368 protein-coding genes and 3 pseudogenes (1 of these 371 only partly in view) are annotated in these 407,235 nt (G+C 69.9%); 169 read left to right on the top strand and 202 right to left on the bottom strand.

Going from position 1 to position 407,235, the window contains the following annotated elements:
* Window positions 1-138 precede the first annotated feature (138 nt).
* The 6 genes from BXA03_RS09845 to BXA03_RS09820 all read right to left on the bottom strand — a co-directional run bounded on the left by BXA03_RS09845 (window position 139) and on the right by BXA03_RS09820 (window position 7,116).
* Entirely contained in the window at window positions 139-684 is a 546-nt protein-coding gene (locus BXA03_RS09845) for a DUF3299 domain-containing protein (RefSeq protein WP_076506695.1), read from the bottom strand.
* Window positions 681-1,454 carry a tetratricopeptide repeat protein gene (locus BXA03_RS09840; protein ID WP_076506692.1) on the bottom strand — a complete coding sequence of 258 codons (774 nt, stop codon included), beginning with the start codon at window positions 1,452-1,454 and terminating at the stop codon, window positions 681-683. Before BXA03_RS09840 ends, BXA03_RS09845 begins: the two co-directional genes overlap by 4 nt.
* Window positions 1,454-3,880 (bottom strand): MBL fold metallo-hydrolase, encoded by a 2,427-nt coding sequence (locus BXA03_RS09835; RefSeq protein ID WP_083715995.1) that lies wholly within the window; start codon window positions 3,878-3,880, stop codon window positions 1,454-1,456. The genes BXA03_RS09840 and BXA03_RS09835 overlap by 1 nt, the downstream gene beginning before the upstream one ends.
* Window positions 3,881-4,001: 121 nt before the next feature.
* On the bottom strand, window positions 4,002-4,964 hold the full coding sequence (locus tag BXA03_RS09830; protein ID WP_076506686.1) for a Bug family tripartite tricarboxylate transporter substrate binding protein: 963 nt from the start codon (window positions 4,962-4,964) through the stop codon (window positions 4,002-4,004).
* 155 nt (window positions 4,965-5,119) lie between these two features.
* Window positions 5,120-6,178, bottom strand: coding sequence for a LacI family DNA-binding transcriptional regulator (locus BXA03_RS09825; protein WP_076506683.1), 1,059 nt, complete (start codon window positions 6,176-6,178; stop codon window positions 5,120-5,122).
* Window positions 6,179-6,237: 59 nt separating this feature from the next.
* Window positions 6,238-7,116 carry a LysR family transcriptional regulator gene (locus BXA03_RS09820; protein ID WP_076506680.1) on the bottom strand — a complete coding sequence of 293 codons (879 nt, stop codon included), beginning with the start codon at window positions 7,114-7,116 and terminating at the stop codon, window positions 6,238-6,240.
* A 174-nt stretch (window positions 7,117-7,290) separates the two neighbouring features.
* Here BXA03_RS09820 and BXA03_RS09815 point away from each other — a divergent pair, with 174 nt between their 5' ends.
* Genes BXA03_RS09815 through BXA03_RS09795 form a run of 5 tightly spaced genes read left to right on the top strand, consistent with a single transcriptional unit; the run spans window position 7,291 to window position 11,928 of the window.
* Window positions 7,291-8,388 (top strand): mandelate racemase/muconate lactonizing enzyme family protein, encoded by a 1,098-nt coding sequence (locus BXA03_RS09815; protein WP_076506677.1) that lies wholly within the window; start codon window positions 7,291-7,293, stop codon window positions 8,386-8,388.
* Between the two features lie 42 nt (window positions 8,389-8,430).
* Window positions 8,431-9,405, top strand: a complete 975-nt coding sequence (locus tag BXA03_RS09810) for a tripartite tricarboxylate transporter substrate-binding protein (protein WP_076506674.1) — start codon at window positions 8,431-8,433, stop codon at window positions 9,403-9,405.
* A complete protein-coding gene (locus BXA03_RS09805; RefSeq protein WP_076506671.1) occupies window positions 9,380-9,937 on the top strand; it encodes a carboxymuconolactone decarboxylase family protein in 558 nt (185 codons plus the stop codon). The genes BXA03_RS09810 and BXA03_RS09805 overlap by 26 nt, the downstream gene beginning before the upstream one ends.
* 31 nt (window positions 9,938-9,968) lie before the next feature.
* A complete protein-coding gene (locus BXA03_RS09800; RefSeq protein ID WP_076506669.1) occupies window positions 9,969-10,955 on the top strand; it encodes a Bug family tripartite tricarboxylate transporter substrate binding protein in 987 nt (328 codons plus the stop codon).
* 28 nt (window positions 10,956-10,983) lie between these two features.
* On the top strand, window positions 10,984-11,928 hold the full coding sequence (locus BXA03_RS09795) for an amidohydrolase family protein (protein WP_159444714.1): 945 nt from the start codon (window positions 10,984-10,986) through the stop codon (window positions 11,926-11,928).
* A 405-nt stretch (window positions 11,929-12,333) separates the two neighbouring features.
* Here the strand turns inward: BXA03_RS09795 and BXA03_RS09790 are convergent, their stop codons facing one another.
* Window positions 12,334-13,134: a PD-(D/E)XK nuclease domain-containing protein gene (locus BXA03_RS09790; protein ID WP_143476263.1), complete on the bottom strand. Its 801-nt coding sequence runs from the start codon at window positions 13,132-13,134 to the stop codon at window positions 12,334-12,336.
* A 97-nt stretch (window positions 13,135-13,231) separates the two neighbouring features.
* On the opposite strand from BXA03_RS09790, the gene BXA03_RS09785 reads away from it, so the two are divergent.
* The 6 genes and pseudogenes from BXA03_RS09785 (at window position 13,232) to BXA03_RS09760 (ending at window position 19,699) form a co-directional block, all read left to right on the top strand.
* Entirely contained in the window at window positions 13,232-13,618 is a 387-nt protein-coding gene (locus tag BXA03_RS09785; RefSeq protein WP_234983644.1) for an IS66-like element accessory protein TnpA, read from the top strand.
* On the top strand, window positions 13,615-13,950 hold the full coding sequence (gene tnpB, locus BXA03_RS09780) for an IS66 family insertion sequence element accessory protein TnpB (protein WP_076506661.1): 336 nt from the start codon (window positions 13,615-13,617) through the stop codon (window positions 13,948-13,950). Before BXA03_RS09785 ends, tnpB begins: the two co-directional genes overlap by 4 nt.
* Before the next feature lie 62 nt (window positions 13,951-14,012).
* A pseudogene (locus BXA03_RS09775) lies at window positions 14,013-15,590 on the top strand (IS66 family transposase).
* A 290-nt stretch (window positions 15,591-15,880) separates the two neighbouring features.
* Complete coding sequence (locus BXA03_RS09770; protein ID WP_076506658.1) at window positions 15,881-17,359, top strand: aminotransferase-like domain-containing protein; 1,479 nt, start codon at window positions 15,881-15,883, stop codon at window positions 17,357-17,359.
* 38 nt (window positions 17,360-17,397) lie between these two features.
* Window positions 17,398-19,476: a putative bifunctional diguanylate cyclase/phosphodiesterase gene (locus BXA03_RS09765; protein ID WP_076506656.1), complete on the top strand. Its 2,079-nt coding sequence runs from the start codon at window positions 17,398-17,400 to the stop codon at window positions 19,474-19,476.
* Window positions 19,477-19,480: 4 nt separating this feature from the next.
* Window positions 19,481-19,699 (top strand): hypothetical protein, encoded by a 219-nt coding sequence (locus BXA03_RS09760; protein ID WP_076506653.1) that lies wholly within the window; start codon window positions 19,481-19,483, stop codon window positions 19,697-19,699.
* 731 nt (window positions 19,700-20,430) lie between these two features.
* Here BXA03_RS09760 and BXA03_RS09755 read toward each other — a convergent pair.
* Complete coding sequence (locus BXA03_RS09755) at window positions 20,431-21,102, bottom strand: hypothetical protein (RefSeq protein ID WP_143476261.1); 672 nt, start codon at window positions 21,100-21,102, stop codon at window positions 20,431-20,433.
* Window positions 21,103-21,899: 797 nt separating this feature from the next.
* Here BXA03_RS09755 and BXA03_RS09750 point away from each other — a divergent pair.
* The gene (locus BXA03_RS09750) at window positions 21,900-22,793 is read left to right on the top strand and encodes a LysR family transcriptional regulator (protein ID WP_076506650.1); all 894 of its coding nucleotides are present in this window, start codon (window positions 21,900-21,902) and stop codon (window positions 22,791-22,793) included.
* Window positions 22,794-22,848: 55 nt separating this feature from the next.
* Here BXA03_RS09750 and BXA03_RS09745 read toward each other — a convergent pair whose 3' ends face one another.
* From BXA03_RS09745 to BXA03_RS09705, 9 genes are read right to left on the bottom strand one after another with little or no spacing between them, the layout of a single operon-like run.
* Window positions 22,849-24,579, bottom strand: a complete 1,731-nt coding sequence (locus BXA03_RS09745) for an acetyl/propionyl/methylcrotonyl-CoA carboxylase subunit alpha (RefSeq protein WP_076506647.1) — start codon at window positions 24,577-24,579, stop codon at window positions 22,849-22,851.
* A gap of 4 nt (window positions 24,580-24,583) precedes the next feature.
* A complete protein-coding gene (locus tag BXA03_RS09740) occupies window positions 24,584-26,191 on the bottom strand; it encodes a 5-oxoprolinase subunit B/C family protein (RefSeq protein WP_076506813.1) in 1,608 nt (535 codons plus the stop codon).
* 2 nt (window positions 26,192-26,193) lie between these two features.
* A complete protein-coding gene (locus BXA03_RS09735; RefSeq protein ID WP_076506645.1) occupies window positions 26,194-26,973 on the bottom strand; it encodes a LamB/YcsF family protein in 780 nt (259 codons plus the stop codon).
* A gap of 11 nt (window positions 26,974-26,984) precedes the next feature.
* Window positions 26,985-27,779 carry a putative hydro-lyase gene (locus BXA03_RS09730; protein WP_076506642.1) on the bottom strand — a complete coding sequence of 265 codons (795 nt, stop codon included), beginning with the start codon at window positions 27,777-27,779 and terminating at the stop codon, window positions 26,985-26,987.
* 38 nt (window positions 27,780-27,817) lie between these two features.
* Entirely contained in the window at window positions 27,818-28,522 is a 705-nt protein-coding gene (locus tag BXA03_RS09725; protein WP_076506808.1) for an ABC transporter ATP-binding protein, read from the bottom strand.
* The gene (locus BXA03_RS09720; protein WP_200803358.1) at window positions 28,515-29,294 is read right to left on the bottom strand and encodes an ABC transporter ATP-binding protein; all 780 of its coding nucleotides are present in this window, start codon (window positions 29,292-29,294) and stop codon (window positions 28,515-28,517) included. Before BXA03_RS09720 ends, BXA03_RS09725 begins: the two co-directional genes overlap by 8 nt.
* Window positions 29,291-30,328, bottom strand: coding sequence for a branched-chain amino acid ABC transporter permease (locus BXA03_RS09715; RefSeq protein ID WP_076506639.1), 1,038 nt, complete (start codon window positions 30,326-30,328; stop codon window positions 29,291-29,293). The genes BXA03_RS09720 and BXA03_RS09715 overlap by 4 nt, the downstream gene beginning before the upstream one ends.
* Entirely contained in the window at window positions 30,328-31,206 is an 879-nt protein-coding gene (locus BXA03_RS09710; RefSeq protein ID WP_076506637.1) for a branched-chain amino acid ABC transporter permease, read from the bottom strand. The genes BXA03_RS09715 and BXA03_RS09710 overlap by 1 nt, the downstream gene beginning before the upstream one ends.
* 14 nt (window positions 31,207-31,220) lie before the next feature.
* Window positions 31,221-32,468, bottom strand: coding sequence for an ABC transporter substrate-binding protein (locus tag BXA03_RS09705; protein WP_076506805.1), 1,248 nt, complete (start codon window positions 32,466-32,468; stop codon window positions 31,221-31,223).
* 262 nt (window positions 32,469-32,730) lie between these two features.
* Here BXA03_RS09705 and BXA03_RS09700 point away from each other — a divergent pair, with 262 nt between their 5' ends.
* Complete coding sequence (locus tag BXA03_RS09700) at window positions 32,731-33,423, top strand: GntR family transcriptional regulator (RefSeq protein WP_076506634.1); 693 nt, start codon at window positions 32,731-32,733, stop codon at window positions 33,421-33,423.
* 30 nt (window positions 33,424-33,453) lie between these two features.
* On the opposite strand, the gene BXA03_RS09695 is transcribed toward BXA03_RS09700, so the two are convergent.
* Window positions 33,454-33,909 (bottom strand): VOC family protein, encoded by a 456-nt coding sequence (locus tag BXA03_RS09695; protein ID WP_234983643.1) that lies wholly within the window; start codon window positions 33,907-33,909, stop codon window positions 33,454-33,456.
* Window positions 33,910-34,000: 91 nt separating this feature from the next.
* Here BXA03_RS09695 and BXA03_RS09690 point away from each other — a divergent pair, with 91 nt between their 5' ends.
* Both BXA03_RS09690 and BXA03_RS09685 read left to right on the top strand, forming a co-directional pair.
* Window positions 34,001-34,888 carry a LysR family transcriptional regulator gene (locus BXA03_RS09690; RefSeq protein WP_076506632.1) on the top strand — a complete coding sequence of 296 codons (888 nt, stop codon included), beginning with the start codon at window positions 34,001-34,003 and terminating at the stop codon, window positions 34,886-34,888.
* Between the two features lie 98 nt (window positions 34,889-34,986).
* Window positions 34,987-35,253 (top strand): YkgJ family cysteine cluster protein, encoded by a 267-nt coding sequence (locus BXA03_RS09685; protein WP_200803357.1) that lies wholly within the window; start codon window positions 34,987-34,989, stop codon window positions 35,251-35,253.
* A 46-nt stretch (window positions 35,254-35,299) separates the two neighbouring features.
* Here the strand turns inward: BXA03_RS09685 and BXA03_RS09680 are convergent, their stop codons facing one another.
* The 4 genes from BXA03_RS09680 to BXA03_RS09665 form a co-directional block, all read right to left on the bottom strand.
* On the bottom strand, window positions 35,300-36,910 hold the full coding sequence (locus tag BXA03_RS09680; protein WP_234983642.1) for an efflux transporter outer membrane subunit: 1,611 nt from the start codon (window positions 36,908-36,910) through the stop codon (window positions 35,300-35,302).
* Between the two features lie 35 nt (window positions 36,911-36,945).
* A complete protein-coding gene (locus BXA03_RS09675; protein ID WP_076506627.1) occupies window positions 36,946-40,227 on the bottom strand; it encodes an efflux RND transporter permease subunit in 3,282 nt (1,093 codons plus the stop codon).
* Window positions 40,228-40,359: 132 nt separating this feature from the next.
* Window positions 40,360-41,613: an efflux RND transporter periplasmic adaptor subunit gene (locus BXA03_RS09670; protein ID WP_076506625.1), complete on the bottom strand. Its 1,254-nt coding sequence runs from the start codon at window positions 41,611-41,613 to the stop codon at window positions 40,360-40,362.
* Window positions 41,614-41,809: 196 nt separating this feature from the next.
* Window positions 41,810-42,685, bottom strand: a complete 876-nt coding sequence (locus BXA03_RS09665; protein WP_076506622.1) for an alpha/beta hydrolase — start codon at window positions 42,683-42,685, stop codon at window positions 41,810-41,812.
* Between the two features lie 226 nt (window positions 42,686-42,911).
* On the opposite strand from BXA03_RS09665, the gene BXA03_RS09660 reads away from it, so the two are divergent.
* Complete coding sequence (locus tag BXA03_RS09660) at window positions 42,912-43,856, top strand: LysR family transcriptional regulator (RefSeq protein WP_076506619.1); 945 nt, start codon at window positions 42,912-42,914, stop codon at window positions 43,854-43,856.
* A gap of 51 nt (window positions 43,857-43,907) precedes the next feature.
* On the opposite strand, the gene BXA03_RS09655 is transcribed toward BXA03_RS09660, so the two are convergent.
* Window positions 43,908-45,299, bottom strand: a complete 1,392-nt coding sequence (locus BXA03_RS09655) for a replication initiation protein (protein ID WP_083715989.1) — start codon at window positions 45,297-45,299, stop codon at window positions 43,908-43,910.
* A 633-nt stretch (window positions 45,300-45,932) separates the two neighbouring features.
* On the opposite strand from BXA03_RS09655, the gene BXA03_RS09650 reads away from it, so the two are divergent.
* The 3 genes from BXA03_RS09650 (at window position 45,933) to BXA03_RS09640 (ending at window position 50,814) form a co-directional block, all read left to right on the top strand.
* Window positions 45,933-47,165, top strand: a complete 1,233-nt coding sequence (locus BXA03_RS09650) for an AAA family ATPase (protein WP_076506613.1) — start codon at window positions 45,933-45,935, stop codon at window positions 47,163-47,165.
* Window positions 47,162-48,250 (top strand): ParB/RepB/Spo0J family partition protein, encoded by a 1,089-nt coding sequence (locus BXA03_RS09645; protein ID WP_083715988.1) that lies wholly within the window; start codon window positions 47,162-47,164, stop codon window positions 48,248-48,250. Before BXA03_RS09650 ends, BXA03_RS09645 begins: the two co-directional genes overlap by 4 nt.
* A gap of 863 nt (window positions 48,251-49,113) precedes the next feature.
* Complete coding sequence (locus BXA03_RS09640) at window positions 49,114-50,814, top strand: phage integrase family protein (protein ID WP_076506609.1); 1,701 nt, start codon at window positions 49,114-49,116, stop codon at window positions 50,812-50,814.
* Window positions 50,815-50,833: 19 nt separating this feature from the next.
* Here the strand turns inward: BXA03_RS09640 and BXA03_RS09635 are convergent, their stop codons facing one another.
* Both BXA03_RS09635 and BXA03_RS09630 read right to left on the bottom strand, forming a co-directional pair.
* Window positions 50,834-51,457, bottom strand: a complete 624-nt coding sequence (locus tag BXA03_RS09635) for a DUF4142 domain-containing protein (protein WP_076506607.1) — start codon at window positions 51,455-51,457, stop codon at window positions 50,834-50,836.
* A 146-nt stretch (window positions 51,458-51,603) separates the two neighbouring features.
* Window positions 51,604-54,246 carry a glucose/quinate/shikimate family membrane-bound PQQ-dependent dehydrogenase gene (locus BXA03_RS09630; RefSeq protein WP_076506605.1) on the bottom strand — a complete coding sequence of 881 codons (2,643 nt, stop codon included), beginning with the start codon at window positions 54,244-54,246 and terminating at the stop codon, window positions 51,604-51,606.
* Here BXA03_RS09630 and BXA03_RS09625 point away from each other — a divergent pair.
* Window positions 54,224-54,424, top strand: a complete 201-nt coding sequence (locus BXA03_RS09625; protein ID WP_143476260.1) for a hypothetical protein — start codon at window positions 54,224-54,226, stop codon at window positions 54,422-54,424. The genes BXA03_RS09630 and BXA03_RS09625 overlap by 23 nt on opposite strands.
* Window positions 54,425-54,448: 24 nt before the next feature.
* Here BXA03_RS09625 and BXA03_RS09620 read toward each other — a convergent pair whose 3' ends face one another.
* Entirely contained in the window at window positions 54,449-55,465 is a 1,017-nt protein-coding gene (locus tag BXA03_RS09620; protein WP_076506601.1) for a tyrosine-type recombinase/integrase, read from the bottom strand.
* A gap of 230 nt (window positions 55,466-55,695) precedes the next feature.
* Between BXA03_RS09620 and BXA03_RS09615 the strand changes: the two genes are divergently transcribed.
* From BXA03_RS09615 to BXA03_RS09600, 4 genes are read left to right on the top strand one after another with little or no spacing between them, the layout of a single operon-like run.
* Window positions 55,696-56,223: a hypothetical protein gene (locus BXA03_RS09615; protein WP_143476259.1), complete on the top strand. Its 528-nt coding sequence runs from the start codon at window positions 55,696-55,698 to the stop codon at window positions 56,221-56,223.
* Complete coding sequence (locus BXA03_RS09610) at window positions 56,223-56,711, top strand: DUF421 domain-containing protein (protein WP_076506597.1); 489 nt, start codon at window positions 56,223-56,225, stop codon at window positions 56,709-56,711. Before BXA03_RS09615 ends, BXA03_RS09610 begins: the two co-directional genes overlap by 1 nt.
* A 57-nt stretch (window positions 56,712-56,768) precedes the next feature.
* Window positions 56,769-57,689 carry an RNA polymerase sigma-70 factor gene (locus BXA03_RS09605; RefSeq protein ID WP_076506595.1) on the top strand — a complete coding sequence of 307 codons (921 nt, stop codon included), beginning with the start codon at window positions 56,769-56,771 and terminating at the stop codon, window positions 57,687-57,689.
* Between the two features lie 33 nt (window positions 57,690-57,722).
* On the top strand, window positions 57,723-58,184 hold the full coding sequence (locus BXA03_RS09600; RefSeq protein WP_076506797.1) for a carboxymuconolactone decarboxylase family protein: 462 nt from the start codon (window positions 57,723-57,725) through the stop codon (window positions 58,182-58,184).
* A 39-nt stretch (window positions 58,185-58,223) separates the two neighbouring features.
* Here BXA03_RS09600 and BXA03_RS09595 read toward each other — a convergent pair whose 3' ends face one another.
* The 3 genes from BXA03_RS09595 to BXA03_RS09585 all read right to left on the bottom strand — a co-directional run bounded on the left by BXA03_RS09595 (window position 58,224) and on the right by BXA03_RS09585 (window position 62,686).
* Complete coding sequence (locus BXA03_RS09595; RefSeq protein ID WP_076506593.1) at window positions 58,224-59,336, bottom strand: catalase family protein; 1,113 nt, start codon at window positions 59,334-59,336, stop codon at window positions 58,224-58,226.
* On the bottom strand, window positions 59,333-61,606 hold the full coding sequence (locus BXA03_RS09590) for an FdhF/YdeP family oxidoreductase (protein ID WP_234983641.1): 2,274 nt from the start codon (window positions 61,604-61,606) through the stop codon (window positions 59,333-59,335). The genes BXA03_RS09595 and BXA03_RS09590 overlap by 4 nt, the downstream gene beginning before the upstream one ends.
* Before the next feature lie 162 nt (window positions 61,607-61,768).
* Window positions 61,769-62,686 carry a LysR family transcriptional regulator gene (locus tag BXA03_RS09585; RefSeq protein ID WP_076506589.1) on the bottom strand — a complete coding sequence of 306 codons (918 nt, stop codon included), beginning with the start codon at window positions 62,684-62,686 and terminating at the stop codon, window positions 61,769-61,771.
* 178 nt (window positions 62,687-62,864) lie between these two features.
* Between BXA03_RS09585 and BXA03_RS09580 the strand changes: the two genes are divergently transcribed.
* From BXA03_RS09580 to BXA03_RS09540, 9 genes are read left to right on the top strand one after another with little or no spacing between them, the layout of a single operon-like run.
* On the top strand, window positions 62,865-63,902 hold the full coding sequence (locus tag BXA03_RS09580; RefSeq protein ID WP_076506587.1) for an SMP-30/gluconolactonase/LRE family protein: 1,038 nt from the start codon (window positions 62,865-62,867) through the stop codon (window positions 63,900-63,902).
* Complete coding sequence (locus tag BXA03_RS09575; RefSeq protein WP_076506585.1) at window positions 63,899-64,888, top strand: fumarylacetoacetate hydrolase family protein; 990 nt, start codon at window positions 63,899-63,901, stop codon at window positions 64,886-64,888. Before BXA03_RS09580 ends, BXA03_RS09575 begins: the two co-directional genes overlap by 4 nt.
* 13 nt (window positions 64,889-64,901) lie before the next feature.
* Window positions 64,902-65,687, top strand: a complete 786-nt coding sequence (locus BXA03_RS09570) for a cyclase family protein (protein ID WP_076506583.1) — start codon at window positions 64,902-64,904, stop codon at window positions 65,685-65,687.
* 2 nt (window positions 65,688-65,689) lie between these two features.
* Window positions 65,690-66,655 carry an NAD-dependent epimerase/dehydratase family protein gene (locus BXA03_RS09565; protein ID WP_076506581.1) on the top strand — a complete coding sequence of 322 codons (966 nt, stop codon included), beginning with the start codon at window positions 65,690-65,692 and terminating at the stop codon, window positions 66,653-66,655.
* Window positions 66,656-66,682: 27 nt separating this feature from the next.
* Window positions 66,683-67,702, top strand: coding sequence for a Bug family tripartite tricarboxylate transporter substrate binding protein (locus BXA03_RS09560; RefSeq protein WP_076506579.1), 1,020 nt, complete (start codon window positions 66,683-66,685; stop codon window positions 67,700-67,702).
* Window positions 67,695-68,486 carry an SDR family NAD(P)-dependent oxidoreductase gene (locus BXA03_RS09555; protein ID WP_234983640.1) on the top strand — a complete coding sequence of 264 codons (792 nt, stop codon included), beginning with the start codon at window positions 67,695-67,697 and terminating at the stop codon, window positions 68,484-68,486. Before BXA03_RS09560 ends, BXA03_RS09555 begins: the two co-directional genes overlap by 8 nt.
* A 55-nt stretch (window positions 68,487-68,541) precedes the next feature.
* A complete protein-coding gene (locus tag BXA03_RS09550) occupies window positions 68,542-69,714 on the top strand; it encodes an alpha/beta hydrolase family protein (protein WP_076506575.1) in 1,173 nt (390 codons plus the stop codon).
* Between the two features lie 26 nt (window positions 69,715-69,740).
* Complete coding sequence (locus BXA03_RS09545; RefSeq protein WP_076506573.1) at window positions 69,741-70,730, top strand: Bug family tripartite tricarboxylate transporter substrate binding protein; 990 nt, start codon at window positions 69,741-69,743, stop codon at window positions 70,728-70,730.
* A 29-nt stretch (window positions 70,731-70,759) separates the two neighbouring features.
* A complete protein-coding gene (locus tag BXA03_RS09540) occupies window positions 70,760-71,743 on the top strand; it encodes a Bug family tripartite tricarboxylate transporter substrate binding protein (protein WP_076506571.1) in 984 nt (327 codons plus the stop codon).
* Between the two features lie 53 nt (window positions 71,744-71,796).
* On the opposite strand, the gene BXA03_RS09535 is transcribed toward BXA03_RS09540, so the two are convergent.
* The 9 genes from BXA03_RS09535 to BXA03_RS09495 all read right to left on the bottom strand — a co-directional run bounded on the left by BXA03_RS09535 (window position 71,797) and on the right by BXA03_RS09495 (window position 82,321).
* Entirely contained in the window at window positions 71,797-72,759 is a 963-nt protein-coding gene (locus BXA03_RS09535; RefSeq protein WP_076506569.1) for a tripartite tricarboxylate transporter substrate-binding protein, read from the bottom strand.
* Window positions 72,760-72,806: 47 nt separating this feature from the next.
* Window positions 72,807-74,300 (bottom strand): NAD-dependent succinate-semialdehyde dehydrogenase, encoded by a 1,494-nt coding sequence (locus BXA03_RS09530; protein WP_076506567.1) that lies wholly within the window; start codon window positions 74,298-74,300, stop codon window positions 72,807-72,809.
* Entirely contained in the window at window positions 74,294-75,313 is a 1,020-nt protein-coding gene (locus BXA03_RS09525; protein WP_076506565.1) for a dihydrodipicolinate synthase family protein, read from the bottom strand. The genes BXA03_RS09530 and BXA03_RS09525 overlap by 7 nt, the downstream gene beginning before the upstream one ends.
* Window positions 75,314-75,345: 32 nt before the next feature.
* Window positions 75,346-76,362: an ornithine cyclodeaminase family protein gene (locus tag BXA03_RS09520; protein ID WP_076506563.1), complete on the bottom strand. Its 1,017-nt coding sequence runs from the start codon at window positions 76,360-76,362 to the stop codon at window positions 75,346-75,348.
* 101 nt (window positions 76,363-76,463) lie between these two features.
* A complete protein-coding gene (locus BXA03_RS09515; protein ID WP_083715987.1) occupies window positions 76,464-77,387 on the bottom strand; it encodes a LysR family transcriptional regulator in 924 nt (307 codons plus the stop codon).
* Between the two features lie 28 nt (window positions 77,388-77,415).
* A complete protein-coding gene (locus tag BXA03_RS09510; RefSeq protein WP_076506561.1) occupies window positions 77,416-78,276 on the bottom strand; it encodes a metal-dependent hydrolase in 861 nt (286 codons plus the stop codon).
* 34 nt (window positions 78,277-78,310) lie between these two features.
* A complete protein-coding gene (locus tag BXA03_RS09505; RefSeq protein WP_076506559.1) occupies window positions 78,311-79,306 on the bottom strand; it encodes a Bug family tripartite tricarboxylate transporter substrate binding protein in 996 nt (331 codons plus the stop codon).
* 43 nt (window positions 79,307-79,349) lie between these two features.
* Window positions 79,350-81,293, bottom strand: coding sequence for a subtype B tannase (locus BXA03_RS09500; RefSeq protein WP_234983639.1), 1,944 nt, complete (start codon window positions 81,291-81,293; stop codon window positions 79,350-79,352).
* A 35-nt stretch (window positions 81,294-81,328) separates the two neighbouring features.
* Entirely contained in the window at window positions 81,329-82,321 is a 993-nt protein-coding gene (locus BXA03_RS09495; RefSeq protein WP_076506556.1) for a Bug family tripartite tricarboxylate transporter substrate binding protein, read from the bottom strand.
* A 243-nt stretch (window positions 82,322-82,564) separates the two neighbouring features.
* Here BXA03_RS09495 and BXA03_RS09490 point away from each other — a divergent pair, with 243 nt between their 5' ends.
* Window positions 82,565-83,470 carry a LysR family transcriptional regulator gene (locus BXA03_RS09490; protein WP_076506554.1) on the top strand — a complete coding sequence of 302 codons (906 nt, stop codon included), beginning with the start codon at window positions 82,565-82,567 and terminating at the stop codon, window positions 83,468-83,470.
* Here BXA03_RS09490 and BXA03_RS09485 read toward each other — a convergent pair.
* From BXA03_RS09485 to BXA03_RS09460, 6 genes are all read right to left on the bottom strand, one after another.
* Window positions 83,451-84,764, bottom strand: a complete 1,314-nt coding sequence (locus BXA03_RS09485; RefSeq protein ID WP_076506551.1) for a gallate dioxygenase — start codon at window positions 84,762-84,764, stop codon at window positions 83,451-83,453. The two genes, BXA03_RS09490 and BXA03_RS09485, sit on opposite strands and share 20 nt — an antisense overlap.
* Before the next feature lie 111 nt (window positions 84,765-84,875).
* Complete coding sequence (locus BXA03_RS09480) at window positions 84,876-86,183, bottom strand: MFS transporter (protein ID WP_234983638.1); 1,308 nt, start codon at window positions 86,181-86,183, stop codon at window positions 84,876-84,878.
* A 19-nt stretch (window positions 86,184-86,202) separates the two neighbouring features.
* Entirely contained in the window at window positions 86,203-86,745 is a 543-nt protein-coding gene (locus tag BXA03_RS09475) for a hypothetical protein (protein WP_076506548.1), read from the bottom strand.
* 68 nt (window positions 86,746-86,813) lie between these two features.
* Window positions 86,814-87,710: a hypothetical protein gene (locus BXA03_RS09470; RefSeq protein WP_083715986.1), complete on the bottom strand. Its 897-nt coding sequence runs from the start codon at window positions 87,708-87,710 to the stop codon at window positions 86,814-86,816.
* 156 nt (window positions 87,711-87,866) lie between these two features.
* On the bottom strand, window positions 87,867-89,228 hold the full coding sequence (locus BXA03_RS09465) for a sigma-54-dependent transcriptional regulator (protein WP_076506545.1): 1,362 nt from the start codon (window positions 89,226-89,228) through the stop codon (window positions 87,867-87,869).
* Window positions 89,213-90,661 (bottom strand): sensor histidine kinase, encoded by a 1,449-nt coding sequence (locus BXA03_RS09460; protein WP_076506542.1) that lies wholly within the window; start codon window positions 90,659-90,661, stop codon window positions 89,213-89,215. Before BXA03_RS09460 ends, BXA03_RS09465 begins: the two co-directional genes overlap by 16 nt.
* Before the next feature lie 133 nt (window positions 90,662-90,794).
* On the opposite strand from BXA03_RS09460, the gene BXA03_RS09455 reads away from it, so the two are divergent.
* Window positions 90,795-92,405 (top strand): glycosyltransferase family 39 protein, encoded by a 1,611-nt coding sequence (locus BXA03_RS09455; RefSeq protein WP_083715985.1) that lies wholly within the window; start codon window positions 90,795-90,797, stop codon window positions 92,403-92,405.
* Between the two features lie 28 nt (window positions 92,406-92,433).
* Here BXA03_RS09455 and BXA03_RS09450 read toward each other — a convergent pair whose 3' ends face one another.
* From BXA03_RS09450 to BXA03_RS09405, 12 genes and pseudogenes are all read right to left on the bottom strand, one after another.
* Complete coding sequence (locus BXA03_RS09450) at window positions 92,434-94,176, bottom strand: ShlB/FhaC/HecB family hemolysin secretion/activation protein (protein WP_076506539.1); 1,743 nt, start codon at window positions 94,174-94,176, stop codon at window positions 92,434-92,436.
* A 150-nt stretch (window positions 94,177-94,326) separates the two neighbouring features.
* Window positions 94,327-94,806 (bottom strand): hypothetical protein, encoded by a 480-nt coding sequence (locus BXA03_RS26550; RefSeq protein ID WP_143476257.1) that lies wholly within the window; start codon window positions 94,804-94,806, stop codon window positions 94,327-94,329.
* Window positions 94,807-94,888: 82 nt separating this feature from the next.
* A complete protein-coding gene (locus BXA03_RS26545; protein WP_143476256.1) occupies window positions 94,889-95,203 on the bottom strand; it encodes a hypothetical protein in 315 nt (104 codons plus the stop codon).
* A 57-nt stretch (window positions 95,204-95,260) separates the two neighbouring features.
* A complete protein-coding gene (locus tag BXA03_RS26540; protein ID WP_076506536.1) occupies window positions 95,261-95,599 on the bottom strand; it encodes a DUF2489 domain-containing protein in 339 nt (112 codons plus the stop codon).
* Window positions 95,596-97,269, bottom strand: coding sequence for a DUF637 domain-containing protein (locus BXA03_RS27165; RefSeq protein ID WP_234983637.1), 1,674 nt, complete (start codon window positions 97,267-97,269; stop codon window positions 95,596-95,598). Before BXA03_RS27165 ends, BXA03_RS26540 begins: the two co-directional genes overlap by 4 nt.
* Before the next feature lie 129 nt (window positions 97,270-97,398).
* Window positions 97,399-97,482, bottom strand: a pseudogene (locus tag BXA03_RS27535) (hypothetical protein); the annotation flags it as partial.
* 94 nt (window positions 97,483-97,576) lie between these two features.
* Window positions 97,577-100,423, bottom strand: a pseudogene (locus tag BXA03_RS09430) (filamentous hemagglutinin N-terminal domain-containing protein); the annotation flags it as partial.
* Window positions 100,424-100,589: 166 nt separating this feature from the next.
* Complete coding sequence (locus BXA03_RS09425; RefSeq protein ID WP_076506530.1) at window positions 100,590-101,402, bottom strand: alpha/beta fold hydrolase; 813 nt, start codon at window positions 101,400-101,402, stop codon at window positions 100,590-100,592.
* Window positions 101,395-102,411 (bottom strand): Bug family tripartite tricarboxylate transporter substrate binding protein, encoded by a 1,017-nt coding sequence (locus BXA03_RS09420; protein ID WP_076506527.1) that lies wholly within the window; start codon window positions 102,409-102,411, stop codon window positions 101,395-101,397. Before BXA03_RS09420 ends, BXA03_RS09425 begins: the two co-directional genes overlap by 8 nt.
* 101 nt (window positions 102,412-102,512) lie before the next feature.
* Window positions 102,513-103,733, bottom strand: a complete 1,221-nt coding sequence (locus tag BXA03_RS09415) for a LysR family transcriptional regulator (RefSeq protein ID WP_076506525.1) — start codon at window positions 103,731-103,733, stop codon at window positions 102,513-102,515.
* A gap of 6 nt (window positions 103,734-103,739) precedes the next feature.
* Entirely contained in the window at window positions 103,740-105,152 is a 1,413-nt protein-coding gene (locus tag BXA03_RS09410; RefSeq protein ID WP_367270032.1) for an ATP-binding protein, read from the bottom strand.
* The gene (locus tag BXA03_RS09405; protein ID WP_076506519.1) at window positions 105,149-105,826 is read right to left on the bottom strand and encodes a response regulator transcription factor; all 678 of its coding nucleotides are present in this window, start codon (window positions 105,824-105,826) and stop codon (window positions 105,149-105,151) included. Before BXA03_RS09405 ends, BXA03_RS09410 begins: the two co-directional genes overlap by 4 nt.
* Window positions 105,827-105,952: 126 nt before the next feature.
* Here BXA03_RS09405 and BXA03_RS09400 point away from each other — a divergent pair, with 126 nt between their 5' ends.
* From BXA03_RS09400 to BXA03_RS09390, 3 genes are read left to right on the top strand one after another with little or no spacing between them, the layout of a single operon-like run.
* Window positions 105,953-106,795 (top strand): alpha/beta hydrolase, encoded by an 843-nt coding sequence (locus BXA03_RS09400; protein WP_076506516.1) that lies wholly within the window; start codon window positions 105,953-105,955, stop codon window positions 106,793-106,795.
* 3 nt (window positions 106,796-106,798) lie between these two features.
* Entirely contained in the window at window positions 106,799-107,080 is a 282-nt protein-coding gene (locus BXA03_RS09395) for an acyl carrier protein (protein ID WP_076506513.1), read from the top strand.
* Window positions 107,081-107,103: 23 nt separating this feature from the next.
* Window positions 107,104-108,336, top strand: coding sequence for a beta-ketoacyl-[acyl-carrier-protein] synthase family protein (locus BXA03_RS09390; RefSeq protein ID WP_076506510.1), 1,233 nt, complete (start codon window positions 107,104-107,106; stop codon window positions 108,334-108,336).
* Window positions 108,337-108,350: 14 nt separating this feature from the next.
* Here BXA03_RS09390 and BXA03_RS09385 read toward each other — a convergent pair whose 3' ends face one another.
* On the bottom strand, window positions 108,351-109,307 hold the full coding sequence (locus BXA03_RS09385; RefSeq protein WP_076506507.1) for a LysR family transcriptional regulator: 957 nt from the start codon (window positions 109,305-109,307) through the stop codon (window positions 108,351-108,353).
* Between the two features lie 151 nt (window positions 109,308-109,458).
* Here BXA03_RS09385 and BXA03_RS09380 point away from each other — a divergent pair, with 151 nt between their 5' ends.
* The 7 genes from BXA03_RS09380 to BXA03_RS09350 all read left to right on the top strand — a co-directional run bounded on the left by BXA03_RS09380 (window position 109,459) and on the right by BXA03_RS09350 (window position 116,554).
* Window positions 109,459-110,439, top strand: a complete 981-nt coding sequence (locus BXA03_RS09380; RefSeq protein ID WP_076506504.1) for a Bug family tripartite tricarboxylate transporter substrate binding protein — start codon at window positions 109,459-109,461, stop codon at window positions 110,437-110,439.
* Window positions 110,440-110,450: 11 nt separating this feature from the next.
* Window positions 110,451-111,521, top strand: a complete 1,071-nt coding sequence (locus BXA03_RS09375; protein ID WP_076506501.1) for a mandelate racemase/muconate lactonizing enzyme family protein — start codon at window positions 110,451-110,453, stop codon at window positions 111,519-111,521.
* Between the two features lie 5 nt (window positions 111,522-111,526).
* Entirely contained in the window at window positions 111,527-112,492 is a 966-nt protein-coding gene (locus tag BXA03_RS09370) for a Bug family tripartite tricarboxylate transporter substrate binding protein (RefSeq protein WP_076506498.1), read from the top strand.
* A gap of 23 nt (window positions 112,493-112,515) precedes the next feature.
* Window positions 112,516-113,292, top strand: a complete 777-nt coding sequence (locus BXA03_RS09365; RefSeq protein WP_017759454.1) for an enoyl-CoA hydratase/isomerase family protein — start codon at window positions 112,516-112,518, stop codon at window positions 113,290-113,292.
* A gap of 80 nt (window positions 113,293-113,372) precedes the next feature.
* Window positions 113,373-114,590 carry an acyl-CoA dehydrogenase family protein gene (locus BXA03_RS09360; RefSeq protein WP_076506495.1) on the top strand — a complete coding sequence of 406 codons (1,218 nt, stop codon included), beginning with the start codon at window positions 113,373-113,375 and terminating at the stop codon, window positions 114,588-114,590.
* Between the two features lie 117 nt (window positions 114,591-114,707).
* Window positions 114,708-115,937, top strand: a complete 1,230-nt coding sequence (locus BXA03_RS09355; protein ID WP_076506493.1) for a CaiB/BaiF CoA transferase family protein — start codon at window positions 114,708-114,710, stop codon at window positions 115,935-115,937.
* Entirely contained in the window at window positions 115,937-116,554 is a 618-nt protein-coding gene (locus tag BXA03_RS09350; RefSeq protein WP_083715982.1) for a glutathione S-transferase family protein, read from the top strand. Before BXA03_RS09355 ends, BXA03_RS09350 begins: the two co-directional genes overlap by 1 nt.
* Before the next feature lie 35 nt (window positions 116,555-116,589).
* Here BXA03_RS09350 and BXA03_RS09345 read toward each other — a convergent pair whose 3' ends face one another.
* The 6 genes from BXA03_RS09345 to BXA03_RS09320 all read right to left on the bottom strand — a co-directional run bounded on the left by BXA03_RS09345 (window position 116,590) and on the right by BXA03_RS09320 (window position 121,583).
* On the bottom strand, window positions 116,590-117,207 hold the full coding sequence (locus BXA03_RS09345) for a fumarate hydratase C-terminal domain-containing protein (RefSeq protein WP_076506490.1): 618 nt from the start codon (window positions 117,205-117,207) through the stop codon (window positions 116,590-116,592).
* A gap of 4 nt (window positions 117,208-117,211) precedes the next feature.
* Complete coding sequence (locus BXA03_RS09340; RefSeq protein ID WP_143476254.1) at window positions 117,212-118,081, bottom strand: fumarate hydratase; 870 nt, start codon at window positions 118,079-118,081, stop codon at window positions 117,212-117,214.
* A 10-nt stretch (window positions 118,082-118,091) separates the two neighbouring features.
* The gene (locus BXA03_RS09335; RefSeq protein WP_076506487.1) at window positions 118,092-119,060 is read right to left on the bottom strand and encodes a Bug family tripartite tricarboxylate transporter substrate binding protein; all 969 of its coding nucleotides are present in this window, start codon (window positions 119,058-119,060) and stop codon (window positions 118,092-118,094) included.
* 79 nt (window positions 119,061-119,139) lie between these two features.
* Window positions 119,140-120,117, bottom strand: coding sequence for a phosphoglycerate dehydrogenase (locus BXA03_RS09330; protein ID WP_076506484.1), 978 nt, complete (start codon window positions 120,115-120,117; stop codon window positions 119,140-119,142).
* Between the two features lie 9 nt (window positions 120,118-120,126).
* Window positions 120,127-121,014, bottom strand: a complete 888-nt coding sequence (locus tag BXA03_RS09325; protein WP_083715981.1) for an amidohydrolase family protein — start codon at window positions 121,012-121,014, stop codon at window positions 120,127-120,129.
* Window positions 121,011-121,583: a carboxymuconolactone decarboxylase family protein gene (locus BXA03_RS09320; protein WP_076506482.1), complete on the bottom strand. Its 573-nt coding sequence runs from the start codon at window positions 121,581-121,583 to the stop codon at window positions 121,011-121,013. Before BXA03_RS09320 ends, BXA03_RS09325 begins: the two co-directional genes overlap by 4 nt.
* Before the next feature lie 154 nt (window positions 121,584-121,737).
* Between BXA03_RS09320 and BXA03_RS09315 the strand changes: the two genes are divergently transcribed.
* The gene (locus BXA03_RS09315) at window positions 121,738-122,616 is read left to right on the top strand and encodes an alpha/beta fold hydrolase (RefSeq protein WP_083715980.1); all 879 of its coding nucleotides are present in this window, start codon (window positions 121,738-121,740) and stop codon (window positions 122,614-122,616) included.
* A gap of 52 nt (window positions 122,617-122,668) precedes the next feature.
* Here BXA03_RS09315 and BXA03_RS09310 read toward each other — a convergent pair whose 3' ends face one another.
* The 7 genes from BXA03_RS09310 to BXA03_RS09280 form a co-directional block, all read right to left on the bottom strand.
* Entirely contained in the window at window positions 122,669-123,337 is a 669-nt protein-coding gene (locus BXA03_RS09310) for a GntR family transcriptional regulator (protein ID WP_076506480.1), read from the bottom strand.
* A gap of 55 nt (window positions 123,338-123,392) precedes the next feature.
* A complete protein-coding gene (locus tag BXA03_RS09305) occupies window positions 123,393-124,058 on the bottom strand; it encodes an amino acid ABC transporter permease (protein WP_076506779.1) in 666 nt (221 codons plus the stop codon).
* Between the two features lie 5 nt (window positions 124,059-124,063).
* Window positions 124,064-124,753: an amino acid ABC transporter permease gene (locus BXA03_RS09300; RefSeq protein ID WP_076506478.1), complete on the bottom strand. Its 690-nt coding sequence runs from the start codon at window positions 124,751-124,753 to the stop codon at window positions 124,064-124,066.
* A gap of 26 nt (window positions 124,754-124,779) precedes the next feature.
* Window positions 124,780-125,625, bottom strand: a complete 846-nt coding sequence (locus tag BXA03_RS09295; RefSeq protein WP_076506476.1) for a transporter substrate-binding domain-containing protein — start codon at window positions 125,623-125,625, stop codon at window positions 124,780-124,782.
* Between the two features lie 38 nt (window positions 125,626-125,663).
* Window positions 125,664-126,596 (bottom strand): aminotransferase class IV, encoded by a 933-nt coding sequence (locus BXA03_RS09290; protein WP_076506475.1) that lies wholly within the window; start codon window positions 126,594-126,596, stop codon window positions 125,664-125,666.
* A gap of 33 nt (window positions 126,597-126,629) precedes the next feature.
* Window positions 126,630-127,409 (bottom strand): amino acid ABC transporter ATP-binding protein, encoded by a 780-nt coding sequence (locus BXA03_RS09285; protein ID WP_076506473.1) that lies wholly within the window; start codon window positions 127,407-127,409, stop codon window positions 126,630-126,632.
* Between the two features lie 180 nt (window positions 127,410-127,589).
* Window positions 127,590-128,180 (bottom strand): hypothetical protein, encoded by a 591-nt coding sequence (locus tag BXA03_RS09280; protein ID WP_076506471.1) that lies wholly within the window; start codon window positions 128,178-128,180, stop codon window positions 127,590-127,592.
* A 249-nt stretch (window positions 128,181-128,429) separates the two neighbouring features.
* Between BXA03_RS09280 and BXA03_RS09275 the strand changes: the two genes are divergently transcribed.
* Together BXA03_RS09275 and BXA03_RS09270 are read left to right on the top strand one after the other, a co-directional pair.
* Window positions 128,430-129,620: an AAA family ATPase gene (locus tag BXA03_RS09275; RefSeq protein ID WP_076506469.1), complete on the top strand. Its 1,191-nt coding sequence runs from the start codon at window positions 128,430-128,432 to the stop codon at window positions 129,618-129,620.
* Window positions 129,621-129,730: 110 nt separating this feature from the next.
* Window positions 129,731-130,840: a peptidoglycan DD-metalloendopeptidase family protein gene (locus BXA03_RS09270; RefSeq protein WP_076506466.1), complete on the top strand. Its 1,110-nt coding sequence runs from the start codon at window positions 129,731-129,733 to the stop codon at window positions 130,838-130,840.
* On the opposite strand, the gene BXA03_RS09265 is transcribed toward BXA03_RS09270, so the two are convergent.
* On the bottom strand, window positions 130,809-132,500 hold the full coding sequence (locus BXA03_RS09265) for an ankyrin repeat domain-containing protein (protein ID WP_076506464.1): 1,692 nt from the start codon (window positions 132,498-132,500) through the stop codon (window positions 130,809-130,811). The genes BXA03_RS09270 and BXA03_RS09265 overlap by 32 nt on opposite strands.
* A gap of 331 nt (window positions 132,501-132,831) precedes the next feature.
* Between BXA03_RS09265 and BXA03_RS09260 the strand changes: the two genes are divergently transcribed.
* The 10 genes from BXA03_RS09260 to xylB all read left to right on the top strand — a co-directional run bounded on the left by BXA03_RS09260 (window position 132,832) and on the right by xylB (window position 143,453).
* Window positions 132,832-134,148 (top strand): ABC transporter substrate-binding protein, encoded by a 1,317-nt coding sequence (locus BXA03_RS09260; protein WP_076506461.1) that lies wholly within the window; start codon window positions 132,832-132,834, stop codon window positions 134,146-134,148.
* Window positions 134,149-134,231: 83 nt separating this feature from the next.
* Window positions 134,232-135,089, top strand: a complete 858-nt coding sequence (locus BXA03_RS09255) for a carbohydrate ABC transporter permease (RefSeq protein WP_076506459.1) — start codon at window positions 134,232-134,234, stop codon at window positions 135,087-135,089.
* Window positions 135,090-135,102: 13 nt separating this feature from the next.
* Complete coding sequence (locus BXA03_RS09250; RefSeq protein ID WP_076506457.1) at window positions 135,103-135,939, top strand: carbohydrate ABC transporter permease; 837 nt, start codon at window positions 135,103-135,105, stop codon at window positions 135,937-135,939.
* Window positions 135,940-135,960: 21 nt separating this feature from the next.
* Entirely contained in the window at window positions 135,961-136,995 is a 1,035-nt protein-coding gene (locus BXA03_RS09245) for an ABC transporter ATP-binding protein (RefSeq protein WP_076506455.1), read from the top strand.
* Window positions 136,996-137,057: 62 nt separating this feature from the next.
* Entirely contained in the window at window positions 137,058-138,443 is a 1,386-nt protein-coding gene (gene dalD / locus BXA03_RS09240) for a D-arabinitol 4-dehydrogenase (protein WP_076506776.1), read from the top strand.
* A gap of 14 nt (window positions 138,444-138,457) precedes the next feature.
* Window positions 138,458-139,399, top strand: a complete 942-nt coding sequence (locus BXA03_RS09235; protein WP_076506773.1) for a carbohydrate kinase family protein — start codon at window positions 138,458-138,460, stop codon at window positions 139,397-139,399.
* Between the two features lie 23 nt (window positions 139,400-139,422).
* A complete protein-coding gene (locus BXA03_RS09230) occupies window positions 139,423-140,091 on the top strand; it encodes a transaldolase family protein (RefSeq protein WP_076506453.1) in 669 nt (222 codons plus the stop codon).
* A 53-nt stretch (window positions 140,092-140,144) separates the two neighbouring features.
* The gene (locus BXA03_RS09225; RefSeq protein ID WP_076506451.1) at window positions 140,145-140,933 is read left to right on the top strand and encodes an L-iditol 2-dehydrogenase; all 789 of its coding nucleotides are present in this window, start codon (window positions 140,145-140,147) and stop codon (window positions 140,931-140,933) included.
* Window positions 140,934-141,004: 71 nt separating this feature from the next.
* The gene (locus BXA03_RS09220; protein ID WP_076506448.1) at window positions 141,005-141,967 is read left to right on the top strand and encodes an AraC family transcriptional regulator; all 963 of its coding nucleotides are present in this window, start codon (window positions 141,005-141,007) and stop codon (window positions 141,965-141,967) included.
* A 16-nt stretch (window positions 141,968-141,983) separates the two neighbouring features.
* Window positions 141,984-143,453: a xylulokinase gene (gene xylB / locus BXA03_RS09215; RefSeq protein ID WP_076506446.1), complete on the top strand. Its 1,470-nt coding sequence runs from the start codon at window positions 141,984-141,986 to the stop codon at window positions 143,451-143,453.
* 55 nt (window positions 143,454-143,508) lie between these two features.
* Here xylB and BXA03_RS09210 read toward each other — a convergent pair whose 3' ends face one another.
* From BXA03_RS09210 to BXA03_RS09190, 5 genes are read right to left on the bottom strand one after another with little or no spacing between them, the layout of a single operon-like run.
* Window positions 143,509-144,324: an SDR family NAD(P)-dependent oxidoreductase gene (locus BXA03_RS09210; RefSeq protein WP_076506444.1), complete on the bottom strand. Its 816-nt coding sequence runs from the start codon at window positions 144,322-144,324 to the stop codon at window positions 143,509-143,511.
* A gap of 40 nt (window positions 144,325-144,364) precedes the next feature.
* The gene (locus BXA03_RS09205; protein WP_076506442.1) at window positions 144,365-145,186 is read right to left on the bottom strand and encodes an enoyl-CoA hydratase/isomerase family protein; all 822 of its coding nucleotides are present in this window, start codon (window positions 145,184-145,186) and stop codon (window positions 144,365-144,367) included.
* A 15-nt stretch (window positions 145,187-145,201) separates the two neighbouring features.
* Complete coding sequence (locus tag BXA03_RS09200) at window positions 145,202-146,356, bottom strand: thiolase family protein (protein WP_076506439.1); 1,155 nt, start codon at window positions 146,354-146,356, stop codon at window positions 145,202-145,204.
* The gene (locus tag BXA03_RS09195) at window positions 146,353-146,784 is read right to left on the bottom strand and encodes a Zn-ribbon domain-containing OB-fold protein (protein ID WP_076506436.1); all 432 of its coding nucleotides are present in this window, start codon (window positions 146,782-146,784) and stop codon (window positions 146,353-146,355) included. Before BXA03_RS09195 ends, BXA03_RS09200 begins: the two co-directional genes overlap by 4 nt.
* A 41-nt stretch (window positions 146,785-146,825) precedes the next feature.
* Window positions 146,826-147,809, bottom strand: a complete 984-nt coding sequence (locus BXA03_RS09190) for a Bug family tripartite tricarboxylate transporter substrate binding protein (RefSeq protein WP_076506433.1) — start codon at window positions 147,807-147,809, stop codon at window positions 146,826-146,828.
* Between the two features lie 170 nt (window positions 147,810-147,979).
* Here BXA03_RS09190 and BXA03_RS09185 point away from each other — a divergent pair, with 170 nt between their 5' ends.
* The 6 genes from BXA03_RS09185 to BXA03_RS09160 are packed head-to-tail and all read left to right on the top strand — an operon-like array spanning window position 147,980 to window position 155,187.
* The gene (locus BXA03_RS09185) at window positions 147,980-148,795 is read left to right on the top strand and encodes an IclR family transcriptional regulator (protein WP_076506430.1); all 816 of its coding nucleotides are present in this window, start codon (window positions 147,980-147,982) and stop codon (window positions 148,793-148,795) included.
* 59 nt (window positions 148,796-148,854) lie between these two features.
* On the top strand, window positions 148,855-150,000 hold the full coding sequence (locus BXA03_RS09180; protein ID WP_076506427.1) for an acyl-CoA dehydrogenase family protein: 1,146 nt from the start codon (window positions 148,855-148,857) through the stop codon (window positions 149,998-150,000).
* Between the two features lie 15 nt (window positions 150,001-150,015).
* The gene (locus tag BXA03_RS09175; RefSeq protein ID WP_076506424.1) at window positions 150,016-152,148 is read left to right on the top strand and encodes an acetate--CoA ligase family protein; all 2,133 of its coding nucleotides are present in this window, start codon (window positions 150,016-150,018) and stop codon (window positions 152,146-152,148) included.
* Window positions 152,145-153,254, top strand: a complete 1,110-nt coding sequence (locus BXA03_RS09170; RefSeq protein ID WP_076506422.1) for a CaiB/BaiF CoA transferase family protein — start codon at window positions 152,145-152,147, stop codon at window positions 153,252-153,254. Before BXA03_RS09175 ends, BXA03_RS09170 begins: the two co-directional genes overlap by 4 nt.
* On the top strand, window positions 153,251-154,243 hold the full coding sequence (locus BXA03_RS09165) for an NAD(P)H-dependent flavin oxidoreductase (protein ID WP_076506419.1): 993 nt from the start codon (window positions 153,251-153,253) through the stop codon (window positions 154,241-154,243). Before BXA03_RS09170 ends, BXA03_RS09165 begins: the two co-directional genes overlap by 4 nt.
* Window positions 154,240-155,187, top strand: coding sequence for an NAD(P)H-dependent flavin oxidoreductase (locus BXA03_RS09160; protein ID WP_076506416.1), 948 nt, complete (start codon window positions 154,240-154,242; stop codon window positions 155,185-155,187). Before BXA03_RS09165 ends, BXA03_RS09160 begins: the two co-directional genes overlap by 4 nt.
* 25 nt (window positions 155,188-155,212) lie before the next feature.
* On the opposite strand, the gene BXA03_RS09155 is transcribed toward BXA03_RS09160, so the two are convergent.
* A complete protein-coding gene (locus BXA03_RS09155) occupies window positions 155,213-156,256 on the bottom strand; it encodes a substrate-binding domain-containing protein (RefSeq protein WP_076506413.1) in 1,044 nt (347 codons plus the stop codon).
* Window positions 156,257-156,395: 139 nt separating this feature from the next.
* Here BXA03_RS09155 and BXA03_RS09150 point away from each other — a divergent pair, with 139 nt between their 5' ends.
* From BXA03_RS09150 to BXA03_RS09125, 6 genes are read left to right on the top strand one after another with little or no spacing between them, the layout of a single operon-like run.
* On the top strand, window positions 156,396-157,253 hold the full coding sequence (locus BXA03_RS09150; RefSeq protein ID WP_076506410.1) for an SDR family NAD(P)-dependent oxidoreductase: 858 nt from the start codon (window positions 156,396-156,398) through the stop codon (window positions 157,251-157,253).
* Window positions 157,254-157,275: 22 nt separating this feature from the next.
* The gene (locus BXA03_RS09145) at window positions 157,276-157,887 is read left to right on the top strand and encodes a carboxymuconolactone decarboxylase family protein (protein WP_076506407.1); all 612 of its coding nucleotides are present in this window, start codon (window positions 157,276-157,278) and stop codon (window positions 157,885-157,887) included.
* Window positions 157,884-158,855, top strand: a complete 972-nt coding sequence (locus tag BXA03_RS09140; RefSeq protein WP_076506404.1) for a Bug family tripartite tricarboxylate transporter substrate binding protein — start codon at window positions 157,884-157,886, stop codon at window positions 158,853-158,855. The genes BXA03_RS09145 and BXA03_RS09140 overlap by 4 nt, the downstream gene beginning before the upstream one ends.
* On the top strand, window positions 158,852-159,706 hold the full coding sequence (locus tag BXA03_RS09135) for an SDR family NAD(P)-dependent oxidoreductase (protein WP_076506401.1): 855 nt from the start codon (window positions 158,852-158,854) through the stop codon (window positions 159,704-159,706). The genes BXA03_RS09140 and BXA03_RS09135 overlap by 4 nt, the downstream gene beginning before the upstream one ends.
* A gap of 11 nt (window positions 159,707-159,717) precedes the next feature.
* A complete protein-coding gene (locus BXA03_RS09130; RefSeq protein ID WP_076506399.1) occupies window positions 159,718-160,230 on the top strand; it encodes a nuclear transport factor 2 family protein in 513 nt (170 codons plus the stop codon).
* Window positions 160,227-161,018, top strand: coding sequence for an SDR family NAD(P)-dependent oxidoreductase (locus tag BXA03_RS09125; RefSeq protein ID WP_076506396.1), 792 nt, complete (start codon window positions 160,227-160,229; stop codon window positions 161,016-161,018). Before BXA03_RS09130 ends, BXA03_RS09125 begins: the two co-directional genes overlap by 4 nt.
* A gap of 61 nt (window positions 161,019-161,079) precedes the next feature.
* Here the strand turns inward: BXA03_RS09125 and BXA03_RS09120 are convergent, their stop codons facing one another.
* Together BXA03_RS09120 and BXA03_RS09115 are read right to left on the bottom strand one after the other, a co-directional pair.
* The gene (locus tag BXA03_RS09120) at window positions 161,080-162,342 is read right to left on the bottom strand and encodes a M20/M25/M40 family metallo-hydrolase (protein WP_076506393.1); all 1,263 of its coding nucleotides are present in this window, start codon (window positions 162,340-162,342) and stop codon (window positions 161,080-161,082) included.
* 11 nt (window positions 162,343-162,353) lie between these two features.
* Entirely contained in the window at window positions 162,354-165,284 is a 2,931-nt protein-coding gene (locus tag BXA03_RS09115) for an FAD-dependent oxidoreductase (RefSeq protein WP_076506390.1), read from the bottom strand.
* A gap of 106 nt (window positions 165,285-165,390) precedes the next feature.
* On the opposite strand from BXA03_RS09115, the gene BXA03_RS09110 reads away from it, so the two are divergent.
* The 5 genes from BXA03_RS09110 (at window position 165,391) to BXA03_RS09090 (ending at window position 170,202) form a co-directional block, all read left to right on the top strand.
* A complete protein-coding gene (locus BXA03_RS09110) occupies window positions 165,391-166,287 on the top strand; it encodes a dihydrodipicolinate synthase family protein (protein WP_076506384.1) in 897 nt (298 codons plus the stop codon).
* A gap of 55 nt (window positions 166,288-166,342) precedes the next feature.
* The gene (locus tag BXA03_RS09105; protein WP_076506383.1) at window positions 166,343-167,167 is read left to right on the top strand and encodes an ABC transporter substrate-binding protein; all 825 of its coding nucleotides are present in this window, start codon (window positions 166,343-166,345) and stop codon (window positions 167,165-167,167) included.
* An 86-nt stretch (window positions 167,168-167,253) separates the two neighbouring features.
* A complete protein-coding gene (locus BXA03_RS09100) occupies window positions 167,254-167,985 on the top strand; it encodes an amino acid ABC transporter permease (RefSeq protein ID WP_076506382.1) in 732 nt (243 codons plus the stop codon).
* A gap of 13 nt (window positions 167,986-167,998) precedes the next feature.
* Window positions 167,999-169,453, top strand: a complete 1,455-nt coding sequence (gene hydA / locus BXA03_RS09095; RefSeq protein WP_076506379.1) for a dihydropyrimidinase — start codon at window positions 167,999-168,001, stop codon at window positions 169,451-169,453.
* 62 nt (window positions 169,454-169,515) lie between these two features.
* Window positions 169,516-170,202, top strand: coding sequence for a GntR family transcriptional regulator (locus tag BXA03_RS09090; RefSeq protein ID WP_076506377.1), 687 nt, complete (start codon window positions 169,516-169,518; stop codon window positions 170,200-170,202).
* Between the two features lie 31 nt (window positions 170,203-170,233).
* Here the strand turns inward: BXA03_RS09090 and BXA03_RS09085 are convergent, their stop codons facing one another.
* Genes BXA03_RS09085 through BXA03_RS09070 form a run of 4 tightly spaced genes read right to left on the bottom strand, consistent with a single transcriptional unit; the run spans window position 170,234 to window position 173,629 of the window.
* On the bottom strand, window positions 170,234-171,514 hold the full coding sequence (locus BXA03_RS09085; RefSeq protein WP_076506375.1) for a TRAP transporter large permease: 1,281 nt from the start codon (window positions 171,512-171,514) through the stop codon (window positions 170,234-170,236).
* Window positions 171,511-172,098, bottom strand: coding sequence for a TRAP transporter small permease (locus tag BXA03_RS09080; protein ID WP_076506373.1), 588 nt, complete (start codon window positions 172,096-172,098; stop codon window positions 171,511-171,513). Before BXA03_RS09080 ends, BXA03_RS09085 begins: the two co-directional genes overlap by 4 nt.
* 56 nt (window positions 172,099-172,154) lie before the next feature.
* The gene (locus BXA03_RS09075; RefSeq protein WP_076506371.1) at window positions 172,155-172,598 is read right to left on the bottom strand and encodes a type II 3-dehydroquinate dehydratase; all 444 of its coding nucleotides are present in this window, start codon (window positions 172,596-172,598) and stop codon (window positions 172,155-172,157) included.
* A 26-nt stretch (window positions 172,599-172,624) separates the two neighbouring features.
* Window positions 172,625-173,629, bottom strand: a complete 1,005-nt coding sequence (locus tag BXA03_RS09070; RefSeq protein WP_076506369.1) for a TRAP transporter substrate-binding protein — start codon at window positions 173,627-173,629, stop codon at window positions 172,625-172,627.
* Between the two features lie 165 nt (window positions 173,630-173,794).
* Here BXA03_RS09070 and BXA03_RS09065 point away from each other — a divergent pair, with 165 nt between their 5' ends.
* On the top strand, window positions 173,795-174,577 hold the full coding sequence (locus tag BXA03_RS09065) for an IclR family transcriptional regulator (RefSeq protein WP_076506367.1): 783 nt from the start codon (window positions 173,795-173,797) through the stop codon (window positions 174,575-174,577).
* Between the two features lie 72 nt (window positions 174,578-174,649).
* On the opposite strand, the gene BXA03_RS09060 is transcribed toward BXA03_RS09065, so the two are convergent.
* The 3 genes from BXA03_RS09060 to BXA03_RS09050 form a co-directional block, all read right to left on the bottom strand.
* Window positions 174,650-174,877 (bottom strand): hypothetical protein, encoded by a 228-nt coding sequence (locus tag BXA03_RS09060; RefSeq protein WP_076506365.1) that lies wholly within the window; start codon window positions 174,875-174,877, stop codon window positions 174,650-174,652.
* Window positions 174,878-175,320: 443 nt separating this feature from the next.
* Window positions 175,321-177,471 (bottom strand): SEC-C metal-binding domain-containing protein, encoded by a 2,151-nt coding sequence (locus BXA03_RS27160; protein WP_076506363.1) that lies wholly within the window; start codon window positions 177,469-177,471, stop codon window positions 175,321-175,323.
* A gap of 392 nt (window positions 177,472-177,863) precedes the next feature.
* Window positions 177,864-178,487, bottom strand: coding sequence for a tyrosine-type recombinase/integrase (locus BXA03_RS09050; protein ID WP_076506771.1), 624 nt, complete (start codon window positions 178,485-178,487; stop codon window positions 177,864-177,866).
* Window positions 178,488-179,103: 616 nt separating this feature from the next.
* On the opposite strand from BXA03_RS09050, the gene BXA03_RS09045 reads away from it, so the two are divergent.
* On the top strand, window positions 179,104-180,414 hold the full coding sequence (locus tag BXA03_RS09045) for a hypothetical protein (protein ID WP_076506361.1): 1,311 nt from the start codon (window positions 179,104-179,106) through the stop codon (window positions 180,412-180,414).
* 301 nt (window positions 180,415-180,715) lie between these two features.
* Here the strand turns inward: BXA03_RS09045 and BXA03_RS09040 are convergent, their stop codons facing one another.
* Window positions 180,716-181,483 carry an alpha/beta fold hydrolase gene (locus BXA03_RS09040; RefSeq protein WP_076506359.1) on the bottom strand — a complete coding sequence of 256 codons (768 nt, stop codon included), beginning with the start codon at window positions 181,481-181,483 and terminating at the stop codon, window positions 180,716-180,718.
* A gap of 54 nt (window positions 181,484-181,537) precedes the next feature.
* Between BXA03_RS09040 and BXA03_RS09035 the strand changes: the two genes are divergently transcribed.
* Window positions 181,538-181,975, top strand: coding sequence for a MerR family transcriptional regulator (locus BXA03_RS09035; protein ID WP_076506356.1), 438 nt, complete (start codon window positions 181,538-181,540; stop codon window positions 181,973-181,975).
* Here BXA03_RS09035 and BXA03_RS09030 read toward each other — a convergent pair.
* Entirely contained in the window at window positions 181,924-182,139 is a 216-nt protein-coding gene (locus BXA03_RS09030; protein ID WP_076506353.1) for a hypothetical protein, read from the bottom strand. The genes BXA03_RS09035 and BXA03_RS09030 overlap by 52 nt on opposite strands.
* A 74-nt stretch (window positions 182,140-182,213) precedes the next feature.
* Between BXA03_RS09030 and BXA03_RS09025 the strand changes: the two genes are divergently transcribed.
* Window positions 182,214-182,408, top strand: a complete 195-nt coding sequence (locus BXA03_RS09025) for a hypothetical protein (RefSeq protein WP_076506351.1) — start codon at window positions 182,214-182,216, stop codon at window positions 182,406-182,408.
* A gap of 179 nt (window positions 182,409-182,587) precedes the next feature.
* Window positions 182,588-182,797, top strand: a complete 210-nt coding sequence (locus BXA03_RS09020; RefSeq protein ID WP_076506350.1) for a hypothetical protein — start codon at window positions 182,588-182,590, stop codon at window positions 182,795-182,797.
* Between the two features lie 72 nt (window positions 182,798-182,869).
* Here BXA03_RS09020 and BXA03_RS09015 read toward each other — a convergent pair whose 3' ends face one another.
* The 5 genes from BXA03_RS09015 to BXA03_RS08995 form a co-directional block, all read right to left on the bottom strand.
* A complete protein-coding gene (locus tag BXA03_RS09015; RefSeq protein WP_076506768.1) occupies window positions 182,870-184,579 on the bottom strand; it encodes a CocE/NonD family hydrolase in 1,710 nt (569 codons plus the stop codon).
* 28 nt (window positions 184,580-184,607) lie between these two features.
* Window positions 184,608-185,588, bottom strand: a complete 981-nt coding sequence (locus BXA03_RS09010) for a tripartite tricarboxylate transporter substrate binding protein (RefSeq protein ID WP_076506348.1) — start codon at window positions 185,586-185,588, stop codon at window positions 184,608-184,610.
* A gap of 48 nt (window positions 185,589-185,636) precedes the next feature.
* Complete coding sequence (locus BXA03_RS09005; RefSeq protein WP_076506346.1) at window positions 185,637-186,608, bottom strand: tripartite tricarboxylate transporter substrate binding protein; 972 nt, start codon at window positions 186,606-186,608, stop codon at window positions 185,637-185,639.
* Window positions 186,609-186,682: 74 nt separating this feature from the next.
* Window positions 186,683-187,531 carry a polysaccharide deacetylase family protein gene (locus BXA03_RS09000; RefSeq protein ID WP_076506344.1) on the bottom strand — a complete coding sequence of 283 codons (849 nt, stop codon included), beginning with the start codon at window positions 187,529-187,531 and terminating at the stop codon, window positions 186,683-186,685.
* A 1-nt stretch (window position 187,532) separates the two neighbouring features.
* The gene (locus tag BXA03_RS08995) at window positions 187,533-188,390 is read right to left on the bottom strand and encodes a fumarylacetoacetate hydrolase family protein (RefSeq protein ID WP_083715977.1); all 858 of its coding nucleotides are present in this window, start codon (window positions 188,388-188,390) and stop codon (window positions 187,533-187,535) included.
* A 58-nt stretch (window positions 188,391-188,448) separates the two neighbouring features.
* Here BXA03_RS08995 and BXA03_RS08990 point away from each other — a divergent pair, with 58 nt between their 5' ends.
* Window positions 188,449-189,186, top strand: coding sequence for an FCD domain-containing protein (locus BXA03_RS08990; RefSeq protein WP_083715976.1), 738 nt, complete (start codon window positions 188,449-188,451; stop codon window positions 189,184-189,186).
* 80 nt (window positions 189,187-189,266) lie between these two features.
* Here the strand turns inward: BXA03_RS08990 and BXA03_RS08985 are convergent, their stop codons facing one another.
* Window positions 189,267-189,740 (bottom strand): copper chaperone PCu(A)C, encoded by a 474-nt coding sequence (locus tag BXA03_RS08985; RefSeq protein ID WP_076506342.1) that lies wholly within the window; start codon window positions 189,738-189,740, stop codon window positions 189,267-189,269.
* Between the two features lie 98 nt (window positions 189,741-189,838).
* Here BXA03_RS08985 and BXA03_RS08980 point away from each other — a divergent pair, with 98 nt between their 5' ends.
* A complete protein-coding gene (locus BXA03_RS08980) occupies window positions 189,839-190,861 on the top strand; it encodes a formylglycine-generating enzyme family protein (RefSeq protein WP_143476253.1) in 1,023 nt (340 codons plus the stop codon).
* 9 nt (window positions 190,862-190,870) lie between these two features.
* On the opposite strand, the gene BXA03_RS08975 is transcribed toward BXA03_RS08980, so the two are convergent.
* Window positions 190,871-191,365, bottom strand: coding sequence for an Lrp/AsnC ligand binding domain-containing protein (locus BXA03_RS08975; RefSeq protein WP_076506341.1), 495 nt, complete (start codon window positions 191,363-191,365; stop codon window positions 190,871-190,873).
* 86 nt (window positions 191,366-191,451) lie between these two features.
* Between BXA03_RS08975 and putA the strand changes: the two genes are divergently transcribed.
* Window positions 191,452-195,303: a trifunctional transcriptional regulator/proline dehydrogenase/L-glutamate gamma-semialdehyde dehydrogenase gene (gene putA, locus BXA03_RS08970; RefSeq protein ID WP_076506339.1), complete on the top strand. Its 3,852-nt coding sequence runs from the start codon at window positions 191,452-191,454 to the stop codon at window positions 195,301-195,303.
* A 3-nt stretch (window positions 195,304-195,306) separates the two neighbouring features.
* Here putA and BXA03_RS08965 read toward each other — a convergent pair whose 3' ends face one another.
* The 3 genes from BXA03_RS08965 to BXA03_RS27005 all read right to left on the bottom strand — a co-directional run bounded on the left by BXA03_RS08965 (window position 195,307) and on the right by BXA03_RS27005 (window position 198,310).
* Window positions 195,307-197,121 carry a glycoside hydrolase family 15 protein gene (locus BXA03_RS08965; protein ID WP_076506762.1) on the bottom strand — a complete coding sequence of 605 codons (1,815 nt, stop codon included), beginning with the start codon at window positions 197,119-197,121 and terminating at the stop codon, window positions 195,307-195,309.
* 107 nt (window positions 197,122-197,228) lie between these two features.
* Window positions 197,229-198,014 carry a 3-oxoacyl-ACP reductase FabG gene (gene fabG / locus BXA03_RS08960; protein ID WP_076506337.1) on the bottom strand — a complete coding sequence of 262 codons (786 nt, stop codon included), beginning with the start codon at window positions 198,012-198,014 and terminating at the stop codon, window positions 197,229-197,231.
* 158 nt (window positions 198,015-198,172) lie between these two features.
* Window positions 198,173-198,310, bottom strand: coding sequence for a hypothetical protein (locus BXA03_RS27005; protein WP_200803356.1), 138 nt, complete (start codon window positions 198,308-198,310; stop codon window positions 198,173-198,175).
* Window positions 198,311-198,554: 244 nt separating this feature from the next.
* Here BXA03_RS27005 and BXA03_RS08955 point away from each other — a divergent pair, with 244 nt between their 5' ends.
* The 3 genes from BXA03_RS08955 to BXA03_RS08945 all read left to right on the top strand — a co-directional run bounded on the left by BXA03_RS08955 (window position 198,555) and on the right by BXA03_RS08945 (window position 200,404).
* Window positions 198,555-198,776, top strand: a complete 222-nt coding sequence (locus tag BXA03_RS08955) for a DUF3606 domain-containing protein (protein ID WP_076506334.1) — start codon at window positions 198,555-198,557, stop codon at window positions 198,774-198,776.
* Between the two features lie 32 nt (window positions 198,777-198,808).
* Window positions 198,809-199,084, top strand: a complete 276-nt coding sequence (locus BXA03_RS08950; RefSeq protein ID WP_076506332.1) for a helix-turn-helix domain-containing protein — start codon at window positions 198,809-198,811, stop codon at window positions 199,082-199,084.
* An 81-nt stretch (window positions 199,085-199,165) separates the two neighbouring features.
* Window positions 199,166-200,404, top strand: coding sequence for a M16 family metallopeptidase (locus BXA03_RS08945; RefSeq protein WP_076506759.1), 1,239 nt, complete (start codon window positions 199,166-199,168; stop codon window positions 200,402-200,404).
* 39 nt (window positions 200,405-200,443) lie between these two features.
* On the opposite strand, the gene BXA03_RS08940 is transcribed toward BXA03_RS08945, so the two are convergent.
* From BXA03_RS08940 to BXA03_RS08910, 7 genes are all read right to left on the bottom strand, one after another.
* A complete protein-coding gene (locus BXA03_RS08940; RefSeq protein WP_076506330.1) occupies window positions 200,444-201,424 on the bottom strand; it encodes a Bug family tripartite tricarboxylate transporter substrate binding protein in 981 nt (326 codons plus the stop codon).
* A 69-nt stretch (window positions 201,425-201,493) separates the two neighbouring features.
* Window positions 201,494-202,942, bottom strand: coding sequence for a sulfatase-like hydrolase/transferase (locus tag BXA03_RS08935; protein ID WP_076506328.1), 1,449 nt, complete (start codon window positions 202,940-202,942; stop codon window positions 201,494-201,496).
* 116 nt (window positions 202,943-203,058) lie between these two features.
* Window positions 203,059-204,018: a LysR family transcriptional regulator gene (locus BXA03_RS08930; RefSeq protein ID WP_076506756.1), complete on the bottom strand. Its 960-nt coding sequence runs from the start codon at window positions 204,016-204,018 to the stop codon at window positions 203,059-203,061.
* A gap of 70 nt (window positions 204,019-204,088) precedes the next feature.
* Entirely contained in the window at window positions 204,089-204,904 is an 816-nt protein-coding gene (locus BXA03_RS08925; RefSeq protein ID WP_076506326.1) for a phosphosulfolactate synthase, read from the bottom strand.
* Between the two features lie 29 nt (window positions 204,905-204,933).
* A complete protein-coding gene (locus BXA03_RS08920) occupies window positions 204,934-205,917 on the bottom strand; it encodes a Bug family tripartite tricarboxylate transporter substrate binding protein (protein ID WP_076506324.1) in 984 nt (327 codons plus the stop codon).
* Window positions 205,918-205,969: 52 nt separating this feature from the next.
* Window positions 205,970-207,298, bottom strand: a complete 1,329-nt coding sequence (locus BXA03_RS08915; RefSeq protein ID WP_076506322.1) for an arylsulfatase — start codon at window positions 207,296-207,298, stop codon at window positions 205,970-205,972.
* A 117-nt stretch (window positions 207,299-207,415) separates the two neighbouring features.
* Entirely contained in the window at window positions 207,416-208,321 is a 906-nt protein-coding gene (locus BXA03_RS08910) for a LysR family transcriptional regulator (protein ID WP_076506320.1), read from the bottom strand.
* A gap of 403 nt (window positions 208,322-208,724) precedes the next feature.
* On the opposite strand from BXA03_RS08910, the gene BXA03_RS26530 reads away from it, so the two are divergent.
* On the top strand, window positions 208,725-210,881 hold the full coding sequence (locus tag BXA03_RS26530; protein ID WP_143476252.1) for a hypothetical protein: 2,157 nt from the start codon (window positions 208,725-208,727) through the stop codon (window positions 210,879-210,881).
* A gap of 141 nt (window positions 210,882-211,022) precedes the next feature.
* Here the strand turns inward: BXA03_RS26530 and BXA03_RS08905 are convergent, their stop codons facing one another.
* From BXA03_RS08905 to BXA03_RS08865, 9 genes are all read right to left on the bottom strand, one after another.
* Window positions 211,023-211,433, bottom strand: a complete 411-nt coding sequence (locus BXA03_RS08905) for a PPC domain-containing DNA-binding protein (RefSeq protein ID WP_076506318.1) — start codon at window positions 211,431-211,433, stop codon at window positions 211,023-211,025.
* A 33-nt stretch (window positions 211,434-211,466) separates the two neighbouring features.
* Window positions 211,467-212,447 (bottom strand): D-erythronate dehydrogenase, encoded by a 981-nt coding sequence (gene denD, locus BXA03_RS08900; protein ID WP_076506315.1) that lies wholly within the window; start codon window positions 212,445-212,447, stop codon window positions 211,467-211,469.
* Between the two features lie 18 nt (window positions 212,448-212,465).
* Window positions 212,466-214,517, bottom strand: a complete 2,052-nt coding sequence (locus BXA03_RS08895; protein WP_076506312.1) for an amidohydrolase — start codon at window positions 214,515-214,517, stop codon at window positions 212,466-212,468.
* A gap of 18 nt (window positions 214,518-214,535) precedes the next feature.
* A complete protein-coding gene (locus tag BXA03_RS08890; RefSeq protein ID WP_076506309.1) occupies window positions 214,536-215,525 on the bottom strand; it encodes a tripartite tricarboxylate transporter substrate binding protein in 990 nt (329 codons plus the stop codon).
* A gap of 57 nt (window positions 215,526-215,582) precedes the next feature.
* Entirely contained in the window at window positions 215,583-215,948 is a 366-nt protein-coding gene (locus tag BXA03_RS08885; RefSeq protein WP_076506306.1) for a cupin domain-containing protein, read from the bottom strand.
* A 22-nt stretch (window positions 215,949-215,970) separates the two neighbouring features.
* The gene (locus BXA03_RS08880) at window positions 215,971-216,978 is read right to left on the bottom strand and encodes a quinone oxidoreductase family protein (RefSeq protein WP_076506303.1); all 1,008 of its coding nucleotides are present in this window, start codon (window positions 216,976-216,978) and stop codon (window positions 215,971-215,973) included.
* Window positions 216,975-217,865 carry a beta-keto acid cleavage family enzyme gene (locus tag BXA03_RS08875; RefSeq protein WP_076506300.1) on the bottom strand — a complete coding sequence of 297 codons (891 nt, stop codon included), beginning with the start codon at window positions 217,863-217,865 and terminating at the stop codon, window positions 216,975-216,977. Before BXA03_RS08875 ends, BXA03_RS08880 begins: the two co-directional genes overlap by 4 nt.
* A gap of 79 nt (window positions 217,866-217,944) precedes the next feature.
* On the bottom strand, window positions 217,945-218,709 hold the full coding sequence (locus BXA03_RS08870) for an SDR family NAD(P)-dependent oxidoreductase (RefSeq protein ID WP_076506288.1): 765 nt from the start codon (window positions 218,707-218,709) through the stop codon (window positions 217,945-217,947).
* Between the two features lie 49 nt (window positions 218,710-218,758).
* Window positions 218,759-219,625, bottom strand: a complete 867-nt coding sequence (locus BXA03_RS08865; RefSeq protein WP_076506285.1) for a dioxygenase family protein — start codon at window positions 219,623-219,625, stop codon at window positions 218,759-218,761.
* 123 nt (window positions 219,626-219,748) lie between these two features.
* On the opposite strand from BXA03_RS08865, the gene BXA03_RS08860 reads away from it, so the two are divergent.
* From BXA03_RS08860 to BXA03_RS08850, 3 genes are all read left to right on the top strand, one after another.
* Window positions 219,749-220,780 carry a LacI family DNA-binding transcriptional regulator gene (locus BXA03_RS08860; protein ID WP_076506283.1) on the top strand — a complete coding sequence of 344 codons (1,032 nt, stop codon included), beginning with the start codon at window positions 219,749-219,751 and terminating at the stop codon, window positions 220,778-220,780.
* A 296-nt stretch (window positions 220,781-221,076) separates the two neighbouring features.
* Window positions 221,077-222,978 (top strand): DUF1800 domain-containing protein, encoded by a 1,902-nt coding sequence (locus BXA03_RS08855; RefSeq protein WP_234983636.1) that lies wholly within the window; start codon window positions 221,077-221,079, stop codon window positions 222,976-222,978.
* A gap of 21 nt (window positions 222,979-222,999) precedes the next feature.
* Window positions 223,000-224,463 (top strand): DUF1501 domain-containing protein, encoded by a 1,464-nt coding sequence (locus BXA03_RS08850; RefSeq protein WP_076506279.1) that lies wholly within the window; start codon window positions 223,000-223,002, stop codon window positions 224,461-224,463.
* Window positions 224,464-224,489: 26 nt separating this feature from the next.
* Here the strand turns inward: BXA03_RS08850 and BXA03_RS08845 are convergent, their stop codons facing one another.
* The 4 genes from BXA03_RS08845 to BXA03_RS08830 all read right to left on the bottom strand — a co-directional run bounded on the left by BXA03_RS08845 (window position 224,490) and on the right by BXA03_RS08830 (window position 227,647).
* Window positions 224,490-225,263, bottom strand: coding sequence for an enoyl-CoA hydratase/isomerase family protein (locus BXA03_RS08845; protein ID WP_076506277.1), 774 nt, complete (start codon window positions 225,261-225,263; stop codon window positions 224,490-224,492).
* Entirely contained in the window at window positions 225,260-225,862 is a 603-nt protein-coding gene (locus BXA03_RS08840; RefSeq protein ID WP_076506274.1) for a cysteine dioxygenase family protein, read from the bottom strand. The genes BXA03_RS08845 and BXA03_RS08840 overlap by 4 nt, the downstream gene beginning before the upstream one ends.
* Window positions 225,859-227,025 carry a CaiB/BaiF CoA transferase family protein gene (locus BXA03_RS08835; RefSeq protein ID WP_076506272.1) on the bottom strand — a complete coding sequence of 389 codons (1,167 nt, stop codon included), beginning with the start codon at window positions 227,023-227,025 and terminating at the stop codon, window positions 225,859-225,861. The genes BXA03_RS08840 and BXA03_RS08835 overlap by 4 nt, the downstream gene beginning before the upstream one ends.
* Window positions 227,026-227,119: 94 nt before the next feature.
* Window positions 227,120-227,647 (bottom strand): ankyrin repeat domain-containing protein, encoded by a 528-nt coding sequence (locus BXA03_RS08830; protein ID WP_076506269.1) that lies wholly within the window; start codon window positions 227,645-227,647, stop codon window positions 227,120-227,122.
* Between the two features lie 340 nt (window positions 227,648-227,987).
* On the opposite strand from BXA03_RS08830, the gene BXA03_RS27490 reads away from it, so the two are divergent.
* The gene (locus BXA03_RS27490) at window positions 227,988-228,464 is read left to right on the top strand and encodes a prepilin-type N-terminal cleavage/methylation domain-containing protein (RefSeq protein WP_076506267.1); all 477 of its coding nucleotides are present in this window, start codon (window positions 227,988-227,990) and stop codon (window positions 228,462-228,464) included.
* Window positions 228,465-228,469: 5 nt separating this feature from the next.
* Window positions 228,470-231,064: a putative bifunctional diguanylate cyclase/phosphodiesterase gene (locus tag BXA03_RS08820; protein WP_076506266.1), complete on the top strand. Its 2,595-nt coding sequence runs from the start codon at window positions 228,470-228,472 to the stop codon at window positions 231,062-231,064.
* A gap of 19 nt (window positions 231,065-231,083) precedes the next feature.
* Here BXA03_RS08820 and BXA03_RS08815 read toward each other — a convergent pair whose 3' ends face one another.
* Window positions 231,084-232,169 (bottom strand): LacI family DNA-binding transcriptional regulator, encoded by a 1,086-nt coding sequence (locus BXA03_RS08815; protein WP_076506263.1) that lies wholly within the window; start codon window positions 232,167-232,169, stop codon window positions 231,084-231,086.
* A 96-nt stretch (window positions 232,170-232,265) separates the two neighbouring features.
* Here BXA03_RS08815 and BXA03_RS08810 point away from each other — a divergent pair, with 96 nt between their 5' ends.
* The 5 genes from BXA03_RS08810 (at window position 232,266) to BXA03_RS08790 (ending at window position 237,706) form a co-directional block, all read left to right on the top strand.
* Window positions 232,266-233,258, top strand: a complete 993-nt coding sequence (locus BXA03_RS08810; protein WP_083715974.1) for a Bug family tripartite tricarboxylate transporter substrate binding protein — start codon at window positions 232,266-232,268, stop codon at window positions 233,256-233,258.
* A gap of 11 nt (window positions 233,259-233,269) precedes the next feature.
* Window positions 233,270-235,015 (top strand): L-arabinonate dehydratase, encoded by a 1,746-nt coding sequence (gene araD / locus BXA03_RS08805; RefSeq protein WP_083715973.1) that lies wholly within the window; start codon window positions 233,270-233,272, stop codon window positions 235,013-235,015.
* 8 nt (window positions 235,016-235,023) lie between these two features.
* Window positions 235,024-235,833, top strand: a complete 810-nt coding sequence (locus BXA03_RS08800; RefSeq protein ID WP_083715972.1) for an HpcH/HpaI aldolase family protein — start codon at window positions 235,024-235,026, stop codon at window positions 235,831-235,833.
* A 31-nt stretch (window positions 235,834-235,864) separates the two neighbouring features.
* Window positions 235,865-236,830: a tripartite tricarboxylate transporter substrate binding protein gene (locus tag BXA03_RS08795; protein ID WP_076506260.1), complete on the top strand. Its 966-nt coding sequence runs from the start codon at window positions 235,865-235,867 to the stop codon at window positions 236,828-236,830.
* A gap of 84 nt (window positions 236,831-236,914) precedes the next feature.
* On the top strand, window positions 236,915-237,706 hold the full coding sequence (locus BXA03_RS08790) for a TSUP family transporter (RefSeq protein WP_076506258.1): 792 nt from the start codon (window positions 236,915-236,917) through the stop codon (window positions 237,704-237,706).
* A 23-nt stretch (window positions 237,707-237,729) separates the two neighbouring features.
* Here BXA03_RS08790 and BXA03_RS08785 read toward each other — a convergent pair whose 3' ends face one another.
* On the bottom strand, window positions 237,730-238,752 hold the full coding sequence (locus tag BXA03_RS08785) for a LacI family DNA-binding transcriptional regulator (protein ID WP_076506256.1): 1,023 nt from the start codon (window positions 238,750-238,752) through the stop codon (window positions 237,730-237,732).
* 186 nt (window positions 238,753-238,938) lie between these two features.
* On the opposite strand from BXA03_RS08785, the gene BXA03_RS08780 reads away from it, so the two are divergent.
* From BXA03_RS08780 to BXA03_RS08730, 11 genes are all read left to right on the top strand, one after another.
* Entirely contained in the window at window positions 238,939-240,237 is a 1,299-nt protein-coding gene (locus BXA03_RS08780) for an ABC transporter substrate-binding protein (protein WP_076506254.1), read from the top strand.
* The gene (locus tag BXA03_RS08775) at window positions 240,237-241,019 is read left to right on the top strand and encodes an SDR family NAD(P)-dependent oxidoreductase (RefSeq protein WP_083715971.1); all 783 of its coding nucleotides are present in this window, start codon (window positions 240,237-240,239) and stop codon (window positions 241,017-241,019) included. The genes BXA03_RS08780 and BXA03_RS08775 overlap by 1 nt, the downstream gene beginning before the upstream one ends.
* A gap of 10 nt (window positions 241,020-241,029) precedes the next feature.
* Window positions 241,030-241,899: a carbohydrate ABC transporter permease gene (locus tag BXA03_RS08770; protein ID WP_076506251.1), complete on the top strand. Its 870-nt coding sequence runs from the start codon at window positions 241,030-241,032 to the stop codon at window positions 241,897-241,899.
* Between the two features lie 10 nt (window positions 241,900-241,909).
* Complete coding sequence (locus tag BXA03_RS08765; protein ID WP_076506249.1) at window positions 241,910-242,725, top strand: carbohydrate ABC transporter permease; 816 nt, start codon at window positions 241,910-241,912, stop codon at window positions 242,723-242,725.
* 11 nt (window positions 242,726-242,736) lie between these two features.
* Entirely contained in the window at window positions 242,737-243,711 is a 975-nt protein-coding gene (locus tag BXA03_RS08760) for an alcohol dehydrogenase catalytic domain-containing protein (RefSeq protein ID WP_076506246.1), read from the top strand.
* A 10-nt stretch (window positions 243,712-243,721) separates the two neighbouring features.
* Window positions 243,722-244,792: an ABC transporter ATP-binding protein gene (locus tag BXA03_RS08755; protein ID WP_076506244.1), complete on the top strand. Its 1,071-nt coding sequence runs from the start codon at window positions 243,722-243,724 to the stop codon at window positions 244,790-244,792.
* Window positions 244,789-245,739 (top strand): PfkB family carbohydrate kinase, encoded by a 951-nt coding sequence (locus BXA03_RS08750; protein ID WP_076506240.1) that lies wholly within the window; start codon window positions 244,789-244,791, stop codon window positions 245,737-245,739. Before BXA03_RS08755 ends, BXA03_RS08750 begins: the two co-directional genes overlap by 4 nt.
* Before the next feature lie 2 nt (window positions 245,740-245,741).
* A complete protein-coding gene (locus BXA03_RS08745; RefSeq protein ID WP_076506238.1) occupies window positions 245,742-246,791 on the top strand; it encodes a tagatose 1,6-diphosphate aldolase in 1,050 nt (349 codons plus the stop codon).
* Window positions 246,788-247,936 (top strand): mandelate racemase/muconate lactonizing enzyme family protein, encoded by a 1,149-nt coding sequence (locus BXA03_RS08740; RefSeq protein ID WP_076506236.1) that lies wholly within the window; start codon window positions 246,788-246,790, stop codon window positions 247,934-247,936. Before BXA03_RS08745 ends, BXA03_RS08740 begins: the two co-directional genes overlap by 4 nt.
* Before the next feature lie 107 nt (window positions 247,937-248,043).
* Entirely contained in the window at window positions 248,044-248,646 is a 603-nt protein-coding gene (locus BXA03_RS08735; RefSeq protein WP_076506233.1) for a DUF4337 domain-containing protein, read from the top strand.
* 254 nt (window positions 248,647-248,900) lie between these two features.
* A complete protein-coding gene (locus tag BXA03_RS08730) occupies window positions 248,901-249,254 on the top strand; it encodes a hypothetical protein (protein WP_076506230.1) in 354 nt (117 codons plus the stop codon).
* 187 nt (window positions 249,255-249,441) lie between these two features.
* On the opposite strand, the gene BXA03_RS08725 is transcribed toward BXA03_RS08730, so the two are convergent.
* The 7 genes from BXA03_RS08725 to BXA03_RS27145 form a co-directional block, all read right to left on the bottom strand.
* Window positions 249,442-249,834: a RidA family protein gene (locus BXA03_RS08725; protein WP_076506228.1), complete on the bottom strand. Its 393-nt coding sequence runs from the start codon at window positions 249,832-249,834 to the stop codon at window positions 249,442-249,444.
* Between the two features lie 29 nt (window positions 249,835-249,863).
* Entirely contained in the window at window positions 249,864-250,343 is a 480-nt protein-coding gene (locus tag BXA03_RS08720; protein ID WP_369822408.1) for an acyl-CoA thioesterase, read from the bottom strand.
* The gene (locus BXA03_RS08715; protein WP_076506226.1) at window positions 250,343-251,986 is read right to left on the bottom strand and encodes an AMP-binding protein; all 1,644 of its coding nucleotides are present in this window, start codon (window positions 251,984-251,986) and stop codon (window positions 250,343-250,345) included. The genes BXA03_RS08720 and BXA03_RS08715 overlap by 1 nt, the downstream gene beginning before the upstream one ends.
* A gap of 22 nt (window positions 251,987-252,008) precedes the next feature.
* Window positions 252,009-253,172, bottom strand: coding sequence for an acyl-CoA dehydrogenase family protein (locus tag BXA03_RS08710; RefSeq protein ID WP_076506223.1), 1,164 nt, complete (start codon window positions 253,170-253,172; stop codon window positions 252,009-252,011).
* A gap of 89 nt (window positions 253,173-253,261) precedes the next feature.
* Window positions 253,262-254,122 carry an enoyl-CoA hydratase family protein gene (locus BXA03_RS08705; RefSeq protein ID WP_076506220.1) on the bottom strand — a complete coding sequence of 287 codons (861 nt, stop codon included), beginning with the start codon at window positions 254,120-254,122 and terminating at the stop codon, window positions 253,262-253,264.
* Window positions 254,123-254,174: 52 nt separating this feature from the next.
* Window positions 254,175-254,945 (bottom strand): SDR family NAD(P)-dependent oxidoreductase, encoded by a 771-nt coding sequence (locus BXA03_RS27150; RefSeq protein WP_076506218.1) that lies wholly within the window; start codon window positions 254,943-254,945, stop codon window positions 254,175-254,177.
* Entirely contained in the window at window positions 254,942-257,281 is a 2,340-nt protein-coding gene (locus BXA03_RS27145; protein WP_076506215.1) for a bifunctional salicylyl-CoA 5-hydroxylase/oxidoreductase, read from the bottom strand. Before BXA03_RS27145 ends, BXA03_RS27150 begins: the two co-directional genes overlap by 4 nt.
* Before the next feature lie 1,042 nt (window positions 257,282-258,323).
* On the opposite strand from BXA03_RS27145, the gene tcuA reads away from it, so the two are divergent.
* The 4 genes from tcuA (at window position 258,324) to BXA03_RS08675 (ending at window position 263,016) form a co-directional block, all read left to right on the top strand.
* A complete protein-coding gene (gene tcuA, locus BXA03_RS08690) occupies window positions 258,324-259,784 on the top strand; it encodes an FAD-dependent tricarballylate dehydrogenase TcuA (RefSeq protein ID WP_076506212.1) in 1,461 nt (486 codons plus the stop codon).
* Window positions 259,771-260,952, top strand: a complete 1,182-nt coding sequence (tcuB, locus tag BXA03_RS08685) for a tricarballylate utilization 4Fe-4S protein TcuB (protein WP_076506210.1) — start codon at window positions 259,771-259,773, stop codon at window positions 260,950-260,952. Before tcuA ends, tcuB begins: the two co-directional genes overlap by 14 nt.
* Window positions 260,953-260,993: 41 nt before the next feature.
* Window positions 260,994-261,992 (top strand): Bug family tripartite tricarboxylate transporter substrate binding protein, encoded by a 999-nt coding sequence (locus BXA03_RS08680; protein ID WP_083716001.1) that lies wholly within the window; start codon window positions 260,994-260,996, stop codon window positions 261,990-261,992.
* 67 nt (window positions 261,993-262,059) lie between these two features.
* The gene (locus tag BXA03_RS08675) at window positions 262,060-263,016 is read left to right on the top strand and encodes a LysR substrate-binding domain-containing protein (RefSeq protein WP_076506207.1); all 957 of its coding nucleotides are present in this window, start codon (window positions 262,060-262,062) and stop codon (window positions 263,014-263,016) included.
* Between the two features lie 6 nt (window positions 263,017-263,022).
* On the opposite strand, the gene BXA03_RS08670 is transcribed toward BXA03_RS08675, so the two are convergent.
* Both BXA03_RS08670 and BXA03_RS08665 read right to left on the bottom strand, forming a co-directional pair.
* The gene (locus BXA03_RS08670) at window positions 263,023-263,664 is read right to left on the bottom strand and encodes a DUF1109 domain-containing protein (protein ID WP_076506204.1); all 642 of its coding nucleotides are present in this window, start codon (window positions 263,662-263,664) and stop codon (window positions 263,023-263,025) included.
* Window positions 263,661-264,218: a sigma-70 family RNA polymerase sigma factor gene (locus tag BXA03_RS08665; protein ID WP_076506202.1), complete on the bottom strand. Its 558-nt coding sequence runs from the start codon at window positions 264,216-264,218 to the stop codon at window positions 263,661-263,663. The genes BXA03_RS08670 and BXA03_RS08665 overlap by 4 nt, the downstream gene beginning before the upstream one ends.
* Before the next feature lie 177 nt (window positions 264,219-264,395).
* Between BXA03_RS08665 and BXA03_RS08660 the strand changes: the two genes are divergently transcribed.
* From BXA03_RS08660 to BXA03_RS08645, 4 genes are read left to right on the top strand one after another with little or no spacing between them, the layout of a single operon-like run.
* Window positions 264,396-264,686 (top strand): BufA1 family periplasmic bufferin-type metallophore, encoded by a 291-nt coding sequence (locus BXA03_RS08660; RefSeq protein WP_076506199.1) that lies wholly within the window; start codon window positions 264,396-264,398, stop codon window positions 264,684-264,686.
* Window positions 264,687-264,707: 21 nt separating this feature from the next.
* Complete coding sequence (locus tag BXA03_RS08655; protein WP_076506196.1) at window positions 264,708-265,562, top strand: MNIO family bufferin maturase; 855 nt, start codon at window positions 264,708-264,710, stop codon at window positions 265,560-265,562.
* On the top strand, window positions 265,559-266,410 hold the full coding sequence (locus BXA03_RS08650) for an HvfC/BufC N-terminal domain-containing protein (protein ID WP_083715970.1): 852 nt from the start codon (window positions 265,559-265,561) through the stop codon (window positions 266,408-266,410). Before BXA03_RS08655 ends, BXA03_RS08650 begins: the two co-directional genes overlap by 4 nt.
* Window positions 266,407-266,922, top strand: coding sequence for a DoxX family protein (locus BXA03_RS08645; protein WP_234983635.1), 516 nt, complete (start codon window positions 266,407-266,409; stop codon window positions 266,920-266,922). Before BXA03_RS08650 ends, BXA03_RS08645 begins: the two co-directional genes overlap by 4 nt.
* Here BXA03_RS08645 and BXA03_RS08640 read toward each other — a convergent pair.
* Together BXA03_RS08640 and BXA03_RS08635 are read right to left on the bottom strand one after the other, a co-directional pair.
* Window positions 266,884-268,308 carry a diguanylate cyclase domain-containing protein gene (locus BXA03_RS08640; protein ID WP_076506193.1) on the bottom strand — a complete coding sequence of 475 codons (1,425 nt, stop codon included), beginning with the start codon at window positions 268,306-268,308 and terminating at the stop codon, window positions 266,884-266,886. The two genes, BXA03_RS08645 and BXA03_RS08640, sit on opposite strands and share 39 nt — an antisense overlap.
* A 100-nt stretch (window positions 268,309-268,408) precedes the next feature.
* The gene (locus tag BXA03_RS08635) at window positions 268,409-269,386 is read right to left on the bottom strand and encodes a LysR family transcriptional regulator (RefSeq protein WP_076506191.1); all 978 of its coding nucleotides are present in this window, start codon (window positions 269,384-269,386) and stop codon (window positions 268,409-268,411) included.
* A 118-nt stretch (window positions 269,387-269,504) separates the two neighbouring features.
* On the opposite strand from BXA03_RS08635, the gene BXA03_RS08630 reads away from it, so the two are divergent.
* The 3 genes from BXA03_RS08630 (at window position 269,505) to BXA03_RS08620 (ending at window position 273,306) form a co-directional block, all read left to right on the top strand.
* Complete coding sequence (locus BXA03_RS08630; RefSeq protein ID WP_076506188.1) at window positions 269,505-270,512, top strand: Bug family tripartite tricarboxylate transporter substrate binding protein; 1,008 nt, start codon at window positions 269,505-269,507, stop codon at window positions 270,510-270,512.
* Window positions 270,513-270,534: 22 nt separating this feature from the next.
* Window positions 270,535-271,878 (top strand): lyase family protein, encoded by a 1,344-nt coding sequence (locus tag BXA03_RS08625; protein WP_076506185.1) that lies wholly within the window; start codon window positions 270,535-270,537, stop codon window positions 271,876-271,878.
* Between the two features lie 117 nt (window positions 271,879-271,995).
* Window positions 271,996-273,306, top strand: a complete 1,311-nt coding sequence (locus BXA03_RS08620) for an aspartate aminotransferase family protein (protein WP_076506182.1) — start codon at window positions 271,996-271,998, stop codon at window positions 273,304-273,306.
* A 22-nt stretch (window positions 273,307-273,328) separates the two neighbouring features.
* On the opposite strand, the gene BXA03_RS08615 is transcribed toward BXA03_RS08620, so the two are convergent.
* From BXA03_RS08615 to BXA03_RS08565, 11 genes are all read right to left on the bottom strand, one after another.
* Window positions 273,329-275,566: a gamma-glutamyltransferase family protein gene (locus BXA03_RS08615; protein WP_076506180.1), complete on the bottom strand. Its 2,238-nt coding sequence runs from the start codon at window positions 275,564-275,566 to the stop codon at window positions 273,329-273,331.
* A gap of 89 nt (window positions 275,567-275,655) precedes the next feature.
* Window positions 275,656-276,252 carry a nitroreductase family protein gene (locus BXA03_RS08610; RefSeq protein WP_076506177.1) on the bottom strand — a complete coding sequence of 199 codons (597 nt, stop codon included), beginning with the start codon at window positions 276,250-276,252 and terminating at the stop codon, window positions 275,656-275,658.
* 116 nt (window positions 276,253-276,368) lie between these two features.
* Window positions 276,369-277,352 (bottom strand): Bug family tripartite tricarboxylate transporter substrate binding protein, encoded by a 984-nt coding sequence (locus BXA03_RS08605; RefSeq protein WP_076506174.1) that lies wholly within the window; start codon window positions 277,350-277,352, stop codon window positions 276,369-276,371.
* 20 nt (window positions 277,353-277,372) lie between these two features.
* Window positions 277,373-277,771 carry a nuclear transport factor 2 family protein gene (locus BXA03_RS08600; RefSeq protein WP_076506171.1) on the bottom strand — a complete coding sequence of 133 codons (399 nt, stop codon included), beginning with the start codon at window positions 277,769-277,771 and terminating at the stop codon, window positions 277,373-277,375.
* Window positions 277,768-278,550: a fumarylacetoacetate hydrolase family protein gene (locus BXA03_RS08595; protein ID WP_076506169.1), complete on the bottom strand. Its 783-nt coding sequence runs from the start codon at window positions 278,548-278,550 to the stop codon at window positions 277,768-277,770. Before BXA03_RS08595 ends, BXA03_RS08600 begins: the two co-directional genes overlap by 4 nt.
* Window positions 278,551-278,573: 23 nt before the next feature.
* The gene (locus BXA03_RS08590; RefSeq protein ID WP_143476250.1) at window positions 278,574-279,320 is read right to left on the bottom strand and encodes an ABC transporter permease; all 747 of its coding nucleotides are present in this window, start codon (window positions 279,318-279,320) and stop codon (window positions 278,574-278,576) included.
* Entirely contained in the window at window positions 279,317-280,147 is an 831-nt protein-coding gene (locus tag BXA03_RS08585) for an ABC transporter ATP-binding protein (RefSeq protein ID WP_076506165.1), read from the bottom strand. The genes BXA03_RS08590 and BXA03_RS08585 overlap by 4 nt, the downstream gene beginning before the upstream one ends.
* Window positions 280,148-280,150: 3 nt before the next feature.
* The gene (locus BXA03_RS08580; protein ID WP_076506163.1) at window positions 280,151-280,936 is read right to left on the bottom strand and encodes an ABC transporter permease; all 786 of its coding nucleotides are present in this window, start codon (window positions 280,934-280,936) and stop codon (window positions 280,151-280,153) included.
* An 8-nt stretch (window positions 280,937-280,944) separates the two neighbouring features.
* Window positions 280,945-281,949 carry an ABC transporter substrate-binding protein gene (locus tag BXA03_RS08575; protein ID WP_076506160.1) on the bottom strand — a complete coding sequence of 335 codons (1,005 nt, stop codon included), beginning with the start codon at window positions 281,947-281,949 and terminating at the stop codon, window positions 280,945-280,947.
* 28 nt (window positions 281,950-281,977) lie between these two features.
* Window positions 281,978-282,550 carry a VOC family protein gene (locus tag BXA03_RS08570; RefSeq protein ID WP_076506157.1) on the bottom strand — a complete coding sequence of 191 codons (573 nt, stop codon included), beginning with the start codon at window positions 282,548-282,550 and terminating at the stop codon, window positions 281,978-281,980.
* Window positions 282,547-284,301: an FAD-dependent monooxygenase gene (locus BXA03_RS08565; RefSeq protein ID WP_076506154.1), complete on the bottom strand. Its 1,755-nt coding sequence runs from the start codon at window positions 284,299-284,301 to the stop codon at window positions 282,547-282,549. The genes BXA03_RS08570 and BXA03_RS08565 overlap by 4 nt, the downstream gene beginning before the upstream one ends.
* Window positions 284,302-284,424: 123 nt before the next feature.
* On the opposite strand from BXA03_RS08565, the gene BXA03_RS08560 reads away from it, so the two are divergent.
* Complete coding sequence (locus tag BXA03_RS08560) at window positions 284,425-285,087, top strand: TetR/AcrR family transcriptional regulator (RefSeq protein WP_159444712.1); 663 nt, start codon at window positions 284,425-284,427, stop codon at window positions 285,085-285,087.
* Between the two features lie 6 nt (window positions 285,088-285,093).
* Here BXA03_RS08560 and BXA03_RS08555 read toward each other — a convergent pair whose 3' ends face one another.
* Genes BXA03_RS08555 through BXA03_RS08540 form a run of 4 tightly spaced genes read right to left on the bottom strand, consistent with a single transcriptional unit; the run spans window position 285,094 to window position 289,925 of the window.
* Window positions 285,094-285,987 carry an alpha/beta fold hydrolase gene (locus BXA03_RS08555; RefSeq protein WP_076506150.1) on the bottom strand — a complete coding sequence of 298 codons (894 nt, stop codon included), beginning with the start codon at window positions 285,985-285,987 and terminating at the stop codon, window positions 285,094-285,096.
* A gap of 15 nt (window positions 285,988-286,002) precedes the next feature.
* Complete coding sequence (locus tag BXA03_RS08550) at window positions 286,003-288,102, bottom strand: acetate--CoA ligase family protein (RefSeq protein WP_076506148.1); 2,100 nt, start codon at window positions 288,100-288,102, stop codon at window positions 286,003-286,005.
* A gap of 4 nt (window positions 288,103-288,106) precedes the next feature.
* The gene (locus BXA03_RS08545) at window positions 288,107-288,898 is read right to left on the bottom strand and encodes an enoyl-CoA hydratase/isomerase family protein (protein WP_076506146.1); all 792 of its coding nucleotides are present in this window, start codon (window positions 288,896-288,898) and stop codon (window positions 288,107-288,109) included.
* 43 nt (window positions 288,899-288,941) lie between these two features.
* On the bottom strand, window positions 288,942-289,925 hold the full coding sequence (locus BXA03_RS08540) for a tripartite tricarboxylate transporter substrate binding protein (protein WP_076506144.1): 984 nt from the start codon (window positions 289,923-289,925) through the stop codon (window positions 288,942-288,944).
* Between the two features lie 161 nt (window positions 289,926-290,086).
* Here BXA03_RS08540 and BXA03_RS08535 point away from each other — a divergent pair, with 161 nt between their 5' ends.
* Complete coding sequence (locus BXA03_RS08535) at window positions 290,087-290,887, top strand: IclR family transcriptional regulator (protein ID WP_076506141.1); 801 nt, start codon at window positions 290,087-290,089, stop codon at window positions 290,885-290,887.
* Between the two features lie 304 nt (window positions 290,888-291,191).
* Here the strand turns inward: BXA03_RS08535 and BXA03_RS08530 are convergent, their stop codons facing one another.
* The 6 genes from BXA03_RS08530 to BXA03_RS08505 all read right to left on the bottom strand — a co-directional run bounded on the left by BXA03_RS08530 (window position 291,192) and on the right by BXA03_RS08505 (window position 296,644).
* Window positions 291,192-292,088 (bottom strand): SDR family oxidoreductase, encoded by an 897-nt coding sequence (locus tag BXA03_RS08530; RefSeq protein WP_076506140.1) that lies wholly within the window; start codon window positions 292,086-292,088, stop codon window positions 291,192-291,194.
* Between the two features lie 10 nt (window positions 292,089-292,098).
* Window positions 292,099-293,085, bottom strand: a complete 987-nt coding sequence (locus tag BXA03_RS08525; RefSeq protein WP_076506137.1) for a tripartite tricarboxylate transporter substrate-binding protein — start codon at window positions 293,083-293,085, stop codon at window positions 292,099-292,101.
* 68 nt (window positions 293,086-293,153) lie between these two features.
* Window positions 293,154-294,176 carry a tripartite tricarboxylate transporter substrate binding protein gene (locus tag BXA03_RS08520; protein WP_083715966.1) on the bottom strand — a complete coding sequence of 341 codons (1,023 nt, stop codon included), beginning with the start codon at window positions 294,174-294,176 and terminating at the stop codon, window positions 293,154-293,156.
* The gene (locus BXA03_RS08515) at window positions 294,173-295,306 is read right to left on the bottom strand and encodes a serine hydrolase domain-containing protein (protein WP_076506134.1); all 1,134 of its coding nucleotides are present in this window, start codon (window positions 295,304-295,306) and stop codon (window positions 294,173-294,175) included. The genes BXA03_RS08520 and BXA03_RS08515 overlap by 4 nt, the downstream gene beginning before the upstream one ends.
* A gap of 16 nt (window positions 295,307-295,322) precedes the next feature.
* Window positions 295,323-296,216: an NAD(P)-dependent oxidoreductase gene (locus tag BXA03_RS08510; protein WP_076506132.1), complete on the bottom strand. Its 894-nt coding sequence runs from the start codon at window positions 296,214-296,216 to the stop codon at window positions 295,323-295,325.
* Entirely contained in the window at window positions 296,213-296,644 is a 432-nt protein-coding gene (locus tag BXA03_RS08505) for a carboxymuconolactone decarboxylase family protein (protein ID WP_076506129.1), read from the bottom strand. Before BXA03_RS08505 ends, BXA03_RS08510 begins: the two co-directional genes overlap by 4 nt.
* Window positions 296,645-296,780: 136 nt before the next feature.
* Here BXA03_RS08505 and BXA03_RS08500 point away from each other — a divergent pair, with 136 nt between their 5' ends.
* A complete protein-coding gene (locus BXA03_RS08500; protein ID WP_076506125.1) occupies window positions 296,781-297,494 on the top strand; it encodes a GntR family transcriptional regulator in 714 nt (237 codons plus the stop codon).
* 12 nt (window positions 297,495-297,506) lie between these two features.
* Here the strand turns inward: BXA03_RS08500 and BXA03_RS08495 are convergent, their stop codons facing one another.
* On the bottom strand, window positions 297,507-298,331 hold the full coding sequence (locus BXA03_RS08495) for an SDR family NAD(P)-dependent oxidoreductase (RefSeq protein ID WP_076506735.1): 825 nt from the start codon (window positions 298,329-298,331) through the stop codon (window positions 297,507-297,509).
* A gap of 132 nt (window positions 298,332-298,463) precedes the next feature.
* On the opposite strand from BXA03_RS08495, the gene BXA03_RS08490 reads away from it, so the two are divergent.
* A complete protein-coding gene (locus tag BXA03_RS08490) occupies window positions 298,464-299,297 on the top strand; it encodes an N-acyl homoserine lactonase family protein (RefSeq protein ID WP_076506733.1) in 834 nt (277 codons plus the stop codon).
* 41 nt (window positions 299,298-299,338) lie between these two features.
* On the opposite strand, the gene BXA03_RS08485 is transcribed toward BXA03_RS08490, so the two are convergent.
* Genes BXA03_RS08485 through BXA03_RS08465 form a run of 5 tightly spaced genes read right to left on the bottom strand, consistent with a single transcriptional unit; the run spans window position 299,339 to window position 304,225 of the window.
* Entirely contained in the window at window positions 299,339-300,190 is an 852-nt protein-coding gene (locus tag BXA03_RS08485) for a hypothetical protein (RefSeq protein ID WP_076506124.1), read from the bottom strand.
* A 33-nt stretch (window positions 300,191-300,223) separates the two neighbouring features.
* On the bottom strand, window positions 300,224-301,216 hold the full coding sequence (locus BXA03_RS08480) for a quinone oxidoreductase family protein (protein WP_234983634.1): 993 nt from the start codon (window positions 301,214-301,216) through the stop codon (window positions 300,224-300,226).
* A complete protein-coding gene (locus BXA03_RS08475; protein ID WP_076506731.1) occupies window positions 301,213-302,202 on the bottom strand; it encodes a Bug family tripartite tricarboxylate transporter substrate binding protein in 990 nt (329 codons plus the stop codon). The genes BXA03_RS08480 and BXA03_RS08475 overlap by 4 nt, the downstream gene beginning before the upstream one ends.
* Window positions 302,203-302,247: 45 nt before the next feature.
* A complete protein-coding gene (locus BXA03_RS08470; protein WP_076506120.1) occupies window positions 302,248-303,441 on the bottom strand; it encodes a CaiB/BaiF CoA transferase family protein in 1,194 nt (397 codons plus the stop codon).
* Between the two features lies 1 nt (window position 303,442).
* On the bottom strand, window positions 303,443-304,225 hold the full coding sequence (locus BXA03_RS08465) for an enoyl-CoA hydratase/isomerase family protein (protein ID WP_076506729.1): 783 nt from the start codon (window positions 304,223-304,225) through the stop codon (window positions 303,443-303,445).
* Window positions 304,226-304,297: 72 nt separating this feature from the next.
* Between BXA03_RS08465 and BXA03_RS08460 the strand changes: the two genes are divergently transcribed.
* Window positions 304,298-305,053, top strand: a complete 756-nt coding sequence (locus tag BXA03_RS08460) for an IclR family transcriptional regulator (protein ID WP_076506118.1) — start codon at window positions 304,298-304,300, stop codon at window positions 305,051-305,053.
* A 12-nt stretch (window positions 305,054-305,065) separates the two neighbouring features.
* On the opposite strand, the gene leuD is transcribed toward BXA03_RS08460, so the two are convergent.
* The 4 genes from leuD to BXA03_RS08440 are packed head-to-tail and all read right to left on the bottom strand — an operon-like array spanning window position 305,066 to window position 308,950.
* Entirely contained in the window at window positions 305,066-305,677 is a 612-nt protein-coding gene (leuD, locus tag BXA03_RS08455; protein WP_076506115.1) for a 3-isopropylmalate dehydratase small subunit, read from the bottom strand.
* The gene (locus BXA03_RS08450) at window positions 305,677-307,101 is read right to left on the bottom strand and encodes a 3-isopropylmalate dehydratase large subunit (protein ID WP_076506112.1); all 1,425 of its coding nucleotides are present in this window, start codon (window positions 307,099-307,101) and stop codon (window positions 305,677-305,679) included. The genes leuD and BXA03_RS08450 overlap by 1 nt, the downstream gene beginning before the upstream one ends.
* Entirely contained in the window at window positions 307,098-307,973 is an 876-nt protein-coding gene (locus BXA03_RS08445) for an isocitrate lyase/PEP mutase family protein (RefSeq protein WP_076506109.1), read from the bottom strand. The genes BXA03_RS08450 and BXA03_RS08445 overlap by 4 nt, the downstream gene beginning before the upstream one ends.
* 8 nt (window positions 307,974-307,981) lie before the next feature.
* Complete coding sequence (locus tag BXA03_RS08440; protein WP_076506106.1) at window positions 307,982-308,950, bottom strand: tripartite tricarboxylate transporter substrate binding protein; 969 nt, start codon at window positions 308,948-308,950, stop codon at window positions 307,982-307,984.
* A 104-nt stretch (window positions 308,951-309,054) separates the two neighbouring features.
* On the opposite strand from BXA03_RS08440, the gene BXA03_RS08435 reads away from it, so the two are divergent.
* The gene (locus BXA03_RS08435; protein ID WP_076506103.1) at window positions 309,055-309,816 is read left to right on the top strand and encodes a GntR family transcriptional regulator; all 762 of its coding nucleotides are present in this window, start codon (window positions 309,055-309,057) and stop codon (window positions 309,814-309,816) included.
* A gap of 49 nt (window positions 309,817-309,865) precedes the next feature.
* Here the strand turns inward: BXA03_RS08435 and BXA03_RS08430 are convergent, their stop codons facing one another.
* From BXA03_RS08430 to BXA03_RS08380, 11 genes are all read right to left on the bottom strand, one after another.
* Window positions 309,866-310,081, bottom strand: coding sequence for a TOBE domain-containing protein (locus BXA03_RS08430; protein ID WP_058641816.1), 216 nt, complete (start codon window positions 310,079-310,081; stop codon window positions 309,866-309,868).
* 53 nt (window positions 310,082-310,134) lie between these two features.
* Window positions 310,135-311,430 carry an O-acetylhomoserine aminocarboxypropyltransferase/cysteine synthase family protein gene (locus BXA03_RS08425; protein WP_076506100.1) on the bottom strand — a complete coding sequence of 432 codons (1,296 nt, stop codon included), beginning with the start codon at window positions 311,428-311,430 and terminating at the stop codon, window positions 310,135-310,137.
* Between the two features lie 22 nt (window positions 311,431-311,452).
* Window positions 311,453-312,286 (bottom strand): ATP-binding cassette domain-containing protein, encoded by an 834-nt coding sequence (locus BXA03_RS08420; protein WP_076506097.1) that lies wholly within the window; start codon window positions 312,284-312,286, stop codon window positions 311,453-311,455.
* Window positions 312,283-313,254, bottom strand: coding sequence for an aliphatic sulfonate ABC transporter substrate-binding protein (locus BXA03_RS08415; protein WP_076506094.1), 972 nt, complete (start codon window positions 313,252-313,254; stop codon window positions 312,283-312,285). Before BXA03_RS08415 ends, BXA03_RS08420 begins: the two co-directional genes overlap by 4 nt.
* Window positions 313,255-313,279: 25 nt before the next feature.
* Window positions 313,280-314,122 carry an aliphatic sulfonate ABC transporter permease SsuC gene (ssuC, locus tag BXA03_RS08410; protein ID WP_076506092.1) on the bottom strand — a complete coding sequence of 281 codons (843 nt, stop codon included), beginning with the start codon at window positions 314,120-314,122 and terminating at the stop codon, window positions 313,280-313,282.
* 15 nt (window positions 314,123-314,137) lie between these two features.
* Window positions 314,138-315,319, bottom strand: coding sequence for an FMNH2-dependent alkanesulfonate monooxygenase (gene ssuD / locus BXA03_RS08405; protein WP_076506089.1), 1,182 nt, complete (start codon window positions 315,317-315,319; stop codon window positions 314,138-314,140).
* 52 nt (window positions 315,320-315,371) lie between these two features.
* Window positions 315,372-315,536 (bottom strand): hypothetical protein, encoded by a 165-nt coding sequence (locus BXA03_RS26855; protein WP_159444710.1) that lies wholly within the window; start codon window positions 315,534-315,536, stop codon window positions 315,372-315,374.
* A gap of 108 nt (window positions 315,537-315,644) precedes the next feature.
* Window positions 315,645-316,232: an NADPH-dependent FMN reductase gene (gene ssuE / locus BXA03_RS08395; RefSeq protein WP_076506727.1), complete on the bottom strand. Its 588-nt coding sequence runs from the start codon at window positions 316,230-316,232 to the stop codon at window positions 315,645-315,647.
* A 227-nt stretch (window positions 316,233-316,459) separates the two neighbouring features.
* Window positions 316,460-318,151, bottom strand: coding sequence for a CocE/NonD family hydrolase (locus BXA03_RS08390; protein WP_076506085.1), 1,692 nt, complete (start codon window positions 318,149-318,151; stop codon window positions 316,460-316,462).
* A 15-nt stretch (window positions 318,152-318,166) separates the two neighbouring features.
* The gene (locus BXA03_RS08385) at window positions 318,167-318,940 is read right to left on the bottom strand and encodes a cyclase family protein (protein ID WP_076506083.1); all 774 of its coding nucleotides are present in this window, start codon (window positions 318,938-318,940) and stop codon (window positions 318,167-318,169) included.
* Window positions 318,940-319,905: a tripartite tricarboxylate transporter substrate binding protein gene (locus BXA03_RS08380; protein ID WP_083715962.1), complete on the bottom strand. Its 966-nt coding sequence runs from the start codon at window positions 319,903-319,905 to the stop codon at window positions 318,940-318,942. The genes BXA03_RS08385 and BXA03_RS08380 overlap by 1 nt, the downstream gene beginning before the upstream one ends.
* A 237-nt stretch (window positions 319,906-320,142) precedes the next feature.
* On the opposite strand from BXA03_RS08380, the gene BXA03_RS08375 reads away from it, so the two are divergent.
* Window positions 320,143-320,814, top strand: coding sequence for a TetR/AcrR family transcriptional regulator (locus BXA03_RS08375; protein ID WP_076506080.1), 672 nt, complete (start codon window positions 320,143-320,145; stop codon window positions 320,812-320,814).
* 88 nt (window positions 320,815-320,902) lie between these two features.
* Here the strand turns inward: BXA03_RS08375 and BXA03_RS08370 are convergent, their stop codons facing one another.
* Window positions 320,903-321,901, bottom strand: coding sequence for a LysR family transcriptional regulator (locus BXA03_RS08370; protein WP_076506722.1), 999 nt, complete (start codon window positions 321,899-321,901; stop codon window positions 320,903-320,905).
* Window positions 321,902-322,050: 149 nt separating this feature from the next.
* On the opposite strand from BXA03_RS08370, the gene BXA03_RS08365 reads away from it, so the two are divergent.
* The 6 genes from BXA03_RS08365 (at window position 322,051) to BXA03_RS08340 (ending at window position 331,045) form a co-directional block, all read left to right on the top strand.
* The gene (locus BXA03_RS08365) at window positions 322,051-323,070 is read left to right on the top strand and encodes a TRAP transporter substrate-binding protein (protein WP_076506077.1); all 1,020 of its coding nucleotides are present in this window, start codon (window positions 322,051-322,053) and stop codon (window positions 323,068-323,070) included.
* 83 nt (window positions 323,071-323,153) lie between these two features.
* Window positions 323,154-324,935: an IlvD/Edd family dehydratase gene (locus BXA03_RS08360; protein WP_076506075.1), complete on the top strand. Its 1,782-nt coding sequence runs from the start codon at window positions 323,154-323,156 to the stop codon at window positions 324,933-324,935.
* A gap of 20 nt (window positions 324,936-324,955) precedes the next feature.
* Window positions 324,956-326,170, top strand: a complete 1,215-nt coding sequence (locus BXA03_RS08355) for a fumarylacetoacetate hydrolase family protein (RefSeq protein WP_076506072.1) — start codon at window positions 324,956-324,958, stop codon at window positions 326,168-326,170.
* A gap of 31 nt (window positions 326,171-326,201) precedes the next feature.
* Window positions 326,202-326,816, top strand: coding sequence for a TRAP transporter small permease (locus tag BXA03_RS08350; protein ID WP_076506069.1), 615 nt, complete (start codon window positions 326,202-326,204; stop codon window positions 326,814-326,816).
* Window positions 326,813-328,090: a TRAP transporter large permease subunit gene (locus BXA03_RS08345; RefSeq protein WP_076506067.1), complete on the top strand. Its 1,278-nt coding sequence runs from the start codon at window positions 326,813-326,815 to the stop codon at window positions 328,088-328,090. Before BXA03_RS08350 ends, BXA03_RS08345 begins: the two co-directional genes overlap by 4 nt.
* 60 nt (window positions 328,091-328,150) lie before the next feature.
* A complete protein-coding gene (locus BXA03_RS08340; RefSeq protein ID WP_083715961.1) occupies window positions 328,151-331,045 on the top strand; it encodes an endo-1,4-beta-xylanase in 2,895 nt (964 codons plus the stop codon).
* A 115-nt stretch (window positions 331,046-331,160) separates the two neighbouring features.
* Here BXA03_RS08340 and rrtA read toward each other — a convergent pair whose 3' ends face one another.
* The 3 genes from rrtA to BXA03_RS08325 form a co-directional block, all read right to left on the bottom strand.
* On the bottom strand, window positions 331,161-331,691 hold the full coding sequence (gene rrtA, locus BXA03_RS08335; RefSeq protein WP_076506061.1) for a rhombosortase: 531 nt from the start codon (window positions 331,689-331,691) through the stop codon (window positions 331,161-331,163).
* Window positions 331,692-331,824: 133 nt separating this feature from the next.
* A complete protein-coding gene (locus BXA03_RS08330; protein WP_234983633.1) occupies window positions 331,825-333,927 on the bottom strand; it encodes a putative bifunctional diguanylate cyclase/phosphodiesterase in 2,103 nt (700 codons plus the stop codon).
* Window positions 333,928-334,217: 290 nt separating this feature from the next.
* Window positions 334,218-335,471 (bottom strand): acyl-CoA dehydrogenase family protein, encoded by a 1,254-nt coding sequence (locus BXA03_RS08325; protein ID WP_076506055.1) that lies wholly within the window; start codon window positions 335,469-335,471, stop codon window positions 334,218-334,220.
* Window positions 335,472-335,581: 110 nt separating this feature from the next.
* Here BXA03_RS08325 and BXA03_RS08320 point away from each other — a divergent pair, with 110 nt between their 5' ends.
* The 6 genes from BXA03_RS08320 (at window position 335,582) to BXA03_RS08295 (ending at window position 341,276) form a co-directional block, all read left to right on the top strand.
* Window positions 335,582-336,586 carry an ABC transporter substrate-binding protein gene (locus tag BXA03_RS08320; protein ID WP_076506052.1) on the top strand — a complete coding sequence of 335 codons (1,005 nt, stop codon included), beginning with the start codon at window positions 335,582-335,584 and terminating at the stop codon, window positions 336,584-336,586.
* Window positions 336,587-336,623: 37 nt separating this feature from the next.
* A complete protein-coding gene (locus BXA03_RS08315; RefSeq protein ID WP_076506049.1) occupies window positions 336,624-337,760 on the top strand; it encodes an LLM class flavin-dependent oxidoreductase in 1,137 nt (378 codons plus the stop codon).
* A gap of 4 nt (window positions 337,761-337,764) precedes the next feature.
* A complete protein-coding gene (locus BXA03_RS08310) occupies window positions 337,765-338,616 on the top strand; it encodes a class II aldolase/adducin family protein (protein ID WP_076506047.1) in 852 nt (283 codons plus the stop codon).
* A 100-nt stretch (window positions 338,617-338,716) separates the two neighbouring features.
* Window positions 338,717-339,700, top strand: a complete 984-nt coding sequence (locus tag BXA03_RS08305; RefSeq protein WP_076506045.1) for an ABC transporter substrate-binding protein — start codon at window positions 338,717-338,719, stop codon at window positions 339,698-339,700.
* A 246-nt stretch (window positions 339,701-339,946) separates the two neighbouring features.
* Complete coding sequence (locus tag BXA03_RS08300; protein WP_076506043.1) at window positions 339,947-340,159, top strand: transcription antiterminator/RNA stability regulator CspE; 213 nt, start codon at window positions 339,947-339,949, stop codon at window positions 340,157-340,159.
* 97 nt (window positions 340,160-340,256) lie between these two features.
* Window positions 340,257-341,276, top strand: a complete 1,020-nt coding sequence (locus BXA03_RS08295; protein WP_083715959.1) for a S1 family peptidase — start codon at window positions 340,257-340,259, stop codon at window positions 341,274-341,276.
* A gap of 175 nt (window positions 341,277-341,451) precedes the next feature.
* On the opposite strand, the gene BXA03_RS08290 is transcribed toward BXA03_RS08295, so the two are convergent.
* Window positions 341,452-341,778, bottom strand: coding sequence for a diguanylate cyclase (locus BXA03_RS08290; RefSeq protein ID WP_076506041.1), 327 nt, complete (start codon window positions 341,776-341,778; stop codon window positions 341,452-341,454).
* 312 nt (window positions 341,779-342,090) lie between these two features.
* Between BXA03_RS08290 and BXA03_RS08285 the strand changes: the two genes are divergently transcribed.
* The gene (locus BXA03_RS08285; RefSeq protein WP_076506039.1) at window positions 342,091-344,139 is read left to right on the top strand and encodes an acid phosphatase; all 2,049 of its coding nucleotides are present in this window, start codon (window positions 342,091-342,093) and stop codon (window positions 344,137-344,139) included.
* A 213-nt stretch (window positions 344,140-344,352) separates the two neighbouring features.
* Here the strand turns inward: BXA03_RS08285 and BXA03_RS08280 are convergent, their stop codons facing one another.
* From BXA03_RS08280 to BXA03_RS08260, 5 genes are all read right to left on the bottom strand, one after another.
* Entirely contained in the window at window positions 344,353-345,474 is a 1,122-nt protein-coding gene (locus tag BXA03_RS08280) for a metallophosphoesterase family protein (protein ID WP_076506036.1), read from the bottom strand.
* A complete protein-coding gene (locus BXA03_RS08275; protein WP_083715957.1) occupies window positions 345,471-346,799 on the bottom strand; it encodes an MFS transporter in 1,329 nt (442 codons plus the stop codon). The genes BXA03_RS08280 and BXA03_RS08275 overlap by 4 nt, the downstream gene beginning before the upstream one ends.
* A gap of 24 nt (window positions 346,800-346,823) precedes the next feature.
* Window positions 346,824-348,074, bottom strand: a complete 1,251-nt coding sequence (locus BXA03_RS08270; RefSeq protein WP_369822407.1) for an arsenic transporter — start codon at window positions 348,072-348,074, stop codon at window positions 346,824-346,826.
* Between the two features lie 11 nt (window positions 348,075-348,085).
* Window positions 348,086-348,769: a CHASE3 domain-containing protein gene (locus BXA03_RS08265; protein ID WP_076506031.1), complete on the bottom strand. Its 684-nt coding sequence runs from the start codon at window positions 348,767-348,769 to the stop codon at window positions 348,086-348,088.
* 228 nt (window positions 348,770-348,997) lie between these two features.
* On the bottom strand, window positions 348,998-349,432 hold the full coding sequence (locus tag BXA03_RS08260; protein WP_076506028.1) for a hypothetical protein: 435 nt from the start codon (window positions 349,430-349,432) through the stop codon (window positions 348,998-349,000).
* 295 nt (window positions 349,433-349,727) lie between these two features.
* On the opposite strand from BXA03_RS08260, the gene BXA03_RS08255 reads away from it, so the two are divergent.
* On the top strand, window positions 349,728-350,705 hold the full coding sequence (locus BXA03_RS08255; RefSeq protein ID WP_076506026.1) for a CysB family HTH-type transcriptional regulator: 978 nt from the start codon (window positions 349,728-349,730) through the stop codon (window positions 350,703-350,705).
* A gap of 15 nt (window positions 350,706-350,720) precedes the next feature.
* On the opposite strand, the gene BXA03_RS08250 is transcribed toward BXA03_RS08255, so the two are convergent.
* The 4 genes from BXA03_RS08250 to BXA03_RS08235 all read right to left on the bottom strand — a co-directional run bounded on the left by BXA03_RS08250 (window position 350,721) and on the right by BXA03_RS08235 (window position 353,585).
* Window positions 350,721-350,951: a DUF1289 domain-containing protein gene (locus BXA03_RS08250; protein WP_076506023.1), complete on the bottom strand. Its 231-nt coding sequence runs from the start codon at window positions 350,949-350,951 to the stop codon at window positions 350,721-350,723.
* A gap of 162 nt (window positions 350,952-351,113) precedes the next feature.
* Window positions 351,114-351,929 carry a MetQ/NlpA family ABC transporter substrate-binding protein gene (locus BXA03_RS08245; protein WP_076506020.1) on the bottom strand — a complete coding sequence of 272 codons (816 nt, stop codon included), beginning with the start codon at window positions 351,927-351,929 and terminating at the stop codon, window positions 351,114-351,116.
* Between the two features lie 59 nt (window positions 351,930-351,988).
* The gene (locus BXA03_RS08240; protein WP_076506018.1) at window positions 351,989-352,651 is read right to left on the bottom strand and encodes a methionine ABC transporter permease; all 663 of its coding nucleotides are present in this window, start codon (window positions 352,649-352,651) and stop codon (window positions 351,989-351,991) included.
* Window positions 352,644-353,585, bottom strand: a complete 942-nt coding sequence (locus tag BXA03_RS08235; protein ID WP_083715956.1) for a methionine ABC transporter ATP-binding protein — start codon at window positions 353,583-353,585, stop codon at window positions 352,644-352,646. The genes BXA03_RS08240 and BXA03_RS08235 overlap by 8 nt, the downstream gene beginning before the upstream one ends.
* Window positions 353,586-353,856: 271 nt before the next feature.
* Here BXA03_RS08235 and BXA03_RS08230 point away from each other — a divergent pair, with 271 nt between their 5' ends.
* Genes BXA03_RS08230 through BXA03_RS08215 form a run of 4 tightly spaced genes read left to right on the top strand, consistent with a single transcriptional unit; the run spans window position 353,857 to window position 358,542 of the window.
* Window positions 353,857-354,672, top strand: coding sequence for a MetQ/NlpA family ABC transporter substrate-binding protein (locus BXA03_RS08230; RefSeq protein WP_076506015.1), 816 nt, complete (start codon window positions 353,857-353,859; stop codon window positions 354,670-354,672).
* Window positions 354,669-355,931: an acyl-CoA dehydrogenase family protein gene (locus BXA03_RS08225; RefSeq protein WP_143476249.1), complete on the top strand. Its 1,263-nt coding sequence runs from the start codon at window positions 354,669-354,671 to the stop codon at window positions 355,929-355,931. Before BXA03_RS08230 ends, BXA03_RS08225 begins: the two co-directional genes overlap by 4 nt.
* A gap of 38 nt (window positions 355,932-355,969) precedes the next feature.
* Entirely contained in the window at window positions 355,970-357,202 is a 1,233-nt protein-coding gene (locus BXA03_RS08220) for an acyl-CoA dehydrogenase family protein (RefSeq protein WP_076506010.1), read from the top strand.
* A complete protein-coding gene (locus BXA03_RS08215) occupies window positions 357,199-358,542 on the top strand; it encodes an LLM class flavin-dependent oxidoreductase (RefSeq protein WP_076506007.1) in 1,344 nt (447 codons plus the stop codon). Before BXA03_RS08220 ends, BXA03_RS08215 begins: the two co-directional genes overlap by 4 nt.
* 52 nt (window positions 358,543-358,594) lie before the next feature.
* Here the strand turns inward: BXA03_RS08215 and BXA03_RS08210 are convergent, their stop codons facing one another.
* A complete protein-coding gene (locus tag BXA03_RS08210) occupies window positions 358,595-359,530 on the bottom strand; it encodes a helix-turn-helix domain-containing protein (protein ID WP_076506004.1) in 936 nt (311 codons plus the stop codon).
* A gap of 175 nt (window positions 359,531-359,705) precedes the next feature.
* Between BXA03_RS08210 and BXA03_RS08205 the strand changes: the two genes are divergently transcribed.
* A complete protein-coding gene (locus tag BXA03_RS08205) occupies window positions 359,706-360,923 on the top strand; it encodes an oxidoreductase (protein WP_076506001.1) in 1,218 nt (405 codons plus the stop codon).
* Between the two features lie 92 nt (window positions 360,924-361,015).
* On the opposite strand, the gene BXA03_RS08200 is transcribed toward BXA03_RS08205, so the two are convergent.
* From BXA03_RS08200 to BXA03_RS08175, 6 genes are all read right to left on the bottom strand, one after another.
* The gene (locus tag BXA03_RS08200) at window positions 361,016-363,127 is read right to left on the bottom strand and encodes a TonB-dependent receptor (RefSeq protein ID WP_083715955.1); all 2,112 of its coding nucleotides are present in this window, start codon (window positions 363,125-363,127) and stop codon (window positions 361,016-361,018) included.
* A 124-nt stretch (window positions 363,128-363,251) separates the two neighbouring features.
* The gene (nikE, locus tag BXA03_RS08195; RefSeq protein WP_200803355.1) at window positions 363,252-364,946 is read right to left on the bottom strand and encodes a nickel ABC transporter ATP-binding protein NikE; all 1,695 of its coding nucleotides are present in this window, start codon (window positions 364,944-364,946) and stop codon (window positions 363,252-363,254) included.
* The gene (locus BXA03_RS08190; RefSeq protein ID WP_076505995.1) at window positions 364,943-365,830 is read right to left on the bottom strand and encodes an ABC transporter permease; all 888 of its coding nucleotides are present in this window, start codon (window positions 365,828-365,830) and stop codon (window positions 364,943-364,945) included. Before BXA03_RS08190 ends, nikE begins: the two co-directional genes overlap by 4 nt.
* On the bottom strand, window positions 365,827-366,747 hold the full coding sequence (locus tag BXA03_RS08185; protein ID WP_076505993.1) for an ABC transporter permease: 921 nt from the start codon (window positions 366,745-366,747) through the stop codon (window positions 365,827-365,829). The genes BXA03_RS08190 and BXA03_RS08185 overlap by 4 nt, the downstream gene beginning before the upstream one ends.
* An 11-nt stretch (window positions 366,748-366,758) precedes the next feature.
* Complete coding sequence (locus BXA03_RS08180) at window positions 366,759-368,411, bottom strand: ABC transporter substrate-binding protein (RefSeq protein ID WP_076505990.1); 1,653 nt, start codon at window positions 368,409-368,411, stop codon at window positions 366,759-366,761.
* A gap of 203 nt (window positions 368,412-368,614) precedes the next feature.
* Window positions 368,615-371,332 (bottom strand): excinuclease ABC subunit UvrA, encoded by a 2,718-nt coding sequence (locus BXA03_RS08175; protein ID WP_083715998.1) that lies wholly within the window; start codon window positions 371,330-371,332, stop codon window positions 368,615-368,617.
* A gap of 238 nt (window positions 371,333-371,570) precedes the next feature.
* On the opposite strand from BXA03_RS08175, the gene BXA03_RS08170 reads away from it, so the two are divergent.
* From BXA03_RS08170 to BXA03_RS08160, 3 genes are all read left to right on the top strand, one after another.
* Window positions 371,571-372,791, top strand: coding sequence for an acyl-CoA dehydrogenase family protein (locus BXA03_RS08170; RefSeq protein ID WP_076505987.1), 1,221 nt, complete (start codon window positions 371,571-371,573; stop codon window positions 372,789-372,791).
* Between the two features lie 75 nt (window positions 372,792-372,866).
* The gene (locus BXA03_RS08165; RefSeq protein ID WP_076505984.1) at window positions 372,867-373,835 is read left to right on the top strand and encodes a tripartite tricarboxylate transporter substrate binding protein; all 969 of its coding nucleotides are present in this window, start codon (window positions 372,867-372,869) and stop codon (window positions 373,833-373,835) included.
* Window positions 373,836-373,951: 116 nt separating this feature from the next.
* A complete protein-coding gene (locus BXA03_RS08160) occupies window positions 373,952-374,767 on the top strand; it encodes a MetQ/NlpA family ABC transporter substrate-binding protein (protein ID WP_076505982.1) in 816 nt (271 codons plus the stop codon).
* 16 nt (window positions 374,768-374,783) lie between these two features.
* Here the strand turns inward: BXA03_RS08160 and BXA03_RS08155 are convergent, their stop codons facing one another.
* Window positions 374,784-375,056: an RNA recognition motif domain-containing protein gene (locus BXA03_RS08155; protein WP_076505979.1), complete on the bottom strand. Its 273-nt coding sequence runs from the start codon at window positions 375,054-375,056 to the stop codon at window positions 374,784-374,786.
* A gap of 158 nt (window positions 375,057-375,214) precedes the next feature.
* The gene (locus BXA03_RS08150; protein ID WP_369822406.1) at window positions 375,215-376,015 is read right to left on the bottom strand and encodes a sulfonate ABC transporter substrate-binding protein; all 801 of its coding nucleotides are present in this window, start codon (window positions 376,013-376,015) and stop codon (window positions 375,215-375,217) included.
* A 472-nt stretch (window positions 376,016-376,487) separates the two neighbouring features.
* Between BXA03_RS08150 and BXA03_RS08145 the strand changes: the two genes are divergently transcribed.
* The 10 genes from BXA03_RS08145 (at window position 376,488) to BXA03_RS08100 (ending at window position 386,879) form a co-directional block, all read left to right on the top strand.
* Window positions 376,488-377,381 carry a TauD/TfdA dioxygenase family protein gene (locus BXA03_RS08145; RefSeq protein WP_076505976.1) on the top strand — a complete coding sequence of 298 codons (894 nt, stop codon included), beginning with the start codon at window positions 376,488-376,490 and terminating at the stop codon, window positions 377,379-377,381.
* A gap of 112 nt (window positions 377,382-377,493) precedes the next feature.
* Entirely contained in the window at window positions 377,494-378,504 is a 1,011-nt protein-coding gene (locus BXA03_RS08140; RefSeq protein WP_076505974.1) for an ABC transporter substrate-binding protein, read from the top strand.
* Between the two features lies 1 nt (window position 378,505).
* A complete protein-coding gene (locus BXA03_RS08135) occupies window positions 378,506-379,522 on the top strand; it encodes an ABC transporter substrate-binding protein (RefSeq protein ID WP_076505971.1) in 1,017 nt (338 codons plus the stop codon).
* 53 nt (window positions 379,523-379,575) lie between these two features.
* Window positions 379,576-380,472 carry an ABC transporter ATP-binding protein gene (locus BXA03_RS08130; protein WP_083715953.1) on the top strand — a complete coding sequence of 299 codons (897 nt, stop codon included), beginning with the start codon at window positions 379,576-379,578 and terminating at the stop codon, window positions 380,470-380,472.
* Complete coding sequence (locus BXA03_RS08125; RefSeq protein ID WP_076505968.1) at window positions 380,469-381,347, top strand: ABC transporter permease; 879 nt, start codon at window positions 380,469-380,471, stop codon at window positions 381,345-381,347. The genes BXA03_RS08130 and BXA03_RS08125 overlap by 4 nt, the downstream gene beginning before the upstream one ends.
* A gap of 266 nt (window positions 381,348-381,613) precedes the next feature.
* The gene (locus BXA03_RS08120; RefSeq protein ID WP_076505966.1) at window positions 381,614-382,105 is read left to right on the top strand and encodes a MarR family winged helix-turn-helix transcriptional regulator; all 492 of its coding nucleotides are present in this window, start codon (window positions 381,614-381,616) and stop codon (window positions 382,103-382,105) included.
* Window position 382,106: 1 nt separating this feature from the next.
* Window positions 382,107-384,248 (top strand): FUSC family protein, encoded by a 2,142-nt coding sequence (locus BXA03_RS08115; RefSeq protein WP_076505964.1) that lies wholly within the window; start codon window positions 382,107-382,109, stop codon window positions 384,246-384,248.
* A complete protein-coding gene (locus tag BXA03_RS08110) occupies window positions 384,245-384,460 on the top strand; it encodes a DUF1656 domain-containing protein (RefSeq protein WP_076505962.1) in 216 nt (71 codons plus the stop codon). The genes BXA03_RS08115 and BXA03_RS08110 overlap by 4 nt, the downstream gene beginning before the upstream one ends.
* Complete coding sequence (locus tag BXA03_RS08105; RefSeq protein ID WP_076505960.1) at window positions 384,457-385,392, top strand: efflux RND transporter periplasmic adaptor subunit; 936 nt, start codon at window positions 384,457-384,459, stop codon at window positions 385,390-385,392. The genes BXA03_RS08110 and BXA03_RS08105 overlap by 4 nt, the downstream gene beginning before the upstream one ends.
* Window positions 385,389-386,879: an efflux transporter outer membrane subunit gene (locus BXA03_RS08100; RefSeq protein WP_234983632.1), complete on the top strand. Its 1,491-nt coding sequence runs from the start codon at window positions 385,389-385,391 to the stop codon at window positions 386,877-386,879. Before BXA03_RS08105 ends, BXA03_RS08100 begins: the two co-directional genes overlap by 4 nt.
* Window positions 386,880-386,894: 15 nt before the next feature.
* On the opposite strand, the gene BXA03_RS08095 is transcribed toward BXA03_RS08100, so the two are convergent.
* The 4 genes from BXA03_RS08095 to BXA03_RS08080 all read right to left on the bottom strand — a co-directional run bounded on the left by BXA03_RS08095 (window position 386,895) and on the right by BXA03_RS08080 (window position 391,489).
* Window positions 386,895-389,081, bottom strand: a complete 2,187-nt coding sequence (locus BXA03_RS08095; protein ID WP_076505952.1) for a xanthine dehydrogenase family protein molybdopterin-binding subunit — start codon at window positions 389,079-389,081, stop codon at window positions 386,895-386,897.
* Between the two features lie 12 nt (window positions 389,082-389,093).
* Window positions 389,094-390,086, bottom strand: a complete 993-nt coding sequence (locus tag BXA03_RS08090) for an FAD binding domain-containing protein (protein WP_076505950.1) — start codon at window positions 390,084-390,086, stop codon at window positions 389,094-389,096.
* Window positions 390,073-390,825: a 2Fe-2S iron-sulfur cluster-binding protein gene (locus BXA03_RS08085; RefSeq protein WP_200803360.1), complete on the bottom strand. Its 753-nt coding sequence runs from the start codon at window positions 390,823-390,825 to the stop codon at window positions 390,073-390,075. Before BXA03_RS08085 ends, BXA03_RS08090 begins: the two co-directional genes overlap by 14 nt.
* A gap of 301 nt (window positions 390,826-391,126) precedes the next feature.
* Window positions 391,127-391,489, bottom strand: a complete 363-nt coding sequence (locus BXA03_RS08080) for a hypothetical protein (RefSeq protein WP_143476247.1) — start codon at window positions 391,487-391,489, stop codon at window positions 391,127-391,129.
* A gap of 231 nt (window positions 391,490-391,720) precedes the next feature.
* Between BXA03_RS08080 and BXA03_RS08075 the strand changes: the two genes are divergently transcribed.
* Window positions 391,721-392,185, top strand: coding sequence for an MbcA/ParS/Xre antitoxin family protein (locus BXA03_RS08075; RefSeq protein ID WP_076505944.1), 465 nt, complete (start codon window positions 391,721-391,723; stop codon window positions 392,183-392,185).
* Here the strand turns inward: BXA03_RS08075 and BXA03_RS08070 are convergent.
* Window positions 392,167-393,135, bottom strand: a complete 969-nt coding sequence (locus BXA03_RS08070) for a LysR family transcriptional regulator (protein WP_076505942.1) — start codon at window positions 393,133-393,135, stop codon at window positions 392,167-392,169. The two genes, BXA03_RS08075 and BXA03_RS08070, sit on opposite strands and share 19 nt — an antisense overlap.
* 65 nt (window positions 393,136-393,200) lie before the next feature.
* Here BXA03_RS08070 and BXA03_RS08065 point away from each other — a divergent pair, with 65 nt between their 5' ends.
* The 8 genes from BXA03_RS08065 (at window position 393,201) to BXA03_RS08030 (ending at window position 403,451) form a co-directional block, all read left to right on the top strand.
* On the top strand, window positions 393,201-394,187 hold the full coding sequence (locus tag BXA03_RS08065; protein ID WP_076505940.1) for a 3-hydroxyacyl-CoA dehydrogenase family protein: 987 nt from the start codon (window positions 393,201-393,203) through the stop codon (window positions 394,185-394,187).
* Window positions 394,184-395,008 carry a beta-keto acid cleavage family enzyme gene (locus BXA03_RS08060; protein WP_076505938.1) on the top strand — a complete coding sequence of 275 codons (825 nt, stop codon included), beginning with the start codon at window positions 394,184-394,186 and terminating at the stop codon, window positions 395,006-395,008. The genes BXA03_RS08065 and BXA03_RS08060 overlap by 4 nt, the downstream gene beginning before the upstream one ends.
* Before the next feature lie 37 nt (window positions 395,009-395,045).
* Window positions 395,046-396,023, top strand: a complete 978-nt coding sequence (locus BXA03_RS08055) for a Bug family tripartite tricarboxylate transporter substrate binding protein (protein WP_076505936.1) — start codon at window positions 395,046-395,048, stop codon at window positions 396,021-396,023.
* A gap of 98 nt (window positions 396,024-396,121) precedes the next feature.
* Window positions 396,122-396,880: a formylglycine-generating enzyme family protein gene (locus BXA03_RS08050; protein WP_083715952.1), complete on the top strand. Its 759-nt coding sequence runs from the start codon at window positions 396,122-396,124 to the stop codon at window positions 396,878-396,880.
* Between the two features lie 207 nt (window positions 396,881-397,087).
* Window positions 397,088-398,215: an efflux RND transporter periplasmic adaptor subunit gene (locus BXA03_RS08045; RefSeq protein WP_143476246.1), complete on the top strand. Its 1,128-nt coding sequence runs from the start codon at window positions 397,088-397,090 to the stop codon at window positions 398,213-398,215.
* Entirely contained in the window at window positions 398,208-401,333 is a 3,126-nt protein-coding gene (locus tag BXA03_RS08040; protein WP_076505934.1) for an efflux RND transporter permease subunit, read from the top strand. Before BXA03_RS08045 ends, BXA03_RS08040 begins: the two co-directional genes overlap by 8 nt.
* Entirely contained in the window at window positions 401,330-402,817 is a 1,488-nt protein-coding gene (locus tag BXA03_RS08035; protein ID WP_234983631.1) for an efflux transporter outer membrane subunit, read from the top strand. The genes BXA03_RS08040 and BXA03_RS08035 overlap by 4 nt, the downstream gene beginning before the upstream one ends.
* 52 nt (window positions 402,818-402,869) lie before the next feature.
* Window positions 402,870-403,451 (top strand): hypothetical protein, encoded by a 582-nt coding sequence (locus BXA03_RS08030; RefSeq protein ID WP_076505930.1) that lies wholly within the window; start codon window positions 402,870-402,872, stop codon window positions 403,449-403,451.
* A 61-nt stretch (window positions 403,452-403,512) separates the two neighbouring features.
* Here the strand turns inward: BXA03_RS08030 and BXA03_RS08025 are convergent, their stop codons facing one another.
* The gene (locus BXA03_RS08025; protein WP_076505928.1) at window positions 403,513-405,699 is read right to left on the bottom strand and encodes a GAF domain-containing protein; all 2,187 of its coding nucleotides are present in this window, start codon (window positions 405,697-405,699) and stop codon (window positions 403,513-403,515) included.
* A 222-nt stretch (window positions 405,700-405,921) separates the two neighbouring features.
* On the opposite strand from BXA03_RS08025, the gene BXA03_RS08020 reads away from it, so the two are divergent.
* Both BXA03_RS08020 and BXA03_RS08015 read left to right on the top strand, forming a co-directional pair.
* Entirely contained in the window at window positions 405,922-406,980 is a 1,059-nt protein-coding gene (locus BXA03_RS08020; protein WP_076505926.1) for a sensor histidine kinase, read from the top strand.
* Window positions 406,977-407,235, top strand: partial view of a response regulator transcription factor gene (locus BXA03_RS08015; RefSeq protein WP_076505923.1) — the start only. 377 nt of this gene lie beyond the right edge of the window; the window shows 259 of its 636 coding nt (coding positions 1-259); the start codon lies at window positions 406,977-406,979; the stop codon falls past the right edge of the window. The genes BXA03_RS08020 and BXA03_RS08015 overlap by 4 nt, the downstream gene beginning before the upstream one ends.

The raw sequence follows: 407,235 nt of genomic DNA, 5'->3' as shown, positions 1-407,235 counted from the left end.
AAGGGCGCGTGGGCACCGCTGAGGTTCATCAGCATGCCGTCGCGGCCGGCGACGGGGATGACTTCGATGTCGGTGATGGTGGGCGTGTGGCTCATCGGCGAAGCAGAACGAAGAAGACGAAAGGCGGGTGTGGGTTGTCTAGCCGCGCGGCGCCGCGTAGCGCTCGACGTTCGTCCCCGCGAGCCTGTAGCCGCTCGCGGCATGGGTGCTGACTGCATGTGCCGCGCTGAGCCTGCCCGTCACCCAGATGGTGTCCATGGTGCCGAGCGACTTGTTGGGGCGTTCCAGCACGACGTGGACCACCTGGTTTGCGGGCGGCGGCGGTGTGTGTATGCAGGCACCGAAGTGCGGCACCAGCAGCAACTCCCGCATGCCCTGCGCGGTCTGCTCGAGCGGGACGACGTAGCCGGGCAGGCGGACCACGGTGCCGTCGAGGGACGTGACGACCGGCGCCTCGTCCCAGATCTTGCGCAGCCGCTGCAGAGCGGCGCGCGCCCGCGGATCTTCGTCCGACAGCGTCTTCAGGTTTACCCCGCCGCTGCTGAACTCGGCCCAGGGGTTCCATGCCTTGGGAATCAAGTCGTCCCAGCCGATCGTCCTCGGACCCGCGGCCAGGGAGGGGACGGCATGGCCAGCAGCGAGCGCCGCGCACAGAGTCAATGCTTGCCTTCGGGAGATCGTCATGGTGTCGCCGCCAGGTTCGTCGCGCGGCCCGGATAGAAGGGTGCCAGCTTCTCGAACAACCGAGGGCCTGCCAGGCTCGGCAGGTCGTGGTCATGGTCGTCGTGCGGTGCTATGCCTTCGCGCGACTTTCGCAGCCACAGTCGGGCCAGCCCGTCGTCGCGAGACACGCCCTCGCCTCGGTCGTAGGCCCGGCCGAGCGCACGCTGGGCGCGGGGATTGCCGGCCTCGGCCGACATCTTCAACCATCGCATGGCGGTCGGCACATGGCGTGCCACGCCCTCGCCGGTCCAATAGGCCCGGTACAGCTCGAACTGCGCGCGCGGCGCACAGGCTTCGTTGCTGCCGGCCATGCGGCGATCCCAGCGCACGGCCTGGGCCGGGTCGCGCGGCGCGCCACCCAGGCCCTGGCGAAAAAAGTCGCCGAGCACGCAGGCCGCAGCTGGTGCGCCGCGGCGCGCCGCAAGAGACAGCCAACGGAACGCGGCGTCCAGGTCCTTTCCCACCGGGCCCATGCCGTTCAGGTACAGGAAGCCGAGGTCGACCTGGGCGGCCAGGTGCTGGGCGCTTGCGGCTCGCAGGAGTTCGTCCCGGGCGCGCAGCGGGTCCACGACTTCGCCACTTAGGCCGCGGTAATGGCGGGAGCGTTCATAGGCCGCCTCGGCAGCGGCAGGGGCGGCCACCGCTGCGCCGCCGGCCTGGATGCCGAGCACGGCCGCCAGCAGCAGGCCGCGGCCGGCGGGACAGCGCGCGAACAGGCCGGGCAGCGCCATCACTGGAAGGTCTTGGCAGGGTCGGCCGGCACGACGATCTCGCTGGCAGGGGTGAGCGACATCGTCATCGTCGTGCCCTTTCGCAGCGTGCTCAGCACCCGTACCGCATCGGCCAGCGAGCCGAGGCGCTGCGTGCGCAGCACTTCCGGCGGCCGGATCGTGCCCTTGGCGGCATGCACCGATTCCACCGGACCGCCCTTGTAGACGATCGTCTGGTTCGTGCCTGGGCTGAACTGCGTGTAGCCCTCGGGAATGAAGCCGCGGTACGGGCCGTTGTCCAGCACCTCCACCGACACCTGCACGTAGTAGCCGTCGGGGTCATTCACGTACTGATCGGTGGCCGTCACGATGCCGTTTGCCAACAGCGGAATCGCTGGGTTCTTGTTCTGCGGACCCACGAAACCTTGCACGATGCGCCCGTCATCCAGGATGCGTGCCGGCACGGCGTTCAGGCCGTTCTCGCGACCCGGCTTGAAGGGGCCCGAGGTCTCGATGCTCTTGTAGGAGGTGTTGGCCGCATCGCTGGCCTTGTAGGAGATGACGGAGCGACGCTTCTCCAGTTGGTTGGCGAATTCACTGGTGATCTTGGTGCCGTTGATCGACGGAGAGTCGAACACCTTGGACTGCAGGGCATCGAGCATGGTCAGCTGCTTCGCGACGTTGGCGGGGTCACGGTTGTAGGCCTTCAGCGCCTGGTACACCTCGACGATCGGGAACTGGTTGGTGTGCTGCGGGCTGACGAAATCGACGTTGAGCGAGTTCTGCAGATAGCTGAACCCGTGCTGGAACGACAGGCGCAGCCAGCCGTTCGCCGCCGTGGGCGTCGTGAGGCCATTGACGCCGTAGCCACCGTGGTAGCCGAAGGTGTAGAACTGGCCATCGGTGGGGTTCTTGACGCGGAACAGCATGTTGGTGGTGCCTGGCGTATGGCCGGGCGCCCAGATCACCATGATCTTCACATTGCCGTAGTCGTACCACTTGTCATACTCGTAGAAGTCGGTGGTACGCGCCCGGATCGTCGTCTCCGAGGCCGGCAGGGCGCCGGCGATGTTGAAGGCATTGCCTTGCAAATCGCTGGTGATTCCCGTCACGTCCTCCTTGGAAGCCCAAAGCTTGATGGGCTTGCCGGCAGCATCCATCATCTTCAGCTGCTCCACGACGGTGCCATAGTGATCCGAGTGGCCGTGCGTGAGCCAGATGTCGGTGACCGAACGCGGGTCGCGGCCCAGCAGTTCGATGTTCTTCCAGTACTGGTAGCCGCTATTGGGCCATCCGGCGTCGACCTTGATCACCTTGTCGTCCGACGGATCGTTGGGCGTACCCATGTCGGCCACCAGAAGGTACGAGGCGACCTCGTTGTCGCCCACGAAGTACATCGTGTTCTTGACGATTTCGAAGGGTTCCGTGCTGCGGGCGTAGGGCGCCGTCGTCGGCGATGTCGCATTGATGTTCACGTAGGCCTGACCGGAGACCGGGTCCGTGCCCTTGTCAGCCAGCATCGGGCTGTTGGACGGAACGTCCCACACCGGCTTGCCGTCCGCAGTGGACTGTGGCGTGAAGTACCAGATCGCGGTGACGCGTGCCTTGTCGGCCTGCAGGTAGTTCTGGTCGAAGAGCAAGTAGGCGGCCTGGCGGCTGGTGGTGGCGTAGTCGTAGTTCGGCACGACGGGCATCGCGGCCAGCGTGGACACGGCGCTCTTGCTGTAGTCGGCGGTGTTGACGTTGAACACCTTGACGTCGGGCGCCAGGCTGTAGGTCTCTTCGTAGCGCTTGACGGGGCTGGTGTAGGGGCGCCCCGCCTGGTCGGCGGTGACCACGCGGCCGTCGCCGATGGTCACGCTGGTGCTGCCCTTGGCATAGACCCAGCCGGCGGCCACCATGGGTCCTGGCGCGTTGTCGTGCCGGGAGACGGACGGACCGTACTTGGCCAAGTTGAACTGCGCGGCCGCCGACGAGCCCTTGCTCAGGACGACGTTGAAGGTCTCAGCCGGCGCGGCCGCCGTGGCCGCCGTGGTGGCGGAGGCGCCCGGAATCCAATCGATGAGGTTGCCGGGCTTGAGCTTGTCCGTGAGTGCCAGCGCCACATCCGCTGGCAGCGCCGCAGTGGACACGGTGGAGACGCCCCCCGAACCCATCACCTGCACTTTCAGAACTGTGCCACCGGTTCCGCCCTCGGACACGGGGGCCTGGACGACCAGGCCGGCCTGCCGCATGACGGTGCGCGCAGGCGTCGCCGGATTGCCGGTGTTGCCTGTGCCGCCCGGCGTCGTGGGCGTGCCAGCGGACGGGCCGCTGCTCTGTCCGGCACCTGCCGCCAGCAGCGCCGCCGCATTGTTGCCCCCGCCCCCACCGCCGCAGGCCGCGAGCAGCCCGAGTGCGACCGTGGACGCGAGCGCGCCCATACCTCTTCCGATGGAAGTGTTCATCTGTCTTCTCCGAGTTGATGGAACGGCGTGCAGGCGCCGGCCATCGGCGCACTCATCGCCTGGTGCGGGGCGCGTGCGGGACTACTCGATCCTGGCCCGCCGCGGCCTCTTGTCGTGCCGGTTATTCGGCGGTGATGTTTCCTGCCTCGATGACACGCTTCCAGCGCGCGGATTCCTTCTGCTGGAAGGCACTGAACTGCTCAGGCGTGTTGGCCACGATCTCGAAGCCCAGCGCGGTGAACGGATCCTTGACCGTGGGATCATTCAGGCCCGCCACCACCGCGTCATGGAAGCGCTTGCGCACGTCGGCGGGCAGGCCCTTCGGACCGACGATCGCCTGCCAGGAATACACGTCCACACCCTTGACGCCGCCTTCCGCCAGTGACGGGACGTCGGCCAGCAGCGGCGACCGCTTGTCGGAGGTGATGGCCAGCGCGCGCAGCTTGCCGGCCTTGATGTACTGCATCACCGCGTTGATGTTCTGGAAGGACGCGTCCACCTGCCCTCCCAGCAGGTCAGTGATGACCGGTGCACCGCCCTTGTAGGGCACGTGCAGGCCGGAGGTCTGGGTCTGCTGCCAGAACAGCGCCGCGGTGAGGTGGTCGCTGGAGCCGGTGCCGGACGAACCGAAGCTCATCTTGCCAGGGTTGGCCTTCTGGTAGGCAATGACGTCGGCCAAGCTCTTGTGCGGCGAATTGGCCGGAACCACGAGCACATTGGGCGCCTGGACGGCCACGGTGATGGTGTCGAAGTCCTTGAGCGCGTCGTATTGCACGCCCTTGATCAGGTGGGGCGCGATCACGAGCGGCCCCAGCGACGTGACCAGGAAGGTATAGCCATCAGGCGCGGCACGCTTCACGAAAGTGGCGCCAATGGTGCCGGTAGCGCCGGCCTTGTTGTCGACCACCACGGGCTGCCCCAGCGCCGCAGTGATTCGGGGCCCAATGGCCCGGGCCACCATGTCGGTCGATCCGCCCGCCGGGAAGGGCACGACGAGGTTGATGGTCTTGGCCGGCCAGGTCTGGGCCAGCGCAGGCGCCGACAAGGCCATTCCCAACGTGAGGCAGGTGAGCATTCTCTTCATAAGCTTTCTCCGACGTGTTGCTGTACAGCGCCCGTGGAAGTCTGCTGGTCCTTCCAAACGGTAGCGCTACCTTTTATGAGGAGGGATGGTAGCGCTATCGTTTAAGCGCGCATGCAGGGTTTGTCCCAGGGACGCGCTGGTCCCGGCTTGCAGGGTCAGGTCGTCTCGCGCTCGACGATCGAGAAGCCGATGTCGACCACGCGCTGGTCGATGGCCTGGCCCTGCACCCTGTCCAGGATGAAGCGTGCCGCCTGCGTGCCGATGGCCGCGCCCTTGATGTGCACCGAGGTCAGCGCGGGGTAGGCGTCGGCGGCAAACTCCTGGTCCCCAAAGCCCACGAGCGCAAGGTCGTCGGGCACCTTCAGCCCCTGGGCATGGGCTTCGGCAAGAACGCCGAGCGCCAGCAGGTCCGAACTGCAGAAGACCGCGTCGAGTGCTGTTTCGCACTCGAGCATTTGGCGCAATGCGGTGCGGCCGCTGCGCATGGTCGTAGGCGCCGTCACCACCACTTGGTGTGGCTCAGGCATGCCCAACGCCTTTGCCGTGTCGACGAAGGCCTGCGTCCGCCGACGCGCGCGTTCGTCGTGACCGGCCACCAGGCCCAGACGCCGGCGGCCGCGCGCATGCAGGAAGGCTGCAACTTCCGAACCCGCGTCCGCATGCGAGAAGCCAACAATCATGTCGATGGGCGACGACGTGAGGTCCCAGGTCTCGACCACCGGGATGCCGGCGGCCAGTAGCTTCTGCCGTCCCTGGTCGGAATGCATGATGCCAGTCAGCACGATCCCGTCGGGACGCCGGCTGATGATGGCGTCCAGCAGCGCATCCTCACGGTTCTCTTCGTACCCGCTCTGGCCGAGCATGAGCTGGTAGTCGGCGGCGGCCAAGGCCTCATTGAGCGCGTGCACTGTGTTCTGGAACACCGGCCCGGAGATCGTCGGCACGACGGCTGCGACGAGCCTGCTGCGCGAAGAAGCCAGCGCGCCCGCCAGCCGGTTCGGCACGTAGCCGCTCGAGGCCACTGCGTCCTGCACACGCCTGAGCACCTCGGCTGATACCTGCGAGGGCGTGTTGAGCGCCCGCGAGGCCGTGATCGGCGCCACCCCTGCCAGCAGCGCCACGTCGTGCAGGGTCACGGCCCCGGTGCCACGACGGCTGCGGCGAGACGGAAGGTTGGACATGGGGCGCGATTCTAGGGACCGACTTGGCCGCATCCGCGGCTTGCTCGCTGGCCATCGAGGGCGGCCGCAGGGCCGCCCGGCTGGGCCCCCGCTTAGGCGCGCAGGGCCGCCTCAAAGGCCGCGCTCAGGTGTCGACTCAAAGCCGCGGCATGCACCATGGCGCTGCTGTTCGGTGAGCAGAGCAGGTCCAATCCCAAGGCCGGCGAATCGGTGATGGGTGGTGCGCTCAGGCCCAGCCTGCGCGCATGCAGGGCACCAAGCGTGTCGAGCACCGCGACACCCCAGCCCTGCTCGACGAATGCGCAGGCGCTGGAGTAGTGCATGACCTCCACCGCCGGCGCGTAGCGCAGGCCGCTGTCCTCTAGCAGTCGCGCCGTCATTGCTCCTACCGTGAACTGCCGCGACAGACTGACGTAGGAGCGGCTGGCCAGCATGGCCGTGGGCACCGTGCGGCGGCGTGCCGGCGCGCTGCCGGCCGTCGCCACGCAGTGCAGGCGCAGCGGCGCCACCCGCACACCGTCAGCCGCGACCTCTTCGCCGGTGCGCACCACCAGGCCGAAGTCCACGCTGCCCTCGGCCACCATGCGCTCGATCTCGAGCGACATGGCGGTGCGCACCGTCACCGTGGTGTCGCGCAGCGCGGCGCGCATGCGGCCCAGGGCGCGTGGCAGGACGGTGCCTGCGGCCGAGGCCACAGTGCCGATGAGCAGCCGCCGCGGCGCTTCGCTGCGCAGTGACTGCGCGGTGCGGCTGAGACCGTCGAGCGCCGCCAGGGCGGCGGCCAGATCCGGCAACAGGCCGCGGCCCTTGGCCGACAGGCTGAGCCGGCGCCGGTCACGGTCGAAGATCTGGAAGCCCAGGCGCTCGTCCAGCAGTCGCAGAAGCAGGCTGGCCGCGGGCTGCGTCATCGCCAGTACGTCCGCCGCGGCCGTCACCGAGCCCGTGCGGTGCACTTCCCAGATCAGGCGCATCTCGCGCAATTTCATATCGGTTCGCATATGGAAACGGCCAAAAACCCAATTTGACCGCGTTCCGGCCGCGCTTCCACACTCGGGTTCGACGGCCGGTTGTTGTTCGACGTGGTTCCAGACCGGTGCGTGCCCTCAGAGCCCCTCGCGGCCCCCTCCCGGAGACACCCCTGCGTCATGAACGCTGCCCGCATCGCGGCCATCCGCTGCTTCACCGTCCGCCTCCCCTTCGACCATGGTGCGCCGCCACCCCGCTTCGCGGGCACGCCACGCTCAACGTTGGATAGCGTCTGGATGCGGGTCGAACTCGACGACGGCCTCGTGGGCTGGGGCGAGGCCTATGCCCCGGACCCCGAGGCCCTGGGCTCGCTGGTGCGCAGCCGCGTGGCGCCGCTGGCGCTGGGCCAAGACCCGCAGGACGAACAGCTCTGCGCGCGACTGGAACGGATGCTGCACAACGCCGGCCGCTCCGGTCCGGTGCTGCATGCGCTGAGCGGGTTGGACATCGCGCTGTGGGACCTGCGCGGCAAGCGCGCCGGGCTGCCGGTGAGCGAACTGCTGGGCGGCCGCCGTCGCGACCAGGTGCCTGCCTATGCCTCGCTGCTGCAGTACTACGGCGATGTGGGCCCGCTGGAGCGGCAGCTGCATGCCGCGCTTGAGGCCGGCTTCACCCAGGTGAAGCTGCACGAGCGCGACGTGGCCTCGGTCGAGGCCACGCGCCGGGCCATCGGCGCCGGCGTGCCGATGATGGTGGACACCAATTGCGCCTGGCTGCCTGGCGAGGCCGAGGCACCCGTGCGTGCCATGAAGGCCTTCGATCCGCTGTGGATCGAAGAGCCCCTGTGGCCGCCCGAAGACCTGTCTTCTCTCGGCGCACTGGGCAGGGCCACGGGCGTGGCCATGGCAGCGGGTGAGAACGCCTCCAGCCTGCACGAACTTCTGCAGATGGCCCGCGGCGGCAGCGTCGACTGGCTGCAACCCAGCGCCATCAAGTGCGGCGGCCTGGGCGCTCTGCGCCGCGTGGCGGCCGAATGCGCGGTCCATGGCCGCGTGCGGCTGAGTCCGCAGACCGCATTCTTCGGCCCGGGCTTCCTGGCCACCCTGCACCTGATGGCCACGTTGCCCGAGCCGACTGCCATCGAGCGGCTGTTCTGCGGCCTGAGCACCGTTCCCTACGCCACGAGCGTGCGGCTGGAGCGCGGCCTGGTCACCCTGCCCCGCGGCCCCGGCCTGGGCGCCGAGCCCGATGCGGCCCTGCTGACCATGCCTCTGTAGCCCGCGCGGTTCACCCCTGACCCATTCGACGGAGACATCGCCTTGAACCACCCTACCCGAAGAGCCGCGCTGGCTGGCGCCGCCGCCCTGCTGGCCCCGTGGGCCGCCATCGGCCAGGAGGCGCGCGGCACCGTGCGCCTGATCGTTCCCTATCCTCCGGGCGCAGCCACGGACGCGCTGGCCCGGCTGCTGGCGCAGGCGCTGCAGGCCGACCTGGGTGGCAGCATGATCGTCGAGAACAAGGGCGGCGCCGCCACGCAGATCGGCACCAAGGCCATCGCGCAGGCCAAGCCGGACGGGCAGACCCTGGGCTTCGTCGACACCTCCTTCGTCATCAACCCCGGGCTCTTCGGCGCTGCCCTGCCCTACAGCACACCGCAGGACTTCACCGCCATCTCGCTGCTGGCCACCGCGCCGCTGGTGCTGGTGGTGCACAAGTCCGTCGAGGCCACGGACATGAAAAGCTTCTTGGCGCTGGCGCGCAGCAAGCCCGGCGTCCTGGGCTTCGGCTCAGCCGGCGTCGGCAGCGCGCCGCACCTGGCGGGCGAGCAGTTCAAGCGCGTGGCGCAGGTGGACGTGCGTCACATTCCGTACCGCGGCGGCTCCACGGTCATCACCGACCTGATCGCGGGCCATGTCCAGTTCGGCTTCACCACGGTGCCGACCATGCTCGACCACATCCGCGCCGGCACGGTGCGCGCGTTGGCCGTCACCGGCGGCCGACGTGCCGCCCAGCTGCCCGAGGTGCCCACCATGGCCGAGCTGGGCCTGGCCGGCGTGGACACCAAGCCCCTGTTCGGCCTGATCGGCCCCGCGGGACTTCCCGAGGACCTGGTGCGCCGCCTGGGCGAGGCCACCGCGCAGGCCGTCCAACGCGGCGACCTGGGCAAGCGGCTCGAGGCCCTGGGCTTCGAACCGGTGGGCAGCACCCCCGCCGCTTTCGCCGAACGCATCCGCACCGAGATCATCAAGTGGACCGAGGTCATCAAGCGTGCCGACATCAAGCCAGCCTCCTGAACGCTATCCGCTGCCGCAGCCGGCCGAGGGCGCGCCCTGGGACGCGCTTCTGGCCATCACCGGCGCGCGCGGCAAACTGCCGCGGCCCTATGCCGCGACGTTGCACTCGCCTGAGGGCGCACGGGCGCTCGATGCGCTCTCGCGGTCTCTGTGGCGATCCGGCGCCCTGCCCACAGAACTGCGCGAGGCCATCTACCTGCTCGTGGCCCGACAGTCGGCCTGCGCGCCCCAGTGGCGCAACCACGTCGGGCCAGCGATGGCGGCCGGCCTGACCGATGCCGACCTGCAGGCCATCGCTCGCGGCCAACCGCTGCCGGCCGCTTCGCCCCTGGCGGACGGCCTGGAGTTCGTACGCCAGCTGTGCGAGGAAGGCCGCGTGAGCGATGGCATATGGGCCGCCGTGCGCGCCCGTCACGGGGCGGCGGGCGTCGCCGAGCTCCCGCTCTTCGTGAGCCTGGCGCAGGCCATCGCCTGGCTCATCAACGTGCAAAACACCGATGCGCAGCCCGACGAGGCGCCGTGGGCGGTATGACACGCCTCAGCATCTTCCGGAGATCGTCCGCATGAACCCAACAAACCGATTCGCCCGGCGCGGCGCACTGGCTGCGCTCTTCGGCCTGATGGCGGCCGCCACCGTGCCTGCACAAGGCCAGGCTGCCTACCCACAACGCCCCATCAAGCTGGTGGTCGGCGCACCGCCCGGAGGCGCGCCTGACACCGTGGCCCGGCTGGTGGCGCAGAACATGCAGCTGGGACAGCCCATGGTGGTGGAGAACCGCAACGGCGCCGCCTCCCTCATTGCCACGGAGTTCGTGGCCAAGGCACCCGCCGATGGCTACACGCTGCTGCTGACCAGCCAGACCGGCCTGGCCGTGTCGCCCATCATCAACCGAAGCAAGGCCTTCGACGGGCGGCGGGACTTCACCGGCATCGGCTACATCGGCAGCGCGCCGCTGGTGCTGGTGGGCGGCCCGGCACTTCAGGCCAACACCGTCGCCGAGGTGATCGCCCTGGCCAGGGCGCGGCCGGGGGCGCTGGACTACGGCAACGGCGGCGTGGGCACATCGCCCTACATGGCCGGGGCGCTGCTCTCGGTCATGACCGGCACGAAGCTCACGAGCATTCCCTTCCCGGGCGAGCAGGCGGCCATGGTCGAGATCATGGCCGGCCGCCTGCCCATGATGTTTGCCAATGCGGCTTCGGCCATGCCGCACGTCAAGGCCGGCAAGCTGCGCGGCCTCGCCGTCACCAGCGCCCAGCGCGTCGACGTGGCCCAGGGCCTGCCCACCGTGGCGGAGTCGGGCGTGCCCGGCTTCGAGATCGGCACCTGGCTCGGCGTGGTCGCTCCGGCCGGCACGCCGACGCCCGTGGTGGCGCAGGTGCATGCCGAGCTGCGGCGCGTGGTGCAGTTGCCTGTCGTGCGAGATGCGCTGGAGCGCCTGGGCTTCGTGCGCGAGGACAAGGATCTCGCCGCCTTCAACGCCTTCCTGGCCACCGATCACGAGAAGTGGGCACGGCTGATCCGCGACGCCGGCATCAAGGCCGAATGAGCCGCCGCCGTACTCCCCCATGTCTTCCATGAAGCACTACACCTACGCCGCCTGCCCGGTGCCGCCAGGCGAGGCCAGCATCCTCGGCGCCTGGCATTCGGCCCCCACCTTCGAGGTGCCTGAAGGCGCCTGCGATTGCCACGTGCACATATTCGGCCCGCGCGAGCAGTACCCCCTGGCCGACGACCGCACCTTCGCGCCGGGCGTCGCCTCGGTCGACGATCTGCTCCGTATGCATGCGCACATCGGCGTATCGCGAGTGGTGATCGTGCAGGCCAGTCCACAGGGCTTGGACAACCGGGGCGTGCTGGATGCGCTGGCCGAATTGCGCCGGCGCGGGCACGCGGCGCGGGGGGTGGTGGTATTGGCGCCCGGAACGGATCTCAGGACGCTGAAGGAGCTCCATGCCCAGGGCGTTCGTGGCATCCGGGTCAACCTGCAGTCCTATGGCCAGACTGATCCGCAGCTGGCTGCCAGTCGCCTCCACGCCGCCGCCGCCATGGCGGCCGAAATGGGCTGGCACGTGCAGACCTACACCACCCTGGCCGTCATCGGCGCGCTGCAGGCCGATATCGCGCGCCTGCCCGTGCCGTTGGTGGTCGACCACTTTGCGCTGGCAGACCCACGCCTCAACGATGCACGGGCCGATTGGTTGGCCTTATTGGCGCTGTTGCGCCAAGGCAGGACCTACGTCAAGCTCTCCGCGCCCTATCGGCTGGTCGAGACTCTGGATGGGCGCGACGGCCACGCCATGGCGCGTACCCTGATCGAGACAAACCCAGACCGCATGCTTTGGGGCACCGACTGGCCACACACCGGGCCCTTCCCCGGGCGCCCACGAGAACGTGAAGGTGTCGATCCTTTCCATCCGGTGGACAACGGCGCCCAGCTGTCGATGCTGGGACTCTGGGCCACGCCTGAAGAGCGCCACCGCATCTTGGTTACCAATCCTCAGAAGCTTTATGGCTTTTAGGAACTATCAATGGAATATATAGCTCGTCGCTAGCAGTTGCTGAAGCCCGAAAATGATCAGTGACCATGCAACATCGCAGCGGAGTAATGGCCAATGGCTCCTTCAGACTGAAAACGGAAGCTCACTAAGGGCGGCTTTCCGGCACTTGATAGCGCCTGAAGGTAATCCACGAGGCTTTGCAGCAATGGCGCTGGCTTTGCTCCGTGGATTCGCACGCGCTCGCGACCGGAGAACTGCATCTGTGCGTTGCTTTCCACGACAACAAGTGCGAGGAACGGCTCCCCCTTTCATCTCACGGCTCGCACTGGCCTCCGACATCTCCATGCGCGCGAGGTCGCCTAACGCCATGCTAATGTCGCGGCCCTCAACTCCGGTCGCTCATCGGGCCGGTGTCGTCGCTAATGCCTACGTTTTGAGGGGCTTCCTGGAAGCAGGCTTTGTACGGCTCCCCGACTTGCCGGTGGGCTTGGCCTCAGAAGCTACGGCCAGTTGCTCAAGGGGGAGCTGAGATGGGCGACTGGCGATGACAACGCCCTCGATGCCAGGTGCGCGACGGAGGCCGCGGGCCGTAGTGTCGTGAACTTGGACGCTGGCTGAATGGTCGTAGATGAACACCACGATTCGGCTGTACCGCTCCGGCGTCTGGAGGTAGGGAACGATGTCCTCCAACACCTCCTTCTCGATGGTCTTGAAGCCGGCTGCAGACCACGCGTACTTCGCTTCGACCAGGAGGCCGAGACTCGGGATGCCAAAGTCCGCGCGGTAGGTCGAGTGCCCAAACTTCGGCAGCGTGTCTTCGTCTTCAAGGTCTAGAAACACAGGTCGGAGCATCAGATACAGGATGTCCTGAATCTCGCGCTCGCTCAGCACAGGCCAGCGTATGGGAGCCTTCAAATCAGGTGAGTCCCAGCGCCAGCGCCTCATGCTCGACTCGAACTGCTCGAGCATGTGCACCACTGTTGCAGGGGAACGCAGCAGGTCGCTGGTGGCCTCTGAGATGGCGCCTTCCACGGCGTGCCAAATCAGAGCTGCTTCGTGCGCCGTCCTGTTGCCGGAGTCCTCGCGCAGCGCCTGTTCTACAAAAGACTGCCTCAGCGCTTTCCGTTGCGCAGCCGGCCTCGCCTCTGCACCCGGTAGCGATAGCAGCCATTCTCGCGCCGCCAGTTCAGATGCGCTGCTGCCTTCGATGTCGATAGACGTTGGCATCGCCAACCCAGCAAGAACGGCGTAAGCGGCCAGCGAACACAGGTTGATGGAGACCCGACTGGGTAGTGAACATGTGTCCGCGGAGGTAAGCGGACAGATGAACACTTACGGAGTTGATTTGATGGGACGCCGGCGACGGCGCCGGCACAGCGCGGAGTTCAAGGCGGGCGTGATCGCTGAGTGCCTGAAGCCAGGCGTCTCGATTGCCGCGGTGGCCCTGGCGCATGGGCTAAACGCCAACATGCTGCGCAAGTGGGTCATCGATGGCGAGCATCAACTCGCCAGCGTGCCGCGCAGGGTGGCGCCGGCCGAGGAGCCAGCCCCGGCGCCGCAGCCCACGTTCATTCCCTTGGCCCTGCCTGCATCTGCGGTGGATGGAGAGATTCAGATCGAGCTGCAACGTGCCGGCACGACGATCAAGATCGTCTGGCCTGCGGCGGCGGCCCGCGACTGCGCGGCCTGGCTGCGCGAGTGGTTGCGGTGATTCGGGTCGACGCCGTCTGGCTGTGCACCGAACCCATGGACATGCGTGCCGGAACGGACACCACGCTCGCGCGTGTGGTGCGCGTCTTCGGCGAGGCGCGTCCGCACCATGCCTACGTCTTCGCCAACAAGCGCTCCACGCGCTTGAAGGTGCTCGTGCACGACGGCATCGGCATCTGGCTGGCCGCGCGGCGCCTGCAGCAGGGCCGCTTAATTTGGCCAGGCGGTGGCTGCGGTGCACCGCAGTCGCTCACGCGCGAACAGCTCGATGCGTTGGTGTTGGGTCTGCCGTGGCAGCGCATAGGTGAGGCTGGCGTGATCACGCTCGTGTAGTGCCCGTCCATTGCCGCATGTGCCGATGCGCGCTATGCGCCTTGGCCTGACACTGGACGGCAATGATCGACATTGCGCAGATCGACCCGAACAAGCTCGAAGAACTCGATGCGGATCGGCTGCGCGAACTGACGCGGGCGCTACTGGAGCACCGCGGACGCGAGCTGGCCTGGCGCGACGCCAAGATCGACAAACTCACGTTCGAGCTGGCGCAGCTCAAGCGGCTGAAGTTCGAGCGCACCAGCGAGCAGATGAATGCCGAGCAGCGTGCGCTATTCGACGAAGCAGTGGATGGCGACATCGCAGCGCTCGACGAGCAGCTGGCCGCTCTGCAGGCCGCGCCGCTGGCAGGAGGCAAGGAAGAGAAGAAGACGCCCAGGCGCACTGCGCTGCCCGAGCGTTTGCCGCGACGCGAGGTGCATCACGAACCCGACAACACCGCCTGCGGCTGTGGACGGACGATGGAGCGTGTGGGCGAGGACATCAGCGAAAAGCTGGACTACCAGCCCGGCGTATTCACCGTGGAGCGCCATGTGCGCGGCAAATAGTGCTGTTCGGCGTGTCGCACGTTGGTGCAGGCACCTGTGCCGCCGGCGGTGATCGACAAAGGAATCCCGGCCGCGGGCCTGCTGGCACAGGTGGTCGTAGCCAAGCACGCTGACCATCTGCCGCTGTACCGGCAGGAGGCGATCTTTGCCCGGGCTGGACTGGCCATCCCGCGCTCCACACTGGGCGCCTGGGTGGGACAGTGCGGTGTGCGGCTGCTACCGCTCGCCCAGGCGCTGAAGGACGAACTGCTGGGCTGCCAGGTGCTGCATGCCGACGAAACACCGGTGGCGATGCTGGCTCCTGGCAAAGGCAAGACGCAGCGCGCCTACCTGTGGGCCTACGCGTCGGCACGCAGCGAGACCCTTAAGGCCGTTGTCTACGACTTCACCCCAAGCCGCTCTGGCGAGCATGCGCGAGCCTTCCTGGGGCATGACCCGCAGCGGCGCGAGCGCGATCAACAGCCGTGGTCAGGGCATCTGGTGTGTGACGACTTCAGCGGCTACAAGGCCTTGTTCGCATTGGGCGTGACCGAGGTCGGCTGCATGGCCCACGCCCGGCGCAAGTTCGTTGAACTGCACGTCGCCAACAAGAGCAGCATCGCGGCCACGGCGTTGGGCCTGTTCGGCCAGCTCTACCAGGTCGAGCGCGACATCCAAGTCCTGAGCGATTCAGCCGCGCGGTTGGAGCAGCGGTGCGAGCGCGCTATCCCCATCGCCCAGACGCTGCATGAATGGCTGATCGCCCAACGCGACAAGATCCCAAGCGGTACGGCAACGGCCAACGCGCTGGACTACAGCCTGAACCGTTGGGCGGCGCTAACGCGCTATCTGCACGATGCCCGGCTGCCCATCGACAACAACCACGACGAGCAGCAGATCAGACCTTGGGCCATGGGCCGAAAGAACTGGTTGTTCGCCGGCACGCTGGCGGCCGGCCAGCGCGCAGCCGCCATCACCAGCCTGATTCAATCGGCCAAGCTCAACGGACATGATCCCTACGCCTACCTCAAGGACGTTCTGCAGCGCTTGCCTACGCAGCGGGCCAGCAACATTGGCGAACTGATGCCACATCGCTGGACGCCACACGCCTGAGCGTCTTTAAGATCGACCAACGCGCTGGTCAACATGTATTGGCTGGCCGCTTACTTCATTCGGCGTCACTCGTCCAGATATCTGACGTGTACTCCTAACGCGATCGCTTGTGTTTCGCTTCGACACTTGGTGGCTTCGACTCGCGCTAGAGAGCCGCTCCGCCCGTATCACGGCGAAGCATGCGGGCACCTCGATTTGATGAGCGCTTGGCTGAGAACGCGCGGCCCAGTACCATCATCATCAGTTTTCGCACGAATTCGCTTCATCGATCAGCGCCCTTCGGCGCACCCATGAGTACCACCGCATTGCCCTCCGGCACGAAGCGCTACGAAGCGCTGGCGACGCTCGTCGAACGCCAGATCGATCGCGGCATGCTGCGTCCTGGTGACCGGTTGCCCTCCGTGCGCCAGACGTGCATTGCGCACAGCGTCAGCCCGAGCACGGTGTTCCAAGCCTATTACCTGCTCGAGGGCCGGGGCCGAATCCGCGCCGTGCCGCGTTCGGGTTATTACGTCACGGCACGACCTGACGGCAAGCTGCTGCCCGAGCCTGCGACTTCACGCCCGAAATCCGGTCCGCGGACGTGCGATGTCAACGACTTCGTCTTCGAGATCCTGGCGACCGTGCGTGCGCCAGGCATCGTGCCGCTGGGGTCGGCGCTACCTGCTGCGGCATTGTTCCCGCTGGAACGCCTGCGCCGGGCGTTGGTCACCGGCGCGCGACGGCTCACGCCGGCAGCCATGGTCGCCGACCTCCCGCCTGGCAACCTTGCACTCAAGCGCGAGATTGCGCGTCGCTACGTTCAGTACGGCATCGCTCTCGCGCCTGACGAAATCGTGCTGACGCACGGCGCGATCGAGGCGTTGCATCTTTGCCTGCAGGCCGTGACGCGCCCGGGTGACGCGGTGGTCGTCGAGTCCCCCACGTTCTACGTCGCGTTGCAGGCGCTGCAGCGTCTCGGGTTGCGTGCCATCGAGGTGCCGACCCACGTGCGCGATGGCATCGATCTCGCTCGCCTGGCAGAAGTACTCGACCTGTACAAGCCGCAGGCCATCTGGCTGACCACCACCTTCCAGAACCCACTTGGCAGCTTGATGCCCAATGACAAGAAGCGCGAGTTGGTTGCGCTGCTGGCTCGGCATCAGGTACCGCTGATCGAGGACGATGTTTATGGTGAGCTCTACGAAGGCCCCATCGCACCCATGCCCGCAAAGGCCTTCGATGGCGCCGGCCTGGTACTGCACTGCTCATCGTTTTCGAAGTGTCTGGCGCCGGGTTACCGCGTCGGCTGGGCCGCGCCCGGACGGTGGACACACCAAGTCGAGCGCCTCAAGCTCATGACCAGCCTGTCCGGCTCGATTCCGGTTCAGGCCGCCATCGCCCAATACCTCCACGAAGGTGGCTTCGACCGACACCTGCGCACCCTGCGTGAGCGCCTGCGCGCGCAACGTGACCGCATGTTCGACGCCGTGAACCGCAAATTCCCGCCCGGGACATTGACAGTCCGACCGGCTGGAGGGTACTTCGTCTGGGTCGAGCTTCCTGTGTCGGTGGATGCAGTGAAACTGCACCGGTTGGCGCTTGCAGATCAGATCAGCATCGCACCGGGGCCGATGTTTTCGGCGCGCGGCGAGTTCCGCCACCACGTGCGGCTGAGCTGCGGCCAGCCGTGGGATCGATCACAGGAAAAGGCGCTCGACACCCTGGCCCGACTGGCGCGCGAGGCCATGGCCGGCAGTACTGATACGGTGCCACACACGACCGGCTGAGTCTGTTGCATGGCGGAGCGGCGCGCCACAGTGCTCGCATGGACTTCAACGCCACATTTCCGCCGGTCGAGAGCTTGATCCCCGAGGCTGCACGGGGCCTGAATGCGGTCATGGACCGACTCTGTCCGGGCGTCTTCGCCGGCCTGCTGGCGACGGACGGGACCTTGCTTTATGCCAATCGCGCCGCGCTCGACGCCATCGGCGCCGAGCCTCGCCAGGTGTTGGGCCGCCGCTTTGACGAGACTCCGTGGTGGGAGGCGTGCGAGCGATCGCGCGAGCAGGTACGCGAGGCGTTGGCACTGGCCGCCGCCGGCGTGCCGGCTCGCTTCGACGTCCGGATCGGAACGGCTGACCGCGGCGCGATCGCCATCGATTTCTCGTTGCTGCCCATACTCGACCCCGAAGGCCGGGTGGCGTGCCTCGTGCCGTCGGCTCGCGACGTCAGCGAGCGCGACCACGCGCAACGCGAGTTGCTTCGAATCCGACACGCGGTGGAACAGGCCACCGACGCACTGTTCCAGGTCAGCGCGGACGGGCAGGTGCGTTGGGTCAATGCGGCGGCCGGCCGACTGCTGGGTTACGACATCGCCGAGCTCCTTGGCATGCGTGTGGCGCAGATCGATGCCGGCATCGCCGAAGCGGAGTGGCCCGACCGCTGGCAGGCCTTGCAGGCTCTGGGCGCACTGCGTTTCGAGACCTGGGTGCGACACCGCAGCGGAACCCAGATTCCGGTCGATGTGTCGATCAGCGCAGTCCAGGACGGGGAAGGCTCGTTCGCTCACGTCTGCGTCGATGACCTGCGGGAGCGCCGAGCCGCCGACGAACGCATCCGGCAGCTGACGCAGCATGATCTGCTGACCGGCTTGCCCAACCGAGCGCTGCTGGCAGATCGGCTGGAGATGCATCTGCAGTCGGGCGCGCCGTCGGCGTTGCTGGCTGTGGATCTGGATCGCTTCCGGCGCGTCAACGACGGACTCGGCAGTGCTGCGGGCGACCTGCTGCTGCAGGCCGCCGCACGCCGCATTGCAGCGGCGTTGCGACCTGGCGACTGGATCGCCCGGCCGAGCAGTGACGAATTCGTCGTGCTGCTGCGCGGCGTCGACGAGCCTGCTGCGCGTCGCACGGCTCAGAACGTCCTTGGCGCCTTCGCCGAGCCGTTCGACCTGGACGGCGAGACCGTTCACCTGACTTGCAGCATTGGAATCGCGCTGTCTCCGGAGCACGGCGACGCCGTCGAACAATTGCTGCGCCGCGCCGGCGCCGCGCTCATACGCGCCAAGGCGGCAGGCCGCAACGGTCTTGCGCTGTACCGGGTGGCGCCATTCGACGAAGACCCGGAGCGATGGCAACTCGAGAATGCCTTGCGCGGTGCGCTGGCCCGGCGCGAGTTGGCGCTGCACTACCAACCGCAGTGCGAGTTCCGCGATGGCCGCATCGTCGGTGCAGAGGCGCTGCTGCGGTGGCGGTCGCCGACGCTGGGCGAGGTCGCGCCTGACCGATTTATTCCGGTCGCCGAGGAAATCGGGATGATCGGCGCCATCGGCGACTGGGTGCTTGCCGAGGCTTGCCGCCAGGCCGCCGCCTGGCGTCGCGACGGGCTGCGGCCGTTGCGCATCGCCGTCAACCTGTCGGCGCGGCAATTGCAGCAGTCCGGACTGGCCGAGCGCGTGGAGCGCCTGCTAGACGAGCAGCGCCTGCAAGGCTGCGCGCTCGGGCTGGAGGTCACCGAGGGAATGCTGATCGAGAACCTCGAGCAAGCCTGCGCGACGCTGGCGCGACTGCGCGCGTTGGGGGTCGAGATCGCGCTCGACGATTTCGGCACGGGTTATTCGAGCCTGTCGTACCTGCGACGCTTGCCGGTGGATCTGGTGAAGATCGATCGATCGCTGGTTGCCGACGTGACCGACCCGCGAGCCTCGATCACGCGCGCCGTGATCGCATTGGCGCAAGGCCTGGACCTGCGAGTGCTGGCCGAGGGCGTGGAGACCGCCGAACAACTCGAACGGCTGGCTTCGCACGGCTGCGATCTGGCACAAGGCTTCGTGCTCGGGCGACCGCTGACGGCCGCCGCCTTTGGCGAGCTGCTGTGCGCGTCCGATGTTTCGAAGCCGGAATGAGTCAATGAAGCCGCTCGATGCAGACATCGGCCAGGTTGACTTCATCGTCAGCGGGCCACGGCGGAATTCGATCTCGATCGAGACGCCAGTCGCCGACTGCTCCACCGTGACCGGCACGAAGCCCACCGTGTCGCCGACCGGTGCCTCGGCGTTGACCCTGACCTCATCGAGCGCCGCGGTCGCAGCCTGGCGTCGCTCGCGCTCGAGTCGTCGCCATCCGTGAACCAGGTTGGCGTTGACGCCGTGGGCCATGGCCACCTTCGCCACTGCACCGGGGCGCTCGCATTCGGCCAGCACCATCGCCTTCAATTCCGGGCTGCGCTCCAGGCGCCGTCTCTTGGACTCCGTAGTCATCATGTCCATTTGCGATTGCTCGTGGACGCTATCGTTACGGGGTCAGCGGCCAGGTTCAAGATGCCATGGCTGGCCGGTTACCAAGCGCGGCCTCGATGCCAGCTCGCATGCGCAGCGGCTTGACCGCGAGCCACAAAGCACCCACCCGGATCAAAGGTACGCTGCCGGCACGTTGCAGACTCGAGTCATCTCGGCATTAAGTCCTAGCAGCGTCTGAGGCAGCGCTATCAAGCAGGCGCCGACCGACACGTTGCCCAGGTGCTGCAGGATCAGGGTTGCGGTGCCGGTGTTGCGGTTGCCGCACTCCATGATGACTTCCGCCGTACCTGCTCCCAGCTCATGAACTCGAGCAGCGCCAGCAGCAGTCTGCAGACAACGGCGCAGCCCGCACAGAAGCGGCTGCCGACGGAGAGGGCTTTGTTCATGGAGGCAATAAGGCTGGAAGGGAAGGCAAGCGCGCGCCGGTCAAGCGGGGTGCCGTGCCGCCGCCTCCCGTCCGGCGGACCTCCGCCCTATGGCAAGCGCCCGTTCCACCTGGGTGATCCGAATGCTTTGCCGTTCCGGGCCTGGAAGCCGTAGGGCTCCCCTGCAAGCCTTCCCTCACATCGGCGGCTCGAAGCCGTTGCGGCCGACGTTGACTCGTAAGGCGGTGGGCCTACCGTCCTTCATCTGTGCGTTCACCAGCACCCTGGCACCGGGCACCAGCAGGGTTCGTTCGTCGTCGTTGCCAGGCTTAAAGCTAACCACCGGCACATCGGCCGGCACGACGATCGTCTTCTCGCCTCCCGAGTACTTCAGCACGAGCTGCTGCCCGCCCGGCACCGATGTAGGCGCTGCCGTAATGCCGGCCACGGTGGCGTTTGTCATTGTGCTTTCGGGCAGGAGGTCCCAGGGGAAGTGGCCTTCGGCAGTGCCGCGCGCGGCTTCGGGAAATATCACCACCTCAAGGGCACGCTGCGTGCCGTCGGCCTGCGGTACGGCCGCGGTGCCGATGTAGCTGCCCGGCCGGATGTCGGCTAGCCGGATCGGATAGACCTCGGAGATCGCCATTCCAGCGGGTCGGGCAAGCGCGACGGTTTCACCGCCTCGCTCCTTCAAGGTGATCGTCGTGGCGTCGACCGCTACGAGAGTCCCGCGCAGCCGAACCGGCTTGTCGGCCACCGTCGGGGTCGGCATCGGCGGCGCGGGCTGTGCATGGAGCGCGCCTGTGCCCACGCAGCAGACGGCAATGGCCAGGGCCCAACGGGCGGGGACTAGGGAACGGAAGAGCATCGGAAGCCTTCGGAAGGTGTACCGGGCCGCCACGACATGCGGCGGCAGCGGGCCCGGTTGGGACGATACGCCTATCCAGCCGTCGCCGACGTCGCAGACGCAAAAGAACGCGGTTCTGCCGGCACGGGGCCACGGGGAGCCGGCCCGATGTGCCGACGAGCTGCTATTCGGCGGCAATGAAATCCGTCCAGTGTCTCCACGCGCACCACCAGCCTGATCTTGAGGTCGTCTCGCCGGAACGTGCTGTCGAATCTCTTGGCCATCACCTGGTCCGCCGTTACATCGACAACGTGTAGCTGGACGTGTCAAGGGCCACCGAACACCTGGCCACGCGCGCCGTCGGACCCTATCAGGATTAGGCCAGGGCTGGGGCGAGCCGGTTGTGAACGCGCTGTGCTGGCAACCCTACGTCCAGGACTGTCGACGTGCCCCGACGATCACTGTTGAATCGTGCTTGAGGTCTCTGCCGCCCCAGGTGCCGCTGAACGGCAGAACTACGCCAACGCCCACTTAGGCTTGTTGATGACCCAGGCAGCGGTAAAAGGGATGCACTGCGGGATGCGGACGAGCGGCACGTCCGTTTGACACCTCAGCGCTACAGCGGCTAGAGTGCCGGCCGTGGATCGGCGAGAAGAGATCTACTTGGGAACAGTTGAGGCGGCTTGTCCAGCGCTGCAGGTTGCTAGATTGGCATGATGCCTTTCTTGCGTGGTAAAGGGCGAGGAATCCCATTCGAGGTGCCAGCGTGAACTAACTTCACAGCTACGGCGGTCAGGGGACTTCCATATCCTTTATTCATGGACTACAACCTGCGCGACCTCAAGTTCTTCGAGACCGTGGCGACCCTCGGCAACGTCAGCCGCGCCGCCGATGTCCTCGGCCGCAGCCAACCCGCCATCACCAAATGCATACGCCGGCTCGAGGCGGCGGTGGGCGAGCGGCTGATCGAGCGCGATGCCCAGGGCGTGGCGCTGACCGCATCGGGCCTGCTTCTGCTGGAGCGTGCCCGGCCGCTGCTGCAGCATGCCAGCCAGGTGCAGCAGGAGCTGCGCGACTTCTCGAGCGGCGCCTCAGGGCAGGTGCGCATCGGCAGCGGCCTGAGCACGGCCGCCCATGTGCTGCCCCAGATCTGCGCGCAGTTGCTCTCGCAAAGCGGCATCCAGTTCGAGGTGGTGCTGGGCACCAACATCGGCATGCGACGCGAGTTGCGCGAAGGGCGCATCGACCTGCTGCTGGGCCTGCTGCCGCCCGAGCCCGACCTGCACACGGTGCCGCTGATCGACGACCTGGTCGGTCCGGCCGTGCGCGCGGGCCATCCGCTTGCGGGCCGCCAGGACCTGGGCGCGCGCGACCTGATGGCGTCGTCGTGGGCGGTGCCGACCCGGGACATCCCCAGCCGCCAATGGTGGGACCGGCGACTGCAGGAGCTTCAACTGCCGCCGCCACCAATCCAGATGCAGTCGAACTCCCCGGCGCTGCTGCTGGGCATCGCGCGCATCCACGACCTGGTCGTGTTCACGTCGCACCGCATGCTGCCCGATGGCCTGGTGGCGCTGCCGGTGCAGGACCTGGCCATGGCGCGCAAGTTCGGCGTGGCACTGCGCAAGGAAGGCTACATGTCGCCCGCCGTGCGGCGGACCTTGCAACTGCTCGTCGATCACGGGCAGGCCCTGTTCGACTACCAGCCTTGAGAAGACTGCAGGCCTTGGCCGTGCGTGTGCGCTGCGGGCCGTGCGCGACGCGGTCTCAGCCGATGTGCGCCAGTGGTGCGCCCGCGGCCAGGTAGGCGCCGGCCACCGCCTTCAGCGCCACGCGCCCCGCGCGGTGGGCGTTGACCTGCATCTCCATCTTCATGGCCTCCATCACCGCGATGAGCTGGCCTTCGGCGACCTCCTCGCCCTCCTCCACCTTCCAGGCCTGCAGCGTGCCGGCGATGGGTGCGGCCACGGCGGCCGGGTCGGCGGCAGATTCGGCCGGCGCGTCGGACGTGGGGGCGCTGCCTGCGCCGGCCGCCAGGCCGCGCAGCAGCAGCGCAGGCAGGCCCAGGCTCACGCGCCGTCCGTCGATCTCGATGGCGGTGCGCTGCAGTGCTTCGCCTGGCGCCGGCTCGGCCCGCACGGCCGCCGCCAGCGGTTCGGCGAAGTCGGTCTCGATCCAGCGCGTATGCACCTTGAAGCCGTCGTCGCCGATGAAGTCCGGCTGCTGCAGCACCGCACGGTGGAAGGGCAGCACCGTGGCCACACCCTCGATGCGGAACTCGGCCAGCGCGCGTCGTGCGCGGGCCAGCGCCTGTTCGCGCGTGGCGCCCGTGACGATCAGCTTGGCCATCAGCGAGTCGAAGTTGCCGGGCACCACCGCGCCGCTATAGACGCCGGCATCGACCCGCACGCCCGGGCCGGCAGGCGGCTCGAACAAGGTCACCGGCCCCGGGGCGGGCAGGAAGCCGCGGCCCACGTCCTCGGCATTGATGCGGAACTCGATCGCATGGCCGCGCGGTGCCGGCGTCTCGCGCAGCGTGAGCGGCAGGCCGTCGGCCACGCGCAGCTGCTCGACCACCAGGTCCAGGCCGCAGGTCTCTTCGGTCACCGGATGCTCCACCTGCAGCCGCGTGTTGACCTCCAGAAAGGAGATGGCGCCGCTCTGGCTGAGCAGGAACTCGACCGTGCCCGCGCCCACGTAGCCCGCCTCGGCGCAGATGTCGCGCGCGGCCTGGTGGATGCGTGCGCGCTGTGCCTCGCTGATGAAGGGCGCGGGCGCCTCTTCCACCAGCTTCTGGTTGCGCCGCTGCAGCGAGCAGTCGCGCGTGCCCAGCACCAGCACATGGCCGTGCGTGTCGGCGATGACCTGGGCCTCGATGTGGCGCGGCCTGTCGAGGAACTGCTCGACGAAGCATTCGCCGCGGCCGAAGGCCGTGACGGCCTCGCGCACGGCCGACTCGTACAGCTCGGCCACCTCGTCCAGCCGCCAGGCGATCTTCATGCCGCGGCCACCGCCGCCGAAGGCCGCCTTGATGATGATCGGCAGGCCATGGGTGCGGGCGAAGGCCTCGACCGCCGCGGCGCTCTCGACCGGATCGGCCGTGCCCTCGACCAGCGGCGCGCCCACCTTGAGTGCGATCTTGCGCGCCTCGACCTTGTCGCCCAGCCGGGCGATGGCCGAGGGCGGCGGGCCGATCCAGGCCAGGCCCGCGTCGATCACCGCCTGGGCGAAGGCCGCGTTCTCGGACAGGAAGCCGTAGCCCGGATGCACCGCATCGGCGCCGCTGCGGCGGGCGATGGCCAACAGCTTGTCGATGTGCAGGTAGGTGTCGGCGGGGCGCTGGCCGTCTAGGCCATAGGCCTCGTCGGCCACGCGCACATGCAGCGCGTCGATGTCGGGGTCAGCGTACACGGCCACCGACTGCACGCCGTAGTCGGCGCAGGCGCGGGCGATGCGCACAGCGATCTCCCCCCGGTTGGCGATCAGGACTTTCTTCATGGGATCAGTCTCGGAATTCGATGGGCGTGAAGCCGGCGACGACATGGAAGCGGATGCGCGCACCCACCGGGATCTGGCCCGCCAGGTCGAGATGCCAGGGCGCGATGCAGCCGATGACGGGATAGCCGCCGGTGAGCGGATGGTCCGCCAGGAAGAGCACGGGCTGGCCGCTGGCCGGCACCTGGATCGCGCCCAGGGCCGTGCCCTCGCTGGGCAGCTCGCGCGCGATGGCGCGGGCGAGCGGCTCGGCGCCCTGGATGCGCAAGCCGACGCGGTTGGACTGGGGCGTGACGGTCCATTCCTGCGCGGCGAGCAGCGCCACGGCCTCGGGCGTGAACCAGTCGGTGCGCGGGCCCAGCTGGATGTCGAGCGTGACGAGGGCGCCAGCGCGCGGCAGGTCGTCGCGGGGCAACTCGGCCTCGCCAACCGCGCGCAGTCCGCGGGCCGTGTCGCTGCGTGCGGGCAGCCAGTCGCCCGCGACGAGCGGCGCCGGGCCGACCTGGGCCAGCGTGTCGCTGGCCAGGCTGCCCATGACCGGCGCGCGGTCGATGCCGCCGCGCAGCGCGATGTAGCTGCGCACGCTGGCCTCGGGCTCGCCCAGCAGCAGAAGGTCGCCCTCGCCCAGCGCCAGCGGCGCATGGCGCGGCACGGGCCACTGGCGGCCATCGGGCGCGCGCAGTGTGAGCGGGCCGATGGCGCCGGTGACGGCCACCACCGTGTCGCCGCGGCTCTGCAGCACGAAGCCGCCCTGGGCCACCTCGATGCAGGCGGCGTCGATGGCATTGCCCACCAGGCGGTTGGCCGCACGCAGCGCGCCGCGGTCCATGGCGCCGGAGGCAGAAACGCCCTGCCCGGCCTGGCCCGGCCGCCCTTGGTCCTGCAGCAGGGCCTGCAGGCCGGGCTGGACGATGGTGAGGCCGGGTGCCTGCAGGCCCTCCCTCGCATGCGCCACAGGCGCCGGCGCCGCAGCGGCGCCAGCAGGCACGGCCACCGGCCGAGCCCCCGCATCCACGAAGCGCACCCGCTGCCCGGGCTGCAGCAGCGCAGGCGGGTCGCGATCCAGGTCCCACATGGGCACGGGCGTCTGGCCCAGCAACTGCCAGCCACCGGGGCTGGCCTTGGGATAGACGCCGCTGAAGCCGCCCGCCACGGCCACGGCGCCGGGCGGGATGCGCGTGCGCGGCGAGTTGCGCCGGGGCACGCGCTGCAGCAGTTCGTCGCCGCCGCTCAGATAGGCGAAGCCCGGCGCGAAGCCGGTGAAGGCCACGAACCAGTCGGTGCAGGTGTGGCGGCGCACCACGTCCTCGGGTGTGGTGCCGAGCAGCGCCGCCACTTCGGCCAGGTCCTCGCCGTCGTAGTGCACGGGCAGTTCGATCACCGCCCCGGCGCTGGCCTCCACGCCTTCGCGCGGACGGTCGGCCAGGGCCGCCGCTAGCCGCTCGCGGTCGATGCGCTGCGGATCGAAGTCGATCAGCAGGGTGCGGGCGCCGGGCACGATCTCGCCCACACCGTCGATGGGACTGGCCTGCAGCGAGGCCAGCAGGCCCAGCGTCTGGGCCAGATCGTCCAGCTCCACCAGCACCGAGCGGGTGGAGGCAGGCAACACGCGCAGGCTCACGCGGCCACCCCTGGTTGCGTTTCCACGAAGCTGCGGATGGCCACGCACTCGGCCACCAGCCGCTCGCGAAGCGCACGCGCCATGGCCACGGCGCCGGGGCTGTCGCCATGCACGCAGATGGAGTCGGCCGCCACGCGCACGGTGCTGCCGTCGTTGGCCACCACGGTGCCCTCGCGCACCAGCTGGGCCATGCGGTCGGCCACGGCGGCCGGGTCATGCAGCACCGCGCCGGGCTGGTTGCGCGGCACCAGGCTGCCATCGGGCCGGTAGCCGCGGTCGGCAAAGGCCTCGGCCACGGTGCGCAGGCCCGCGGCGCGGGCCCAGCCCGTCAGGGGCGAGCCGGCCAGCACGACCAGCACGAGGGTGGGATCGATGGCGCGGATGGCCGCGATCACGTCCTGCGCCTGCCGCTCGTCGTGTGCGATGAAGTTGTAGAGCGCGCCATGTGGTTTGACGTAGCGCACGCGCGTGCCGGCGGCGGCGGCCAGACCCTGCAGGGCGCCGATCTGGTAGATGACGGCGGCCCGCAGGTCGCTGCTGCCCATGTCCATGTTGCGGCGGCCGAAGCCGGCCAGGTCCGGGTAGGACACATGCGCACCCACGGTCACGTCACGCTCGGCCGCCGCGCGCAAGGTGCCCAGGATGCCGGCCGGGTCACCCGCATGGAAGCCGCAGGCCACGTTCGCGCTGCTGACCACGTCGAGCATGGCGGCGTCGTCGCCCATGCGCCAGGCGCCGAAGCTCTCGCCCAGGTCGCTGTTGATGTCGATGTTCATCGCAATCCCGTTCAGAAGGCGGCCAGTTCGCTGTTGCGTACGTCGGCCACCAGCATGTGGCCGGGCTTGTGTGTGAAGGCCAGCGGCGGCCTGGCCACGCGGATGGCCTGCTGGGGCGTCACGCCGCAGGCCCAGAAGACGGGCACCTCGCCCTCGCGGATCTCGGAGGGCGCGCCGTAGTCGGGCCGCGACAGGTCGGCGATGCCGATGGCGGCCGGGTCGCCGAAGTGCACCGGCGCGCCGTGCACCGCCGGAAAGCGCGAGGTGACCTGGATGGCGCGGATGGCCTGCGCCGGCGTCATCGGCCGCATGCTCACCACCATGTTGCCGCCGAAGCGGCCGGCCTTGCCGTTGGGCAGGCTTGTGTTGTACATGGGCACGGTGTGGTCGTTGTCGATGTGGCGCACCGGCACGCGCGCATCGATCAGCGCCGCCTCGAAGGACAGCGAGCAGCCGAGCACGAAGCCGACCATGTCGTCCTGCCAGAGCGCGCCCAGGTCGTCCACCTCGTCGACCTTCTCGCCATCGCGGAACACGCAGTAGCCCGGCACGTCGAAGCGCAGGTCGATGTCGGCGCCCAGTTCGGGCACGCGGGGATCGCCGGGCTCGGTCATGCCGATCACCGGACACGGCTTGGGATTGAGGCGGCAGAAGCGCAGGAACTCGTCGGCATAGGCACGCGGCAGGATCGCCAGGTTGCCCTGGGCATGGCCGGGCGCCTGGCCGGCGGTATGGCCACGGAATTCCTTGCGGCGGACGGCCTGGCGCAGATCGCCGGGTTGCTGCCAGATGTGGGGGAGCGACATGGAAGGTCCTCGGGCAAAGGTCTGGATGCGGGCTGCTCTCACATGCCCAGGTAGGCGCGGCGCACGTCCGGGTCGGCGCTGATCTGCGCGGCGGTGCCGCTGAGCATCACACGGCCGGTCTGCAGCACATAGGCGCGGTCGGCGATCTCCAGGCTCTCGACCAGGCGCTGCTCGACCAGCAAGACTGTCACGCCGCCGGCGCGGATGGTCTTGACGGCGTCGAAGATCTCGTCGACCAGCTTGGGCATGATGCCCTGCGACGGTTCGTCGAGCATCAAGAGGCGCGGGCGCGTCATCAGCGCACGGCCGATCGCCAGCATCTGCTGCTCGCCGCCCGAGAGCGTCTCGGCCCGCTGGGGCAGGCGCTCCTTGAGGCGGGGGAACAGCGTGAAGACCTGCTCCAGCGGCGCCTCGCGGTCGGCCTCCTTGCGGTAGAGGTAGCTGCCCAGGCGCAGGTTGTCGGCCACCGACAGGCGCGGGAAAAGCCGCCGATTCTCCGGCACATAGGCCAGGCCGCGCTGCGGGATCTGGTGCGCGGGCATCGCGTCGATGGCCGCGCCGTCGAAGCGCACGCTGCCCGACTGCGCCCGCTCCATGCCCGCGATGGACTTCAGCAGGGTGGACTTGCCCGCGCCGTTGGCGCCGGCCACCACCACGATCTCGCCCTCGGCCACGTTCATCGAGATGTCCGAGATGGCGATCAGCCCGTTGTAGGCCGTGGTGAGGTTGGACACTTCAAGCAGCACGGTGGCGGTCTCCGAGGTAGGCGGCCACGACGGCCGGATCGCGCACCACGTCCTTGGGTGCGCCCTGGCTGAGCACGCGCCCGAGGTTGAGCACGATGGCCCGGTCCACCAGGGGCATGACGATCTCCATGACGTGCTCGACCATGATCACGGTGATGCCGCGGTCGCGGATGCGGCGGATGAGTTCGACGCCCTTGCGGGCCTCGCTGGGCGTGAGGCCGGTCATCACCTCGTCGAGCAGCAGCAGGCGAGGCTCGGTGGCCAGGGCGCGCGCCACTTCCAGCCGGCGCTTCTCGGGCGGCGTGAGGTCGCCGGCCGAAGCGCCGGCACGGCCGATGAGGCCGGTGAAGTCCAGCACCTCCAGCGCCGCTTCGCGGGCGGCAGCGGCGCGGCTGTGGCGCGTGAAGCTGCCCACCATCACGTTGTCCAGCACGCTCATGCTGTCGAAGGAACGCGGCACCTGGTAGGTGCGGGCGATACCCAGGGCGCAGCGCGCCGGCGCGTCGAGCGACGTCACGTCACGCCCCTCGAACACCACGCGGCCCTGCACCGGCGCGCGGGCGCCGGCGATGATGCCGAACAGCGTGGACTTGCCCGCGCCGTTGGGGCCGATGAGTCCGAGGATCTGGCCGCGCGGCACGTCGAAGGTCACTTCGGCATTCGCCACCAGGCCGCCGAAGCGCTGCCAGATGTCGGTCAGCTGCAGGATGGGCTGGCCGGACACGGCTGCGGGCGCGGATACCGGTTGCACAGCGGTCGCGGCGTTCATGCGGCACCTGCCTTGCGGCGCAGGCCGCTGAACAGGCCGATCAGGCCTTCGGGCTTGAGCACGGCCACGCCCATCACGAGCGCGCCGTAGACGATCAGGTCGGTGCCGGTGCCCGAGCCGCCCATGTAGCTGCGGATGGCCTCGGTCAGCGGGATCAGGATCACCGCACCCAGCAGCGGGCCCCACAGCGTACCGATGCCGCCCAGCACCACCGGCAGCACCATCAGCAGCGAGAAGCGGAAGTGCATGACGCTGTCCGGGTCGATGTAGGCCACGAAGGCCGCGTAGAAGCCGCCGGCGATCGCCGTCAGGCTCGCCGACAGGGCCGCTGCCGCCATCTTGGAGCGGAACACCGTCACGCCCAGGCTTTCGCTGGCTTCGGGGTTGTCCTTGACGGCGCGCCACCAGTAGCCCCAGCGCGATCCCTCGACCCAGAAGGTGATCAGCCAGGTCAGCGCGAACAGGGCCAGCACGAAGTAGAAGTACGGCGCCTTGTCGCGGGCGAACTGCAACGTGGCCCAGCTGTCGGGGCCCAGCGGCCACTGGATGCCCATGGCGGCGCCCACGTAGTCCCAGTTGTGCACCAGCAGCAGGCCGATCTCCGCGATCACCAGCGTGGCGATGGCGTAGTAGTGGCCCTTGAGGCGAAAGCACAGCCAGCCCAGCAGCAGCGCCATGATGGCGGCCAGCAGCGCACCGGCCACCATGCCGAACCAGGGGAGCACGCCGAAGTTCACGAACAGCACGCTGGTGGCGTAGGCGCCCGCACCGAAGTACAGCGCATGGCCCAGCGAGATCTGGCCGCAGTAGCCGCCCAGGATGTTCCAGGCCTGCGCCAGCGCGGCATACATGAGCGTGAGGATGAGGATGTTGCGCAGGTAGGCATCGCCCACCAGCAGCGGCAGGGCGGCCAGCAGGGCCAGCACGACGGCGCCGGACAGCAGCTGGCGGCGGCGGTGCGCGCCATGGGCCTGCAGCGCGCCGGCGGCCGGCGTGCCGACGGCGGCGGAGGCAGCGAGGGCTGCGTCGGTCATCAGAGTCTCCCGAAAAGGCCGCTGGGACGCAGCAGCACCACCAGCAGGTACAGGGCATACACGCCCACGGTCTTGAGCGAGGCGGGCAGCACCAGCGTGGTCATGGCCTCCACCAGCCCGACCACCACGCCACCCACCAGCGCGCCGAACACGCTGCCGAAGCCGCCCAGGGCGACCACCACATAGGCGATGCCGCTGAAGGCGCCGCCCACCTGCGGATGGATGTAATAGAAGTTGGCCAGCATGGCGCCGGCCACGCCCACCATCGCCAGGCCCAGGCCCCAGCCCAGGGCGAAGACGCGGTTGCGGTCGATGCCCACCAGCGCCACGGCGCCCTGGTCCTCGCGCGTGGCTTCCAGCGCGCGGCCGAAGTCGGTGCGCGACATCAGCAGGTACAGCCCGCCGAAGGCCAGCAGCGAGACCACGGCGCCCGCGATCTGCGGCTGCGGCAGGAAGACGCCGCCGATCTCCACCGTCTTGTTCGCCAGCCAGCTGTTGCTGATCTGGCGGTAGTCGGGCGTGAAGAAGTACTGGGCCAGGCCCTGCATCAGCGTGCCCAGGCCGAAGGTGGAGAAGATCTGCACCATGCCCACGTTGGCCTTGGCCCGCATGGCATGGCGCACGATCAGCAGGTACACCAGCACCCCCGCCATGAACAGCACCGCACCCACGATCGGCATGCCGATGAGCGGGTCCAGGTGCAGGCCCACCGCCAGGCCGAAGGTGAGGTACATGCCCATCATCAGGAACTCGCCGTGGGCGAAGTTCACGACGTCCATCAGCCCGAAGATGAGCGACAGGCCGACGGCGATGAGGGCGTACATGAGCCCCATCAGCACGCCGCTGGCGAGCACCTGCGCGATTGCTTGCGCGTTCATCGGCTTGGTCCGGCTCAGCCGTTCATCGGCCAGACGGGCTGGCCCATGGCCACCGCCGTCGGGAAGACGGTGACGAAGCCCGTGCCCTTGAACTGCTGCAGCACCGGGCTCGCGAAGGTGTTCTGGCCGCTGGCGTCGAACTTGACGCGCGACCACGGCATGATGGTCTTCTCGCCCGGGATGTCGGTGGCGGCGAGGGCCGCGCGCAGCTTCTCGCTGTCGGTGGAGCCGGCGCGCTGCAGCGCGTCGCCCAGCACGATGGCGGCCATGAACTGGCGCGAGCTGGCGTCGTTCAGGTCGCGGCCGGCGCGGGCCTTGAAGGCGGCGTCGACGAAGGCGATGGAGGGCCGCTTGCCGGCGGTGTCCAGCGCGAAGCTCGCGCGGGTGATCATGCCCTGCAGCTTGTCGCCCACCACGTCGAGCGCGGCCTTCTCCACGAAGCCGGCGGCCTGCGCCACGATGTTGCGCGGCTTGTAGCCCAGCTGCGTGCAGGTGTTCATCAGCAGGATGACGTCGGTGGTGTAGCAGGAGGGCAGCAGCACGTCGGCATTGGCGGACTTGAGCTGCTGCACCTCGGCCGACAGCGAGGGCGAGTTGGCGCGGAACTTCACGTCCGCCGCCACCTTGTAGCCGCGCTCGGCGGCCAGCTTGCGCTGCACGGTCGAGGAGTCGGTGCCGAAGATGGTGTCCTCGAAGAACAGGGCCACGGTCTCGACCTTCTTGCCCTGCTTCTTCTGCAGGTCCATGAAGTCGAACATGGCCTCGGAGAACATCTCGTCGTGCGCGGCCGGGCGGAAGAAGGTCTTGAGGTTGCGGCGGTGCAGGCTGGGCGAGGACGAATCCGCGCACACGAATGGCACGCCGTAGCGCTCGCAGGTGGTGCCGACGGTGGCCGCCACCGACGAGTGGAAGCAGCCGATGATGGCCACGGCCTTCTCCTGGGTGATCAGGCGCTCGGCCTCGGCGCGGCCCTTCTGCGGGTCGGCCTGGTGGTCGGCATAGACCACGCGCAACTTGCGCCCGCCCAGGCTGGCGATGCCCGCGCCGGCCGCGCCCGGCAGGTCGACCTGTGTGGGCGTGTTGATGATCTGCAGTGCGGTGTCGATGGCATGGCGCGCATCCACGCCCACCTGGGCATTGGGGCCGCTCATCGGATAGATGGCGCCGACCACGATGTCGTCGTCGGCGGCCCAGCTCGGCGTGGCACTCATCGCCAGGGCGCCCAGGCCGGCCATCTGCATCAGGATCTCTCTGCGGTTCATCAGCAACTCCTCGAAAAAAAGGTTGGACGGCATCGGGTGCCGGGTCGCCATGGCGGCAACAGGTTGGAGGTGTTGATCACGCAAAACCCATGCCATCAAAGAACAAGACGAGCAATCAAGATCAACAACAACAAAATGATTGTTGAACAATTTTGGCGCATGGAAGGCCAGGGTTTGCCCTGGCGCGGTGCATCGGCGGGTCGCCGTGGTGCACGGAAGGCGGTGGGGCGATCTGCTACAAAGCGGCCACTACGGACCCGCCATGACGACAGCTGCCACCGCCGATCTGCCCGCCCTGCCCCTGAGCGAACGCATGGCCGAACAGCTGCGCCAGAAGATCACGGCCGGCGAGTTCCAGCCGGGTCAGCGCCTGTCCGAACAGAGCCTGAGCGAGCACCTGGGCATCTCGCGTAACACGCTGCGGGAGGTGTTCCGCCTGCTCACCAAGGACGGGCTGCTGCGGCACGAGCCCAACCGGGGCGTCTTCGTGTCGGTGCCGAGCATTGCGGCCATCATCGACATCTACCGGGTGCGCCGGCTCATCGAATGCCAGGCGCTGGCCCAGGCCTATCCGCGGCATCCGGCCAAGAAGCGGATGCGCGAGGCCGTCGATGCCGCCCTGCGCGCCCGGCAGGCCGGCGACTGGCTGGGCGTGGGCACGGCCAACATGGCCTTCCACATGGGCATCGTCCAGCTGGCCGACAGCGAACGGCTGAACCTGCTGTTCGCGCAGGTGCTGGCCGAACTGCGCCTGGCCTTCGGCCTGCTGCGCGACCCCGAATTCCTGCATGCGCCCTACGTGGACATGAACAGCAGCATCCTGGACCTCACCGAAGCCGGCGACTTCGCGAAGGCCTCGGCCGCGCTGAACGAGTACCTGGTGCATTCGGAGCGCATCGTGCTGGCCGTCTATGCGCGCCAGCTGGGCGACGGGACGCTGGGCGGGGGCCGGTAGCACGACGCGTCGCTGCGTTGGAACCGGGGCTTACTTGGCGAAGAGCCGCGTGATGTCCTTGAAGGCCTTGATCTCCATCGCGTTGCCGGCCGGGTCCATGAAGAACATGGTGGCCTGCTCGCCGACCTCGCCCTTGAAGCGCACATAGGGCTCGATCACGAATTCGACGCCGGCGCCACGCAGGCGCTGCGCCATGTCTTCCCACTGCGCCATGGGCAGCACGATGCCGAAGTGCCGCACCGGCACGCCGTGGCCGTCCACGGCGTTGCGCTGCGAGGCGCCGCATTCGCCGGGCGCCAGGTGCGCCACGATCTGGTGGCCGTAGAAGTTGAAGTCGATCCAGTCCTCGGAACTGCGTCCCTCCGGACAGCCGAGCAGCTCGCCATAGAAGCGGCGCGCCTCGGCCAGGTCGTCGACCGGAAAGGCCAGGTGGAAGGGCGACATCAGGGTCGGATTGGTGGTCACGTCGATCATGGCGTTGTGCATGGGTGGGGGAACTGGCAGGCAGTCTAGGAAAGCTTGACCAAAAACAAAATCAATATATTTTTCCTCCACTGATCGATAGCATCGATCATTCATGATCCGCGAACTCAAGACCTTCATTGCCATCGCCGAGGAAGGCACCTTCGCGCGCGCAGGCCAGCGTATCGGCCTGACCCAGGCTGCCGTGAGCGCGCAGGTGCAGCGGCTGGAAGAGCAGCTGGGCCATGCCCTCTTCGCCCGCGCTGGCCGCGCCGCGCAGTTGAATGCCGAGGGACTGAACGCGCTGGCACAGGCCCGCGAGGTGGTGAGGCTCTTCGACGAGATGGCCGAGCAGCGGCGCAGCCGGCCGCTGGGCGGCCGGGTGGTGCTCGGGGCCATCGCCTCCGCGCAGGCCAGCGTGTTGCCCGGGGTGCTGTCGCGCTTCCGGGCCCGGCATCCGGCGGTGCATGTGCGCGTGGTGCCGGGCGTTTCCTTCCATCTGCTCAACCAGGTGGACGCCGGCGAGGTGGATGCCGCCATCATGATCCGCCCCGGCTTCGCACTGCAGGCCGACCTGGCGTGGACGCCGCTCTCGCACGAGCCCTTTCGCCTGCTGGTGCCGGCGGCCCTACCCGCGCCTCACGACTGGCGCGCGCTGCTGGCCAGCCAGGCCTTCATCCGCTACGACCGCACGTCCTTCGGCGGACGGCTGGTGGAGCGCTTCCTGCGCACGTCGCGCATCGACGTGCAGGACAGCGTGGAGATCGACGACCTGGATGCCATGGCGCAGATGGTGGCCTGCGGCATGGGCGTCGCCCTGGTGCCCGAGGTCTTCGGCCGCACGGCCTGGCCGCCGGGCGTGGTGGCACTGCCGCTGGCCGAGAACACCTTCTTCCGCGACATCGGCCTGGCCCGGCGCAACACGCGCAACCTGGGTCCCGCGGTGCTGGAGCTGGTGCGCCTGATCGAGCAGGCGTACGCGTCGGGCGAGCCGCCGCCGTGACCGTGACCGGCTGTCGGACGCCCCAGCCCCCGTCTGCGGCGTCGCGCAGCCGACCCTGCACGCACGCCCGGTTCATGCGGTCCACTACAGTGCCCGCCATGGATTGCCGCCCCGACTGCGGTGCCTGCTGCACCGCGCCCTCCATCTCCAGCCCCATTCCCGGCATGCCGCACGGCAAGCCGGCGGGCGTGCGCTGCATCCAGCTGTCCGACGACCACCGCTGCCGCATCTTCGGCCAGCCCGGACGTCCGGCCTGCTGCGCGGGCCTCGCACCATCGGCCGAGATGTGCGGCAGCTCGCGGGGCGAGGCGCTGCGCTGGCTGACGCAGCTGGAGGCCGCCACGGCGCCCGAGCCGATCCGCTGAGCGCCGGCCTGACCGCCGGGTGCGCCCCGACGCAGGCCGCCGAAGGCTAAGTGCCGCTTTGCGGCTTCGACGCCGTGAGCGTCCGATCCTGGGCATCCACGGCCGGCGCCGACTGTGCAGTCACCGGCGCACTCCCCCAATCCCCGCCCAGCGCCCGCACCAGCGCCACCGTGGCCTGGTACTGCGCGGAGCGCACCTGCAGCGCCTGCCGCTGGTTGCGCAGCGCGCTGCGGCGTGCATCGAGCACATCGAGCTGGCTGATGTAGCCATTGCGGTAGCGGGTGTCCGAGAGTTGCAGGGCACGCGACGCGGCCTCCACGGCCGTGGCCTGCGCAGCGGCCTGCTGCTGCAGCAGGCGCAGGCCCGAGAGCTGGTCCTCCACCTCGCGGAAGGCATCGAGCGATTGCGCGCGATAGGCTGCGGCCGCTTCATCGAGCACACCGCCCGCCCGCTCCACGCCCGCCGCGCGCTGGCCGCCGTCGAGCAGCGGCAGCGACAGCAGCGCGCCCACCCCCCACGAGCGCGCGGACCACTTGAACAGGTCGCCCAGTTCCGGCGAAGCAAAGCCGCCGCCCGCCGTGAGCGCGATGTCCGGGAAGTACGCTGCCTGCGCCGCACCCAGGCGCGCCTGTGCGGCCAGCACGGCCGCCTGGGCTGCGGCGACGTCGGGCCGACGCAGCAGCACGGTGGAGGGCACGCCCGCCGGCACCACCGGCAGTGCGGTCTGCCAGCGATCGACGCCGATGCCGAAGTCCGACGGCGCACGGCCGAACAGCACGGCCAGTGCATGTTCGAGCTCCGCGCGGCGGCGGTCCAGGGCCAGTGCCTCGGACTCGTTGGCCGACACCTCGGCCTGCATGCGCGCCACATCCAGCGCGGCCACATCGCCGGCCTGCTCGCGGCGCTGGGTGAGACGCAGCGTGTCGCGGTAGGCGGCCACGCCGTCGCGCACCAGGGCGCGCTCCTCGTCGGCTGCGCGCAGGGCCAGGTAGGTCTGCGCGACCTCGGCCTGCACCATCAGGCGCGTGCTCTGCAGCAGGGCTTCGCGCGCCTGGGCGTCGAGCGCAGCGGCATCCTGCAGGCGGGCCAGGCGGCCGAACAGGTCCAGCTCCCAGGAGGCGCTGACACCTGCATTGACCAGGGTCGAAGGCTGCGAGGACTGGTTGCGGTCCAGCCCGCGCTGGCGTGTGGCGCCCCCGCCCAGGCCGAGCTGCGGCGAACGGTCGGCCTCGGCATTGCGCAGCAGCGCCCTCGCCTGCCGCACACGGGCCGCCGCCTGTTGCAGGCTGGTATTGGCCTCGGCCGCCTGCGCCACAAGCGCATCGAGCACCGGGTCCTGGAAGGCCTTCCACCATTCGCCGCGGGGCTGGGCCTCGGCGGGGGCGGCCTCGGTCCATCGGCCCTCGGTCGTGGACTGCGTGACGGACAGTGCCTCCTTGAAACGGACGGGCGTGGGGACGGCTGGCAACTCCGCAGGTGCGGTGGCGCAGCCGGCGAGCACCAAAGCGGCCAGCAGCGGAACGAGGGCGCGGCGCTTCGACAGGCCCAGCGTGAACGGCTGGAGGCGATCGAAGGTGGGGCGCGCCTGCGCGGCGCGGTTCAGGGTCGTCTCCATCGTCGACGGTGCGCTCGACGAGCGTGCATGCGTGTGGGTCATGGTCGTTGTCCTCGTGAACAAGGAATGCATGGGCGTCATTCGTGGGCGCCGCGCGGTGCCGCGGGCAGGGCCGCAAGACCACCGCCACCGCCGCCGTGATGGCCCGGCGCGGCGGGATGCTCGGCCGAGACGAAGTCGTCGGCATGGGCCGGCACCTGGCCGTGCTGCCGCAGTGGCCGGTTGCCCGCCAGGCGGCGCAGCGCCACGTAGAAGACGGGCGTGAGGAAGAGGCCGAAGGCCGTCACGCCGATCATCCCGGCGAACACCGCCACGCCCATGGCATGGCGCATCTCCGCGCCAGCGCCGGTGGACAGCACCAGGGGTAGCACGCCCATGATGAAGGCCAGCGAGGTCATCAGGATCGGCCGCAGACGCAGCCGGCTGGCCTCGATGGCGGCCTGCACCGGCGTTCGACCCGCAAACTCCAGCTCGCGCGCGAACTCCACGATCAGGATCGCGTTCTTGGCCGACAGGCCGACCAGCACGATCAGCCCGATCTGCGTGAAGACGTTGTTGTCCCCCGCCGAGAGCCACACGCCGGTCATCGCCGCCAGCAGCCCCATGGGCACGATCAGGATGATGGCCAGCGGCAGCGTCAGGCTTTCGTACTGCGCGGCCAGCACCAGGAAGACCAGCAGGATCGCCAGCGGGAAGACGAGGATCGCCGAGTTGCCGGCCAGGATCTCCTGGTAGGTCAGGTCGGTCCATTCGAAGTCGATGCCCGCCGGCAGCGTCTCGGCCGCGATGCGCGCGATGGCCGCCTGCGCCTGACCCGAGGAATAGCCGGGCGCGGCGCCGCCGTTGACGTCGGCCGTGAGGTAGCCGTTGTAGCGCATGGCGCGCTCGGGGCCGAAGCTCGCGTCGACCTTCATCAGGGCGGACAGCGGGATCATCTCGCCCGAGGACGAGCGCACCTTGAGCGCGCCGATGTCCTCGGCCCGCGCGCGGTAGGGCGCATCGGCCTGCACGCGCACGCTGTAGGTGCGGCCGAACTTGTTGAAGTCGTTGGCATACAGGCTGCCCAGGTAGATCTGCAGCGTGTCGAAGATGTCGGTCAGCGGCACGCCCAGCTGCCGCGCCTTGGTGCGGTCCACGTCGGCGAAGAGCTGCGGCACGTTGACCTGCCAGCTGGTGAACATGCCGGCCAGCTCCGGCGTCTGCCGCGCCTTGGCCATGAAGGCCTGCACCGCCTTGTCCATGGCCTCGTAGCCCAGCGATGCGCGGTCTTCCAGCTGCAGCTTGAAGCCACCGGTGGTGCCCAGGCCCGCCACGGGCGGCGGCGGAAACATCACGATGAACGCGTCCTGGATGCCCCCGAAGGCCTGGTTGAGCTGACCCGCCACCGCAGCGCCGCTCTGCTCCGGCGCCTTGCGCTGGTCGAAGGGCTTGAGCATGGCGAACACGATGCCCGCGTTGGAGCTGTTGGTGAAGCCGTTGATCGACAGCCCCGGGAACGCCAGCGTGCCTTCCACATTGGGGTTCTTCTTCATGATGTCGCCCATGCGGCGGATCACGTCGTCGGTGCGGTCCAGCGTGGCGCCGTCGGGCAGCTGGGCGAAGCCGATCAGGTACTGCTTGTCCTGCGTGGGCACGAAGCCCCCGGGCACGGCCTTGAACAGGCCGAAGGTCAGCGCGACCAGCGCGATGTAGATGCCCAGCATCAGCGTCTTGCGCGAGATCACGCCGCGCACGCCGCGGCCATAGCCTTCGCTTCCGCGGTGGAACAGCCGGTTGAAACCGCGGAAGAAGCCACCCAGCAGCCGGTCCATGCCGCGCGTGAGCGCATCGCGCGGCGCGTCGTGGCCCTTGAGCAGCAGGGCCGCCAGGGCCGGCGACAGCGTGAGCGAGTTGATGGCCGAGATCACCGTCGAGATGGCGATGGTGACGGCGAACTGCCGGTAGAACTGACCCGTCAGACCCGAGATGAAGGCCAGCGGCACGAACACCGCCACCAGCACCAGCGCAATGGCGATGATGGGCCCGGACACCTCGCGCATGGCTCTGTAAGTGGCCTCACGCGGGGTCAGGCCGGCCTCGATGTTGCGCTCCACGTTCTCCACCACCACGATGGCGTCGTCCACCACGATGCCGATGGCCAGCACCAGGCCGAAGAGCGACAGCGCATTGATCGAGAAGCCCAGCAGGTGCAGCACGGCGAAGGTGCCCACCACCGACACCGGCACGGCCAGCAACGGGATGATGGACGCGCGCCAGGTCTGCAGGAACAGGATGACGACGAGCACCACCAGCGCCACGGCCTCGAGCAGCGTGTGGATCACCGATTCGATGGACGCCCTCACGAACTGCGTCGGGTCGTAGGCGATGCGGTATTCCACGCCCTCGGGCATCGCCTTCTGGATCTCGGTCATCGTGCGGCGCACCTGCTCGGAGATCTGCAGCGCATTGGAGCCCGGCGCCTGGAAGACGCCGATGCCCACGGCCGGGTCGTTGTCCAGCAGCGAGCGCAGCGAATAGTCGGCCGCGCCCAGCTGGATCCGCGCAACGTCGCGCAGACGCACCACCTGGGTCGAAGGCTCACCGACGCTGCCGCCCTTGACGATGATGTCGCCGAACTCCTCTTCGCTGGCCAGGCGGCCGCGTGCATTCACGGACAGCTGCAAGTCAACGCCCGACAGGCCCGGCGACGCGCCGACCACGCCGGCCGCGGCCTGGATGTTCTGCCCGCGGATGGCGGAGACCACGTCGCCGGCGGCCAGGCCGCGCTGGGCCATCTTCTGCGGGTCGAGCCACACGCGCATGGCGTACTCGCCGCCGCCCCAGATCTGCACCTGGCCCACGCCCTCGATGCGGGCCAGACGGTCCTTGACGTTGAGCACCGCGTAGTTGCGCAGGTAGTCGATGTCGTAGCGCTTGTTGGGCGACACCAGGTGCACCACCATCGTGATGTCCGGCGAGCTCTTCACGGTGGCCAGGCCCAGACGGCGCACCTCTTCCGGCAACCGCGGCTCGGCCTGGGCCACGCGGTTCTGCACCAGCTGCTGGGCCTTGTCGGGGTCGGTGCCCAGGCGGAAGGTGACGGTGAGCGTCATCACGCCGTCGGTGGTGGCCTGGCTGCTCATGTAGAGCATGCCTTCCACGCCGTTGATCTGCTCTTCGAGCGGCGTCGCCACCGTCTCGGCGATGACCTTGGGATTGGCGCCGGGGTACTGCGCGCGCACCACGATCTGCGGCGGCGCGACTTCTGGGTACTCGGAGATGGGCAGTCCGCGCAGTGCGATCAGCCCGGCGATCAGCATCAGCAGCGACAGCACGCCGGCAAAGATCGGCCGGTCGATGAAGAACTTGGAGAGATTCATGGCGCCAACTCCTGGTGGCGGGGTGAAGCGATCCCCCGCGCGCAGCACGAAGGCTGCGCACGGTGGCGACTTGGAAGCGGGAAGAGAGAAAGCGCGCCGCGTGCGGCGCGATGTGTCGGCGGTGGGATGCCTTTAGCTGCGCGAGGCGACGCGCTCGGCACCGGCCGAGCTGGCGGCCGTCATCGGCACCTCGGTGGGCGCCACGACCATGCCGGGCCGCACATGCTGCGTGCCGTTGACCACGACACGCTCACCGGCCTTGAGGCCGCTGCTGACCACACGCAGTCCCTGCACGGGCGCCCCGAGCGTGATCTCGCGGTATTCGGTCTTGTTGCCCTCGCCCACCACCAGCACGAACTTCTTGCTCTGGTCGGTGCCGATGGCCCGTTCACTGACCAGCAGGGCGGGGCTCTCGCCGGCCTGGCCCATGCGGATGCGGGCGAACTGGCCGGGGATGAGCGCGCCATCGGCGTTGTCGAATCGCGCGCGCACCCGCACCGTGCCGCTGCGCGCATCGACCTGGTTGTCGATCAGCTGCAGGCGGCCTTCGTAGGGCGTGCCGTCGGTGGCGGCAGTGCCCATCTGCACCGGGATGCTGGCGAGCTGGGCTCGTGCACTGGCACCGCCGGGCAGTGCCTTCAAGGCGCGGGCCACCACCTGCTCGTCGGCATCGAAGCTGGCATAGATGGGGCTCACCGACACCAGCGTGGTCAGCACGGGTGCACCCGGGCCGGCGGGCACGAGGTTGCCCACGGTCACCTCGGCCCGGCCGATGCGGCCGGCCACCGGCGCGCGCACCTGCGTGTACGACAGGTTCAGCCTGGCACTCTGCAGCGCGGCCTGGGCGGCGCGCAGGTTGGCCTCGGCTTCCTGGCCGGCATTGAGGCGTTCGTCCAGCTCGCGCTGGGCGATGGCCTGCTCGCCGTACAGGCGGCGTGCGCGCTCCTGCTCACTGCGGGTGTAGGCGGCACGCGCCTGGGCCGAGGCCACCTGGGCCTCGGCGCGCTGCACCTCGGCCTGGTAGGGCGCAGCGTCGATGGTCAGCAGCAGTTCGCCCTGTTTGACCAGTGCGCCTTCGCGGAAGTGGATGGCCTGCACGGCGCCGGCGACGCGCGAGCGGACCTCCACGCGCTCGACGGCTTCCAGGCGGCCCGAAAACTCATCCCACGCATTGACGGCGCGCGACTCGACCGCGGCGACGGTCACGGGCGTGGCCGGCGGGGCAGCGGGCACGGGTGTGTCGCTGGCTTCGGCACGCAGGCCGGGAATGCCCAGCACGCCCGCACCGATGGCGAGCACGGCGGTCAGGCTGGTGATGGTCGGCCATACGCGGCGGCGTGCCGGCGTCGGGGCGGAAGCAGCAGAAGGTTGTTCGAAGTGGGCCATGGAGGTCTTTCTTTCGGATCGAAGGAGTGCAGTCGGCCAGCCCGGCGCTTGTGGCGCAGGCGGCATGGAAATGGAGGACGGCAGCGGGATGCGCGGGGACGCCGCGCAGACTCGCCCGCACGGCGCAGTCAGGACTGCACCGCGGACGTCAGGGTGTTGGGGTCGCGGCGCCGCACGACGGCGCCTCGCGTGGCCGTCAGCTGGGCGGCGTGGCAGCGGCAGCGCGGCGCGCTTCGAAGAAGGCCATGACCTTCTGCCGCGCGGCAACACCGCAGGCCGGACAGCCAGGGTCCTCGGGCTGGTAGAGCGCCTCGGGCCACTGCGAAGTGGCGGGGAGCACTTCGGCGATCACGTCGATGCCGGCGGTACGCAGCCGCGTGGCATAGGCCAACGCCTCGTCACGCATCGGATCGTCGGGGCCCACCAGCACGAGCGTGGGCGCCACGTCGGTCAGCCGCAGGGCCGAACCCGGCACCGCATAGGGATGCGTGGCATCCATGGGGCGGCGCAGGTATTGCTGCCAGCCGGTGGCCCACTTGCAGGCCGCATCGGCGCAGGAGGCCTCGCGCAGCGAGGCCGTGCCCGCGCACGGGTCCAGCATGGGCGACAGCAGGATCTGCCCAGCCAGCGGGGGATGGCCGCGGTCGCGTGCCACCAGGGCCACGGCCGCGGCCAGATTGCCGCCGGCCTCCTCACCGGCCAAATAGATCTGCGCGCCCTTGCCCGCCAGCTTGACGCGTTGCTTGTGCAGCCATTCGAGCGCCGCAAAGCCCACCTCGATGGGCTTGGGAAAGGGATGCGCAGGCGCCAGCGGATAGGCGACCGACACGACGCGGGCTCCGGCCGTGGCCAGAAGGCGGCCCACGTTGCGGCCGTTGTCCAGATCGCCACACACGAAGGTGCCGCCGTGGAAATGCAGCACCAGCGGCATGGCCGACGCGCCCTTGACGCGTTCGCCATAGATGCGGGCCTTGACGGGCTCCTCACCGGGCAGTTCGATGCGCAGGTCTTCCTCGGCCACGGCGCAGCCGGCCGTGGCGGCAGATGCGGGGGCGTGGGGATTCGTGCTCATGGCAGGCCTTTCGGAGGAGGGGCGAGGTCGTGGAGAGTCGGCGTGGTTTGGACTATAAGAAGCGCATTGGCGGCACGCTGCCCGTCGCGGGCCCTACTCTGTTTCCTGCGCGGCAACAATGAACGCGCCATTGCCGCACAGAATGCGGGGCATCAGCCAGTCCGGCATTCGTCAGACTGCCGCATCCCGCGCGCGCGGGATGTCAGCCCTTTTCGCACATCGATCCATGGACCAGATCCAGACCATGCGGGTGTTCGTGCGCGTCGTCGAGGCGGGCAACTTCACCCGCGCCGGCGATACGCTCGGCCTGCCCAAGGCCACCGTGACCAAGCAGATCCAGTCGCTGGAGTCGCGGCTGCGCGTCAAGCTGCTCAACCGCACCACGCGACGCGTGACCGTGACGCCCGACGGCGCCGCGTACTACGAGCGGGTGGCGCGGCTGCTCAACGACTTCGACGAGCTGGAGTCGAGCATGACCAACAGCAATGCCGCGCCGTCCGGCCGGCTGCGGGTGGACGTGGGCACCGCGCTGGCGCGGCTTGTCCTCATCCCCCGGCTGCAGAGCTTCTGCGACCAGTACCCCGACATCCAGGTGGACCTGGGCGTGAGCGACCGCGCGGTGGACCTGATCGGCGACAACGTGGACGTGGTGATCCGTGGTGGCGAGATCGGCGACCAGTCGCTGGTGGCGCGACGCATCGGCACCCTGCCCTTCATGACCGTGGCCTCGCCCGCCTACCTGAAGCGCTATGGCGTGCCCCGCACGCCGCATGACCTGGAGCGCGGACGGCAGCACGTCATCAATTTCTTCTCGCACAACTCGCGGCGGGTGTACCCGCTGGAGTTCCACAAGGACGGCGAGGTGCTCGAGGTGGTGGGCCCCTCGCGCCTGGCGGTGAATGACAGCAACGCCTATACCGAGGCCGCGCTGGCTGGTTTTGGTGTGGCCCAAGTGGTGCGCTTCATTGCCGCGCCCTACGTGGCGCGCGGCGAGCTGGTGGAGCTGTTTCCGGACTGGGACTGCCCTCCCCTGCCGATGCACGTGGTGTATCCGCCCAACCGGCACCTGAGTGCCAAGGTGCGCGCCTTCGTGGACTGGACGGCGGCAGAGTTCGCACGCAACCAGGATCTGGCGCGCGCGGCCGACGCAGGCACGGACCGCACCGGCTGAGTCCGAAGCCCTGCCCCCGCAGACGGACGACCGCGGCGGCAGTGCCGCGTATCAGGCTTCGTCGCCGCCCATCTCGGTGGCGATCTCCAGCAGGTCTTCGGCGCTGGGCTTGTCCCACCCGGGGCCGAAGGTGGCATCACCGAAGTGGCGCAGCATCTCCTGCCGCACCATCGGATGCTGCCACCCGCTGGTGCCCAGCCGCTTGATGATGGACGGATGGGCGCCACGGGCCTGCAGGGATTCCATCAGCTGGCCTTCCAGCTCGCGCTGGGTGGCCTCGGACAACTGCTCGATCGCTGCGAGGCAGCGCTCGTTGGCCCGCCGGATCCACTCGGCCTGCCAGCGCTGGCGGCGCTGCGACTGCTGCTCGCGCGCAGCCAGCGCGGCCGCCGCCGGATGGGCCGCGGTCGACTCGGCGCCGGCATCGGCCTGGTCGCTGCCGCGCGCCAACAGGGCCTTCAGATACCGCGCCGGGTCGCGCAAGGGTTCGGGGTAGGCCGTACTGATGCGCCGCTCCAGCACATCGAGCGCCGTTCGCACGGTGTTCTCGTCGCAGCCGGCGACCAGCTGCTCGAAGGTCTCCTCGCTGAGGCCGAGGGCGATGGCCCGGCTGACGGCCACCATGTCGACCGGCGCCGGTGCGCGGGCCAATGTGAGCGCCGACTGCTTCTTCCGGCCGATGTGGAACTGGATCTCGTCGATGAAGCGACCCTGCTTGTGCTCGACGAGCTCGATCTCCAGATCGGTCAGCGCGTTGACTTCGGCGATGGCCGGCTTGAGCGTGTCGCGCTTGAAGATCCGGTACTCCAGCCGGTCGGTCTTCTCCGTGTGCGGGTTGCCGCTGAGCACCGGATACCACCAGCGCCAGGGCTGCCGCGCCGTGCGGCCGATGTCCTTGTAGCGGGTGCAGATCTCATAGAGCACCACGCCCGCGTGCGTGCGCAGCTGGCTGATCACCTCCAGGCGCAGGCGCGCGAACACGCTCGGATCCAGAAGCTCCTGCTTGAGGTTGACGGCATAGGACCATTCCACCCAGACCTGCCCGCGCTCCTTGCTGAGGCGCGCATGCGCCAGGAGGCCGCTCACATTCCAGGCAGCGCCCTCCCCGCTCGTCGGCGACTGCCATTCCACGGTGGTCGAGACCATCGCCCGCAAGTGCTTCTTGATGAGCGCGTGGTCGTTGCTGTCGAAGTCGAGCCCGCGCACGACCGAATCCAGGGGGGTACGGAAAACGTCCATTTCCATGCCCTGCTCCTGCGCCAGGTAGAGAAGCACGTTGTAGCTCTTGCGCCCGAGGGTGGTGATCCGCGTCGACTTCGGGACGATGGCCAGCGTGTTGACGGCCTTGCGCAGCAGTTGCACATCGTCGGACGAGGCAGACCCGCCTCCGGCCGCAGGGGCGCCAGTGCGCAAGGGGTCGGGGGTGCGGAGCGTCCGTGCCATCCGGCTAATGTAAGCGAGAGGTGAGCCGCACTTTCACCTGAAAGCTGAGACACGAATTTCCCGAAAAGTCTCACGTGAACCGGTGGAGGATCATCTCTGGACACGACGGAAGTGGAGAGTTTTCGGGATCGCGCCTTGCCGCCACACCATCGATTCATCGCCTACCTACGCGCATGGGCCTAAAGCGACCCCCGCATCGGCGCTCGATGCCCTTCGCAGAGCAGTTGAGGCCCCTCGAAACCGCGTCGTGGGAGGACGCCGCAGGCCGCCAGGCACATATTCCTGAAAACCCTCACATGAGGCCCCCCGCCCGACGACGGTCGCCATCACGAAAACACGCACCTGTTCTACCGAAAACTCTCCACGGGCTCCCGTCTTCCCTGCCACGCATTCCCGAGCTGTCTCCACATCATCCCGAACTCATGCATCCAAGTGCACGCAAGTGGTTGTCAGCATTGAACTTTTCGACGCCTAAACGTATTAAAGGGATTGAAGGAATCAAACTCTTTTCCAAAGGCGACACAAACCCAGATTCCTGAAAGTCAACCAACAGGGGTCACCTTGACGCTTTTCTGCACAGACAACGAAATTCCGTCAAGCGACTCGGTAAACTCAAACGTTCAGGAGTTTCATATGGCATCTTCCCCTCTTCCGGCCCCTCGGCCCATCAGTCTCTCGGACATCGCCGCGCAGGCCGAACGCGCTGTCGCCATGATGGAGCAGATCCGCTCCGCCATGTTGGCACCTACCGCCCGGAAGGAGGCGCCGCTCTTCAGCCTCTCGCAGCTTGCCAGCCTGCTGGAGATGGAAAAAGGCTCGATCTCGCACCGTCTCGGCAAAGGCGATCTGCCGGCCGGCCGTCTCAATGCGTCAGGAAGCCGCCGGGAATTCACACTGGCGGAAGCGCGGCAATGGGTGCGTGAGTACCGGAAAGACCGCCTGCGTCCCAGTGGTGCCGAGGCGGTGACCATCTCCATCGGCAACTTCAAGGGCGGGGTGTCGAAGACCACCACGGCGGTGACCCTGGCACAGGGCCTGTCGCTCCTGGGCCACCGTGTGCTGGTCATCGATACCGATCCGCAGGGTTCGCTGACCACGTTGTTCGGCATTCTTCCTGACACCGAAGTAGAGGAGCAGGACACCATCCTGCCCCTGGCCATGGGCACCGAGACCTCGATCCGTTACGCGATACGTCCCACCTACTGGGACGGCATCGACCTCGTCGCGGCAGCGCCGGTGCTGTTTGGCGCCGAGTTCGCGCTGCCCGCGCGGCAAACCCAGGAGCCTGGATTCGAATTCTGGCGGGTGCTGGACTTGGGCATCGATGACGTGCGGGGCGACTATGACGTCATCGTGATCGACACGCCCCCTGCCCTCTCGTACACGACCATCAACGCATTCATGGCGTCCAACGGCATCATCATGCCGCTGCCGCCGAATGCGCTCGACTTTGCTTCGGCATCCCAGTTCTGGAGCCTTTTTTCGGACCTGACGGGCGAGTTGCTGACCAAGCGCGGCCTGGACAAGCACTTCGATTTCATCCACGTGTTGTTGGCCCGGGTCGACTCCGCGGACGCTGCAAGCACCGTGATCCGCCAATGGATCGGCCAGACCTACGCAGAGAAGGTGCTGCCGGTGGAAATTCCCAAGACGGCCGTCACCGGGGTGGCGAGCGCCGAATTCGGAACCGTGTATGACGTGTCCCGCTATGACGGTAGCGCGCGGACTTTCAAGCGGGCGCGCGACGCCTACGACAGCTTTGTCGGGCATATCGAGGGCTCGGTGCGTGCCGTGTGGAACGGGCAGGTCGGGGTGTTGAACGGTTCAACACCTTCTGCAAACCCGGCTAAGGAAGGTCGTCGATGAGCAAGAAACTTGCAGCCAAGGCCAGCCTGATCCAGCTGCCGCCTCTGCGCACGCCGCCTCCGAGCCCGGCGCCGGAAGGAGTGGTTGAACCGCAGCAACTCGGCCAGCCGGCTTCAGTTTCCGCCGCGGCGCCAACGTCGTCTGTGCCTCAGGCGCCCGACGCTCGACCCAAGACTGCGCCGGGCTCGATGGCGGTATTCATGGCGTCACAATCCGCCGCGGTCAAAGAAGCCGAAGAATTGAAGCTGAAGCTTCGCGCCTTCGATGGGGCCGTGCCGATGAAAGCGCTGGACCCGAGGCGCATCCGTGCCTCGCGCTGGGCCAACCGCCACGCGAACGGGCTTTCGGACAAGGCTTTCGAAGAGCTGAAGGCGGACATCGCCTCGAGCGGCACGAATGTCCAGCCCGTGTGCGTCCGAGCCCTGGCGCTGGGCAGCGACACGTCGGCCGACTATGAACTGGTCTTCGGCCATCGTCGGCACCGTGCCTGTCTGGAGCTCGGCATTCCTGTCCAGGCGATCATTGCCGAGATCGACGACAAGGGCCTTTTCGAGGCCATGGAGCGCGAGAACCGCGCCCGCAAGAATCTGAGTGCGTGGGAGCAGGGCATGATGTACCGGCGTGCTCTCGACAACGGCCTGTACGCCTCGCAGCGGAAGCTGGCCGAGGCCGTCGGCGTCGATCTGTCGCTGATCTCCAAAAGCCTCGCGCTTGCCCGTCTGCCCGATGCCGTGGTGGAAGCCTTTCCTTCACCGCTGGACGTGCAGTTCAGGTGGGCGCAACCATTGAGCGAAGTGCTCCAGCGAGACCCTGAGGGATTGGTGGCCCGCGCCAAGGCACTGAAGGCGAGCAAGGTGGCACTGAACGCGAAGCAGGTGCTGGACGCCTTGTTGGGCCAGGGGGACAAGGCGTTGAACCGTTCAACACCGGGGTCGGAACGCCGTTTGGGCAAGGCCGGGCAGGGTGCCGTTCTTGCAGCAGACGCGACAGGCCGCATTACGCTGCGCTTCGATCCTGGCGTATTGACGCCCGAACGCGAAGCTGCGCTGATCGAATGGCTGAACGGACAGCTCAGCGGAAGCTGAGTGCAGATGCCTGGGCGGCAACTGTCCAGCACCATTGAGGCTCTGCACATGTGCGGCAGGGGAGGGTAGGGGCCTGCAAGAGTGGTCGCCCAGTGCGCATCCAGCCCTCCTTCTTCGACGACAACAGTCCTCTCGGCAAACGGCTTCCCCATCGGAAGCCGTTCTTCATTTGGAGCTGAGAGCGAAAGCACCGTGCGGACCCGCGCGCGGGTGGTGACTGCAGTTTCGGATACGCCGCGGGTCACGCGCGCTGCCGTGCCAGCCGCGTTGTCTGCCGCTTCCCCTCGCTTGCTTGCGCGCCGCTCCCGTGCCAGCACTCCCGCGCACCGCCACATCTGGCAGATGCCGCCTGACCTCGCTCGGGGCTTCAGTGCGCTTACAGCGACATAGAGGCCCTAGCAGTACGGACGCGCCTCGGAAACGGCTGCCCAACGCCGCGTGCTGACCCGCCGTCTCTGTGCGCAGTCGACGGCCGTGCATTCACGACGGACCGATGTGTCGGGGGCAGCACCGCTATGAAAGACCTGCCCGAACGTCGCGCGCCGAGCCCAGCACCCGGATCCGGCCCAACGGCGCGACAGCCGGGAAGGGGGCGGCGGCATGGGTGAATGCCCGCACGCACAGGCTACGTATCCACCCAGAGTGCCCCGGCTTGAAGAAAAAGCTTTGCAAGTCAACAGCTTAAACCGCAAACACAAACTGGATTCCACGAATGGACAAAGTAAACTAAGAAAAACACGTGTATTGATAATAAACTGTGCCCCAGCCGTGTCGGCCACCGAATGAACTCCACGCCCATCACGCAAACCTCGTCCCGAGCTGCCGCCAGGCCCCGGTCGCTTCATCGTGGGCACTTCGCCTTCATGCGCGCCGTGATCCAGGGCATCGACGCGCGTCAGGCATGGTCGCGCTACATGCAGGGCGAGGAAGATCGCGTGGATGGCCGGCTGATCCGCCGCGTCATCAACACGTTTCGCGACGAGCTGGCAGCGGCCGCACGCCGTCACGCCAGGCCGGGTACGGCGCGGCTCGTCCTCATGGACGCCAGCCGGCTGCCGGATGCCGCAGTTGCGCGGCCCTCCCTGGAGGACTTCGCCCTGGCGCAGGGGCTCGAAGATTTCTCGCACGAGGACCAGCTGGCGGCCTTCGAGGAGGCGTGGGGCACGGAGGCCGACGAGCATCGCCGGCAGTCCAAGCGACGCCGGTTGGTGGACCGCCAACTGGCGGCACTTTCCTGGCTCGAAGGCCTGTCCGCGCGCTCACCCCGCGCAGACGATCCGGTCGAGGACTGGCTGGCTCCGGCCATTGCCAAACGGATCTCCGACGCGGGCATGCCCACGCTGCGCAGCGTGGTGTCGCGCATCCAGGCCGTGGGCACGCGGTGGTGGGCCGGCGTGCCCGCGGTCGGGCCGACCAAGGCAGCCCGGGTCGTGGAGTGGCTGCGGGTTCACCAGGAAGAAACTGGGCTGCCCCTGGGCCCCCAAGCCTTCTCGCCCATCTCGCGCGTCGGACGTGAACTGCTCGAATGCCTCGTCGAACCCGCCACGGCCCTGCGACCCCTCGAGAAGTTCGTGGTGCCCGAGGCACTCTGCGGCAGGGGAGGGCGCTTCCGCGCCCCGGCGGCGAACTGCCAGATCGACGCACAGGACGACAGGCAGGCGGTGGAGCGCTGGCTCGACCGACGCGGCCGGGCCGCTGCGCCGTCGGAAGACACGCGGCGCGCCTATCGCAAGGAAGTGGAGCGACTGCTGCTGTGGGCCGTCCTGAAGCGGGGAAAGGCCCTGTCGGCACTGGAGGGTGCCGACTGCGTCGCCTTCATCGGCTTTCTTCGTTCGCCCCCGGCGGCCTGGTGCGGGCCACGCCATCATGAGCGGTGGTCACCGCTGTGGCGGCCGCTCGAAGGCCCGCTGGGGCCTGCCGCCTTGCGACGCTGCATCGCGGTGTTGCGCAGTCTGTTCGGGTTCCTGCATGGATGCGGTTACCTGACACACGACCCCGCTTCGGGCTTGCGTCTGCCGGAAGAAGCCAACCGTGCCCGGGCCCCTGAGCCCGCAGCCGACGCATCGACGCTGCTCGACATCCACCAGGCCGCGTCCGTGCCGGCAACGCCGGGCCTGGTGCGGGCCAGGCGCGTCGCCGCCTGGCTGCGCGGGACGGGGATCAAGCCCGGCGCGCTGGCGCGCGCACGATGCGCCGACCTCCTGCCCCCCGACGCCGCCAGGGCAGGCGGTGCAGCATGGCGGCTGCGCGTGCCGCAACGGGGACGTGCACAGCCCGACATGCTGGAAGTGCCCGACGAGCTCATTGCCCAGCTGCGGTTGGTGCTGGGCGCATGGGGCCACCCGGCCGACCCTACCCACGATGCCAACGCAAATATCCCGCTGGTCATGGACGAGCGGGATGGTCGTGTCACGGGCCTCAGTCGCGGGGGCGTCTACAAGGCCGTGAGGCGGTTGCTGCAGCACTGCAGCACCGGCAGGTCATGGCCCAAACGGCGTGTGCTGCTCGGCGCTACGCCCCAGCGTCTGGCCAGGGGGCGAGGGCGCCGCTACCCGGCGGTATGAGGCACCGCCGGTGCGCCGTTCAATGCGCTGACTTGTGCGAAGCCGTGCCGCGCATGCCTTCCGCATGCTGCAGATGCTTCTGCACGACCGGAATCGTCTTGGCAGCATAGGCGCGCAGGTCGTTGTCGCCCGTCTCGCGCTGGGTCCGCTGCAGCTTCTCCAGCGTCTGGCGGTGATCCGTCACGCCCACCATGCGGATGTATTCCTTGTCGAAGGCCGCGCCGCTCAGTGCCTTAAGCCCGGTGGCGACGAGCTTGTGCTTGGCATCGGGCTCGGTCGGCAACTCCACGTCCTTGGTCCGCGCGAGTTCCTGCAGTTCGGTCAGCGCCTTCTGGTGGTCTTCGACCATCTGAGCACCGAAGCGCTTCACGTCCTCGCTTGCGCCTTTCTCCTGCGCCATGCGCCCGGTCTCGACCTCGGCAATGTTGGCCTGGGCCAGGTCCCGCATCATCCGCTGATCGGCCACAGCGACGCCCGGCGTCTTCTGGGCAGTGGCCCGCTGGGCGGGCGGTTGAGGGGCAGCCGGTGCGGTGGGTGAGGTCTGCGCCTGCTGCGCGGCAACGGTCTGCAGCAGCCCGGGGCCCAGTGCCAGAGCGGCGGCAATGCCGAGGGCGTGGATACGGGGGGCGTGTGGGCGAGTCATGAGGATCCTTGTCTGAGAAAGATGGCGGCGCAGGAGTGCACCGGCCTTCGCTCAGACTAGGCGGCGACAGGGCCACCGCCGTCGGACGATTCATGGGCCGGCGTGGGACGCGAAGCGAAGCCCACGACGGACTGGAATGGCCGGGATCAACGCGCCGCGGGCAGCGCGTAGGCGCGTACGGCATCGCCAGGCTTGGTGCCCGTCGAGCCATGGCCGCCGGCGGCCACCAGCACGTACTGGCGACCATCGTCACCGGTGTAGCTCATCGGCGTGGCCTGGCCGCCGGCAGGCAGGCGGTCTTCCCATAGCTGGCGACCGCTGCGCATGTCGTAGGCGCGCACATAGTTGTCCAGCGCCCCGGAGTAGAAGGCCACCCCGCCCGCCGTCATCATCGGACCGCCGATGCCGGGCACCCCCATGCGGAAGGGCAGGGGCAGGGGCGACAGATCGCGCACCGTGCCGTTGCGATGCTTCCACGCCACCTGGCCCGAACGCAGGTCCACGCCGGCCACATAACCCCAGGGCGGCGCCTGGCAGGGCAGGCCCACGGGCGACATGAAGGGCTTCATCTTGGCCGCGAAAGGCGCGCCGAAGTTCTCGTTGAGCGCCGGCAAAGACCCCTTGGGCGGACCGCCTTCCTGCACCATCAGTGTCGAGTCGTCATGCCGGCGCACCAGCTTCGACACGAAGGCCAGATAGGTCGGTGTGGTGAAGGCCCAGCCATGCTGCGGATCGACCGCGATGCCGCCCCAGTTGAAGACGCCGAAGTTACCGGGATAGATGATCGATCCCTGCTCCGACGGGGGCGTGAAGCGGCCCTCGTAGCGCAGCCGATGGAAGGCGATGCGACAGGCCAGCTGGTCGAACATCGTCGCGCCCCACATGCTGCGCTCGGTCAGCGGCGGCGGCTCGAAGGAGAGGGCGGACTTGGGCTGCGTGGGCGCCGTGTGGTCGCCCTCAGCCGCGCCCTGTGGTGCGGGCCGCTCGGTCACGGGCAGCAGGGACTGGCCGGTACGCCGGTCGAGCACGAAGAGCTCCCCCTGCTTGGTCGGCTGAACCAGCGCCGGCACGCGCTGCCCGCCGATGTCGAGGTCGATCAGCGTGGGCTGCGCGGGCACGTCGTAGTCCCACAGATCATGGTGCACGGTCTGGTAATGCCAGCGCACGCGGCCCGTGGCGAGATCGAGCGCGACGACCGACGACGAGTAGCGCTCCACCGCCTCGCTGCGTTTGCCGCCCCATTGATCCGGCGGCTGGTTGCCCATCGGGATGTAGACCATGCCGAGCGCTTCGTCCACGGATGAGATCGACCAGCTGTTGGGCGAGTTCGGCGTGTAGGTGCGGTCGGCTGCCAGGGGCGCCGTGTCCTCGGGATTGCCCGAATCCCAGTTCCATACCAGGTCGCCGGTCTGGATGTCGAAAGCCCGGATGACACCCGACTGCTCCTTGACCGAGGCGTTGTCGAGCACCGTGCCGCCCACGATCAGCAGCCGGTCGGTCACCACCACGGGCGAGGTCGAGTAGTACGCCCCAGGCCGGACGTTGGGCATGTGGCGCCACAGGTCGATCTGCCCGCTGCCACGGCCGAAGTCGGCGCAGACGGCACCGTTCTCCGGGTTGAGCGCGATCACACGGCCATCGGCGGTGGGCATGAAGAGCTTGGCAGGGCACGTCGGTGCGGTCGGGCCCTGGCGTGCTGCCACGGGCAGCGGACGGGTGGCAGGCGCGCTGCTGCCTTCGGCCTTCGCGCCGTCGCCGGTGGGTGAGTTCATGGGCGCTGCACTGGCGGCGGTGCCCGCGCCCGGCCGTGCCGCTGTGGGCGCTGTCGATGATGTGCCAGTCGTTGTTGCCTGGGGCGCCGCAGCGGCCGCGGGATCCGGTGGCGTGTCTGTACCAGTCGTCGTGTCAGGGTCCACGGCGGCGGACGCGGCGCGGTAGGAAAGTCCGCGGCAGGTCAGATGCTGCAGCGCCAGGTCGCCGGCGATCTGCGGATCGAAGCGCCACAACTGCTTGCCGCTGGTCGCGTCGAGCGCAATCACGGACTGGTGCGGCGTGCAGAGGAACAGCCGGTTGCCTATCTTCAGCGGGGTCACTTCGAAGGTGGTTTCCTCCGGATCGCCTGGCCGCCCGCGAAGGTCGCCCGTGTTGAATTCCCAGGCCAGCTTCAGCTGGTCCACATTGGCAGGCGTGATCTGCGAGAGGGGCGAGTAGCGTTGGCCTTCGCCGGTTCGACCATAGGCGTGCCATTCTCCGGCCGGCAGCGCAGGGGAGGGCGGTTGCACGGCCGCGCCGGTGGTGGCCTGGAGCTCGCCGCCGATCTCGTGCGGTGCCCGGAACCAGGAGGCGACGGCCAGCACGAGCGATGCCACCAGCACCAATCCCAGTGCGGTCCTGCCACTGGCCAGCGCTCGCCCATCGGCCGTGGCCATGGTCCTGGGTCGAAGCCCCCGCTCGAGGGGGCGGGGACGTGTGATGTCGCGCGACAGCGACCGGCGCATCCAGGGCAGCACCAGCCAGAGCCCGAGCACGAAGAGCACATCCAGCCGGGCGGCCAGCGGCCACCAGTCCAGACCCACTTCCCACAGTGCCCAGGCAGCGGAGCCGAGCAGCAGCGCCGAATAAACCCAAAGGGCCGACGCGGCCCGTCGCAGCAGCAGCACACCAGTCACCGCCAGTGCGATGCCGGCGACAAGGTAATAGGCGCTGCCACCCAAGGTGAGCAGCCAGGTGCCGCCGGCGGCCAGCGCCAGGCCGAGCAGAAGAAAGATGACGCCGGTGATGCGTGCCATGGAAGCCTTTCGCGATGAGGCGACCGCTCCGCGGCCCACGGGGCACGCGTCGACGGCGCAGGAGATACACCGCGACGAGGTTGCCGCCGACAGGGCCGGCGTGCTGTCGGTCATCGCCCGGCCGGACTGTCGTCATCGGCAGGACCATGCCGCGGCGCATGACATCGCAGCGGCGTGACAGGCGATCCCGGACGGCGCGGCGTCACACCACGGTCTCGGGGCCGGGCACGACCCGGTCATAGCGCTTCATCTCTGCCGGCGCCACGCCCATCCAGCGCGCCACCATCTCGGGCCGGCTGCCGCGGCGCAACTGTCGCAGCGCGAAGGTGTGCCGCAGGCGGAAGGAGCCACCGGCACCGCCCCGGCTGCCCACGCCCGCGGCCTCCAGCACCTTGCGCGCGCATTGGTACTGCGAGTCGGCCAGCCATGGCTTGCCGGTACGGGTGGACGGAAAGAGGAACTCGCCGCCGACGCGCGCGGCCTCGCGCACGTGTAGCCAGTGATGGAGCAATTCGGCGGCCCACGGTGCGACCGGCGTCTCTCGTGCCCGGATGGTGCCGTTGGCCGGCACGCGCAGCTTCCAGGTCCGGGCCTGGGGTCCGACGCCATTCATCACGGGCGAAGCCAGGGTCAGTGCGCGCACGTCGCTGGGTGCCAGGCCCGCGCCCAGCTGCAGCGCAACCGAGGCGCGGTTGCGAATCTCCTGCCACGGCAGGCTGGCGAGCGCTGCCGGATCCTGGCCCGGCCGGGGCCGGGCGGCCCACAGGTGGGCCAGCAATAGCCGCGCCTCCTGGGGCGTCAGCACTTCGGGCGGCGGATCGGCCCGTTCCGATTCGGCATAACGCACGTGGGGATGGGCGCGCACCCAGTCCGCGGGCGCGCGATTGGGGCGGCTGCCCGTCCGCTCGGCGTGGTGCGCAAGCACCCGCTCGATCAGCCGCATCAGCCGCAAGGCATAGCGGGGCGAGAGGGACTGGTCCGTCGCCTTGCGGCCATAGCGGGCGGACTGGAAGGCATGCAGGTCGCGCTGGTCCACCGTGTGGATGCGCACGACCGGTGACTGACCGAGGCACCAGGCGGCGAAGCTGTCCCACATGGCCTGGTAGACCTCGCGGGCGCCGGCCTTGCGCAGCACCCCAGCGCCGTGCTGGTCGGCCGCCCATGCCTCGAAGGCTTGCTGGAAAGCGCCGGGATTCGAGGGGACAACACGTTCGATCATGGCGCGACATGCGGAAAATAAGTTAACGGACTTCGGAGTGTCGTCCACATTGGGTGCTGCTCGCTAGTTGCTGTTGAGTCTGCCGTTAACTTATTTTTGAAGGTCGATCCACCCGCACCATTGGCCGTCACTGCCCCTGGAAGCTGGCTGACCCACATCCACGATGCCTTCACGCAGGATTTCGCCAATTCAGACCTGTCCACATGGCTCAAGACTCCTCCCCCTTGCCCATGACCCGTGCGCCCGACGGCATCGTCCGGGCGCATACGCTTCCGCATAGAGGGTTGGTGCGCCATGCGAGTCCGCTTTCGCTTCTGGTCCTGGGGGCGCTCCTGATGCTGGGCATGTCCGGCCTGCTCGGTCATGCAGGCGTGGATCGCCACACCTACCGCAGCGACACCCAGTCCCACACGCTGGACATCGAGATGCCCACCGTCATCCGCACCGGTGACTTCTACGAAACGCGCCTGCACATCACGGCCGGTGCCGACATCCACAAGCTCACCCTTGCCGTCCCAGTGGCCCTGTGGCGAGAGATCACGGTCAACGCCATGATCCCCCAACCTGGTTCCGAAAGCGCCGACGGCGAGGCATACACCTTCGACTTCGGGCCGCTCGCGGCCGGCAAGGAGATTCGCATCAAGATCGCCGCCCAGGTCAACCCACGTCTTCATGGCCTCCTTGCCGGCGAGATCGAAGTGCGCGACGGCGAACGGGTGCTCGTGCGTGCGCCGCGCCAACTGCGGGTGCTTCCCTGATGGAAGTCGTTCTTCGCGCCACGGCGATGTTCGCGGTCGTCTACCTGCTCGTGCGGGTGCTCGGCAAGCGCGAACTCGGTCAGATGACGCCCTTCGAGTTCATCGTCATGGTCGTGGTGGGAGACCTGATCCAGCAGGGCATCACCCAGAACGACTTCAGCCTCACGGGCGCCACCCTGGCGATCAGCACCTTCGCGTTCTGGGGCGTGGTGCTGAGCTGGGCCTCCTACCTCTCCCCAAGGGCCGCGCGCCTGCTGGAAGGCGAGCCCCGTGTCCTGATCCAGCATGGCCGACTGCTGGACCACAGTCTGCGCCGCGACCGGCTGACGCGCTCGGAGATCGAGTCCGAGATGCGGCTGACGGGCATCGCGTCGATGGCCGATGTGGCCTGGGCCGTACTGGAGCCCAACGGCAAGATAAGCTTCATCAAGAAGGAGGAGGGCGCGAACGAGCCCTCCCGGCAACAGGACGACCAGGCCGCCGGTTGAGCGGGGGACGCGCACCCGGACCTGTCACAAACGACCCGGCCCATCCGTCTGCCCGTGATGAGCGACACGACCGACCTTTTCCTGCGCCTGCGGCCTCGACTGCACGGCATCGCCTACCGAATGCTTGGCTCGCCTGCAGAGGCGGAAGACGTGGTGCAGGACGCCTGGCTGCGCTGGCAGGCCAGTCCGCACGACGCACTGGCGAGCGCCGAGGCCTGGCTGGTCACCATCACCACACGGCTGGCCATCGACCGCCTGCGCAGTGCCCAACACCAGCGCGAGCAGTATGTCGGCACCTGGCTGCCCGAACCGCTGCTGAGCGACGACGCGGCCCCCTCGCCGGAGGCATTGCTGGAGCGGGCCGACGACCTGTCGGTCGCCTTCATGCTGCTGCTCGAGCGCCTGGCCCCCGAGGCCCGCGCCGCCTTCCTGCTGCGAGAAGTCTTTGACGCCAGCTACGACGAAGTCGCACAGACGCTCGGCAAGAGCGAGGCGGCCTGCCGTCAGATCGTGCATCGGGCCCGCGCCCAGTTGCAGGACGCACGGCCTCGACATTGCGTGGCGCCCGAGCACCAGTTGCGCCTGCTGCGCGGCTTTGCCGACGCGGCCGCCAGCGGCCAGTTGGCGCAGCTGCAGGCGCTTCTCGCCGAAGATGCGCAACTGGTCAGCGATGGCGGTGGCAAGGTGCCCAGCTTCGGCGTGCCGCTGGTGGGCGCGCGGCGCCTTGCCCAACTCTATTGGGCGGTTCAACGGCGTCATGGCCCGCGCGTACGCTACGAGGTCGTGGTGCTTAGCGGACAGTGGGGCTTGCTGCGCTTCATCGACGAGACGCTCGAATCGGCCCAGACCTTCCAGACCGATGGCCAACGCATCCTGGCCATCCACACCCAGCGCAACCCCGACAAGCTCGGCCGCATCGCCGCCGCGCGGGGCCGGCCTCTGGCAGTTGTCACAGACACGGGGGCCGGCTCGTCTTGAAGGTGTGTCCAACACTTCTTCAAGATGACCACCATGCACGGCCAACCCCGCATTTCCTGGATGCGCATCGCGCCCAAGCCGTACCAGGCCATGATCGCTGCCGGCGCCACGCTGGCCGACTCATCGCTGGGGCCGGTACTCCTCGAACTGATCAAGACGCGCGTGTCCCAGATCAACGGCTGCGCTTTCTGTCTCGACATGCATGTGCGCGACCTGCGAAAGCTGGGCGAGTCCTGGCAACGCATCAACAGCCTTTCCACCTGGCGTGAAGCGCGCCTCTACACCGAGCGCGAGCGCGCGGCGCTGGCCTGGGCCGAAGTCCTCACCCGTCTTGCCGACGGCCATGCGGCACACGATCAGGTCTTCGATGAGCTGCGCGCCCACTTCAGCGACCAGGAGATCGTCGAACTCAGCTGGGCCATCGCCCAGATCAACACCTGGAACCGCATGGCGGTGGGCATGAGCGCGCCGGTGCCGGCCCAGGATATCGCCTGAGCGCGAAGCAGCCGGCGCCGTCACGCCCGGCGTGATTCGTCAATCCGGAAAGTTGTCGAGCGTGGCCGGCTGTGCCACCGAGACGCGATTGCCGGTCTCCCGGTAAGCGGCCGCCGTCACATAGGCAATGCGCCGCACCCGCATGATCGACCCGAGCGGCCGATGGGCCGCGAGGCCGTGCCACGGCGAGAAGGCCATGCCGTCGTCGACCGCCTTGACCCGCGCATCGCTCCAGGCGTTCTGTGGCCCTGCGGTGACGCGCGCCACGGTCACGTAGGGGCTGCGATCCTCCGGCCATTCCACGGTGGCATCCTCGATCGGCATCACGTGGAGGTCGGTGCACAGCTGGACCTGGAGGTCCCAGGTGCCGCCCTGCGCGCGGAAGTGCGACACGACGGCATCGCGAATGGCGTTGGGGCTGTCGTCCATGTCCAGCACCTGGTCCTTGAGCGCCAGCAGTTCGGGCGAGACCGGGGTCAGGCGCAGCTTGGCCATGCAGGTGCCGTACAGCACCGGCACCTGGGTGAAGAACGTCTCGCCCAGCAGGTGGGTGAGCGGGTGCGCGCCCATCGACTTGAGCGCACCGCTCTCGGCGCCGACCGCCTCCAGCGTCTTCTCGACGCCGCGCAACGCAGCGGACAGCCACTCCTTGGCCTTGGGTGCACGGTCCGTGGTGGCGGCCAGCAGCTTCAAATTACCGAGGAACTTCTTGGCGTTGGGCGTGCGGAAGACCGGCCCGTTGACCATGACGAAGTCCTGCGTCACCTCGCCCTCGGAGCCCTCCATCCGCTCGCCGGGCACCCCCACGAGCTTGAGGGCGACGCCGCGGGGCGTGGACACCTTGTCGCTGAGCAGATCGCCGGGCGGCGTCGACAGGCGCATGACTGCGCCGTAGCGGCCAGGCGTGGCGAACAGTCCCTGCGCATAGTCCGCCGGCAGCCCGTCGAGCACCTCCACCTCCGCACGCAGAAGACCATGGGCCTTGGCATGCACGCTGCGATAGGCATGGCCCTCGTCACGGTGGACGTGCTGCGAGATCTTGATCATCGTCTCGCCCAGCTCGCGGGCAATCTGCAGTTCGTCCTCTTCGGTCTGTTCGAACTCGGGTCTGTAGTGCAGCGGCGTCACGGGGGCCTGTGCGGGTGGGGTCATGGGTGGCGGTCGCCGGAGCCGGCGTTCTCGGGTTGGACAAGGATGGGCACCGACTTGTAGGCCGGCACGTGGCTGCCTTCCGCGTGGTGCCACAACGGCACCAGCGGGTTGCATTCGGGGTAATAGCCGGCCACGCAGCCTTCGGGGATGTCGTAGGCGCGCACCGTCAGCCCGCGCACCTCACGCATCACGCCGTCGTCCACGGCGGTACGCACGTCGACGCGCTGGCCCGGCTGCAGGCCGTGCCGACTGATGTCGGCCTCGTTCATGAACAGCAGATCGCGGGTGCCGCTGACATCGCGGAAGCGGTCGTCCAAGCTATAGATCGTGGTGTTGAACTGGTCGTCGCTGCGCATGGTCATCAGGCGCAGCGTCTGCGGTGGGCGCCCAGGCGCGTCCGGGTCGGCCACCAGCGTGCCCGGCACGATGAAGTTGGCCTTGCCGGTGGGCGTCTTCCAGTCGCGCTGGCGCGCCGTGTTGGGCTTGGGAAAGCCGCCGGGCTGCACGAAGCGGGCCTCGAAGTCGTGGAAGATCTTGGGGTAGGTTGCCTCGATGGCGGCGCGCACGCTGGCATAGTCGTCGCGCCACTGAGCCCAGGGTACCTGGGCCGCGTCGCCCACCGCGGCCTGCGCGAGCGCGCTGACGATGGACAGCTCCGAGCGCAGCCGTGCGTCCGCGGGCTCGGCCACGCCCTGCGAAGCATGGATGAAGCCGGTGGAATCCTCCATCGACACACGTTGCTCCCTGCCGCCCTGCCGGTCGATCTCGATGCGGCCGATGCAGGGCAACAGATAGCTCGTCTCGCCAGGCACCAGGTGCGTGTGGTTGAGCTTGGTCGCCACATGCACGGTGAGCGCGAGCCGCGCCCAGGCCGGCTCCAGCCGCGTGCTGTCGGGCACCGAGCGCAGCAGGTTGCCGCCGAGGTTGAGCATGGCGCGCACGCTGCCGTCGAGCACCCCCTGGCAGGCGCCCACGGTGTCGAGACCCTTGTCCCGTGGCGGCTCGAAGGCATATTGCCGGCCCAGCTCGTCCAGCGGGGCGAGCTCCGGCTTCTCGGTGATGCCCACGGTGCGCTGGCCCTGCACGTTGGAGTGGCCCCGCACCGGGCAGATGCCCGTCCCCAGGCGGCCGATGTGCCCGCCCATCAACAGGAGGTTGCACAGCATCTGGACGTTCTTCACGCCCAGCCGATGCTGCGTCAGACCCATGCCATAGACCGCGATCACCGACTTGGCACCGCCCAGCACGGCCGCCACGCGCTCCAGCGCGGCGCGCGCCAGGCCGGATTCGCGTTCGATCTCGTCCCACGACTGCTGCATCACCCAGCTCGCAAAGTCGTCGAAGCCGTGGGTGTGCTGAGCGATGAACTCGCGATCCAGGCCCTGGCCTCCAGCGGCTGCAGCCGTCAGCAGGGCCTTGGCGACGCCCGTCAGTGCCGCCAGGTCGCCCCCCACCTTCACCTGCAGATACTGGGTCGAGACCTCGGTCGAGACCGGCGTGAGCATCTGCATCGGCGACTGCGGGTCGATGAAGCGCACCAGCCCGGATTCGCGCAGCGGGTTGAAGCTGATGATGGGCACGCCGCGATCGCGCGCCGCCTTGATCGGATGCAGCATGCGCGGGCTGTTGACCCCCGGGTTCTGCCCGACGAACAGCAGGCAGTCGGCATGCGCGAAGTCGTCCAGATGCACGGTGCCGATGGGCACGCCGATGCTCTCTGGCAGCGCGACCGACGTGCTCTCGTGGCACATGTTGGAACTGTCGGGCAGGTTGTTGTTGCCATAGACCCGGGCGAAGACCTGCCAGGCATAGCTGGTCTCCAGCGAGGCGCGGCCCGATGCATAGAAGACGGCGGACTTGGGGTCCTCCGCGCGCAAGGCCCGCATGCGGGCTGCGATGTCCGCGATGGCCTCGTCCCAGCTCACCTCGACATAGCGGTCGGTGGCGCGGTCGTAGCGCATGGGTGCCGTGAGCCGGCCGCCCGCTTCGAGTTCATGGTCCGACCAGCCCCGCAGCTCGCTGACCGGATGGGCTTCGAAGAAGTCGGGGGACAGGCGACGCGACGTCAGCTCCCATGCCGTGGCCTTGGCGCCGTTCTCGCAGAACTCGGCCACCCGGGGCTCGGCCGGCTTGGCCCAGGCGCAACTCACGCATGCGAAGCCCTCGGTCTTGTTCTGCTTGAGCAGGGCACGCGTGATCTGGGCGACGTTGCCTTCCTCCAGCGTGTAGCGGGCCACGGCCTTCAGCGACTGCCAGCCGCCGGCGGCCATGGGTTCTTGGGGATCGGTGGAGCCTGGGGTCATCCCGCGAGGGTCCGCCCCCTTGGCGCGTCCACGGGTCGGCCTGCATGAGCCGCCTGCGTAGGCCAGATGGCCGGCCCGCGTCATCCCGGGGCCGCCAACGCGATGCGGCCGCCTCAGGTCAGCCTGTGTTCAGCCGACGGGCGGCATCTGCTGCGCCACGGCCATGATCTGCTCGCGGACCCAGCGCACGCCGGGGTCGTCGTCGCGCAGGCGGTGCCACTGCAGCATCTCGGTGAGACGCGGCGTGGGCATGGGCGGTGACAGCAACCGCAGCGGCATGGCCTGCACGAACTGCTGGGCCAACCGCGTCTGGATGGTGGCGATGCGCTGTGTGCCCACGATGAAGCGCGGCATCAGCAGGAAGCCGTGGGCCACCACCTCGACGCGACGGTTGCCACCATGCTCGTTGGCGTACCACTGCTCGAACCAGGGGTTGGCGCCCAGGTCGGCCTGGTAGACCACGTGCCCGAGCGCCACGTACTGCGCGGCGCTGATGCCATCGGCCAATGCGTCGTTCTGCGCGCAGGCCACGACGTGGTAGGTGTCCTCGAACAGCAGCTCCTGCGGATGTTCGGCCAGCGTCAGGTGCGCTGGCGTGACCAGCAGGTCCACCCGGCCCTGGTCCAGGTCCTGCGCCATGGCGGCATGCGTGGGCCGCACATCGAAGCTCAGGCGCGGCGCCATCTGCGCGATGCGACGCAGGGCCTCGGCCATCAGCACCTGCACCACATAGTCGGAGGCGATGATGGTGAAGTGCCGCCGCGCCGTGGCCGGGTCGAAGTCGGGCTGCACGCCCAGCGTGGCATCCACCTGCAGGATGATCTGGCGCACCGGCACGATCAGCGCCTCGGCCCTTGGCGTGAGCTGCAGCGTGCGCCCGACGGGCACGAGCAGGGCGTCGCCGAAATAGTCGCGCAGGCGCGCCAGCACGCCGCTCATGGCCGACTGCGTCATGTGCAGCCGCTCGGCGGCGCGGGTCACGTTGCGTTCGGCCAGCAGCGCGTCGAGTGCCGCAAGCAGGTTGAGGTCGATGCGTTGGTAGCGCATGCAGGTCGTCTCCGGTGGGGCGCAGATCATAAGGAGGCGCGTCGCGAATGCGTGCCCGGACTGCAACACGCCTCGGGCAGGGGCCGATCCATCGCGCCGGCCGATGGCTGGCATCGGTCGAATCTGTTGGTCTTCGCGGCCGCGCCGAAACACACTTCGGCCCGCTTCGAGATTCCCAATGACCCGAGACAACCCCCTGCGCGGCTGGCAGGTCGACCGCGCCGCCATCCGCCATGTCGGCCGCGATCTGCAACGGCCCGAATGCATCCTGTGCCAGCGCGACGGCACCGTGTGGGCGGCGGACGCCCGCGGCGGCGCCATGCGCATCGCGCCCGACGGCAGCCAGAAACTGCTGGCGCCGGCCGCGCCCGCCCAGCCGGACGCCATCGACTTCGACCAGCGCTATGTGCGCAGCGAAGGCTCGCTGCCCAACGGCATGACCTTCCTGGCCAATGGCGAGCTGCTGATCGCCAACTGGGGCACCGACGCGGTGGAGGTGATGGACCGCCAGGGCCGCGTGCGCCGCCTGTTCGACCACATCAACGGCCAGCCGCTGGGCAAGGCCAACTTCCCGCTGCGGGACCGCCACGGCCGGCTCTACCTCACGGTCACCACGCGCATGCAGCCGTGGACCGACTCCATCAACGCCCGCGCCACCGACGGCTACATCGCGCTGTTCGACCTGCAGGGCCACGCGCGCATCGTGGCCGACGGCTTCGAGGGCACGAACGAGATCCGCCTGGACGACGCCGGCGAATGGATGTACGTGGTCGAGAGCAACGCCCGCCGCATCTCGCGCCTGCGCGTGCGGCCCGACGGCACGCTGGGCGAACGCGAGGTCTACGGCCCGGCCCGGCTGCCCGGCTTTCCCGACGGCTTCGCCTTCGACGTGTTCGGCAACCTGTGGGTGACGCTGATCATGACCGACCGGCTGGTGGCCATCACGCCCGACGGCGAGCTGTTCACCCTGCTGGACGACGGCAACGCCGAGGCCACGCGCGCGCTCGATGCGCACTTCGAGGCCCGCACCCTCACGCCCGGGATCATGGCCGCCGCCCACGGCACGCTGGCGCCCTGGATGGCCAGCCTGAGCTTCGGTGGCCCCGACCTGCGCACCGTCTACCTCGGCAGCCTGCGCGGCACCACCCTGCCCAGCTTCCGCGCCCCCGTGGCCGGCCAGGCCCCCATCCACTGGAACGAAGATTTTTCCGCATGAAACTCGCCACCCTCAAGAACGGCCGCAAGGACGGCCGGCTGGTCGTCGTCTCGCGCGACCTGCGGCAGGCCGTCGACGCCACGGCCATCGCGCCCACCCTGCTCGACGCGCTGGAGCGCTGGCACGAGGCCGAGGCGCCGCTGCTGGCGCTGTATGCACAGCTCAACGCCGGCCAGGCCGAAGGCGCCTTCGCCTTCGACCCGGCGCAGGCCGGCGCGCCGCTGCCGCGCGCGCCGCAGTGGTGCGACGGCTCGGCCTTCCTCAACCACGGCCGGCTGATGGAGAAGGCCTTCAACATCGAGCCCGCGCCGGATTCGGACCGCATCCCGCTGATGTACCAGGGCGGCTCCGACGACCTGCTGGGCCCGCACGACGACCTGCCACTGCCCGACGAGGCCCACGGCATCGACTTCGAGGGCGAGTTCGGCGTGATCGTCGGCGACGTGCCGCTGGGCTGCCCCGCCGCACTGGCGCTGCGCCACGTGCGCCTGCTGGTGCAGATCAACGACGTGAGCCTGCGCGGCTTCGGCCCGCGCGAGATGCGCACCGGCTTCGGCTTCTTCCAGGCCAAGCCTTCTTCCAGCTTCGCGCCGGTGGCCGTCACGCCCGACGAGATCGGCGAGGCCTGGCGGGACGGCCGGGTGCACCTGGACCTGACGGTGATGCGCGGCGACGAGCGCTTCGGCCATCCCAACGGCGGCGAGATGAGCTTCGGCTTCGACCAGCTGATCGCGCATGCGGCCTTCACGCGCCGCCTGACGGCCGGGACCATCTTGGGCTCGGGCACGGTCTCCAACGCGGGCGGCCAGCGCGGCTCGGCCTGCATCGCCGAGCGGCGCGCCATGGAGCTGATCGAACACGGCGCCAGCCGCACGCCCTTCCTGCACTTCGGCGAGCGGGTGCGCATGGAAGCGCAATGGCAGGGCGCACCGGTCTTCGGCGCCATCGACCAGCGCGTGGTGCAGGCCCTGGCGCCCACCGCCTGAAGGAGCCCCCGCCATGCCCCGCTTCGTCGATCTATCGATCTACCTCGAAAACGATGTGCTCTCCGATCCGCCGCCGCTGGCGCCGAAGATCACCTACCAGACGCACCAGGACACGCTGCCCGAGTTCCTGCAGCTGATCCCCGGCACGCGCGCCGAGGACTATCCCGAGGGCCAGGCCGCCGCCGCTGAATGGGTGACGCTGACCACCCACAGCGGCACGCACCTGGACGCGCCCTGGCACTTCCATGCCACGCAGGACGCCAAGGCCGGCGGCGCCCGGCCGTCGATGACCATCGACCAGATTCCGCTGGACTGGTGCTTCCGCCCCGGCGTGAAGCTGGACTTCCGCCACCTGCCCGACGGCCATGTGGTGAGCGCGGCAGAAGTGGAGGCGGAGCTCGCCCGCATCGGCCATGTGCTGAAGCCGCTGGACATCGTGGTGGTCAACACCCGCGCCGGCAGCCGCTATGGCCACAACGACTACGTCAACACCGGCTGCGGCATGGGCTATGAAGCGACCATGTACCTGCTGGAGCGCGGCGTGCGCCTGACCGGCACCGACGCCTGGAGCTGGGACGCGCCCTTCTCGTACACCGCGCAGCGCATCGCCGAGACCGGCGACACCTCGCTGATCTGGGAAGGCCACAAGGCCGGCCGCGACATCGGCTACTGCCATCTGGAGAAGCTGCACAACCTGGAGTCGCTGCCGGGCCACGGCTTCACCCTCTGCTGCTTCCCGCACAAGATCCGCGGCGCCTCGGCGGGCTGGACGCGGGCCGTGGCCATCTTCGAGGACTGAGCGTGAGAGTGCTCGTGACCGGCGCCGGTGGGTTCATCGGCGCGCATGTGCTCGCGCTGCTGCACCGGCAGGGGCAGATCGGCGGCCAGCGCATCGACACCCTGGCCGCCGCCGACCAGCGGCTGGGCATGCTGCCGGACGGCGTGCTCGCCGTGGAGGGCGACCTGGGCAGCGCCGAGGTGCTGGCGCGCATCGCCGCCCTCGCACCCGACGTGTGCTTCCACCTCGCGGCTGTGCCCGGCGGTGCGGCCGAGGCCGACCCGGCGCTGAGCCGCCGCGTCAACCTCGACACCACGCTGGACCTGTTCGACACCCTTGCCGCGGCCGGCGCCGGCTCGGCGCCGCCCGTCGTGGTCTACGCCAGCACCATCGCCGTCTACGGCAGCGCGCTGCCGGATGTGGTGACGCCGCACACGCCCCTGCGTCCACCGCTGGCCTACGGCGCCCACAAGCTGGCCTGCGAGGTGCTGCTGGCGGACTTCTCCCGCCGCGGCCGGCTCGATGGCCGCGCGCTGCGCCTGCCCGGCATCGTGGCCCGGCCACGTGCGCCATCGGGCCTGGTGTCGGCCTTCATGAGCGAGCTGCTGCATGCGCTGGCGGCCGGCGAGCCGGTCACGCTGCCCGTGGGGCCGCAGGCCACGGCCTGGTGGATGTCGGCGCGCCGCTGCGCCTGGAACCTCGTGCACGCCGCCACCATGCCGGTCGGCGACGACCCGGCCCGCGCCTGGCCGCTGCCCGTGCTGCACCTGTCGATGGACGCCATCGTGCAGGCGCTGTCGGCCGAGTTCGGCGTGGACGGCCAGGCCCTGGTGCGCCATGCGCCGCAGCCGGACGTGGAGGCCGTGTTCGGCCGCTATCCGCCGCTGGACGACCGCATTCCCCGCGCCCTGGGCCTGCGCGACGACGGCGACGCGCGGGCGCTGGTGCGCCGGGCGCTCGCACCGGCCGGCGACGCCGCCGAGTTTTGACTTCACCCATTCAGGAGACCTGCTTCGATGACCGATTCCACCTCGCCCTTCGCCCATCCCACCCGCCGCACGCTGCTGCGTGGCGCCGCCGCCCTGGCCGCTGCACCGCTGGGCCTGGCCGGCACCGCGGCCCGTGCCCAGGCCGGTTTTCCCTCGCGCCCCATCACCTGGGTGGTGCCCTATCCGGCCGGCGGCTTCGGCGATGCACTGTCGCGCATGCTGGCGCAGAAGCTGTCGGCCAGCCTGGGCCAGCCGGTCGTCATCGACAACCGGCCCGGCGCCGGCGGCCAGATCGGCGCCAACTTCGTCAAGCAGCAGCCGGCAGACGGCCACACGCTGTTCTATGGCGACCTCGGTCCCTTCTCGATGAACGCGGGGCTGTACCCCAAGCTGAGCTACGACACGCTCAAGGACTTCATGCCGCTGACGCGGCTGCTGGTCTCGCCCACCGTGCTGCTGGTGCCTGCGTCGAGCCCGTTCCAGACCTTCCAGGATTTCGTCAAGGCAGCGCAGGCGGGCGGCAAGGGCCTGAACTACGGCTCCTACGGCATGGGCAGCCAGCCGCACATCTGGATGGAGATGCTGCGCGGGCAGATCAAGGGCAACCTCACGCATGTGGCCTACAAGGGCGGCGCCCCGGCGGTGCAGGACCTGATGGCCGGCCACATCGACGCCATGCTGGACGTGTCGCCCAGCGCCATTCCGCTGGTGCGCGAGAACAAGGCCCGCGCCCTGGCCGTGGTGGGCAGCGACAAGCGCCTGCCCCAGCTGCCGCAGGTGCCCACCATCGCCGAGCTGGGCATGCCCGCGCTCAACATTCCCGGCTGGACGGGCATGGTCGTGCGTGCCGGCACGCCCGAGCCCATCGCCAACCGGCTGCACGACGAACTGGTCAAGGCCGTGACGGCGCCCGACGTGGTGCAGCGCTACACCGACCTGGGCCTGATCGTCGCGCCCAGCTCGCGCGCCGAATTCGCCGAACTCATCCGCACCGAGACCACGCGCTGGGGCCAGGTGATCCAACAGGTCGGGGTGAAGCTTGAGTGAGGCGTTGCAGGCGACGGGCCTGTTCGCGCTGGACGGACAGGTGGCCCTGGTCACCGGCGCGGCCGGCGGCCTGGGCCGGGCCATCGCGCTCGCCTATGCGCAGCACGGCGCGCGGCTGGTGCTGTCGGACCGCGCGGGCGACGGCCTGCACGAGGTGGCCGCCCAGTGCGCGTCGCTCGGCGCTGCCGTGCACACCGTGGCAGCCGACCTGGCCGAGCCCGCGCAGGTGCACGCCCTGGCCGAACAGGCCCAGGCCGCCTTCGGCCGCATCGACCTGCTGGTCTGCAATGCCGGCATGCAGGGCCCGGACGGCCCGCTGCTCGCGGTGCCGGCCCAGGACTGGGCGCGCGTGTTCCAGGTCAACCTGGCCAGTGCCCACGCGCTGTGCGCCGCGCTGGTGCCGGCCATGGGCGCGCGGGGCCATGGCCGCGTGGTCCTGATGGCCAGCATCGCCGCGCTGCGTGGCAACGGCGCCATCGGGCTCTACGGTCTGAGCAAGGCCGCGCTGGCGCAGATGGCCCGCAACCTGGCCGTGGAGTGGGGTCCGCGCGGCGTGTGCGTCAACGCCATCGCCCCAGGTCTGATCCGTACACCGCTCGCCTACGGCCTGCTGGCCAACGCCGCCTTCATGGCCCGGCGCCTGGCCGCCACGCCGCTGCGCCGTGTCGGCGAGCCGCACGAGGTGGCGGGCGTGGCCGTGATGCTGGCCTCGGCGGCCGGCGGCTTCATCACCGGGCAGACGCTGGTGGTGGACGGCGGCACGGTCATCTCGGACGGCAGCTGACCCGCGCCGACCATTCCTACAGCAGACCTCATTCAAAAGGCGGAGACAGGCAACCATGTTCAAGTACTTCCCCACCAACTACGTCTGGAACCTCTCGGTCGACCTTGCCATCGAGATGGGCGCGCGCATCGGCGAGATCGAGGCCATGTGCGCTCCGCTGCAGGAGGCGGCACGCCAGCCCGATGCCGCGGCCACGCTGGCCTTCCGCCACAGCTGGGAGGCGATGGCCGACCGGCTGTGCGAACTGGCGGCCGAGGACGAGGCCCGCGGCCGCCTCATCTCGGCCGGCGACAAGCTGGGCCGCGCGGCCACCTACCTGATCACCGCCGAGCGGCTCCAGGCCCACGGCGCGGAGGGGCGCGCCGCGCTGTACCGGCGCTTCCTGGACACCTTCGCCCGCGGCATCGCGCTGGCGGGCGAGAACTGCGAGCGCGTGGAGATTCCCTACGAGGGCGGCGTGCTGGCCGGGCTGTACGTGCGCGCCCAGGGCGTGGCGGGCCGCGCACCGGTGCTGCTGCAGCTCAACGGCCTGGATTCGACCAAGGAGATGAAGTACCGCGTGGGCCTGCCGCAATGGCTGGCGCAGCGCGGCGTCTCCTCGCTGGTGCTCGACCAGCCCGGCACCGGCGAAGCGCTGCGCCTGCACGGCATGACGGCCCGCTTCGACGCCGAGCACTGGGCCAGCCGCGTGGTCGACTGGCTGCAGGCCCGCGAGGACATCGACCCGCAGCGCATCGGCTGCGAGGGCGTGTCGCTGGGCGGCTACTACTGCCCGCGCGCCGTCGCCTTCGAGCCGCGCTTTGCCTGCGGCGTGGTCTGGGGCGCCAACCACGACTGGCGCGACGTGCAGAAGCGCAGGCTGGAAAAGGAAGGCAGCTTTCCCGTGCCGCACTACTGGGAGCATGTGCGCTGGGTCTGGGGCGCGAAGGACATGGACGATTTCATGCGCATCGCCGAGCAGGTGCACCTGGACGGCGTGGTCGAGAAGATCCGCGTGCCCTTCCTGGTCACGCACGGGCAGAAGGATTCGCAGATTCCGCTCAAGTGGGCCGAACGCACCTACGCGCAACTGGTGAACAGCCCGAAGCGCGAGCTGAAGGTCTTCACCGACCGCGAGGGCGGCGCCCAGCATTCCAGCTTCGACAACTCGGCCAATGCCGGCGCCTACATCGCCGACTGGGTGGCCGAGACGCTGGGCGGGCGCACCGCAGCAGCCGCCGCACGCTGACGCCAGAACGACAAGGAGACATCGCCATGACATCCACCCGCCGCCACTTCCTGGCCGGCCTCGCGCCCCTCGCCCTGCCGCTCGCCTTCCCCACGGCCGCGGCCGCAGCGGAAGAGGGCGCCTATCCGCAGCGCCCCATCAAGCTGGTGGTGCCCCAGCCGCCGGGCGGCCCCTCGGACATCGTGGCGCGCTTCCTGGCCGAGAGCATGCGCGCCAGCCTGGGCCAGCCGCTGGTGATCGACAACCGGCCCGGCGCCGCGGGGCTGATCGGCACGGTCGCCGCGGCCGCCGCGCCGGCCGACGGCTACACCGTGCTGGTCACCTCGCGCTCCAACCACATCATTGCGCCGCTGGTGCAGCAGGGCGCCACCGTGCAGCCCGCGCGCGACCTCATGCCCGTGGATTTGGCGCTGCGGGCGGTCGGCATCCTGTCCACGCCCGCGCGCTCGCCCTGGCGCAGCCTGCGCGAGCTGGTGGCCGCGGCCAAGGCCCAGCCAGGCCGGCTCTTCTACGGCAGCGCGGGCATCGGCGCCACCAACCACATCGCCCTGGAGCAGTTCAAGGCGCTGGCCGGCATCGACCTCGTGCACGTGCCCTACAAAGGCTCCGGCCCGCTCATCACCGGCCTGATGGCGGGCGAGGTGCAGCTGGCGCTGCTGGACTTCGCGTCGGCGCAGCCGGCGCTCAAGGGCGGCAGCGTCGTGCCGCTGGCGCAGACGGGCCTGAGGCGGCTGTCCTCCATGGCCGAGGTGCCCACCCTGATCGAGAGCGGCTTTCCGCGCTTCGACGCCTCTTTCTGGATCGGCCTGGCCGTGCCGCAGGGCACGCCGGCCGCCGTCATCGCGCGGCTGTCGTCGGCTCTCGACGCCGCCCTGGCCGACACCCAGATGAAGGCGCGCGCCCAGGTCAACGGCTGGGAGCTGGCCGGTGGCGGCCCGGCGCCCTTCGAGGCGCTGATCCGGCAGGACATGGCCGACTTTCCGCCGCTGGTGAAGCGGCTGGACATCAAGGCCTGAGCCCTTCATTCAATCATCCGAGACAACCCATGCGCTTTTCCACACCTTCCCGCCGCCAGTACTGCGCCCTGGCAGCGGCAGCCCTTCTGGCCGTCGGCCTGCCCACCGCGGCACTGGCCCAGTCCCCCTATCCCGCCAAGGCCGTCAAGCTGGTCGTGCCCTTTCCGCCGGGTGTCTCGCCCGACGTGATCGCGCGCCTGTGGGGCGAGGGCTTCACCCGCCTCACCGGCCAGCCGGTGGTAGTCGAGAACCGCCCGGGCGCCAGCACCATCATCGGCGCGCAAGCCGTGGCCAATGCGCCGGCCGACGGCTACACGCTGCTCTGGACGGTCAACAACACCTTCTCGATCAACCCCTACGTCTACAGGAAGCTGCCGTACAAGGCCGAGGACTTCGTGCCCGTCACGCGCATCCTGTCGGTGCCCTATGTGCTCGTGACCTCGGTGGATTCGAAGTACCGCACGCTGCAGGACCTGGTGCGCGAGGCCAAGGCCCGGCCCGATGCGCTCAGCTATGCCAGCGCCGGCATCGGCCAGGGCACGCACGTGGCGCTGGCGCGCTGGCTGAACCAGGCGGGCCTGAAGATGACCCATGTGCCCTACAAGGACCAGTTCGTGCCCGACGTCATCGCCGGCCGCATCGACGTGGCCCTGGACGCCAGCACCGGCGCCATTCCGCAGGTGCGCGCCGGCAAGGTGCGGGCCCTGGGCGTGACCAGCGCGCAGCGCATCGCGGGCCTGCCCGACGTACCCGCCATCGCGGAGCTGTACCCCGGCTTCGTCGGCGACTCGTGGCACGGCATCTTCGTGCCCAAGGGCACGCCGGACGCCGTGCAGGCGGCGCTGCTGGCCACCTCGCAGAAGGTGATGGCCGACCCGGGCTTCCGCGCCAAGCTGGTCGACTACGGCCTCACGCCCGTGGGCGAAGGCCCCGAGGCCTTCCGCAAGTTCCTGGACGAGGACGCCCGCGCCTGGGCCAAGGTGGTCAAGGACAACCACATCACGGCCGAATGACGGCCAGCGCCCGGCGCGCGGCGACGCGCAGGGCCGGGCAGCCTGGGCATCGCTCATTCGATCCGGATGTTGGCCTCGGCCACGATGCGCCGGTAGAGCGTCATGTCCTCGGCGATGGCGCGGCCCAGCTGGCCCGGCTCGCCGCTGGCGGCATTGAGGCCCAGGTCCTCCAGGGTACGGCGCAGGCCCGGATCGGCCAGGACGGTGGCCGCCGCCCGCTGCAGCCGCTCCATCGCCGGTTGCGGCAGGCCCTGCGGCGCCAGCAGCCCGACCCAGGAGTCGAGCGTGAACCGGGGCAGCCCGGCCTCGGCCACCGTGGGCACGTTGGACAGGCGCGGGTCGCGCCGCGAACCGGTCACCGCGATGATGCGCACCTTGCCGGCGTCCGCATAGGCCTTGGACGCCGCATCGAAGGTCAGGTCCAGCAGGCCCGCCGCCACGTCGGCTGCCGCGGCCGCGGTGGACTTGTAGGGCACGTGCACCATGTTCGTTCCGGTCAGCAGCTTGAAATACTCGCCGCCGAAGTGGGTGCCGCTGCCCTGGCCGGCGCTGCCGTAGCTGAGTTTGCCCGGGTGGCTGCGGGCATAGTCGATCAGTCCTTGCAGGTCGGTCACCGGCAGCTTGTTGCTCACCACCACCGGCAGGCCGTAGGTGCCCGCCATCGCCAGGGGCGCCAGCAGCCGCGCCGGGTCGTAGCGCGCCGTCGGATCGACGATGGGCAGGATGCTGTAGCTGGTGTTGGTGAACAGCAGCGTGCGCCCGTCCGGCGCCGCCCGTGCCACGGCATCGATGCCGATGCGTGAGCCGGCACCGGGGCGGTTCTCGACGATCAGCGTCTCGCCCAGCAGGCGTGACATGCGCTCGGCCAGCGCGCGGGCGGCCACGTCGGTCACGCCGCCCGGAGGGAAGGGCACGACGATCTTGATGGCCTGCGACTGGGCCAGCGCCGGCCCGCAGGCGAGGGCACCGAGGCCCAGCAGCAGCGAGCGGCGAAGAAGGGATGTGTGGGCTGTCATGGTGTGTCTCCGTCGTTGTCGGTCGTTGTCGTGGTCGGGCTGCGCCCTCAGCCGCCCGCGGGCACGAGCCCGTCCCAGCAGAGGTACTTGATCTCCATGAATTCATCGATGCCGTGGCGCGAGCCCTCGCGGCCCAGGCCGCTCTGCTTGACCCCACCGAAGGGCGCCACCTCGTTGGAGATGAGGCCGCAGTTGATGCCCACCATGCCCGACTCCAGTCCGGCCGACACGCGCCACAGGCGTGCGGCATCGCGACTGTAGACATAGGCCGCCAGCCCGAACTCGGTGGCGTTGGCCATCTGCAGCGCCTCGGCCTCGGTCTCGAAGCGGAACACCGGCGCGAGCGGGCCGAACGTCTCCTCGCGTGCCACGGCCATCGCCGGCGTGGCGCCGACCAGCACCGTGGGCTCGAAGAAGCGGCCGCCCAGCGCATGCCGCCCGGCGCCATGGGCGATGCGTGCGCCCTGCGCGCAGGCATCGGCGATGTGCGCCTCGACCTTGGCCACCGCCGCGTCGTCGATCAGCGGGCCGAGCTGCGAGCCGGCCTCCAGCCCCGGGCCCACGCGCAGCTGCGCCACGCGCCGGACCAGTCGCTCGACGAAGGCGTCATGCACGCCCGACTGCACCAGCAGGCGGTTGGCGCTGATGCAGGCCTGCCCGGTGTTGCGGAACTTGGCGGCCACGGCCCCTTCCACGGCCGCGTCCAGGTCCGCGTCGTCGAAGACCAGGAAGGGCGCGTTGCCGCCTAGCTCCATCGAGCATTTCTTGACGGTGCCGGCGGCCTGCGCCAGCAGCAGCCGGCCCACCTCGGTGGAGCCGGTGAAGGTGATCTTGCGCACCAGTGGATGGCTGCACAGCACGCTGCCGATGGCCCGCGTGTCGTGCCCCGTGAGCACGTTGAAGACGCCATCGGGCAGCCCGGCACGCCGGCCCAGTTCGGCCAATGCGAGGGCCGTGAGGGGTGTCTGGCTCGCCGGCTTGACCACCATGGTGCAGCCAGCCGCCAGCGCCGGTCCGGCCTTGCGGGTGATCATGGCCGCCGGGAAGTTCCAGGGCGTGATGGCCGCGCACACGCCGATGGGCTCACGCAGCGTGACGATGCGCGCCGTGGTGCGCGGCCCCGCCAGCACCTCGCCGGCCACGCGGGTCGCCTCTTCGGAGAACCAGCGCAGGAAGGAGGCGGCGTAGTCCACCTCGGTGCGCGCCTCGGCCAGCGGCTTGCCGCCTTCGAGCGTGATCAGCGTCGCGAGGTCCTCGCGGTGCGTCACCATGCCTTCGTACCAGCGCCGCAGCACGTCGGCCCGTTCGCGCGCCGTGGTGGCGCGCCAGGCCAGGAAGGCGCGCTGGGCGGCCTCGATGGCGGCCTCGGTCTCGGCCTCGCGCAGACGCGGCAACTCGGCCACCAAGGCGCCATCGGCCGGGTTGTGCACGGGCGAGCGGCCATGGGGCGTCGCTTCGATCCACCGGCCATCCACGAAGGCGGCGCAGCGCAGGAGGCTGGCATCCTGCAGCAGCGATGCGATGGGGGAGGCGCTCAGCATGGATGGCGCCCCGTCATGTAGGCGCTGTCCGGGTCGGCCGTGACCGGCAGGCCCGAGGCCACCAGGCCCTGGCGCAGCATCTTCATCAGGCGGTCGGGCACACGCATGGCCGGCCCGCGCAGCGGGCCGCCATTGAAGCCGGCCAGCCAGTCCTGGTACTTCCACATCGTGCGGTTGAGCACGCCGGTGCCGCCCGCGTAGGTCTGGGCCGCGGCGCCGTTGGCATTGCGGGCCGGTGCCACCCGCCAGTAGGCCTCCATGGCGGCGTCCCATTCGCCGCGACGGGCCAGCTCGAAGGCGCGCGGGTAGTAGTGGCTCATCCACTGCGTGTTGCTGGTGCCCGAGAACTGCAGCTGCATCAGGCTCATCATGGGAATCGCATCGCCCTCGATCGGGCAGCTGATGACCACCTCGTCGCGGAAGTGGTGGTACATCTCGCACAGCCCGGCGATGAGCGGAAAGCCCTGCTCGGACTTGATCGCCACGATGTTGGGGCAGTCGTCGAGCAGCCGGCGCACCAGGGCCACCGACATGCCCGCCGGGTGCACGCGCTCGAAGCCCCACAGGGGAATGGGGAAGAGCATCACCGCCAGGTCCGTCGCCTCGCAGAAGGCGCGGGTGTAGTCGTAGATCTCCTGCTCGGTCGTGGGCCAGAACTGCGGCGGGTACGACAGCAGCACGATGTCCGCACCGGCCTTCTGCGCCAGCTGCACCGCCTCGATGTTCTCCGCCAGAGTGCCGAAGGCGGCATGGAAGAACAGGCCCATCTCCTGGCCCACCGTGTCGCGGGCCCAGGCGGTGAACTGGGCGTTCTCCTCGGGCGTGATCGCCACCTCGCTGCACAGCAGCGTGTAGCGGTAGCCCAGCTCGCGCGCCAGCGCCACGTCATGGCGGATGCCGCGCTCGTTCAGCCGCCTAAGGTCGGCCGAGTAGCTGGGAATGGTGACGGCCGAGCAGCCGGTGAGATGGTCGCGCGCCCAGGCGCGGGCGTCTTTGCGGGCATAGGAAGGCATGGGGGTGCTCCGGGGGAATGAAGGGGAAGGGCTCACTTGGCCACCGGCACGATGGACCGCACCAACGCATCGCCCCGGCCGCTGGCCCGGGCGCGTTCGAACAGCATCTCGGCCACCACCACGTCCTGCAGCGCCGAGCCGACGGACTTGTAGAGCACGATGTCCGCCGGCCCGCGCACCAGCCGGCCGGCGACGAGGTCGGTGAGCGGATGCAACCAGTCCTCGAAGGCGACGCCCGCGGCGCAGGCGGCCAGCATGTCGCCGGTGTCGTGCGTCACCTCGTCGGGCATGTCGGCCACGATGAGGGCGCTGCGGGCGAGGGTGTCGACGTCGACCTCGCGCTGCTCCGGCAGCGTGGAGCCGATGGAGACCACCGTGGCGCCAGCGGCCAGCCAGCGGCCTTGCAGCACGGGCGTCTCGTCGCGGCTGCGGGCGGCGCACAGCACCACGTCGGCGTCGGCCACGGCCGCCTCGGCACTGGAACTGGCCCGGACGTCGTCGCACAGCTGCCGGTGGAAGTCCGCCGCGAAGGCCTCGCGGCGCTGCGGCGTGGGGCTGTAGACCCGCACCCGCGACAGCGCCCGGACGGCCGCCAGTGCAGACAGCAGGCCGCGTGCCTCGAAGCCGGCGCCGATCACGGCCACCGCGAGCGGACGCCGGGGCGCCGCGGCGTCCACCGCCAGGGCGGCCGTCGCGGCGGTGCGGATGCCGGTGATGCGGTTGCCGTCGATGAGCGCCGCCAGCGCGGTGCTGCGCTGGTCGAACAGCGACACCAGGTAGCTGGCGCGTCGCGCGGTCATCGAGGCCGCGATCAGCTTGCAGCCCATGTGGGCGCCGGTGGGAGAGACCGCGCTCAGCCCGCGCAGCCACAGGCCGTCGCCGCGGGCCATGGAGCGCGGCGGTACGGCGGCCGGCGCGGTCGGCTGCGCATAGGCCTGGCGCAGGGCTGCGATGGCCGCCGGCCAATCGGCCAGCGCGGCCACGTCCTCGTCGCTGAGGAACAGGGTCGGCGGCGGCGCGAAAGCCGCTTCTGAGTAGGACGAGCCCATGGTGTCTCCTTGGAAAGAGACCCGATGCTAGGGAGCGCTGGCCGCCCAGGCGAGCGCATCGGCGCGAAAGCAGCATTCGCGCAAATGCAAAGCGGATGGACTCAGCCGTGCAGTCGCAGCACGCCCGGCGCCAGCGTGCGCAGCAGCGCCGCCACCGAGCGTGTGGCCAGCGTGCTGGGCCGCTGGGCCGTCTCGGCCAGCACGACCGCGCGGGTGAGCGTGGGGCGCGCGATGCGCACCACGGCCAGCTGGCGCGCGAGCGGCGCGTCGAGCGTGCCGGCGGTGATGGCCACGCCGCCGCCACTGGCCACCATCTGGTGCTGGAGCCGGATGGAATCGGCCTCGAGCGCGCAGGTCAGCGCGACGCCACGGTCGCGCGCCAGCTTCACCAGCCGGGCCCGCAGCGGATGCGGGTCGCTCGGCAGCACCAGCGGCAGACCGGCCAGTTCATCGAAGGAGACGGTCTTGCGCCCCGCCAGCGGATGCTGGCGCGGCATCACGAGGTTCAGGTGCAGCCGCGCCAGCACCGGCTCGGTGGCATCGTCCGGCGTGTCGGTCTCGCGCAGCAGCGTGGCCATGTCGAGGCGGCCCTGGCCCAGCCATTCCTCCAGCTGGCCGCTGGCGCCCTCGGTCAGGTGCAGGCGCACCTCCGGCCAGCGGCGCCTGGCCTCGGTGAAGAGCGGCCCGGCGAGCACGCCCACGGTGGAAGGCAGCATGCCGACACGGACATCGCCCATGGGCAGCCCGCTGCGGGTGCGCATGTCGTCCGCCAGTTGCTCGGCCTCGCGCATGAGCGCCTGGATGCGCGGCAGCACCTGCGCGCCGAACTCGGTGAGCACGACGCCGCGACCCGTGCGCCGGAAGAGCCGCGCCCCCGCGTCGGACTCCAGCAGCGCGATGGTGCGGCTGACCACCGACGCCGGCATGTCGAGCGCGACGGCCGCGCCGGAGACGCTGCCCGCCTGCGCGACCTGGAGGAAGAGATGCCATCGGGCATCGAGGATGCGGGTGCTCTGCAGGGCCATGGGCCGCGATTGTGGCGCCCGCCTCGGCTCAGAAGGTCGCCGTCTCGCCCGGCTTGAGCGTCATCACGCGGGTGGGGCCGCTGCCCGCGGCCTGCACGAAGTCCTCGGGCCTGCCCTTGCCGAGGGGGTTGGCGCCGTAGTGCATGGGGATGGCGAAGCGCGGCTTCATCCACTCGCGGACCGCGAAGCCCGCGTCCTTGGCGTCCATCGTGAAATGACCACCGATGGGCACCAGCACCAGGTCGGGACGGTAGTACTCGGCGATGAAGCGCATGTCGCCGAACAGCCCCGTGTCACCCATGTGGTAGATGCGGAAGCCGTTCTCCAGCTCGATCACATAGCCCACCGGCTCACCGGCGGCATGGGGCTCGTCCTTGCCCGTGGCCGCGTTCTTCCAGACCAGGATGCTCGAGTGCTCCGCATGCACGGCCGTCACCTTGACGCCCGGCACCGGCTCGATGGTGCCGCTCTTGTTGAAACGCGGCGCCAGCCGCGGCGGCAGGATGCCGAGCAGCGACACGGTCTGGTTCATGTCGCCCGGTGCGTACATGGGAATGTCGTTGAGCTGCGCCAGCGCCGGTGCATCGGCGAAATGATCGGCATGGCCATGGGTCACCAGCAGCACGTCGACCTTGCCGAGCGCGGCGAGGTCCTTGTACTTCTCGGGCGTGAGCGGGTTCTGCTTCAGCCAGGGGTCGGTGACGATCACGCGGCCGCCCGGTGTGGTGATGCGGAAGGCGGACTGGCCGAGCCATTGCACTTCGGTCCGGCCGCTGGTGGCCGCCGAATGGGTGGTGCCGCCGGCGACGGCGGGCGGGTGGGGCGGCTGGGCGCAGCCGGCGGCCAGCGCTGCGGCCAGGAACAGGGCGGGCAGGGTGCGAAGGGTCATGGCAGGCTCCAATTCGACGTGGGGATGCCGACGCTCAGTCGACAGTGACGCGGGCGGCCTTGACGGTCTCGCCCCAACGGCTCGCCTCGGCCTGGATCAGCGCGCCGAACCGGGCGGGGCTGCTCGGCATGGGCTGGGCGCCTTCCGACACCAGCCGTGCGCGCACGGCCTCGGTGGCCAGGGCGGCATTGACCTGCCGGTTGATCCTGTCGACGACGGCGGCCGGGGTGCCGGCGGGCGCGACGAGGCCATACCACTGGTCGGCCTCGAAGCCGGCGGCACCCGGCACGCCCGTCTCCGCGACCGTGGGCACCTGCGGCAGCTGGGCCAGCCGCTGAGGGCTCGACACCGCGATGGCCCGCAACGAGCCGGCCTTGATGTGCGGCATCAGCGCCGGCGAACCGGTGAACAGCATCTGCACCTGGCCCGCGAGCAGGTCGGTGACCGACGGCGCCGTGCCCTTGTAGGGCACGTGAAGCGCCTTCAGGCCCGTTCGCAGCTTGAGGTATTCCATCGTCAGGTGCGCCGCGCTCCCGTTGCCGCCCGAGCCATAGGCCAGCGCCGTGGGATGGGCCTTGGCGTAGTCGACCAACGCGGCCAGCGAGTCCGCGGGCACCGAGGGATGCACGACCAGCACGTTCGGCACACGCGCCACCCAGGCCACCGGCGCGAAGGCCTTGCCGGTGTCGATGCGCTGGTGGGGATAGAGCCACGGATTGATGGCGAGCGTGCCGGTGTGCCCCATGAACAGCGTGTAGCCGTCAGGCGCCGCCCGCGCCGCCCGCTCGGTGGCCAGCGTGCCGCCGGCACCGGGCACGTTCTCGACCACCACCGGGCGGCCCCAGGCCTGGGTCAGCTCCTGCCCCACGGCGCGCGCCAGGATGTCGCTCGAACCACCCGGCGTGAAGGGCACGATGATCCGCAGTGCCCGGCTGGGAAAGTCGTCCTGGCTCCAGGCGCTGGAGGGTGCGGCCGCGAAGGCGGCGGGCCACGCGGCGGCCCAGGCGAGCAGTTGACGGCGGTCGATCATGCGGAGCGGATCCTTGTCGGGTGAGGAGTGGGCACGACGGGCGTCATTGACCGGCCAGGCGCCGGTCGATCCAGCCGAAGGCGTCCTGCACGTCGTAGTTGCCGGCATGCCCCTGGTCCCAGTGCAGCGCGTAGTCCACGTTGCGGACGCGGCCGTCGGCCTTCAGGGCACGGCTGAGGTTATAGGCGACCGTGAAGGAAGTGTCACGGTCGCGCGCACCGACGCGGATGCGCCAGTTCGGCGCGATCGCGGCGGTGTTGCCCACATAGGGCAGCGCATTGACCAGCCGGTACTGGTTCAGCAGGAAGCCCTTCTGCGGATTGGCCGCCCAGGTGTAGCCCGTGTTGGCCAGGCCCACGTCCGCCACGGCGGCATTGACGGCATCGCCGCCGTTGTTGTTGTTCCAGCCGTATTCGGTGAAGTTCGAATACACCTGCGACGCGGTGCCGAACAGGTTGGACTCGCCGCCGCTGTAGTTGGCATAGACCACGCTGCCGGCCTTGGTGGTGTCGGCCGTCGCCGTGCTGGCCAGCGCGCCCGTCTGGCCCAGCTGGTCGAAGGCGGGCAGGGCCTTCAGCCGAGCCTGCTTGGCCACGAACTTCAGGTAGTTGGCCATGTTGAAGTAGGTCACCGTGCCGGTGGCGTCCACGTCGATGAAGTCGTTCTTGTAATAAAGCGTGCCGCTGCCACCCGCCACGCCATTGGCCGCTGCGCTGCCGAAGGCATTGAAGGCGACGATGGACTTGCCCGACTTCACATAGGCGCTGGCCGCCTTGCGGATCTCGGCCTGCAGGTTGGCGAGCATGTTGTCGGCGGTGAGTGCCGAGCCGTCTTCGTTCTTCAGGCCGAGCGCCGCCTGGTAGCTGACGAACCTGGCGGCCAGGGCAGCGCTGGCTGCCGGATCCGGGTTGGAAGCACGCACCAGCTCGTTGCCGCTGGCATCGACGATCAGGCCGGCCTTCTGGTCCGCCGACACCGCCGCGCGCGTGCCCAGCACGTTGAACATCCATTCGTAGGCCAGGTCGGCGCTGCCCAGGTCCTGGATCGGGCAATAGGCCACGGCCGCGTAGACGGCGTCGCTGATGCTGCTGCGGCCCTTGGCATCCACCCCGGCGGCGCCGGCCGCCTGCAGATAGGGCAGGTAGTCGGCGCTGTCGCCGGTGGCCGCCAGCTGCGCGGTCTGCGCGCCGCCGCCGCTGGTGCCGTTGACCACGATGCGTTCGGCGTTGCCGGGCATGCGTGCATCGTTCAGGCGCAGGTAGCGCACGGCCGCCTTGGCATCGACGATGGCGGCCGGCGACTTGCCCTGGTAGATGCCGTCGCTGTAGACGCCCACGGGCGCCGTCGCGCCTCGGCTGCGCGAGGCCATGTTGATGTACACGAAGCCACGCGCCAGCGCCGCGCCGCGCTTGTCGGTGTCGCTGGTGCTGCTGTAGCTGCCGCCGTCGACGATGTCGGCGCCGCGGTAGTTGGCATTGGTGATGGCGGTCTTGCCGTCCCAGTTGCCCAGGCCGCCCTGGTAGCTGGCCAGCCAGCCCGAGTTGTTGACGTTCAGCAGGATCGCGTTGTCCTGGCGGCTCGCGTCCACCTCGCGCACGAAGACATTCATGTTCTGGTAGCCGCAGGCCTGGTTGTCCACCGCGCCGGCCGACTGCGTGGGCGCCAGCTTCATGGGTTTGCCGATGTAGCAGACCTCGCGGTACCACCGCACCGGCGTGGGCACGCCATCGAGGGTGACGGTGAGGGTGGTGTATCTGGCCGGATCGAAGGCCAGCGCGGCGTCGTAGACGCCCGGCCCCGCGGGCTCGGTGGCGGGCGCAGGCGCGGCGGCGGGCGAGGGCGCCGGGGACGCCGCGGGTGCGGCCGCCTGGGCCGCAGCGACGAAGCCGACGCCGCTGTCGCCGCCGCCTCCGCAGCCGCTCATGAAGGGGGTCACGGCCAACATGACGGCCGACAGCGCGAAGCAGCAATCCGGATGGAACTTCATGGTTGTCTCCTGGGGTCGGGGAAGTGCAATGCCGCTCAGTCGAGCGAGGCCTTGGTCGCCTTGATGACGGTGGCCATGGTGGCCGACTCGTCCTTGATGTAGCGGGCGAAGTCCTCGCGCGAGATCGGGAAGGGCGTGTAGCCGAAGGTGACGAAGCGGGCCTGGATGGCCGGATCGTCGAGCGCGGCGATCACGTCGCGGCGGATCTTCTCGGTCACGGCGGCGGGCAGACCGGGCGGCGCGGCCAGCGTGGTCCAGCCGCTCACTTCGAGGTCGGCCGGACCGCCCGCCTCGGCCAGGGTCGGCACATCGGGCAAGGCGGCGAGTCGCTTGGACGCGGCCACCGCCAGGTATTTGATCTTTCCCGACTGGTACAGCGGCGCCGTGGACCCGCTGGAGCCGAGCGCGAAGTTGAGCTCGCCATTGGCCACGGAGGTGTAGAGCTGCGTGGTCTCCTTGTAGACCACGTGGGTCATGTCGAGCCGGGTGGCGGTGGCGAAACGTGCCGAGCCCAGGTGCACCGGATTGCCGATCGACCATGAGCCGTAATTGACCTGGCCCGGACGCGCCCGCGCGTCGCGCACGAGATCGCCGAGGTTGTTGTAGGGCGAGGACTTGGCCGTGACGAACAGGAAGTACGCCTTCTGCAGCGGCAGCAACGGATCGAAGTCCTTGGCCGGGTCGTAGGGCAGCCGCTTGAACAGGTGCGGATAGGCCGTCAGGTGGACGTTGTCGAGCTGGATCAGGTCGTGCCCATCGGTGGCCGCGCGTTTGAAGGCATCGATGGCCACGAAGCCGTTGCCGCCCGGCCGGTTCTCGACCAGCACCGGCTTGCCCCAGGCCTTGGCCAGCCGGTCCGCCATCAGGCGGGCGATGCCGTCGGGGCCGCTGCCGACCGGGAAGGGCGTGATGATGCGCACCTGCCGCGTGGGAAAGTCCTGCGCATGCACGGGCAACGCCGCGTACAGCGCGGCGGCCAGGGGAAGGAGGAAGGCCGCAGGGGCACGGAGGGTTCGATGGTTCTTCATGGTCGGGATCGAATCGGCGGGAGACGGGGTGCAGGGGCACGACACCTGCCCGGAAGGTTGGACGGAAAGCGGGAGGCGGCCGGACGGTGGCATGCCGCGACCGCGCCCATCGCTTGCGGACCGCACGCAGCAGCGCGTTTCCGGGCGCTGCATTGATTCTGGGTAAAGTGCCGTGCTGCCAGAAGATGACGCGATGCGCCGCGTGATTGCGGCCGGTTATCGCCAGCGAGGGAAAACCAGAAGATGAAGTTGTCCGCCATCAAGGCGTTGGTCGCTGCCGTGCAGGAAGGCAGCCTGCGCGCCGCCGCGCGCAAGGTCGAGCTCTCTCAGCCGGCCCTGTCGAAGGTGATCCGGGAGCTGGAGCTGGAACTGGGCGTGGCACTGCTCGAGCGCACCACGCGCGGCGTGGCGCCCACGGCGCAGGGCCGCGCGCTGTACGAGCACTCTCTGAAGGCCTTGCGCGAATTCGACGAGGCCGTCAACGAGATCCGTCAGCTCGACGGCGACATGGTGGGCGACCTGCACATCGGCGCCGTGCCGATGGCCGTGATGCTGCTCGTGCCCGAGACGCTGCGCACCTTCAGCCAGGCCTTTCCCTCGGTGCGGGTGCGGCTGAGCGAAGAGCTCTACATCGCGCAGCTGCAGCGGCTGCGCGCCGGCGAGGTGGACCTGATGCTCGGCGGCGTGCCTGCAGATCTGCCGCGGGGCGAGTACGTGGTCGAACGGCTGGCGCGCACGACCATGGTCCCGACGGTGCGCAAGGGCAGTCCGTTGCTCGGCTGCCGGCGGCTTGCCGAGCTCCAGGATGCGAAGTGGGTCTACACCGGCGCCAATGGAGACGAGGGTTATGCGCGCCAGTGGTTCGAGGCCCACGACCTCAAGGCGCCGCGGGTGGGGGCCTTCGCCAACTCAACGCTGGCGCTGCTGTCGCTGGTGGCCAGCGGCGACTGCGTGGGCCTGATGCCGCATCAGATCGCGGCCCACGAGATGGTGCGCTCGGCCATCTCGGTCATCCCCACCGAAGAGCCCGGGCTCAACCTCGAGATCGCCGCGCTGATTCGTCGCGATGTGGCTGCGCGCCCGTTGATCCGGCACCTGGTGTCGCACCTGTACCGGGCGGCGCACCAGCTCAATCTGCAGCAGGTTTGACAGCCGGGGCCGCGTCCCAGTTCAGGGTGCCCGCGGCCTGGCCGGCCACCGAATAGAGCGCGCCGGGCGCGTTGCGCGTCTGCTGGAAGGCCTCCAGCGATTCGCCGCGCATCGCGGCATAGATGTGCAGGTTCGACACTCCCGTGGCGGCGCCCAGCTTCTCCAGCATGAAGAAGATCGCCCCATGGTGGATGAGCCCCCGCCAGTCGCGGCGCCGCACCAGGTCGCGCTCGGTGTCGCTCAGGCCGCCACGTTCGAATTCGGCCTCCTCGTCGGCCAGGAAGCGCTCGCGGAAGTCCGGCGCCACCAGCTGGTGCAGGAAGCGGTTGAGCCGCAGCCCGCGCACGCTGCGCCCGAGGGTGAAGGGATAGCTGCCTGCCAGCGCATCGGCACCATGCAGTTGGGCTTGCTGCTGCTCGGCGCGTCGCTGCGCCTCGCGCGCGGGCGGCGGTGCCGACTGGTTCTCGTAGATGGCGGTGGCGATACCGGTCATCGAGGGCAGGTAATAGCTGCGGTGCGTGCAGCGCACCTGCGCCGACAGGGCGCCGCGCATGATCAGCCACATGATGACCTCCGCGCCCTCCATGCCGCCCAGCGCCGCATATTCGGCATGCGTCATCTGGGCCAGGTGTTCCGGATCCTGCTCGATCAGGTCGAGGAAGCGCGCGTCCCAGGCGGGGTTGTTGAAGCCCGCGCGCTCGCCGTGCACCTGGTGCGACAGGCCGCCGGTGGCGACCACGGCCACCCGCAAATCCTGCGGATAGCTCTCGATGGCGCGCCGCAGGGCCTGGCCAAGGCGGAAGCAGCGACGCGCCGTGGGAATGGGGAACTGCAGCACGCCCACCTGCAGCGGCACCAGCCGCACGGCCCAGCCGTCGTCGTTGCGCGGGCACATCATGGACAGCGGCGAGAAGCAGCCGTGGTCCAGCGGCTTGTCCTGGAAGAAGGCCATGTCGAACTCGTCGGCCATGAGGCACTGCCCCAGGTGCTCGGCGAAGGCGGCGTCGCCCGCGATGGGCGGCAGCGCCCGGGCACCACCGCCTTCGTCGGCGACGGCCCATTGCGTGCCGATGCCCAGCGTGAAGGCCGAGTAGTGATCGAAGAAGAAGGAGGTGACGTGGTCGTTGTAGACGAAAAGCAGCACGTCGGGGCGGTGCGTCTCCATCCACGCACGCAGGGGCGCGAAGGCCTCGAAGATGGGCGCCCACACCGGATCGGCGCGCTTGTCGCGGTCCAGGGCGAAGCCGATCGTCGGGGTATGCGATGCGGCGATGCCGCCGATGAGCGTGGCCAATCAGGTCTCCAGGAGTGCGGTCAGCGCGGCAGTCTAGGAATGGCCGGGACGCGCCGGGAGATGGCGGGAAGGCGCACGCGATAACTGCTGCTTATCGCGGGAGTGGATTCTTCAACGGGCTCGCTCCTTCGCGTCCGCGCCGCCGCCGGCGTCGACCTCGCGGCCGCTCGCCCGCTGCGCCATCACGAAGACCGGCAGTGCCAACAGCGCGCAGCCCGCCAGCACGGCGAAGGCCAGCCCGAAGTGGCCGGCGCGGCCCACGATCCCGTTGGCCAGCCCGGCGCTGAAGGCCGCGCCCACACCCTGCATCGTCAGCACCAGGCCGAGGGCCAGGTTGTAGCGGCCCGAGCCGCGCACATAGCGCTCCACCATCAGCGGCGTGGCCACCCCCAGCGCACCGGCGGCGATGCCGTCCAGCACCTGCACCGGCAGGTTGGCCCACACGCTCGGGAAGGCCCAGGCCAGCAGCCCCCGCACCGGCAGGATCAGGATGGCCAGGTAGACGAAGGCCGACAGGTCCCAGCGCCGGGTGCGCGACACCCACAGCGCCACCGGCACCATGGTCAGTTGCGCCACCACGATGGCGACACCGGTCCACAGCAGCGGCGCCGCATCGGGCTGCGTGGCGGCCAGCCGCTGGTTGAGCAACGGCAGCATGGCCGCGTTGCCGAGGTGGAAGAGGGCGCAGGTCAGCGCGAAGAGCCACAGGGCCTTGTGGCGCAGCAGGTCACCGAAGCCTTCGGGCGCTGCCTCGACCCGTTGACCACCAGCCGGCGCCTCGATGGCATCCACGCCGCGCGCGGCGGCATGGTCGATGTCCTGCGCGCGGATCGCGGCCACGCACAGCAGCGCGCCCACCGACATGGCCAGCATGACGGCCATCATCCAGGGGGCGCCGAAGAGGTGAGCCACCACGCCCGCGCCCAGGGCCGAGACGATATTGCCCGCATGGCTCCAGGCCTCGTTGCGCCCGGTCTGGCGTCGCAGCCCTTCGCGGCGTGCGAGGCCGAGCGTGAGGCCCGCCAGTGCCGCGGCCAGCAGGGCGCCTGCGGCGCCCGCCACGGCCTGCGAGGCGACCAGCAATGCCGGCGAACGGGTGGTGAAGGCGCAGGCGCTGCCCGCCAGCACCAGCACCACCGCGGCGACCAGGAGCAGCCGCTTGGCCGCGGACCGGTCCACCCAGGCACCGGCCAGCGGCGTCATCACCACCGCCGCCAGCCCGCCTGCGGTGAGCGTCAGGCCGATCAGCGACTGCTCGACCCGCTGGCTCTGCAGATAGGTGGCGAGGAAGGGTCCCAGACCATCGCGCACATCGGCCAGGAAGAAGGCCATCCAGGCCAGGGCCGTGAGCGAGCCCGCGGCGGCGGTGGCCCGCCCCGGAGAGGCGGCCATGGGCATCGCCAGCGTGGTGGTGGTCATGGGCGCCTCTTCTGAAAGGTCAGCGCTGCGGCAGCGGCTGGCCGTTGACGGTGCGGGCGTCCATCACCCGGCCCTTGCCGCCCGCGAGCGGGCGGGCCGGGCCTTCGGCCTCGACCATGTCGCCCACCTTCAGCCCGGCGTGCACGAAGCCTTCGGGCTTCAGGTGCACGAAGTCGCCGCTGTCCAGCACCACGCCGTTGGGCGCGCCGTGCTTCGCATGGTTGATGCGCGCGACACGGCCGCGGACCGGGCCGTCGCCGTGGGCGGCATCGACCGGCTTGCCGGCGACCTGGCTCAGCCGATGGAAGTCGTAGACCACATGGTCGCCCTCGCCCTTGTCGGAGGGCAGGCGCAGGCTGCCTTCCACCGTGACCGTCTTACCCGGCTTCAGGTGCGCGAAGGCATCGGCTGCGGTCTCGTCGTGCTTGTCGAACACGAACTGCGTGGGAATGCCGTGGGTGTCGATGAGCAAGCCTTCATAGCCTCCACGCGGGCTGTAGATGAGGTGCTGGAACTGGCCTTCGACGGCATAGACATCGATCATTTCTTCGTGGTGGGGCATGGAGGCTCCGTGCAAGTGGAAAAAGAGAGAAGAGGTGGCGCGGCGCAACGCGCCGCACCGGACAAAGCTCAGACCGGCCGGCGCTGCGGGCCCGGCACCGGGCCCGGGCGGGCCGCCGGCATATCGGCGCTGCCCGACAGCACGTCCTGCAGCGCCTTTGGCGAAGCACCCAGGCGCGTGGCCTCCAGCGCCGTGCCCAGCGGGCTGCGCGTGCCCCAGCCCTGCGCATAGAGCGGCGCGCCGGGTTGCAGCAGGCCACCGATCATGCGGCCGACGTGCGGCGGAAAGCGCACGATGGTGCCGTCTTCCAGTAGCACGCCATTGACGTCACCGCGGCCGGTGGACAGCACGCGGACGATGCGTCCGCCGGCGTCCATCGCGGCCAGCGCACCCATGGCGCGCGGCGCGGGGGGCACGGCACCGGGCGCGGGTGGCTGGTCCGCCACCGTCCGACCACGAACGCTGACCTGCTGGGCCTGCAGCACCCCACCCCCGGTGGCGCGCCAGCCGCTCACGTCGATGCGCTCACCGGGCTGGGCCAGGGCCGTCAGCTCGGCGGACAGGTGGGGCGGAAAGCTCACCTGCGTGCCGTCCTGCAGCAGCAGACCGTCGGCTTCGCCGTTGGGATTGATCAGCCAGCGGGCGAGCGTGCCCGACACGCTGGCCTGGGCCTGGGCCTGGGCCTGGGCCTGGACGGCAGGCGGCAGGCCCATCGGCCCGGCCACCGGCATCGGCCGGGGCTCGGACGTGGGCGCCGCCAGGGCGCCGGGCCGTGCCTCGGGCATGGGCGCAGGCAGGGCGCCAGCGCGCGGTTCAGCCATGGGTCGCGGGGCCGCATCGGTCATCGGAAACACCGGCGCGGCGGGCGGCACCGCTTGCGGCGCCGGCTGGGCGCCCGCGATACCGGAGGCGACGACGAGGCCGGCCAGCAGGCCGGCGCGAAGGGGGAATCGGGTCAAGGTCATGGAAGGCTCCTGTTGACGGATGCCTGACCTGTTCCAAGAGACGTGCCAGCCGCGCTTGCCTTGCAGATCAAGCACTTGGCGGCGGGCAGGCGCCGTGGGTTGGCCGCGTGGCGGACAGCGGCTGTCCGGGAACAGGACAGCGGCCTGGGCGTGCCGTCACTCCAGCCCGTACTGCGCGAGCTTGGTGTAGAGCAGCTGCCGATGGATGCCCAGTTGCCGGGCCGCCATGGAGCGGTTGCCACCGGCCGCGGCCAGGGCATGCTGCAGCAGCAGCCTCTCGAGCCGCTCCACGGCGGCTGGAAGGGTGTCGTCATACCAATCGGCAGGCAGGCCTGCACCGCCTGCGTCGCCTGCACCGCCCGTGGTCTCCGCAGCGGACGTGGGCAGGTCCACCTGCGCGATCACGGCACCACGCTGCAGTGCGTGGCAGCGTTCCATGGCATTGCGCAGCTCGCGCACGTTGCCCGGCCAGTCGTACGCCAGCAGGGCGCGGGCCGCCTCCGCAGACAGCCGCTTGGCCGGGCCGGGCGCCGCCGCCAGCCGCAGGAAGTGCTCGGCCAGGGGCACGATGTCGGCCAGCCGCTCGCGCAGCGGCGGCAGGCGCACGGAGAGCACGTCGAGCCGGTAGCGCAGGTCTTCACGGAAGCGGCCATCGCGCACCGCCTGCGCCAGGTCGCGGTGGGTGGCGGCCACCACGCGCACATCCACCTTGTGCACGCGGTGGCTGCCCACGGGCGTGACCTCGCCCTCCTGCAGCACGCGCAGCAGCTTGGCCTGCACCTCCAGCGCCATGTCGCCGATCTCGTCGAGCAGCAGCACGCCCCCACTGGCCGCCTTGAAGCAGCCGGCCCGCTCGGCCACCGCGCCGGTGAAGGCGCCCTTGACGTGGCCGAAGAGCTCGCTCTCCAGCAGGTCCTTGGGGATGGCCGCGCAGTTGACGGCCACGAAGGGGCCGTCGGCCCGGTCCGAGTGGCGGTGCAGGGCGCGCGCGACCAGCTCCTTGCCGGTGCCCGTCTCACCGATCACCAGCACCGGCGCCCGGCTGCCGGCGGCCAGGCCGATGCGCTTGTGCACCTCGCGCATGGCCTCGCTCACGCCGATCAGCTCGCCGTCGTCTGCCACCGGCTTGGGCGCCGGCGCGGCCGAGGCGGGCGTGGCCGAGGCCAGCGCGCCGCGCACGGCGTCGACCACCGCGTCGCGGCTGATCGGCTTGGCCAGGTGGTCGAAGGCGCCCAGGCGCATGGCCTCGATGGTGCCGGCGCTGCCGGCATGGGCCGTGAGCACGATCACCGGCGGCCGGCGCGCCAGCCGCGCGTTCATGGCGGCCAGGGTCTGCAGGCCATTCATGCCGGGCATGCGGTGGTCCAGGAAGACCAGGTCGAAGCGGTGCGCGCCCAGCAGCGCCAGACCCTCCTCGCCACCGGGGGCGGTCTGCACGGCATGGCCCAGGCTTTCGAGCGTCTCGCGCAGCGAATCGGCGAAGTCCGCGTCGTCGTCGACGATCAGCAGGTCTGCCATGGCATCTCCAGGATGAAACGGGCGCCGGGCGCGCCGGGTTCGTGGCGCAGGTCGCCGCCATGGGCGAAGGCCACCTCGCGCGACAGCGCCAGGCCCAGGCCGGTGCCGTCGGCCCGGCCGGTGCCGAAGGGCTCGAACAGACGGCTGCGCAGGGCCTCGGGCACGCCCTCGCCGTCGTCACTGACCGTAATGGTGAGCTGGCCGCGGGCCGCATCGCCATGGGCCGCGAGGCGCACCTGACCGCCGGGGCTGCGGGCGTGGCGCACGGCGTTGTCCAGCAGGTTGTCGATGGCGCGGGCCAGGTGCATGGGGTCGAAGACGGCGCAGGCCGGTGCGCCTTCGGCCAGCACCAGCCGCACCTGCCGGGCCGCCGCGGCGGGCGTGGCGGCGGCCAGGCGCTCGTCCAGCCAGGCGGGCAGGTCGACGGGCCGCGGCTTGAGCTCCAGCGGCTGCACCAGCGCCAGCAGGCTCTGCACCACAGCATCGAGCCGGTCGATCTGGCCGACGATGGTCTGCAGCGCGCGGCCCTGCGCCGATGGGTCGCCGGCCAGCGCGTTCTCGGCCTTCAGGCGCATGGCGGCGATGGGGTTGCGGATCTCGTGCGCCACCGCCGAACTCATGCGGCCGAGTGCGGCCAGGCGCATGTCGCGGCTGCGCTGCGCCTGGGCGTCACGGGCGGCGGCGCGTGCTTCCTCGAAGCGGCCGGCGAATCCGTTGTAGCTGGCGACGATGCGGTCCAGCTCTTCGAGGCCCGTGTGCGGCAGCACCGGCATGGCGTCGGGTGCTGCCGCCGCCAGGGCCCCTTCGAGCCGCCGAAGACGCGCCTGCCCGCGGTACAGCAGCAGTCCCAGCCACAGTCCCGAGAACACGATCGCCGCCACCAATGCCGCCACGCCCGCGCGTAGCCCACCCTCGGCGGCGACGGCGCCGAGCTGGGTGCGGGTCATGGTCCAGGCTGCGGCGCCTCCCACGTTGAGCGGGCAGGCCGCGACGATCAGCAGCTCACGGCTGCCACGCACCTGCTGGGTCTGCGTGCGCCCCGTGTCGACCGCCTGGCTGGACAGCTGTTCGAGCAGCGGGCGCTCGGCCGGAGGCACATCGGTCTTGGCGCCGGCGCCTTCGTAGGTCGGGTAGGCATAGGCCAGCATGCCGCCTTCCGCGGCCCAGATGCCGCCCTCGACATAAGGGGCTTCGGTCAGCACCAGCTGCAGCAGCACCCGGCCCAGGTCCAGGCGCAGCGTCGCGCCGGGCGGCGCGGACTGGGTGTAGCGCTGGGCCAGCTGCTCGCAGGCCTGCTCGACCCGGGCCCGGCCCACCTTCATCTGCATGGCGGGGCTCAGGCGGTAGAGCCCGAGCATCACCACGCCCAGCAGCAGACAGACGGCAAGGAGCAGCGCCCAGAACACCGACAGTTGCAGGCGCAGCGATCTCATGAAGGGGCGGGGCGGGCAGGCGAAGCGAAAAGGGGCGCCAGTATGCGGGAGCCCTACGGCGGCTCCGAATGGCCCTACATCCTCCGGGTCCGTCAGACGCAGGTGAGCCGGGACGTCGTACAAACCGCCGCCCATGTTGTCCTTCCCCCTTTTCGCCGCCCGTGCGGCGGCGCCTGCCGACACCACGCCCCAGGCCGTACCCCGCGGCGCCGTCGCCCTGGTGCTGGCCGCGCTGGTGCTGCTGTGGGCGCTGCCCCCGGTGCTCGCCTACCAGTCGCCGCCGTGGGACAACGTCGAGGAGCTCTTCTGGGCCCAGCGCTTCCAGTGGGGCTACTACAAGCACCCGCCGCTGCCCACCTGGATCATGGCGGTGCTCGTGCGCCTGGCCGGCCCCGAGCCGTGGCCGACCTATGCGGCGGGCGTGGGCTGCGGGGCCGGCGCGCTGTACCTGCTGTGGCGCTGGGCGCGCGAATGCATGCCGCCGCAGCGGGCGCTGCTGGCGGTCGTGCTGGCATCGCTGGTGGCCTATCACCTGCAGCGCACGGTCATCTTCAACCACAACACCGTGCAGCTGCTGCCCCTGGCCGGCTACTGGTGGATGCTCTGGCGCACGCTGTGCCGCAGCGACGCCCGCACGCGCCACTGGATTGCCCTGGGCGTGTTCGCGGCGCTGTCGCTGCTGACCAAATACAGCGCGGTGGTGCAGTTCGCGGTGGGCGCCCTGCTGCTGATGCAGGCAGGGCGCTGGCGCGAGCCACGCATCTGGCGCGGCCTCGCCGTGGCAGGCGCGGTGGCGCTGCTGCTGATCTTGCCGCACCTGGTCTGGGCGCTCACCCACAGCGACCAGGCGCTGGGCTATGCCGCGGCATCGGTCGAGGGCCACGGCCATCGGCATCACCGCACCCTGCAGTTGCGCCAGCAACTGGGCATGCAGATCGGCCGGCTGCTGCCGATGCTGGTGGTGGTGGCGGTGGCCTTCGCGTGGCGCGCAAGGGGCGACGCCGGCCCGGCTGCGACCCCTGCGCACCGGGCCGCAGAGGTGCGGGCGGAAGACGCGCGCTTTCTGGCCTGGGCCGCCTTCGGGCCGGTGGTGCTGGTGCTGGCGGCCATCACCCTGCTGGGCACCAAGGCCCATGGCCACTGGTTCACCACCTTCTTCCTGCCACTGCCGCTGTGGCTGGCGATGCGGGTGCCGGGGCTCGACGCCGAGCACTGGCGCCCGCGCCGCTGGGCCGTGCTGCTCGCCGCGGCGGGCCTGTTCCATGCCGTGGCGGCCGTCGGGGGCGCCTGGGACGAGGGCGGCGGCGCGGCGCGGCGTGGACACATCACGCGCGGCAGCCTGCCATCGCAGCAGATCGCCGATCGGCTGCAGCAGATCTGGCATGCCCGCGTGCCCGACCGGCCGCTGCCCATGCTGGTGGGCGACACCTGGTTCGCCGGCGCCGTGGCGCTGCGGATGGGCCCGCAGGTGCAGCTGTGGATCGACGGCGAGGAACGCACCTCGCCCTGGATCGCGCCCGGTGCGCTGGAACGCGAAGGGGGCATGGTGGTGATCCTGGACACGCAGCCCTTCCAGTCCGAATGGCCCACCCTGGAAACCCGGCTCGCGCAGACGGACTGCCAGGGCCGCATCGAGCTGCCATGGGTGGAAGGCAGCTCGCGCATGGCGTCGGTCCGCTGGGGCCTGGTGCTGCCGCGCCAGCGCGCGGCGGCGGGACAACGGTGCGCAGATCCTTCCTCTTGAGAATCTGGCTTGACCAACAGACAACAGGTCAGAAGCTGACGCTCGTACTGAACCCCACCGTGTAGCGTCCCGTCCTGAAGCCCTCGGGCTTCCACAGCGGCGCCCCGATGAAAAGGTCATAGTTCACCTTCTGCCAGGCGCCTCGCACGCCCACCGCCATGCCTGCCAGGTGATTGCCCAATAGGTACTGCGTGCTCGGACCGCCCACATGGCCGTAGTCCACGCCCAGGTACAGCTCTGCCCCGCTTTGGCCCAGCGCCCAGCCCAGGTCATTGCGCACCAACCAGCCGCGCTCGGCCATGAGGCTCGATTCGCCGTCGAAGCCCCGCACGCTGAAGCGCCCACCGATGGAGAAGCGGTCCTGCGGCACAAGCAGTGTGCGGTTCCACTGCGCCCGAATCAGGCTCGTGTAGCGCAGCTTTTCATCGCCCAGCTTGAAGGGCACGTTGGCATTGATCTCGGCCGTGTAGAGCCGCATGCGCGAGGTGCCTTCGTCGAAGGCCTCTTCGGGGGCGGGCTTGGAGCCGAAGGCCCCCGTGCCGCGCCGGTAGGCCAAGGTTCCTTCCAGCGTGGCTTCGCCGATGAACTCCTTGTGGTTGACAGCCAGTTCCCAGCCACCCGTCACCCGGTGCTGAACTTCGACTTCGGCGTCGTCCACGAAATTGCGGGACTCCTTGCGCCAACCGCGAATGCTCAGCAGCGTCTTTCGGTGCTGGTCGCGCCAGACCATGCGCGAGAGCTTCACCTCGGCGTTGTTGGTCTTGCCCGCATAGACGTAATCCTGCGAGTAGCCCTGCACCGTCTGGAAATACTGGCTGTTGGACGCCGTGAAGCCGAGCGTCCACCAGCCATAGGGCAGCGAGTAATGAACCGTCTGGCCTTCGGTGCCCTGGCCATCGTCACTCAGGAAGCGCCGGCCAATGTTGTGGTTGGCGTTCACATAGAAGAGGTCGTTCAGGCCCAGCGGGTTGTCCAGGGAAGCCGTCACACCAGCCTGGTAGCGCCCTGTGGCCTCGGTGCCGCTGTCGTCCAGGCTCAGGCCCACACGCCACTTCTTGGCCTGCATGTACTTCACCACCAGATCGCTCTGCCCCGGCCCGGCACCCGGCGCAGAAGAAGGCTCGATCTGGATATCGGCTTCGGCCGTGGGCGAGCGCTTAAGGTTCTCCAGGCCCTGCTCGATGGCGCGCAGGTTCAGCAGATCTCCCGAACGCGCCGGGATTGCTGACGCCAGAAAGGCAGCAGCGCCCAGCAATGGCGCAGTGGATTCCGAAGACAGGCGAATCGCGGCGATGCGCCCGGGCACGAGGGTCACGGTGAGCACGCCATGGGTGAGATCCTGCGGGCCAGCCAGCACACGGGTTGTGGTCCAGCCGCGGGCAATGACCTCTGCTTGCGCTCGTGACAGAACTGCATTGACACCACCAGTGCCCAGGCAGCGCCCCAGGGGCGAATCGTCCCCAGAGACCCCCGACAGCACGGAGGGCGAAACGGCCCACTGGAACGAGTCGGCCTCGTCACCAGCGAGCACCACACGATCAATGCGAAAGCACGGGGACTCGGACTCTGGAATGCGTGTGACAGCAGCAGACGCGGGCGCCTTCAGCCGTTCATCGACACCTCGTTCGTTGGCCTCACGAAGTGCCCGTTCTCGCTCCTGCAGACGCTGCTGCTCATTGAACGATTGGGGACTGGTGGGTGATTGCTGCGCGAAGGCAAGCGATGAGATGGCGGCGCAGATGAGCACCACTGAATGTGACAGATGATTCATCCTATCCCTGAAAATTTATCTTTTTCTCGCGACTAATAAAATTAGTAAATAGGCCACCTTTCATATAGGAGCAAGTCATCAACTATGCAAAATTTGAATTAAAAATAATAATCCCTCAAAATAAATATGGCTAAATGAACCGAAACACAATTAACTGCAATATTCAAATGCAGCAGCTAAATTTTTGCCGAGATTTTCATCTTCTAAATTGCAGACAATGATCTTTTCAGAAATTGAAGTACCCCCGTTATTTTCATAATTTGACACAGGAGAGAACTCGACCTTCTCGCCGTCAATTTTGATGCCCACAACCTTCGCGTCTTTCGCTAAACTTTTCCAAGTCTTAGCACGAACTGAATGCAAAATAGGACGCTGGACCAGCTTCCATTCATCTTGCTCGGGGTGGGGAACACCTGCCACAGAATACCTTTGCGCACCCCTTATCGCATTGGTAAGTTCGTCCTCTTTATCCTCACATTTATAGACCGGCCCGGACAGTACCCATACTCCCGCAACCGTCTTGCAATAAGCTTGCAAGAATATGTCGCCACTTTTCTTTATCGAAAAAATTCTTTTAATAAAACAGGCAGAGGGCAAATCGCAAAAATTTTGCTCTAGATCATGGGTCATTTTCCGTGATTTTTTTATTCTCTCATTTACAGAAAAAATTCGGAAACTTTTCTTGCGTATTCTTCAAAACTGCCAGGGCAATCTATCCTAGAGGCAATGATCCGGAGGTCTCCGTTCCCTCAAGCAGCATAAGCGGCAGAGCCCGCCAGATCTGCACTTTCAGGAAGACGTAGATTCTGATCTCTGAAAAAATACAGCAATTCGGCATTTCAACAAATTCGTTTTGAATAAGGAAATTATTCTGTCGGCGGTTGGTCAGATAGTTGCCAAGCAAACAATGAGTTTCTTTTCCCGCGATCTTGCGCGCCTCGTCAGAATCAATTATTTTCATGGCATGCCATGCCTCACAAATAAATTGCTCTTTGGCGTTACACTCGCACCCATCTTTTTCGACCATTTCCCGGCCCTCGAAGAAGACATTGCTTTAATTAGCAATTTCACGTGGCAATGGCTGCTATGATGCACTCAGCCGCTTAATCAAACTTTTACACGCGGCCGGTGCAAATTCAGACGCCCATTTCTCGGTGAGCGCATAGTCTTCTGAAAGTTTTGCGATGGCATCTTCACTCCAAAGATGAAATTGGTCTCTTGACGGAAGATGGTCTGTTTCCGAACAAATTAGATAAAATATTTTAATGTCCTCGTCTGAAATCGACAGATTGGGATGTGAATTGCTCAAATTTAATATCGCGCGTGAGCCTTCGAAATATGTTTCGTTGCCATCGAGCATAGCCTGAGCTATTTCTACAATTTCCTTGCAGACTGCAGTTTTTTGGGGTGAACGAGAACTCATTTTTGTGCTCCTGGCATTATTGACGGTTGAATTGTTTTTGGTTCGACAAGTTGTCCTGTTACCGGGTTACGATATGCGTGGATTTCAAACTTTACTCCATCGGCGCCAGTGTAACTGCTGCTACTGACCTTAGACCAATCAGAGGCGCTTCCACCATATTCCGCCGCAAGTCGCGAGGCATCTCGCAACGGAACTGTTGATCCGGCGCCCGCCATTACACTGCCGCCGCCATTAGACAGTTCCGATATTTGCTGCTGGCTAGCTAAATATTTATTTAAATTTAATGCATTTACGGCGGAACTAGCTGCTTCTCCGGACTGATAGCTTCTTACGCCGCTTAGGACTGCCCCGCCCATGGATGAGGCAACATGCATCATATCTGCTGGACTCATCTGCGCCAAAATAGCGGCCGTTTCCTTACTTAGACCTTGAGCTTCGAGTTGTTGTTGAGCTCGAAGGATGGGTAAGGCGTTGGCGCGATCCCTAGCTGCTATCTCGTCAATAGTACTTTGTCGATCAAGAGTGGTTAGATAGCCCAGGCAGATTGGCTCACCTCCGCAAGCGGCCTGAGCCTGAGCCTGACTGGGACTCGATACAAACCCACTGCGTGCGTCCAAAGCTAGCTCAGTGCAAGCGCGACTCGTACTGCAGGACTCGGTTCCTTCACTTTGGCTAGCATCTAACAGCTTAAATTTTGCTACCGTGCCAACGATGCAACCACGGTCGCCGGCACATTTATTTAGCGCTGCCATCAGTAAATCGATTTGTTGATGGCTTAAATAATTGTTAGCCGCTGCATTTGCACCCGCATCCTGCGCGATAGCAATTTGAGCAGGGTCTCCTCCTGCGACAGCGATCCCCAGCGCACTAATCAAGGACGCGAATCGAATGGTATCTTCCTGGCGGCCGTAAGCCTCTGCCGCAATCTCTCCTAATGCAGCCCCCAGTGCACCCGCACCACAGCCGCCAGTGTTGTCCGCTTTCGCGGCGCCCGCCATGCAGCCCGCTATCGCATGGGCCACCTTGTTCGTAAAGCTGTCTAGCTGCGCATCTCCAATCAGGGAGGCCGATTTAGCCGCACCGGTATCAATTAGTGCATTCAGCAGTCCTGTCTTCAACTGGTCCTCGAAGCTCCCCCCGTACACCGCAGTGTTGATCACGGCCTTGACCGCGGCCGCTTTAAGGTTGGTCGAAAGCAGGTTCATTACATCCTGCAAATCTGCTCCTGTCGGCAGAGGCTGTGGCATCAGGTCCAAGCCCTGTAAGGCGCCTCCCGTTGCCATACCCATAGGAATGGGAACCGGGAAAATTGTGCCAGCGGTGTAGGGATACATCGTCCCGTAAGTTTTTGAACTGGTCGGTCCGGTGGTGCTGGAATTGTTTACCGCGCCGTTGCCAGCGTGCTGGATCTGACCATCGGCATTGATGATCGTGTTCGCGGCGACCTTGACATCGGTTCCCAGAGACGAAATGAGACCACTGGTGTTGTCCAGCGTGCCAGTCGCCTGTATGACGGTGTTGTCCAAAAGACCTGTGCTCTTTGCATGGATATCACCTGCAGCGACCAGCTTGCCGGCCCGATTGATCACGCTGCCCGCGTCGATATCGATAGTTTGCGCGGTCGTGGTGCCCGCGCTCTGGTCGAAGCTTCCAGCGACGTCGGCAATCAAGGCACCGTTGCTCCCAACCTGGCCGCCCGCACCTGAGAAGCTTTGAGCATTGATGGACAGAGTGCCGTTGCCCGAGTGCGCGATCTGCCCTGCTGCGTTTGAAATGGCACCAGCCGTCAGCGCAACATCCTGTGCATTCGAAGCGATGACGCCGCTGCTGTTGTCCAGCGTTCCGCTGGCTTGGATCAACGTGGATGCCGAGCAACTTGCCATCGGACGACAAGCCAGAGGCAATCAAGCCTGCTGACGAAAGATTGCTGGTTTGAATGCTGACATTGCCCGCAGCGCTGAGGCCTCCGCTGTTGTCAGCCGTGCCAGCCGTGGCGACCCGCATGTCGTGCTCGGAGCGCATGGTGCCGCTGTTGGAGAGGCCGCCCGCTTGCAGCGAGAGATCTCCCGAAGAGAGGATCTGGCCGGCGCTCCCGTTGGCGACTTGCCCTGATGCACGAATCGCAAGAGCGCCCGGCGTGGTCAGCTTGCCAGCGTTGTTGCTCAGGCTACCGGCGTCGATGCTGATCGCCGTGGCGCCGGCCGTACCACCGTGCTGATTGAAGGCGCCGGTGAGGCTCACGGCCAATGCGCCATTGCTGGCCACCCCGCCTCCTGCACCATTGAAGCTGCCACCACCCAAGGTCAGTGTGCCCGTGCCTGCGTGCTCGATCTTGCCCCCCACGTTAAGCAGGCTTGTGCCCGACAACTCCAAGTCCTGGCTGTTGGCGGCAATCAAACCACCGCTGTTGTCCAGGGTGCCGCTCACCGCAATCGTTGTGGCGGCCGTGCCGGTCTGCACGATCTGGCCGCCTGCGGTGTTGTTGATATTGGCAGCGGCGATCTGCAGTTGGCCCGCATTGAGGGTGCCGCCCGTGTTGACCAGCGACTGGGCCGCGTTGGCATTGGCCGTGATCGTGAGGGTGCCGGGCGTGACCACCTTTGCTGTGGTCGTATCCACGTTGCCGCTTGTGGCCGTCAGATTCACGTTGCTGGCGCCCGTGCTGCTGTGTGAGACATCGACGCTGCTGCCCTGCAATGCCAGATTCCCAGCCGCCAGGATCGTGCCATTGGCAACCAAGGCATTGGAGGCAGCGACCGTCAGATCACCACTTGCGGCCAGCGTGCCGTCCTTCTTGACGCCCGCGCCCAGGACGCTGCTGGTGCCGGCACTCACACTGCCTGCCGTGATTGCCGTGATTGCCGTGTTGCCTGCGGCCGTGATGACGCCGTCATTGCTCAAGACACCAGAGGTATTTAGCTGCAGGTTGCCTTCTGCCCGCACGCTGCCGCCCTGGGCATTGCTCAGGCTGCCCGCCTGAATCTGCAGATCGGCGCCCGAGCCGAGGCTGCCCTGACCGTTGATGATGGCACCAGTGACCTTCAAACTGGCGGTGCCACTGGCCGACCCAATGCTGCCCTTGTCGTTGCTCAGGCTGGCGGTGCTCCATGTCAAACCGTTGTTGACAGCCAGAGTACCGCTCGTGTTGTCGGTGGCACCCGCGACGGCCCCTGTCATGGCGCCCCTGGCCGATAAGGTGCCTCGTGTGTTGTCCACCTTGCCGCCCACTTGCAGGGTTGCGTCGCTGTCGCTGGTCAAGGTGCCGTCGACGTTGATGAGGTCACCAGAGGTGGCGACATTGACACGACCGGCGTGCAGAGTGCCGCCCGTGTTGTCCAGCGTGTCCAGGTCTGCTGCGAAGGTACCTGAGACATTGATCGTGCCGCCCTGGTTGCTGAACCCGGGCTGCTTCAGGCTCAGTTCAGCGACGCTCAGCGTGCCGCCGGTATTGATCAGGTTCTGGGTTTGCAGCGTGAGAGGGCCACCCGCGTAGATCTTGCCGCCATCGTTCAGGATGGCCCCGCCGGCTGTGATGGTGCCGGGTTCAGGGGGGGCAGCATTCGCGCTCGTGGATCCCCCGCTGCTGGACGAGCCGCCCGAGGAAGAACTCCCCGAGGACGTACCGGATGAACCACCTGAAGACCCACCTGAGGTGGTCCCGCCAGAGGTGCCGGAGTTGCCAGACACGGACTCGATGCCGATCTGCCCGCCATTGGTGTTGGACACCGTGGGTGCCGCGAGAGCCAGCGACGCCGAACTGGTCTGCCTGATCGTGCCACCCCGGTTGTCGATGTCGCTCACGCTCGTGAGCTGGACGCTCTGGCCTTCCAGGGTGCCCGTGTTCTCCAGCCGGCCGGCCGAGGTCACCACAAGGCTGCCGGCGCTCGCTCCGATCTTTCCGGCATTGCGCACGCCCAGCCCTGTCTCCGTTCCCACCAAGACGATGTGTCCCGCGTACATGCCGCCCAAGGCGGAGACATCCAAGGCATACACGGGGGCGGGGCCGTTGGCAGCCGCGGCACTGATCTGGCTATGGTCGGCGCTGATCTGGTTCGTGCCAGTGACAACCTTCAGATCGTTGGCATAAATGGCCGCATTGACCTGCAAAGCCCGGCTGAGGATGGCCGCGTAGTCCGTGGTGCTCAGGTCCAGCCCCTTGCCGTCCACGGTCACGGTGCCGCCATTGACCACATAGCCGTCCAGCGAGCCGCTGAATCCGTACTGCGGGGTACCGGTGGTCAGCGTGACGCGCGAGGCATTGATGAAGCCGCCACCATTGACGCTGATGCCGCTGGGGTTGGCAATGATGACTTCGGCGCGCTGGCCCGCGACTTCGACATAGCCGTTGAGGTAGCTCGGATTGCTGCTGGCAACCTGGTTGACGATGATGCGCGCCGGTCCTGTCGCAAGCCAGGCATTGCCTTGGACATAGCCGCCGAGCTGCGTCTGTGTCGTCGTCCTGCTGTTGTTGAGGATGGCACCGGCCGACCCGACATCAAACTGCCGGTAGCCATTGACGCTGACGCCCCCGGCGGACGGCGTGGTGATGTTGACCAGCGGCACCCCATTGGGCGCCATCAGCACCTGAGGTCGCTGGGTCGCAGGCGCCAGCGGGTTCGCAACGATCTGCGCTTGGGCTGAAGGTGTCCAGCCGATCAAGGCCAGCGCAGCGACCAGACCAGAGATCACCCAGGGACCGTGCGGCGCAACACCTCCGACCGTCGCACCTGTGCGGCCCTTTCCAACGCTGGTAGCAGTTTCCTGAACAACCATGCGCTGGCCGCGCACGGCATTGAAGATGATGCGGTGGAGATTCTTGTTCATGTGCGTCCGCGCACCGGAACAGGAGTAGATCCTGCCGGCACGGCTCCCTGAAAAATCGACCGCGCGATTCTGTGGAGAGCGGGGCGGATCGCCTTGGCCTTAGTTCACGAAGATGGCAACCAGCACCATTGGCCGACACCGAGTGCGGCGCGCGCGCATCAGTTCTTTAAGAACGTGAAGCGTTCCGAGAACTGCACCTTGTGCCCATCCGATTCAGCAGCTGTGTCCGGGGCGGCTCGTGAAGCCATCGCTCCAGTGCAGAGTTCACCGCCTCCGGCTGCTCCATCGTGCTCATGTGACCACAGTCCTCGACGGCCACCAGCCGTGCCCACGGGATGTGCCGCCGCATCTCCTCATGCCGCGACAGCGGGCTCCAGCCGTCCTCGCGGCCGCACAGCAGCAGGGTCGGCACCGTGATGCCGGGCAGCAGGTCGGTGGCCTCGGGCCGGTGGAGCAGGGCTTGGATCTGCGCCTCGAACTGCGCGGGGGTGAAGCGCTCGATCATGTCCAGGATCTGCCCGAAGACGGGCGACTCCCAGCGCGCCGGATGAACCATGCCGCGGGCCCACTGGCGGCCCATGGCGCGCATGCCCTCCGTGCGGGCCAGGGTCAGCAGGGCCATGCGCTGGGCCGCCTCCGCCTCGCCGGTCGCGCCGATCGGGCGGGCCTGGTAGCCCGTGTCCAGCAGTGCGAGACGCTCGACGCGCTCGGGCGCCTGGCGCCAGATTTCCAGCGCGCAGCGGCCGCCCATGCTGTGGCCGGCCACGCTCAAGGGGGCGCCGGGCGGCAGCAGCGCCAGCGCCTGCCGCGCCATGCCCTCGATGGTGTCGGCCATGCCATGCCGCGCCACTATGCAGTCGGCCACCGGTGCCAGGGCCTGCACCTGAGCCTGCCACACGGCCTCGTCGCACAGCAGGCCGGGAATCAGCAGCAGCGCCGGCCGGGCCGATGGCTGCACGGGGTCGACGGCCTCAGTCAAGCTTGGCTCCGGACTTGAGGACGATGCCCGCCCACAGCGCCTTCTCCGCCACCACGAAGCGGCCGAAGTCCTCGGGCGCACTGGCCACCACCTCGGCGCCGGTCGAGCGGATCTGCGCCTCGACCTCCGGCGTGTGCAGGGCCCGGGCCGTGGCGGCCTGCAGCTGCTGAACCATGGGGGCCGGCGTGCCGCGCGGCGCCCACAGCCCATACCAGTTGGTCAGCACATAGCCCGACAGGCCGGACTCGACCATGGTGGGCAGGTCGGGCAGCAGCGCCATGCGCGCCTGCGAGGTCACGGCAAGCGCCCGCAGCCGGCCCGCGCGCACCTGCTGCATCGACGAGGAGGCCGAGTCGAACATCACCTGGATCTGCCCGCCGATGAGGTCGGTCTGGGCGGGCGCGGCGCCCCGGTAGGGCACGTGCACCATGTCCACGCCCGCGAGCTGCTTGAGCAGTTCGCCCGCCAGGTGGGCGGCGCCCGCGTTGCCCGAAGAGCCGAAGGAGAGCGCGGCCGGATGCGCCTTGGCATAGGCGATGAGGCCCCGCACATCGCGCACCGACAGCTGCGGATTCACCAGCAGTAGCATCGGCACGCGGGTGAGCTGCGTGATGGGCGCGAAGTCCTCGATCACGTCGAAGCCGACATGCTTGAACAGCGCGGGGTACGTGACGTGCACCGAGGCGTTGACGAGCAGCGTCTCGCCATCGGGCCGCGCCTGGGCCACAGCCTGGGCACCGAGCATGCCGCCGCCGCCCGGGCGGTTGTCGACCAGGAAGGGCGTGCCGAGCGCCTGCTGCAGCCCCGGCGCCGTGATCCGCGCGATCTGGTCGGCCGGCCCGCCGGGCGGATGCGGCACGATGACGCGCACCGGCCCTTTCGATGCGGACTGCGCCCGCGCGGCCCGCGGCAGCCAGGGCAGGGCGCCGGCGGCCAGCGCCGCAGCCAGGGCCCGCCGCCGGCCGGGTCGGGCGAGCGGTGGTACCCGCTCGGTGTTCCTTGAAATCATGTCGTCTCCTGTCGATGCGGGCTGATGCCCGAGCCTCGCAGGATGCCGCCAAGCGCAGCGCCCAACCATGCGCGTGCGCCCCATTCCATGCGTTCTGCCTGTCACCCCCGCGGAGCCGCCGCAGCGGCCAGTGCTTCCTGGAAGGCCGCGAGGGCGGGCGTGGGCGCGAAGCCGCTACGCACGGTGAAGCCGATGGCCCGCGGCGGATGCGGCAGCGCGACCCGGAGCGTCGCGAGCAGCCCGGCCTGAAGCTCGCCATGCCACTGGCTGGGTGGTGCGACCGCCAGCCGGTCGCTCTGCTGCAGCAGCGTGGCGATCAGCGCCGGGCTGTTGATGTGCACGCCGGCCGGGGCGGGCAGGTCGTGGGCATCGAAGGCGCGGGCCAGCGCCTCCCAGGCGGGCGAGCCCGCCATCGGCAGCACCCATTGGGCACGCCCCAGGTCGGCCAGGCGCAACCGGCGACGCGTCAGCAGCGGGTGGCCGGCGCGAACCAGGAACGCCAGCGGGTCGTGGAAGAGGTGCACCTGCCGCAGATCGGCCGGCACCTGGGGCCGCAGGGCACCCACCATGATGTCGATCTGCGCCTGCTGGAGGCTGCCGCGCAGGATGTCGTAGGTGCCGTCCACCACCGACAGCTGCAACGCGGGCCAGCGTGCACTGACATGCTGCAGCGCTGCCGAGACCACGGCGCCGGTCGAGTAGGGCAGGGTGCCGATGGCCAGGCGACCGTGCAGCCGTCCGCGGACGGCGGCGGCGTCTTCTGCCAGCGCCTGCATCTCGCGCAGCGCCAGGGCCGCATGGTGGGCCACCCAGGCGCCGCGGCTGGTCGGTCGAAGGCCACCGGCCAGGCGGTCGAACAGCGGCTCGCCCGCCAGGTGCTCCACCTGCGCCAGCGCCTGCTGCACCGACGCCTGGGTCATGCCCAGCCGCGCCGCCGCGCGCCGCTGGCTGCCAGCCGTGGCCAGCATCACCACCACATCCAGCTGGCGCTCGCCCACCTGGGCCGCCAGGCGGCCGCCGCCGATGGGCGTCCGCCAGGGCCCGGCATCCGCACGGGCGAGGTGGGCCAGGGTCTCGCGCACGCGGGCGAGGAACGGCGTGCCCTGCGCCGTCGGCCGCATGCCCTGGCGGCTGCGCTCGAAGAGCTGCACGCCCAGGTTGTCTTCCATCTGGGCGATGGCACGCGCCACGGTGGGCTGCGACAGCCGCAGCGCCCCGGCCGCCGCGGTCGTGCTGCCGTGCGTGGTCACCGCCAAGGCCGCGCGGACGGAACGCAGCGTCGGCAGGGCCGTCTCCGCCTGGGCCATGGCGGCGTCGGTCACCCCGTCTCAGCCGGCCGCCACCATCGGCAGCCGCAGGTCGAAGCGCGCCCCGCCCTCCGGCGAATTGCCCGCCTCCAGCCGCGCGCCGTGCGCATGCATCACGGCCTGCGCCAGCGACAGGCCCAGGCCCAGGCCGGCCGCCGCCTCGCGGGCGCGGGCGCCGCGGTAGAAGCGTTCGAACAGGTGCGGCAGGTCGCTGGGCTCGATGCCGGGGCCGTCGTCCGTCACCCGCACGATGGCCTCGCGGGCCGCCGCATCGGCCAGCAGGCGCACGTTCACGGCGCCGCCCTGCGGCGAATACTTGATGGCGTTGTCGATCAGGTTGGTCAGTGCCAGTTGCACCGGCACGCGGGCCGACACGGCCTGCACGTCGGCACCTTCGCTCACCGTCAGCGCCACCTGGCGTTGACGTGCGACGGGGGCCATTCGCCGCATGGTCTCGCGCACCAGGTCGGCCAGCGACAGGGGCTCCATCTCGCCGCGCTCCTGGCCCGCGTCCAGGCGGGCCAGCACCAGCAGCTCTTCCACCAGCAGGGTGAGCGACTCGACCTCGTCCAGCGCGGAATGCAGCGTCTCCACATAGCTGGCCGCGTCGCGCGGACGGCGCAGCGCGATCTCCAGTTCGGCCCGCAGCCGCGACAGCGGCGAGCGCAGCTCGTGCGAGGCATCGGCGGTGAAGTTGCGCTGAGCCTCGATGCCGCGTTCCAGGCGGTCGAGCATCTCGTTGAGGGTGTCCACCAGCCGCCCGATCTCGTCCGGCACGCCCGGGTGGGGCAGCCGGCTGGCCAGGTTGCGCTGGCCGATGCGGCGGGCCTGCTCCACGATGTCGTCGATGGCATTGAAGACGCGGCGCGTGAGCAGTTCGCCCGCGATGCCCAGGGCCAGGATCAGCACCACGGTCAGCAGCAGCATCATGACGCCGGCGCTGGCCACCGCATGGTTCAGGTCCTGCAGCGACGCGGCCACCTGCACCGCCATCAGGTCGGGCCGGTTGGGCACCGGCACCGACACCACGCGGGTCGGTTCGCCGGCGAAGCGATCCAGCTCTTCGTAGACCGGGCCATCCGCCGCCAGTTGCGCGCGCAGCCCCGCGGGGACGGGCAGCGTGGCCGACCCCAGGTTGGCGCTGCGCGCCACGACGTTGCCGTCCTTGTCGACCACCTGCACCAGCCGGTCCACCCGCGCGTACGAAGGGCCCCGGTTGCGGGCCGCCTCGTGCACGATGGCCGGCGTGCCGGGCTCGGCCACGGCCAGCATGCCGGACTCGAGCTCGGCCAGGGCCAGGATGGCGTCGTCCAGGTCACCGCGCAGGTCGGTGGAGAAGGCCCAGATGCCCACGGCCGCCACCACCGCCATCACCAGCGAGACGACGGCGAAGTGCACCATGGCCAGGCGCCGACGGAAGCTCAGCATGCTCATGCGGCGGCCCCCACGTCGAGCCGGAAGCCGCGTCCGCGCACGGTGACGATGGAGGGGTCGGCAATGCCCTCCAGCTTGCGTCGCAGGTTGCCCATGTGCACGTCGATGAGGTTGTCGATGGCGAGCAGGTCGTCCTTCCAGATCTGCTCGGCGATGCGTGCGCGGCTGACCACCTCGCCCGGATGGCGCATCAGGATGTGCAGCAGCGCGAATTCCTTCTGCGTGAGGTCGATGGGCTGCCCATGGCCGGTGAGCGCGTGGCTGAGCGGATCGAGCCGCAGCGCACCGACCACCAGCACCGAAGGCCGCGCCAGGTCCGAGCGTCGCAGCAGGGCCCGCGCGCGGGCCAGCAGCTCGTCGAAGGCGAAAGGCTTGGTGAGGTAGTCGTCGGCGCCCAGGTTGAGGCCCTCCACGCGGTCGACCAGCGCATCGCGGGCCGTGAGCATGAGCACCGGCGTGGCCACGCCGCGCTCGCGCAGGTCGCGGCACCAGCTCAGGCCGTCCTGGCCGGGCAGCATGCGGTCGAGCACGATCAGGCCGTAGGCGGTGACGAAGGCTTCCTCGTCCGCCTCTTCGGCCGAATGGACCACGTCGACCACGAAGCCCTCTTCCTGGAGGCCGCGTGCCAAGACGCGGGCGGCCTTGCGGTCGTCTTCAACCAGGAGGATGCGCATCGGGAGCGGGCAGGGGTGGACACATGGGGCAGGCAGTATGCCTTTGCAGGCCCGGTTTACGCCTGAAGAACTCTTCAGGATTTCTTGGGACTTTCTTCAGGCACGGCTGCGTAATCTGCGACCCCGATGACCGCCTCCCTCCTGTCTGCCGCCGCCCCCGCATCGCCCGGCGCCGTCCTGCTGCTGCCCGGGCTGTGCAGCACCCCGGACGAACTGCTGCACCTGCAATCCGCCCTGCGCCGCAGCGGCTGGCACGTCAGCGCGCCGCACATCGCCGGCTATTCCTTCGATGCCGACCGCGACAGCCAGCGCGCCAGCGGGTTCGCGCAGTGGGTGGACCGCGTCTGCGCCGAATTCGAGCGGCTGAAGGCGCAGCACGGCACGGTGCTGCTGGCGGGCATCTCGGCGGGCGCGGCACTCGCGCTGGCCGCCGTGGCCCGCCTGGGCAAGGCCGTGGCCGGCGTGGTGCTGATGTCCACCACGCTGCGCATGGATGGCTGGAGCGTGCGGCGCAGTCGCTGGCTGCTGCCCCTGGCCCTGTACACGCCCATCGGCCTGCTGTGGCGCTACCGCGAGCGCGCGCCCTATGGCGTGAAGAACCAGCGCGTGCGCGAATGGATCGAGCAGGAACTCAAGGACCGCCGCATCTCCCGCGCCGGCTGCGCCGCCATCGGCGTGGGCCACCTGCGCGAGTACGACCGCCTGCGCCGTGCCGTGCGCCGCAGCCTCGACCGCGTGCAATGCCCCGTCCTCGCGCTGCATGCCCGCGAGGACGAGGTGGCCAGCCTCTCGAACATCGACCTGCTGGCCAACGGCATCAAGCATGCGCCCCTGCACACCGTCGTGCTCGAGAACAGCTACCACATGATCTCGATCGACAACGACCGCCGCCAGGTGGCGGAAGAAACGATCGAGTTCGCCCGCACCGTGGCCCAGGGCCGCGCCCCCTCCACCCCGACCGAAAGCTGAACCATGCCGTCGACCACCTTCCAGACCATCGCCCGCATCGCCGAGGAAGAGCACCGCTGCGACCCGGCCCTGCTGCGCCCGGACGTCGCCCTGGCCGATCTCGGCCTCGACTCGCTGGCCCTGATGGAATTCATCTTCTCGGTCGAGGACGCGCTCAAGCTGCGGCTGCCCGAGGACCGGCTGGACCCCCGCGAAGCCGGCATCACGCTGGGCGACCTGTGCGACGCCATCGACGCCCACATGGCGCAGCTGGCCGGCAGCGCCGGCATGCCGGCGCACGCCTGAACACGGGCCCGAGAGGACATTCCATGAGCGTTCCCGTCGCCATCACCGGGCTGGGCATCGTCAGCCCCCTGGGCATCGGCCTGCCTGCGCTGGACGACGCGCTGCGCGCCAACCGCTGCGCCATCGCACCGCGCGAGGTGGTGATCGACGGCGTGGAGCGCTTCACGCTGGGCATGGCCGCCTGCGAGGGCTTCGACGACCGGCGCCTGCGCGCGCCCTCGGGCGTCACGCTGGACCGCGGCACCGCCATGGCGCTGGCCGCCGCCTTCGAGGCCGCCGAGCAGGCCGGCCTGGGCAGCAGCGCCGCGCAGCAGCCTGCGCCCGAGCGCCTGGGCGTCTTCTGGGGCAGCGGCATGGCCGGCGCCAGCAGCTTCGACCAGTCGACCGAACAGCTCTATGCGCGCAAGCGCCGCCTGCGGCCCACCTCGGTGCTGACCACCATGCCCAATGCCGCGCCGGCCGAACTGGCGCTGGCCTTCGGCGCGCGCGCGACCTCCATCGGCTATGCCTGCGCCTGCGCCTCGTCGGCGGTGGCCATCGGCGAAGCGCTGCGTGCCGTGCGCGGCGGCTGGGTCGACGTGGCCGTCGCCGGCGGCCACGAAGCGCTGCTGACGCCCGCGGTCATCGCCAGCTGGAATGCCATGCGCGTGCTGGCGCCGCTGGACGCCGACGCCGCCCACACCTGCCGCCCCTTCGCGGCCGACCGTGCGGGCTTCGCCATGGGCGAGGGCGCGGGGGCGGTGGTCATCGAATCCCTGGCCTCGGCGGAACGCCGGGGCGTGGCGGCACGCGCACTGCTGGCCGGCTACGGCAGCAGTTGCGACGCGGTTCACATCAGCACTCCGCAGAGCGAAGGACAGATCCGTGCCGTGCGCGCCGCCCTGGCCGATGCCGGCCTGGCCGCCAGCGACATCGGCCATGTGAACGCGCACGGCACCGGCACGGTGGCCGGCGACGCGGCCGAGGCCGCCACGCTGGCCGAGGTCTTCGGCCAGCGTGGCGTGCCCGTGAGCGCCACCAAGACGCTGCACGGCCACATCATGGGCGGCGGCGGCGCGATCGAACTGCTGTGCGCCTTGCGCGCCATGGACCTGGGCCGGTTGCCCGCCAGCGCCACCGCGCCCGATGCGGCCTTCGGCGTGGACCTGGTGCACGGACTGGCCCCGCGCGCGGCGAGCGGCATCCGGCACGTGATGTCGAACGCCTTTGCCTTCGGCGGGACCAATGCGGTGCTGATCGCGAGCCGGGTGGGCTGAGGGCGGTGACGCCCTCAGGAGCGCCACATGCCCTGGCCCGCCATCTCGCCGACGATGCGCACGATGTGACCCGTCACCGCCGTGACCGCGCTCGACGGCCCCTTGGACCGCGAGAAGGCCATGGCCACGGTGCGCTGGAAGGGCGGCTCGACGATGCGCGCGGCCTGCAGTCGACCCTCCTGCACCTCCTGCCATACGGCATGCAGCGGCAGCACCGTGTAGAGCCCTTCCTGGGCCGTCAGCTGCTTCTGCAGCGGCAGTGAATCCGCCTCGATCACCGGCGCCAGTGCGATGCGCGCATGCCGCGCGCCGGCGTCGAGCGCCGTGCGCAGCCCGTTGGGTGCGCTCGGCAGGATGAAGGGCAGCCCATCGAGGCTCGCGAACGGAACCTGTCCATTCGCCGTGAGCCGGTCGTCGCGCGGGCCGATCAGGTAGCTGTCCACCGTCGCGAGCGCTTCCTCGCCTTCGGGCAGCGTGGGCGCATAGCGGTAGAGGATGGCGATGTCGACGCGCGCGTCGGTGAGCCATTCCTCCACCTGGCCGCTGGAGCCCTCCAGCACCTTGAGACTCACGCCCGGCAGGCGCGCACGCACGGCCGCGAAGAGGCGGCCCGTGAGGATGGTGCCGATGGACGGCAGGCTGCCCAGCGTCACCGTGCCCACGGGCTCGCGCAGATCGGCGCGGATGTCGTGCTCCAGCGCCTGGGCGCGCTCCAGCAGGTCCTTGACCTGGGGGAACAGGCGCTGACCCGCCTCCGACAGCTCCACGCCACGGCCCGTGCGGTTGAAGAGCCGCGTGCCGCATTCGCGCTCAAGCGCATTGACCTGGCGGCTCAGGAAGGACTGGTTGCTGTCCAGGAAGAGCGCGGCCCGCGTGAGGCTGCCGAGCTCGCCGATGGCCACGAAGGAGCGCCATTTCTGCAGGTCGGCGGCGATGTCCAGCGCGAAGTCGGTGGCTCTAGGCTTGTGCATGGGCGGCGATTATGGGACGGGCTTCGCGCCCTGAGCAGGGCATCGACCCGCTTGTTCGCGCCCGCATAACAGCCTTGCACGATCGATGCATAGCTCGCGAAGAGGGCGCCTCCTAGACTGCCTGCAGAGCCAATCCAAGGAGACACACATCATGGGCCAAGGCCGTCCCTCGTACCGCGCGACTGCCGCCCTGGCACTCGCCTGCAGCCTCGCTGCCAGCCCTGCCGTCCATGCCGAGGACTGGCCGGCCCGGCCCATCAAGCTGATCGTCCCCTATGCCGCGGGCGGGCCCACCGACGCCATCGCCCGCCTGCTCGCCACCAAGGTGGGCGCACGCCTGGGCCAGCCCGTGGTGGTGGACAACCGCGCGGGTGCCGGCGGCACCATCGGCGTCGACGCGACGGCCAAGGCCACGCCCGACGGCTACACCTTCGCCCTGGTCGCGCCGGGCCCGCTGGTCGGCATGCCCAACCTCATGAAGGCGCCGTACACGCTCGGCGACCTGCAGTACCTCACCCTCGTGGCCCGCATTCCCAGCGTGATCGTGGTCAACACGAAGTCGGGCATCGACTCGGTGGATGCCCTGGTCAAGAAGGCGAAGGCGGCGCCCGGCAAGCTGAGCTACAGCTCGGCCGGCCCCGGCACCACGCCGCACATCGGCATGGAAATCTTCGACGACCAGGCGGGCGTGAGCCTGCTGCATGTGCCCTACAAGGGCGCGGCACCCGCCATCACCGGCCTGCTGGGCGGCGAGGTCGACGTGGCCATGGTCGACCTGCTGCCGGTGCTCGCGCACGTCAACAGCGGCTCGCTCAAGGCGCTGGCGGTCGCCTCCAAGAGCCGCGCGCCGCAACTGCCGAACGTGCCGACCACGGCCGAGAAGGGGCTGCCCGGCGTGGTGATGGAGACCACCTACGGCATCGTGGCGCCCAAGGGCGTGCCCGCGCCCATCGCGGCGAAGCTGCGCGACGCCTTCATCGCCGCCGTCGATGCGCCCGACACCCGGCAGCAGTACCTGCTGCAGGGCGCATTGCCGATGACCTCCACCGGCAGCGAGTACCAGCAGCTGATGCAGGCCGAATCGGAAAAGTGGCGGGACATCATCGCCAAGGCCAAGATCACTATTCAATGAGCAGCGGCCCGATGAAGATCGTCGCCGCCACGGTCGAGCCCTGCACCCAGGCGCTGGCCGACCCGCAATGGAAGTTCGCGCGCGCCCAGGTGCCGGCCCTCGAAGGGCAGGTGTTGCGCCTGCAGGACGAGGACGGACACGAAGGCCTGGGCTATTGCCACGCCATCCCGGCCATCTCCACGCACGGCGCGGGTGCCCAGGCAGGGCTCGCCTTCCTGGCGCCGCGCCTAGTGGGCCGTGCCGTGGACGACCTGGCCGGCACCATGGAAGAGGTCGACGCGCTGCTCGCCTACCAGCCCACGGTGAAGGCCGCCATCGACATGGCGCTGCACGACCTGCTGGCGCGCCGCCTGGGCGTGCCCGTGCATGTGCTGCTCGGCGGCAAGCTGCGTGATGCGGTGCCGCTGTCGCGCATCCTGCCGATCAAGGCGCCGGACGAATTGGCGGCGCTGGCCGGTCGGCTGGCAGCCGAAGGCTACGCGCAACTCAAGCTCAAGCTCTCGGGTGACACCGACCTGGACGTGCAGCGGATCGCCGCCGTGCGCGCCGCCGTGGGCGAGGCGGTCGCGCTGACCCTGGACCCCAACCAGTCGTACAACGCCAAGCAGATGATCGCGGCCTTCCGGCGCATGGAGCGCTACGACATCGCCCTGATCGAGCAGCCGGTGCCGGCCGCCGACTTCGCGGGGCTTGCCCTGCTCACGCGCACGCTGCCGGTGGCCATCGAGGCCGACGAAAGCGCACAGAGCGTGCGCGACGTGTTCAGGCTGGTGGCCGAGCGCGCCGTGGATGTCATCAACCTCAAGGTCACCAACCTGGGCGGCATCCGGCGCTTTGTGCAGGCTGTGCGCCTGTGCGAGGCCGGCGAGGTGGGCTGCCGCGTCGGTGCCGCCTTCGGCCCGTCGCTGCTCCAGGCCATGGCCCTGCAGGCCGCCAGCGTCGTGCGGCGCCTGCCCTATGCCTGTGAGCTGTCGGAACACCTGCACCTCAAGGACGATCCCTTCACACCGCTGCCGGTGCAACACGGCCACCTCCAATTGCCGGCCGGCCCAGGCTGCGGCGTCACCTACAAGCCCCGTTGAACGCGATGAAAAGACTCTTTGCCAGGACCGCCGCACTGCTGTGCGCTGCCATCGCCTTCAGCGCAGGCGCGCAGGACTTTCCCACCAAGCCGCTGCGGATGGTGGTGCCCTTCGCACCCGGCGGCGGTGCCGACTTCGTCGCGCGGGCCATCGCGGCGCCCCTGGCCAAGCGGCTGGGCCAGCCCGTGGTGGTCGACAACAAGCCGGGCGCGGGTGCCGTGCTGGGTGCGGACACCGTCGCCAAGGCGCCAGCCGACGGCCACACCTTGCTGTACACCACGCCGGGTCCCCAGATGACGAGCCCCTACCTCATGGCCAGGCTGCCCTACGACCCGGTGCATGACCTGGTGCCGGTGTCGGAAGTGGCGATCGTCCCCAACGTCCTGGTGGTCAACAAGAACCTGCCCGTGCACTCCATCGAGGAACTCATCGCCTACGCCAAGGCCAACCCTGGCAAGGTCAACTTCGCCAGTGCCGGCCAGGGCGCCAGCAGCCATCTGGCGGGCGAGCTCTTCAAGCAGGCCGCGGGCGTCTCGATCATGCACATTCCCTACCGCGGTACCGGGCCTGCGCTAGCCGACCTGCTCTCCGGCCAGGTCCAGATGGCCATCGACAGCATCGCGGCCTACAAGCCGCACATCGACAGCGGCGCCCTGCGACCGCTTGGCGTGGCCACGGTCAAGCCGTCGCCCCTGTTGCCCGGCGTGCCGCCGATCGCGCAGACGCTCAAGGGCTTCGACGCCGCCCCGGTCAATTACATCTCGGTGCCGAAAAACACGCCGCGCGCCGTGATCGACAGGCTGAATCGCGAGATCAACGCCGTGCTGGCGTCGCCCGAGCTGAAGGAACAGTTCGCCGCCAATGGCGTGGTGCCCCAGGGCAGCACACCAGAAGAGATGGCAGTGCTGGTCCGCAGCGAAGCTGCCAAGTGGAAGAAGGTCATCGAGACCTCCGGCGCCCGCATCGACTGAACCGAACAACCCAGGAGCCAACCATGAACGACCTGACCCAGCTCGAAGTGCAGATCGAGGACTTCGTCGCCACCCTCACTTTGAACGCGCCGCCGGTGAATGCCCTCACGCGCACGCTCAACGACGAGCTCACCCTGGCGCTGGACCGCATCTCCGAAATGGACGAAGTGCGCGCCGTGGTGCTGACGGGCGCCGGCAAGGTGTTCTGCGCCGGCGCCGACCTCAAGGGCCGCAAGGACGTGATCAAGGGGCCGGGCGACCTTCCGGCCCATTCGCGCCGCACCCGCGAATGCTTCCATGCCATCCGCGAATGCGCCAAGCCGGTGGTGGTGGCCATCAACGGCGCAGCGCTCGGCTCGGGCCTGGCCATGGCAGCCTCCAGCGACATCCTGGTCGCCTCGGAGAAGGCCACGCTGGGCATGCCCGAAGTGGACGTCGGCCTGCTCGGCGGCGGACGCCATGCCATGCGTCTCTTCAGCCACTCGCGCCTGCGCTTCATGGCCCTCACGGGCACGCGCGTCGATGGCGCAGAGATGTACCGCCTGGGCATCGTGGAGGCCTGCGTGCCGCCGGAAGAGCTGATGCCCAAGGCCCTGTCGATCGCACGCAGCATCGCATCGAAGAGCCCCATCGCCACGCGCATGTTCAAGCACACGCTCAACACCATCGAGGACATGAGCCTGCGCGACGGCTATCGCTACGAACAGGACATGACGGCCCAGATCGCCAGGACCGAGGACGCCAAGGAAGCCCAGCGCGCCTTCGCCGAGAAGCGTCCGCCGGTGTTCACGGGGCGTTGAGCGGGTGTGAACTGTCGCTGGCGTGATCGACAGAAAACGCCACTGCCGGTTCAATCGCGCGGTCATCCAAAGGAATCATCATGTTCGCCGATCCATCCCCCAAAGCCGCCGACCTGCTGCAGCGCCTCAAGGCCTTCTTCGACCAGCACATCTATCCCAACGAGGAGCGCTACCACCACGAGATGGACGCCTTCCGGCGCGCCGGCGATGCGTGGCAGACGGTGCCGCTGATCGAGGAGCTCAAGCCCAAGGCGCGCGAGGCGGGCCTCTGGAACATGTTCCTGCCGCATCCCTATGAAGGCAACGGCGGCGTCTCCAACCTCGACTACGCGCCGCTGTGCGAGGTCATGGGCCGGGTCCATTGGTCCAGTGAGGTGTTCAACTGCTCCGCGCCGGACACCGGCAACATGGAGACGATCGAGCGTTACGGCACCGCTGAGCAAAAAAAGCAGTGGCTGGTGCCGCTGCTGGCCGGCGAGATCCGCTCGGCCTTCCTGATGACCGAGCCGGCGGTGGCCTCGTCGGACGCCACCAACATCCAGTGCTCGATCCGTCGCGATGGCGACCACTACGTGATCAACGGCCGCAAGTGGTTCTCGTCGGGCGCGGGCAGCCCGCGCTGCCGCATCTTCATCGTGATGGGCAAGACCGACCCGGACGCGCCGCGGCATGCGCAGCAGTCCATGGTGCTGGTGCCGCGCGACACCCCCGGCGTGACGGTACTGCGCCACCTGTCGGTCTTCGGCTACGACGACGCGCCGCATGGCCACATGGAGGTGCTGCTCGAGGACGTGCGCGTGCCGGTCGACAACATCCTGCTGGGCGAGGGCCGCGGTTTCGAGATCGCCCAGGGCCGCCTCGGCCCCGGGCGCATCCACCACTGCATGCGCTCGATCGGCGCGGCCGAACGCGCGCTGGAGCTGATGTGCGATCGCCTGCGCAAACGCATCGCCTTCGGCAAGCCGCTGGCCGAGCAATCGGTTTGGCACGAGCGCATCGCCGAGTCCCGCTGCATGATCGACCAGGCCCGCCTGCTGACGCTCAATGCGGCCTGGAAGATGGACACGGTGGGCAACAAGGTGGCGCGCGCCGACATCGCCATGATCAAGGTGGTGGCGCCCAACATGTCGTGCAAGGTGGTGGACTGGGCCATCCAGGCCCACGGCGGCGGCGGCGTGAGCCAGGACTTCTGGCTGGCCGAGGCCTATGCCCACCAGCGCACCGTGCGGCTGGTGGACGGTCCGGACGAGGTGCACCGCAACGCCATCGCCAAGCTGGAGCTGGCCAAGGGCGTCTGAAGGCTGAGTGAGGCCGCGCGCTGGTATGCGCGCCCGCGCATCCCAGCGTTGCAGCCGCCGCGGTAGTCGCCTTGGGTGCCCCTTCCGAGAATGGGTCATCGTGAAGGAGATCTGCCCATGAGCACCGCCGCCGGCCCGTTGTCGCACGTCCGGGTCCTCGACCTCAGCCGCATCCTGGCGGCGCCCTGGGCCGGCCAGATCCTGGCGGACCTCGGCGCCGAGGTCATCAAGATCGAACGGCCCGGGGCGGGCGACGACACGCGCAGCTGGGGCCCGCCCTTCCTCAAGGACGCAGAAGGCCGCGACACGCGCGAGGCCGGCTACTACCTGGCCGTGAACCGCGGCAAGCGCTCGCTGACGGTGAGCCTGGAGAAGCCCGAAGGCCAGCAGATCGTGCGCGAGCTCGCGCAGCGGGCCGACATCGTGCTGGAGAACTACAAGGCCGGCACCCTGGCCCGCTACGGGCTGGACGAGGCCTCGCTGCGCAAAGTGAATCCGCGCCTCATCTACTGCTCCGTCACCGGCTTCGGCCAGACCGGCCCGCGCCGCGACCAGCCCGCCTACGACTTCCTCATCCAGGCCATGGGCGGCCTGATGAGCGTGACGGGCGAGAAGGACGGCAAGCCCGGCGCGGGCCCGCAGAAGGTGGGCGTGCCCATCGTGGACCTGATGACGGGCATGTACACCGCCGTCTCCGTGCTCGCCGCACTGGCCCGCCGCAACGAGACGGGCGTGGGCGGCTACATCGACATCGCCATGCTGGATGTTCAGGTCGCCACGCTGGCCAACCAGGCGATGAACTACCTGGTCTCGGGCAAGGTGCCGCAACGCAACGGCAATGCGCATCCCAACATCCAGCCGCAGGACGTCTATGCCTGCGCGGATGGCGACGTGATCCTGGTGGTGGGCAACGACGGGCAGTTCGCCAAGCTCTGCCAGGTGTTCGCGCATCCCGAATGGGCCGCCGACGCGCGCTTTGCCACGAATGCCCAACGCGTGCGCAACATCGTCGAACTCTCGGCCCTGCTGCGCGAGGCCTTCGGCCAATGGGAACGCAGCCGGCTCATCGCCGCCCTGGACGCCGCAGGTGTGCCCTGCGGCCCGATCAACAACGTCGCCCAGGTATTCGAGGAACCGCAGGTGAAGGCGCGCGGCATACTGCAGCGCGTGCCGCATCCCGCCGGCGTGGATGTGCCGCTGGTGGCCAGCCCCATGCAGTTCGATGGTGCGGCCCTGCCCATCCGCTCGGCCCCGCCGCTGCTGGGCGAGCACAGCGCGGACATCCTGTCCGAGCTGGGCTATGCGCCTGCCGACATCGCCGCACTGCGTCTGAAGGAGGTGATCTGATGACCGGCCAACTGACCCTGCACTGGTCGCCCAAGTCGCCCTACGTGCGCAAGGTGATGGTGTGCGCGCACGAACTCGGCCTGGTGGACCGGCTGCACCTGGTGCGCTCCGTCGCGGCGATGCTCAAGCCCAACCCGGAGATCATGGCGGTGAACCCGCTGTCCAAGATCCCGACGCTGGTGCGGGAGGACGGCTCGGTGCTGTTCGACTCGGTGGTGATCTGCGAATACCTGGACACGCTGGCGGGGGGCACGATCTTCCCTGCCGAGGGTGAGGCCCGCTGGCAGGCCCTGCGCTGGCATGCCTTCGGCGACGGCCTGCTGGATGCCCTGATCCTGTGGCGCAACGAACGTGAGCGTGCGCAGCCGCTGCAGGACCTGCTCGATGCCTTCGCGCTGAAGGTGCGTTCGTCGCTGCTGCTGCTGGATGCCGAGGCCGCCGCCCTGGGCGCGGCGCCGTTCTCCATCGGCACGCTCACCGTGGGCTGCGCGCTGGGCTACATCGACTACCGCTTCGATGCGCTGGGCTGGCGGAACACCGCGCCGCAACTGGCCGCCTGGCATGCGGAACTGATGCAGCGGCCCTCGTTCCAGGCCACGGAGCCCATCGACGGCTGAGAAGGTGTGAGCGGGGGCGCATCGGCCCCCGTCGATCAACCCCGCGCCGCGTCCATCTGCGCGACGATGGCCGCGCGCCGCGCCTGCACCGCGGCCTTCTCCTCGTCATAGAGGCTGCGCCCCTGGGCGTCGATGCCGACGGTTGCCGGCCCCAGGCCCTGCACCTTCAGCCGCACCAGCCGGTAATGAGTGAGCATGTCGCGCCAGCCCACTTCCACCACGTCCTGCACGGCATGCGAGAGCAGCGTGCATCCGCCACCCAGGAAGGACAGGTACACGCCGCCGACCTCCTGCAGCGCCTCGGCCGATGCCGCATCCAGCCCGCCCTTGCCGCCCACCGCATGCCAGCGGAAGCCGCGCAGCAGCCGCGGCATGAACGGGTTGAAGCGGGTGCTGGTCGTCGGGTTGAGGTACAGCACCTCGAAGCGTTCGCCCATGTCGCGGCTGAAGCTGCCCAGGTGCATGACCGAGGCCTCCTGCAGCGCCATCGGCAGCGGCTCCTGCCCCTCCAGGCAGCGCAGCAGCCGTTCGTGCGTGGGCATGCCGGCGGTGATCACGATCTCGCCGTCGAGCGTGACGAGGTCGCCGGCGCGCAGGTTGCGCGCGTCGGCTTCGGAGAGCGGAAAGCTCAGTCGGTGTTCGCGGACGGCCATGACTTCACTCCAGGATTTCGACGCGGCCATCGTTGAAGAGCCGCGCGCGGGTACGCCGGTTGATCCAGCAGTTGAAGGCCACGGCCACGGGCGTGAAGCCGTGGCCGGCGCAGTAGTTCACATGCACGGCCATTGCGGTGCTGTCGCCGCCGGTGCCCATGGGGCCGAAGCCGGTCTGGTTCACGGCCTGCACCAGGCGCCGCTCCATGTCGGCCACCATCGGCTCGGCATGCGCGGTGCCGATGGGGCGCAGCGTCGCTTCCTTGGCCATCTTGGCCGCGTAGTCGAAGGTGCCGCCGATGCCCACGCCGATCACGACCGGGGGGCAGGGCTGGGCGCCGGCCTGGATGACCGTGTCCAGCACGAATTCCTCGATGGTCTTCAGGTCGGGGAAGCTGAAGATTTCCAGCGCCGCCCATCGGCCCGACCCCAGCGCCTTGGGCGAGCAGGTGATCTCCACATGGTCGCAGTCGTCCACCAGGTCGAAGGTGACGATGGGCATGCCCTTGCCCCGGTAGCCGCGCGCCAGCGTGAGCGGATGCGTCACATGCGGCAGCAGCGGCGGCTGAATGGTGTCCACCAGTTCCGCGAAGCCTTCGGTGATCGCCTGGCGCAGGTTGCCGGCGAACTGCGCCTGCACGCCCACCTTGACGAAGTAGACCGGCACGCCCGCGTCGGAGCAGATGAAATGCTGCTCGCGCTGCGCCGCCTCGGCGCTCTGGAGCATGACGCGCAGCGTGTGGCGCGCGGTCTCGTTGCGCTCGCGCGCATCGGCGCTGCGCAGGGCCGCCTCGGTGTCCTTGGGAATGCCGCGCAGCGAGCGGTCGTACAGCTGCGCCGTGACCTGCTTGATGGTCGTGAATGCGATGGCCATGGGGCAGGGCTCAGTCCATCCGCACGCCGGCCGCCTTGGCCAGCGCGGTCCAGCGCTTCGACTCGCTGGCCACGAAAGTGCCGAACTCCTCCGGCGTGCCGCCGTTGACGATCAGCGCCTGGCTGCCGAAGAAGCTGACCGCATCGGGCGAGGCCAACACGGTGGCGATGGCACTGTTGAGGCGCTTGACCACAGCCGGCGGGGTCTTGGCCGGTGCCAGCACGCCGTACCAGGTGGAGGCCAGCACGTTCTTGTAGCCGCCCTCGGCCGTGGTGGGCACATCGGGCAGGCCCTCGACGCGCGTCGGCGTGCCCACCGCCAGGGCGCGCAGCTTGCCGCCCTTGATGTAGGGCAGCACCACCGGCGCATCGGCGAACATCACGTCCACCGTGCCGGCCATGACATCGGTGAGCGCCGGGGCCGCGCCCTTGTAGGGAATGTGGATCATCTCGGCCCCCACCTCGCGCTTGAGCAGCTCGGAGCCGAGCTGGGTCGTCGTGCCCGGCCCCGCGCTCGCATAGCTGACCTTGCCGGGATGCACCTTGGCGTCGGCCACCAGCGCGGCCAGGTCCCGGTGGCGGCCCGTCGACGAGCTCACCAGCACCATGGGCGCGGTGGCGACGCGGATCACCGGTGCCAGGTCCCGCGCGACGTCGTAGGGCTGCTTGTCCATCAAATAGGGCGCGATGGCGACGGCACCCACCGAGGCGAAGAGCAGCGTGTGCCCATCGGCCGGCGCATTGATCACGGCCTGCGCACCCAGCACGCCGCCGGCACCGGCGCGGTTGTCGATCACCACCGGCTGGCCCAGGGCCGCGCCCAGCTTCACGCCGAGCCAGCGGGCCTGGATGTCGGCCGGCCCGCCCGCGGCGAAGGGCACGACCAGCTTGACGGGCTGGCGGGGGAATTCCTGGGCGGCCGCCTGTGCGGCAAACAGTGCGCCCGCCAGCGCCATGGCGGCGCAGATCCGATGCTTCATGCGTGTCTCCTGTGATCGTGGTCTGCCGGCATTCTGGGCAGCACCTGCGCGCCGCGGTACCCCCGCGGCGTCATAGCTGCTATGCGGCGTCCAGCGCCTGCGGATTGACCAGCCCCGCGGGCCTGCCGCCCTGCAGGCGCGTCACCACGGCCTTCGCGGCCGCCATGGCCACGCGGTGCATGGCCTCGCGCGAGAAGGTGGCCATGTGCGGCGTGACCACGATGCCCGGCACGCCGATGAGCGGGCTGGTGCTGCCCGCACCCTGCTGGCGCAGCACGTCGACCGCGGCCCCGGCCAGGTGGCCCTCACGCACCGCCGCTGCCAGGGCCGCCTCGTCCACCAGGCCGCCGCGCGAGGTGTTGACCAGGTAGGCGCCCGGCTTCATGCGCGCGATGGCACCGGCGTCCAGCATGTTCGCGGTCTGCGGTGTGAGCGGCGCATGCAGCGAGAGGAAGTCGGCCTCGCGCAGGGCCTTGTCCAGGTCCACGTAGCTAAGGCCGAGGCGGTGCGCCAAGTCCTCGTCGCGCTGGCGGCTGACCGCGAGCACGCGCATGTCGAAGCCGCGTGCGCGCCGCGCAACGGCTTGGCCGATGCGGCCCAGGCCCACCAGGGCCAGCGTCTTGCCCCAGACCTCGGTGCCGGTGACGCGCGTCCATCCCTGCTGCTGCACGCTGTCCGCGGCCGGAAGCAGGCCGCGCGCGGCACAGAGCAGCAGCGCGAAGGTGAAGTCGGCCACGCTCTCGTGGTTGGTGCCTTCGGCGATGGTCACGGCGACGCCCTGCCGGGTGGCGGCGTCGAGGTCCACCGTGTCGTAGCCCACGCCCGGGCGCGCCACGATGCGCAGCTGCGGGGCGTTGGCCAGCAGCCGCGCCGAGACGGGCTCCATCGCGAAGATCAGGGCGGCGGCATCGCGGCTCTGGGTCAGCAGCCAATCCTCGTCCAGCGGCAGCGGCGGAGTCGCCAGCTGCACCTCGCAGCCCGCGTCGCGCATGAGCTGCAGCGCGGGCTCGCATCCCTTCACGGATCCGGCCGTGACCAGTACCTTGCCGAGGCTCATGGCGGCCCGTCAGCGGTAGAGCCGTTCGGGGTTGTCGAACAGCACCCGCTGAACGAGCGCGTCGCTGCCGGACCAGGCCATGAACATGTCCAGCAGTTGGGTGGCGTCCGGCACCGGGTTCACGCGCAGGTGGGGCCAGTCGCTGCCCCACACCAGCTGCTGCGGATTGGCTTCGAGCATCTTCTGCTGGAAGGCGCGGCCGACGTCCCAGTCGGCCTCGTTCAGCAGGTTGCGGTACGCGCACAGCTTGACCCAGACCTTGCCGCGTGCGAGCAGATCCAGCAGCACGCGGAAGCCCGGCTCGTCGACGCCGGCCTTCGCATCGAAGCCGCCCATGTGGTCGATCACGACCGGCACGGGCAGGTCCTGCAGCGCATCGGCGATGGCCGGGAGGGCCCGGCAGTCGGTCCAGAGTTCGGCATGCAGCCCCGCATCGGCGAGCGCAGGCGCCAGGGCGCGCAGGTCGTCGAAGGAGGCACTGCCGCTGAAGTTGGCGCCGGCGCCGCTGCGATGACTGAAGCGGGCGCCGCGCACGCCCCTGGCATGCAGATCGCCGAGCGGCAGCGCGCTGCCGGGCCGCACCACCACGACACCGCGCAGCGCCGGCTGCGACTGCAGGGCATGCAGCAGCAGCGAATGGTCGTCGCCGTAGGCACTGGGATGCACCAGCACGCCATGGCGAAGGCCGAGTCGGCGCAGCAGCGCCAGGTACTGCGGCTCCAGCGCCTCCGGCGGTGTGTAGCTGCGGTCCGCGGCCAGGGGAAAGCGTGCATAGGGGCCGAACAGGTGCGCGTGGCAGTCCCAGCCGCCGACGGGCTCGGATGGCGCGCCCGCTGCGTGCCCTGGCGCTTCGCCTGCAGGCCGCGCGCTATTCGGCGCAGCGGCGTCGGCGGTCACGACAGCGCCTCCTGCTGCGGCAGCGCGAAGGCGGGCGCCACGCCTTCCGGCAGTGGGATCTCGTGGCAGTTGAGCGTCATCGCCACCATGGTGTAGTAGCCGATGAGCGCCGTGAGTTCGACCACGCCCTTGATGCCGAAGCGCGCCAGCGCCTCGGCATAGGTGGCCTCGGACACCGAGCGGTGCCGGTTCAGCTCGACCGCATAGCGCCACACAGCCGCGTCGTCGGGCGACATGGCGGGCGGTTCGGACTCGGCAAGCAGCGCCTCGATGAAGGCCGGCTCCAGGCCCGCCTTCTCGCCCTCGATGCGGTGCGCATACCACTCCAAGGGCGAGCGGCAGGCCCGGCCCGTCACCAGGATCGCGATCTCCGACAGCCGCGGCGGCAGCGAGGTGCCGTAGCGCAGCAGGGCGCCCAGCGCCTGCCACTTGTCGGCCAGATCCGGGTTGTGCAGGGCCGCGCGCAGCGGCCCCTGGATCCTGCCGCGCGGGCCGGAGAGCACCTTGTCGAGCACGGCGCGCTGCGCCGCGTCCATGTTGTCCGAGGGGAAGAGGGGAATGCGTGCCATGGTGGATCGGGAGCTTTGTCTCCGGGCGAGGCTAAACCATCGAGACGCGGCACAGAGGCGCTGCACCGGCAAGCCTGCTATGCGCCGATGTGCATGGCTCGCCCGCCGATGGCGGCCTATTCTTTGCAGACATCACAAGCAGGAGACAACGACCATGCCGGACCTCCATCGGCGCCTGCAGCGCCGCGCCCTGGTGCTGGGCATTCCTGCCGCCCTTGTTTCGCTGCACGGCTGCGCCATGAACCCATCGCCTCCCCGACGACACCGCGAACTGCTGAAGAACGGCACGACCGACATCGACGTCATCGTCGATGGTGACGGGCCAGCCGTCGTCATGCTGCCCTCGTCGCTGCGCGATTCCGAGGACTTCGACGAAGTCGCCGCATTGATCGCTGCCCGCGGATTCCGCGTGCTGCGGCCCCAGCCGCGCGGCATGGGCCGCAGCTCCGCACCGCCCCCGGGCATGACGCTGGACACGCTGGCCGGCGACGTCGCCTTCACCATCGAGCGCCTCGGCGGCGGCCGCGCGGTGGTCGTCGGTCATGCCTACGGCCACTGGACCGCGCGCGTCACCGACATGAACCATCCGGCGCTGGTGCGTGGCGTGGTGGTGCTCGGCGCATCGGCCCAGGTCTTTCCGCCGGGCATGGCCGAGGCGCTGGCCGTCGCGTCGGACCCGACACGGCCGGACCCGGAGCGGCTGGCCGCGCTGCGGCTGTGCATGTTCGCGCCGGGCAACGATCCCACGCCCTGGCTGCAGGGCTGGCATCCGGCGCTGCGTGCGGCCTACCGGGCGGCGGGGCAGGTGCCAGCCAAGTCGGTGTGGTTCGGCCGGAGCCACGCGCCCATCCTGGACCTGCAGGGCGGGCAGGATGCGTGGCGTCCGGCTTCCACGCGCAACGAATTGAAGGCGCTGCTGGGCGACAAGGTCACGGTGCAGGTGATCCCGCAAGCCGGCCATGCGCTCGTGCCCGAGCAGCCGCGCGCCGTGGCCCAGGCCATCGCCGACTGGGCGCAGGCCATGCCGGCCTAGCGCGCCGCGCGGTCGTCGTTCTGCCCGCTGCAGACGCGGCCGGCGTCGACGCTCAGCCGCCCGCCTCGAACTGGATGGTGGCCAGGCCGCGGTCCAGGTGGATGGACAGTTCCGCCAGCATCTCGTCCAGGCTGTCGCCCAGCGCGCAGTCGAGGAAGCGCCGGTGGTTGGCCTCGAAGTCCACCTTGGGCGCATGCGCGATCTGGCAGATGCCGAAGCCCAGCTGGATCTTCTGCGTCATCTGCTGCCAGAAGGCCGGCATCAGGTGGTTGCCGCAGCGCTCATACACCAGGCCATGGAAATGCGCCTCGGCGCGGATCTCCTCCGACAGGTCGTCGCTGCGCACGGCCGCGATCATGTGGTCGAAGCGGGCCTGCAGTTCGCCCCGGAAGGCCGCGTCGCGCAGCGGCCAGACGCGGCGGTAGGCCTGGGTCTCCATCACGCGGCGCATCTCGTACACGTCGCGCAGCACTTCGGCATTGACCTCGGTGACGAAGGTGCCGGCATAGGGCCGGTTGGTGGCCAGGCCGCTCTCGATCAGCTCGCGGATGGCCTCGCGCAGCAGGCCGCGGCTCACGGCCAGGTCGCCGGCCAGTCGGCTTTCGACCAGCTGCGTGCCCGGCGCGATGCGGCCAGCGAGGATGGCGCGGCGCAGCGTCTCGGCCACCTGATCGCGGCGGGTCAGCGTGGGCAGGGGCTCGAAACGGGGGATGCTGCTCATGGTGTGCGCGCGATTCTCGGCCAGGGATCGATGCGGCTCGCGGCGTGCAACGCCTTCAGGCCCGCAGCGCGAAGCGCTTCTCCAGCCGCGAGGCCAGGTAGGAGCCCGGGTAGATCAGCACGAAGTAGATCAGGCCCACGGCCGTGAGGATCTCCAGCGGCCGGTAGAAGGCGGCCGACAGCGCGCGGCCCTGGTACATCAGCTCCTGCACCGCGATCACCGAGGCGATGGAGGTGTTCTTGGCCAGCTCGATGCCGCGGTTGGTGAAGGCCGGCAGCATGCGCGCCAGCACCTGCGGCACGATCACACGGCGCATCAGCTGGGTGCGCGTCATGCCCAGGGCGCGGGCGCCTTCCCACTGCCCGACGGGCAGCGACGCGATGCCGCCGCGGAAGATCTCGGAGCAGTAGGCCGAGGCATTGAGCACCAGCCCGCACAGCGCCGCCACCAGCGGCGTGAGCTGCACGCCGGTGAGGATGGGAAAGGCATAGAAGAACCAGATCAGCTGCACCATCACCGGCGTGTTGCGGAACAGCTCGACCCAGCTGCGCCCCAGCAGCACCGGCACGCGGCGGCCGGAGCCGGTGGCCAGCGACAGCAGCAGGCCCAGCGCCATCGACAGCGGAAAGGCGATGACCCACAGCAGCGCCGTCATGCCCACGCCCTTGAGCAGCACGGGCCAGTTCTGCAGCACCGGCGTGAAGTCCCACGAGAAGTCCATGCCGGTCACCTCGCGGTCGCGGAAACGGGCCGGGTGGCACGCGTGAGCCGTGCCTCCAGCAGGTGCGCCAGCGTGCTGAGGACCAGCAGCGTGACGAAGAAGATGGCCGCCACCACGGTGTAGACCTCCAGCGGGCGGAAGGTGATGCTGTTGACCTGCATGGCCTGGTAGAGCAGGTCGGAATACGCCAGCGTCGAGGCCAGCGCGGTGGTCTTGATGAGCTCGAAGGAGCGTTCCATGAAGGGGGGCAGCATGCGCTGCAGGGCCTGCGGCAGCACCACGCGCCGCAGCACGGCGGGCGGGCGCATGCCCAGGGCGCGGGCGCCTTCCCACTGGCCGCGGTCGATGCTGACCACGCCGCCGCGGAACACCTCGGCATAGAAGGCGCCCGACTGGGTCGAGAGGGCGATGATGGCCGCCACGTACGGGTCCAGGCTCACGCCCAGCACCACGGGCAGCGCATAGAAAGCCCAGAAGAAATGCACCAGCGGCGGCGTGTTGCGGTAGAACTCGGTGAACCACAGGGCCGGCCACTGCAGCCAGCGCGTCTTCGTCAGGCGCAGGGTGGCCAGCACGGCGCCGATGAGCACGCCCATGGCAATGGCCACCGCCGCGATGCGGAAGGTGCCGAGCACGCCCGTCAGCAGCATCTGGCGGTATTCCCAGACGGCGCCGAAGTCCCAGTCGTAGTTCATCTGAAGGAGCCCTGCCGCGCCGTCGTTTACTTCTCCAGCGACTCCTTCGTGACGCCGGGCATCTTGTCCGGGTCCAGCCCCTTGGTCTTGAGGTACTGGGCGTACAGCGCCTGCGTCTGGCCCGAGGCATAGAGCTTCTTGAACTGCTCGTCGAGCATGTCGCGGAAGGCCGGGTCCTGCTCCTTGCGCACGCCGGCGCTGGTGGCGATGGCGACCACCGGCTGCGGGATCTGCACGCTGCCCTTCTTGATCTTGGAGTACGCGATGGTCAGCACCGAGTGGTAGAAGCCGATGGCGTCGACCCGGCCGGCGTTGAAGGCGGCGACGGTCTCGTCGGTGTTGGTGAAGCGCTCGATCTTGGCGTTGGGCAGGCGCTTGGTGAGGTCGCGGTCGGTGGCGGTGCCCAGGGCCACGCCTACACGCACGGTGGGCTTGTCGAGGTCGCTCCAGTTCTTCACGACCAGGCCGTCCTTGGCCAGCACGCCCTGGGCATACCAGAGCATCGGCGCGGCAGGGAAGTCGATGGCGCGCTTGCGCTCCTCGGTGGCGTCGAGCACGAACATCACGTCGAACTGGCCCGACTGCAGGCCGGCCACGCTGTTGGCCCAGGTGGTCTCCACCGGCACCATCTTGACGCCGATGTTCTTGGCGATCTGCTCGCCCATGAGCACACCGACGCCGGTCCACTGGCCGGTGGCGGGGTCGCGGTAGTACCACGGGTCACCCGGCGCCACGCCGATGCGCAGCTCACCGGATTTCTTGACCTTCTCCAGCGTCTGGGCCTGGGCCGGCACGCCGGCGAGCAGGCCAAGGCCGAGCAGGCCGAACAGCAGGCCGCGGCGGACGGCGGCAAAGCGGGACAGGATGTTCATTCGTCGCTCCTACAAAGTGGACAGGGAAAGAAGGGGAATCAGGCCGCCGGTGCCGTGATGTAGGCCTGGTACAGCTCGGCCAGGAGTTGGGTCAGCGGGCCGTAGCCCTCGGTGGGCAGGCGCCGGCCGTCGATGGCCGCCACGGGCGTCAGGCCGCCCAGCGTGCCGGTGACGAAGGCCTCGTCGGCGGCATAGACCTCTGCCAGCGTGTAGTCGCCCTCGTGCACCGGGATGCCGTTCTCGCGCGCCAGGCGCAGCACGGTGGCGCGCGTGATGCCGTTGAAACAGTAGCGCCCGGACGAGGTCCACAGGGCGCCGCCGCGCACGATGAAGAAGTTGGTGGAGTTGCAGCTGGAGACGAAGCCGTTGGTGTCCAGCATCAGCGCCTCGTCGGCACCGACATGGATGGCCTGGATCAGCGCCTGGATGAAGTTGAGCCGGCTGTGCGAGTTGAGCCGCAGGTCGAACACGTCGGGCGTGCTGCAGCGGATGGTGCTGGTGTGCAGCGCCAGGCCGCGCTTCTTGGCCGCGACATCGACCACCTTGTGCTCGGCCACGCAGACCACGGTGGCGCTGCCGATGATGAAGCGCGGGTCCTGGTTGGGCGTCTTCTTGAGGCCGCGCGTCACCATGAGGCGCGCATGCGCGCCGTCGTGCATGCCGTTCACCTCGAAGGTGCGCAGGATCACGTCCTTGATCTGCTGCTTGGTCAGGCCGATGTCCATGGCGATGGCATTGGCGCCTTCGAACAGGCGATCGATGTGGGCATCGAAGGAGATCACGCGGCCGTTGACCAGGCGCACGCCTTCCCAAACGCCGTCGCCGCAGACATAGCCGGCATCGAAGATCGAGACCTTGGCCTCGCTGCGGGGCACGAAGTCGCCATTGAGGTAGACGAGCACCTTGTCGTTGCGGTCGTCGGCCCGATAGGCCTGGGAGCTGGTGGCGGAGGCGGGGTTGGAAAGCTGCATGGGAGGAGGGCGCGGAATGAGGGGGCGGGTGCTTCAGAAGCTGAAGGCCGTGAAGCGGTCGAGGAAGCGCTGCGTGCGCTCCTTGCGCGGGTGCTTGAGCACCTCGTCGGGAGTGCCGGCTTCGTAGATCAGGCCGTCGGCCAGGAAAAGCACCTTGTTGGCGTAGTGGTAAGCAAAGCCCAGCTCGTGGGTCACCAGCAGCATCGTGCGGCCTTCCTCGGCCAGGTCGCGGATGACGTTGAGCACCTCGCCCACGAGTTCGGGGTCGAGCGAGGACGTGGGCTCGTCGAAGAGCAGCACGTCGGGCTCCATGGCCAGCGCGCGGGCGATGGCCACGCGCTGCTGCTGGCCGCCCGAGAGGTGGCCGGGGTAGGCGTCCGCCTTGCGGGCCATGCCGACCTTGTCGAGTTCGCGCAGGGCCATGTCCCGGGCCGCCGCGGCGCCCATGCCACGCACCGTGATGGGGCCTTCCATCACATTGCCCAGCACTGTCATGTGCGGGAACAGGTTGAACTGCTGGAACACCATGCCGACCTGACGGCGCACCTGCGCCAGCTCGGCCTGGGTGTAGCGCACGCCATCGCCGCCACGGGCGTCGGGCCGGCCGATGACCTGGCCCTTGAGCTCGATGCGCCCGGCGCTGGGCGTTTCCATGAAGTTGAGGCAGCGCAGGAAGGTGCTCTTGCCCGAGCCGCTGGAGCCCAGGATGGCCACGCGGTCGCCGGGCTGCACGTCGAAGTCGATGCCCTGCAGCACATGATGGTCGCCGAAGCGCTTGTGAAGGCCGCTGATGCGCAGGATGGGCTGGGTCATGAAGAGCGGAAGGATGGATCGACGTCTGGCAACGAAACGGATCGTGATTTTTGTTGGATTGTCCAACAATCGACAGTCTGGTTTTCCCTTGCAGCATCCGTGCCAGCCTCGGCCGCCGGCCCATGAAAAAAGGCCCGCGGCGCTTTCACGCCGCGGGCCTTCCGGGTCAGGTGCTTCGGTTTACTTCTGCAGGTTCACCGCGCCCGAGCCCTGGGCATTGCCACTGCCGCCGACAGCGGCACCGGGCGCCCTGAGCGCACCGCCCGCCGAGCCCGCCGCACCGGTCGCGCCCTTGAGCGAGCCACCCACTGTGTTGGTCAGGCCGCCTGCCATACCGCCCGCAGACGTCGCGGCCCCGGTGGCCGTGTTTGCGGCGCCGCCTGCGGTGTTGGCCACCCCGCCCACGGCATTGGGTGCGTTGCCCACGGCACCGGTCACGCCGCCGAGCACTCCGCCCACCGCGTTGCCCACGCCACCTGCCGCGTTGCCGGCAGCGCCTGTCTGCGCACCGGTGCTGCCGCCGGTGCGGGCATTGCCGCCGGCGTGGGCGCCACTATGGGTCGTGCCCGCATTCACACCCGCGTTCGTGCCCGTCGCGACGCCCGCCCCCGTGCGCTGGCCAGCAGCAGAGCCGGATGCATTCACGTCAGCATTGACGCCCACGCCGACCCCGACGCCCTGGGCCTGTGCGTAGCCGCCGATGGCCAGCATTCCGCCCAGGAGGGCACAGGCGAGGATGCGGTGCGATCGTTGTTGTTGTCGTTGCTTCATGGTGACTGTTCCTTTCGTAGATGGTCACGTTCGACCGGCCGCCTCTCGACCGGTCTGTTGTGAACCTTCGGCCCACATCCGGGCGCCCCGGCGTGCGGGCGCGGCGCAGGCGGGTGTGGGACCAGACCTGCAGGGCGTCGGTCTGCCGCAGCGAACGGTGGCAGGCACACAGGTTCCTGCAGGGGTGCAACGGTTTTCGCTTGTTTTATGGATTTCGGCTAATTAGCAGTCCTGAGTAAAATCGCCGAAATGACCTTGTTCCACCGTACGGCCCTGGCCGACCAGATGGCGCGGCAGCTCCTGCGTCCGGGCCTGCTCGACCAGGGCCTGCGCTCCGGGCTTTTCCTGTCGGGCCTGCGGCGCACTGGCAAGACCACCTTCCTGCGGCAGGACCTGATCCCGGCCCTGGAAGCGCTGGGCGCCATCGTCATCTATGTGGATCTGTGGACCGACACCCGGGCCAACCCCGCCACGCTCATCCATGCGGCCATCCAGCGAGCGCTGGCCGAGCTGCAGACGCCAGCCTCCGGCGTGCTGGCGCGCCTGAAGCGGCTGAAAGGACTCGACGTCGGCGCCGCCGGCTTCAAGTTCGGCTTCCAGCTGAACGAGGTGGGCGCCAAGGGCGGCGTGACGCTGGCGGACGCTCTGACCGAGGTGGTCGACAAGGCGCGGACCGACGTGGTGCTCATCGTCGACGAGGTGCAGCAGGCGCTGGCCGGCGAAGACGGCGCGCAGATGCTGCTGGCCATCAAGGCGGCACGGGATGCGATCAACCCCCGGCCCGCCACGCCCGGCCATTTCATCTTCATCGGTACGGGCTCGCACCGTGCGCAGGTGGTGGGCATGACGCTGCAGGGCCGGCATGCCTTCGCCGGCGCGACCTCCGTCGACTACCCGACCCTGGACGGCGACTACGTGGCCCATGTGCTGGACGCCATCGCGCTCGAAGGCGCCCGCGTCCAGCCCAGCCTGGCCGTGGCCATCGAGGCCTTCGACACCCTGGGCCGGCGCCCGGAAGAGCTGATCCGCGCCCTGCGCCAGCTGCAGCAGGCCGACCCCGCCGAGGCCGACCGCTTCCTGCCCGTCATCGCCGCCACGCTCAGGACGGCGGCCGCCGACGTGGAGCTGCGCAAGGTCGAAGACCTGGGCACCCTCGCCGGCGCCGTGTTCGACCGCGTGGCCCAGGCCGAAGGCGACGCCACCGGCCTGTTCGGCGCGCAGGCCCTGGCCGACTACACCGCGCAACTGGGGCGCGACGTGACGGCCGACCAGGTGCAACGCGTCGCCGACGAACTGCGGGACGCCAACCTCATCATCCGCAAGGGCCATGGCGTCTACGCCGTGACCGATCCCTTCGTCCAGGCCGCCTGGCGCGAGCGCAAGGCGCTGGCCGTGGGCACAGGCCAGTCCGACGACGCTGCGGCCGCCCCGGCGCAGTGAGCAGGCCGCCGCTGCACGGCGCATTCGGTCCAGCCCACGCGCCCGGCACGCGCGCTCACTACCATCCGGGCATGCCGTTCACATTTCGTCAACGATCCTGTCTGGCCGCGATGCTGGCAGCCACCCTGCTTGCCGCCTGCTCCAGCACCTCGCCGCCAGCCAGCGCGCCGGGCAGCGACACCGCGCAGGCGGGCGTCGCGCTGCTGCGCCCCACGCCAGGCCCGGTGATCGCGGGCTACGACGTGAACCGCAACCGGGGCCTGGACTTCGGGGGCAACCGGGGCGACGCGGTGATGGCGGTGGCGGCGGGCCGCGTGCTCTACGCCGGACCGGGGCCACGCGGCACGGGCAACCTGGTCATCCTCAGGCATTCCGACACGCTGATGACCACCTATGCCCACAACGAGCGCCTGCTGGTACGGGTGGGCGACAACGTGGCGCGCGGCCAGCGCATCGCCGACCTGGGCAGTTCGGAGGCCGACCGGGTCAAGCTGCACTTCGAGGTGCGCGTCTCCGGCAAGACGGTGGACCCGACGCCCTACCTGCGCGGCGCGGCTGCGGTGGCCGCCGCCCCGGGATCGCCGGCCACGCGGCCGGCCGCCACGCGCAGCGGTTCGGGCTTCGTCGTCTCGGCCACGCAGGTCGTGACCAACGCGCACGTGGTCAACGGCTGCGCGGGTGTGGAGATCGCCGGCCGCGGCTTGGCACGCCTGGGGCCGGTCGACGCGGCGGCCGACCTGGCGCTGATCGAGGTCGGCCCGCAGGCCGAATGGCTGCCTCTGTCCACCGAACCGCTGCGGCTGGGCGAGCCGCTGGTGGTGGTCGGCTTTCCGCTGCCCGGGCTGCTGGCCCAGGGCCATCAGGTCACCACCGGCAGCGTCACGGCCCAGGCCGGCGTGCGCGGCGACAGCCGGGTGTTCCAGATGTCGGCGCCGGTGCAGTCGGGCAACAGCGGCGGGCCGGTGCTCGATGCCAGTGGCCGCGTCGTCGGGGTCGTGGTCAGCCGCCTCAATGCCATACGGGCGGCAGCCGTGCTCGGCGACATTCCGCAGAACGTGAACTTCGCGCTCTCGGCGCAGACGCTGCGCAGCTTCCTCGATGCGCAGAAGGTCGCATGGCGGCCCGCCGCAGGCCGGCCCCCGGCGCAGTCGGTGCCCGACGTGGCCGAGGTCGCCGTGCGCTCGACGGTCATGGTGCGCTGCGTGCCGGCGCCTGGCTGAGCACCTGCGCCACCTCCTCCTCGAAGCGATACGGCCGCCCTTCGATGAGGACGGCGTCCGAGCCGGCCGGGTCTGGCCGGGCAGGCGGCAGGCCGTGGTCCAGCAGGGCCTGCGCGCAGGCGGGCCAGTCGCCGCCTTGCACCGGCCGATTGAGCGAGGCCCAGGACAGCGTGCCGCGCGCGTCGTCGCCGAAGCCATGCGGTGTGCGCCAATCCGCGCCCCGCGCCAGCAGGAAGCGCACGAGCGCGGCATCGCCGCGAAAGAGCGCCTGGTTGAGGGCCGTGCCGTCGATGTCGCCGCCGCGCACTTCCAACGGCCAACCGCAAGCCACCATGGCACGCACCGCCGCGTCGCAGCCGGCGGCCGCGAGCTCGGGCAGCAGACGCTGCTGCGCGGCGTCCAGCGCATCGGCCAGGCGCAGGTCGTCCGCCTGCAGGGCGCGCGCGGCGTCCACGTCGCCCCGCGCGCAGGCGGCCACGAAGGCTTCCACGCGGTCGGTCTTTTCAGGCAGCGCCGCTTCGATCGCCGTGGACCGTTCATCGAGGGTCTGCGGAGCAAGCAACGCCGCCACGTCCGACAGGCCGAAGCGCAGGGCCAGCGTGCGGGCCGGCACCCCGTCGGGCGTGCACACGTCCGCCTTCGCACCGGCGTCCAGCAGCGCCGCGACGTGTGCGGTCGAACGGCGGCGGCGGATGGCCCATAGCAACGGCGAGCCCCAGTCGGCCGCGGGCGGAGCGGACGGCGCCTCGTTCGGATCGGCACCATGCGTCAGCAACAGGCGCAGCGCAGCCGGGTCGTCCAGGTCCAACGAGCGGTAGAGCGCGTAGGTGCCGCCGACGCGGGCGCCAGCGCGCAACAGCAGTTCGGTGCAGGCGGGCGACTCCAGCGCGTGGTAGAGCGATTCACCGTCGTCGGGCTCCGCGCCAGCCGCGAGCAGCAGCGCGGTCAGTTCCGGGTCACGGGCCTTGCCCGCCGCGCCGTAGAGCGCCGACAGCGGCTGCGCGACGTCGGGCGAGGCCAGGGATGTCGGCGACCAGCGGCTGCCGACCGACTGATCGGGCGATGCGCCGGCCGCGAGCAGCAGCGCCGCGCAGGCGCGCAAACCGTCCGCGAAGCCAGGCACCGCCAGAAGCCCCGAATGGGTGACGGCCACCAGCGGCGGCAGCATCAGTGGGCCGCCCGGTCGATGGACCCAGCCCGCATCGCGCTGCGTGGCGACGCGCAGCAGGGCCTCGTCGCCGATGGCACAGGCCAGCCAGGGGTCGCCATCGGGCGCAAGCGCCGGGTCTTCGGCCAATAGTCGTGCCGCTACGGCGGGCCGACGGGCGTTGTTGCCGCCGGTCAGGTCGCCGTCGTAGACCAGCCGCAGCCAGCGCAGCCGCACTGCGTGCGGATCGTCCGCCTGCGCTCGCCGCGCCTCCACGAAATGCAGCAGGTCGGTCCATCCATCGAAGCCGTGCTCGCGCGCCCGGCAGGACTGCGCATCGTGCAGCCGAAGGCCCTGCGCCGCGAGGGCGGCATCGCCTTTGCCACGGGCGGCCGGAAAGGCGGCCCGAAACCGTTCGAGTGCCGCTGGATCGGCCTGCCGGGCCGCCGCCAGCAACGCCTTGGCCTGCTTCTTCAGATGCCCGATGTCAGGACGAGGGGGAAGGGATTTCATGGACACCTCCGTGCATGGAACGCCGATGGCCCGCAAGACCGGCTGCACCCGAGGTGGGCAGATGAAAGAAGGGCGCCACGATGGGCGCCCTGATCGAAACCAAGTGGGTTGAACCCTTCCCGCGGACCCGGCGGCGTCTGGCACGCCAGCGGATCATACGCACCGGACCCAGGCCGGCCGCACATCCGCTCTTGCCTCCACCCGGGATTCCACCAAGCCCCTGATGCAAAAAAGTATCGGAGCTGGCATTCAAGGTACAGGCCGCGCAAGACAACCTCCTCAGAATCCAGGCCCAGCGACCACCGGTCGTGGAACCAACCGAGGAGACACCATGAAGCGTTTTGCCCAGGCGGGCCTCGTGCTCGCGCTTGCCGCCGCCGGCCTCGCGGCCCATGCCGCCACCGAACTCGTCATCGCCACCGTGAACAACGGCCACATGATCGAGATGCAGAAGCTCACGCCCTTCTTCGAGAAGGCCAACCCCGACATCAAGGTCAAGTGGGTCACCCTGGAAGAGGGCACGCTGCGCCAGCGCGTGACGACCGACATCGCCACCAAGGGCGGCCAGTTCGATGTGATGACCATCGGCCTGTACGAAGCGCCGATCTGGTCCAAGAAGGGCTGGCTCAAGCCCATCGCCACCGACGCCGCCTATGACGTCGACGACCTGCTGCCCGCCATCCGCAGCGGCCTGTCGCACGAAGGCAAGCTCTACGCCGCGCCCTTCTACGGCGAGAGCTCCATGCTCATGTACCGCAAGGACCTGGCCGACAAGGCCGGCGTGAAGTTCAGCGACCCGCCGACCTGGGCCGAGGTCAAGGACTTCGCCGAGAAAGCCACCGACGCCAAGGCCGGCGTCTACGGAATCTGCCTGCGCGGCAAACCGGGCTGGGGCGACAACATGGCCTTCCTGACCACGCTGGTCAACACCAACGGCGGACAGTGGTTCGACATGCAGTGGAAGCCGCAGATCGACACCAAGCCCTGGAAGGACGCCATCGGCTTCTACGTCGACCTGATGAAGAAGGCCGGCCCTCCGGGCGCCGCCGCCAACAGCTTCAACGAGAACCTGGCGCTGTTCAGCGAAGGCAAGTGCGCGCAATGGGTCGATGCGACCATCGCCGCCTCCTTCATCTCCGACCCCAAGCAGTCGAAGGTGGCTGACAAGGTGGCCTATGCCCAGGCCCCGGTGGCCGTCACACCCAAGGGCGCGAACTGGCTGTGGTCGTGGAACCTGGCCATCCCGGCCAGCTCGACCAAGGATGAGGCGGCGCAGAAGTTCATCCGCTGGGCGACCTCCAAGGACTACATCCAGCTGGTGGCCAAGGAGCAGGGCTGGAACGCCGTGCCCACCGGCACCCGCAAGTCGACCTACGCCAACCCCGAGTTCCAGAAGGTCGCGCGCTTCGCCGCCGCCGAGAAGAAGGCCATCGACGCGGCCAACCCGAACCCGGGCGAGAACACGCTGCCCAAGTCGCCCTATGCCGGGGTGCAGTACGCGGCCATCCCCGAGTTCCAGGCCATCGGCGTGGGCGTAGGCCAGCAGATGAGCGCGGCCCTGGCCGGCAAGACCCCGGTCGATCAGGCCCTCAAGACCTCGCAGACCCTGGCCGAGCGCGAGATGAAGAAGGGCGGCTACTACAAGTGAGCAGGAGGCGCGTGCCGGCCGCCCCATGGGCCGGCGGCACGCGCCTTCCCGCTACTGCCTAGCTGCATGCCAGTCCGCCTGCCATGAACCGACTGCTGCCCAGGGCGCTGATGGCGCCCGCCGTGATCGCGCTCTTCCTCTGGATGATCGTGCCGCTGTTGATGACGCTGTACTTCTCGTTCGTCAACTACAACCTGATGCAGCCGGGCGAGCGCACCTTCGCGGGCATCGACAACTTCCAGTACTTCGTCACCGACCCCGACTTCTGGCCGGCGGTAGGCAACACGCTGCTCTTGATCGGCAGCGTGGTCATCGGCACCGTGGTGCTGGGCACGCTGCTGGCGCTGCTGGTCAACGAGCCCTTTCCGGGCCGCGGCATCGTGCGCGTGCTGCTCATTTCGCCCTTCTTCGTCATGCCGGCGGTCAACGCCCTGCTGTGGAAGCACATGATGATGAACCCCATCTACGGCATCCTGGCCGACGTGTGGCGCATGTTCGGCGCGCAGCCGGTGGACTGGCTCACCGACTGGCCGCTGCTGTCGGTGATCGTCATGGTGGGCTGGCAGTGGCTGCCCTTCGCCTGCCTGATCTTCATCACCGCCTTGCAGTCGCTGGACCGTGAGCAGATGGAAGCCGCCCGCATGGACGGCGCCAGCGCCACGCAGCGCTTCTTCTACCTGACGCTGCCGCACCTGGGCCGGCCCATGGCGGTGGTGGTCATGATCGAGATGATCTTCCTGCTGTCGGTGTTCGCGGAGATCGCCATCACCACCAACGGCGGCCCGGGCAATGCCAGCACCAACCTCACCTACCTGATCTTCAAGCAGTCGCTGATGAACTTCGACGTCGGCGTGGCCTCGGCCGGCGCGCTGTTCGCGGTGATCCTGGCCAACATCGTCGCGGCCTTCCTGATCCGCATCATCGGCAAGAACCTGGACTGAAAGGGCCGCGACCATGTCCCACGCCAAACCGCCCAACACCCGGCTGCCGCTGCTGCTGCGCACCGTGGCCGCCTGGGCCCTCGCGCTGCTGCTGTTCTTTCCGCTCGGCTGGCTGTTCCTCACCGCCTTCAAGACCGAGCTGCAGGCCATCGCGGTGCCGCCGCTCTTCGTCTTCACGCCCACGCTGGACAACTTCGCCGAGGTCCAGCGGCGCAGCGACTACCTGCTGTATGCCCGCAACTCGCTCGTCACCAGCGTGGCCTCGACGCTGATCGGCCTGGCCATCGCGCTGCCGGCGGCCTATTCGATGGCCTTCTTCCGCACGAAGCGCACGCGCGACATCCTGATGTGGATGCTGTCCACCAAGATGATGCCGGCCGTGGGCGCGCTGGTGCCCATCTATGTGCTGGCACAGACGGCCGGCATGCTCGACACGCTGCCGGCGCTGACGATCGTCTTCATGCTGTCCAACCTGCCCATCATGGTCTGGATGCTCTACACCAGCCTCAAGGACATCCCGGCCGAGATCCTGGAGGCTGCCCGCATGGACGGCGCCACGCTGTGGACCGAGTTCCGGCACGTGGTGATGCCGCTGTCGGTGGGCGGCCTGGCCTCCTGCGGGTTGCTGTGCCTGGTGCTGAGCTGGAACGAGGCCTTCTGGGCGCTCAACCTCAGCTCGGCCAAGGCCGGCACGCTGGCCACGCTGATCGCCTCGTACTCCAGCCCCGAGGGCCTGTTCTGGGCCAAGCTGTCGGCCGCCTCGCTGATGGCCATTGCGCCCATCGTGGTGTTCGGCTGGTTCTCGCAGAAGCAGCTCGTCCAAGGCCTCACCTTCGGCGCGGTCAAGTAACAAGAAGCAGGGGACAACGTCATGGCCTTCCTCGAACTCAAGAACATCCGCAAGCGCTTCGGCGAGACGGACATCATCCGCGGCGTCGACCTGTCCATCGAGAAGGGCGAGTTCATCGTCTTCGTCGGACCCTCGGGCTGCGGCAAGTCGACGCTGCTGCGCCTGATCTCCGGGCTGGAGCCGATCAGCAGCGGCCAGATGCTGCTGGACGGGCGCGACATCACCTATGCGCCGCCGGGCAAGCGCGACCTCGCCATGGTGTTCCAGAGCTATGCGCTCTATCCGCACATGAGCGTGTACGACAACATGTCCTTCGCGCTCAAGCTGGCCAAGGTGCCGGCGGACGAGATCCGCCGCAAGGTGGAGGCGGCGGCCGAGAAGCTCAACCTCGGCAAGTACCTGCAGCGCACGCCGCGGGAGCTGTCGGGCGGCCAGCGCCAGCGCGTGGCCATCGGCCGCGCCATCGTGCGTGCGCCCAAGGTCTTTTTGTTCGACGAGCCGCTGTCCAACCTGGACGCGGCGCTGCGCGGCAACACGCGGGTAGAGATCAAGAAGCTGCACGAGTCGCTGGGCGCCACCACCATCTATGTGACGCACGACCAGGTCGAGGCCATGACCCTGGCCGACAAGGTGGTGGTGCTCAAGGACGGCCTGATCGAGCAGGTCGGCTCGCCGCTGCAGCTCTACGACCGCCCGGCCAACCAGTTCGTGGCCCAGTTCATCGGCATGCCTTCCATGAACATGCTGCCCGCCCAGTCGCTGCCGGCCGTGGCGCAGCTGACGGGTGGCCGGCTGCCGGCCGATGGCTTCCTCGGCGTGCGGCCCGAAGGTGTGCGCGTGCACCCGGGCGTCGGCGCCGGCATGCCGGGCCGCGTGGGCCTGGTCGAGGCGCTGGGCGCCGACACGCTGATCCATGTCGACGTCGACGGCGTGACCATGATCGCCCGCCAGAACGAGCGCACCGCGCTGCAGGCCGGCGATGCCGTGGGCGTCGAGATCGACCCGGCCGTGCTCCACCTCTTCAGCCGCGAGGGCCAGGCCCTCGCAACCGCCTGATTCCTTTGACGGAGAACCTTGTCGTGACTTCTTCTTCCGTTGCCGAGGGTGCCGGCCTGGTGGTGCTCCACCTCGGCCTGGGCTCCTTCCACCGGGCCCACCAGGCCGTCTACCTGCAGGCCCTGCACGACCGCGGCGACCGCCGCTGGTCCCTGGCCGGCGCCAACCTGCGGCCCGACATGGCCGACACGATTGCCGCCCTGCAGGCTCAGGGCGGCGCCTACACGCTCGAGACGGCCTCGCCCGCCGGCGAATCCCGCTACGCGCGCATCGAATCGATCCGCGAGGTGATCCCCTACACGCCCGGTCAGGCGGCCATGGTGGCGCGCGGCGCCGACCCGGCGACGCGCATCGTGTCCTTCACCGTCACCGAGGCCGGTTACTACCTGGATGCGGCCCACCGGCTCGACCTGGGCTTCGACGACCTGGCTCGCGACCTCGCGCGGGCCACCCTGGGCGAGGCCGGCGAGACGATCTACGGCGCCGTCACCGCCATCCTGCGCGCGCGCATGGCCCGCAATGCCGGTCCGCTCACGCTGCTCAACTGCGACAACCTGCGCCACAACGGCGAGCGCTTCCGCGCCGGGCTGCTCGAGTTCATCGAACGCCTCGGCGACGCAGCCCTGCTGGCCTGGACCCAGGCCCACACCACCTGCCCCAACGCCATGGTGGACCGCATCACGCCGCGTCCGCCGCCGGAACTGCGCGAACGTGTGCGCCGCGCCACCGGCTGGGACGATGCGGCGCCGGTCACCGGCGAATCCTTCATCCAGTGGGTGATCGAGGACGACTTCATCGCCGGCCGCCCGGCCTGGGAGACGGTGGGCGTGGAGTTGGTGCGGTCGGTTCAACCCTATGAGGAAGCCAAGATCCGCATCCTCAACGCCAGCCACAGCTGCATCGCCTGGGCCGGCACGCTGGTGGGCCTGCAGTTCATCCACGAAGGCACGCTCACGCCGGCCATCCGGCAGATGGCGCATGACTACGTCACCGAGGATGTGATCCCCTGCCTGACGCGCGAGGGCGACAGCCCGGTCGACCTGCCGCGCTATCGCGACGTGGTGCTGGAGCGCTTCTCCAACCCGGCCATCCGCGACACCAACCAGCGGGTGTCGGCCGACGGCTTCTCGAAGATCCCTGGCTTCATCGCGCCCACCGTGCGCGAGCGCTTGGCCGCGGGTGCGGGCATCGGCAGCGTGGCCATGCTGCCGGCGCTGTTCCTGGCCTTCCTGCAGCGCTGGCACCAGGGCACGCTGCCCTATGCCTACCAGGATCAGGGCATGGACCCGGCGGTCGCGCACGCCATCTGCGCCGCGGCCGACCCGGTGGCCGCCCTGTGCGCCGACGCGGGCCTGTGGGGCGAGCTGGCGGGCGACGAGCGACTGGTGTCCGCCGTACGCCGTGCCAGCGACCGCGTGGCGCTGTTCCTGGCCCAGCAGGGGCACTGAGCATGGACGCGCCCATGCGCATCGCCTTCGTCGGCGAATCGCTGATCGACTTCACCGCCGCTGGCGAGCTGGCCTTCCAGGGCCATGTGGGCGGCGCCCCCACTAACAGCGCGGTGGCCTGCGCCCGGCTGGGCGTGCCCACGGGCTTCGTCACCCAGCTCTCGACCGACCTGTTCGGCGAACGGCTGCTGGCCTACCTGCAAGCCAACGGCATCGACACCCGCTTCGTCCTGCGCAGCGATGCGCCCAGCACACTGGCCTTCGTCGAACGCACGCCCACCAGCAACCGCTATGCCTTCTACACGCAGGGAACGGCCGACACGCGGTGGGCGCCGGCCGAGCTGCCCGCGCTGCCTGCGGACTGCCGCTGGCTGCAGTTCGGCTCGATCTCATTGCTGCAGGAGCCCGCGGCCAGCCGCATCACCCAATTCGTCGAGGCCCAGCGTGGCCGACGGCTGGTGCTGTTCGACCCCAATGCCCGGCCCAGCCTGATCCCGGACCTGGCCGCCTGGCGGCAGCGCTGCACGCGCTGGCTGGCCGCCGCCGACCTGGTCAAGATGAGCGACGAGGATGCGCAGTTGCTGGCGCCCGACCGTCCCCTGGACGAGATGGCCGCCGACTGCCTGCGCCATGGCCCGAAGGCCGTGGTCATCACCCGGGGGGGGGAGGGCGCCACGCTGTTCCGGCCCGGTGCCGAGCCGCTCGCGCTGCGCCCGCCGCCCGTTCGCGTGGCCGACACCATCGGCGCAGGCGACACATTCGCGGCCGGCCTGCTGGTGGCGCTGCTGGAGCGGGGCGTGGACACCGCCGAGGCGCTGGCCACGTTGCCCGCCGACGGCTGGCTCGCCGTATTGCGCTTCGCCGGTGCCGCCGCCGCCCTCAACTGCACTGGCGAAGGCGCCAACCCGCCGCAGCGCGCCGAAGTCGATGCGCTGCTGATGCAGGCCTCGTCCTGAAACCTCTGCCGATTCCCCTTGCCATGACGACGCCCGCCGGCTTCCATCTCTACCTCGACAGCGCCGATCTGGCCGAACTGCGCGCCTGCCTGCCTCACCCCGTGGTCCATGGCGTGACCACCAATCCCACGCTGCTGCGGCGTGCCGGCGTCTCGCGCGCGGCGCTGCCCGCGCTGCTGCACGAATGCCTGGCGCTGGGCGCCCGGCAGGTGCAGGCCCAGGTGCAGGCTGCCGACGCGCCCGGCATGCTGGACGACGCGCACGCGCTGCTGACGCAGTTCGCGCCGGGCCAGCTGGTGGTCAAGATCCCGGCCACGCGCGAGGGCCTGCGCGCGGGCGCGCAGCTGGCGGCCGAAGGCCATCCCGTCACCTACACCGCCGTCTATGCGCCGGAGCAGGCACACTTCGCGGCGCTGCTCGGCGCGGCCTATGCCGCGCCCTACCTGGGCCGGCTGGAGGACAGCGGCGTCGACGGTCTGGCCCTGATCGCCCGCATGCAGGCGCTGACGCTGCAGGCCGGCGGCGCGATGCGGCTGTTGGTGGCCAGCGTGCGCTCACGGGAGGCCTACCTCGCCCTGCTTGCGCTGGGCGTGGGCGCCATCACGATCCCGCCGCGGCTTTTCCCGCAACTGCTCGATCACGACGCCACGCACGAGGCGGAACGCGGCTTCCTCGCGGACGCCCACGCCTGAGCGGCCAAGCGCGCACCTTCCATCACCCATCCGACATCCAAGAGAGTCCTTCCATGTCCCCACGTCTAGCCCAACGCCACGTGCTGATCACCGGTGCCGGCGGCGGCATCGGCCTCGCGATGGCCCAGGCCTGCCTGGCCGAAGGCGCGCGCTGCAGCCTGGTCGACCGCGCCGACGAAGCGCCGGCCGCGGTGCAGGCGTTGATGCAGCAGCATCCGGATGCGCTCGCCTACATCGGCGCCGACATCACCCGCAGCGCCGACATCGCACGCCTGCTGGGCGCCGCCATCGACCGCTTCGGTCCGGTGCACACGCTGGTCAACAACGCCGCCGTGTTCGACCTGGCGCCGCTGCTGGACAGCGACGAGGCCTCCTTCGACCGCCTCTTCGCCGTCAACGTCAAGGGCCTGTTCTTCGTCATGCAGGCCGTGCTGCGGCACATGGTGGAGGCCGGCACGCAGGGCGCCAGCGTCATCAACCTGGCCTCGCAGGCCGGCCGGCGCGGCGAGGCGCTGGTGTCGCACTACTGCGCCACCAAGGCGGCCGTCATCAGCTATACACAGAGCGCGGCGCTGGCCATGGCGCCGCACGGCATCCGCGTCAACGCCATCTCGCCCGGCGTGGTGGACACGCCCATGTGGGCGCACGTGGACAGCCTCTTCGCCAAGGCCGAGGGGCTGCCCATCGGCGAGAAGAAGCGCCGGGTCGGGCTGGAGGTGCCGCTGGGCCGCATGGGCCGGCCGGACGACCTGGGCGGTGCCTGCGTCTTCCTAGCCAGCGACGAGGCCCGCTACATCACGGCCCAGACCCTCAACGTGGACGGTGGCAATGTGATGAGCTAAGGTGCCCGGCGCCGGCCCTCGCGGCCGGCCGTCCGCCAGCCTGCGCCTTTGCCCACGAAGCCTCGACAGCCATGCCCCGTCCCGCCACCGACCCGCGCGCCCACGCCGCCCGTGCGGCCCGGCCACGCCAGCGCCAGCCCGAGCTGGAGCGCGACTTCAGCCGCTCGCCCGCGCTGGGCTACGAAAGCGCGGACGAAGCGGGCCTGGTGCGCTGCCTGGCCCACGGTTATCCGACGCCGCTGGCGCGCTGGCACTTCCACGACGAGTACGAGCTGCACCTGATCACCGCCACCTCGGGCAAGGCCTTCGTGGGCGACTGGATCGGACCCTTCCAGCCGGGCCATCTGGTGCTGTGCGGGCCGCGCCTGCCGCACAACTGGGTGTCGCTGGAGACCGGCGAGGACGGCGTGGCCGAACGCGACCTGGTCATCCAGTTCCGGCATGAGCCGCTGCAGCGTGCCTGCGAGGAACTGCCCGAGCTGCGCGAGTTGATGCCGCTGCTGGAGCGGGCGCGCAGGGGCGTGGAGTTCTTCGGCATGTCCGAGCAGGCCCGCACGCACTGGGACCGCATCAAGGCCGCGCGCGGCCTGGAGCGCTTCAGCCACTTCTGCGCCTTCATGGCCGATCTGGCGCACTGCCGGGACTACCGGGTGCTCTCGACCGTGCAGATCCAGGGCGCCGAGGGCGACGCCGAGGTCGAGCAGATCAACCGCATCGTCAACCGCATCACCGCCAACGTGGCCGAGCCCATCAGCGCCGGCGACGTGGCGGCCGAGCTGGGCATGAGCGAGTCGCGCTTCTCGCGCTTCTTCCGCCGCTCCACCGGCAACAGCTTCACCGACTTCGTGAACCACGTGCGCATCAACAGCGCCTGCCACCTGCTGATGCAGACCGACCATTTCGTGACCGACATCTGCTACCAGGTGGGCTTCAACAACGTGGCCAACTTCAACCGGCGCTTCCTCGAGATCAAGGGCATGACCCCGACCGAATTCCGCCGCCAGTCGGACCATCGCTTCCGCGGCAGCCACTGACCGAGAAACGCACCGCATGTATCTGGGACTGGACCTCGGCACGTCCGAACTGAAGGCGCTGCTGCTGGCCGACGACCACCGCATCGTGGCCACGGCCGGGGCGCGGCTCGAACTCAGCCGGCCACATCCGCTGTGGGCCGAGCAGGCGCCCGTGCAGTGGGCCGACGCCCTTCACACCGTCATGGCCGAACTGCAGACCACGCAGGCTGCGGCGCTGGCGCAGGTGCGCGCCATCGGCCTGTCGGGCCAGATGCACGGCGCCGTGCTGCTCGACGCCGCGGGCGAGGTGCTGCGCCCCGCGATCCTGTGGAACGACGGCCGCAGCGCCACGCAGTGCGCCGCGCTGACGCAGGCCGTGCCGGGGCTGGCGCAGATCACCGGCAACCTCGCCATGCCCGGCTTCACCGCACCCAAGCTGCTGTGGGTGCGCGAGCACGAGCCCGACGTCTTCGCCCGCACCGCCCGCGTGCTGCTGCCTAAAGATTGGCTGCGCTTCGTGCTGAGCGGCGAGGCGGTGAGCGAGATGTCCGACGCCGCCGGCACGCTGTGGCTGGACGTGGCACGGCGCGACTGGTCCGACACGTTGCTGGTCGCCACCGGTCTCACGCGCGCGCACATGCCGCGTCTGGTCGAGGGGAGCGCCGTGTCGGCCTGGCTCGATCCGGCCCTGGCGGCGCGCTGGGGCGTGGGCACGGCCCACGGCGGGCGCGTCGCCATCGCGGGCGGCGGTGGCGACAACGCGGCCAGCGCGGTGGGCATGGGCATCGTGCGGCCAGGCGAGGGCTTCGTCTCGCTGGGCACGTCCGGCGTCATCTTCATCGCGGGGGCCGCGTTCGCGCCGCGCCCGGAGCGGGCCGTGCATGCCTTCTGCCATGCGCTGCCGGGGCGCTGGCATCAGATGTCGGTGATGCTGTCGGCCGCCAGCGCCGTCAGCTGGGCGGCGCGCGCCTTCAACATGGGCGACGAGGCGGCGCTGCTGACGCAGGCGGCGACGCTGGATGAGGCCGCACGGGCCCGGGCGCCGCTGTTCCTGCCCTATCTGTCGGGCGAGCGCTCGCCGCACAACGATCCGCATGCGCAAGGCGTGCTCTTCGGCCTCGCTGCCGGCCACGGCCCGGCCGACATCGCCTATGCAGTGGTCGAGGGCGTGAGCCTGGGCCTGCGCGAGGGTCTGGACACGCTCGCGCCGCCGGCCGACGCGCTGGCGCTGGTGGGCGGCGGTGCGCGCAGCCTGTGGTGGGCCCAGCTGCTGGCCGACATCCTGGAAGTACCGCTGACCCTCGCCGAAGGGGGCGAGGCGGGAGGCGCCCTCGGTGCCGCACGCCTGGCCTGGCTGGCCGATGGCGGCGACGAAGCGCGAGTCTGCGTGCCACCCCCGGTGCGGCAGCGCTTCGAGCCGCGGGCCGGGCAGGCACCGGGTCATCGCGCGCGGTACGCGCGATTCCGCGCGCTGTACCAGGCGCTGCGCCCGCTCTTCGCCGGCTGAACGGCGCAAGGCCTGCGCGCAGGCGGGCGGCCCGCGACTGCCGCCGCAGCAGTCCTCAGACCATCGCGAATCCGCCGGAGGCACCGATGGTCTGCCCCGTGATGAACAGCGCCCGGTCCGAGGCCAGGAAGGCCACCAGCCCCGACACGTCGTCCGGCCGCGACAGCCGGCCCACGCCCTTGGAGATGGGGTAGATGCCCAGCATCTTGGCCAGCAGCTCGTTGTTCTGCGGCGTCGCGTCCACATGCAGCGGGCCGTCCTTGATGCCTTCGTGCGAGACGGCACCCAGCGCGATGGAGTTGACGGTCACCGCATGGCGGCCATGCTCCTTGGCCAGCGCCTTGGCAAAGCCGGCGATGGCCGCCTTGGCGCCGGAGTAGACGGCCATGTTGGCCTCGCCGATGCGGCCGGCCTCCGAGATGATGTTGACGATGCGCCCGCCCTTGCGCGCCACCATGCCGGGCAGCACCGCGTGGCAGCAGTGCAACGTGCCGTAGACGTTGAGGTTGACGATCTTGGCCCAGTCCTCCACCGGCATGTCGATGAAGGCCGGCGTGCGGCCGCCCTTCTCGCGGCGCTCGGGGATGATGCCGGCGTTGTTCACCAGGATCTCCACCGGCGCATCGAAGTGGCTCGCGGCCTGGTCCACCATGGCCCGCACCTGATCGGCCTGCGTGATGTCGGCCGGCGCGGCCAGGGCCTCGCCGCCTTGGTCGCGGATCTCGGCGGCCACCGCTTCGGCGCGCGGCGCGAACAGGTCGTTGACCACCACCCGCGCGCCCTCGCGCGCCAGCTCGATGCAGATCTGGCGGCCCACGCCCTGGCCGCCCCCGGTGACGAGCGCGACGCGGCGCTCCAGATTGAGTTTCATGGTGCTTCCTTGTGAATGATGGGAATGGAGAGGCCGCGCTTCAGCGGCCCTTGAAGACAGGCGCCCGCTTCTCGACGAACGCGCGCATGCCTTCCTTTCGGTCCTCGCTGTCGATCAACATGGCGGCGGCATAGCGCTCGATCTCCAGGCCGCTGTCCAGGTCGGTCTGCATGCCGCGGTTGACCGCGCGCTTGATGAGGCGGATGGACAGCGGCGGCATCGCGGCGACGGTGCCGGCCAGCTTCATCGCCTCGGTCATCAGCTCTGCGCCGGGGCAGACCTGCGTGACGATGCCCATCTGCAGGGCCTGGGCCGCGTCGATCTGGGCGGCGGTGAACATCAGGTGCTTGGCGCGGGCCTCGCCGATCAGCCGCGGCAGCCGCTGCGTGCCGCCGGCCGCGGGCAGGGCGCCGATGCGTGCTTCAGGCAGGCCGAACTTCGCATGGTCGGCCGCGATGCGCAGGTCGCAGCACAGCGCGATCTCCAGGCCGCCGCCCAGGGCGACACCGTTGATGGCGGCGATCACCGGCTTCTCGAATTCCTCGATGTCGCGCAGCAGGTCGTGCGTGGCCTTCTGCGCGACGAAGAAGTCGTTGGCGCTGATCTGGTGGTCGGCGCGCTCCTTGATGTCGGCGCCGGCGCAGAAGGCGCGGTCGCCCGCGCCGGTCAGCACGACGGCGCGCACGCGCTCGTCGGCCCGCGCCAGCTGCAGGAAGGCCTGCGCCAGGTCGGGCTTCATCGTGCTGCCGATGGTGTTCATGCGCTCCGGGCGGTTGAGGGTGATCACGGCGACCTGGCCCTGCACCGCATAGGTGAGGGTGCCGAGGTCGACGTGGTCGGGGGCCGTGGCGTGGGGGGTCATGCGGCGGCTCCTCCTTCAGGCGTCCGGGGCGGAAAGAACATGGGCGATGGCCACCGAGCCCAGCCCGATCATGTGGGCCATGGCCCAGCGCGAATGGCTGTGCTGGCGCTCGCCGGCCTCGCCGCGCAGCTGCCGGGTCAGCTCGGCGACCTGGCCGATGCCGGTCGGCCCCAGCGGATGGCCCATGCCGATCAGGCCGCCCGAGGCATTGATGGCGCAGCGCCCGCCGATGCGCGAGTCGCCGCGCATCAGGAAGCTCGCGCCCTCGCCGGGCGGGCACACGCCGATGGCCTCGCTGTAGAGCAGCTCTTCCACCGAGAAGGCGTCGTGCAGTTCGAGCAAGTCCAGCGTCTGGGCCGAGATGGCCGCCTGCGCGAGCGCCGACTGCGCGCTGCTGCGCACCAGGTCGACGGCGGCCTGGCCGTAGGCGGTCTCGGGCGTCTCGCTGCAGGCGGTGGAGGCCCGCACGCGCACGCAGCGCTTCGGGTCCAGGCCCAGCCGGCGCAGGGCACGGCCCGAGACCACGATGGCCGCCGCGGCGCCTTCGCCGCGCGGGCAGCACTGCTGCACCGTCAGGTCGCCGGCCACGCGCGGCGAGGCCAGCACCTGCTCCAGCGTGCGCGGCTTGCGGTACTGCGCATAGGGGTTGCGCGAAGCGTTGCCATGGTTCTTGACCGCCACCTGCGCCATCGCGGTCGCGTCGGCATTGCGCTCGCGCAGGTAGGTGCGGGCCATCATGGCGAACTTGACCGGCGGCACGTTGGCGGTGTCGCTCAGGTGCGCGAGGCCGTCCTTGTCGGCGGCGCGGCGGCCGTCGCCGTGCTTGTCCACGCCCACGGCCAGCACCACGTCGCTGACGCCACGCGCCACTTCCAGGCAGGCCTGCCGGAAGGCGAAGGAGCCCGAGGCCGAGGCGTTCTCGACCTGGGTGACGGCCAGCCCGGTCGAGCCCAGGTGGCGCAGCATCACCCGCCCGGCCGCCATGCCGATGGAGGTGGTGCCGATGTAGGCGCTGTTCACCTGCGGCCAGGCCAGGCCCGCGTCGGCCAGGGCCTGGCGCACGGCGGTCAGGCCCAGGTGGGTGTAGGGCGTCTCGGTGGGGAACTGGTACGCATGCATGCCGATGCCGGCCACGTACACGCCCTCGTTGTCGTCGATCCAGCTGCTCATCGCTGCGCCTCCGTGGCCGGCACGAAGCGGCAGTCGAACACCTCGCCCGCGGGCAGGGGATGGGCCACGGCGCGCAGGGGCATGCCCACGTGCAGCTGCGACTCGTCGGTGGTGGCCATCACGCCTTCCTCGATGGGGCCGTCCTCGCCCAGGCGGATGTCGGCGGCGATGCGCGGCACCTCCATGCCGGGCAGCAGGGGCACGTGCAGGGTCACGAACTCCAGCAGCGTGCCTGTGCCAGGGCGCGTGATGCGCTCGGCGTCCTTCATGGGGTCGCCGCACTGGCTGCAGCCGGGCGCGTCGGCCGGAAAGGCCAGGTGCCCGCAGGCGGGGCAGCGGGCGAAGACGAAGTCCAGCGATTCGCCATCGGCAGCGAGCTGGTAGAGCGTGGGATGGCGGGGCTGGTAGCCCCGCAGGTCGAGGGTCATGGGAATCCTTGGGATAGAAGAGGAAAGGGGAGTCGAGGCCGTCAGTCGACCTTGGCGCCCGAGTTCTGCACGACCTCGCGCCAGCGGCTCATCTCCGACTTGACGAAGGCGTCGAGCTTCTCGCCGCGCATGCCGCGCATGGGCAGGCTGCCGTTCTTCTCGCTCACGGCGACGAACTCGGGGTCGACGATGGCGGCGGCCACGGCATCGGCGAGCCGCTGCACGACCGGCGCGGGCGTCTTGGCGGGCACGAAGACGGCACCCCAGGCGGTGGAGTCCGCGCCGGAGATGCCCAGCTCGCCCAGCGTGGGCAGCTGTGGCACGTTCGACAGTCGGGTCTTGCTGGTGACGGCCAGGGCCTGCAGCTTGCCGGCCTGCACGAAGGGCATCACCACCGCGGCGTAGTCGAAGGCCATGTCCAGGTTGCCCGCGATCAGGTCGGTCAGGGCCGGGCTGCTGCCCTTGTAGGGCACGTGGGTGATCTTGATGCCGGTGGCGGACTGGAACAGCTCGGCCGTGAGGTGCGTGCCGGTGCCGGCGCCGGCCGAGCCGTAGTTCAGCTTGCCCGGGTTCTGCTTGGCGTAGGCCACCAGCTCGGGCACGGTCTTGAAGCTGCGCGAGGGGTTGATGACCAGGACCAGCGGCGACTCCGAGATGCCATGCACGGCGACGAAGTCCTTGACCGGGTCGTAGCGGATGTTCTTGTAGAGCGCCAGGTTGGCGCCGTGGGTGCCCTGCGTGCCGTAGAGGAAGGTGTAGCCATCGGCCGGTTGCCGCGCCGCGTACTCGGCGCCGATGGAGCCGCCCGCGCCCGGCCGGTTGTCCACCACCACCTGCTGGCCCAGCTTGTCGCCCACCTTCTGCGCCAGCACGCGGGCGGTGTTGTCGGTGATCCCGCCGGGCGGGAAGGGCACGACGAAGGTCAGTGGCTTGGTGGGCCAGGCGTCGTCGGGCGCGGCGGTGGCATGGCCGTGGGCGACGAGCGCCGCCAGGGTCAGGGCGAGGGTGTGGAAAGTGCGTTTCATGGATGTCTCCGGTTGCTCTTGATATTCGGTATGCCGTAGACTACTTCAACACCTCGTAGAAAAGCAAATCGAAATCGATGAATTCGCAGCGCAATCGCCAAAGGTCAGCCCGATGCGGTAATCGGCATGGTCTGTACCATCGTGCATTTCTACGAAATATCGGAGAGGCGATGCCCACCCTTGTCCCTGCCGCTGCCCGCACCATGACCCTGCTGGAGGTCTTTGCCCGCGAGAAGCGGGAGCTGTCCAACTCCGACCTCGCGCGGCTCATGGACCTGCCCGAAAGCAGCTGTTCCGACCTGCTGCACACCCTCCACGAGCTGGGCTACCTGCTGCGCACGGCACGCAGCCGGCGCTTCTATCCCACCGCCCGCCTGCTGGCCGTGGCCAAGGAGATCTCGGCCAGCGACCCGCTCTATGCCGTGGGCGCCGAGGCCAGCGAGCTGCTGCGCGACCGCACCGGCGAGACCGGCCTGTGCGGCCGGCTGGAAAACGGCATCGTCAAGGTGATCGCGCTCAGCGAAGGCCGCCATCCGCTGCGCTACATGCAGCACGTGGGCGACAAGCTGGCACTGCATGTCTCCGCGCTGGGCAAGGCGATCCTGTCCATCGGCACGCCCGAAGAGGCGGCGCGCCAGCTGCGGCTCAAGCCGCTGCGCAGCCTGGCCTCGGGCACGCTGACCGACCTGGCTGCCCTGGAGGCCCAGGTGGCGCAGGCCAAGGAACAGGGCTGGATCTGGATCGAGAACGAAGGCAGCGAAGGCCTCACCGCCGTCGCCGTCGCCGGCCAGATCGGCGGCGAGGCCATCGCCCTGTCGGTGGCCGGCCTCACCGACCGCATGCGCGCCCAGCGCAGCCTGTGCATCGAGGCCCTGCAGGAAGTGCAGGCCCTCGTCTTCCGCAAACACGCGGCCGCGGCCGAAGCCGCGGCGTCCGCCGAATCCCCCGCGCCCACACCTTCCAGACGAACCAAGACCCGGGCCTAGCGCCACCCCGGCACGGCCCCCAGGCCGGCCATCCATCCGACCACCCAGGAGACAAGACCATGTTCACCCTTTCTTCCGAGCAGTCCATGCTGCGCGACAGCATCCGCCGCTTCATGAAGGCCGAGATCGCGCCCATCGTGTCGCGCCACGACCAGGACCGCACCTTTCCCTTCGAGGTGCTCGGCAAGCTGGCCGAATTCGGCTACCTGGGCGGCCGCCTGCCGGAAGAGGAAGGCGGCATGGGCATGGACCAGCTCACCTGGGCCCTGCTGATGGAAGAGGCGGGCTATGCCTGGCTGTCGCTGCGCACCATCCTCAACATCACCAACGCCGCGATCAACAAGCTGGCCCAGGAGGCCACGCCAGAGCAGAAGGAGCGTTTCCTGCGCCCGCTGCTGACCAATCAGCGCCGCTGCTTCAGCGCCATCAGCGAGCCGGGCACCGGCTCCAACATCGCGCAGGTGCAGACCCGTGCCGACCTGCAGGGCGACCATTACGTGCTCAACGGCCGCAAGCTGTGGATCACCAACGGCGCCTTCGGCGACTTCGGCATCGTGGTGGCGCGCACCTTCAGCCCGGACTGCCAGGGTCAGCTGTCGACCTTCCTGGTCGAGCGCGACGTGTCGCCCTTCGAGGTGCGGCGCGTGGACACCATGGTGCTGCGCAGCACCGGCACCGCCGAGCTGAACTTCGACAACGTGCGCATCCCGCGCGAGAACCTGCTGGGTGAGGAAGGCAAGGCCCTCAAGAAGATGCTGATCGGCCTGGACAGCGCCCGCGTCAACATCGCCATGGGCGCGGTGGGCGCGGCGCAGTCGGCGCTGGACCTGTCCATCGACTATGCACGCACGCGCACCCAGTTCGGCAAGCCCATCGGCAGCTTCCAGCTGGTGCAGAAGCTGATCGTGGACATGACGATCCGCGTTGAGGCCGCCCGCGCGCTGGGCCTGCGCGCCGCCGCGGCGCTGGACTCCGAAGGCGAGGCCCGCACGGCCGCCTCCATCGCCAAGCTCTACGCCACCGAGGCCGCGCACGAAGTGGCGAGCATGGCGCTGCAGGTGCACGGCGGCCTGGGCTATGCCACCGACTACCCCATCGAGCGCATCTTCCGCGACACGCGCGGCGGCACCATCCCCGAGGGCACGACCGAGGTGCAGACCCTGATCGTGGGCCGCGAGATCCTGGGCATCTCGGCCATCGCCTGAGCCGCAGGAGCACGCATGACGACCTCCTCCCAACGCGCCGACCTGGCGCGCCTGATCGACCCTGCCTGCATCGCCCTGGTCGGTGCCTCCGACCGGCCCCACAGCATCGGCGGCCGTACGCTCACCAACCTGATCGACCACTCGACCCTCCGCGGCGAGCTGTACCTGGTCAATCCCACCAAGACCGAGCTGCGCGGCCGGCGCTGCTGGCCCAGCATCGCCGCGCTGCCGCAGACGCCCGACGTGGCCATCATCGCGGTGCCCGCGGCCGGCGTGCTGGCCGTCGCCGAGGAATGCGCGGCCCGCGGCGTGCCCTATCTCGTCATCCTGACCTCCGGCTTCGGCGAGGCCGGCGCCGAGGGCGAGCGCGCCCAGCAGCGCCTGAAGGAGATCGCCGACGCCGCCGGCATGCGCATCTACGGGCCCAACTGCCCGGGCCTGTGCAACATCAATGCGCGGCTGGGCATGACCTTCTCGCCCTCCTTCCCGCACGACCTGGTGCCCGGGCCCATCGGCCTGGCCACGCAGGGCGGCGGCCTGGGCCGCAACGTCATGCAGGCCATGGAGCGCGGCGTGGGCATCGGCCTGTGGGCCTCCACCGGCAACGAGGTCGACCTGCAGGTGGCCGACTTCATCCACTACATGGCCACCGCGCCGGACATCAAGGTCATCATCACGCTGCTCGAAGGCATCAAGGACGGCCCCCGCCTGCTGGCCGCCCTGCAGTGCGCGGCCGACAACGGCAAGCCGGTGATCGCGCTGAAGGTGGGCAAGTCCGAATACGGCCAGCGCGCCGCCCAGTCGCACACCGCCTCGCTCACCGGCTCGGCCGAGGTCAACAGCGCCGTGTTCCGCCAGTACGGCGTGATCGAGGTGGACGACATCGACGAACTGGTGGACACGGCCTGGCTCTTTGCCCGTGCGATGCCGCCGGTACAGGAGGCCATCGGCATCTACTGCTCCTCGGGCGGCACGGCCGCGCTCACGGCCGATGCCGTGGGCACCTCGGGCCTCAAGCTCGCCGAGTTCGCACCACATACCCGCGAGCTGCTGCGCAGCCGGCTGCCCGACTACGCCGCCATCGACAACCCGGTGGACACCACCGCGGCCATCCTGGCCGATGCCGACCTGATCGAGCAGACGCTGGGCGCCGTCACCACCGACCCCAACGTGGGCTGCGTGCTCGCGCCCATCGCGCTCGAATACGGCGCGACGACGGTGAGCCTGGCCCACACCATCCGCGCCGCACAGCAGCAACAGAGCAGCACGCCCATCATCCCGATCTGGATGAGCGACCGCCTGGGCGAGGGCTACCGGCTGCTGGTCGAAGGCGGCTTCGCGCCGCCGCGTTCGGTGGGCAAGGCCCTCAAGGCCGTGCAGCGCTGGACCGAGTGGGGCCGCTGGCAGCGTGCGGGCGGGCTGGGCGAGCCGCGCAGGCCGCTGCCCGCCACATCGTCGGTGCCGGCCACGGGCACGATGCGCAACCTGTCGGAGCTGGAGGCCAAGCAGCTGCTGGCGCAGTCCGGCATCGCGCTGCTGCCTGCGGCCGTGGCGGCGACGCGCGAAGAAGCGCGCCGCATCGCCGACGAGATGGGCTATCCGGTGGTCGCCAAGATCGCCAGCCCGGACGTGGTGCACAAGTCCGACATCGGCGGCGTGAAGGTCGGCCTGGCCAGCGGGGCCGAGGTCGAACAGGCCTGGGACGCGATCATGGCCTCGGTGCGCCAGCACAAGCCCAAGGCCGCCATCGACGGGCTGCTGATCGAGAAGATGGCGCCGCGCGGCGGCTTCGAGCTGATGGTGGGCGTCACGCGCGACCCGGTCTTCGGCCATGTCATGACCTTCGGCCTGGGCGGCATCTATGTGGAGCTGCTGCGCGACGTGACACGCCGCCTGCTGCCGCTGCGGCCGGCCGATGCCAGCGCCATGGTGCGCGAGATGCGCTGCTACCCGCTGCTGCAGGGCGCGCGCGGCAAGCCGCCGGCCGACGTCGCCGCGCTGGAGCGCCTGCTGCTCGCCGTCTCGGACTTCGTCATGGCCCATGCCGAGCGCCTGGAGGAGATGGACCTGAACCCGGTGTGGGTGGGCAGCGAGGGCGAAGGTGCTCTGCCGCTGGATGCGGTCATCGTGATGCTGGACGGCGCATGAGCGGCCAGCCCGCCCCGCCACTCGCCGGCATCACCGTGCTGGATTTCAGCGAGCTGCTGCCCGGCCCTTTCTTCACCCAGATGCTGGCGGAGATGGGCGCCGAGGTCATCAAGGTCGAGCGTCCGCCGCATGGCGACAACGCCCGGCGCCTCGGGCCCGGCGGCTTCGAGGCCGTCAACCGCGGCAAGAAGAGCGTGCTGCTCGATTTGAAGGACGAAGCCGGCCGCGCCCGCGCCCATGCCCTGCTGGCCGGAGCCGACGTGCTGGTCGAGTCCTACCGGCCCGGCGTGATGGCCCGGCTGGGCCTGGACCATGCCAGCCTGCAGGCCGCGCATCCGCGCCTGGTCTACGTGTCGCTGAGCGGCTACGGGCAGACGGGTCCTTGGGCACAGCTCCCCGGCCACGACATCAACTACCTGGCCGCCGCGGGCGTGATGGCACTGTCCGGCGAGCCCGGCGGACCGCCCGCACCCGGCTTCGGTCTGCCGGCCGCCGACCTGTGCGGCGCGATGTATGCGCTGTCGGCCACGCTGGCCGCCCTGCTGCAACGCCGGCACAGCGGCCTCGGCCAGCATCTGGACGTGGCCCTCGCCGACTGCGCCCTGCACTGGATGACGCCGCGGCTGGGCAGCTTCCGCGATGGCGGCACGACCACCCTGGAAGCGCAGCGCGGCATGGCGCTGGTCAAGCCGGCCTACGGCATCTTCCGCTGCCGCGACGGCCGGCACCTGTCGGTCGCCGCGCTGGAAGACCACTTCTGGGCGCGGCTGTGCGAAGTGCTGGACATGGGCCCCTTCGCCGATGCGCGCTACCGCGGCTTCGCGGCACGCAAGGCCGAGGCCGAGGGCATCAATGCGCAGCTGGCGGCGCAGGTCGCGGCGCTGGATGCCGACGCCGCCTTCGAGCGGCTGGCGCGGGCCGACCTGCCGGTGGCGCCGGTGGTGGCGCCCACCGAACTCGTCGCCACGGCCCAGTTCGCAGACCGTGGCCGCTTCCTCGGCCGCGAGCCGCTGGCGGCGGTGCCCTTCCCGGTGGGCCTGCGCGGTGTCGATCCGCACGCGCTGTCCGGCGCACCCGCGCTGGACAGCGCCAGCGCTGCGCCATGACGCCCGCCCTGCTACAGACGCGGCTGACGCAGCTGTTCGGCATCCGTCATCCGGTGCTGGGCGGCGGACTCATGTGGCTGTCCGATGCCGCGTACGTGGGTGCGCTGGCACGCGCGGGCTGCATGGGCTTCATGACGCCACGCTCCTTTGCGGGCGAGGCCGAATGGCGCACGCAATTGCAGCGTTGCAGCGATCTGTCGCAGGGCCAGGCCTTCGGCGTCAACCTCACGCTCTCCGCCCGGCCCGAGGCCAATGCCGAGGTGCCGCGCTGGCTGGACATGGCGCTCGCCCACGGCGTGCGCCATTTCGAGACGGCCGGCTACGGCCCGCAGGCCCTCATCGAAACCATCCATGCGGCAGGCGGCATCGTGGTCCACAAGGCCTCCAGCCTGCGCCATGGCCTGGCGGCGCAGACGGCCGGTGCCGATGCGATTGCGCTCGTGGGCATGGAGGAGGGCGGCCATCCGGGCATGAACGAGCTGCCCACCATGCTGATGGGCGCGCTGGCACGCGAACGCATCACCGTGCCGCTGGTGCTGGGCGGTGGCATCGGCCACGGCCGGCAACTGGCGGCCGCGCTGGCCCTGGGCGCGGACGGCGTGCTCATGGGCAGCCGCTTCCTGGTCTGCGAAGAGATCTCGGCCCATCCGGCCTACAAGGCGCACCTGGTCGACTGCGACGAGCACAGCACCGTGCGCCTGCTGCAATCGCTGGGCAACACCTGGCGCGTGCTGCGCAACGAGACGGCGCGCCAGATCGAAGCCATCGAACGCGCCGGCGCCACCGACCACGCGGCCTTCGGCGGCCTGATCGCCGGCCGCCTGGCGCGCGACGCCTGCTACGAAGGCGGCGACTGGCAGCAGGGCATGCTGTCCCTGGGCCCCGCCATCGCCTTCGCCCACCGCATCCAACCCCTGGACGCCATCGTCGACGAGTTGCTGGCCCAGTGCCGGGACGCGATGCGCGCCCTATCCCCCCTGCTGCCATGAACGATTCCCTGGACTTTCTCGGCCGCCTGGCCCTGCCCGTGATCGCCGCGCCCATGCTGCGCGTGTCGGGCATCGAGCTCGTGTCCGCCGCCTGCCGCAACGGCGTGATCGGCGCCTTTCCCACTGCCAACTGCCGCTCGCTCGACGAGCTGGACGCGTGGATGTCGCGGCTGGACGACGAGGCCCGCACCGGCGGCGAGACGGTGGCGCCGTACTGCCCCAACCTGATCATGCGGCGCGACCCGGCCAAGGTCCGGGCGGAGGTCGACCTGATCGCCCGCCATCGCGCGCGGCTCGTCATCACCAGCGTGGGCTCGCCCTCGTCCGTCGTGCCGGTGCTGCACGACGGCGGCTGCCGGGTCTTCGCGGACGTGGCCTCGCTGCACCATGCGGAGCGGGCCATCGCGTCCGGCGTGGACGGCCTGGTGCTGCTGACCGCCGGCGCGGGTGGCCACACGGGCTGGGCCAATCCCTTCGCCTTCGTGCGCGCCGTGCGCCGCGTGTTCGACGGCCCCATCGTGCTGGCAGGTGGCATGGCCGACGGCGTGGCCCTGCGCGCGGCGATGACACTGGGCTGCAACCTCGGGATCATGGGCACGCGCTTCATCGCCACGCAGGAAAGCCTGGCGAGCGAGGGCTATCGCCAGATGCTGTGCGACGCCGGCATCGACGACGTGCTGCTGACGCGCGCCTTCACCGGACTGCCGGCGAGCTTCCTGCGCCAGTCGGCCGAGCGGCTGGGCATCGACGTGAACACGCTGGATGAAAGCACGTCGGTGGAAGAGGCGCGCCGCCGCTGGGGCGGCGGCTCGGAAGGCGCGGCCAGCCAGCGCTGGACCGACATCTGGAGCGGCGGGCACACGGTGTCGGCCGTGCGCGAGGTGCAGAGCGTGGAAGCGCTGGTGCGAGAGCTGCGGGCGGAGTACGAGAGCGCAGCGCACTGAGGCCGCGCGCCGCTGGCTGCGCGATTCAGCGCCGCCGGCTCGCGGGCCTGGGATCGGCGCTGAAGGCGGCGACGGAGGCCCGCTCTTCATAGCGCAGTTCGACGCGCTCGCGCCGCGCCGGCAGGCCGGGCTCGGCGATGCGGTCCACCAGCAGCCGGGCCAGGCGCCGCGCCGCGTCCGCCATGTCGATGGTCAGCACCGACACCGCGGGCTCATGGTCGCGGGCGAAGGCGGTATCGCCGATGGCGACGATGGAGACGTCCTGCGGCATGCGAAGCCCGCGCGACGCCACCGCGCGCAGTGCGCTGTTGAGCATGTGCGTGCCCTGCACGATCAGCGCCGTCGGCCGCGCGGGACGCGCCAGCAGTTCGACGATCTCGTCGAAGGCGGAGGCCGTCACGCTCTGCGCCTGCACGATCAGGTCGGGCACCGGCAGGCCCGCGGCGGCATAGGCCGCCCTGTAGCCCTGGATGCGCCGGCGAACAGGCCGCGTCTCGCCTTGCCACAGCACCAGCGCGACGTCGCGGTGGCCCAGCGCCATGAGCCGCTCCACCGCCGCACGCACGCCGGCCGCATGGTCGATGACGACGCTGTCGTGCGCACCCGGCAGTTCGCGGTCGAAGACCACGGCCGGCATGGGCAGCGTCCGCAGCGCCTCAACGAGTTCGGGGCTGCGCTCGTTGCCGGGCGCCAGGACCACGCCGTCCATGCCGCGCTGCATGAACATGGACAGCGTGCGCAGTTCGCGCTCCAGGTCGTTGGCCCCGTTGGCCAGCAGCGGCAGGTAGCCGAGCGCGAGGAACTCGTCCTCCAGCGCCCGGAAGACCTGCGCATACAGCGGGTTGCCGATGTCCGGCAGCAGGCAACCCACCGTGCGGCTGAGCCGGGAGCGCAGGGCCTGCGCCGCATGGTTGGGCCGCCAGCCCAGGGTGGCGGCGGCCCGCTCGACCTTCTCGCGCGTCGCCGCCGAGGCGCCCGCGCCGTTCATCGCACGCGAGGCACTGCCCAGCGATACCCCGGCCAGCCGCGCCACGTCGCGCAGGTCCACGCGTCCCTTGTCTGCCTTCATCCGGATACGTTTCCAGTCCACACCATGGCTGCATCTTAGGTGACAGCAGTCGAGGGTTAGCGCTAGGCCGGAAACGTTTCCAATTCGGCACGATGCAGCCTTTCCGAAGCGTTGCAGACAGCCCAAGGAGACCTCGCACATGTCCTCATCCGCCCCCGCCATCCAGCCCGATGCCCAGCTCTACGACGAGGCGCTGGGCCGGCTCCGCCCCTCGTCCGGCCGACTGGCAGGGCGCCGCATCCTGGTGGTGGGCGCCGGCCAGCGCGACATCGACGATCCGCAGCCGCCCGTGGGCAACGGCCGCGCCATCTCGCAGCTGTTCGCGCATGAAGGCGCCACGCTCAGCTGCGTGGACATCAACCCCGCCGCGCTCGCGCAGACCTGCGCGCTGGTGCGCGAGGCCGGCGGCACCGCGCATGAAGAGGTGGCCGACGTGGCGGATGCCGAGGCCATCCCCGGCGTGGTGGAGCGCGCCACCGCCCGCATGCAGGGCCTGGACGGGCTGGTGATGGTGGTGGGCGTGGCCAGTGGCCTGTCGCTCGATGCGCAGTCGGCCCAGGCGTGGGATGCGGAGCATGCGGTCAACGTGCGCGCCTGCATGCTCTTCGGCCAGCAGGCGTTGCGGCACATGGCGCCGGGCGGCTCGATCATCCTGCTCTCGTCCATCGCGGCGCTGCGCAACTCCAGCTTCAATCCCGCCTACGAGACCACCAAGGCCGCGCAGGTGTCGCTGTCGCGGTCCATCGCGATGGCGGGCCAGGCCAAGGGCATCCGCTGCAACAGCCTGCTGCCGGGCCTCATGGACACGCCCATCGGTCGCGCCGCCACGCGCCGCCGCACCGACCGGCTGGCCATGCCGCTGCCCTTCGGCCGCCAGGGCACGGGCTGGGAGGTGGCGCATGCCGCACTCTTCCTCATGTCGAACGAATCGTCCTACGTGAACGCGCACGCGCTGGTGGTCGACGGCGGGCTGATCGGCGGCATCTCGCGCAAGTGACGGCGTGCCCCAGGACTCCACCATGGCACGCATTCCCTACTTCGATCTGGCCCAGGCGCCCGAAGGCTTCCAGCGCCTGTTGAGCGACCGGCCGCCCCTCAACATCTACCGCATGGTGGCGCACGGCGGCCCGACGGGCGAGGGCTTCCTCGGCCTGGGCAGCGCAATCCTGCGTCGCTCCTCGCTGCCGGCCCCGCTGCGTGAGCTGGTGATCCTGCGCGTGGGCGCCCTGTGCGGCTCGGCGTACGAGGTGTTCCAGCACCGGCGCGTGGCCGCGCAGGCCGGCGTGCCGGCCACGCAGATCGAGGCCGTGCTCTCGGGCACGGACGGCGAGGCGCCCGCCGAGGCCTTCGACCCGCTGGCGCAGCAGGTGCTGCGCTTCACCGACGCGGTGGTCCGGCAGGTGAAGGCGCCCGCCGACTGCTTCGATGCGCTGTCGGCCCAGCTGCCGCACCAGCAGCTGATGGAGATCGTCATGACCATCGGCTACTACATGCTCGTGTGCCGCGTGCTCGAGAACTTCGAGGTCGACATCGAAGACAAGGACCCGCTGGCTGGCTTCTCGCAGTGGTCGGGCGTGCTCGGCACGCAAGCCGCAGGGGCCGCCAACACCGCACAAGGAGACAAGTCATGACCCTGAACCGCCGCCATTTCTCGCTCGCCCTCGGTGCCCTCGGCGTGGCGCCGCTGGCCCGTGCCCAGGCCTATCCCCAGGGGCCCATCACGCTCGTCGTGCCCTTCAGCGCCGGCAGCGTGGTCGACCAGCAGGCCCGCGTCATCGCACGCGTGCTCGCCAGCCGGCTGGGCCAGCCCATCGTCATCGACAACCGCGCGGGCGTGAGCGGCTCACTGGGCGCCGAGGTCGTGGCCCGCGCCGCGCCGGACGGCTACACCCTGCTCATCGGCACGCAAGGCACCCAGGGCACCAACAGCGCCATCTACAAGACCATCCGTTATGACCCGGTGAAGGACTTCGTCGCCATCCACGGGCTGTCGGGCAATGCGACGGTGCTGGTGGTCAACCCCACGCTCAAGATCCAGTCCGTGGCCGAGCTGGTGGCCTACGGCAAGGCCAACCCGGGCAAGCTCAACTTCGGCTCGGGCGGCAAGGGCACCTCAGGCCACCTCTGCCTGGAGCTGCTGCAAAACCGCACCGGCGCGCGCTTCACGCATGTGCCCTACAAGTCCAGCTCCACCGCCCTGGTGGACCTGGTGGCCGGCAACCTGGACGCGATGTTCGACTTCGTGCAGACCTCGGGCCCGCAGATCCGCAGTGGCAAGCTGCGACCCCTGGCCGTGACGCGCAGCCCGCGCATGCCCAGCCTGCCGGACGTGCCGACGATGGCCGAGGCCGGCTTTCCGGGCATCGAGTCCCAGAGCTGGGGCGGACTTTTCGCGCCCGCCAGGACGCCGGCCGCCATCGTGCAGCGCCTCTCCGACGCGGTGGACGAGACCTTGAAGACGCCCGAGGTGCGGCGCACGCTCGAATCGGTGGAGAGCTTCACCATCGACATGCCCCATGCGCAGTTCCAGGCCTACGTGGCCGCCGAGGCCGCGCGGTGGGAAGGCGTGCTGCGCGACGCCGGGATCACGCCCGAATGAGCCGCCTTCGCGTGGCGGCGGTCACCGGTGCCGGCAGCGGCATCGGCCGCGAACTGGCACTGGCCTGTGCGCGCGAGGGCATGGCCCTGGCGCTGACCGACATCGAGGCCACGGCGCTTGCCGAGACCGCGGCACTGGCCGGCGCGCTCGGCGTGCCCGTCATCAGTCAGGTGGGCGACGTGGGCCGCGAGCAGGACGTCGAGGCCTTCGCCCAGGCCTGCGAGGCCGAATACGGCGGCGTGGACTGGCTGTTCAACAACGCCGGCGTGGCCGTGCTCGGCCCGGCTTGGCTGGCGACGGCGGACGACTGGCAGTGGCTGTGGCATGTCAACGTGATGGGCGTGGCCCATGGCGTGCGCTGCTTCGTGCCGCGCATGCTGGCCCGCGGCACGCGCGCGCATGTGGTCAACACGGCCTCGGCCGCCGGGCTCGCCACGCTGGCGGGCTCGGGCGTCTACGCGGCCACCAAGCATGCAGTGGTGGCGTTCAGCGAATGCCTGGCGCACGACCTGCTGCAGGCCGGCGCGCCCATCGGCGTGTCGGTGCTGTGCCCCTCGCTGCTGCCCACCGGCATCCACCAGTCGGGCCGCAACCGGCCCGCCGGTCTCGATCGCACCGTTCCCCCGGCCGCGGCCTACGAGGAGCGGGTGCGGGTCGGCATGGCGGCCTCGCCCATCGGTGCAGCGGAGGTGGCGGCGCTCACGCTCGAGGCCATCCATCAGCAGCGCTTCTACGTGATTCCGCATGCCCACACCGGCGCGTCCGTCGAGCGCCGCATGCATCGCATCCTCGACGACTTCCGCGCCCAGCATCCGCCCACGGCGGAAGGCGGGCCGACCGCTCAACCTTGAAGGAACCCCTGATGACGACCACCCCCGACACCGAACTGGCGCGCCTGGCTGCCCAGGTCGCGCAACTGCAGGCCCGGCTCGACCGGCAGGACGACCTGGACGCCATCCGCGCCCTGCGCAACCGTTACCACGAACTGGTCAACGAGGACGAGGGCCCGCGCCTGTACGAACTCTTCGCGCCCGAGGCCACGGTGGTCTACAACGGCCGGCCGGAGGTGCGGGGCCGCGAGGCGATCCGCCGCTTCTTCCAGGACTTTCCGGTGCAGCATGCGCGGCAGTTCATCCACCAGCACGAGATCGAGCTGCAGGGCGACCGCGGCACCGGTCGCAGCTACATGGATGGCCGCCCCGTCAGCCAGGGCAAGAGCCTGTACGTGGTCGGTCGCTTCGACGACGAATACATCCGCCTCGACGGGCGCTGGCTCTTCCAGCGCGTGGTGCTGACGGTGCACTACATGATCGAGGCCGCCGAGCACTGGGAACACCTGCTGCCCGTGCAGAAGAAGAAGGAGGCCGCCCAATGAGCCTGCCCGCGCTCTTCGACCTGAGCGGCCGCACGGTCGTGGTGACCGGTGCCGCCAGCGGCCTGGGCCTGGCCATCGCCGAGGCCATGCTGCAGGCCGGCGCACGCACGGTGATGACGGACGTGGACGCCGACGCGCTCGCCACCGAGCACCAGCGCCTGCTGGCCGCGCATCCGCTGGCCGAGTCGACCGTGCTCGACGTCACCGCGCCCGGCGCGGTCGATGCGCTGATCGACGATGCCGCCGCGCGGCATGGCGCGCTGGACTGCGTGTTCGCCAACGCGGGCATCAGCGCGGGCCGCGGCTTCATGGTCGACACCGGCCGCCTGGAGAACCTGGACATGGCCAACTGGGACCGTGTGCTGCGCATCAACCTCGACAGCGTGCTGGTGACCGTGCGTGCCGCCGCCCGTCACATGAAGCCGCGCGGGCAAGGCCGCATCGTGGTCACCTCGTCCATCGCCGGGCTGCGCTCGGAGGCGCTGTCGGGCTATGCCTATGTGGCCTCCAAGGCGGCGGTGAACAACCTGGTGAGGCAGGCCGCGATGGAGCTGGCGCCCTTCAACGTGCTGGTCAACGCCATCGCGCCCGGCCCCTTTTCGACCGGCATCAATGGTGGCCGGCTGCGCCTGCCCGAATCGGTCGAGCGCATGCGCACCTACATCCCGCTGGGCCGCGTGGCCGACCCGCGCGAGATCCAGGGCCTGGCCCTGTTGCTGGCCTCGCCGGCCTCCAGCTACATGACGGGCGCCATCATCCCGGTGGACGGCGGCGCCTCGGCGCGGTGAAGGTCCGCATCACGCCTCGCAGGCCCGCGGGCGCACGGGCACCGACGCCTGCGCGACGCGCTCACCGCGGTGTCAGCAAGGCCAGCAGCACGTTGGCCACCGCCACCGTGGCCAATCGCAACTCGTGCAGCGGCACGCGCTCGTCGGCCCGGTGGCCGTTGGCCTCGATCAGGCTCTTGGGGCCGGCACCGAACATCACGGTCGGGATGCCGGCCTCGGCATAGAGCCGCGCATCGGTGTAGAGCGGCACGCCGATGGGCGTGACCGGCTGGCCCATCACCGCGCTGGCCTCGCGGCAGACCAGTTCCACGAAGGCTTCGCTGCCGGGCGCCGGCGCGAAGGGCCGCGCCAGCAGGATCTGCCGCACCTCCGCGCGGATGCCGGGCAGCGCTGCGCAGGCCCCTTCGATCACCTCGCGCAACTCGGCCTCGACCTGCTCGGGTACTTCCTCGGGAACGATGCGGCGGTCGATGCGCAGCGTCAGCCGGTCGGCCACCACGTTGGTGTTGATGCCGCCTTCGATCAGCCCGACGACCAGGGTGGGATGCGTGATGCCCGGCGTGGCCGACGGCCGCCGTGCCAGGCCGTCGCGGTAGCGGTAGAGCGCGGGCAGCAGATGGGCGGCGGCCTCGATGGCGTCGTGGCCGGTGTCGGGCCGCGCCGCATGGGCCGACAGGCCATGCAGCGTCACTTCGAGATGCAGGCAGCCGTTGTGGGCCACCACGACGTGGTGGCTGAAGGCGGCCGACAGCACGTAGTCGGGCCGGCTGAGCCCCTGCGACAGCAGCCAGCCGGGGCCGGTCATGCCGCCGGTTTCCTCGTCGTAGGTCAGGTGCAGCTCCACGCTGCCGGCCAGCGGCAGGCCGGCCGCATGGGCGGCGCGCAGTGCGCGCAGGGCCTGGCCGTAGGTGGTGAAGTCGGACTTGGACACGGCCGCACCGCGGCCGTAGAGCCAGCCGCCCTGCACCTCGCCGCCGTAGGGATCGGTGCTCCAGCCGGCCCCGGGGGGCACCACGTCGCCGTGTGCATTGAGGCCCACCACCGGGCCGTCACCGAAGCGCTCACGCACGATCAGGTTGACCACGCTGCGCATGCCATGGCGCGCGGCCTCTTCGGCGGGCACAGGGTGGCGTTCGACGGTGAAGCCCTGCGCCTCGTACAGGCGGGCGGCCAGCTCTGCATGGGGTGCGCAGTCGCCGGGCGGGTTGTCGGAAGGGCAGCGCACCAGCGCCGAAAGCATGTCGACCTGCTCGTCGAAGTGGTCGTCGATGAAGCCGCGCATCAGCGTGCGGGCGGCCTCGGGCGTGAGGGTCGGCTCGGTCATTCGAGAGAAGGTCAGAAGCGGTCGATGCGAAAGGGCGTGAGGTCCATCCCGGCATCGCCATGCACCAGCAGGTCGGTCACCAGCTTGCCGGCGATGGGCGCCAGCGTGTAGCCGTTGGAGGTCACGGCGTTGTAGAAGCCCGGCACGCCGGGCACTTCGCCCAGGAGCGGCGCGCCGTCGATGTTGACGTTCATGCCCGCCCAGCAGCGCACCATGTGCAGGCCCGCCACCGCCGGCAGCACATGTCGCGCGACCCACAGGCTGCCTTCGAGGCTGTCGCGCACCGCGCGGTTGAGGCGCATGGCCGGATCGAAGGCGGCCGTCCAGCCGCCCCCGATGAGCAGGCCGCCACTGGCCGCCTGCTTGAGGCTGAGGTGCCGGTCGGCGTGGGCGATCAGGTGGTCCACCAGGGGCGGCGCGGGCTCGGTCACGATCATCTGGAGCGGCGCGCCCTGCACCGGGATGCGCACGCCCAGCATCTCGCCCACCGCGCTCGACCAGGCCCCGCTGGCGTTGACCAGCCGGCGCGCCCGCACGGTGCCGCGCGAGGTGGCAAGCACGAAGCCGGCACCGTCGCCCGGCAACCGCTCGATGGACTGCACGTTGCAGCCGCGCACGAAGCGCGCCCCCTGCGCCTGGGCCCGGGTGGCCAGCGCATAGGTGGCGCGCAGCGGGTTGATCTTGCCTTCCATAGGGCACAGCTCGGCGCCCAGCAGGCCCTCGGACAGGGCCGGTGACAGGCGCCGCAGCTCGGTGCCGTCGATCACATGGGCCTCGATGCCATGCTGGCGTTCCAGCGCGGCCTTGGCCTCGATGAAGCGCATGCCGGCCTCGCTGTCGGCCACCATCAGGCCGCCGGTGATCTTGATCTCCAGGTCCTCGCCGCAGTCCTGCTCGATCTGCTGCCACAGCCGCACCGACAGCGGCCCCAGCGGCAGCGTGGCCGCAGCGGGCCCGCCTCCGGCCTGGGCCTTGGCGCCGAAGTCGAAGCTCAGCAGCTGCACATGCAGGCTGCCGGCGTTGGCGCCTGAGGCCTGCAGGTTGAGCTCGTCGCGGTCAAGCACCAGCACGTCCTGGCCGGCCTGCGACAGGTAGTAGGCGAGCGAGGAACCGAGCACGCCTGCGCCGATGACGACCACGTCGGCCTGCATGTCGGGCAGCGGCGCCGTCTCCACGGGCCGGGCCAGGTTGGGCGTGATGGCCGGCTTGTGGCCGCCCCATTCGGGCTTCTCGAAACCCAATGCCCCGGCCGGCACCGGCTTGGCCGGGGGGCGCGGTGCCAGGTACTGCTCGGGCGCCACGGCGCGGCCGGTCATCTCGGTCACCAGTCTGGCGGCGGTCACGGCGCAGTAGCGGCCCTGGCAGCGGCCCATGCCGAGCCGGGTGTTGCGCTTGATGGCGGCCAGCGAGTCGCGGCCGGCGCGGATCTGCGCACGCACGTCGCCGAAGCGGATCTCCTCACAGCGGCACAGCACCGTGTCGTCGGGCAACGCGGCCAGAGAGAGGGGAGGGGCCTGGTAGAGCGTCCACAGGGCGCGCTGGAAGGCCTCGGCGCGGTGCAGGTCGGTGACCGTGCGCGCGTCGGCAGCCACGGTGCGGCCCAGGGCGCGTGCCACGGCGGCACCGGCCAGCGTGCCGCGGGCCAGCGCCACCCGCGCACCGCCCAGGTCGGCACCGTCGCCCACCACGTACACGCCGGGCACGGACGTGGCGCCATCCTCGGCCGTCGTCGTGGCCAGGTGGCCCAGATGCCGGCCGGCCGCGTGGTGCGCGCAGCCCAGCATGCGGGCCAGCTCGGTGGACGGGATGAAGCCGTAGCCGAGGCACAGGGTGTCCACGTCGAAGGCAGTGGTCTGCGATGGCACGGCGTGCCCGGCGACCATCACGCGGCGCACCCGCTCCTCGCCCTCGGCGGCCACCACATGCCGGCCCCACAGCACGGGCACGCCGGCACGGCGCAGCAGCCGCAGGTAGCGGGCGCCCTGCCACACGAGGTCGGGTGCCGCGCGCATCGCCGCGAGGGCGGGCTTGATCTGCGCGGCGGACGGCGCGGGGGCCGACTCCACCACCGCCATCACCCGGGCACCGCCCTGGAGCAGTTCCACCGCCAGCTGCAGGTTGAGCGGGCCGTTGCCGGCGATCAGCACCCGCTCGCCCGGCGCGACGCGGTAGGCGCGCGCCAGGGTCTGGGCCGCGCCGGTGGTCATCACGCCGGGCAGCGTCCAACCGGGAAAGGGCACCGGCCGCTCGTATGCGCCGGGCGCGATCACCAGCTGTCGGCAGCGCACCACCGTCGACCGGTCGTCGATCAGCGCCCCGACTTCCTGCGGCGAGAAGGCTGCCCACACCTGCGCGCCCTGCGCGAAGCGAACGCCAGCCGCCTCGGCCGCGTGTCGCAGAGCGTCGCCCTGGGCGAACTGGCGGTCGAGCGGCACATCGCTGCGATGCGAAGGCGCGAGCGGCTTGAAGTATTGGCCGCCCGGCTGCGGCCGCTCGTCGAGCACGAGCACGGACAGGCCCGTGGACGCGGCCGTGCGGGCCGCCGCGAGGCCTGCGGGACCGGCGCCGATCACCAGCAGGTCGACCGTGCGCTCATCGGGCGCCACGCCCGCCGGCGGGGTGAGCGGACGCAGCGGGTCTTCGGGCGTGCCCGCCGGCATCTGCGACCGGATGTCCTGGCCTTCCTCCACCTTGGTCAGGCAGGCGCGCTGGCTCGCGCGGCCGTCGATGGTGACCAGGCAGTCCTGGCAGGCGCCCATGCCGCAATAGAGGCCGCGGCGTTCGCCGCTGCGCGTGTGGCGCAGGGCGACATGGCCGGCGGCCGTCAGCGCCGCGGCCACCGTCTCGCCCGCAATGGCCGCCACAGGCTGCCCGTCGTAATGAAAGCGGATGGCGCGGCCGGCCGTGCCGATGGCGGGGTGGCGAAGTCGAAGGTCGGTCATCGGCGGAAAAACGGCAGCTGCGAAATCGTGTTGATTTCACATATCGTATACGTATACTGCACGTATACCAATCGTATCGCGACCCTTTTTCGAGCAAGGACCGGGCATGACAGCGTTCCGTGGCACCTATACGGTGCTCATCACCCCTCTCACCGCCGACGGCAAGCATGTGGACGTGCCGGCCTTGAAGAAGCTGGTGAACTGGCAGATCGAGCAGGGGATCCACGGGCTGATCCCGCTGGGCAGCACCGGCGAATTCCTGTCGCTGGACGCCGAGGAACGCAATCTGGTGATCGAGACCTGCGTGTCGACGGCAGCAAAACGCGTGCCCGTGCTGATCGGCACCGGCGCGGAATGGACCGACGAATGCGTGCGCCTGTCGCGCGAGGCCCAGACCATGGGTGCGGACGGCGTCATGATCATTCCGCCCTTCTACAGCACGCCCACCGACGACGAGCTGTTCGAGCACTACCGCAAGGTGGGCGAGGCCATCGACATCCCCATCATGGTCTACAACAACCCGGCCACGGCCAATGTGGACCTCAAGCCCGAACTGGTGGCACGCCTGTCGCGCATCGACGCCTGCCAGTACATCAAGGAGTCCACGCTCGAAGTCACCCGGGTGCGGGACATCATCGAGCTGTGCGGCGACCGCATGACGGTGTTCGCCGGCATCCTGGGCTACGAATCCTTCTGGCTCGGCGCGCAAGGCTGGGTGGCCGTGTGCTCCAACCTCATTCCGAAGGACTCGGCACGCCTCTTCGAGCTGGTGGCCGACGAGCGCGACATGGAATCGGCCCTGGCGCTCTACAAGAAGATCCTGCCCATCGTGCGCTGGGTCGGCGGCCACCGCTATGTCGCCGCCTCCAAGGACGGCCTGGCCATGATGGGCCTGCCCGTGGGCCAGCCCCGTGCGCCGCGCCTGCCGCTGCCGCCCCAGGACCGGGCCGACCTGCGCGCCGAGCTCGACCGCCTGGGCCTGCTCGACTCCATCGCCGCCTGAGCACCGCCGCGCCTCACCCCATTCCCTTCACTTCGACCTGCCCCGAGGACTTCCCATGAAACTGCGCTTCGCCACCGTCGCCGCCGCGGCCCTGCTCGCCACCGGCCTCGCCTCTGCCCAGACCTGCAAGTCGCCCGTGCCCGACTCGGCACTGGTGAAGAAGGGCACGCTGACCATGTCGGTCAACCCGACGCTGCCGCCGATGCAGTTCGTGGACCAGACCGGCGCGCTCAAAGGCATGCGCGTGGAGCTGGGCGAAGCCATCGCCAAGCGCCTGTGCCTGACGCCCGAGTACGTGCGCATCGAGTTCTCGGCCATGATCCCGGGCCTGCAGGCCGGCCGCTGGGACCTGATCAACACCGGCATCTTCTACACCGAGGAACGCGCCAAGCTGATGCAGATGCTGCAGTACGAAGACCAGGCCATCAGCATCAGCACCGCCAAGGGCAACCCGCTGAAGATCGCCAAGCCCGAGGACCTGTCGGGCAAGACCATCGGCGTGGAGATCGGCGGCTTCGAGGAGCGCAAGGCACGCGAGCTCGACAAGGCGCTCACCGACAAGGGCCTCAAGGGCATGACCATCCGCACCTTCGAGAACTTCGCCATGGCCTTCCAGTCGCTGCGCGCGGGCCAGGTCGAGGTGGCGCTGTCGATCGACTCCACGGGTGCCGAATACCAGAAGCGCGGCGACTTCGACCGCGTCCTGTCGGGCCTGTTCCCGACGCCCGTGGCGCTGGCCACCAAGAACAAGGAGCTGGCCAATGCCGTGGCCAAGGTGCTCAACGACATGAAGGCCGACGGCAGCTTCCAGAAGCTGTTCGACCAGTACGGCGTGAAGCCGATCGACGGCCCCGTGGTCGTCAAGGGACCGGCGGCCTGACAGGGCAGGACACCCGTCCCGCGCCGGGACGGGCCTGAAGCGCACCCCCCGCAGGGGTGCCATCGAAGCGACACGAAGGACGCCACATGGGCCAAGGCTGGAGCTGGTCGGGATTCGCCGACTACTTGTTCAACCCCTACATCCTCCAGGGCGCGGTGACGACCCTGTGGCTGACGCTGGCCGCCATCGCGGGCGGCCTGCTCCTGGGCTGCGCGCTGGCGCTGGCGCGGCTGTCGCGCCATGGCTGGCTGTCGGCGCCCGCGCACTTCTACATCTGGGTGTTCCGCGGCACGCCGCTGCTGGTGCAGCTCATCATCATCTACACCGGCCTGCCGCAGATGGGCCTGAAGCTGTCGGTGATCGAATCGGCGCTGCTGGGGCTGATCCTCAACGAGGCGGCCTACCTGGCCGAGATCGTGCGCGGTGGCATCCAGTCGATCCCGGCCGGGCAGACCAATGCCGCGCGGGCGATGGGCTTCACGGGGGCGCAGACCATGCGCTACGTCGTGCTGCCGCAGGCCATGCGGCTCATCATCCCGACGCTGGGCAACAGCATCAACGGGCTGCTCAAGACCACCTCCGTCACCTCGGTCATCTCCATGGAAGAGCTGCTGCGCCGCACGCAGGTGCTGATCCAGGAGAAGTTCATGGTGCTGGAGCTGTTCCTGGTCGCGGCCATCTATTACCTGCTCATGACCACGGCCTGGGACCTGCTTCAGCGCCGCATCGAGCGCCACTTCGGCCGCGCCTACGGGCATGGCACCGAGTCCAGGTCGCACGGACCCGTGCCCGGCGAGGCCGCACTCGAGCAGCGCTGAGGTCCACCCCACCATGGCCCACTACGACCTCATCGTCCGCAACGCGGACATCGCCACCGTCGGCGACCGCTACCGTGCCGACATCGGCGTGAAGAATGGGCGGATCACCGCCATCGCGCAGGACCTCGAAGGCAGCGCCGCCCGCGAGCTCGATGCCGCCGGTCGCCTGGTCACGCCGGGTGGCGTGGACGGGCACTGCCACTTCGACCAGCCCACCAGCGACGGCTCGAAGTTCGCCGACGACTTCGAGACCGGCACCCGCTCCGCCGCCTGCGGCGGCACCACCACCGTGCTGCCCTTCGCGCTGCAGCAGCGCGGCCACAGCATCCAGGCGGCGGTGGACGACTACCACCGCCGTGCCGAAGGCAAGGCCTGCATCGACTACGCCTTCCACCTCATCGTGGCCGACGCCACCAAGGACGTGACGCAGCGCGAGCTGCCGCAGCTGATCGAGAAGGGCTACACCTCCTTCAAGATCTACATGACCTACGACGACCTGAAGCTGGGCGACCGCCAGATCATCGAGGTGCTGGCCACGGCCCGCCGCCATGGTGCGATGACCATGATCCATGCGGAAAACAGCGACTGCATCGCCTGGCTCACCGAACAGCTGCTCGACGCCGGCCTCACCGCGCCGCGCTACCACGCGGCCTCGCGGCCCATGGCCGTGGAGCGCGAAGCCACGCACCGCGCCATCGCCCTAGCGGAACTGATCGACACGCCCATCCTGATCGTGCACGTATCTGGCCGCGAGGCGGTGGAGCAGATCCACTGGGCGCGGGGGCGGGGCCTGCCGATCCATGCGGAGACCTGCCCGCAGTACCTGTTCCTGAGCGCCGAGGACCTGGGCATCGACGAGAACGACCCGATGCACGGCGCCCGCTGCATCTGCAGCCCGCCGCCGCGCGACAAGGCCAACCAGCAGTTCATCTGGAACGGCCTTTCCAGCGGGCTGTTCACCATCGTCTCGTCCGACCATGCGCCCTTCAACATGAACGGGCCCGACGGCAAGCGCGTGGCGGGAGACGATGCGTCCTTCGACCGCATACCCAACGGCATCCCGGGCGTGGAGACGCGCCTGCCACTGCTGATGAGCGAAGGCGTGATGGCTGGGCGCATCGACATCCATCGCTTCGTGGAGCTGACCTCCACCAACCCGGCACGGCTGTACGGCCTGTACCCGCGCAAGGGCACCATCGCCGTGGGCGGCGATGCGGACCTCGTCATCTGGGACCAGTTCGCGCCCGGCGAGGAGCGCACGATCCGCAACGACATGCTCCACCACGCGGCCGACTACACGCCCTACGAAGGCATGAAGCTGCGCGCCTGGCCCGCAACCACCGTCTCGCGGGGCCGTCTGGTGTGGCACGACGGCCGCTTCGATGCCGCGCCGGGCTCGGGCCTGTTCCTGCCCTGCCTGCGGCCACGCGCGCCGCGCGACGGCAATCCACTCGAGAAGTGGCTCTGACCGTCCATTCCGTCCCTGTGTCGGCCTGCTAAGCTTTTGACCTTCGCGCCACGTCGTTCCGCATGCCCACCCTGCCCAGCCCCGCCCAGCCGGCCACCATCACGATCACGCCGCTCGAGGTGCGTTCGACCAGCCTGGCCGAGCAGGCCTACGACCGGCTGCGCATGCTCATCCTCGACCGCAAGATCTCCGGCGGCAGCCCGCTGCAGGAAGGCCGGCTGGCCGAAGAGCTGGGCATCTCCCGCACCCCCATGCGCGAGGCCCTGGTGCGCCTGGCTGGCGAGGGCCTGCTGGTGCGGCGCGACGCGCGCTCATATGCAGTGCGGGCTTTGGGCACCAAGGAATATTTCGACTGCATGCGCGCGCGCGAGGTGATCGAGGGCGAGGCCATTGCGCTGGCGGCACCGCGTATCTCCAACGAGGAACTCGATGCGCTCGAGGCCGAGGTGCGCGCCCTGGACGAGGGCGAGCACGACGAGACGGCGCACTGGCATTTCGACGACAAGCTGCACCTCTTCCTGGCCGGGGCCAGCGGCAACGTGGTGTTCCCGCGGCTGGTGGAAGAGCTGCGGGTGAATGCGCGGCTCTTCCGCCTGCACAGCCCGCTGCATCGGCAGCGCGAGAACCACGACGAGCATGGCCGCATCCTGGAGGCGCTGCGCAGCCGCGACGCCGACCGCGCGCGCGAGGCGATGCGCGCGCACCTGCGCAGCCTGCAGGAAGACGTGCGCCGCGCGATCCTCGACTGAGTGAGCAAACCGGCCCGTCGGCCGCCGCGCGCTAGCCGCCGAACCAGCGTGCGGGCACGATCACCAGCTGCGGGAACAGCACCATCACGAACATGATGGCGAACTCCGCGGCCATGAAGGGCAGCACACCGCGCGTGACCTCGTCCATCTTCATGCGCCCCACGCCCGCCACCACGTTCAGCACCACACCCACCGGCGGCGTGATGAGGCCGATGGAGTTGTTGATGATGAACATCACGCCGAAGTAGACGGGGTCGATGCCCGCCTTGATCACCACCGGCATCAGCACCGGCGTGAGGATCAGGATGGTCGGCGTCATGTCCAGCGCGGTGCCCACCACCATCACCAGCAGCATGATGCCGATCATCAGCAGCACCTTGCTGCCCATGAAGGGCTCCAGCAGCGCCACCACCTTCGACGGCAGGTCTGCCACCGTGATCAACCAGGCGCTGACCATCGCCGCCGCGATCAGGAACATCACGACAGCGCTGGTCTTGGCCGCGGAGACGAACACGTCGCGCAACTGGCGGAAGTTCAGCTCGCGGTAGACGAAGGTCGCCACGGCAAAGGCGTACACCGCGGCCACGACCGCCGCCTCGGTCGGTGTGAACACGCCCATGCGCAGGCCGACCAGGATGATCACCGGCAGCAGCAGCGCCCAGCCCGCCTCACGCGCCGCCAACAGGATCTCGCGGCCACTCTTGCGCGGCGGGGGCGCCACCTTCTCGCGGCGCGCCAGCCAGGCCCATGTGATCCACAGCGCGCCGCCGATCATCAGGCCCGGTGCGATGGCCGCGAGGAAGAGCTTGGAGATCGACACATTGGCCGCCACGCCGAAGATCACCAGCCCGATGCTGGGCGGGATGACCGGCCCGATGATGCCGGTGGCCGCGATCAGGCCGCCTGCGCGGGCCTTGTCGTGGCCGGCGGCGGTCATCATGGGCAGCAGCAGTGCCGTGAGCGCCGCCGCATCGGCCACGGCCGAGCCCGACAGGGCCGACAGCAGGCAGCCGGCCATGATGGTCACGTAGCCCAGGCCGCCGCGGACATGGCCCACCAGCGCGAGTGCCAGGTTGACGATGCGTTTGGAGAGGCCGCCCACGTTCATGATCTCGCCAGCGAGCATGAAGAAGGGCACCGCCAGCAGCGGAAAGCTGTCGGCGCCGCCGATGAGGTTCTGCGTGAGGATCTGCGCGTCGAACAGGTCCAGCTGCCACATGAGGGCCACACCGCTGGCCAGCAGCGCGAAGGAGATCGGCATGCCGATGGCCATGGCCAGCAGCAGCGATCCGATGAACACGGTCAGCGTCATGGCCGGCCCTCCGGGTGATGTGGGTTCTGTCCGGCCTGCGATGCCTGGGCATGGCCCAGCACCTGCGCCAGGGCCGCGGCCTCTTCCGATTCCTGCACGGCGACGAGTTCGTCCTCGCGCAGGCGACCGGTGAGCAGCCGTCCGATGTCGATCAGCAGCAGCAGCCCGCCGCCGACGGCGAACACGATGCCCACGCTGTAGACGATGGCCATGGACAGGCCGGTCACCGGCGCCTCCACGTCCCAGTTGATGCGCGTCTGCACGATGCTGCCCTGCAGCAGCAGCCAGAGCATGTAGAGCATCAGCAGCTGGCTCAGCAGCAGGCACAGCTTCTTGCCCGTGGGCGGAAGGCGGCCGACGACCATGTCCACGCCCAGGTGGGCGCGCTCGTGCAGCGCCACCAGCGCGCCGAGGAAGGTCATCCAGATGAAGAGCCAGCGCGAGACTTCCTCGGACAGCGTGATGCCCGAGTTGAAGCCATAGCGCAGCACGACGTTGCCGAACACGAGCACGACCATCACGGCCAGCATGAGCGCAACCAGGTTCTCCACCGCGCGGCAGGCGCGGTCGATCCAGCGATTCATGGTGAGGATCTCGCGGGGCGCGCCGCGGCGGGCGCGCCCCGTATGAGGGCCAGGCGTCAGCGCCGGGCCTCGCGGACGATCTCGACCAGCCCGCGCAGCGCCGCCAGGTAGGACTGCGGCCCCAGCCCCTGGACCGTGCCGCGCACGGCGGGCGAGATGATGGAATGCGCGCGCCAGCTTTCCCGGGCGGCGATGTTGGACATGTGCACCTCCAGCACCGGGAAGGGCATGGCCTTGATGGCATCGTGCAGCGGCACGCCGTGCTGCGTCAGCCCGGCGGGGTTGACCAGCGCGCCCTGGGCGCTGTCGATGTGCTCGTGCAGGAAGTCGATCAGCGCGCCTTCGTGGTTGGACTGCAGCGTGTGGACCTGCACGCCCAGCTCCTCGGCCAGGGCGGCGATGCGCGCGTTGATCTCCGCCAGCGTGGTGGTGCCGTAGATGTGCGGCTCGCGGCGGCCGAACAGGTTGAGGTTGGGTCCGTGCAGGACGAGGATGTTCATGGAAGCGCTCATTCGGTGGGCCGGGTTCACTGCTTGCGGATGCGGGCCAGCTCGTCCTTGTAGAGCTTGACCATCGCGGGGTCGTACTGCGCGGCGAACTTGTCGATCACCGGCTGGGCGATCTGGCGCATGCGGGCCTGCTGGTCGGCGCCGAGTTCATTGAACTGCGCGCCCTTGGCCTGCAGTTCGCCCAGGGCCTTCTGCGCGGCGGCGCGGCTGACCTGGCGCTGGTAGCCGCGCGACTCGTCCGCGGCCTCGCGCATCCACTTCTGCTCCTGCGGCGTGAGCTGGTCCCAGAACTTCTTGCTCACCAGCACGATGTTGGCGGCATACACATGGTTGGTGGCGCTGACGAACTTCTGCACCTCGTAGAACTTGTTGGACAGGATCACCGAGAAGGGGTTTTCCTGGCCGTCCACGGCCTTGGACTCGAGCGCGCCGTACAGCTCGGCGAAGGGCAGGGGCACGGGGTTGGCCTTGAAGGCCTTGAAGGTGTCGAGGAACACCGGGTTCGGGATCACGCGGATCTTCAGACCCTCCAGGTCTTCCGGCTTGGTGATGGGCTGGCGGCTGTTGGTCACGTTGCGAAAGCCCAGGTCCCAGTAGCCCAGCGCCACCAGGCCCTTCTCGGGCAGCTTGGCGATCAGCGCCTGGCCCAGGGGCCCATCGAGCAGAGCGTCGGCCTGCGCGAAGGTGGCCACCGAGAAGGGAAAGTCCACCAGGCCGAATTCCTTGACGATGCCCGCGAGCGAGGTGGTGGCGGGCGCCGACATCTGCTGCACGCCGCCCTGCAGCGCGGCCTGCTGCTGCATCTCGTTGCCCAGTTGGTTGGACGGGTACTCCTGCACCTTCATCTTGCCGCCGCTCTTGGTCGCGAGCAGTTCGGCGAAGCGCTTGACGCCGAAGCTCACCGGATGGTCGGGGTTGTTGAGGTGGCCGAAGCGGATCACGCGCTCCTGCTGGGCCAGGGCGGGCAGGGCGAACGCGGCCGCGAGGCCCGCGGCGACAAAGGCTCGGACGAATTTCTTCATGGTTGTCTCCATCAGGGTTGGACGGTGGCCGGCCGGTGCAGCCTGCCAGGCGGCGCGATCATAAGCACATGTGGAAAGAATTTCCACAATGAAAATCTATTCGGCGCTTTGGTACAGTCACGGCCGTCAAGAAATTCGCCGACCCTTGTCGGCCGGGAGCCGAACATGAGTGGTGTGATGGAACGCAGCTTCAAGGTGCTCGAATACCTTGCCGACCATCCGCAGGGATGTGCGCTGTCGGTGCTTGCCAGCGAGTTGCAGCTGCCGCTGTCGGCCACCCACCGCATCCTGTCGGACCTGGTGCGCTGCGGCCATGTGCGGCAGGACGAGCGCGATGGGCACTACCAGATCACCATCAAGCTCGCGGCCCTGGGCCTGGCCTTCCTCAGCCGCTCGGGCGTGGTGGACGTGGCGCAGCCGCTGCTGGAGCGGCTGGCCGAGGCGTCGGGCGAGCTGGTGCGTTTGGCCGTGGTCGATGGCGAGGAACTCACCTTCGTGGCCAAGGCCCAGGGTGCGGTGCGCGGCCTGCGCTACGACCCGGACATGGGCCTGTCGGTGGAGCTTTCGTGCAGCGCGGCCGGTCATGCCTGGCTGTCGACGCTGGACGACGACGAGGCCCTGGCCATCGTCGCGCGCCGCGGCCTGGGCAGCCCCAAGAATTTCGGCCCCAAGGCGCCCACCTCCATCAAGGCCGTGATGACCTATGTGAAGTCGGCGCGCCAGCGCGGTTTCAGCATGATCAACGAAGTGTTTGCGCCGGGCATGACCGCGATGGCTGCGCCGGTGGCCGGACCCGACGGCAAGGCCATCGGCGTCGTCACCATCGCGGGGCCCGCGGTGCGGCTCACGGTGCAGCGCATGGAGGCGTTGGGGCCCGCCCTGCTCGAGACGGCGCAGGACGTCTCGCGGGCCAGCGGCGCATCGCCGCTGTTCCGCAAGCGCGCCTGACGCCCGGGTGCGGGCACGGACGCGCGGTCCAAGCCGCACGCCGCCGACACGCGCTCCGCGGCAGTGCCGGACTCAGGGGAGCCGCAGTTCCATACCCAGCCCCGCAGCGACGCCGAAGGTGAGCAGCAGCACAGCCGCCAGCACCACCACGAACACGGCCGCCACCTTGCCAGCCGTGAGCAGCAGCGCCCGCTTGCTGAGGCTCTGACCCTGTTCGTAATGCCACTTGATGGCGAAGAACATGGTGGCGACGAAGACGAGGGCCTTCAGAGCGATGAAGGCGACGGGGACCCATTCCATCGGGCTGATTGGATACGTCGTTGGAACGGGTGGGAACTAGGCAAATTGTCCCAGTGCGCGTTTGGTCGGAGACGGCTTAGCCTGTGCAGATTCTGGCCGGTATTGCGCTCAAGCTCCAATTTCAGTTGCTGTTGGAGGCGTCTGCTTCAGACTGATCTGAGTCAGTCGCAGCCTGGGGCCTGAATGACCGCTCGCACCAGCACCGGTCACTGACGCTCGGCGGCGTCGACCGACTGCTTCATTCCCGAATCCGGTCGCCCGTCCGCTACGACGGTTGAGGCCCGGCGCGACCGACCGCTCTTGTTTACAGCAAGTGGCTCAGTTCGACCCGGAGCGGTCTTCGAGGGGGTCAGTCTTAACGTCGAAAAGCAGCCATTCGACAGCGACCTTCGATCCAGAAGAATCGACGCGACCAGGTGCCCTCGGTATGCCGGATGCCCCGACTAGGGCAAGCAGCACTTCTTGTACTTGCGTCCGCTGCCGCAGTGGCACGGGTCGTTTCGCCCGATCTTCATTTTCCCCGCCTCTCGCACGTACCCGGGAAGGGCATCGCGCACGAGCAGCGGCTCCTTCATGCCTTCGGTGAGTTTGTCCATCTCCTCTGAGGCCTCCCAGGGGAAGTCCAGCGTAGCGCCGAACTGGACATCCCCGGCCGGGCCGACGGAGACACCAAACCACTGAGGTGCACGCAGCTCGTACTTGCGTTTGGCGCAGTGCCTCTCTAACACTGCAATCGCTTCGAGGGATGGCTTGGGATTGCAGTGGAAGCAGACCCCGGAAGGGGGCGTGCGCGACGCGAGCGTTACGTCGTGTCGCTGGCCGTCAACCTGGGTCTTCCTCGTGACGGCCTCGAGCAGCCGATGCACGTTTCTGGACGATTCCTCGTCCATCGACAGCAAGTGGAACCCGAGTTCGAGAGTAGCGGGGTCTGCCCTTGCCTCGAGCTCCTTGATGAGGCTTTCGTACCGAGTCCCGCGCATCTTCGTGAGGATGCCAGCCGGGGTGTCGTCGCCCGGCTGGTTATCCCGGCGGACCAGCATCGCCACGTCCATCGGCTGGGCGAGAGAGTCGTCGAGTATGACGAGGTCGCTCTTCTCATCCAACCAGAGGTTCTTGCTCAGGTGATAGCCGAGCACAGTCAACTCGTGCCCGCTCATCAGCTTGTCCGCGACGTCCACACGCAGCTTCACGTAGCTCAACAGCCGCAACGGGGTCGCCAACATCTCCGTCAACGTGTCAAGAAGGAACACATCCATGACGAACGGAGGCCGAATGACGTCGGTGGTCTGGAACTTCAGCGATTGGCTCGCCTGAAAGGCGAGTGCCGGATAGTGGTCAGACACCAGGCTGACCAGGAAGACCTCCTTGACGTTCACCGGAAGGGCGACTTCGTTCCCCTCGTCGTCCACCAATCGGCACCCGCCGGCGAGCATCTCTTTCGCGCACGTCCAGCCTTGGTCATACGAGTCTTGGATGGCAGCGGCGAAGTCCGCCTTGAGCTGACTATCGTTCCCCTTGCGAGCCGCGATGGTCAGCTTCTTCGCCTTCGCCTGCACGATGATGAGTCGGTCCCCGTAGATGACCAGGACATCCGCCTCTCCCACGATGTCCTTACCGCGATGCAGGTTCACGTTCGTGTGAACGTGCTCGCGACCGAAGACACCAGCCAGGCGGCGCGCAGCAAACTTCTCGGTGAAAGCGCCTCGATGCTTGGCAGCCGTCGCCCGGTAGGTCTTGTCATCCCACATCCAGAAGAACGGAGACTCGTACAAGGCCTCGTAAATCGCGTAGTGCGAGAACAGGAGCACGGTTCCGCGGTCGGTAGGAAGTAGCGGCCGAGCGGCGACCTCGTTGAAGTCTCCGGCCTCCTTGAACCCTGCGTTGTCCCCCGCAAAGAGGAGCGCCTGGAAGAAGGCATCCACCACGTCCTTCGCGACACCGCTGCGGAAGACAACCTCGTCCACCGAGAACTCGAACGCGGGCAGCCAGGTCGCAGGCGGAGCCTTGGCGACTCGCGCGTCCGCAAGGAGGCGCGTTCCCTTCTCGTCCATCAAGTCACAGAACGTCTTTGCGATGGCTCGCGCCTGGCCGCTGGTGAAGCCCATGGTCTTCTGCAGCCATGCGTCATCTGCGCCGTACTTCTCAGGGACGAAGTCCCTGTACTGGAAGGCGTAGGCCGACTCTGTGCCGTAGAAGATGGGCTCTCGCATTCCCGCTCCGCGCCATGGCTCCGGCGGCGCCTCACCGACTTTCACCGCCTCGATCATGGCCGCGAACATCGGGTAGGACATGGCTTCGTGCAGTTCTCGCATCAGCAAATCAGTGCTCCTGACGTACTTCTGGACCACGTCGGGTGGCTGCGGCGACAGGTCCAACGGCTTCTTAGCCATCAAGCCAATCACCGTCGTCAGTTCCGTCCGAATTAGCCGCTCTTTGCTGAATAGCCGGTCCATGTCAGCCGGCTTCAACTCGCCCTGGATGTGTATGACGTTGTCGCGATGACAGAGGTGCGCTACAGCGTGAACATATCCGGGCGAGGCGGCCAGCGTTGCCAGGTCCTCAAGAATCTTGGCCTCTTCCCGCGGTTGCTTCATGGCTCTCCCCTTTGGTTCGCGAGCCCTGTCCACGAGGCCCTGCCGCCGCCGATTGTCCGCATTTCCTAACGGAGCAGTAGGTCACCTAAAGTGCTGGTAGATCGCAGGCGACAACGCCCAGTTATCGCTGCCGTCGCCGCTGCTGGAATGCAAGGTTCTAGCTGTAGCCGCAAGTACGTCGCAAAAGCCGGTCATCCCACAAGCGAAGCAGTTCGTCCCTTGGAACTTTCGTGGCCGTTCATCCATCCTCTTCGAGATGTGGATGCAGCCGGTCAGCTGACATTCGCGAACGGCTGGTTGTGGCCGAATGCGTGAGTCCCGCAGCACGCCAGGCAGCAGCCATTCGTAGCTGACCACGTCCGCCTTGCGTGTGTGGCCAGCGGTCTGTTGGATCAGATCTCTGTTTGCTCAGAGATCTCGAGCGCGTCATCAACCTCGATGCCGAGGTATCGAACTGTCGACTCCAGCTTGGAGTGGCCCAGCAGCAGTTGGACGGCGCGAAGGTTCTTGGTGCGCCGGTAGATTAGCGTGGCCTTCGTCCTGCGCATCGAATGCGTCCCGTAGTCGGCGCGGTCCAGGCCGAGCTCGTCGACCCAGTGTCCGAGGATCCGGGCGTACTGGCGGGTGCCGAGGTGGGGTGAGTCATGGAGCCGGCTGGGGAAGAGGAAGTCATCCGACTTCAGGTCAGCCTGCTTGATCCACGCCTGTAAGGCTTCCCGGGTGGCCAGCGTGATTTCGAACTGGACCGGGCGCTGGGTCTTGTGCTGCAAGACGATGGCTCGCGTGGCAACCTGGTCACCATGACAGATGTCGCGGACCTTCAGCGCGACGAGATCGCACCCGCGCAGCTTGCTGTCGATTCCCAGATTGAACAGCGCGAGTTCCCGCACTCGGTGCTCCATCTGGAATCGGACGCGGAGAGCCCAGATGTCCTTGGGCTTGAACGGGGCTTTCTGCCCGACGATCTTGCCTTTGTTCCAAGGCTCGCGATGAGCATTGCTGCCTGTGGTGCCCATGATGGTCTCCCATCGAGTTGAGGGCCATACAAGATGCGCCGACTGAGCATCGAAGTCCTTGCCCTGCGTCAACACAACCCCATCGCGAACCAGACTGGAGGGCCGCTTTCGGGTCAAGGCAGCTACTCACACTGCCGGCCATAAGCGGCCGATCGCCCTGCGCTCGAAAGTTTGGTCGCGGCGAGCGCCCGAAGGTCAGGTTTGCGGCGACGACTCTGGGCCTCTCATCGGCCCGTCCCGGCCATAAGTTGCCTGTCACCAGCATCGGCTTTCGGGTCGGGCAGCTTCCCACGAAGTGAACTCGGCAACTTTCCGAAGTTCCCCCCCTGACGGCTGTGAACTCATTCCCTACGCTTCGTCACGTCGCATGTGCGGCGAACCAACGAAAGGATTGAGTATGTCTAGACCGAAAACAGCAATCACCGCGAAGTCTGCTCCCATGACGACCAAGGCCGTCGCCAGAATCTACAAGGCCGCTTCGCACAAGGGGAGCGGGCAAGTCCCTGCGGGCGGCTTTGAGGCTCGCGCAGCAAGGGCCGCCGCCCAGAATCAGCGCGCCCTCAAGCATAAGTGATGTACGTACGGGGCTCTGCCGAGCCCCGAATCGACCAATCCGATGAAAAAAGTCTTCCCCGTCACGCCGTTCCCCCTCCTGGGTGAGATCGTCCATGAATGCGCTATCCGAAGCGGCTTGGTGTCCTCGAACGCCGATGAGGACAGCAAGCTTTACGCAGACCTAAAGGCGCTCAAAGACGACAGAAAGAGGCCTGCGCTGCGTCCTGCTGCACTCCCGCTTGAAATTTTGGTAGAGCTGGAGAGTCGCCTCGCCAAGTACACGAACAGTGCGATGTACGCAAACCTCACGTTCTCGCAAATCCGCCGCGCTCTTGAGCACTATGCATTGACTATCGGCGACGCGGATGTAACTCTCCTGACGCGAGAGGAGGTCGTAGAGCAGATCCTATGGCCAACAATGTTTTCGGCGGCAGCTGCGTCGTGTCTTCATCCGCTGGACACCATCTTCCATGTGACGGATTTGAAGTCCCTTTTGGAAGACAAGGCCCCCTTCGCCAGGTTCCTTAAAGGGCTTTGCGTAAGAGGTGCCGCAGACCACCGGCTGATCTGGAGTTTCCGCGCAGAACGCCACGAGATCGACTCGGAGAACTGCGAACAGACTCTCCGCGAATGGCTCAACGGCGCCTACGTCCCTTCGCTGGAGTCCTGCAATGACATCTTGGAGGCTCTTGGTATGTCCCACGACGCTGGAGCCCGACAGTGGGTTTTGGTGGCTCGCCTGCTGGCGAAAACGTCGCTTGAGCACCGCAAGCACATCCTGAATCGGGTCATGTACGAACCGACCGCGCCAGTCACTGAGCAGTTCCACGAAATCCGGAAGGCCGTCGGGTGGCACGCCGGCACGAAACTGAACATCGGAGCGGACAGGCCGTTCGGGAAGATCAGGGAGGCGCTCTACAGGCCGGACGTTCCACGAGATCCTTTTCTCATTGAAGAAATGCTGGAGCGGCAGCGAGTGACCTGGGAGCCGATCGCTGACCAAACACGGCACACCCTCGAGTGGCTGTGGGGCCGCTACCTTGTGCTGAATGCAAGGCATGGGGAGGCCTTTGAGCGCTATCAGTCCGCCTACAAATGGGGGTTCGGGCGCGATCGGGATGTCGTGAGGTACGTCGTAAACGAGGTGGCTGCACTTGCGGGAAAGATGGGAAATTGGCGTGCCGCTGAGAAGTATCTCGACATCGCGTCCATGTACGGCCAACCAGATTGGGATGGCAATCGGGAGTTGATCTCCGACTTCTTCGATCGCCAGTTCTTGCCCGAGCTGCACTTTTTCGTGGGGCCTCCGAGGCCACCTTTACACGGAGCCGCCACAGTTGGCTGCCCGCCTCCGGCTGCCGCTGAACCCTGAAGTTTTACGACTGCTTCGGGGTTGCGAGATGGCTGCAACGTATGACAGCTCCGGGTCGTGAGTACCAGTTCGCCGCTGGAGACAGCGGTCGCTTGCGCGACCTCAGCGCGCCCCGGCGCGCCCGACGTCGGCTGCACATCCATCAGCGGTCATTGAGCGTACGCGATCAGCGCTAGGCCAATGACTGCTGCGTGGAAGTGACCGTGCGTTGAAGTCGCGCCGACCACCGACCGCAACCGCTGCAAAGCGGCCATTCACAACTTCCAAACGAACGGCTCGCGTAGACCAAACGCAGCCGCTCTCACACCGCGGCTGCCCCACTACCGCGGCGCCCAGCCGCATCGTCAACCCGCCCCAGCCACCGCACCAGCGCCCCAACCACCATCGCAGGCCTCTCCAGGATCGACATATGCCCCGCCTCGGCCACCGCCACAAGCTCGGCCTTCGGCAGAAGTGACGCCATCTCCTGGCTCAGGCTGAAGGGCGTGACCTGGTCCTCACGGCCACAGATGACGACGGCGGGGGCGTGCACGCACGGCAGCAGGTCACGCGTGTCCACCCGGTTCATGGCCGCCCGTTGCTGCCGGACAAAGCCCTCGCTTCCCACCGCCGAAGCCATGTCGAACAGCAGGTGCAGCAGTTCGCGGTCCTGCAGTCTGGACGCGTGAACGATCCTTGCGGCAAAGCCTTGGGCGACCTGGGCGAAGGTGGCCGGGTCCGCGCCTTCGCCGCCCTCCGCGGCCTGGATCATTCTTTGCCGGGACCGCTTCACTTCCTCGGTGTCGGCGCGGGCGCCCGTGTCCAGCAGGCCCAGGCCAGCGATGCGGTCGCCCGCCTGGCGGCACACCTCCTGCGCGACATACCCGCCCAACGAGAAGCCGGCGACCGCGAATGCGCCGGCGGGCATGGCCGCGATCGCCTCCCGGGCCGACTCGGCGATGCTGTCGTGCAGATGCGTCGGTGCGACGTGCACGGGGCGCTCTCCTGCGATGGCGGTGGTCAGCGGGCTCCAGACTCGGGCATCGTTCATCAGCCCGGGAAGCAGAAGAAGGGGCGCGGCGTGGTTCATGGCCGGGGTTATAACTATGCAGTTGAGTGCATAGTCAAGCCGAGAAGATGACCGATGTGGATCGCTGAGTTCGCACGCCGCGCGGGCGTCAAGCAGACGACCGTGAGGCACTACCTGCGCGAAGGCCTGCTGACGCCGCGCAGCGGCGCCGTCGGCGCATCGCGGCCCTACCTGGATTTCACCGAATCCGACCTGCGCCGGCTTTCGGCCATCCAGGCCGGCCAGGCGTTGGGGCTCTCGCTTCCGGAGATCAAGCTGCTCATCGGGGAGCGGCGCTCGGGTGGCGGGCACGCGCGGATGCTCCAGGCCCTGACGGCGCAGCGCGAGACATTGCGCGGACGGGCTGTCGAACTGCAGGCGATGCTCGCCTTCCTCGACCAGAAAATCGCCTGGCTCGAAACGGACGCCAAGGGCCCGCCGCCGTCGCATGCCGGCGCCCGTCAGAACGGCGCCGCCGACCGAACCACCTCCACCGGCCCGATCCCGTTGTAGACGACGGCCCCGCTGGAGCTGGTCACCACCCACCGCCCATTGATGCCCTCGCCCGGTGCGACGTCGTATTCCTCTGGCGGGAGCGGCAGCACGATCTCGTCTTGTACGCGGTCGCTGTACCAGGCGGGCACGCGCAGCAGGGTGGGGTGTCCGAAGAGGCTCATGGGAGGGTCGGGGAAATGTCAACAAGGGTTGCCGAATACTGTGCAAATGTACAGTGTTTGGCTAGACTGGCGGAATGAACACCCAAGACGACGAAACCTGGATCGCGGCCTGCGCACACCGCCTCCAGCTGTACTGGCGCACCGTCGACCCCATTGAGCTGGAGGCGACCGCGCGCGAGATCGCGCACGACACGCAGTTGAGGGCGCTGGCCCCCAGCCAGGCCGCGTCGCGCTGGCTCGCGCCCATCGAGGCGCCGGGTCGGGGTTGAGCCCCTTCCGGGCGCGACCCGCACCGCGGCGCGTCGTGGCGCGCACGTTCAGCGTGCGGTGCCTTGGGCTGCGCCCAAATGCTTCGGCTCAGTCAAGAAAATAACTATGAGACAGTTAAAACACATGCATCGGGCTTATCGGTACGATCTCGTACCAATGAAAACCAACGAGCCTTGCGATGTCTGTCGAAGAATACGAACGCACCTATGCCCAGTTCCAGAAGGAATGTGACGCGCACTGGGAAGAATCTGATAGGTGCGGCTCGATGGCCGTGCAACTGACCCTGAAGCTGCAGATGTTGTGGGGCCTGCTGACGCCGGATGAACAGGCTCAAGTGCACACGCCGCCGCAGGCGCCCGAGTGCGTCGACGGCGGTCCAGAACGCTGATCGCCCACCGCCACCGCGCAGTCGCCTGCCGGTGCCGGGCGGCTGTCACTACGGCGAGGCAGCCGGTGCCGGCTACGCCCGCGCCGGAATGAGCGGCATCACCAACTGGCTCGGATGGTCACCGCCGGTGTGCACCGTGGTCGTGCCTGCAAACTCCTCGGTAGGGCGGTCCTGGGGGTGGTCGTGCCGCATGCGGCCCGGTGCCGTGACGATGAAGTCATGGCCCTGTACGGTGAGCACCAGGCGCCAGCCCTTGGGAAAGACCAGGCAGGTCGGCCAGATCTCCACCTCCACCGGATAGACCTCGTCCGGCACGAGCTTCTGCACCTCGTCGTGGCTGTGCCACGGCCGCCAGGGCAGGCTGCGCGCCGGGTCCAGCTTGCGGTGCGAGGCGCGCAGCCAGCCCATCGCCATGGGCACGCGTTCATGCGCGCCCACGTAGCTCACCTCCTGGCCCTCCGGATCGAAGACGCGCAGCACGACGAACAGGTCGGCATCGGTGGTGCTGGACGAGACCCACAGCCGCAGCACGGCCGGGCCGGTGAACTCGGTGTCCTGCGCGAAGGGTGCCGTCGAAAAGCTCAGGCCCTCGCCCATGGCCTCGAAACTGGCCCGGCTGGCGCCGCGCGGCGGCGCGTCGCCCAGCGAGGCGTCGGCGGCGTCCAGGTGGAAGGCCGTCCAGGCGGTGCGCGCGAGCGGCCATTCCTGCTCCGCGCGCATCTCGGCCGTGCCATCGGCATGACGGATGGCGAGCTGCACCGGCGGCTCGCGGTCCCAGCCGTTGTCCTCGCCCGCGAGAAAGTGCTTGAAGAAGCGCTGCTGGATGGCCACGTAGTGCGGCAGATAGAAGCTCTCGTAGTGCGTGCCGATGTGCGCGAAGAGCCACTTCTGCCGCGAGCCGGCACGCAGCCAGCCTTCGAAGTTGCCGCGCAGGTGCATGCCCGGGCCGCCCCAGTTGGCGGCCGACAGCAGCGGCACCTCGATGGCCGGCAGGTTGGCGGCACGCGCCCGGTTCCAGGCATCGTCCAGCGGATGCGACAGCCGGTCGTTGGGATGGTCGGCGCGGTTGCCTTGCAGCAGTTCGTCCGAGAGCGCCGGGCCGGTGGTGCGCTCGCCCGTGAGGCGGTCGCGGTGGGTGCTCTTGCCGCTGCCGTACTGGTTGGCCAGCACCTGGCGCGGCCACCACTCGAAGGTGAAGCTGTTGCTCAGGATGCCGCCGTGGTGGCCGCCGTCGCGGTAGAACTCGCTGGAGCCTTCCCACGGCACGATGGCCGCGAGGTGCGGGGGCCGCAGCGCCGCCACCTGCCACTGCTTGATGGCCAGGTACGACACGCCGATGAGCCCCACCTTGCCGTTGCTCCACGGCTGCGTGCCAGCCCATTCGATCCATTCGTGGAAGTCGCGCGTCTCCACCGGGCCGAAGGGATCGAGGTAGCCCTCGGAGCGGCCGGTGCCGCGCGAATCGACCTGGATCACGACGAAGCCCTCGGGCACCCAGCGCTCCGGATCCACCACCTCCCAGCGCAGATAGCGGCCCGTGCTGCCCTCAGTGTCCAGGCCTGGGTAGATGCGCTTGAGCACCTGCCACTGCGGGTTGAAGGCGTCCTCGAAATGCACGTCCTTGCCATACGCGCCCATGGCCATCACCACGGGGTAGCGGCCGGGCGCCTCGGGGCGGAACACATTGGCACGCAGCGTCACGCCGTCGGACATGGTCACAGCCACGTCGCGCATGAACACCAGACCGTTCTCGACGGTGGTGCGGGTCTCCAGATTGGGCATCGCGTTCATCCTCCTCGGGCTCCTCTTCTCATTGCAGCGGCACGTTGGCCTGTTTGACGATGCGGGCGAACTTGTCCATCTCCTGGCGGAAGAAGACGGCGAACTCCTGGGTGCTCAGCGTGGCGGGCGGGCTGTCCCAGCCGACCATCTTGTCCTTGACCTGCGGCACCTGCATGGCCCGCTGCACCTCGGCCGCCAGCTTCTGCACCACGGCCTCGGGCGTCTTGCCGGGCGCGAACAGGCCGACCCAGCCACCGTTGTAGTCCATGCCCGTGAGGCCGCTCTCGGCCATGGCCGGCACATCCGGAAAGGCCGCGATGCGCTTGGCACTGGTGACGGCCAGCGGCCGCACCTGTCCGGCCTTCACCGCCATCGTGGCCGCAGCGGTGCTGAGGAAGCAGGCCGTCACCTCCTTGCTCATCACGGCATTGAGCGCCGGGGCCGCGCCTTTGTAGGGCACGTGCAGCATGCGTGTGCCGCCCGTCTCGTTGAGCAGCTCGCCGACCAGGTGCAGCGTGTTGCCGTTGCCGGGCGAGCCGTAGGTGATCTGTGCGCCGGGCTGGCGTGCGGCCTCCAGGAACTGCGCGAAGTTCTTGTATGGCGAGTCGGGCGCCACCACCAGCGTCAGCGCCGGCGCGATGGTGAACAGCGTGACCGGCGCGAAGTCGGCCAGTGTGTCGTAGGGCAGGCTCTTGTAGATGCTCGGGTTGATGGCCTGCGAGCCGGTGGTCACCAGCAGCGTGTAGCCGTCAGGCGCGGAACGCGCCACCGCTTCGGCCGCCACGATGCCGTTGGCGCCCAGGCGGTTGTCGACGATGACACCCTGGCCCAGCTGCTGGCCGAGCTGGGTGCCGATGACGCGGGCCAGCAGGTCCGGGCTGCCGCCGGCCGAAAAAGGCACCAGCAGCTTGATCGCCCGGTTGGGATAGGCGCCCTGCGCGAAGGCGGAGGCGAACGGGGCCGCAGCGAGCGCGCCCAGCGTGGCCAGGCAGTGCCGGCGATGGATCATGGCGATGTCTCCTCTCTCTTGTGAAGCCCGGAAGCCTGCGTCGAAGCGTCAGTTCGGCTGTGCGCCGGTTTCGCGCACCACGCGCGCCCATTTGTCCAGCTCGCGATCCAGGTAGCCGCGCACGGCCTGCAGATTGCCGCCCATGGGCTCGAAGCCGGTGGCGGCCAGGCGGGCCAGGAACTCCGGGTCCTTCTGCAGGCGCGCCACTTCGTCGTTGATCCGCTGCAGCACGGCCGGTGGCGTCTTGGCAGGCGCGAAGACGCCGACCCAGGTCACGTCCTCGAAGCCGGGAAAGCCCGACTCCGCCACCGTCGGCACGTCCGGCAGCGCGGGCGAGCGCTGCGCGCCTGTCACCACCAGCCCGTGCACGCGGCCAGACTTGACCAGCTCCACTGCCGCCGGCAGCGCCACGCTGGCCAGCTGAGTCTGGCCGCTCATCGCGGCATTGAGTGCCGGGGCCGCGCCCTGGTAGGGCACATGCGTGACCGGCACCTTGGCCAGCACCTTGAACAGGTACTCGGCCGTCAGGTGCGGCGTGGTGCCGGCACCGGCCGTGCCGTAGTTGTAGCTGCCGCCCTTGGCATCGGCCACCACCTCCTGCAGCGTGCGGGCCTTGAGGTTGGGCGCCGTGACGATCAGGTTGGGGCTGGCCGCCACCAGGGCCGCGAGCGTGAGGTCGGCCTTGGCGTCGAAGCCCAGCTGCCGCTGCATCGACGGGTTGACGGCATAGGAGCTGGTGTTGATCAGCAGCGTGTAGCCATCGGGCTCCGCGCGAGCGACCAGGGCCGAGGCCACGCTGCCGCCGGCACCGGGCTTGTTCTCCACCACCACGCTCTGGCCCAGCGGCTGGGCCAGCCGGTGCGCGAGCAGCCGGGCAATGATGTCCGCCGGGCCGGCCGGCGCGAAGGCGACCACGAAGCGCACGGGCCGCGTGGGCCATTTGTCCTGCGCCAGCGCCGCCAGGGGCAGGGCCGCGAGGGCGAGGGCGGGCAGCAGGCGCCGCCAGAGCTTGGATGCCATGTCTTTGTCTCCTAAGAAGGCCCGGCCGCTTCTGCGGCGGCTCGGACCGAAGGGCTGCACTGCAGCCCGGCGGCTCAGATGGAGGCGAGCACGTGGCGCGCCATTTCCTCGCGGGTGCAGATCCACACGTCGCCGGCCTGCTTCACGCGGGCCATGATCTCGTCGTAGACCCAGGCGCCGGAGGGCCGGCCCATCACGTGCGTGTGGGCCGTCACGTCCAGCATCAGCGGCACGGGCTCGGCGCGCATGGCGGCGAAGGTGTCCTCGAAGGTCTCCAGCATGTGGCGCGGCCCCTGGCCGTAGCGGATGCAGGTGGGCAGGTCGTTCACGTCCATGGTGAGCGGGATGCCCACGATGCGCTGGCCGCCGAAGTCCATCACGTAGGGCCGGTCGTCGTCGTTGACGTCGCCGTGGTGCAGGTAGCCCGCCTCGGCCAGCAGGCGCGAGCTGATGGGGCTGCCGGTGCCGCGCGGGCTGATCCAGCCGATGGGCGCCACGCCGGCCGTGGCCGTCAGCAGGTCGTGGTTGCGCGCCAGGTTGGCACGCTCGCCGGCCTCGTCGAAGTAGACCGGGATCACGTCCATGCCCCACGAGTGGTTGATGACCTCGTGGCCCAGCTCTGCCAGCTTGCGTACCGTGGCCGGATCGCGCTCGCAGATGACGCCGTTCACCATCACGCTGGTTCGCACGCCGTGCTTCTGCGCGATGCCCAGCAGGCGGTGGATGCCGCGCACCAGCCCGAAGCTGGCCCAGGAGTGCGCATTGGTGTCGAAGAAACCCGGCTTGAGCACATTGCCCATGGGCCCGATGCCCGGCGCCTGGCCGTCCGACCAGGCCTCGTAGGCGATGTTGAAGATGACCGCGAGCCGGTGGCCGCCCGGCCAGCGGAAGTCGTCGGGCAGGCGGGTGATGACGGGGTCCATCTCAGCCTGCCTCCTGCACCACGGGGTTGGCCAGCAGGCCCACGCCCTCGATCTCGATCTCGATGCGGTCGCCCGGCTGCATCCACACGGGCGGCGTGCGCGCATAGCCGACGCCCGAAGGCGTGCCCATGGCGACGACGTCGCCCGGCTCCAGCGTGAGCACCTCGCTCAGCAGCACCAGCGCGCGGGCCACCGTGACGATCATGTGGCCCGTGTCGTCGCTCTGCATCACGCGGCCGTTCAGGCGCGACGTGATCTTCAGGCCCGCCGCGCCGGGCGGCAGGTCGGCCGCCGGCACCAGCCAGGGGCCGAAGGCGCCGGTGCCGTCGAAGTTCTTGCCGATGGTCCACTGGGCGGTGCGGCGCTGGTAGTCGCGCAGCGTGCCGTCGTTGAAGCAGGCATAGCCCGCCACGGCCGACAGGGCATCGGCCTCGGAGAGGTGCCGGGCGCGGCGGCCGATCACCACCGCGAGCTCGGCCTCGAAGTCCAGCTTGTCGGACACCCGGGGCCGCACCAGCGGCGCGTCGTGGGCGATCAGCGAGCTGGCGCCGCGCATGAAGAAGCTTGGGTATTCGGGCGCCGCATTGCCGCCCTCGGCCGCGTGGGCGGCGTAGTTGAGGCCCAGGCAGATCACCTTGCCGGGGCGGGCGACGGGCAGCTCCCAGCGCACGGAAGTCGGCGCCAGCGGGGTGGCCCGCTGCAGCTGGGCGGCGCTCGGCCCCTGGGCCAGCAGATCGAGCCAGGCGCTGTCGTTCACCCCGGCCGGCACCTGGTCGCCCAGGCCCCACAACTCGCCTCCGCGCTCCACGGCCCACTGGGTGGGGCGCCCCGGTAGCGTCACGCGCGCATATCTGGACATAATTTCGACAAACCCTTATTTACTGGTGTTTGGCGATATTAGTTATCGAGAGGATGTTTTGTCGATAAAAACAGAACCAGGGATTGCCCCAGGGTCCGCGGCCGTCGCCGAGGCGTCGTCCCCCACGCTGGCGCGGCAGACCTATGAGCGCCTGCGTGCCGACGTCCTGGCCGGCCACTGGCAGCCCGGGCGCAAGCTGCTGATGCACGAATTGCGGGAGCGCTACCAGGTCGGCGCCAGCCCGCTGCGCGAGGCGCTCAACCGCCTGGCCAGCGAGGAATGGGTGGTGCACAACGACCAGCGCGGCTTCGCCGTGGCGGGCGCCACGCAGGCGCAGTTGGAGGACCTGGTGAACACGCGCGTGGCGGTGGAATCGCTGGCGATCGGCCAGGCCTTCGACCGCCGCGGCCCGGAATGGGAAGAGCCGCTGGTGCTGGCCTTCCATCGGCTGTCGCGCACGCCGCGCTCGATCTCGGCCGACGCCTATGCCGAGAACCCGGAATGGGAGCGCCAGCACCGGGCCTTCCACCGCGCGCTGCTGGCCGGCTGCGGCTCGGCGCTGCTGCTGGGTTTCTGCGAACAGCTCTACGACCAGGCCTACCGCTTCCGCCAGCTCGCCGCCCGGGTGGCCTACAAGCGGCGCAACGAGCAGGACGAGCACCAGGCCATCTTCGACGCGGTCATGCGGGGGGAGCTGGAACAGGCGCGTGCGCTACTGGCCGAGCACTACCGGCGCACGGCCAGCATCTTCGAGCACGAGCGCGACAGCGCGGGCAGCCCCGCGGACGAGCACTGATCAGGCGGGCGGCGCCCCCGCGGCTGCACTCGGGCGCAGGGCCCACGGCCGCCTCACGACCGGGCCGTGCGCCGACGCCTTCAGTGCTTGTGCTCGCCGTGCTGCATCGGCATGGCCTCGGGCCGCAGCGGCCGCACCGGGGCCTGCACCTGGACCGTCTGGCGCTTGCCGTCCTTGCCCTCGAAGACCAGGGTCAGCGGCACGGTGTCGCCTTCCTTCACCTGCTGCTTCAGGTCCATCAGCATCACGTGGTAGCCGCCGGGCTTGAGTTCCACCGGCTTGCCGGCGGGCAAGTCCAGCGCCGGCATCGGCCGCATCCGCATCACGTTGTCCTGCAGCGCCATCTCGTGCACCTCGGCGCTGGCCGTGAGCGGCGTGCTCACCGACACCAGCCGCGCATCCTGCGCCGACTGCAGTTGCATGAAGGCGCCCGTGGCCTTCTGCTGCGGCACGGTGGCGCGCACCCAGGCGTCCTTGACGGTGACCTGGGCATGGGCAGAGGCCACGGCCAGGACGGCGGCGGCAAGGGCCAACGGGCGGATGAGGGAAGGCATGGCAGGGCTCCGGCAGGAAGAAGACGTCCAAAGGATAGCGGCAGGGCTCGGCCGTTCGCCCAGTTGGCGCCAGCCCGGGCCCTGGCTAGCATGGCCCGATGGACTTCCGCCGCCGCCTCTGGATCGTGTCTGCCGCGCTGGCCATCGCCGGATGCGCGGTTCCCGCCGCCGCGCCACCGCCGTCGGCCGGGACGCCCGCCGTGCAGACGAACAGCCTGGGCATGCGCTTCGTGCGCATCCCTGCGGGCGAATTCCTGATGGGCAGCGAGGAGCCCGCCGCCACCCTGGCCCGCGACTTTCCGCAGCTGCCGCCCGAGCGCTTCGCCCTGCTGGGCGACGAGGCCCCGGTGCACAAGGTGCGCATCACGCGCGCCTTCTGGATGGGCCAGCACGAGGTGACGGTCGGCCAGTTCCGCCGCTTCCTCGAACGCTCGGGCTACGTGCCCGAATCCATCGCCGACGGCACCGGCGGCTATGGCTGGCGCGTCGACTACGACCCCGCCCAGACCGCGCGCGGCGATGCCTTCGAAGGCCGTGACCGGCGCTATGCCTGGAACAACCCCGGCTTTGCGCAGGGCGACGACCATCCGGTGGTCAACGTCACCTGGAACGATGCCCAGGCGCTGGCCGCATGGCTCAGTCGCACCGAGGGCCGCCGCTACCGCCTGCCGACCGAGGCCGAATGGGAATACGCCTGCCGGGCCGGCACCCGCACCCGCTACAGCACCGGCGACGACCCGGCCTCGCTGCGCGGCAGCGCCAACGTCTTCGACCAGCGCACCGCCGCCTACTGGCCGCAGTGGAAGGCGATGGCACTGCCGGCCGACGACGGCTTCACTTTCACCGCGCCGGTGGGCAGCGGCGCACCCAATGCCTGGGGCCTGTACGACATGCACGGCAACGCCTGGGAATGGGTGGCCGACTGGCATGCCGACGACTACTACGCCCATTCGCCCGTCGACGACCCGCAAGGTCCCGCCGACGGCACGGTGCGCGTGCGGCGCGGTGGCTCGTGGCACACCTGGCCTTTCTATGCCCGCTCGGCCTACCGCAACTGGAATGCGCCGGATACCCGCTACACACTGGTGGGCATCCGGCTGGTGCGCGATGACGCGCCCTGAGTGGCGGGATCACGTGCCCGGCAGATGCAGCCGGGCCGAGTCCTTGACCTCTTCCATCACCGCATAGGTGCGCGTCTCGCGCACGCCGGGCAGTTGCCACAGCACCGCGCCCGCAAAGCGGCGGTAGTCGGCCATGTCGGCGCTGCGGGTCTTGAGCAGGTAGTCGAAGCCACCCGCCACCATGTGGCATTCCATGATCTCCGGGTGCACCTGCACCGCAGCCTTGAAGGCGTCGAACACGTTGGGCGTGGTGCGGTCCAGCAGCACCTCCACGAAGACCAGCATGCCCGCGCCCAGCTTGAGCGGATTCAGCCGCGCCTCGTAGCCCAGGATGTAGCCCTCGTCGATGAGCCGCTGCACCCGCGCCAGCGCCGCCGTGGGCGAGAGGCCGATGGTCTCGGCCAGCTTGACGTTGGTGATGCGGCCGTCGGCCTGCAGCGTGGCCAGGATGCGAAGGTCGAGACGATCCAGCTCGGGCGCGTCTGGCAGTGGTTTGTTCGGCATGTTGGAGAAGATTCGAACGAATATTTGGCGAAGTCTGCGGGATTATTCAGACATCCGCTACTCCAGCGTCCCTCTGCGGTACCGCCATGACTGCCCTTGCCACCCCTCGCCCGACTGCCCCCGACCCTGCATCCCACCGCGCCTGCAGCAGCGCCACCGATGCGGCCACCGCGGCATCGCTGCTGCGTCCTGCCATCGCTGCGGCCTGTCGTGAGGACGAGGCTGCGGCCGTCCAGGCCCTGATGCGCGAGGCCCGTCTGTCGCCCGAGCAGGCCCGCGCCGCCCACGACCTGGCCTGCCGCCTGGCTACGCACCTGCGCGAGCGCGGCGCTGGCGCCGGCCGCAGCGGCCTGGTGCAGGGCCTGCTGCAGGAATACGCGCTGTCGTCGCAGGAAGGCGTGGCCCTGATGTGCCTGGCCGAGGCGCTGCTGCGCATTCCCGACGCGGGCACGCGCGACGCCCTCATCCGCGACAAGATCGCCCAGGGCGAATGGCAGGCGCACCTGGGCCGCAGCCCCTCGCTCTTCGTCAATGCCGCCACCTGGGGCCTGCTGCTCACCGGCCGGCTCGTGGCCACCCACAGCGAGACGCGCCTGTCGGCCCAGCTCGGCCGGCTGGTCGCCAAGGGCGGCGAGCCGCTGATCCGCAAAGGCGTGGACCTGGCCATGCGCATGATGGGCGAGCAGTTCGTCACCGGCCAGACCATTGCCGAAGCGCTCACCAAGGCGCGCCCGCTGGAGGCGCAGGGCTTTCGGCATTCCTACGACATGCTGGGCGAGGCCGCCATGACGGCCGAGGACGCCGCCCGCTACCGCCGCGCCTACGAAGAGGCCATCCATGCCATCGGCCGCGCCTCTGCCGGCCGCGGGCCGATCGACGGACCGGGCATCTCGATCAAGCTCTCGGCCCTGCATCCGCGCTACAGCCGCGCCCAGAAGGCGCGGGTGATGGACGAGCTGTATGCCGTGCTGCGCGACCTGGCCACCCTGGCCCGGCAGCACGACATCGGCCTCAACATCGACGCGGAAGAGGCCGACCGGCTGGAACTCTCGCTCGACCTGCTGGAGCGCCTGTGCTTCGAGCCTGCCTTGGCCGGCTGGAACGGCCTGGGCTTCGTCGTGCAGGCCTACCAGAAGCGCTGCCCCTTCGTCATCGACTTCCTCATCGATCTGGCCGCACGCAGCAGTCGCCGACTGATGGTGCGGCTGGTCAAGGGCGCCTACTGGGACAGCGAGATCAAGCGCGCCCAGGTGGACGGGCAGGACGGCTTTCCGGTCTACACCCGCAAGGTTCACACTGATGTGGCCTACCTGGCCTGCGCCCGCCGGCTGCTGGCCGCGCCGGCGCAGGTGTACCCGCAGTTCGCCACCCACAACGCGCACACGCTGGCGGCCATCCACACCCTGGCCGATCCGGCCCGCTGGCAGCCGGGACAGTACGAGTTCCAGTGCCTGCACGGCATGGGCGAGCCGCTGTACGAGCAGGTGGTGGGCCGCGCCGAAGATGGTCGCCTGGGCCGGCCCTGCCGCATCTACGCGCCCGTGGGCACGCACGAGACGCTGCTGGCCTACCTGGTGCGCCGCCTGCTGGAGAACGGCGCCAACACCTCCTTCGTGCATCGCATCGCCGACAAGACGCTGCCCATCGAGTCGCTGGTGGAAGACCCCGTCGCCACGGTGGACCGGCAGGCGGCCGAAGAGGGGAGGGCCGGGGCCCCGCATCCGGCCATCGCGCATCCGCTTAGGCTGTACGGCGACGCCCGCGCCAATTCGCAGGGCATGGACCTGGCGGACGACGCGCAGCTGACCGTGCTGGAGGCGGCGGTGGCAGAGAGCCTCGCCGTTCACTGGTCGGCAGCGCCGATGCGGGCGACCGATCAGGATGCGTCGGCGGCATCCGCCGAACGCCCGACCCCGGCCCGCAGCGCCACAGCGACTTTGAAGGAGACGGTCGAGGGAGAGCCCGTGCGCAACCCCGCCCGGCACGACGACATCGTCGGCACCGTGCGCGCCGCCGCGACCGACGACGTGGCGGCTGCACTGGCCGCCGCCGACACCTTCGCCAGCGCGTGGGCCGCCACAACCGCCGCCGAGCGCGCCACCGCGCTCGAGCGCGCGGCTGACGGCATGCAGGCCCGCATGCCGCAGCTGGTCGCGCTGCTCTCCCGCGAGGCCGGCAAGACCTTCGCCAACGGCATCGCGGAGGTGCGCGAGGCCATCGACTTTCTGCGCTTCTATGCCGGCCAGGCCCGCCGCGCACTGCAGGGCGACGACCATGCGCCGCTGGGCCCCGTGGTCTGCATCAGCCCCTGGAACTTCCCGCTGGCCATCTTCACCGGCCAGATCGCCGCAGCCCTCGCCGCGGGCAACCCGGTGCTCGCCAAGCCCGCCGAGCAGACACCGCTGATCGCCGCCGAGGCCGTGCGACTGCTGCACGAAGGCGGCATCCCGCGCGCGGCGCTGCAGCTGCTGCCCGGCGACGGCGAAACGGTCGGCGCCGCGCTGGTGGCCGACCCGCGTGTGCAGGGCGTGATGTTCACCGGCTCCACCGAGGTGGCGCGGCTGTTGCAGCGCAGCCTTGCCCAGCGGCTCGGCGCCCATGGCGAACCGGTGCCGCTGATCGCCGAGACGGGCGGACAGAACGCCATGATCGTGGACTCGTCCGCCCTGACCGAGCAGGTGGTGGCCGATGTGCTGGCCTCGGCCTTCGACAGCGCGGGTCAGCGCTGCTCGGCCCTGCGCGTGCTTTGCGTGCAGGAGGAGTCGGCCGACGCGCTGCTGCACATGCTGCGCGGCGCCATGGCCGAGCTGAACCTGGGCGACCCCGCCTTGCTGCACACCGACGTCGGCCCGGTCATCGACGCCGAAGCCCTGGCCGGCATCGAGGCCCATGTGCAGGCCATGCAGGCCCGTGGACGCCGCGTGCACCGCGCGGGCCGCGCACGCCCCGGCGCCACGGAAGGCGGCACCTTCGTTGCGCCCACGCTGATCGAGATCGACAGCCTGGCCGAACTGGAGCGCGAGGTCTTCGGCCCGGTGCTGCACGTGCTGCGCTGGCGGCGGCCCGAATGCGACGCGCTGCTGGCACAGATCGCCGCGACGGGCTATGGCTTGACGCTGGGGCTGCACACCCGCATCGACGAAACCATCGAGCGGGTGGTGCAGGCTGCCCAGGTGGGCAATGTCTACGTCAACCGCAACATGGTGGGTGCCGTCGTCGGCGTGCAGCCCTTCGGCGGCGAGGGCCTGTCGGGCACCGGCCCCAAGGCCGGCGGGCCGCTTTACCTGTACCGGCTGCTGGCGCAACGGCCTGACGGCTCCCTGGCCAACGCCGTGGGTTGCGCCCTGCCGGAGGCGGAGCCCGAGGCGGTGGTCGCGGCGGACCCGGCAGCGCTGCAGGCCCTGCAGGACTGGGCCCGCAGCGCAGGTGACGCACCGTTGGCCGACCATTGCACGCAGCTGCGCGAGGCCATGCCCGTCCACGCTGCATGGCTGCTCGACGGGCCGACAGGCGAGCGCAATCGCTACGTGCTGCAGCCGAGAAGCGCCGCGCTGTGCGTGGCCGACGACGATCGCGCGCGACTCGAGCAGCTGGCCGCCGTGCTGGCCGCCGGAAGCCGCGCCGTGTGGCCTGCCAACGCCGCGACGCAGTCACTGCATGCCCGTCTGCCCAGGAGCGTGCAAGCCCGCGTGACCTTGGCCGCAGATCCGCTGGCAGATGACACGGCGTCGTTCGCGCTGGTCCTGCACCAGGGCGACGCGACAGACCGCATCATGCTTGCACGCCGTATGGCCGAGCGGCCCGGCCCCCTCGTCGCTCTGCATGCCTGGCCGGCAGCCAATGTCGACACGGCACTCGCCGCATTGCTCGGCGAGCGCTCGCTGAGCGTCAACACCGCCGCGGCCGGCGGCAATGCCAGCCTGATGACCATGAGCTGAGGCTCAGCCGCCCCGGGACTTCTCGCCCTCGCACGGTCGTCGGGGCGCCTCGCGTCCGGCGCGTTGTCGCGCCGGCCCGTGGGCGGCCGCCAGGTTGTGGGCCGTGTTGATCAGGCCGATGTGCGAGAAGGCCTGCGGAAAGTTGCCCAACTGCCGGCCTGCCCGCATGTCGTATTCCTCCGAGAGCAGGCCGACGTCGTTGCACAGCCCCAGCAGCCGGTCGAAGAGGGCGGCGGCATCGTGGTGCCGGCCTGCCAGCACATAGGCGTCGGCCAGCCAGAAGCTGCACGCCAGGAAGGCGCCCTCCCGCCCGCCGACGCCGTCGTCGGTGGCGTCGGTCGAATAGCGCTGCACCAAGCCGTCCTTCATGAGTGACCGCTCGACCGCCGCGATGGTGCCGGCGACGCGCGGGTCCGTGGCCGGCAGAAAGCCCACCTGCGGCATGAGCAGCAGCCCGGCGTCCAGACCCTTGCCGCCGTAGTACTGCACGAAGCTGCCCTGCTCGGGATCGAAGCCATGCGCGCAGATGTCCGCATGGATGGCGTCGCGCACCTCGCGCCAGTGCTCGACCGGTCCATCCCGGCCGTGGTGCTCCACGGCGGCGACGGCCCGGTCGAAGGCCACCCAGGCCATCAGGCGCGAATGGGTGTAGGCCTGGGGCGGCCCGCGCGTCTCCCAGATGCCCTGATCCGGTTCGCGCCAGACCTTCTCCAGGTGCACGAGCAGTGCCTTCTGCATGGCCCAGCCTTCGGCATTGGGCTGCAGTTCGGCACAACGGGCGGCATGCAGCGTGTCCATCAGCTCCCCGTAGACATCGATCTGCATCTGGCCGGCGGCACCATTGCCCACGCGCACCGGCCGGCTTCCTTCAAAGCCAGCCAGCCAGGGCAGCTCGTACTCGGGCAGCCAGCGCTCGCCGCCGATGCCATACATGATCTGCAGCTGCTGGGGCGAGCCGGCCACGGCCCGCAGCAGCCACTGGCGCCAGTGCTGCGCCTCCTCGCGATAGCCAGCATTGACCAGGGCATAGAGGGTCAGCGCCGAGTCGCGCACCCAGCAATAACGGTAGTCCCAGTTGCGGGTGCCGCCGATGGCCTCGGGCAGCGAGGTGGTGGGGGCCGCCACGATGGCGCCGGTGGGCGCATAGGTCAGCAGCTTGAGCGTGATGAGCGAGCGCACCACGGCGCCGTGCCACGCTGGCGGCATGGCGGGCAGGGTGGCACGGCCCACCCAGTCCCGCCACCAGAGCACCGTGCGTTCGAGCGACTCGTCGCGGTCCTCCACGAAGTGCGGGCGGCGGTTGGAAGGGTGATAGGCCAGCGTCATGGGCACCCGCTCGCCGGCCCGCACGGTGAATCGGGCACGGGTGCTCAGGCCATGGCCTTCCAGCGGCAGGTCGGCATGCAGTTCGATGGCGTCCGGCCCGGCCACCAGGCTCAGGCCGTAGTCCTTGCGCTGGACCCAGGGCACCGTGCAGCCGTGGGCAAAGCGCACGGTCAGGCCGAGCTGCATGTCCACTTCCCCTTCCACACCGGCCACGATGCGCACCACGTCCACGTGCGCGGGGTCTTCCTCGTTGCGCGGCATGAAGTCGGTCACCGTGACGACGCCGGTGGCCGTCTGGAAGCGCGTCTCCAGCACGGCCGAGTCGCCCACGTAGCGGCGGCTGACCTGCGCGCTGCCGTTCGCGGGCGCCACCTTCCAGCGGCCGTTGCGCTCGTCGCCCAACAGCGCCGCAAAGCACGCCGGCGAGTCGAAGCGCGGCAGGCACAGCCAGTCGATGGCGCCATCGCAACCCACGAGCGCGGCGGAGAGCATGTTGCCGATGAGGGCGTAGTCCTCGATGCGCCGAGGCGGCGCGCAGGACGCAGCGGCGTCGCCCTCGGCCACCGCAGTGCGAGGGTCCCGGGTTCGGACGTCGGCGTTCATCCGCCGTGTGCGAAGTCGGGATAGTCGGTCATGCCACCGTCCACGAAGACGGTGGTGCCCGTCATGTAGCGCGCGGCATGCGAGGCCAGCACCACCGCCATGTCGGCGATGTCCTCCGGCTCGCCCATGCGGCCGAGCGGAATCTTGCGCAGCAGGTCCGCATGGCCCTCGGGGTCTTCCCACACGTTGCGGTTGATCGGCGTCCTGATGGCGCCGGGCGCGAGGCTGAGCACACGCACACCGTGCGGCGCGGCCTCCTGTGCGAGCGTGCGGCCCATCATGGTCAGGCCGGCCTTGCTGGCACAGTAGGCGCTGTAGCCGCTCCAGGCGATGGTCTCGTGCACGCTGGTGGTGTTGAGGATGACGCCTGCCTTCTGCGGCACCATACGCCGCAGCGCGTGGTGCGCGCACAGGAACGCGCCCTTGAGGTTGGTGTCGATCACACGCCCCCAGGCCTCGGGGTCGGCGTCCCAGCCGAGGGCATGGTCGCCGTCGATACCGGCGTTGTTGACCAGCACGTCGACGCCGCCCCACTCGCGGTCGAGCGTCTCGAACATGGCGCCCACGGCCTGCGCGTCTGCAATGTCGGCATGCACCGTGATCGGCCGGCCGGCAGGCGCATGGGCGCAGGCGTCGGCCAGCGACTCCGCGGCCTCTGGCTTGGACCGGTAGTTGATGGCGACCCGGGCGCCCGCCTCGGCAAAGGCCCGCACGATGGCGGCGCCCAGACCGGAACTCCCACCGGTCACGAGCACCCGTTTCTGTTGTAGCTGAAGGTCCATGCAAATCCCCATGCGATGTGGTGCGTCAGAGGCGCCCACCGGCGCGGGACCGTCCCGCGAGCCTTTCATTGACGCACCGACTGCCGTGCCGGCGCGTCGGACTAGGCAGACAGGGCCTGAACGTCCGGATGGGTACGCGGCTGACCGGAAGCTGCCCTTCAGTGCTTGGCGACGCGCACGATCACGGCGCTCGTCAAAAGAATGCCGGTGACAAGCGCCGCGATGGCGAGCAGGCCGCCTGGGGTGACCTCCACCTTGGCGCTGAGTGCGAAGGGCCGCGTGGTGACGTTGAGCATGGCAGTCTGGGACGAAGGAGTAGCGGGCACATCAGATCCTTGATTGACACAGGCAGGCCACTCTGACCGCTTCCCGCCGCGCCGGTCGTGGCAAGAGAGCGGACGAGGATGTCGGACGGCGCTCAGGAAAGGGGCGCGGCCTGGCCTGGCCCGCAACCCTCATCGACACCGACCTACACAGCGGAGCACGGCGGCCACGCAGCATCACGCCACCAACCACCTTCACAACCATGAGACCGCAGCCATGAACACCACCACCGACTCCACCCGCAACGACGGCATCGAGCGCATCGACGTGAATTCCGACGAGGCGCTGCAGCGCTGGGAACGCAAGCTCAATGTCACCGCCGCCCAGCTGAAGGAAGCCGTCACCGCCGTCGGCGACAAGGCGCCCGACGTGGAGATGCACCTGAAGGGCACACGCGCCTCCACCAACGACGACCAGATCGACAAGGCTGGCAGCTGAGTCGGGCGCGCTTGCCGGGCGACAATGCCCCGATGGCCCAAGGCAAGCGCATCTCCACCGACATCGGCGACCACGCCCTCCATACCATCCAGGCGCTCGGCGCGGCGGCCAAGGCTGCGCGACTCGCCGCGGGCGACGGCCAGGCAGCAGCGGCGGCACGCCTCGGCGTGCATGTGCAGACCATCGGTCGCATCGAATCGGGTGAACCGGGGGTGTCGGTGGGGCACATCGTTGGGCTGCTGGCGCTCTACGGCCTCGACGTGCAAGCACAAGCTGCTGCGCCAAAACCGGTAGGCCAGGAGCACTGAACCTTGGCGTCCCGCTCCGATTCTTCTTCCGCCGCGCGCGTCCACCGTCTGCCCAATGGCGTGCGGCTGGTCGCCATTCGCATGCCGCAGGTCCAGAGCGCCAGCGTCGGCGTGTTTCTGCGCGTCGGCTCGCGCGACGAGACGCCGGCCACCAACGGCATCAGCCATGTGCTCGAGCACATGGCCTTCAAGGGCACGGCCACACGTTCCGTGCAGGCCATCAACCTCGATGCCGAGCGCCTGGGTGCCGACGTCAACGCCTTCACCGGCAAGGACAGCACGGCTTACTTCATGACCGGTCTGGGCCGACATGCCGAGCCACTGCTGCGCATGACGGCGGACATCGTGCTCAACAGCATCTTTCCCGTAGACGAACTGCAGCGCGAACTCGACGTGATCCGACAGGAGGCCATCGAGTACGACGAGGACCCGCAGGACAGTGCCGACGACCTGCTCGACCGCGCCATCTGGGGCGACGCGTCGATGGGCATGCCGGTGATCGGCACACTCGCCAACATCGAAGGCTTCACCCGCGGCGATCTTGTGCGCCATGTGCAGACGCACTACGTGGCTGACAAGACCATCGTGGCGGCCGCTGGCAACTTCGATGTCGAGGCCTGGATGGCCGCGGCCGGGCAGCTCTTCGGTGCGATGCCGTCATCGCCCGAGGCAGCGGCGGCCACGGCACCCGTGCCCGCCGCCTATGTCGGCCAGGCCCTGGCCCGGCGCTTCACCCAGGTCTCGCAGGTGTTCGTCAACATCGCCTATCCCATCGCGCCAGCAAGTGCCCAGGGCCTCGTCGCGCCGCGCTGGCGCCTCACGGCGCAACTGGCCGCCAACCTGCTCGGCAACGGCATGTCCGCGCCCTTGGCCGACACCATCCGCGAGAAGCTGGGCCTGGCCTACACGGTGGACGCCAGCATCGACAAGGGCGACATCTGGGCCAACTTCATCGTGAGCGCCGTGACCACGCCCGACAAGCTCGAAGCGCTGGTCGCGGCCACGGGCGATCTGCTGCGTGCGCATGCGGTGGCCATCGACCCCGTGCACCTGGAGCGCGCGCGCAACCAGCTGACCGTGTCGCGCGTGCGCACCGCCGAGCGCACCTACGGCACGATGGAGCAGGCGGTGGAAGAGCTGCTGGCCACCGGCGCCCTGATGCCGATGGACGACGCGCTGGCCATGATCGAGGACATCGGCGCCCACGAAGTGCGAGCCGTGTTCGAGGGCATGCTGGCGCATGCGCCGGCCGTGGCGATCACGGGCAAGGGCGTCACTGCGCGGCAGGCGAAGGCGCTGGCCGCACGGCTGGCGGGATAGCGCCGGCGCTGGCGCCGTCGCTTGATGGCGCGACGGCTATCAACTGGCTTTGATGCCGAAGCGCCGGATGATCTCCTGGTACTGCTCCGACTCCTTGCGCATGCGTTGCGCAAAAGATGCGGACGGCATGGCGACCGCGTCCGTGCCCAGCGCCTGGAGGCGCTCGCGCACCGCGGGCTGGGCCAGCGCCGCGGCCGCGGACTTCTGAAGGCGTTCCACCACCTCCACCGGCGCCTTGGCAGGCACCAGCAAGCCATACCAGGCCACGAAGTCGACATCCTTCATGAAGCCCATGGCCTCTCCGAGCGTGGGCACCTGCGCCAGAAGCGGAGAGCGCTGGGGCTGGGTCACGGCAAGCGCCTGGATCTTGCCCGCCGCGATGTGCGGCAGCACCGGCGGTGCGCCCACCAGCGCGAATGCGATCTCACCGCCCAGCAACGCGACCGTCGCGGGGCCGGCGCCTTTGTAGGGCACATGCACGATGTCCAGGCCACTCTGGGCCCGCAGCAGTTCCACCGCGACATGCATCGGCGAACCATTGCCCGGCGTGCCCACGGTGATGCCGCCCGCACGCGTGCCCGCCGCAGCGAGAGCGTCGCGCAGCGTGGCCGCGCCCAGCGAGGGCAGACAGGTGATCACGCTCGGCGACTGTGACACCAGCTCCACCGGCTTGAAATCCACCAGCGGCTGGTAGCTGGCCTTCTGCAACCAGGGCGTGATGGTCAGTTCCGGATTGCCGGCGAACAGCACCGTGTAGCCATCGGGTGCCGCCCGCGCCACGATCTCGGCACCCAGCATGCCGCCGGCACCGCCGCGGTTGTCCACCACCAGGCTTTGGCCCAGGTCCTCACCCATCGCCTTGGCGACGAGGCGCGCCACGGCGTCGATGCCGCCCCCGGCCGCGTAGGGCACGACCATGCGGATCGCCTGGTTCGGCCATGCCTGCGCGCCCGCCAGCCGAGGCAGCGCCAGCGCCGCGGGGCCGACGGCCAGGGCCGCCAGAAAATCTCGTCTTTTCATCGGTGGTCTCCGTGTTCTCTTTTTCTGTCGCGGATGCCGGCCGCTCCATCTCAGCCGGCATGCCCATGCTCAGGTTGTCGCGCCCGCGGGCACCGGGGTCGAGGTCGACGACCCCAGCATGTGCGCCCTCTCGACGCCTCCGTAGCCTTCGATCATGGCAGCCTGGTCGGCCTTGGCCTGCGCGTCCACCGCATCGGGATCGCAGATGCGACTCAGCGCGGCGCGCATGTCTGCCAGGGTGCCCGCATGCGCCGGGTCACCGGCGAGGTCGTGCAGCTCCTCGGGGTCGGTCTCCAGGTCGAAGAGTTCGGGTGCGAAGCCCACGTAGTGGTGGTACTTCCAGCGACCCAGGCGCAGCATGAAGCCTGCCGAGTTACTGCCCGCCGCGTGGTACTCGGACAGCACAGGCCGCTCGGGCTGCGCAGGCGAGCGGGCGATGTCCAAGAGCGAGCGGCCGGGCCGCTCGCCCATCTCGGGCGCCGGATCGATGCCAGCCGACTCCAGGATGGTGGGAAACAGGTCGAGCAGGTCCACCGGCGTGCGGCACACACCCGGCGTCACGCCAGGACCGGCCAGTAGCATGGGCACCTTCACGCTTTCCTCGTAGAGCGTGCTCTTGCCCCATACGCCCCGCGCGCCCAGGTTGTCGCCATGGTCCGAGGTGTAGACGACCTGGGTGTTGCCGCCCAGCCCGCTGTCGCCGATCGCGCCGAGGATCTGCCCCACGTTATGGTCCAGCCAGGAGACGAGGCCGTAGTAGGCGGCGAAGGCGCGGCGGCGCTCGTCGGCGTCCTGGAACTTCTCTTCGGAGCCCATGAAGTCGCAATACTCCTGCACCCACGGATGGCGCTCGTAGCCCGTGCCGGGATGCAGCTTGGGCTCGCCCAGGCTGTCCAGCGGATAGAGGTCGTAGAAGGCCTGCGGCACCACGAGTGGAAAGTGAGGTGCGACCAGGCCCACGTACAGGACGAAGGGTTCGTCGGGCCGATTGCCCGCGTCGCGCAACCACTCCACCGTGCGCGCCGTCACCGAGCGGTCGTACTGCGTGTACGAGGATTCACCGGGGCCGATGCGCTCACCCAGCATGCGGGGGCCATCGGGTCGCGGCCGGTAGGGATTGCGGATGGACGCCCACACCATGCCATGGCCGCCCACCACGTGCATCGGCAGGTGCTCGGCGTCGAAGCCGGCCGGGTCTTCCTCGCTGCGGTAGTGAAGCTTGCCGATGCTTTCCACCCGCACGCCATGGTCCTGCAGCACATGGCCCCAGCCACGCTGGCGGCCGGTGTAGGGCATGGCGTTGTCCCACAGGCGCAGCTGGTGCACCCGCAGGCCGGTGGCAAAGGCGGCGCGCGCCGGCACGCAGATCGGGCTGGGTGTATAGGCGTCGGTGAAGCGCTGGCCGCGCGCCGCCAGGGCGTCGAGGTGGGGCGTCTTGACGAAAGGATGTCCAGAGCAGCCCATGATGCGGGGGTCGTGCTCGTCGGACATGATGACGACGAGGTTGCGTCGGCTCATGGCGGTTGTCTCCGTATCGATGCGCCCTTCATGCTCGGGGCGCGGCAACGCCACTGTGCAACCGCGCCGGGCGCTGCGTCCAATACCGTCTATGGGCAGGCAGCCTTCGTTTTTTCTTATGACTCGGTGTGCGTCGCCGGCGCCGCGCGCAACCGGCGACCTGGCAGCCGCCCTTGCGCGATGAGGCCGTGCACCACCTCGACGACCAGGTCGCGGACCGCCACCTCGGCGAGCCCCGGCGCCGGACTCTCGGGCCAGGCCACCGCCTGCACGCGGGCCAGATCCCCGCCGCGGATCGGACGGCCCTGCACCTCGCCGAGCGCCACCGCATCGACGCAGGCACTGGGAGGCATGATCGCGAAGGCCAGGCCCTCGCGGACCACCGCCATCAACATGGGCGGGCTGTTCAGTTCGTGGCGCACATCCAGCCGCAGGCCCTGCTGGGTGGCGGCGCGTTCGATGATCTTGCGCAGGTCATGCGCGCCGTCGGGCTCGGCCAGCGGCAGGCTGGCCACGCGGGCGAAGGAGGGCACAGCCGGTAGCGCCTGCATCGCCGCAACCGCGCCATAGAGCATGAATCGCTCCTCATAGAGCGGCAGCGAGGCGATGCCCTGCAATTCCGAGGCACCCGGCATCACGGCAAGGTGGACGCGGCCGGATTCGAGCCGCATGCGCACCTCGGACGACAGCCCCTCGCTCACCTCCAGCGACACCCCAGGATGCCGTTGCCGCACCAGCCGCAGCAGGGGCGCCACCACCACCGCCGCCAGCGACCCCGCCATGGCGAGCCGGACCACGCCCTGGATGCGCGCCTCGCTGCCCGCCACTTGCGCAGGCAGGGTGTCCAGCCGTGCGAGGAGTTCGAGGGCCTCGGTCAACAGGCGCTCGCCGGCCGCCGACAGGTCCACGCCCCGGGCATGCCGCTCGAACAGGCGCACGCCCATCAGCTCCTCGAGCGCGGCGATGTTCTGGCTCAACGCCGGCTGTGCGATGGCCAGTTGCGCCGCGGCCCGCGAGAAGCTGCGGCCTTGCGCGATGGCGACGAAGTAGCGCAGCTGCCGCACCGTGAGTTTCATGCCGGCAGTATCCAGGCGCCGGAAGCACGCCACCATGCGGCCATCCCTGGGAAGGCCGCATGCTGTCTCGCTACTCCGCCGGATCGAAGCCCGCGAGCCGGTAGGCGCCTTGCGGATGCGAGGTGTCGCCGGCAAAGCCGCGGCGCACGAGCTCGGTGATGTAGAGCTCGTCCCACTCCAGGTTGGCCAGATTCACTTCGGTGCCCAGCTCCTTGACCAGCAGGCTGCAGATCTTGTGCTTGTAGTCGCGCGAGACCCCGGGAATGATCACCACCGGCAGCTCGTAGATCAGCTTGGTGGGCGGAAAGCGCCGCGCCAACTCGGCGATGAGGGCGAGCCGCACCTCGGTGCCCGCGAACAGCTCCGAGGCCTCCAGGAAGACCCAGTCGGCCCCCGCATCGAGGCAATTGGCCACGTCCTGCACCAGCGAGGCATCGTCCATCGAGCCTTCCTTGCGGCCGACCTCGCCGAACACCGTCAGCCCCTTCGACTTGGCCAGCGCAATGGCCGCGGCCTTGTCGCGCGCCTCCAGCTTGAGCAGGTTGTCCGAGACCTCGATGCCGGTGAAGCCGGTCTGCACCACCTCGTCGACGAAGCGGTCGTAGCGGCCCATCTTCAGCGCCAGCTCGGCAAACAGGCCGCCCGGCGAGGTCGAGATGCCCGCTGCCTTGTAGCTGGCGAGCTTGGCATGCAGCAGATCCCGCGGCATGAAGCGGGCGATGCCGGCCGCGATCTTGGCGAAGTCGATGAACTCGCCGGCCGATTCGACGGTGTCGTTCTGCCGGGCCAGCCCCATGCCCCAGTCGATCATCATGGTCAGGCCGAGCGTGCGCGGCTTGGTCTGGCGCTCTGGGATAGGGAAGTCGGGGAATGCGGGTTCGTACATGGATGCGTCTCCTTCGATGGATCGTTCGGTCAGTCGAGGGCCAGGTTGGCCTTCTTGGCGAGTTCGTCCCAGCGCTGCTGGTCCTTCTGGACGAACTGAGTGGCTTCCGCGCCGCTCGCCGTGTCGGGCGCGATGCCCACCGTGGCGAAGCCCTTGGCGACTTCCGGGTCCTTCAGTGCCTGGTTGATGGCGCCGTTGAGCTTGGCAATGCGCTCGGCCGGCGTGCCCCTGGGTACCGCCACCATGAACCACTGCGTGGCCTCGAAGCCGGGCAGGCCCGCCTCCTGCATCGTCGGCACATCGGGCAGGCTGGGCGAGCGAGTGGCCGTCGTCACCGCATAGGCGTGCAGCTTGCCGGCCTTGACGTGCGGCAGCACCGCGGTGATGCCCAGCACGGCGAGCGGCACCTGCCCGCCCACCACGTCGGTCACCGCCTGGGTGCCGCCCTTGTAGGGCACATGCGTGATCGCGGTGCCCGCGAGCTGGTTGAACAGCTCTCCGGCCAGGTGCTGCGCCGTGCCGTTGCCCGACGACGCATAGGCGAAGTCGTTGGGCTTGGCCTTGGCGGCGCCGATCAGGTCCTTGACCGTCGGCGGCAGCGGCTTGGCCATGGTCCCCACGAGCACGGCCGGGCCCTTGCCCAGCATGGCCACGCCGGTGAGTTCCTTGCCCACCTGCGGCACGGGCAGCCGCATCAACACGGGGCCGGGCACGGTGATGAGGGTGTAGCCGTCGGCCGGCGCCTTGACGGCCGCCTGCAGCGCGATGGCGCCCGACGCTCCCGCCCGGTTGTCGACCACCACCGGCTGGCCGAGCGTCTGCTCGATGCGGCGGGCGATCAGCCGGGTGGCCGAGTCGGCGCTGCCGCCGGCCGGCCAGCCCACGATCCAGTTGATGGACTTCTCGGGAAACGCTCCGCCCTGTGCATGCGCCATGACGGCGGCGCCGAGCAGAACGGTGGTCGAGAGCAGGGGGCGCAGGACGCGCAGCGCGCGGGGAAGTGCGTGGTTCATGGGGGCGGGTTCCAAGAGGGGAGAGATTGGGGGAAGGTGGATCGCCGGCCCGTCAGGCCGGGTCGGGCGCGCCCGGCCGCGTGTTGGGCGAGCGCTCGCAGCTGTCGTTGAAGGCCTTGATCATCTTGAGCACCGGCCCGAGCACCCAGGTGTTGAACACCAGCACGTCGGTCTCTTCCTTGGGGTCGCGGGTCAGGTTGAAGAGGTACGGCGACTCCAGCTTGCCCTGGCCCTGGTTGACCTCGGGCTCCCAATAGAAGTGCAACTTCCAGTCGCGCCACTTGACGGCTCGCATCTCCTGCTTGATGTAGAAGATGAAGCCCTCGCGCGCCGACTTCTCCGTCTCGCCAAAGAGAAAGGCCCGTTGGTCCACGCCGTCGATGGGGCGGTCTGCCGGCACCTCGCCTTCGCCCACCGCGGCCAGCGTGGTGAAGAGATCCGTGACATGGACGACCTCGTTGCTCACGCGGCCGGCCGGCACCCGGCCCGGCCAGCGGGCGATGAAGGGCACGCGCAGGCTGCCCTCCATGGCCGTGTGGTACGTGCCACGCCACGGACCGGCCGTGCCACGGTAGGGCGCGCGGAACTCGGGGCCGTTGTCGCTGCAGAAGATGAACAGCGTGTCCTGCGCGATGCCCAGGCGCTCGACTTCGTCCACGATCTGGCCCACGCGGTGGTCCATCTCCACCATCGAATCGGCGAAGTCGCCGTTGCCCGTGCGGCCGGCGAAGTCCTTGTGGGGCAGCGTCGGAAAGTGCAGGTGCACCAGCGGCAGGTACAGAAAGAAGGGCGTGCCGCGGCCCACCTCGCGCTGCATGAAGGCCACGGAGCGGTCCACCAGCTCTTCGTCGATGCCGCGGCGCGAGTCCAGGTCATAGAGCTTGACCTGGCGCGAGGGCTCGCCGCGGCGGCCTTCCATGATGTACGGCAGGTCGACCACGCTGGGGTCGAAGCCCACCGTCGAGGTGAACTGGCTTTCGTCCGTGGTGCGCGGAATGCCGTACCACTCGTCGAAGCCGCGGTCCGAGGGATACCGGCCCTCGATGTCCCCCAGATGCCATTTGCCGAAGTGCGCCGCGGCATAGCCCGCCTGCGACAGCACCTGGGCCAGCGTCACCTCCCAGCGCGTCAGCCCCTGCGGCAGGCCGGGCGGCACCGACTGCAGGCAGCCGGTGCGGATCGGGTGCCGGCCCGACATGAGCGCCGAGCGGGTCGGCACGCAGTCGCTTTCGACATTGAAGTTGTGCAGCAGCGTGCCTTCGCGCGCCAGCTGATCGATGCGCGGGGTGGGGGCGCCGCGCAGCGCGCCGCCACCGTAGCAGCCGAGTTCTCCCCAGCCGAGGTTGTCGGCGACGATGAGGACGATGTTGGGTTGGGCCATTGAGCGTTCCGTGAAAGCGTGGTCGCTCATTCCAATGCCAGCCGCACGCCTGCTGGATGCCCGGGCGGGCGCGCTTTCATGCCCGCCAGGGCATAGCTGGGGAAAGCAGGGGGGCCGTCAGCCCGCGTCCGGCGGCCTGCGCGCGGCCAGCCGGTCGCGGAACTCCGTCATCAGCGGCGACCAGTGGGCCGTGGGGCGCGACAGCAGCGTCAGCACCCGGTGCATCTCCAGGGCCGGCAGCGGCAGCGGCATCACCCGGCCCAGCCAGCTGCGCAGCACACCGGCCGGCGCCATGGCCAGCAGGTCGGTGGTGCTCACCATGCCCATGGCTGCATCGGAGGTGTAGTCGGCCTCCACGGCCACCTGTGGCAGCGCCGCGCCTTCGCGCTCGAACACCTGGAACAGGTGGCGCCGCGCAGCACTGTGCTGGGGCGCCATCACCCAGGCGTAAAGCTCCAGGCTGTGCAGGCTGAGCGACGGCACCTGAAATAACGGGTGGCCTTGCCGCGCCACGACCTGCACACGGTCCTGAGCCAGGTCGAGGCGCTGGGAGCGCAGCGTCTGGCCGGCGTAGGCGGGCACCAGCGCCAGATCCAGCGCGCCCTGTTCGACCGCCGAGTCGAGGGCATCGGACTTGCCGATGACCAGCCGAAGCCTCATTCCGGGGCGCCGGCGCACCAGGTCGGACAGCACGGGCACGGCCGGGTTCTCGCTAGAAGCGCCGGTGATGCCCACGCGCAGCAGGCCCGCATGACGCGCCCGCAGGTCGCCTGCGATGCGCTCCAGGTCGAAGCGCTGGGCATCGAAGCGCCGCGCCGACTCATGGAAGAGTTCGCCATCCGCCGTCAGCCGCGCGCCATGGATGCCGCGCTCCAGCAGCGGCACGCCCGCGAATTGCTCCATCCGCCGGACCGCCTTGGAGACCGACGGCTGCGTGATGCCCAGCACATCGGCCGCACGGCTCACGCTGCCGCATCGCACGACTTCGAGGAAGGCACTGAGGTCGGAGAGGGAGACGGTCATTGGGGGAGCTTAACGAGCGGGTGTCGGCATTGCCGACAGCGCCGGTTGCCGGCGTCACCCACGAAGGCGCCGTCGTCATTCTGGCCGGCGTCGCCCGAGCCATCAGGTCGCGCGCAACGGCGAGGGAAATGCAGCGCTTCACTGAGAGGCACTCGCGCCCGAAGGCTTGATTTGTTCGGCGGCTGCTTTGCAGCGGTACCGTCGGTCGTCGGCAAGCACCTAGATCGCGGTGTCGGAATCAATCAGGTTATTGGGCCAACGCGACACACAGAGCCACGAACCTTGGGGAGACGTATGAACCGTAGATCGAGTTTGGCCTGACCGCTCAGCCTTCTCCGGTACGATTCTTGGCGGAGGGGAAAATATGTCTCGAGCGTCAGCGCCGCTAGTCGCATTTGCGTACTTGGCAGAAACAGCCCGCGATAGCGGGCACAACCTTGACCTCATTTCAGCTCTGGCTCCGCTCTTAGGCGTAGTTTCTGCTGCTCACGATGGCGAGTCTTTCCAGGCAGCTCTGTTGGCTCGGGAGCTGCGAGAGAGATTTGGTCTACGCGTAAACCCGTACGCAGTTGAGCAATGGATCCCGCAACTGAAGGCTGCTGGGATTGTCAAGTCGACGACATTGACCGCACCGAAAGGTCAGCGATCGGTGCAGCAACTTACCTTCTCAAGACCAGCGGAAGCGACAGACAAAGTCGACGAGCGTAATGTCGAGGCAGTGGTAAATCGGTTCCTTGACTTTGCAAGGCCTCGACTAGCGAAGGTCGGCCAAGACATCCCCGATTCAGAGTTAGAAGCATGCTTTTTTCGTGAGATCGCCGATCTCGACTTTTTGGCTGCCGTGTTTAGGACCAACAAACCCGTGCGCGGTCCAAGAACCCTCACGCTAAATTCAAGCACCACGCCGCAGTTCGGCACTACGGACGATCTGGCGACGGCCGCAGATTTGGACGTCCTTTGTGCTGCATTTTTCCTCCATATGGCTGAGGAGGAGGTATCCACCTTCAATCTGATCGTACAGATCGCAAGCGGTGCTGTGATCTCTGAGGTATTGTTTGATGTGGGGAACCCTCAAACGAATACGTCATTCGACAGACAACGAATTGTGCTGGACGGGCCCATATGCATCAAGGCACTAGGGCTCAATTCCAAAGAAGATGAAGAACACACGGTCGAACTTCTAGAGTCTCTGACGTTCAGAGGTGCAACATTGGCGGTGTTCGAGCACACGATTGACGAGATAAAGTCTCTATTAGAAGCAGCACTTCGCGGCTCACAGGAGCCTTGGGGGTACGGCCCAACTGTCCGTCGGATTAGATCCGATAGACATGCAGAGGTCGTTGCACGGGCCGTGCTCGCAGATGTCGAGAGCGCCCTTCGAGCATTGAATGTCAACCTTGTACTTTCCAATCCGACCACAAGCGCTGCTTGGGCGTTGCTTCCCCAAAGTCAAGAGGAGCAGATCGGCGCGAGACTTGCATGGTACGAGAACCCCGCCTCGCGTGATCGCGACGCCGCCTCTCTCGCTGCTACTTATCGTCTTCGCGGCGGGCTGCGGAGTTCTCCCAAGCAAGTTCACGAGGCGAGGTACATCTTCCTCACCGAGAACTCCCGACTGGTTGATGTTGCCTATTCGTTCTTCTCTCGCGACCCCGATGCCCCGATCGCCGTAACAGACCGGTATCTAGCTGGCTATCTTTTCGTCATGTGCGGTGGATCAGACGACATCACGGGGTTGTTGAAGAAGCGCGTTCTCGCGAACTGCGCGAACGCCGTAGCACCGCGGACTGAATTAGTGCAACGGATGGCTCAGTTTCTGAGTGGGTTAGATGAGAGCCGGCGCAAAAAGTACGCCGCGATGATGACAGATGGAAGGGCTGCACGGTACCTGACGGAAATAACCTTTGGCAACGTTGGGTACTTGCAGGCGGACAATTTTGAGGACGTGCTTGAAGATATCTATGACGAGGCATTCGTCGAGCGAAGTCGAGCGCTCGCCGAACAGCGGGCTGCGTTAGAGCAAGAACGTGCTGCAATGCTCGCTGCAGCTTCTGCTGATCACGATATTCACATTGCGAGTGTTCGCGAGGAGCGTGAGAAAGCAGTGCAGGAAGTGGAGCGGCAAATTGAAGCGTTGGCAAGGGTGCAAGAGGATAGACAGCAGGCCCAAACCGCGCTCCTTCTTGCGCAGGGGCAGCTGAATAATGCTATTAAAAAGGCAGGTCGGGATGCGCGGGAGTACGGCAAGCTGGTCGCGTGGGGGCTTTACGCGACCTACGTGTTGGCCGCTGTGGCCTTAGCTTGGCTCGGGGACTTTATTTCCCAGAGCAGTGGGTATCGTCCCCTTTACTATCTCGGCTCTGGATTGCTAGTGCTGTTGGCGCTCCATCAAATGCCCCAGCTTCTAATTGAAGGTCCCAAGTTGGGGTTTGTGCGTAGGAGATACAAGCAACTCGTAGTTCAAAGAGGACTAAGCGACAGTGCACACAAGTTCCGTTTTGACCCGGCGACAGGACAAGTGGAGTTGAGTAGTAGCGACCCCGAGCGCGCTAAAGCGTAGAGGTGGCGGTAGGACTGCGTTCAGCCATACAAGATAGCCCGCCTCGCGTCTGGGTCAACGTCGCATATCTGCGACAGCGGTATTTCGGGCGCACAAGCCCTATCGACTCCTCCCAGTCTGAAGCAGTCATTGGCTTGAGCTCTATCGAACGACGTTCTCCGCTGAGATGGTCAGTTCCAAGTACCCCGTCCCCGCATCCACCTCCCGCCCCAACCGCCACCCCTCCATCTCCGCCACCACCAGCTCCACCGTCGTCCGCACCGCGTTCCCATACCCCACATGCCCGCCCCACACGCGCCCCTGCGCGTCGGCCACGCTCATGTGCAGGTGCGCGCCCTGGGGCGAGAGCGAGCCCGAGAGGCTGAGGATTTCGAAGGGCCCGGTCCAGCGGGTCTCCTGCTCGGCGGCGGCCAGGCGGAGCACGGCGCCGTCCAGGCTGCCGATGCCGGCGACGACGAAGAGGGCAGGGCCGTCGGCATGGTCGATGGCGTGCTGTTCCAGCGAGCGCCGCAGGTCGGCGCCGGGCGAAAGGCGCAGGGGGGTGAAGCTCATGGCGCCATCGTGCCCGGAATGGGCAGTCGGCGCTCAGCGCGTCAGCGACCGGAACTGCGCGATGACGGCATCGAAGCTCGCATCCGCCGTCAGCCCCAGTCTTCGCGCACGCTCGCTCTCGAAGCGCGAGGGCCAGCCGCCGACGATGCGGGCGACGGCCGCATCCGGCTTGACGGTGACGCGGGCGGCCACCGCCTTGCCGGCGCTGCGCTCCAGGGCCTGCACCATCTCCGCCACGGTGACGCTGAGGGCCGGCAGGTTCAACGCGGTGCGCCCGCCGAACTCGGCGCGGCTGGCTTCGGCCACGCGCAGGATGCCGGCGATGGTGGTGTCGGGCGAGGCCAGGGCGACGGCGGTGGACGGGTCCACCGGGCAGATGGCGTCGATGCCCGCCAGCGGCTCGCGCACGATGCCCGAGAGAAAGCCCGAGGCCGCCCCGTTGGGCCGGCCCGGCCGCACCGACACGGTCATCAGCCGCGCGGCGCGGCCGTCGATGTAGCCCTTGCGGGTGTAGTCGGCCACCAGCTGTTCGCAGATGAACTTGTGGATGCCGTAGCTGGACTGCGGCGTGGGCAAGGTGTCGTCGCGCACGACGGGCGGCAGCGGCACGGCCTCGTCGGCGCCATAGACGGCGACCGAGCTGGCAAAGAAGAACAGCGGCGCCTTGCCGGTGCGGGCGTGCTGGGCGCGCAGCGCCTCCAGCAGGCGTCGCGTGGCTTCGAGGTTGCTGCGCAGGCCCAGTTCGAAGTCCGCCTCGCATTCGCCCGACACGGCCGAGGCCAGGTGGAAGACGGCGTCATGGTCGCCCACCATCAGGCCGTCCAGCCGCTCCAGCAGGTCGCCGGCCTCGCACTTGACCCGCGGGTCCGCCATCAGGGCGGGATCGCCGACCGGATGCAGGTCGGCCAGGGTGAGCGTGTCGATGGGCTGGCCGCACAGGCTGCCGCGTTGCAGCAGGCTGCGCGCCAGCAGGGTGCCGAGGAAGCCTGCGCCGCCGGTGATGAGGATGTTCATGCCGCCACTATCGCCGGTCTACACCACCGCGCAGCCGCAGCTCATGCGCCAGTTCCCCCGGTCGCCCACGATGATCGGCGCCGACGCCGACCCGGCGCAGCAGCCGGCGCCATGCATCCCGGCCGCACCGGGCGCCTGCGCCATACCGCTCTTGCGCCGCTGCTGGTAGCCGCCGTACACGTTCACCGGCAGCCAGTCGGGCATGGGCTTGACCACGGCCGGCGCCTGCGCGGCAAAGGCGCCGCTGCCGTGCACCACCGCGCCGCCCACCACCGTCAGCACGGCGGTGATGTCGCGGATGTCGTCTTCGGGCACGGCGAAGTAGTCGTCCGACAGCAGCGCGAAGTCGGCCAGCTTGCCGGGCTGGATGCTGCCTTTGCGGGCCTCGTCGCCGGTCAGGGCGGCGCCCTCCAACGTCCACATACGCAGCGCCTCGTCGCGGCTGACCAGGTTGCGGTCGGCATTCAGGCGCGTGTCGCCCATGGTCTTGCCCGTGACCAGCCAGTGCAGCGAGACCCACGGGTTGTAGCTGGTGGCGCGGCTCGAATCGGTGCCGCAGGCCACGGGCAGGCCCATGGCGCGCATGCGGCCGATGGCGGGCGCATCGGCCGCGGCCTCGCGGCCCCAGGTCTGCGCGAAGACCTCGCCGTCCAGCGACATGCGGTTCTGGATGGCGATGCGTCCGCCCATGGCGGCCACGCGCTCCATGGAGCGCGGCGACAGCGTCTCGCAGTGGTCCAGCGCCCAGCGCACATTCTTCATCGGCACGTCGCGGTTGACCTTCTCCAGCACGTCGAGGATGCGCGTGGCCGTGCTGTCGTAGCTGGCATGCATGCGGATCGGCCAGCCCTTGCCCACGAGGTAGGTCGCCACCTCGGTGAGCTTGCTTTCCATGATGGCCGGGGCGGGCGCGACGCTCTTGCCGAAGTTGGCCGGGTCGGTGGCGGCCCACAGGATGTATTCGCCCGCGCCCACCATGCGCAGCCAGTCGTCGCCCTGGCCGGGCGCGACGCGCTGCGACCAGGCCTGGTAGTCGGCCAGCTCCTGCCCCGGGCGCTGCGCGAACAGGTTGTACGAGATGCGCAGCGTCATCTTGCGCTCGGCCGCGAGCTGGGCGATGCCGCTGTAGTGCTCGGGGTAGTTCTGCCCGCCGCCGCCGGCATCGACCACGCTGGTCAGGCCCAGGCGGTTCATCTCGCGCATGTAGAGCTGGGTCGACAGCGCCTGGTCGTCGTCCGAGAGCTTCGGCACGCGCGCGAACAGGGCCACGAGGCCGCCCAGGCTGGTGGTGTTGACCACCAGGCCGGTCGGGTTGCCGGCAGCGTCCTTCTCCAGCACGCTGCCGATGGGGTTGGGCGTGTTGCGGTCGAAGCCCAGCACCCGCAGCGCCGCGCGGTTCAGGAAGGCGCGGTCGTACAGGTTCATGACGAAGCAGGGCACATCGCCGGTGGCGGCATTGATCTCCTGCAGCGTGGGCAGCCGCTTCTCGCGGAACTGGTAGGGCGAGAAGCCACCCACCACCTGCACCCAGTGCGGCGGCTGCGTGCGCCGCGCCTGGTCGCGCAGCATGACCAGCGCATCGGCCAGCGAGGGCACGCCGTCCCAGCGCAGCTCCTGCGTGTAGGTGAGCCCGCCGCGGATGAAGTGCGCATGCGAGTCGATGAGGCCCGGCACCACGGTGCGGCCCTGCGCGTCGATGACGCGGGTGCGCGGGCCGATCCAGCGCTGCATGTCGGCATCGCTGCCCACGGCGGCGAACTGCTCGCCCACGATGGCCAGCGCCTGGGCGCGCGGGCGCTTGGGGTCCACCGTGGCGATGCGGGCGTTGAGCAGCACCACGTCGGCCGGGCCGGCGGGTGCGGTGCTGGCACAGCCGGCCAGCGCACCGCCCAGGCCCAGGCCCGCGACGCCGCCGGCCGTGGCCAGGCCCAGCGAGCTGCGCAGGAACTGCCGGCGCGGCGGCTCGGGCTCGGCCTCATGGCCGCAGGCGGGGTCGCACCAGTGGCGGTAGCGGGGCGTGTCAGAAGTCGTCGTGGCGGCGGCGTTGCCGCCCAGGCTGAAGCGCTTCATGGCGAGGCGGCTCCGGGCTCAGTCGACCTTGATGCCGGAGGCCTTGACGATGCGCGCGCTCTTGGCCGTCTCGTCCGCCAGGAAGGTGTCGAACTGGGCCGAGGGCATGGTGAAGGGCTCGGCGCCCAGCTTGTCGAGGCGGTCCTTGAGGTCGGGCGCGGCCATGATCTTTGCGACCTCGGCCTGCAGGCGGTCGATCACGGGCCGCGGCGTCTTGGCCGGCGCGAACAGGCCGACCCAGAACAGGTACTCCGAGCCAGGCACGCCGGCCTCCACCGTGGTGGGCAGGTCCGGCTGCACCGACGAGCGCTTGCCCGTGCCCACGGCCAGTGCCTTGAGCTTGCCGTCCTTGATGAGCGGCAGCGCCGACACCATGGGCGCGAAGAACCAGTCCACGCGCCCGCCCATCACCTCGGTCATGGCCTCGGGCGTGCCGCGGAAGGGCACATGCTGCGCCTGGATGCCCGCCGCCAGGCGGAAAACCTCAGCATTCATGTGCGTGGCCGAGCCATTGCCGGCCGAGGCGTAGTTGAAGCCACCCGGCTTGGCCTTGACCTGCGCGACCAGGTCCTTCACGTCGGCGAACTTGCCGGGCGACGTGACCAGCACATTGGGCAGGCTGGCCATGGGCGTGATGCCGGCGAAGTCCTTGAGCGTGTCGTAGCTCAGGTTGGGATAGATCGACGGGTTGACCAGGTGCCCCGCCGAATGCACCAGCAGCGTGTAGCCGTCGGCCGGCGCACGCGCCACCTGCACCGCGCCCAGCGTGCCGCCGGCGCCGGGCTTGTTCTCGACCACCACCGAGGTGCCGAGCGCGGGGCCCAATCGCTCGGCCACCAGCCGGGCCACGATGTCGGTGCCGCTGCCGGCCGTGAACGGCACGATCAGCCGGATGGTCTGGCCGCGCGGCCAGTCGCCCTGGGCGTGTGCAGAGGCAAAGGCCGTGGCAGCCAGGGCGCCGGCGATGAAGAGGCGGCGGCCGAAGCCGCGGGTCGAGGGGAAGGTCATGTCTTGTCTCCGTCTTTGTCTTCTGTGGGGGATGGGCGATCAGCCGTTGGGGCTGCGCTAAGTCTTTGGCCCTGGCGGCTCGTGCGGCATCACCAGCGCCACCAGCACCGGCCGGTTGCTGCGGTTGACCAGCTGCCGCTTCTCGCCCGGCGCGAAGCAGCAGGAGTCGTAGGGGCCGAGCTCGTGCTCCTCGGTCTGGCCATCGAGCTCGCCGATGACGGTGAGCCGGCCTTCGAGCACGAGGTAGAGTTTTTCCATGGGCGAGCCGTCCAGGCCGGTGTGGCCACCGGGCAGGATCTGGCTCATGCCCATCCACATCTGTTCGGAGGGCCCGGCCTCCTTGCCCTGCAGGCGCAGGCAGCGCATGTCGAAATGCCGGGGCGCCTCATAGGTGGGCGCCTGGTCGAAGCGGGTGACGTGCATGGCGGTCGTCTCCGTGCCGGCGTCAGGGCCGCAGCACCACGCGGTCGGTGCTGCCCGACAGCACCTGCCGGTAGGCCTGCAGCGCCTCGTCCAGCCCGAAGCTGCGCGCCACCGCAAAGGGCTTGAGCGTGCCGCGCTCGAAACCCTCGCGCATCGCGTCCAGCTGCGCCGTCGAGGCCACGCAGTCCATGGCCAGCGAGTCGATGCCGACGTAGGTGTGCATGCCCCGGTAGAAAGCAAAGATGTCAAAGGGCACCGCGCGGTCGTGCGTCGCGATGAAGATCTGCGTCGCACCCTTGGCCATGGCCTTGTTGGCGGCCTCGAAGTAGGCGCTGCCCACGGTGTTGTAGACCACGTCGGCCCCGCGCCCGCCGGTGAGTTCGAGCACGCGCGCGGCCACGTCTTCGTGGCTGGCATCGATGACATCCACTGGCGCGCAGGCGAAGCCCTCGAAGGGCCCGGGCCGGCGCTGCACGGCGATCACCTTCGCGCCGCCCTGGGCCGCGAGCTGCACCGCCGCCTGACCCACCTTGCCGTTGGCGCCCAGCACCAGCACCACCTGGCCCGCCTGCGGCATGCCGCTGCGACGGAAGCCCTCGTAGGCCGTCACGAAGGGCACGCCCACGGCGCCGGCTTCGTCCATCGAGATGTTGCGGGGGCGTTCGCGCAAGGCGGCTTCGGGCAGCAGCAGGTAGCGCGCATGCGAGCCGTCGCGGGTGATGCCCACATCGCCGCCGGAGCCATACACCTCGCGGCCGATCCAGGCGCTGGGCCCGGCGATCACGGTGCCCGCAAAGTCGCGGCCCGGCGTGCGCGGCCACACGGCCTTGGGCATCAGGCCCAGCGTGGCCTTCACGTCGCTCGGGTTGACGGCGGCGGCACCGATCTGCACCACCGCCATGCCCGCGGCCGGCGTGGGCGGCGGCTGGTCGACGAGGGCGAGCTGCAGCGACGCGAGGTCGGTGGCCTTCTGCTCCACGCGCAGGGCGCGGGCGGCGCCGTGGGGGTTCGGGTTCGAAACGGCGTTCATCGTGCGGCTCCTGCGGCCGGCAGGCCGAGCATCTGGCGCGCCTCGGCGGCGCTGGCCACCTGGCCGCCCAGGCTGCGGATGATGTCGCGCGCCTTGGCCACCAGCTGGGCGTTGCTTTCTGCCAGCACACCGTGCGACAGGTAGATGTTGTCTTCCATGCCCACGCGCACATGGCCGCCCATGAGCCAGGCCTGGGCCACGATCGGGAACTCCATGCGGCCGATGCCGAAGGCGCTCCAGAAGGCGCCGCGCGGCAGCATGTTGCGGGCGTAGAGCAGCGTCTCGGGCGTGGGCGCAAAGCCGTACTTCACGCCCAGCACGAAGGTCCACATGCCGGGGCCGTCGAGGGTGCCATCGGCGATCAGGTCCAGCGCCAGGTTGATGTCGCCGGAGTCGAAGATCTCCAGCTCGGGCTTCACGCCCGCCTCCCGGATCACCTTGGCCATGCGCCGCACGTTCTTCGGCGTGTTGATCACCACGTCGGGGCCGCTGTTCATGGTGTTGAGGTCCAGCGAGCAGACGTCGGGCTTGATGAGCGCGATGTGTTCCACGCGCCGCTCCGGCGGCAGCAGCGAGGTGCCGGGCGCGTAGACCTTGGGGTCGTCATCGCTGGGCACGAAGCGCCCGCCGGGGCCGGTGGTGAGGTTGATGATGAGCTCGCGGTCGTGGCGGCGGATGCGCTCGACCACCTCGCGGTAGAGCTCCACCTCCATCGACGGCTTGCCGGTGCCGGGGTCGCGCACATGGATGTGCACCAGGCCCGCGCCCGCCTCGGCCGCGGCCAGGCATTCGTCGGCGATCTGGGTGGGGGTGATGGGCAGGTGCGGGGTCTGCTCGGGCTTGACCAGGTTGCCCGTCACGGCGCAGGTAATCAGCGTCTTGTTCATTGGACCCCCACGCTTGTCACTTCGTGTACTTCGCTGCCCCCCGAGGGGGCTTTCGCGCCTTTGGGCGGCCATGCGGCGCTCATAGGTGCCTCCCCCCATCCACCACGATGCGCGTGCCGGTCACGAAGCGCAGCGTGGTGGCCAGCGCCTCGACCGTGGCGGCCACGTCCTCGGGCAGGCCGATGCGGCCCAGCGGCGTGGTGGTGGCCATCTTGGCCTTGAAGTCCTCGCCGCGGCCGGGCACGAAGGCCGACTCCACCGCGCCGGGCGAGACCGACACCACCCGCACGGCCGGCGCCAGCGCCTTGGCCAGCGCATCGCCCACCACGTCCAGGCCGGCCTTGGCGGCCACATAGGCCAGGTTGCTGCCCACGCCGGTGAAGCCGGCGATGGACGACACGTTCACGATCAGCCCGTCGCCGCTCGCCTTGAGCAGCGGCGCGAAGGCGCGGATGGTGGCGAACACGCCGCGGAAGTTGGCCTGCAGCAGCTCGTCGATCAGTTCGTCGGTCAGGCCGTCGAGGTCGGCCGCAGCCACCGGCCGGGTGTGGCCGGCGCTGTTGACCAGGATGTCGCAGCGGCCGTGATCGGCCTTCACCTGCGCGGCGGCGGCCTGCAGGCTGGCGCTGTCGACGATGTCGGCGCGCAGCGCGCCGTGGCGCTGGCCCTCGGCCGAGGGCAGGGCGGCGGCGCGGGCGTCGGCGTCCTCGGCCTTGCGGTGCAGCAGCACGCAGGTGGCGCCCAGGGCGGCCAGGCGCTGCGCGCTGGCATAGCCGATGGCGCCCAGCCCGCCGGTGATGACGGCCACCTTGCCGTCCAGGCGTGAAACAGGGGTGAAGCTCATGGTCTTGCAGTCATGAAGGAAGGGGTTGAAAGAGGAAGAAGAAGAACGATCAGGGAATCGGCGGGCGCGGGAACTTGGTCTCGCCTGGCTCCAGCTGGAAGTCGTAGGCCAGCGTGGCGCTCTGCCCATCGGGCTGCAGCGCATAGCGGCCGATCAGCCGGCGCGTGACGCCGAAGGTCGGGTCGCTTTCGAGGTTCTCGTCGTCGTCGGCATAGACCTGGCTGACCAGCACCTTGAAGCCCGGCTTGCTGACCATGAAGTGCAGGTGCGCCGGCCGGTTGGGATGGCGGCGCTGGGCCTTCAGCAGCACGCCGCAGGGGCCGTCCACCGGCACGGGGTAGCCGGCGGGCCGCACGCTCTGGAAGTGGTAGCGGCCCTCGGCATCGGTGCGAAAGCGGCCGCGCAGGTTCATGTTCTCCTGCGTCGGGTCCTGGTTCTCGTACAGGCCCACGGGCGAGGCCTGCCATACGTCCACCATGGCGTCGGCCAGTGGCCGGCCCTGGCCGTCGCGCACCACGCCCGAGACGAACAGCGGCACGCCCGGTGTGCCCGAGCGGGCGATGGAATCGCCGCAGGCGCAGTCCGGCGCATTGGCGCGCCAGAAGGGGCCCAGCAGGGCAGAGGGCGACTCGCCCTGCGGATCCTGGTTGTTCTGCAGCGCCACCAGGGTCGAGATGCCGAGGATGTCGGCGGCCAGCACCACCTCGTTCTTCTTCTCGCCGGTGGCCTGGCCGATGGCGACAATGAAGTCCAGCGCCTGCTCGAACTCCTCTTCGCTGAGCTTCACCTCCTGCACGAAGGCATGCAGGTGGCGGGTGAGCGAGGCGATCACCTCGCGCAGCCGGGGGTTGGGCGTGCGGGCCATCGCATCCAGGGCGATGGGCAGCACCGAGTCGGGGGTCGTCACGATGTTCATGACCGGGGCTCCGTGTGCAAACGTTTGCACATTATTGGTCCTGATCTGGCGCAAAGCAAAGGGCACAATCGCAGCATTGACCCTCTTGACATGCCGCTGCCAGAAAGGCAAACGTTTGCACACATGACTGCCGCCAAGACGCCCAAAGTCACCATCCGCGATGTCGCCACCGCCAGCGGCGTGCATGTGTCGACCGTCTCGCGCGCCCTCGATCCGGCGCGGCGCAAGCGCATCAGCAAGGAGGTGCTGGAGCTGGTGGAAGAGACGGCCCGCCGCCTGGGCTACCAGCCCAACCGCGCGGCCTCGGCGCTGCGCACCGGCCGCACCCACACCATCGGCGTGCTGCTGCCGGACATCACCAACCCGGTGTTCCCGCCCATCCTGCAGGGCATCGAGGCCGCGGCGGCGGCGCGCGGCTACTTCGTCTTCGTGGCCAACGTGGGCGACCCCAAGCTGGCGCAGCCCATCCTCGCGCGCATGAAGGCGCAGCAGATCGACGGCCTGGTGATGGCCATCGCGCTGCGCGAGGACCCGCTGATCGACTTCGTGCGCGACAGCGGCATGCACGCCGTGATGGTCAACCGCGCCGACGAGAGCGGACGCCTGCCCGCGGCGGTGAGCGACGACCGCCTGGCCATGAAGCTGGCCGTCGACCACCTGGTGGCACTGGGCCATCGCCGCATCGCGCACTTGGCGGGCCCGCAGACCGTGCCCACCGGCGTGGGCCGCCGCCAGGGCGTGGAGCAGGCGCTGCGCGACCACCGCCTGCCGCCGCCGCGCATCGTCGAATGCGACAGCTACAGCCGAGAGGCCGGCCAGCAGGCCATGCACGCGCTGCTGGAGGGCGAGGGCGAGCGGCCCGGCGCGGTGGTCTGCTGCAACGACCTGGTGGCGCTGGGCGCCTACGACGTGCTGCGCGCGGCCGGCCTGCGCATTCCGCAGGACATCTCCATCACCGGCCACAACGACATGCCGCTGGTGGACATGGTCGATCCGCCGCTCACCACCATCCGCCTGCCGCACCGCGAGCTGGGCTGGCAGGCGGCGGAGATGCTGTTCCAGGCCATCGAGGGGCAGGCGCTGCTGGCCTCGACGGTGGTGCTGCGGCCGGAGTTGATCGTGCGTGCATCCACTTCGGCCCCGGCTGCGTATTGATGCGTTCGGCCGCGCGCCCTGCGTGCGGCTCCGTGGGGGCGACTCGGCCGCCAACGCCAGGCCGGGCGCCCAGATGCCAAAGTGGCAGGACGTGACAACTTTGTCAATTAATTCACGAATTGACACAATTGTCCCGCTCCCGCCAGCAAGCGCTCGACTTGCTAAAACTTTTTGCGTATTGCCTCGCCGCCTGCCGTTGGACTAGGCCGTCGGCATGACTGTTGCCTCCGATTCAGCAGTGGGGACGTGTTGCGGCCAATGAGGACTGCGGTCGCCGCGTCATGACGAGGATGTGAATGAGTGAAGTGATGGCATGCCCGGACGAGGCCGGGCAAGCGACTGTGGCGCGCGCCGCGTCGGCGATGAAGGTCGACGAGCCGGACACAGCAGCCCCGCCGCCACCGGCGGCCACCGGCCACGCCGGGATCTGGGCAGCCGGACTGGCATCGGCCGCACTGGCCGCGTGCGGAGGCGGCGGAGGCGGGGGAGGGGGCGGCGGCGTCTTGCCGATCGGCGTGGGGTCGACCGGGGCGGCGCCCGCGCCGGCGGCTCCGGCGCGCAGCGGCGGACCCGCGCTCGGTGCCCTGACCAATACCCCCACGGCCCAGACCTACCGCTACCTCCAGCCGCAGAACGACGCCGAAGCCGCGCGCTTTCTGCTGCAGGCCCAGTTCTCGGCCACGCCCGAGGACATCGCCGCGGTGCGCAGCCAGGGCTACCGCGCCTGGCTGTCTGCGCAGTTCGACGCGCCGGCCAGCCAGGCGGCCTGGGCCTGGCTCGAATCGCTGCCTTATCGCTCCACGGCCAACACGCTCGATGTGGATGCGATGGCGTGGCGCCAGCTCATCGTGCCCGCGGATGCGGTGCGCCAGCGGGTGGCGCTGGCGCTGTCGGAGATCTTCGTGGTTTCGGCCGGCTCCATCGGCAGCAACTGGCCGGTGCATGCCATGGCGCAGTACTGGGACATGCTGGTGGCCGGCACGCGCCGCAGCTTCCGCCAGCTGCTGGAGGACGTGACGCTGAACCCGGCGATGGGCCTGTTCCTCAACACCCGCGGCAACCAGAAGGAAAACGCCACCACCGGCCGCCAGCCAGACGAGAACTATGCGCGCGAGGTGATGCAGCTGGTGACCATCGGCCTGGTGCAGCTGGAGCAGGACGGCCGTGCGCGCGTCGACGCCAATGGCCGCCCGCTGGACACCTACACGCTGGACGACGTCACCAACCTGGCCCGCGTGTTCACCGGCTACGACCTGGACATCCGCAGCGGCGAATCGGGCAGCGTCACGCTGCCCGGCGCCGCCAACGCCATCGAGAGCAATGCCTGGACGCAGCGGCCCATGGCGCTCAATGCCTCGCGGCATTCCACCCTGGCCGTGCGCTTTCTGGGCACGAGCATCGCCGCCGGCACCCCGGGCGCCGAGGCGCTGCGCATCGCGCTCGATGCGCTGACCAACCATCCCAACACGGCGCCCTTCATCAGCCGGCAGCTGATCCAGCGGCTGGTGTGCAGCAATCCCTCGCCGGCCTATGTACGGCGGGTGGCGGACGTGTTCGTGGACAACGGCGCCGGCGTGCGCGGCGACATCAAGAGCGTGGTCGCCGCCGTGCTGCTGGACAACGAGGCCCGCGGCCCCGAAGGCCTCACGGCGCCCACCTGGGGCCGCGTGCGCGAGCCGATGGTGCGGCTCGCGCAATGGGCGCGCAGCTTCGGCGTCACGTCGGCGGCCGGCACCTGGCGCATCGGCAACCTGTCGAGCAGCATCTTCGGGCTGGGCCAGAGCCCGCTGCGCTCGCCCTCGGTGTTCAACTTCTTCCGGCCGGGCTATGTGCCGCCTTCCACCGCCCTGGCCACGCAGGGGCTGGTGGCGCCGGAGTTCCAGATCGTCAACGAGACGGGCGTGGGCGGCTACATCAACTTCATGGCGAGCATCCTGCAGGCCGGCTTCAACAGCCGCGACGTGCTGGCCGCGTACACGCGCGAGAAGGCGCTGGTGCTCGACCCGGCGGCGCTGGTGGACCAGCTGTCGCTGGTGCTCACCGCCAGCCAGCTCTCGAATGCCACCCGCGCGCTGGTCGTCGACGCGCTGAGCGACCCGCCCGTGACGGCATCGAGCACCGACGCCGTCAAGCTCAACCGCATCACCGCCGCGGTGCTGCTGGTCATGAGCTGCCCCGAATACCTGGTCCAGAAGTGACCACCGCCTGATCCGTTCCCCATGCATCTCATCGACACCGACGCGCGGCACAGCCGCCGCGCCTTCCTGCGCCGCGCCGGCCACCTGGGCCTGGCGGGCAGCGCCATGCCCTGGGCCCTGAGCCTGGCCGCCATGGGCGATGCCGCGGCCCAGTCCGCCAACGACTACAAGGCGCTGGTCTGCGTCTTCCTCTACGGCGGCAACGACTACGCCAACACCGTCGTCACCTACGACGACGCCAGCCATTCCGCATACAGCACCATCCGCATCCCGCAGGCGCAGGGCGGCATCGCCCTGGCCAAGGACTCGGCGCTGGCCGCCACGCGGCTGGCACCCACCACCGCCCTGGCCGGGGGCCGCGAGTACGCGCTCAACCCGTCCATGACGGCCATGGCGCGACTCTTCCAGGCCGGCCAGGCGGCGGTGATGCTCAACGTGGGCCCGCTGGTCGTGCCCATGACACGGGCGCAGTACGCGGGCGGCAACCGCACCACCTATCCGGTGCCGCGCAACCTGTTCTCGCACAACGACCAGCAGTCGGTGTGGCAGGCCTCGTCGCCCGAGGGCGCAACCGTGGGCTGGGGCGGCAACATCGCCGACGAGTTCCTGGCCGGCAACACGGGCGCGACCTTCACCTGCATCTCGGTCAGTGGCAATGCGGTCTTCCTCTCGGGCGACAACGCGCTGTGCTACCAGGTGGGCACCAGCGGCGCGGTGGCCATCAACCCGGCACGCAGCGGCGGCAGCACCTTCGGCTCGCGCAAGCTCAACACCGCGCTCGCCCAGCTGGTGCAGCAGCCGCGCAGCCACGTGCTGGAGAACGAATACAACCGCGTCACGGCACGCGCCATCGGCGCTGCGGACACCGTCAACGGCGCCATCGGCTCGGCCTTTGCCAGCGGCACCTTCCCGGCCAACAACAGTCTGGCCGACCAGCTCGCCATGGTGGCGCGACTGATCCGCGGCCGCAGCACCCTGGGCGTGCGTCGGCAGGTGTTCTTCGTCTCGCTGGGCGGCTTCGATCTTCACGACAACCTCATCGCCAACCATGGCGGGCTGCTGGGCAAGGTGTCGGACGCGATGGCCGCCTTCCAGGCGCAGATGGACAACCTGGGCCTGGGCGGCAGCGTCACGCAGTTCACCGCCTCGGACTTCGGCCGCACGCTGTCGAGCAATGGCGACGGCAGCGACCACGGCTGGGGCAGCCACCATTTCGTGGTCGGCGGCGCCGTGCGCGGCAAGTCCTTCTATGGCACGCCGCCGCCGGTGAGCGTGGGCAACACCAGCGCCGAGGCCGACCAGTGGCACGTGGGCCAGGGCCGCCTGCTGCCCACCACCTCGGTGGACCAGTACGCCGCCACACTGGCCAAGTGGTTCGGCGTGGCCGATGCCGACCAGCTGCGCATCCTGCCCAACCTGCGCAACTTCGGCGGCAGCGCGAACGGCATCGCCTATCCGCGCGACCTGGGGTTCATGGCCGCCTGAGACGGCCCGACGGGGCCGGGGCCCGGTCAGGCCTTGCGCTGGGCGTCGCGATACGCCGCGATGCGCTGCTGCAGGCCCGGGCGGGCGGCCGAGCGCACCAGCCGGGCCAGGTCCCGCGCATCGCCGTCCGTGCCGCGGCGGCGGCGGTCGTCGGCCACTGCGGCATGGATGGCGCGGTGCGTCGGCAGGTCCAGCCGCTGCGCCTGTTCTCGCCGGGCAGCCAGCGCCGATTCGAGGTCGGTCATTTCGACCTGCCGCGTCGCCAGACCTGCCGCCAGTGCGGCAGGTCCGTCGATGACTGCGCCGCTCTCCACCCACCCGGCCGCCGTGCCGGCGCCGACCTGGTCGGCCAGCCGCGCCGTGCCGAGCACCAGCCCGAAAGCCGCACCGGGAAAGGCGAAGCTGGCCTCGCCCACGATCCAGCGCTCGCTGCAGGCCGCGAACAGGTCGGCGCCGGCGCCCATCGTGCGCCCCTGCGCCAGTGCCAGCGTGGGGAAGGGCGCGGCATGCACCGCCTGCAGCATCAGCTCCACCCGGGTGAAACGGGCGAGCAGGCTGTGGTCGGTCTCCTGCTCGAGCGCGGACAGATCGAAACCGGTGCAAAAATGGCGACCGGCACCGCGCAGCACCAGCAGGCGCAGCCGAGGGTCGGCGCTGGCCTGCTCGACGGCCTCGTGCAGCTGCGCCACCAGCGTCGCCGACAGCGCGTTGCCCCGGTCGGGCCGCTCGAGCCAGATCTCCAGCAGGTCGCCCGTGCGCACCGTGCGCAGCGGCGCCTGCGCGGATGACGGCGCGCTCATGCGGTCGCTCCCGCCCAGAGGTTGGGCACCAGCGCGTTCGAATAGCCCGAGACGAAGGGCTTGACCTCGGTCGTGCCCGGTACATAGACATGCCGCGCGATGCGGCCGATGTTGCCGCCGTACAGGTGGATGCTGATGGAGACACGGTCGGGCAGGGCGTTGCACACCTGGTGCACGTCGCCCTCGGTGGGCGAGAGGATCTCCAGCTCGCCGGGGACGAGGACCTGCGCTTCGCCTTTGGCGGTCATCCGCCCTTCGGCGTCGCGCGTGAAGCGCTGGCTGGATTCGCGGCCCCGCAGCATGGCCACGATGCCCCACACGGTGTGGTCATGCACCGGCGTCTGCTGGCCCGGCCCCCAGACGAAGCTCACCAGCGAGAACCGGTCGAGCGGATCGCCGTAGAGCAGGTGCTGCTGGTAGTACGTCGGATGCGGCTGGGCCATGGCATCGGGCAGCCAGTCGTCCTGCGCCACCAGCGTCTTCATCAGCGGCGCAGCGCCGGCGAGCAGCCGCGGCTCGTCGGGGCCCTGGGTGTCGACCAGCCGTGTCATCCCACGCACGAATTCGAGCAGCCGGCTCTCGGCGCGGACGGCGCTCATGCGGCGCTCCAGCCGCTGTCCGTGCGCAGCGCCTCCGTGTGCTCACCCAGGGCGGGCGGCGGACGCCGGATCGGAAAGCCCTGGCCATTGAGCCGCACCGGCGACGCGAAGGTGCGCGTGGTCTGGCCGCCCGGCAGCTGCAGCGGCTGCACCCAGCCCATGTGCTCGGTCTGCGGGTCGGACAGCGCCGCGGCGTAGTCGTTGATGCGGGCATGCGGCACGCCCGCGGCCTGGAAGGCGTCGATCCAGTGCGCCACCGGCCGGGTGGTGAACACGGCTTCGAGAATGTCGCGCAGGGCCGCCTGGTGGCGCGCCCGGTCGGTGGTGGTGACGAAGCGCGCGTCCTGGGCGAGTTCGGGCATGCCCACCACGCCGAGCACATCGAGCCAGAGCTTGTGGTTGCCGGCGGCGATGGCGAAATGGCCGTCCTGCGCGCGGAAGGCCTGGTAGGGCGCGTTGCGCGGGTGGGCCGAGCCCAGCTTGGCCGGGCTTCGGCCCGTGCCGAAGTATTCGCTCGTCTGCAACGCGGCCACGCCCAGCGTGCAGCCGAACATGGGGATGTCGATGTGGGCGCCGCGGCCGCCGGCGCGCACATGGGCCAGCATGGCGGCGATGGAGAAGGCCGCATACAGGCCGGACGCGAAGTCCGACAGGGGCACGCCGCACTTGACGGGATCGCTCTCGGGCTCGCCGGTCACGCTCATCACGCCCGCCGCGGCCTGGATCGTCAGGTCGAAGCCGCCCTCGGTGGCCCGCGGGCCACTCTGCCCATACGCCGAGATCGAGCAGAACAGCAGCGTGGGCTTGTCGGCCGACAGGGCCGCGTAGCCCAGTCCGAGCCGGTCCATCACGCCGGGGCGATTGTTCTCGACCAGCACATCGGCCTCGAGGATCAGCCGCCGCGCCACGGCCAGATCGTCGGCATTCTTGAGGTCCAGCACCGCCGAGCGCTTGTTGCGGTTGAGCGAGGCGAAGTTCTCGCTGTAGCCCTGGTTCAGCGGCGGCCACTGGCGCAGGCCGTCACCGGCGGGCGGCTCGATCTTGACCACCTCGGCCCCCATGTCGGACAGCAGCATGGTCGAGAACGGCCCCGAGGCGGTCGAGCAGAACTCGACGACGCGCACACCGGACAAGGGAAGGATCGGGGGAGAGGCAGCAGTCATGGAAGAAACCTGGAAGACGCGGCGCCGGCTCGGGGAAAGCGCGTTCGCCGCTGCGGGCAGATGGGTGCGATGCGAGGTCGAAGCGACAGTTTGGCTAAGCAGCCATCCGCATTTCGAGGAACGCGGCGGTGTCGGCCGCGCCCATGCTTCGGGCAAGACTCAGCGCGTCCAGCCCCTCAGAGCTCAGAACAGCGGGGTCGGCATCGTGTTGCAGAAGCAGCTTGACGATCTCGAGGCGGTTGAACATCGCGGCGAACATCAGAGGCGTCTTGCCGCCGGGAGGAGCGAAATTCGGACGAGCGCCGGCAGCGAGAAGCCGCTCGACGACGGCCTCGTAGCCCTTGTACGCGGCAGCCGCCATCGGCGTCTGGGCCATGTCGTTGTACCGGTCGGGTTCTGCGCCCGCGTCGAGCAAGGCCTTGGTCGCCTCGATGTGTCCGTGATAGGCCGCGAGCATCAGGAGCGTGTCGCCCTTGTGGTTGCTCATGTTGGGCGGGAGACCTTTCTCCAGCAAAGACGCAAGCCTTTGAGCATCGCCGGTGCGTGCAAGCTGGAAGACCTGGCGTGCAAACTCGAGAAACTCTTCGTTGGGTGGCTCTGAGCCGTCGCCTGGGTGGGTCATGTCGTGGTCCTGGGTAGTCGTTGAAGGCTCGAACGAATCATTCTGCTACGGCGGGGTGGGGCGAGGCCGGCCCAACCCAGGGTGCCGCCAAGTCACCCGAGCGCGTGCGTCTTGCCGCGGTGCGGCGGATTCACCGCCGCGACGTCCGCTGCGCCGGGTCGACGTTTTAGTTGACATAATACACATTGCATTTCTTTAAAGCGTGTTGAGCTCGCCGCGCCTTCCCCCAAACCGACTGACCTCTCCACCAAATGGGGCGCTGTCCTGCTTGCATTTGTTTACATTCATCGCAAGCTCTGGCCTTTCTTGACTGCTCAACTGCGTGCGGATCACTTCACCCATGAAAGACCGATGGGGGACCACCACCACACGGCGACGGTGGCTGCTTGGCTTCACCCTTCTCGAATTGCTGATCGTCATCGCGCTGATCGGCGTGCTGGCGGCCATCGGCCTGCCGCGCTATGCCGACTATCGGGAGCGCATGAAGGTCAACGACGCCGTGCGTGACATCGGCGTGATCGCCGCCAAGCTCAGCATGTACGCCATGGCCAATGCCGGCTACCCGGACTCGCTCACCCAGATCGGCTGGACCCAGCCGGACCCCTGGGGCAACGACTACCAGTACCTGGCGATGGCGGGCGCCACCGTGGGCCAGAAGCGCAAGGACCGTTCGCTGCACCCGCTCAACAGCGACTTCGACCTCTACAGCATGGGGCCGGACGGCCGCAGCGTGCCGCCCCTGACCGCCAAGGCAAGCGAGGACGACATCATCCGCGCCAACGACGGCGCCTTCATCGGCAAGGCCTCCGACTACTGAGCACGATGGCCGGGCCCTGGCAGCGCTTCACCGTCGTGTTCCGCAGCCGCTGGGGCTGGCGGATCTTCCTGGGTGCCTTCGTCATCGTCGCGCTGCCGTTGCTGGGCGTGTCGCTGATCTCCTACGAGCTGACCGACGCGCTGCAGCGACGTGCCACCCAGCGGCTGATGGCCGAGGCCACCAAGGCGGCGAACGTGAACCTCTACGATCGGCTGCGCGCTGCCGAACTGCTGCTTCGCGCGCGCGCCCAGGCCGAGGCCAGCGGCATGCCCAACGACGCGCTGGAACTGCAGGCGGCGACGGTGTTCGACGGCGTCGTGCCCACCGCCAAAGCGCTGGCGGGGCCGCGCAGCGAAGTCCAGCTGCTGCCCGCGGCGGGCGGCATCGGCGTGCAGCCGGTGATGCGGATCGCCGCGCCGGGCGGTGGCAGCATCGAAGGCCGCATACGGCCCGAATATCTGCTGGAGAACCTTGCCAGCAGCAGTCATACCGTCTGCGTCCAGAGCGAGCAGGCCCCAGGCCCGCACTGCCTCTCGCCACTGCAGGGTCATCTGGTCGAGCTGGCGCATGCGCGACCGCTGTACATGGCGCCGGTGTTCGATGGCGCCGATTGGCTGATCACCGCAGCGCCACAGCGCGATGCCTACCGCTTCCTTCCGCTGGGCAGCGGCGCCGCGCTGGCCCAGGCCACGGGCCTGGCCTTCCTGCTGGCACTGATTGCCAGCTCCTTCTACTCGCGGCGCATCACCCGGCCGCTGGAGGCGTTGATCGAGGCCACGCGCGCGGTGCGCACCGGCGACTTCGGCCAGCGCGTCGATGCCGCGGTCATGACGGACGAATTCCGCGAGCTGGCCGACTCCTTCAACGGCATGGTCGGAGAGATCGGCGCAGACCTTGCCTTCTCGCAGGTGCTCGCCCAGATGGACACGGCCATCCTGGCGCGGCAACCGTTGCAGGACATCGCGGCCCTTGCGCTCCTGCATCTGACGGATTCGGATCCGGCGCGGCGCTTCGCATTCCGCATCACGCCCAAGGACGGCGGACCGGCGGACGAGCTGGTGCTCGATGCCGACCGGCACCTGCAGCACCGCGCGCCGGCGCCGAACGCGACGCCGGTGCACGTCGAAGTGCTGCCTGTGGCGCAGCGCGCGGACAGCACCTTCACGCTTCAGGTGGACACCACGCAGGCCACGCCCTGGCCCGCCCGCAGCCGTCAGGAGACCGAGGCCCTGTGCGCCCGCCTGGCTGTCGCGGTGCAGGCCGACGAGCGGGAGCGCCAGCTCGTCTCGCGCGCCGTGGTGGACAGCCTGACCGGCCTGCTCAACCGGCTGGGCCTGGTCGATGCCCTCGACCAGGCCATGGCGCAAGCCGCGCAGCGCGACGATGTGCTGGCCGTGGCCTTCATCGACCTGGACGGCTTCAAGGACGTGAACGACGCCTACGGCCACAGCGTGGGCGACCGGCTGCTGCAGCAGGTGGCCTACCGCCTGCGCGCCAGCCTGGCCAGTGCCGATGCGCGGCTTGCCCGCATGGGCGGCGACGAGTTCGTGCTGATGGTCTGTGGCGAGAGTTCCGACGCCCTGCACACCTTGCTGCAGGGCGTGCTCACCGCCATGCAGCAGCCCTTCCGCATCGATGCCCTAGACGTGCAGATCGGCGCCAGCATTGGCGTGGCGGCCTTCCCCGACCATGGCCGCGACCACGAGACGCTGCTCAAGAACGCCGATGCCGCCATGTACGCCGCCAAGTCGGGCGGCCGCAACCGGGTGGTCGACTACACCAGCACGCTCAATGCGTCCACGGCCGAGCGCCTGGAGCTGCGCCGCAGTCTGGCGGGCGCGCTGGCCGCGGGTCAGCTCTTCCTGCTCTTCCAGCCGCGTGTGCGGGCCATCGATGGCGTCGTCGCCTCGGCCGAGGTGCTGCTGCGCTGGCAGCATCCCGTCAAGGGCCGCATCCCGCCCGACCGCTTCATTCCCATCGCCGAAGAGGCCGGGTTGATCGGCGAGATCGGCCTGTGGGTGCTGCGCGAGGCCATGCAGCAGGTCAGTCACTGGCGCATGCAGGCGAATCCGCCGCTCACGCGGCTGTCGGTCAACCTGTCGCCGCTGCAGCTGGCGCACCGCGACTTCGTGCCGCAGGTGGAGGCGCTGGCGGCCGCCTTTCCGCTGGCGCGCGGCGCCATCGAGCTGGAGATCACCGAAGGCGCCTTCTTCCGCGACATCGAGGGCTGCGTGCACAAGCTGGGCCGGCTGCGCGCCATGGGCTTCGACATCGCGCTCGACGACTTCGGCGTCGGTTATTCGGCGATGAGCTACCTGAGCACCCTGCCCCTGGACACGCTCAAGATCGACAAGAGCTTCGTGCAGGCCTTCGGCCAGCAGACCACGGCCTACGCCATCGCCTCGGCCATCGTGGCGCTGGCCGCGGCGCTTGACAAGCGCGTGGTGGCCGAAGGCGTGGAGACCGAGGCCCAGGCCGCGCTGCTGCGCGAGCTGGGCGTGGACGAACTGCAGGGCTACCTCTTCAGTGCCCCGGTTCCGGTGGAGGCGCTGGTGTTGCCGGCCGGCGGGGAACGGGAGCAATCCGCCGCCCCGTGGTAGGCAGTGGCCGCGCCGCGCCTCAGCGGACGATGCGGCTGCTCTCCCGCACGACCAGCGTGCAGGGCACCAACGTGCAACTCGCCGCCCGTGTCTCGGGCTGTGTCGTCCCCAGCAGGCCCAACACGCGCCGGGCCGTCTGCTGGCCGATCTCGTAGCGGGCCGGGCGCAGCGTGGTCAGCGCCGGTCGCAGCCGCACCGAGATCGGTGCGTCGCCAAAGCCCGCGATGGCGGCGTCGCGCGGCAGCGCCAGACCCCGGGCCGGTGCTTCCAGGATGGCGCCGGCCGCCATGTTGTCGTTGGCGAAGACCAACGCCTGCGGCCGGGCACCCGGCGCCTGCGCCGCATGGGCGGCCATCACGCGCGCGCCCGCCTCATAGTCGTCATCGACTTCGGCCACGGCCACATCGGGCGGCAGGCCGGCAGCCTGCATGGCCTGGCGGTAGCCGGCAGCCCGCTGTTCGGCGCGGAAGTCCTGGCTGGCCCGCGGCAGCACGAAGCGGATGCGCGTCGCGCCCTGCGCCAGGAAGTGCTCGGCCAGTTGCACGCCCGCCTCGGGATGCGGAAAGCCGACCTGGTGGAAGGGCCGGCCCTCGACCAGCCCCCAGGCCTCTACCACCGGGATGTCGAGCGCCTGCAGCATGGCTTCGGCCGCCGGCGTGTGGTCGTCGCGCGTCAGGATCAGCGCACTGGGATGCCAGCCGGCAAAGGTGCGGATGGCCGCCTCCTCCAGCTCGCGCGAATACTGGGCATTGGCCAGCAGCAGTTGCAGGCCCGAGGCCTTCAGTTCGTCCGTCATCCCGTTGACGAGGTCGGCAAAGGTGCTGCTGGCGATGTTCTGCATCACGGCGCACACCACGCGGCCGCGGCCGGAGGCCAGTCCGCCCGCCATCTGGCTGGGCACGTAGCCCAGGCGGTCCACGATCTCCTTGAGCCGCTCCCGCGCGGCGGCCGACACCTTCTCGGGCGCATTGAAGTAGCGCGACACCGTGATCGCCGAGACGCCGGCCAGGGCGGCCACGTCATGGATGGTGTGCGTGCCCGCCTTGCGGCGTGGCGCCCGCGGCGTGGAGGAGGAGGAAGAAGACGAGGAAGAAGCAGGCTTCATGGTTAGCACCGATGGCCGCCAAGGGCCCCAGGCGCCTAGACTAACAGTATGTTAGCGGTAACAGTTACCGCTGACATCCTCAATCAGGAGACTCCGATGCCCCTCGACCGCCGCCTGTTCGCCCAGCTGGGCCTGGCCGCCTGCGCTGCCTGCGCCCTGGGGCCGGCCGCGGCCGCCGAGCCCACCGCCTACCCCACGCGGCCATTGACGCTGGTGGTGCCCTACCCGGCCGGCGGCGTGGCCGACCAGTTCGCGCGCAGCTTCGCGCAAGGCCTGTCGGAGCGGCTCGGCCAGCCGGTCGTCATCGACAACCGCGCCGGCGCCAACGGCAACATCGGCTCGGCCTACGTGGCGCGCAACCAGCCGGCGGACGGCTACACGCTGCTGCTGGGCTCGCTGAGCACGCTGGCCATCAATCCGCAGATCTACGCCAGCATGGGCTACGAGCCGCAGAAGGACCTGCAGCCCATCACCCTCACCCACCAGATGCCCAACGTGCTGCTGGTGGGCGCGCAGACGCCCTACCGCAGCGTGGCCGACGTGGTGGCCGCGGCCAAGGCGCAGCCCGGCCGGCTGGTGTTCGGCTCTGCCGGCAACGGCAACACCATGCACCTGGCGGGCGTGCTGTTCGAGAAGAACAGCGGCACGCAGCTCGTGCATGCGCCCTACAAGGGCGGCCCACCGGCCCTCACCGATGTGCTGGGCGGGCAGATCCCCATGATGTTCAACAACCTGCCGGCCGTCACAGGCCACAGGCAGGCCGGCAAGGTGCGGGTGCTGGCGGTGGCCGACACCAAGCGCTCGGCCGTGATGCCCGACGTGCCCACCTTTGCGGAGGCCGGCGTGCCGGGCGTGGTCTCGGTGGTGTGGAACGGCATCCTGGTGCGCCGCGGCACGCCGGCCGACATCGTGCAGCGGCTCCATCGCGAATCGGTGGCCGTGCTGCAGCAGCCGGCCTTCCGCCAGCCGCTGGAGGCCCAGGGCTACGAGGTGCTGAACTCCACCCCCGACGAGTTCGAAGCGCTGATCCGCAAGGACGGCACCGCCATGCGCGCCCTGGTCAAGGACGCCGGCGTGAAGATGGATTGAAAGGAAGACGCTTGCGCCGCAGCATCGATCAATTGCGAAGCCAGCGCTGGTTCGCCAGCAACGACATCCGCGGCTTCGCCCACCGCCAGCGCATGCAGCAGCAGGGTCTGGCGCGGGAGGAATTCATGGGCCGGCCCATCGTGGGCATCCTCAACACCTGGAGCGACCTCTCGCCCTGCCACGCCCACCTGCGCGAGCGCGCGCAGGCCATCAAGCGCGGCGTGCTGCAGGCCGGCGGCTATCCGCTGGAGCTGCCCGCCATGAGCCTGGGCGAGGTGATGGTCAAGCCCACCACCATGCTCTACCGCAACTTCCTGGCCATGGAGGCCGAGGAGCTGATCCGCAGCCTGCCGCTGGACGGCGTGGTGCTGCTGGGCGGCTGCGACAAGACCACGCCGGGCCTGGTGATGGGCGCCCTGTCGATGGACGTGCCCGCCCTCTTCTGCCCGGCCGGGCCCATGCTCAACGACCGCTACCAGGGCCAGAGCGTCGGTGCCGGCACCCACACCAAGAAGTACTGGGAGAAGTACACCGTCGGCGAGATCGACCAGGCCGAGTGGATCGCCCTGGAGGCCCGCATGACGCGCGCGCCCGGCACCTGCAACACCATGGGCACCGCCAGCACCATGACGGCCATCGTCGAGGCCATGGGCCTCACGCTGCCGGGCGCCAGCAGCATCCCGGCCATGGATGCCAGCCACACGCGCATGGCCTGGGCCTGCGGCCAGCGCATCGTCGAGATGGTGTGGGACGACCTCAAGCCCTCGCGCTTCATCACCCGCGCGTCCTTCCTCAACGGCGTGGCGACCTGGATGGCGCTGGGCGGCTCGACCAATGCGGCGGTGCACCTGCCGGCCATGGCGGGGCGCACCGGCATCCCGCTCGGGCTGGACGATTTCGACGACATGGCGCGCCGGGTGCCGGTGCTGGCCAACCTCTTCCCGGCCGGCGACCGGCTGATGGAGGACTTCTACTACGCCGGCGGCCTGCCCGCGCTGCTGCAGCGCATCGCCGGCGTGCTGGACCTGGGCGCGCAGACCTGCACCGGCCGCACGCTGGGCGAGAACATCGCCGGCGCCGTGCCGCTGGACGACGCCGTGATCCGCCCGCTCGACCAGCCCGTGGTGGCCGCCCCCGCCGAATGCCCCGAGGCCGGCCTGGCGCTGGCCGTGCTGCGCGGCAACCTGGCGCCCGACGGCGCGGTGATCAAGCCCTCGGCCGCCAGCCCGCGACTGCTGCGCCACACCGGGCCGGCGCTGGTGTTCGACTCCAACGCCGACATGCTGGCCGCCATCAACGACCCCGCCCTCGACGTCACCGAGGACAGCGTGCTGGTGCTGCGCAACGGCGGCCCGGTGGGCGGCCCCGGCATGCCCGAATGGGGCAACCTGCCCGTGCCCAAGAAGCTGCTGCAGCGCGGCGTTCGCGACATCCTGCGCCTGTCCGACTCGCGCATGAGCGGCACCCACTACGGCACCTGCGTGCTGCACATCTCGCCCGAGTCCGCCGTCGGCGGTCCGCTGGCCCTGGTGCGCACGGGCGACCTGATCCGCATCGACATCGGCGAGCGGCGTCTGGAGCTGCTGGTGCCCGACGAGGAGCTCGCCGCCCGCCGGCGCGACTGGATGCCGCCGCCCCAGCCCTATGTGCGCGGCTTCACCCGCATCTACCAGCGCGAAGTCACCCAGGCCCACCTGGGCTGCGACTTCGACGTGCTCGCCGGCAACGCCGCCACCCCCGAACCGCCCATCTATTGACCCGACGCATGCCTGCCTATCCCGACCTGCTCGACAACCCCTTCCGCCGCCGCCTGGCCCAGCCCGGCGCGCCGCTGGGCACCTGGCTCATGTCCGGCGCCGCCAGCACCGCCGAGGCCATGGGCCGCGCCGGCTTCGACTGGCTGCTGGTGGACCTGGAGCATGTGCCCATGGACGAGAAGGACACGCTCGCCGTGCTCCAGGCCATCGCCGGCACCGACGCCTGCCCGGTGGCCCGCCTGGCCGCCAACGAGGCCGTGCTGTTCAAGCGTGCGCTGGACCTGGGTGCGCAGACGGTCATGGTGCCCTTCGTTGACAGCGCCGACGCAGCGGCGCGTGCCGTCTCTTACGCCAAGTACCCGCCGCAGGGCGTGCGCGGCTTCGCGGCCGTGCACCGCGCCTCGGGCTACGGCACGGCGCGCGACTATGGCCAGCGCGCCAACGACTCGGTGTTCACCATCATCCAGCTCGAGACGCCGCAGGCGGTCGCCGCGCTAGAGGAGATCGCCGCCGTGCCGGGCGTGGATGCGCTCTTCCTCGGCCCCGGCGACCTGTCGGCCAACATGGGCCACATCGGCAACATCGCTCACCCGGACGTGCAGGCCGTCATCGCCGACGTGGCCAAACGCTGCCGCGCGGTGGGCAAGCCCTGCGGCATCGTGGGCCCCACGCCGCAGATGGTGGGCAGCTTCGTGCAGCTCGGCTACGACTTCGTGGCCGTGGCCTCGGACATGGGAATGATGATGCGGCAGGCCACGGCCTTCATCGAGGCGATCCGTCCTTCGCTCGCCAAGGGATTCGAGAGCAGCGTGTATTGACGCGCGCCCGACCACATTCAAGGAGACAACGATGAAGATCCGACCGGCCGCCGTGCGCGGCCTGCTGTGGGCCGCCCTGGCCTGTGCCGCCGCACTGCCGGCGCAGGCGCAGCCCGCCTATCCCGACAAGCCCGTGACCCTGGTCGTGCCCTTCGGGCCCGGCGGCACCTCGGACATCATGGCCCGCATCCTGGAGCGCCACATGGGCGAGCGGCTGGGCCAGGCCATGGTGGTGGACAACAAGGCCGGCGCGGGCGGCGCCATCGGCATGCTGCAGCTCATGCGCGCCCGGCCCGACGGCTACACCGTGGGCCTGTCGGTGATCGGGCCCGAGGTGCTGCAGCCCGCCATCCGCAAGACGGGCTACGGCCACCAGAACTTCGACCACGTTTGCCGCACCTACGCCGTGCCGCTGATGATGATGGTGCCCAAGGACTCGCCCTTCCAGAGCGTGGCCGACGTGTTGGCGTTTGCGCGCAAGAACCCCGGCACGCTCACCTACGGCTCGTCCGGCCGCGGCACGCTGCTGCACCTGGCCATGGAGATGCTGCTCGACAAGGCGCAGGCCAATGGTCTGCACGTGCCCTACAAGAGCTCGGGCGAGATGGTCACCGGCCTGCTGGGCAAGCAGGTCATGCTGTTCAGCGAGACGCCGACCGTCTCCAGGCAGTACGGCCTGCGGCCGCTGGCCGTGTTCGCCGAGCAGCGCCTGCCCGGCTATCCGGACGTGCCCACCATGGCCGAGGCCGGCTGGCCCATCACGGCCTCCATCTGGGGCGGCGTGATCGCGCCCAAGGGCCTGCCCGCGCCCGTGCTGGCGAGGCTGGAGTCGGCCTGTCAGGCCGCACTGGCCGGCGAGGCGTACAAGAGCGAAGCCCAACGCCTGGAGACGCCGCCCGCCTACATGGACGGCCCACGCTTCGCGGCCTTCGCCGCGCAACAATCCGAGGCCTACGGAAAACTCATCCGCGACCTGGGCCTCGCCGACAAGGACTGAGCCCCTGAGCCCGTCGGCGTCGGCCGAAACGGGCTCAGCCGTCGAGGCTCCTGTGCCGGCCGCCGGGCCGACTTCCTCTCCCGCATGCCGCCCTCGCTCACCTCGCTCGCCGCCCTTCTCGGTTCGCCCGCCACGCTGGCCCTGTACCTGCTGTGCGTCGCCATCGCCACCTTCGCCCAGACGCTCTCCGGCTTCGCCTTCGGGCTGGTCTTTTTGAGCCTGGTGGCCAGCTTCGACCTGGCCTCGGTGGCCGATGCGGCCAACGTGGCGACGGTGCTCACGCTGGCCAATGCCTGGGCCTATTTCCGCGCCCACCGGCAGCCCGTGCCCTGGGCGCTGATGAAGCCGGCCATGCTCACGAGCTGCGTCGGCGTGGGCCTGGGCCTGGTGCTGCTGCACTGGCTGAGCGCGGGTGCCACCACGGCGCTCAAGCTGCTGCTGGGCGTGGTGATCGTGCTGTGCGCGCTGGTGCTGCTGCGCCGGGGCGCGGTGCGGGCCACGCTGGCGCCGCCGCGGCAGTTCGCGGTGGCCGGGCTGCTGTCGGGGCTGATGGGCGGGCTGTTCGGCACCTCGGGGCCGCCCATCGTCTACCACCTCTACCGCCAGCCGCTGGGGCTGGACGTGGTGCGCCGCAGCCTGCTGCTGATGTTCGCGGGCAATGCGCTGACCCGCATCGTGCTGAACGTGCCCACGGGTGGCTTCTCGCTGCGGGCGGTGCTGCTGTCGGCCATCGCGTTGCCGCTGGTGCAGGTCCTCACGCGGCTGGCGCTGCGCCTGCAGCCGCATGTGCCGGCCGCGGCGCTGCGCTGGGGCGTGGCAGCGCTGCTGGTGGCCACGGGTGGGTCGCTGGCGATCGGGGCGCTGCACGCCCACTGACACGGCCTGCGCGCCGACGACCCTCAGGCACTGGCGCGCGGCGGCGCGGTCGATTCGCGCACGACCAGCGTCGCATCCACCTCGTGGTGCAGCACGCAGGGCTGGCCACTGAGCTGCTTGACCAGGTGCTCGCCGGCCCGCGTCCACACCTCGTCGGTGGGCAGGTGCATGGTCGTGAGGCTGGGCCGCAGGTGGCGGCTCCACTCCAGGTCGTCGAAGCCCATGACCGAGATGTCGCCGGGCACCTGCAGGCCGTGGCGCTCGACCTCCAGCAGCACGCCATAGGCCAGCACGTCGTTGCCGCAGACCACTGCCGTCGGACGCTCGGGGCGCGCCATGAGCGCCCGCGCGGCCTGGCGGGCATCGTCCAGGCGGTAGTGCACCTCGTAGTACCAGTCGTCGGGCAGCGGCAGGCCCTGCTCCTTCAGCGCGCGCCGCACGCCGGCCACGCGGGCCGAGGCACGGTCGTTGTGGGCCGACATGGCCGCCACCATGGCGATGCGCGTGTGGCCCAGACCGATCAGATAGCGCGTGGCGCGCCAGGCGGCGTCCTCGTTGTCGGCGCCGATGGAGGCGTAGGGCTTGTCGGGGTGGTAGACGCCCACGTTCACGAAGGGCATGCGCTGGGTGGCCAGCAGGCGCCGCAGGCCCTCGGTGTGCATGTCGCCGCGCAGGATCAGGCCGTCGACGCCGCGGCTGACCATGTTCTGCGCCTGGCGGAATTCGACCTCGGGGTCGTAGCCGCTGGTGGCCAGCAGCAGCAGGTAGCCCTGCAGCGACAGGTAGCGCTGCAGCGCCTCGATGCCGCGCGCGAACATGGCGTTGTCCACCGTCGGGATGATGGCGCCGATGGTGCGCGTGCGCCGCGACGACAGCGCCCGCGCCGCCGCGTCGGGGATGTAGCCCAGCGCGGCGATGGCCGCGTCCACCTTCAGGCGCAAAGCCGGGCTCACGGATTCGGGGCTGTTCAGCGCCCGCGAGATCGAGGCGGTCGACACGCCCGCGTGCTGCGCCACTTCGCGGATGCCGACGGATTTGTTCTTCATCGATGAAACAGTTTACATAAAACAGGTACATCGGTTGAGGCATCCATTTCGAGGGCAAACCCCAATCAAAAACCACCCATACAGGGCCTTTTCACGGTTGATCGACATCTGCCGATCACCCACAATTCTGTAAACGGTTACATCGCTTCGACCCGTCGGCATGGCCGACAGAACAAGGAGACATCCATGCGTTCCATCCACCGTCCCATCGCCGTGCTCGGCACGGTCGCCCTGGCCACGCTGTCGCTCACGGCGGGCGCCCAGGAGTTCAACTGGAAGAAGTACCAGGGCACCACGCTCACCTTCCTGGCCAACAACAACCCGGTGGCGGCGGCGCTGCTCAAGCACAAGGACGACTTCGAGAAGCAGACCGGCATGACGCTCAAGGTGGACAGCTACCAGGAGCAGCAGATGCGCCAGCGCATGGTGACGGTGATGAACTCGCGCAGCGACGAAGTGGACCTGTTCATGTCCCTGCCCTCGCGCGAGGGCCTGCAGTTCGCCAAGGCGGGCTGGTATGCCGACCTGACCGACCTCATCAAGACCTCCGCCGCGCCCGGCTACGACTTCGCCGACCTGAGCCCCGGCCTGGTGAAGGACGCGAGCTACAACGGCCGCGTGATGGGCGTGCCGCTCAACATCGAAGGCCCGGTGCTGTACTACCGCAAGGACCTGTTCCAGAAGTGCGGCGTGCAGCTGCCCAAGAGCCTGCCGGAACTCGAAGGCGTGGCCGCCAAGCTCAAGAGCTGCGAGCCGGACGTGACGCCCTTCGTCTCGCGCGGCCTCAAGCCGGCCCTGCCCTTCAGCTACAGCGTGTTCCTGCACAACTTCGGCGGCGACTACATGAAGGACGGCAAGTCGCAGCTGTGCAGCAAGCCGGGCCAGGAGTCGCTGGCCTTGTATTCCAAGCTGCTCAAGGACTACGGCCCGCGTGGCGTGGTGAACTACAGCTTCTATCAGATCAGCAGCCTTTACCGCGAAGGCAAGGCGGCGATGGCCTTCGAGTCCTCCAACGAGCTGCGCAGCGTGATGGAAGGCGGCGCCCGCCTCAAAGACACGGCCATCGCCGTGCTGCCCGCCGGCCCCGGCGGCTCGCGCCCCACGGTGATCGGCTGGACCATGTCCGTCTCGGCCTACAGCAAGAAGAAGGAAGCCGCCTGGTACTTCGTGCAGTGGGCCACCAGCCGCGCCGTGCAGGAGAAGCTGGCGCTGGATGGCGTGGCGCCCCCGCGTGCCTCGGTCGCCAACGGTGCCGACTACAAGGCCTGGATGGACGGCGAGCCGGTGCGCCGCGAATGGGCCGCCACGGTCAGCGAGCTGGGCAAGACCGGCACCTCCGAAGTGGGCTACCCCATCGTCGCCAACCCGGCCTCGCGCGAGTACGTGGGCCAGGCCGTGAACGAACTGCTGCTGGGCCAGAAGACCGTCGCCCAGGCCTGCGCCGACGCCGACAAGCAGCTCGACGCCCTGATCGCCAAGGACTGATGGACACGATCGCCGAAGACAGCCGCCCGCGGGCGGCCGGGAGCCCCTTCGCCTTCGCGCCGGGCCACCGCGTGCTGGTGGTGGGCGGCGCGGGCGGCATCGGCAGCGCCATCGCGCAGGCTTTCGCCGACGCCGGCTGCGAGGTGGTCGCCACCGGCGTGGACGACGCAGCGCTGGCGGCGTCCACCTTGAAGCCGGCCGCGCACCTGCGCCTGGCCACGCTGGACGTGACCCGTGACGACGACGTGGCGCGGCTGGTGGGCCAACTGGACGGCCTGCACACCCTGGTCAACTGCGCCGGCATCCTGGCGCGCTTCAAGGAGTTCGAGGTCGCCACCTTCCAGCGCGTGCTGGACGTCAACCTCACCGGCACCTTCCGCCTGTGCACGGCCTGCAAGCCGCTGCTCGCGGCACATGGCGATGCCGGCGGCGGCAGCATCGTCAACATCGCCTCGATGAACGCCTTCGCGGCGCTGCCGTGGATCCCGGCCTACTGCGCCAGCAAGGGCGGCGTGGTGATGCTCACCAAATCGCTGGCCCTGGCCTGGGCCGCCGAGGGCATCCGCGTCAACGCGGTGGCGCCCGGCTATGTCGAGACGCCGATCAACGCCGAAGGCCGCCAGGACGCGGCCCATTACGAACGCATCCGCGCGCGCATTCCGCAGGGCCGCTGGGCCCAGCCCACCGACATCGCGGGCAGCGCGCTCTTCCTGGCCTCGCCGGCCGCCCACTACATGACCGGCACCGTGCTGGCGGTGGACGGCGGCTTCCTGGCCGGATGAGGACCTTCCCATGAGCCAATCCATCGGAACCCGCCGGCAGCTGAACATGCTGTCCACGCCGGCCGTGATCTTCACGCTGGCGCTGATCGCCTTTCCCTTCGCGTACACGATCTGGCTGAGCCTGCACGAGTTCAGCTTCGGCGGCAGCGCCACGGTCAACTACGGCCAGAACTACCTGCTCATGCTGCAGGACGGCGAGTTCTGGAACGGCCTGAAGATCACGCTGGTGCTGTACGTGCTCTCGCTGGCGCTGCAGCTGGTGCTGGGCACCTACGTCGCGCTGCTGCTGCATTCGTCCAAGAAGCTCTCGGGCATCGTGCGCACGCTCATGATCTCGCCCTTCGTGCTGCCGCCGGTGGTGGTGGGCATGATGTGGCTGGTGGTGCTGGACCCGTCCATCGGCGCCGCCAACTGGCTGCTGGAGAGCGTGGGCCTGCCGCGCTCGGACTGGCTGGCCTCGCCGCAGTGGGTGATCCCCACCGTCGCCTTCATCGATACATGGCAATGGACGCCCTACGTGGCGCTGATCGTGCTGGGCGGGCTGCAGTCGCTGCCACCCAACGTGTACGAGGCGGCGCAGATCGACGGCGCCTCGCGCTGGAAGACCTTCTGGCGCATCACGCTGCCGCTGCTGATGCCCACCATCGTCACGGCCGCCATCCTGCGCAGCGTCGACCTGCTGCGCTTCTTCGACATCATCTACATCACCACCCAGGGCGGGCCGGGCAATGCCTCGAACACGCTCAACATCTACGGCTTCCGCAAGGGTTTCGAGTTCTTCGAGATCGGCTATGCGAGTGCGCTGATGATCACGCTCTCGACGCTGGTGCTGGGCGCGGTGGTGGTGCTGACCCAGGCGCGCAAGCGCGTCGCCTGGTGAGGAGACACGCATGCACGACGACGCCCTCATCCGCCGCCTGAACGCGCTGCAGATCGCGCTGGTGGGCCTGATCATCCTGGCGCCCATCGCCTGGATGGTGCTGGCCTCCTTCAAGCCCTCCGCCGAGGTCACGGCCTACCCGCCCAAGCTGTTCTTCACGCCCACGCTGGACAACTACCGCCAGCTCTTCGGCACCACGCCCTTCGCCCACTACACCTGGAACAGCCTGGTCATCACCATCGGCTCGACGGTCATCGGCATCGTGCTGGGCGTGCCGGCGGCCTTCGCGGTGTCGTGGACGCGCATCACCTGGCCGGCCACGGTCACGCTGCTGGCGCGCATGGCGCCGGGCACGCTCTTCCTGCTGCCGTGGTACGTGATGTTCCGCGAGCTGAACCTGATCGGCACCTACACGGCGCTGGTGGTCACGCATGCGGTCATCACCATGCCCATCGTCATCTGGGTGCTGCTGCCCTTCTTCGACAACATCCCGCGCAGCGTGCTGGAAAGCGCGCAGGTGGACGGCTGCAGCGTGCCGCGCATCCTGTGGCGCATCGCGCTGCCGCTGGTGATGCCGGGGCTGGTGGTGTCGGCCATCCTGGCCTTCGTCTTCTCCTGGAACTACTTCCTCTTCGCGCTGGTGCTGTCCAACGGCGACACCAAGACGCTGATCGCCGCCTCGTTCAATTTCATCGGCGAGGGGGCCTCCAACTGGGGTGCCCTCATGGCCGCGGCCACGCTCATCGCGCTGCCGCCGCTGGTGCTCGCCTTCTTCGTGCAACGCCGTCTGGTGTCGGGCCTCGCGCTCGGTGCCGTCAAGGGTTAGGAGCCAATCTCATGCAAGCAGCTGTCTTCCATGGCGACAAGACCATCACGGTCGCCGACATCGAACGTCCCGTGCCCGCCGCCGGCGAGGTGCTTCTGCGCGTGCGCCGCACGGCGCTGTGCGGCTCGGACACCAAGCTCTGGATCAAGGGCGCGACCTTCACGCCTGGCCACGAGATCTTTGGCGTGGTCGAGCAGCCGGGCCATGCGCTCGACGGCCGCCGCTGCCTGGTCTACATCCCGGTGCATTGCGGCCACTGCGAGAGCTGCCGCCGCGGCGACACGCAGATGTGCCTGAACGAGTCGGTACTGGTGGGCTGGAACCGCCCCGGCGGCTATGCCGAATACCTGGCCGTGCCCGAGCAGTGCCTGCTGCCCGTGCCCGACGACATCGAGGACGCGCTCGCGCCGCTGCTGCTGGACACCATCGGCACCGCCGCGCACGGCATCCGCTTCGTGCAGAACCTGGTGCCGCCGCAGGGCGCCGGCCCGGTGCTGGTCACGGGCGCGGGTCCGGTGGGCATGGGCGCCATCGTGGCGCTGCTCAACCTGGGCTACACCGAGGTCTACGTGTCCGATCTGAAGGAGGAGCGCCTGCAGTTGGCCGAATCCTTCGGCGCGCGCCGGCACCCGGTGGGCGACAACAGCAAGCGCTTCAAGCTCATCGTCGAGTGCAGCGGCTCGCATGCGGCGCGCTCGCTGGGCATGAACATCGTGCTGCCGCGCGGCGTGCTGATCCTCATCGGCGAGAGCGACGCGCCCTGGCCCGTGCAGGAGACGCCGGCCATCCGCCGCAAGGACTTCTACATGGTGCGCACCTTCTACTTCCCCAAGTCGGACTTCGCGCTCAACGTGGAGCTGCTGCGCAAGGAGAAGGCGCGCTACCGCCAGCTGGTGGACGCGCAGTTCGGCATCGCGCAGCTGCCCGAGATGTTCGGCCGCTTCGTGGCGGGCGAGCTGGTCAAGCCGCTGCTGGCTTTTTCCTGAGGCGGCGCGAATGGCAGCGATCCATCTGCGAGGCCTGATCAAGCGCTACGGCGACATCACCGTGGTGCCCGCCATCGACCTGGAAGTCCGGGACCAGGAATTCGTCGTCTTCGTCGGGCCCTCGGGCTGCGGCAAGTCCACCCTGCTGCGCGTGATCGCGGGGCTGGAGCCCATCGACGGCGGCGAGCTCTACATCGGCGACACCTGCGTCAACGACGTGCCGCCCGCACAGCGCGACATCGCCATGGTGTTCCAGGACTACGCGCTCTATCCGCACATGAGCGTCTACCAGAACATGGCCTTCGGCCTGGAGATGCGCGGCATGGACAAGGCCGAGATCGACCGCCGCGTGCAGCGCGCGGCCGGCCTGCTGCACATCGAGCCCTTCCTGCAGCGCAAGCCCAAGGCCCTGTCGGGCGGCCAGCGCCAGCGCGTGGCCATGGGCCGCGCGATGGTGCGCAACCCGAAGGTCTTCCTCTTCGACGAGCCGCTGTCCAACCTTGACGCCAAGCTGCGCGGCGAGGTACGCACCGAGATCAAGGCGCTGTCGCAGCAGCTCAAGACGACCATGATCTTCGTCACCCACGACCAGGTGGAGGCCATGACCATGGCCGACCGCATCGTGGTGCTCAAGGCCGGCTTGGTGCAGCAGTTCGGCACGCCCGACGAGGTGTACCGCCAGCCCGCCAACCAGTTCGTGGCCGGCTTCATCGGCTCGCCCACCATGAACTTCTTCGACGTGGGCGTGGAAGCCGGCGGCCTGCGCCTGGCCGATGGCACGCTGCTCGCGATGCCCGCCGAGCGTCTGCAGCCGATGCTCGCGGCCGGCCGCGCCAGGGCCGTGCTGGGCATCCGCCCCGAGCACCTGCTGGCGCAGGCCGAGGGCCCGCTGCGCACCACCGTCAGCGTGGTCGAGCCGCTGGGCTCGGACACGCTGGTGTACTTCGATTTCGACGGCAAGCGCCATGTGGCGCGCGTGGCGCCCGAGCTGGCGGTGAACGCGGGCGCCCCCATCGCGCTGGGCTTCGACGCGGCCAAGGTGCACCTGTTCGACGCCGCCACCGGGGACGTGCTGCGGTGAACGCCCTGTCCCTCTTGCCCGATTCGCTGCGCGAGGCACGGCCCGTGGTGATCTGCCTGGGGTTGTCGGCCTTCGACCTGACCTGGGGGGTGGACGCCCTGCCCACGGGCGGTGGCAAGACACGTGCCGGCGACTTCCGCGAAGGCGGCGGCGGCATGGCCGCCAACGCCGCAGTGGCCGCCGCCCGCCTGGGCGCCGACGCGCGCTTCTGGGGCCGTGCGGGCGACGACAGCGCCGGCCGCGCCATGCGCGACGAGCTGGCTCGCGATGGCGTGGACGTGGCGCAGTTCCGGCTCTTCGACGGGGCCCGCTCCTCGGTCTCGGGCATCGTGGTCGACACCCGCGGCGAACGCATGATCGTCAACTTCCGCGGCGATGGCCTGCCCGCCGATCCCGCCTGGCTGCCGCTCGACGCGGTGGCCGGCGCCCAGGCGGTGCTGGCCGACCCGCGCTGGCCCGAGGGCGCGCTCGCCCTCTTCCAGGCCGCCCGCCGGCATGGCGTGCCCTCGGTGCTCGACGGCGACATGGCCGAGGCCTGGGTCTTCGACCAGCTGCTGCCGCACACCGACGTGGCCGCCTTCTCGGAGCCCGCGCTCGCTGCCTACAGCGGCGGCGGCGCACTGCACGCGCAGCTGGGCGTGGCCCGCGCGCGCGGCTGCCGGCTGGCCGCCGTCACCCTGGGCGAGCACGGCGTGGCCTGGCTGGACGAAGCCGGCACCCTGCAGACCCTGCCCGCCTTTGCCGTCGACGCGGTGGACACCACCGGTGCCGGCGATGTTTTCCACGGAGCCCTCGCCTTCGCCCTCGGTGCCGGACTGGCACCGGCGCAGGCCTTCCGTCTGTCCGCCGCAGCCGCGGCACTCAAGTGCCGGCAGGCCGGGGGCCGCTCGGGCGCGCCCCGGCTGGGCGATGCACTCACCTTCCTTCAAGAGATCCAGGAGCACTGAACATGGCGAACAACCTCCGTCTGGGCAAGCAATGGGGCCTGCGCCGCATGGCCACGCCCGCCGGGCATTTCACGATGGTGGCGCTCGACCAGCGCCCGCCCATCGCCAGCCTCATCGCCAAGAAGCAGGGCATTGCCCCGGCCGACGTGGCCTTTGCCGACATGGTCGCCGTCAAGCGCGTGCTGGTGGACGTGCTGGGCCCGCATGCCAGCGCCATGCTGTTCGACCCCAACTACGCCTTCCCCGCCGGGCTGAAGAAGCTGCCGGCCCACACCGGCTTGGTGGTGACGCTGGAGGACCACCGCTTCCGCGACCAGCCCGGCGGCCGCCTGTCGCATTCGATCAAGGACTGGAGCGTCGAGAAGATCAAGCGCGCCGGCGGCGACGGCGTCAAGGTGCTGGCCTGGTACCGGCCCGATGCCGACGCCGACATCGTGGCCCACCAGCAGCGCTACGTGGCCGAGATCGGCGAGCAGTGCCGCGTCCACGACATCCCGCTGGTGCTGGAGCTGCTGGTCTACCCCTTCCCCAAGAGCGAGCGCCACACCACCGACTATGTGGAGTCGCCCGAGAAGCTGCCCGAGCTGGTGCTCGACAGCGTGCGCGAGTTCGCCAAGCCGCATTACGGCGTGGACCTGTTCAAGCTCGAAAGCCCGCTGCCCGGCGCCAGCCTGCCGGCGCATGGCGACAGTGCCGAGTCGCGCCAGGCCCAGGCCCTGTTCGACCAGATGGGCGGCATCTGCCGCGATGCCGGCATCCCCTGGGTGATGCTGTCGGCCGGCGTCACGCCCAAGCAGTTCTTGCGCGTCATGGAATACGCCTATGCGGCGGGCGCCCACGGCTTCCTGGCCGGCCGCGCCGTGTGGTGGGAGGCGCTGCAGCAGTTCCCCGACCTGGCCGGCTTCGAGGCCCAATTGCGCCGCGAAGGCACGGCCACGCTGGCCGAACTGGCCGCCCTCACCGCCCGCGCCGGCAACGCCTGGCAGGCCGACTACAGCGCTTTCGACGCGCTCAAGGCCGAGGGCGAGTTCTGCCTGGCCTACGCGGGATGAGGGCAGCGGCGACCGAGCTGCGCCTCGAACGCATCGACGCCTTCGTCTTCCGCGCGCCGGCCGATCCGCCGGTGCAGACCTCCTTCGGCATCATGCGCGACCGGCCGGCCCTGTTGCTGCGCGCCATCGCCGATGACGGCGCCGAGGGCTGGGGCGAGGTCTGGTGCAACTTTCCGACCGTGGGCGCGGAGCACCGCGCGCGCATGGCGCTGACCTACCTGCCGCCGCTGGCCTGCGGGCCGCAATGGACGAGCCCGCAGCACTGCTTCGAGACGCTCAGCGCCAAACTGGCCGTGCTGGCCATCCAGTGCGGCGAGCCCGGCCCGCTGGCGCAGATCGTGGCCGGCCTGGACATCGCGCTGTGGGACCTGCTGGGCCGCCGCCATGGCCTGCCCGTGTGGAAGCTGCTCGCGCCCGACCTGGCGGCGCCTGCACCGGTGCCGCTCTATGCCTCCGGCCTCAACCCGACGGCACCGGAGAAGCTGGCAGAGGCCAAGCGCGCGGAGGGCTACCGCGCCTTCAAGCTCAAGGTCGGCTTCGGCGCCGAGCGCGACGAGGCCAACCTGGCCGCCATGCGCGAGGTGATCGGCCCCGCGGCGCCGCTGATGGTCGACGCCAACCAGGGCTGGGACCTGGACGAGGCCATCGCCGCCGGCCGCCGCATGGCCCGCCACGACCTCGGCTGGCTGGAGGAGCCCGTGCGCGCCGACACGCCGCTGGCCGACTGGGCGCGGCTGGCGCGCGAGCAGCCGTTGCCCCTGGCCGGTGGCGAGAACCTGGCCGGCCTGGATGCCTTCGACGCCCACATCGGCGCCGAGGGCCTGTCGATCATCCAGCCGGACCTGGGCAAATGGGGCGGCTTCAGCGGCTGCCTGGCCGTGGGCCGGCGCACGCTGGCGCAGGGCAAGCGCTTCTGTCCGCACTGGCTCGGGGCCGGCATCGGCCTCACGGCCTCTTTCCACCTCAAGGCGGCGGTGGGCGGGCCGGGCTATGTGGAGGTGGATGCCAACCCCAACCCGCTGCGCGACCTGCTGGCCACGCCGGTGTTCGCGCTGGAAGAAGGCGCCGTGCACCTGGGCACGACGCCCGGCCTGGGCGTGCAGCCCGACCTCGGCGCGGCCCAGGCTTTCCGCATCGCGCTCTAGGCGGAGTCGGCGCCGGCCGTACGGCGTGCGTTCATCGAAGGCTGGGAAGATCCCCGGCCGCGGCCATCCGGCAGCGCCGATACCTCCAAGAACGCACGCCTTCAGCCATGTCCTCTTCCGGTTTCCACGTCCACGGTCCGCACGACCACGAACTCCAGCATGCCGCCGAACACGAGGCCGAGCATGCCGCCGCCGCCAAGAAGCAGCGCAGCATCACCAACGAGGTGGCCGTCTTCACCGCCGTGATCGCCACGGTCGGCGCCATCTTTGCCTACATGGGCGGGCTGACGCAGGCCAATGCCGGCCTCTACAAGAACAACGCCGGCATGAAGCGCACCGAGGCCGCCAACCAGTGGAATTACTACCAGGCCAAGAGCACCAAGCAGGCACTGGCCGAGTTCGCCCGAGACCTCTCACCCGAGGACCGCAAGCCGGCCATGCAGGAAAAGGCGACGCGCTACGACAAGGAGAAGGCCGAGATCCAGCTGGCCGCCCAGAAGCTGGACAAGGAGGCCGACGACTGGGACCACCGCTCCGATGCCGCCCTGCACGAGCACCACCGCTGGGCCCAGGCCACCACCGCGCTGCAGGTGTCCATCGCGCTGGCCGCCATCGCCCTGCTCACCCGCAAGCGCTGGCTGGAGTGGGGCATGTTCGGCGTCGCCGGGCTGGGACTGGCCATCGGCGGCCTGGCCCTCGCCCACGTCTGAGGCAGCGCTTCACGACGGGCGGCGGCACCGGCGCTATGGCTCGCCCATAGTTCCACACATGCAACGACGTAGGTCATGGCGCCGCGATTGTTTCGCTGGCGTGAACGTGACGTTCGTCAAAGACAAGGGTTTTCCCTAGATTCGAGGCGCACAATTCATCTCACGGGCCAGCGATTGAACGCAGACCCGAAGCCAGCGGGGCAGGTGCCCTGCCAGCTCTGTTCAACGCAGTACCTGCCTACAGGAGAAAAATCATGACCAAGACCTCGAAGATCATTGCCCTCGCCGCCCTGTCGTTCGCCGCCGTTGCCGGCGCCAGCGCCGAGGAATACCAAGGCGTCACCGCCCCCGTGTCGGCCCTGAGCCGCGCCGAAGTGAACGCCCAGGGCGTGCAGGCTGCCCGCGCCGAGCAGAACCTGGAATACGTCGGCCAGCAGGTCGCCGTGGCCCCGGCCGCTCCCCGCAGCCGCGCTGCCGTGCAGGCCGAAGCCGTGGCCGCTGCCCACAACCCCACCGCCAGCCTGGATGCCCGCGCCTTCGTGAACAGCACGATCCCGGCCCAGTACACCCAGGGCAGCCTGTCGGTCTACCGCAAGGCCGGTCTGTAATCAGCCACTGCCGTCCGTCGTCGGCCTGTTGTCAGCAGGCCGCACGCCGGGCAGCCGCCTTCGGGCCACCGGAAAGCCGGCATGCGAAAGCATGTCGGCTTTTTGCTTGGGGGCCGGCAGCCGCCCGAACAGAAAAAAAGCGGCCCGCGCCGGGCCGCTCTGTGCTTCGCGGAGGTCGTGAGGACGCTCAGTCCGGCACGACCGCCGTGACCTCGATCTCCACCTTGGCGCGGTCCTCCACCAGCGCCGACACCTCCACCGCCGTCATGGCGGCGTTGTAGCAGTTGATCAGCTCGCGGAAGTGCTTGCCGATGGCCGGATAGGCGGCCACGTATTCGCGCTTGTCGGTCACGTACCAGGTCATGCGCACGATGTGCTCGGGGCTGGCACCGGCCTCGCGCAGCACTTCCACGATGTTCTGCAGCGCCTGACGCACCTGCTCGCCCAGGTCGTCGGTGTGGAACACGCCCTGCGCATCCCAGCCGATCATGCCGGCCACGAAGACCATGCGGCCACGGGCGGTGACGCCGTTGGCATAGCCCTTGGGGCGTGGCCAGCCGGGAGGAAGAAGAACTTGCATGCGGGACTCCTGCGGAAAAAACGGGGGATTCAGTTCAGGGCCGGATCGGCCGCGAAGCGCGCCAGCGCCTCGCGCACGTCCGGCGGGATGTCGATGGCGCGGTGCGTCTGCAGGCTGGTGAACACCAGCACCTGCCGCGAGGCCACGCGCAATTCGCCGTCGGCGCCGGCGCACTGGAGCGCCAGCGTGAGCGAGCGGCCACCCGCGCGCTCCACCGCCAGGCCCAGCTCGACGGTGTCGCCCAGGCGGCTGATGGCGCGGAAGTCGCACTCCAGCCGCACGATGGGCAGGCCGATGTGGCGGCCGGCGATCATGCCGGCGTAGCTCACGTCGAGGCCGTCGTTGAACCAGTCCTCGACGAGCTGGTTGAACATCACCAGGTACTGGGGAAAGAAGACGATGCCGGCCGGGTCGCAGTGCGAAAAGCGGATGAGCTGGGTGCGCGCGAAGCGGCCCGGCGGCGTGTCGGTGATGGTCTCGCCCTGGTCGGCAGGAGTGGCGACGCGGATCACGAGGCCGCTCCTGCAGGTGCCGCCTGTGCCGCCTGCTTGAGCACGAAGCGCTGCAGCTTGCCCGTCTGCGTGCGCGGCAGCTGCGCCACGAACACCACCGAGCGTGGGTACTTGTAGGGCGCCACGGTGGCCTTCACGAAGTCCTGCAGCGTGCGCACCATGGCGTCGCCCGGCTCGCCCTGGCCGGCGCGCAGCACCACGAAGGCCTGCACGATCTGGCCTCGGTCGGCGTCGGGCGCGCCGATGACGGCGCATTCGGCCACGGCCGGGTGCTGCATCAGCGCCTCTTCCACCTCGGGCGCGGCGATGTTGTAGCCGGCCGAGATGATCATGTCGTCGGTGCGCGCCTGGTAGAAGAAGTAGCCGTCGGCATCCATCACGTAGGCATCGCCCGTGAGGTTCCAGCCGCCCTGGACGTACTGCGCCTGGCGCGGGTCCGACAGGTAGCGGCAGCCCGTGGGGCCCTGCACCGCCAGCCGGCCCACGGTGCCGGGCGGCAACTCGCGGCCTTCCTCGTCCACGATGCGGGCGCGATAGCCGGGCACGGGCCTGCCCGTGGCGCCGGGCCGCGCGGTGGCCTCGTCGTGCGAGATGAAGATGTGCAGCAGCTCCGTGGAGCCGATGCCGTCGATCAGCTCGATGCCGGTGGCCTGCTTCCACAGCGCGCGGGTGGTGGCGGGCAGCGCCTCGCCGGCCGACACGCACTTGCGCAGCGGCGTGGCGCGCAGGGCGGCGCCCTGCTCCGCCAGCAGCCGGTACGAGGTGGGCGCGGTGAACAGCACCGTGGCACCGAAGTCCTGGATGCCCTGCAGCAGCTGCGCCGGGCCGGCTTTTTCCAGCAGCACGGTCGAGGCGCCCACGTGCATGGGAAAGAGCACCAGCCCGCCCAGCCCGAAGGTGAAGGCCAGCGGCGGGCTGCCGATGAACACATCGTCGGCCGTGGCGCGCAGCAGGTGGGGCGGCCAGCAATGGCACACCGCCATCACATCGCGATGGAAATGCATGGTGGCCTTGGGCACGCCGGTGGTGCCCGAGGTGAAGCCGAACAGGCAGGTGTCGTCGGCGGCCGTGTCCACGTTGTCGAAGACGGGCGAGGCCTCGGCCATCAGGGCCTCCAGGCCCTCGGGCCCGTCGGCATGGAAGTGGCGGACGTGTTTCAGCACATCCGTCTTCTGCGCGGCCAGGCCCAGCTCTTCGGCCAGGGCGACGTCGCACAGCGCATGCGTGACCTGGCCGATCTCCAGGATGGGCACCAGCTCCTTGGCGCGCAGCAGCGGCATGGTGGCCACGGCGATGCCGCCGGCCTTCATCACCGCGAACCAGCAGGCCGCGAGCATCGGGTTGTTGGGCGCGCGCAGCAGCACGCGGTTGCCCGGCACCAGGCCCATCTGCTTGACCAGCACGTTGGCGATGCGGTTGGCCTTGTCCTGCAGCTCGGCATAGGTCCAGCGCAGGCCGGGCGCCAGGATGCAGGGCCGGTCGCCGCGGCCTTCGGCCACGTGGCGGTCCAGCAGTTCGGTGGCGCAGTTCAGCCGCGCGGGCATCTGCAGTTCGGGAAGCTCGAAGATGAACTCCGGCTGCTGCTCGGGCGGCGGCAGGTGCTCGCGCGCGAAGGTGTCGACGTGGGCGCTGGCGGTCATGGCGGTCTCCAGCCGTGCGCGTTCAGGCCGCCTTGGGCGCGCCGGCCTCGCGCAGCAGCTCGCGGGCGATGATCAACTGCTGCACCTCGGTGGCGCCCTCGTAGATGCGCAGGGCGCGGATCTCGCGGTAGAGCCGCTCCACCGGCTGCTCGCTCACCACGCCCAGGCCGCCGAACATCTGCACGGCGGCGTCGATGACCTGCTGCGCGTTCTCGGTGGCGGTGAGCTTGGCCATGGCCGCGTCCTTCGTCACCGGCTCGCCGCGGTCGCGGCGCCAGGCGGCGCGGTAGGTCAGCAGCGCGGCGCTGTCGATGGCGGTGGCCATCTGCGCCAGCTTGGCCTGCGTGAGCTGGAAGTCGGCCAGCACGCCGTTGAACATGCGGCGCGTGGTGGCGCGGGCCAGGGCCTCGTCGAGCGCGCGGCGGGCAAAGCCCAGCGCGGCGGCGGCGACCGAGGTGCGGAACACGTCGAGCGTGCGCATCGCCACCTTGAAGCCCTCGCCGGCCGCACCCACACGCTGGCTGGCCGGCACGCGGCAGCCGGTGAAGCGCAGGCGCGCCAGCGGATGCGGCGCGATCACCTCGATGCGCTCTGCGATCTCGAAGCCGGGCGTGCCGGCCTCGACGATGAAGGCGCTGATGCCGCGGGCGCCAGGCGCCTCGCCGGTGCGCGCGAACACCACGTAGAAGTCGGCGATGCCGCCGTTGGAGATCCAAGTCTTCTCGCCGTCGAGCACGTAGTGCTCGCCGTCCTGCTGCGCGCTGCACTGCATGGCCGCCACGTCGGAACCGGCCTCGGGCTCGGAGAGGGCGAAGGCCGAGATGGCTTCGCCGCGGGCCACGCGCGTCAGGTAGCGCTCGCGCTGCTCCGCCGTGCCGTGCAGGCTGATGGCGCCGCTGCCCAGGCCCTGCATCGCAAAGGCGAAGTCGGCCAGGCCGCTGTGGCGGGCCAGCGTCTCGCGGATCAGGCAGATCGCCCGCGCGTCCATGGTCTGCGCCGATTCGCCGACGGCATGTTTCAGCCAGCCGCCCGCGCCCAGCGCCTTGACCAGCGCGCGGCATTCGGCGTCCACGTCGTGGCCATGGTCCTGCGAGATGTTCTGCGCGGCCCAGGCGTCCACGGACTGCGCCAGCTCGCGGTGATGCGGCTCGAAGAAGGGCCAGTCGAGGTAGGTGGTGTCGGCCATGTCAGGACTCCCGCCGGGCCGCCCCAAGGGAGGCCTGCGCCCCCTTGGGGGGCAGCGAATACACGAAGTGATGAGCGTGGGGGTCCATGTCAGTTCCCCTCGAAGACGGGCTTCTGCTTGGCGACGAAGGCCTCGTAGGCCCGCGTGAAGTCCTGCGTCAGCATGCACAGCGCCTGGGCCTGGGCCTCGGCCTCGATCGCTTGCTCGATGGTCATGGCCCATTCCTGGTGCAGCATGGTCTTGGTGATGCCGTTGGCGAAGCTGGGCCCTTCGGTCAGCTGGGCGGCCAGCTTCTGCGCCTCGGCCAGCACCTCGTCGGGCGCGCACAGGCGGTTGAAGAAGCCCCAGCGCTCGCCCTCCTCGCCGCCCAGGCTGCGGCCGGTGTAGAGCAGCTCGCTGGCGCGGCCCTGGCCCACGATGCGCGGCAGCATGGCGCAGGCGCCCATGTCGCAGCCGGCCAGACCGACGCGGTTGAACAGGAAGGCGGTCTTGCTGCGGGCCGTGCCCAGGCGCAGGTCCGAGGCCATGGCCAGGATGGCGCCGGCGCCGGCGCACACGCCATCGATGGCGGCCACGATGGGCTGCGGGCAGGCGCGCATGGTCTTGACCAGCTCGCCGGTCATGCGGGTGAACATCAGCAGCTCGGGCGCCTTCAGCCGCACCAGCGGGCCGATGATCTCGTGCACGTCGCCGCCGGAGCAGAAGTTGCCGCCGGAACCGGCGAGCACCACCGCCTTCACGTCGTCGGCCCACTTGAGCTGGTGGAACAGGTCGCGCAGCTCGGCATAGCTGTCGAAGGTGAGCGGGTTCTTGCGCTCGGGGCGGTCGAGCACGACGGTGGCCACGCCGTCCTTCACCGACCAGAGAAAGTGCTTGGCCTCGTAGCCGGCCAGGGGGCGCTGGTTGCCGGCCACCAGGGCCGGGTCCACGCGGGGAATGCTGTCGCTCATGCGGTCTCCGTTCTTTGCTGTCTGCGTTGGGGGGTGGAAGGCGAAGGCGCGGTCATATGACCTCGCCGCCCGCCACGGAAATGGATTGGCCGGTCACGGCGCCCGCGCCCTGGCCGCACAGCCAGGCGACGGCGTCGGCCACCTCGTCGGGCTGCACCAGGCGGCCCTGCGGATTGCTCTTGACGAATTCGGCCCGCGCGGCCTCGGGGCTGCGACCGGTCTTGGCGACCACGCGCTCGATGCTCTGGCGCACGATGTCGGTCTCGGTGTAGCCCGGGCACACGGCGTTGACCGTGATGCCCTTGGTGGCCAGCTCCAGCGCGAGCGAGCGCGTGAGCCCCACCACGCCGTGCTTGGCCGCGCAGTAGGCCGACACGTAGGCATAGCCCACCTGCCCCGCCGTGCTCGCCACGTTGACGATGCGGCCCCATCCCGCCGCCAGCATGCCGGGCAGCACGGCCTGGCTGCAGACCATGGTGCCGGTCAGATTGACCGCCAGCATGCGCTGCCACAGGGCCATGTCCATCTTGTGGAAGGGCGCGCTCTCGGCCTGGCCGGCGTTGTTGACAAGGGCGGCCACCGGGCCGAAGCGGCCTTCGGCCTGGGTCAGTGCGGCGGCCACCGCCTCGGCGTCGGCCACGTCGGCGCTGACGGCGAACAGGTGCTCGGCATCCTCCGCCGCCACGGCCTGCACGGCCTCGGCGCTGCGGCCCAGCACCGTCACCTGCCAGCCCTCGGCCACCAGGCGCCGCGCGACTGCGGCGCCGATGCCGCGCCCGCCACCGGTCACCAGTGCATGGTGCGGGCCCGCGGCGCCGCTCACTTGGCGGCCCCCGCGGCCTCGGCCTGGGCCTTCTCGCGGGCGAAGTTGGCTTCCATCTGCGGCTTGGCCGAGCGGTACTGCCTGGGCCACGAGATGGCCGTGTAGCCGATCTTGGCGGCCTCGGTCAGCGTCCAGGCCGGGTTGGCCAGGTGCGGACGCGCCACCGCGCACAGGTCGGCGCGGCCGGCGGCCAGGATGCTGTTGGCATGGTCGGCCTCGCTGATCGCGCCCACGGCGATGGTGGGGATACCCGCCTCCTGCCGGATGCGGTCGGCGAAGGGCGTCTGGAACATGCGGCCGTAGACCGGCTTTTCCTTCTTGCTCACCTGGCCCGAGGAGCAGTCGATCATGTCCGCGCCTGCAGCCTTGAAGGCCTTGGCGATGGCGACGGCGTCTTCCGGCGTGATACCGCCTTCCACCCAGTCGTGCGCCGAGATGCGCACCGAGATCGGCTTGTCGGCGGGCCAGGCGGCGCGCACGGCGGCGAACACCTCTAGCGGATAGCGCAGACGGTTTTCGAGCGAACCGCCGTACTCGTCGGTGCGCTGGTTGGTCAGCGGCGAGATGAAGCTCGACAGCAGGTAGCCGTGCGCGCAGTGCAGCTCCAGCCAGTCGGCGCCGGCTTCGGCGGCGGCGCGGGTGGATGCGACGAACTGCGCCTTCACCTCGGCCATGTCCTCGTGCGTCATGCCACGCGACAGCTGGCTCACGCCCTCCAGGTACTGCTGCGGCGAGGCCGACAGCAGCGGCCAGTTGCCCGACTCCAGCGGCTGGTCGATGCCGTCCCAGGCCAGGCGGGTGGAGGCCTTGGCCCCGGCATGGCCGATCTGGATGGCGAACTTCGCATCGGTGTTGGCATGGATCCAGTCCGCGATGCGCTTGAAGGCCACCGTGTGCTCGGGCTTGTACAGGCCCGGGCAGCCGGGGGTGATGCGACCCTCGGGGCTCACGCAGGTCATCTCGGCGAAGACCAGGCCGGCGCCACCCATGGCGCGCGCGCCCAGGTGCACCAGGTGGTAGTCGCCGGCCACACCGTCCACCGCCGAGTACTGCGCCATGGGCGAGACCACGATGCGGTTCTTGAGCGTGACGCCGCGCACCGTGTAGGGCGTGAACATGGGAGGCGGTGGCGTCCTGCCCTCGGGCACGGGCACGTCGGCGCGCTGCGCGAACCAGCGCTCGTAGCCCTCGAGCCAGCCGCGGTCGCGCAGGCGCAGGTTCTCGTGGCTGATGCGCTGGCTGCGCGTGAGCATCGAGTACATGAACTGCTCGGGCTCCAGCTGGTCGCAATAGCGCTTGCCGCAGACCTCGAACCATTCCATGGCGTTCCAGGCCGCGTTCTGGATGCGCAGCGTCTCCACGCGGCGGGCTTCCTGGTAGGCCTTGAGTACCTCGGGGATGTGCTCGCGGGTATCGCCCCGGGCCGCAAACAGACGGGCCAGCTCGATGGCGTCCTCGATGGCCAGCTTGGTGCCGGAGCCGATGGCGAAGTGCGCCGTGTGCACCGCGTCGCCCATCAGCACCACATGGCTGCCGTGCTCGTTCTGCAGCGACCATTGCTCGCAGACCACGCGCTGGAAGTTGATCCAGGCCGAGCCGCGCAGGTGCCGCGCGTTGGTCATCAGCTTGGCACCCTGCAGGTCGCCGGCAAAGATCTTTTCGCAGAAGTCGATGGACTGCTGCTGGTCGGCCTGGTCCAGGCCATGGGCCTTCCAGGTGTCCTCGGTGGTCTCGACGATGAAGGTCGACGTGGTGTCGTCGAACTTGTAGATGTGGGCCTGGAACCAGCCGTGCTCGGTGCGCTGGAAGTCGAAGGTGAAGGCCTCGTAGACCTTGTTGGTGCCCAGCCAGATGAAGCGGTTGGGCCGCGTCACGACGTCCGGCTTGAAGACATCAGCGTACTTGCCGCGGATGCGCGAGTTGACGCCGTCGCTGGCGATGATGAGGTCGGCGTCGGGATAGTCGGCGTCGCTGCCGGCCTCGGTCTCGAACACCAGGTTGACGCCCAGCGCCTCGCAGCGCGCCTGCAGGATGTTCAGCAGCTTCTTGCGGCCGATGCCCACGAAGCCGTGGCCGCCCGAGCGGATGCGCCGGCCCTTGAACAGCAGCTCGATGTCGTCCCAGTGGTTGAAGGCCTGCTCGATCTCGTCGGCCGTCTCGCGGTCGCAGGCGCGCATGTTCTCCATGGTCGCGTCCGAGAAGACCACGCCCCAGCCGAAGGTGTCGTAAGGCTTGTTGCGCTCGACCACGGTCACCTGGTGACCGGGGTTGTGCTTCTTCATCAGCAGTGCGAAGTACAGGCCGGCCGGCCCGCCGCCGATGCAGACGATGTTCATGGAAAGGCTCCTTTGCGATGGCTTGGGGTGGAGTCTCCTCCGCAATTAGTTTAGTTGTCAAGCAAATGGGGGCCGGCAGGGAGGTGCGGTGGTCCGGCCCTGGCGCCGGTGAGGGCGCGTCGGCGCTTCAGTGGGGCGGTCGGCGCTGCGCGCCGACTTCCCTCCGGTGCTCGGGCACACGGGCCGCGGCAGAACTCGCTACGCGCTTCGCGCTGCGCTCAAACAAACGCCGCGAGTCAGTTCACGAAGCGGGCCTGTCCTTCGGCAGGCCCGCAGCCCGTCCGCCCTGCGCTCCTCGGCGCCCCACAGGCGCGCCGCCACGCCCTCACCGGCACCAGGGCCTGCATTGCGGTTGATCGGCCGGCATTGGTGCTGTGCGCGGCGACTCCCTCGTGCAATGCCGGTCAATGGAGCCGTTCGCCCTGAGCTCGTCGAAGGGCTTTGCCCCAGCGCTTGCTCTGGCTTCGACAGGCTCAGCCCGAACGGTTGGGGGGCAGGCCGAGAGGATGGGAAGCCGGCAAGAGGAAGGGAATCGCGCGGAGAGCGTGTTAACCCGCGGACAGTCAGGCCGGGATGCACGACGCCAGCTTCCACGCGCCGGTGCCGGGCCCAGGGTGCGTGGGCGATTTCGGGGTCGGCGAGGAGCGCAGGATGGACGGGCTGCAGGCCTGCCGAAGGACAGGCCTGCTTCGTGATCTGACTCGCGGCAGTTGTCTGAGCGCAGCGCGTGAGCGCGTAGCGAGTTCTGCCGCGTGCCCGTCCATCCGAGCACCGCAGCGGAGTCGGCCCGCAGGGCCGACCGACCCCGTATGAGCCCGCGCACCCTGGGCCCGGCACTGGCGCGCACCCCAGACGCCCCTCCGAGCCGGCCTCGCCGCCGACATGAGCCCACACTGCCCCAGCATACGCAAGCCATCTGTCAGCGTGATACCCCCATGACCGCACCCCCCTGCACCGCGGACGTTCCGATTCCTACAGTGCGCCTCGTCCGGCCCGCCCCCGAGGCCAGGAAGACCCACTCCAAGGAAGAGACAGTCCCACGATGCAACCCGACGTGCTCGTCATCGGCGGCGGCAATGCCGCGCTGTGCGCCGCGCTGATGGCGCGCGAGGCCGGCGCCAGCGTGCTGCTGCTGGAGTCCGCGCCCCGCGCCTGGCGCGGCGGCAATTCGGCCCACACCCGCAACCTGCGCTGCATGCACGATGCGCCGCAGGACGTGCTGGTCGAGGCCTACCCGGAAGAGGAGTTCTGGCAGGACCTGCTCAAGGTCACCGGCGGCCAGACGCAGGAGCCGCTGGCGCGGCTGGCGATCCGCCATTCGGGCCACTGCCGGCCCTGGATGCGCCGCCACGGCGTGCACTTCCAGCCGCCACTGTCGGGCGCGCTGCACGTGGCGCGCACCAACGCCTTCTTCATGGGCGGCGGCAAGGCGCTGGTCAATGCCTACTACCGCAGCGCCGAGGCCCTGGGCGTGCAGGTGCGCTACGAGGCGCCGGTCGACCGGCTGGAGATCGATGCCGACGGTCGCTTCGTCGCCGCGCACACCGTGGCCGGCGAACGCATCGCCGCCCGCAGCTGCGTGCTGGCGGCGGGAGGCTTCGAGTCCAACCGCGACTGGCTACGCGAGGCCTGGGGCCGCAATGCGCGCGGCGAGTTTCCCTCCGACAACTTCCTGATCCGCGGCACCGCCTTCAACCAGGGCGTGCTGCTGCGCCACCTGCTGGAGGCCCACGGCGCCGACCGCATCGGCGATCCGACCCAGGCCCACATGGTGGCCATCGATGCCCGCGCGCCGCTGTACGACGGCGGCATCTGCACCCGCATCGACTGCGTGTCGCTGGGCGTGGTGGTCAACCGCGAGGGCGAACGCTTCTACGACGAGGGCGAGGACTTCTGGCCCAAGCGCTACGCCATCTGGGGCCGCCTCGTGGCCATGCAGCCGGGGCAGATCGGCTACTCGATCATCGACAGCCAGGCCATCGGCCGCTTCATGCCGCCGGTGTTCCCGGGCGTGAAGGCCGACAGCCTGCCCGAGCTGGCCGCCCAGCTGGGCCTGCCGATCGACACCTTCATGCAGACGCTTGAGGCCTACAACGACGCCTGCCGCGTGGGCCGCTTCGACCACACGGTACTGGACGACTGCCACACCGAAGGCCTGGCGCCCGCCAAGACGCATTGGGCCCGGCCCATCGTGCAGGCGCCCTTCTACGGCTATGCGGTGCGCCCGGGCGTGACCTTCACCTACCTGGGCCTGCAGACCGACGACACCGCCGCCGTGCGCTTCGGCGGCGCGGCCAGCGCCAACCTCTTCGTGGCCGGCGAAATGATGGCCGGCAACGTGCTGGGCAAGGGCTACACGGCCGGCGTGGGCATGAGCATCGGCACGGCCTTCGGCCGCATCGCCGGGCGGAACGCGGCCCTGGCCGCCCGGCAGCAACCCCTCTGCACCCTGGCGAACGTGATCGCCGACGACAAGGAGAAGAACGCCCATGCAAGCGCTTGATGCCATGGTCAAGGAGGCCCGGCAGCTGGCGCTGGGCGAGGTGGTGCCGGCCTCCACCGCGGCCGAGGACGAGGTCGCCCGCCAGCTGCAGATCTGCAATGCCTGCCGCTACTGCGAAGGCTTCTGCGCCGTCTTTCCGGCCATGACGCGGCGGCTGGCCTTTCCGGTGGCCGACGTGCACTACCTGGCCAACCTCTGCCACAACTGCGGCGCCTGCCTGCATGCCTGCCAGTACGCACCGCCGCATGCCTTCGCGGTCAACGTGCCGCAGGCCATGGCACGGGTGCGGGCTCGCACCTACCAGGACTACGCCTGGCCGCCGGCGCTCGGCCGGCTGTACGAGCGCAACGGACTCACGCTGTCGGTGGCCCTGGCACTGGGCCTGGGGCTGTTCCTGGCGCTGGCCGTGGCCCTGAAGGGCGGGCTGTGGCGGGCCATGCCGGCGGGTGGAAATTTCTACGACCTGTTCCCCCACAACCTGATGGTGGGCCTGTTCGCGCCCGTGTTCCTGTTCGCGGTGCTGGCGCTGGCCCTGGGCGTGCGCCGCTTCTGGCGGGCCGTGACGCCGGTCACCGGCGCGGTGGCGGTGAGCGGCCCGGCAGGTGCCGAGGCGGCCGGCGACATCGCGCAATTGCGTTACCTGGACGGCGGCCACGGCGAGGGCTGCCACGAGGCCGACGACGGCCCCACCCTGGCGCGGCGGCGTTTCCACCACCTGACCTTCTACGGGTTCCTGCTGTGCTTCGCGGCCACGTCGGTGGCGACGCTCTACCACTACGCGCTGGGGCTGCCCGCGCCCTACGACCTGCCCAGCCTGCCCAAGCTGCTGGGCGCCGTGGGCGGCGTGATGCTGATGGCCGGCAGCGCCGGCCTGGGCTGGCTGCACCTGCGGCGCCATCCGATGCATGGCGATGCGGCCCAGCGGCCGATGGACCGCGGCTTCATCGCGCTGCTGTTCCTCACCAGCGCCAGCGGCCTCGCCCTGTGGCTGGCGCGCGGCAGCGCCGCCATGCCGCTCACCCTGTGCCTGCACCTGGGCGCGGTGATGGCGCTGTTCGCCACCCTGCCCTACGGCAAGTTCGCCCACGGCATCTTCCGCAGCGCCGCGCTGCTGCGCTTTGCCGTCGAGAAGCGGCTGCCCAACCCGGCCGCGGCCGGCGGCGAATGACGCCCGCGCCTTCCCCTTTCCAGACCCTGCTCGGAGACACCATGACGACTTCCACCCACCGCCGCGCCCTGCTGGCGCGCATCGCCTGCACCGCCCTGGGCGGCGCCGCGCTGCTACCCGCCCTCCATTCGACCGCCCAGGCGCAGGACTTTCCGCCCCGCAAGTCGGTCACCCTGGTGGTCGGCTTCGCGCCCGGCGGCGCGGCAGACGCCGCCGCGCGGCTGATCGCCAAGAAGCTGGCCGAGAACATCGGCCAGCCCGTCATCGTGGACAACAAGGCGGGCGCCGGCGGCAACATCGCGCACCAGTACGTGGCCGGCCAGCGCACCGACGGTACGGTGCTGCTCTTCGGCTCGGTCGGGCCGCTCACCATCGCGCCGCACCTGATGAAGCTGAGCTACGACCCCTTCAAGGACCTGGCGCCCGTCTCGGGCGGCGTGTACTTTCCCAACGTGCTGGTGGTGCACAAGGGCCTGGGCGTGCACAACCTGCAGGAGTTCGTCGCGCTCGCCAAGCGCAAGAGCATTGACTTCGCCTCCACCGGCGCGGGCTCGGCCTCGCATCTGGCGGGCGAGCTGTTCAACCAGCGCGCCGGCGTGAACATGGTGCACGTGCCCTACAAGGGCGGCGCCCCGGCGCTGCAGGACCTGCTGGGCGAGCGCATCGCCTCGTACTTCGCGGCGCCGCCCACGGCCATGCCGCATGTGGAAGCGGGCACGCTGATCCCGCTGGCCACCACCAGCCTCAAGCGACCGGCCTACCTGCCCAACATCCCGACCATGGCGGAGTCGGGCTACCCGGGCTTCGAGGCACTCAACTGGTATGCCTTCGTCGCGCCGGGCAAGACGCCCGCGCCCATCCTCGACGGCTGGAACCGCGAGATCGTCAAGGTGCTGAACGACCCGGGCGTGAGCGAGGCCCTCACCAAGCACGGCCTCACGCCCCAGCCCACCACGCGCGCCGAGTTCGCGGCCTTCATGCGCAAGGAGTACGACCAGTGGGGCGCCATCGCGCAGGCGCGCAAGCTGACGGCGGAATGAGGGGCGGCAGGCAGCCTCTGGCATGACCGGGCGACGGCGGCCCGGCCGCTGAGGACAATCGCGGCCCATGGAACTGCGCCAGCTGCGTTACTTCGTCCGCATCGTCGAGGCCGGCTCGATGAGCCGCGCCGCCCTGGAACTGGACGTGGTGCAGTCCGCGCTCAGCCAGCAGGTCTCGCGCCTCGAAGGCGAACTGGCCACGCGGCTTCTGCAGCGCACGCCGCAGGGCGTCACGCCCACCGAGGCCGGGCTGGCCTTCTTCCACGAGGCCAAGCTGACCTTGCGCCATGCCGAACAGGCGGTGCGTTCGGCGCAGCAGGCACGGCTGTCGGGCAGCGTCAGCATCGGGCTGGCGCCCACCACCTCGGCGCTGCTCGGCCTGCCGCTGATGCAGGCCATGCGCGAGCGCTACCCCGAAGTGCGGCTGCACATGGTCGAGGGCATGTCGGGCCACCTGGCGGCCATGCTGCGCGCCCGGGAGCTGGACCTCGCCATCCTCTTCGGCCACCGGCCCGACGCCCTGGCGCTGCACGAGCCGGCGGGCGGCGCGGGCCGCGGCTGGCAGGTGCTGCCGCTGATGGAAGAAGCCCTGTTCCTGATCCGCTCGATCGGCCAGCCCGCCCTGCCGCCGCAGGTGGACATCGAGGCGCTGCGCACCGAGCCGCTGATCCTGCCCACCGGCCCCCACGGGCTGCGCAGTGCCATCGACGCCGCATTCGACCGCGCAGGCATCGCGCCGCAGGTGGCGCTGGAGGTGGATTCGCTGGCGATGGTGATGGCCGCCGTGGATGCGGGCCTGGGCGCCACGCTGCAGCCCTGGGCGGCGCTCGGCCGCTATCCGGATGCCGACCGGCGCTTCCACCACGCGCGGCTGGACGCGCCGGTGGCCCGCCGAGTCAACCTGCTGTGCAGCCGGGCCGACGAAGAGCTGGCGCCGGCCGTGCTGGCGGCGCGTGGCGTCATGCGCGACAGCGTGCGCGCGCTGGTCGAGGACGGGCGCTGGGCGGGCGTCACGCTCGTCTGAACTTCTTCACCAGCGCAGCAGCCGCGGACCCAGCGCGGCGCCGGCAGCCACCGGCAGCAACATCCCGAGCACGTACCAGGTGGCCAGGAAGGGTGCGGTCAGCTCGGGGCAGTGCAGCGCGTACACGGTCGCGCCCGCGCCGCCCGCCAGCAGGCCGGCCGCGGCCCCCGCCCGGCGCGGCCGCGTGGCGGCCATGCCGCGCAGCATCCAGAAGGCGGCCACGAACACGGGCAGCCCGATCAGGCCGATGTTGACCACGCAGGTGCGCCAGGTCTGGCCCATCAGCGCGGGCATGCGCACGGGCTGCGGCATGTCGATCCAGCGCCACACGGCCAGCGCCCACAGCAGCCCGACGGCCACCACGGCCAGCCAGCCGGCCCGGCCCGGACGCACGCCGGGGCTGGCCAGACGCCGCACCATCAGCAGCCCGGCGACGGCCACGCACAGCGACACGGCCAGCTTGACCCACAGCATGGGCAGCGCCATCACGCGCCAGAGGTCGCCGCGCACCCCATAGCCCGCCTGCATGAGCAGCAGCGACAGGGGCAGGCTGCACGCCAGCGCCAGCCACAGGCGGCGCGACGCGGTGCCGGCGGGCACCGGCGCCGCGTCCTGCGCCAGCAGGTTCACCAGATCGTCGGTCTTCATGCAGCGGCCTCCTTGTCGATGCCGAGCCGGGCGGCCAGGGCCTTGAGGCCGCGGTGCACACCCACCTTCACGGCCGATTCGGACATGCCGGTCAGCTGCGCCGTCTCGGCCACCGACAGGCCCTGCAGCTTGGTGTGCACGATGGGCAGGCGGTGGCGGTCGGGCAGCGTGTCCAGCAGCACCAGCAGGTCGCGACGCGCCTCCTGGGCGTCGGTATCCGAATCGGCGACCAGTTCGAGCGCATCGTCCAGTGGCTCGTGCAGCGCCTCGCGCGAGGACTTCTGGCGCAGGTGGTCGATCAGCTTGTGGCGCGCGATGGCGTGCGCCCAGGCCGTCACCGGATGGTCGCGCAGGTAGGTGTGTCGCTGGTTGTGCATGGCAAGAAGGCACTCCTGGACCAGGTCCTCGACGTCGTCGGGCCAGCCGAACAGCCGCCGCCGCAGAAAGGCGCGCAGGTGCGCCGCCAGCTCCGACAGGAACTGGCGGTAGGCAGCGGCATCGCCATCGAGTCCACGAAGGAACAGCGTGCGCAGGTGGGCTTCGGCGGTACTCATTCGGAAAGCCTCTCTCAGTTCGCCGCAGCCGGCACGCGGGTTACACGCGCCGGGACTTTATTTTTTGCGGGCGATTGTGCCGGCCACGTAACCCGCGACGTGGCCGGGCTGAATTAACCAGCGGTCGCCGCGATGGCGGTGGCCGCTTCCAACCCCTTCCATTCAGGAGCCTTCACCATGAACTCGACCCGTCCCCTCGCCTCCGCCGCCTTCCTGCTCGCCGCCCTGGCCGGCGGCATCGCCCATGCCCAGGACAGCAAGCCCGCCGACACCATGGCCAAGATGGAGAAGTGCTACGGCGTGGCGATGGCCGGCAAGAACGACTGCGCTGCCGGCCCCGGCACCACCTGCGCCGGCACCTCCAAGGTCGACTACCAGGCCAACGCCTGGAAGAACGTGCCCGCCGGCACCTGCACCAGCATGAAGACGCCCAAGGGCATGGGCTCGCTGACGCCGATGAAGTCCTGATCGTCCGGGCGCCGCATCGCCATGCACCCTGCAACGTCCACGCCCGGCGCGGGCCTCGGCCTCAAGCCGCAGCACTTCGACGCCGCGCTGGCCGCCGACGTCGAGGGCCTGTGGTTCGAGGTCCATCCCGAGAACTACCTGGTCGACGGCGGCCCGCGCCTGGCTTGGCTTGAGCGCATCGGCGCGCGGCATCCGCTGTCGCTGCATGGCGTGGCGATGTCGCTGGGCGGCACCGAGCCGCTCGACCGGCCGCACCTGCGGCGCTTCCGCGCCCTGGTCGACCGGCTGCGGCCGGTGCTCGTCTCGGAGCACCTGGCGTGGTCGCGCATGGGTGGCCGCTACCTGCCCGACCTGCTGCCGGTGCTGCGCACCGACGCCGCCCTCTCGCGTCTGGCCGCGCGCGTAGACGAGGTGCAGCAGACGCTGGGCCGGCGCCTGGCCATCGAGAACCCGTCGCACTACCTGCGCCTGGACGGCCACGCCTGGCCCGAGGCCGACTTCCTGGCCGAACTGGTGACCCGCACCGGCTGCGGTCTGCTGCTGGACCTGAACAACGTGCAGGTCTCCTGTCGCAACCTCGGGCAGGACGCATGGGCCTATGTCGACGCCTTTCCGGCCCAGGCGGTGATGGAGCTGCACATCGCCGGCCATGCGCCCGATCCGGTGCGTGGCGAAGCCCTGCTCGTGGACACGCACGACCGCGCCGTGGCGCCCGAGGTGTGGACCCTGCTGACGCAGTTTCTGCACCGGCATGGCCCGCGTCCCGTGCTGCTTGAACGGGATGAGGACGTGCCCGCGTTCACCGACCTGATGGCCGAGCGCACCCGGGCCCAGCGATGCCTGGACGAGGCCGCCCTGCCCGAGGTCCTCGCATGAGCGCCCGGCCCGCATTCGTGCCGACTGCAGTCGCGGAGCACACCGGTCCGGCCGGCGCCGTGTTGCAGGGGTCGCCAGCGCCCGACCCCGCGGCAGACTTCGAGCGCCTGCTGCATGCCGCCCTGCTCGCACCCGAGGCCCAAGGGCCGCTGGCCGGCCAGCCGGGTCTGGCCGTCTACCGCAACGGCTGGCGCCGCGCGTGCATCGAGGCGCTGGTCGCCAACCATCCGGCCACCGCCCATCTCGTGGGCGAGGATTGGCTGCGCAGTGCCGCGGCCGAATACCTGCGGCACGACCTGCCGACCGACGCCAGCCTGCTGCGCTATGGCGAGGGCCTGCCCGACTTCCTGGCGGAGCTGCCGTCCACGGCGGGCCTGCCCTGGCTGCGTGCGGTGTGCCGTCTCGACCGCCTGTGGCTCGAGGCCCACCAGGCGGCCGATGCGCAGCCGGTGGGCGCCAGTGCCCTGGCCGCCCTGCCGCACGATGCCCTGGGGCAGCTGCGGCTGAGGCCCCTGCCTTCGGCCCGCTGGGCCTGGCACGCCGATCTGCCGGCCTTCGCGATCTGGCAGGCCGCGCGCTCGCAGGCCGATGCCGCTGCGCTGTCCGCGCTGCTGCCCGGCATGCCGGACGGCGCCCTGCTCCTTCGGCCCGGCGAGGCGGTCGAGTGGCATGCGCTGGACCGCGCGGGCTGCGCCTTCCTCGACGCCTGCGCAGAGGGCCGGACGCTGCTCGACGCCAGCGCGCAGGCCCTCACCGCCGACCCCGGCTGCGCCATCGGCGCGCTCATCGGCCAGCTGCTCGGCTGGCAGGTGCTGTGTCTCGACCCTCCATGGACGAACGAAGCATGAACGCCACCCCCCTGCCCCCTCCGGTTGCCACCCTCAGCGCACGCCTCTCGGCCTTCGGCCGCCGCCCCGCCTGGCACGACGCGCTGGCCCTGGTCGACCGCATGGCCATCGCCGCCATCTTCTGGCAGTCGGGCCGCACCAAGGTCGACGGATGGTTCCACATCAACGACAGCGCCTACGAGCTGTTCCGCACCGAATACCGGCTGCCGCTGATCCCACCCGAGCTGGCCGCGCAGATGGCGGCCACCGCCGAGCACGTGCTGCCCGTGCTGCTGGCCCTGGGCCTTCTCACACGGTTGCCGGCGCTCGGTCTGCTGGGCATGACGCTGGTGATCCAGCTCTTCGTGTACCCGTCGGCCTGGCCCACGCACCTGTCGTGGGCGGGCCTGCTGCTGTACCTGCTGGTCCAGGGCGGCGGCCGCTGGTCCGTCGACGGGCTGCTGCAGCGCCGCCGGGCGGCGCAGGCGACGCCCTCAGGGCGCGCTGGCGTCGACCACCGCGAACGGCAATGACTTGTCGCGCTTGGCGCGGTACATGGCGGCATCGGCCTGTTGCAGCAGGGCATCCGGCTCGGCCCGGTCGGCGGGCGCGGTGGCGAAGCCGATGCTGCAGCCGACCGTGAGCACGAGGCGCCCGACCTGCAGCGGCGCCTGCAGCGCCGCCTGGATGCGCTGTGCGACCACCGCCAGATCCTGTGAGGCCGGATTGGCATGGTCGAGGAAGAGCACGAACTCGTCGCCCGACAGCCGCGCCAGATAGTCCCCCTTGCGGCAGCTGGTCTGAAGGCGCAGGGCGCATTCCTGCAGCACCTGGTCACCGATCCCGTGGCCATGCGCGTCGTTGATGCCCTTGAAGCCGTTCAGGTCGATGAAGGCGACCACCACCGGCTGTCCGGCACGGCGGGCGCGGGCGAGCGCCCGGTCCAGCTCGGCGAACCAGGCATGGCGGTTGGGCAGGCCGGTCAGCGAATCGGTCATCGCCAGCATTTCCATCTGCCGCGAGTCGCGCGCGTGCGCAGTGATGTCGTGCATGGTGCACACGGCGCCCAGGCTGTGCCCATCGGGCGCGAGCAGCGGGCTCGCATTGCAGCTGACGGTGCGCGGCTCCATGCCCGGCGTGCGGATCACGATGGCCTGACCACGCACCTTCTCGCCCGCATAGGCGCGCGCCAGCGGCACCCGCTGCGGCTCCAGCAGCGTGCGGCCGTCGGGCTCGCACAGGCCGAAATAGGCCGGCCACTGCGTCGGTGGCAGGGCGCGCGGGTCCACACCGTGCCACTCGCGGGCGGTCTTGTTGAATTCCTGCAGCGTGCCGCCGCCGTCGCAGGTGACCACACCGTCGGGCAAGGCTTCGAGCAACTCGCCGATGGCGGCGGCCCGGCTCTCGCCCAGGATGCGCAGACGGCGGTTCTCCAGCAGGTCGGCGGCCCGCGCGGCCAGCCGGCGCAGGGAACTGCGCTGTGTCTCGTTGAGCGTGCGGGTCTTGCGGTCCATGACGCACAAGGTGCCATAGCGCCAGCCCTCGATGCCGACGAGCGGCATGCCCGCATAGAAGCGCAGATGCGGCGCGCCCACGACCGACGGATAACCGGCGAAGCGCGGGTCCGCGCGCATGTCCCGCACCTCCAGCAGCTCGGACTGCGCGATGGCATGGGTGCAGAAGGCCTCGTGGCGGGGCGTGCTGTCGAAGTCGATGCCGCAGCGGGCCTTGAACCACTGCCGCTCGCCGTCGAGCAGCGTCACCAGGGCGATCGGCACCTGGCAGATCGACGCCGCCAGCCAGGCGATGTCGTCGAAGGCCGCCTCGGGCGGCGTGTCCATGATCTGCAGTTCGGCGAGGGCCCGCAGGCGGCCCGCCTCGGTCATGCCGGGGATGGTGTCGTGGAAAGTGCTGGGCAAGAGGCGGGTCCTCCAGTGATCGGCCGATCGATGCTAGCGGAGGCCTTGCGCCGCCCGGGTAGGTCAGGACCCTCAGCCGCCGGCCGTCAGGTGCCCGGCGCTAGGGCGCACCGGCTCCGGCCGCCTGCCCCTCGCCCCCACCCCACCGCACCAGGTGCGCCAGCACCGTGGCCGCCGCCTCCGAGGCAGGCGGCTGCGGATGCAGGCAGCCGATAGGTGCCGGTGCGCCGGGCACGTCGATGGGCAGCCGGTGCAGCCGGCCCGACGCGACGAAGCGGTCCATGTGGCTGCCCAGGCCCACGTAGAGCAGGCCGAGCTCGCACACCAGCGCGACGCTGAGCGCCATCGTGCGCGTGCTCACGCGCGCCACCGCCGGGCTGCTGCCGAGCCGCTCGCACAGCGCGGCGAAGGCCGCATGCGGAGGCGAACCCTCGGGCGGCAGCAGCCAGGTCTCCCGGGCGCAGCGCTCCAGCGTCGGGCGCCGCAGCCGCGCAAGCGGATGGCCGCTGCCGCAATAGAGGCCGATGCGGTCGGGCCGCAGCGGCGTGAACCGGTGGCCGTCGGGCACCTGCACCGAGGCGCGGCACAGCACCAGGTCCGCGGCGCGTTCGTGCAGCAGGGCCGCGATGTCGGCGGCCTCGATCTCGCGGTAGTCGATCCACAGCGCGGGCTGCGCCGCGCACATCGCCGGCAGCGCGGGCGCCGCCACGGCGGTGCTGGCCGCGGCGATGCCGGCGATGCGCACCAGGCCGCTCGCGCCGCCCGCGATGCGGGCCGCGTCGCCGGCCAGCAGGTCGATGGCCGCCAGGGCCCGCTTGAGGGCGGGCAGCAGCAGCGCACCTTCGGGCGTGAGGCGCACGCCGCGGGCGTGGCGGTCGAAGAGCGTCAGGTCCAGCAGCGCCTCGACCCGGTTGAGCGCCTCGGTGGCCGAGGGCTGGCTCATGCCCAGGTCGGCGGCGGCCTTCTGCATGGCGCCCAGCTCGGCCATGCGCACCACCAGCTGCAACTGGCGCGGGCGGACGTAGTGCAGCAGCCGGCGGGCCAGGGCGGCAGGGGCGTCGGCGGAAGAGATGGACATGGCAGCGCGTGTTGGAGCACCCATAGGGCAGCCCTATAGCTTAGGCCCAGTCGTGGGTTGCTGCCTGGACATCGCGCGCCAAGAATCCGCCGCACAACACACCGCCGGAGACGACCGCATGCAGACCTTCCGCCCTTGCGTCCGAGCCGGGCTCGCCCGCCGTGCCCTTCTTGCCCGCGCCGCCCTCGGCGCCGCGCTGGCGCTCACCGGCAGCCTGGCCGCCGCCCAGACCTATCCGGCCAAGCCGATCAGCCTGGTGGTGCCTTTTCCGGCCGGCGGCGCCACCGACACCGCCACGCGACTGGTGGCGCAGCACCTCGGTCAGACGCTCGGACAGACCGTGGTGGTGGACAACGTGGCCGGCGCCTCGGGCGCCATCGCGGCGCAGAAAGTGGTGCGCGCAGCGCCCGATGGCTACACGCTGCTGGCCGGCACCGTCAACGACGTGGTGCTGGCACCCATCTTCACCGCCGGCACGCCCTACCGGCACCAGGACCTGGCGCCCATCGGCGAGATCGGCGTGACGCCCTTCGTGCTGGTGGCCAATCCGAAGCTGCCGGCCAACACCATCGACGAGCTGCTGGCCCTGGCGCGCCAGAAGCCCGGCACCCTGAACGTGGGCGTGCCCGGCCTGGGCACGCTGCAGCATGTCGCCACCGCCCTGCTGGCGAGCCAGGCCAAGGTCGACTGGCTCACCGTACCCTACAAGGGCGCCGCGCCGCTCAACGCCGACCTGCTGGGCGGCCAGGTCGACCTGGCCGTGGTGACGCTGCCGTCGGCCGTCGGCTACATCCAGGAGGGCAAGATGAAGTCCCTCGGCCTGATGAGCCTGAACCGCGACGAGCGTTCCAGGGACATCGCCACCATCAACGAAGGCCGCGAGATCAAGGGCTTCACCACCGATGCCTGGCTGGGCGTGCTGGCGCCGGCCAGGACACCGGCCGCCGTGATCGCGACCATGAATGCAGCCCTGACGCAGACCCTGGCCAAGCCCGAGGTGCGCGATGGCCTGGCCAAGCTGGGCTTCCGGGTGGAGCCGGGCACGCCGGTGCAGTTCGGCGAGCTCATGACCCGCGAAGACGCCCGCTACCGCAAGCTCGCCGCCACGGTGAAGCTCGACCGCTGATCCCACGCCGAGGACGACCGCCTTGCTCTGCCTGTCCGACGATGCCTGCGCCACGCCCGAGGGCGCCGCAATGCGCCAGATCTTCTCGGCGCGCGCCAGCGTGGCCGGCATCCTGGCCTTCGAGGCCGCGCTCGCCCGCGTGCAGGCGCGGCGCGGACTGATCCCGCAGGCCGCGGCCGAGGACATGGCCGCCAAGGCGCAGCTCTCCTTCTTCCCCGAGGACGAATGGGCCCGCCGGCGTGCGCAGGTGGGCCATCCCCTGGTGGCCATCCTCGACACCTGGCGCGGGCAACTGGCGCCTGAAAGCCGCGAGTGGCTGCACTACGGGGCCACCACGGCCGACCTCTTCAACACGGTGCTGGTGCAGCAACTGCAGGCGGCCGGTGCGCAGCTGGTGGCACAGATGCGCGGCATCGAAGAGCGAATGGCCGCCATCGCCGCCGAACACCGCGCCACGCCCATGGTGGCGCGTACGCTGGGCCGCCACGCCCTGCCCTTCACCTTCGGCATGAAGGTGGCGACCTGGCTCGCCGAGCATGGCCGCAGCATCGAACGGCTGCAGGGCTGGCTGGCCCGCTACCGCACCGGCATCCTGAGCGGGGCCGTGGGCACCTATGCATCCTTCGGCGACGCCGGCCCCGCCATCGAACGCGAGGTGATGGCCGAGCTGGGCCTGGACACGCCCGAGGGTGTGGACTGGAAGGGCAGCCGCGACCGCTTCGCCGAGTTCGGTTGCGCGGTGGCCCTGGCCGCCGCCACCGCGGGCCACGTCGGCCAGGAGATCTTCCTGCTGTGCGGCGACGACCTGGACGAGCTGCGGGAGGCCACGGGCGCGGTCGGCTCCTCGACGATGCCGCACAAGAGCAACCCCTCGCTGAGCATCGAGGTGGTGTCGCGTTCGCGGGAAGTGAGCGCGCGTCTGCAGCCGCTGCTGGCGTGGATCGGCATCGTGTACGAGCGCGACTCGGCCCAGCATGGCGAGGTGCTGCGCGACATGTGCGTCGGCATGGCCGACCTGCTGGCGACGCTCCAGCAACTGCTGGACGTGCTGGTCGTCATGCCGCAGAACATGGCCGCCAACCTCGCGCGCAGCCGGGGCCTGGTGCTGTCGGAAGCCATCACCTTCGCCCTGGCCGGCCACCTGGGCAAGCACACCGCGCACGAGAAGATGAAGCAGCTCACCCGCACCGCGCAGGCGCAGGGCTGCTCGCTGCAGCAGGCGGCCCAGGCCGATGCCACGCTGGCGCCGCTGCTGGCCGAACTGCCGGGCCTGTTCGACGCCACAAGCCACCTGGGCCAGGCGGTGGCGATCGCCGACGCGGCCGTGGCGCGGGTGCACCCGCGGACGCCGCGCGCAGCGGGCTGAATGCGGTGATCCCGCGCGGGTGGATGGGCATTCGTTTGCGCCAAACGCAACGATGGTTTCACAGGGATGCGCTTGTCGGGGGTGGGGGCCGAACCTAGGATCGCGCGAGGACTTCCGATGACGCCTTCTGACAAGACCCACCTGAACCTCGACCAGGCGCTCGACGCGCTCAAGACCGATTTCGTCGAACGCAACCCCGCCAGTGCGCGCCAGTTCGAGCAGCAGACCCGCGACATGCCCGGCGGCAACAGCCGCTCGGTGCTCTTCTATGCCCCGTTCCCGCTCACCATGGCCAGCGGCCGGGGCGCCGAGCTGACCGACCTGGACGGTCACACCTACAGCGACTTCATCGCCGAATACACCGCTGGCGTGTACGGCCACTCTGCGCCCGAGATCCGCGAGGCCGTGCTGGCGGCCATGGACAACGGCATCAACCTCACGGGCCACAACCTCTACGAAGGCAAGCTGGCACGGCTGCTGTGCGAGCGCTTCCCGCAGGTCGAACAGGTGCGCTTCACCAATTCGGGCACCGAGGCCAACCTCATGGCCATCACGGCGGCCCTGCACTTCACCGGGCGCCGCCGGATCGTGGTGTTCACGGGCGGCTACCACGGCGGGGTGCTGGGCTTCGGCACGACCGCGGCGCCGACGACCGTGCCCTTCGACTTCCTGGTGCTGCCCTACAACGACATCGAGCGCGCGCGCGCCGAGATCCGCGCACACGCCGCCGAGATCGCCGCCGTGCTCGTCGAGCCGATGCTCGGCGCCAGCGGCTGCATTCCCGCCGCGCCCGGCTTCCTGGCCGCATTGCGCGAGGCCACCAACGAATCGGGCGCCCTGCTCATCGCCGACGAGGTGATGGTGTCGCGGCTCGCGCCGCAGGGCCTGTTCATGCAGGCGGGCGTCCGTGCGGACATCACCACGCTCGGCAAGTACATCGGCGGCGGCATGTCCTTCGGGGCCTTCGGCGGACGGGCCGACATCATGGCCCTGTTCGACCCCCGCGGCGGCCCCCTGCTCCATTCGGGCACCTTCAACAACAACGTGGTGACCATGGCCGCCGGCCATGCGGGCCTGACGCGCCTGTATCCGCCCGAGGCGGCGGCGCATCTGTCGGCCCGGGGCGAGGCACTGCGCCAGCGGCTCAACGCGCTGTGCACCGCAAGCGACGTCGCGATGCAGTTCACCGGCGTGGGGTCGGCGATGAATGCCCACTTCGTGCGCGGGCCGCTGCTGCGGTCGGAAGACCTGGCCGCGGCCGACCCGAGGTTGCGCCAGCTGTTCTTCTTCCATCTGCTGGCGCAGGGCATCTACATCTCGCCGCGCGGCTTCATGGTGCTGTCCTTGCCCGTGACGGACGAGGCCATCGAGAAGCTCGTGGGGGCCGTGGACAGGTTCATCCAGCGCTATCGGCCGCTGCTGGCCTGAACCCGGCCCTCCCGGCCAGCCCTCAATACCCGCTGGCGCCCCCGTTGCGGCGGTTGTCCGCCGCACCGCGATACACCGGGAAGCCGTTGGCGTCGTAGCCCACGGCGATCCCCGACAGCCCGCTGGTGAGCCCGGTGATCTGCGCGTTGCCGCTGGTGTTGCCGTAGTCGCTGATCAGCCGTGCCACCTCGGCCGCGATGGGCTTGCCGGCCTCCAGTTGGGCGATGCCGTTCTGGCCGGTGAAGTTGTCGGCGTTGATCGCGGCCTGCAGGTCCATGCCGTAGACCATGTGGCCCAGGAAGGTCTTGACGATGTAGTCGGGGATCGGGCCGCCACCGGCCGAGCCCCACACCAGCCGCAGTCGGCCATCCGCATCGAAGGCGATGGCCGGTGCGATGGAACTGCGCGGGCGCTTGAAGGCCGCGTAGCCGTTGACGTCCAGGCCGGGCGTGCTGGCCGAGAAGTTGGACATGACGTTGTTGATCATCATGCCCGCCGCCTCGATGTGCGCGCCCCAGTGCGTGTTGATGGTGGTGGTCATCGACAGCGCATTGCCCCAGCCGTCGATCACGGCGACGTTGCTGGTGGTGTTCCAGTCCTCGCTGCGCGCGTCCGGCTGGCCGGGTGCGGCCCTGCGCGGCGCCGCCGCGCGGGCCAGCACCACCGGGGCGCCGGGCGCGCGGGCCATGGGGTCATAGACCGTGGGGTCGGTGGCACCGAAGGCCGGCACGCCCTCGGTCGTGCCGCCCGTGGGCACCGTCGCCAGGGCCGTGCCGGTGATCAGCGCGGCGCGGCCGTCCAGGTAGGCGGGCGACAGCAGCACACCCACGCGGGCATTGACGTTGGAGTACGCCGGATCGCCCACGATGTTGCGCCGGTCGGCATTGGCGAGGCGGCTGCCTTCCGTGAGCAGGTGCAGCCATGGCGTGCTGTTGAAGCCGACGCTGGCGATGGCCTTGCGCTCCATCAGGCCCAGGTTGTAGAGCGTGACCACACCGCCGAAGGAGGGTGCCGGCTGCGTGTAGATGGTCATGCCGAAGCGCGAGCCCACCAGCGGCTTGCGCTCCACGGCCCGATAGCTCGCGAAGTCGGCCGCCGTCATCAGGCTGGGAATGCGGGCGATGGTGCCGGCGGTGCTGGGCGCATTCACCGTGCCGGCCGCAGGCAGCAGCGATGCGCAAGGCAACTGCTTGGCGGTGAGCTTGTCGACGATGGCCGGCGCGATGGTGCCGGCCGGGTCGTAGAAGGCGGCGGCGCCGCCATCGCGCACCTTGGTCAGGGTGGCGGCCAGCTCGGCGTTCCTGATGAGCGTGCCCACCGGCAGCGGCTTCTGCTGCGTGGCGTCCGACGGCAGGCAGTAGCGGGCATTGATGTCCGGGTACTTGCAGCGGGCCGCGCCGCGGGCGGTGCCGGCCGAGTTGACCCAGGCGGACACGCCGCTGCCGGCCGACACCAGGTTGCCGTCGTCGTCGAACTCGCCCGAATCGGAATACAGCGTCTGGTACATGTACGCCGTCATCGGGAAGCCGTTGCTGGCCGTGGCGATGCTCTCGTCCCACAGCCTGTTCCAGGCCAGCCGGCCATAGGACTTGTGCACGAGGTCCAGCACGGCCAGCGTGCCGGGCACCCCGGCGGCACGGGCCGAGATGTTGGTGTTGCCCTGCTGCGAGGAGATGCTGGCGCCCGCGGTGAGCCCGCTTTTGCAGACGTTGAAGCCGCCCGTGGTGCTCACGTCCTGCGCCACGGCGCGGTAGATGTCCGCCACGCCGCCCGTGGTGGCCGGCGCGGACGAGAAGCCATCGAAGGCGCGCACCTTCTTCGTGGCGGCGTCGTAGTAGGTGATGACCGTGCCGCCGCCCAGCCCCGAGGCGAAGGGCTCGGTCACGTTGAGCATGGCCTGTACCGCAATGGCTGCATCGATGGCGGAGCCGCCGGAGGCGAGGATCCGGCAGCCGGCCAGCGAGGCCTGCACGTCGGCCGAGGTGACCATCACATTGGTGCCGGCGATGCCCGCCGTCTGGCCGTAGGGCGCGCCCGCCTGCAGGGTGCACCGCGCAGGGTCGAAGGCGACCGTGCGGGTCGGCGACACCTGCCCGCCAGGCGCAGGCGCAGGCGCAGGGGCCGGCGTGCCTGCCGAGGGCGGCTGCGGCGCCGGTGCGGCGAGCGTGAAGGTGGGGCTGGAGCCGCCGCCGCAGCCGGTGAGCCAGCCGGCAGCGGCGACCAGCGTGGCGGTCAGGGGGCGGGAAAAAGGAATGTGCATGGCACGAAGCGCGTTGAGCGTAATGACCCGAAGGGGGCCATTAAACGTGAAAAAGCACACGAACGCGCCGGGGCTCCGCCGGCCCGGCCTCAGCCCTGCGCGCCGAAGCGGCCCTCGAAGGCCGAGTCGGCGAGCGGCCGGCGGTCGCTGGGCAGCTCGCGGGCGCGCACGCCCTCGGGCAGCACGGCCGGGTCGCCCTTGCGGCCCACGGCCACCACGGTGTCGATGGCATAGCCCTCGGGCAGGGCGATGGCGGTACGCAGTCTGTCGGCGTCGAAGCCGGCCATGGCATGGGCCGACCAGCCCGACAGCTGCGCCTGGAAAGCCAGGCTGGCCCAGGCCGCGCCGGCGTCGAAGGCATGCGAGGGGTTGGGCACCGGCTCGGTCTTGCCCGGGAACAGGGCCTCGCGGGCCGAGACGATCACCACCAGCGCGGCGGCGCGCTGGCTCCACATCCGGTTGAACTCGACCAGGCTGTCGAAGATGGGCGTCCAGGCATCGGTGCCGCGGCGCGCGAACACGAAGCGCCAGGGTTGGATGTTGTAGGCCGACGGCGCCCAGCGGGCGGCTTCGAGCAGGCTCATCAGCTGGGACTCGGTGATCGCCTCTTCGGTGAAGGCACGGGGCGACCAGCGCTCGATGAACAGCGGATCGATGGGATGGGCGGATTGACGGGGGTTGCTCATTCGAAGACTCCAGGGGGATCGGAGTGTGTGCAAGGGCCGTGCCACGAAGCCGGGCACGGTCGCACGCACGACCGGCCCGACATGCTCGCGCCTCGGGTGCGACGCGCGGCCCCGCGCTACTGGGAAGGCGCGATGCGTCGCGCCTTGACGACCTGACCCCAGAGCTTGAGCTCATCGTCCACGACCGTCCGCAGGGCGTCGGCGCTGCTGCCCACAGGCACGGCAGACACGGCGGCAAGCTGCCTGCGCACGTCCGGCATCGCGGCCACCTTCTGCCATGCGTCGCTGAGCGTGGCCACCACGTCCGCCGGCGTGCCGGCGGGTGCCCACACGCCATACCAGGCGTCGATCGCGAAGCCGGGCACGGTCTCGCCGACCGTCGGCAGGTCAGGCATGGCGGCGGCGCGCTGGGCGCCCGTCTGCGCCAGGGCCCGCACCTTGCCGCTGGCCAGCAGCGACGGCACCTGGGCCGCAGGGCTCATGGACACCTGCACCACGTTCGACAGGAGGTCGGCACTGAAATTGCCGGCGTAGTTGACGGCCAGCATCTCGGCGCCGGTCTGCACGGCGAGCAGTTGCGCGCCCAGGTAGGCGGCCGACGCATAGCCCGTGACGCCCATGGCGAGCTGGCCCGGCCGCGCCTTGGCATGGTCGATGAGTTCTGCGAGGGAGCGCACGGGCACCTGCGTGTTGACCATCCAGACGAAGGGCGAGGCCGCGAAGCGCGACACCGGCACCAGGTCCTTCTGCGGGTCGTAGGGCAGGTTGGCGACGACGTGCGGATTCATCGTCATCGTCTGGTTGAAGGTGAACAGCAGCGTGTGGCCATCGGGCCGGGCCCGCGCCACGCGCTGCACGCCGATGACGCCGCTGGCCCCCACGACGTTCTCCACCAGAACCGGCTGGCCCAGCACGTCCGACAGGCGCTGGGCACCGATGCGCCCGACGATGTCTACGCCGGTGCCGGCACCGGCCGGGAGCACCAGGTGGATCTGCCGTGCCGGAAAGGCGGTCTGCGCCACCGCCGCGACCGGCAGCAACAGGCCGGCCATGAGGGCTGCAAAGAAGACGGCGACGCGCCGGCGAGTCATCTCGGTCATGGGATCTCCTTCACGTCTCGTCAGGCGTCGGGCAGGGCCGTCGCCTGCCAATGCAGCATCTGCAGCGGTCCGCCGGCTGCCTCGACCCAGACGGTCACGAAGGCATTGCGCATGACCCTGGGGGCGCCGCCGACATCGAGGGTGGTGGTGGTCTTGCCGCTCAGCACGACGGCGCCGCCGGCCAGCCGGACCTGCTGCGCCGTGCGGACCGCGTCCACGAAGCGGAAGCGGCCCGCGAGGATCGTCGCCAGGAAGGCTGCACGGTCCTCGGTCTTGCCGTTTGCATGGGTGTGCAGATAGTCCTGCGCGAGCAGGCGCTCCAGCGCCGCCCCATCCTGCGCGTACAGCGCCTGATAGCGCGCCTCGTCCGCGGCAAGGACGCGGGCCCGCAGGTCTTCAAGCGAATCGGCGACGGTCATGCCCGCTCCTCCACCACGTCATTGGCAAGGGTGCCGATGCCCTCGATCTCGACCTCGACCCTGTCGCCGGGACGCAGGGGCCCCACGCCCGCCGGCGTGCCGGTCATGATGAGGTCGCCGGGCAGCAGGGTGATGGCACGGCTCAGATAGGCCACCAGCGCATCGACGCCGAAGAGCAGGTCGGCCGTCTCGCCCTCCTGCACCTGGGTGCCGTTGAGCCTGCCGCGCAGTCGCAAGGCGCCCGGATCCAGGGCCGTCTCGATGCACGGACCGATCGGCGCAAAGCTGTCGAAGGCCTTGCCGAGCGTCATGAGGCCCATGGCCATTTCCTGCCGCTGGATGGTGCGCTCGCTCACGTCGTTGCCGCAGGTGTAGCCCAGCACATGTGCGAGCGCGTCCTCCTGCCGCACATGCCGGGCGCGGCGGCCGATCACCGCCACGAGTTCGGCCTCGTAGTGGACGATGGTGCTCCCGCGTGGATAGACGATGGCCCCGCCCGGCGCCAGCAGGCTCGTGTCCGGCTTCATGAACAGCGGCGGGATGTCCGGCAGTGGCCGCCCCGTCTCGAGGATGTGCGAGCGGTAGTTGAAGCCGACGCCGAAGATGCGCGGGCGCTCCACGGTGGGCGCCAGCAGCTGAAGGGCTTCCAGGCGCCAGCGCTCGTCGCCGAGGGCCATGTCGCCGTCGAACGGCGAGCCGCGCAGGGCGCGCACGGCGCCCCCGTCTTCGAGCACGCCGAAGCGTGCACGGCCTTCGTGGAGGAACTTGTAGATCTTCATGGCTTCATGGTCCTTGTCCTGCGCTATGGATGAATGTCGGGGGCCAGCCGGCGCAGCGCGCGCAGCAGCCCGCTGGCCGCCAGCACCAGCGCGGTGGCCAGCACGATGCCCTGGTACACGCCGATGGCGTCTCCGAGCTGGCGGGCCTGCTCGATGCCGTGCCCGATGCCGGTCTTGGCGGCCAGGTACTCGCCGACCAGCGCGGCACTCACGGCCCAGGGCAGGGCCACCTGCAGGCCGGTGAAGATGAAGGGCAGCACGCTCGGCACCACGATGTGGCGCGTGAGCTGGGCCGGCGTCGCGCCGAACACGCGCGCGGCCATGAGCAGGCGCCCATCGACGGCCGAGAGGCCGGCGTAGGTCAGCGAAAACACGACGAACAGCACCGTCAGCGCCACCAGCAGCACCTTCGGCAGCCAGCCGGTGCCGAACCACAGCACGAGCAGCGGCACCAGCCCGAGCTTCGGGATGCTCATCAGGGCGGTGATGAAGGGCTGCGCCATGGCGTCGGCACGCGCCGACAGGCGCAGCAGCACGGCCAGGCCGGCGCCCGCCAGTGCGCCCAGCACCGTGCCGGCCGCCAGCAGCGCCGACGTCGATGCCACGGCGGCCAGAAGCCGCCCGGCCTGCCAGTCCTGGGCGATGCGGCCCGCCACCTGCCCGATGCCGGGCACCCAGTAGGCGCCCAGCGAACGGCTGGCCAGCTCCCAGACCAGCGCCAAGCCGGCGAGCCCCAGCACCCGCGCGGCCAGCCGCATGCGCCCGGTCATGGCGCGGCCCCGTGGCGCAGACAGCCGCGGATGGCGTCGTAGTGCGCGCCGAAGCCGGGGGCCTTGAAGATCGATTCCGGATCGCGCGGGCGGGCGATGTCGATGCGCCGCTCGAGCACCACGCGGCCCGGCGAGCCGGACAGCAGCACGACCCGGTCGCCCAGCGCGATGGCCTCGTTGATGTCGTGCGTGACGAAGAGGATGGTCTTGCGCTCCACCGCCCACAGCGCCAGCAGGTCCGCCTGCAGCTGCGCGCGGGTCTCGGCGTCGAGGGCGCCGAAGGGCTCGTCCATGAGCACGACCGGCGGGTTGTAGGCCAGGGTGCGCGCCAGCGAGGCGCGCTTGCGCATGCCGCCGGAGAGCTGGTGCGGGTAGTGCCCGGTCCACTGCGCCAGGCCCACCTGCTCCACCAGATGCTGCACGCGCTCCACGTCCGCCGCCGACGGCTTGCCGGCGAGCGCCAGCGGAAACATCACGTTGTCCCACACCGAGCGCCAGGGCAGCAGGTTGTCGTCCTGCGTCACATAGCCGATCTGCCGGCTGCTGCCGGGCTGGGCCGGCATGCCCTCGCCACCCACCGGGCGCCCCCGGAACAGGATGCGGCCAGCCGACGGCGCCAGCGTCTGGGCCACCACGTTCAGCAGCGTCGACTTGCCGGCGCCCGAGGAGCCCATGATGGTCACGAACTCGCCCTCGTGCACCGTCAGGTCCACGTCGCGCAGGATCCAGCGCTGCCCCTGGGCCGTGCCACCGTCGTAGCAGACGCCGAGTTGCGACAGTTGCAGCAGTGCGGCGGACTGGGCCACCGCGGGTGTCTCGGGTCTCATGCCTCAGGCTCCGATGGGGCGCGGCGCGCGCGCCTGCGGGGCCTGCCAGCGCAGCCACCGCCGGTTGAGCATCGACAGCACCGCACCCAGGCCGAGCACGATGCCCATCACGGTGACCAGGGCGACGAACACCAGCGTGGTGTCGAAGTCCGAGGCGCCGTACTGCACCAGGTAGCCGATGCCGCGGTTCGACGAAATGATTTCGCCTACGATGGCCCCGGCGATGGCATAGGGCACGGCCACGCGCAGCCCGCCGAACAGGTAGGGCACCACGGCCGGCCACACCACATGCCGCAGCAGCTGCCATTCGCTCGCGCCGAAGACACGGACCGTCGCCAGCAGGCGGGTATCGACGGCGCGCACGCCGTCCAGGGTGCTGTAGAACACGATGAAGAAGATGGCCGTGGCCACCAGTGCCACCTTGGCCCCTGGCCCCACGCCCATCCACAGGATGAACAGCGGCACCATCGCCGTCTTGGGAATGGCGTAGCCGATGCCCGCGAGGGCAAGGACCGCCTCGCGCGTCCATGGATGGCGGCGCAGCGCCAGGGCCAGTGCGCAACCCGGCACGGCACCCAGCAGGAAGCCGCCCAGCGCCTCGCCCAGCGTGAAGCGACCGTGGAACCAGAGGTCGCCATTCGCGGCCATCGCCCCGAGCCGGCTCACGACCAGCAGCGGCGAACTGATCCAGTAGGCGCCCAGCAGGCGGGACACCGCCTCCCACGCCGCCAGCACCACCACGCCCAGCACCAGCCGGTCGAGCCACGGACGATGCGTGGCGGAACGCATGGGCTGGCTCAACGGGCACCGCCCACGAAGTCATCGGTGTAGATCGTCCGGGCGAGCGCGGACAGCGCCGCCTTGTCGTCCTGCGGACCGAACATGGTCTCCACCGTGTGGGCGAAGGCCTTGCCCATGGGCATGGCGCGCGCCGGCGTATTGCGCTGGAAGCTTTCGAAGGCCTGCTTCAGCAGCTCGGGATCCATCTTGTCGAAACGCCTGCCGAGCAGGGCCAGGGCCTTCTGCGGCTCGGTGCCGATCAGCGCCAGGCTGCGGTCCAGCGCGGCGACCATCTTCCTGCACGTGTCCGCTGCGCTGGTGCAGTGGCCGTCGCGCGCGACCAGCACGTTGTAGGTCGTCGGGTTCAGGTCCGCGAAGTCACCGCGCGGGCCGCTGATCCACAGCTGCGCGCCGCGGCGTACGGCTTCGAGCGTGAAGGGACTCGAAAAGACGAAGCCGTCCACTTCCTTCTTCTGCAGCGCCGCATCCATGCCCGGCGGCGCGATGAAGACCAGGCGGATGTCGCGGTCCGCGTCGATGCCGGCCTGGCGCGCCACGTAGCGCAGGAAGGCATGGGGCAGTCCGTTGGCGGCATCCACGGCCAGCGTGAGCCCTTTGAGCGCGCGCGCCCGCTCCACGGGCGAGCGGGCAGCGGACAGTCGCTGGGCCGCCTCGGCGGACAGGACCACCTCGGTCGTCGCGTTCTCCTGCAGCCCGGCGATGGCCAGCGTCTTCTGGCCCCGCTGCGCCGCGCGCAACTGCAGCAGGCCGGCGATGGTGGTGAAGTCGGCGCTGCCGCCGATGAGGGCATTGAGCGCGGCCGGGCCGGCCAGCTGGCTGACGTCCACGTCGAGGCCGGCTTCCTTGAAGTAGCCCGCGTCCTCGGCGATGTACACCGGCGCGAACAGGACGGACAGCGCCGGCAGCACCAGCCTGGCCTTGGCGCCCTGGGCCGATGCGGCCAGCGATGCCGCGGCCAGGAGGGCACCGATCGCGAGGCGCCGGGCGAGTGGGTTGAGCATGCGTGTCTCCTTCTTCTGTTGAGGGGTGTCAATCGAGCGAATCGGGGCGACGCAGAAGCTCGGCCTCCGGCACGCCGGCAGCCAGCCGGCGCACCATGTCGTCGGGGTCGAAGTCGATGCCGATCGGGTTTCGGCGAAAGGCCTCGCTGCGCATCCAGGCGTTGGTGGCCTCCGCATCGGGAAAGCTGTCGACCTGCAGCTCGATCGGGTTGCCTTCCGGATCGGCGTAGTAGAAGGACACAGTGGGTCCGTGATTGATCGCGCGGTAGGGCAGGATGTCCAGCGCGCGCAGGCGCTGGTAGGTGCCCAGCAGCTCGGCCAGCGAGTCATAGGCGAAGGCCGTGTGGTAGTGGCCCACGCGGAAGGCGTCGTCGCGCGGCTGGTAGTCCTCCAGCGCGATCAGCGCGAGCCGGTGGTGCTCGTCGTCGTAGGTCAGGAAGGCGACCTTGGACGAGGCATGGGCCACATGGGCCCCCAGCACCGTGCAGTACCAGGCCACGAGATCGTCGAGCCGGTTGGTGCGCAGGGCGATGTGGGCGAGACGCCGGGGCCGGACGACGGGCGCGTCGGCAGTGGTGGTGGTCGGGGTCGTGGTGTTCATGCCGGGTCCTTCTGAAGCGGTTGGATCGGCTCGGTGCGCACGCCTGCTGGCCGGCCGGTGAGCGCGGCGATGGCCTGCCGCATGGTCTTCTCTGCGTCGTCGCCCGCGCCCTCGCTGCGCCACGCGACATGGCCGTCCGGGCGCACCAGGACCGCCCCCTCGGCACCGATGCCGTAGAGGTCGTGGAACGCGCCGCCGTGGTCGATGAGGTCGCCCTGCGGCCCGACCACGAAGGAATGGGCGACCAGGCCCGCCGGCACTGCAGCCTTCAGGAATGCCGCGGTCCAGGCCTGCCCCTCGCGGCCGGCCAGCAGCGTGAAGCACCGGTCCTTGAACAACTCGACGGTCGAGACGGTGGCGCCCCCTTCGGCGCGGCGGAGCCAGCAATGCGGTGCGCGCCGGCCCGGCGCGGCCGATGCCACATAGGTGTCGACCTCGGGGGCGCTCACCGTCTCGTCGGTGCCCAGGACGAGGTCGGAGCGGTAGGCATAGCCGAAGGTCTGGCCGTGGTAGTCGAAGTGCGCGCGCTGGCCGGGGATGGCCTCGCGCATGCGGGCGATGTCCTCTTCGCGGAAGTCTTCGTGGGTCTTCATGATCCCGCCCAGCCCGGCGCTCTCCATGCGCCGCGCGTTCCGCACGCTCTGTTCGACGTTGAAGCGGATCACCGGCAGGCGCTCGGCTTCGTAGGAATCCAGGATCGACGCGTCGGCCTGGCCGCGCAGCACGAGCGCCAGCTTCCAGCACAGGTTGTGGACGTCGCCCACGGCCGTGTTCATGCCCTGACCGCCAGTGGGCGGCAGCGGATGCGCCGCGTCGCCGGCCAGGAACACGCGGCCGCTGCGCAGCCGCCGGGCGATGCGCGCCTGCATGCGCCAGGCGCGCACATCGCGCACCTGCAATGGCAGGTCCGGCACGCCGATGGCCGCGCGCACGATGGCGGCGCAGCGCTGCGGCGTGAAACGCTCCGGTGCGTCGCGGGCCGCGTCGTAGCCGAAGTTGTAGGTCCAGCGATGGCGGCCATCCAGCGCGATCAGCACGCCCACGGTCTCGGCGTTGTAGATCCACCAGAGCAGATGCGGACGCTTCGCGACCCAGGGCCACAGGTCGGCCTCGAAATAGACGCCGATCTGCTGGCCCAGCGCTTCGTCGCCATCGAGCGCAATGCCCAATGCCTCGCGCAGGGTGCCGCGCGCGCCATCGGCGGCGATCGCATAGCGGGCCCGGACGGCGCGCGCGACACCGTCGGCGCCCACGATCCGCGCGCACACGCCGTCGTCGTCCTGCGTCAGGTCCTGGACCTGCGTGCCGAAGCGCACATCGACGCTGGTCTGCGACTCCGCCGCGCGCCGCAGCACAGGCTCCAGCACGTCCTGCGGACACGAGGTCTTGGCGCTGGGCCCATGCGTTTCCGCCAGGCGATTGCGCTGGCGGTCCGCATAGGTGTCGATCTCGCCGATGGTCTCGCCCGCTACCGAGCGCACGAAGACCACGCCCCGATTTCGGTCCTGCGGAATGCCGCGCGCGCGCACCGCGTCGTCCAGGCCCCAGGTCCGAAGGATCTCCATCGTCCGGGCGCTCACCACATGGCCCCGGGGATGGAAGCTGGTGGAGGCATGGCGCTCGACCAGCAGTGTGCGCACGCCGCAGCGCCCCAGGGCGATGGCGGCCGCCAGCCCGCAAGGCCCTCCGCCCACGATGAGGACGTCAGGGCGCAGGACTTGGTCGTCCGCAGAAAGCTTGATGCTCGACATGGCGAATTCGCTCGATTACTGATTGACTGTCAGTCAGCTTAATCGGGTGAACGCCGCCGCCATTGCTCGTTTTCCCTGAAGCCGCGAAGGCCGCCGCGCCGACCCAGACCTATCATGGAATGCATGACAGATACCGCCAGCCAGCCCCAACGCCGCAAGAAGGAGGCCCCCGCCGAGAAGGCACCCACGGGCAAGCAGCGCATCCTCGAAGCGGCCGAGCGGCTCTTCGCGAGTCGCGGTTTCCTAGACGTGTCGGCAGCAGAAATCGTGCGCGAGGCCGGCGTGGCGCACGGCCTGCTCTTCCATCACTTCGGCGCGATGGAGGACCTCTACGCCGAGGTCAGCCGCATGGCGGCGCAGCGCATGAACGAGGTGCAGCTCGCGTCATTCCGCGGCAAGACCGCGCGCGACCAGGTGGCGGCCTTTCTGCGCGCGCACCTGCGCTCGGTCAAGCAGCGCGAGGGCGACGCCCTCTTCCGCGCCCGCTCGCACAACGTCGCCACGCATGCCAAAGTGGCCGCGATCTGGGAAGCCTCCCGGCAGGAGGCCATCGACCGGGTCTGCGAGGCCCTGGGGCTGCAGGCGCCCACGCCCGCGATGCGGGTCTGCCTGCGCGCCTGGATCGGCTTTCACGACCAGCTGGTGCTGGCCTGGCTGTCCGAGCGCACGCTCAGCGAACGGCAGGTGATGGACTGGACGATGAAGCAGCTGGAGCATCTGGCGGCCGACGTGCTGTCCGTGGACCTGGACCGGGCCGCTGGCGGCGCGTCCGCATCCGCCGGGTAGTTCAACTCAGTCGCCTGCGAGCGCATCGCGCAGCCAGGCATCGACCTGCGCTGCGGCCTCGTACTGCACCCAGTGCCCGGCACCGGGAATGACTTGCGCCGGGCAGCCGACGAGCGCCGCGGCCTGGGCCGGGTCGGCCGTCACGTCATGGGCGCCCCACACGGCCGCGACCGGACCGGCGTGGGCCGCCAGCAGCGACTGCAGGCCGCCGGCGCGCGACAGCCGTTTGCTGCGAAAGCGGGTGGCCTGGCAGGCGCGGGTGTGTATGGCCAGCGCCTCGTCGTCGAGGGCGGCCTCGTCGTGCAGCATGTGCATGAGCAGGTTGTGGCGCATGATGGCCGCGAGCGCCGCATGGTCCTGCGCCTGGGCGGCGGCATGCCAGTCCTGCAGGGCGCCGCGCGGGCGGCGGGCGCCGCCATGGCCGGCGGGGCCGAGCAGCAGCAGGTGATGGATGCGCGCGACCGTCTCATCCGTTGCCAGGGCCGCCCGCGCGGCCAGATGCGCCGCGACCAGTCCGCCGAAGGAAAAGCCGGCCAGGTCGATGCCTTGGCTTTGGGCGCCCGGCAGGTGCGCGATGCCGGCCGTCAGCCGCTCGACCAAGGTGTCGAAGCCGCCTTCGCCGAGCGCGTCGGAATCGCCGTAGCCCGGCATGTCGGGCACCCACACGGGGCGGTCCGCGGCCAGCGCCTCGATGTTGCGGACCCAGTGCAACCAGTTGCCATGACCGCCATGCAACAGCACGAGCGGGGCACGCCCCGTGTGGTGGGTTCCCCAACCGCGCCAACGCACGCAGCTGCCGCTGGGGCCGGTGCCCAGCTGCCGCGCCAGGGCGTCGAGCCTACTGGCGCGCGGTGCGCATGAGGCGAAGTCTGTGGGCAACGGTGCAATGTCTGGCGTCATCCGCGCAGTGTGCCTTCAGGCCAGGACCAGCACGCCGTCCGCCGCGCGCACGCCCTGGCCCTCGGGCAGCACGAAGACCGGGTTGATCTCGGCCTCGACGATGCGCTCGCCCAGCTGCGCAGCCATCGCGGAGAAGGCCACGATGGCCTCCACCAGCGCGGCCACGTCGGCCTTGGGCCGACCGCGGAAGCCGTCCAGCAGCGGCCAGGTCTTGAGCGACCGGGCCATGGCCAGCGCGTCGGCGCGGCCGAGCGGCAGGAGCCGGCCGTGCTGCTCGGGCAGCAGGCGCAGCGTCGTGTCCTGGAACAGCTCGGCCGTGACGCCGCCCATGCCCAGCAGCACGGCCGTGCCCAGCGCGTCGCGGTGCAGGCCCAGGATCAGCTCGGTGCCGCCCGCGACCATCTGCTGCACCAGGAAGCGCTGCGGCAGCACGCCCGCGCGGGCCTCGACGTCCGCGGCCATCTGCGCCAGGCGTGGCCCGATGGTCTGCGCGTCCAGGCCGACCGCCACGCCACCGACGTCGCTCTTGTGCGTGATCTGCGAGGACAGGATCTTGAGCACCACGCGCCCGCCCAGTTCACGCGCGGCGGCCTCGGCCTCTGCGGCATTGCGCACCACGCGCTCGGCCGCGCAGGGCACGCCGAAGCGGGCGAAGACAGCCTTGGCCTCGGCCTCGTCCAGCGAGCCGTGGGGCAGCTCGCCCGTGTCGATGGCCGGCAGCGCAGCGGCCTCCTCGGCCGGGGCCTCGAAGCCCGCGACACGCAGCATGCCGGCCAGCGCCGCCGTGCAGCTTTCGGCCGCCGCAAAGGCCGGCACGCCACGGTGCGTCAGGAGCGCGCCGATCTCCGGCGCATGCGGGCTCACATAGCCCATCACCGGCTTGTCGAAATCGGGCAGGCAGTCCTGGATCGCGCCGGCCAGCAGCTCGGGCATGGCCAGGCTGGAGCTGCCCACGATGATCACCAGCGCGTCGTAGCTCGGGCTGGCCAGCAGCGCGCGGATGGCACCGCGCAGCAGGTCGGGCCGCAGGCCAGCCAGCGTCACGTCGATGGGATTGCGGTCCAGCACGGCCTCGCTGCCGGTCTGCAGGGCGCGCAGCGCCTGGGCCGTGGCGGTGTCGGGCGCGGGCGTCTCGAAGCCGGCCACGCCCAGGTCGTCCGACACCAGCGTGCCCGCGCCCCCGGTGGAGGTGAGGACGGCCACGCGCCGGCCGCGCAGCCGTCGGCCGGTGGCCAGCGCCGCCGGAATGTCCAGCAGGTCCGAGAAGTGCTGCGCACGGATCACGCCCACCTGGCGGAAGAGCGCGTCGTACATGCGATCGGCCCCGGCCATGGCGCCGGTGTGCGAGACGGCAGCCTGCGCGCCGGCCTCGGAGCGGCCGATCTTGAAGGCCACCACCGGCTTGCCGGCGCGCGCCGCCTTCAGGCAGGCGGCACGGAAGCGCGCCGGGTTGCGCACCGCTTCCACATAGAGCGCGATGACGCGGGTGGCCGGGTCGTCGGCCAGGTGCTCGATGAAGTCGGCCAGCTCCAGGTCCACTTCGTTGCTGGTGGCGATGAGCTTCGACAGTCCGATGCCCCGCGCCGCCGCGCGCGACAGCAGCGAGCCCAGGATGCCGCCGCTCTGCGACACGACGCCGATGCCGCCGACCGGGAAGTGGTCCATCTCCAGCGCACCCGAGGGCGAGAGCACGATGCCGTCGGTGAGGTTGACCAGGCCGATGGTGTTGGGGCCCAGGATGCGCATGGAACCCGCGGCCTCCACCAGCTGCTGCTGGCGGCGCGCGCCCTCCTCGCCCGTCTCGGTGTAGCCGCTGGCCAGCACGATGGCGGCGGCGCAGCCACGCTCGGCCAGTTCCTTCACGGCCAGGTGGGCGCGCTCGGCGCCCAGCAGCACCACGGCCACTTCGGGCACCTCGGGCAGCGAGGCGATGTCGGGGTAGCAGACCAGGTCGTCGATCTGCGCCACCTTGGGGTTGACCGGCAGGATGCGCCCGGCATAGCCGTGCTTGCGCAGGTAGGCCACGGGCCGGCCCGAGGTCTTCTTCGGATCGGCCGAGGCGCCGATCACGGCCACGCTGCGCGGCGACAGGAGTCTGGCGATGGCGTCGCTCACGGCCTCACTCCTTGGCGGCCGTCTTGGCCAGGAAGGCTTCGACCGAGGCGCGGTGCTCGCTGCTGGTGTAGCAGATGCCCTGTGCCTGGCTGCCCTGCGCGAAGACGTCGTGCGCCGACAGCTCGAAGCTCTGGTCGAGGATGGACTTGGTCAGCGCCAGCGCCGTGGACGAGGCGCCCGACAGCTCGGCGGCCCAGGCCTGGGCGTCGGCCAGCAGCGTCTCGGCCGAGGTCTTGCGGTCGACGATGCCCAGCGCCAGCGCCTCGTCCACCTTGACCTGGCGGCCGGTGAAGATCAGCTCCTTGGCCTTGGGCAGGCCCACCCGGCGCGGCAGGAAGTACATGCCGCCGCCGTCCGGGATGATCCCGCGGTGGATGTACGACCAGGTGAAGCTGGCCCATTCGCTGGCGATGATGAAGTCGCAGGCCAGCGCCGTGTCCGCGCCCAGGCCCGAGGCCGCGCCGTTGACGGCCGCGATCACCGGCTTGGGGCAGGTGTGCAGCAGGGCCTGCACCTGGTGCACACGCTGCTGGCGGTGCCAGCCGTTGAAGCCCACCTCGCCGGTGGGTGCGTTCATGCGCCGCTGCATGCCGGCGATGTCGCCGCCGGCGCAGAAGCCCTTGCCGGCGCCGGTCAGCACCAGGGCGCGGATGGCCTTGTCGGCAGCGACGTGTTCGAGCGCATGCGCGAACTCGCGGCGCATGTCGTCGCTCATGGCGTTGCGCTTGTCGGGCCGGTTGAGCGTCAGGGTGGCGACGGCGTTGTCGACCGAGAGGGTGATGAAGTCGTAGGTCATGGCGTGTTGGCGATGCGGCGGGGGCGGGGTTCCGGTTCAGGGTTCAGTCCGGCTTGATGCCGTTCTCTTTGACGATGCGGGCCCAGCGGGCCTCTTCGGCCTGCACGTAGGCGGCCAGTTCGGCGGGCGTGCCGCCGCTGACCACCAGGCCTTCGTGTTCGATCTTGCGGGCGAAGTCGGGCGTGCGCACCGCCTTGCGGGCGGCGGCGCCCAGGCGCTCGATGACGGCCGGCGGCGTGCCGGCGGGCACATACAGCCCATACCAGCTTTCGACCTGGTAGCCCGGCACCGTGGTGGCGATGGCGGGCACGCCCTTGAAGGCCGGCGAGGGCTCGGGCGTGATCACGCCCAGCGCGCGCAGCTTGCCGCTGCCGACGAAGCCGGACGCCGCGGCGGCCGTGGCGAACATCATGTCCACCTGCCCGCCCAGCAGGTCGGTGAGGGCCGGGCCGGCGCCCTTGTAGGGCACATGCACCAGCTTGATCCCGGCCAGGTTGGCGAGCATCTCGCCCGCCAGGTGGGCCGAGGTGCCGGTGCCCTGCGAGGCATAGCTGAGCTTGTCGGGCCGGGCCCTGGCCGCCGCCACGACGTCCGCCACCGACTTGTAGGGACTGTCGGAGCGCACCACCAGCACGTTCGGGCCGCGGCCGATCAGCATCACCGGCGTCAAGGCCGCATTGCTGCCATAGGGCAGCTTGGGTTGCAGCGCGGGGTTGACCGCGTGCGCGAAGGACGCGACCACCACCGAGTACCCGTCCGGCGGACTCTTGGCGACGTTGTCGGTGCCGATCATGGTGCCGGCGCCGGGCTTGTTGTCGACGATGACGGGCTGACCCAGGTCCTTGCCCATCTCCTGGCCGAGCGTGCGGGCGATCGCGTCGGTGCCACCCCCGGGGGCGAAAGGAACGACCAGACGCACGGGACGTTCGGGATAGGCGGCCGCGGCGGTGCCGGCCAGGCCGAGCACGCCGCCGATGCCGAGGGCGAGAAGGCCGGCGCGGCCGGCGTGCAGAAGGCGATGGATCATGGTCTGTCTCCGTGGTGCTCCTGGTGCCCGGATGCGCCGGCAGACGGCGTCGGGCCCTGGGGAGGACTCTAGGACCGTTCGGTCCGCCATGCGCCCAGCCCGTTCCACCGGGTGGAACCGGCTTTAAGCTTGCGGCCCCGTCTTCCGCACAACCACCGCCGATGCCTGGACAACCCGACACGCTCACCGACAAGCCCGGCCTTTCGCCCGCCAACCGCTCGCTGGAGCGGGGCATCGAGCTGCTGCGCGCCTTCCGGCCGGGCTCAGAACTGCTGGGCAACGGCGATCTGGCCGAGCGCACCGGACTGCCCAAGGCCACTGTCAGCCGACTGACCCAGACTCTGGTCGGCTGCGGCCTGCTGCAGTGGGAGGCCGCCTCGAAGGCCTATCGCCTCGCGCCCCCCGTGCTGAGCCTGTCGCACGCCATGCGCGCGGGCTCTCGCGTGCTGGCGGTGGCCGCACCGCACATGCGCGCCCTGGCCGAGTCGCGCCGCATCAACGTAGGGCTGGCCGCGCCGGATCGCGACGAGATGGTCTATCTCGAATCCATCCGCTACGCCCGGCGCGTGGCGCTGCGGCATGTGGTGTCGGGCCAGCGTGTGCCGATGGCGCTGACCTCGCTGGGCCGCGCCTACCTGGCGGTGGCACCCACGGCGCGTCGCCGGGCCATCCTGCGCGTGATCGCGCAGCGGCGCGCCGAGCAGTGGCCGGCGCTGTCGCGCGAGATCGACGAGGCGGCCGCGCAGGTGAAGCACCGCGGCTTCTGCGCCGCCTCGTGGCAGCCGGAGGTGGTGGCCCTGGCCGCGCCCCTGGCCTCGGCCGACGGGGCCGCCTATGTGCTCAACGTGAGCCTGTCCACGCCGCTGCCGGTGGAAGTCGTGGCCGACGAACTGGGAGAAGCCCTGCTGGCGCTGTGCGACCGCGTGGCCCGGGAATGGGCCCTGGACAGCCAGCGCCGCTGAGGCCCGGGCTCATCCGTTTGGCGGAGCAGGCCCCCCCGCCCGGCCCTTAGATTCCACGGGTCGCCGCGCAGATCGGCGAGGGAGGAAGCGCAAAGGGACCGACCACCCATCACGGACTGTGTCGGTATCGGGCGCGGCGAGAAAGCAGACTTCCGCGCCCGATCCCCACAGTCGTTCCGATCCCCAATGCGGATCGGGCGCTTTTGTACAGGCCGCCAGGTGCGCAAGAACCTGGCGGCTTTTTTTTGCCTGCGCCGGCGCGCAGGGCTGTCCCCTGCAAGACCGACGGCGCTCCCGACCGGGCTCAGGCCGCAGGATCGCGCGGCTGCAGCGCGAGGGCCTCGGCCGTCGCCTGGTCGAACCAGCGGATGTAGCTCAGCCGCCCCTCGTCCGTCACCACCTCATCCGGAAAGGCCGCCAGCATCTCCTCGGCGAAGTCCTGCACATGGGCCTTGTTCTCCGCATGGGCGATGACATACGGGTCGTTGCGGCGGATGGCGCGCACCACGCGGCGGCCGATCTCCAGCGGGTCGATGCCGATCTCCTGCAGCGAAGGCATCGGCCCCTTGCGGTGTTCGGCGGACACGAAGTGCGCGGGCCGCAGTCGGTGCGAGTCGCGCACATTGGTGCGCGTGGCGCCGGGACAGACCTCGGTCACGCCGATGCCGTACTGCCCCACCGACAGGCGCAGGGAGCCCGACAGGCCATGGATGGCGAACTTGGTCGTGCTGTAGATGCCGCCCCAGGCCGGCGCAGGCACCAGACCCGCGATGGAGCCGGTGTTGACGATGTGGCCGCCCTCGCCGTGCGCGCGCAACTTGGGCAGGAAGCTCACGATGCCGTGGATCACGCCGTACAGGTTGACGCTGAGCAGCCAGTCCCAGTCGCCATAGGTGGCCTGGTCCATGGGCAGGAAGCCCGTCACACCAGCGTTGTTGCACAGCACATGCACCTTGCCGAAGGCGGCTTCGGCCTCTTCGGCGGCAGCGCGCATCGCCTCGCGGTCGGCCACGTCCAGCTTCATGAAGCGCACGTGCTGTGCCTGCGGCGCCAGCCACTCGCGCGCCTGTGCGAGGTGCTCGTCGCTCAGGTCGGCCACGATCACGTTCATGCCTTCGGCGAGGAAGGCGCGCGCCATGCCCAGGCCGATGCCACTGGCGCCCCCCGTGACGAAGGCGGTCTTGCCGTAAAGCTCCTTCATCGGTGCGTCGTCATTCCAGCGCGAGGTTCATCGACCTGGCGGCGGCGGCCCAGCGGTCGCTGTCGGCCTTCAGCACTGCGGCGAAGTCGTCGGTGGACGCGGCGCGCTGCAGCGACAGGCGTTGCAGCAGGTCGCCCACGTCCCTGGATTGCATGGCCGCGGCGAAGGCCTGCCGCAGGCTGGCCGCCAGTGGCGCCGGCAGCGCCTTGGGTGCGATCACGCTGTGGCGGTCTTCCACCACGATGTCGTAGCCCGACTCCTTGAGGGTGGGAATGTCCGGCATGACGGCCGAACGGTCGCTGCCGGTCAGGGCCAGCATGCGGAGCTTGCCCGCGCGCAGGTGCTCGATACCGCCGGCCAGTGAGCTGACGCCCACCGGGATCTCGCCCGACAGCAGCGCCAGGAAACTGGGTGCATCGCCCTGGTAGGGGACCAGTTGCCAGTTCACGCCGGTCTGGCGGCCGATCAGCTCGGCGGCCATGTGCGGGGTGGAGCCGATGCCGGGCACGCCGCAGCTCTTGGCCTTGGGGTTGTCCTGCATCCACTTGACCAGGTCGGGCAGCGTCTTGACGCTGGCGGGCGTGCCGGGGCCGGCATAGAGGCCCAGATCCAGCCGGGCCAGTGGCAGCAGCGGCTGGAAGTCGCGCACCAGTTCGTAGCGCACGCTCTTGTACAGGTGAGGCGCCATCGTGATCACCGACGCCGGGGTGACCAGCAGCACCGTGCCGTCGGCCGGCGCGGTGCGCAACGAGTCGGCCGCCAGCCGGCCGCCGGCGCCAGGCTTGTTGTCCACGATCACGGTGGTGCCCAGCGAAGCCTTGAGCGGCTCGGCCAGGGCCCGCGCGATCATGTCTGCCGCGCCGCCGGGCGGAAAGCCCACCACGAGGCGCACGGGCCCCTTGACGGTCTGGGCGGCGGCTGGCCAGGCACAGGCCGCGGCAGCCAGCGCGCCTGCGCTGGCCAGGAAATGGCGTCGGTCGATGGGGTACTTGCTCATGGTCGTGTCTCCTTGTGTTCTGGAATGCCTGCAGCGGGCCGATCGGGCCGCGCCGGTTGCGCGGTCCCTCACTGCCGCTCGAGCCGGATCGCCTGCGCGATGCGGCGGTACTTCTGCGTCTCCTGCTGCTGGAAGGCGGCGGCTTCGTCCAGGGTGAGCACCCGGCCGGCGGCGCCGCCCGAGGCCCGCATCTGCGCCTGCAGACCGGCGTCCTGCAGTGCCTGGTTGATGGCGGCATTGATCCGGCGCTGTTGCGCCTCGGGCACGCCACGTGGCACGAAAAGGCCACCCCACAGTTCGTAGTCGAAGCGCTCCAGCCCGGCGGCCTGCGCCAGCGTGGGCACCTGGGGCAGCCGGTCGTCCCGCTGCGGGCGGGTGATTCCGTAGGCCCGCAGCCGGCCCTGCCCGATGAAGTCGGGCACGCTGCCGCCTGCCGGCACGAAGGCCAGGTCGATCTGGCCGCCGACCAAGTCCTGCAGCAGCGGCGCGGTGCCCTTGTAGGGCACGTGCAGCATCTCGATGCCGGTGCGGGCGCGGAAGTCCTCGCTCACCAGGTGGAACAGCGAGCCGATGCCGCTCGTGCCGTAGCTCAGTGGCCGCGCGCCCGGCCTGCGCTGGGCCGCAAGCAGGTCGGCCAGCGAGGCATGGGGCGACTGCGGCGCACCCACGAGCACCAGCGGCGACACATTGACCATGCCCAGCAGCTGCAGCTGCTCGGGCGTGTACTTGACGGCCGACAGCGCGAGCGGCGCCAGGATCACCTCGTTGGGCGTGCCCAGCACCAGCGTACGGCCGTCCGGCGCGGCCGACAGCGCCTTCTGCATGGCGAGCGCACCGCCGGCGCCGGCAAGGTTGTCCACGATCAGCGTCTGCCCGAGGCCATCGCGCAGCAGCGGCAGCATCTGGCGTGCGGCGACGTCGCCCGGGCCGCCCGCCGGATAGGGCACGATCAGCGTGGTGACGACATCGGCCAGGACAGGCAGTGGCAGGCCGGCCGCGGCCAGGGCGAGCCGCCCGATGTCGCGCCGACGCAGACCCGGCTGCGGGGGTGCGTCGGATCGGCCCGCGGCCCAGGTGGCGCGGGTCTTCATGCCAGCGCCCCCACCGCCATGTCCGACAGCCGCTGGAAGCGCTCGATGTTGGCCGCCTGCGGCAGCAGGCCGGTCGTGAGGCAGACGAAGCTGATGTCCAGCGCAGGGTCGACCCAGAACATGGTGGAGCCGGCGCCGTAGTTGCCGAAGGTCTGCGGCGTTGTGAGCGTGCCGAACTGGTGGTGCACGATGCCCTCTCCGCGCAGACTGAAGCCGAGCCCGATGAAGGCCGGCGGCGGCGCCCAGCCGGCGCGCAGGGCCACCCCGCGGTAGAGCTCGTTGTGCATGTCGCCCGTGTGGTTCTGTCGCGCGATCTGAACCATGCGCGGCGACACGATGCGCGCGCCATCGAGCGTGCCGCCCTGGCGGAGCATCTCGGCAAAGCGCCAGACATCGGCCGCCGTGGAGCAGGCGCCCACATGGGCCGCGTCGTTGACCGCCTCCTCGAACAGGCTGTGGCGGCCTGGCTGGGTGCGCCCGCGCACCGCGATGGGCACCACGCCGCGGATGTCCGGCACCACCTTGCGGGCACGCAGGTCGGGCCGTACGCCGAGCGAGGTGTCGCGCATGCCCAGGGGCTCGAACAGATCTTCGCGGGCGATGTCGCGGAAGGCGCGGCCCTGCGGGTCGGTGCGTCGCAGCAGCTCACCCATGAGCACATGGTTGACGACCGGGGCGTAGTCGCAGCGCGAACCCGGCTCGACGATACCGTGCACGTTCTCGCAGACGGCCTGCAGCAGCTCACCCAGGTCGTCCTCGAACATGTCGGGCTTGGGCGTCCACACGCCAGGCATGCCAGCGGTATGGGTCAGCAGGTGGTAGAGCGTGGCGCGCTCGCGCGGTGCGCCCCGAAACTCGGGGATCAACTCGGCCACGCGTGTCGTCAACGACAGGCGGCCCAGCTCCACCGCGCGCAACACCAGCAGGTTGGTGAAAGCCTTGGTCAGCGAGAAGAGGCTGAAGACGGAATCGGTGACCAGGGCCTTCTCGTGCGCGGCGTCATGGAAGCCGATGGCGGCCTCCAGATCCAGCCGGCCGCCGCGACCCACGCGGATGACGGCGCCGTGGTAATGGCCGCGCGCCACGTCGGCGGCGATGGTGGCCTGGAGGTTGTCGAGTCGTTCGTTCATGGGCTCGGGGATTCGGTCAGTGCAGTTGCGTGTGGCTGCGTTCGGCCACCAGGCGGGCGACTTCGGTGTGGTCGGCGGTGGGGCCGAGGGCCTGCAGCGCCTGCTGCCACAGCGCGAGCACCTGCGCCGCCATGGGGGCGTCGGACCCGGTCTCGCGCGCGAGACCCGCGGCGATGCCCAGGTCCTTCACCATCAGCGGCAGCAGGAAGTTGCCCTGGTAGCTGCCCGACAGCACGAAAGGCTTGAACTTGTTCTGGGTGCTGTTGTTGGCCCCGGTGGAGGCATTGAGCACGTCCAGCATCACGGACGGCTCCAGACCCGCCTTGCGGCCGATGGCCAGAACTTCGCTGGCGATCCAGAAGCCGGCAGCCGAAGCCAGATTGTTGAGCGCCTTCATCGCCTGCCCGCTGCCCAGCGCGCCAGTGCGGAAGATGGCGCGCGCCATCGGCTGCAGCACAGCCGTGGCCCGGTCGCAATCGGCGTCGGTGCCGCCGAGCATGATGGCCAGGTCGCCCTTGCGGGCCCGCACCACATTGCCGGAGACGGGCGCATCCACCATGGCTACGCCCTGCGTGGCCAGGCGTTCGCCGATGCTCCGCGTGGCCGAAGGTTCGCCAGAGCTCATGTCGATGAGCAGCGTGCCCGGCGCGGCCGACGGCGCCGCACCGCCCTCGCCGAACAGCAACTGCTCCAGATGGGCGCTGGTGGGCACCATGGTGATCACCTCGCGGCAGCGGGCGAAGACGGCGCCGGCACTGTCCGCCGCCTCCATGCCAGTCTCTGCCGCGAGCCGCTGCGCCACCTCCGGCCGGATGTCGAAGCCCAGTACCGCCACGCCCGCGCGGCGCAACGTGGCCACCATGGGCTCGCCCATGGTGCCCAGGCCGATGAAGCCAACCGGCTGCGTCATTCGATGGCCCCGATTTCCTTGAGCGCCTCGCGCGCCGCCTTGGTGCTGTCCAGCGCAGCGGGCACGCCGCAGTAGATGCAGGCCTGCAGCAGCACCGCCTGGATCTCTTCCACCGTCACGCCATTGGTGATGGCCCCGCGCACGTGCAGCTTGAGCTCTTCCTTGCGATTGAGCGCGGTGAGCATCGCAATGTTGAGCATGCTGCGCGTCTTGTGCGGCAAGGCCGGATTGCCCCAGGCCTCGCCCCAGCACCACTCGGTGATCATCTTCTGCAGGGGCCGAGTGAAGTCGTCGGCGGCCTGGATCGACTTGTCGACATAGGCATCGCCCAGCACCGCCTTGCGCAGAGCCAGACCTTGGTCGAACAACGGGCTCTGGCCCGGGGCGGGAAAGCCGTTGCGGTCGGCGGCTGGCGTGTGGTCGCTCATGCAGATTCCTTGGTTCCAGTTTTGTACGACAGTATGTCAATCGGCTATTGATCGTCGTACAGCGTTTTCCCTCGGTCGGGCGCGCGAGGAGTCCTGCGGCGCTATCCTTGGCCGATCCGCCCCACCGCCAACGCCCATGCCGACCGCGCCTCCTGCTGCCCGAACCTCGCCCGTCCTCCGCATCGCCGCTGCCGCGGCACCCCTGCGCCAGCAGGTCGTGAGCGCCGTGCGCGATGCCGTGGCCGAAGGCCGCTACCTGCCCGGCGAGCGGCTCGTGGAGCGGGAGTTGTGCGAACTGATGGGCGTCTCGCGCACCTGCCTGCGCGAGGCGCTGCGCGAGCTGGAAAACGACGGCATCGTCACCAGCGTGCCCAACCGCGGCGTGATCGTGAGCACCATCGGCCTGCGCGATGCGCGTGAGATCTACGAGATGCGCGCCATGCTCGAGGGCCTGCTGGCAGAGCGCTTCGCGCGCATGGCCAGCTCAGCGCAGCTGACGGCGCTGGAGCAGGCGGTGGACGCACTGGCCCAGGCCTACGAAAGCGGCACCGGCCTGCTCGAAGCCAAGCGCGCCTTCTATGAGGCCCTGATCGGGGGCGCCGACCATGACCTCGCGGCCTCGATGCTGCGCAGCATCCAGCTGCGTGCCAGCCAGCTGCGCAACATGACGCTGTCCGACCCCGACCGCGCGCGGCACAGCATCGCGGAGATCCGGCAACTGCTCAAAGCGATCAAGAAGCGCGACCCGGTCGCCGCGCAAGCGGCAGCGCACAAGCATGTGCAGAACGCCGGCGCGCTCGCATTGCGGTTGCTGGAACGGGCCGGCGCGCAGGCCGCCAGTGGCGGCTGAGGGCCAGGGCGCTCAGTCGACCGCGCCCAGAGAGGCGCCGCCGTCGATGACGATCTGCTCGCCGGTCACGAAGCTGGAGGCTTCCGAGGCCAGAAACAGGGCAAGTCCCTTGACTTCCTCCGTGCTCGCCATCCGGCCCAGCGGCACCAGCCTGGCATGCGCTGCCTGCACGGCCGGGTCCTGCATGCGGCCGTTGGCGATGTGGGTGATGAAGGGACCGGGTGCGATGGCATTCACGCGGATGCGGTGGCGCGCCAGTTCCAGCGCGGCGGTGCGCACGAGGTGGGCCGCACCGGACTTGGCCGCCATGTAGGCCATGCCCACGCCGGGCGCCGGCCGCACCGCCGAGATGGAGGTGGTGACGACGATGCGCCCGCCCCGCCCCTGCGGCTTCATGATGCCCGCCGCCGCACGGATGGCGTAGAACACCGCATCCAGGCTCACCCCGATCACGCGGTGCCAGCGCTCGTCGCTGTAGTGTTCGATGGCATGCTCGGGAAGCCGCTGGCCGCGGTCGGAAAAGGCCATGAAGCCGGGTCCTGGATCGATGCCTGCGTTGGCGAAGACGATGTCCAGGCCATGGGCCGCGGCGGCATCCTCGAAGGCAGCGTCCACGGCGGGACGGTCGGTCACGTCCAGCACGCGGCCCCGCACGGACAGGCCCTGCCCCGTGAGGCGCGCCACCTGTCGCTCGATGCCGGCGGCGTCCATGTCGAGGATGGTGACCTGCGCGCCCTGGCTGGCGAGCGCCTCGACCATGGCGAGGCCCAGGCCGCTGGCACCGCCGGTGACGATGGCGCCCTGGCCGCGCACGTTGAAGACTTGTTGCAGATCCATGGTGAAAAGATGGCCCGGCACCGCAGATGCCGCGCGTCGTCATGTTGTCTGATGATCCAACCGTTTCGTACGATTGTCATACAGGAATTCCCCGGTGGCATGGTGGCGCGGCCGGGCGCACACTCCTCGCCCATGATCGACGATCCCCGCCCTGCCTGCGCTGTCCAGCACGAGGTCTACGCCATTCGCTATGGCCACCACCAGCGGGTGGCGGCACAGAACTTCATCGAGGCGCAGGCGGACCCGCAGGCACCGATGCCCATGGACTACTTCGTGTGGCTCATCAAGTGCGCAGATGGTCGTCATGTGGTGGTCGACACGGGCTTCGACGCCGAGGCCGCGGCTCGACGCGGGCGCGAGATGCTGCGTCGTCCCGAGGAAGGCCTGGCCCGGCTGGGCGTTTCAGCGGCGGACGTCGGCGACGTGGTGATCACCCACCTGCATTACGACCATGCCGGCAGCACCGCCACCTACCCGCGCGCCACGTTCTGGGTGCAGGAAAAGGAGCTGGGCTTCACCACCGGCAAGTACATGTGCCACAGCTTCTTTCGCCTGGCCTATGAGCAGCGCGACGTGCACGCCATGGTGGGCCATCTGTTCGACCAGCGCGTGCAGGTGGTCGACGGCGATGTGGAACTGCGTCCAGGCATCCGCCTGCGCTGGGTGGGCGGCCACACCGCCGGGCTGCAGGTGGTGCAGGTGCACACTGCTGCGGGCTGGGTGGTGCTGGCGTCCGACCTCTTCCACTACTACGCCAACCGCGATGAGCGCTCGCCCTTCCCCATCGTCTACCGGCCTGACCAGAGCCTGGAGGCCTTCGGTCGCGTGGGCGGCTGGGCTTCGCACGAATCGCTGGTGGTGCCGGGGCACGACCCGCTGGTCATGCAGCGCTTCGCGCGCGATCCACGCGATGCGGACTTCAGCGTGAGGCTGTGGGAGCCGCTGCCTCTGCCGGCGGCTGGTTGATACATCCCCCGGCGGACCGCTGGCGCCGCCTGCAGGGTGAGTCAGAGCTGCGGCAGTCTCACTTGCACCAGCTCGCTGTCCTCGTGTGCCACCAGCCGCATCTCGCAGTCCGCCGTGTGGATCGACGAGTGCCGCTCCCAGTCGCCCAGTGTCTCAGCTTCGTCACCCACGAAGGCAAGACCACGTCCTTCCAGGACGAACAGCACGGCCCCGGCGGGAAGCACGGTGTCGGCGCTGCGTGCAAGACGGATCACCGACAGCTCGGTATTCGCACCTGAGAAGCGGCCCAGCAGGCGCCGCCGCACGCCGGGTTCTTCGGGGTCGCTCTGCCAGGGAAAGTCGTCCGGCCGTATGAAGACGGGCGCCTGGGCGCCATCGCCCTCGGGATATCGCAGCCGCCTGCCGTGCACGTGCTCCCACACGGCCTCGTACGCGTCCTGGTTGCGCGTTCCGCCCTCCGGCTTGTCGACCTTGTAGATCCCGCCCTCGAAGCGACCCTTGCCCTTGAGTTCGGCAATGCCCTGCTGAAAGGCGGCTTCCGACAGGTAGCCACTGCGGCTGGCGCCGCCGAACTGCAACACCAGCGTGAGCGACTCGCCCGCGATGGTCTGGGGGCCATAGAACACACCTTCGGGAAAGTAGCCGATGCACCCGGGCTGCATCACGCCGTCGCGCGCGAAGTCGGCATCGCCCTGCAACTGGATGCGCACCTGGTCGAAGTTGTGCCGATGACGCGGTGACGCGAAGTCGTCGAAGGTGTTCGACAGCTGCATGAAGAAGTTGCCGGGGGTTCCGTCCTGGCCGGCCAGGAGCGGGTAGTAGCGGAAGCGGCCCCCACGGGCATGGACACGCTCGATCATCTGCAGATCGCGCAGGTTGAGGATCTGGGGCATGGATGATGTCTCCGATGAATGCGGTGATGCCAGTCAGCCCATGCGCAGCACGATCTTCCCGACGTGCTGGCCGGACACCATCGCCTGGCGGGCGTCCTCCAGGCCCTCGAAAGGAAAGACGGCATCCACCATTGGCAGAAGGCGGCCCTCGGCCATCAGGGGAAGCAGATCGCGGGCGAAGGCCTGGGCAGCGGCCACGCGATGCGCCACGGTGCGCAGCTTGTTGCTGACGCCGAAGAGCACGAGCCGCTTCTTGTGCAAGGCCATCAGGTCCAGTGGCGCAGCGACGACGCCGTCCACATAGCCGACGGTGGCCAGCCGACCTTCGAAGGCCAGCGCCTCCACGCAGGCCGCGAATACCGAGCCGCCCACCGTATTGACCACCAGGTCCACCCCGCGGCCACCGCTCGCCTGCCGCACGGTGGGTACGAAGTCCGGGCCGCGGGTGTGCAGCGCAACGTCGAGCCCCAGCGCCTGGAGGCGCTCCAGCTTGGCCGACGACCCCGATGTGCCCATCACCCGGGCGCCGAGCGCCTGCGCGACCTGGAATGCGGCGACGCCCACGCCCGAGGCGATGCCCGTCACCAACAGCCATTCGCCCGCCCGCAGCCGGCCCTGGGCCATCAGCATGTCGTGCGCCGTGAGATAGGTGACGGTGGAACAGGCCGCCTGCTCCCAGCTCAGCGCGCCGGGCATGGCGAAGGCCTCGCCCGCCTCCATGAGGCCATGCTCGGCAAAGGCGCCATCGCAACGTCCCATGACCCGGTCGCCGGGCTGCCAGCCCTGCACGCCCGGGCCGGCGGCGGTGACCGTGCCCGCGGCTTCGAAGCCTGCGGGCCGCGCCGGCGCGCCTGCGGCGTGCAGGCCGTGGCCGGCGATGAACTCCCCCCGGTTGAGCGCCGCCGCCTCGATGCGCACCGCCAGCTGCCCCGGGCCAGGGGCGGGCTGCGGCACCTCCCGCAGTTCCAGCACCATCGCATCGGCATCGGTGCGGATCCACCAGGCCCGCATGGTCGGCCCGCTCATTCGCGCTCGATCCCGGCCTGCTGCACCACGCGCGTCCAGCGCTCCAGGTCGCGGCGGATCTCGTTGCCGAACTCGCCCGGCGAGACGGTGCGCAACTCGTAGCCCGCTTTCGTCAGCCGGGCTTTCAGCTCCGTGTCCTGCAGCACCTGCGCCGCCGCCTGCTGCAGGCGCTCGAGCACCGGCGCCGGCACCGCGGCGGGCGAGAGCAGGCCATACCACACGTCGTAGGGGTCGCCGACCACCCGCGTCTCCATCACCGTGGGCACCTCGGGCAACTGGTCCGAACGCTGGGCCCCCGTGACCGCCAACGCCCGCAGCTTGCCCGACTGGACATGCGGCACCATGGGCGCCGCGGTCGAGATGACGAAGTCCAGCTGGCCGCCGACCGCGTCGGTGATGGCAGGTGCCGTGCCCTTGTACGGCACATGGTTCAGCTTGGCGCCGGTGTTCAGCGCGATCAGCTGGCCGTAGAGATGCGGCCCCGTGCCCACGCCAGGGGAGCCATAGTTCAAGGTCCGGGTCTTGCCGAGCGCCACCAGTTCCCGCAGCGTCTTCACCGGCAGTGAGGGATGCACCGCAATGGCCGAGGCCGAGCTGGCCACACGCGCCACCGGCGCGAAGTCGCGCAGGCTGTCGTAGCGCAGCGCCTTGAACACCGCAGGGTTGGTGGCCAGGAATTCGTTGGCGAAGAGCAGCGTGTAGCCGTCCGCCGGCGCGCGCGCCACCAGCTCGGCGCCGATGTTCCCGGAGGCGCCCGGCCGGTTGTCGATCACCACCGGCTGGCCGAGGGCCGCACCGAGCTTCTCGCCGAAGAAGCGGGCGGCGTTGTCCGCGCCGCCGCCGGGCGGAAAGGGCACGATCATCTTGATGGGCCGCTCGGGCCAGGTCTGTGCATGCAGCGACGCAGGGCCGCCAGCCAGGATCAGGGCCGCCAGAGCCAGCCAGTGCCGGCGGCCGAGCCCGCGGGGGACGCAGAGGGTTTGCATGGACATGTCTCCTTCATGGTGTTCTGTTCTGGATTCCGGCTCGCGCTACACGACGCCCTGTGCACGCAGCCGTCGGATCTCGTCCGGCGTGAAGCCGGCCTCGCACAGCAGCTCGTCGCTATGCTCGCCGCACTCGGGGGCAGCGGCCTGCACCGAGGCCGGGGTGCGGGCCAGATGCACCGGCTGGGTGACGAAGGTGCAGGTCTTGCCGCTGCGCGTACGGGCCTGGGCGGTGGCGCCCATGTGGCGAACCTGGGGGTCGTCGAACACCTGCGGCACGGTGTAGAGCGGACCGGCCGGCACGCCGGCCCGGTTGAGCAGGTCGACCCAATGCGCCACCGGCTGCTGCGCGAACACGGCCTCGATGGCCTCGGTCAGCGCCGCCCGATGGTCGATGCGGTCGCGCTCGGTGGCGAAGCGCTCGTCATCCAGCCAGTCGACACGCTCCAGCGCGGCGCAAAAGCGACGCCAGTTGCCGCTGCCCGCCACGCCCAGGTTGAGCAGGCCGTCCTGCGCGCGGAACAGGCCCATGGGACTGGCCGTCGGATGGTCGTTGCCGCAGGGCTTCGGCACCGCGCCCTCGTTGAGGAAGCGCGCCGCCTGGAAGTCCATCATGGCGATCATCGAATGAAGCAGCGAGGTATGGACCCACTGCCCTTCGCCCGAGCGTTCGCGCTCCAGCAGCGCTGCAAAGATGCCCAGCGCCAGATAGAGCCCCGCGCTCGAATCGGCCACGGCGATGCCGGCGCGCACCGGCTGGCCCGGGAAGCCGGTCACGGACGTGAGGCCGCCCATGCCCTGAATCACCTGGTCGAAGCCGGGCCGCCAGGCATAGGGACCGTCCTGTCCGAAGCCCGAGATGCTAGCCAGCACGATGCGGGGGTTGATCGCCCGCAACGATGCATAGTCCAGCCCCAGCCGCTGCTTCACGTCGGGCCGCCAGTTCTCCACCACGACATCGGCTGTGGCGACCAGGCGGCGCAGCACGGCCATGCCCTCGGGCTTCTTGAGGTTGAGCGTGAGCGAGCGCTTGTTGCGGTTGAGGTTCTGGAAGTCGCCCCCCTCGCGGTCGTCGACGAACATGTTGTCGTTGGCGTCGATGCCCGGCGGCGGCTCGATGCGCACCACGTCCGCCCCGAAGTCCGCCAGCATGCGCACACAGGTGGGGCCGGCGCGCACACGCGACAGGTCCAGCACGCGAAGCGAAGCCAATGCCTGGCCGGCCTGAATCCGGGTCATCTCACCGTCCCTTCCAGTGCGGCGTGCGCTTTTCCAGGAAGGCGCGGCGTCCTTCGGCGAAGTCCTCGCTGGCCATGGTCGCCTCTTCGCGGCCCCGCAGCCGGGGCAGCGCCCACTCACCCCGCGCCAGCTCGGCGAGGGACTGCTTGAGCATCTCCAGCGCCATCGGCGCCAGCGAGGCGATCTGCGTCGCCAGTGCGTTCACACGCGGCCGCAGCTGGTCGCGCGGCAGCAGCTCCTGCACGTAGCCGACCCGCAGCAGTGTGGCGGCATCCAGCGCCTCGGCCGTGAGGAAGGCGCGCCGCGCCGCCGCAACGCCGATGCGCGAGACGTAGCGGCGCAGGCCGGACGGGTAGTAGTGCAGCCCCAGGGCGGCCGCTGGCATGCGCATCTCGATGCCCTCGGCACCGAGCGCCAGGTCGCAGGCCAGCACCAGATCGGTCGCGCCGCCATAGACGCTGCCTTCGAGCACGCACAGCGTCACGGGGCGCAGGCGCTCCAGCGCATCGGCCACGTCTTCGAAGCGCACCGGCGGCGGGCCGGCATCGAATTCGCCGGCGTGGTAGCCGGCGCTGAAGACCGGTCGCTCGGCCAGCGTCTCGGCCTGCAGCACCAGCAGCCGCACGCGGGTATCTGCGTCGATGCGGCGGAAGCTCTCCAGAAGAAAGACCAGGTCTTCGTTGTGCAGTCGGTTGCGATGCACCGGTCGGCGCAGCGTCAGCCAGGCGGTGCCCTCGGCCACGTCCAGTTGGGGCGGGCTCGAGGCGGGCGGGCTTGAGGTCATGGCCGAAGAATACGAAGCACCGGCCATCGCCGCATGCAGAATCACATATGTGATTCAACATCAGGAATATGGATGTCCGAGCCCTCGGTGAAGTCGGCGCGCCGGGCCATGGAGCTGCTCGAGTTCTTTGCCGAGTGGCGCAAGCCGGCCAGCGTCAAGGAAGTGTCGCAATCGCTGGGCTGGCCCCAGTCGAGCACCTCCATGCTGCTGCGCGCCCTGGTGGCGGCCGGCTATTACGACCACGACACCCGCACCGGGATGTTTGCGCCCAGCGTCCGCATCCTGCTGGCCACCGGGTGGGTGGGCGAACACCTGTTCAGCGAGATGAGCCTGCTCGGCCTGATGGAGCGGGTGCATGACCAGACCGGCCACACCGTGATGATCGGCACGCAGCACGGCATGCACGTGCGCTACCTGCACGTGCTGCAGGCCACGCGCGAGGGACGTTTCACTGCCAAGACCGGCTCGCTGCGGCCGCTATTCCGAAGCGCCACCGGCAAGATGCTGCTCACGCTCAAGCCCGAGCGCGAGATCGCGCTGCTGCTGCGGCGCGTCAACGCCACCGAGCCCGACGCACGGCAGGTGCTGGCGCTCGACGCGGTCCTGCGCGAGCGCGAGCAGACGCGCCGCAACGGCTATGCCTTGTCGCTGGGCACCTCCGTGGCCGGCGCCGCCGCCCTGGCGGTGCTGCTGCCGGTGCCGCGCGGCGAGCGCCCCATGACGCTGAGCGTCGGCGGACCGATGGCCGAGGTGGTGCAGGAGAAGGAGCGGCTGATCGCCGTGCTCACGGAAGCCACGGCGCCGCTGCGGGCGGCGGTGGCGCGTTGAGCGCGAGCGCGCTCAGTAGGCCCACGGCCGAAGAAGGCGATCCCGCTGGCGGAAGGCCGCGATCTCGTCCTGGCGCCCCAAGGTCAGTGCAATCTCGTCCACGCCTTGCAGCAGCATGTCGCGCAGTGTGGCCGGCGCTTCGAAGGCGAAGTGCAGACCGCCGGCGGTCCGCACGCACAACGCCTGCAGGTCTACGGTGACCGAGGCGCGGCCCTGCCTGGCCGCGACCTCGTCGGCGATCTGCCGAATCTGTGCGATGGGCAGCTCCACCGGCACCATGCCATTGCGCCAGCAGTTGTTGTAGAAGATGCCGCCGAAGGAAGGCGCAAGGATCGCGCGGAAGCCGAACTCCCGCAGCGCCTTGGGCGCGCGCTCGCGCGAGGAGCCGCAGCCGAAATTGCGGTCGGCCAACAGGATCTGCGCATGGTCGTAGGGCGGCTGGTTGAGGATGAAGTCCGGGTCGGGCTGCCCGTCGGGCCGGAATCGCCACCAGTGGAAGAGGTGCGCGCCGTAGCCCTTGGCATCGGTGCCGCCCAGGAAGATCGTCGGGATGATCTGGTCCGTGTCGATGTTGATGCGCAGCAGCGGTGCCGCCACGCCGGTGACCTGTTGCAGTGCTTCCATCAGGCGAGCTTCCTCGGGTCGGCAATGCAGCCGGCAATGGCGCTGGCGGCGACGGTGGCCGGGCTCGCGATGTGCGTGCGCGTGCGCGGGCCCTGCCGGCCTTCGAAGTTGCGGTTGGTGGTACTGAGCACCCGCAGGTCCGCAAAGCGGTCGTCGCCGATGTGGCCGCAGAAGCCGCAGGCGGATTCCAGCCACTCGAAGCCGGCTTCGCGGAAGACCCGATCCAGGCCCTCGGCCTCGGCATCGCGCTTGACCTGGGTGGAGCCGGGCACGCACAGCGCCTGAAGGCCCGGCCGCACCTTGCGGCCGCGCAGGATCGACGCCGCCTCACGCAGGTCCGACAGGCGGGCATTGGTACAGGAGCCGATGTAGGCCACATCGATGTGCAGGCCCTCCAGCGTCCGGCCCGGCTGCAGTTGCATGTAGGCCAGGGCTTTCTCCGCGAGCTGGCGCAGCTCGGCGTCGGATGCCGACGCCGGATCGGGCACCGGCTGGTCGATGCCCGCACACTGCTGCGGACTGGTGCCCCAGCTGATCTGCGGTGCGAGCGACGCGCAGTCGATGCGCACTTCGCGATCGAACGCGGCGCCCTCGTCGCTCCGCAGCGTCTGCCAGTGCGCCACCGCCGCATCCCACTGCGCACCGCGGGGCGAGAACTCGCGCCCCGCCAAGTACTGCAGCGTCACGTCGTCGGCCGGCACGAAGCCGTACTTGCACGAGAACTCGATGGACATGTTGCACACCGTCAGGCGGCCCTCCACCGGCAGCGACCGGATGGCCGAACCGGTGTACTCGGCCGCGAAGCCGATGCCGCCCTGCGCGCCGACGCGGGCGATCAGTGCCATGACCATGTCCTTGGCGAACACACCCGGCGGCAGCGCGCCATCGAAGTCCACCCGCATCGTGCGGGGCCGCGACTGCGCAAGGGTCTGCGTGGCCAGCACGTGCTCGGCTTCCGAGGCGCCGATGCCGAAGGCGATGGCCCCGACGCCACCGACCGTGCTGGTGTGGCTGTCGCAGCACACCAGCGTGGCACCCGGGAAGGCCATGCCCAGCTCGGGCGCCACCACATGGGCGATGCCCTGGCGCGGGTCGTCGTAGTCGATGAAGTGGAAGCCCCATTCGCGCGAGGCGCGGCGGGTGGTCTCGATCATGATCGGCCCGCTGGCCGATGGCGATTCGTTGGGGCCGCGGCCGGGCCGGGTGGAGATGAGGTGCTCGATCAGCGTGTAGATCTGCGTCGGATTCATCGGCCGCCGGCCGGCCTCCGACAGCGCGCGAACGGCCTGACTGCCGGAGAGCTCATGCAGTACCAGCCGGTCGATCTGCAGCAGGTCGGCGTCAGCGCCCAGGCGGCAGATCACATGCTCGTCCCACATCTTGTCGAAGGCGGTGAGGGGCACCGCGAGGTGTCGTGCGTTCATGCGTACCGGCGCGCCAGTTCAACGTAGTCCTCGGCGCCCAGCATCGACTGCCGTTCGGCGAAGCTCATGAGTTGCGCCTGCACGCCGGCCACGTCGCCATGGTTGTGCAGATGCGCCAGCACGCTGCGCATGGCCAGGGCCGAGGCCTGAAGCGCCGCATTGGCATAGCAGATGGCCGCGAAGCCGGCGCGCGCCAGTTCTTCCCGCGGCAGCAGCGGCGTGCGGCCACCCACCACCATGTTGCACAGGTGCAGCCCCGGCACCTCGCGCGGGATCGCCAGCAGCTCGTCGCGGCTGAGCGGCGCCTCGATGAACAGCATGTCCGCGCCGGCGTCGAGATAGTCCCGCGCCCGCTGCATGGCGGCCTCCAGCCCTTCCACCGCGCGGGCATCGGTGCGCGCCAGGATGACCAGGTCGGCGTCGTTGCGCGCATCGACGGCCGCGTGGATCTTGGCCACCATCTCCGCCGCCGGCACCACCGACTTGCCGTCGAAATGGCCGCAGCGCTTCGGGTAGGTCTGGTCCTCCAGCATGATGGCGTTGGCGCCAGCGCGTTCCAGCGTGCGCACCGTCCGGCGCACGTTGAGCGCGTTGCCGAAGCCGGTGTCCGCATCGACCACGATGGGAATGTCGACCGCGTCGCGGATGGCATCGACATGCAGTGCCAGCTCGGTGACCGAGCTCAGGCCGATGTCGGGCACACCGAGAAAGGTATTGGCCACGGCGGCGCCACTCACCATGAGCAGCGGATGACCGGCCGCCTCGATCAGGCGCGCGGTCAGCGAATTGGCGGCACCGGGCATCATCAGTCCGGCACCCGGGACCAGCTGCCTGCGAAGGCGGCGGTTGAGGGTTTCGTCGTGTGTCGTCATGGGCTCACTCACTCCAGGCGGATGGACGCCTTCTTGACCAGCATCTTCCAGCGCTCGATGTCGGCCTTCAACGCCTGGGTCAGGACCTCGGGCGCACCGCCCACCACCGCCGAGCCATCCGCTTCGAAGCGCGTAGACACCTCGGCGCTGGACAGCACGTCGTTCAACGCCCGATTGAGGCGCTGCACCACCTCCGGCGGCATGCCGCGCGGGCCTGCGACTGCCTTCCAGTCGAACACGTCATAGGCATAGCCTTGCTCATCGAAGGTGGGCACCGCGGGCAGCGCCGCTAGCCGCTTCGCACCGGCCAGGCCCAGCGCACGGACCTTGCCCGACTTGACATAGGGGCCGGCGAAGGTCGTGGTGGTCAGCACGAGTTGCACATTGCCGCCAAGCAGGTCCGTCATGGCGGCCGACGAGCCCTTGTACGGCACATGCAGGAAACTCGCGCCCATCACCAAGCCCAGTTCCTCCATGCCGAGGTGGGCGATCGAGCCTGCACCCGCGGAACCGTGGCTGATGGTGCCCGGCGCCTTCTGCGCCGCCACCGCCAGCTCGCGGGCGCTGCGCCACGGCGCCGACGGATGCACGAGCAGGATCAGCGGATCGCGCGTGGCCATGATGATGGGCTGCATGTCGTTGACCGCATCGAAGCCGGGCTTGCCGACCGCCGCCTGGATGCCGTAGGTGCTCGACAGGCTGAGCAGCGTGTAGCCGTCCGGCGCCGCGCGCATGACGTAGGCCGCGCCGATGTTGCCGCTCGCGCCGGCGCGGTTGTCGACCACCACGCTGCCGTCGAGCCGGTCCGCCAGCCCCTTGGCCAGCAGCCGTGCCGTGGTATCGCCGCCGCCGCCAGCGGCGAAGGGCACCACCAGCGTGATCGGGCGGGCGGGGTATTTGGCCTGCGCCCGCACCCAAGGCGCGGCTGCGGCCAGCGCGCCGGCGGCCAGGCCATGGATCATGTGTCTCCGGAGCATCTGTGGCACCTCGTCGTTGTGTCTCCGGCCGAAGTATCTGGATCCGGAGAATGGCGGCAATGGAACCACTGGTACTATTTTTGGAACCAGGCCATCCAGTCCGCATGCCCATGACGACCCGCAGCAGCCCCGTCGCGAAGTACCACCGAGTCGAGGTGATGCTGGCCGAGCGCATCCGCAGCGGTGCCTACCCCGACGGCGCGCTGCCGGCCGAACGTGTGCTTGCACTGGAATTCGGGGTGGCGCGCGTGACGGTGCGGCACGCGCTGCGCAGGCTGGAGGACCAGGGCCTCGTGACCCGCCATGAGCGCCGCGGCACGGCCGCCGTGACCGCGGAGCGGGGTGCCACGCGCCGGCTGCTGCGCGAGCATGTCGACCAGTTCCTCGACCGGGGTCGCGCGGACCAGCGCAAGGTGCTTCGCTTCGGCAGCGTCGAGGCCTCGGCCGTCGTCGCCGAGGCCCTGGGCATTACCGCAGGCGAGCCGGTCCTGCGTGTGGTGCGCCTGCGCAGCCGCGCCGGCTCTCCCCTGACCTATACCGAAAGCTTCATCCCCCGCCAGCTGGCCCATGTGCTGGACCGCGCGCGCCTGTCACGCCAGCCGTTGATCAAGGCCCTCGAGGAAGGCGGCGTGAAGGTGGGCGGCGCGCAGCAATCCGTGCGCGCCGAGCGCTGCCCCGCGCACATTGCCGCGGCGCTGAGCGTGCCGGAACACGAGCCGGTGCTGCGGCTCGAACGCGTGGTGTCGGACGAGGCCGGCAAACCGGTGCAGCTGCTGCTCGGCTGGTACCGCGCCGATTGCTTCGAGATCCGCATGGAGATCTCGCGGGCCGAGGACCGGACCCGCGTGTGGGTGCATACCCGCTGAGCGCGGGGCCACGGAGGCTGGCGCAGCACCATGGCCGCGCCAGGGCAAATCACAGCTTCGCGATCGACACCTCCGTCGACTTCACCAGCGCCACCACATCCGAGCCGACGCGCAGCTGCAGCTCGTCGACCGAGCGGGTGGTGATGACGGAGGTGACGACGCCCCAGGGCGTCTCGACATCGACCTCGGAGACGACGTCGCCGCGGATGATCTCGCGGACCTTGCCCTTGAACTGGTTGCGCACGTTGATGGCCTGGATGGACATGGAAAGCTCCTTGGTGGATGGGTGACAGGAAAAAGGAAAGGAAGTGAAGGCCTTCAGCGGCTGGCCGCCGCAAGGGCCTGGTCGAGGTCGGCGCGCAGGTCGTCGATGTGCTCGATGCCGATGGACAGCCGCACCGTGTCCTCGGTGACACCGGCGCGGGCCAGCTCCTCGGGCGAGAGCTGGCGGTGCGTGGTCGAAGCCGGGTGCGTGGCCAGCGAGCGCACGTCGCCGATGTTCACGAGCCGGGTGAACAGCTGCAGCGCATCGAGGAAGCGCTCGCCCGCCGCCCGGCCACCCTGGATGCCGAAGGTGAGCACGCCGCTCGCACGGCCACCCAGGTACTTGCGCGCCAGCGCATGGTCGGGATGGTCTTCCAGCGCCGCGTAATTGACCCACTGCACGGCCGGATGCGCCTTCAGGTGCTGCGCCACGGCCAGCGTGTTGCTGCTGATGCGGTCCAGCCGCAGGGCCAGTGTCTCGATGCCCTGCAGGATCTGGAAGGCGTTGAAGGGCGAGATGGCCGCGCCCGTGTTGCGCAGCGGCACCACGCGCGCGCGGCCGATGTAGGCGGCGGCGCCCAGCGCCTCGGTGTAGACCACGCCGTGGTAGCTCGGATCGGGCTCGTTCAGGCGGCGGAAGCGCTGCCTGTGCTCGGCCCACGGAAACTTGCCCGAATCGACGATGGCCCCGCCGATGCTGGTGCCATGGCCGCCCAGGTACTTGGTGAGCGAGTGCACCACGATGTCGGCGCCGTGCTCGATGGGCCGGCTGAGGTAGGGCGACGGCACCGTGTTGTCCACGATCAGCGGTACGCCATGGCGATGGGCGATGGCCGCCACCGCCGCGATGTCCGTGACGTTGCCGGCCGGGTTGCCCAGCGACTCCACGAAGACCGCCTTGGTGCGCGCGTCGATCAGCGCCTCGAAGCTGCCCGGATCGCGATGGTCCGCGAAGCGCGTGGTGATGCCGAACTGCGGCAGCGTGTGGGCGAACAGGTTGTAGGTGCCGCCATAGAGCGCGGTGCTGCTGACGATGTTGTCGCCCGCCTCGGCGATGGTCTGGATGGCGTAGGTGACGGCGGCCTGGCCCGAGGCCAGCGCCAGGGCCGCGATGCCACCTTCGAGGGCGGCCACGCGCTGCTCCAGCACATCCTGCGTCGGGTTGTTGATGCGGGTGTAGATGTTGCCCGGCACCTTCAGGTCGAACAGGTCGGCGCCGTGCTGGGCCGAGTCGAAGGCATAGGCCACCGTCTGGTAGATGGGCGGCGCCACGGCATGCGTCGTGGGGTCGGGCCGGTAGCCGGCGTGGACCGACAGGGTTTCGAATTTCCAGTCCTTGGCTTGGGTCATGGCAGGTCTCCGTGGGATGGGATCAAACGGCCCAGCGCAGCGCATGGGCGGGCGTCTGCGCCAGCGGGTCGTTGGCGGCGGGCGGCTGCGACTCGTCCGCGGGCTTCTGCAGCACGCGGTCGAGGATGCGTTTCTCCAGCGCGGCGAAGGCGGCCTCGCCCTGGGCGCGTGGGCGCGGCAGGTCCACCCGCACGTCCAGCGCGATGCGGCCGTCCTCGATCAGGATCACGCGATCGGCCAGGGCCACGGCCTCCTGCACGTCGTGCGTGACCAGCAGCGCGGTGAAGCGGTGGCGCTGCCACAGGCGCTCGATCAGCCGGTGCATCTCGATGCGCGTCAGCGCGTCGAGCGCCCCCAGCGGCTCGTCGAGCAGCAGCAGCCGCGGGTGGTGCACCAGCGCACGCGCCAGGGCGACGCGCTGGCGCTGGCCGCCCGACAGGCGCGCGGGCCATTCCTCGGCCCGCTCGGCCAGGCCCACCTGGGCCAGCACTTCGCGGCCCCGCTCGCGGGCGGTGGCCGGCAGGCCCAGCGTCACGTTGTCGAGCACGCGCTTCCAGGGCAGCAGGCGCGCCTCCTGGAACATGATGCGGGTGTCGTCGTGCAGCCCGCGGATCGGTCGGCCGTCGATGCCGAGCTGGCCCGAAGTGAGCGACTCCAGCCCCGCCACCAGCCGCAGCAGCGTGCTCTTGCCGCAGCCGCTGCGGCCGACGATGGCGACGAACTCGCCCGGCGCCACATGCAGCTGCAGCTGGTGGAGCACCTCGCGCTCGCCGTAGCGCTTGCCCAGGGCCTGCGCGTCCAGTGCGACGCCGGCCGGGGCGATGACGGCCTCTTCCCGATTCAGTACAGCGCTCACGAGGCGGCTCCCGGTTTGAACAGATCGACATCGAGCCCATCCACGCGCCTGGGCAGCAGCTTCTCGGCCAGGAAGGCGTCGGCGATGCGCTGCTGCTCGGCCAGCCGCTCGCGGGTGACGGCGCGCACGGCGTAGCTGCGGCGACCATTGGCCTGCTCGACCACCGCGGCGTCCAGGCCCCAGAAGGGCGCGAGCAGCGCTGCCGCGTCCTTGGGCTGTGCCTTGACCCATCGGCCCGTCTTCTCCAGTTCGGCATAGAGCACCGACAGCGCCTCGGGCCGCGCCCGGGCGAAGCGCTGGCTCGCCAGGTAATAGCGCTGGTATGAGGCCAGGCCCGTGCCATCGGCCAGCACCCGCGCGCCCGACTGGATCTGCGCGGCGGAGAGGAACGGGTCCCACACCACCCAGGCGTCGATGGCGCCGCGCTCGAAGGCGGCACGGCCGTCGGCGGGCGTGAGGTAGGCCGGCTCGATGTCCTTGAAGCCAAGGCCGGCCTTGCCCAGCGCGGCCAGCAGCAGATAGTGCACGCCGGCCGCCTTGGCGAAGCCCACGCGCTTGCCGCGCAGGTCGGCCACGGTGCGCAGCGGTGAATCGGCGCGGACCACGATGGCCTGGGCCGAAGGCGATGGCGCCTCCTGCGCCACGAAGGTGAGCTGCGCGCCGGCCGCCTGGGCGAACACCGGCACCGTGTCGGCCACGTCGGCGCTCACATCCACGTTGTCGAGGTTCAGCGCCTCCAGCAGCGGCAGGCCGCTGGTGAACTCATGCCAGCTGGGCTTGAGCCCCAGCGGCGCGAAGGCCCGCTCCAGCGAGCCCTGCAGCCGCAGCACGGCGATCAGGGTGGAGGACTTCTGGTAACCGATGCGCACGGTCTGGGCCGGCGCGCCCTGGGCCAAGGCAGCGCCTGCGGCCAGGGCGCCGAGCAGCCCGAGCGCAGTACGGCGGCGGATGCGGGGGGCAGTGGTCATGTCGTCACTCCAAGTCGGTCGGCGGTCATCGTTGGTACCCAGGGTGCCAGCGCAGCCACCACTGCTCCAGCCCGCGTGCAAACAGGTCGGCCAGCTTGCCCAGCAGCGCATAGAGCAGGATGCCCACCAGCACCACGTCGGTCTGCAGGAACTCCCGCGCGTTCATCGTGAGGTAGCCGATGCCCGCCTGCGCCGAAATGGTCTCGGCCACGATCAGGATCACCCACATCAGCCCCAGCGAGAAGCGCAGCCCCACCAGGATGGACGACAGCGCCCCCGGCAGGATCACCTGCCGGTACAGCTGCCAGCGCGACAGGCCATAGGTGCGGCCCATCTCGATCAGCTGCGGATCGACGTTGCGGATGCCGTGGAAGGTGTTGAGGTAGATCGGGAAGAACACCGCCACGCTGATGAGGAACAGCTTGGCCGACTCGTCGATGCCGAACCACAGGATCACCAGCGGGATGAGCGCGAGCGCCGGGATGTTGCGCACCATCTGGATGGTGGAGTCGAGCAGCGTCTCGAAGAAGCGCACCGAGCCCGTGAGCAGCCCTAACGCCAGCCCGAGGCCCCCGCCCACGGCCAGGCCCGCCAGTGCACGGCCCGCGCTGACCTTCACATGCGTCCACAGCTCGCCCGAGACGGTGAGCTGCCAGGCGGCGCGCAGCACGTCCACCGGCGCCGGCAGCACGCGCGACGAGAGCCAGCCCAGCGACGAGGCTGCCTGCCAGAGCGCGACCAGCAGCACCGGCACTGCCCAGGGCAGCAGGCGCTGGCCCAGGGCGGCCAGGAAGGCGCGAAGGCTGCCCGCATCGGCCGGCGCATGGAGGACGGCTGGCGCCGTCAAGGTCTGTGCTTGTTGGGTCATGGATCTGCCTTTCGCTCAACCCTGCGCCCGCAGGCGTGATGGCGCGTCGACGTTGGCGACCACCTCGCCCAGCGGACCGCCGGCCGCCGCGCCCTCCCCTGCCAGCCGTGCCTGCACGGCGCGAGGCAGCAGCGGAAACACCAGCTCGGCGAAGCGATAGGCCTCTTCCAGGTGCGGATAGCCCGAGAAGATGAAGGCATCGATGCCCAGCGCCGCGTACTCGCGGATGCGCTCGGCCACCTGCTGCGGATTGCCCACCAGTGCCGTGCCCGCGCCGCTGCGCACCAGGCCCACGCCCGCCCACAGGTTCGGGCTGATCTCCAGCGCCTCGCGGCTGCGGTTGGCGCCTTTGCGGTGCAGCGCGGCCATGCGGCGCTGGCCCTCGGAATCCATGCGACCCAATGCCTCCTGCGCCTTGGCGATGGTGGCGTCGTCCACCCGGCTGATGAGCGCATCGGCGGCCTGCCAGGCCTCTTCCTCGGTCTCCCGCACGATCACATGCAGGCGGATGCCGAACTCGACCTTGCGGCCCGCACGCTCGGCACGGGCGCGCACATCGGCCAGCTTGCGCGCCACCTCGGCGGGCGGCTCGCCCCAGGTGAGGTAGCGCTCGACCTGCGTGGCCGCCAGGTCATGGGCCGCTTCGGAGCTGCCACCGAACCACACCGGCGGATGCGGTTGCTGCACCGGCGGAAACACCAGCCGCGCGCCCTTGACCTGCACGTAGCGGCCGTCGAAGTCGAAGGGCACGCCCTGATGGCTGCGCGCCACGATCTCGCGCCACACGCGGATGAATTCGGCTGACTGTGCGTACCGCTCGGCATGGTCCAGGAACACGCCGTCGGCCTCCAGCTCGGCCCGGTCGCCACCGGTGACCAGATTGATGAGCAACCGTCCGCCACTCAGACGGTCGAAGGTCGCGGCCATGCGCGCGGCCAGCGAAGGCTGGTGCAGCCCCGGGCGCACCGCCACCAGGAACTTGAGCCGCCGCGTGGCGCCGATCAGGCTCGACGCGACCACCCAGGGGTCTTCGCAGGAGCGGCCTGTGGGAATCAGCACGCCTTCATAACCGAGCGTGTCGGCCGCGCCGGCAATCTGCTCCAGATAGGAAAGGTCGACCGGCCGCGCACCCTCGGCGCTGCCGGGATACCGGCTGTCGCCGTGGGTGGGAAGGAACCAGAACAGCTGGAGGCTCATGGGAAAGAAGTCGTGAAGGGAAGTCGTCGGAGGGCGGGCGGGCGCAGCGCCGTCACCAGGAATGGGCCAGCAGCGCTGCGGGCGCGCGGCGCACGCCCCAGGCCAACGCGGTCACGCCGATGAGGCGAAGGGCCGCCTGCGGCAGCACGCGTGGACGGTGGGCAAAGGCAGCGCTGATCGAGTCGGCGTCTTGGCGCCGCAAGGCAGAAAGGCTCATGGCGATCTCGTCGTGAAGGCGTGCGATGGCCCTGGCCGCCAGCGGCGGCCATCGCACGGGAGCAATGGGAGGGAGAAGAGAGGCGGCCGCGTTGCCGCCCAAGCGCCGTCAGACGCTACATCGCACGCTGCTGAAAGCCACGGGCGCGAAGCCGCGCAGCGGCGGCAGGTGCAGCCCTTCTGCGGCCAGCGTCTGCACGGCCTCGGTCAGCCGGGCATCCAGCTCTTCCTGCAGGTGCCAGGCGCCTTCGGGCACCAGCGTCACCTGCGCGTCGCTGGCGTACACGCCCGGCAGGATGTGCCGCGCGCCCAGCGACTGCAGCACGGGCCGCAGCGCGTAGTCGAGCGCCAGCATGTGGTGCGGGCTGCCGCCCGTGGCCAGCGGCAGCACCGTCTTGCCCTTGAGCGCCGTCTGCGGAAGCAGATCCAGAAAGGTCTTGAGCAGGCCGCTGTACGCCGCCTTGTAGACCGGCGTCGCGACCACGATGGCGGGTGCGTCGGCGAGCGCGACCACGGCCTGCGCGATGGCCGGTGCCGACACGTCGGCCGTCAGCAGCGATGCGGCGGGGAGGTCGCGCACCTGCAGCAAGCGGGTCTCCACATCGCGCTGCGCGAGGCGGTCGGTCACGGCATGCAGCAAGGCGGTGGATCGGGAAGGTGCCGAAGGGCTGCCGGCGATGAGGAGGACGGGAGGCATGGGCATGGGGACCAGGGCATCGCGGCTGGCGCGGCGCCATCGGTCAGTCGTGGGGTGGGCTGTCGATGGTGCCGATTCTGGGCAGCCTGCCTCCCGATGCGAACGACCGTGTTCGCAGGTGGTCATGCGGAAAACGAGTAAGGCCCCTCGCAGCGCTCATTCGCCATTCGCGACAGGCTTGCCAGCCTTGCGATCAGCACGTCGGTCAACGTGCTGCCTGCGACCGCCTACCCGCGCGCCGGAACAAGCGGCAGCATCAAGTGCGAGTCATACCACCCGCCCGTGAGCAGCGTGTTCTCCCCGAGAAATCTCTCCGCCGGCCGGTCGCTGCGATCCGTGTGCAGGAAGGGCCCCGAGCCCTTGCGCGGCCCTGTGGCGCCTTCGCGCTCGAAGTCCTGCGCATCCACGCGCACCGCCAGTCGGTAGCCCGCCGGCAGCACGATGGAGGTGGGCCAGATCTCCACCTCCACGCGGTAGTCGGCGCCGGGCACCATGGGGTCGGCCTCGGTGTGGGTGTGGAAGGGCCGGCCCGGTCGTGACCGCGCCGGGTCCGTCCGCCGGTGCGACACGCGCAGCCAGCCCTGAGCCACAGGCACCTGCGGATCGGTGGCGCCGCGGAACAGCACCTCTTTGCCATCCGGCGCATAGGCGCGCAGGGTGACGAACAGGTCCATGTCGGTGCAGGTGGCGCGAACCCACAGCACCAGCGACACCGGCCCGGTGAATTCGCTCGCCACGGCCATCGGCGCGCTGGTGAACTCCACGCCGCGCCCCGGCGCCGGGTAGGTCGTGTGCGATTGCGTGGCAACGGGGTCGGCCGACAGCGTCAGCGTCTGCGCATCCAGATGGAGCGGTGTCCATTGCGTGCGGGCCAGCGGCCATTCGCTCTCGGTGCGTTGCTCGAAGTGCTCGGGATGCCGCACCTCCAGCAGCACCGGCGGCTGCGCATCCCAGCCGTTGGCCTCGCCCTTGAGGAAGTGGTCGAAGAAGCGCTTCTGCATCTGCACGTACTGCGGCAGGTAGAAGGACTCCCAGTGCGTGCCGCCATGCATCTGCAGCCACTTCTGACACGAGCCGGCGCCCAGGAAGCCTTCGACGTTGCCGCGCAGGTGCAGGCCCATGCCGCCCCAGTTTCCGGCCGACAGCAGCGGCACCTCGATGTCGGCCAGCCGCGCCGTGCGGGCGCGGTACCAGTCGTCCTCGAAGGGATGCGCGCGGAACTCCTCGATCACGTCGACACGGTTGGCCTCGACCCGTTCGCGGCTGAGCAGCTCGCCGGTCATCTGCATCTGGGTCTCGCGGTCGACGAAGGGGCTGGCCGCATGGCCGTTCTGCACCGACATGATCTGCTTGGGAAACCAGAACTCGAAGAAGAAGTTGCCGAAGATGCCGCCATGGTGACTGGCGTCGCGGTACAGGTCGCTGGCGCCTTCCCACGGGCACATGGCGGCCAGGTGAGGCGGCCGCAGCGCCGCCACCTGCCACTGGTTCATGGCGTAGTAGGAGATGCCCAGCAGGCCCACCTTGCCGCTGCACCAGGGCTGGGTGCCGGCCCATTCGATGCACTCGGCATAGTCGCGCGTCTCCTGCGGCGACCAGACCCAGAGCTTGCCCGGCGACTCGCCCGCGCCGCGGCTGTCCACCACCACCAGGGCATAGCCCCAGGGCACCCAGCGCTCCGGGTCGGCCACCTCCCAGCGCAGGTAGCGGCCGGAGCTGCCTTCGGTGTCCAGGCCCGGATAGAGCCGTTTGAGCTCGTCCCACTGCGGCTTGAAGCCATCCTCGAAATGCAGGTCCTTGCCATAGGGGCCGTGCGTCATGAGCACGGGCACCGGCGCGCCGCCCTCCGGACGGAACACGTTGGCCTTGAGTTCGGTGCCGTCCTGCAGACGGATGCTGACGTTCTTCTCGACGATCATCGCGGAACGATCTCCTTACTGAAACAGCGCCACGGCGCGGGTCCAGCCGGCCGAGCCGCCGCGGACCTTGGCCGGAAAGCAGGACACGAAGAAGCCATCGGGCGGCAGGGCCTCGAGGTTGTGCAGCTTCTCGAGGTGGCAGTAGCCGATGTCACGGCCGGCCTTGTGGCCTTCCCAGATGATGGCCGCATCGCCGTCGCGCCGATAGCGCTCGGCGGTGTACTGGAAGGGTGCGTCCCAGCTCCAGGCATCGGTGCCGGTCACGCGGATGCCGCGCTCCAGCAGGTACATGGTGGCCGCATAGCCCATGCCGCAGCCGGCCTGCACGAAGTCGGGCTGGCCATAGCGGCTGCCGGCGCGGGTGTTGATCATCACGATCTCCAGCGGCTGCAGCGTGTGGCCGATGCGGTCGAGCTCGGCCTGCACGTCCTCAGGCTGCACGATGTAGCCGTCCTCGAAATGCCGGAAGTCCAGCTTCACGCCGGGCTGCATGCACCATTCCAGCGGCACCTGGTCGATGGTGATCGCTGGCTCGCCGTGGTTCATGGTCGACGCGAAATGCCAGGGCGCATCCAGGTGCGTGCCGTTGTGCGTGCTGAGCTCGACCTTCTCCACGGCCCAGGCCTCGCCGTCGGGCAGATCCCCGGGCTTGAGGCCCGGAAAGAACTGCGACAGCCGGCTGAAGCTCTGCTGGTGGTCCATGTAGTGGATCCGCGGCGCGAAGGCCGGTGGATCGGAGATGACGTCGTTCTCCAGGTAGATGGAGAGGTCCACGATGCGCTTGAACATCAGGCGTCCATTTCGATGCCGAGGGGCGGAAGGATGCGCTGGTAGCGCGCGTATTCCTGCTGCAGGTAGGCCTTGAAGCGCTCCGGCGGCATGCCCGACACCTGGTTGCCGAAGGCCACCATCTTCGACTTGAACTCGGCATCGGCCAGGGTTTTGGCGACGCCGTCGTACAGCGCGGCGAGCACGTCGGGCGGCATCCGCGGTGGGGCGAGCATGCCGATCCACGCGGGCACGTCGATCTCGGGCATGCCCAGCTCCGCGAAGGTGGGCACGTTGGGCAGCGTGTCGGCGCGCTGCGCGCCGGTGATGGCCAGCGCCTTGATCTTGCGCGCCTCGATGTACTGCATCACCGACGACGGCGCGATGAAGGACACGTCGACCACGCCGCTGATCAGGTCCGTGAGCGGCGTGCCCTTGTAGGGCACATGGATGAGCTCGATGCCGGCCTGTCTGGCGAAGAGCGCGCCCACCACGTGCGTCGTGTTGCCGTTGCCCGCAGAAGCGTAGCTGAACCGGCCTGGCTGCTTCTTGGCGGCCGCGACGAAGTCGGCCACGCTGTTGAAGGGGCCGTCGGCCCGGTGCAGCAGGGCGAAGCCGTAGGTGGAATAGACCATCGTCAGCGGCGTGAAGCCATCGATGGGGTGGTAGGGCAGCTTCTTCATCAGCACGCCGTTGGTCAGGTGCCCGCCGGTGGTCCACAGCACGACGGAGCCGTCGGGCCGGGCCCGCGACACCTCGGCCGCGCCGATGGTGGTGGCCGCGCCGGGCTTGTTGTCGACGAGGCAGGTCCGGCCCGTGACCTTCTGGTAGGTGTCGGCAAAGATGCGGGTCATGCCGTCGAGGGCGCCGCCTGCCGGGAAGGGCATCACGATCCTCAGCATGTCGGGCAGGTTCGACGCGGCCTGCGTCATCGGCACCGCCAGGCCGGCGGCGAGGCCGGCGAGGGCCTCTCTTCGGTTCAGCATCGCTTGTCTCCTTCTGGGCGCCTGCGGCGCGTGAGCCCGGTCCCGCAGTCATCGGCCGGCCGCGCCAGTCTAGGCGATTCAAACGCTTGTTTCAATCGAATGTTTTCGGCGGCGTGATTCGCGTCGGACGATGACTTCTCTTCCACCGGCTGCACGCAGTGCTGAGGCAGAATCGCCGCGGCCCGCACGCCGCATCCGCCGGCTTGACCGGGCATCCCAGACCACACGACCACGCCCATGGCAGCACCCCGCAGCCTTCCGCCCGACAGGATCACCCGGCAGAAGATCATCGATTCGGCGCTCAAGCTGTACGCACAGAACGGCATCGACGGCGTGCCGGTGCGCGCATTGACCACCGATGCGGGCGTGAATGTCGCCGCGGTGCACTACCACTTCGGCAGCACTGAAGCCCTGGCGGAGGCAGTGTTCGGCGAACTGTCCGAGCGCCTCAATGCGCAGCGCGTGATGGCGCTCGACGCCATCACGGCGGGTGCCGCCCAGGCCGCGCGAAAGCCCGCGGTGGGCGCGATCGTGCGGGCCTTCGTCGCCCCCTATGTCGGACCGGAGGCGTCGACCGAGGGCCGGCTGCTTGCCCAGCTGATCCTCAAGCATCGGCTGTCGCCTTCGCCCATGACCGAGCGCGTGGTGGGCAAGCATTTCGATCCCATGGCCAAGAAGTTCGTGGCCGCCCTGTTGCAGGCCCTGCCCGAGGTGCCAGCCGGCGTCATGGCGATGCGCTACATGCTGATGGTCAGCACCGTCGTCCTGTCGCTCAGCGACCGTGGCCGCGCGCAGCGCCTGCAACGCCTTGCCGGCAAGAAGGCCGCGAGCGAAGACCTGCAGACCATGGAAGCCGCGCTGGTGGACTTCATCGTGGGCGGCCTGCGGGCGCCGGTGTCAGGTCCGTAAGGATCCGGACAGTCCCCGGCAATGGCCACTGCGGCGCGCGCAGGAGCCGGGGCTGGCAGGCCCCATCCGACTGCTGGCGAGGGGCGCCTCAGCCCGTCGCCGTCCGGTCCGGGCCCGAAGACGGCGTCGCCCCGGCCTGTTGGTTGGCCATGTTGCGGATCACGTCCATGAAGGCCAGCACGGCCGTGCTCGGCGGCTCGCCCTGCAGCGTGATCAGGCCGAAATCGGGCATGCGATTGGGGAGATCGGCCGCGATGCGCGTGAGCAGCCCCCGCCGCACGTACTTGTCCACCAGGGCCGCCGGCTGCAGCGACAGCATCGTGGTGCTCTGCATCAACTCCAGGGCGAACAGGAAGGACGGCGTCTCGACGATGCCCGAGGTGAGCGACAGGCCGGTGCTGCTGAAGATGTCGTCCGACACCCTGCGCAGCGCGGTGGAGGGCGGATAGAGGATCCACGGCCAGTTCGACAGCTCCCTCAGCGAGGGCGCATTCGGTCCGCGCAACGGGTGATGCACCCCCGCGGTGATCTGCAGCATTTCGCCACTCAGGTTCTCGTAGTGGAACTGGTCGCGATGCACCTCTTCCGTGAAGCGGCCGATCATCACGTCGATCTTGCGTTCGGCCAGCCATACGATGAGCTGGTCGCTGCTCTGTTCGAGCACCTTCACCACCAGCAGCGGCCGCAGGCGCTGCAGCTCGGCCACCGCGGCGATCAGCAGGTGTGCCGCGGAGCCCGAGATGGCGCCGATGGTCAGGTGGCCATGCCCGCCCTGCTTCAAGGTGCTGAACTCGTCCACGAACCGGCGGTGGCCGTCCAGCGCGGAGTGCGCATAACGCAGCGTGAACAGGCCCAGTTCGTTCGGCTGCATGCCACGCGGCAGGCGATCGAACAGGCGCGCCTCCAGCATCTCTTCGATGTCCACCAGCACCTTGGTGGCCGCGGGCTGCGTGATGTACATCTGCTCGGCCGTCAGGCGCAGATTGCGCGTCTTGCCGAGGATGTCGAGGAACTGCAGATGCCGGAAACGCAGACGGGAGACTTGCGCCAGCAGCGTGGATTTACCGGACGTCGAGTCTGAACTCATCAGCATTTGGAATGGATGCTAGCGAAAAAGTCAGTGGACCGTCAGATGGCCGTCACCTAGCCTTCGGATGCGTCGAGTACGGCTCCACAGAGGGCCGGCGCATCGCGGCAAAGTCGCCGCGCCACTGCATATTCCATTCTGGAGACATCATGAAGATCAGATCACTGGGCCTGGCGACTGTGCTGCTGGCCGCACTGGCCGGCTCCGCCTTTGCGCAGGTCAAGGAGCACGTATTCAAGATCGGCACCGGCCTCAGCGAGGACCATCCGCAGGCCCAGGCGCTCAAGTACTTCGCCGACCGCCTGGCGGCCAAGAGCGGCGGCAAGCTGACAGCGCGGGTCTATGCCAGCGGATCGCTGGGCAACGACCTCAGCATGACCTCGGCCCTGCGCGGCGGCACGCTGGAGATGACGATCCCCGACAGCTCCACGCTGGTGTCGCTGGTCAAGCCCTTCGGCGTGCTGAACCTGCCCATGACCTTCAACAACGAGAAGGAAGCCGACGCCGTGCTGGACGGCACCTTCGGCCAGAAGCTGCTGGCCAAACTGCCGGAGAAGGGCCTGATCGGCCTGGGCTACTGGGAGAACGGCTTCCGTCATGTCACCAACTCGCGCCGGCCGGTGCAGCGCGCCGACGACCTGAGCGGCCTGAAGCTGCGCGTGATCCAGAGTCCGCTGTTCCTCGAAACCTTCAACGCACTGGGCGCCAATGCCACGCCGATGCCCTTCACCGAGCTGTACACGGCAATGGAGCAGGCGGCGGTGGATGGGCAAGAGAACCCGCCGGCCACCATCCTGGCCAGCAAGTTCTACGAAGTGCAGAAGCACCTCGTGCTGTCGCGGCACATGTACAGCGCCTGGGTGCTGCTGATGTCCAAGAAGACGTGGGACGGCCTTTCGGCCGAGGAGCAGAAGATCGTGCAGGACGCGGCGAAGGAAGCCATGCTGTATGAGCGCAAGACCATCCGCGCCTTCTCCGACACGGCCCTGGCCGACCTGAAGAAGGCCGGCATGCAGATCACCGAATTGCCGCCCGCAGAGCAGGCCAGGATGCGCAGCAAGCTGCAGCCGGTGCTGGCCAAGTTCAGCAAGGAATACGGCGAGGACACCACCGCTGAGATGAACGGCGAACTCGCCAAGGTGCGCGGCAGCACCACGGACAGCAAGTAAGTCCCTCGGGCAAGCCTGCCCCGCGGGTTGGAGGCGGCCATGCGGCCGCTTCCATCGATCCTCCCCTTCCGACGTCGACAGCCATGAACAACAGAGCTGGTCGCAGCTTTCGCTCGCGCGAATGGTTTGCAGACCCCCATCGCTCCGACATGACGGCGCTCTATCTGGAGCGCTTCATGAACTACGGACTGACACCCGCCGAACTGCGTTCGGGCCGGCCCATCATCGGCATTGCGCAGACCGGCAGCGATCTGTCGCCGTGCAACCGCATCCACCTGGACCTGGCGCGTCGTGTGCGCGACGGCATCCGCGATGCCGGGGGCATTCCGATGGAGTTCCCCGTGCACCCCATCTTCGAGAACTGCCGCCGCCCCACCGCCGCCCTGGACCGCAACCTGGCCTACCTGGGCCTGGTCGAGATCCTGTACGGCTATCCCATCGACGCCGTGGTGCTGACCACCGGCTGCGACAAGACCACGCCGGCGGGCATCATGGCCGCGAGCACCGTGGACATCCCGGCCATCGTGCTGTCGGGTGGTCCCATGCTCGACGGCTGGCATGGCGGCGAGCTGGTGGGCTCGGGCACGGTGATCTGGCGCAGCCGCCGGCAACTGGCGGCCGGCGAGATCGACGAGGAGGAGTTCCTCCAGCGCGCCTGCAGCAGTGCGCCTTCGGCGGGGCACTGCAACACCATGGGGACGGCGTCGACGATGAATGCCGTCGCCGAGGCGCTGGGCCTTGCGCTGCCGGGCTGCGCCGCCATCCCGGCGCCCTACCGTGAACGCGGCCAGATGGCCTACGAGACGGGCCGGCGCATCGTCGGCATGGCCTTCGAGGACCTGCGGCCCTCGCGCATCCTCAGCCGCGAGAGCTTCCTCAACGCCCTGTCGGTGGTCAGTTGCGCGGGCGGCTCCAGCAATGCACAGGTGCACATCATGGCCATGGCCCGCCACGCCGGCGTGGAGCTGCGGCCGCAGGACTGGACGGACCATGCCTACGACCTCCCGCTGCTGCTGGACATGCAGCCCGCCGGCAGGTTCCTGGGCGAGCGCTTCTTCCGCGCCGGCGGCGTGCCGGCGCTGATGTGGGAACTGCAGCAGGCCGGCCGCCTGCACGGCGACTGCGCCAGCGTGACCGGCAAGACCGTGGGCGAGAACGTCCAGGGACGCGAAAGCACCGATCGCGAAGTCATCCGCCCCTTCGACGCGCCGCTGATGGCCAATGCGGGCTTCCTGGTGCTGAGCGGCAATCTCTTCGACTTCGGCATCATGAAGACCTCGGTCATCTCGCGAAGCTTCCGCGAGCGTTACCTGAGCCGGCCGGGCCACGAGGACGTGTTCGAGGCGCGCGCGGTGGTCTTCGATGGCGCCGACGACTACCACGCCCGCATCAACGATCCGGCGCTCGAGATCGACGAAGGCTGCATCCTGGTGATGCGCGGCGCCGGTCCCATCGGCTGGCCGGGCTCGGCGGAGGTGGTCAACATGCAGCCGCCCGATGCCCTGATCCAGCGCGGCATCCAGGCGCTGCCGACCCTTGGCGACGGACGCCAGTCCGGCACGGCCGACAGCCCCTCGATCCTGAACGTGTCGCCCGAAAGCGCCGTGGGCGGCGGCCTGCGCTGGCTCATGACCGGCGATGTGATCCGTGTCGATCTCAATGCCCGCCGCTGCGACGCCCTGGTGTCCGACGAGGAGATCGCCCGGCGCCAGCGCGAACTGCCCGCGCCGCAGTTGCCGCCGAGCCAGTCCCCCTGGGAAGAGATGTACCGGCGCAACACCGGACAGCTGGTGGACGGCGCCACGCTGGACATGGCCCTGAAGTACCGCCGCATCGCCGAGCGCACGCCGCGCCACAACCACTGACCACGCCCAAGGAAATCTGAATGACTGTGACAACGACGGCCCTGCCGGAGCGCAGCCCTGCCCTGCACGCCGTGCTGCCGATGGACGGCCTGGCCGGCACGCTCGTGGCCCGTGCCTGGTGCGCCGGCACGCCGGCCGGCCCGGCCGTGGTGGCCCTGCGCCCCGACGGCGTGTTCGACCTGAGCCGCCACTTCGCCACCATGAGCACGCTGCTCGAAAGCGAACATCCGGCACAGGCGGTGCGCGCGGCAGAGGGCCAATATCTGTGCAGCGTCGAGGCGCTGCTCGACAACAGCCGGGCCGAAGGCCGGGACCCGGCCCTGCCCTGGCTGCTGGCGCCGTGCGACCTGCAGGTGGTCAAGGCCGCCGGCGTGACCTTCGCCGCCAGCATGATCGAGCGCGTGATCGAAGAGCAGGCCGGCGGCGACGCCAGCCGCGCGCTGGCACTGCGCGGGCAGGTCATGGCCCTGATCGGCACCGACCTGTCCGACATCCGGCCGGGCTCGGCCCAGGCGCAGGCGCTGAAGCGCCTGCTGCAGCAGAAGAACCTGTGGTCGCAGTACCTGGAGGTGGGCATCGGGCCCGACGCGGAGGTCTTCACCAAGGCACCCGTGCTGGCATCGGTCGGCCACGGCCAGGCCATCGGCATCCGCGCCGAGTCGACCTGGAACAACCCCGAGCCCGAGGTGGTGCTGGCCGTCAACAGCCGCGGCGCCATCGTCGGTGCCGCGCTGGGCAACGACGTCAACCTGCGCGACATCGAAGGCCGCAGCGCGCTGTTGCTGGGCAAGGCCAAGGACAACAACGCGTCCTGCGCCATCGGCCCCTTCATCCGCCTCTTCGACGAGGGCTTCGCCCTGGAGCAGTTGCGCAGCGAGACGGTGCACCTGGAGGTGAGCGGCGAGGACGGCTACCTGCTGCGCGGCATCAACACCATGGCCAGCATCAGCCGTGCGCCCGAGGAGCTGGTGGACCAGACGATGGCCTGCCACCAGTATCCCGACGGCTTCATGCTGTTCCTGGGCACGCTGTTCGCACCGGTCGAGGACCGTGACGAGCCCGGCGCCGGCTTCACCCACAAGGTGGGCGACGTGGTGACCATCCACAGCCGCTGGCTGGGTCGCCTGCAGAACCGGGTGATGCACTGCGAGGCGGCGCCGCCCTGGCAGTTCGGCCTGCGCGCGCTGATCCGCAACCTGGCCGACCGCGGCCTGCTGCAAGGGGCGCGGCTGTGATGGCCGCGTCGAGCACCGCCCGGAGCTGCCCATGATCGACACCACCATCACGCGCTTCTGCCGCGCCATCGACCTCCTGATCGCCGCCGCGCTCGCCCTCATGGTGCTGCTGGTGTTCGGCAACGTGGTCCTGCGCTACGTCCTCAACTCCGGCATCGCGGTCAGCGAGGAACTGTCGCGCTGGCTTTTCGTCTGGCTGTGCTTCCTGGGTGCCGTCGTCGCGCTCAGGGACGGGGCCCACCTGGGCACGGACATGCTGGTCTCGCGCCTGAGCGCCACGGGCAAGAAGGTCTGCCTGGTGCTGGGGCACCTGCTGATGCTCTGCGTGACCTGGCTGTTCCTCACCGGCAGCTGGGTGCAGGCGCGGCTGAACATGGACATGGAGGCGCCGGTCACCGGCGCCCCGGTGGCCATCTTCTACGCCTCGGGCGTGGTGTTCTCGGTGCTGGCCGGCCTGCTGCTCCTGCTGCAGCTGGCGAGGGTGCTGACCGGGCGCATCCGCGAGAGCGAACTCGTCATGGTCAAGGAGTCGGAAGAGCAGGCCGAGCTCGAGGCCCTGCAGGCCCAGCTCGCGCGCGACGACGCCGCCCACGACCTCTTCCAACCCTCTCACTCCGGCAGCAAGGCCGGCGGACAGCGCCCATGACCGTCTTCATCTTCCTCGCCAGCCTCGTCGGTGCGATGGCGCTGGGCATCCCCATCGCCTATGCGCTGCTCGCCAGCGGCGTCGCGCTGATGTGGCACCTGGACCTGTTCGACGCCCAGATCCTGGCGCAGAACTTCATCAACGGCGCCGACAGCTTCCCGCTGCTGGCCGTGCCCTTCTTCATGCTGGCCGGCGAGATCATGAACGTGGGCGGGCTGTCGCAGCGCATCGTCAACTTCGCGCTCGCGCTGGTCGGCCACGTCAAGGGTGGGCTCGGCTATGTGGTCGTGCTCGCCGGCTGCCTGCTGTCGGCCCTGTCCGGCTCGGCCGTGGCCGATGCCGCGGCCCTCACGGCCCTGCTGCTGCCGATGATGATCAAGGCCGGGCACAAGAAGGAGGTGTCGGGCGGCCTGATCGCCGCGGCCGGCGTCATCGGCCCCATCATTCCGCCCAGCATCGGCTTCGTCATCTTCGGCGTCACGGCCAACGTGTCGATCAGCAAGCTGTTCATCGCCGGCATCGTCCCGGGCATCCTGATCGGCGCCGGCCTTGCGCTGACCTGGTGGTGGATAGGCCGCAAGGAGACGCTGGTGCTGCCACCCCGGAAGTCGCGCGCCGAAATCTGGGCCGCCGCGCGCGAATCGGTCTGGGCGCTGATGCTGCCGGTGTTCATCCTCGTGGGCCTGCGCATGGGGGTGTTCACGCCCACCGAGGCGGCGGTGGTCGCCGCGGTCTATGCGCTCTTCGTGGCCAACGTGATCTACCGCGAACTGCCGCTGCGCGCGCTCCTGCACATCTTCGTCACGGCGGCGCGCACCACGGCGGTGGTGATGTTCCTGGTGGCCGCCGCCATGGTGTCGGCCTGGCTCATCACGGTGGCCGATCTGCCGCAACAGGTCGTGGAACTGCTGCGCCCGCTGCTGGGCAACCAGACGCTGCTGATGATCGCCATCATGGTGCTGGTCATGGTGGTGGGCACGGCGATGGACATGACGCCGACCATCCTCATCATGACGCCGGTCCTGATGCCGCTGATCAAGGCCGCCGGCATCGACCCCATCTACTTCGGAGTGCTCTTCATCATCAACAACGCCATCGGCCTGGTCACGCCCCCGGTGGGCACGATCCTCAACGTGGTGGCCGGGGTGGGCCGCATGAAGATGGACGAGGTGACCCGCGGCGTGCTGCCGTTCATGGCCACGCAGTTCGTGGTGATGTTCCTGATGGTCCTCTTTCCGCAGGTGGTTCTGGCACCGCTGCGCTGGTTCTATTGACGCGCCGAGTGCATTGACAACAGGGGAAGAGATCCCTCTTCCCGATCAAAGGAGACAAGCATGCATCTGACCCTCGAACCCCTTCCGGCCGCACCGCGGCCGGGCACAACGGCGTCTGACGCCGGGCCGCCCGACAGGCGCCCCCGAACCGGCGCAGTCGGCAGCAGGACGGCGCGGACGGCCGGAAGACTCGACGCCAGGCGGGTGCTGGTTGCCCTCGCGGCCGGCTTCGTGGCGACCCACGGCGCCCTGGCGGCCGAGCGACCCACCGACCCTGCCCGCTGGCCGGGGCTCAAGGACGTCTACAAGAACTACTTCCTGATCGGCAGCACCAATCTCAGCGCTAGCAACTTCGCCACGAACGTGGTGCCGGGCGAGAACTCCGTGGCCGCCATGACGGTGAAGCACTTCAATGCGGTGACGCCCAGCAACGCGCTGAAGCCGGAGTTCTGGAGCGGCGGGATCAGCAATACCAACCCGAGTTTCCTGACCAATCTGACGTCCGGCATCAACGCCGACATCAGCGCCGCCAATGCACGCGACGTCAAGGTCACCGGGCATGTGCTGGTGTGGCACAACCAGTCGGCCCAGTGGCCCGCCGCCAACGTGCTGACCTCGACAGGCGGCTGGGAAACGCCCTGGGACTACGCGACGGCCAAGACCAATCTGGAGTACTACATCCGGACCGTGGCTGGCCATTTCGACCAGGCCCCGTTCAAGACCTACGCCTGGGACGTGGTCAACGAGGCCTTCAAGGACAACCCCGACAACCCGGCCGACTGGCGCAATGCCCTGCGCACCGGCTACAGCCCGGAAGAGCGGCCTTCCCGCTGGGCACAGGCCTACGCCAAAGGGGGCAAGAGCTGGGAGTACATGTACGACGCGTTCTACCACGCGCGCCAGAACACGACAGCCATCCTGAACTACAACGATTTCAACGACAACGAGCGCGCTTCCAAGGCCATGGCCATCGCGTCGATGGTCAAGGAATTCAACGAACGGTATGCGGCCGAGTCCGCAGCCGGCAAAGGTCGGGTCCTGCTGGACGCCAAGGGCAATCCCCGGCAGCTGGTCGACGTCATCGGCACGCAGGGCCACTGGGACATGCGGCTCAACCTGGATGCGTTCGAGCGCACCATCAAGACCTATCTCGAGACCGGGGCGAATGTCGATCTGACCGAGCTGGATCTCGCACCGACGCTGGGCCTGGACAAGGGCCAGCGGATCCAGAACGGCCCCGAGATGGACGCGCTGTTCAAGGAGCAGGGCATCCAGTACGCGAAGCTCTTCAGCCTGCTCAAGGAGTACGCCGCCGGCCCGGGCGGTCGCCACCCCGAGTACAAGGGCGGCGTGCACCGCGTGACGTGGTGGGGCATGACGGACCCGGGCTATCACACCAACGGGTACCCATGGTCGGCCGTCGGCCAGCCCAAGGAGGCGTACTGGGCCACCACGGACCCCGAGCAATACCTCATCGATGCGGGCCTGCCGCCCAACGGGGTCACCGCCACCTTCAGCTACGGCGGGGAAACCTTCAAGGCCCGGACCTGGGGCGGCAAGAACGCGCAGGCGATGCTGGACATCAACGTGCCGGCCAGCACCCGGAACGTCGCCTTCACGGCGGCCAACGTTTCGCTGCCTGCCGGGTTCGCCGTGGAGAGCATGAAGTTCAATCCGCCCGACTGTGCGGTCGTTCCCGGAAAGCCGTGCCATGTGACGGTGACCGCGCGCGGCGCTGCGCCGGCCACGACCGCGGTGGAGAACACCGCAACGTTCGTCCTGTCCTTCGGCAAGATGACGGTCGGATGGATGGACGCGGCCAATGCGCTCGAGGCCCCCTACTCCTATGCGGAGGTCCGCTTCAGCGATGGCGTGACGCCGTTCAAGCAGTACAAGACGTCCTATGGAAGCGACGGCATGGCGAGGGCATCGGGTGTGGCCGAGACGAGAGCGGTACCCAGACATGGGCGCACCACGCTCGTGCTCCTGCCGCAGGACCCGATCGCGGGCCCCTTCGGTCTGAAGCTGCAGAAGGATGCGTCGACGGAGAAGGCCTGGCGGCTCGTCACACGATTCGAGCCGGGCCGGACGTACATGGTCGTGTCGGGCGAGTCGGTCTTCGATGGAAAGAAGCAGGCCGCTGCGTTGACCAACAGGTCCAAGCCGGCGACCACGGCTTCGCCCGAATCGCTGTCACGCACGCCGGTCATCCTGCGCGGCGACATCCTCGTGCCGTCGCGAAACACCAATGCGCCCGACACCGAACCCGCTCTGGCCCAGGACAACCTCAAGTTCGTCTTCGAAGAGGCGAAGAGCCCGGCCGCAGGTCCGTATGCGAACCAGGAGGGGCACACGATGCAGAGCTTCATCCATGGGACCAACGTCTATCCGCAAATCGTCTTCAGGGGCAACGGTGCGGCGGGCACCGCCGTTGGGGGTCGGACGTCGCTGATCACGCGCCAGACGAACGGCCAGGAGGGCTCGCAGATCGCCGAACGAAACCTGGATCAGGCGGTGTGGTTCAACACGCCCATCGATCCGACCAGCGGCGAGATGAAGCTGTTCCTCTACAGTGAGAAAGACGGCGTCAAGCAATACCACGTGTTGACCGAAGTGGCTGACGGTGAGACCCCCGCCCGTGATGCCGGCAACGCCATCAGCCAGCGGCAGGGGGCCGTCGGCGGCTTCGTCGCCGTGCAGGCGGACGGCACCAAGGAGGGTACCGGCGTCAAACTCTACGCCTATGACATCGCCTCCTATACGGTGGACGAGGCGCCGACCACGCCCACGACGCCCACCACGCCGGCAACACCGCCCAGCGCGGAGTCCACGCCAGCGGTGATGCCGATCGCGCCGCCCTTCAGCCGAAAAGGCGGCTCGCTGGACTTCGGCGACCTTGCGCTGGTGCTCGCCGGCCTGGCCGCACTGGCGCTCGCCCGTCGACGCCGGAACTGAAACGAGGGCAGCGGGGGTCCTGGCGAAGAAGGTCAGGACACGCCCGCGCCGCCCGCCATGCCCGACCCATGCCCCCGCATGGCCGGGCATGTGCCTGGCCCCCAGACGAGACGGATCAAGCCTGCCGCCAACGGGGCCATGTCTCCTGTCCCAGGCACAGCGCCACCGCACAGAGCGCGCCGTACAGATGCGCCTCGACCATCACCTCGCCGCCCATCCATGCACTGTGCATGCCCGCGGGCCCCTGGACCAGCTGCCAGCCGAGACGGGCGACGACTGCGAGCAGGCCGATCCAGGCCCAGCGGTCCCCGCGCCAGGCGCGCGGCGCCAGCACCCAGATGAACAAGCCATAGAGCACGCCCGAAAGACCGGCATAGTCCCGGGTTGCGGGCGACGCGACCATCAGCAACGCTCCCACGCCCAAGGCCAGCGCCGTGATCGCGGCAGCCCAAGCACGCGCGCTGCGCTGGCCGGCCCCCAATGCGGCACACAGCGCCAGCCCGCCTGCATTCATCAGACAGTGGGCCCAGCCAAGATGCACCGCATGCGCCGACAACAGGCGCCAGGCCTGGCCCTCGAGCACGCGCACGCGGTCGTAGCGCAGCGCTTCGTACATCGGCTCGCCGCCAGCCTGCAGTGCCAGCATCAGGACGAGGAGCGCCGCAGGGACGAGCCAGCTCGAAGCGGATCGACGCGGCGAAGATCGCACAGCACATTCAGGCATTCGGATCATGGTCCATGAAGCCGCATGGGAGGTGCTCAGGCCGCCCCACTGACCCTCACCCCCGCGCCATCAAGGGCCGGCGCCGGCTCCACACCAGCATCTGGTCCGCCGGCATCGGACGTGCAAAGAAGAAGCCCTGCAGCTCGTCGCAGCCCATGCCCACGAGGATGTCGCGCTGCCCGGCGGTCTCGACGCCCTCGGCGACCACGCGCAGGCCCAGCGCATGGGCCAGGCGCACGACGGCGTCCACCACGGCCCGGGCGTCGGCGCTGGTCTCCAGGTCGCCGATGAAGCTGCGGTCGATCTTGAGCTGGCGCGCCCGCAGCTGCCGCAGGTAGCTCAGGCTGGAGTAGCCCGTGCCGAAGTCGTCGATCGCAATGAATACGCCGATGCTGGCCAGCCGGCCGAACACCTCCTGCGTGGCGCGCACGTCCTCCATGGTCACCGTCTCGGTGATCTCGCACAGCAGCTGCGAGGGCGCGACGCCGTGGCGCTGCAGGGCGGCACCGATGCGGTCGACCAGGTCGGCCTCGTGCAGCTGATGGGCCGACAGGTTGATGGCCACGCGCATGGGCAGGCCCGCGGCGTCCCAGTCCTTCATCTGCCGGCAGGCCTCCTCGATCACCCAGTGGCCGAGCTGGCAGATCAGGCCGAAACGTTCGGCCACGGGGATGAACACGCCCGGGCTGATGATGCCTCGCACCGGGTGGTTCCAGCGCAGCAGCGCCTCCACGCCGGCGACCTCACGGCGCCGGCTGTCGATCTTGGGCTGGTAGTGCAGCACCAGCTCGCCCCGCTCGATCGCGTCGCGCAGCTCGGTCTGCAGGCTCAGCTGTTCATGCGCGTTGGTGATCATGTGCGGCTCGAAGAAGGCGTAGTGCCCGCCCCCCGCACGCTTGGCCGCATACATGGCCGCATTGGCATGGGCCAGCAGCGAGGTCTTGGGGCCCTGGTCCGGATGCATGGCGATGCCGACCGAGGCCGAGATGCGCAGCGCCGGCTCGACCTGGCCGAAGGGCCGGTCGATGGCCTCCAGGATGCGCCGGGCGACGTTGCTGCAGTCCGCCGTGTGCAGCACGTGCTCCATCAACACGACGAACTCGTCGCCGCCGAGCCGTGCCACGGTGTCGCCCGTGCGCAGCACGCGCCGCACCCGGTCGGCCACCTCGCGCAGCACGCTGTCACCCAGGGAATGGCCGAAGGAATCGTTGACCGGCTTGAAGCCGTCCAGGTCCACGAAGAGGACGGCCAGCTTGCGCAGGCCCCCGGCCCGGGCGTCCTCCAGCCGTTCGTCGAAGAAGGCCCGGTTGGGCAGGTTGGTGAGCGGATCCAGCACCGCGCGCCGATGCAGTTCCTCCGTCGCCTCCTGCAATTGGCTGTTGGCCTCGCGCAGCGAATGCGACAGCGATTGCGCGTGGCCACGCAGCCGCGCGTCGAGCAGCGAGGTGGTCAAGGTGAGCACCTGCATGAGCACCGTCGCGGCGATGATCATCATCAGCAGCCCTTCGCCCCCGAGTTCGTCGGCGCTGCGGCAGATGCTCCCGTCCAGATAGCTCGCGCCCTGCATGTTGACGTAGTGCGCGCTGATGAGGGTGAGCCCGATGCCCATGGCACTCGCCAGCTGGACCACCCGTCGCCGGGGCGCGGCGCGCTGGCGAAAGAACAGCCAGAGGGCCAGCCAGCCACCCAGCCATAGCAGCACGACGGAGGCGGCGACCAGGCGCAGATCCCAGAGGGCACCGGGCTCCATCTGCAGCGCCATCATCCCGACATGGTGGGTGGCCCCGACGCCCAGTGCAAAGACGGTGGCCGACAGCAGCAGGCCCAGGCGGCTCACGCTCTCGCGCCGCACCATCCAGAGCAGGAAACCCGAGGCACACACAGCGGCCACCCAGGACAGGCCGGTGAGCCCGTAGCTGTAGCCGATCGGCACCGGCAGGGAATGGGCCTTCATGCCCACGAAGTGCGAGGCCCAGATGCCCGTGCCCATGACGAGCGAGCCGCCCGCGCACCAGGTGCGGGCGATCAGACGGTCGCGCACGTTGACGCGCTGGACCAGGTCCAGCGCCACGAAGGAGGTGAAGATGGCCAGACCGACGGAGGCGACGACGATCCAGGGATCGTAGATGGCCGCCATCATGACGACGGACTGCAGCACGGTGCCGGATCGGCTCCGCGTGGATCTGACAGACGACCGCCTACCTGGCGGCCGCGCAGGTATCGCCGGGGCATCGTTGTTGGCATCGTTCTGGCGCCCTTCCCTCTTGTCCGTGGCTGGGCATGCCGGTCTTTCAGTCGATGGCCGCCGCACACCTCCCTGCGACGCCGCGCCCGATACCTATGTTAAGCGGACGTGAACGAAGTTCTCAGAGGGCCGAGGGCAGAATCGTGTAGGCCGAAGACGCATGAATGACGCCCGGCCGGATGCGGTCGCGGGGACGGGCGCAATCAGCCGGTTCGGGCCGCCGCAAGGACCTGCCGACCCGCGGCAACGAGTGCGGCATCGCTTTGCGGCGTGTGGACGCGTGCGCACAACACGTCCCGGTGGTGACGCTCCAGCGGATTCAAGCGCGAGAGGCCGTGGTTGCCGCTGAGCTGCAGGGCCAGCTCAACCGCGGTGATGGCATTGGTGACCACCGTGTGCTTGACCAGCCCGCTTTGTGCGGGCGCAGCGATCTCGCGAGCGTCGGTGCGCGCCGCCAGGTCGTCGAGCAGCACGCGGTTGCTGTGCAGCAAGGCCTCGATCTCACCCACCTTCTCCTGCACACGCGGCAGCGACGACAGCGGCGCACCGAGGCTGCCGGGGGCGCGCGACCGCAGGAAGCCCAGCAGCCAGCCGCGCGCTGCGCGCGCCACGGCGTCATACAGGCTGCCCAGCAGCGTGGCCATCCAGGCCTGCTGCTGGGCGAAGGCCTCGGCCTCGGCGGTGGTCGCGGCTTGGGGCGCCCACTGCGCGGCCGTGCGGATGTCCACCGCATGGTCCACCGGAATGCGCACACCTTCGAGCACCGCCTCGTGACTGCCCGAGGCACGCAGCCCCAGGTGGTCCCAGCTGGCGATGGTGCGCACGCCAGGTGCCATGCCAGGCACCAGGAAGAACCCGACGCGCGGCTCGGGCTCATCGGTGCGGCCCCACACCAGCAGCCAGGACAGCCGCTCGATGCCGGTGGTGTAGAGCTTGTGGCCGTCGATCACCCATTCGTCGCCCTCGCGCCGCGCCACGGTGCCCGGCAGGCCACCGCGCGCGGGCGAGCCGAGCTGCGGCTCCACGCGCAGCGCATTGACCAGGGCGCCTTCACGCGCGCCGCTGCGGGCCACGGCCTCGCCCAGGTGCGCCGGCCAGCGGCTGGCGGGATGACGCAAGGCCTGGTGCTGCAGGTAGGTCATGGTCAGCACCAGCGCGGTGGCGGGCTCGCCGGCCGCCACGGCCGCGACCACGCGGCGCGCCTCGGTCAACGTGGCGCCGCCACCGCCCCAAGCCGGGGGCGCCACCAGGCCGATGAGGCCCAGGCGTTGCAGTTCCTCGAAGTTGTCGTGCGGAAAGCGGCCAGCCAGGTCATGGTCGGCCGCCGTGGCCGCGAAGCGCCGCGTCAGCGCGGCCAGCGTGGCGTCGTCGACATGCGCCGCGGCCTCGGCAAGCGCAGGTGAATCCGCGTCCGCCTCGAAGGCGGACGCGTACAGGGTCTGGGGCAATGCACTCATGGGACCGCACTGTGGCGGCGCCCCGCGCGCGCAGGAACCATCGTTTGCGCATATCCAAACTCGGAATCCGACGTTCACGCGAAGGCCGCGCGCCGATACGGTTCGGCCCCATGCTGCGATCTTCGACCCCCACCTTCCGCGCCACGCGCCGCCGCCTGCTGCAGGCCGCCGCCCTGGCGCCCGCCGCGGCCTTTGCCGCCACCCGCAACGACCTCGCCGGCATCACGCTGCGCGTGGGCACCTACAAGGGCAACTGGCGCGCCCTGCTCGACGCCGCGGGCCTGCAGCAGGCGCCCTACCGCATCGACTGGCGCGAGCTCAACAACGGCGTGCTGCACATCGAGGCCATCAACGGCGATGCGCTGGACCTGGGCTCGGGCAGCGAGATCCCGCCCGTGTTCGCGGCGCGGCAGAAGGCCAACCTCAGGCTGGTGGCCGCCATCCATGAAGACCTGAACAACCAGGTCACCGTCGCCCGCAAGGACGCACCCATCCAGTCCATCGCCGACCTCAAGGGCAAGCGCGTGGGCTATGTGCGCGCCACCACGGCGCACTATTTCCTGGCCAAGCAGCTGGCCGAGGCCGGCCTGTCCTTCAACGACATCCAGGCCGTCAACCTGAGCCCGGCCGATGGCCTCTCGGCCTTCGCCCGCGGCGATCTCGATGCCTGGGCCATCTATGGCTACAACGGCCAGATCGCGCGGCTGCAGCATGGCGCGCGGGTGCTCAAGACGGGCGTCGGCTACCTGTCGGGCAACTTCCCGGTCTATGCCAATCCGCGCTCGCTGGAGGACGCACGCCGCCGCGCCGCCATCGCCGACTTCCTGCAGCGGCTGCAGCGGGCCTATGCCTGGGTCAACGGCAACTTCCTGGCCTATGCGCGCACGCAGTCGGCCGAGACCCGGATCCCGGTCGGCGACATCGTCGAGCTCTTCAACCGCCGCAGCGACGACTACGCCCTGGTGGGCGTGAGCGATGCCGCCGTGCGCAGCCACCAGGACGTGGCGGACACCTTCCTGCGCCTGGGCGTGCTGGACGGCCCCGCCGACGTGCGCCCGCTGTGGGACCGGCGCTTCGACGCCGCGCTGCGTGCCGGCGCGCCTTCCGCGGCCTGAGGCCGCATCCCCTCTTCACCCGTCCAGAAAGCCATCCATGAGCCACACCCCCACCGACGACCAGGTCCAGTTCATCGGCATGATCCAGACCCAGAAGGTCTCGGAGACGCATGCGCCGCGCGGCCCCGCCATCGACCGCGACTACGTGCGGGCCTTCGCGCAGGCGCACGAGCAGGCCGGCTTCGACCGCATCCTGGTGCCTCACCATTCCACCAGCCCCGACGCCACGCTCACCGTGGCCTACGCAGCCAGCGTGACCGAGCGCATCCACTTCATGCTGGCGCACCGGCCCGGCTTCGTGGCGCCCACGCTGGCGGCCCGGCAGTTCGCCACGCTGGACCAGTACACCGGCGGTCGCCTGGCCGTGCACTACATCTCCGGCGGCTCGGACGAAGAGCAGCGCCGCGACGGTGACTGGCTCAACCACGACCAGCGCTATGCCCGCACCGACGAATACCTGCAGGTGCTGCGCAAAGTGTGGACCGCCGAGCGGCCTTTCCACCACCACGGCGACCACTACCAGGCCGAGAACGCCTTCTCCGAGGTCAAGCCGGTGCAGACGCAGGACGACCTGCCCCATGTGCCGGTGTACTTCGGCGGCGCTTCCGAGGCGGCGCTGAAGGTGGCCGGCAAGCATGCGGACGTCTACGCCCTGTGGGGCGAGTCGCTGGACCAGGCCCGCGAGCTGACCACGCGCGTGCGCGCCGAGGCCGCACGCCATGGCCGGCAGGTCAACTTCTCGGTCTCCTTCCGGCCCGTACTGGCCGAGACCGAAGCCGCGGCCTGGGCCCGCGCCGACCGCATCCTCGAAGAGACGCGCCGCCTGCGCGTGGTGGCCGGCTATTCGCGCGGCGGTCCGCAACAGAGCGAAGGCGCGCGCCGCCTGCTCGCAGCCGCCGATCAGGGCCCACGCGTGGACAAGCGCCTTTGGACATCCATCGCGCAGGAGACCGGTGGCCGCTCCAACAGCACCGGCCTGGTCGGCACGCCCGAACAGGTGGCCGAGGCGCTGCTCGACTACTGGGAGCTGGGCGTCACCACCTTCCTCATCCGCGGCTTCGATCCGCTGGAGGACGCGCTGGACTACGGCCGCGAGCTGATCCCGCGCACCCGCGCCCTGGTGGCCGAGCGCGCCGCCGCCCGCCGTGCGCAAAGCCAACGCCGGGTGGCCTGAAGCCATGAACGCCCCCGTCCATCGCGAGCATCTCCAGCCCGCCGCCGGCGCGCTGCGCGCGCGCTTCCATGCCCAGCCGCAGGCGCGCTACTGGTTCGACCCGCCCCCGGCGCGCACCAGCGTCGAGGCCGAGCGCCGCCACCGCCAGGAGCGGCTGGCCGGCGCCTTCCGCCTCTTCGCGCGGCATGGCTTCGACCTGGGCCTGGCGGGCCACATCACGGCGCGCGACCCGGAGCTGCCGGACCACTTCTGGGTCAACCCGCTGGGCGTGCACTTCTCGCGCATCCGCGTGTCGGACCTGCTGCTGGTCAACAGCCGCGGCGAGACGGTGATCGGCGACCGGCCGCTCAACAAGGCCGCCTTCGCCATCCATGCCGCCATCCATGAACGCCATCCGGACCTGGTGGCCGCCGCCCACACGCACTCCACCTATGGCAAGGCCTTCTCCACGCTGGGCCGGCCGCTGCTGCCGCTGACGCAGGACGCCTGCGTGTTCCATGGCGACGTGGCGCTGTTCGACGACTTCACGGGCATGGTGGTCGACCTCTCCGAAGGCGCCCGCATCGCCGAGGCGCTGGCCAGACCGGACGGCGGCTTCGGCAAGGGCGCCATCCTGCGCAACCACGGCATCCTGACCGCCGGCGGCTCGGTCGAGGCCGCCGCCTGGTGGTACATCGCGCTGGACAACGCCTGCCACACGCAACTGCTGGCCGAAGCCGCCGGCACCCCAAGGCCCATCGACGAGGCCACGGCCCGCCACACCCATGCGCAGATCGGCGGGCCCGAAGGCGCGCTGCAGGCCTTCGAGAGCCTCTACCAGCCACTGGTGGCCGCGGAGCCCGACCTGCTGGACTGAACGCGGCGAGGCCCCCTGCTGCGCTGCACGCGCCAGCGCCACCGTTCCCACCCATCCCACTGCCATGTCCCCATTGGTGGCGCGGCCGCACCCATCCCAAATGACTTCCCCCGAACTTCCAACTTCTCTCTCTTCAGCCCCGCGACGCCGCTTCATCGCCGCGGGTTCTGCCATGGCCTGCGCGCTGGCCCTGCCCAGCTTGGCCGCCCGTGCCCAATCGCGCCCCGTGCTCAAGGCCGGCGACCAGAAGGGCGGCCTGCGCGCCCTGCTCGAAGCGGCCGGCGCGCTCGACGGCATTGCCTACGACATCCAGTGGTCCGAGTTCCCGGCCGCCGCGCCGCTCGCCGAGGCGCTCAATGCCGGAGCGGTCGATTCCGGCCCCATCGGCGACGCGCCGCTGATCTTTGCGCTGGCCGCCGGCACGCGCGTGAAGGCCATCGGCGCCAACCGCAGCGATGCCTACGGCACCGCGGTGCTGGTGCGGCCCGACTCGCCGCTGCGCAGTGCGGCCGACCTCAAGGGCCGCAGCGTGGCCACCAACCGCGGCTCCATCGGCCACTTCGTCACGCTCAAGGCCATCACCGCCGCGGGCCTGCAGCCGGGCGATGTGAACCTGCGCTTCCTGCCGCCGGCCGATGCCAAGCTGGCCCTCACGCAGGGCTCGGTCGATGCCTGGGCCACCTGGGAGCCCTACACCGCCATGGCCGAGACCGCCGGCCATGCGCGTGTGCTCGTCGGCGGCCGCGGCCTGCTGCCAGGCCTGAGCTACCTGGCAGCCACCGATGCGGCCATCGCCGCCAAGCGACCGGTGCTGCAGGACTTCCTGCAGCGCGTGGCCCAGGCCCAGCAATGGGCCAACCGCAACGTGGGCAGCTACTCGGCCACGCTGGCCCGCGTCATCGGCATCTCGCCCGAGGCCGCGCGCCTGCAGTTCGAGCGCCGCCAGCAGGCCTGGGTGCCCATCGACGAACGCGTGGTGGCCGACCAGCAGGCCACGGCCGACTTCTATGCCAGGGTGGGCCTGATCAAGGCGCCGCTGCAGGTGGCGGGCACCTTCGACAAGGGCTTTGCATTGCCGGGTTGAGCGGCGCACCGGCCGCGGAACGCCGGCCGGCGACGGACCCGAAAAGATAAATTGGCAAAAGCGGCACGCGAGGCGCTATCGACGTACGATGGGCTCGTTGATATGTGCAAGGCCTTCATTGCAACGGTCCTTTTCCGCTTCTCCCGGGTTTGTCCCGCGGCTGTGTCGAATCTCCCTTGTTGATTTTCTTGGCGTCTCTTCACCGGGAGCGCTTTCGCTTCCCGGCAATCCCGAAAGGAAATCGACATGACCACACAGACCGGAACCGTGAAATGGTTCAACGACGACAAGGGCTTCGGCTTCATCGCCCCCGACAACGGCAGCAAGGACCTCTTTGCCCACTTCCGTGAGATCCAGGGCGGCGGCTTCAAGACCCTGACCGAGAACCAGCATGTGCAGTTCGAGGTCGTCGAGGGCGCCAAGGGCCCCCAGGCCTCCAACATCCGCGCCGTGAGCTGAAGTCGCACGGCCCGATGGCCCGGCCGGTCTCCCAAGACGGCCTGGCCCCTCAAGCGCGGTTCGTCCGCGCTTTTCTCTTTCTGGAAGGCACCGTGGCATGAAGAACCTGCAGGAGGCCACCGAGCGCATCTGCGAACTCAAGGGGAGCCTGATCGCACTGGACGCGCTGCTTCCCGCACTGCTGGAAGCGCTTCCTCCCAGTGCGCACGACACCCTGGTGCGCTCATTCGAGGCCCATGCCGAAGCCGCACGCACGGTCATCCTGAACACACCCGTGTCGGACCATGTGCTTGCCGCCTTCGAACGCGACGTCGCCAGGACGCAGACGGTGCTCAGCGGGACTGCGCCGCCCCCGTCCGGCCAGGATGCGCGGCAGCCGGTCGAGTCCATTCTGCTGACGACCACGCACATCAGCACCTATGAAGGCGCGCGGCTGCTGACCGGTGCGAGCGGCTTCTTCTTCCGTCGCGACGACCGGCTGTTCCTGGTCACGAACGCCCATGTCCTTTCCGACGCGCCGAGCGCCCATGCGCCGGATCGCATCGAGATCGAGCTGCACACCGACGCCAAAGACCTGACCCGCTACGCCACCTTCTCGATGCCCCTCTATGAGAAGGGCCGCGCGCTGTGGCGGCAGGCGGCCGACACGGGCGGGCCGGTGGACATCGCCACCCTGGAGATTCAGACCGCCCGGCTGCCGGAGGGCGTGCAACTGCGGACCTTCGACGAATCGCACCTCGCGCCGCGCGGCGAGGACGTGGCCGTGGGCGACAACCTGACCGTCATCGGCTTCCCACTGGGCTTTCACGACACGGTCCATCACCTGGCCGTCGCCCGCAGCGCCTCGATCGCCTCCAGCTACGGCGTGCGCTTCCAGCAGAAGGGCCACTTCCTGACGGATGCGAGGACGCACCGCGGCAGCAGCGGCGCGCCGGTGGTCCGGCGAAGGCTGGGCAGCGACGCGGGCCCGCGGTCCTCGCTGGCCTCGTGGCAGCTGCTCGGCGTGCACTCCACGCGCATGGACATGCGCACCCGCGACCTCGTCAAGGACGAGTCGCTTGGCCTGAACTGCGCCTGGTACGCCGATGTGCTGAAGGTGCTGACCCAGGCGGCCTAGCGCCGGGCCGGCCGCCCGCGCAGTACGTCGCGACGGCCTGACGCCCTCGACAATGTCTCGGTGCGCCACCACCTCAGCCCCCAATTGCACGCGCAAGCATGGTCGCGCCCTTCAGGCCGATGGGCAGGTCCGCCACGGGCCGCCGAATGGGATCGCAGCCGCTCAGGTGTGCATCTCAGGTCGGCAGACCCGGCATGCGGCCGCCGACAGTCACCCCCACCACCCGATTACGACCTTCGCGCTTGGCGCGATAGAGCGCGCCGTCGGCCAGGCGCAGCAGCGCATCCGGCGTGTGCGGCTGCGCGCCCTCCAAGGTCAGCACGCCAAGACTCGCCGTGACATGGGCGGTCACGTCGGAATGCGCATGGGCGATGCCCAGCGCCGCGACGGCCAGGCGCGCCTGCTCCGCCACGGCCAGGGCCAGGGCCTGCGCATGCGGCGAGCCGGGCAGGATGCACGCGAATTCCTCGCGTTGAGCCGTATCGACACGGGCATGGAGCACCCTTGGTGACATGCTTGAAGATCCCACCGTTGAGGTGGCTCAGACCATCGTTGCCCGACGAGCCGAACGAATACCTGCCGGGCTGTGGCTTGACCGGGGCGATGAAAGACGGGAGGAGCACGGCATCTCCGGCAGCGGTGAGCCGCATGCCCTGGACGTCCTGGCAAACCGGGGCGTGCCCATGGCCTGATCCAGGTTCTTCTCCTGAATCGCTCGGCGCGGCGCGCCCACAGCGCTGACGGCCGCGCCTGGCCGCAGAACTGTCACAAACTCTTCCCAGAATCCCGGGCCTTGTCCTCACCCGAGATTCCGATGGTCCCCGCACCGAACCTCCGCCTTCGCACCCTCGTCCTTGCCGTCGCGAGCGCCGCCGCTCTCATGGCCTGTGGCGGCGGCAACGGCAACAACGTCAGCTTCACCCCCACCGCCAGCGGCACGATCGCTTCCGGCAGCGGCGGCAGCAGCCCCACCGCAGAGACCGTCACCGTCCCGGCCGAGCCTGCCGGCCTGGGCCGCACCGACACCGCCCCGATTCCCAGCGTGCTCGCCTATGTCGACACCGGCGCCACCAATCAGCGCGACAACCCCTGCACCGTCACACTGGACACCAATGCCGGTGCCCGCGTGCTGCAGGGCTTCCTGGACATCTGGACGCCCAGCTCGCTCAAGGTCGATGCCGGCGTGACGCTGGCCGCGGCCAACGGCTGCCCCGCCGTGTCGCCCTCGACCTGGAGCGGCATTCCCGGCGACAGCACCGACGGCACGGTGAAGAGCGCCACCATCCACGCCGCCAACATCAACTACGTCAAGACCGTCACCCAGGCGCGCACGACGGCCCAGGGCCTGGCGGCCTACCTGGACGACCGCCGCGGCAAGGGCTACAGCGTGAGCGACGGCATGGGCCCGCTCACCAGCGCCTGGCGCGCCGGCACGCAGCAGACCACCACCATCACGGCCGTGGACCCCAACACCGCCATCGCGCCGGCCGTCAACGACGGCGGCAACAACGTGGGCGTGGGTGCCTCGGGCGGCAACGCGAACATGGGTCTGGCGGTGGACTTCATCAACGGCCTGGCCGCCGGTTCCACCGAGCCGCCTAAGCGCTTCTACAAGTACGCCCGCCCCTGGCGCTGGAGCAGCGACGTGAAGGTGGTGCCCGCGCTCGAATCGGCCAAGAGCACCACGCCCGCCACCGACGGCGGCTTCCCCAGCGGCCACACCGCCGAGGCCTGGCGCGACACGCTGGCCATGGCCTACCTGGTGCCCCAGCGCTACCAGGAGCTGGTCGCCCGCGCGATGGAGATGGGCGAGAACCGCATCCTGGCCGGCATGCATTCGCCGCTGGACACGATGGGCGGGCGCGTGCACGCCACGGCCGTGGTGGCCTACAACCTCTCCAGCGTGGCCAGCTACAGCGACGCGGCCAAGAAGGCGGCCTTCGACCAGGCCCAGGCCTGGCTGCGCGCGCAGAGCGGCAGCGCCGACTTCAACGCCCTGGCCGCCTATGCCCGCACGCCGCGCACGACGGACGCCGCGCAGCCCGACTTCGACCGCTTCAGCGACACCGCCGCCTGGCGCCGCACCTACCTGCAGCGCATGACCTACGGCCTGGGCACCACCGGCGCCGCCGGCCAGCCGGCCACCGTGCCCAAGAGCGCCGAGGTGCTGCTGGAGACCCGCCTGCCCTACTTGAGTGCCGACCAGCGCCGCGTGGTGCTCAAGACCACGGCCATCGACTCGGGCTATCCCCTGGGCAACGACGGCGAAGGCTGGGGCCGGCTGAACCTCTTCGCCGCCGCCGACGGTTATGGCCGCTTCGACGGCGACGTGGCCGTGACCATGGACGCCAGCCTGGGTGGCTTCCATGCCCTTGACCGCTGGCGCAACGACATCGCCGGTGCCGGCAAGCTGACCAAGCTGGGCAGCGGCCAGCTGCGTCTGTCGGGCAACAACGTCTACAGCGGCGGCACCGTTCTGGCCGCGGGCCTAATGGGCGCCGACTCGGCCACGGCCCTGGGCAATGGCGACGTTTTCGTGAAGGGCGGCACGCTGGAGAGCACCGCGGCCGGCGCGCCGCTGACGCTGGCGGGCCGCTACACGCAGACCGCCGGCACGCTGAGCGTGGTGGCGGGCGCCAACGGTGCCGGCCTGCTGAAGGTGGGCGGCACTGCCGTGATCGCCGGTGGCGACCTGGCCGTGCGCTTCGCCAGCGGCTACGCGCCGAAGGTGGGCGACACGCTCACCGTGATCCAGGCCACGGGCCGCCAGGGCCGCTTCGGCAACGTCACGGTGCAGGGCTTCGGCAAGGTCAGCGTGAGCTACACCGCCAATGCGGTGCTGGTGCGCATCGACGGCGTCTGATCTGAGTTGACACCCCCCATGCCGCTTCGCGGCTCCCCCCTCTCTCGCGCCTTCGGCTTGGAGGGGGGCGCACCCCCCGGCCCGGCAAAGCCGGTTCCGCGGGTGCACTGGCATTGGCCTGCTCCGCGGCCGTCAGATGCTCCAGGCCGTGCCGGTTTCACGCTTACGGGTGCCACGCGACATTGCGGAGAACGGGTCTGAGCCCATCCACGGCTACCAATCGCCGCCGTTGCGGTTGGGCCCCAGTTGCAGGCCGTCGATGCCGGCTACCGGCCAGGCGCCAATCGCGTGGCAGGCATGGCCCGGCGCGACCAACGGTCCGCGCCGGGGCACGCCGTCGGCCGCGCGCACCAGCACCTCGACGGAATCCGCCGCACGGCCACAGCTCACGTCGATGCGGTGCAGGCCCGGTGCATCCACCGGGAGGTCGATCTCCCAGAAACCCGGGGCACCTGGTCGCATGGGCTGCGGGGCGGCATCGTCCAGCGCCGCCAGCATGGGTTCATGGGCCGCGCCGAAGCGCCGCGCCACCACGCGCACCCGTCCCGGCCGCGGCACCTGCCGGGCCTGTGAAGGCCGGGTCACCAGCCGAAGGTCGCAGGGCGACACGATCTGCACATGCGGCCACGCCGCGCCCAGCGGGCGGAAGCGCCAGCTCGGCACGCCGTCGTGCACGCACACCACCGAAAAGCCCGGCACGCCGCCGCCCTCCTCGATCTGCGCCGTCGAGCGGGTGGCCCCATAGACCACCGCGCCATCGTTGAGCAGCTCGTTGTAGTGCGTGTGGCCGGTGTCGACGAAGGGCACGCGCGCATCGGCCAGCAGCCGCGCCAATGCCTCGCTATCGGCCGCCATGTCGCCGGGATAGCAGTGCATGAACACCAGCGGCACCTCGCCCGCCGCCTCGGCCAGCGCCAGCTGGCGGGCGATGCGATGGCGGTGGTGGGAGTTGAGCCGGAAGTCCGGCCCGCCGGCGCCGCTGCCGACCACATCGACAAAGATGCAGCGGTGGCCGGCGATCACCTCGTGCTCCGGGCGCTGCGCTGGCGCAAACGCGGCCTCGTAGGCGGCCAGGCTGCCGCCTTCGAAATCGTGGTCGCCCGGGATCACGCGCCAGGGCAGCGCCAGCGGCGCCAGTGCCTCGGTGATGGCGGCGTACTGCGCGGGCGTCGCGTGGTTGGCGTTGTCGCCGGGCAGGTAGACGAAGTCGGCCTCGCGCGCATGGGCGTTGAGCTCTTCCACGATGGCCTGCAGCCGCGGCCGGGCGGCCCAGCCGTCGGCCTCGTCCATGTGCAGGTCGCCGATGTGGATCCAGGCGATCGATGCCGCGCTCATGCCGATGACTCCTTTAAGGTGAAACGAGAAGCGGGCCGCTCGCACACGCCCGCGCATGCCGGCCGCAGCATCGTGGCGAAGCCGATCCACAGCGCCAGCGACGCGAGCGCGAAGCCACCCAGCACATAGAAGGCGAGCTGGTAGCCGAAGAGCTGCGCAAGCCAGCCACCGATGGCGGGCGACAGGCTGGCGCCCAGGCCCTGCACGGTCATCACCGCACCCTGCCCCACATTGACGCGGCCGGTGCCGTCGAGCAGGCAGGCCACCAGCCCCGGCACCGCGACGCTCTGCAGGCCCGCCCCGATGCCGTCGAGCGCCTGCACCGGCCACACGCCCCAGCTGTCGATCACGCTGCCGGCGATCAGGCCGCGCAGCGGCAGCGAGGCGAAGGAGACCAGCATCACCAGCCAGTAGCCGCGCGTGGCCGACAGGCGCATGGCGGCCAGGGCGGTGACGATCATGACGGCCTGCGCCACCACCACCGTGAGCGCGGTGAACATGGCCGGATTGCCCTTGCCGGCGCCGACCACCGCCAGACCGTACAGCGGCAGCATGGCGCCGTTGCCCAGGTGGAAGCAGGCCAGCGCCGCGGCCAGGATCAGGAGCGGCCGGTTCTGCAGCAGCGTGCGCAGGCCCTGGGCCTGGCCACCATCGGCCGCGGCGGTCTTGCCGTCATGCGGCCCTTCGAGCCCTCGCGCGGCGCGGTGGTCGATGGTGCGCTCGGGAATGGTCAGCACCGAGAGGATGGCGAACACGCCGAACAGCGCCGCCAGGAAGAAGATGGCCGGCATGCCGTAGCGGAAGCCCAGCCACCCGGACAGCGCCGCGCCCACCATGTTGCCCGCGTGGTTCCAGGCCTGGTTGCGCCCGTTCTGCGCATTGAAGCCGCGCTGGCGCACCACGCCCAGCGTGATGCCCGCCACCGCCGGCCCGATGGCCGCCCCGGCGATGGCCGTCGCCACCTGGCTCACGGTCACCACCCACCCCGCCTGCGACCAGAGGATGAGGAAGGAGGCCAGCACTGTGCAGATGCCGGTGATCACCACCACCCAGCGCTTGCGCGCCGTGTGGTCGATGAAGGCGCCCGCTGGCACCGTCATGAGCATGCCGGCCACGCCGCCGGCCGTCATCACCGAACCGATGGCGCCCGGCTGCCAGCCGCGCTGCTGCAGGAAGACGCCCAGGAAGGGCCCGATGCCAGCCTGCATGTCGGCCATGAAGAAGTTGAGCGCGCACAGGGCACGTGTGGCGCGGCGCTTGTCCCCGCCCTGCCGGTCCCCGTCTGCTGCATTCGCGGAAGCCGCGAGGGTGGGCGAGTTGCGCATGGCGGGTGTCTCCAGGTGCGTGGATCAGCCAATCAGGAGCCGCGCCCCGATGGCCAGGACGAGGGCGGGCGGCATCACCAGCACGCCCACCTTCAGGAAGCGCCAGAAGCCCACGTCGTCGCCCTCGCGGCGGATGGCGGCCAGCCACAGGATGGTGGCGAGCGAGCCGGTGATCGACAGGTTCGGGCCCAGGTCCACGCCGATCAGCGTGGCATCGATCACCACCTGCGGCGGCTTCGCCTGCTGCAGCACCGTGCTGGCCAGCAGGCCCGCCGGCAGGTTGTTGACGACGTTCGAGCCCACAGCCACCACGGCACCGGCCACGGCCGCGGCGCCGTGGACGCTGCCTTGCACGCCGGCCATGAGCCAGTGGGCCAGCATGCCGATCACGCCCGTCTGGCGCAGCGCCTCCACCAGCACGAACAGGCCCGCCACCAGCGGCAGCACGCTCCAGGAAATGTCCTTGACCAGCGGCCAGGGGTTGGCCCGGTCGCGCACCAGCACCACGGCCGCCGTCAGCCCGCCCATGATGGCGGTGGGCAGGCCCAGGTCGATGCCCTTGAAGGACACCGTCATGAGCACGATGGCCGTGACGATCAGCGCGCCCAGCGCCGTCCAGCCGCCGGCGTGCAGGGGCTCGACCTCCACGCGCGGCTCGCAGGCGCCGGCCAGTTCCTTGCGCATGACCAGGCGCAGGCAGACGTAGGTGGCGCCGATGGCCAGCAGCGAGGGCAGGCCAAAGCTCTTGATCCACGGCCACAGCGAAGGCACGTGCGCACCGTAGAGCACCAGGTTGGCCGGGTTGGAGATGGGCAGCACGAAGCTCGCAGCATTGGCGATGAAGGCGCAGATGAACAGGTACGGCAGGGCCGGCGTGCGGGCCTTGCGCGCAGCGGCATATACCGCCGGCGTCAACACCACGGCCGTGGCGTCGTTGGAGAGGAAGGCGGTGATGACCGCGCCGATGGCGTATACCAGCGTGAACAGCCGCATCGGCGATCCGCCCGCCATGTTGACGGCGTGGCCGGCCACCCAGTCGAACAGCCCTTCGCGCCGCGCCGTCTCGGACAGCAGCAGCATGCCGATGAGGAAGAGGTAGACATCGTTGCCCTTGGCGACGGCACCCAGCGCCTGCTGCGCCGGCAGCAGCCCGAGCACGACGACGAGGGCCGCGCCGGCCACGGCCCAGATGGCCTCGGGCAGCTTGAAGGGCCGGATCAGCACGCCGGCCGTGGTGGCACCGGCGATGGCCCAGATGGTGAGGTGGGAAGACAGCATGGAAGGGGTCAGGAGGCGCCGCTGGGCGGCGCGGATGAAGCAGCCGGCAGCGACACGCGCGAAACATGGAAGCGGGCGATCATCGCAAGCCCGAGCCGGGCCAGCACCGACAGCGCCGTGCAAGCCAGCGTGATCGCCAGCAGCCAGCGCTCGGTGGCATGGGCCTGGACATTGCGCTGCGCCAGGAGCGCCGACTCGGCGTCGCGCATCTCGGCGATGACGGCCCGCACCTCGTCCATCGTGCGCTTGCCCTCGTCGCGCAGCACCAGGGCACGCGCGGCATCCGGGCCCTGGATGCGGCGGGCCTGCACAGTCTCATGCAGCTCGGCCAGTTTCAGCGCCACGCCGTACTCGAGCCGGTCCACGCGTTGCTGCTGTACTGCACTGTCGCTGACCAGGGTGCGCAGCCGTTTGGCCAGGGGCGCGATCTGCGCCAGGGCCCGGTCGTAGGGTTCGAGGTAGCGGTCGTCGCCGGTGATGATGAAGCCACGCTGGCCGGTCTCGGCGTCGATGGCATGCACGAGCGTCGATTCCAGCGTGGTCAGCACCTGGTAGGTGTGCTCGATCGAGGCGCGCTGAGACAGCAGCAACTGGTGGTATCGAAAGGACAGCACGCCCGCCACCACCAGCACCGCGACGAAGGGTGCCGAGCGCAGCAGGCTGCGGAGGTCGATGGCGCCGAGGCGTCGCATGGCGGGCTGATGGGGAGGGGTGTGACAGCGTGAGGCGTCATCACTCCAAGAAGCGTGCCAGGCGCCCGGGCCCGTCGGATCAAGCACTTGGCGATGGGTGCCGTTCTCGATGCATGAAAGGCAGACGGCGGGCTGTCCGCTTTGGGGACAGCCCGCCGTCAGGGGTGGGGTCGGAGGTCGGCGCCGCCGCTGCCAGGTTCACGCTCGGCGCATTGGGCGCCGATGCCGTCAGCGCTTGCCGAGTGCGTCGCGTCCCTGTGCCTCGTCAGCCTTGAGCGGAATGAAGATGCTCCATTCTTCGTCCGCGTATTTCTTGTAGCGCACGTGCTTCTTGTCGATGTCGAACTCGTAGTAGGGATAGACCTCGCGCAGGTTGAAGAAGGTGGCCGGCGCGAAGAACAGGATGTCCAGCGCCAGATAGCCGCCGTTGAACTTGAGCGGCAGGATGCCGTAGAACGGCGCCTTGCCCGGCGCCTCGGCCTTGAATTCATAGTTGCCGAAGCTGGTCGTGCGGAACGACTCCGAGCGCGGCACGCCCGATTCCTTCGAGGTGGCGATCGTCACCTGCGCATTGGACTGGACGGTCGTGATGTGGGTCATGGCGGTGCAGGCGGCGAGCGGCACGGTGGCCGCCAGCACCAGCAGACGGGCTGCTTTGTTCATGGTCTTGTGGATGTGTGATGTGGACGTCCCATGGCCACGCGCTGGCGGCCATGCTCCCGGTGCACGGAGGCTCCCTCGCTGCCGGCGCGCGGCAGTGTAGGAGCCGCCCTACAGCCAGCACGCCACTCCCAGCCCACTCCTGTGACATTGGCCACAGATGTTTGGCTCATGAGCAACCAACAACTGCGTCGTTCCCTGCCGAGCCCGGACTTTCCACAATGGGCCGCCCGCGCCCCTGCCATGCGCGATGGCCCGAGTCCAGGGCCCGAAAGCCGATCCGAGAAAGCCCTGTTCCATGAATTTCCAGCAACTGCGTTCGGTCCGCGAAGCCGTGCGCCGCAACTTCAACCTCACCGAGGTGGCCCAGGTGTTGCACACCTCCCAGCCGGGCGTGAGCCGGCAGATCCGCGAACTCGAGCAGGAGCTGGGCATCGAGCTGTTCATCCGCGCGGGCAAGCGGCTCACGGGCCTCACCGAGCCGGGCGGCCATGTGCTGCCGATCATCGAGCGGCTGCTGATCGAGAGCGGCAACCTGCGCAAGGCCGGCGAGGAATTCGCCACGCAGAACGAGGGCCTGCTGTCCATCGCCGCCACGCATTCCCAGGCGCGCTATGCGCTGCCCGAGGCGGTGCAGGACTTCCGCCGCCAGTTCCCCTCCGTGCGGCTGCACATCCACCAGGGCTCACCCCGGCAGATCGCACAGATGCTGCTCGAAGGCGAGGCCGACGTCGGCATCGCCACCGAGGCCCTGGCCGACTATCCCCAACTGGCCGCCCTGCCCAGCTACCGCTGGACCCATGCGGTGATCGCGCCGCCGGGCCACCCGGTGCTGGCCGAACCGCTCACGCTGCAGTCGCTGGCCAGACACCCGCTGATCACCTACGACAACGGCTTCACCGGCCGGCAGCGCATCGACGATGCCTTCGCGCAGGCGGGCGTGGAGGCCGACATCGCCCTCGCTGCGATGGATGCCGACGTCATCAAGACCTATGTGCAGCTCGGCATGGGCGTGGGCATCGTGGCCGGCGTGGCCTTCGAGGCCGAGCGCGATACCGGCCTGCGCGCCGTGGATGCAGGTGCCCTCTTCGGCATCAACCACACGCGACTGGCGGTGCGCCGGGGCAGCTACCTGCGGCGCTATGTGTATGCCTTCATCGAATCCTTCTCGCCGTCGCTGACGCGTGAGGTGGTGGAGGCGGCGGTTCGCGCGGACGGCACGGCCAACGTGCCGGACCCCGCGGTGGAACCGGAGCTCGCCGCCGACGTGGCCTGAACGCCGGCCAGGCCCTCAGTCCTTCTTGCCGCCGAAGGACTTGGCCAGGTCTCGCAGGAGGCGCTTGCGCACCTTCTTGCCCTGCGTGGCGAGCAGGCGCATGTTGATGTCATGGCGCTGCTCGGGCGCCATGGACTTCCAGGACTTGATCTCGGGGCGCAGACGCCCGCATCCCAGGCACCGCGCCTTGTCGGGACTGAGTTGGCATTGGCCGATGCAGGGGCTCGTCGTCAGAAGAATGGGCATCGGACCACCCTGCCACCCGCGCCCGGCACGCGCAAGCGGCAGCCGCCCTGTCCGGCCGAGAACCGTGTGCGCCGGGCGGGGTCATCCGCCCATGGCGATGGAATCATCCACGCGGCGGCATCGGCACCGCATGGACGGTCGCGCCCAGCACAGCGGCGGCGTTCATTGCAGCGCGGCCGGCCGCGCGTAGCCGGGGAAGTCACGGTCCAGCACCTGCTTGAAGAACGGCGACTTGAAGGCCGTCTGCAGGTCGGCCACCCAGGGCGCGCCCTTGTCGGGCGTGCGCACGGCGGCCACCAGCAGGTAGTAGTCGGGTGTCTTCTCCAGCGCCACCGCATCGGTGAGCTTGAGGCCCGAGGAAATGGCGAAGTTGCCGTTGATGACCGAGAAGTCGGTGTCGTCCAGCGCACGCGGCAGCTGGGCGGCTTCGAGCGGCACGAAGCGCAGCTTCTTGGGGTTGTCGGCGATGTCCTTCTCGGTCACCTTGAGCGGGTCGACGCCGGCCTTGGTCTTGACCAAGCCGTACTGCTCCAGGAAGACGAAGGTGCGGGCCAGGTTGGTGGGGTCGTTGGGCACGGCGATGCGCGCGCCTTCCTTCACCTCGGCCACGGTCTTGAACTTGCGCGAATACAGGCCCAGCGGCGCGATGGGACCCTGCACCACCTCCGCGAGGTCCAGCTTGTTCTTCTCGGCAAAGTTCTTGAGGTAGATGATGTGCTGGAAGTAGTTGGCGTCCAGCGAACCCTGGGCCAGGGCGTGGTTGGGCTGCACGTAGTCGCTGAACTCGACCAGCTTGACCTTGTACCCCTTCTGTTCGAGCTGCGGCTGGATGCCGCGTCGCAGCACCTCGATGTTGGAACCGGCGGTGGTGCCGATGACCAGCTCCTTCTTGGCGGGCGCGCTCGGCTGGGCGAACACGGGAAAGGCCAGGAACGCAGTCAGGCTGGCCAGGACGAGGGATCGGCGAAACGAAGGCATGGAAGAGACGGGGACGCAGGAAAAAAAAGGGAAAGGAAGGAATGCCGGCGCAGCGCGCCTCAGCGCTTGTCCAGCCGGTGCGCGATGGCATTGCCGCCGAACTGGATGATCTGCACCAACACCACCAGCAGGGCCACGGTCAGCAGCATCACGTCGGTCTGGAAGCGGTAGTAGCCGTAGCGGATCGCCAGGTCGCCGATGCCGCCGCCGCCCACCACGCCGGCCACGGCCGAGTACGACAGGAAGCTCACGGCCAGCACGGTGAGGGCCAGCACCAAGCCCGAGCGGGCCTCGCGCACCAGCACGCGCCACACGATCTGCAGCTCGGAAGCGCCCATCGCATGGGCCGCCTCGATCACGCCGCGCGGCACCTCGCGGATGCTCTGCTCGACCAGCCGTGCGAAGTACGGGATCGCCGCCACCGACAGCGGCACGGCCGCCGCCAGCGGCCCGATGGAGGTGCCCGCGATCACCCGCGTGAAGGGCACCAGCGCCACCAGCAGGATGATGAAGGGGAAGGAACGCACGGTGTTCACCACCCAGCTCAGCACCAGGTAGGCCGGCCGGTGGTCCAGCGACTGCCCGGCCCCGAGCAGGAAGAGCAGCACGCCCAGCGGGCCGCCCAGCACCAGGGCCGCGCCCAGGCCGATGGCCAGCATCAGCAGGGTCTGCTGCGTGGCGGTCCAGAGCTCGGGAAGGATGGCAAGGATGTTCTCAGACATGGGCAAGACGAGGGACGGACGAGGACGAGGGAGAAGCGGTGGCGGCCGGAGGCTGGGCCACCGCCAGAGCAGGGCCGTCGGCGTCCAGGACCGCATGCGGAGATGCCGAGTGCGGCGGGGTGGCACCGCCCGCCCGCGACCAGGGCCGCTGCGCCATCTGTTCGGCCAGCTCGCGGCCCAGGCTGCTGCGCCGCGGCTCGGCCGCCACCTGGTCCACATCGAACTGCTCGACCAGCGCCCCCTGCTCCAGCACGGCGACGCGGCGGCACAGCTGCTGCACCACCGGCAGTTCGTGCGTGACGATGACGATGGTCACGCCAAGTCGTGCGTTGATCTCGCGCAGCGTGTGGAGCAGGGCCCGGGTGGTCTCGGCATCGAGGGCCGAGGTGGGCTCGTCGCACAGCAGCACGTCGGGCCGCGGCGCCAGCGCCCGGGCGATGGCCACACGCTGCTTCTGGCCTCCCGAGAGCTGCGCGGGATAGGCACTTGCCTTGTCTGCCAGCCCGACCAGGGCCAGGCATTCCTTCACGCGGGCGTCGATGTCGGCACGCGAATGGCGGCCGTGGATGCGCAGCGGAAAGGCCACGTTCTCGGCCACGGTCGCGTTCTGCAGCAGGTTGAACTGCTGGAAGATCATGCCGATGGACTGGCGCGTCTCGCGCAGTTCGCGGCGCGACAACCGGGTGAGGTCACGGCCGTTGACCAGCACCCGGCCACCATCGGGCCGCTCCAGCAGGTTGATCAGCCGCAGCAGCGTGGATTTGCCGGCGCCGCTCTTGCCGATGAGGCCGAAGACCTCGCCACGGCCGATGGCCAGTTGCAGCGGCTGCACCGCGGTGAAGCGCTGGCCATCGGGCAGCGCGAATTGCTTGTGCACGCCATCGAGCACGATCAAGGGCGCGATGGCAGCGGAGGCGTCGGAGGCAAGGCTCATGGGTCTGGGATGAAGGGCCGACGGGGCACAGCCACGCAGGGCCCCGCTTGGCGAAAGGCAGGCCAGTGTGGGCGGGCTTGCTTCGAACAGGAACGAATGAATCCGGCATTGCTCATGCGCAAAACGTCTTTGGCGCATCGCCTCGGGGCATCGAGCTGCCGTTATGCGCGGGCCGGCTAAGCAATGGCGGAATGCTTCGTTCGTGGCGGGCCGCCTGCCCCGCACAGTCCGCCTTCCAGGCTTCCGGCCTCATTCCCCGACGAACCGCGCCATGTCCCTGCACTTCCGCCCCCGCCGCCTTGCGGCACTCTCGCTCCTCGGCCTCGCGGCCTTCGCCGCGCAGGCCGCCGACCTGGCCGTGGGCTTCATGCCCGGCCCGTACCGCGACGCCTTCGCCAAGGGCATCGCGCCCCAACTCGAGAAGAAGGGCTACCAGATCCGCTACGTCGAGTTCAGCCAGGGTGTGCAGCCCAACGACGCGGTACAGCGCGGCAACATCGACGCCAACATCTTCCAGCACACGCTCTACCTGCAGGCCACCAACAAGAGCCAGGGCTTCGACCTGGTGCCGGTGGTGCATGTGCCCACGCCACCCATGGGGCTGTATTCGCAGAAGCACCGCAAGCTGGCCGACGTGCCCGACGGCGCGACCGTCACGCTTCCCGCCGATCCCGTCAATGCGGCGCGCGCGCTCAACATCCTGGCGGGGCTGGGCTGGGTGCAGCTCAAACCGGGCGGGGACCCGATCAGCGTCTCCGAGCGCGACGTCGTCGCCAATCCCAAGCGGCTCAAGCTGGTGCCGCTGGACGCGGCCCAGGCGCCGCGCTCGCTGGCCGATGCCGACCTGGCGGCCGTGCAGGGCAACTTCGCCGTCGCCTCGGGGCTGAAGCTCACCGACGCACTCAAGCTCGAAGACATGACGCTGCCCTACGTGAACGTGGTGGCCGTCAAGCGCGGCAACGAGAACGCGGCCTTCGCCCGAGACATCGCCGAGGCCTACCGCTCGGCCGAGTTCCAGCGCGTCTTCCGCGCCAACCCGGTGTGGGCCGGCTACCGGCTGCCCGACTACTTCGCAGCGGCGCAATGAGCAACCCTCCAGGCTTGCCGCAGGACGGCCGCACCCAGGGCGCCGGGTCGCACGCCCGTCTCTTCTTCGAGGCCCCTGCCTCCGACACCTGGACGGCCCGCGCCCACGGCCTGCGCCGCGCACTGCAGGCCGACGCGCCGGTGCGCGACCAGGCGGGCGGGCGGCCCGTGGCGGCGCTGGCGCTGCTCAAGGGCAGCGGGTTGCTGTCGGCCCTGGTTCCCGTGCCGCAGGGCGGGGCGGGCGCCGCGGTGTCGGGCCTGCTGCGGGCCGTGCGCGAACTGGCCCGCACGGACGCGTCCGTGGCCTTGCTGCTCGGCCATCACCTGGGCGCCATGCTGGGCCTGGCGGTGCATGGCGGCGATCGGGCGGCTGCGCTGCTCGCCGCCACGGTCAGCCAGCGCTGGCTGTGGACCCATCCGCTGGACACCGACCTGCCCACGCTGAGCGCCCGGCGCATCGGCAGCGGCTGGCTGCTCGATGGCGAGTTGCACGCCGCCGCCGGCCTGCATGCCGCCGACCGCCTGCTGCTGAGCTGGCCCGACACACGCGGCCCGCGCGTGGCGGCCAGCCTGCGCCTGGACCATCCGGGCGTGGGCCCCGTACGGCTGGACGACGGCTTCGGCCTGCGCCAGGCCGGCGGGGGCAGCCTGCCGCTGACCGCGGTGCACCTGGGCGAAACCGAATGGCTCGGCCCGGCAGTGCGGCCTTCGGCGCCACGCGCCGGGCTGCACACACTCCTGCAGCAGGCCGTGCGGACGGAGGTGTTCATCGGCACCGCCTGGGGCGCGCTGGAGGAAGGCCGGGCCTACACCGTGACCGCTTCGCGCCCCTGGATCCATTCGGGCGTCGAGCGCCACGAAGACGACCCCTGGATCCAGCGCCGCTACGGCGAACTCGCACTGAATGTGCAGGCCGCCACCGAACTGGCCGACCGCGCCGGCCGCGCCTTCGACCTGGTCCAGGCCGCGGGCGACGCACTGGCGTCCGAGGCCCACGACGCACTCGCGGTGCAGATCGCCGATGCCCATCTCGAGGCGGCCGCGGCCGCCGATGCGGCGGGCAGCGGCATCTTCGAGCTGATGGGCGCGCGCTCGGCCACCGTCGCCAACGGCTACGACCGCTTCTGGCGCGATGCACGCGCGTTGCGGCTACCGCAGCGCACTGACGCGCATCAGCGGGCCCTGGGCCGCTGGTTGCTGGGCGGTGCCGTGCCCCTGCCCACCCCCTCGACGCCCGCTGCCGCCTTCGCGGCCTCCTGACCCCGCACGGTTACTCCCCGCGCCACCTCAAGCCTGCCATGAGCGCCGTCCTCCTGCCCCATCCCACGCTGCAAGAACAGGCACCGCCGCCGCTGTTCGAGCCCGAGAGCGCCAACCCCTTCATGACCCGCGCCGCCGCACTGCGCCCGCTGTTCGCCCGCGACGCGGCCGAGCGCGACCGCGCCGGCGGCCGGCCCTCGGCGCAGATCGCCCTGCTTCGGCAGGAAGGCCTGCTGGCCCTGCTGCTGCCCACCGCCGTGGGCGGCGAGGCCCAGCCCTGGTCCACCGCCCTGCGCATCACGCGCCTGCTGTCGCAGGTGGACAGCTCGGTCGGCCACCTCTACGGCTACCACTACGTGAGCCTGCTCGGCCTGGGGCTGCGCCAGGTGCCGGCCCAGGTCGAGCCGCTGTGGCGCCGCTCCGCGCAGGCCCAATGGTTCTGGGGCAACACGGCCAACAGCTTCTCCAGGAGCCTGTTCGGGCGCCGCGAGGGCGATCACTTCGTGCTCGACGGCTTCCGGCCCTTCACCTCCGGCTCGCACGTGGCCGACTGGCTCTCCATCGCCTGGGAGGACGCCGCCACTGGCGAGCGCCGCACCGCCGCCATCGAGGCCGGCCGCGAAGGCGTGGTGATCGAGGACGACTGGGACGGCATCGGCCAGCGCCAGACCGGCAGCGGCCGGGTCAGCTTCCATGGCGTGCGCGTGCATGCCGACGAGGTGCTGGGGCCGCCCGCCCCGCTGGACCCGACCCGCGCGCCGGCCGAGCCCTGGCGCACCGTCGTGCCGATGCTGCAGCAGAGCGTGCTGCTGAACGTCTTCGTCGGCAGCGCGCAGGGCGCCGTGCGTACCGCGCGCGACACGCTGCTGGCCGCGCCCGCCTCGCGCCGGCTGCAGCACGACCCCGGCGTACAGCGCCTGCTGGGCGAGCTGTGGAGCCGCACCCGCGCCGCGACCGCGCTGGCCGACCGTGCCCTGCGCGCGCTGGACGCCGCCACCGCGCGCGGCGTGCACCTCACGGCCGAGGAGCGCGGCGAAGCCGCCGTCGCCATCGCTGCCGCCAACGTGCTGGCCGGCGAGGTCGCGCTGCAGGCGTCCACCGGCCTGCTCGAAGCGCTCGGGCCCCTGGCCGCCGACCATGGCGCCGGGCTCGACCGCTTCTGGCGCAACGTGCGCATCCACACCCTGCACAACCCGGCCGAATACAAGGTCCGCAACGTCGGCCGCCACTTTCTTTCGGGCCAGCCGCCCGCCCCTGGAACCTTCCAATGACCGCCCCCCGCCCCCGCCAGCTGCACCTGAACATCAACGCCCTGCACTCCGGCTTCGTGCCCTCGGCCTGGCGCCTGCCCGAAAGCGAGCCCGGCGCCTTCATCGACGTGCACCACTACGTGCGCCTCGCGCGCATCGCCGAGGCCGGCAAGCTGGACGCGATCTTCCTGGCCGACAACGCGGCCATCGTCGACCAGATCGACTTCCGCCCGATCACCGCGCTGGAGCCCACGGTGCTGCTTACCGCCGTGGCCGCGGCCACCACGCACCTGGGCGTGATCGGCACCGCCTCCACCAGCTACAACGAGCCCTACAACATCGCCCGCCGCTTCGCCTCGCTGGACCTGGTGAGCGGCGGACGCGCGGGCTGGAACGTGGTGACCACCGCCGACCTGCCCTCGGCCCGCAACTTCGGCCTGGAGGCGGTGCCCGACCATGCGCAGCGCTACCGCCGTGCCAAGGAGTTCACCCAGCTGGTGAAGGACCTGTGGGACAGCTGGGAGGACGACGCCTTCATCGGCGACAAAGCCACCGGCCGCTTCGTGGACCTGGCCAAGGTGCACCCGGTGCGCCACCGCGGCGAGTTCTTCTCGGTGCAGGGCCCGCTGAACCTGCCGCGCTCGCCGCAAGGCCGGCCGGTGCTGGTGCAGGCCGGCGCCTCGGCCGACGGCCGCGAACTGGCCGCGCGCCACGCCGAGGCCGTGTTCAGCGCCTCGCAGTCCTTCGAGGAATCGCTGGACTACGCCCGCGGCCTGAAGTATCGGGCCGAAGCCCTGGGCCGCGGTCCCGATGCGGTCAAGGTGCTGGCCGGCCTGACCACCATCATCGGCAGCACCGAGGCCGAGGCCCGCCGCCGGCGCGACCAGCTGGTGGACCTGATCCCGTGGAACTACAGCCTCACCCGCCTGGCCGGCACGCTGGGCGTGCCCGTGGACCGGCTGAAGCTCGACGAGCGCCTGCCCGAGGACCTGGCCCTGCCGGGCGGCGGCAACGGCAACCACACCTTCTTCCATGCCACCCTGGCCCATGCGCGGCGCGGCCAGTTCACGGTGCGGCAGCTGATCCGCGAATTGGCTGGCGGCGGTGGCCACCGCGTGATCGTCGGCACGCCCGAGCAGATCGCCGACGACATCGAGCACTGGTTCAAGGCCGGCGCAGCCGATGGCTTCAACCTGATGCCCGACCAGTTGCCCGGCGGGCTGCAGGACTTCGTGGACGGCGTGGTGCCGATCCTGCAGCGGCGCGGCATCTTCCGCACGGCCTACGAGGGCCGCACGCTGCGCGAGCACCTGGGGCTGGCACGGCCGGCCGGGCGCGAGGCGACGCGGCAGGCGGCCTGAGAAGGTGTGAACGGCAGCCCCGGCACGGAGCGGCCCGGAGCGGCCGACCCTCTCAGCGCCGATAGGCGGCAGGCGTCAGGCCCGTGCGTCGCTTGAAGGCTGTGGTGAGGTGGCTCTGGCTGGAAAAACCCAGCCGATGCGCGATGTCGGCCACCGGCGCATCGGTCGCCTCCAGCTCGCGCCGGGCGCGTTCGACCCGCTGCTGCACCACCCAGGCGTGGGGCGTGACACCCATGGCGCGGGTGAATGCGGTGCCGAACGCATGCACGCCCATGCGGGCCTCCCGCGCCAGCACCGCCAGGGTCAGCGGTCGGCCGAGGTGTGCCTCGATGTAGTCCAGCACATGCTGCAGGCCCGCGCGGGACACGGGCTGCGAGGCGCACTCGGCGCGTACTGCACGCCGGTGCGGCAGGTGGTGACGCAGCAGATGCAGCGCCATCGTGTGGGCGATGGTGTCCGCATAGAGCGCCTGCGCCGGCCGCAGCGGATCGCGCACGGCGGCGAGCAGGGCAGCAGCCAGTTGCTCCAGCAGCGGATCGACCAGCCCGATGTCGAAGCACGGCGTCACCTGCTCGGGCGCCAGATCGAAGGCATCGGCCGCCACGCGGTCGAGCAGGTCGCGATGCAGGTAGATCAGCTGGATGTCCGGCGTGCCTTCCAGCGTCATCCGGCATTCGCGGTCGGGCGGGATGATGCCGAAGCCGCGCATCGGCAAGGTGCATTCGCGGCCAGGGCCGTCGCCCACGACGGTGCGCTGCACCCGTGCGTGGCCATGGACGCAGTACGCCAGCGCCACATGCCGCACCGGCGGCAGGCAGCGCTGCCAGGAACGCTCGGCGGCCAGCGAGGTGTAGACCTCGCGCCAGCCGAGGCCCCGGCTGTCTAGCACGAAGCGATGCTCGGGCCAGAAGGGGATGCCGTGCGTGTCGGCCGGATCGAGGGGGGCGGGCGCAGCCGATGGCGCACCGGCGCTGTAGGAGGGCGTCATCGCAGAGCTTGAAGCCGCAGACCGCCGGGATGGGCGCCTGTCCCGGCACGCCAAGCCAGAACCGTACCAGCGCCCGGGCGGCCTGCGCGAATCTGAAAGGCAGGACGGCTTTTCTGAAAGACGGCATCAGGGTTCACCCTGCACACTGGCTCTCCGATCCACCCGGAGTCTCACCATGCCCGACCTGTTCAGCCCCTTCACTCTCAAGGACGTGACGCTACGCAACCGCATCGCCATGTCGCCGATGACCATGTACAACTCGGTGGACGGCCGCCTCGACGACTACCACGTGAGCTATCTGGGTGCGCGCGCCGCCGGCGGATTCGGGCTGGTGTTCGGCGAGCAGATGGCCATCACACCCGACGGCCGCACCACCACCTCCTGCGCCGGCATCTGGAGCGACGACCAGATCGAAGGCCATGCCCGCGTCTGCGCCATCATCGAGCGCATGGGCGGCGTGCCCGCCATCCAGCTCGGCCACACCGGCCGCAAGGGCAGCGAGTTGCCCCCGCACCGCGGCACCAACGACGAAGGCACCTGGAAGCAGCTGCCGCCGGACCATCCGGACGGCTGGACATGCGTGGCCCCCTCGGCCATCCCCTACGGCGGCGGCGGGCATGTCTATCCCGTGCATGCGCTCACGGTCGACGAGATCAAGGCCCTGCACCGCGCCTATGCCGACGCTGCCCGCCGCGCCCTCGACGCAGGATACAAGTGGCTGGAGATGCACTACGCCCACGGCTACCTCGGGGCCAGCTTCTTCTCGCCGCTGGCCAATCAGCGCGACGACCAGTATGGCGGCAGTCTGGAGAACCGCGCCCGCTTCCACCTGGAGGCGCTGGACGCGGTTCGGGCCGTGTGGCCCGAGAAGTATCCGCTGACCATGCGGCTCGGCAGCGACGACCTGAATGCCGCCGGTACCCAGTTCGACGACGCGGTCGTCGCGATCGGCTGGATGAAGGAACACGGCCTGGACCTCGCGGATCTGTCGCTGGGCTTCAACACCGACGAGATGACCGATCCGCCCTTCAACGAGCCCGCCTTCATGGTCGAGCGGGCCAACCGCGTGCGCCGCGAGGTGGGGATCCCGGTCGCCGCCAGCTGGAACCTTGGCGTGCCGCAGACCGCCAACCGGGTGATCGCGGAAGAACAGATCGACCTGGTCATGCTCGGCCGCCCGGCGCTGGCCAACCCGCACTGGCCGATCTGGGCCGCCCGCGAGCTGGGGCATGACTCGCCCTTCTCGCTCGTGCCGGAGGACTGGCGCTGGTGGCTGCAGAACTTCCGCGGGCATCAGGACAGCATCGGCTGGCCGAAGCCGGCCCCCGCCGACGTGCCGACCACCGCCCTTGCCGACAACGATGCCGGGGCACCCGGACAAAAGGCGGCCTGAGCGTCCAGGCGGCGCCCCTTGATAGTTGGGGGCCGCCTCACCCTTCCGGCGGCGGCGCCGCCGCGGGCGGCGGACCGCGCAAGCACATGCGCTCAGAAGGTCCAGCGCGCCGAGAGCCGCACGCTGCGCGGCTCCATCGGATGGACGTGGCGGTCGGCGATGCCGCCGCCGCAGCGGTCGGACAGCACCTCGCTCGCCGTGCACGAGGCATAGAAGTACTCGATGTCGTTGCCCTTCCTGCCCGCGAGGTTGAAGACCTGCAGGCCCAGCGTGAGCTGCCGGTTGACGGCGTAGGTGCCGCCGAAGTTGAGCAGCGTGACGGGGCGCGATCGCACGCTGTTCACGGTGTCCAGTGCCCGCGGGCCCATGTACCGAAGGCGCATCGTGGCCATCCACGGCCCCTGCTGCCAGACCACGCCGGCCGCCGCGACGCGCTCGACGGCGTTGTCCACGAAATTGCCTTCGCCTTGCGGCGCGGCACCGCGGAACCGGGCGCGGGACCAGGCCAGGTCGGCCTCCACACGCCAACGCCCGTCGATCTGCCAGCGCAGGGTCGATTCCACGCCATGGCGCTTGCTCGCGCGCCCGGGCTCGGTGGTGCCCGCATCGCCGACGTAGACCAGCTCCGAGCCCAGTTGCAGCTGCCACACGGCGACCGTCAGGCTCAGGCGCTCGTCGGGCTGGAAGCGCCAGCCCAGCTCCGAGCCGGTGCCCTTGACCAAGGCCGGCACCCGCTCGGCCGGCAGGCCGGTCTGCGGATCGAACCGGATGGTGGCGCCCCGCACGTCGTTGCTGTGGAAGCCCTGGCCGGCATTGAGGTAGAGCTCGTGGGACGGCGCGACGGTCCAGGCCAGGCCGGCCTTGGGCGACAGCAGCGACTGATGGCCGCGGCCGCTGTTGAGCGGCCCGTACACGGGCTCACGGCCCTGCACGTCATAGCCCAGCCAGGTGCCGCGTAGTCCCAGGTAGCCCCGCAGGTCCGCCCCGAGTTCGACGAGCTGCTGCGCATGCAGGGCGATCTGGTCCTCGGAAACCTTGTCGTTACGCACGGTGCCCAGGCGCTGGCGGAACTGGCTCGGATACAGCCCCACCTCGCCGATGCGGTCGCCGCGCCATTCGGCGCCGACCGTGAGCACACCGTCCAGCCCCCCGATGCGGTTGGGCCGCCGGTGCGTGGCGTGCGCGCCATAGATGCGCCGCCGGTCCGTCTGCTCGAACTGGTCGCCCTGGGCCGGGTTGGACAGGAAGTAGGTGAAGTCGGAGAAGAGGCCGAAACGGTAGTCGATGGCATAGGCGCTCAGCTCGGTCTCGCCCTCGGGCCCTTTGTCGAACCAGTTGGCCGAGAGCGACAGCCGCCGCGTGCTGCCCCCGTCCGTGGCATTGAGGCTGCCGAAGCGCGACAGCTCGCCGCTGTCCACCAGCCGCTGCGGGATCTGGTCGGTCGACGTCCATCGGCTCTGGTAGGCCATGCCGGTGACGCTGAAGCCGCGGGTGGCGGAGCCATGCGAATAGCGCAGCACCGCATTCGTCTTGCGCAGGCGTTCGGGCACCTGCCACGGGCCGTCGTTGCCTTCCAGCTCGACCGCGCCCAGCCAGGTCCGGTCGTCCACTGTCTGCGATCCCGCGGCCAGCAGGCGCCGCAGGCCGTTCTGGCCCAGCGTCAGTTCGGCGAAGGGCCGTTCGAGCACGCTGACGTAGTCCAGGCTGGCGCTGCCGGCCAGGGAGAAGTCGCCACTGTCGGCAAAGTAAGGGCCCTTGCGGTAGCGCACGCCGGAGACCAGTTCGGGGATCAGGAAGTTGAGATCCGCAAAGCCCTGACCATGCCCGTGGCTGGGCATGTTGACCGGCATGCCTGCCACGCGCATGGCGAAGTCGGTGCCGTGGTCCAGGTTGAAGCCCCGCAGGAAGTACTGGTTGGCCTTGCCATCGCCCGAATGCTGCGTGGCCACCACGCCGGGCACCGCCTCGACGATGTCGCCCGGCCGCAGCTTGGGCCGGCTCTGAAAGGAGGCCTTCTCGGCGGCACCCTCGCTGGCGCTGTCGGCCGTGCCGATGCTGGCATCGCGCGGCCCCTTGACCGCGATCTCGGGAAGATGGTCCGGCACGGCGGTCTGCGCATGGAGCGTCGGCAACTGGACCAGGGTTCCGACCGCTGCAAGCAGCGCAGCGCGAGGCCAGCCTGCGCGAGGGGAAAGTGAGGACATGGCCGCGAATATAGGGACGCCCCCCAAATACCCCTACAGCGCCAACCCGCATGGCCCGCGCCTTCAGCGCCGGGGCGTCGTCTCGCCGCGCGCGACGCGCGTACTGGCGGTGGCCTCCAGCCTCTCAGGCCACCAGCGGCGCCGGCACCGCGGCCAGCAGGCTGCGCGTGTAGGCATGCGACGGCTGCGCCAGCACCTCGTCCACCGGCCCCTGCTCCACCACGCGGCCCTGGTCCAGCACCACCACCCGGTCGGCCACATGCCGCACCAGGTTGATATCGTGCGAGATGAACAGCAGCGCCGTGCCGAGGCGCGACTGCAGCTCGCCGATGAGGTCGATGACCTGGGCCTGGATGCTGACGTCGAGCGCGGAGACCGGCTCGTCGCACACGATGAGCTGCGGCTCGGCCGCCAGCGCGCGGGCGATGGCCAGGCGCTGGCGCTGCCCGCCGGAGAGCGTGCGCGGCAGGCGATCCAGCAGGTCGGCCGCCAGGCCCACCTGCGCCAGCAGCGCGCGCACCCGCGCGTCCCGCGCCTCGCCGCGCAGACTGGGCAGGTTCTGCGCCACCACGTCGCGCACGCGGTAGCGCGGATCGAAGCTGCTGAGCGGATCCTGCGGGATGTACTGCAGCCGCGGCCGCAGGGCGCGGCGCGACGGCTCGGACCGCGCCGACCAGGGCTGGCCCAGCAGCTGCACATCCCCATCGTCGGGCTCGTCCAGCCCGAGCACGATGCGGGCGCAGGTGGACTTGCCGGAGCCCGAGGCACCGACCAGGCCCAGCACCTCGCCCGCCCGCACCTCGAAGGACACGTCCGCCAGCGCGACGAAGGCCGGCTGCGCCCGCAGGCCACGCCGCCGGTAGCGTTTGCCGATGCCCTGCACGCGCAACACCGGCTCGCCCGCGGACGGCTGCCGCGCGGGCAGTGGCTCGCGCTCGATGCGCACGCGTGCCTGGGCCTGGGCTTCGTCGCGAACGAAGCGGGCCGAGGCCAGCCGGCTGCCGCGCGACGAGGCGGAGGGCACGGCCGCGATCAACTGCCGCGTGTAGGCCTCGCGCGGCCAGGCCAGCACCTCGCGGGTGGGGCCCGACTCCACCACGCGGCCGGCCCGCATCACGATCACGCGGTCGGCGATGCCGGCGACGGCGGACAGGTCGTGGCTGATCAGCAGCAGCCCCGCGCCGCTGGCGCGCACGCGCTCGGCCAGCAGACCGATCACCTGCTGCTGCAGCGCGGCGTCCAGGGCCGTGGTGGGCTCGTCGGCAATGATCAGGCGCGGCCCGGCGACGATGGCGGCGGCGATCAGCGCACGCTGGCGCAGCCCGCCGGAGAGCTCGTGCGCATGCTGGTGCAGGCGCTGTCCGGGCGCGGGCATGCCCACCTGCGCCAGCGTGTCGACGACCCGCTGGCGCACGGCCGCGCGGCCGCGCAGCAGGCGGTGCTGGGTCAGCACCTCCCCCACCTCGGCGCCGATGGAGCGCAGTGGGTCGAGCGAGACCAGCGCGTCCTGCATCACCAGTCCGGCGAAGGTGCCGCGCAGGCGGCGCCAGTCGGCCGCGGCGAAGTTGCGCGCGTCGGCGCCGTCGATCAGGAAACGCTCGGCATGCACCTGTGCACCCGGACCGGCCAGGTCGATCAGTGCCCGGGCCGTGACACTCTTGCCCGAACCCGATTCGCCCACCAGAGCCACGCATTCGCCGGCCTCGATGCGCAGATCCAGCCCCTCGACCACCGTGCGCAGCCCGCCCGCGGCGGGAAAGCGCACCTGCAGGCCGCGCACGTCCACCAGCGGCATTGCCTCTTGTGCATTAGCGCTCATGACGACCGCCCCTCGAAGCGACGCTGCAGCGCCTGCCCCAGCACGGTGAAGGCCACGACGGTGAGCGTGATCGCCACGCCAGGGAACACGCCAGGCCACCAGGCCACGCGCAGCACGTCGCGGCTCTCGGCCAGCATCACACCCCATTCGGGTGTGGGCGGCTGCGGGCCTAGGCCCAGGAAGCTCAGGCCCGAGGCGGCCAGGATGGCCGAGCCCACATGCACCGTGGCGGTGACCGGCACCGCTACCAGCACGTTGGGCAGCAGATGGCCCACGAAGACCTCCCAGCGGCTGCGGCCGTAGATGACGGCCTGGGTCACGTAGTCGGCGCGGCGCACCAACTGCGTCTGCGCCCGCACCACGCGGCCGAACTTGGGAATGCCGGCGATGCCCACGGCGATGGCGATGTTGGCCAGCCCCGGCCCCAGGAAGACCACCACCAGCATCGCCAGCAGCACGCCGGGAAAGGAGGAGATCACGTCGAACACCCGGGACAGCCCCTCGTTGGCCAGGCGATGGCGCTGGCCCGCCAGCAGGCCCAGCAGCACGCCCACGCCCACGGCCAGCGCGGTGCTGCCCAGGCCGATGGCCAGCGAGTAGCGGGCCCCATGGACGGTGCGCGCCAGCACGTCGCGGCCCAGCCGGTCGGTGCCGAAGGGATGCTCGAGCGACGGCGGCTGCAGCACAGCCAGGAAGTCACCTTCCAGTGGATCGTGCGGCGTGAGCCAGCGCGGCGCCAGGGCCGCCACCGCCAGCAGCACCAGGAAGGCGGCCGACAGCAGCAAGGCCACCGACGTGGCCGAGGCCCGGCGCAGCCGCCAGCCGGCGCGCCGCGGCGCCTCCACACGGGTGCCGGGCAGAAGAAGATCGGGAATCGCACTCATGGGGAAGACGCCAGTCGGGGATCGATGAGCAATGACAGCAGATCCAGCAGCGTGGAGGCCACCACATGGACGAAGGCCGCCAGCAGCACCACGGCCAGCACTACCGGCACGTCGTGGCTGAGCACCGCGTTGAGGGTGACGGTGCCCAGGCCGGGCCGGCCAAAGACCTTCTCGGTGATCACGGCGCCGCCCAGCAGGCCGCCGATGATCCAGCCGCCCAGTGTGAGCAGCGGCAGTGCCGCATGCCTCAGAACATGGCGCAGGCGCACCGCCGCCTCACCCAGGCCGCGGGCCCGCACGGTGACGACGAAGGGCTGCTCCAGCGCCTTGTCCATGGCCTCGCGCAGCACCTGCGCCAGCAGGCCGGCCGTGGGAAGCGCCAGCGCCAGCGCCGGCAGCACCAGCGAGCGCCAGCCCTCCGCGCCCGACACCGGGAACCAGGGCAGCGTGAACGAGAAGCCGATCAGCAGCAGGATGCCCAGCCAGAACACCGGCGTGGAGGCGAAGACCAGCTCCAGCGCACCCGCCGCGCGGCGGCCCAGCCGCCCGGGCCCGGCCGTGAGGCTGCCCACCAGCACGGCGAGCACCAGCGCGATCAGCCCGGCCGCCAGCGCCAGTTCGACCGTGGGCCCGACCTGCGAGGCCACCAGCCCCGCCACCGGCTGCCGCAGCGCATAGGAGGTGCCGAAGTCGCCCTGCACGATGCGACCCAGGAAGGCCAGGTACTGCGCGGCGACGCTGCGGTCCAGCCCCCATTCGGCGGCGATGGCCTCGCGCAGGCCCGGGTAGTCCAGGTCACCCGCCAGGATGTCCTGCACGTCACCGGGCAATGCGTGCAGCGCCACGAAGGCCGCGGTGGTGCTGCCCCAGGCCACCAGCAGGCCGGCGGCCAGACGCGAGAAGACGATGCGCCACATGGGTCAGCCGCTCAGGGCGCCGTGGCCAGCCACACGTCGTGGAAGTTCGACGGCGAGTCGAGCTGCGTCTCGAACGAAAGCCCGCGCACCGTGCTTTTGGCGGCCAGCTGATAGTTGGCGGCGAACAGCGGCACGATGATGGCCTCGTCCACCGCATGGCGCTGGGCCTCGTCCACCAGCTTCTTCTTCTGCGCCGGGTCGGTGGCGGCCAGGGCGTCGTTGATGTAGCCGAACAGCACCTTGTCGCCCTTGTCGGCCACCGCGCGGATGAAGCCGCCGTCGCCGATGTTGCCCTGCAGCTCCTGGGCCGCATCGGCCGGCAGGTAGGTGTTGGGATAGATGGTCCAGGTTCCCTTCTGCAGCTGCTGGGCCCATTCGCCGGCGGTGATGAAGCGCAGGCGCAGATCCAGCCCCACGTTCTTGCGCAGCTGCGCCTGCACGCCCTGGATCAGCACCTCGCGGTTGTCGCGCACGAAGGGCTGCGGATAGCCGACCTCGATGGCCAGGCGCTGCCCCTCCTTGTTGGTGCGGAAGCCCTCGGCATCGCGGCCCGTCCAGCCGGCCTCGTCCAGGGCGCGGTTGGCGGCCTTGGGATCGAAGCGCCAGCGGCCCTCCAGCGCCTTGTTGTAGAAATGGTTGTCCGGCCCGATGTTGGACCAGGCCCGGCGGTAGGTGCCGCGGTAGACGCTCTTGACCAGCGCGTCGATGTCCGCCCCGTCGCGCAGCGCGCGGCGCACCCGCACATCCGTGGCCGGCGCGATGGTGTAGTTGATGTTGAGCGTGAAGGCCGTCTGCGCACCCGCCGGCCCCACCAGGAACTGGAAGCCCGGCTGGTCCTTGAACAGGCCGATGTCGGTGGGCTGCACGCCCTCGATCACGTCCACCTGGCCCGACTTGAGGGCACCCGCACGCACCGCGTACTCGGGCAGAAAGCGCACCGTCACCTTGTCGAGGTAGGCCGGCCCCTGGTGCGCCGCATAGCCCGGCGCCCAGTCGTAGCGCGGGTTGCGCACGAACGTGGCGGACTGGCCACGCGTGTAGTTCTCGAACACGAAGGGCCCGCTGCCGGCCAGGGCCGGACCGCCGCCGCACAGCCCGTCGCCCAAGCGCAGCGACTTGGGCGAGATCAGGCCCAGCCGCACGCTCGCGATGGACTCCAGCAGGCTCGAATCGGGCCGGGACAGTTTGAGCTGCACCTCGGTGGGCGAGAGCACCTGCACCTCTTCCACCGCCCGCAGCAGCTCGCCCGAGCCATTGGTGTTGCGCGTGTCGCGCACGAAGTCCAGGTTGAACTTGACGGCCTCGGCATCGAGCGGCGTGCCATCGTGGAAGACGATGCCCGGCTTGAGCTTGAAGCGGTAGGTGCGCCCATCGGCTGACACAGACCATTCGCGCGCCAGCCAGGGCAGGAACTTGCCGCCCTGCCCCTTGGCCACCAGCGAGTCGATGTAGTTGCGGATCAGGATGTAGGAGTTCTGCTGCGAGGAGCGGTGCGGGTTGAAGCAGATGGGATCGGTGGTCACGCCGAAGGCGATCTCGCCGCCGCTGCGCGGCGCCTGGGCCTGGGCAGCAGCAGCTGTGCCGGACAGCAGCATGGCACCGGCGAGCGCGCGCCAGACGGATGCGCCGCGGCGCCGGGTCGGGGAGGAAAAGGGAGAGGACATGTAAACCACCGCAAGGAAGAAGCGCTTGCAGCCACGCAGGGCTGCTGCAAAGCCTGCGATTGTTGAAAGCGCGGGCCGAGTGGCCAACGAAGGCTTTCGCAGAAGCATCCTCGCGCCAGGCAGAAGCAGCGCACCTCGCCAGCCGTCGCGATCTCGCAGATGTCTCTCCAGTCCGAAGGGCAAAGCGCCCGTCGGTCGCCACCCTACCCGGCGAGCGCCTTTCGCAGATAGGCGGCCGTCGCGCTCTCCGACGCGCTGGCCGCGACCTGCGCGGGCGTGCCCTGCGCCACGATGCGGCCGCCTTCGGCACCCGCGCCGGGCCCCAGGTCGATCACCCAGTCGGCCGCCGCCACGACACGCATGTCGTGCTCGACGACCAGCACCGTGTTGCCCGCGTCCACGAGCGTCTGCAGCGGCGCCATCAGCCGCTCGACGTCCGCGGGGTGCAGGCCGGTCGTGGGTTCGTCCAGGATGTAGAGGGTGCCCCCGCGCGGCACGCGCTGCAGCTCGGTGGCCAGCTTGATGCGCTGGGCCTCGCCGCCCGACAGCTCGGTGGCCGGCTGGCCCAGGCGCAGGTAGTCCAGGCCGAGTTCGCCGAGCAGCTTGAGCGGCGCCGCGATGCGCGGCTGCGCTTCGAAATGCGCCCGGGCCTCCTCGACCGTGAGGTCGAGTACCTGCGCGATGTTCTTGCCATTCCAGGTGACGGTCAGCGTGTCGGCGTTGTAGCGCGCGCCGTGGCAGGTGGGGCATGGCGCATAGACGCTGGGCATGAACAGCAGCTCCACGCTCACCGATCCCTCGCCATCGCAGGTGTCGCAACGTCCTTTGGCGACGTTGAAGGAGAAGCGCCCCGCGTCGTAGCGACGCCGCCGTGCCGAGGCCGTGGAGGCGAAGAGCTGCCGGACGGCGTCGAAGAGCCCGGTGTAGGTCGCGAGGTTCGAGCGCGGCGTGCGGCCGATGGGCTTCTGGTCCACCTGCACGAGCCGGCGCACCGCCTCGGCACCGGCGCCAAGCCTGCCGGCCACGGGCGTCGCCCAGGCTTCGTCTTCGCCCTCCGGCAGCTGCTCGTCGGGCTCGGCGCTTCGGCCGAGCCGCTGGTGCAGCAATTCGGCAAGCGCCTGGGTGACGAGCGTGGATTTGCCCGAGCCGGATCGGCCGGTGACGGCGCACAGCACGCCGAGCGGAATGCGCACGTCGAGGTCGTTCAGGTTGTTGCGGCTGATGCCTTCGAGCGTCAGCCACTGGCTGGGCGAGCGGCCGCGACCGGCCGGAGGAAGCCCGTCCGCGCCCAGAAAGCGCGCGGTGACCGAGCGCTCGACGGCCGCAAGCCCCTCGGGCGGTCCGCTGTAGAGCACCTCGCCGCCGCGGCTGCCGGCCCCGGGCCCGACGTCGACGATCCAGTCGGCGCGCCGCATCGTCTCGACGTCGTGCTCCACCACGAACACCGAATTGCCGTTGCGCCGGAGTTGCGCCAGCGCATCCAGCAAGGCTTCGCCGTCGGCCGGGTGCAAGCCGGCGGATGGCTCGTCGAGCACATAGACCACGCCGAACAGGCTCGAGCGGATCTGCGCCCCGAGGCGCAGGCGCTGCAATTCGCCGGGCGAGAGCGTCGGCGTCGAGCGGTCCATGCTCAGGTAGCCCAGGCCGAGCCCGAGCAGGGTCTGGATGCGCTCGCGGATCTCCGTGGCGAGCCGCTGCGCGGCCAGGCGCTTCTCCTGCGAGCCCTCGGGTGTGCGCCGCACGTCGGGTGCCGCGGCATGGGACGCCTGGCCGATTGCAGACCGCGCAGCGCGCGCCTCGCGGGACTGCGCCGCGCCAAGCGTCTGCGAGGGGCGCGTCGTCGTCGTCGTCGCAGCCTGTCCTTGCGCCGCCGCGTCCAACAGTCCGTGCACGGCCGCCAGCGGCAAGGCGGTGACCTCGCCGATGTCGTGCCCTTCGAATGTCACCGACAGCGCCTCGGCCTTCAGACGCTTGCCCTGGCACGCCGGGCACATCCCGCCCACCATGAAGCGCGAGACGCGCCGCTTCATGAGCTCGCTCTGGCTGGTGGCGTAGGTGTGGAGCACGTAGCGGCGCGCGCTGGTGAAGGTGCCCTGGTAACTCGGCGCCAGCTTGCGGCGCAGCGCCTGGCGGGTCTCGGCCGGCGTGAAGCCGGCATAGACGGGCACCGTCGGCTGCTCGTCGGTGAACAGGATCCAGTCGCGGACCTTCTTCGGCAGCGCCTGCCAGGGCGTGTCGACGTCATGGCCGAGGGTGACCAGGATGTCGCGCAGGTTCTGGCCCTGCCACGCCGTTGGCCAGGCGGCCACGGCGCGCTCCCGGATCGTCAAGGAAGGGTCGGGCACCATCGACGCCTCGGTGACGTCGAAGACGCGGCCGAGACCGTGGCAGGTCGGGCAGGCACCCTGGGGGGTGTTGGGCGAGAAGTCCTCCGCATAGAGCATCGGCTGGTCGGCCGGGTAATGCCCTGCGCGGGAGAACAGCAGGCGCAGCAGACTCGACAGCGTGGTCAGGCTCCCGACCGTGGAGCGCGACCCTGGTGTGCCGCGCGACTGCTGCAGCGCCACGGCCGGCGGCAGGCCGTCGATCCGGTCGACCTCGGGCACGCCCACCTGGTCGATCAGGCGGCGGGCATAGGGCGCCACGGAGTCGAGGTAACGCCGCTGCGACTCGGCGAAGATCGTGCCGAACGCCAGCGACGACTTCCCCGAGCCGGAGATGCCCGTGAACACCACGAGGGCGTCGCGCGGAATTTCCACGTCGACGTCCCGCAGGTTGTGCTCGCGCGCGCCGCGCACGCGCACGAAGCGCTCGATGTCCGCGAGCTCTGGCGTGCTGGTGCGTGCGGACTTCCTGGACGCGCCCGCGGCTGCGCCCGGCGCTGGTCTGGCGGTGGATTTCTGGCTTGCAGGTCTTTTCATCTGCCCACTGTGCATGCGGGCCGCGGTGCCAGGGACGGAACATGCCGGCTCCTGCTATAGGAAATGGTGCGGGCTGCCGCGCTTATGCGCGCCCACAGCAAGCAAGCGCGAAAAACGTCGTTGGCGGCGCAGGCTGCGCCGCCTAGGCTTCGACGCTTCACCACCTGCACGGATGCGCCGCACGCCACCGCCTACGGGCCTCGCGCATTCGCGGCCGCGCCAACCCGCCTGCTTTCCCATGTCTTCAGACCGTCCCGACGCCGAGTCCCTGGCGCAACGCTTCCGCCCCCTCTTCCAACAGATCGCCGAGGCCGCGCCGCGTCGCGAGCACGAGCGCCGCCTGGCCCACGACGCCATCGATGCACTGCGCCAAGCCGGCTTCGGTGCGCTGCGTGTGCCACGCGAGCATGGCGGCCTGGGTGCCAGCCCCGAGCAGCTCTTCGATCTGCTGATCGAGCTGGGCACCGCGGACTCCAACCTCGTCCAGGCGCTGCGCGCGCATTTCGGCTTCGTCGAGCGTCTGCTGTCCGAGATCGACGAAGGCCATCGGGCCCCCTGGCTGCGCCGGGTGGCCGACGGCGCCATCTTCGGCAACGCCACCACCGAAGCCGGCGACGGGCAGCTCGGCCGGCTGCAGACCCGGCTGTTCCGCGAGAACGGCCGCTGGCTGCTGGAGGGCGAGAAGTTCTACAGCACAGGCACGCTGTATGCCGACTGGGTGGGCGTGACCGCACGCATCGACGGCCCCGACGCACGCGAAGGCTGGCGCACGCTGGCCCTGGTACGCACCGACACACCGGGCGTGGAACGCATCGACGACTGGCGCGGCTTCGGCCAGCGGCTCACGGCCTCGGGCACCACCCGGCTGCATCGCGTGCCGGTGCCGGACGACCAGGTGCTGCAGTTTCCGGCCCAGGGGGCCACCTCGCAGACGGCCGTCTTCCAGCTGGTGCACATCGCCACGCTGGCGGGCATCGCGCAGGCCATCGTGCGCGATGCCACCGCCTTCGTGCAGGCACGCAAGCGCAGCTTCAGCCATGGCAGTGCCGCCTCGCCGCGCGAGGATCCGCTGGTGCAGCAGGTGGTGGGCCAGTTGGCCAATGCGGCCTGGCTCGGCCGTCTCGCGGCTCGTGAGGTGGCGCGCGGCCTCGGCGATGTCGATCGGCTACGCCAGCAGGGCGCGCCGGTGCCCGAGTCGCTGCTCATCGACGTGGAGCTGCGGGCCAGCCATGCGCAGGTGGCCACCACCGAAGCGGTGCTCACTGCAGCGACACGCCTCTTCGACGTGGGCGGCGCCAGCGCGCTGAACGAGGACCTTCGGCTGGACCGCCACTGGCGCAACGCACGCACCCTGGCATCGCACAACCCGAGCATCTACAAGGCGCGCACCCTCGGCGACCATGCCCTCAACGGCAGCCGTCCCACCTTCTACTGGTCCGTCGGCACGGCGGCGGGCTGAGGCGGCGGATCGCGCAAAGCTGCTTTTCGGCGGGCGGCGCGCCGCCGCTGCGCCGCGCGCCCACACTGGCGCGCCATGAACAAACGCGATCTGTTGCGCACCCTGGGCAGCGCCGCGCTCCTGCCTGCGTCTGCACTGCTGCACGCGCAGACGCCCTTTCCGAGCCGGCCCGTCACCCTCGTCGTGCCCTATGCCGCCGGCGGCCCGACCGATGTGCATGCCCGCGTGATCGCCAACCGGCTCTCCGTCATCTGGGGGCAGCCCGTGCTGGTCGAGAACCGGGGCGGGGGCGGCACGCTGATCGGCACGCAATATGTGGCCAAGGCGCCGGCGGACGGGCACACGCTGCTGCTCACCGCCTATGCCTACACGTCGAACCCGATCCTGCGCAGCAGCATGCCCTACGCGGCGGACGCGCTGAAGCCGCTGGTGCAGATCGGCGCGAACGGCCTGATCCTGTTCGTCTCGGCGCGCTCGTCGATGAAGTCGCTGGCCGACGTGGTGGCGCTTGCGCGCTCGGGGCCGGACCGGCTGCGCCTGGCGTCGTCGGGCAATGCATCGAGTCCCCACATCGCGTTGGAGCTGTTCGCCAGGGCATTGAACACGCGCATCACGCACGTGGCCTACCGCGGTGCGGCACCGGCCAAGAGCGACGTCATCGCCGGCGTGGTGGACGGCATCTTCGACGGCACCTCGTCCATGCCGCTCGCCCGCGCAGGCCAGCTGCGGGCCATCGCCATCGCGGCACCGCAGCGCCATCCGGCCGCGCCCGACGTGCCCACCTTCCGCGAACAGGGCGTGGATCTGCTCTATGCCACCTGGTACGGCATGCTGCTGCCTTCGGGCGTGCCGGACGCACTGACGCTGAAGATCAACACCGACATCCGGCGCGCGCTAGACGATCCGGGCGTGCGCGCCGCGATTGCCGAAACGGGCCTGCAGCTGTCCCCCGGCACGCCGCAGCAGTTCGCCAGCTTCCTGGACGGGGAGTCGCGCAAGCTGCGCGCCCTGGTGGACAGCGGGGTGCGCATCGACGTGGAGTAGCCGGCAGCCGCCATGCGCGCCGCGGCTATCGACATGCGTTTTGATTCGTTGGCGGCGGGCGCGATGCGACGCACAGTGGCGACCCCGTGTTCGCACACTCTGCTCCTCACTGCTTCATGCCTTTCTCCCTTCGCCGCCGCACCGCCATTGCCGCGCTCTCGCTCATCTCCCTCGGGGCAATCGTGCCTGCCGCACATGCCCAGGACAAGGCAGCCATCAAGGTCGGCATCTCGGTCGGCAATGCCGAGAAGATCTTCGAGGTGGTCAAGAAGGTCGCGGCCCGCGACGGCCTCGACGTGCAGGTCGTGGTGTTCAGCGACTACCAGCTGCCCAACGCGGCATTGGCCGCCGGCGACCTCGACGCCAATGCCTTCCAGCACCAGCCCTTCCTCGACAACCAGATCAAGTCACGCGGCTACGACATCGTGCCCGTCGGCCTGACGATCACCGCGCCGCTGGGCTTCTACTCGCGCAAGATCAAGTCGGCGCAAGAGCTGCCCGAGGGCGCCTCGGTGGGCATCCAGAACGACCCCTCCAACGGCAACCGCGCGCTGCTGCTGCTGCAGTCGGCCGGCCTGCTCACGCTCAAGCCCGAGGCCGTGAAGAACAACACCGCCACACCGCTGGACGTGACGGCCAACCCCAAGAAGCTCAAGCTGGTGCCGCTGGACGCCGCGCAGTTGCCGCGCTCGCTGGACGACCTGACCATCGCGTCGATCAACAACGACTACGCCGAGAAGGCAGGCCTGTCCTTCGTGCGCGACGCGGTCATCAAGGAGTCGCCGAAGGGCCCCTATGCCAACCTGATCGCCGTGCGCCGCGCGGACAAGGACAAGCCCTGGGCGAAGAAGCTGGTCGCGGCCTACCAGTCGGCCGAGGTGCGGCAGTTCATCGAGAGCACCTTCAAGGGAGCACTGATCCCGGCGTTCTGACTGCCGACGATGGGCTTCAATGGAACGGACTCGGCCGCCGGCCCGATGCCGGCAGGAGGTTGGCGTTGAGCAGGCGGCCACGGAATTCCGTGCCGTTGAGGCCCGCCACGGCGGCCTCGGCGCCGGCCGCGTCGCGCATGTCCACATGGCCGTAGCCCAGCGGCTGGCCCGTGCGGGCATGGGTGGGCAAGGTGACGATGAGGACCTCGCCAAACTGTTCGAAGAGGGCGACAAGCTCGTCGCCCGTGACGTCGGGCGCAAGCCCGCCGATATAGACCTTGGTGGTCATCCGCATCCAGACCGTTCTCCGCTGCTGCGTGGGCAGCACCGGTGATGCGCGGCCCGAAAGATGCCGAGACTCTTGACGCGTGCCGATGATAGGTCCGGCCCTGTCAGCCGATGCGTGGGGCGGCGTAGGACGAAGTCGCCAGTGGGCCGCCCCTTCGTTCACCCCAGTCCCGAGGCCGCGGCCTCGAGTACCTTGATGGGCTTGGGGATGAGCTTGAGCGCGTAGAAGGTGTCGGCGATCTGCTGCTGCTCGGCCAGGATGGCGCGCGTGATGGGGCCGGTGCCGAACTGCACCCGCCCGAAGGTCGTGTCCACCACCGGCTTGGGCAGACCCCAGATGGCCGCCAGCTCGCCCGAGAAGGCATCGCGGTTGGCGGCGCCCCAGGCGTCGATGCGGGAGATCTCCTCGATCAGCACCTGGGTCACGTCGCGGTTCTTCTCGGCATAGGGCAGCGACGAGAAGTAGTAGGCGCGGTTGCCCACCACGCCCGTGGCGTCGGCCAGGATGCGGCCGCCCAGCGTCTTCTCGGCGGAAGCGAGGAAGGGGTCCCAGATCACCCAGGCGTCGATGGAGCCCTTCTCGAAGGCGGCGCGCGCATCGGCCGGCGGCAGGAAGACCGATTGCACGTCGCCATAGGCCAGGCCGTTCTTCTCGAGCAGCTTGACGAGGAAGTAATGGACGTTGCTGCCCTTGTTGTAGGCCACGCGTTTGCCCTTGAGGTCGGCCACGCTGCGGATGGGCGAATCCTTGGAGACCAGCACGGCCTCGGACGCGGGCCGTGGCACGGTGGCCGCCACATAGGCCAGCGGCGCACCGGCGGCCTGGGCAAAGATGGGCGGGGCCTCGCCCACATCGCCGAAGTCGATGGAGCCGACGTTGAGCGCCTCCAGCTGAACCGGGCCGGCCGTGAACTCGGTCCAGCTCACCTTGACGCCCAGCGGCGCCAGCCGCTGCTCCAGCGTGCCGCGGGCCTTGAGCAGGCTGAGGATGCCCTTCTGGTTGCCGATGCGCAGCGCGCGCTGCGGGCTGGGCGAAGGCGGGTGCGCCCGCGAGGGCCACGCTGCCGGCAGCAGCGGTGCCCACCTGGAGCAGACGACGACGGGAAAGTGGAAGCAGGGAAGTCATGGCGGAACAGGCGCTCGCAGCAAGGAAGGGAAGCGGATTCTTGGGTGCCGCGCCGCGCATGGGAAATGCGCAATCCGCAGCTGCTTATGCGGTCCCGCAGGGCCGCCGCGCCACGGCGCCCACCTGCACGATGCGGCGCCAGCAGCCGCTGCACTTGCTCGTTTTGCGCATGAGCACAGTCGTTTTCCGCCTTAGATGATTGCCTTGTTTGCAAGCAAGAACTTTGTCGTTCCTGCTTTGAAGGCGCGTCCCTAGAGTCCTGTCCATGGCCACCCCGCTGGTGGCGCCGACAACGACAGCCTTGCCATGACCGCCCACGCCCTCCTCGACGACGCGCACTCCCTTCTGCAGGACTTCGACATCCGCCCGCTGCCCGGCAGCTTTGCCGCCGAGGTGGTGGGCCTCGACCTTGGCCGGCCCCTGCTCGCCGACGACTTCGCGCGCCTGCATCGCGCCCACCTGGCGCATCCGGTGCTCGTCTTCCGCGACCAGCGCATCACGCCGGCCCAGCAGGTGGCCTTCAGCCGCCGCTTCGGGCCGCTGCAGATCCATGTGCAGAAGAAGTTCCAGCTCGCCGGCCATCCCGAGGTGCTGGTGGTCTCCAACATCAAGGAGAAGGGCGAGCCCATCGGCCTGGGCGACGCGGGCCATTACTGGCACTCGGACCTGTCGTACAAGGAAAAGCCCAGCCTGGGTTCGCTGCTGCATGCGCAGGTGCTGCCCGCCGAGGGCGGCGACACACTCTTCGCCGATCAGCATGCCGCCTGGGAGACGCTGCCCGAGGCACTGAAGGACCGCGTGTCCACGTTGAAGGCCGAGCACAGCTACCTGGCCAAGTACGAGGAGCTGCGTGCCCGCAGCCCCTGGCGCCCGGCCCTCACCGCCGCCCAGATCGAAGAGGTCAAGCCGGTGGTGCACCCGGTGGTACGCACCCATCCCGAGACGGGCCGCAAGGCGCTCTTCGTCAGCGAGCACTTCACGACCCGTCTCGTCGGCCTGCCCGAGGACGAGAGCCAGGCCCTGCTGGCAGAGCTGTTCGCCCACAGCACGCAGCCCGCGCTGCAGTACCGCCATCAATGGCAGCCGCACGACATGGTGTTCTGGGACAACCGCTCGGTCACGCACCTGGCGGCCGGCACGCCCGACCACCTGCCGCGCAAGCTCTACCGCACCACCATCGAGGGCGACCGGCCCTTCTGATCACCCCCGGCGGCCCAGCGGCCGCCTCCCTTGGGCGACAGGGACAGGAGGACGACCCCCGGTCGGGCTTCCGCAAAAGTCCCGCGCCCGCCACATCCTGGAGAGGAAGCCCATGAAACCCGTCACCCGCCGCCTGGCAGCCCTGCTCACCGCCGCCGGCCTGGCCACCGCCTCGCTGGCCGCCCATGCCGAAGGCCAGATCCGCATCGCCCAGCAGTTCGGCATCGTCTACCTGCTGCTGAACGTGGCACAGGAGCAGAAGCTCATCGAAAAGCACGCCAAGGCCGCCGGCATCGACGCCAAGGTCGAGTTCCTGCAGCTGTCGGGCGGCTCGGCCGTCAACGACGCGCTGCTGTCGGGCAGCATCGACATCGCGGGGGCCGGCGTCGGCCCGCTCTTCACGCTGTGGGACCGCACCAAGGGCCGCCAGAACGTCAAGGGCGTGGCCTCGCTGGGCAACTTTCCCTACTACCTGGTCACCAACAACCCGAACGTGAAGTCCATCGCCGACTTCACCGACAAGGACCGCATCGCGCTGCCGGCCGTCGGCGTGTCGGTGCAGTCGCGCGTGCTGCAGCTGGCCTCGGCCAAGCTGTGGGGCGACAAGGACTTCGCGCGGCTCGACAAGATCAGCATCGCGCTGCCGCACCCGGATGCGGCGGCCGCCATCATCAAGGGCGGCACCGAGATCACGGGCCACTTCGGCAACCCGCCCTTCCAGGAGCAGGAACTGGCCGGCAATCCCAATGCCCGCATCGTGCTCAATTCATATGACGTGCTGGGCGGCCCGTCGTCGGCAACGGTGCTCTACGCCACCGAAAAATTCCGCGCCGAGAACCCCAAGACCTACAAGGCTTTCGTCGACGCGCTGGACGAAGCGGCCCAGTTCATCCGCCGCCAGCCCGAGCAGGCGGCCGACATCTACCTGAAGGTGAGCGGCGCCAAGACCGACCGCGCGCTGCTGCTGAAGATCATCAAGAACCCCGAGGTGCAGTTCAAGACCGAGCCGCAGAACACGCTGGCCCTGGGCCAGTTCATGCACCGCGTGGGCGCCATCAAGAACCAGCCGCAGTCGGTGAAGGACTACTTCTTCGACGACGTGCTGAATGCGCAATCCAACTGACATGACCCTGCTCCATCGACGCGACATCCTCAAGGCGGGTGCCGCCGCCGCGCTGGGCCTAGGCACTGTGGCGGCCCGCGCGGAGGGCCGCATCCGCATCGCCCAGCAGTTCGGCATCGGCTACCTGCTGCTGGACGTGGTGCGCGACCGCAAGCTGATCGAGAAACAGGCCAAGGCGCTGGGCGTGCCGGTGGTCGAGGTGGAGTGGTCGTCGATCTCCGGCGCCACGGCCATGAACGAGGCGCTACTGGCCGGCTCGCTGGACATCGTCTCGGCCGGCGTGCCGCCCATGCTCACGATGTGGGACCGCACCCGTGGCCGCCAGAACGTGAAGGCGGTGGCCGCCCTCGGCGCGCTGCCCAACTACCTGCTGAGCAACAACCCGCAGGTGCGCACGCTGAAGGACCTGGGCGCCAGGGACCGCATCGCCGTGCCGGCGGCCGGCGTGGGTTTCCAGTCGCGCGTGCTGCAGATCGAGGCGGCGCGCCTCTTCGGCCGCGAGAACTTCAAGCGGCTGGACGACATTTCCGTGAGCCTGCCGCACCCGGATGCGACGGCCGCGCTCATCAAGGGCGGCTCGGAGATCAACACCCATTTCTCCAGCGCGCCCTTCTACTACCAGGCCCTGGCCGCCAACCCGGCGGTGCACAAGGTGATCAGCAGCTACGACATCCTGGGCGGGCCGGCCACCTTCAACGTGCTCTACACCACGCAGAAGTACCGCGACGAGAACCGCCTGGTCTACAAGGCCTTCTACAACGCACTGGTGGAGGCCGAGCAGTTCATCAAGGCCGACAAGGCCGCCGCGGCCGACATCTTCATCCGCGTGCAGAACTCGCGGCTCGACCCGGCCCTGGTGCGCCGCATCGTGCAGGACCCGGAGAACGACTTCACCGTCTCGCCCCAGCGCAGCCAGGTCTATGCCGACGAGCTGTTCAAGCTCGGCGTTCTGCGCAACCAGGCGGCCTCGTGGAAGGACTTCTTCTTCGAGGAAGCCTGGAGCCGGCCGGGCAGCTGAGCCCGCGCCGCATCGCTGCATTTCCCCATCGCTCCCACGACATTCCCCAAGCCATGACCGCTGCCACCGTCGCCCTGCGAGCCACGCCCGCCCCGGCCCGCGCCGCCGCGCCCAGTCAACGGCGCCAGCCCCACCCGCCCCTGGCCCACGCCGATGCCACCGATGTCGCCCTGCTGCAGGTGCAGGGCGTGAGCCTGGAATACCGCACGCCCGAGCATGTGGTGCGCGCCACGCACCAGGTCAGCTTCGATGTGCACCAGGCCGAGCGCTTCGTGCTGCTCGGGCCCTCGGGCTGCGGCAAGAGCACGCTGCTCAAGGCCATCGCCGGCTTCATTCCGCCGGCCGAAGGCGAGATCCACCTGGATGGCCGACGCATCCAGGGCCCGGGCCCGGACCGCATCGTCGTGTTCCAGGAATTCGACCAGCTGCCGCCGTGGAAGACGGTGAAGCAGAACGTGATGTTCCCGCTGCTGGCCTCGCGCACGCTGGGACGGCGCGAGGCCGAGGAGCGCGCCCTGCACTGGCTGGACCGGGTGGGCCTGGCCCGCTTCGCCGACGTGCATCCGCACCAGCTCTCGGGCGGCATGAAGCAGCGCGTGGCCATCGCCCGCGCGCTGGCCATGCAGCCGCGCGTGCTGCTGATGGACGAGCCTTTCGCCGCCCTGGACGCGCTCACGCGCCGCCGCATGCAGGAAGAGCTGCTCGCGCTGTGGGAAGAACTGCGCTTCACCCTGCTCTTCGTCACGCATTCCATCGAGGAGGCGCTGGTGGTGGGCAGCCGCATCGCGCTGCTGTCGCCGCACCCCGGGCGCATGCGGGCCGAGATCAACAGCCACGGCTTCGACCTGGCCAGCCAGGGCAGCCCCGAGTTCCAGGCCACGGCCCAGCGCATCCACCACCTGCTGTTCGACGCGCCGCCGCATGGCGCCGACGGAGACCATCCGCAATGAGTGCCCTCCTCCCCCCGCTGCCGCCCGTGCGGCCCGAGTACGAACTCGCACTCGAACCCTTCACCGCCAGCGCCGTCGAGCGGCCCCTGCCGTGGACCACGCGGCTGTGGCGTCAGGCCTGGCTGCGCAAGGGCCTGATCCTGTTGGCGCTGGCCCTGCTGTGGGAGCTGCTGGCACGCTGGCAGGACAACGACCTGCTGCTGCCCACGGCAAGCGCCACCGCCCGCGCGCTCTTCGAGGGGCTGGCCAGCGGCGAGCTGATCGCCAAGACCGCCATCTCGCTGGGCGTGCTGGTGCAGGGCTATGCGCTGGGCGTGGGCCTGGCCTTCCTGCTGACCTCGCTGGCGGTCTCCACCCAATTGGGCCGCGACCTGCTGGGCACGCTGACCTCGATGTTCAACCCGCTGCCGGCCATCGCCCTGCTGCCACTGGCGCTGCTGTGGTTCGGCCTGGGCCAGGGCAGCCTGATCTTCGTGCTGGTGCATTCGGTGCTGTGGCCGCTGGCGCTCAACACCTATGCCGGCTTCCAGGCCGTGCCCGAGACGCTGCGCATGGCGGGCCGCAACTACGGACTGGGCGGGCTGCGCTATGTGCTGCAGATCCTGGTGCCGGCGGCGCTGCCGGCCATCCTGTCGGGCCTCAAGATCGGCTGGGCCTTCGCCTGGCGCACGCTGATCGCGGCCGAGCTGGTGTTCGGCGCCAGCTCGGGCAAGGGTGGTCTGGGCTGGTACATCTTCCAGAACCGCAACGAGCTCTACACCGACCGCGTGTTCGCCGGTCTGGCGCTGGTGGTCATCATCGGGCTGCTGGTGGAAGGGCTGGGCTTCGCGACGCTTGAGCGGCTGACGGTGCGCAAGTGGGGCCAGCAGCGGTGAAGTGATGGCCACCCCCATGCCGCTTCGCGGCTCCCCCTCTCTTGCGCCTTCGGCTTGGAGGGGGCGCACCCGGAGGCCTGGCGAAGCCAGTTCCTCGGGTGTCCTGGCGTGGCCTGCTCCGCGGCCATTCGATCGTTGGCGTTGCGCCCTGGCCGGCGCATGGACCTGCGCGAAGCCAGCCCAGCCCTCTGTGAAGACCGCCTCGTCGACAAGGGTTAACCCTTATCTCTCAGCAAATAGATAGCTAGCTAACTATATTGGAGGGCATGTCCGATGACGCCTTCTCCGCCTCCGCCGCCGATCCCGCCGAGCTGCGCACCCTCACCTTCACGCTCAACCTGCTGCAGCGCGCCTACCGCGCCGCGGCCGACCGGGCGGTGGCGCACCTCGGCATCTCGCAGGCGGCCGGCTGGGCACTGCTGACCATCGGCCGGCAGGGCGACGGCACCCGCCAGGGCGTCATCGCCGACCTGCTCGGCATCGAGGGGCCGACACTGATTCGCACCCTCGACCAGCTGGTGGGCGCCGGGCTGGTGGAGCGGCGCGAGGACCCGACCGACCGCCGCGCCCGCACGCTGCACCTGACCGAGTCCGGCGCCGCGATCCAGGCCCGCATCGAGGAAGCGCTCAATGCCCTGCGCACCGAGCTGTTCCAGGACATCCCCGCCGAGGACGTGCGCGCCTGCCTGCGCGTGTTCGGCACGCTCTGGACCCGCCTGGGCAAGGCCGACCGCGGCGGTGCCGCCTCGGAGAACTGACATGCGCCTGCCCCGTCAGCTGCCGCGCTTCAGCGCGGCCGAGATGCTTTTTTCCGCGAAATGCTTCGGCGCCGCCATGCTCGCAATGGCGGTGGCGAGCTGGGCCGGCCTCCCGCGTCCCTTCTGGGCGCTGATGACCACCTACATCGTCGCCAACCCGCTGGCCGGCGCGGTGCGCTCCAAGGCGGTGTTCCGCCTGCTCGGCACGCTGCTCGGGTGTGCGGCCACGCTGCTGCTGGTTCCGGCCCTGGTGGATGCGCCCGAGCTGCTCACGCTGGCACTGGCCCTGTGGGTGGCGCTGTGCCTGTTCGTCTCGCTGCTCGACCGCACGCCCCGCGCCTACCTCTTCATGCTGGCCGGCTACTCGGCGGCCCTCATCGGCTTTCCGTCGGTGGGCGCACCGCTGGGCGTGTTCGACACCGCCTCGGCCCGCGTGCAGGAGATCGCCATCGGCATCGTCTGCGGCACGCTGGTGCACAGCCTGGTGTGGCCGGTGGGCATGGCGCCCACGCTCGTCGGGCTGGTGGACCACACGCTGGCCGATGCCGCCGCCTGGCTGCGCGGCATGGTGCAGCCTGCGCCCTCTGCCGCCGCCGGCCGGCAGGCCGCGCGCCGCAAGCTGGCCGGCGACATCTCGCAGCTGCGCGTGATGGCCACGCACGTGCCCTTCGACACCAGCCACCTCAAGTGGACGGCCTCGGCCGTGCGGGCCCTGCAGCACGAGGTGGCGGCGCTCACGCCCTTCGCCTCGGCCGTGGACGACCGCCTCCAGGCGCTGCGCGATGCCGACGGGCGCCTGCCGGCCGATGTGGAACGCACCGTGGGCGAGGTGCTCGCCCGCCTGGCCGACAACGGCCGCACGGCGCCCGGCACCGCGCCCGCGCCCCTGCCCGACGCCGAACTGGCCGCGCTCCACGCCGCCGCGCGGAGCCTGGGCGACACCACGCCCCACGCCGATGCCTGGACCCGGGCCCTGCGCACCGGCCTGGCCGTGCGGCTGGAGGCCCTGATCGACGCCTGGGCCGCCTGCGTGCGGTTGCGCCAGCACATCGACGCCGGCCTGGCCGGCCGCCCCGTGCCGCTGTCTGCCGCCGCCGGCCGCAGTGCCCCGGCCGCCCGCGAGGTGCTGCATCGCGACGTGGGCATGGCCGCATGGTCCGCCCTGGCGGCGGCGTTGGCCATCTGTCTGTGCTCCGCCTTCTGGATCCTCACCGGCTGGCCCGGCGGCGCCGCCATGGCCATGATGGCCGCGGTCTTCTGCTCCTTCTTCGCGGGCATGGACGACCCGGCGCCCTCGATCTACGCCTTCCTGAAGGTGCTGCTGCTGTCGCTGCCGCTCGCCGCCCTGTACGTGCTGGTGCTGATGCCGCTGGTGGTGGACCTGACCACGCTGGCCCTGGTGTGCGCCCCGGCCTTCCTGGTGCTGGGCGTCTACCTGGGCCGGCCGGCCACCTTCATGAAGGCGATGGCGCTGCTGCTGTCGGGCGTGATCGGTACGCTCTCGCTGCACGACACCGGCCAGGCCGACTTCGCCAGCTTCCTCAACGCCATGATCGGCCAGGTGCTGGGCGTCGCCGCGGCGGCCGTGGTGACGGCGCTGGTGCGTTCGGTGAGCGCCGACTGGGGCGCGCGCCGCATCCAGCGCATGACCTGGCGCGAACTGGGCCGCCTGCCGCGACAGGCCGACGACGCGCAGGCCCGGCTGCATGCGGCGCGCGTGCTGGACCGCATCGGCCTGCTGGCGCCGCGCATCGCGCAGGCCGGCGGCACGGTCGATGGCGTGAATGCCGACGACGCGCTGGTGGACCTGCGCATCGGCACCGACCTGCATGCCCTGCGCCGCCATGCCGCGCTGCTGCCGGGCCGGCTCGGCCCCGACATCCTGGCGCAGGTGGCGCGGCTGTTCCGCGAGCATCCCGCGGGCCTGACCACCGGCCAGGCCGCGCAGGACCGGCCAGCGCTGGCCGACGGCATCGACCAGGCCCTGCGCGCGCTGCTGCCCACCGAGGCCGCGGCCTCGCCGGCCGCTCAGGTCGAAGACCGCCGCGCGCTGCTGGCCGCCCTGGTCGGCCTGCGCCGCAATCTCTATCCCACGCGGCCCTGGACGGCCGCACCTTCCACGACCGAGGAGGCTTTCGCATGACGGGCGAAGCCACGTTCTACGGGGTCTACGTGCCCTGGCTGCTGGTGCTGGCCGTGGTGGCCTGGGGCCTGTGCTGGGGCGCGCGCCGCCTGCTGGGCACGCTGGGCGTCTACCGCTGGGTCTGGCACAGCGCCCTCTTCGATACCGCCCTCTATGTGCTGATCCTCTTTCTGCTGGTCCGGCTCACTGCCGGCCAAGGATTCCTCTCATGACCACGACAACGACGACGACACGAACCCGCGCCCTGGCGGCGCAGACGGCCCGGGTGCTGCTGACCCTGGGCATGGTGGCCCTGGCCGTCTGGGCCGGCCTGCGCCTGTGGGACCACTACGAACTCGCACCCTGGACCCGCGACGGCCGCGTGCGCGCCAATGTCGTGCAGGTGGCGCCCGACGTGTCGGGCCTGGTGAGCGCCGTGCGCGTGCAGGACAACCAGCCGGTCAAGGCCGGCGACGTGCTGTTCGAGATCGACCCGGCGCGCTTCGCCCTTGCCGTGCAGCAGGCCCGCGTGGGCGTGCAGTCGGCGCAGGTGGGCCTGGCCCAGGCCCGCCGCGAGGACGCCCGCAACGCCAGCCTGTCGGACCTGGTGCCGCGCGAGCTGCGCGAGCAGTCGCGTGCCCGGGCGGACGCGGCGGCTGCCACCCTGGCCCGCGCCCAGGTCGAGCTGCACACGGCCGAGCTCAACCTGCAGCGCGCCACGGTGCGCGCGCCGGTCGACGGCTGGGTCACCAACCTGGAGCTGCGCACCGGCGCCTATGCCGCCGCCGGCCGCGGCGCCATGGCCGTGGTGGACCGCGGCTCCTTCTACGTCGAAGGCTATTTCGAAGAGACCAAGCTGGCCCGCATCCACCCCGGCGACGCCGTGCGCGTGACGCCGATGGGCAGCCGCGTGCCGCTGGTCGGCACGGTGCAGAGCATTGCCGCCGGCATCGCCGACCGCGACCGCTCCACCGGCGCCAACCTGCTGCCCAGCGTCAACCCCACCTTCAACTGGGTGCGCCTGGCGCAGCGCGTGCCGGTGCGTGTGCAGCTGGACGCGCAGCCGGGCGCCGCCGCCCTGGTGGCCGGCCAGACCGTGCTGGTCGAGGTGGTGCGGCCCGCGGATGCCCGGCATGCCGCCGTACGCCAGGGAGACCCGACATGAGCCGCCTGCGCCATTCCTCCCTTGCCCGCCCGATGACCACTTTCGCCCGCCGTGCGCCGGCGCTGCTGGCCGCGCTGGTCCTCGCCGGCTGCGGCAGCCTGACCGTCGGCCCCGACTACCAGGTGCCCGCCCAGGCCGCCGTGCAGAACCCAGCCGCGGCGCAGCCCTTCCGCGAGGCCCAGGCGCCCGATGCCGGCGCCGCGGTCGTCGCCGAGCCGCTGCCGGCGCGCTGGTGGCACCTGTTCCGCGACCCCACGCTCGACACGCTGGTGCAGGAGGCGCTGGCCCACAACACCGACCTGCGCGTGGCCGCCGCCAACCTCGAGCGCCAGCAGGCCGCCGAGGTGCAGGTGCGTGCCGAGGAGAAGCCGCAGCTGTCGCTCTCCGGCGGGCCGGCCTTCGGCCATGTGTCGGGCCTGTCCGAGCTGGCGCCCGGCTTCAGCCCGCCCGACCAGTTCGCCTACAGCCTGGGCGCGGGCCTGTCGTACCAGATCGACGTGGTGGGCGAGCTGCGCCGCGCGGCCGAGGCGGCACGCGCCGACACCGCGGCCGCCGCGGCCGCCGTGGACCTGGCCCGCGTCAACGCGGCAGCCGGCACGGCACGCGCCTATGCCACCGCCTGCGCCACCGGCCAGCAGCTGAAGGTGGCCGAGCGCTCCGTCGCCCTGCAGCAGCAACAGCTGACGGTGGTGCAGCGCCTGCACGATGCCGGTCGTGCCGGTGCCACCGACCTCGCGCGCTCGCGCTCGCTGCTGGCCCAGCTGCAGGCCGCGCCACCGGCGCTGCGGGCGCAGCGCCAGGCCGCGCTGTACCAATTGGCGGCCTGGCTGGGCCGCACGCCGGGCGCACTGCCCGCCGAGGTGCAGCAATGCGCCACCGTGCCCCAGGTGGCCGGGGCGCTGCCGGTGGGCGATGGCGCGGCCCTGCTGCGACGCCGGCCCGACATCCGCCGCAGCGAGCGGCAACTGGCCGCGGCCACGGCCCGCATCGGCGTGGCCACGGCGCAGCTCTATCCCAAGGTGTCGCTCGGTCTGTCGGCCACCTCGGCCGGGCCGGCCAACGACTTCCTGGGCCGCGACACCTTCGCCTGGAATCTCGGTCCGCTGATCCGCTGGAGCGTGCCCAACACCGGGGCCGCCCGCGCCCGCATCGCCGGGACCGAAGCCTCGGCCCGCGCGGCGCTGGCCAGCTTCGACGGCACGGTGCTGCAGGCACTGCGGGAGACCGAGACCGCCCTGTCCGCCTACCGGCAGGCGTTGATCGGCGTGGAGGCCCTCACGCGCGCCCGCGACGACAGCGCCCAGGTGGCCAGCCAGGCGCAGCGCCTGTACGTGGGCGGGCGCAGTGCCTACCTCGACACGCTGGATGCGCAGCGTTCGCTCGCCAGTGCCGAGGCCAGCCTGGCCGCCGCGCAGACCCGCGTGGCGCAGGAGCAGGTCGCGGTCTTCATGGCGCTGGGCGGCGGCTGGGAGCGGCCGCAGGAGTAGCCTGCCCGGGCGGCCTCAGAGCAGCTTCTCGGGCGTGATCGGCAGCTCGCGCACCCGCCGCCCGGTCGCGTGGTAGACCGCGTTGGCGATGGCCGCCGGAATGCCCACCATGCCCAGCTCGCCCATGCCCTTGACGCCCAGCGGGTTGACGATAGCGTCGTCCTCTTCCACGAAGATGGTCTCGATGGCGTGGATGTCCGCATTCACCGGCACGTGGTAATGCTGCAGGTTGGCGTTGACGATCCGGCCGTAGCGGTGGTCCACCTCGGTGGCCTCCTCCAGCGCCATGCCGATGCCCCAGACCACGCCGCCGATCTCCTGGCTGTGCGAGGCCAGCGGGTTGAGGATGCGCCCGCAGGCGCTGACCTCGATCACCCGCGTGACCTTGACCGTGCCCAGGTCCGGGTCCACCTTCACCTCCACGAACTGTGCCCCATGCGCGAGCGAGGTGTACTTCTGCCGCTCGGCCGAAGGCTTGGCCTCGAAGGTTTCGGTGACCTGATCCAGCCCCGCCGCCTGCATCAGCGGGCCCACGGCGATGCTGCGTGAGGGGTCCGCCTTGAGCCGCAGCCGGCCGTCCATCAGCTCGACCTGCGCGGCAGTGGCACCGGCCAGCGGCGAGCCGGCCTGCCGTTGCGCCATGGCCAGCAACCGGCCCGTGACCGCCAGCGCGGCTCCCCGCACCGCCGAGCCCACGCTCGACGTCGTCCACGAGCCGCCCTGCGCCGGCGCCTTCGGCTGGCGCGTGTCGCCCAGCTCGAACTGCACCTGCTCCAGCCGCGTGCCCAGGAACTCCGCCGCGATCATCGTCATGACGGTGTAGGTGCCCGGACCGATGTCGCTGGTGGCGCTGCCCACGCGCGCGGTGCCGTCGCTGCGGTAGCTGACGCGGGCGCTGGCGGGCATCTGCATCGCGCCCCAGACGCTGGAGGCCATGCCCCAGCCCACCAGCAGCCGGCCATCGCGCATGGAGCGCGGCTCGGGGGTGCGTCGCGACCAGCCGAACTTCTCGGCGCCCAGCCGATAGCACTCGCGCAGTGCCTTGCTGGAGAACGGCTTGCCGCTGTCCGGGTCGGTCTCGGCATAGTTGGCCAGCCGCAGGGCCAGCGGGTCCATGCCGAGCGCGTAGGCGAGCTCGTCCATGGCGCTTTCGAGCGCGAACATGCCGCTCACCGCGCCCGGCGCGCGCATCCAGGTGGGCGTGGCCAGGTCGGTCGCCGCCACCTTCAGCGGCGCATCCAGGTTGGGGCAGGCATAGACCTGCCGGGTGAACTGCGTGGTGGAGTCCGAGAAGGTGTCGAAGGACGAGGTGTTGTGGAAGGCCTGGTGCACCATGGCCTGCAGCCGCCCGTCGCGGCCTGCTGCCAGGGCCACCTTCTGGATGGTCTCGGGCCGGTACCCGTGGCCGGTGAACATCTGCGTGCGGGTGTAGACCACCTTGACCGGCCGCCGCAGCGCCCGCGCCGCCATGGCCGTGAGCGACGGGTAGTAGTTGGGCTTGAGCGAGGCACCGAAGGCGCCGCCGACGAAGGGCGAGACCACGCGCACCTTGTTCGCCGGCACGCCGAAGGCTTCGGCCAGGTGCTGGCGCACGCCATACACCTCCTGCGTCTTGTCGAACAGCGTGAGCTGCTCGCCTTCCCAGTGGGCGATGGCGGCATGGGGCTCCATCGGGTTGTGGTGCTCGATGGGGATGCGGTATTCGGCCTCGACCTTGACCGCCGCGGTGCGCAGCGCGCCCTGCGCATCGCCCCGCGGGCCGGGCTTCCCGGACTTGGGATCGAGGCGGGCACGGTCCAGCACGGCGGCCAGGTCGGTCTGGTGCGGCTCGGCCTGGTAGTCCAGGCGCACCAGGCGGGCGGCATGGCGGGCCTGCTCGTAGCTTTCGGCCACCACCAGCGCCACTGGCTGCCCGCTGAAGAACACACGGTCCGTCTGCAGCGGCCAGGCCCAGCCGTCGGGACTGGCGCCGGCCTTGCCCAGGCGCCCGGCATTGAGGTGGGTGAACACGCGCACCACGCCCGGCGAACCTTCGGCCTCGGCCGTGTCGACGCGGGTGATGCGGCCCTTGGCCACGGTGCTCAGCACCAGGAAGCCGTAGGCCAGGTTCGGCAGCTGGAACTCGGCGGCGTACTTCGCCTGGCCGGTGACCTTGGCGATGCCGTCGACACGGGGGGTTTCCTTGCCCAGATAGCGAGCCATGTCCAGTCTCCGTCAGGCGAGGCGCGAAGCCCGCATCAATGCACGCTCGACCGCACGGCGGCCCAGTTCGACCTTGTAGGCGTTGTGCGCCAGGGGCCGGGCCTCGGCCAGCGCCGCCTCACCGGCGCGGCGGAAGGCCTCCGGTCCGGCGGGCTGGCCCACCAGGGCCGCCTCGGCCGCAGCACTGCGCCAGGGCATGTGCGCGACGCTGCCGAGCACCACCCGTGCCTGGCGGATGCGGTTGCCGTCCATGTCCAGCGCGGCGGCCACCGCCACCATGGCAAAGGCGTAGGAGGCGCGGTCGCGCACTTTCAGGTAGTGCGAATTGCGGGCGAATGCCGCCGCGGCCACGGGCAGCTCGACGCCCAGGATCAGGTCGCCCGGGGCCAGCGTGGTGTCGCGGTCGGGCGCGTTGCCGGGCAGTCGGTGCAGCTCGCCGATGGGCATCAGCCGCTCCGCACCCGAGGCCGCGCGCACGCGCACAGAGGCATCAAGCGCATACAGCGCATTGGCCATGTCGCCGGGGTAGGTCGCCACGCAGGCCTCGCTCCAGCCCAGCACGGCATGGATGCGGTTGAGCCCCTCGCGCGCCGCGCAGCCGCTGCCGGGCTGGCGCTTGTTGCAGGGCATGGCGGTGTCGTAGAAGTAGTTGCAGCGGGTGCGCTGAAGCAGGTTGCCGCCGTTGGTCGCCATGTTGCGCAGCTGTCCGGACGCGCCGGCCACGATGGCCTGGCTGAGCAGCGGGTAGTGCTCGCGCACCATCGGGTGATTGGCCGTCTCGGTGTTGGTGGCCAAGGCGCCGAGCGACAGGCCGGCGCGGGTGCGCTCGATCTGCCCCAGCGGCAGGCGGCGGATGTCGATGACGCGGGGCGGGCGCTCCACGTCCTCCTTCATCAGGTCCAGCAGGTTGGTGCCGCCTGCGAGGAAGCGGCTGCCGGGCGCCTGCAGCGCGGCGGCGGCGCCGGCCGCGGCATCGTCGGCGCGGACGTATTCAAACGGTCTCATGGCCGTCCTCCCGGCGCACTGCCGCCAGTTGCGTCTCGGTGGCGAAGGACCAGGTCTGTGCGCGCGGCGCACCGCCCTGCACCTCCTGGATGGCCGCCACGATGCCCGGGTAGGCGCCGCAGCGGCAGATGTTGCCGCTCATGCGTTCCTTGATTTCGTCGTCGCCGAGGCGGCCGACCGGGCGGCCGACGTCCTCGCTCACGTGGCTCACGTCGCCGCGCCGGGCCTCCGCCAGCATGCCCACCGCCGAGCAGATCTGGCCCGGCGTGCAGTAGCCGCACTGGAAGGCGTCGTGCCGGATGAACGCGGCCTGCATGGGATGCAGCTGGCCGCCCTGGGCCAGCCCCTCGATGGTGGTGACCTCGCGGCCCTCGAGCGTGGCGGCGAGTGTCAGGCAGGACAGCACGCGCTGTCCGTCGACCAGTACGGTGCAGGCACCGCACTGGCCCTGGTCGCAGCCCTTCTTGGTGCCGGTGAGGGCCAGCCGCTCTCGCAGGGCGTCGAGCAGGACCGTGCGTGAATCGAGCTCCAGCGCGCGGGCCTCGCCGTTGATGCGTACGTTGACGCGCACGGCGTTCTGCACGCGGATGGGCGCGGTCACGGCATCGGGTGCGGCCGGCATCTGGGCATAGGCCGCCTCGGTCGCCAGCAGGTTCGCAGCGAAGGCGCCGACGCCGCCCGCGGCCGTCTGCATCATGAAGACACGGCGGGCCTGCCCGACGGTGCCGAGCGGCGGCATGTCGTGCAGCAACGCCGCTTCGTCGGCGCTCAGTTCTTCGCCACCGTCTGGATCGTGGGGTGTGGGATCGTGGGCCATGTCGCACTCCGTCGAGGCCGTTGGGCGCAATGCGCCGGCTGCGGATGTGACATTGCCCGAGAGCGACGGCAGACCCGCACCACGCCGCAGGCTGCAATCTGCGACGACGCAGAGCGTGCCATCCAGACACCGGACGGCTCAGGCAGAGCCAACCCGCGAACGTGTCGGCGGGCATGCTGCGAGCGCGCCGGACGGCGCGACGCGCTTGGGTGGCGCGATGGGATCAGCGGAAGGCGGCGACCTCGGGGCCCTTCACCGCCACGCGCAGCGAAGCGGCGTCGCCCCGCGTGGGAGTCGGGACGAGGCGCAATTCAGCGTTCCCCGCGATCTTCCGTGCGTTGAGGATGTTCGCGTGCCGTCCGGCTGCCGGCGCCACATGTGCCGGTCCCATCGGCGACGGGCGCGGATCTGCCGTGAACAGCGGGATGCCCAGCGCACTGCTGGTGGGCACGGTGGCATCGGAAGCGGCCTGCGCCGCGGCGCCGCCGCAGAGCCCCAATCCCAACAAGGTCGCCCCCAGCCACCGCCAGCGTCGTCCATGCGCCTCGTATCGGGAAGATGAACCCATGAGCTTGCCGATGTGCATGACGACCTCCTGATCGGTGCCGGCCGTGGCACGAGAGACCCCATCCAACGCGACCGTGCCTGCACTGTCGATCCCCGTCTTTTCCGTGCATGTCGGCAGCCTCGGCCGGCGCCTGTAGGCCGCCAAGCGACAGGCCACGTCGCCCCACACGCAGGGCCGCGTCGGCCAGGGGGCATTTAGACTGGCGGCAATCCAACACACGGCAGCGCCTCGCGGCGCCCGCACAGACCCATGACAGCACGTGCCTCGAGCGTCGAAGCACTGGAAGCAGAAATCGCGCGCCTGACCCAGGAACGCCAGGACCTCGAACGCCAGCAGCAGCAACTGCGGGTGGACGGACTCAGGAACCTCGTCGACGATTTCGCCCAGAAGCTGGGCGCCGCCGGCTTCAGCCTCCAGGACGGCATCGAAGCGCTGCAGGTGCGCGCCCGCCCCGCGCCGCCGCCGGCCGATCAGCCGGTGCGGCATTCGGTCATCAAGCCCGCGCCCTTCGTGACCGCGCCCAAGTCGCAGCCGCGTCCGCCCATGGACGCGGTGCACCTGCGGGCGCAGAGCGTGCTGGGCAGCGACGCCATCGACTGGCTCAAGCGCGCCCATCCGCTGCTGGGCGGCATGACGCCCGCCCAGATGGCGACCACGCCGCGTGGCGAGGAAAAGGTACTGGCGCTGCTGGCCGCCTACGCCCGCGGGGCCTGAGACGACTTCTTCCTAGCCGGCGCCCTCGGCGTCGCCGCGTTTCGCCCCAGCTGGTGCAGCAGCTCGGCCCGCAGCGCGGCCGCCACCGCAGCGGCGGCCGTCGACAGGCTGCGCTCCTGTCGCATCACCTGGCCAATGGGCCGCTCGACATCCGGCGCCGTCAGCCGCCGCTGCACCACCGGCCCGCCCAGCGCCACCTGCGCCGCCAGGGCGGGCAGCACCGACACCCCCAGCCCGGCCGCCACCATCGCATTGATGGTGGCCAGGTGCTCCACCTCGAAACGCGGCGCGAAGCGCTGCCCCAATGAGAGCAGCGCCGCCTCGGCGTACTGCCGCACGCTGGTGGGTGCGGGCATCGAGATGTGCGGCAGGCCCGCCACCTCGGCCCAGCGCAGCGGGCCGCGCCGCGTAGCCAGCGCATGGTCCGCGGGCAGCAGCAGCACCAGCGGATCGCTGGCCAGCGTCTCGTAGGCCAGATCGGCATAGGCCGGGTTCTCGGCCGTGAGCGCGAAGTCGACCTGGCCCGCGCGCACCAGGTCGAAGGAGGCACCCGACAGCGAATCGACCACGCCCAGCTGCACGCCCGGGTGCGCCGCCATGAAGCGCGCGAACACCGGCGGCACCACCGTCGCCGCCAGCGAGGGCAGCGCCGCGATGCGCACCCGGCCCTCGCGCAGCTCGACCACGTCGCGCACCGCGCTGGCGGCCGTCTCGGCCTGCGCCCGCAGGATGCGGGCATGCGCCATCAGGGCCTGGCCGGCGTCGGTGAGCTGCACGCTGCGCGTGCTGCGGGCGAAGAGCCGCGCGCCCAGCGTCTCCTCCAGCCGGCCGATCACGCCCGACACAGCCGACTGCGATAGGTGCACCCGCGCCGCCGCGCGCCGGAAGTTCAGCGTCTCGGCCAGCTCGATGAAGACCTGCAGTTCGCGCAGCGAAAGATTGATCATGATTGCCGATCAGTCTATCGGGCAATAGCGTTGGACCGATCACTGGCGCCTTCCTAGACTGCGCCGCCATGACGACCCCTTCCCTCCCCCGCGCCCCGGGCACTGCCGTGATCGGCGGCGGCACCATGGGCGCCGACGTCGCCGTGGTGCTCAGCCGCGGCGGCCTGCCCGTCACCCTGGTGGAACGCGATGCCGCCAAGGCCGCCCGTCTGCCGGCCTACATCGGCGCCCAGCTCGAAATCGCTGGCTGCGCGGCACATGCCGGGCCGATCACCGTGGTGCAGCAGCTGGAGGCGGTGGCCTGGGCCGGCATCGGGCTGGTGGTCGAATGCATCGTCGAGCAGCTGGCGCCCAAGCAGCAGCTCTTTGCCCGGCTGGTCGAGCTGGCCCCGCCCTCGGCCCTGCTCACCAGCAACAGCTCGGGCCTGCCCATCAGCCGCATCGCCGACGGCCTGCCCACGCGCGGGCGCATGTTCGGCCTGCATTTCTTCATGCCCGCGCACCTGGTGCCGCTGGTGGAGGTGGTCTTGGGCCCCGACAGCGACGCCGACGCCGCCCAGGCCCTGATGCAGACCATGCGCCGCTGTGCCAGCGTGCCCGTGCTGGTGCGCAAGGACCGGCCGGGTTTCCTGGCCAACCGGCTGCAGCATGCGCTGGCGCGCGAGGCCTTCGCGCTGCTGGACGACGGTGTGGCCAGTGCCGAGGACATCGATGCCGCGGTGCGCTTCGGCTTCGGCTTCCGCTTCCTGGCGGCCGGGCCGATCCTGCAGCGCGACCATGCGGGGCTGGACGTGCACTGCGCCGCCGCCGCCACCATCTACCCCAGCCTGTGCAACGACGACCAGCCCGCGAAGGTGCTTCAGCAGCAGGTGCAGGCCGGCCGCGTGGGCATGAAGGCCGGCGCCGGCTTCAGCGACTGGCCCGAGGCCGAGCGCATCGCCGAGCGCGCCCGCTACGACCGCCTGCTGCGCGCCGGTCTGCGGCTGCTGGCCGACGAACTGCCACCGCTGCCTGCTGCAGCCGGCACTCCTTCCTCCGACCGGAACCCGACGTGAACGCCGATCCCCTCATCCTCACCGTGGCGCCCAACGGCGCCTACAAGCAGCACAGCGACCATCCGGCCGTGCCGCTCACGCCCCAGGCGCTGGCCGACACCGCCCGCCGCTGCCTGGACGCCGGCGCCGCCATGCTCCACCTGCACATCCGCGATGCCGAGGGCCGCCACAGCCTGGACGTCGAGGGCTACCGCGAGGCCCTGCGCGTGGTGCGCCAGGCCGTGGGCGACGCGATGGTGCTGCAGGTCACCAGCGAGGCGGCGCGCGTCTACGAGGCGCCGCAGCAGATCGCCATGGTGCGCGAGCTGCAGCCCGAGGCCGTCTCCATCGGCCTGCGCGAGGTGGACGTGCCGGCCGTCGGCGAGGCCGGTCTGGCCGCCTTCTTCGGCGAACTGGCGGCGCGCGGCACCATGGTGCAGGTGATCCTCTACGACGCGGCCGACGTGGCACGCTGGCAGGCCCTGCGCGCGGCCGGCACCATTCCCGACGCGCCGTGGTTCCTGCTCTTCGTGCTGGGCCGCTACAGCGCGGGCCAGACCTCCGACCCGCGGGACCTGCTGCCCTTCCTGGCCGCGCATGGCGACGGCCCCGAGCCCTGGGCCGTGTGCGCCTTCGGCCCCACCGAGCAGGCCTGCGTCACCGCCGCGGCGGCCTTCGGTGGCCATGCGCGCGTGGGCTTCGAGAACAACCTGCGGCTGCGCGACGGCAGCCTGGCGCCGGACAACACCGCCCTGGTGGCGCAGGCCGCCGAGGCCGCGGCCACGCTCGGCCGGCCGCTGGCGACCGCCGCGCAGATCCGCGCGCGCTTCAGGCCGCGCTGACGCCCCATCCCCCCACCACAACAACCGGAGACTCCCCATGATCGATCGCCGCCAATGGCTGGCAGGCACGGCCGCCGGCCTGCTCGCCCCCTCCTTCGCCTTTGCCCAGTCGGACGCAGCCAAGGGCCCCGTGCGCATCGTGGTGCCCTACCCGCCCGGCGGCCCCACCGACCTGATGGCGCGGCTGCTGCAGCCGCAGCTGCAGCGCCGGCTGGGCACCACCGTCATCGTCGACAACCGCGGCGGCGCGGGCGGCAACCTGGGCAGCGCTTATGTGGCGCGGCAGGCCCCGGCCGATGGCCTGACGCTGCTGCTTGCGGCCAGCGGGCCGATGGCGGTCAATGCGGCGCTCTACAAGTCCATGCCCTTCAATGCGCAGGACGACCTGCTGCCGGTGGTGCAGCTGTCGGCCTTCCCGCTGGTGCTGGAGGTGCATCCCTCGGTCAAGGCGCGCACGCTGAAGGAATTCATCGCCTATGCGGGCAGCCAGAAGGCGCCACTGAACTTCGCCTCGGCCGGCAGCGGCACGCCGCAGCACCTGGCGGGCGAGCTGTTCGCGCGGGAGGCCAAGGTGCCGCTCACGCATGTGCCCTACCGCGGCGCCGGCCCGGCCCTCAACGACGTGCTGGGCGGCCAGGTGCCGCTGATGTTCGACATCCTGGCCAGCTCGCTGCAGCACCTGCAGGCGGGCAAGCTGATGCCCATCGCCGTCACGTCGGCCACGCGCAGCCCCGCGCTGCCGCAGGTGCCCACCATGGCCGAGGCGGGGCTGCCCGGCTTCGAGGTGACCGCTTGGCACGGCATCGCCGTGCGCAGCGGCACGCCGGCCGCCACGGTGCAGCGGCTCAATGCCACCTTCCTGGACATCTTTGCCGACCCGGCCTTCCGCAAGTCGTGGGAGGCGCTGGGCACCCCTGTGGTGGCGGGCACGCCCGAGGCCTTCGGCCAGCTGATCCGCAGCGAGACCGCGCGGCTGGGCCGCATCGTGCGAGAGACGGGGGCGACGGCCGACTGACCGGGCTCGCCCACCGGCACGAAGGCCGGCGCTGATCCGGGGCGGCATGGCCCGCGTAGGACGTCGCAAGCCCCACTGCCGCCTTCGCGCCCGCCGCCATGACCGCTTCGAACGCCCTGCGTCCTCTTGCCCTTGTGCTGCCCGGCCTGCTGTGCGCCGAGCTGGCGTTGGCTCAGGACCGCGACACCGCCACGCCCGACGCCGCCCCTGGCGCCCGCGGCGGGCGGGTCACGCTGGGCGGCTTCGCGATCGACCGCCACGAGGTCACGATCGCGCGCTTCGCGCAATTCGTGCAGGCCACCGGCCGCACGACCGCGGCCGAACGCGATGGCGGCGGCTTTGAATGGGGCAGCGGGTGGGAGCGCCGGCCCGGCTGGAACTTCCGCCGCCCCTTCGGCGACAGCGCCGCGCCCCAATGGCCCGCCGTGCATGTGAGCTGGTCCGAGGCCCGCGACCACTGCGCCTGGGCCGGCGGCCGCCTGCCCACCCGCGCCGAATGGACCCAGGCCGCCTACACCGAGCAGGGGCCGGGCACCGCCGCCGGCTTCACCGTCGGGCGCACCTATCCCTACCCGACCGGTGACTCGCCCGAAGGGGCCAACACCAATGGCGCCGACCGCTGGCCCCGCCTGGCACCGGTCGGCGAGACCCGCATCGGCGTCAACGGCCTGCACGACATGGGCGCCAATGCCTGGGAATGGCTGGCCGACCGCGAGGGCGACACCGCCCTCACCGCGGGCGGCTCCTGGTGGTATGGCCCGCCGCAGATGCAGGCCGGCGCCATGCAGTGGAAGCCGGCGGACTTCTACGTCGTCTACATCGGCTTTCGCTGCGCCTACGACCTGACCCGGGGCTGAGCGGCGCCACCGCCGCCTCCTCGCCCTGGCCACGGCTATACCAAGGTATAGCCAGCCCATCCCTCATGTCCGTGGCCCCAGCCCATCGCGCAGTGGCCTTGGCGCGCAGGGGCGGCGACCATTCCCGGCTCGGTCGGCGACGACGCCTGCCCGCACGCACACCGGCCGCGCCCGGGTCCCCTTGCTCGTCTCGCCCGGAACACGCCCATGAAGCCGATCCCCGCCCTCGCTTTTCTGCTGTGCCTGGCCACGCTCGCCGGCTGCGATGCCGGCCGCTCCGCGCCCGCCGCCCCTCCCCCAGTTGCGCCCACCGACGGGGCGCTCCAGCACCGGGACACCGTCATCCGCGTGCCCGAAGGCTCGCCTCTGCGACAAGCCCTGGTGGTCGCCCCCGTGGCACCGCAGCCCTTCGCCCCGACGCTCGAAGCGCCCGGCACCATCGAGGCGGCCCCCGAGCGGCTGGTCAAGATCGTGCCGCCACTGGCCGGCCGCATCGTGCGGCTGCATCACCAGCTGGGCGATGCGGTGAAGGCGGGCGACCCGCTGGTCACACTGGACTCGCCCGACCTGGGCGCGGCCTACCGGGACGACGCCAAGGCCCAGGCCGCGCTGCTGCAGGCGCGGCAGGATTTCGAGCGCCAGCAGACGCTGAATCAGGCCGACATCGCCGCCGCCCGGGACCTGCAGGCCGCCCGCCAGACACTCACCGCCGCCGAGAGCGACGCGCGCGCCGCGCGCGAGCGCCTGGCGCAGCTGGGCGCGCCGGTGGATGCCGCATCGCGCCGCGAGTACGTGCTGCGCGCCCCCATCGCGGGCCGCGTGGTCGACATGAGTGGGGCGCTGGGCGGCTACTGGAACGACACCACGGCCTCGCTGATGACCGTGGCCGACCTCTCCACCGTCTGGCTGGCGGCCAGCGTGCCCGAGAAGGACATCGCCGCCCTGTCGGCCGGCCAGGCGGTGCACATCGCGCTCGATGCCTACCCGGGCCGCCGTTTCGAAGGCAAGGCGCGCTACATCGCCGACCTGGTGGATGCCGACACCCGCACCGTGCGCGTGCGCGTGGCCATCGACAACCGCGAGCGGCTGTTCAAGCCCGGCATGTACGCCCATGCCACGCTGGAAGGGCCCACGCGGCCAGCCCTGCTGATCCCGGCCACCGCCGTGCTGCAGAGCGGGCTGGCCACGCGCGTCTTCGTCGAGCAGGCGCCCTTCCAGTACGAGTCGCGTCTGGCGGTGCTGGGCCGCTCGGCCGACGACAAGGTCGAGGTCGTCTCGGGCCTGAAGGCCGGCGAGCGCATCGTGGTGCGGGGCGGGGTGCTGCTCAATGATTGAGAAGCTCGTCACCCTCGCCTTCCAGCGGCGTGGCATCGCGTGGCTGCTGTTCGTCTTCGTCGCGCTCTACGGCTGGTGGAGCTGGAAGCAACTGCCCATCGAGGCCTATCCGGACATCGCCGACGTCAGCTCGCAGATCGTCACGCAGGTACCCGGCCTGGGCGCCGAGGAGGTGGAGCAGCAGATCACCGTGCCGCTGGAGCGCGCGCTGCTCGGCACGCCCGGCATGCACGTGCTGCGCTCGCGCAGCCTGTTCGCGCTGTCGCTGATCACCGTCGTCTTCGAGGACGGCACCGACGGCTACTTCGCCCGCCAGCGGCTGCAGGAGCGCATCAACGCGGTCACCCTGCCCTACGGCGCCACGCCGGGGCTGGATGCCTACACCTCGCCCACCGGCGAGATCTACCGCTACACGCTCGAATCGAAGACGCGCAGCCTGCGCGAGCTGTCGGAGCTGCAGTTCTGGACCGTGATCCCCCGCCTGAAGAAAGCCACCGACGTGGTGGACGTGGCCAACTTCGGCGGCCTCACGACCCAGTTCATGCTGGAGCTGGACCCCGACCGGCTGCAGCAGTACGACCTGTCGCTGCAGGAGGTGAAGGACGCGCTCAACAACAACAACGCCACCGGCGGCGGCAGCATCGTGGACCGCGGTGAGCAAAGCTACGTGGTGCGCGGCGTGGGCCTGCTGCGCTCGCTGGACGACATGGGCAACGTGGTGGTCAAGACCAAGGCCGGCGTGCCCGTGCTGGTCAAGGACCTGGGCAAGCTGGCCTATGGCAATGTCGAGCGGCGCGGCGTGCTGGGCAAGGACGCCAACCCCGACACGATCGAAGGCATCGTGCTGCTGCTGAAGGACCGCAACCCCTCCACGGCGCTGGCCTCGGTGCACGAGGCGGTGCAGGACCTCAACGACCACCTCCTGCCCAAGGACGTGAAGGTGGTGCCCTACCTGGACCGCACCTCGCTGATCGACGCCACGCTGCACACCGTGTCGTCCACGCTAATGGAGGGCATGGTGCTGGTGGCGGTGGTGCTGCTGCTCTTCCTGGGCAGCCCGCGCGCGGCGGCCATCGTGGCGCTGACCATTCCGCTGGCGCTGCTGATCGCCTTCATCTTCATGCACCAGTTCCACATCCCGGCCAACCTGCTGTCGCTGGGCGCCATCGACTTCGGCATCCTGGTGGACGGCGCGGTGGTGCTGGTGGAGAACATCCTGCGCCGCCGCGAGGAGGCCGAGGACCGGCCGCTCACGGCCAGCGACGCCATCGAGGCCACGCTGCAGGTGGCGCGGCCGATCTTCTTCGGCATGGTGGTGATCGTGTGCGCCTACCTGCCGCTCTTCGCCTTCCAGCGCATCGAATACAAGCTCTTCTCGCCCATGGCCTACGCGGTGGGCGCGGCGCTGGCGGGCGCGCTGCTGGTGGCGCTGACGCTCATCCCGGGCCTGGCGTGGCTGGCGCTGCGCAAGCCGCGGCGCATCGTGCACAACCCCGTTCTCGAATGGCTGACGGTGCGCTATGGGCGCTTCCTGGGGCGTACGGTCGGGCATGCGCGCGGCGTGCTCGCGGCCTGTGCCGTGGCGCTGGTGGCGCTGGTGGGCCTGTTCGCCACCACCGGCCACGACTTCCTGCCCTACCTCGACGAAGGCTCGCTGTGGCTGCAGGTGCAGATGCCGCCCGGCATCACCCTCGCTAGGGCCGCGACGATGGCCGACGAGCTGCGCAAGGCGACGCTGGCCTTCCCGGAGGTGTCGTACGTGGTCACGCAGACCGGCCGCAACGACGACGGCACCGACTACTGGACGCCCTCGCACATCGAGGCCAGCGTGGGCCTGCATCCCTATCGCGAATGGACGTCGGGTCTGAGCAAGCAGGAGCTGATCGACCGCATGGCACAGCGTTTCGCGCACATGCCGGGCTACACCGTGGGCTTCCTGCAGCCCATGATCGACGGCGTGCAGGACAAGCTCTCGGGCGCCCACGGCGACCTCACGGTCAAGGTCTTCGGCGAGGACCTGGCGCAGATCCGCACGGTGGCCCATCGCGTGGCGCAGACGCTGCGTCACGTGCCCGGCGCCGCCGATGTGGCGGTGGACGTGGAGCCGCCGCTGCCCAACCTCAAGATCGAGCTCGACCGCGCCGCCGCCGCGCGCCACGGCATCAACGCCGCCACGGTGGCCGACCTGATCGCCACCGGCGTCGGCGGCACACCCATCGGCCGGCTCTACGTGGGCGAGAAGAGCTATGACATGACGGTGCGCTTTCCCGAGAAGGCCCGCGCGAGCGTCGACGCCATCGGAAACCTGATGCTGAAGTCGGCCACGGGCGAGCGGGTGCCGCTGTCCTCCGTCGCCACCATCGGCACCACGTCCGGGGAGAGCGTCATCGTGCGCGAGATGGCCGAGCGCAACATCATCGTGCGGTTGAACGTGCGCGGCCGTGATCTGGCCGGCTTCCTGAAGGACGCGCAGGCCGCCGTCGCGCACGACGTGACGCCCGCCGACAAGCACGTGCAGCTGCGCTGGGGCGGCCAGTTCGAGAACCTGGAGCGGGCCCAGGCCCGCCTGGCGCTGATCCTGCCGATGACGCTGGGCCTGATGTTCCTGCTGCTCTTCGGCGCCTTCGGCAACCTGCGCCAGCCGCTGCTGGTGCTGGCCGCAGTGCCGCTGGCCATGCTGGGCGGGCTGGCGGCGCTGCACCTGCGGGGCATGACGCTCAACGTGTCGAGCGCCGTCGGCTTCATCGCGCTCTTCGGCGTGGCGGTGCTCAACGGCGTGCTGATGCTGTCGCAGATCAACCGGCTGCGCAGCGAGGAAGGCCGGCCGCTGCGCGAGGCGGTGATGGAAGGCGCCCGCAGCCGCATGCGGCCGGTGCTCACGACCGCGACCGTGGCTGCGCTGGGCCTCACGCCCGCCATGCTGGCCACCGGGCTGGGGAGCGACGTGCAGCGGCCGCTCGCCACCGTGGTGGTGGGCGGGCTGGTCAGCGCGACGGTGCTCACGCTGGCGCTGCTGCCGGCGCTCTACCACCTGGTCGAAGCGCGGCTGGAGCGGCGGCGTGCCTCGCCCGTCGCGCCCGCCTCACACGATGTCCCGACGCAGGAGACCCAGCCGTGACGACCCTCCGACTTCGCGCTCTTCTTCTTCCCGTGCCGCTGCTGGCACTGCTGGGCCTGCTGCAGGGCTGCGCCGTGGGCCCGGACTTCCGCGCGCCGGCCGCCCCCGCCACACCGTCGGTGGCCGCGGCGCCCCTGCCCGCGCGCACGGCGGAGGCCGAGGGGCCGGCCGGCGGGCCGCAGCGTTTCGCACTGGGCCAGGGCGTCGCCTCGCAATGGTGGAAGGCCTTCGGCTCGCCCGGCCTCGACGCATTGGTCGACGCCGCACTGGCCGCCAGCCCCGACCTGCAGGCCGCCGAGGCCGCGTTGCGCAATGCGCAGGAGACGGCATTCGCCCAGCGCGGCGCCTTTTGGCCCACGGTGGACGCGAGCTACATGCCCACGCGTCAGAAGACCTCGGGCGCCCTCTCCAGCCCGTTGGCCGACGGCGACATCACCCGCTACACCCTGCACACGGCGCAGCTCAGCATTGGCTATGCGCCCGATGTCTTCGGGGGCACGCGCCGCGCCGTGGAGGCGCAGGACGCGCAGGTGGACGTGCAGCGCTGGCAGCGCGAGGCGGTGGGCACCACGCTGGTCACCAACGTGGTGAGCACCGCGATCCAGGAGGCCTCGCTGCGCGCGCAGATCGAGGCCACGCAGCAGCTGGTCGATCTGGCCACCCGCCTGCTCGACGGCGCCCGGCGCCGGCATGCGGCCGGCCAGATCGGCGGTGCCGACATCGCCGCCCAGGAGAGTGCCCTGGCCCAGATGCAGGCCACGCTACCCCCGCTGCAGAAGCAGCTGGCGGCCCAGCGCAGCCGGCTGGCGGTGCTCACCGGCAGGCTGCCGGGCGATCCGCTGCCGCAGCAGTTCACGCTCGACGCGCTGCAGCTGCCGGCCGAACTGCCGGTGAGCCTGCCTTCGCAGCTGGTGCAGCAGCGCCCCGACATCCGCGCCGCCGAGGCGCAGCTGCATGCGGCCGCCGCCCAGGTGGGCGTGGCCACGGCCGCACGCCTGCCCAACCTCACGCTCACGGCGACGCTGGGCAGCTCGGCGCTGGGCGTGTCGCAGCTGCTGCGCAGTGGCGGCGGCTTCTGGTCCGTCGGCGGCACGTTGCTCCAACCGGTCTTCCACGGCGGAATGCTGCTGCACCAGCAGCGCGCCGCACAGGCCGCCTACGCGCAGGCCGAGGCGCAGTACCGCAGCACCGTGCTCACGGCCTTCCAGAACACGGCCGACACGCTGCAGGCCATCGTGAGCGACGCCGACACGCTGCGCGCCACCGCGGCAGCCGAGGCCGCCGCACGTCGCAGCCTGGCCGCCGTTCAGCGGCAGCGCGAGGCCGGGGCCGCGGCGCAGGCCGACCTCGTCCTGGCGCAGCAGACGCTGCAGCAGGCCATGCTGGCCACCGCCCAGGCACGTGCGGCGCGGCTCGGCGACAGCGTGGCGCTCTACCAGGCCCTGGGCGGCTGGTGGCAGGTTGCCGACAGCTCGGCCCGATAGGCTCGCCGCCACGCGGCCCCGGTGCGCGCCCCAAGACAAGGAGACACGACCCATGACCCAGACACGTTGGCACGCCTTCGCCAGGCGCGCATTGCCCGTGGCTCTGCTCGGCCTGGCGGGCTGCGCCGCCCTGCCCGGCCGGGAGGCGCAGGTCGGCGGTGCCTACTGCTTCCTCAACCCCCTGGCGCACGGCCGCCCCGGCCCTTGCCTCGACGGCCCACTACCCGATGAAGAGACGACCCAGGACGCCTGGCATTTCGCGCCCGACCCGCAGGCCCTGACCGTCTATGTCGTGCGGCAGAACTGGAGCGACGGCCCGCACCGCGTCGGCGTGTTCCTGGACGGCCGCCCCGTGGCCGACACCCTGCCCGCGACCACCCTGCGCCTGCGCATGCCGCCGGGCGTGCACCTGTTCGCGCTGAAAGCGGAGGACGGCCGTGTCCGCACCCTGAGCGTCGATGGCCGTGCCGGCGACCTGCGCTTGCTGCACATCGCCACCGTCGCCGGCCTCTGGCACACCGACTACGACTGGGAGCTGGAGCCGGATGCCGTGCTGCAGGCCCGCGCCCGGCGCACGCGTCTGGTGGCGGACATCCGCCCGAGGCCCGCCGGATCGACGAAAGAATGCCGTTGAATACCGCGGGTTGCTCTGCTTCGTTCATCCGGATGCGCGGGCACCGCGCCGCCGCAACGACTCACCGCGCCGAAATGACAGCGGAGAAGCACACCTGGCCATCGCGGTATTCGTACTGGATATCGCCGCCATGCTCGCGCGCAATGGCCTCGGCGATGTGCAGCCCCAGGCCGAGTCCGCCCTTGTTGCGCGTGTTGGGCTGCGCGGCGCGCTTGAAGGCGCTGAACAGATCGGCCACCAGTTCCGGCGCAATCGGCGGCGCCCTGTTGAGGACCTCGAAGCGCACCTGCGCGCCTTCTTCGAGCAGCCGCACGGTCACCGGCTCGCCCGCAAGCCCATGGTGCCGAGCGTTGCTCAGGAGGTTGCCGAAGAGCTGGGCCATGCGGTCGGGATCCGCCTCGGCATGCAACGCCACCGGGATGTCCTTGAGCAGCCGCACGCCTGGATAGGCGACGATGGTCTCATCGAGCAGGTCTTCCAGGAGGCGCGCCAGATCGACGGGCATGCGCCGGATCTGCAGCCCGAGCTGCGCCTGCAGGCGCGAGGCATCGAGTACCTGCGCGATCAGTCGCGCCATCCGGCTGCTGGACGACTGTATGCGCTGTCCCAGCCGTGCACTGGGCGCATCCGACGCCTGCCCGCCCTTCTCCAGCACCCGAGCAGCCATGGATATGGACTGCAGAGGATCGCGCAGATCATGGCCCAGCATGGCCAGAAGCTGGGTGCGCGCGCGGTGCATCTCGGCCAGGCGGTTGGAATGCGCGCGAACAAGCTCGTCCAGCAGCTGCCGGGCCAGGTCCTGCTCGAACTCGGTCCAGGGCGCGCTGGTGCCACGCACTTCCTGCTTCCAGAGATCGAAGGAGCCGCGCGGGGTCAGGCGCGGACCGTTGGGCCCGGTGGCGTACTCCTTGTCGGGTTTGCCGCCCCAGTTGATGGTCTCGATCTGCTCCTTGCGCAAGACGAGCACCCACCCGTTCTGCGCGGCATCGAAGCGCAGCCCCAGCAGCCCGCACCAGGGGCCGGTGACCGGCGCCGGCGGGGGAAGCCCGTGCTTCAAGGCGTGCGTGACGACGAGGTCGCGCTCGGGGAGCGGCATGTTCTGCAGGCTCTGCACCAGGCCTGCCGCGATCTCATGATGGAGGTCTCCATGCACCACGAGCTTGCCCTCTTGCGCCAGGACGACGGCCTGGGCATCGAAGGCCTGGGCAATCGGCTGGACCAGAGGCGCGAGCGCGGCCAGCAGCTCGTCACCATGAAGCGCGGCCTGGGTCACCTGGGCTCGCAGCTGCGCGCCCATCTCGGCCGCTCGGGCCCGCTTCCTGGCCAGCAGGCTCTGCACGTTGGCGGCCAGCACCTGCGCGAGAACATCGCACGCCATCCGGATGGCATAGGGCACCAGCCGGGGCGCCTGATGGTGACAGGCGATCATGCCCCACAGCTCACCCTCGACCACGATCGAGATGCTCATCGACGCCCGGACGCCCATGTTGCGCAGGTATTCGATGTGGATGGGCGAGACGCTGCGCAGCACGCAATGGCTCATGTCCAGCTCGCCTGCCCTGCCGATCCAGCGCTCGACCGGGATGGCAGGTGCGTCGACGTCCGCGATGAGGCGCAGCGTGTTCACGAGATACAGACGCCGGGCCTGGGCCGGGATGTCGCTGGCGGGATAGCGGCGGCCTGCAAAGGGCTCCAGCACTTCCTGCCGGTCCTCGGCCACGACTTCGCCGCTGCCGTCGGGCAGGAAGCGGTAGGCCATCACGCGGTCGAAGCCGGTGAGCTCGCGCACCGCGCTGGCCGCCGTCTGCAGCAGCGTGTCGATGTCGGGCTGCCGCTTGAGGCGGTCGATGGTGCGGTGCGCCTTCAGGGCGTAGCCAAGGACCTGCTCATCGGCAGCGTCGCGTGCCTCCAGCTCAAGCACGACGAGATCGCCGCTGCGATGCACCAGCAGGTCTGCCGTGCGACCGTCCCAGTGCACTTCATGCTGCAGCGAAAGCTGCGGGTCTGCGTCGCGCAGGGCGTCATCGAGAGCCTTGGCCAGGACGGGGAACGCAGCGGCCCAGTCCGCGCCCGGCACCTCTCCGGTGCGAAGCAGGCCGGCACCGATGAACTGCCTCGCGTTGACGCTGCAGTAGGCGAGGCGCCGACCCGGGTCGAAGGCCAGCAACGCGCCGTGCGACTGGATGGAACCAGGAACATGGATCGGCTCGCGATCACAGTTTTCCAGGGTGACTGCGACGGTCGACAAGGCTTTTTCGGGGGGCTGATGGCGGGGCTGGGAGCGGTCAATTATCGCGTTGTGTGTCAAACCGCAACGTTTCCGGATGCGTCATTTGACGTTTGCAAACGGGGGAAGCGGTCTCGAGGCCGTGGGCGCGCGAACGAGGGTGCTGCAGGGCGGGTCGCGCACAATCCTGCCCGGCTGCAAGCCTCTGCCCTGCTCGCATGAGCGTCTGCTGAGCCCCGCAACATGCACTTCTCTGCCCGAACCCAGTCCATCTTCCGGGGCTCCCTGATCGCTGGCGCCATGGGGGCCATCTTCGTGGCGGACACGCTCACCAACTACGAGGTGGCCGCCGCGGTGCTCTATGCCGTGGTGGTGCTTTCGGCCGAGCGGGCGCTCAAACCGCGGGCCCTGCGTGCGCTCGGCATCGCCTGCATCGGGATGACCGTGCTGAGCTTCGTGCTCACGCCGCGCGGCCACTACCACACCGGCCTGATCAACATGGGCCTGAGCGCCGCCGCCATCGCCATGGTCACCTGGCTGGTGCTGCGCATGCAGCGCGCCCGCGCCGCCGCGCAGGCCGCGCAGGCCCGGCTGGAGCGCATCGCCCGCGCGCAGAACCTGTCGGGCCTGACCACCTCCATCGCCCACGAGGTGAACCAGCCGCTGGCCGCCATCGTGACCAGCGGCCACGCCGGCCAGCGCTGGCTGGCGCAGGACCCACCGCAGATCGACAAGGCGCGCCAGGCCCTGCAGCGCATGCTGGGCGACGCCGAACGCGCCGGCAGCATCATCGCGCGCGTTCGCAGCCTCACCCGCGGCGAGCCGCCGCAGGCCAGCCGCTTCGACCTGAACGCCAGCGTGCGCGAGATCGTGGCGCTGTCGCAGGGCCGGCTGGAGGACGAGGACATCGATCTGCAGCTGCACCTGCCGGCCGACCTGCCCGCGGCCTGGGCCGATGCGGTGCAGGTGCAGCAGGTGATCGGCAACCTGCTGCTCAACGCGCTGGACGCCATGCCCGCCGCACGCGAGGCGCGGCGCGAGGTGCACATCGGCACGGCGCGTGAGGGCGACGCCCTGGTCTTCACCATTCGCGACTCGGGCATCGGCCTCGCGCCCGAGGTGCAGGCCCACCTGTTCGACGCCTTCTGGACCACCAAGCCGCAGGGCATCGGCATCGGCCTGAGCATCAGCCGCACCATCGTCGAGGCCAACGGCGGCCGCATCTGGGCCGAACCCGGCGCCGGCCTGGGGGCGGTGTTCCGTTTCAGCCTGCCCATGGCCTCCCAGGAGAAGCATTCTTGACCTCCCCGACCCCGCCGGCCACCGCCGAGCCCATCGTCTACATCGTCGACGACGATCCGTCCGTGCGGGCCGCGCTGGAAGATCTGCTCGCCTCCGTCGGACTGCGGGCGCTGTGCTTCGGCGCCACGCGCGACTTCCTGGCCCATCCGCGCGAAAGCGCGCCGGGCTGCCTGGTGCTGGATGTGCGCATGCCGGGCCAGAGCGGCCTGGACTTCCACCGCCAGCTGGGCGCACTGGGCATCCCGCTGCCGGTGG

Origin of the sequence: Pseudacidovorax sp. RU35E (genome assembly GCF_900156165.1) — a bacterium.
Classification (GTDB): Bacteria; Pseudomonadota; Gammaproteobacteria; order Burkholderiales; family Burkholderiaceae_C; genus Xenophilus.
Note: the sequence above shows the minus strand (reverse complement) of the source record. Positions and strands in the feature narration are given on the sequence as shown.

Coding starts and splice junctions, on each gene's coding strand:
- BXA03_RS09390 (WP_076506510.1), top strand. CDS start 107,104: ATGAGCGTTCCCGTCGCCATCACCGGGCTGGGCATCGTCAGCCCCCTG.
- BXA03_RS09790 (WP_143476263.1), bottom strand. CDS start 13,134: ATGCCAACGTCTATCGACATCGAAGGCAGCAGCGCATCTGAACTGGCG.
- BXA03_RS09310 (WP_076506480.1), bottom strand. CDS start 123,337: ATGAGCAGCATCCCCCGTTTCGAGCCCCTGCCCACGCTGACCCGCCGC.
- BXA03_RS08415 (WP_076506094.1), bottom strand. CDS start 313,254: ATGACCACTGCCCCCCGCATCCGCCGCCGTACTGCGCTCGGGCTGCTC.
- BXA03_RS09560 (WP_076506579.1), top strand. CDS start 66,683: ATGACCGATTCCACCTCGCCCTTCGCCCATCCCACCCGCCGCACGCTG.
- BXA03_RS08590 (WP_143476250.1), bottom strand. CDS start 279,320: ATGACCGGGCGCATGCGGCTGGCCGCGCGGGTGCTGGGGCTCGCCGGC.
- BXA03_RS09225 (WP_076506451.1), top strand. CDS start 140,145: ATGTCCCCACGTCTAGCCCAACGCCACGTGCTGATCACCGGTGCCGGC.
- BXA03_RS08095 (WP_076505952.1), bottom strand. CDS start 389,081: ATGGCTCGCTATCTGGGCAAGGAAACCCCCCGTGTCGACGGCATCGCC.
- BXA03_RS08445 (WP_076506109.1), bottom strand. CDS start 307,973: ATGACGACACACGACGAAACCCTCAACCGCCGCCTTCGCAGGCAGCTG.
- BXA03_RS26550 (WP_143476257.1), bottom strand. CDS start 94,806: ATGACCCATGATCTAGAGCAAAATTTTTGCGATTTGCCCTCTGCCTGT.
- BXA03_RS09220 (WP_076506448.1), top strand. CDS start 141,005: ATGCCCCGTCCCGCCACCGACCCGCGCGCCCACGCCGCCCGTGCGGCC.
- BXA03_RS08850 (WP_076506279.1), top strand. CDS start 223,000: ATGCATCTCATCGACACCGACGCGCGGCACAGCCGCCGCGCCTTCCTG.
- BXA03_RS08595 (WP_076506169.1), bottom strand. CDS start 278,550: ATGAAGATCTACAAGTTCCTCCACGAAGGCCGTGCACGCTTCGGCGTG.
- BXA03_RS08495 (WP_076506735.1), bottom strand. CDS start 298,331: ATGGATCTGCAACAAGTCTTCAACGTGCGCGGCCAGGGCGCCATCGTC.
- BXA03_RS09335 (WP_076506487.1), bottom strand. CDS start 119,060: ATGAAGCATCGGATCTGCGCCGCCATGGCGCTGGCGGGCGCACTGTTT.
- ssuE (WP_076506727.1), bottom strand. CDS start 316,232: ATGCCTCCCGTCCTCCTCATCGCCGGCAGCCCTTCGGCACCTTCCCGA.
- BXA03_RS08810 (WP_083715974.1), top strand. CDS start 232,266: ATGCCCCTCGACCGCCGCCTGTTCGCCCAGCTGGGCCTGGCCGCCTGC.
- BXA03_RS09145 (WP_076506407.1), top strand. CDS start 157,276: ATGGCACGCATTCCCTACTTCGATCTGGCCCAGGCGCCCGAAGGCTTC.
- BXA03_RS09110 (WP_076506384.1), top strand. CDS start 165,391: ATGACAGCGTTCCGTGGCACCTATACGGTGCTCATCACCCCTCTCACC.
- BXA03_RS09375 (WP_076506501.1), top strand. CDS start 110,451: ATGAAGATCGTCGCCGCCACGGTCGAGCCCTGCACCCAGGCGCTGGCC.
- BXA03_RS09005 (WP_076506346.1), bottom strand. CDS start 186,608: ATGGCATCCAAGCTCTGGCGGCGCCTGCTGCCCGCCCTCGCCCTCGCG.
- BXA03_RS09050 (WP_076506771.1), bottom strand. CDS start 178,487: ATGGGCACCACAGGCAGCAATGCTCATCGCGAGCCTTGGAACAAAGGC.
- BXA03_RS08245 (WP_076506020.1), bottom strand. CDS start 351,929: ATGCCTTCGTTTCGCCGATCCCTCGTCCTGGCCAGCCTGACTGCGTTC.
- BXA03_RS09690 (WP_076506632.1), top strand. CDS start 34,001: ATGATCCGCGAACTCAAGACCTTCATTGCCATCGCCGAGGAAGGCACC.
- BXA03_RS09305 (WP_076506779.1), bottom strand. CDS start 124,058: ATGGACTTCTCGTGGGACTTCACGCCGGTGCTGCAGAACTGGCCCGTG.
- BXA03_RS08610 (WP_076506177.1), bottom strand. CDS start 276,252: ATGAGCAACCCCCGTCAATCCGCCCATCCCATCGATCCGCTGTTCATC.
- BXA03_RS09020 (WP_076506350.1), top strand. CDS start 182,588: ATGTCTGTCGAAGAATACGAACGCACCTATGCCCAGTTCCAGAAGGAA.
- BXA03_RS08770 (WP_076506251.1), top strand. CDS start 241,030: ATGAGCCAATCCATCGGAACCCGCCGGCAGCTGAACATGCTGTCCACG.
- BXA03_RS08575 (WP_076506160.1), bottom strand. CDS start 281,949: ATGCTCAACCCACTCGCCCGGCGCCTCGCGATCGGTGCCCTCCTGGCC.
- BXA03_RS08365 (WP_076506077.1), top strand. CDS start 322,051: ATGAAGATCAGATCACTGGGCCTGGCGACTGTGCTGCTGGCCGCACTG.
- BXA03_RS09355 (WP_076506493.1), top strand. CDS start 114,708: ATGAGCACCGCCGCCGGCCCGTTGTCGCACGTCCGGGTCCTCGACCTC.
- BXA03_RS08020 (WP_076505926.1), top strand. CDS start 405,922: ATGCACTTCTCTGCCCGAACCCAGTCCATCTTCCGGGGCTCCCTGATC.
- BXA03_RS08745 (WP_076506238.1), top strand. CDS start 245,742: ATGGCGAACAACCTCCGTCTGGGCAAGCAATGGGGCCTGCGCCGCATG.
- BXA03_RS08735 (WP_076506233.1), top strand. CDS start 248,044: ATGTCCTCTTCCGGTTTCCACGTCCACGGTCCGCACGACCACGAACTC.
- BXA03_RS08785 (WP_076506256.1), bottom strand. CDS start 238,752: ATGAAGAACAAATCCGTCGGCATCCGCGAAGTGGCGCAGCACGCGGGC.
- BXA03_RS09525 (WP_076506565.1), bottom strand. CDS start 75,313: ATGCCTTCCTATGCCCGCAAAGACGCCCGCGCCTGGGCGCGCGACCAT.
- BXA03_RS09760 (WP_076506653.1), top strand. CDS start 19,481: ATGAAGCCGCTCGATGCAGACATCGGCCAGGTTGACTTCATCGTCAGC.
- BXA03_RS09590 (WP_234983641.1), bottom strand. CDS start 61,606: ATGGCCGCCGGCGGCTGGCAGTCGCTGAAGGCCGTGGCCCGCTACACG.
- BXA03_RS09480 (WP_234983638.1), bottom strand. CDS start 86,183: ATGACCACCACCACGCTGGCGATGCCCATGGCCGCCTCTCCGGGGCGG.
- BXA03_RS08390 (WP_076506085.1), bottom strand. CDS start 318,151: ATGATCGTCGAGAAGAACGTCAGCATCCGTCTGCAGGACGGCACCGAA.
- BXA03_RS08320 (WP_076506052.1), top strand. CDS start 335,582: ATGCTGCGATCTTCGACCCCCACCTTCCGCGCCACGCGCCGCCGCCTG.
- BXA03_RS08240 (WP_076506018.1), bottom strand. CDS start 352,651: ATGTCTGAGAACATCCTTGCCATCCTTCCCGAGCTCTGGACCGCCACG.
- BXA03_RS08935 (WP_076506328.1), bottom strand. CDS start 202,942: ATGAGCCGACGCAACCTCGTCGTCATCATGTCCGACGAGCACGACCCC.
- BXA03_RS09205 (WP_076506442.1), bottom strand. CDS start 145,186: ATGACCCCCCACGCCACGGCCCCCGACCACGTCGACCTCGGCACCCTC.
- tcuB (WP_076506210.1), top strand. CDS start 259,771: ATGCAAGCGCTTGATGCCATGGTCAAGGAGGCCCGGCAGCTGGCGCTG.
- BXA03_RS09040 (WP_076506359.1), bottom strand. CDS start 181,483: ATGAACCACGCCGCGCCCCTTCTTCTGCTTCCCGGGCTGATGAACGAT.
- BXA03_RS08090 (WP_076505950.1), bottom strand. CDS start 390,086: ATGAGACCGTTTGAATACGTCCGCGCCGACGATGCCGCGGCCGGCGCC.
- BXA03_RS09605 (WP_076506595.1), top strand. CDS start 56,769: ATGAGCGACACGACCGACCTTTTCCTGCGCCTGCGGCCTCGACTGCAC.
- BXA03_RS09070 (WP_076506369.1), bottom strand. CDS start 173,629: ATGAAGAAATTCGTCCGAGCCTTTGTCGCCGCGGGCCTCGCGGCCGCG.
- BXA03_RS09170 (WP_076506422.1), top strand. CDS start 152,145: ATGAGCGGCCAGCCCGCCCCGCCACTCGCCGGCATCACCGTGCTGGAT.
- BXA03_RS08080 (WP_143476247.1), bottom strand. CDS start 391,489: ATGCACATCGGCAAGCTCATGGGTTCATCTTCCCGATACGAGGCGCAT.
- BXA03_RS09750 (WP_076506650.1), top strand. CDS start 21,900: ATGGACTACAACCTGCGCGACCTCAAGTTCTTCGAGACCGTGGCGACC.
- BXA03_RS26855 (WP_159444710.1), bottom strand. CDS start 315,536: ATGAGCCTTTCTGCCTTGCGGCGCCAAGACGCCGACTCGATCAGCGCT.
- BXA03_RS08180 (WP_076505990.1), bottom strand. CDS start 368,411: ATGTCCTCTCCCTTTTCCTCCCCGACCCGGCGCCGCGGCGCATCCGTC.
- BXA03_RS09715 (WP_076506639.1), bottom strand. CDS start 30,328: ATGACCGACGCAGCCCTCGCTGCCTCCGCCGCCGTCGGCACGCCGGCC.
- BXA03_RS08875 (WP_076506300.1), bottom strand. CDS start 217,865: ATGAACAAGACGCTGATTACCTGCGCCGTGACGGGCAACCTGGTCAAG.
- BXA03_RS08565 (WP_076506154.1), bottom strand. CDS start 284,301: ATGTCGAGCATCAAGCTTTCTGCGGACGACCAAGTCCTGCGCCCTGAC.
- BXA03_RS09180 (WP_076506427.1), top strand. CDS start 148,855: ATGTTCACCCTTTCTTCCGAGCAGTCCATGCTGCGCGACAGCATCCGC.
- BXA03_RS08660 (WP_076506199.1), top strand. CDS start 264,396: ATGAACTCGACCCGTCCCCTCGCCTCCGCCGCCTTCCTGCTCGCCGCC.
- BXA03_RS08740 (WP_076506236.1), top strand. CDS start 246,788: ATGAGGGCAGCGGCGACCGAGCTGCGCCTCGAACGCATCGACGCCTTC.
- BXA03_RS09210 (WP_076506444.1), bottom strand. CDS start 144,324: ATGAAACTCAATCTGGAGCGCCGCGTCGCGCTCGTCACCGGGGGCGGC.
- BXA03_RS08670 (WP_076506204.1), bottom strand. CDS start 263,664: ATGAAGACCGACGATCTGGTGAACCTGCTGGCGCAGGACGCGGCGCCG.
- BXA03_RS09585 (WP_076506589.1), bottom strand. CDS start 62,686: ATGCGCTACCAACGCATCGACCTCAACCTGCTTGCGGCACTCGACGCG.
- BXA03_RS08075 (WP_076505944.1), top strand. CDS start 391,721: ATGACAGCACGTGCCTCGAGCGTCGAAGCACTGGAAGCAGAAATCGCG.
- BXA03_RS09100 (WP_076506382.1), top strand. CDS start 167,254: ATGGGCCAAGGCTGGAGCTGGTCGGGATTCGCCGACTACTTGTTCAAC.
- BXA03_RS08790 (WP_076506258.1), top strand. CDS start 236,915: ATGCCGCCCTCGCTCACCTCGCTCGCCGCCCTTCTCGGTTCGCCCGCC.
- BXA03_RS08125 (WP_076505968.1), top strand. CDS start 380,469: ATGAGTGCCCTCCTCCCCCCGCTGCCGCCCGTGCGGCCCGAGTACGAA.
- BXA03_RS09460 (WP_076506542.1), bottom strand. CDS start 90,661: ATGAGATCGCTGCGCCTGCAACTGTCGGTGTTCTGGGCGCTGCTCCTT.
- BXA03_RS08350 (WP_076506069.1), top strand. CDS start 326,202: ATGATCGACACCACCATCACGCGCTTCTGCCGCGCCATCGACCTCCTG.
- BXA03_RS09260 (WP_076506461.1), top strand. CDS start 132,832: ATGAAGCGTTTTGCCCAGGCGGGCCTCGTGCTCGCGCTTGCCGCCGCC.
- BXA03_RS09520 (WP_076506563.1), bottom strand. CDS start 76,362: ATGGGCTCGTCCTACTCAGAAGCGGCTTTCGCGCCGCCGCCGACCCTG.
- BXA03_RS09630 (WP_076506605.1), bottom strand. CDS start 54,246: ATGGCACGCATCACCGGCGTCATCTTTCTTCTGCTCGGCCTGGCGCTG.
- BXA03_RS08920 (WP_076506324.1), bottom strand. CDS start 205,917: ATGAACCACGCACTTCCCCGCGCGCTGCGCGTCCTGCGCCCCCTGCTC.
- BXA03_RS08170 (WP_076505987.1), top strand. CDS start 371,571: ATGTCTTCAGACCGTCCCGACGCCGAGTCCCTGGCGCAACGCTTCCGC.
- BXA03_RS08460 (WP_076506118.1), top strand. CDS start 304,298: ATGTCCGAGCCCTCGGTGAAGTCGGCGCGCCGGGCCATGGAGCTGCTC.
- BXA03_RS08765 (WP_076506249.1), top strand. CDS start 241,910: ATGCACGACGACGCCCTCATCCGCCGCCTGAACGCGCTGCAGATCGCG.
- BXA03_RS09160 (WP_076506416.1), top strand. CDS start 154,240: ATGAACGATTCCCTGGACTTTCTCGGCCGCCTGGCCCTGCCCGTGATC.
- BXA03_RS09330 (WP_076506484.1), bottom strand. CDS start 120,117: ATGAGCCTCGGCAAGGTACTGGTCACGGCCGGATCCGTGAAGGGATGC.
- BXA03_RS08630 (WP_076506188.1), top strand. CDS start 269,505: ATGCAGACCTTCCGCCCTTGCGTCCGAGCCGGGCTCGCCCGCCGTGCC.
- BXA03_RS09540 (WP_076506571.1), top strand. CDS start 70,760: ATGCGCTTTTCCACACCTTCCCGCCGCCAGTACTGCGCCCTGGCAGCG.
- BXA03_RS08185 (WP_076505993.1), bottom strand. CDS start 366,747: ATGTGGCGCATCGTCTTCTCGCGTCTGGCCGCCGGCCTGCTGGTGGCC.
- BXA03_RS09625 (WP_143476260.1), top strand. CDS start 54,224: ATGACGCCGGTGATGCGTGCCATGGAAGCCTTTCGCGATGAGGCGACC.
- BXA03_RS08705 (WP_076506220.1), bottom strand. CDS start 254,122: ATGAGCGACAGCATTCCCCGCGTGGACCCGGCCCTGGTGGCCGGCAAC.
- BXA03_RS08425 (WP_076506100.1), bottom strand. CDS start 311,430: ATGACCCAAGCCAAGGACTGGAAATTCGAAACCCTGTCGGTCCACGCC.
- BXA03_RS08485 (WP_076506124.1), bottom strand. CDS start 300,190: ATGCCCCAGATCCTCAACCTGCGCGATCTGCAGATGATCGAGCGTGTC.
- BXA03_RS09405 (WP_076506519.1), bottom strand. CDS start 105,826: ATGCGCATCCTCCTGGTTGAAGACGACCGCAAGGCCGCCCGCGTCTTG.
- BXA03_RS09610 (WP_076506597.1), top strand. CDS start 56,223: ATGGAAGTCGTTCTTCGCGCCACGGCGATGTTCGCGGTCGTCTACCTG.
- BXA03_RS09420 (WP_076506527.1), bottom strand. CDS start 102,411: ATGATTTCAAGGAACACCGAGCGGGTACCACCGCTCGCCCGACCCGGC.
- BXA03_RS09080 (WP_076506373.1), bottom strand. CDS start 172,098: ATGAATCGCTGGATCGACCGCGCCTGCCGCGCGGTGGAGAACCTGGTT.
- BXA03_RS09185 (WP_076506430.1), top strand. CDS start 147,980: ATGCCCACCCTTGTCCCTGCCGCTGCCCGCACCATGACCCTGCTGGAG.
- BXA03_RS09535 (WP_076506569.1), bottom strand. CDS start 72,759: ATGACAGCCCACACATCCCTTCTTCGCCGCTCGCTGCTGCTGGGCCTC.
- BXA03_RS09515 (WP_083715987.1), bottom strand. CDS start 77,387: ATGGCCCTGCAGAGCACCCGCATCCTCGATGCCCGATGGCATCTCTTC.
- BXA03_RS09255 (WP_076506459.1), top strand. CDS start 134,232: ATGAACCGACTGCTGCCCAGGGCGCTGATGGCGCCCGCCGTGATCGCG.
- BXA03_RS09795 (WP_159444714.1), top strand. CDS start 10,984: ATGAAGCACTACACCTACGCCGCCTGCCCGGTGCCGCCAGGCGAGGCC.
- BXA03_RS09195 (WP_076506436.1), bottom strand. CDS start 146,784: ATGACCCTCGACCTGCGGGGCTACCAGCCCCGCCATCCCACGCTCTAC.
- BXA03_RS09680 (WP_234983642.1), bottom strand. CDS start 36,910: ATGACCCACACGCATGCACGCTCGTCGAGCGCACCGTCGACGATGGAG.
- BXA03_RS08440 (WP_076506106.1), bottom strand. CDS start 308,950: ATGCTCCGGAGACACATGATCCATGGCCTGGCCGCCGGCGCGCTGGCC.
- BXA03_RS09410 (WP_367270032.1), bottom strand. CDS start 105,152: ATGAGCATGCTGAGCTTCCGTCGGCGCCTGGCCATGGTGCACTTCGCC.
- BXA03_RS09465 (WP_076506545.1), bottom strand. CDS start 89,228: ATGGCAGACCTGCTGATCGTCGACGACGACGCGGACTTCGCCGATTCG.
- BXA03_RS09345 (WP_076506490.1), bottom strand. CDS start 117,207: ATGGCCGTCCGCGAACACCGACTGAGCTTTCCGCTCTCCGAAGCCGAC.
- BXA03_RS08435 (WP_076506103.1), top strand. CDS start 309,055: ATGCCCATGACGACCCGCAGCAGCCCCGTCGCGAAGTACCACCGAGTC.
- BXA03_RS09695 (WP_234983643.1), bottom strand. CDS start 33,909: ATGCACAACGCCATGATCGACGTGACCACCAATCCGACCCTGATGTCG.
- BXA03_RS08820 (WP_076506266.1), top strand. CDS start 228,470: ATGGCCGGGCCCTGGCAGCGCTTCACCGTCGTGTTCCGCAGCCGCTGG.
- BXA03_RS09755 (WP_143476261.1), bottom strand. CDS start 21,102: ATGCTCTTCCGTTCCCTAGTCCCCGCCCGTTGGGCCCTGGCCATTGCC.
- BXA03_RS09745 (WP_076506647.1), bottom strand. CDS start 24,579: ATGAAGAAAGTCCTGATCGCCAACCGGGGGGAGATCGCTGTGCGCATC.
- BXA03_RS08925 (WP_076506326.1), bottom strand. CDS start 204,904: ATGTACGAACCCGCATTCCCCGACTTCCCTATCCCAGAGCGCCAGACC.
- BXA03_RS09090 (WP_076506377.1), top strand. CDS start 169,516: ATGCCCACCCTGCCCAGCCCCGCCCAGCCGGCCACCATCACGATCACG.
- BXA03_RS08110 (WP_076505962.1), top strand. CDS start 384,245: ATGACGGGCGAAGCCACGTTCTACGGGGTCTACGTGCCCTGGCTGCTG.
- BXA03_RS09045 (WP_076506361.1), top strand. CDS start 179,104: ATGAAAAAAGTCTTCCCCGTCACGCCGTTCCCCCTCCTGGGTGAGATC.
- BXA03_RS09825 (WP_076506683.1), bottom strand. CDS start 6,178: ATGCGGCCAAGTCGGTCCCTAGAATCGCGCCCCATGTCCAACCTTCCG.
- BXA03_RS08730 (WP_076506230.1), top strand. CDS start 248,901: ATGACCAAGACCTCGAAGATCATTGCCCTCGCCGCCCTGTCGTTCGCC.
- BXA03_RS08360 (WP_076506075.1), top strand. CDS start 323,154: ATGAACAACAGAGCTGGTCGCAGCTTTCGCTCGCGCGAATGGTTTGCA.
- BXA03_RS09135 (WP_076506401.1), top strand. CDS start 158,852: ATGAGCCGCCTTCGCGTGGCGGCGGTCACCGGTGCCGGCAGCGGCATC.
- BXA03_RS08880 (WP_076506303.1), bottom strand. CDS start 216,978: ATGAACGCCGTTTCGAACCCGAACCCCCACGGCGCCGCCCGCGCCCTG.
- BXA03_RS09550 (WP_076506575.1), top strand. CDS start 68,542: ATGTTCAAGTACTTCCCCACCAACTACGTCTGGAACCTCTCGGTCGAC.
- BXA03_RS08545 (WP_076506146.1), bottom strand. CDS start 288,898: ATGACCTACGACTTCATCACCCTCTCGGTCGACAACGCCGTCGCCACC.
- tcuA (WP_076506212.1), top strand. CDS start 258,324: ATGCAACCCGACGTGCTCGTCATCGGCGGCGGCAATGCCGCGCTGTGC.
- BXA03_RS08910 (WP_076506320.1), bottom strand. CDS start 208,321: ATGACCGTCTCCCTCTCCGACCTCAGTGCCTTCCTCGAAGTCGTGCGA.
- denD (WP_076506315.1), bottom strand. CDS start 212,447: ATGAACATCCTCATCACCGGCGGCGCAGGCTTCCTCGGCACCCTGCTG.
- BXA03_RS09650 (WP_076506613.1), top strand. CDS start 45,933: ATGGCATCTTCCCCTCTTCCGGCCCCTCGGCCCATCAGTCTCTCGGAC.
- BXA03_RS09295 (WP_076506476.1), bottom strand. CDS start 125,625: ATGAACATCCTGTCCCGCTTTGCCGCCGTCCGCCGCGGCCTGCTGTTC.
- BXA03_RS08315 (WP_076506049.1), top strand. CDS start 336,624: ATGAGCCACACCCCCACCGACGACCAGGTCCAGTTCATCGGCATGATC.
- BXA03_RS09645 (WP_083715988.1), top strand. CDS start 47,162: ATGAGCAAGAAACTTGCAGCCAAGGCCAGCCTGATCCAGCTGCCGCCT.
- BXA03_RS08340 (WP_083715961.1), top strand. CDS start 328,151: ATGCATCTGACCCTCGAACCCCTTCCGGCCGCACCGCGGCCGGGCACA.
- BXA03_RS08615 (WP_076506180.1), bottom strand. CDS start 275,566: ATGCACATTCCTTTTTCCCGCCCCCTGACCGCCACGCTGGTCGCCGCT.
- BXA03_RS09030 (WP_076506353.1), bottom strand. CDS start 182,139: ATGAGCCTCTTCGGACACCCCACCCTGCTGCGCGTGCCCGCCTGGTAC.
- BXA03_RS08370 (WP_076506722.1), bottom strand. CDS start 321,901: ATGAGTTCAGACTCGACGTCCGGTAAATCCACGCTGCTGGCGCAAGTC.
- BXA03_RS09685 (WP_200803357.1), top strand. CDS start 34,987: ATGGATTGCCGCCCCGACTGCGGTGCCTGCTGCACCGCGCCCTCCATC.
- BXA03_RS09120 (WP_076506393.1), bottom strand. CDS start 162,342: ATGACCGAGCCGACCCTCACGCCCGAGGCCGCCCGCACGCTGATGCGC.
- BXA03_RS08100 (WP_234983632.1), top strand. CDS start 385,389: ATGAGCCGCCTGCGCCATTCCTCCCTTGCCCGCCCGATGACCACTTTC.
- BXA03_RS09495 (WP_076506556.1), bottom strand. CDS start 82,321: ATGAAGAACCATCGAACCCTCCGTGCCCCTGCGGCCTTCCTCCTTCCC.
- BXA03_RS09710 (WP_076506637.1), bottom strand. CDS start 31,206: ATGAACGCGCAAGCAATCGCGCAGGTGCTCGCCAGCGGCGTGCTGATG.
- BXA03_RS09575 (WP_076506585.1), top strand. CDS start 63,899: ATGAAACTCGCCACCCTCAAGAACGGCCGCAAGGACGGCCGGCTGGTC.
- BXA03_RS08515 (WP_076506134.1), bottom strand. CDS start 295,306: ATGAACGAACGACTCGACAACCTCCAGGCCACCATCGCCGCCGACGTG.
- BXA03_RS27160 (WP_076506363.1), bottom strand. CDS start 177,471: ATGAAGCAACCGCGGGAAGAGGCCAAGATTCTTGAGGACCTGGCAACG.
- BXA03_RS08780 (WP_076506254.1), top strand. CDS start 238,939: ATGCGTTCCATCCACCGTCCCATCGCCGTGCTCGGCACGGTCGCCCTG.
- BXA03_RS09250 (WP_076506457.1), top strand. CDS start 135,103: ATGTCCCACGCCAAACCGCCCAACACCCGGCTGCCGCTGCTGCTGCGC.
- BXA03_RS08140 (WP_076505974.1), top strand. CDS start 377,494: ATGAAACCCGTCACCCGCCGCCTGGCAGCCCTGCTCACCGCCGCCGGC.
- BXA03_RS08840 (WP_076506274.1), bottom strand. CDS start 225,862: ATGAGCGCCGTCCGCGCCGAGAGCCGGCTGCTCGAATTCGTGCGTGGG.
- BXA03_RS09130 (WP_076506399.1), top strand. CDS start 159,718: ATGACGACCACCCCCGACACCGAACTGGCGCGCCTGGCTGCCCAGGTC.
- BXA03_RS08585 (WP_076506165.1), bottom strand. CDS start 280,147: ATGAGACCCGAGACACCCGCGGTGGCCCAGTCCGCCGCACTGCTGCAA.
- BXA03_RS26540 (WP_076506536.1), bottom strand. CDS start 95,599: ATGAGTTCTCGTTCACCCCAAAAAACTGCAGTCTGCAAGGAAATTGTA.
- BXA03_RS08950 (WP_076506332.1), top strand. CDS start 198,809: ATGGCCCAAGGCAAGCGCATCTCCACCGACATCGGCGACCACGCCCTC.
- fabG (WP_076506337.1), bottom strand. CDS start 198,014: ATGGACCTTCAGCTACAACAGAAACGGGTGCTCGTGACCGGTGGGAGT.
- nikE (WP_200803355.1), bottom strand. CDS start 364,946: ATGAGCGCTAATGCACAAGAGGCAATGCCGCTGGTGGACGTGCGCGGC.
- BXA03_RS09015 (WP_076506768.1), bottom strand. CDS start 184,579: ATGCCCAATCTGGAGACCCGCACCACCGTCGAGAACGGTCTGGTGTTC.
- BXA03_RS08835 (WP_076506272.1), bottom strand. CDS start 227,025: ATGACTGCTGCCTCTCCCCCGATCCTTCCCTTGTCCGGTGTGCGCGTC.
- BXA03_RS08190 (WP_076505995.1), bottom strand. CDS start 365,830: ATGAGTGCGATTCCCGATCTTCTTCTGCCCGGCACCCGTGTGGAGGCG.
- BXA03_RS09720 (WP_200803358.1), bottom strand. CDS start 29,294: ATGAACGCCGCGACCGCTGTGCAACCGGTATCCGCGCCCGCAGCCGTG.
- BXA03_RS08165 (WP_076505984.1), top strand. CDS start 372,867: ATGAACAAACGCGATCTGTTGCGCACCCTGGGCAGCGCCGCGCTCCTG.
- BXA03_RS08045 (WP_143476246.1), top strand. CDS start 397,088: ATGAAGCCGATCCCCGCCCTCGCTTTTCTGCTGTGCCTGGCCACGCTC.
- BXA03_RS09490 (WP_076506554.1), top strand. CDS start 82,565: ATGAAGTTGTCCGCCATCAAGGCGTTGGTCGCTGCCGTGCAGGAAGGC.
- BXA03_RS09175 (WP_076506424.1), top strand. CDS start 150,016: ATGACGACCTCCTCCCAACGCGCCGACCTGGCGCGCCTGATCGACCCT.
- BXA03_RS09835 (WP_083715995.1), bottom strand. CDS start 3,880: ATGAACACTTCCATCGGAAGAGGTATGGGCGCGCTCGCGTCCACGGTC.
- BXA03_RS09010 (WP_076506348.1), bottom strand. CDS start 185,588: ATGATCCATCGCCGGCACTGCCTGGCCACGCTGGGCGCGCTCGCTGCG.
- BXA03_RS09505 (WP_076506559.1), bottom strand. CDS start 79,306: ATGATCGACCGCCGTCAACTGCTCGCCTGGGCCGCCGCGTGGCCCGCC.
- BXA03_RS08650 (WP_083715970.1), top strand. CDS start 265,559: ATGAGCGCCCGGCCCGCATTCGTGCCGACTGCAGTCGCGGAGCACACC.
- BXA03_RS09270 (WP_076506466.1), top strand. CDS start 129,731: ATGCTGGCAGCCACCCTGCTTGCCGCCTGCTCCAGCACCTCGCCGCCA.
- BXA03_RS08215 (WP_076506007.1), top strand. CDS start 357,199: ATGACCGCCCCCCGCCCCCGCCAGCTGCACCTGAACATCAACGCCCTG.
- BXA03_RS09635 (WP_076506607.1), bottom strand. CDS start 51,457: ATGACTCGCCCACACGCCCCCCGTATCCACGCCCTCGGCATTGCCGCC.
- BXA03_RS09530 (WP_076506567.1), bottom strand. CDS start 74,300: ATGCTGAGCGCCTCCCCCATCGCATCGCTGCTGCAGGATGCCAGCCTC.
- BXA03_RS08535 (WP_076506141.1), top strand. CDS start 290,087: ATGCCTGGACAACCCGACACGCTCACCGACAAGCCCGGCCTTTCGCCC.
- BXA03_RS09290 (WP_076506475.1), bottom strand. CDS start 126,596: ATGCAGCTTTCCAACCCCGCCTCCGCCACCAGCTCCCAGGCCTATCGG.
- BXA03_RS08620 (WP_076506182.1), top strand. CDS start 271,996: ATGACGCCTTCTGACAAGACCCACCTGAACCTCGACCAGGCGCTCGAC.
- BXA03_RS08710 (WP_076506223.1), bottom strand. CDS start 253,172: ATGGCCGACACCACCTACCTCGACTGGCCCTTCTTCGAGCCGCATCAC.
- BXA03_RS08760 (WP_076506246.1), top strand. CDS start 242,737: ATGCAAGCAGCTGTCTTCCATGGCGACAAGACCATCACGGTCGCCGAC.
- BXA03_RS08975 (WP_076506341.1), bottom strand. CDS start 191,365: ATGCCGAACAAACCACTGCCAGACGCGCCCGAGCTGGATCGTCTCGAC.
- BXA03_RS08870 (WP_076506288.1), bottom strand. CDS start 218,709: ATGAGCTTCACCCCTGTTTCACGCCTGGACGGCAAGGTGGCCGTCATC.
- BXA03_RS08155 (WP_076505979.1), bottom strand. CDS start 375,056: ATGACCACCAAGGTCTATATCGGCGGGCTTGCGCCCGACGTCACGGGC.
- BXA03_RS08230 (WP_076506015.1), top strand. CDS start 353,857: ATGTCCCTGCACTTCCGCCCCCGCCGCCTTGCGGCACTCTCGCTCCTC.
- BXA03_RS08065 (WP_076505940.1), top strand. CDS start 393,201: ATGACGACCCCTTCCCTCCCCCGCGCCCCGGGCACTGCCGTGATCGGC.
- BXA03_RS09235 (WP_076506773.1), top strand. CDS start 138,458: ATGCGCATCGCCTTCGTCGGCGAATCGCTGATCGACTTCACCGCCGCT.
- BXA03_RS09450 (WP_076506539.1), bottom strand. CDS start 94,176: ATGAATCATCTGTCACATTCAGTGGTGCTCATCTGCGCCGCCATCTCA.
- BXA03_RS09670 (WP_076506625.1), bottom strand. CDS start 41,613: ATGGCCCACTTCGAACAACCTTCTGCTGCTTCCGCCCCGACGCCGGCA.
- BXA03_RS09845 (WP_076506695.1), bottom strand. CDS start 684: ATGACGATCTCCCGAAGGCAAGCATTGACTCTGTGCGCGGCGCTCGCT.
- BXA03_RS08160 (WP_076505982.1), top strand. CDS start 373,952: ATGCCTTTCTCCCTTCGCCGCCGCACCGCCATTGCCGCGCTCTCGCTC.
- BXA03_RS09265 (WP_076506464.1), bottom strand. CDS start 132,500: ATGAAATCCCTTCCCCCTCGTCCTGACATCGGGCATCTGAAGAAGCAG.
- BXA03_RS08260 (WP_076506028.1), bottom strand. CDS start 349,432: ATGAACAAAGCAGCCCGTCTGCTGGTGCTGGCGGCCACCGTGCCGCTC.
- BXA03_RS08500 (WP_076506125.1), top strand. CDS start 296,781: ATGCCGACCGCGCCTCCTGCTGCCCGAACCTCGCCCGTCCTCCGCATC.
- BXA03_RS08995 (WP_083715977.1), bottom strand. CDS start 188,390: ATGTCCAGATATGCGCGCGTGACGCTACCGGGGCGCCCCACCCAGTGG.
- BXA03_RS09065 (WP_076506367.1), top strand. CDS start 173,795: ATGAGTGGTGTGATGGAACGCAGCTTCAAGGTGCTCGAATACCTTGCC.
- BXA03_RS08600 (WP_076506171.1), bottom strand. CDS start 277,771: ATGACCGTCGCCGATTCGCTTGAAGACCTGCGGGCCCGCGTCCTTGCC.
- BXA03_RS09365 (WP_017759454.1), top strand. CDS start 112,516: ATGAACGACCTGACCCAGCTCGAAGTGCAGATCGAGGACTTCGTCGCC.
- BXA03_RS08225 (WP_143476249.1), top strand. CDS start 354,669: ATGAGCAACCCTCCAGGCTTGCCGCAGGACGGCCGCACCCAGGGCGCC.
- BXA03_RS09660 (WP_076506619.1), top strand. CDS start 42,912: ATGGACCAGATCCAGACCATGCGGGTGTTCGTGCGCGTCGTCGAGGCG.
- BXA03_RS08725 (WP_076506228.1), bottom strand. CDS start 249,834: ATGCAAGTTCTTCTTCCTCCCGGCTGGCCACGCCCCAAGGGCTATGCC.
- BXA03_RS09115 (WP_076506390.1), bottom strand. CDS start 165,284: ATGACCGACCTTCGACTTCGCCACCCCGCCATCGGCACGGCCGGCCGC.
- BXA03_RS08965 (WP_076506762.1), bottom strand. CDS start 197,121: ATGCTCTCCGCCGCGCTCGTGGGTTGCGATGGCGCCATCGACTGGCTG.
- BXA03_RS08030 (WP_076505930.1), top strand. CDS start 402,870: ATGACCCAGACACGTTGGCACGCCTTCGCCAGGCGCGCATTGCCCGTG.
- BXA03_RS08450 (WP_076506112.1), bottom strand. CDS start 307,101: ATGAACGCACGACACCTCGCGGTGCCCCTCACCGCCTTCGACAAGATG.
- BXA03_RS08490 (WP_076506733.1), top strand. CDS start 298,464: ATGATCGACGATCCCCGCCCTGCCTGCGCTGTCCAGCACGAGGTCTAC.
- BXA03_RS08325 (WP_076506055.1), bottom strand. CDS start 335,471: ATGAGTGCATTGCCCCAGACCCTGTACGCGTCCGCCTTCGAGGCGGAC.
- BXA03_RS08265 (WP_076506031.1), bottom strand. CDS start 348,769: ATGCGACGCCTCGGCGCCATCGACCTCCGCAGCCTGCTGCGCTCGGCA.
- BXA03_RS09200 (WP_076506439.1), bottom strand. CDS start 146,356: ATGAGCAGCTGGATCGACGACAACGAGGGCGTGTACGTGGCCGGCATC.
- BXA03_RS09150 (WP_076506410.1), top strand. CDS start 156,396: ATGTCCTCATCCGCCCCCGCCATCCAGCCCGATGCCCAGCTCTACGAC.
- BXA03_RS09500 (WP_234983639.1), bottom strand. CDS start 81,293: ATGAAGTTCCATCCGGATTGCTGCTTCGCGCTGTCGGCCGTCATGTTG.
- rrtA (WP_076506061.1), bottom strand. CDS start 331,691: ATGCTGGCACTGCAGGCTGGCGGCGAGCCGATGTACGAAGCGCTGCGC.
- BXA03_RS08200 (WP_083715955.1), bottom strand. CDS start 363,127: ATGTCCTCACTTTCCCCTCGCGCAGGCTGGCCTCGCGCTGCGCTGCTT.
- hydA (WP_076506379.1), top strand. CDS start 167,999: ATGGCCCACTACGACCTCATCGTCCGCAACGCGGACATCGCCACCGTC.
- BXA03_RS09370 (WP_076506498.1), top strand. CDS start 111,527: ATGAAAAGACTCTTTGCCAGGACCGCCGCACTGCTGTGCGCTGCCATC.
- BXA03_RS09035 (WP_076506356.1), top strand. CDS start 181,538: ATGTGGATCGCTGAGTTCGCACGCCGCGCGGGCGTCAAGCAGACGACC.
- BXA03_RS08915 (WP_076506322.1), bottom strand. CDS start 207,298: ATGGCCCAACCCAACATCGTCCTCATCGTCGCCGACAACCTCGGCTGG.
- BXA03_RS08220 (WP_076506010.1), top strand. CDS start 355,970: ATGAGCGCCGTCCTCCTGCCCCATCCCACGCTGCAAGAACAGGCACCG.
- BXA03_RS08980 (WP_143476253.1), top strand. CDS start 189,839: ATGGACTTCCGCCGCCGCCTCTGGATCGTGTCTGCCGCGCTGGCCATC.
- BXA03_RS09470 (WP_083715986.1), bottom strand. CDS start 87,710: ATGACCTTGACCCGATTCCCCCTTCGCGCCGGCCTGCTGGCCGGCCTC.
- BXA03_RS09300 (WP_076506478.1), bottom strand. CDS start 124,753: ATGAACTACGACTGGGACTTCGGCGCCGTCTGGGAATACCGCCAGATG.
- BXA03_RS09190 (WP_076506433.1), bottom strand. CDS start 147,809: ATGAAACGCACTTTCCACACCCTCGCCCTGACCCTGGCGGCGCTCGTC.
- BXA03_RS09800 (WP_076506669.1), top strand. CDS start 9,969: ATGAACCCAACAAACCGATTCGCCCGGCGCGGCGCACTGGCTGCGCTC.
- BXA03_RS08380 (WP_083715962.1), bottom strand. CDS start 319,905: ATGCTGAACCGAAGAGAGGCCCTCGCCGGCCTCGCCGCCGGCCTGGCG.
- xylB (WP_076506446.1), top strand. CDS start 141,984: ATGTATCTGGGACTGGACCTCGGCACGTCCGAACTGAAGGCGCTGCTG.
- BXA03_RS08570 (WP_076506157.1), bottom strand. CDS start 282,550: ATGAACACCACGACCCCGACCACCACCACTGCCGACGCGCCCGTCGTC.
- BXA03_RS09595 (WP_076506593.1), bottom strand. CDS start 59,336: ATGACCCCACCCGCACAGGCCCCCGTGACGCCGCTGCACTACAGACCC.
- BXA03_RS09000 (WP_076506344.1), bottom strand. CDS start 187,531: ATGGACCCCGTCATCACCCGCCTGCCCGACGACTTCCGCTGGCCGGGC.
- BXA03_RS09815 (WP_076506677.1), top strand. CDS start 7,291: ATGAACGCTGCCCGCATCGCGGCCATCCGCTGCTTCACCGTCCGCCTC.
- BXA03_RS09665 (WP_076506622.1), bottom strand. CDS start 42,685: ATGAGCACGAATCCCCACGCCCCCGCATCTGCCGCCACGGCCGGCTGC.
- BXA03_RS09360 (WP_076506495.1), top strand. CDS start 113,373: ATGTTCGCCGATCCATCCCCCAAAGCCGCCGACCTGCTGCAGCGCCTC.
- BXA03_RS08345 (WP_076506067.1), top strand. CDS start 326,813: ATGACCGTCTTCATCTTCCTCGCCAGCCTCGTCGGTGCGATGGCGCTG.
- BXA03_RS08085 (WP_200803360.1), bottom strand. CDS start 390,825: ATGCCGCCGCTCGGCACCGTCGGGCAGGCCCGCCGTGTCTTCATGATG.
- BXA03_RS09735 (WP_076506645.1), bottom strand. CDS start 26,973: ATGAACATCGACATCAACAGCGACCTGGGCGAGAGCTTCGGCGCCTGG.
- BXA03_RS08985 (WP_076506342.1), bottom strand. CDS start 189,740: ATGCCTTCCCTCATCCGCCCGTTGGCCCTTGCCGCCGCCGTCCTGGCC.
- BXA03_RS08115 (WP_076505964.1), top strand. CDS start 382,107: ATGCGCCTGCCCCGTCAGCTGCCGCGCTTCAGCGCGGCCGAGATGCTT.
- BXA03_RS08775 (WP_083715971.1), top strand. CDS start 240,237: ATGGACACGATCGCCGAAGACAGCCGCCCGCGGGCGGCCGGGAGCCCC.
- BXA03_RS08210 (WP_076506004.1), bottom strand. CDS start 359,530: ATGACGCCCTCCTACAGCGCCGGTGCGCCATCGGCTGCGCCCGCCCCC.
- BXA03_RS08655 (WP_076506196.1), top strand. CDS start 264,708: ATGCACCCTGCAACGTCCACGCCCGGCGCGGGCCTCGGCCTCAAGCCG.
- ssuC (WP_076506092.1), bottom strand. CDS start 314,122: ATGACCCAACAAGCACAGACCTTGACGGCGCCAGCCGTCCTCCATGCG.
- BXA03_RS09245 (WP_076506455.1), top strand. CDS start 135,961: ATGGCCTTCCTCGAACTCAAGAACATCCGCAAGCGCTTCGGCGAGACG.
- BXA03_RS08715 (WP_076506226.1), bottom strand. CDS start 251,986: ATGACCGCCAGCGCCCACGTCGACACCTTCGCGCGCGAGCACCTGCCG.
- BXA03_RS08305 (WP_076506045.1), top strand. CDS start 338,717: ATGACTTCCCCCGAACTTCCAACTTCTCTCTCTTCAGCCCCGCGACGC.
- BXA03_RS08605 (WP_076506174.1), bottom strand. CDS start 277,352: ATGACCGAGATGACTCGCCGGCGCGTCGCCGTCTTCTTTGCAGCCCTC.
- BXA03_RS08860 (WP_076506283.1), top strand. CDS start 219,749: ATGACTGCCGCCAAGACGCCCAAAGTCACCATCCGCGATGTCGCCACC.
- BXA03_RS08375 (WP_076506080.1), top strand. CDS start 320,143: ATGGCAGCACCCCGCAGCCTTCCGCCCGACAGGATCACCCGGCAGAAG.
- BXA03_RS08250 (WP_076506023.1), bottom strand. CDS start 350,951: ATGCCCATTCTTCTGACGACGAGCCCCTGCATCGGCCAATGCCAACTC.
- BXA03_RS08930 (WP_076506756.1), bottom strand. CDS start 204,018: ATGAAACTCACGGTGCGGCAGCTGCGCTACTTCGTCGCCATCGCGCAA.
- BXA03_RS27145 (WP_076506215.1), bottom strand. CDS start 257,281: ATGAACATCGTCTGCATCGGCGGCGGGCCGGCCGGCCTGTACTTCGCA.
- BXA03_RS08135 (WP_076505971.1), top strand. CDS start 378,506: ATGACCCTGCTCCATCGACGCGACATCCTCAAGGCGGGTGCCGCCGCC.
- BXA03_RS08855 (WP_234983636.1), top strand. CDS start 221,077: ATGAGTGAAGTGATGGCATGCCCGGACGAGGCCGGGCAAGCGACTGTG.
- BXA03_RS08845 (WP_076506277.1), bottom strand. CDS start 225,263: ATGAGCGCGCCGTCATCCGCGCAGGCGCCGCTGCGCACGGTGCGCACG.
- BXA03_RS08530 (WP_076506140.1), bottom strand. CDS start 292,088: ATGAAGGAGCTTTACGGCAAGACCGCCTTCGTCACGGGGGGCGCCAGT.
- BXA03_RS08680 (WP_083716001.1), top strand. CDS start 260,994: ATGACGACTTCCACCCACCGCCGCGCCCTGCTGGCGCGCATCGCCTGC.
- BXA03_RS08255 (WP_076506026.1), top strand. CDS start 349,728: ATGAATTTCCAGCAACTGCGTTCGGTCCGCGAAGCCGTGCGCCGCAAC.
- BXA03_RS09580 (WP_076506587.1), top strand. CDS start 62,865: ATGACCCGAGACAACCCCCTGCGCGGCTGGCAGGTCGACCGCGCCGCC.
- BXA03_RS09105 (WP_076506383.1), top strand. CDS start 166,343: ATGAAACTGCGCTTCGCCACCGTCGCCGCCGCGGCCCTGCTCGCCACC.
- BXA03_RS09075 (WP_076506371.1), bottom strand. CDS start 172,598: ATGAACATCCTCGTCCTGCACGGACCCAACCTCAACCTGTTCGGCCGC.
- BXA03_RS08945 (WP_076506759.1), top strand. CDS start 199,166: ATGCCGCAGGTCCAGAGCGCCAGCGTCGGCGTGTTTCTGCGCGTCGGC.
- BXA03_RS09060 (WP_076506365.1), bottom strand. CDS start 174,877: ATGGAATGGGTCCCCGTCGCCTTCATCGCTCTGAAGGCCCTCGTCTTC.
- BXA03_RS08815 (WP_076506263.1), bottom strand. CDS start 232,169: ATGAAGCCTGCTTCTTCCTCGTCTTCTTCCTCCTCCTCCACGCCGCGG.
- BXA03_RS09700 (WP_076506634.1), top strand. CDS start 32,731: ATGACGACAGCTGCCACCGCCGATCTGCCCGCCCTGCCCCTGAGCGAA.
- BXA03_RS08800 (WP_083715972.1), top strand. CDS start 235,024: ATGCCTGCCTATCCCGACCTGCTCGACAACCCCTTCCGCCGCCGCCTG.
- BXA03_RS09620 (WP_076506601.1), bottom strand. CDS start 55,465: ATGATCGAACGTGTTGTCCCCTCGAATCCCGGCGCTTTCCAGCAAGCC.
- BXA03_RS08885 (WP_076506306.1), bottom strand. CDS start 215,948: ATGCACGTCACCCGCTTCGACCAGGCGCCCACCTATGAGGCGCCCCGG.
- BXA03_RS26545 (WP_143476256.1), bottom strand. CDS start 95,203: ATGGTCGAAAAAGATGGGTGCGAGTGTAACGCCAAAGAGCAATTTATT.
- BXA03_RS08525 (WP_076506137.1), bottom strand. CDS start 293,085: ATGAGCAAGTACCCCATCGACCGACGCCATTTCCTGGCCAGCGCAGGC.
- BXA03_RS08235 (WP_083715956.1), bottom strand. CDS start 353,585: ATGAGCCTTGCCTCCGACGCCTCCGCTGCCATCGCGCCCTTGATCGTG.
- BXA03_RS08385 (WP_076506083.1), bottom strand. CDS start 318,940: ATGTTCAAGCGCATCGTGGACCTCTCCATCTACCTGGAGAACGACGTC.
- BXA03_RS27005 (WP_200803356.1), bottom strand. CDS start 198,310: ATGCTCAACGTCACCACGCGGCCCTTCGCACTCAGCGCCAAGGTGGAG.
- BXA03_RS08145 (WP_076505976.1), top strand. CDS start 376,488: ATGACCGCCCACGCCCTCCTCGACGACGCGCACTCCCTTCTGCAGGAC.
- BXA03_RS09840 (WP_076506692.1), bottom strand. CDS start 1,454: ATGGCGCTGCCCGGCCTGTTCGCGCGCTGTCCCGCCGGCCGCGGCCTG.
- BXA03_RS09320 (WP_076506482.1), bottom strand. CDS start 121,583: ATGGCACGCATTCCCCTCTTCCCCTCGGACAACATGGACGCGGCGCAG.
- BXA03_RS08560 (WP_159444712.1), top strand. CDS start 284,425: ATGACAGATACCGCCAGCCAGCCCCAACGCCGCAAGAAGGAGGCCCCC.
- BXA03_RS09165 (WP_076506419.1), top strand. CDS start 153,251: ATGACGCCCGCCCTGCTACAGACGCGGCTGACGCAGCTGTTCGGCATC.
- ssuD (WP_076506089.1), bottom strand. CDS start 315,319: ATGAGCCTCCAGCTGTTCTGGTTCCTTCCCACCCACGGCGACAGCCGG.
- BXA03_RS09545 (WP_076506573.1), top strand. CDS start 69,741: ATGACATCCACCCGCCGCCACTTCCTGGCCGGCCTCGCGCCCCTCGCC.
- BXA03_RS08540 (WP_076506144.1), bottom strand. CDS start 289,925: ATGATCCATCGCCTTCTGCACGCCGGCCGCGCCGGCCTTCTCGCCCTC.
- BXA03_RS08895 (WP_076506312.1), bottom strand. CDS start 214,517: ATGAAGCGCTTCAGCCTGGGCGGCAACGCCGCCGCCACGACGACTTCT.
- BXA03_RS08475 (WP_076506731.1), bottom strand. CDS start 302,202: ATGCAAACCCTCTGCGTCCCCCGCGGGCTCGGCCGCCGGCACTGGCTG.
- BXA03_RS08130 (WP_083715953.1), top strand. CDS start 379,576: ATGACCGCTGCCACCGTCGCCCTGCGAGCCACGCCCGCCCCGGCCCGC.
- BXA03_RS08175 (WP_083715998.1), bottom strand. CDS start 371,332: ATGAAAAGACCTGCAAGCCAGAAATCCACCGCCAGACCAGCGCCGGGC.
- BXA03_RS08275 (WP_083715957.1), bottom strand. CDS start 346,799: ATGCGCAACTCGCCCACCCTCGCGGCTTCCGCGAATGCAGCAGACGGG.
- BXA03_RS09155 (WP_076506413.1), bottom strand. CDS start 156,256: ATGAAGGCAGACAAGGGACGCGTGGACCTGCGCGACGTGGCGCGGCTG.
- BXA03_RS08580 (WP_076506163.1), bottom strand. CDS start 280,936: ATGCGTTCCGCCACGCATCGTCCGTGGCTCGACCGGCTGGTGCTGGGC.
- BXA03_RS09675 (WP_076506627.1), bottom strand. CDS start 40,227: ATGAATCTCTCCAAGTTCTTCATCGACCGGCCGATCTTTGCCGGCGTG.
- BXA03_RS09785 (WP_234983644.1), top strand. CDS start 13,232: ATGAACACTTACGGAGTTGATTTGATGGGACGCCGGCGACGGCGCCGG.
- BXA03_RS09275 (WP_076506469.1), top strand. CDS start 128,430: ATGACCTTGTTCCACCGTACGGCCCTGGCCGACCAGATGGCGCGGCAG.
- BXA03_RS09285 (WP_076506473.1), bottom strand. CDS start 127,409: ATGACCCAGCCCATCCTGCGCATCAGCGGCCTTCACAAGCGCTTCGGC.
- BXA03_RS09820 (WP_076506680.1), bottom strand. CDS start 7,116: ATGCGCCTGATCTGGGAAGTGCACCGCACGGGCTCGGTGACGGCCGCG.
- BXA03_RS08295 (WP_083715959.1), top strand. CDS start 340,257: ATGAAGAACCTGCAGGAGGCCACCGAGCGCATCTGCGAACTCAAGGGG.
- BXA03_RS08120 (WP_076505966.1), top strand. CDS start 381,614: ATGTCCGATGACGCCTTCTCCGCCTCCGCCGCCGATCCCGCCGAGCTG.
- BXA03_RS09400 (WP_076506516.1), top strand. CDS start 105,953: ATGACCGCCTCCCTCCTGTCTGCCGCCGCCCCCGCATCGCCCGGCGCC.
- BXA03_RS08285 (WP_076506039.1), top strand. CDS start 342,091: ATGGTCCCCGCACCGAACCTCCGCCTTCGCACCCTCGTCCTTGCCGTC.
- BXA03_RS08300 (WP_076506043.1), top strand. CDS start 339,947: ATGACCACACAGACCGGAACCGTGAAATGGTTCAACGACGACAAGGGC.
- BXA03_RS08865 (WP_076506285.1), bottom strand. CDS start 219,625: ATGAACATCGTGACGACCCCCGACTCGGTGCTGCCCATCGCCCTGGAT.
- BXA03_RS08050 (WP_083715952.1), top strand. CDS start 396,122: ATGACCGCTTCGAACGCCCTGCGTCCTCTTGCCCTTGTGCTGCCCGGC.
- BXA03_RS09380 (WP_076506504.1), top strand. CDS start 109,459: ATGGGCCAAGGCCGTCCCTCGTACCGCGCGACTGCCGCCCTGGCACTC.
- BXA03_RS09340 (WP_143476254.1), bottom strand. CDS start 118,081: ATGGCCATCGCATTCACGACCATCAAGCAGGTCACGGCGCAGCTGTAC.
- BXA03_RS08510 (WP_076506132.1), bottom strand. CDS start 296,216: ATGACGCAGCCGGTTGGCTTCATCGGCCTGGGCACCATGGGCGAGCCC.
- BXA03_RS08355 (WP_076506072.1), top strand. CDS start 324,956: ATGACTGTGACAACGACGGCCCTGCCGGAGCGCAGCCCTGCCCTGCAC.
- BXA03_RS09025 (WP_076506351.1), top strand. CDS start 182,214: ATGAACACCCAAGACGACGAAACCTGGATCGCGGCCTGCGCACACCGC.
- BXA03_RS09600 (WP_076506797.1), top strand. CDS start 57,723: ATGCACGGCCAACCCCGCATTTCCTGGATGCGCATCGCGCCCAAGCCG.
- BXA03_RS08905 (WP_076506318.1), bottom strand. CDS start 211,433: ATGAGCTTCACCCCCCTGCGCCTTTCGCCCGGCGCCGACCTGCGGCGC.
- BXA03_RS08430 (WP_058641816.1), bottom strand. CDS start 310,081: ATGTCCATCCAGGCCATCAACGTGCGCAACCAGTTCAAGGGCAAGGTC.
- BXA03_RS09640 (WP_076506609.1), top strand. CDS start 49,114: ATGCGCGCCGTGATCCAGGGCATCGACGCGCGTCAGGCATGGTCGCGC.
- BXA03_RS09125 (WP_076506396.1), top strand. CDS start 160,227: ATGAGCCTGCCCGCGCTCTTCGACCTGAGCGGCCGCACGGTCGTGGTG.
- BXA03_RS08055 (WP_076505936.1), top strand. CDS start 395,046: ATGATCGATCGCCGCCAATGGCTGGCAGGCACGGCCGCCGGCCTGCTC.
- BXA03_RS09655 (WP_083715989.1), bottom strand. CDS start 45,299: ATGGCACGGACGCTCCGCACCCCCGACCCCTTGCGCACTGGCGCCCCT.
- BXA03_RS09230 (WP_076506453.1), top strand. CDS start 139,423: ATGACGACGCCCGCCGGCTTCCATCTCTACCTCGACAGCGCCGATCTG.
- BXA03_RS08205 (WP_076506001.1), top strand. CDS start 359,706: ATGCCCGACCTGTTCAGCCCCTTCACTCTCAAGGACGTGACGCTACGC.
- BXA03_RS27490 (WP_076506267.1), top strand. CDS start 227,988: ATGAAAGACCGATGGGGGACCACCACCACACGGCGACGGTGGCTGCTT.
- BXA03_RS09765 (WP_076506656.1), top strand. CDS start 17,398: ATGGACTTCAACGCCACATTTCCGCCGGTCGAGAGCTTGATCCCCGAG.
- putA (WP_076506339.1), top strand. CDS start 191,452: ATGACTGCCCTTGCCACCCCTCGCCCGACTGCCCCCGACCCTGCATCC.
- BXA03_RS08555 (WP_076506150.1), bottom strand. CDS start 285,987: ATGACGCCAGACATTGCACCGTTGCCCACAGACTTCGCCTCATGCGCA.
- BXA03_RS08645 (WP_234983635.1), top strand. CDS start 266,407: ATGAACGCCACCCCCCTGCCCCCTCCGGTTGCCACCCTCAGCGCACGC.
- BXA03_RS09770 (WP_076506658.1), top strand. CDS start 15,881: ATGAGTACCACCGCATTGCCCTCCGGCACGAAGCGCTACGAAGCGCTG.
- BXA03_RS09385 (WP_076506507.1), bottom strand. CDS start 109,307: ATGCACAAGCCTAGAGCCACCGACTTCGCGCTGGACATCGCCGCCGAC.
- BXA03_RS08795 (WP_076506260.1), top strand. CDS start 235,865: ATGAAGATCCGACCGGCCGCCGTGCGCGGCCTGCTGTGGGCCGCCCTG.
- BXA03_RS08310 (WP_076506047.1), top strand. CDS start 337,765: ATGAACGCCCCCGTCCATCGCGAGCATCTCCAGCCCGCCGCCGGCGCG.
- BXA03_RS08505 (WP_076506129.1), bottom strand. CDS start 296,644: ATGAGCGACCACACGCCAGCCGCCGACCGCAACGGCTTTCCCGCCCCG.
- BXA03_RS09455 (WP_083715985.1), top strand. CDS start 90,795: ATGTTGTCCTTCCCCCTTTTCGCCGCCCGTGCGGCGGCGCCTGCCGAC.
- BXA03_RS08105 (WP_076505960.1), top strand. CDS start 384,457: ATGACCACGACAACGACGACGACACGAACCCGCGCCCTGGCGGCGCAG.
- BXA03_RS08675 (WP_076506207.1), top strand. CDS start 262,060: ATGGAACTGCGCCAGCTGCGTTACTTCGTCCGCATCGTCGAGGCCGGC.
- BXA03_RS09570 (WP_076506583.1), top strand. CDS start 64,902: ATGCCCCGCTTCGTCGATCTATCGATCTACCTCGAAAACGATGTGCTC.
- BXA03_RS08955 (WP_076506334.1), top strand. CDS start 198,555: ATGAACACCACCACCGACTCCACCCGCAACGACGGCATCGAGCGCATC.
- BXA03_RS08665 (WP_076506202.1), bottom strand. CDS start 264,218: ATGAGTACCGCCGAAGCCCACCTGCGCACGCTGTTCCTTCGTGGACTC.
- BXA03_RS08040 (WP_076505934.1), top strand. CDS start 398,208: ATGATTGAGAAGCTCGTCACCCTCGCCTTCCAGCGGCGTGGCATCGCG.
- BXA03_RS08465 (WP_076506729.1), bottom strand. CDS start 304,225: ATGACCTCAAGCCCGCCCGCCTCGAGCCCGCCCCAACTGGACGTGGCC.
- BXA03_RS08755 (WP_076506244.1), top strand. CDS start 243,722: ATGGCAGCGATCCATCTGCGAGGCCTGATCAAGCGCTACGGCGACATC.
- BXA03_RS09510 (WP_076506561.1), bottom strand. CDS start 78,276: ATGACCCTTCGCACCCTGCCCGCCCTGTTCCTGGCCGCAGCGCTGGCC.
- BXA03_RS09085 (WP_076506375.1), bottom strand. CDS start 171,514: ATGACGCTGACCGTGTTCATCGGATCGCTGCTGCTGGCCATGGCCATC.
- BXA03_RS09315 (WP_083715980.1), top strand. CDS start 121,738: ATGCCGGACCTCCATCGGCGCCTGCAGCGCCGCGCCCTGGTGCTGGGC.
- BXA03_RS09475 (WP_076506548.1), bottom strand. CDS start 86,745: ATGCCCCACCACGAAGAAATGATCGATGTCTATGCCGTCGAAGGCCAG.
- BXA03_RS09280 (WP_076506471.1), bottom strand. CDS start 128,180: ATGAAGCAACGACAACAACAACGATCGCACCGCATCCTCGCCTGTGCC.
- BXA03_RS08830 (WP_076506269.1), bottom strand. CDS start 227,647: ATGACCCACCCAGGCGACGGCTCAGAGCCACCCAACGAAGAGTTTCTC.
- BXA03_RS09395 (WP_076506513.1), top strand. CDS start 106,799: ATGCCGTCGACCACCTTCCAGACCATCGCCCGCATCGCCGAGGAAGAG.
- BXA03_RS08890 (WP_076506309.1), bottom strand. CDS start 215,525: ATGACCTTCCCCTCGACCCGCGGCTTCGGCCGCCGCCTCTTCATCGCC.
- BXA03_RS09140 (WP_076506404.1), top strand. CDS start 157,884: ATGACCCTGAACCGCCGCCATTTCTCGCTCGCCCTCGGTGCCCTCGGC.
- BXA03_RS09730 (WP_076506642.1), bottom strand. CDS start 27,779: ATGTCGCTCCCCCACATCTGGCAGCAACCCGGCGATCTGCGCCAGGCC.
- BXA03_RS09705 (WP_076506805.1), bottom strand. CDS start 32,468: ATGAACCGCAGAGAGATCCTGATGCAGATGGCCGGCCTGGGCGCCCTG.
- leuD (WP_076506115.1), bottom strand. CDS start 305,677: ATGGAAGCACTGCAACAGGTCACCGGCGTGGCGGCACCGCTGCTGCGC.
- BXA03_RS08470 (WP_076506120.1), bottom strand. CDS start 303,441: ATGACCCGGATTCAGGCCGGCCAGGCATTGGCTTCGCTTCGCGTGCTG.
- BXA03_RS09615 (WP_143476259.1), top strand. CDS start 55,696: ATGACCCGTGCGCCCGACGGCATCGTCCGGGCGCATACGCTTCCGCAT.
- BXA03_RS08280 (WP_076506036.1), bottom strand. CDS start 345,474: ATGAGCGCGGCATCGATCGCCTGGATCCACATCGGCGACCTGCACATG.
- BXA03_RS08940 (WP_076506330.1), bottom strand. CDS start 201,424: ATGAAAAGACGAGATTTTCTGGCGGCCCTGGCCGTCGGCCCCGCGGCG.
- BXA03_RS08480 (WP_234983634.1), bottom strand. CDS start 301,216: ATGAGCGGGCCGACCATGCGGGCCTGGTGGATCCGCACCGATGCCGAT.
- BXA03_RS09350 (WP_083715982.1), top strand. CDS start 115,937: ATGACCGGCCAACTGACCCTGCACTGGTCGCCCAAGTCGCCCTACGTG.
- BXA03_RS08635 (WP_076506191.1), bottom strand. CDS start 269,386: ATGTCCATCTCTTCCGCCGACGCCCCTGCCGCCCTGGCCCGCCGGCTG.
- BXA03_RS09830 (WP_076506686.1), bottom strand. CDS start 4,964: ATGAAGAGAATGCTCACCTGCCTCACGTTGGGAATGGCCTTGTCGGCG.
- BXA03_RS08520 (WP_083715966.1), bottom strand. CDS start 294,176: ATGAAGACCCGCGCCACCTGGGCCGCGGGCCGATCCGACGCACCCCCG.